The sequence below is a fragment of the Pseudomonas pudica genome (assembly GCF_015680405.1).
Lineage (GTDB): Bacteria > Pseudomonadota > Gammaproteobacteria > Pseudomonadales > Pseudomonadaceae > Aquipseudomonas > Aquipseudomonas pudica.
Window position 1 is genome coordinate 1 of sequence record NZ_JADLJS010000001.1, and the last position, 343,202, is coordinate 343,202.

Below are 343,202 nucleotides of genomic sequence, written 5' to 3' on the forward strand. Positions count from 1 at the left end.
GTACAACACTGACCTCAACCCTGTGGGAGCCCGGCTTGCCGGCGATGGGCTGCGCAGCAGCCCCCAAAGACACTCGCGCACAGGCAGTGTGCCCTCGACCTTGAAACATTTGCTTGCATTTAAAACGGCAGGTTTTCGATTCTCATTCGTCCTTATCAATACAACCCCTCTTTGGCTGGGCACACGCTCGACTCCCCACTGCAGAAGACCGTCAGATGGCCAAATCACCGAAAAAATCCAAATCCAGGCTGTGGTTCCTGGTCCACAGCTGGCTCGCCTTGCCGATCTGGTTCTTTGTGCTGATCGTCTGCTTCACCGGCATGCTGGCGGTGGTCAGCCAGGAAATCGTCTGGCTGGCCAACCCGGATGTGCGCGCCAACAAGCCCGACGCCGACGCCGAGCGCCTGAGCTTCCAGCAGGTGCTGGACGCCCTGCACAAGGCCGAGCCGGACATGGTGGTGGAGCGGCTGATCCAGCCCGACGGTTCGCACTTCGCGGTCATAGCCAATGTCACCCTGCCTGACGGCACCAGCCCGACGTTGTATGTAAACCCCTACACCGGGGCCATCCAGGGCAAGACACCGGACTTCAACTTCGAAGCCTTCACCCGCGCCCTGCACGGCTGGTGGCTGGTGCCGTTCACCAACGGTTTCAGCTGGGGCTGGTACCTGGTATCGCTGCTCGGCCTGCCCATGCTGGCTTCGCTGGTCACGGGTCTGGTGGTGTACAAGAAGTTCTGGAAGGGCTTCTTCAAGCCGGTGCGCACTGGCCATGGTTCTCGGATTTTCTGGGGCGACCTGCACCGCCTGGCCGGGGTCTGGTCGATCTGGTTCATTGCCGTCATTTCCATCACCGGCACCTGGTTCCTGATCCAGGCGATCCTTGCCGACAACCACATCACCATTTCCAGCCGGCCCATCGTGCCGGTCATCGCCCGTGAGGACGTGCCGCAAACCCCCAATGGCAGCCCGGCAGCGCGCATCGACCTGGATGAAGCGGCACGCATCGCCGGCCTGGCGGTCCCAGGGCTGGAGATCAGCTTCATCTCGCTGCCGGCCACCGCCTACAGCCACGTCACCCTGGCGGGGCCAGGCTGGTACCCGCTGATGTTCCAGAGCGCCTCGGTGAACCCGTACACGCGTAATGTCGACAGCCGGTTCCTGATCAGCGACCGCTCGGCCCTGGAGTTCGTCACCGAGTCCATGCGCCCGCTGCACACCGGCGATTTCGGCGGCCTGCCGATCAAGCTGGTGTGGTTCTTCTTCGGCCTGATCCTCACCCTGATGGTGTTCAGCGGTTTGCTGATCTGGACCAAACGCACCGCCCAGGCCACCGCCGCCGCCCTCAAGCGCAGCGAACGCGCACCGCGCATGGCGCGCCATGAACCCACCGTGGAGATCCGCCCATGAGCCAGGCCCAAGCCGTGCCCGTCAGCCCGCTGAAGCAACTGTGGCTGAAGTGGCGTTTTCACCTGAACATCCTGCTGATCCTCATCCCGCTGGGCTTCATGCCCAAGTACTTCGCCGACGCCAAGCTGTTCCGCGGCGAAGCGGGGCTCGGCGCCAATGTGATCAACGACATCCAGGTCGGCCCCTATACCCTGGACCTGGCCGAGATGCGTGACGAGCCCCCCCGCGCCGACGGCCCGGCCGGCCATTTCAAGGTCTTCAATGCATCGCTGTGCAAGGCCTGCGTCAACGGCGTCAAGGCAGCCTACCTGCGCATCGGCAAACCGCGCAGTCTGCGCGCCGCCGGCACGATTTTCTTCGGTGCGCCGTACAACATGGGCACCTCGCTGCCGATCCCGCCACGCACCAAGCCCGACGCGCAGATCTGGATCACCCTGGAGGGCTGGGACGGCAGCATGCACCAGGCGTCGGTCCCCCTGGCCAAGGCATCGCCAGCCACCGTGGCCTGGCTCGAGAAACAAGGAGGCAATAAATGAAACACCTGATGCGCACCCTCGCCCTGCCCTTGCTGGCGCTGGCCGCCGGCCCGGCACTGGCGCACAACCCGATGTGCGAATGCGAAGAACTGCCTGGCGGCCAGGTCAAGTGTACCGGTGGCTTCTCGGATGGTAGTGGTGCCCCAGGGGTCACCCTGGATGTGATCGGCTACGACGAACAGGTGTTGGTCGGCGGCAAGCTCGGTGACGATTCGACCCTGACCTTCAAGCGCCCGGACGGCGAGTTCTACGTGCTGTTCGATGCCGGCCCCGGGCACGTGGTGGAAGTCGACCACGCCGATATCGCCCAGCCATGAGCGGCGTCCAAGTGATTCGCCCGGCCGGTGCCGGGCACGAAACCCTGTACGTGCTGCTGGTCAGCCTGATGATCGTGGTACTCGCCGCCAGCGTGGTGCTGCTGCGCGGCGAGCGCGAGGACGAACAAGCCATCGCCAGCCACCAGATCGACGCGCGTCGCGACCTCACCGCCGCCGAGCAAGGCCTGTATACCGACCTGCGGGTGGCCTTCGACGAAATCCAGCTGCTGCGTGAAGAAAACGCCGCCGCGCCCAGCGTTCAGGCGCTGGCCGAGGAAGGCCTGCCGCCGTTCGTGGTCGATGCCGGCAGCCAGAGCCGCGGCAGCCACCAATGGTCGTGGCTGCAGCCCGGGGCCTACCTTGGCCGCAGCCAGGCCCCGGAAGTGGCCGGCAGCCTGCTGCTGATCCTGCCGGCCGACAGCACCGGCCAGGCCGATGTCTGGCTGCGCCGCGACAGCGCCGCAGTGGCCCCGGACGACATTGGCCAGGCCGCCCTGATCGCCGCCGGCTGGCAGCAGGTGGTCAGCCATTACGACGCCGGGGTCACCCGCGAACACCGTCACTGAACCCAAGGACTCCCCCATGCTCCGCTCCGCCCTCGCCCTGCTCCTGGCCCTTGCCCTGCCGGCACAGGCCCTGGCCGATAACGGCAAGCCCCTGCGTATCGGCATTACCCTGCACCCCTACTACAGCTATGTGAGCAACATCGTCGGCGACAAGGCCGAAGTGGTGCCGCTGATTCCGGCAGGGTTCAACCCCCATGCCTACGAGCCACGGGCCGAGGACATCAAGCGCATCGGCACCCTGGACGTGGTGGTGCTCAACGGCGTCGGCCATGACGATTTCGCCGACCGCATGATCGCCGCCAGCGAAAAGCCCGGCATCACCACCATCGAGGCCAACCAGAACGTACCGTTGCTGGCCGCAACCGGCATTGCCGCCCGCGGCGCCGGCAAGGTGGTCAACCCGCACACCTTCCTGTCGATCAGCACCACCATCGCCCAGGTCAACAATATCGCCCGCGAACTGGGCAAGCTCGACCCGGACAACGCCAAGCTGTACACGCAAAACGCCCGCGCCTATGCCAAGCGCCTGCGCACATTGCGTGCCGATGCCCTGGCCAAGGTCACCGAGGCGCCCAGCGCCACCTTCCGGGTCGCCACCATCCATGCCGCCTACGACTACCTGGTACGTGACTTCGGCCTGGAGGTGACTGCGGTGGTCGAGCCAGCCCATGGCATCGAACCCAGCCCGGCCCAGCTGAAGAAGACCATCGACCAGCTCAAGGCGCTGGACGTGCGGGTGATCTTCTCGGAAATGGACTTCCCGTCGGCCTATGTCGAAACCATCCAGCGTGAATCCGGCGTGCGCCTATACCCGCTGACGCACATTTCCTACGGCGAATACACCAAGGACAAGTACGAAGTGGAGATGAAGCGCAACCTCGACACCGTGGTCCGCGCCATCCAGGAGAACCGCGCATGACCGCCGCCGCCAACCTGGTGACAGCCTGCGGGCCGCGCATCGAGTTCGCTGGCATCGACCTGACCCTGGGCCGCACCCGCATCCTCGAACAGGTCAGCTTCAACGTCGCCGCCGGCAGCGTGCATGCCATCGTCGGCCCCAACGGCGGCGGCAAGAGTTCACTGATCAAGACCCTGCTCGGGCAGATGCCGCACCAGGGCCAGCTGACCCTTGACTGGCCCGGCGAACGCGAAGTGATCGGCTATGTGCCGCAGGCGCTGGAGTTCGACCGTGGCCTGCCGATGACCGTGGACGATTTCATGGCTGCCATGTGTCAGCGTCGCCCTGCCTTCCTGGGCCTGTCGCGCCGCGTGCAGCCAGCCATCGACGCGGCCCTCGTGCGGGTCGGCATGCTCGACAAGCGCAAACGGCGCATGGGCGCGCTTTCCGGTGGCGAACGCCAACGCGTGCTGCTGGCCCAGGGCCTGATCCCCGAGCCGCAACTGCTGGTGCTGGACGAACCGATGTCGGCCCTGGATGAAGCCGGCATCCAGGTGTTCGAGCAACTGCTGCAGGGCTGGCGTCAGGCCGGCACCACCGTGCTGTGGATCGAACACGACCTGGAGGCTGTGATGCGCCTGGCTGATCGGGTTACCGGCCTGAGCCGCCAGGTACTGTTCGACGCCCCACCCGCCCAGGCCCTTACCCCGCAGCGCCTGCTCGGCCTGTTCTCCGTTCACCCGCGTAGCGAGAGCCTTGCCTGATGAGTTTTGAAATCTTTCGGCAAACGGTCCAGGACTGGGCCGCTGCCGGCTACCTGCCCGAGGCGCTGGCCTACGGCTTCGTGGTCAATGCTTTGCTGGCCGGTTTGATGATAGGCCCGGTGCTGGGCGGCCTGGGTACCCTGGTGGTGGTCAAGCGCTTTGCCTTCTTCTCCGAGGCGGTCGGCCATGCCGCGCTGACCGGCGTGGCCATCGGCATCCTGCTGGGCGAACCCTACACTGGCCCCTACGGCAGCCTGTTCGGCTACTGCCTGCTGTTCGGCATCCTGCTCAACTTCCTGCGCAACCGCACAGGGCTGTCGCCGGATACGCTGATCGGCGTGTTTCTGTCGGTGTCGCTGGCGCTGGGCGCCAGCCTGCTGCTGATGCTGGCGGGCAAGATCAACGTGCACATCCTCGAGAACGTGCTGTTCGGCTCGGTGCTGACCGTCAGCGGCCAGGATCTGGTGGTGCTGGGTATCGTCGCGGTGCTGGTGCTGGCATTGGCCGTGCCGCTGTACAACCGCATCATGCTGGCCAGTTTCAACCCGCAGCTGGCGGCCGTGCGCGGGGTGGCGGTGAAAACCCTGGACTACCTGTTCGTGGTGCTGGTGACCCTGGTCACCGTGGCCTCGGTGAAGGTGATCGGGGCGATCCTGGTCGGGGCCCTGCTGGTGATTCCCGCTGCCGCCGCCCGCCTGGTCAGCCAGTCGCTGAAGGGCTTTTTCTTCCTGTCGCTGCTGATCGCCACGTTGAGCACGCTGCTCGGCATCCTGCTGCCGATCGTGTTCGACCTGCCGGTGCCGTCCGGCGCCGCGATCATCCTGGTCGCCGGCATCTGCTTCGCTCTGGCGGCGCTGGCCCGCGCCCTCGTTCCCCGCCTGCAAGGAAACCCGGCATGAACCTGAAACGCCTGACCCTGGCGCTGGCCCTGGCCGGCCTACCGTCGCTGTCCAACGCCACGCAAGTGCTGGCCACCCTGCCCGTCACCCACAGCCTGGCCAGCGCCCTGCTCGACGGCACCACGGTGCAGCTCGCGCGTGCAGCCCCCGCCAACCTGCCTGCCAGCCGCCAACCTTCCTATTTCAGCGGGCGCGGTAGCGCCAGCCTGCACAAGGCCGCGCAGCAAGCCGACGCGGTGATCGGCGTGCGCTCGATCTGGCGTGACGACCCGCTGTACCCGATGGCCAGGCGCAGCAATATCCGGATCGTCGAGATCGACGCCGCACGGCCGGTGGATGGTGCGCTGCCGGGTATTGCGGTGAGCGGCGAGGAGGCCTATGGCGCCTACCCCTGGCTCAACCCGACCAACTTCGGGCGCATGGCCGACGTGGTAGCCAATGACCTGGAGCGGTTGGCGCCAGGCGACAAGGCGAAGATCCAGGGTAACCTGGCCGGGCTCAAACGCCAGTTGCTGGAGCTTTCGGCCAGCAGCCAGACACGCTTGGCCAAGGTCGACAACCTGACGGTGGTGAGCCTGTCGGAGCGGCTGGGTTATCTGGCCAGCGGGTTGAACCTGGACGTGGTCGAGCAGCCGCTGCCAGCCGAGTGGGATGCGGCTGCGCTGAAGGCGCTGGGGGACAACCTGAAGGCGCAGGATGTGGCGCTGGTGCTGGACCATCGGCAGCCGGGGGCAGCTGTGGCCGAGGTGATCAAGGCATCCGGGGCCAAGTTGGTGGTGGTGGAAAGTGACCCTGAGGATGCGTTTGCCGGGTTGAAGGCCAGTGTGGATCAGGTGGTTGGAGCACTGGGCGAAAGCTGATCAGGCAGGCTGGCACGGTCAATGTGGGAGCGGCCTTGCGTCGCGAAAGGGCCGCATCGCGGCCCCAGGATTTCAGCACAGATGCACAAATTTCTGGGGCTGCTGCGCAGCCCTTTCGCGACGCAAGGCCGCTCCCACAGTTGACCGCGTTGGATGACAGGCTAGCGCTTCATGCACCGCTGATAACGCTCATCCACCCGCCCGGCAAACCACGCCGTGGTCAGCTTGCGGGTGATCTTCGGGCTTTTCAGCTGGATCCCCGGCAGCACCGCCCGTGGCATCGGCTTGCCGGCCGCGGCATCGGCCAGGGCAAACACCCCGCTGTACAGCTTGCTGTCCTCGAAGGCCAAGCTATCGCCCTCCTCCAGCTGGCTGCGAATCTGCGGGTTGCGCAGGCCCAGTTTCCCTCCCAGTTTGCGTGCCGCCTTTTCCGTGGTCCCAGGCATGATCGAGCCCGGCGCCACCAGGTCGCCATCGAGCGCCAGCGTCACCCCTGTCACCTTGCTCAGTGCTGCCTGGAATGCCGCATTACGGCTGGCGTACCAGCCCGCATTGAAATCGGCGAAGCGGTACAGCTGGCGATCGTAGTTGGCCGAATAGCCCAGCAAGTGGGCGATGCCGAAATACATCCCGCCGCGACGGGTGAACACTTCCTGGCGAATGCTACCGTCGTGGCTGTAGGGGTAATCCCGCGCATGCTTTTCCGCAAAATCGATGCTGACCTGCATCGGCCCACCGGTATGCACCGGGTTCAACCCACCCAGCAAGGTCTTGCCCAGCGGCACGCGAGCGATGACTTCGTCATACAGCTCGCTCAACTGCTTCTCGCTGCGCACCGCCTGCAAACGCTGCTGGTAGCTCTTGCCATTACCCGACGGCGTCTTCAGTGCACCATCGACCAGCAGCTTGGGGATATGCAGGCGCGCGGCGCGGCGGTCGATTTCCTCCCGGGCGATACGCCCAAGGTTAGGCACCTGCGGGTCGGCATTGAAGGTCGATTCCTGCTCGGTCACCGCCAGCACCGCACACAGGTTGCTCTTGCTGGGGGCAATTCGCTGGGCCTCGAACGCCACCTGAATGTCCCGGGCCCAGCCCTCGCGGTCCTTGGCCTGGGCGGGCAACAGCCGCAGCAGTTGGGCACGGACCTTGGCCGGGTCCGCCTCGGGCGCTTCCTCACGGCGCCCGGCACAGCCTTGCAGCAGCGCCAGGGCCATCAACCCGGCGGCCAGTAACCGGCCGTTCAGGGCTGTTCACCGATCAGGTAGGTCTTGCTGATGTGCCGGAACAGCGGGTGGCTGGCACTGCCCATGAGCTCGAACAAAACCATTTCGCGGGTCACCACCTGCGCCCCTGCAGCCCGCATGCGGGCCAGCCCTGCGGCCTTGCTCGCCGGGGTACGGCTGTCACAGGCATCCTCGACCACGAACACCTGCTTGCCCAGCGCCAGCAGGCCGAGCACGGTCTGCAGCACACAGACGTGGGTTTCCATGCCACACACAATCACTTGCTCACGCGCCATCAAACTCGCTGGCAGGCACTCGGCGGCCACGCAGGAAAAATGGCTTTTCTCCACCACCTCGGCAGCCGGCGCTGCGGCCAGCAGCTCGGCCAGGGTATGGCCCAGGCCCTTGGGGTACTGCTCGGAAATCACCGTCGGCAGCTCCAGCTCGTTCGTAGCTGCCAGCAACCAGCGGGCCCGCGCGCGGATGCCTTCAGGGTCACTCATGGCGCCGATGAGTTTTTCCTGGATGTCGACGACCAGCAGCGTGGCCTTGTGAGGATGGATCAGCATTGTCTGCCTCTTGCCTGGGAAAAGACCTAGCCTCCCCCAGGCAAGCGGTGACGTCAATCAGGCGGACAGCCGAAGCGGTTGCAGCGACGCGGTGAGCGCAGCGAGCACCAGGTCCTCATGCTCATGGATGAAGAAGTGGCCGCCAGGGAACATCTGCAGCGAGAACGCCCCGTGGGTTTCCTTGCGCCAGGCCTGCAACTGCTCGTCACTGGCGCGGTCCTGCATGCCGCCCAACACGTGCAGCGGGCACTGCAAGGCTGGCCGCTGGCGGTAGGCGTAGGTACCACACAACAGGAAGTCGGCGCGCAGGGTGGGCAAGGTCAGGCTCATCAGCTCGGCGTTGGCCAGCACTTCCTCGGGCGTGCCCTGAAGCTCGCGCAACTCGCCGATCAACTCGGCGTCGCTCTTGGGCTCACGCCAGTTCTTGCCGTCGTAGTCCTCACGGCGGGTCGGCGCTGCGGTACCGCAGGCGAACAGGGCCAGTGGTGCCGGGCAACCCAGCGCTTGCAGCTCATGGGCCAGCTCGAAGGCCAGCAAGGCGCCCAGGCTATGGCCGAGCAGCGCGTAGGGGGTGCTGGCCGCCAGGCGCTGTTCGGCGGCCAGTTGCCGGGCCAGGGCCTGCATGTCGGTGTGCAGTGGCTCGGCAATGCGCGCACCACGCCCGGGCAGTTCCACCGGGCGTACCTGCAGCCACGTCGGCAGCTTGCGCCGCCAACGGCTGTAGACCATGGCGCTGGCCCCCGAATACGGCAGGCACAGCAGGTTCAACGCAGTCACTGGGCGGCGGCTTCGGCCATTTTCTGGCGCAGGCTCAGCGGGCGCATGTCGGTCCAGACTTCATCGATGTAGGCCAGGCAGTCCTTCTTCAGGCCGCTCTTGCCTACGGCACGCCAACCGTTGGGGATCGCTTTGTAGTCGGGCCAGATCGAGTATTGCTCTTCGTGGTTGACCACTACCTGGAACTGAATATCGTCGCGGTCGAAAACGGAAGTCATTGCCTGTCTCCTTGAGTGATGAATGCCGCTGTGCGCTTGGCGCAGGGGGGCTTTCAAGTAGACGTGGCGAGTGGCGAAAAAATTAGTGGGGCTGACGCGGTCCCCTGTGGGAGCGGCCTTGTGTCGCGAAAGGGCTGCACAGCAGCCCCGGCAATATTTGCGTCACAGCTAGAACCCCGGGGCCGCTTTGCGGCCCTTTCGCGACACAAGGCCGCTCCCACAAAGAGCCGGTGCTGGGATGAAAGATCAGGTATCCCGCAACAGGTCGTGGGTATCGAGCAAGCGGAAGGCCACCTGCGGGTTGCGCTCCAGCCCACGGCGGATCGCCGCAGGGATCGACTGCCGGGTCTTGCGGCACAGCCCGGGCTGGTCGTCCAGTTCGATGACAATCCCGCGCATGGTCCGTACTTCATTGAAACCAGGGGCGATATGCACGCGGATGCCCAGGTTTTCGTACATCCGCTGCTGCAGGCGTTGCAGGTCTTCCAGGTCCTTGAGGTTTTCCAGGCGGTCGAGCAGGCGCTTTTCTTCCTGGCGGGTCAGCAGGAGGATGCGCTGGGCTGTCTGCGGGTGGTCGGCCAGGTGTTCGCGACCACAAATGCAGGCGCCAGGGGGGCAAGGTTGGCGCAGGGAAGGGGAATTGGTCATGGGGCAAGCATAGCCAGTTTTCATGCCGCCTGTGGGGCCCTATCGCCAGCAAGCCGGCTCCTACAGGACCGTGATGGCTGATAAAAAATTTCCTGTCAGGATAAAAAATTTCACAAACATCTAGACCGCCACCCCTCGTTTCGCCTATAAATCGCCAAAAGGAAATTTATATTCCTGCCAAGAAAACAATTTCGCCTCGCGAAGCCTCTTTTGCCCTTGTGCCCGACCTGCCCCACTCCATCACGAGGCGTATCCGACATGCATTCCGCTCCCGATCACTTCATCCTGCGCGTCAGCTGCCCGGCTGTGTCCGGCATCGTCGCCGCGGTGACCACCTACCTGGCCGAGCACGGTTGCTACATCAGCGAGATGGCGCAGTTCGACGACGAGGACAACGGGCGCTTCTTCATGCGCGCGGTGTTCCGCTACAACACCGGTGTCGTGGGCGACACACCGCAGCTGGAAGCCGGCTTTGCCGATGTCGCCCAGCGCTTCGACATGCAATGGAGCCTGCACAGCAGTGCCCGGCCGATGCGCGTGCTGCTGATGGTGAGCAAGTTCGACCACTGCCTGTCCGACCTGCTGTACCGCCATGCCAAGGGCGAGCTGGACATGCAGATCACCGCCGTGGTCTCCAACCACCTGGACCTGCGTCCGATGGCCGAGCGCCAGGGCATCCGTTTCGTCTACCTGCCGGTCAGCAAGGACACCAAGGCCGAACAGGAAGCCGCGCTGCTGCGCATCGTCGAAGACACAGGTACCGAACTGGTGGTGCTGGCGCGCTACATGCAGATCCTCTCCGACGACCTGTGCCGCCAGCTGTCGGGCCGGGCGATCAACATTCACCATTCCTTCCTGCCCGGTTTCAAAGGCGCCAAACCCTATCACCAGGCTTACCAGCGCGGTGTGAAGCTGATCGGCGCCACCGCCCACTACGTCACCAGCGACCTGGACGAAGGCCCGATCATCGAGCAGGAAGTGCAGCGCGTGGACCACGCCTACGCACCGGACGACCTGGTGGCCATCGGCCGCGACACCGAGACCATCGCCCTCTCTCGCGCCGTGAAATACCACCTGGAGCATCGGGTGTTCCTGAACCACGACCGCACGGTGATCTTCAAATGAACGCCATTCCCAGTGTCAAGCTGATCGACGGCAAGGCGACTGCGACGCGGGTGCTGGCCGAGGTACGCGAGCAGGTGCAGAAACTGCGCCAGGGCGGTGTGCAGCCGGGCCTGGCGGTGGTGCTGGTAGGCGCCGACGCAGCCAGCCAGGTGTACGTGCGCAACAAGGTACTGCGTGCTGAAGAAGTGGGCATCCGCTCGCTGGAGCATCGCCTGCCCGCCGACACCAGCCAGGCCGAGCTGCTGGCCCTGATCGGGCGCCTCAACCGCGCCCCGGAGGTCAACGGCATCCTCGTGCAACTGCCGTTGCCGGCCCATATCGACGAGCACCGCATTCTCCAGGCGATCAGCCCACTGAAGGATGTGGACGGTTTCCACAGCGAGAACGTCGGCGGCCTGGCCCAGGGCCGCGATGTGCTCACCCCGTGCACGCCCAGCGGCTGCATGCGCCTGCTGCGCGATGCCTGTGGCGAGCTGCGTGGCAAGCATGCGGTTGTGGTCGGCCGCTCGAACATCGTCGGCAAGCCCATGGCCGCCCTGCTGCTGCAGGCCGACTGCACGGTGACCGTGGTGCACTCGCGCAGCCGCGACCTGCCGGCGTTGTGTCGCCAGGCCGACATCCTGGTGGCCGCAGTGGGCAAGCCACGGCTGATCGGTGCCAACTGGCTCAAGCCCGGCGCGGTGGTGATCGATGTCGGTATCAACCGCATCGACGAAGGCGGCCACAGCCGCCTGGTCGGCGATGTCGACTTCGCCGCAGCCCTGCCCCAGGTGGCCGGCATCACCCCGGTGCCCGGCGGGGTCGGCCCGATGACCATCGCCTACCTGATGAAAAACACCCTGCTCGCCCTCGACCTGCAACAACAGGCCGCCCACCAGGAGCGCACCTCATGCCTTTCGCCCTGCTGAAATACGGCCTGAGCGCCGACTACCCGGTGGAGGTCGACCTGCCACCACCGTGCGAACTCAAGCCACGCTATGACGTGGTGATCATCGGCGGCGGCGGCCACGGCCTGGCCATCGCCTACTACCTGGCCAAGTACCACGGCATCACCAATGTCGCCGTGCTGGAAAAGGCCTACCTCGGCGGCGGCAACACTGCGCGCAACACCGCGGTGATCCGCTCCAACTACCTCACCAGTGAGGGTGTGCGCTTTTACGCAGAATCGGTGCGCATGTTCCAGAACCTGTCGAACGAGTTCGACTTCAACATCATGTATTCCGAGCGCGGCCAACTCACCCTCGCGCACACCGACGCCACCGTGCGCGCTTTCCGCCAGCGCGCCGAGGTCAACAAGCACTTCGGTGGCCGCACGGAAATGATCGACCGCCAGCAGATCCGCGAACTGGTGCCCAGCCTGAACCTGGACCCGGGTCACCTGCCGGTGCTCGCCGGCCTGTGGCATATCGACGGCGCCACCGCGCGCCACGATGCAGTGGCCTGGGGCTACGCCAGGCAGGCGGCCAAGCGCGGCGTCGAGATCCACCAGCTGACCGAAGTGCAGGACCTGCTTATCCGTAACGGGCGCATCGAAGCGGTGAAGACCAACCGCGGCACCGTGCAGTGCGGTTGCGTGGTGCAGGCGGTGGCCGGGGCCAGTTCGCTGCTGATGGCCAAGGCCGGCATCCGTGCGCCGATCCATACCTACCCGCTGCAGGCGATGGTCACCCAGCCGTTCAAGCCGTTCCTCGATCCGCTGGTCAGCTCGTCGGCGCTGCACTGCTACGTGCAGCAGACCAGCCGTGGCGAGATCGTCTTTGGCGGCGGCTCCGACCCCTACCCGCTGTACAACACCCGCTCCACCCTCGACCTCAAGGAAAGCCTGCTGGCCCACGCCATCGAGATGTTCCCGTTCATGGCCAACGCCAAGCTGATGCGCCAGTGGGCCGGGATCACCGACATGACACCGGACTACAGCCCGATCATGGGCCTGTCGCCGGTGCGCAACTATTACCTGGACGCCGGCTGGGGCACCTGGGGTTTCAAGGCCACGCCGATCTGCGGCAAGACCATGGCCGAGCTGGTCGCCAGTGGCGGCAAGGTGCCGGAGCTGATCGCACCCTTTGCCCTGGAGCGCTTCAGCCGCTTCCAGCAAGTCAACGAAATGGGCGCTACTGCGGCCAGCCACTAAGGAGCGACGACGATGAAGATCCTGACCTGCCCCTTGAACGGCCCGCGCAATATCAGCGAGTTCACCTACGGAGGCGAATTCAAGGCGATGCCCGACCCTGCCACCTGCAGCGACAGCGAATGGGCCGACTACGTGTTCAACGGCGACAACCTGGCCGGTGTGGTCACTGAATGGTGGCTGCACAACGCCTCCAGCTACTGGTTCCTGGCCGAACGCCACACCGTGAGCGACCAGGTACTGCGCACCTTCGACCCGAAAGAACTGTTCGACCGCCGCGTCGATTTCACCCCTGCCGCCACCCCGGAGATCGCCGGATGAACAGCCACAATCGCCTCCCCGCGCCCATGGGCCTGCTGATCGATCGCGAGCGGCCCCTGCATTTTCAGTTCGACGGCCAGGCCTGCCAGGGCTTTGCTGGTGACAGCATCGCCAGCGCCCTGCTCGGCAGCGGCCGCTGGCTGCTGTCGCGCTCGTTCAAGTACCACCGCCCGCGCGGCCCGCTGAGCATGGCCGGGCAGGATGCCAACACCCTGGTGCAGCTACCGGACGAGCCCAATGTACTCGCCGACCTGGAAGCCGCCCGCGATGGCCAGATCGTCGCGGGGCAGAACTTCAACGGTAGCCTGATGCACGACCGCGATGCCTACCTGGGCAAGTTTTCGCGTTTCATGCCGGTGGGCTTCTATTACCGCTCCTTCTACAAGCCCAAGGGGATGTGGAAGGTGTGGGAGCCGCTGATCCGCAAGAAGGCCGGCCTGGGCGTACTCGACCCAGGCTTCAGGCCGCGGTATCACGACAAGGCCTATCTGTTCGTCGACCTGGCCGTCATCGGCGCTGGCCCGGCGGGCCTGCGTGCGGCACTGGACGCGGCCAATGCCGGGGCCAAGGTGTTGCTTGTCGAGCAACAGCCGGTACTTGGCGGCTCGCTCACCTACGCCCGTTTCGACATCGCCGGCACCCGCGCGACCAGCCTGCGCCAGGAACTGCTGGCTGCCGTCGAGGGCCACTCGAATATCCAGGTGCTGCTGGAAGCCACCTGCAACGGCTGGTTCACCGACAACTACCTGCCGGTGATCCAGCACAACCGCCTTTACAAGGTGCGTGCCAGCCGTTGCCTGGTGGCGGCCGGTTCGTTCGACCAGCCGGTGGTGTTCCGCAACAACGACCTGCCGGGGGTCATGCTGACCAGTGCCGCACAGCGGCTGATGAAGCTGTACGCGGTCAAGCCGGGCCAGCGCGCGGTAATCCTCACCGGCCACGATGACGGCTACCTCGCCGCCCTCGACCTGCAGGAGCAAGGCGTGGCGGTGGCTGCGGTGGTCGACATGCGCGCCGCGCCAGCCGATGCTGCACTGGCCGCCGAACTGAAGCACCGCGATATACCCGTGCACCTGGGCAGCACCGTGTACGAAGCCCTGCACGAAGCGGGCATGCGCCACGTGAATGGCGTGGATATTCGCCCGATCACCGGCCAGGGCAAGGTCGGCCCGCATGGCCTGCGCCTGGCCTGCGACCTGCTGTGCATGTCGGCAGGCTACATGCCGGTGTACCAGTTGCTGTGCCAGGCTGGCGGCAAGCTGGCGTACGATGTGAACCGCGACGAATTCGTCATCAGCGACCTGCCGGCCGGGCTGGATATCGCCGGCTCGGTGAATGGCCGTCACGCACTGGGCAATGTGCTGGCCGACGCCACTCGCGGGGCTGCCGATGCGCTGGCAGCGCTGGGCCTGGAAGCGCCGGTGCAGCCCGTGTTCAGTGCCGAAGCCAAGGTCAACTTCCCCTGGCCAATCTTCCCCCACCCCAAGGGCAAGGATTTCGTCGACTTCGACGAAGACCTGCAAGTGCGCGACATCGTCAACGCCACCCGCAGCGGCTACCGCGATGTGCAGCTGGTAAAGCGCTTTTCCACGGTCGGCATGGGCCCGTCCCAGGGTCGCCACTCGGCGCTGCCGACCGCACGCCTGGTGGGCCACGCCACCGGGCGCAGCATCAGCGAAACCGGGGTGACCACCGCCCGGCCACCGTTCCAGGCGGAAAAACTGGCCCACGTCGCCGGCCGCGCCTTCGACCCGTACCGGCAAACACCGATGCACCGCCGCCACCTGGAAGCCGGGGCGAAGATGATGCCGGCCGGCATCTGGCAGCGCCCGGCCTATTATGGCAAGCCCGAGGAACGCGAGCGCTGCATGCAGGAAGAAGCCCGCCATGTGCGCGAGAAGGTCGGCCTGATCGACGTTTCTACCCTCGGTGGCCTGGATGTACGCGGCCCCGACGCCGCCGAACTGCTGGAGCGCCTTTACACCTTCGGCTTCGCCAAGCTGGCCGTCGGCCGCACCCGTTACGCCCTGATGACCAACGAGCACGGCGTGGTGATCGATGACGGCGTTTGCGCCCGGCTGGGCGAGCAGCATTTCTACGTCACCGCCACCACCAGCGGCGTCGACCGCATCTACCAGCAGATGCTGAAGTGGAACGCGCAATGGCGCCTGGATGTGGACGTCACCAACGTCACCGCCGCCCTGGCCGCTGTGAACCTGGCCGGGCCGCTGGCACGCCAGGTGCTGGCCAAGGTGTGTGACGATGTGGACCTGTCGGCCGAGGCCTTCCCTTATCTCGGCGTACGCCTGGGCACTGTGGCCGGCATTGCCGCGCGCATCCTGCGGGTCGGCTTTGTGGGTGAACTGGGCTACGAAGTGCATGTGCCGGCGCGACACGCCGAGCGCCTGTGGGATGCCTTGATGCAGGCCGGCGCAGGGTTGGGCATTCGCCCGTTCGGTGTCGAGACCCAGCGCCTGCTGCGCCTGGAAAAGGGCCATGTGATCATCAGCCAGGACACTGATGGCATGACCCACCCGGCGGAGATCGACATGCAGTGGGCCATCGGGCGCAAGAAGCCATTTTTCGTCGGCAAGCGCTCGATCGAGATCCTCGAAGCGCAGCCGCTCAAGCGCAAGCTGGTCGGCTTCACACTACCCAAGGGCAGCCCGCAGCCGCTGGAGGGGCACCTGGTGCTGGATGGGCCGGACATCAGCGGCAACGTCACATCCTGCGAATACTCGCAAACCCTGGGGCAGATCATCGGCCTGGCTTACGCCGGTGCCCACCAGGCCACGCCAGGCATGCACATCCCGATCCGCGTGGAGGGCGGTGTGATGGTCAATGCCAAGGTGGTGCCTCTGCCTTTCCACGATCCCGACAACCTGCGCCAGGAGCTCTGAGCCATGACCAGTTTGCAAGCTGAAGCTTTTATTCCACGCAGCCCGCAGGCCGAGCTGTTGCACAACTGCGCGTTGACTGACCTGACCGATCTGGCGAGGGTCGGGTTTCGTGGTGGCGACAGTGCCGCTTGCCTGCAGGCGCGTGGCTACCGCTTGCCGTCGCTACCCAACCAGGCCGTGCGCCAGCAAGACGGTGGCTGGGTAGCGCGCTTGTCGCAGACCGAGTACCTGCTGCTGGGCAGCCTGGCCGACGGCGGTGCACGGGTGGCTGCCGAAGAGGCCGGGTGGGTGCAGGATACCCGCCGCAACTACCTGCTGCCGCGCCAGGACAGCCATGCCTGGCTGCAGCTGTCGGGGGTGCAATGCAGCGCGGTGATGGCCAAGTTGTGCGGGGTGGACTTGCGTGCCCAGGCGTTTCCCGTTGGGGCGGTGGCGCAGACATCGGCGGCGCGGATCAACGTGATCGTGCTGAATGTGGGGAATGATGAGAGGCCGGCATTGCAGTTGCTGTTTGATCGGGCGTCGCTGGCGTATTTCCGTGAAGCAGTGCTGGATGCCATGGACGAGTTCGATGGTGGGTGGGCCGGGGTGGAGGAATTGATGCAATAACCTGTACCGGCCTCTTCGCGGGTAAACCCGCTCCCACAGGGTCATCACTGGGCTCGGGGCTGTGGAGTAGCTGTGGGAGCGGGTTCACCCGCGAAGAAGTTCACCCGGTGCCGAAGGTCAGAGCTGTACCAACCGCTCGCGCAGGAAGTTCACAAAACCCTGCACCGGCCGCGCCACCTGCCGGTGCTGCGGGTACACCGCAGACAGCTGCAGCGCCGGCGGCCGCCACTCATCCAGCACCGTCACCAGCTGCCCATCCGCCAGTGCCTGGCCCACGATGAAGGTTGGCAGATACGTCACCCCCATCCCGGCAATCGCGGCATCCCTGAGCAGCTCGCCATTGTTCGCCCGCATCCGCCCGGCCACCTGAATCACCTGTGCCTTGCCACCCTGGCTGAACTGCCACTGCACCTGCCGCGAATGCCCATATGGCAGGCAATCATGCCCCGCCAACTGCTCCGGCCTGGCCGGTACACCCCGTGCTTCCAGGTACGCCGGGCTCGCGCAATACACCCGCTCGACACTGGCGATGCGCCGCGCGATCAGGCTGGAGTCCTCCAGCGCGCCAATCCGTAGCGCCAGGTCATAGCCCTCGCCGATCAGGTCAACGGCGCGGTCGCTCAGATCCACTTCCACATCCACCTGCGGGTGCAACTGCAGGAACTCGGTCAGCAGGCAGCCCAGGTGCGCCATGGCGAACGACAGCGGCGCACTCAGGCGCAAGGTGCCACGCAAGGCCTGAGCCTGGCCGCTGATGTCGTGCTCCACCTGCTGCACTTCGCCCAGCAGGCGCAGCGCCGACTGGTAGTAGTGCTGGCCCAGCGGCGTAGCGTCCAGGCGCCGGGTGGAGCGATTGAGCAGGCGAACGCCCAAGCGCTCCTCCAACTGCATCAGGCGCCGGCTGACCGATTGCTTGGACATGCCCAGGCGGTCGGCCGCAGCAGTGAAACTGCCGGCCTCCATTACCTGGGCAAAGATCCGCATGTCTTCGTAAGGGTTCATTGTCTCGCTCTTGGTGACAGTCAAACGCTTTATAGCGGCTTTTTCCCATCAGCGCATCTCCCTAATCTACGCACAAGTCGCAGCGATGGCCCTGAAGGCCAGGCAAGACGCCCACTACCAACATTCAACAGAAAAGGATTCGCTCATGAACATTGTCCACAAAACCCTTACCGCTTCCCTTCTGGCCCTGTCCGTCTCCAGCGCCTTCGCTGCTGGCAGCCCGGGTATAGAACAGCACACCCAGGCCTTCCTCGAAGCCCTGGAGCAAGGCGGCGGCAAGCCACTGGAGCAGCTCAGCCCGAAAGACGCCCGCGCGGTGCTGACCGGTGCCCAGGCCTCGGTCAAGGTCGATCTCTCGGGTATCGAGGTGCAGGAGCGCACCATCCAGGCCAACGGCGAGTCGATCAAACTGCAAGTTGTGCGCCCGGCCAACGTGAAGGGCGAGTTGCCGGTGTTCATGTTCTTCCACGGTGGCGGCTGGGTACTCGGCGATTTCCCGACCCACCAGCGGCTGATCCGCGACCTGGTGGTTGGCTCTGGCGCAGTGGCGGTCTACGTCGACTACACCCCATCGCCGGAAGCGCACTACCCGACGGCGATCAACCAGGCCTACGCCGCCACCCGCTGGGTAGCCGAGCATGGCAAGGAAATCGGCGTGGACGGCAAGCGCCTGGCCGTGGCCGGCAACAGCGTCGGCGGCAACATGGCGGCAGTAGTGGCCTTGAAAGCCAAAGAGGCCGGCACCCCGGCCCTGCGCTTCCAGCTGCTGCTGTGGCCGGTGACCGATGCCAGCTTCGAAACTGCGTCGTACAAGCAGTTTGCCGAGGGGCATTTCCTTACCACCGGGATGATGAAGTGGTTCTGGGACAACTACACCACCGACGCCAAGGCACGGGCGCAGATCTACGCCTCGCCGCTGCGGGCCAGCAGTGAACAGTTGAAAGGCTTGCCGCCAGCGCTGGTGCAAACGGCGGAGTTCGATGTGCTGCGTGACGAGGGTGAGGCTTATGCCCGCAAGCTGAACGCTGCTGGGGTGACCGTTACCTCGGTACGCTACAACGGCATGATTCATGACTACGGGCTGCTCAACCCCTTGCATCAGGTGCCTGCCGTGCAAGCGGCCATGCGCCAGGCCGCTGGCGAGCTGAAAGTGCACCTGCAATAACCTCATCCACCCATGCGGCAGGGCCTGGTGCCCTGCCGGTTCAGGAGACCCGTCATGCTCACCGTCCGCAACGCCAAAGACCGCGGCCTGGCCTTCCATGGCTGGCTGAAATCGTTCCACACCTTCTCCTTCGGCCACTACCGCAACCCGGACGAGCAAGGTTTCTCCGACCTGCTGGTGATCAACGACGACCGCGTCATCCCCGGCAAGGGCTTTGGCCAGCACCCGCACCGCGACATGGAGATTTTCTCCTACGTGCTGGAAGGCGCGCTGGAGCACAAGGACACGCTGGGCACCGGCTCGGTAATCCGCCCGGGCGATGTGCAGCTGATGAGCGCTGGCCACGGCGTGGCCCATAGCGAGTTCAACCACAGCCAGGTGCAGCCGGTGCACTTCCTGCAGATCTGGATCGTGCCGAACGTGCAAGGGGCAACACCGCGTTACCAGCAACAGCATTTCAGTACTGAAGAAAAGCGCGGCAAGCTGCGCCTGATCATCTCGCCGGATGGCGCCGAGGGGTCACTGCAGGTACGGCAGAACGCGCGGGTGTATGCCGGTCTGTTCGATGGTGACGAGCGTGCCACCCTGACCTTGCCGGAAAACCGCCATGCCTACGTGCACGTGGCCCGGGGCAGCATCGAGCTGAATGGGCAAGTGCTGAGCGAAGGGGATGGGGTGCGGGTGAGGCAGGAACAGGTGCTGGAACTGGGCAATGGGGTGGATGCCGAGGTGCTGGTGTTCGACCTGCGGCCGCATGAGTTGCCTGGCATGCCATAAGGCAGGTCCGGCCCTTTCGCGGGTAAACCCGCTCCCACAGGTACGCCACAGACTTCGAAATCTGTGGCGTACCTGTGGGAGCGGGTTTACCCGCGAAGGGGCCGCAAATCCAACTCAGGGCTCGAACCCTTCGACGATGATCACTTCAGCCTTCGCCACCCCCTGACGATGGCTGCAAGCCTCCTGGTACAGCTCGGACCGGTAGCACGCCAGCGCCTGTTCGTACGAATCGAACTCGATCACCACGCTACGCTGAGGGGTAAGCCGCCCTTCCATTGCCTCGCTACGCCCGCCACGGGCCAGGAAACGGCCACCGAATGCCTTGAAGGCAGCCGGGGCGCGTTGGGTGTACTGCTGGTATTGCTCGTGATCGGTCACGTCCACATGGGCGATCCAATAGGCCTTCATGCGCTGCTCTCCTGTTACGGCGATATTTGTGTATGATGGTATACCATAATAATCACCCCACCACAGTGAGCGTGCAACATGGCTTTCAACACCATCGACGAACTTCTCGAGGACTACCGGCAAGGCAAGATGGTCCTGCTGGTGGATGACGAGGACCGGGAAAACGAAGGCGACCTGCTGATCGCCGCCGAGCGTTGCGACGCCCACGCCATCAACTTCATGGCCCGTGAAGCGCGCGGGCTGATCTGCCTGACCCTGACCGACGAACACTGCCAACGCCTGGGCCTGGAGCAGATGGTGCCGGCCAACGGCAGCGTGTTCAGTACCGCCTTCACCGTATCGATCGAGGCGGCCACGGGCGTTACCACCGGTATTTCCGCCGCCGACCGAGCGCGTACCGTGGCGGCGGCCATGGCCCCCAACGCCCGCCCCGAAGACCTGGTGCAACCCGGCCACATCTTCCCCCTGCGCGCCCGCGAAGGCGGTGTGCTGACCCGCGCCGGCCACACCGAAGCCGGCTGCGACCTCGCACGCCTGGCCGGCTTCACCCCGGCGTCGGTAATCGTCGAAGTGCTCAACGACGACGGCACCATGGCCCGGCGCCCGGACCTGGAAGTGTTCGCTGCCCGGCACGGCATCAAGATCGGCACCATCGCCGACCTCATCCACTATCGCTTGAGCACCGAGCAGACCATCAAGCGTATCGGCGAACGCGAACTGCCGACGGTGCATGGCACCTTCCGCCTGGTCACCTACGAAGACCGCATCGAAGGTGGCGTACACATGGCCATGGTCATGGGCGATATCCGCCGCGAGCAGCCGACACTGGTGCGGGTGCACGTGATCGACCCGCTGCGCGACCTGGTCGGCGCCGAATACGCCGGCCCCGCCAACTGGACGCTTTGGGCGGCGCTGCAGAAGGTGGCCGAGGAAGGCGCCGGCGTGGTGGTGATCCTGGCCAACCATGAGTCCTCGCAGGCGCTGCTGGAGCGCGTGCCACAGCTGACCCAGCCGGTGCGGCCTTACCAGCGCGGGCAATCGAAGGTGTACTCGGAGGTGGGTACAGGCGCGCAGATCCTGCAGGACCTGGGCGTCGGCAAGCTACGCCACCTGGGCCCGCCGCTGAAATACGCGGGGCTGGCGGGGTATGAGCTGGAGGTGGTGCAAAGCATCCCCTTCGAGCCCGGACTGGTGAGCTGATACAGGCCCCTGTAGGAGCGGCCTCGGGGGGGGGGGGGGGGGGGGCGGGCGCGGCCCGCCCACCCCCCCCCCCACCCAAGGCCGCTCCTACAAAGGTTCGCGGCAAATTGCAGAGGACGGAGTGATGGCCGGTAGCCTCATGCCTCTTGCCAAAAGTTTGGAATACCATAATATGATATCCCGTAGACCTTGAATCTGCAGGCCGGCACCTACAATCAAAAACGGCCACAAGACACTTTGTTTTAGCTGCTCCCCGAACACTGTTGGCGGGCGCACCACAAGCCCCGCCTCGAATAACAAAAGCAACGAGGGCGTAACCATGCTGTTGAGCAAACGTGTAACCGCAGTGCTGTCCGCCAGCCTGCTGACCCTGGCATGTCAGGCCGCCCAGGCCGCCGACAGCCTGAACTTCGTCAGCTGGGGCGGTACCACCCAGGACGCCCAGAAAGAAGCGTGGGCCGTACCCTTCACCAAAGCCACCGATATCAAGGTCGTCCAGGACGGCCCTACCGACTACGGCAAGCTCAAGGCCATGGTCGAGAGCGGCAACGTGCAGTGGGACGTGGTCGACGTCGAAGCCGACTTCGCCCTGCGTGCCGCCAGCGAAGGCCTGCTCGAACCCCTCGATTTCACCCAGATCAAGCGCGACAAGATCGACCCGCGCTTCGTCTCCGACCATGGCGTCGGCTCGTTCTTCTTCTCCTTCGTGCTCGGCTACAACGAAGGCAAGCTCGGTGCCAACAAACCGGTGGACTGGACCGCACTGTTCGATACCAAGACCTACCCCGGCAAGCGCGCCCTGTACAAATGGCCCAGCCCGGGTGTACTGGAACTGGCCCTGCTGGCCGACGGCGTAGCCCCCGACAAGCTGTACCCTCTGGACCTGGACCGCGCCTTCAAGAAGCTCGACACCATCAAGAAAGACATCGTCTGGTGGGGCGGTGGCGCCCAGTCGCAGCAACTGCTGGCCTCGGGTGAAGCCTCGCTCGGCCAGTTCTGGAACGGCCGCGTCTATGCCCTGCAGCAAGACGGTGCACCGGTGGGTGTGAGCTGGAAGCAGAACCTGGTCATGGCCGACTTCCTGGTCATCCCCAAAGGTGCCAAGAACAAGGACGCGGCCATGAAGTTCCTGGCCAATGCCAGCAGCGCCGAAGGCCAGGCCGAGTTCGCCAACAAGACCGCCTACGCGCCGGTGAACGTCGACAGCGTGGCCAAGCTGGACAAAGACCTCGCGCAGAACCTGCCGACCGCCTACGCCCAGGACCAGGTCACCCTCGACTTCGCCTACTGGGCCAAGAACGGCCAGGCCATCGCAGCCCGCTGGAATGAGTGGTTGGTCAAATGAAAGTCGCCATCAACGCCCTGCATGACGCGCAAGGTGCCCCCACGGGCACCGGCGCTCCGGGAACTGCCCCGCGCCGCGTCAGCCTGAGCCAGCGCTGGAAAGGCAGCCGCAATTTACTGCCGGCCCTGCTGTTCCTTGGCCTGTTCTTCTTCGCCCCGCTGGCCGGCCTGTTGCTGCGCGGGGTGCTGGAGCCGACGCCGGGCCTGGGCAACTACGAGCAGTTGTTCGCCAACTCGGCTTATGCACGGGTGCTGTTCAACACCTTCTCGGTGGCCGGCGTGGTCACCCTGATCAGCGTGCTGCTGGGCTTCCCGCTGGCCTGGGCAATTACCCTGGTGCCCAAGGGCTGGGGCCGCTGGTTGCTGAACATCGTGCTGCTGTCGATGTGGACGAGCCTGCTGGCGCGCACCTACTCGTGGCTGGTGCTGCTGCAGAGTTCGGGGGTGATCAACAAGGCGTTGATGGCTATGGGTATCATCGATGCCCCGCTGGAAATGGTGCACAACCTGACCGGCGTGGTGATCGGCATGAGCTACATCATGATCCCGTTCATCGTGCTGCCGCTGCAGGCGACCATGCACGCCATCGACCCGATGGTGCTGCAGGCCGGCTCGATCTGCGGCGCCAGCCCGTGGACCAATTTCTGGAAGGTGTTCCTGCCGCTGTGCCGCTCGGGGCTGTTCTCCGGGGCGCTGATGGTGTTCGTGATGTCGCTCGGTTACTACGTCACCCCGGCCCTGCTGGGCGGTGCGCAAAACATGATGCTGCCCGAATTCATCATCCAGCAGGTGCAGTCGTTCCTCAACTGGGGCCTGGCCAGCGCCGCCGCCGCACTGCTGGTGGTGATCACCCTGGTGCTCTTCTACCTGTACCTGAAGCTGCAGCCGGAATCCCCGGTCGGCAACGCGAGGTAAACCGCCATGCTCCTGTCTCCCAACGCCATGGGTCGCCCGCTGCGCACGGGCCTGTACCTGACCACCGGGGTCATCGCGGCCTTCCTGCTGCTGCCGGTGGTGTTCATCGTGTTGCTGTCGTTCGGCTCGTCGCAGTGGCTGGTGTTCCCGCCACCGGGCTGGACCTTCAAGTGGTACGGCCAGTTCTTCTCCAACCCGGAGTGGATGGACGCCGCGCTGGCCAGCCTGAAGGTGGCCGTGCTGACCACCATCGCCGCCGTGCTGCTCGGCCTGCCCACCGCGTTTGCCCTGGTGCGTGGCCGCTTCCCCGGCCGCGAGCTGCTGTATGGGCTGTTCACCATGCCGATGATCGTGCCGCTGGTGATCATTGCCGTAGCGGTGTACGCGCTGTTCCTCAAGCTCGGCTACACCGGCACACTGTTCGCCTTCGTGGTCAGCCACGTGATCGTCGCCCTGCCCTTCACCATCATCTCGATCATCAACTCGCTGAAGCTGTTCGACCAGTCGATCGAGGATGCCGCGGTGATCTGCGGCGCCTCGCGCCTGCAGGCAATCTTCAAGGTGACCTTCCCGGCGATTCGCCCGGGGATGATCGCTGGCGGCCTGTTTGCCTTCCTGGTGTCGTGGGATGAAGTGGTGCTGAGCGTGATGATGGCCAGCCCCGACCTGCAGACTCTGCCGGTGAAGATGTGGACCACCCTGCGCCAGGACCTCAGCCCGGTCATCGCCGTGGCCTCGACCCTGCTGATCGGCCTGTCGCTGCTTGTCATGTTCATTGCCGCCGCCTTGCGCCGGCGCACCGAAGCCAACGCCTGAGCGCGCGGAGAAAACAACAATGAGTGCAGTGATCAAAGACAACGCGCACGACAAGACCCTGGTCAGCCTGCGCGGCCTGAACAAGCACTACGGCGACTTCACCGCCGTGGACAACCTCGACCTGGAAATCCAGGACGGCGAGTTCCTGACCTTCCTCGGTTCCAGCGGGTCGGGCAAGTCCACCACCCTGTCGATGCTGGCTGGCTTCGAAACACCGAGCAGCGGCGAGATCCTGGTCGATGGCCAGTCGCTGGTCAACGTGCCGCCGCACAAGCGTGACATCGGCATGGTGTTCCAGCGCTATTCGCTGTTCCCGCACCTGAACGTGCGCGACAACATCGGCTTCCCGCTGGCCATTCGCAAGCTCGGCGCCAGCGAAACCAGCAAGCGCGTCGACGCCATGCTCAAGCTGGTACAGCTGGAGAAGTTCGCCCACCGCAAGCCATCGCAGATGTCCGGTGGCCAGCAGCAGCGCGTGGCGATTGCCCGGGCCCTGGTGTACGAACCGCGCATCCTGCTGATGGACGAACCGCTCGGCGCGCTGGACAAAAAGCTGCGCGAAGACCTGCAGGATGAACTGCGCCAGTTGCACCGGCGCCTGGGCATCACCATCGTCTACGTCACCCACGACCAGGAAGAAGCCATGCGCCTGTCCCAGCGCATCGCCATCTTCAGCCATGGCAAGATCGTCGGCCTGGGCACCGGTTACGACCTGTACCAGAACCCGCCAAATGCCTTCGTCGCCTCGTTCCTGGGCAACTCCAACTTCCTGCGGATCAAGGCCAGCAGCAATGGCGCGGGCAGCTTCGAGGGCCAGCCGGTGGCTATCCGCCTGACCCCGGGCCTGGCCGCCTCGCAGGATGCGCTGATCATGGTGCGCCCGGAAAAGGCCCTGGCCCTGACCACCGAACAGGCCGCGCGCGAGCCGCTGCCGGCGGGCTGGAACGAGGTCAGCGCCAAGGTTGGCGAAGTGCTGTTCCTGGGCGAGAGCCAGACCTGCCATGTGGTGACTGCGGGCGGTACCGAGCTGACGGTCAAGGCGCTGTCGGCGGCTGGCATGCCGATGCAGCCGGGGGATACCGTGAAGGTGCGCTGGGCAGTGGCGGATGCGTGCATCTATACCGAGTGGGCAGAAAGTGACCTGAGCAAGTCTGCCGGGGCGCATTGATACCGCTGGGGCCGCTTTGCGGCCCGTTCGCCGGCAAGCCAGCTCCCACAGGTACAGCGCAGGTTTCAGGATTGGAAGGCCCCTGTGGGAGCTGGCTTGCCGGCGATGGGCTGCACAGCAGCCCCATTGACGCGAACATACAGGCATCAGGCAAAGCCCACTGCCCTATGGACTGTCACATCATCATCACGCCACTGTCGTAATCTGCCGGCCAACCCTATGCCACAGGCCTCCCGGCATGCACCGCCTGCTTGTCTTGCTGCTCTCCCTGCTACCGCTGGCGTCCCTGGCCGAGCCCGCTCACCTGCGCGTGCAAGGCTCCAACACCATCGGCGCTGCCTTGCTGCCGGCGCTGGTGCAAGGGCAATTGCGCGCACAGCAAGCTACCGCCATCGAACAATACCCGGGCAATCTGGCCAACGAGACTGTCATCACCGCGCGCGATACGCGTGGCCAGCCTTTGCGCATCGAAATCGCCGCACACGGTTCCAGCACCGGTTTCGTCGCCCTCGGCCATGGCGAGGCCGACCTGGCCGCCGCGTCACGGCCGATCAACGACAACGAAGCAAGCCAACTTCAGGCCTTGGGCGACCTACGCGCCGCTGCCGCCGAACAAGTCATCGGCCTCGATGGCGTCGCGGTCATCGTTCACCCCGACAACCCACTGCCACAGCTCACCACAGGGCAACTGGCACAAATTTTTGCCGGGCAGATCCAGCGCTGGGAGCAGTTGGGTGTTTCCGGCGGGGCCATCCACCTGTACGCCCGCGACGACCGCTCCGGTACCTTTGAGACTTTCAAGGCCCTGGTGCTGGAACCCCAGCACACCGAGCTTTCCCCCCAGGCCCAACGCTTCGAGTCCAGCGACGAACTGGCCGCGCGGGTGAGCACCGACCGCCAGGCCATCGGTTTCAGCAGCCTGGCGGCGGTGCATGGTGCCAAGGTGCTGGCGGTGGCCGAGGGTGACGCGCCGGCCATGCTGCCGGAGCGTGCACTGGTGGCCAGCGAGGACTACCCGCTATCGCGGCGCCTGTACTTCTACCTGCCGGCCAACCCCAAGCCCCAGGCCAAGGCCCTGGCCGATTTCGCCCAGAGCCCGGCGGGCCAGGTGATCGTCGCCCAGCAGGGTTTCGTTTCGCAGCAGATCAAGGCCCAACCTGTAGCTCCCCAGGCCGACATGCCGCCGCGCTATCGCACCTTGGTCCAGCAGGCACAGCGGTTGAGCGTTAACTTCCGCTTCCAGGAAGGCAGTGCCAGCCTCGACAACAAGGCCCTGCGCGATGTGCAGCGGGTGGCCGACTACCTGCGCCAAGCAGGCAAGTTGCAGCGCAAGGCGGTGCTGGTAGGCTTTGGCGACCCCAAGGAGACACCAGGCCGCGCCGCGCTGCTCTCCCGCCTGCGGGCCCAGGCGGTGCGCCGCGAGCTGGCGCGCGATGGCGTGGAGGTGCTGGAGGTGACGGGGATGGGGGATGACCTGCCAGTGGCAGGGAACGAGTTGGAGCAAGGGCGGCTGCGCAATCGCCGGGTGGAAGTGTGGGTGTATTGATCCGAAAGCGGCCCATATCCCTGCAGGCCTTGCCTGGCAAAGAAATGTAACAGCTCCCCATTCGGCATCACCGGCAAACGGGTCTAGGCTCAAGCCCATGTGATACCGGGCCCCTCTGACGGCTGCCAGGCCGCCATGTCGGATCACTGTTGCCATGCAACGTCGACATTGAAGGAGGGGCTCATGACAGCTCTGCAGACATTCCTCACCACCCCGTTCCTCGGTACCAGCGCCTGGTTGTGGCTGGTGTTCATGGCCATCGTCATCGGTTTGCTGGTACTCGACCTCGGCGTGCTGCACCGCCACGAGCGGGAAATCGAAATGCGCGAGAGCCTGCTGCTGTATTCGGGCTATTTCAGCGTCGGCGTGCTGTTCGGCGTCGGGGTCTGGTACCAGTTGGGCGCGCAGTCTGCGCTTGAGTTCTACACCGGGTTCCTGGTCGAGCAGTCGCTGTCGATGGACAACGTGTTCGTCATGGCGATGATCTTCAGCTATTTCGCCATCCCCCGCCGCTACCAGCACCGCGTGCTGTTCTGGGGCATCCTCGGGGTGGTTTTCCTGCGGGCGATCATGATCGGCGTGGGCGCGGCGCTGGTGCAGAACTTCGCCTGGGTACTGTATATCTTCGGTGCCTTCCTGCTGTTTACCGGGGTCAAGATGGCGCTGTCGAAGGAGGACAGCCGCCCGGACCTGGCGAACAACCCGATCCTGAAGTTCGTGCGTCGGCACATGCGGGTCACCGAGCAGATCCACGGCTCGCACTTTTTCGTGCAGCAGACCCCGCCTGGGCAGCACAAGGCGCTACGCCATGCCACCCCGCTGTTCATGGCGCTGGTGCTGATCGAACTGGCCGACCTGGTGTTCGCAGTCGACAGCGTCCCGGCAATCTTCGCCATCACCCAGGACCCGTTCATCGTCTACACCTCGAACATCTTCGCCATCCTCGGCTTGCGCTCGCTGTACTTTGCGCTGGCGGCACTGATGCACCGGTTCGTTTACCTCAAGTACGCGCTGGCACTGGTGCTGATCTTCATTGGCTGCAAGATCTTCTACCACGGCATGGTGGGCAAGGTGCCGGCGTTGTTGTCGTTGGGGGTGACGTTCGGGTTGTTGCTGGGTGGGGTGGTTGTTTCGCTGGTCAAGACGCGGGGGGAGAAGCCGGAAATCGAGGGTGCTCAATCCAGACAGCCTTCAAATTCCGATCGCACAATAAGCGAGAAGGAGGAAGACCCGCAGATGCGGGTCTGACCATCCAGAGTGAGCCTTCAAGGGCCTCTTCGCGGGCTTGCCCGCTCCCACAGGTATTGCGCACAGCTTGGAGGCGGCACAGTTCCTGTGGGAGCGGGCAAGCCCGCGAAGAGGCCGGAACAGGCGGGCAAAATCACCGCCCGCTACGCATCATCTCCGCCGGCACATACTTGCCGATCTCATACTTGCCGATCGCTGCCCGATGCACTTCATCCGGCCCGTCGGCCAGGCGCAAGGTACGCTGCATGGCGTACATGTAAGCCAGCGGGAAATCGCCACTCACCCCTGCCCCGCCATGAATCTGGATAGCCCGGTCGATCACCTTCAGTGCCACGTTCGGCGCCACTACCTTGATCTGTGCAATCTCGCTGCGGGCGACCTTGTTGCCGACCGTGTCCATCATGTATGCCGCTTTCAACGTCAGCAGCCGGGCCATGTCGATCTCCATGCGCGAGTCGGCGATCTTGTCGACGTTGCCGCCCAGACGCGCCAGTGGCCGGCCGAAGGCGGTACGCTCCACCGAGCGCTTGCACATCAGCTCCAGCGCGCGCTCGGCCATGCCGATCGAGCGCATGCAGTGGTGGATGCGTCCGGGGCCAAGGCGCCCCTGGGCAATCTCGAAGCCACGGCCCTCACCCAGGATCACGTTCTCATACGGCACCCGCACGTTCTCGAAGAGCACCTCGGCGTGGCCATGGGGAGCATCGTCATAGCCGAACACCGGCAGTGGGCGCACGATTTTCACACCAGGCGCATCGGTGGGCACCAGCACCATCGAGTGCTGCTGGTGGCGTGGCCCTTCAGGGTTGGACAGGCCCATGAAGATCATTACCTTGCAGCGCGGGTCGCAAGCGCCGGAGGTCCACCACTTGCGGCCGTTGATTACCCATTGGTCACCGTCACGCACTGCAGTGGCGGCCATGTTGGTGGCATCCGAGGACGCCACGTCCGGTTCGGTCATGGCGAATGCCGAACGGATCTCGCCACGCAGCAGCGGCTCCAGCCACTGGCGCTTCTGCGCTTCGCTGCCATAACGCACCAGCACTTCCATGTTGCCAGTGTCCGGCGCCGAGCAGTTGAACGGCTCCGGGCCGAGCAACGAACGGCCCATGATTTCCGCCAGCGGGGCATATTCCAGGTTGCTCAGGCCGGCACCGTATTCCGATTCGGGCAGAAACAGGTTCCACAGCCCTTCGGCGCGCGCCTTGGTCTTGAGTTCTTCCATGATCGCGGTGGGCTGCCAGCGGTCACCCTCGGCGACCTGGCGCTCGAACACCGCCTCGGCGGGGTAGACATAGGCGTCCATGAACGCGCTGACGCGCTCACGCAGTGCCTGGACCTTGGGCGAATAGGCGAAATCCATCGGGGCTACCTTCACGGTTCGGAGTACATGGGCCAGAGCCTAGAGCAGCATGGCCCCATCCACCTAGTCTATTTTCCGCGTGTATAAACATTCATAACCGATATATGATCGGCCAATAACTCCAACAAAGAGCGGCGCCCATGAACCTCAGCAAGGTCGACCTCAACCTGTTCATCGTGTTCGATGCGATCTATACCGAAGCCAACCTGACCCGCGCCGGGCAAATCGTCGGCATCACCCAGCCGGCAGTGTCCAACGCCCTTTCGCGGCTGCGCGAAACCTTCAACGACCCGCTGTTCGTGCGTACCGCGCAAGGCATGGTGCCCACGCCCATGGCGCAGAACATCATCGGCCCGGTGCGCAATGCCCTGGCACTGCTGCGCACCTCGGTGCAGGAAAGCCGCATCTTCAACCCGCAACAGGCCAACAAGACCTTCCGCATCAGCATGACCGACCTTACCGAAGCGGTGATCCTGCCACCGCTGTTCCAGCGCTTGCGCCGCCTGGCGCCGGCGGTGCTGATCGAAAGCTTTTTGTGCAAGCGCCGCGAGACCACCAAAGAACTTGCCGCCGGCCGCCTGGACTTCGCCATCGACGCACCGTTGAACACCGACCCGCAGGTACGCCACGTCAAACTGATGCAAGACCGCTATGTCTGCGCCCTGCGCCAGGGCCACCCGCTGGCCGACAGCAAGCTGACCCTCGACAACTACCTGGGCATGACCCACATCCATATTTCCAGCCGTCGCAACGGCCTGGGCTATGTCGACCTGGCCTTGGGCAAGATGGGCGTACAGCGCAAGGTTGCCTTGCGCTCGCAGCATTACCTGATGGCCTCGCAGGTATTGCAGCAGACCGACATGGCGATGACCGTCCCCGAGCGCTTCGCCCGTCGCCATCAGTTGCGTTACCAGCCACTGCCGGTGGAGGTGCCTGCGCTGGAAACGCACCTGTACTGGCATGAAAGCACCGATCAGGACCCAGCCAACCGCTGGATGCGCGAGCAGATCACCGAGTTGTGCGAACGTGTGGTGGCCGAGGAAGAAAGGGCCTTGGCACCCGCCTGAAGAGGCTGACGAGGGCCTTTTGCTGAGCCCTCGAAACGGGGAGAAAAAATTTCCAAGAAAACCTCAGGAGATAGAATTTTTTCTTGAGCTTCTAGAGAATAGAGCCGCTGGAAGCGAAAAATATCTCTCAAGCAGCGGGTACGCTTGCTCCAACGATCGTCGATTTCACGGCGACAGACACGGACCCGCCCCAATGCCCAGCGCCCCGCTCTACTTCGATTACGCCGCCACCACTCCGGTCGACGACCGGGTCATCGAAACCATGCTTGCCTGCCTTGGCAGCCAGGCCAACTTCGGCAACCCGGCATCCAGTGGCCATGCCTTTGGCCAGGCCGCCCGCCACGCCGTGGAGCAGGCCCGCCAGCAAGTGGCCGAACGCGTCGGCGCACAGGCCGCTGCACTGGTCTGGACATCAGGTGCGACCGAGTCCAACAACCTGGCGCTTAAGGGCATTGCCCAGGGCCTCGGCCAGCCCGGGCACCTGATCACCAGCCAACTGGAACACAAGGCCGTGCTCGACACGGTGGCCGAACTGGAGCGCCAGGGCTGGGCCGTTACCCGCCTGGCACCGGATGCCGCCGGCCTGATTCAGCCTGCAGCGGTGCAGGCAGCGTTGCGCGGCGACACACGCCTGGTGTCGCTGATGGCGGTCAACAATGAACTGGGTACGATCACCGACTTTGCCGCGATTGGCGAACAGGTACGTGCCCATGGTGCCCTGCTGCACGTGGATGCGGCGCAGGCGGTGGGCAAACTGGCCATCGACCTGAACGCGATGGCCGTGGACCTGATGTCGTTCTCGGCGCACAAGGTGTATGGGCCCAAGGGCATCGGTGCGCTCTACGTGGGGCCACGCGCCCGCATGCTGATGCGTGCGCAGATGCACGGCGGTGGCCATGAGCAGGGCCTGCGTTCCGGCACCCTGGCGACCCATCAGATTGCCGGCATGGGCAGCGCCTTTGCCTTGGCCGGCCAACCCGGCGACAGCGAAAACCTGCGCCTTGAGCAACTGGCAAGGCGTCTGCGCGAAGGCTTGCTGGCCCTGCCCGGCGTCACCCTCAACGGCTGCGCCAACCAGCGCATTCCCCATACCCTGAACCTGTGTATCGACAGCAAGGGCTTCAACAGCGCGGCGCTGGCCAGCGAGCTGGCGTTGTCGACCACCTCGGCCTGCAACTCTGCGAGCAATGCGGCCTCGCATGTGCTGCTCGCGCTGGGGCTGGATGAGCGCCAGGCACGCAACAGCGTGCGCCTGAGCATCGGGCGTTTCAGCAACGAGGCTGAAGTGGACAAGGCGCTCGAAGTGTTTGGCCGGGTGCTGACAGCGGCGTCAGCGGCACTTTGGTGAGCCTTCCCTAGAACAGCCGGCTGTCCGGGGTGAAGTCCTCGACCTCGAGCCTGGCACTGTTTGCCTGCGGATGGCGCGGGTTGAACAGGTAATTGGTGGTGCTGGGCATGATCGCGCTCGGCACCGGCAGCAGCAATGCCGAGCACTCGTCCAGAAAGCGGTTGCCCAGGCCCCGGGTCAGTTCGGTCTGGCTCGACCAGCCAGGCTGCAAGGCGGGCAACTGCGCTTGCGAAACGGTGTCGGGCAACTCGATACGCAGCAGCCGCATGGTGGTGGGGAAATCCTCAGGGTCGATCTCCAGGTGCACCAGCACCTCCAGCATCGCCCCGGCCGGGCTGGTGGCGGCATACACCACTGGCCGGCCGGCCTGGTGCCAGCGGCCGCTGACACGCAAGCCGCCCGTTCCGCTCAAGTCTGCATAGGCGCTGATACGCCACAGAATCACAGGCCGAAGCCCTCGGCGATCTGCAGCAACATTTCTTCGACCTGGGTGGTGCCCTGCTGGGTGGTGAGCATCTGCATCGGTGTCAACCCCGAGAAGCGCTCTTTGGGCTTGGACAGCCAGCGCTTGGCCTTGCCCGCCTCACCGAACACGGCTTCGGCCATGGCGGTAATATGAGCCGAACGGAACAGCCGGTCGCTTTCTTCCACGGTCAGTGGCTGATCACGTTCGATGCGGGTTTTCAGCGTGCGCAGGGGAATGATCTGGTCACGCTCCACAGGGGTGAACACGCCTAGCTCGGTCAGTTTCACCAGCCAGGTGGCAGCGAAGCCATGGGTAATGCGGGTGTGGATTTCGAAGTCACTGGCGAGTTCGGGGATTTCCAGCAGTGCATGCAGGCGCGCCCGGTACTCGTGGTAACCGTTGTCGCGAAGCACTTCGGCAAGCATGGCTCTCTCCTTTCCGGCGTTTGCCGACAAGTATGCGGCATATGCCGAATGTTTGCCAGTTCATGAGGCCTGTGAAAGTCATGACGGCGATGCCATCTTGTGGGAACGGCCCTGCTTCGCGAACGGGGCCGCAGGGCGGCCCCGGCAACCTCACAGGAAGGTGAACACCTGCGAAGCCGGCAAGCGCGACTTGTTCAAGCCAGCGTTGAAGTCCGTCTCGCTGCGATAGCCCAGGCTGAGAATGACCACACTGGTGAACCCACGCTCGCGCAAGCCCAGCTCGGCATCGAGAACCTTGCTGTCGAAGCCTTCGATCGGCGTAGCATCCAGCCCATGTGCCGCAGCCCCCAGCAAGGCAGTACCCAACGCCAGGTAAGTCTGCTTTTCCATCCAGTGCTGCACGTCCTTCTGGTCAAAGCGATGCAGGTCGACGTAGTGCCGGCGGCTCTGGTTCTGGCCGGCACGCGCCTGCTCATCACGGAAGCGGCCATCGGCAGCTTCCTGGTCGAGCACGGCATTCAGGTGCGCTTCGGTCATTTCGGTGCGGGTGCAGAACACGATCACATGCGAGGCATCGAGGATCTTCGACGAATTGTAGGCATAGCGCTCTGCGGTGCTCTTGGCCAGGCGGGCCTTGCCCTCGGCGCTGTCGGCAACGATGAAATGCCACGGTTGCGAGTTGACAGAAGACGGGCTGTGGCGCAGTTGCTCGAGCAGCGCATCGACAGTGGCCTGGGGAATACGGCGCGAGACATCGTAGGCTTTGGTGGTGTAACGGCGCTTGGCCAGCGAGACGGTATCCATGCAACAACTCCGGGATGAACAGGGGATTTGCCGAGCATATTATCTTTCCTGCAGAAAAGAAAAACCGGCATAATTCAGCAACACTTTCACCTCAGGAGTGAAAATGCTGCGCATCGCCGACCTCGAACTGTTCGTCCGCAGCAGCGTGCTGGGCAGCTTCACCGCCGCCGCCCACGAGGCCGAACTGCTGCCAGGGCAGGTTGCCGCCGCGATCAAGCGCCTGGAGCGCGACCTGGACGTGCGCCTGTTCGCCCGCACCACCCGCAGCCTGCGCCTGACCGCCGAAGGCGAGTTGTACCTGCCGACTGCCCTGAATGTGCTGGAGAGCCTGCGCCAGGGGCGTGAAGACCTGCATGGCAACGCCAACACCCTGCGCGGCAACCTGCAGGTTTCGGCACCGTCCGACCTTGGCCGCAACATGCTGTTGCCGTGGCTGAGCGCCTTCCGCCGCGAGCACCCGGCCCTGCACCTGCGCTTCCTCCTGTCCGACCAGATCGCCGACCTCAACCGCGACCCGGTAGATGTGGCGATCCGCTATGGCCTCAACCTGGACGCCAACTACATTGCCCTGCCGCTGGCCGATTGGAACCGCCGGGTACTGGTGGCTGCGCCCGAGTACCTGGCCCGCCACGGCCGCCCGCTCACGCCCGACGCCCTGCAGCAGCATGCCTGCCTGCTGTACATGCAGTACAACCGGGTCTACGACAAGTGGCGGGTGGGCAACCGCACCGTGCAGGTGAGTGGGCCGCTGGTCAGCGACGATGCCGACGTGATCCGCCGCCTGGCCTTGCAGGGCGAAGGCATCGTCTACAAGTCGTGGCTGGACGTAAGCGCCAACATCGCGGCCGGCGAGCTGGAAATCATCCTCCCCGAACACCATGGTGAGCCCGCCCCGGTCACTCTGGTGTGCCCGCACCGCAAGCAACTCAGCCCAGCGGTGGCACAACTGCACCTGTGGCTGCGCGAACGCTTCGAGGCCTTGCGTAACCGGGCGCTGACCAACGGCTGCACAATCGTTCCAGACTGAGCCTGGCCATTGCGCTAAGGTAGCGATTTGCGCCACGGCACGCCCCCATGAGCAACTGGATCGACCTCAAGCAAGACGCCGACACCGGCATCGAGTCGGTCCGCGCGCATTTCGTCGGACATGCCTACGACCCGCACTGGCACGACAGCTTCCTGGTTGGCGTTACCGAGCAGGGTGTGCAGCAATTCGATTGCCGGCGAGTACGCCATCGCAGCACGCCGGGGCACGTATTCCTGCTGGAACCCGGTGAAATCCATGACGGCCATGCGCCCACCGAGGACGGCTTCACCTATTCGACCCTGTACCTGGAACCCACCTGGGTGGACAGCCAACTGCGAGCACTTTTCGAACACGCGCCGGGCGACAGCCTGCCCAGCTTCGCCGATACCTTGTGACACGATGAGCACCTGGCGCGAGCCACTGCCCTCGCCTTCCAGGCCGTGCATACCCAGGACTTGCGCATTGTCCGGCAGACGGCCATGGACGACCTGCTGGCCTGCCTGACCCGCCACCTGCACTGGCGCCGGCGCCTGAACCCGGACCCGCGCCTGCCGCTGACCGCGCAGCGCGCGCGGGATTACCTGCACGCCAACCTGGAGCGCGACATCGGCCTGGAAGACCTGGCCCAGGCCTGTGGCATCGACCGCTTCCGCCTCACCCGCGCATTCAAGGCTGCATTCGGCCTGGCGCCGCATGCCTATCTGATCCAGCTGCGCCTGGCCCGGGCGCGGCGCCTGCTCGCCCAGGGCCAGACTCCCACCGAAGTGGCCATGGCCCTGGGCTTTGCCGACCAGAGCCACCTGGGGCGCTGGTTCCGCCGTGCCTACCAGCTGACCCCGGCCGACTACCGCAGGCGCTGCTCAAACCTTCCAGACTGAAAGGCGGCGGGCAGCGAGCATGGTGCTTCGTTTATCTGGAGCCCTTGATCATGTCGCAGTCGTTGTTGCCCTTCATCCTGTTTGCCCTGGTATCTAGCATCAGCCCGGGGCCGACCAACCTGTTGATTCTTGCCCATGGGGCCCGCTTTGGCCTGTGCGCGAGCCTGGCGCCGGTCGTTGCGGCCTGCGGTGCCGCAGCGGCGATCGTGCTGATGGTGGGCCTGGGGCTGGGTGAACTGCTGCTGCGCCACCCGCTGGCCCAGCAGTTGATGAGTTGGGCCGGGGTTCTGTGGTTGAGCTGGCTGGCGTGGAAGATGTTGCGCAGTGCTACCGCCCCGCTACAGGCAGCCACGGTGCAAGGCCTCAGTGCACTCAGCGCGGCCGCTCTGCAGGTGGTCAATCCGAAGGTTTGGTTGATGGCCGTGGCGGTGGTCGGGGTGTTTGCCGCGCCGTCGTTGCCAGTATGGCAACTGGCGCTGGTGTTCTTGCTGATCGCCCTGCCAAGCATGGCGGCTTGGGCGCTGCTGGGAGTGGGCAGCGCGCGTTGGTTGCAGGCACCGCGGCGGTTGCGGGTGTTCAACCAGGTGTTGGCGGGGATGTTGTTGATTTCTGCCTGGGCTGCCGTACTGGCTTGAGCCCGCTATTGCCAGTACCGGCCTCTTCGCGGGCACGCCCGCGAAAAAAACAGCGCGGTCATTCAGGAATGCCCTGCCCCCCGCCCAGCGCCTCGCGGAATCGCCGGGTGCTGGCCACAGCCAGCAGCAACCCGGCCACCGCCACGCTACCGCCCACCAGGCCGATATCCGCCACATCCAGCTGGCTGCTGACGATACTGCCCAGCAAAGCACCACCGCCGATGCCGATATTGTAGATACCCGAGAACAGCGCCATGGCCACATCGGTGGCATCGGACGCCAGCTTCAGGGTCTTGGACTGCAGCGACAGGCTGAAGCTGAGGATCGCCACACCCCAGAACATGCTCAACGCGGCAAACACGTAGAAGTTGCCCGACAGCGGCAACAGCAGCAACAGGCACGCCGCCAACAGGCCGATCGAGCCCACCAGGAAGCCATGCGGGAAGCGGTCGCTGTAACGGCTGAACAGCAACGAGCCGAATACCCCGGCACCGCCGAACAGCAGCAACACCAGTGTGGTGCGGTCACCGCCTATCTGCGCCACGTGCAGGGCGAACGGTTCGATGTAGCTGTAAGCGGTGAACTGCGCGGTAATCACCAGCGTCACCAGCACATAGGTGATCACCAGCGCCGGGCGCTTGAACAGGATCGGCAGACTGCGCAGCGAACCCGAGTTCTGGCTGGGCAGCAGCGGCAGCGACTTCATCAGGCACAGCATGGTCGCCAGCGCCACCCCGGCGATGCTCAGGAAGGTGGTGCGCCAGCCCAGCGCTTCGCCCACCACGCGGCCCAGCGGGATACCCAGGACCATGGCCAGGGTGGTGCCAGTGGCCAATAGGCCCAGCGCCTTGGCCTGCTGGCCGGGCGGCGCTACACGCACCGCCAGGGAAGCGGTGATGGCCCAGAACACCGCATGCGCCAAAGCAATACCGATACGGCTGACCAGCAACATGGCAAAGCTCTGCGACAACCACGACAGCAAGTGGCTGACGATGAACACCAGGAACACGAACAGCAACAGGCGCCGCCGCTCGATGTTGCGGGTCAGCAGCATCATCGGCAGCGAGGCCAGCGCCACCACCCAGGCGTAGATGGTCAGCATCAGGCCGACCTGCGCGGTACTCATGTCGAAGCTGCGGCCAATGTCGCTGAGCAGCGCCACCGGGACGAACTCGGTGGTGTTGAATATGAAGGCCGCCAGGGCCAGCGCAATGACGCTCAGCCAGCTGCCGCTACCCGCCGTGGGTGGCATGTTGGTGGGTATGGGTCCATTCATGGGTGCAAACCGCTTCTCCGCAGGCAAGGCAACAGGACGCACGCCAGTCACCCGCTTGCCGGGGTGTGGACGCACGCTTTGTTATTGGAAGGAATGCCCGGCATGGTACGCGTCAAGCCGGGGGCTCACAACCGCGAACCGGGCAGAAGGAGTAACATGCGCGCTTTGTACGAACGCGTATGCAACAAGGAGCCCGATCCGCTAATGGACCAGCAGCACACCCAGCAGCAGTGGCAGCAGGCGGTCATCGCCTATGCGCAGGCCGTCAACGACTATGTCGCGCAGGGCCGCGCGCAAGGTTGGGATGACCTGGAAGAGCCCCTGCCGCAAGCCACCGAGCATTTGCTCGATGCCTGGCTGCAAGCCTTGCAAGCAGCCAACCGGCCTGGCGTCGAAGCCTCCGAACAGCAAGCCTTCCGCGAAGCCTGGCCGCCCGCCCACCACCCATTGCTACCGCTGATCAAGGAGCACGGGCAAGGCATCGGCAACGTCCTGCTGCTGGAGGATGGCAGCCTGCTGGCACGCATCGGCATGCCGCATGACAAAGGCCAGGTGGTGCGCATTGACAATCTCGGGGTGACCCCGGTGATCGGCGTCGATCACTTCGGCCGCTGTCCGGCCCGGCGCTATTTCGCCCTGGCCAATGCAGAGGGCATACGCGTGACCGATGGCTGGGGGGGCCCGCAGGTGCTGCGCCTGAGCTGGCCCACGGGGCTGGAGGGGTTGCCGCCGGGTTACCCGTTCGAGCCATTCGAACTGCCGCCCACGCCGTCCGCACTGATCCCCTTCCCGGATGGCCAGCGGGTGCTGCTGGTGAGTGCCGAGGGTATCTTCCTGCTGGCCCGCCACGGCGCGACCCGCTTGCTGCCGCAACAGGCGCGGGTGCTCGACGAACTGGACGAAGGCACCGACCCGGACGACATCAGCCTCGGGCTGAGCATGGAGCATGGTGCGGTGTCGGTGGATGGCCGGTTGATCGTGGTCGGCGAACAAGGCAGCCGTCACCTGGTACTGGACGACCAGCTCAGGCCCGTAGCAGCAATCGGCCCGGCCAGCGAGTATCCGCACTTTGCGCTGTTCAACCACGCGGGTGACCAGTTGATAGTCAATGCCTGCCATTTCTACAGCGGTGCCACACTTGCCGTCAGGGTGGCCGACTTGCCGGGGTTGGACACCGACTACTACAGCCAGGATCCACGTACCCCGCTGGTACAGGATGGTGCACGGGTGTATGCCGGCGTGGCGCGCGACGGTGAGTACATCGTGGGGGATGCCTATGGTTACCTGCGGGCGTTTGGCGAAGATGGCGTGGAGCATTGGCAGCATTACCTCGGGTCGACCATCAGTGCGCTGGATATCAGTGCTGACGGGCGTACGCTGGTGGCAGCGAGCCATGCCGGGTTTGTTTCGGTGGTTGCCCTGGATAGCGGGCGGCCTGCCTGGCAGATCGGTACCGGGGCGCATGGCGAGGTACGGCGGTGGTTGTTCTGGAAAGGCTGGGACAGGGCATTGGCCTGGTAACAGATCCAGCGTCTTCATTGCCTGTGCCGGCCTCTTCGCGGGTAAACCCGCTGCCACAGGCAAATCACAGCTCACGAAGCCTGTGCTGTACCTGTGGGAGCGGACGAGCCTGCGAAGAGGCCGGGACAGGCAACCAATCAGCCCTGCAAAGTGGCCATGTCGATCACGAACCGGTACTTCACGTCCCCGGCAATCATCCGCTCATACGCCTGGTTGATATTGCGGATATCCAGCAACTCGATATCACAACGAATCCCGTGCTCGGCACAGAAATCCAGCACTTCCTGTGTCTCGGCAATTCCGCCGATCAATGACCCCGCCAGCACCCGACGCTTCATCACCAGATTGGCCGCGTGCACCGCCGGGTCGATCGGCTCGATCAGGCCGACCAGGATGTGTACACCATCGAATTTCAGGGTTTCCAGGTACGGGTTGAGGTCGTGCTGCACCGGGATGGTGTCGAGCAGGAAGTCGAAACGGCCCGCCGCGGCGTGCATCTGCTCGGCATCGGTGGACACGATCACATGGTCGGCACCCTGGCGAAGGGCTTCCTCGGCCTTGCCCTGGGAACGGGTGAACAGGGTCACTTCGGCGCCAAGGGCTTTGGCCAGCTTGATAGCCATGTGGCCCAGGCCGCCCATGCCGAGGATGCCGATCTTGTGACCAGGGCCGACACCGTGGTGCTTGAGCGGCGAATAGGTGGTGATGCCGGCGCAGAGAATTGGCGCGGCGCTGGGCAGGTCCATGCCGGCCGGGATGCGCACCACGAAGTGCTCGCTGACCACGATGCTGCTGGAGTAACCGCCCATGGTGTTGCTACCGTCGACCCGGTCCGGGGTGGCGTAGGTCATGGTCGGGCCTTCCAGGCAATATTGCTCCAGGTCCTTGGCACAGGCTTCGCAGTGGCGGCATGAGTCGACCATGCAGCCAACGCCGACCAGGTCGCCGACCTTGTGCGCGGTCACTTTGTCGCCCACCGCAGTGACGCGGCCGATGATCTCGTGGCCAGGCATCAGCGGGTACACGGCGATGCCCCATTCGTTGCGCGCCTGGTGAATGTCGGAGTGGCACACGCCGCAGTACAGGATATCGATGGCGACGTCGTCAGGGCGCGGGCTGCGACGTTCGAAGGTCATGGGAGCCAGAGGGCTGGTGGGGGTCTGGGCGGCGTAACCGATGGCGGTGTACATGCAGGGCCTCGCTATGAAGTGAAACGATTCAGGCTGCGCATTCTGCGCGCCATGCGTGGCTCCGCCCACGGCTGATTCTCCGGTATCGATGCCTGATTCTCCGAAGATGCCATGCAACATCTGGCGCCGAGCGTTCATTCTGCGATGATCAAACTGTCTGATCCTCTGCCCAGGTCCATCATGCAATTGACCCGACACGTCGACGCCAATGCGCCGCTTTGCACACTGATCCGCAGCCTCGCCACGCGCCCGGGCCCCATTTTTCAAGATGTATGGAACTGTCGTCAAAATGACTGAACATTAAGAGCAAAAAATGAATGATTAGCGCCCATTGCGTAAATTATAATTTACGGCGACAGACTAGCTTAGAAAGACATAAGTGTATTGTTTGGCAGCGCCCCGCTCCATCCATTCTCCCAGCGTGCAGTCTTGGCTAGTGCTGGCCAGGATTCGTCCACGATTCTCGGTGCAATTGCATGCGCAGACCTATGGAAAAAGGGAAGCAGCGGCGGAGGCCATAGGCATTTGGATGTAGAAGGGGCCACCTTAGCCATGGAATGATCTACGCATGGCTACGCTGCTCCCCGAAGCCTGTTCTAAGTGAGCAGCGTGATGGTAGTCAATCCAGGTCAGAATGAACACTATAGCGCTCATTTTTGGCACTGGATCGCCCTTCAAACTTCGAGAGCCTCCTTTCTGACCTGCTCGATCAGCCCGTCTAAGCCAACATCTGGGTTTTGGATCAGGTAAGCAGACACGATGAGGCTAAGTGGGTGGATACCTATGCGGCCAGCCAAGTCTTCGATTTTTTGAATAGTCGGAGCCTTGAGTCCTCGTTCGAGCGAGCTCACGTAGGTTCGACTGCTGACTACTGCAAAATCTTCCTGGGTGAGGTCGTGAAGAATGCGCATGCGCCGCAGAGCCTCACCCAAGGATTCACGAATTTCCATCAACATTCCTCAGAAAAGGAATGATGAAGCGCTATCGAACACGATAGGACTACAACCTATAGTGTTCACTGTGAGATAATTTGCGGTTTCCAGCCTTGGTGACTGATCGCCTAGGGATATGCAGCGCTCAGTGGAGCCCGTTTTGATCTATTTGTCCGAATCTCACACCCGTACTGTTCGTACTGGTTCTTATTGTGAAATTGAGGGGATGTGCTTTTGGGTAACCTTGCGATCACTTTTCAACGATGGAAGCGAGCGTGCAGCTGTCATTGAGGATGCTTACGAACTCAACGTTTTCCTTAACCAGGCAACGGACGTCGAGATCGCGCACGTGCAAATGCTATGCCCTCCGTCAATCAGTGGCCGCCCGCACTGGAGCTTGGAAGAGCTTCGTAAGGTTGTGATTCACCGAGGGCTTGACTGCTCGCAAAGCGCGGTTATTTATGAGACCGCGGTGGCCACCTACAAACTAGGAGATCTCGACTTACGCCTGCGAAAACGGTCACATGCGTTGTACTCGGCGCGAAACCTGAAAACGCGAATCGCAAGCGCGGCCATTCCACCTGAATCTGCTGAAGAACCGCGGTTATACGCGCAGTTTTAATCTAGGAGCGTAACCCCACGTTGTCAGGTGAAACCCGTCCAGGATGCGGTTTCGGCTCTGCAAGCGTACCTTTTCGGCAATTGGCTGTTAACTTAATAAAGATAATCACAATGACACCCGCAGCCATTCTTCTGATACCCCTGCTTGCCTCGCGTTAGAAAGATGGTAAGCCTCCGGCGAGCTCACTTTCCGAACTCCAGTTTTAAGGGCGATGGTCTCCGCGCATCTTTAATGCGGGCGCGATCGCCCTTATCGCCAGGCCTGCTCTAATGCTACAAGTTTTCCAAGCGCAGCGAGTAAATCAGCCCGGAGCAAGGCAGCTAGCTGGATGACCTGATCGATACAGATCTTGATCCTATCGAGGCCGATCTAATACAGCTTCTTCCCGCTTCGTTACAGGCAGAGCCACGGCAATCGCCCAAGCGTGAGCATTTGCCGCCGCAGTTTCCGCGCACCGTGAATCGTCACAAACCAGAAAGCACTGAATGCGTCTGTGGCTGCCAACCACAGCGCATCGGCGAAGACGGCAGCGAGAAGCTTGATTTCACGCCAGAAGTATTTTTGCTCAATGTTGGACGAGTCCTTCAGGAGCAAAAAAAGCAGGCACAAAAAAACCACCAAAAGGTGGTTTTTTTGTGCTTTGGCATTCCCAAGGCGAAATCAGCAACCGTGCTGACTCCTAACCAAGTGGTCTGTGACGGATGGTAAGCGATTTCGATTCATCCATCAAGGCGGAAGGCCTCTGTTCAAGGTGGTAAAAATTGATAGGTATCGTGAGGTACGTGCGCAGATTGCGAACTATCTCTTGTCAAAAGCCGTCTCGCAGGACGGCTTTTGGTACCTCATTTTTGACTTACAGGAAAGCTCATCGGGCGACCCAGCTCTCCACCTCATCAGCCCCGTACTCAGCTTTCCATTCCTTAAGCAGCTTGTGATTACCACCTTTGGTCTCGATGATCTCGCCGTTATGCGGGTTTTTGTACTGCTTAACCTGGCGTGCACGGCGCGGGGCTCTCTCAACATCAGATGGAGCGGCAGAGCGACGGCTAGCTTGAGGATCCAAGATGTTGATGACATCGCGCAGGCTATAGCCATACTTCGCGAGCAGGTCGCGCAGCTTGGTCTCGAATTCGATTTCTTTTTGAAGCTCAGAGGAACCCTTCATTTCCTCCAGCTCGGCCAGCTGCGCGGCCAATTTCTGTTCGAGCTGACGAAACTCTGCCAGACGTGACATAAATACCCCTAAATACCAGATGAATTGTTGGTTTACTTTAATACAGTTGGGCACAGTCTACTCAGGTTTTCAAGAATGAATGATCAATCCCCTGGCATTTCGCAACGCGAGCGTTGCCTTTCGTACCTAGATCGCGCCACTATCACGAGAGAGAAGGCGCGGATGATTTGAGCTAGTAGAGATGTGCTAGAAAGCGCGAGCATCGGCCGGTCTGCCCAATGCTGAAAAAGCTCTGCGTTCAGAGTTAATCGGAGAGTCCCTAGGTTTTCACAAAGTCTGCCTGCCGGCGCCTCTCGCGTTTCACGCTGAAATCTTCAACTGTACCCTTTCCTCCCCCGGGCTTCGGTCGAAATAGCGTTTGTACTCACGGCTGAATTGCGACGTGCTCTGATACCCCACCCGATGAGCCACCTGTCCGACCGCCATGCTCTCGCCGATCAGCATTTGCTGGGCTTTCAAGAGACGTAGGCGTTTCAGATACTGCACCGGAGATAGGAGTGTGGTGCGCTTGAAATGCTCATGAAAGGTCGAGGCGCTCATGTTGGCACACCCGGCCAGTTCATCCACGCTCAACGCCTCGGCATAGTGATTGCGCAGGTGCTGTAGCGCCGCAGCGATTCTCGCGAAATGCCCCTGTTGCTCGACCAGCGCCCGCAACACCCCGGCTTGCGGGCCACGCAGTGCGGCATACAGCACCTCGCGCACCAGCGACGGCCCCAATACCTGGCGATCCATTGAGTCGTGCAAGCATCGCAGCAAGCGCTCCACGCTCTCACGCATTTGCACATCTAGCTCGGCAGAGGTCATGGATTCCGGTGTCTGCGCCTTGACCGAAGCATCCGCTGGCAACCCCATGGCATGCACCAGATCTCCCAGCACTAGCCGGTCGATCGACACCGACACCCCGTACAGCGGCTCTTCGGGCGTGGCGAAGGTTTCGCACATGAACGGCACCGAGAGCGCCTGCACCAGATAATGCCCAGCTCCGTATTCGAAGGTGCGCGACCCCAGGCGTGCGAGTTTGCTGCCCTGCGCGAGGATGATCAGGCTCGGCTCGTAGATCTGCGGGCTGCTGGCCACGTAATCGCTCCAGGACAGCGTTTGCACGCCGGGCAAACCGGTGTTGAGAAAACCGGGTGTGTGGGAAAGCGGCTTGATCAGCGACACCAGGGTTTCGTTTACGTCGGAGCGGGAAGTTAGAATCATGGGTGACCATACAGAGGATTAGACAATGACATGATCCCAGATCTGCGCCTACGCGTATCACCCGGCCGTCCAAATTCGGAGGATTAGGCATTATTCACGTGGGAACGGACATGGCCCCCTTCACGGCTGCGGAAAGCACCGCCCCAACACCAGCATTTTAGATGTGCACAGCCATCGCTTGCGCCGCCAAGTCGGCTATAGCTCTCTCGATCCCATGACCTTCAACCGTCACAGCCCGTGGCTATCGAAATCCCCTACTGGAGCGTATGGGTCAGTACCGCCCTGCAACTGCTAACCAAGACTGTCCTTTCTGGAGGGCAGTTAGCCAGCGTTTCATTCCCTTCGTACACTCCTTCTGGATGGAGCAACTTGCTGACTAAATTTCCAAAGTGTAGGGATTTTTCTCCATTAATAGGTGGTCGATGTGCGCGTATCCTCTTTGGGGAATCGCCCTTGGAGATACAGCGGCCCCATATCGATGCATTACTTCTGGTCCCGTTGAATATCTAGGGCGCCCCGAAACCCTGGCAGGAAGGAAGAGGCTCGTTGAGTACAGAATCAGCACAACCTACGCCCCAGGAATTTGCCCCTCGGAATAATTTTGATCAAAAAGCCCTTGAGCTGCTTTCCAACGCCGGCATTACCATAAATGGGCCTTCTGCGTGGGACATCCAGCTTCTCAGACCTGGAGTACCACAGCGCGCATTCTCTCAAGGTAACCTAGGGCTCGGAGAGGCCTACGTTGAAGGTGCGTGGGAAGTAAAGGCGTTGGATCAATTTTTCCACAAGCTCCTTTCAACGCGGCTCACAGACAACATCAAGCCTCTGAAGCTTTTAATCCCCGCGCTGGCAGCTAGATTCCTAAACCTGCAGAGCGTTGGCCGATCGAGGCAAGTTGGAGAACAGCACTACGATCTCGGCAACGACTTCTATTCAAAAATGCTCGACTCGCGATTGACTTACACCTGCGGGTACTGGGAGCACGCAAACACTTTGGAGGAAGCTCAAGAAGCCAAGCTTGAACTGATCTGCAGAAAGCTAAAGCTCAAGCCAGGCATGCGAATCTTGGACATTGGATGTGGTTGGGGTAGCTTCATGTCCTATGCGGCCGAGCGTTATCAAGTGCAAGCCGTCGGTGTCAGCATATCCAAAGAACAGGTTCGATGGGCGCAAGAGCGCTATTCACACCTTGATCTCGAATTCCGCCTACAAGATTACAGGTCATTAAACGAGCAATTTGATGCAATCGTTAGTGTTGGCATGTTTGAGCATGTTGGCCGGAAAAATCACAGAATCTTCATGGAAGTTGCTCATCGCTGCCTTGCGTCAGAGGGTCTCTTTTTACTTCACACCACCGGCAAGAATCACCGGAACTCATCTCCGGATCCGTGGATCGACAAATACATTTTTCCTAATGGGGACTTACCGTCGATCGGCCAAATGGGGGATGCCATGGACGGCCTCTTCGTTGCTGAAGATCTGCATAACTTTGGGGCTGACTATGACAAAACGTTGATGGCTTGGCATGCGAAATTTGAGAAGGCTTGGCCCGCATTTGAAGGCGAGCTAGGTGAACGCTTCTATCGCATGTGGCGCTATTACCTTCTCTCGTGTGCCGGCGCATTCAGGGCGAGGGATATCCAGCTGTGGCAATGGGTATTATCGAAAACTGGCGTGGCCGGCGGCTACCGTCGTCCGACACTGCTTGCCTGATAAATATCAACCCTTCCCGACCCACTTTCAGCGCTATCTGATTCTGTCGCCCATGTGAAGGGGCAGCGCCCGGAGGACTCAATGCATCACTCGATACATGCAATGGATTTTATCTTTCAGACCAATCTCGGCACCTATTCCCTGCAGGCGCAATGCGAAATGTTATCCGAGCTCGGTTATCAAGGCTTGAAGGTGTCCTCATGGAGCAGCGAGCTGGAGCACCTGGCCAAAGTGCAATCTACATGGGGACTAGAGGTAGGGGCTGTGTACGCGATTTACAGGCCGGGCCTTGAAAGCCGGCTGATTCGCTTGGCCGAATCGCTTGAAGGTTGCCAGTGCATCCAGCTGGCTCTGCACTCAGGAACCTCAATCACGGAAGGCGACGTGCGGATGATTGAAGCCTTGCTTCCCATCTGTGAACGCCGCGGAATCCAAATCGCCCTATACCCGCATGTCCGATACGGTATGCAAACAACAAGTGAAGCCGTTCAGTTGTGCGAGATGTTCAATCATCCAAATCTGGGAATAGTGTTTAACGGATACCATTGGTATGCCGCTAAGGAGGGCTCGCTGGAGGATCGTCTGGACGCGCTCTGGCCATGGCTCAAGGACGTCATCATTGCTGGATCGAGCCTGTCCCCTCTTGGCTGGGGAGGCGTAGCTACGATAGAACCACTCGACTCAGGCGAGGTAGACAACTTCGTTATCCTCGGGGGATTGCGTCGCCGAGGCTACACCGGAACCATTGCCTTTCTCGGCTGGGAGGGGATGGGTGGTAACGTCTACAACAACCTCCGTCGATCCCGAGATGCTTTCCGGGAAATGGAGCTCAGATATGAGGCCCATCCTGACTGGGTCCTGATGCGGTAACACTTTAATCGAGCAGGGGGCGGATCATAACCAGCCGCCCTCTCATACCACCGTGCCGACGGTCCCTACCCGTGGGTAGACGACGGTTCAAGTTGCTCGGCTGACCGCCACGTTCTATGGCTTGGGCTGACTTCTGCACGCTCATCCCGTCCCCTCACGATGCGCAGTAGCACAGTGACAAACGTGCAGATCTCCCAGGGCAATCCGCGTGAGCTTTTTGCTTATGCCTCTCGGGTCTACGTCGTAGCGCTCCGAGGATGCATTGGGCTTTGAAGATATTTGCCTTCTTAACCCGCTATGCAGCCTCCGCCTTCCTGTTCGTCATGGCAGCATTCTGCCTCGGGATTAATTCAGATTCGCAGGCACCCGCGACACACTTACCCCTGGCTAACGCTTCCCCTGACCGGGTGTGTAGAGGACTTCCATCTCGACTCCCCCCTTGGTCACCACAGCCAACCGGGTTGCGCTGACGCGCAACCTGCCATGCCTTGCGCACAAATTAAAAGGGAGAGGATTTCTCCTCTCCCTCCGATCACCGCAACCTGCCGTTAAACACCACCAACTTCAGATAGACCAACCGCCATCGATCGCAACCTCAGCGCCGGTAATGAAAGAGCTCTGATCGCTGGCCAGGAAGCCGGCGAGGTGAGCGATTTCCTCTGGAGTGCCGTGACGTCCTAGTGGGGCTTCGACGGCACCGCGGTGGTTTACCTCGTCGGCATTTTCTTTGAGCATGTCCGTCGCAATGAAACCTGGATGGATGGAGTTGACGCGAATACCATCCTTCGCAAGCTCCGCTGCAGCCACTTTGGTCATGCCTCGAACAGCCCATTTCGTTCCGCCATAGGCAATGGCATTGGCAAAACCACGCAAACCAGCGATGGATGAGATGTTGATGATCACACCTCCGCCCTTTCGCTTGATGACTCGAGCGCCATGCTTGAGACCCAGCAAAACGCCAAGCTGATTCACCTCATACATCACGTTGGCAAGCTCTGGGGTGGTCTCATCGATCTTGCCCGTTCGATAGATGCCAGCATTATTCACTAGTACGTCGAAATCACCGAAGTGCTTCACCGCATCGTTGATTGCCGATTCCCAAGCAGACTCTTTCGTCACGTCGAGGTTGATGTACATGGCTCGTTCACCTAGCTGATCAGCTAGGGCCTGCCCCTGATCATCAAGGACGTCACAAATGACGACGCGCGCCCCTTGCTCGACGAAGTAACGCGCCTCAGCAGCGCCCTGCCCCCGTGCAGCACCAGTGATGAAGATGGTTTTGTTCTGCAGCAATGCCATAGTATTTCTCCACTATATTGTTATTTTATCGGGCGGAAATAGACACTTCTAACTCTATGAGGTTGTTCGCCCAGAGACGTTAAGACTCACTGACTTTTACAAGAATCTTCATTTCATCGCCTGCTGGGTCCAGAAGTTTCTCAAATCCTTTCTCTACAATGTCGTCCATAGCGATCTGAGAGGTCATTACCTTCTCGACAGGCAGAACACCGCTCTCAATCATCGACGCAACTCTCGGGAAGCTATAGGAAGGCCAGCACCAGGTCGCTTCGACGGTGAGATCTTTCAACGCCCACTTCATTGCATCAATAGTTGCCGGGGCAGAATGAAGGCCGGCTTGAACCACAACGCCTTGACGCCGTACGGCATCCACACAGGCGGTTAGCGATTTTTCGGCCCCGACGCATTCGATGGCGGCATCTACTCCAACGCCGTCTTCGGTCAGATCTTGGATCTGCTCAAACCATGTTGGATCGCGAGGGTCGATCACAATGCAATCCGGCACCAACTCGCGAGCCTTCTTCGCCCTGTTTGGATTGACTTCGGATACAAAGATGCGGCTCGCGCCAGCGGCTTTAGCCCCCAGCAGCGACAGAGCACCAATCGGGCCAAGTCCAGAGATAAGCACCGAGCTACCTGCCACCACGCGCCCCCTATCCAGCGCATATAGCGCTACCGCGGCCGGTTCGATCATGGCTGCCTGGGTATCTGAAATCGATTTGGGTACGGGGATAGCGTTATAGCTTTTGATGACCGCCAGTTCGCCCATTCCACCCCACTGCCAAGACAAGCCAATACACGCCTGGCATGGGCTCAGGTGAAACAGACCACGCCGCCCGTAGTAGTCATCACGTGGAGAGATCAGCGGCTGAACGGTAATGCGATCACCTGGACGAACGTGGTGAACATCCTTTCCGGTGTCTACAACGATCGCTGAAAACTCATGGCCCAAGATCTGCGGAAGTACCGCTCCGCTATAGGCATGTGGCTTGCCTGGAGTGACGATTGGGCCGCCGACATATTCATGAAGGTCTGTTCCACAGATACCGCACACCAGCGGCTTGACCAGTAGCTCGTCAGCTTCCAGGGGTTTGCTTGGAGCACTAACTTCTTCGACTCGTACATCACGTTTCGCGTGAAAACGAACAGCCTTCATTTCATTCTCCTGAATATAACAAGCTCATTAAGAGCTATTACAACTGAAAGGAAATTTAACAGACAGCAATCCAATCAACATTTAGCTAACAGGAATTCGAAGAACCCTTAAAAACAGCAACTGCTGCTCACTGGCATGAATAGTTTCTTCGGGATTGGTTCAGATCCGTCGATGCTAGGTCAGCAATCAATAGCGCGGGTGGTTGACCACAATAATAGGCAGGCAGTCGAGGTCTAATGAGAGAGGAGAGAAAAGATGTGTATGCTGGCCCGATAGCAGTAATGAAGGTTTGAGGGTCCATCTTCGGCGGTGTGAACACACCTAGGGCAGTAACTCGGATCATGCTCTGTACCTTTGTTGTTATGTGGGAGAGCTATAGATTTATGATAGGAGGCACGGTACCAATCAGGAACATCAAATTTTGAAAACAGTTTTTCTTTCGTGGAACAGTTGGGATAATTCCTTACAAAACAATCAGTTGAATGCAATCGACTCGCGCCAGCCTGATGCCCCATAGCTCGGCTGAAATGATCGAGAATCAAACCAGCTGACAGCGAGTTACGGGTATCTGCTAAAGAGCAGTTTGTCGAGTCCAATAACGCTCATACTGGTGATGCGCAAATGCCTCGGAAATGAAATCGATGAATAATCTCGTCTTCACAGGCATGAACCTACGTTCCTGATAGGCGATATTGATAGTAAGACGAGGCAAATCCCAGTCATCGAGCACAGGAATCAGACGTCCCGCAATCAAATCTTCGTAGACAATATAAGTGGGCTGAACAAGTATGCCAGCTCCTGCCAAAGCCGCCGCACGGACGATTTGTCCGTCGTTCGTTTCAAGCGCGGGATCTACTTTGAAAACCTTTTTCTCTCCATCTTTAGTAAACACCATCTCCCTTGGTTTATTCGCATGGCTGTAGATCAGAAGATCATGCTTTGCGAGGTCTTCCACCGAGGTGGGCTTTCCGTGGGTACGCAGGTAATCCGGCGATGCCGCAAGAACCCGTCGGGTCTCAGCCAGGCGACGCACCGTGATGTTGGAATCTGGTTCGAACTCTCGAGTCCGGAAGGCTAGGTCGATCCCAGTATCCATGATTTCATAGTACTGGTTGGTCCCTACGACGACGACTTTGATCTTTGGGTACTTGCGCCTGAACGCTGGGACTAGAGGGGCGATGTGGAGCATCGCGAATGAAATGGATGCGGTGACCGTCAGCGTTCCACTCGGATCGCTAACCGCGTTGGCCATAGATGTCTCCGCATCCTTGAGGTCACTCAATAGGCTTTTACAGCGGGTCAGAAATTCCACACCAGCAGGCGTCAAGGCCAATCGACGGGTGTTCCTCTCCACCAGACGAACACCGAGCCTCTGTTCGAGCGCCGCAAGGTGCCTACTTGCTGATGCATTAGAAATGTCGAGCAATTCCGCTGCTTTGCTCAAGGTGCCTAATTCAGCAGTGTGAACGAATAGTTCAAGCTCGGTGAGTCTATCCATCAACAAGTACCGCCATTATCGTTATTTTATTGGTTCTACGTGATCGCGAGCCCATTGCTCAGCTCACCGGCATAAAACCGGGATTTGCTGACGCTGATTGCTCCAGCCGCTATCCCTACAGCTCTGGCTGTCGGGATCCCTGCATTTCTGCATCATCAGGTGCGATGCCGACTTTGGGATCGTCATCGCACCTGCTATCGACCACCTGATTTATGTTGCTAATTGTCCGAGATGCCAATAGCTAAGCTTTCACGCCTCAGCAACGTATGGCGGATAATCGATGTAGCCTTCCAAGCCACCACCGTAATAGGTTTCCTTGTTGGCAACTGCCAGTGGCCAACCATTTTTCAGCCGCACCACAAGATCAGGGTTCGCGATGAATGGTTGACCAAAAGCAGGCAAGTCGATCAAACCGCTTTCTACCAATTCTTGAGCACGCTCGAGCGTTAGGTCTCCAGCGAGGATCAATGCAGTGTCTTTGAGACCTTTACGGCAACTGCGCAGCAGTGCTCGCAACGCTTCGTCTCGGGCAACGGCACTTTCGGACCGTAGGAAGAAATTGGTCTGGTCCATCACATGAACGTATGCGATGCCTCGTTCGCCCAAGCCTGCACACAGTGCGCTGTAGGTTTGATCGATCTCATCGTAAAGCGGCATGTCCATGAGTTGGCCATAAGGCGAGATACGAATGCCTACGCGCCCGGCGCCGATGCGAGCACATACGGCGTCTACTACCTCAAACGCGAATCGCAGACGATTCTCCAAGCTTTGCGCGCCATACTGATCGTCACGGTCGTTAACCTTGGGATTGATGAACTGCTCGAAGAGGTAGCCGTTCGCGCCATGCAGCTCAACACCATCGAAGCCAGCCTCAATTGCGTTTTCAGCAGCCTTTACGAAGTCTTGTACCACCCGGCCCACTTCTTCAGTACTTAGAGGTTTCGGCTTGGAAGTCGCCACAAAGCCTGGCTCTCCATCTTCACCATATCCGAACGCTACGGCACCCTCTGCAGTCTTGCTGCTCGCACTGACCGGAGCAGAGCCCTCGACCTGGATCGACGTGTGTGAAACGCGCCCTACGTGCCAGAGCTGGGCAAAGATTTTACCGCCGGCGCTGTGGACAGAGTCGGTAACCAGCTTCCACCCGGCAATTTGCTTAGAGGTGAAGATTCCAGGGTTGAACAGATAGCCCTGGCCCTCACGGGAGATAGGCGTGCCTTCGGATACGATGAGACCGGTCGTTGCACGCTGGGTGTAATACAAAGCGGTCGCCTCGGTTGCAATATCTTCCGGGGATCGCGAGCGGGTCATTGGCGCCATCACGAAGCGATTGCGCAGGGTGATGTCACCAATACGGATTTCTTCAAACAGATTCACAATGCAATCTCCAAATGCCCATTCATAGACTTGCGCCGCGATCCTTCCGGCCCCTCCCTGCGACGAGCACCATTGGTAGGGAGGAGTGGGAAGAAACGTAAACAACCTTCCTTGAGGCTTAACGCGGAGCGCCATGTGAGTTAGCCTATTGGAGAAATGGCCATCGATTCTCGCCATATTTTCTCAAGTGCTTGGAAAAAAATTCCACAACGGAGAGGCTTCATGTTTTCGTCTGAACGGCTAAAGGGCATCGACGTCTTCGTAGCGGTGACAGACTCAGGCAGCTTCACAGCTGCAGCTGAGCGCCTCAACCTGACCAGTTCTGCCGTCAGCAAAAGCGTTGCACGCCTTGAAGGTCGACTAGGAACCCGGTTGTTTAGCCGAACAACCAGACGTCTCGCGTTGACTGAGGCAGGCGTGGCTTTTTACAGAACGTGCACCGGCGTTCTTGCAGATCTTGAAGAGGTTGAACACGCGATCATTTCCGAGGGCAACGAACCGCACGGTAAAGTCAGAATAGATTTGCCCGCCTCATACGGACGACTTCACGTTTTGCCGCTGATTCTCGAATTCGTGAAGTTCCATCCCCTCTTGCAGCCCCACATTTCATTCTCAGACCGGTTCATTGACCCCGCCCACGAAGGGATTGATATCGTGGTGCGCATCGGAGGGGGTGATGCATGGCCAGCGGCGCTGGGCCATGAATATTTTGGTTCTCAACGATTGATCTTTTGCGCCTCCCCTGCCTACGTTGAAGCGCATGGTTCACCAAAGACTGAACGAGATTTGGACAACCACCACTGTATTGGCTACGGCCTAACAGATGGCATGGTGAGTCCCTGGTATTTCAAAGGCCGATTACCTGGCGATGTGGAACGAAGAATTGTCCAGACGCGCATCGCAGTGGGTGACGGTGAAGGTGAGGTGTCTGCCATTTTGGCCGGACATGGTATAGGGCAGTTGCCAACTTGGCTGATCCAAAAATACCTTGATGCCGGCTCCATGGTTGAGGTGTTGCCTGATTTGGCACTCGACAGCATGCCGATGAACCTGATCTGGTTGAAAAGCCGCGAAGGACTACCCAAAGTGAGGGCGCTACTCGATTACCTCCGGCCTCGCCTTTCCACTCATGGAGCGAACTCGATTCCGTATATCCCGAAGCCCTCGCTAGGTGAAGCTCCGCCGCTCAAGCCTGAGAAAAGCTAGGTGCTATACGAAAAGAGTTCTCGGAAAACACCGCATAGAACAAGCCAGTGAGACCATGGAGGCCTAGCTTTTCGCAAGTTTGTCAGAACGTGTCACGACCCGGTGAGTTTCTTTCAGCCAGCCAAACATGCGCTCGATGGTGTTGCGTGGCCAATATTTGGACCGATCAAACAGTCTTGGTAAGCCAGGCTTGGGTTTGCGCTTAATCGAGCTTAGCGGGATGACAGGGTGCATCCGGAATGTTCGCAGTAGCTGCACGACGCTTCGGCGTCGTGCCCCTTGTCGGCAAGCAGCCAGTTACAGCGTTAACGCAGACGACCACGTGGGTGTGAGGAAATACTAACTCCGTCCAGCAGTGGCTGGGCGTAGCTGATGTCACTGACTTGACCGCCAGGAAGAAGGAAGTGCAATAGTGCCACATCGGCGACGAAGAGCATGTGGATCTTAGTTGTCAGGTCGCTGCGACTGTAGCCTAGAGCGTGATCGGCAGACAGGTCAGGCCGCTTTTTTTCCGAGCTCCAGATGAGGCTCGGGTTGCGCATACTGCGGTTGAAAGGATCATTCAGGCTTCCAGATCGATCAAACCCTGCTCATTCAATCTCAGGTGCAGACGTTTGAAAATCTGATCGGATGCGCCGTAATTTCGCCAATCCCGAAACCCTTGATACACCGTTGATCACAGGTCGAAGCACTCCGGCCCAGAGCCTAGGAACGCTGAATTGATCCCACTGACGACATCCGCGAAGAAGGTTTTCATAGGGGAATCAGCTTATGAACGATTCTCGACGCTCAAGCCCATTAGCACAGCGCCGCTGATCAAAAACAAGGCGGCTAGGACGCGCTGAGTGTTCAAGGGCTGAAGCGGCAGACCGAACCATCCAAGACGATCAAGCGCAATCGCAGCTACGACTTGGCCAACCATGATCAGCGCCATCATGCTTGCAGCGCCAATCCTTGGAACAACGGCTGCTGTTGCCGAAAGGATAATCGCACCGCATATCCCACCGATCCAGGCCCACCAAGGCAACCCACCCATTTGGGCGGGACGTGGCCATGGCTTATTAGCGAGAAGAGCGACAACAATCAAAATGGCCGTCAGTATCAAAGCAGACAGCGCCGCCGCCCAAATTGGCCCTCCTATAGCGCGTCCTAGGCGGGCGTTGACCACTGCCTGGAGCGGCATCATGGATCCGGCGAAGATGGCGAAAAGTAAAAACACAACGTGCATCCAACAATGCTCCTGCAGCCGTTTCACTCTGCCTCTGCAGCTGATTCCAAACCGCGACTTGGAGCGGAACCCCAAGCCGCGTTCGGATGCTCGCCGATGAGGATGAGCCTTTAGAAACTCACATCGAATTTCAGTCCTGCAACCCACGCATCACTGACGTCATTTACACCACCAGGATTTTTGACGAACTGAACGTTGGGGCGAACAACCAACCACTGAGCCACGGAGAATCCATAGTAAATCTCCACGTTTTGCTCCGATCGCTGAGGCGGAATGTAGCCTGGGTTGTCGTAACCCAAGTTCCCTGACACCACATTGCTCATCTCTTGACGGTTCCGCACGCGAGAATTCACATGCAAGGTGGAGATGCCGATGCCAATCTCATCGTCCGGGCGTGAGTCGAAAGGAGCACTGTAGAACGCCCCTACCGAGGCATAACGATCAATGAAGCTGGTTGCTCGATCATGCAGGGTGAGGGTTGCGAAAAGCGTTAGCGCCCGAGCAGTGTTCTGCGGGTCACGATAAACCTGCTGCTGAGCCACAACCCAGCCGCCATACTTCCCGTCATGCTCTTTGGGGGAGGCGTTACTCAGTGGTAGAGGGTTACCATCTGTCGCACGGTATACATCATTGCCCGTCCTGCTACTGGTGTAGGCACCCACACGATACACACCAAGCAAGTCATTTGATCCTAGGTGTATCTGATGCACCGCTTCGACCGGAATTAGGAGGCCCTCCCCTCCACTACCGCTTAGCTTGAAGCCATTCCCCGTCTCCAGGTACGACGGGTTCTGCTCGTACACACCTACCTGGAAGTAGGTATCAGGCGAAAGATGCAGTTTGGCGCGACCGCCCCATTGGCTGACGGGCCAGTTGTAGATAATGTCCCCAGCCCAATCGCCGGCCTGAGCACCGCAAAACGTCAGGTTCTGGAATTTGCAGGAAAACGTACCAAAGTCTTCGCCCACGGTGACGCGGCCCAGCTTCAGGTCAAGCGCCTTGTCGAAGAAGCTCTGACGGTACCATGCCTGAGTCAAACGCCACGTCTGCCCCCTGCCCCACACCTCTTGAACTGAGCTGAGCATCCCGCTCCGTGGGTCACCAATATTTTCCTGGCTGAGGTCATGTCCATTGCGTTCAGTTATGGAAAGTTGAAATTCAGCATCGTCCCACCCAAAGTTTTTTTGGAGATCCAGCGTGGTACCCAGGTGAAGTTGATCGGTATACCGCCCGGTTTTGTGGGAGCTGTAGCCCCCACCAATATTGGCAGCCCCTTCACCAACATAGCCCAAGGTGAAACTGTAACCTTTCTCCAGCAGCTCACTACGCGCTCCGCCCCAATCACCCAACATCCAGGGGGAACTGGAACTGAAAGCTTCTGCCGCTTGTACCGATCCGATGGCCATGGACAGGATAGATAAGGCTAAGCGGCAGCTTGCTTTGCGGGATATGTTTCCGAAAGGTTGTATCATTCGAATTACCTACTATTGTTTTTGTTTGATAGGCGAACGGGCAAGTTGGAAATCGGAATGCCCCACAAACTTCTCGGCTGGCAAATAGGCCTCAATGCTTATGGTGTTCGATACAGCGACAGCCTCCAGCAACCAAAGTGCTCATTAAATCTCTAAAGAAGGTTAGCTAGATTAAATTGTCGCTGGCGCGATCGTAGAATTATGCAAGCTCCAAAAAAAGCGACAAGGTTGGAAATCTGTTTTTCACTACCGCACACTCTAAGAACCCACATAGGGGCCTGGCCAAATTGACAAAATATAAAATTCACTTTGCAAAAATAAAAAGGGTTGATCATAGCCGCACGCTATGACCAACCAAAAGCGATCACAACACTTAAACCACCGAAGGGAGGCCCAACGGACCTTCTGCTTCCTCAACCAAACCAAAAATTCGCTATCTTGACTATGTTGTTGAGCATATCCAGGCTATCGTCGGCAACGTCAGACAAGGATCATCCCCCCGTCAATTGGAATGATCTGGCCAGTGACATAGTCAGAGTCGGACGACGCCAAGAACAGTGCGGTGCCGGATATGTCTCCTGGTTGGGCTGCACGTTTCAGCAAAATGGCTTGGGAGAAAGCATCCATAGCTTCGCCCTCCTTTTCACTCACCCCCATCTCCATCAGATCTTTGTCCAGCTTCGTCCAGAGCGGAGTCGCGACTACACCTGGGGAGAAGCCGTTTACGGTGATGCCTTGCGGTGCAAGGGCCCGGGCTCCGGCCTGAGTAAGGGAAATCACAGAGGATTTGCTCGCGCAGTAGGGTGCGAAGTCCGCATAACCCTGTCGGCCAGCAATCGAGGCGGTGTTGACGATCTTTCCCTTGGTGCCCTGCTTGATCATCTGTCTGGCAGCTTCTTGAATGCCGATGAGGACGCCAAGGCCGTTGACGCGCATGATCAGATCCCAGTTGCTTTCAGTGATATCCAGGAACGGCATAGGAATGTTCATTCCAGCGTTGTTGAAGTAGCAGTCGAGCTGACCGAACTTATCGACGAACCGAGCAATGCCGGCTTGTACGGCCGCCCGATCGGAGACGTCGACCTCAAGCGCTATTGCACGCCCGCCTGCCACCTTTATTTGTTCTGCGGCACGTTGCGCTGCACCCAAATTGAGGTCTGCAATCCCTACAGCGGCACCTTCTGCTGCCAAACGCTCAACGATACCCAGGCCGATCCCTTGCGCACCGCCAGTAACAATAATGCCCTTGCCAGAAAGCTTCATCCCGTCCCCCTTCTTGTTGTGATTATTGCGTAACAGGGAAGCTACCAACGCAGTCCGGGCTGAAAAAGCCTGATTAAGGAAAACTGTTTTTCGCCATAGGGAAAAGTCAACGCGCCCCTTAAGTACAACCCATAATTTCAAATCGGGAATAATGTATTTCATGAGCGGTGTTTATCCGGAAGCGCCAAGCCGCTAGGGTCAGACTAACCTACGGTGCCGCTCCGCCAAACTCCAAAAATGAGAGTCGCGCTCCGCATCTGCAGTTTGCCTTAATTCGATTGGGGTTGCCCCAGAGATCTTTCTAAGTGTTCGCTAACGCGCCCAAGCTGTTTGTTGCCATATCGGTCGCCGTAGGTAGATGAGTCAAAAACATGCTCCAGTAATAACACTCAATAAGGAGATGGAACATGAGCCAACTAAATGGGGTGTCTTACCAATTACCTGCCGCCCTCGAAGCCACCGCCGCCTCATCAGGCCTGAGACAAAAGATTTGCCAGATGCTACTCGATTCCGGGGCGATAGGCCAAGACAGACAGGGTAAACGCTTAAATCGCCGCTCCGATCGATAGTCTCCATTTGAGAAGAGGCTCTCGATTAGAAGGTGAACGACTAATCCAATTAAAAACACGCCAAGCTTTAATGGCGTTATGTAAGGTGCCATCAAATGAAACAAAATCGCTGGGTTGTTCTCGGCGGGTGCTTCCTCGCCTACCTTTTTGACGCAGTCGAAATCACTCTACTCTCCTTGGCCCTCCCATCAGTGCGAAACGATATAGGCCTCACCGTCACCCAAGGGGGATTGCTCGTAACAGCGACACTGGTTGGTATCGGTGTAAGCAGCGTTGCCGGCGGGTACGTAGCAGACAACTTTGGTAGAAAGAAAGCATTACTCGCCGCTCTTTGCACATTTGGCACCTTCACTGCCGCGCTCTCAGTTGTCCCAAACTTCGCGGGCTTCCTCATTCTGAGATTCCTTGCCGGGGTTGGTTTGGGTGCGGTGTGGAGTGTGGTTTCAGCCTACATCGTGGAGACCTGGCCAGCAGAGAGCCGTGGCCGTGCCGCAGCGTTCGTGATCAGTGCATTTCCCGCAGGTGGCGCAGTCGCAGCCTTAATCTCAGGGTATTTCCTTCCTGACTGGCGCACTATGTTCCTGGTCGCAGGAGCTTCTGTGGCCCTTCCGGTATTGCTCATTTTTATATTTTTCAAAGAGTCCGCGAGCTGGACAGAATCCAGATTAAATGAGACCAGCGATGTTGTCGTACGCGACATTTTCAAAGGCGAACTTAAGCGGCGAACCCTCCTGGGCACGCTGATGGCGGCACTGGCATTGACAGGGTACTGGGGAGCCATGACGTGGCTCCCCACCTATCTCGCAACCGAGCGCGGCCTTCCTGCCTCCTCCATTGCGATCTTTGTAACGATCCTCAACGTCGGCATGTTCATCGGGTACAACGGATTCGGGCTGCTCGCTGACTACATAGGCCGGCGCCGCACCATTATCATCACCCTTCTAGGCGTCGCTGTTGTGATGCCGATTTACGCGATAACCCACGAACCCAGCACGTTGTTATGGCTTGGACCGCTCTTCGGTGTCTTCACCGCATTTTTTGGACTTTTCGGATCCTACCTTGGGGAGCTCTACCCCACTCGTGTGCGCTCAACCGGGGCGGGCTTCTGCTTCAACGTTGGTCGGGGTGTTTCGGCAATGGCACCATTTGGCCTAGCGGGTATCTCGCATTGGATCGGCTTCAGCGGGGGGTTAATCGTATGCGCAGGCTTTTTCGCCCTCGCTGCTGTCGTTGCCCTGAGAATGCCGGTGACTAACGCAGTCATGGCCGAAGTCAGTGCTGAAGACTCGAGTGTATCGGCGGACGCGCGCTCGCGAGGATAGCCCCACCATCTGCGATAAATCGAATGCCCATACTGGGCATTCGGTGCGCAAGCCCTCTAGATAGAGGCCGATGTCAACGGGATTATGCGTTCACTCTCGGAGTCCTTTCCGAGTATCAATAACCACCCGGCTTGGGGCAAGCGTTGACGCCATGGAGATTGACAGGCTGCGCCAGATCTCAAAAATCGCGGCAGTAATCAAAATGTGTCACCTCATTCTTGTTTTAGTGGGAGCTGCACCATGATATTCAGGCACGCTAACGAAACAAACGCTTTCGAGGAATACAGTTTCCGGAAAACAGTTTTTCAGAATTGAATGTATTTAGCGACTAGCTACCACCTTGGAAAGCGGCGTCCTATGACACACACACCCAAAGCTTGCCTCAAAATTTGGAAACGATTTAACTATTTAAGGAAAATTCTTTCACGCCTGAAAAATAGATTTTCAGTTTCAATTATTTTATTGCTCACCATGAAGATATAGCTTGAATCCTAGCTTTGTTGACGCTAGATCCTGCAACGGATTGCTGGAGACTGTCTGAAGAAGCCTGGATGGCTCAGGGCGACTAAGGCAGCATACCTGCGGGTGCTTGCGGCGCCATCAATCATGCGTTGCACTGGGCTATTCAGTCGGAGCTCTCGATCTGGTTGGTGAGAGCCTCACTCTATTACAAGAAAAAGATTACCAGCCTCTGGGTGGTGAATGAGGTACGACATGCAGAGCTCTCAGCTCAATTCTTAATGCCTCTCCTATGAAGCACCTCGTCCAAGGCGTAGGTGCCTAACAACAATTAATGATTAGCGGCTCTCCAGCAGCCGCGCTTAGGAGCACACCGACATGCCAGCACCGATTGAAAACTCGGGATCGATAACACTTGAAACGACCGGAAAAAGCCTGCTTTGGCCTATCGTGTTCACTACCAGCCTCTTTCTCATGTGGGGCCTCTCCTATGGTCTCCTGGACGTCCTGAACAAGCATTTCCAAGAAGTGCTGCACATCGACATGGCCCGCAGCACCTTACTGCAGTTCGCCTACTTCGGATCCTACGCCATCATGTCCTGGCCAGCAGGTCGAATGATGGAGCGCTTCGGTTACAAGAAGTCCATCCTTTTCGGACTGTCGCTGTATGCGCTCGGCGCCTTCATGTTCATTCCTTCAGCAGCAGCTACCAGCTTCGAGCTCTTCGTACTTTCGTTGTTTGTCCTCGCGAGCGGCCTGTGCTTCATCGAGACCACTGCAAGCCCCTACGTGACTCTGCTGGGTGACGCTAAGACCGGCGATCGCCGTATCGCGGTCGCTCAGTGTTTCTTCGGCGTTGGAGCATTCTTGGGCCCCATCATTGGCGGGTCACTGTTCTTTGGCTTGGAGCCTACGGCTCGCGAAGGTCTGCGTACCGTCGAACTGACCTACGCCGCAATTGGCGCCTGTGTACTGGTGTGGGCATTTGTGATCAGTCGCGCCTGGCTGCCCGAGGCAAAAAAAATTCCAGTCGAAGGCTTGAAGGTCTCTCCAGCCAAGCCACTGTACAAGCAGCGCCACTTTGTATGGGCCGTCGTCGCTCAATGGTTGAGTGTGGGCGGCCAGATTGGTCTGGGCGCACTGTTCATCAACTTCGCTGTGGAAAACTGGGCAGATCTCACCTCTGAAAGAGCGGCATACCTCCTCTCGGTTGGCATGGCGCTCTTTTTGGCTGGCCGATTTGTCTCCACTGCGCTCCTGGGTAAGTTCTCCTCCAATGCGATCCTGGCAGCTTTCGGCATGCTGAACGTCATCCTAACCCTGCTGGTGGTTCTGGATGTTCCGAAAGCATCAACATTCGCATTGATCGGAACCTTCTTCGGCTGCGGCGGAACTTACGCTTACATCTTCGCCTTGGGCCTGCGCGGTCTCGGTGCAAATACCAAACGTGGCGCAGCCGCACTCGTGTTCGGCGTATCGGGCGGTGCAATCATCCCTCCTATCATGGGATTGATCGCAGACGCATTCGGTATTAACTACGCCTTCCTTGTGGTCACCCCGTGTTACATCGTGGTCGTGCTGTTCGCCTTGAAATTTTACAAGCCCGTGGAACAAACACAGGACACCAGTGGCATGAGGCTTGGTGCTACTACCTGAGAAGCATGATCCTGCTGAAATGTGGGGCCCTCTGCGGCCCCATTTTTATTATTCCTCAGGATTGAAGACGTCCTGCCTTCACTAGATGCCAAAACGCCAGTTGCTGTTTTTCCCCCTTGAAATCCTCCCCAAGCGGAAGCACTCATATTTTCAGTTTTGACAAAGTGAATTCCAAGGCCGGCATTTATCGAGGAAGGCTGCATCGCTACCATCACAACAGCCTGGAGCGCTGCACATAACCTAAGACGCAGCGGACACTGATAAAAACAAATCCTGAAGGTGTTTCTCCGTGACTGGGTCGCTCGAAGACGTATCGCTAGGCCATAGCATGTCCTCCAGCTATGACGGCGTCAGCACCCACATCACCGGTAGTCCATCTTCAGCAGGTTTCATATCTCTCAGTGTCTCGCGTATCTAGGTTCGCCATGGTTCTACCAAAGCACAAGACGCGCCTTTGATCCGGATAGATCAAAGTACTAAACCTATGTTGCTATCAGTTGCCGAGCCCCCGTGACTGCCCCAGGGCAAAGTGGACGGGTCTCAAATACATAACTTGAAGCGGTAAAGAACTCAACAATAAATGGTGCGGCGCCGATTGCACCGAAATACCGAGCCGTCATTGCTGATGGCCCTAGGAGAGATGCAGATGAAAAGTGTAGTTTTTGAAGCTCCTAAACAGCCTGTTGTCAAAGAGCTTCCGCGCCCAGAAATCGATGAGAACGAGGTTCTCATCGAAATGGCTGCGGTTGGCGTTTGTCACTCGGACTACGAGCTGCTCGATGGCCGCTACATCATTCCGATCTCTTACCCAGTCACGCCTGGCCACGAATGGTCGGGCCGGATCGCGGCAGTTGGCAAGTCCGCACACGGATTTAGTGTTGGAGACCGCGTGACCGGTGAATGCGTGGTGGAGCTACCCGATGCCCTGCATCATTTCGGGTTCTCACTGGACGGCGCCTACTCTCAATTCTTCAAAGCTCGACCAGAGTGGCTGCACAAACTGCCTGACGGCGTTGATGATCTTACCGCCTCTTTGATCGAACCCTTCACCTGCGGCTACTACGCCATCAAGAAGGCCGGCGGCACCGATGCCGCTCAGACCGTGGTGGTATCGGGTGGCGGCACCATTGGGCTCATGGCGGCCGCTGCCGCTATCGGTTCGGGGGCGCGCACCATCGTCATTGATCCGATCGCACACCGTCGCGAAGCCGCGCTGAAGTTGGGGGCTGACCTGGCTTTTGATCCAACCGAAGGCTCGGTAATTGACAAAGTCATGGCTGCCACTGACGGCGTCGGCGCTGATCTGGTCGTCGAAGCCTCCGGTCACGACGCGTCCTTGAGCGTGGTCTTTGACCTCGTCCGCGAAGAAGGCCGCATCGCCATGGTGGGCATCAGCATCAATCGACCCATCACAGCTCAACTGGGCAAGATTCAGTCTCGCAATCTTACCATTGTCGGCTGCATCGGCTCGCCAGGCGTTTGGCCTGATGCCATCAAATTCCTGGAGCGCACCAAACTCGACCTGTCGCCAATTCGTACCCACGTATTTCCCCTCGAGAATGCGCTGGACGCACTGGAGCAGGGCCGTCGTGCGGATGAATGCATCAAGGTAACCATCACCAACAAAGCCTGATGTTCCACAGCGGGGAAGCGCGTCGCACGCGTGCTTCCCTTCTCTCCCCTCCCCTCGACCTCCCTGACCTCTCTCGGATGATTTGGAACCTCAAAGCCTCCGTCAGCTCCTCCGGTTCACGACGCTTTCGCTGGAATATGAACTCTGCCAGTAGTGGTACAGGCACAACTGAGCCTCGGGCCGTCAATCAGCGTGGCCGCCTTAACTAATGAAAATCATTCCAATACCTTTGAATTAATACCCAAGGACTGTCGATGATCACGGGAAACTGCTCCTCACTTGACCAAGCTTTTGCTTCTCACTTGAGTACCTGTTTGCATTCGACTTGACCAGCCATCTGCATCATATGTGACCAGCGCCCGGTTACGTCTTGACCGGCAGAGATCGACCCATAGCAACCGGTGAGCCGAACAACAATCTTTTTGGGAGCGGGCGCGCCCGCGAAGAAACCAACGCGGAGCCTGGCACCCGCTGCGCCGGTGTTCGCGGCTAAAGCCGCTCCCACAGTGTGCGCGGCGCGCCCGCGAATCAGTTTGTCAGCGCCTGCCTTGGGTCGAAAGCTGCCGGCCGTAACTGGCCGCTAACGACCCAAAGCAGACGCTGAGCTGACATTTGCCACAAGCTGTCACCAACAAGCGAATTGATGACTCACTCGCCTCAAGAAAAATGTCCTGGCGATGCGGGCAGATTATCTCTGCGTCAGAGGGGTCGACAGGCTGGCATTGCAGGCCGGAAAATGCTGCACCTCCTTGTGATTCGATCATCGTTCGTCCAGTGTCGGTGGCATCGACTCATAGACCGGCAGCATTTGGCACCATCAGGTGTAATGGCAATTACTCGCGCTGAAGGATGCACTGGAGTTCTGGGCAGCATTACCTGAGAGGTCGGCAGGTGATTGGCCCATGCACCTCAACCTGAAAGGTCAAAGAGATGTCTGATTTTGCCGAGCTGATTGGCCATTGGTATGGCGCAGATGAACTTGAGTCAATTGACGCGATAGCGCGTCTGGTTCCGGCACTTGAGTTCGTTGCCATGACCGCGGCCCAGCAGGAGCATGCGCTTCCAGGCTGCCTGGCTTGTGAAGTGTGGAATACAAGGATGCGTCATGTACAGGACGCGCTCCAGGACGTCGGCAATGCCTTGCCTGGTTCGATTGCGGTGCCATTGAACAGCGTATGGGCGCTCTATTCATAGATGGCAGACACCGACCTGCCTTGCCATGATCGATCGATCTTTCAACGGGGCCATTGGCAGCCGATGCGCGAGGTTGCCGCGCTGGCTTTGAGTGCGATGGGGCCTGGGGAAGTCAAGGCGTTATTGGCAGAGTTCTCCCGCTGAGGCGTTTGCAGTGCGGTCATTCGCTACATGCCAATGGCTCAGATAAGTGACAGGCGAATACTAGGGCCTACAGCGGCGGATAAGCCACCAGTGAGTGTCTTCATTTTGGGCGGTTAACTGCCTTCACGAATGGCTGATCTGGAGCGAACGCTGTTCACGGATGGCTGCTATCGACCCATTGCAGCCGTTGACCGATGTCGGCTAACGGCCACAAGCAGCCCTTCGAGCAAATGCATGGGGGCTACGAAATCAGGGGCAATACAGCCCGATGTGGAGCTCATTACAAACTCCAGATTAGTCCAACTCCTAAGCACCGCCTCCTAGCTTGAAATTTCTTGAATCGCTCCTGCTATTGCTGAGTTCCAGTGCGGGGCAAGAGGGACACACGTAAGGTGGAAAATAAACCAGCACGCATAAATGCAGGAGGGCTCAAAGCATTGTGCCGTTGAAAGCTTACCGTGCGCCACTTCGTGCCTTAGCATAGGACCACCTTTGAGGTTGAACAAGATATGGAATAGGTACGTGTTATCCACCCCAAACACCTGCTCTATTTCCACCCAGTAGTTTGAGAGCAGTTGCTTGAGTGACTGATCTTCTTGCGTGAGATCCACATTCAGCCTAACAGTATTCGATCTGCGGCTCTTCAGCACATGCCTGAGGGCGTTCTCAAGCTGCGGAATCAGCAGATGAGCTGCCGAGACCATGTCCCCCTGTACAAGCTTTGAAAAACCCTGGGAAAAAATTGCCTCAAACCCTGGTGGCACGAATTCACTGCTACAGACAATCGGCTCAAAATGCCGATCATCAATGAGCTGACAACGACTCATCGTGATACACGCAGGCCGGATAAAAGCCTCTGTCGCTATGTGATAGTGAAGTCCTGCCTCACTAAGGCTTTCATGATCAAACCACTCCTCTGGCGGTTCACTGCCATGTGGTACATGCGCCGCCGTCGCGATAACCTTTCCTCGCTCATCGGCATAGGACTTACCGGACATTGACGACAAAAAGTATTTGTCTCTCTTCCCCAAGCAGTTCTTATGAAGCGCTACTTTGTCTGGGGCGCGACATGTAAATGCCAGCCGCAGCAACATTTCGTGAACATTAAGCAGCTCGAATTCTTCTATCGTCGCCCGACGCTCATCCGTTAAATCCATCGGCACACTGAACGAGCCAAACTCGGAAAGTGAATCCTCTTCGTGCTGCTGAAGCTCTTTCTTGAGGGTCTCGATTCTCTCCGCTAGGCCGCCAATTGCGCGAAGCTCTCCAATAGCGCTGCGTGTCCATGAAGCTTTTGCCAGGGCGGTGCTGACTTCGTCCCGCATCCGTAACGTCTGCTCGACGGCACTTACCCTGCATCTGACAGCAGATTCCTTGTCGTCGAGTTTGAGATAAGCGCGAGCCGCATGGAGCCACACCCTCTTCACGGCCTCGGCATACAGCTTATCTTTCGTGGCGTTGGCCATCGCTTCAGATGCGCTAGCAACGTCTTGCCACTCAAGTAGTCCACAGTCTCGGGCAATGGATGACAACCTCACGAAGGCGACCAAGCACTCATTGTCCTTGGCCGTTTCATAGGCCCGTTTCAGCACCTGCTTGGCGATGTCTGGGATCTCATTGCGCTTGCCAACAGAGGCGTAGATAGCGAATGCCCGATCAATGAGATCAACCACCTTGAGTGGCACAGCAAAATCCGACTCGTATCGATCGAGCAACTCTCTTTTGAAGAAGAGTTCTACCGCATTCAAATACGAACTGGCGGCAAGCGTGGCGACAGCATGGAGCCTTCGGTTGACATGCCAACAACTGTCAGCGATCCGGGCACGAAGTAGGGGGTGGTCAATCTGCTCGGCGATCTGGACAAGAACTCCTTGTTGTTCGCCCAGGTAATCACTCGGGATGAGCGTGCGCTTACCCTTGAAAATAATCTGGGGTGAGAAGGTGTCGGGCCTGCAGGGATTGAAGCGGTAGCTACAGACAACTGCCAAGACGTTGTAGGCCCTAAAAGCAGCGGCATTGCCTGTGTTTTCTGCGGTCTGAGCAGCCTCTCTAAACGCATGCTCCAGCGTGTGAAAATGCAGCGAGTTGCTCATCGCCATGATTGAAGCTGGGTTGATATGCGCGAAGTCGTCCAGAGTCGCTAGATCTATCAGCGGGTTCTTCTTGTCTTCATCCTTGCTTGACACAAACTCACCTCACTCACCAAAGTTTATTAACTGAAGCTCTTCAGTAGTCAAAGTAGCCATGAATGACTCTAAATCTCGATTAAATTCTGATTGAGAAAAATGAGCGACCTCATCATTTCTCATGAGCTTATTACTCAGCCCCTCCAGCTCCCTGCTCAACGTTATTTGCTTGCTAATTAACTCCTGAATCTGATCGAGGCATGATATTTTCTGTTTACACTGCCTCCTAAGCTCGACGAATTTCCAATATTTTCCCTTGGCAATATTTGTCTTCCTTTGCCCCACATGTAGAATTGATTTTTTGCCATACATGCTGAGGTTTGCGTAGAAGATAATTTGCTTCCTAAATACCTCATGAAAATTCTCACTTGTTATGCAGTCGCTACTCCCATCAAAAAACTTTTTGATGAACGGGAAATTTTCCCGGTTCTCAGACCTGAAAAACATGGGCCGCAACAGTAGTGGGTTCTGGAGTATTGATATATCTTCAAAGGCCAGAAAGTAATCATAAATCTCACGCATGAGTATATCTATCTGACCATCTATATCGGCCATATTTTTTTCACCCCTCTCAATTTCATCCTTGAGGCGCTGTGAGAGCTTGCTGCTATCGGGCTTTTTCCCCGATAAATCGTACGCATAGCCGGCTAAAAAATCAGATAACGACTCACATCCAGACTCGGACAACGATGTGGCAATTGCCAACATTTCATCGGCGGCGCCCTTAAAGTCACAGTTGCCTATCTTTAGGTTTACTGACGCCAACTGCTCCTGGTTCATATCGTAATTCCTAGGTAATACATTCATGAAAGGGGGCTTGCATAGCAGATTGCAACTGATTCCACAGTTGAACCGCGGATGAGAAACTCCTGTATACCAGAGTTCCAAGCAAAGCTCCTAGCTCATATCAAGGGCATGTACACCTGAAAACTGAGATCCCAGCGCAGAAGGTCAAGCTGACGACGGAGATACCTGCCTGGAGAGTTCTTGATTGTCTGCTTCTGGCCCGTAGGGCCCCGGACTCGACTGGCAGCTATGGGTCGAAAGCGGACTTTCGTGAATGGCTAGCGATCTTTGGCTACCACCGACCAAACGCGGGCTGCAAGCTACCACGACACCTGTGAGAGATTATCCAGCCCTGCGGGCTGCGCTGCCGCCCAGGTAACAATGCCCGCATGGGCGCCCCGAATCCTGTGGGAGCGACGGTGCGGCGATCCTATAAAACCGAGATCAAATTCAACGGAGCAACAAAAGTTCAACCACTGCTTGACCAGGGAGAACGATCGTTCTACTCTGGCTACATGTACAAACCAATGACCGATACACGCGAAAAAATTCTGGCCACTGCCGAGAAGCTGATTTACGAAAACGGGATTCACGCCACCGGCATGGACCTCTTGGTAAAGACTTCAGGCGTAGCTCGGAAAAGTATTTATCGCTATTTTGCGACCAAAGACGACGTCGCAGCCGCGGCATTGAATGCACGCGATATACGCTGGATGCAGTGGTTCAGGGATGAATGCGAAAAAGCGCAAACGCCGCAAGAACGCATTCTTGGCATTTTCGATGTGCTCAAAAGTTGGTTCGAATCTGACGGCTTCCGCGGCTGTGCGTTCATCAACACAGCCGGTGAGGTTGGCGACGCAGACGACCCGGTTCGACAGATCGCAAAGCTGCATAAACAAAAGCTTCTGGACTACACGCTCGAGCTGACCAACGCGCTGGATGTCGAAGATCCAGTCGTGTTGGCCAGGCAACTCTTCGTGCTGATAGAAGGCACAATAACCGTCGCCCGCGTGATGGGAGACTTCACAGCCCTGGAAAGTGCAAGGCAAGTCGCCAAGCTACTGCTCAAAGAAGTACAGCGCGTAAGCGCCTGAAATCCTGGTAACACCCACTCGACTTAACTATCCAAAAGATTGGAGGCACCCCATGTCCAACGAACAAGCTCGTCCGCCACTTCCTCCCTTTACTCGCGAATCGGCGATTGAAAAAGTCCGGCTCGCTGAAGACGGGTGGAATACTCGCAACCCTGAGAAAATTGCGCTTGCCTACACGTTGGACACCAAGTGGCGCAACCGAGCCGAATTTGCCAACAATCGCGAAGAAGCGCAGGGTTTCCTCACGCGCAAATGGAAAAAAGAGCTGGACTACCGCCTGATCAAAGAGCTCTGGGCCTTCACCGACAACCGCATCGCCGTCCGTTACGCCTACGAGTGGCACGACGATTCGGGCAACTGGTTCCGCTCGTACGGCAACGAAAACTGGGAGTTTGAAGCCGACGGCCTGATGCACCGCCGCTTCGCCTGCATCAACGACATGCCCATCCAGGAAAGCGAGCGTAAGTTCCACTGGCCACTGGGTCGCCGCCCGGATGATCACCCAGGCCTGAGTGAGCTGGGCCTGTAAGTCATCCCTGACCTGATCCTTCTCTGAAGAAGGATCAGGTTTTTTGTTTTAGGAGACGCTCAGCCCGCTGGCTACTTCTTTAGCCAGCTCAATGAAAGCTCGTACCGCCGCGCTCAGAAATGCTTCTTTTCGGCGCATAAGGACGGCTTTTCGCTGCAGGCGTTCTGGCTCAAGGGTGATGGCCACCAGGTCGTCATGGGCCAGCGCAATCTTCGCAGGCAATAAAGTGGAGAGATTCGTCCGGCGAACAATCTCGATCACTGCGCCAAGGGCATTGGCCTCCATCTGAACCTTAGGGCGAATCTCATATTTGCGGCAGTAGCGGTCGATTTGTGCGCGCGTGGCGAATTCTGTGCTGAACAGAACCAAAGACTCAGCACTCAGGACGTGCGAAGTAATGGAGCGCTCCTCGCCAGGGGGTGCCTGGGGCTCACAACCAAAGCGAGCGTTTCGTTCAGCAAAGGGACGGCTTCGATAACCCGAAAGATAGCGGTGGCCACTCCAGGTATCGTCGCTCCAATTTACGATCCAGTGATGATCGCCAAACAGTTCTCCAGTACAGACCAGCTGTTGGGCGGCCGCTTTCTAGGCTCTGCACGAAAAGAGATGTCGCAAACACCGCATGGAACAAGCCAGTGAGACCATGGCGGCATAACTTTTCGCCAGTTTGTCGAAGCGTGTCACGATCCTGCGGTTTTCTTTCAGCCAGCCAAACATGCGCTCGATGATGTTGCGCTGTCGGTATTTGGGCCGGTCAAACAGTCTGGGTAAGCTAGGCCTGGGCTTGCGCTTCATCGAGCGCAACGGGATGACGGGCTGCATTCGATATTGGTCGCAGTAGCGGCGTAGCGCTTCGGCGTCGTAGCCCTTGTCGGCGAGCAGCCATTTGCAGCGCTTGCGCGGGCGACCACGTTGGCTTGAAGGAATGCTGACTTCGTTCAGGAGAGGCTGGGCGTAGCTGATATCACTGGCTTGACCGCCAGAGAGAAGGAAGCGCAACGGTGTCCCGTTGGCATTGCAGAGCATATGGATTTTGGTGGTCAGGCCACCACGACTGCGACCTAGAGCGTGATCGGCAGGTTCGTCAGGCCCCTTTTTTCCGAGCGCCAGATGAGGCTCGGGTTGCACGTACTGCGGTCGAGTCGATCATCCAGGTTTGCAGATCAATCAGGTCTTTGTCATTCAGCCTGAGCTGCAAGCGTTTGAGCATCTGATCGAATGTCCCTTGGTTTCGCCAACCTCGGAACCGTTGATACACCGTTGACCACGGGCCAAATCGATCTGGCATATCTCGCCACGCAGCCCCCGAGCAGAGAACCCAGAGCACGCCATCAAGCATCAGGCGGTCGCTCAAGCGCGGCCGGCCGCGGCCATCGGTTTCGATGAAGAGATCGGAGACCACATCCCAGGCCTCGTCCGAGAGTTCGTAACGCTTTGCCATCACAGAATTCCTTTCCGTAGATGACGGGCACTCTACAAAATCTCAGCTCCCGAGGCGCGGCGATTGGGTTTCTCGGGATTTCGTACAGAGCCTAGCGAGTTTGGCATCGGGAGATCGTGCGACGTAATACCCGGCGCTGGGCATCGACTTCCAATTAAGAACAGAGCGTTACAGGGAGACAGTTGAGATGCTTCGGACGCTCACATCCCAATCCTTCTCGTCGCACCGTTCCAATCACATTGGGAATCAGAAAGGCAACCTCGATCTGATCCCACAGCCAGTAAATGGCCTTTCAGTCATCGCCAACGGGCACGCACGTCAAACCATCAATTGGCTGGCTCAAACCTTTGGCATGGATCTGGCCTGGTTCGGACGCCAAGAGAATGGGTGAGGTCGTTCCAGATTGGAGAGCCGCCCAAGCCGTACGGCTTTAGCCAATGGGATATGGAACTATGTTCGATCTTCACGCAACCCCAAGCGCGCCGCTGCAGACAAATCGGTATTTGCGTGGCGGCCGGAAGGCACTCATCGAGTCCTTGGCTGAACAATAGCAAGCTGGGATTTACTGCTTCGCGACAAACTTGAAGCCGCCCCGCCATCGCGCCCAAGACGTGCTAGAAAAGCTTGGAAAACTTGTCCTACCGGTGTTCAACATAACCCAGAACTGAAGCCGATACGGTGTCAATCTGGGCTCGCCCCAGCTGATCGCGAGAACCAGGCCAGAGATATCTAACAACACCTCTGACCTTGATTTTACTGCGCGGTGTAACCGCCATCCACAACCAACTCGCTACCGGTCATAAACTTAGACTCGTCCGACGCAAGATACAGAACAGCGTAAGCAATATCGTCAGGCTCACCGATGCCCAAGGGGTGGAGCACTTTCATGTCGGCAAGATACTTTTCCAGACCACCCGGCATCAGCTTAGCCTTCTCGACATTGATGGGCGTCAGAATAGTGCCTGGGCACACCGCGTTGACCCGGATGTTCTCCCCGGCATAGATGATCGCATCGGTCTTGGTCATCATCCGCACGGCACCTTTGGCCGAGTGATAAGCGGGCGAGTCAGCGCTACCGGTCAGGCCGTAGATAGAGCACATGTTCACGATACTGCCTCGCCCGCTCTGGCGCAGGTAGGGAATAGCGTGCTTTGTGCAGAGAAATGGCCCAGTCACATTGATCTTAAAAAGCTTTTCCCAATCTTTGAGTTGGACACTATCTGTGGCCTCCTGAGGTCCCAGGATACCGGCATTGTTTACCAGCACGTCGACTTGCCCGAAATGCTCATGCACACCCCTGAAGGTCGATGCGATGGCCTCTTCATTTGAGACATCCGCGATCCAGAAGCGGGCTGTGCCACCGGCTTGCTCGATCTCCCTGACCACGTCAGCACCTGAATCAGAGATATCCAACACAGCGACTTGGGCGCCCTCTCGCGCCAGCATCAAGCTGATCGCCCGGCCCAAGCCGCTGCCGGCACCGGTTACGATTGCCACCTTACCTTGTACTCGTCCCATTTTATTGTCCTTGTTTTCGAGTGTTCTATTCCTTGAAACTGCCATCATTGACTGGAAGCAGCTCAAGCATCATTGTGTGGAGGGGGAATTGGCCCTGACTTAAGCAGTCAGAGTTAGGGTATCGACTTACACCCCCGCAAAACATGCCAGTGCGGAAAAGTACTTTTGCAGAATTGAAAATCAGTCAATTACAATAATGCGGCGCAGTCTTTTCCGCACAGGAAAAAAAGAATTCCATTCCTGGTATTTATCCTCTGCGAGATAACCATTAGCGTCGCTCCCAGCGACTGGCTCATCCTTTAAAGGGCCAGCGTGTCCCGAGAGGGGCTAACTCATCGTAAATCTGGGGCTGGCTGAATGGCCGACAATATCAAGCACATTGTAATGTGGAACCTCCGCGGCGAGAATGAGGCAGAGAAACTCCAATCAGTGGAGGTTATTAAAAACTGCTTCGAGAGTTTGCGTGGGCGTATTCCTGGACTACTCCACTTGGAAATCGGCGTTGATTTTAGTCGCATTGACTACGCATGCGACGTGGTGCTGTATTCGGAGTTCTCGTCCCGAGAGGCTCTCGACGTATACGCTACTCATCCGGAGCATCTGCGCATCAAGCAAGAAATCGGTGACTTACGGATTACCCGACACCAGGTTGATTACATCGCTAACGCTACCATGTAGCCCAGCGCAGCAAATCACCTACGCTCTCCCATCTCAGCGAGAGAGGTGCCGGCGCAGACACTGCTAACGTGACCCAAAACTTCTGTCAGATCTCTACCTTGCCGCCCCAAGCCAAAGCACTCCATCCGACCTGGTAGCTCCGTAACACTCCCTCCAAACGCTTTGTATGCCTAAATAATGCCGGGGCGGCTACGCCCCCGGCATTGCCATTAGCCTCACCGGGGGTTACGCCACTACATGATCACTTTCCTGAAGAATCATGTCGGAGGCCTTTTCTGCAATCATGATTGTCGTCAGATTGGTGTTAGCACTGGTGATTACTGGCATGATCGAGGCGTCGATCACCCTCAACCCCTCCATGCCAATGACGCGGCAGTGCGAGTCCACAACAGCCTCAGGGTCATCCGCACGCCCCATCTTGCAACTGCCAATAGGGTGACCCATTGGCGCAATGGCGTTAAGGATTTCTTCATCAGTCAGAGGTTGACGCCTGCTTGGACTTGCAATCCAGCGACCGGGATTAAGGCGCTTTGACAACACACGCTTGGAGAACGCCACGGGGCCGTTCAAGAGCGCATTCGCACCGATGTTCATCAACCAGCCTTGGATACCCTCGCGGTTGAACTGATTGGCGGCCATGACCGGGGGCATGATGAAAGCGTCGTTGTAGAAACCCTCAAACGCTGGATCTGCGAAGATGGATTCAGCGTACCGAGCTGCCAGGATCATGCGTTTTGCATCCAGTGGATCTTTCAAGAAATTGAATTCCACCTTCGGCGGCACTTCCGGATCAGGCGAGGCGAGCTGAACGCTACCCCGGGAAGTCGGCGCATAGAGGGCAGCGCTGAACATCCCCACCGCAGTGCCGAAGCTCCGAGCGCTGACACGACCGAGCATCGCCAGGAACAAATCCCCTTCAGTAGCCTCTGCCAACCCTGAGGAATGTCTGACGCCGGCGCTTGCGAAAGATCGCAGCAATGTAGACTGCCGCGCTGCGCGCGGCATCGTGAAGGCAATCTGAAGATACGGATGGTTCTGCAGATGTTTTCCGACCGCGGGAAGATGCATGTGAGTCTTGATCCCCAGCGTTTTCAGGTCCGATGAGTCACCGATACCCGAGCGCAGGAGAATGGCTGGCGAGTGAATGCCACCAGCACTGACGATCACCTCGTCCGCTGAGAGCTCGAGCAGTTTGCCTTGGCGCTTGTAAACAACGCCGGTAGCACGCTTGCCCGTAACAGAAATGGTGTGCACGACAGCGTTATCAATGATTTCAAGGTTCTTGCGAGAACGAGCCTCGTTAGTAAGGTAGCAGCTGGGCGTAGAAGATCGCTTTCCCCCCACCGCGGCATAAGGCATGGGGAAGAAGCCCGATCCTGGGGTTGCATTGATGTCTTCGACCGTTGGAGTCGACCGGCCAACGGTGAGGGCATTTCGTGCAGCTTTAACAAAGCCTGGCAATTCGGCTTCAGAAGGCCTGCGAATTTTGAACGGCCCAGGATTGGCAGTCGTCCTGTCCACATCACCCTCTGCCTTCTCAAAATAAGGGCGCACATCCTCCCAGCCCCAGCCGTCAGCGCCCTGCTCTACCCAACGGGAAAAATCTGAAGGCAGGCCCCTGAGCGTCCACATCCCATTGATACTAGAGCCACCGCCCATGACTTTCGCCTGCGCGTAGGGAAATTCAACGCCGTTTACTTTCCGGCGAGCCTTAAGCTGATTCCAGAAATACGACAGGTTCAACGAGGCCGCAGGAAAAGCATCCGCGATGTCAGCTGGTGTAGCGTCAGGAGCCGTGTCACACCCCGCTTCGAGCAACACCACGTGCGCGCTTGGAGATTCCGACAACCTAGCAGCGAGAACTGCGCCAGCTGTGCCGCCACCGATGATGAGGTACTTCTTGGCCATCTTGTACTTCCATTGCGAATTATTATGGGCCTGGACACTCAGGCTATGATCGATTTAACGGTAACCAGCGTCTACTTCCAAGACTGTGCCGGTGATTCCGCTTGAGTATCCTGATAGAAGGAAAACCACAGAGTTGGCGATTTCTTGGGGATCAAGTAATCGTCCAAGGTGCGTGCGATTAACCCAAGCCGCCACCGTGCTTGGATCATCCGTTTTCATTTTTTGCAGGATTGGGGTATCGGTATATCCAGGTGCAACCGCATTGACCCGTATACCCAGAGAAGCCCACTCAATCCCGAGCAATGACGCAAGATGAGCAACTGCCGCTTTGCTTGCACCGTAGGCAGCATGGGTTTCAGGCGACACCACGTGCTTCGCTGCGATGGACGAGATCATCACGATGCTGCCGCCATGAGCGCGCATTCGACGCGCAAAAGCCTGTACTGAGAAAAATGCCCCATCAAGGTTGACCCCCATGGTTTCTCTCCACGCTTCGGGGGTGTAATCCATTGCTGCACAGACCCTGGAAATCCCGGCATTAGCGACAAACCCGGAAATTGGACCCAACTGCTTCTCCACCTCAGCAGCGACATCATCCAGTCGTTCTAATTCAGATACATTGGCGTCGAAAAACTGCACATGCTTCCCTTCTTCCTGTAGACGCGTGGCCACTAAAGCGCCCTGGCTGTTTGGAAGATCCAGGATTGCCACACTGGCGCCGCGCTCGCACAAGGCGCTCACGATCGACAAACCAATTCCAGAAGCGCCACCGGTTACCGCGAATACCTGACCATTCAGGCCATTGGCAGTATTATTTGAAATCATCTCAACCTCTTCAAGTAATGATTGTCGGAGAAGGCCACTTATGCTGCCGGTTGCGCGCCCTTTAAGAAATTAGGAATACGAATGCGATGACGAGACTCAGCAACCTGCTTGGACAAAGCATTCGATTTAGGGGCGATGGTGAGCGGTATCACAAGCGGCGCGACAGAGTAGGAGGGGGTGTGGAAATTCGAGTTGCCCTTCGGTCGACCTGCCAAGCTGGCGATCAAGTCCAAAATATGGATCAGGGCGATCATAGATAACTCCTAATTTCTTGTTGTTGTGGGCTATCGCGCCAGAGACTGATTCAGTGCCTAATTCAGATCTGGGCGTATAGCGTTTCCACGCTACCGTCTGCACTCCCATGGATAAAGGTCGTCAGTGAAATTGAGTTTTTCTCAACTGAAATACTGCCGCGCTGTACGGCGAGAGAATTTCATTGGAAACAAAAAATTTTTCCTCTCACGCTTAGCAACATTTCCTAGAGCACTGGTAGGTTTCCGCAGGACAGTGTAGGGCTCAAAAGGCCCTCCCCTTTGTCAACTACAAAAAATCGCAACCTATTAAGGGCTACCCCCCTCCAGAGTACCAGTGATGCAAGCAGTCCGATTTCATGGAAAGCGCGACGTTAGAGTTGAAGGGCTGCTAGTTCCAGGCAGGCTTGCACTCCCATCCTACGACAATCGATACCGGGGAATGGGCGCTTGAAAATCTATCCTTCGACGCCACTTGGTGCTGGCCGTCCGATAGTTTCCCGAAAGTGGCAGCGAAGATTGAAACCGACATTTTGCCAGTTGAAAAAGGATAAACTGACTGACTAAATGTCCATGGATGCTGTAAGAAAAAGGCTTTGAGCAATTGCTCAGAAGATCCTGGGCAAGGTTTCAAGGGTCATGAGCGGGGGCAGCAATGACAATTGCCCACCATCCCCCGCCCCTATATCCCCTCAAACATGAAATAACAAGGCCACTTCAGTGATTGATCTGGATGTGGCCTTTGAGCCATCGCTGAATAATCAGCAGCGGGTGGTCAGAATGTCACGCATAATTCCGGCATTTTCTGGACTTGGATTCAGCTCGAGACTTTCAATTCTCACAGCGATATCCAAAATCGCTTGGTTCACTGGGGCATTGCCGCCGAGTTTTTTGCGCTGCTCTACGATGTAGCCGTTGTAGCCATCCAACTCTGCTCGCCGACCTTTATCCCAGTCTTGAAGTACTGCCACCCGTGTGTCTGGGAGGGAGTAGTATTTGAGCACCGCATCGAGTAAGTCGAGCGCGTACTGATCCGAGTCCGGCATCTGCTCGCGGGTGAGTCCAAAGATGGGACGCATCTCGATGTTTAGCTCTCGCGCCAGTGCATATGCTTCTCGGGAAGCAGCGTCCATGACCATGCGAATCCCCGGTAGCTCCACTGCCGAAAGAAGCGGCAGATTCAGGATCGCTGATGGAAGCATCTCGGGGATGTTGGCAATTAGCTTCATCCACTTCGAGGACCGGATGTCGTCACTGATTTCGCATTTCCCTGACGTCGAAAGGACTGCTGCAACTTGCTCCAGCCGAGCTGTTCGCTCACCTGTCATGGTGCCGACTGTGAACCAGGTACCGCTTGGGGGAACCTGGCGCACCACAACGCCTGGGTTAAACATATTGGCGGCAATTCCCAGCACCGCGCCTACGCTGCGCTCCTGCCCCAGGACATCTGAGACAGTATCTATAGTCATGCCATTCTGCAGGCCGACGAATACGGAGGTCTCGTGCATGAGAGGTTTAACTAGTTCAGCAACCCAGCGTGTATCGTAGGTCTTAACCGACGTAAATATGATATCGAACTTAGTCCGGAGCTCGGCTACTTCACAAAGGTGGTAGACTTTAACCTTGGTGTTTTGCACTTCCGACGGCAGATGAACTGTCAGCCCGTCTTTTCGCATTGCCTCAACATGGGCAGGCCATTGCTCGATAAACGTGACGTCGTAGCCCGCTCGTATCATGTCCGCACCAATGGAGGCTCCATTGGCACCGGTACCAACCACAGCGATCCTCAGCGTTGAATCGATCATTTTCACTCCTTCTTGTTTTTGTTTGCACTTCGACTTGAGTCGCTAATCTGAATTGGAAATCCAGCAAGCATGGGTGCACCAAGGTTAGAGTAAAACTTAACTATCGAAACAGCCAAATTGGGAAAAGTGTTTTTCTGATTTGAAATTCAGGTGTACCAGCATTCACCATATCTTTATTCTGGCCTCAGTCACCGTGCTAATTAGGCTCTGTACGAAATCGCGAGAAACCAATTCTCTGGCCTCAAAATTTCCCACCATCGACGGAAAGGAATTCTGTGAGGGCAAGGAGTTACGAACTCTCGGACGAGGCCTGGGGCGTGGTCTTCGATCTCTTCATCGCACCCCATGGCCGAGGGTGCCCGTGCCTAATTGACCGCCTGAGGCTCGACGGCGTGCTTTAGGTGCTCTGCGCGACATTAAACACGCCCAGCCTTTGCTGGATGACGTCAGCATTCCCGCAAGCCAATGATGCCGCCCGTGTAAAAGCTGTAAATGGTTGTTTGCCGGCAGGGCTACGACGCCGAAGTGCTAAGGCGCTACTGCGATCAATATTGAATGCAGCCCGTCATTCCGCTGCGTTCAACCAAGCGCAAACCCAAACCTGGCTTATCCAGATTGATTGATCGGCTCAAGGTCCATTGGTACCGCAAGGGGCCGCATGAGAAACCCACCGTGCCAGTACGCATTTGTTAACTGATGCCCGGAAGCACTGGGGGTGAGCTAAAGCGGAAGTGACATGGCAAGACCATCGCCTCTACCGCTTCAGTAAGCTCAATCAAACCGAGGCTACCCCGGCTGTGTGCCGAAGAGGAGATTCTTGGCCATGCGCTTGCACATTCTGCGCCATCGCCTCCAACAGCCGGATCAGATCACGCAAGTCCTCAGTCGCAGATCGAATACTATCAGTGCTGGGTGCATCAATTCCGTGGATCAGCTTATTACGGAACTTTTGCAGACGTCTTGCCGATGGGCCGAAGGTGCCTGAATCACTTGGGAAGAGGCGGTGAAGCATTTCCACGGCCCGTATTGGGCCCGTGACGTGATGCGCGTCTGGGAAGACATCTTTACTCACCGCTAACAACAGCTGTTCATAGGATATCCAGAGCTGTACAAATTCACCGATAGCTTCGTGCTGGAGGTATGAACCGCTTGTCAACGAGGAAACCGGTGCCAACTCCACACGGCGTGTCTTCTCGTAAGCTGCGTACCTGTCAGGATCAGCTGCAAGAATTTGATCGATGACTTGCTCGGATAACGGACGCATTTCGAAGTCATTGTGAAGCGGTTCGACGAACCGCACGAGTGCCTCTGGCTTGTTCAAATCCAGCTCTTTGAGCAGCTGGAACAGGATGTCAACGCGCCCCATTTCGGCGTCAGTTACCGTTGCCTCACCCAAGGCTGATCTTGCCAACTCTACCAGTGAGGCAGCTAGGTCGTAATGATTTTGGAATTCGCGACCTTGAGTCGAAGCTCTCTGCTCCCCTGCGCGCTGGAGTCTCTCAAGCGCCAGTTCGCCGGTGAGGACCAAGCCGTTGAGTTCATCCAGGATCGAATACTCTTCTACGGAGAGTTCACCCTGGAGGGGTTTGTAGACCAGGTCGTGCTCTACCTCAGACCACGCGTGCATGAGCACCGAGGCAACCTGAATCTCTACTTTTGCCTCGGCATAACGCTCCTGGGATGGATGCAGAGACGACTTGCTTAGCACCACGCGATAATGAGTCGCGAGGTAACCTGAAAAGCGCTTTTTGTATGAGGACGGCCCTGTCTCCACATTGGTTGACGGAAACTCCTTGGGAGCCTCGGTCAGATCGAAAAGCCCTCGGATCATCCGCCCTACTTCCTGTCGCTCCCCCGGGAAATAAAGGGCTACCCTGACTCCAGCGAGATCAACAATATCGTCAAATATCGCTGAGACACTCTCATACTGTCGCTTCAGCGCCCGCTGCTTGACCTTTACTTCCAAACGTGCTGGGTTTTTTGCCCGTGAAGTAACGATGGCCCTGACACCGGCTGATCGAAGATTGGTTTCAAGGGATTGAGCGACCATTCGACAAGCTTGCTCGTAGAAGTCGTATTCCTTGCGATACCGCGCGATGAACTCAGAGACTAAATCCAAAAGGTTTCTTCCGTTAAAAGCCAGAGGGCGTGGCATGCGCGACAAGCTATCTGGCATGCTTGGGTAGCCATGCAAGGTAGCGTAATGATATTGCAGTGTCCATGGCGCAGTGAAGTCCGAGATGCATAACGCTGACCCCAGCCATCGGGTTATCTCAAACGGCGTTCTCCGTTACAGGTTTTTCCTCTCGGTTAGGGCTCTCCATCCACGCACCATTCGTGTATGGTGCGATTCGATTTTCCGAACTCGAAAGGGCGCTGGGGTGCCAGGTCTTCGATTTCCGTGATATCAAAAGTTCGCTACAAGCTGAGGTCGTCACCGACATTGGTGCTGTGCATTGGCCCATCAAAAGCCCTGCGTATCGTGGCTATTTTACCTTCCGGTTCCTTGATGTGGCTTAAGATATCAGCAATATCCAAATCTTCCAGACCAGAGCAGCTCATTTGAGAAACGTCTCCGCGGCCTCCTGCAAGCGGTCATTTTGCTTCAACAGCCATACAAAAATATTAATTTGAACCCCCAATGCGACCTACTCCGTGGTGGAAGGTTGCAGTAATAGCTCTCAAGACATCAGTTATTACAGCCGAAAGTAACTCATTCGATCGCGATGACAGCAGACACGCCACACCAAGAAAAGCACTGTTTAACTACGCAACAAAAAAGCTTAAAAAAATCCAAAATCCGCAAACTTACAAAAGCACTCAGCTGGCAGGCTCTGCTTCCCTGTAATACTTATCCGCCATATCCTTCTTCATCTTCCTAATATGATCGCAGCAATCACTAACAACCTGAACAAAACTGCTCTCTATTCCGGCGCAATGCTCACTGTAGATTTTCGACAAAACCGCAAGATAGGCATGAATAATGTAGGAAAAAGTTACTATGCAATCCTTGGTTCTCTTCCCGGATCTTGTAACCACGTAGGTACGATGCCCGTCACCATCAGGTACTTCCTCTCCTTCAATGTAGACACCCCATATTATGTTGTTGTTATGTATGTAATCACTCAGAACTCCATAAAGCCTCCCTGCCTCGGGAATGACTTCCTTTAACGGAGTTATTGAACCCGTAGACTTGAAGCTCTTAATTTCTTCAAGATTTTTTGCTTCCCGGATTTGGTGCGCATGGCCAATTTGCTCCATAATCGACCGCAGCAAGCAATTGACATCGAAGTACATGCTGTTCTTGATCAGAATTGCTACAGACTGGAAGCTACCTAAGACCCGTTGAAGTATCAAGAGCGAGGTGCGAAGTCCCAGATTTACAGGAGGAAGTTTCCCGAGACTTTCATCGATTGCCTTGTGCGCCTTGAACGCGCTGTATACCATGAAGTCAACTGCAAGAAACTCATCCTTAATTAGCGACTTCATGGTCAATCCTTCAGGATCAGTGAGTTGCCCTAGCAGCTTCTGAAAGTTTTCGTTATCAAATTCGTCATCCTCATTAATCGAAGAGAAAAGAAAATGCACTAACCGCATCACCTGATCTGAACAGTCGCTCGGCAAGGCATACTCGAATTCCCCACTCATCATTGGAAACAAAAGGTGGACATTGTCGATGGCATGCTCTCCTTTACGAGAGTAACGAACATTGCGGAGGGAAAACCAAGGCTCACTCTTGTCACTCATAACTCAGAAACTCCAGGTATTTGATCGTTCTGCAGGTTCTCTTGCTCAAGGCCACACGCCTTCAAGATTCATAACACCCAATGACGGCATTGCGCCATCATAGCCGAACGCACCTGCCATTGCTCGGGTTAGCTTGTAGTTCTAACCGGAAACCCTAAACTCTGTACGTAAAGAGATGTCGCAAACACCGTTTGGTGCACGCCAGTGAGAGCATGGCGGCATAGCTTTTCGCAAGCTTGTCGAAGCGTGTCACATACCTGCGGTTCTCTCTTAGCCAGTCTTGGTGATACTGCGCAGCCGGTACTAAGGCCGATCAAACAATTTGGGTAAGCTAGGTTTGGGTTTGCGCTTCATTGGGCGCAGCGGAATAATAGGCCGCATTCGATGTTGATCGGAGTAGCGCCGCAGCACTTCGGCGTCGTAGCCCTTGTCGGTAAGCAACCACAGCATGCCGTCAAGCATCAGCCGGTCGCTTAGGCGCGGGCGCCCTCGACCAAGCGTTTTGATGAAAGGTCGGAGACCACGCCCCAGGCCTCGTTCTAGAGCTCGAAACGCCTTACATCAAAGAATTACTTTCGTCGATGGCGGGGGATGTTCCTTTCGATACAAGGCTTTCCCGATCCTGACACCTCCAGACTGAGGTAGACGCCAATGGCCAGGTTGACCATCAATTGCTTGAGGACTGGGCTAGAGGCAGAACCTGGTCGCCTGAGCGCATTCACACTCGAGCGTGAGGTGATGTGGACGGTTGTGAAAAAATTAAATAAGAAAGGCCCGGATTTTTGCCGGGCCTTGGAGATTAGCTGCGTGGCGCGAGCTTGTTCACGATGGGGATCAAAATCAGAGCCAGCACAGCGACGGCAGCGGCCACATAGCCCAAATACTCTACACCCAGATTTGGGATGGTCATCCCGCCGATGATTGCGCCCAAGCCAATGCCGGCATTAGCTGCGGAAACATTGGTGGTACCAGCCAGCGCTTGGGAGTGGGTAACCGAATTCATGACCCGAACCTGGCTAATCGGGTACAGCGCAGTATTCGCGATGCCCCACAGGCCCAAAGCCAAGCAGAAGACGATCCCAGTGTGAGCCAACGGAACGATTGCACCCATACCGATCGCCAGCAACACCAGGAAGAGTGCAGACGCCTTGATTGGAGACTTATCAACGGCTTTGCCGCCAATCCAGTTACCGATCAGACCGATAGCGCCAAAGGCCATCAACCACCACCCAACGTGCGCAGGTACAACCCCGGCGACGCGCTCAAGGATGTCAGCCAAATACGTGTAAGCGACGAACATCGCAGTGAACACTACGATCGACAGTGTCACGTTAGCGAGGAAGAAAGGTTCCTTGAAGATACGCGCCTGCTTCAGGAAATCGACCTTCTGAGTGCGTTCTACATGCGGCATATACACCATCATTGCCACCGCCATGATCAGAGAAAGACCGGCAAGCACCCAGAACGCCCCCCTCCAGCCGATGACATTCGCGGCCACGGTACCCAGCGGAATACCCAGCAGCATAGCGGCAGAGATACCCAGATACACCTTGGAAATCGCTTGACCTGCTTTCTCCGGACCGGCCAACTTGCCAGCGGTTTCACTCGCAGTGCCCCAGAAAACTGGGAGCATAAGCGCCGGAATGAAGCGCGCGACTGCCAGCACCCAGAAATTCGTTGAAGCGGCGCCTAAAGCGTTCGCTGCAGCAAAGATCAGCAGAATGGCGATGAACAGTTTCTTCCGATCAAAGTGCGACAGGGCTGCGGTGAGGGGCGGACCGAAGATCATCACCGTAAATGCGAAAAGCGTGACGAGCTGGCCTGCAACGGAGATTGTGATTCCGAGATCGCGTGCAAGGGCTGGCAACAGCCCAACGATAAGGAATTCGGTTGTAACGATCAGAAACGCAGAGAAAGCAAGGATTGCAATGCTCAACCCTGTGCCTCGGGCCGTAGAAGCTACGGGTATGGATGAATCATAAGCGGACATGTGTAATGTACCTCCAGATGGGAATGGGCACATTTTATTCGCAAATATCATTCAGATCTGCGGCATATTTTCATCTATTAAATGAACGGGATTCACGAATAATCAGGATTCGATGGGCATGGATCTGTTAGCTTTTGCTTAAGCCAACCGACTACGGCTTCGACTCTCGGCAGCGACTCGCTTCGCTTCAGCCACGCTAAGTGCATGGGGCGACCCTTGCTTGCCAACTCAGGTAGCACCTGGATTAGAGCCCCTCGGTCCAAATATTCCTGAATTAGCCAGGTCGGGAGCTGGGCAATTCCGAAACCAGCGAGAACGGAGATCATCACCCCTTCCCCGTCTCCCGCCGCGAGCCTTGCGGGCATCGAGCGTCTCTGCCGCTCGCCTGTCGATCCGTCACCGAGATACCAAGGACTGAGCACTCCATCGGTGCGTCCGTATAGCACTAGATGATGGGCTTCTAGCTCATCGAAACTACTCGGTGCTGGATGATCGTTCAGGTAGGACGGAGCCGCACAGTAAACAAGCCGCTCGCTGCCGAACTGATGGTGCCTGACGCCTTCAAGCCACGGATCAGGCCATCCAATACGGACAACCACATCGATGTCCTGTACGAGAAGGTCGACAAACTGATCGGTGAAAGATATGTGAGGTTGAAGATCTGGATAGATGTCTACCAGATTGAGTATGGCTGGCAGAGCATGCCGCCGCCCGTAGGATGCAGGAAGATCAATTCGCACTCGCCCTGCGACCTCACCTTGCTCGTTACGCAGGGTATGCTCTGCCTGCTCAAGCTTGTCGAGCACCCGCGAACAGGTCTTATAGAAAACCTTCCCCGCTTCTGTCAGTGATAATCGGCGCGTCGTCCTGTGAAAGAGCTTGACACTCAACCTGCGCTCGAGCCGGGAAATGCTCTTGCTTATCGCAGAATTGGAAACACTTAATTTATCAGCTGCAGAGGTGAAACTACCGGTCTGACTGACGGCAACAAAGACGTCTATGCCCTTCAAACGTTCAGAGGTAAACATAGTAAAGCTTGACCCCAGCATTATTTGGGTGATCAAAAATATTTTTCATACGTCCAGCGCTATTCACACTAGTGGATGCACGATACACGCAGGCCCGCTCGCTATTTTGGAAGAAGATTCATGACTCTTGATCCCAAAAGTCAGGGATAGCGGTGGTCTGTTTTCTTAGGATGGGGTCATTCACTGTATCAGAGGTATTCCCATGCAACACCATGACAACCCCACCGTGCTCGACGACCATTCCTCCTTTACCGGTACATTTCGCCCTGGCAAATTGAGCATCGGCTTCATCGCTCCCGCCAGCGGTTACCCGGATAGCCCAATCCCAAATCTTTTGGATCAATCGGAGATTGTTCAGCGCCTGGATCAATCAGACGCTTCTGCTTTGTGGCTGCGCGATGTGCCCTTCTACGATCCGTCCTTTGGCGATGTAGGTCAGGCCTTGGACCCGCTGGTCTATGCTGGCTGGCTGGCAGCCTTCACTCAACGAATCGCAATTGGTACGGCAGGCGTGGTCGCGCCGCTTCGCGAACCCATCGTAACCGCTAAGCAAATTGCCACAGCTGATCAACTGCTGGGGGGGCGTTTTTTGGCCGGGCTTGCGTCAGGAGACCGAGCCACAGAGTATCCCGCTTTTGACGTCGACTACGCGAGTCGGGCGGACCGCTTCAAGGAGGCGTTCAGCTTGCTGAGAACACTCAGTTCGGAGAGCTTTCCTGCCGTTAATACTCGCCACTTCGGCAAACTCCAGGGTGACCTGGACCTCATCCCGAAACCTGCTGCCCGTAGACTTCCCATCATCGCCATTGGCCGCGCGGGTCAAACAATAGAATGGCTCGCCGAGAATGCTGATGCCTGGATTTGGCATGGTGACCCGCTGCGCATGCCTGATGTGGTCGGTCACTGGCGTGAGCTGACGGCTTCGCGCGGCTTTGTGCCTTACGGTTACGGTGCAATGTTTGATCTGAGCAACAACCCTGATGCCCCTCTCCAAACCGGCCGTATCTTGCGCGGAGGGCGCAAAGCTCTGATCGATTTCTTCGCAAAACAGCGCGATGCAGGCATCAACCACGTTGCACTGAATCTAAAGCCTACCCACCGGCCCGCGCTGGAAGTAATCGACGAATTACAACAGTATATCCTCCCTGAGTTCACCACTAAGTAATAATTAGACCTATCTAATTAGAGCGGCAGTACACGCCGCTCTATGTAGCTCTTCAATTTTAGTAACAAAACTTCGTCGGCAAGTCTGGTTTTTCATCTCAGAAAAAATGATTTTCAGATTTTGCGTTCCTTTGCAATCAGGGCTGGAGATAGTCTGAAACCAGCAACGTAATCAATGACATTACGTGCACTGCTGAGTTTTTTCACCCCTGCCCTCATCAGACAAAAGAGAACGCTATGACCACTCCAAATCATGTTGAAACGACCATTCGCGGGCTTGAAGAACGCCGCTACAACGCCATCCTGACCGGCGACTTCGATACCTTTTCTGCGATTGCCCACCCCGACCTGTCCTACGCCCACTCCAACGGTGTGGTGGATAGTGTCGACAGCTATCTCAAGAAGTGTCTCGACGGTTTTTACGTCTACCACCACATCGACCACCCGATCGAAAAGATCCAGGTTCACGGCACCACCGCCCTAGTCTTCGGCGAAATGAACGGGGAAATCACTGCGGGCGGTGTTCGCAAGCAACTACGCAACAAAGCGCTGGCCGTGTGGGTTAACGAGGCTGACGAGTGGAAGCTTCTGGCATACCAGCCAACCCCAATCGCTTGATCGTTCTCTCTGGAAACCTGGTAGACAACCGATGAATTTCACCTACGTATCCCAGCCTGGGCGAGTAGTTTTTGGCCAAGGCTCTTTGAAATCCCTTGAGGCAGAAATCGATCGCCTCGGCTCACGACGCGCGCTTGTGCTCTCCACCCCTGAACAACGTCAGCAAGCAGATGAGATCGCCAAGATGCTTGGCGACCGCGCAGTAGGCGTTTTCGACAAAGCCGTGATGCACGTTCCGATCGAAACCGCGCGTGAAGCTCGCGACGTAGCACAGCGCCTCGGTGCAGATTGTGCAATTGCGATCGGTGGCGGATCGACAACCGGCCTGGGCAAAGCCATTGCCCTGGATTCTGGCTTGCCCATTCTCGCGATCCCGACCACCTATGCGGGCTCCGAAATGACGCCTGTCTACGGCCTGACCGAAGCCGGCATTAAAAAGACAGGTAAGGATCCACGTGTCCTGCCTAAAACAGTTATCTACGATCCGGATCTCAGCATCTCCCTGCCGGTAGAGCTTTCAGTCACCAGTGGTATCAATGCCATCGCGCATGCTGCGGAGGGCTTGTACGCGCAAGACGGCAATCCGGTGATGGCCCTCCTCGCAGAGGAAGGCATCCGAGCGCTCGCCCAGGGCTTACGTCGCATCGTCGATGCGCCAACAGATGTCTCAGCCCGGGGCGACTGCCTGTACGGTGCCTGGCTGTGTGGAACTGTGCTGGGCAACGTAGGCATGGCACTGCACCACAAGCTGTGCCACACCCTGGGCGGGAGTTTCAATCTGCCCCACGCCCCGACCCACACCGTCGTTCTGCCCCACGCTATCGCATACAACTCCGAAGCAGCCCCTGATGCCGCTGCTCGTATCGTCCGAGCACTAGGTGCCAGCGGAGTAACCGCTGGGCAGGCTCTTTACGATTTGGCGGCCTCGCTGGGTGCCCCTTTGGCGTTGAAGGATATCGGCCTTGAAGAAGCAGATCTGGATGTTGCCACCGACATTGCGCTCTCCAATCCCTATTGGAATCCACGTCCTATCGAGCGCGAGGCCATCCGTGGGTTGTTGCAAAACGCTTATGAAGGCAATCGCCCATCATGATCGATCTCGGCGCCTTGGGGCAGCGACCAAAACGCCTCTCAGGCCCAAAAGATAAAAAAGGTGGAGATCAACCATTATGCGAAATCTTGACGAAAAGACGATCACGCAAGCAGTGCTTGCGCGCAACGCTGAAACTGCTGATCGTCGGCTTCATCAAATCATGACCGGTTTAGTCCAGCATCTGCACTCCTTCGCCAGAGAAGTTCAGCTCACCGAACAAGAGTGGGAAAAGGGTATCGAATTCCTCACTGCAGTTGGCCAGATCTGCAGTCCTGTCCGCCAGGAGTTCATTCTGCTCAGCGACACCCTGGGGCTTTCCACGCTCGTCACAGCACAAAATCACCGCAAGCCCGATGGCTGTACTGAAGCCACGGTATTCGGCCCGTTCCACGTCGCAAACTCTCCTCAGTATGAGCTTGGAAGTGACCTATCGAACGGATTACCGGGCACCCGATGGTTTGTTCAAGGCAAAGTTCGGAACATGAAGGGAGAGGTAATTCCTCATGCCCAGATTGAAGTGTGGCAAGCAGACGACGACGGTTTTTACGATGTTCAGAAGCCGAATCTCGACGCTTACCAAGGCCGCGGTGTAATCACTTCCGACAACGAGGGACGCTTTCACTTCAGGACCATCGTCCCGGAGCCGTATCCGATCCCTCACGATGGCCCTGTTGGGAAAATGCTTGAAGCGCTCAATCGCCACCCATGGCGGCCCGCGCATCTTCACTTCATGATCACTGCGGAAGGCTATGAACGGCTCGTCACGCACGTTTTCAGGGAAGGTGGAGAGTATCTTGATTCAGACGCCGTCTTTGGAGTGCGTTCATCTCTGATCGCAGAGTGGGTAGAGCACCCGGCTGGAGCTACCCCGGACGGGGAAAACTCCGCAGATCCATTCTTTACATTGGACTTTGACTTCGTACTGAATGCCATCGAACGCTGACATTAGTGTCAACGGCGAAACGGAGTTCTCGCCCTGAGGGAGCTGGGACCAGACATCTGATCTCAACTCCTTCAACAAGCTCAAACGGATGCCCGCAAGAGGTGTCGACATATTGCCCCAATTCATCTGGTAGTACCTAAGTCACACCTAGAAATTTAGGCACCTCATCCCAAACGTCATCCGTCAAGCAGGGGCTGTAGCCCAAGTCGGGAACCGTAAACCAGCGACCTTCTTGTCGGGCACGATGAACCCCAGGCTGTATCGCGCTCGCGTGATAGCGACATACATTTGGTTTTGAGCTATTTCATCTTTTGCGGGGAAAGGCTTTCGGCCATCCAAGACGAAATGCAGTTGGCTTTCAGCCGGTAGCACCAACACCCGATCAAAACCAAGCCCTTTGCTACCGCCAAAGTTTTAGCAGCGTGCCTCGCTAGAAGAATCTTAGCTCCTGGCTCCAACGGAGCACCATAAGGTCAAAAACCTTGATGTATTCGGCGACGTCTGCTGGCATGGCTACCCATTCCCTCAAGAACTGGCCGGACAATATTTACGCGGAAATACAAAAGCCGCGGATATTTATCCGCGGCTGGAAATGTAAAATACCCTACCTATACAGTGATGCCTGACTTCGACTCGACTTCTTCAACAACACCAAAGAAATCATTATCGGGACTATATTTCGCATAGTTTTGAAAGTATTCAAAGACCAGGTCAGCGATCGGCATATGAGCGCCCGTTGCTTTACCCACAGAGTGTACAAGTCCCGAATCCTTGCGCATCTGCGCAGCGGTAAACGCCGGAGTGAAATCACGCGTCTTGAGCGCTTCAAGCTTGTACTTGACCAGCGGCGAAGCAATGACACTCGCCCCCATCACCTCGAGCATGACATCCCACTCGATATTGCCTTTACGCCCGAGCACCAGCGCTTCAGCCATCAGCGCTGCGGTAGCTCCAACCATGTGGTTGATCGCTAACTTCATATAACGCGCTTGCTGAGCAGCGCCTACATGATAACGGGTAGGTGCGAAAGTCGCGAATACCGGATCCAGCAGCGCACACGCCTCGGCAGCACCGGAGGAAAAGACGGTGAGCAGCCCTTTGCGCGCGAGCTCAGTACTTCCTGAGACTGGGGCACAGACGTAATCGACGCCGCGGGCTTTTGCCAAATCTGCAACGGTGGCCGAGGCGGCTGGGGACACAGTGCTCATGTCGACGAAGATTTTCCCTGGGGACAGGTGTTCGAGTACTTCTTCACCGACCTTCAATAGCACGGGATCATCAGGAACCATAGACACTACGATGTCCGCCCCTTTTACCAAGGACTCAATCGAGTCGCTCGCCTCAGCCCCTTTGTCAACGAATGATTCGGTGACGTCCTTGTTCACATCGAACACCCGGAGGGAATATCCGGCGCTTAGCAGGTGATCACACATCGGTGCGCCCATCTTGCCGAGGCCGATCCATGCAATAAGTGGAGTGGTCATACGAGAATCATGCCTCCGTCGATTGGGATAATCTGGCCAGTGATGTAGTCTGAGTCCGCCGAAGCCAGGAATAGCGCAGTACCAGAGATATCTTCAGGCCTCGCAGTACGCTTCAGAAGAATGGACTGGGAGAAGGCTTCCATCGCTTCACCTTCTTTTTCACTGGCGCCCATCTCCATCAGATCCTTGTCTAGCTTCTCCCAAAGCGGCGTGGCAACCACCCCTGGAGCGAATCCATTCACGGTGATGCCATGATCTGCCAGCGCGCGGGCGCCTGCCTGAGTAAGGGAAATGACCGCAGCCTTGCTCGAACAGTATGGAGCGAAATCAGCGTAGCCTTGACGGCTGGCGATCGAAGCGGTGTTAACGATCTTGCCACCCGAGCCTTGCTTGATCATCTGCTTGGCCGCTTCCTGAATACCAATCAACACGCCCAACCCATTCACTTTCAGGATCAGATCCCAGTTGCTTTCTGTCACGTCTAGGAATGGCATCGGGACGTTCATGCCGGCGTTGTTGAAGTAACCATCAAGGCGACCGAACCGCTCTACAAACTGAGCGATAGCCTGTTGAACGGCCTCACGGTCAGTGACATCGACAGCGAGCGCCACAGCACGACCGCCGTTGGCTTCAATTTGCTTGGCAGCACCTTCGGCGGCTTTCAGGTTGAGGTCGGCGATGCCTACTGCAGCACCTTCTGATGCCAAACGCTGGGCGATACCGAGACCGATCCCCTGCGCAGCACCAGTGATGATGAAGTTCTTATTTTCCAGTTTCATTCGACTGCCTTCTTGTAGTTGTGTGTTGCAACAAATGCAACCTATCAAAAGAGCCCCCTACAAACCCTAGCCTGGATAAAAAACAGTTTTTCACTTTATGGAAAACTGAGCTGCAAATCAGGCCATTTCGACTCTGCAGCGGTTTTTCACTATCGAAATAATGAATTTCAGATGCGGCATTTATCTAGCACAGACGAAACGTTAGCGTCACTCCTAACGACTAGCAGCTACAGCTACAGCTAAGACCATAAGCGCGCCTCCCCTGCGGCGCTGATAATAAAAAATAGGTGACCAGCATGTCCGGTTTCAGTTTCTCACAGCGCCTCCCCGAACCCGGCCGTCCAGCTCCTGAGCGAGCAACGTCACCAGTGCTCAGCCGCATTTATCGCCCTCGGCTTTTTACCTATTGACAACGAGACAAGTGAGATGAGCGACAAAATCAAGCACATCGTGATGTGGAACTTGAAAGGCGATAACGATGCAGAACGGCTGCAAGCAGTAAAAGTTATTAAAAGCTCCTTTGAGAGTCTCCGCGGCCAAATACCAGGCATGACCCATCTCGAGATTGGCGTGGACTTTAGCCGTATAGAGTATGCCTGCGATGTTGTCCTGTATTCCGAGTTCGAGTCCAAAGATGCTTTAAGCGGTTACGCCACACACCCCGAACACGCTCGAGTCAAACAGGAGGTAGCCGACTTGAGAATTACCCGTCACCAGGTGGACTACTTATCGGGTGATTTCTCTGCGATCTGAGGATTCAGTACCGCAAGGGCATTTCTTAGAAAAAAAATAAAAACAGGAGATTGTCATGCAAGACAATGTACTTTTAATCGTAGTCGGCTTACGCAAAACTTACGGCGGTATTCTCGCACTCAATGATGTGGACTTCGAATTACGCGCAGGCGAAATTCTGGGTCTCTGCGGTGAAAACGGCGCTGGCAAAAGCACTTTGGTTAAAATCCTTGGCGGGTTGGTGGCTCCAACTGCCGGCCAGATCGTCGTGGATGGAACATTGCTCAAACCGGGTAAACGGACTGACCCACGACTGATTTCAATTGTCCACCAGGAGCTTTCGATCATCCCGGCCCTGTCCGTCCTCGACAATGTGTTGATGGGCGATGAGCGCGTAAAGCAGTTGTATATACGCTCCGAGTTCGAAGCGGATGTGAGACGACAGCTCGACGCTCTGGCGCTCAAGCACGTTGATCTCTACCAACCTGCAAAAGAGCTCTCTCTGGCTGAACAGCAACTGGTGGAGATCGCGCGATGCGTGATGCGCGGCGCCAAGATCCTCATGCTGGACGAACCCACTGCCACCCTGTCGGATAGCGAGATCATTCGTGTCTTCGAAGTTGTTCGTTGGCTGCGAGACAATGGCACCACGGTCGTCTTCATCAGCCATCGTCTCAATGAAGTGTTCGAGCTGACGGACCGTATCAGCGTGTTTCGGAACGGGCAACATATCTCGACTCGTCCCACCAAAGAATTCAACTCCGATTCGCTAGTCAGGGCCATGATTGGCCGCGACGTGCATCGACGGACGCTGTCGGAAATCCCTGAGGCTGTAGGTGGCACACCGCGTCTGCAGCTCAAGCGGTTCTCAATCCCAGGCAAGGTCCACCCGCTCAATCTTTCCGTTCAGCCTGGTCAGATTCTGGGCCTGGTAGGCCAACTGGGCTCCGGGGCAGATTTGCTGACGGAGGCTATCGCCGGCATGCGTTCGCACAGCGGAGATTTGGCCATCGACGGACAGACCGTTGACATCCAGTCTCCACGCAAGGCGCTGTCCAACCGCATTTCTTATGTACCCGAAGACCGCGCGGGCAAAGGCGTATTCTTGGACACCTCCGTCGCCATCAACTCCACAGCCTCCATCCTGTCCCGTTTGACCTGCCTGGGCCTGATGCGTGGTAAACCAGAGGCGAACGCAGCCCGCGCCCTCGCTGCGCGATTTGCCATCGATCCGCGCCGACTACCCAGCCAAGTCTCACACCTCAGCGGTGGTAACCAGCAAAAAGTTGCCATGGCCAAAGCGGCAGCGCTTGATCCGCAACTTTTGGTCCTCAACGAGCCCACGCGAGGCGTGGACATCGGTGCCCGCGCAGAGATCTACGACCAGTTGCGGCACATGGCTCGCGAAGGTCTGACCATCGTTTTCTTCTCGACGGACTTTGAAGAAGTTCTGGAGCTCGCAGACAGGGTAGTCACCGTCTTCAAAGGCTCGGTGGTGAGCGACCGGAGCGTCGTCAACGTAAGCATGAGCAGCATCCTGAACGACATCATCCACGGTCCGGTACCTGAGGTGAAAACAGCATGAAAACCTATCAAATGAGCGCTGAACACACTCAGCCAGACGCTACCGTGTCTCCCGCCGAAGCTGCTGCTCGGGCAGTTGAAAAGGTCGATGACGGCCGCGTTCGTCCCCTGTCGCTGATGGAAACGCTGTTTCGCCCGGAGCGGATGCAAGCTAATGGCCTGAAATTGGCCATTCTGGTGCTGCTGATTTGGGCATGCTTAGGAGTTGAAAACTTCACCTCCACTGCCAACATTCACTCGATCATGTACTCGGTTTCGGCGATCGGTATCGCCGCCGTTGGGATGGCTTTTATCACGCTGAGCGGCAACCTTTTCATGCTTTCCATGGCTGCCACTGCTGCCCTCTCTTCAATCGTCTTCGCCTCCTTTCTGAAGTTCGGGTTAGTGCCCGCGATCCTCATTGTCGCTGCCGTCGGCGTGCTTATCGGACTGATCCAGGGCCTGGTCGTTGGCGTCGGTAATGTCAACCCCATCATCGCGACCATCGCGGTTGCATCCATCATCATGGGACTTGGTGCTTTGTACTCTGGAGGGCTGACTATCGTTGGACAAGGTGATGCCTCATGGCTGGGCCTCGGGCAGTTCGCTTCCCTAGTGCCGAATCAGCTGATGCTGTTTGTGGCCCTCGCGATCGCAGCGGAGTTAATTGTCCAACGGACCCGCTTCGGCCGTGAACTGCGACTGATAGGCATGAACCGAACAGCAGCCAAGGTAGCGGGGATTCGAATCGAACGCACCCTGGTGATCACCTTCATCGTCGCTGGGGGCGCGGCTGCAATCGCCGGAGCCCTGTTTGCCTCACAAGCCACTCAAGGAAATATGAAGCTCGGCGCAGGCCTGGATTTCGATGCCATCGCAGCAGTGCTGGTAGGCGGCATTTCCATTCGTGGCGGGCATGGACGCATCCTCGACGCGCTTTTTGGGGCCATCTTCTTGGCCATCGTGAGCAACATCCTCTTGGTGAACGGCCTGTCGTTCGAGATCCAACTCATGATCAAAGGACTGGTGGTCGTCACCGCCGTCGTCCTGGGCGCCCTCGCAACTCAAATGAGGAAATCGTGATGACTTTCTTACTGCCTTCATCTCGACTGCGGTTTATTGGCGGCAATGCCGGCTTGTTTCGATTCGCTCTGCTCACGCTGGTGATATTGGTCTTCGCAGTGACCCTCGATAGCTTCGGAAGCTCTCGTAATGCCTATGCCTTGCTCCAGGCCTTTGCATTACTAGGGCTGGTATCCCTAGGCCTGGCGGCAACCATGCTGGTGGGTGAATTCGATCTGAGTGTGGGCTCCATGGTAGCGGTCAGCGGCCTGATAACCTTGAAGGTTGGCGGAAGCGATCACCTGCTCGGCGGTGTACTCGCGGCAGTGGCTTTCGCGGCTGCAGTCGGGCTTTTCAACGCCCTGGTTTTCGCATGGCTGCGTCTTTCCTCGCTCGTCATCACTGTCGGAACCATGATCGCGCTTAGTGGGTTCGCCTATTGGCTCGCGGGCGGCAAGGTGATCAACACGGAAAACTTCGATGCAGGCAGCCTGCTGGACGACAGCATTCTCGGCTTTTTCTCCGTACGTAGCCTGCTCACCTTGGGCATGTTCCTCCTGATGTATCTGCTCCTGAAGTACACCCGACTGGGTCGAAACATTTTCGCAACCGGCAGCAAAGCACTGGCAGCGAAAGCGAGCGGTGTTTCCACCACGCGGGTTTACATATTCGTCTTCGTCTTCTCCTCGGTATGCGCAGCACTTGCGGGCTCGCTCCTGTCTATCAGCCTCGCAACGGCCTCCGCGACCATGGGCAGCAATCTGCTACTGCAGGCCGCATCCGCGGCGATCGTCGGCGGTATCGCACTTTCGGGTGGCGTCGGTGGTGTTGGAGGGGTTCTGGTTGGGGTCTTGATCCTAACAGCTCTCAACAACGGATTAAGTCTTTGGGGGGCCAGCGCCGCCGCTATTGCATTCGCCAACGGCATGGTGCTCTTGCTCGTGGTGATGTTCGACGGTCGCTTGGGTCACTGGTTTCGTACCCGCACAGCGCAAGCCTGAACCTTCATAGCCAACTCTCAACAACAAGCACAACAAGAGAAATCTCATGAAAGCTAAGCCGCTTAATTCACTGTTCAACATCGCTGGTCAAGCACGCTTCCTGGCTTACGCAGGCATCTGCGCCCTCGGCTTATCAGCGATGAGCTTGAGTAGTACCGCAAGTGCAAGCGCCAAAGGTGCGAAGGTGATCTATCTGACTGTGACGGAAGAGTGCGAGTACTGCTCAATCGCACATAAAGCCTTCCGTTCCACTGCCGAGCAGGAAGGCATGAATCTAACGGTCAAGATGAACAACTACGATGCCGCTGAACAGGCCACGCAGGTAGATCAGGCGATCGCTGAGCACCCGGACGCCATTGCTGTTTGGCCAGCTGATTCGAGCGCGATCATTCCTTCGCTGCGCAAGATCAAAGCCGCTGGCATACCACTGGTGGTCGTCAATTCCATGCCAGACCCGAAATACTCCAAGTTTTGGGATGCTTATACCGGGCCTAACGACGTGGGCATGGGCACGCTGGCCGCTCAAGCAATGGTCCAGGGTTTCAAAGAAAAAGGTCTGGGTGATACCGGAGAGATCCTGATGATTATCGGCATCCCGGGTACAGCTCCACAAATCCAGCGTGAACAAGGTTTCCGTGACGAGCTGAGCAAGCTCGCTCCCGGAATCAAGATTGTGGCCTTCCAACCCGGCTACTGGGATCAGAGCAAAGCTGCCGATGCTGCCGCTTCCCTCTTTACCCAATACGGCAAGAACGTTAAAGGCATGTACAGCCAAGCAGACAACATGTTGGCCGGTGCTGTCATCGCGGCACAGCGTGCCGGGATCGACCCAAAGTCGATCGTCATGGTGGGTGGTAACTGCAGCATCGAAGGCGTGAACAACATTGAGTCCGGCGCCCAGTACGCCTCCGTTCTGCAGTCGCCGGTACAAGACGGAGTGAACGCTGCAAGGGCCATTGCGGCCTTGCTGGATGGCAAGAAAGTCGAGCCTGTTAACTACCTGCCGCAGTACGTCATCACCAAGACGAATTTCAACGATTGCTACAAGGCGATGGGTCGCTAATTTCCTCTCAGCCCAGTCATTGGAGAAACAACATGACTACGACTCCTTCAATAGCATTCCAGCTTCCAGCGGTCGTGGTGGTTTCCGGAGCCTCATCTGGCCTCGGTAGCGACCTTTGCCAGATGCTGGTGGAGAGCGACGTCACTACCATCGGTGTCGACATCAGCGACGCCAGTGCAGAGTTGAAAGACCGCGATGGTTACACCCATGTTTCCGGCGATGTGTCGGAAGAAAAAACGTGGCAACACGTGGTCGAAATCCTGCAGAGCCAGAACCATGCAAGCTACGGCTTGGTCACCTCTGCAGCGATCCTCCATGTAGGCACCCTGCTCGACACGAGCAAAGAAGAACTGGAGCGCTCGCTGCGAATCAACGTGACTGGCACGGCGTTGGCAATGAAGGCTATGCTGCCGCTGATGATTGGTGTAGGCGGCGGCCCTATCGTCGCGGTGGCAAGCATTGATGCCACCTTCGCCGAACAGCAGTTAGCAACCTACTGTGCAACCAAAGGTGCAGTGCGACAGTTGGCCCGTACGGTTGCAATGGACCATGCACGTCAAGGCGTAAGAGTTAACGTCCTGAGTCCTGGCCCTATGATGGCGGGCCTCTTCAAGCGTCACATGTCTTCGGCCACTGATCCTGGCAAGTTCGAAGCTACACGTGCGAATCGTCAACCCGGTGGCCGCATTCTAGAGGCATCCGAAGTCGCCTCTGCGGCGCTGTTTCTGCTGTCGAACGGTTCCTCCGCACTCAACGGTACCGAGGTGATGGCTGACGGCGGCCTGACCACCAGTTTCGATTTCCGGACCGGTACTGAAGGCGCGTCGGTGTAACCGAGTTCGCAGAGCAAGCGCGCAGACGTCGCTCCCGAAGCTGGGAGCGATGTCTCAACATGAATAACCAGTTATCCCCAGAACCCGACGGCATCAAGGCGTGGTTGTTCCGTGACGGGAAGTGCGTGGAAGCCGCCTTGGCCAACTGATCAGGGCAGCGCTGCCCTACGCTGCAGCATCAACTGGAAAAGCTCTGCCTGATAGCGCGCGTCATCCAGCGCATTATGCGTGGGAGATGACTGCGGTAGTAGATTTGCACTCATGTGCGATGATTTGGTCTGCTTCCAATCGAGATTGAAAGCCCCCATGTAATAGGCCTTGATATCAAGTGCCGCAAACCCGAAGGGGTTCTCCCCCACATACTTATGAAAGTAATAATTGACAAACGACCAATCAAAAGGAGCGTTAAGACCGACAAATACAGCTCTTCGACCGGACAGACTGACATTGGCCAACCATTCCGCAAGCCTCTGCATCGCTTGTACGGGAACAATTCCTGTAACTGTCAACTCCTGCAGATCGAATCCCGTAATAGCCACCGCTTCAGGATCGTGCTTGGGGCTGTCTGGCTTTAGCTCCAGGTAGATAGCCTGATCTGGGCGCCCGACAACACACGCCCCAAGGGAGAGCATGCTGTACTCTCCAGGGATCGGGCCCGAAGCCTCGATATCTATAGAAATATAAAGTTCTTCAGTGCTCATTCCCTTACCTCCTGGATAGACAATTGACGATCTGCAAGTTCGAACTCTCTATGCTACTAGAACACAGGCTAGTAGCCGAGCATATTGGAATATGGCAATAAGTATTTAAACGCCAAATAGCTCATCCACGCGATCCGGAATTTTTGGCGTCTTTGAGAGCACCAAACAGCGACTGGTACCGACGAACTCTTCAATCAGATAGAGCGAATCTCCAACGTCAACGCCGAGCTCTTGCAGGGCTTGGTCAGGTATGCGGATGGCTCCGTCTCCATCCCAGTCTTCAATGGTTATTCTGAATCGAGTACTCATCGTCGCTCCAAAATCCGCCACGCATAGAAAATCCCACAAGACCCTTCCTGCTCAGCACCTGACTCGGTCAAGGCAGCACTCATTTGCCTGCCTTGAAGGGTACGGTGGCCGCCAATCTGGGCCACCTTGCTGGAAAACAAGATCAGTGAGGAACTCAAGAAAGCCAGGACTATACGGTACCGGCACCGTACTGAGCTTTCCATTCTTTCAGGGTACGATGATTCCCACCCTTGGTTTCAACCACCTCTCCCGTGTGGGGGTTTTGAAGACCTTAATTTGACGAGATTTTAGAACATTTCTGGCTGGCAGGGCTGCTACCTCTGCGCGAGCGCTGGGGTCCAAAATCTGAATTACGTCGCGCAAGCTGTAACCATATTCTCCCAATAAAGAACGCAGCTTTCCTTCAAATTCGATCTCTTGCTTCAGCGCGTTGTCATTTTTTAAGCTTTCCAGCTCGGCCAGCTGCGCTGCAAGCTTTTGTTCAAGGGCGCGAAATTCAGCGAGTTTAGACATGGGAAACACATAAACTAAGTGGGTTTATTGGCTTTATGCTGAGGTATCAAGTCAGCCACCCTCAGGAGGAGCTAATCCTGCGTCATGAGGTGCGCCACCTCGATGATAACAGTCGGCCATGACTTGACGCAGCACTTAGCCGGCTCCATAAGCCCCTTGTGACCATTATCCAGCGCGATTATCCAGCATCGGAACTGCACAGGTCCCGTTGTGCAGTGCTGATGATCCTTGATGCGGCCGTCAGCCTGCGCCATCGTTCAGGTGCCATCGACCAAGCTTGGATCGAAGACCGCGTGCTAGGCATGTGTCAGATCGTTTTAACATCGCCAGTCTCCGCCGCGCAGGATCAACTCCGTCAGCGGTTAAGCTATTTACCCTTAGCCTAAACTCGCTGGCAAAAACGCCTCAAACTCAGTGCCTATAGTCGCGGCAATAAAAATTCGACTAGAGAAAGCAATCCACCTTAATTCTTGGGAGGAAAGTGCGTAAGCACGTAGAAAATCCACACTCAACTCTTCTGCATTGCCGAATATTCACCCACAGGGAATTACCGATCAATGCAACTCCACGCGATGATGCCGCCTCCCTTCTGGAACATACCCAATTTAAATATTCCATTCTATCCGTTTGGATATACCAGCCTAAAAATCGCAAATACCCCTGCAAAATTACCCCAAAGCCTGTAAGACCGCATAGTCGCCCTCTTAATATTCAACGCTTACTGAAAGCTCTTCTAATTACTTAATTTATGAGCTACTGATTACATCAACAATATTCAATTAGATGCGAGCTCAGATGGCGCGACCCATTGGGAAGCCGAAATCAGCAGGTATGTCTAGTGCGGCTCCACGGCGAATTATAGCGTGATAGTCGATATCTCCCAACGGCTAAAAATGCGCAGCAAAAAAGATGATCTGCAAAGATAGCCTTGCTCAACAATCCGACATAGTGGCAGAATGCGATGATCGCATAATGCTCAGGTTTCGCTAAAGCACATGCAAAGTTCGCGATACTGACGGCAGGCCGCTATCAGATCCACCATAAAAAATCTTAACATGCAATCGACAACACTGAGAAACGAAGGAGACGCAACCTGCCAAACAAATTAGCATTTAAAGTTTTAGGGCATAGGGATTCGACTGATGAGGTGCCCCTCAAAACCTTCATCCTCAGAACAGACAACTGGGATGACTTTGGTAATAAAATACAATTCCATCTGAGCTTCTTAGACAAAGAGAACATTGAAATCCGTATTGGGTCAGTAAAAATCCTGCAGCGCGACACCTCTTCGAAAGATCAATTCAGTGTAAAGAATACAACGAAACTTTCGAAAGAGTTTGACTTCCTAGATGAAAGCCACATATCACTAGGCCAAGATGAAGAATACTATAAACGACTTAGAAAATATCTCAAGGAAGGGGCGAAGGATTTACTTGAGGCACTGAATGACATCGCTTGGCACCCACAACTTTCGGATAAATTTGAGCCGACTTCCGCCTTTCGAAACGCGATGCTGCGGGAAAACGGCGCCCAACGCGCGAGGCGCTTCGGTGCGTCTTGGGCCGCAGGTGAACAGGTTAATGAGGAAATTGCCTTTAACTACAGGGGCTTGATTGAGGGAGCAGCGGAACCAATTGAGGCACGCTTCAATTTTGATAATTATGACCTTATCCCTGGTCGTATTGTGGGGATCATTGGTCGTAACGCTGTTGGGAAGACGCGATTTCTTGCAAGCTTAGGAGCGGACCTGGCGCAAATTTCGAGAACTTCAGCAGATAAACTCGCTGAACGGGAGGAAAGATTCCCAAGCGGCCGCCCACTTTTCACACGCATCATCGCCATCTCTTATAGTGCATTTGATCGCTTCAAGCGCCCGAAAGCAGACCGATCTAGCAGCTATGTCTACTGTGGAATCCGAAATGATAAAGGCGGACTATCCAGAGTATTCTTAATGGAAAGCTATCAAAGCAATCTCGAGCGCATTATTGAAAAAGGATTAGAGGACGAATGGATTGAATATATGCAATCTATCCTTGGCGATTCGAGTGAAGACTTGGTTTCCAACCTCAGATCTGAAATCAATAATTCTTCAGAAACGAATGCACTTTCACTATTAAGTTCCGGTCAATCCATCTTGGTTCACTTCGTGACAGCCTTACTCGGCTGGATACAGCCTAATTCACTCGTACTTTTTGATGAACCTGAAACCCATCTTCACCCAAACGCAGTAGCTAGCCTGTTTCTAGTGCTATCCAACATCCTGAACAAATTCGACTCGAACGCTGTCATCGCAACACATTCACCAGTAGTCATTCAGGAAATTCCGGCAAGTCGCGTGATGGTATTCCAACGTCAAAACAATATCACCACGGCTGACGAATTGATGACAGAGAGCTTCGGCGAAAGCGTTACAGAGCTGACTCGGCATGTATTTGAGACCTTTGAGGTTGAAAATGTTTACCGGCGAACATTAAGAAAGCTCGCCAAAACCGAGCCTCTCGAAGAAGCGCTCGAGCGTTTCGAACATGGCCTTAGTCTCAGCGCGGAGGCTTATCTATTGGCGCAGTATGCAAAAAAGGCAAAGACTGACCAATGAAAAGTCTGACCCCACTTCCAGCAAAGCCTAGTTACTTAGAAAGGTACATCCTGATTCGCGACAAGAAACATAAAAAAACGCGCGCACCACTCACTTTGGCCCATGCTTTGATAGAGGCGCGCTATAAAGCCTACGCTCTAGCAGTTAAACAAGACGACTTAGTTAGCCTGAAGGCAAACGACGATACGCTGAAAATAAGTGACTTACTCCGCGCCTGCTATGATGTAGCCACGCAACCCTTAAAGGATATGAAAAAAGCCATTAAGGAAATCCAACCTAAACGGCAACTCAAATACTGCCCTATGTGCGGGACAACTTTACCTAAAACCTTCGATCATTACATGCCTGCCGTTCGCTTTCCCGAGTTTGCAGTGCATCCGCACAATCTAGTACCGTGCTGTTCACGATGCAACTCAACCAAGGACGACGACTGGCTCAACACAAAAGGCGAACGTCAATACTTCCATGCTTACGCGGACACTATTCCCGATGTTCAATTTGTCGAGGTAGCACTAGTCGAAAACCCAGTTACAAAGCGAGTGGGAGCTAAATTTAATTTACAACGGCCAGCAGGGTTGAAGGATCATAAATGGAGGCTAATCGACTCTCATTTCTCACGTTTAAAGCTGATTGAGTTGTACGATGAGCATGGTAATGATGAGGTAGCTGAGATCTTAGCGGACTGCTTCACACACTTGGAGTCCGGAGGTGGGAATGCACGCACATTTTTGACAGGGCGTGCATCGGACCGCACAAGAACCTACGGTAGAAACCATTGGGTTGTTGTGCTGTTGACAGCGTTAAGCCAACATCCGAACCTCGACCAATGGATTCAAAATCAATAACAGTATTAAAATCATAATTCACTCACACGGGCGTTACCCGGCTGACGAGTTGCGGGCCCTACTAATTCGATGGTAGGAACATGGAAACAGGACAATAGTTGTACAGCGCTGGAGATCCATGAGCTTGCAAGCAGGGCAGTATAATCTTGCAGGCTCTTTCTAGCCTGAATAAAGCATACCACGCGAACTGTTTCGTAAGCGCTCTCATCGGCCGGGTCAGTGAGCGTAAGTCCGGAGGCATAACTCTTTGGCACAAAATCGAGTTGAGAAAGCCCTCACCACGCCGTTGTTAAATGGTCAGTTGGCGTGACCTCTTCTAAGGCTTGAAGATTGGCCATTTTGAAAAAAGTAATAATTCTTGACTTTTCAGCATGACCAGATCCCCTGCTGTCCACATTCTATAGATCGTGGACACGTCTCGCGCGCTCAGAGGAGACGAATACCTCTGCTCCGCATTTCCCCACGAAAAGCTACTTGCTTTGGCTGCAACACATTGCAATCGCCCTTCTTAGGACTGTCCAATTGCGTGCATCTTTTATCTTCGCTTAACTGTATCCACTCGCGGGATGATTCGCCGCTAGCCACCCAGACAGTCATGGCTGGAATACTGCCGCAGTTGCCGATAATCACCATTAAATAACGACTTCTATCACCCTCAAAGGAATCAAGATAGTCCCAAGTAGTTTTCTGGTCACGCCCAGAGGGTGATGGCGTACTCTCTGGATGTGTATGCCACAACCCTACAGCATGCCTGTATTGTTCGAATTCACTTTGCCTGTTCCTATCAGAGGCTTTTACATCTGGATTCCAAGCGTGCCTGCTTCGCTGGTCAGCAGGATTCGGCCCCATGGCGTTACTGATGATCAGCCCGTGAGAGTCCGGCTCTGGGCTAAAAATCTCCCCTCCAGCTTCCTTCTGCCAGAACCGACGTTGAGCATAGCTGTACATGTGCGCCAGGACGTGATCAGTAAACAGCACGTATTTACTGTTATCGGGATAGAAAAAGACCCTGCTCATGGAAATGGCCTTGTCAGGGTCAGGCCTTCAAATCCAGATGCAATACTCGCCCACTCATTATGCTTCAATCCCGGCCAATGCTTATCCAAATAAAGCTGCCCGCGCACCCAGCTCCGCACTCGAGGAGGAAATGGTTCGACTGCATCGATCATCTCCACCGCGGACTCAGCAACCAAGGCGACGGCGTGTTCGGCTGCAGCTGCGGTGTAACTCTGGAACCGGCTGCTGCACCCAGGCTCTTGTTGGATCACTTCATCGGGCCACACCACCGCCTGCAAGCTATACAACGGATCTATCGGACCTTGTAGCCACAATTGCCCCGATGATAAAGAACAAGCATGAGCAGCAGCCACATAGGGCTCCATCCAACCAACCAACAGCGGGCATGGATGCTTTTGTCGAGCGTTCTCAATCTGCGCTCTCACATCTGGCTCACCGGTGAGATCGAGCACTGCGTGCACATCAACCAACGAATTTTCTTTCAGCCATGCGGCCGTATTCTTGAAGTATGGAACTACCTCGGTCGAAGGGAAGGCCAAATTAACTCGCTTGGCCACTGCACGTGCTTTGCTCTCACCGATAGACTCTGCGCCAAGTAGATGTCGCCCGACATTCGCCGGAGACATGGTGTCAGCATCAACCAGAGAAATCCTGCCGACTCCAGCCTTGGCGAGGTGGTCGACTATCGGACTCCCTAGAGCCCCCGCTCCTAACACCAGAACATGTTTTGCCTGGCGCCGGTCAACCTCTGGATGCTGATCTCGACCGGCTGTCCAGTTTGGGTCTAGGCGAGACGTAATAAGTGGCAGTACTTTGGATGGAGAAGGAAACGATTTTTTTCGTTTACCTTTACCCTTCCCTATATCCCGAACCGTCGGTGGGCCGCCTGGAAGCAGGTACGCGAAAGCAAATTGAGCATTCCTTAATAAGACTACACGGTGTATCTCTCGGCCGCGGCGACTACGGTGTATCTGGAACTGTGAATAGTCTGCGGGAAGAAGACGACCTTTCAGTATGCGCTCCAGATCACCCATAGATTTAGGCCAGGTGCTGGGCGTAAGCACATATGAAATCGGGACGTCAGCAATCAACACCGCAGTACGTTGCTCAGCCCCCAACGACTGAACTACGCGATTGGTGATGCGTAGAGCCTCATCGGCGGCCACGATGATCCTATTCGGCGTCAGGAGCATTCCGCTCCTGATCATTGCCTTCTTGGGAGGTGGGTCTACGGTCCAGACTGCGGTCACTGGGTCGTATTGCGACCGGGCCCGAGCAACCTCGATAACCCAGTAGTTGATTGCTTCCGTCTCAAAGGCTTCGTCCAAGCTACCATTCAACCAAGGCTTGAGAAACTGCTCCAAGTAAGCATTCAGAAGGAAAAGAACCCTCTCCTCCGCGGAGTGGCCCGAGCCTGGTCCGGGGTCACCGTCCATGCAAAGAGCCCCGTTATCGTCAACGTGCGGAAGCCTCAGCACCGCATCGGAGGAGAGCTGAATGAATGCCTTGGCGCACCCTGGGAATTCGGCAGGCAGACGTAACTCGGCCCACTTAAATCCCCTTCCCTCCTGGAAAGCAGGTAACTGCAACTGGTAAGCAGTGATGCCCCCTTCCCGGCGCAAGGCTGAAGGCAGCAAATCCGGAAATTGCTCGCGTATAAGGGCCAAGTTCAAAGTCAACTGATTCTCCCCACTACTCAAGCGAGTCCAGTCGTAACCGGAGTGGCTTTAGGTTTTGGGGTCTCTATTGTAGGCAATACGCCGACCCCGCCAGTCGGCGCCGGAATACCGAACACCTCCCGCACACGCTTGGAAATAGCTTGTGGTTCAGTTAATGCCAAAATGGTTTTGAGATCCGCTGACAGCGCATCGCACCAGGTCATAAAGGATCGGAAACGCTCTCCCCCATCATCATTCCACTTCTCGGCAAAATTCTCTCCCTCGACGGTGGGGTTATCTACTCGATACTTGCCGTCAAGCTTAAGCACCAGGTGCGGCATGTAGAGCGCGAGCTCATTCAGCACCTCCACCGGATGCTGGAACACACGCCCCAGATCCGCCAAGCCTTCATAGCAAGTGGTCAGTAAGGTAACAATGATCACCGAGATCGGCTTGGTCCCCCCTTCAATGAGGCCACGCCTTACGCACATGTCCCGATGACGCTTGAACAGGCGAATGGCTACTCGGAGGGTATCGGTAATTTCCACGGTTTGATCTGGCACTGGTGCAATGCTATCCATTACCCGGTTCTTCGCCAATGCCTCCATCGCTGGGACAAGAATCAGCGCACGCTTGGCGGTATCGTCCACCCACTTGCTCATACCGGCCGGATTGGAGGTCTTCCAGCTTGTAGTAGGGGTATCCACCACTGCCAATGCCGTTCCCTCGTATCGCACAGCGCGATAGCGCGGAGCCATGGACTCATACGTATTCCGAGGAACAGTATTCAATGGTACGGATGGCGTGAACTCCAGGTAGAACGACCGCTGTGGGAAAGGGATATTCCAGCAACGCCTTTTTGCTTCAGCGTTCAGATCAACCAAAGCCTTCCCAATGGATTCAAAAAATGCCATTGGCTCGGAGGCTTCGATACAAGAGATATCCACCTGGCATACCGCGTCGATGTCAAATTTCTCTTTTCCATTAGGCGACCGTATCAAAGTTTTGGTACTGACCGAGCCCTGAGGCAGAATTGATATCGCTTCGGGTGGCCACGAAAGATTGGAAGCGAGCAGCTCAGCCACTTCCTGGTAAGCCCCCTTGGCAGCCTCGATTTCCTCATCACGCACCGCGATGTGCTCATTCACCGCATTGAGCGCTTTTTCCCAATGCGAGTATTCGAGCTGCATGCTTCGAGAGTCGGACGCCAGGCCATCGAGTAGACCCGCATACGACTCAAAGGATTTCTTCAATCGAACAGGGCGTGACCGTTCGGCGTGGATCACCAGCTCAGCACTTTTGGTTTGACTCATGGCATCAGGCTCGTTATCGAAGAGGAATAGTGATGGACTGCTGCCCGTGAGTGGCAGATACGTGATGACCTGTGATTGATAGGGCAGGAACAAATTGGAAGTCGCGACCTGCGCGGTCATAAACCACGTACTCGGGGTGGTGACCTGCTTGTAGCATCTGGCCGAAACGGAACACCGTGCTGGCAGGGCTGATCGCGATTAGGTGGACCTTTGCAGCTCGCATCACGTCTTGAGCATGAACAATTGCTTTGCGCGCAGCTTGCGAGAACTGCTCAAGATCCTCCGGACACCCGATACAGTCAGCTCCTGTCTTTGACGTGGTCACGCGAATCCAGGGGATCTCACCGGAATCGACCGCGCGCCTGAATTCAGGGGAGAGTGCATCCTCATCAAGAGTGGCCGAAAGCTCGAGCGTTATAAGAACTTCGTCTGCGCGAACTGCTGGCAAAGGGCTGACGTTGAATGTACCTGGTAAAGGAGGATTGGCCTTTGGATCCCACGCCCAGGTCTTGCGAACCTTGTCGTACTGGAAGACTTGAATGGCCTGCGCTTCACCCATCACTCGACCGGCCAGAACCAAGGTAGGGATATGGTGCAGAGGGAAGATGGCCAGATTTTCGGTGCTCAAGCCGCTGCTGGAATTGAACCCGGTGACGAGCTCTCGAATATGATGCTCATGCTCCCGCAAATATTGGTACCAGAACTCTGGCAGATGACGGTCGTCTCGCTGTGATCTGCGGCGCACGTAATGAACGACACCTGGCTCCATGGCTCGTCTGGTCGCCACAATGGCCTCGATCAGCTCAGAGTCGTGAAAGTAGGTCGGCACGTTTGCCAGGTTTGCATGCAAAGTCACCGCTTTAATGCGCGGAAATGCCAGTGAATTCAGATAGTTCCGGACGATATCCCGGTGAGACTGGCGCATCTCATTCAGGATTTCGGCGGTGTAAAACTGAGGTGCAAACGAATCAATCAGGCGATGGTGCTCATCACACATCAACATGATGTTATCGGGGACATTGGCGAGACGGTGCGAGTCAGCCTGACTTCCTCGCGGCCCTTCGGGGTCCGATGCAACGATGTGTGCCAAGTATCCAACTCGGGCAGCTTTGGTCCACAAGGCAATCTCTGACAGATCATGCGCGCAGCCTTCAAACATGCATCTTGCACCCGCATCAGCCCAAACTTTTTGTGCCGTTTTCTCCGAGATCTCTGGTCCCCGACCACTGGTCCTACCGAGCAGCCCATCCCGAGTGGCGAGGAAAACATCCACTTGGGATTTACTCTGTACGAGCATAAATGCCCACGAGTTGTCTGCGGTGTGGGCGGAATGCAAGGCTTCAATCCCCATGTGGAGACAGTAGAGCAAGCCTTTTTGGGCCAGCTTTTTCAGACTTGATTTTGCTTTCGATTCCGGGTCAGCTGGGTGTAAAACGAGACTCGTGTCATCGAGATCAACCAGCTTACAGAGGTACCCCGCCGTGACATACGCCACCCGGTGCTTTTGTGTGAGACATCCATCCAGCCAGGCAGCCAATTCCTGGTCGCTCAAATTGCTTGTAGTCGTGGAGCTGCGTGACGAGGTTGAAGCGCCTGAAGACATTTAATCGCCCTAATCCGTGACCGAGTTTACATCGCGCTTCTTACAGGTGAGGATGAAAAACAAAAAATCAATGGCAATGTGCCATTTTCTTCAGGCCCACACCATTTACGGAGGAGGACTGTCGTCCGAACCATCGCTTCGACGGAATCGGTTAAGTGCCTTGATAAAAATATCCAAGAGCATCATAAGATGCTGCTTGCCCCATGCTCGCTGCGGATCGCCGAGTTGGGGGTTCGCATACCAACGCAGCCGGGCATCGCTTCCCACGCCGTGCCGGTCTATCATTGGAGGATCATGACGAAGGGGCTTTCGGATCGCCGCACGCATTACCCAATTTTCTGTCCGCACGGCATTTGCGCTGCGTCTGTGGTCCTCGAACGCAGCGCTGTGAAGTCGCTCGGGTGATCCAGCCAGCGAAAGTCAACATAACTCGATGATCAAAAGTGCATCAACAGCGGGATGGACTGGCTTGGCCAGCCAAATTCAACCAGTGCTTTTTTTACAAGAAGGGCAACTGATACGATTGTCCGGCGCTGAGCCCATCTTGCACTAGCAGCTTCTTCCGCAGCAAAAACAGCACAGCAGGAGCGCCAAAAGCGCCGCCTATTCTCCATTTAATATATTAAGCAATGGTAGCTCAAGATGTTTGATGAAAAGGATTTTTTCGCTGGCAAATTTTGGAGTCTACTGAAGAAGCGCGTTGCCTCGCGCGAACGGAACGATGAGCTCCAAGTGGACAAAGCCCTGCTGCAGATGCTGTTTATTGTAGCTCTCGACCGTGAGCTGGTATCGATTTCGCCCAAGCGTTTCCATTTTAAAGATCTCATCCAATCAAAAGAGGATCATGAGTTCGATGGACAATGGCGGAATATCCGAGAAGAAATAATTAGCATCATGGACTTGCCGCCTCGGATAGATTTTTTTGCACCGATCATCGACAGACTCTTCTTTACGGAAGCATTCCAGGCCATTGACAGTGAGCTACCTCGCTCGCCTGATGAAGCACTGAGGCTGTTCGATTATCTATTTTTCGCCAGCGCGGCCGCTAACCTCGGAGCCAGCTCACGCTACCTGAGTATGGTTGCCAGATTCTCGAGCATATTAGCTGGTCAAATCAGCCGGCGGGTCGAGGCATTTGCCTTGACGGGCGAATTCTTAACACTTACCCCCTCCAGCACGACGACCATCCGTCCAGAATGGCCCACCGCCTATGTTCGATCGATAAAGGGTTGGGAGTTTGAATTTGAGCTTCGCATGGAGTTCCTGCATGCCAACACGAAGCAACTCGTCGAGAAGAGCTTCAATTCCATACAGCTGTCGCGAGGAGACTTCGTTCTAATCAATGCCCCTCGGAAGCTGGCAAACAGTGCTTCGACTGGCGCTCAACAGCCGCAGATACCCTCCACCGCCGTTACCTCAATCCAAATGCTGGATGCATTGTTGAGCCGCAATCATTTTCTCGAAGGTGTGGTAGTAGTTCCCGGTTTAGATCGGACCGCTTCCAAAACAGAGCTCAGACGTGTTCGAGAGTGGCTCGTTGAATCGAAGATGCTGGTTGCGGTGATCGATTTCCCCTCGGGGAGCCGGAACGTGACCGTGTCTCATAGCGCCTGGGTGCTGCGTGCCCATTCGAACGCTTCGCGAGAATCCGTGCTAATGGTAGACACGCGATCACTGCTCTCCCCCAATCATCGTGGGGGCTGGATCGCACTGGCGGAATTCGCGGCTCGCTTGGTCCTGACCTGGGAGAATGATCACCGACCTACTGACTGGTCATCGCAGGAGATCACTAACGCCAGTGACAAACGTCTGCACAATATCTACACACGGGAGTTTAGCGAGGGTTATCGTGACGTACCGGGCCTCTGTGCACTTGTATCGAGGACTGAGGTATTGGAGAACCATGCACAGCTACGAGCGCATGACTATTTGAGCAGTCAGCCCCCCCGCCTCTGGGCCTCTGGACTTGATCATACCGTTATCACAGAGATGCTAGCCGCTAAGCGACAGACCCGCGAGCCGATCTATGTGATTGGAAATAATGGTGCGGGGAAGAGCTTGTTGCTGCGTGAGATTGCAGAGCTGTCGGTTAAGCAAGGTTGCGCAACCATCGGTGTAGCATTTGGTTTCAATGATCGCTTTCCCCATCGCCCCCAGAAGAATAACGAGGATGTTCTTTTTCACTACGAGGGTAGCCGCGGCACCGGCTCGACCGCGTCATTGAAGAAGCTTGCCTTGGACATGGGTAAAAAGATCTATGACATTCATTGCGACGCTCATCGACTCGCCGCCTTTAGCATGGGATTGGAGCTCTTGGACTTCAGGGCACGGCGCTACTTGATGCCCTACGCAGCTGACTCGAGCGTTCAAGACAACCACCTAATGATCAGCTCGACCGTGTTGCTAAGTGATCTCGCCAGTGAAAATATCAATTTAGTTCAGCCGAAGGCTCTAGCGGCTATGCAGCCTGCGCTGGGACGCATGAGCGCACGAAGCGAAATCACGCCATTCTCCGAGCTAAGTTCGGGAGAACAACAGATGCTGGCGTTACTCGTGAAAGTCATAGCTTCGGCAACGCCTAACGCACGCATTTTGATCGATGAACCAGAGATCAGTCTGCATGTGAGTTGGCAGCGCTTGTTGCCCATCATGCTGAGTAAAATGTGTGAGCACTTCGATTGCGACATGGTGATTGCGACTCACTCCCCTCTTCTGGTTACAAGTGCATTGACCGTCAGCAATTACTGCTTTGTGGCGCAAGATCAGCAACTGATTCCTCTGCGCGTTCACGACCGCGGCTCTGTTGAGCGCGTGCTATTCACTGGCTTTGGCACCCATACTGAGAACAACCGACAGGTCCACGAACGATGTGCAGCGATTGTTTCCGAGGCAATCAAAGCTGTGAACGCGGAGGATAAAAATCTACAGATCGTCACTCGCTTGGAAGAGGAACTGGTTGTCATGCAGCGCACCGTAGACGCTGCGACTGGACAGTTGCGCAGCTCATCCCTTGATAGCGAACTGGACCTGATCGAAAAAACTCGCGAGGCATTGGGCCAGTTGCAAGCCTTGGTGCAAGAGACGGGGGAGAGCGGGCAGTGACTCTGTTACCCGTCGGTCGCGACCAACAAGTAGAAGAAGCGCAATATTTGGCCAACAGCCATCGGCGAAAGAAGCGTCGCCCCCATGCAGCGAAAATCATGCAGGACGAGAACTTCTTTGATGCTGCGCGTAGGGAAAACCGTGATGTGTGGGCCGAATTCTACGCGACTGAGTGGCAAACACCGGCAGGCGCAATAACCGGATCGGATCTGATGTCCGCCCTACGCGACCATTTGGCTGAACTGCAGGGGGAACAGTGTTGTTATTGCCGGCAGGCCTTGCTTAAAGGCGGCCACTCGCGCCCCATAGAACACGTGCTATCCCGGGCTGAGCACCCAAGATTCACGCTGCACTTTTGGAATCTTGCCGTCAGCTGTGAACGCTGTAACCGGCTCAAGGGCAGGACACAATCTGAAAACTTTGGACGTGAGCTCGTTAACTATCCCAGCCACACAGACTTCGTCTCCCAGTATCATCCACGGTTGCATGAGTATGACACGCACTTGAAGTACACCGTGATCATGCAAAATGGCGTGACTATACCGTTGTATGCTGGTCGGACCGTCCATGGTCGAAACCTCTGCTCGCAGTTTTTGCACGCCGCAGCTGTGGAGATAACCCTTTTATCGCCTAAGTCAGCGCTGCATGAGGACTTGAGCACCATTCAGAAGTTCATCATCAGTCATGATGAGGCTGCGATCGACAAGGTGCAGGCAGCTCAGATCGCTCTAATTGAGGCGATGGTAAAAGCTGCCACTGGTTGATCGACATGCGTGCAAGGTTCCATAGCTGACCTAAACGCAGCTTGGTGATCCAAACCCGAAGGGTCAGCTATGGCCAAGGCCCTTGGCTGCAGCTCATAGCGCTGTTGGCACGTGCCCATTGACTGCGATAAGCAAATCTACTTAGACCCACTATCGGATCGCAACATCAAAATGCTTGGAAAGAAATGCTTCACCTTCGGAATTACGTGGTTGGCGTCCTTACATCGCCGCCTTGTACTCAGACCGCCGGGATACTTAATTCTGAAGCACAAGGAACTGATTAGCGTCACATCTGAAGCCTTAGCAGCTTTCGGAATTCTCGCGGCAGGAGCCACCTTTACCTACGACTCGTACCAAGCTCGCCAAAGTTCGTTAACGGGAGCGATAATCTATAGCACTCCTTCGCACATATCTTTGCTAGTCAGTAATGATGGAGGTAAGGATTTGGTTATCCAGCGTGTAACCTTGCGCTCTGGACTCGATATCGAAAGTACCGTCGTGATCGACCCTAAGGGGTTGTTGGTGGAGAAGGGAAAGTCGAAGATTCTCTCGTCCAATCGCTCAAAGCTCAACAGCACGGTCCAGTTCCGAGCACCTCAAGACGGCGAGGAGCTGATTGCCCGCCAACCGACTACGCCGTGCCAAGCATTGATCGACTATGTGGTGGCGGGTAACCAAAGCCGCACGGCGTTCATTGATTTCATATGCCATGCTGCTACGTTGTGGGACAGCGATAATTTGGAGTTTATCGAACAGTTGCTTTATCCACAAAACTAAAGTGCCAACGGCCGAAATGAGTTACGCAACACCTGGTGCGAATTATACGGCCCACTCGCCAAACGGCGGAAACAGGTAGGACAGGCAGAAAGCAGTTAGCACGGCTGCCCGCATGGCTTTCTGAAGCAGTCCATGTCCCGGTTTTGCGGCTGGAAGTAATTTCGTTAGCGGACTTGATGCCACACGAGGCTAGCCAGCATGCCCTGACCTCCGCGTTGTCGCAGGCTGCGGCACTCCAATGGGCCAGGACACAGCGCACTGAACTCTAGTGTGGGTAACAGGCCTTCCCTTTGCCATGATCCACACCCCCCTGGAGGCGAACGTGCGCAAGTGCATTGAAGCAAAAAAAGCTGGGCCAAAGCCCGACGCCAGTCAGTAAAGCCAATTGGGGCCGCTCTACGGCCCATCGCGACGCAATGGGTGCAATGCAGCCCCGGTGGCAGCGGATAAACGCTAACTGACTAGCATGGGCCAAAGCTCGCCTTTTGCTGGAAATTGCTCGAATCAGCAGCGCGGTGCCAAATCGTCACGCGGGCTAGCCTTGATCGACTTACCAGCAAAGGCTGAAGCTTCAACCTTGCTAAAAGCATCAATAACCGCATCGTTGAAGAAACTACGGTACTTCGGCGATTGGTGCAGGCGATCCAGCTTGGCTTTCAGGATGCTGTTGACTTTAGTGTTCATCTTTGCCTACCTCGAGGTTGTCTCCATCATAATGTTTGATGAGGTCGCTCAATTATGATACGGAGAATAATCTTACATTAACTCATTAGAAGGCTTCGCTGCGCTGAATGCCAATTTGCATTTCCGAGTGCCTCTTATGCGGCACACCGGCCGAAGAACGACGCGGATTAGATGTTGGGGGGATGGTCATAACGACTCGTTATTCTATCTCGCCGTTCGTCAAGGAATGCCACTGGGCCCGCAAATACTCCCTCTCAAACTCGTCCTCCTCATAATCGAATAGGTTGCGTTGGAGCTTTTCAAGCTCGTCCAGGGCCAACAGCAGCACCATGATTTGCTGCGAAGCAAGCGGTTTTTTTAAAGCGCCCAGCGTAGCATGAGCACGACCAATCAGCTCTCGAGGCACGCCCGCGCCGAAGTCGTCATCCAAGCCCGAGCCGGCTCGCCCTGCAATTCTGAGCTGCCTGCCATAAATCTTCTGTGACAGGCTCCATAGGTCATTTGCATACTTCCTGGTCCGCGCTTCAATGAGATCCGCGATTTCGCTTTGGAAATTACTAAGCTCGATACTCATTCCAAAGGCATCCTGCAACGCTCCGCAAGGATTCATCAACTGACTAGCAATCGCCACATCGATGGGGCGAGGACCACACGGCTGCTCTTCGAGCATACAGGCCTTAACGTCATACAGGCGCTCGCGCATTGCGATGCCAATATGTGTTGCGCCACGCTGCATGTACTCACAAAGCGCTGAAGGCATTGCGGAGAAACAGTTGAAACCCGTGTTTTTCAAAACCTCAAGCGTCACGGTGTCCTGTTGCCTCCAAGCGTCCTGGCGTGGAATCAGCTGTTCGATCGGTTTGCCCCAATAAATCACGCCTGTCTCTGGATCAGCCACCAATAACAAGGTGGGGTTGGGCAGTTGCAGCCAATACCTGGCGGTTCTGGTTTTGACAGGAATCGTAGCCTTGATCGGATCGCCTTTATCCTTTAGGGGAAGCACTTGCATTGTACGTTGAACATCTTGCCCGTAGGCCGATCGTCACTCCTCCATTCGCACATGAAATCGACTCCGATATCGACTTCAGTAGCCACCCGGTTGACGAAAGCGACTTTCGAGAGTGCTAGCGCCACGATATCGGCGGCTTGCATGCCGCGTCGCTGACTTTCAGTTTGTTGCGGCAGTGTCATCGCGAGCCCTGTGCGTGCGGAAAACGTTTGATGTCAAACAGACACTACGTGATTCGGCCGTCGTCATACAAGGTCAACGACCAGATCCCCCTCTCTTGACGAAACGATCTTAGTACTGAAAGCCGCAGGCTGATTCGGTTCGAGCGAGACCTATTCGAGACAGGGGTGTGTCTGTTTACCCTCTTGAGTGGAAGCAGGGCCACCCACAATCGGTAGGCCACAGCCTGCGGGTCTTCGGAGGACCAACCCAAACGGTGCTACCAATATCCCCTCGGCAACCGACGCTGAGAGCGAGTCTGGCCTGGTGCGCAGCGTGATATCGGATGTCCCTTTAGTTGGCGAAGGACGGTTTTTGGCCAAAAGCTGCCGGTCCCGCATGGCCGCTTCCGATCCGCAGCAGACCTCGCCCTAGCTCAGTTGTCAGCGTCATCGCGGGAGAGCCAGAGGCCACAGGATTATCACCAACCTCCAGGTCCACGTTTAGCTGTGGGTGCCCATCTTGGCGGCGGGCGGCAAAGCGCCCCTTGCAACCAGCGCTCGCCGTTGGTCGCCTCTTGTCAGTAGGCGGCATGGGGGCGTATGACAGAAAAAGTTCAGAATTCACTTTCTCTATAAATCGCCACCTGATTACGCCCGCGGCTCTTTGCCAGATAAAGCGCCTTGTCAGCGCACTCGATTAGCATTTTGCTGCTGCCTAAACGTTTCGGGGCAAATGTGGCGAGACCAATACTAACTGTGACCACCGAGTTAGCGGACGGTGAGCAGTGCGGCATATGCAGTAATTCCACTTTCGCACGCAGCTGTTCCGCAATGGCTTTGCCTTCATCTGAGGACGCTCCTGGCAAGATAGCCGCGAACTCTTCCCCTCCGTAACGTGCTGGCAAGTAACTCGCATTCACAATCGTATCTCGCACTGCGGACGCCACACATTTGAGTGCCTCGTCGCCAGCAACATGGCCAAATCGATCGTTGAACACCTTGAAAAAATCGACGTCAATCATTAGCAATGAGATCTCTAGATTCTCATTACCTTCACGCCGCCAATGTGTATCTAGAAATTCGTCAAAATGCCTTCTATTTGAGAGACCGGTCAACCCATCTGAATTTATCAATCGTTGCAACTCATTATTTGCACGTTGCAAAGCAAGATTTGTGTCTAACAACTGTTGCTGACTAACCCTTAAGGCACGGTATGCTTCATCGCGTTGTAACGCGCTGTTAAACGAACGGGAGTGATATCGAAGGCGAGCCAAAAGCTCAATCGGATCCGGTAGCTTCACCAGATAATCACTACACCCAACTTCAAAGGCGCGACTTTTAATTACTGGGTCTTCCTTAGTGGATAAAGCCACTATCGGTACATTGCGAGTCTTAGTAGTGTTTTTATAGTTTTTTATCAATGAAAAACCATCAACCCCTGGCATGACTAGGTCTTGAAGAATCACGGTCGGACTAATTTTCTCGGCCTCAGCAACGGCTTGCGTCGCATCAGCGCAGTAATGAAACTGTACGTTACTTTCACCAGCAAGGTAACGGCGGACGGCCTCGCCAATCATAGGTTGATCATCAACTACCAGAACAATGACGGTGTCGTCTTCAGCCTTCATTAACAATTGAGTAGATATTTCATCCATGTCGCGCCTCGCTTGGCATGTCGCAACCGATTTTAAATTTATATACCGTTAATTCGATGAAGCGACAACCCTACTGCCCGGGTCGCAATCGCTCTGTATTTTACTAGTCATGAAGCGAAATGCGAGAACATTGTCAATCAACACCGGAGGCTTTAAAAGATCCCATAGGACGAAATGGGCCCAGACAAGCGCATTAACGCCATCCGGCGTTCAGCGTGCCCACTCACCGAAAGGCGCGTCGCCATCAATGTAGCGTGCGGCCGTTTGCACATCCCGCCAACCCACATAGTCCATCAGGGCTTTTGTGCTCCATTGGTTTTCACTCGCCCAGCTGGCGAAGCCTCTCCGGAGTGAGTGTGCCGAATACCCCTCCGGGTCGAGACGGCTGCGAAGGAAAACCTGGCGCAGCAATCGCGATAAACTGTTGGCGTTGAGTGCTTGCTCCCGTATATGCCCCCAGCGATCAATGGAGCGAAAAAGCGCGCCCTCGGTGAGCCCGCTTTCATTCAACCACACCTCATAAGCAGCAACCGGACACAGACGCTTGAGTGCCGGAACCTTGACCATACGGCCGCGGTTGCTGCGGTCGGATTTACTACTCGGCAAGAACAGCTCCAGCCCCTGCGCTTCGCGCAACTGAATGTGCTCAATGCGCAACCGACTCAACTCATCGCTGCGAAACGCCCGCCAGAAGCCAAGCAGGATCAGCGCCTGATCACGCGCAGCGCGCAGCCTTACCGCTGGCAACGGATCCGCAAGCTCCTCAGCCAATTGGCTGATGCAGATTTCCAATTCTTTGAGCGCCAGGGCCTCGGCCTGCTTCACCGGCTGCGGATGCAGCGCCTGAATACCCTTCAGCGTATCGCGCACCCGATAGGATTTGGTGGGATCGGGAAAGCCCAATTGCTGGTGCCAGCGCGCCAAGGCGGCCAAGTGCACGCGCAGGGTTCGGCTCGTCAGTTGCTCGCCGTAATGCGTGAGGTAGCGCACCACACTTTCGCTGGAGGCGGGCAGCAACCCACCCCACTCCGTCTCGAAGTGCGCGATGGCCTGGGCGTAGCGCCGCTCGGTACTGGCGCGACGCGCGGCCTGGAGATAACGATCGGGCGAAGTGTCCACCACCGCCTCCGTCTGTACCCCCGAGAACGGCAAATCACCGCTAAACGCGCTATCACGTTCGAGAAACTTGGCTTCTCAAACGTCAGTCTGTCCGATTATTGGTACCGGATCAGGCGCCTGTACACGTGTACTTCCATACTGATTGAACAGTACGAAAAAGTGGGAGCAGAGCCATGGCCCGCGCTGGTATCAACAAAGCCCTCGTGCAGCGAGCACGGGATGCCCTCCTCGCGCGTGGTCTGTCACCCAGTATCGAGGCCGTTCGAGCAGAGCTCGGTCACACGGGTTCGAAGACCACCATCCTTCGCTACCTGCGTGAACTGGACGTAGCAGAACCCAATCCGCCACAGGTGAATCTGTCGGAAGAATTACAGGCGCTGCTGCAGAGTCTAGCTGAGCGTTTGGCCAACGAAGCGCAGGCCACGGTCGCCGTCGATCGCGCCCGCCTGGAACGGCAACAAGCGGCCTATCAGCAGCAGCGTGCGGTGGAGGCGGCGCGGTTCGAGCAATTGCAGGTGGCACATACCGCAGAGATGGAGGCCCACCGGCAGTTGCGTCTGCGTGAAGTGCAACTGACGGGCCAACTGCAACTGGCCGAAGGCGAGCGACGGCGTCTTGAAGAGGCTTGCCGGCAACAGCTTCACCTGCTCGAGGAGCGGGCGACGACGATCCACTCGCTCGAGTCCAAACACCAGCAGGCGCGTGAATCCCTGGATCACTTTCGCCAGCAGCATCAACTGCAACGCCAGGAAGAACTGCAACGGCATGATCAGCAGTTGAGTCAGTTGCAAGCCGAGGTGCGAGGATTGCGTGAACAACTCGCCGTTCGCCGGGAAGAGCTGACACAGCTCTACCGGGACTTGGAACGCACTACCAGTACGCAGGGCTACCAGCAGCAACAGCTCCGGCAGCTCGAGCGTGAGTTGAACGCCGCGCAGCAGCACTTGGCCGCCGAGAAGCTGCTCACGAACCAGGCGCTTCAGCAGGCAGAAATAATGGCGAGTGAGAACATGCTGCTTCGCGAGAAGTCCAGGTCTTACCTCCTCGCCCACCGACATGACCAGCGCCTCCTGCGTGCGCAGGCACAACAACTGGCACGCCTGCGAGGCTTGGTCGAGCCGGGGTCATCCGACGGTCCAATTCCTCAATGAGGGATCAAGCCCGGCGCGGAGTCGTCCCACCTCACGCGAGCGTCGCTGTGTACTTCAGCGCATGCGGAGCAGGAAAGTTAAGAAAAAATGCTGAAGAACTACAAAAATGAAGATTTTCATGGGCCGTTCAAGAAAAAAACTGACGTCCAAGAATTTCTGAACAGATAATTCCCGGATAGCCTCATCCACTCAAGCACTAAGCTCGCCTGCCACAGAGACCTGGCGGTCCCTAGTTACGACGCGGGGTCCTGCTCACGCAGGCCGGATTGTGGGCTTACGGATCACATCCTGAAATTGTGTGGTAGGCGGCCACTGATTACCAGACGGATAGCCATGTCTATGTGCCCCGCCCTTCACCGTGAAACGGCCATTCTGGAGAATGGCAACGCACGTTTCTCAAGAAGCGGGGATTTCTTGACTGCCGAAGCGTTCGCAGCGCTGCCCCGGAATAATTGACTCAAATAACACCGACCAAGCGCAAGGTACAGCATGCCTGTTTTCTGAGAGAATAGTCGTTCCACAAATGACCCCCGCTAGAAAAAGCCAGGCCGTTTTCAAACGCCTGCCGCGGGCACAGGCCGCCGCCTACCCAACAATCAAAACAGCGAAAGCGGATAATTTATGACCAAACGATTTTCATTGAAGCTTGTATTGGTACCCCACCCCCGACGCAACGTCGAGTTACGCCATTTAATATTCAAGTCCTTGAGCGCGCCGGACTGGAATACATAAGCAAGCTCGGTCTCCCGCCCCCACTCCTTGACGCCGGTCTCACCGCCTACATGAATGCCGCTACCTTTGATATAGCGGTTCATGAGGACCAGGCCCGGAACGCCCAATGCCACAAAATTATAATCGTGACGCACCTGCCAGGAGCGCTCATTGGCATTTTCGTAGCTGGAACTGAAGCTATCGTTGGCCAGCGAGCCACCAGAAGTACCGTTGACTTTCATCCAGCCGTCTTGACCGGACACCTTCTGCAGCCCAATGTAGAAGGTGTTCGCGCCGTACATCGCTGAAAACAACCCGGACCAGGTGCGGTTGTCGAGATCCCCAGCCAAGGAGCGCCCGTCATCTTTACCCGTGAACCATTGGATGTTGGCACCCAACGTCCATTTTCCGATGGGCTGGCTGTGAGTGATCTGGATCATCTGCTGGCGGTAGATATCCTTCAACTCAGCCCCCCATCCACCGATCAATGTCCGCTTATCATTGAACGTGTACTCACCCCCCACGAAGTTGAACCGATCCGAAGTGATACCCGGTTTTTGGGCAAGGAACATATCTTCCATGCTGGCATCGTTTCGTGGGCTGTTGGCACGGAATTGGCCACCATACAAGGTGAGATTTTCTATCTCTCGAGAAGTGATCTGCGCACCTCGGAACGTCTGCGGCAGCGAACGCCCGTCATCTGAACGCAAGATCGGCAGTGTAGGCATCCATTCGCCGACCTTTAGCTCCGTCGCCGACACCCGCACTTTTCCGGCAATCGCCAGCCGTCCGTAATCATCCGCCGCACGGCCATCGTCATGTATCGGCAGTAGTTGGGTTCCAGGCGTGCCACGGCCACCGTCCAGCTTCACAGCGTAAAGCCCCAACGCATCCACACCAAACCCTACCAGACCCTGAGTGAATCCGGACTTGTAGTTCAAAATAAACGCTTGGCTCCACGCTTCGGCCTTACTTTGAGTAGCCGAATCGCTGACATAATTTCGATTAATATAGTAGTTACGCAGGTTCAACCCTGCCGTTGAATCTTCGACAAATCCATTTTCAGCGGCCTGCACACTAATTGCTATGCTCAGCAGCGGTACGACGAACAACACCTTTGCGTTATTTAATATAGATTCGGATGCGCGGATTTTCATTTTTATTATTTCCATCACAGACAGATTATAGGAACACAACCCCGCACGTTGGATATTCATCCAACGTGGGTTAATACAACTTTTCTTGTTGGCTGGCGCAGCGCGCGGTTCAGATCTGGCGCGCGGTCGTCGCTACTTCCAGCAGGCCACGACGACCGAGGCTGTCAATCAGGGAGCGCAGGCCAAACTCCCACTGCGGTGCCTGGTCGCTGGTAGTGACGCGGTTGGAAAGCGTGCCCAGTTGTACGTTGCTGATGCTCACCACATCGCCACGCTTGTGAGTAAAACCGTTGCCGGGCTGGTCACGGTCCTGCTTGGGCGCAAACAGCGTACCGAGGAATAGCACCAGACCGTCAGGATACTGATGGTTTTCGTTGAGGGTCTGTTCCACCAAATCCTCTGGGTCGCGGCTGATCTGGCGCATCGAGCTACGGCCGGAGAGCACGAAACCGTCCTCGCCTTCGACCTTCAGGTCGACTTCAGCGTTGCGTACATCGTCCAGGCTGAAGCTTTCGTCGAACAAACGCAGGAATGGCCCCAACGCGGTGGAGGCATTGTTATCCTTTGCCTTGGAAAGGAGCAGTGCGCTTCGGCCCTCAAAATCTCGCAGATTGACGTCGTTACCGAGCATTGCGCCTTTGATGCCACCATCGCTCGATACCGCCAACACCACTTCGGGTTCCGGGTTGTTCCAGCTCGAGTTGGGATGAATACCGATGTCCGCGCAGTGGCCGACCGCCGACAATGGCTGGGCCTTGGTGAACACTTCAGCATCTCGACCAATGCCCACTTCGAGGTACTGCGACCACAGCCCCTGTTCTACCAGTACCTTTCGCAGCGCTTCGGCCTGGGTGGAGCCCGGCACGATCTGCGAGAGATCAGCACCGATGCGGCTGACCAAGTTGGCCCGCACCGCATCAGCCTTGGCCGGGTCGCCCTTGGCCTGTTCTTCTACAACACGCTCCAGCAGGCTGGTCGCGAATGTTACGCCCGCGGCCTTGACCGCTTGCAGGTCGATGGGCGCCAGCAGCCAAGGCTGGTTCGGGTCACGTCGAATCGGGTCGCTGTTGGCCAGCAGTTGCGACAATTCGGCCAAAGGTTCCGCCAGCGGTATAGCACGCAGGTAGGCCACCGGGTCAGCCACCTCCAACAGGGCTGAAACGGTCGATACATAGACGCTGATGTCGTGTACGGCACCGGCGTTGACCAGCACCACCGCAGGCCCCTGCTCCGGCAACCAGACACGCCCTACCCAGCTGCCAGTCTCGAACACGCTGGCGTTGTGGTGCAATGGCAGTGGCGCGCTGGCATTCAATCGTTCGGTCATGTGTTTACCCTTACTGTATGCGTCGAAAAGGTGAGCAGGTTCGCATCCGTCAGCTCAAGGCTGCGCTGCTGGGTTTACCATCGACCAGGCGCTCGATACCCAGTGGGTTGGCGTTCTGCAAAGCAGCAGGCAGCAAGGCATCAGGTAGGTTCTGGTAGCAAACGGGGCGCAGGAATCGGTCGATGGCCAAGGTGCCGACCGAGGTGCCACGGGCATCGGAGGTTGCTGGGTACGGACCGCCATGGACCATGGCATCGCAAACCTCTACGCCGGTGGGGTAGCCGTTCAGCAAGACCCGACCCGCTTTGACCTCCAGTTTGCAAAGAAGGTGGCCGTAGGCGACCAGGTCTTCACTGTCTGCCTGCAGCGTGGCAGTCAACTGCCCCTGCAGCGCGTCGATCGCTCGTACCAACTCCTGCTCGTCAGCCACTTGGACAACCACGGTGCAGGGGCCGAAGACCTCTTCCTGCAACAACTCGTCATGCTCCAGCAGCAGGCTGACATCCGCTTCGAACAGGTGCGGTTGTGCTTGATTGCCCTGCTGCGCCGAGCCGCTCAGCCGGGTCACACCCGGATGTGCCAGCAATGCCTGGAGGCCTTTACCATAACTGTTCAACGTGCCAGGATTGAGCATCGTTTGTGCAGCCTGCTCGGCCATGTGCCCGGCCAGGTCGTTGATGAACGTGCTAAACGCAGGTGAGCGAATACCCAGCACCAGCCCGGGGTTGGTACAGAACTGCCCACACCCCTGCACGACGGAGGCAGTCAACTCCTTGGCGATGGTGGTACCGCGATTGGCCAACGCCTGAGGCAGTACCAGCACGGGGTTGATGCTCGACATCTCAGCGAATACCGGAATCGGTTGCTCCCGTGCGGCCGCCATGTCACACAGCGCTCGGCCACCTTTGAGTGACCCGGTGAAGCCCACCGCCTGGATGCCGGGGTGCTTGACCAACGCCTCTCCAACGCCGCTGCCGAAAATCATGCTGAACACGCCTGCGGGCATGCCCGTGCGTTCCGCTGCCCGGACCAGCGCCTGCGCTACGCGTTCAGCAGTCGCCATATGACCGCTATGCGCCTTGAATACCACTGGGCAGCCAGCAGCCAGTGCAGCAGCCGTGTCACCACCAGCGGTGGAGAATGCCAACGGGAAGTTGCTGGCACCGAACACCGCCACCGGCCCTACACCGATACGGTATTGACGCAGGTCCGGGCGCGGTTGCGGGCTGCGCCCTGGCAGCGCCTGGTCGATTCGGGCACCGTAGAAATCGCCGCGACGCAGCACCTGGGCAAACAGGCGCATTTGGCCACTGGTGCGACCGCGCTCCCCCTGAATCCGCGCCGCGTGCAAGGCGGTTTCCTGGGAAACCAGCGAGATAAAGTCCTCACCCTGCGCGTCGAGCTCGTCCGCAATGGCGTCGAGAAATTCGGCACGACGGGTCGCCGGCAGGTTTCGGTACGCTGTAAAAGCAGACACGGCACCGGCGACGGCGGCGTCCACTTCCTCCAGCGTGGCCTGGCGGAAACCACCGGGCAAACGCTCACCGGTATGTGCGTCGATGCTGAATACCAAGGTGTCACCCTGGCCGCTGCGCTGGCCTGCAATAAAGTTGTATCCGCTAACGCTCATAAGTTCATGGCCTCAAAAATGGGTATGCAAGTCGATCAGGTCACAGCACCGATCTGCCAGGGCACGAACTCGTTCTGCCCATAGCCGTGCTGTTCACTCTTGCTGCGCTCACCCGAGGCGATGCGCAGCATGTGTTCGAAGATGTAGGCGCCGCGCTCTTCGATGGTGGTGGAGCCATCGGCAATACCACCGCAATTGACGTCCATGTCCTCTTCCTGATGTTCGAAGACACGGTTGTTGGTCGCCAGCTTGATCGACGGCGCCGGCGCGCAGCCGTACGCCGATCCACGACCGGTGGTAAAAGCGATCAGGTTCGCCCCCCCTGCCACTTGGCCGGTGGCCGACACCGGGTCGTAGCCAGGGGTATCCATGAAAACGAGCCCCTGCGCACGTACCGTCTGCGCGTACTCATAGACGTCGACCAAGTTGCTGGAACCGGCTTTGGCCACTGCGCCCAGGGATTTTTCCAGGATGGTGGTCAGGCCACCGGCCTTGTTACCGGCGGAGGGATTGTTGTTGAGCTCAGCGTTCATCCGCTGGCAGTAAGCCTCCCACCAATGAATACGCGCTACGAGCTTTTCGCCGACCTCGCGGCTGATTGCGCGGCGTGTCAGCAAATGCTCCGCACCGTAGATCTCTGGTGTTTCGGAAAGAATCGCCGTGCCACCTGCGGCCACAAGACGGTCGACGGCATTGCCCAGCGCAGGGTTGGCAGTAATACCGGAATAACCATCAGAACCACCACACTGCAGGCCGACCACCAAATGGCGAACACTGACCGGCTGGCGCTGCACTTGATTGGCTTTGTCCAACAGGGTTTTGACCTGTTCGATACCGGCAGCAATGGTTTTCGAAGTCCCCCCTACCCCTTGGATGGTGAAGGTGCGCAGTTGCGCACTGGCTTCAAGGCCCTGAGTTTCGAGCAGGGTTTCGATCTGGTTGGTTTCACAACCCAGTCCGATGATCAGCACGGCGGCAAAATTGGGATGGACGGCGTAGCCGGCCAAGGTACGGCGCAGAAGCCCCAAGGACTCGCCACCAGGATCGACCGCACAGCCGGAGCCATGGGTCAGGGCCACCACACCGTCAATGTTCGGGTAGTCGGCCAACACCTCGGGATGGATATCGCGGCGGAAATGGTCAGCCACTGCGCGCGCGACAGTTGCCGAGCAGTTCACCGAAGTCAGAATGCCAATGTAGTTACGCGTCGCGACCCGGCCATCGTCCCGCACAATGCCCTGAAACGAAGCTTCAGTGGCTGGCTGGCTGCGAACATCGGCACCGAAGGCGTAGTCACGGTCGAAATCGCCCATCTGCACGTTGTGCACATGCACATGGTCGCCCGCGTCGATGGCCTGGGAGGCGAAACCGATGATCTGCCCGTAGCGGCGCAGCGGTTGGCCCTGCTCTACCCGTTCAGTTGCAATCTTGTGGCCCGAAGGGATCGGCTGGCCTACAGTGATGCCCTCAGCCTCCAGATGCTGGCCCTGCACCAGGGCCTGCCGAGCAATGAGAACGTTATCCAGCGGGTTCAAACGGATGACGGCAGGGTCACCGGATTTGGCGATGAGTTGCATAGAACCTCTCAGGACTTCGCGGCTGACTTCTTGTTATGGCGTAGCCCCGCATTAGCGGGGCTGGCGTGTATCCACTTTAAGAAGCGCGCGAAAACATTCCCAATGAGATGATTCGATCAACCGATAACCCTGGGTTATCAGCTGGCTAATTCAGCGCCTGATTGTTAATCGTAAAACTCATTCCACCGCAATGGATCTGCGCGGCCATACCGTACCTAGCTTGTTCGCAGCATCCTGGAGCAACGCATGCAGGTCGTGGTACCGGTCTGGATGCATACGCAACACTGGGCCGGCGATACTCATGGTCCCAACGACTGTGCCGGATGGAACCATGTTCACTGGCACCGCCATTGCCCATATGCCTGCCTCCGCTTCCTCCACAACCAGCCCGTAGCCACGTGCTCGGGTTTCAGCAAGGTCGGATAGCAAGCGTTCGACAGTGTTGATAGCCCGAGGGCCCTTGCCGATACCTCGTTCTTTGCCCAAACCGCCGCGGATGGCAATTTCAACCGCTTGCTCGTCAGGCATGGAAGCGAGCCAGGCTTTACCGTTGGCGGTGGCGTATGGATTGATGGGCTGATCCATGGCTGGCGAGTACATCAATCCAGGCGCAGCGCCTTGAGCAGAGGCCAGCCAGGACAAGCCGCCCTCGCAGACGGCAGTCACGCGCACCAGCTCACGGGATGCAGACGCCACCTCCTCAATAATCGGCTGAACGAGCTCAGGCAACCCAATGCCATTCAAATACCGCTGCCCCAGCAGCGCCAACTTGAGAGTCAGACGGTATTGGGATGTAGCCTCATGCTGCTCAGCCCACCCCTGGTCGACCAACTGCGCAAGCACACGATGTGCCGGTCCCTTTTCCATCCCCAGCTCACCGGCGATATCGGACATTCGCATCCAGCGGGCCTCTCGAGCCAGCAGCTCTATCGCTTCCAGGCAGCGGTCAACAGCACCCTTGGCAACTCTCATAGAATTTTCTCGACTAGGTATCAACAGCCCCAATCATACGTGACGCGGTTCTTTTTGGAACACGGTCGCAGTCATTGCTGTTGATCCACGTTCGTCAGTCGTCAGAGCCCTCGAGCGCTTCGCGGCGTCGCCGCGCGCCTTCTATCAGTACTTCAACAAATAGACGACCTGCAGCGCTCAATGGCTCGTCCTTGCGCGTCACCACGCCGTACTCCAGTGGCGGAAGCGGTAGTGGGCTGGGTAATTCCTTGAGCTGCCCATTTGCCAGCTGTACGGCAACCATCGGGCGCGGCAATACCGCAATCATTGGCGCAGCTTGCAGCAACTGCAGGAAAACTGGCATCGAGATGGTCTCGACACTGTCCGACGGCGTAGTGATGCCGACAATTTTGAACGCCTGCTCCAAACGGTTGCGGATTGGCGTGCCCAGCGGGTACAACACCCAAGGCCAGGCGCTCAGAGACTCAGGCGAAATGCTAGTGTCCAGGTTGAGCGGGTGGGTGCTATTCACTACCAAGCTGAAAGGCTCAGGCTCCAATGGCTGGAAATCGAATAACTGTTCGAAGCGGGCTTCTGTGAAACGGCCGATCATGATATCGAGCTTGTTCTGCTCCAGCATTGCCAGCAGGTGATCGCTTGACTGCTCGATGACTTCGATAGACAGCAACGGACTACGCGCCTTGATGGCCGCAATTGCTTGCGGCAATACCTGAGCGGTGGACGCGAAGATCCCACCGACGCGCAAAAAACCATGCCCACCATTGCGCAGACGATTGACCTGGTCGACAAATTGTTGCGACTCGGCCAACGCATTTTGAGCGTACCGCACAACGTATTCGCCCAATTCGGTGGGCGGCATGCTACGCGAAAGGCGCTCGAACAAGGCGAAGCCAAACTGCTGCTCCAAGTCTCGCAACATCTTGCTGAGGGCGGGCTGACTAAGATTCATGAGCGTAGCGGTGGCGTGCATGTTACGAGTGCGAGCAAGGGTATCTATCAGCACCAGATGCTTGTAGCGTATCCAGTTGCAAAAGCTGGCATGGGTAATGTCCGGCGGCATCAGCAACGGGTCTCAGACGGATGGAAAAGGCGGCGCTGCGCTGACACGTTGCGTGTCGGGCTGCGAAGACCAGTATCGCACGGGAAAATAAAAAATGAGCGCGCCAACGGCAAAGCGTAAACAGCTTGCCGAGGCGCGCCCAGAAGAGGAAACACGCACACACTGCCTACAGCATCACTGCAGGCCAGCACAACTTATCCCGCGCTGGAAGGTGTCTTGCAGCGGGTGTATTCCAGCTGATAAAGCGTGGTCGAGAGGTGCTGAGCGCTGTCTAGCAGGTTGCCAAGCTCCCCAATCAACCTTTCTCTGACATGCCCGACATAATCAGCGGCACAACCCTCGACCATGATGATCCAGGACGGAATTTCGGTGCCTTCCGATCGCGCCTTTTTCTCCGCAGTCTCGACTTTGCTGACAGCTTCATCGGCAGTGCACAAGTGCACACCGGTGATCCCTTGCGCATCGGCTAGCGGCGGCAACACTCGATCACGCAAGGCGTGCAGAACATCCGTGTAGCGCTCGGCGGCAACATTGAATCGCAGCGTTACCAGATAAGCGCCATTACCCACGCCGGCCGTGTAATGTACGTCGCAAATTGACCGGGCGACATTCCGGTAGGACTGCACGACCTTCTGCGTCCATGGCGTCGGCGCGTTCAGGCGAGCCAGATAATCTGGCCCTCCCAGCACTTGCACGGAATCAGCTTCGTACAGGTTGAAATAGACAGGCCCTGCATCAAGCGCAATGTATCGTCGCCCGCGCTGAAACCCCGGGATCGCTGCACGTTCGGGCATGTGCTCACGGTTATGCCATTCGTAGAACTCATCCCGTGCTTCCGGCAGAAGGTCATGCCAAATTGCAACTACACCTGTTCCTGCAAAACTCATGTCTTTTCTCCGGAATCAATCAACGTTAGGGTGACGGCCCGCAACCCAGGCAGCGCCCATCTGCGCCACATACGGTACGACCGTAACGGACTGCTCACCTAAACCAGTACCGCCGACGCGCATGACGTCTCCAGCCTTGAGGAACACATTGGGGGTCTGCCCCAAGCCAACGCCTGGCGGCGTACCGGTGATGATCACGTCACCTGGCATCAGCGCCATGAATCGGCTCAGGTAGGACACGATGTGCGCGACGCCGAAAATCATGGTCTTGGTGTTGCCATTCTGGAAACGCTTTCCATTCACTTCGAGCCAGAGATCAAGGTTCTGCGGATCTGGGATCTCATCGCGAGTTACCAGCCATGGCCCCAATGGCGCGAAGGAGAAGCTGCTCTTGCCCTTGGTCCACTGCCCTTCGAATTCGAGTTGGTAGGCCCTTTCGGACAGATCGTTGACCAAGCAGTAACCGGCAACATGATCCAACGCTTTACTTTCCTCGACATGCCAGGCAGGCGAACCGATCACGATCGCCAGCTCGACCTCCCAATCAAGTTTCTTCGCATCGTTCGGCAGAATAACGGGGTCGTTTGGACCACTAATGGAACCGGTGTGCTTGTTGAACACCACAGGCTGACTCGGGATAGGGGTATTTGTTTCAGCGGCATGGTCGGAGTAATTGAGGCCGATACATACCAGGTTTGGCACATTGCCTACGCACGGCCCCAAACGGGTGCCGGCCGGCACCAATGGCAGGGACTCAAGATCGACGCCCCGCAGTTTGTCGATACTTGACGGCGACAGCGCCACAGCATCGATATCATCCACGATGCCAGAAAGATCCCTGACCTGTCCTTGAGCATCCAAAATTCCAGGCAGTTCTTGTCCTGGCAGACCGAAACGAACCAAGCGCATACGTTACTCCTCAATCGTTGAGAAAAAGACAGACAGGGATCCTGCCTTGCCAAACTGGATATCCAGTGACTGGTTGGTGGGAACTTCCAGCACCCCGGCATAAGAGCCGGTGATCACGACCTGACCGGCGTGCAGATCGATGCCACGTGCAGAGAGAAAATTTGCGAGCCAGACCATCGGCGAAACCGGGTCTTGATCCGGGTGAGCGCCGGCAATGCTCAGAGGGTCGGCCCCCTCATGACTTAGCGTAATATCGAGGTGAGTGGGCAGATGGGTCGAACCCAGTGAAAAAGCCCGCGGCCCGAGGACTAGCCCATGGTTGAACAGCCCGTCAGCCAGTAGGTGCTCGAACGTCACCTTTTGCGGATCGATGTATCGACAATCAATGACCTCAAGGGCGAGGTGCACCTGACTGATCGAGCGGATGATGTCATCGGCCGTGTACGGCGCCGACCGGGCAGGAAGGTCCGCGCCCAACACGCAGGCGAGTTCGGGTTCGATTTTTACCTTGGAAGTAGCAATACCGAGGGGGTACTGCTCACCGCTCACGATGCTATCGGTGTAGAGAGGTGCGACTATCCACTTGCCAGGTTTGGGCAATGCACATTTCCATCCGCCTACTTTCTTCCCTGCCAGCACACCTACATGCTGCTGTATCTCGAAGCCTTGCTCGAGGCTCAGTAAGGCCTCATCACAGGGCAAGGCCTCTAAACGATTACCCGATTGACGCGCATTCACAAGATGTGAGGCGGCTTGCAGAAGGCTTGATTTAGCCGCATCAGCTGGCTGACTGTACTGATTCATAACATTCATACCTGCGCACTGGATTGTCGAGGCCATACCGTACCGAGCTTGTTTGCCGCATCCTCGAGCAAGGCATATAAATCACCATAACGGTCCGGATGCATACGCAAGACCGGGCCCGCGATGCTCATGGTTCCAACCACGGTGCCAGACGGGATCATCTTCACCGGAACCGCAATCGCCCATACACCAGCCTCGGCCTCTTCCACCACAAGGCCATAACCGCGGATTCTGGTTGCGGCCAGTTCGGACAGCAGGCGCTCGACAGTATTGATAGCCCGCGGACCTTTCCCGACGCCCTGGTCTTTACCCAGACCGTCGCGAATAGCAATTTCAACGGCTAATTCATCCGGCATCGAGGCCAGCCAAGCCTTTCCATTAGCGGTGGTGTATAGATTGATAGGCTGGTCCATGGCAGGCGAGTACATCAGCCCTGGTGCTGCGCCCTGGGCTGAGGCAAGCCAAGCCAGTCCCCGCTCGCACACCACCGTGAGGCGAACCAACTCATGGGATACGGACGCTACGCCTTCAATGATGGGCTGAACCAGTTCGGGCAAGCCGATACCGTCCAGATACCTCTGCCCCAGAAGGGCCAGCTTGAGCGTCAGCCGGTAGTGCGACGTTGCTTCATCCTGCTCCACCCACCCCTGCTCCACCAACTGCGCAAGCACTCGGTGAGCGGGACCTTTTTCCATACCCAGTTCACCTGCAATATCGGACATTCGCATCCATCGAGCCGTACGCGCCAGCAACTCAATAGCTTCAAGGCATCGGTCGACAGCACCTTTTACAACTCTCATAGGCTTTATCTCGACTGAAGATCAATAGCGTAAGCGATTCGTTACCATGTTCTAGTTGGAACGCGGTTACAATAATAATCACCATTCGAACGCCGCGTCAACGTCAGCTGATGGATTCGTATGACCAGAAGACGTCACTTGACAAAGCCGTGGTCCGGGAACAACATTTCATCTGGAACGTCGTTACAATAACAAAATTACGGTACCGGAGACATTTATGAGCCAAGGCATCCAGAGCGATCCAGCCCTCAAGCGCCAGTCAGGGAAAGCCGCAGCAAGCGGCTGGATTGGCTCGGCGTTGGAGTATTACGACTTCTTCATCTACGCCACTGCGGCAGCCCTGCTTTTTCCGCAGCTGTTCTTCCCAACAGATAACCCAACGGTTGGCATCATCGTTTCATTGGCAAGCTTCGGCGTCGGCTACATTGCGCGGCCGATTGGGGCAGTGGTATTAGGGCACCTGGGCGACCGCCATGGCCGCAAAACTGTATTGGTCTACTGCATGTTCCTGATGGGCTTCTCGACCATGTGCATCGGCCTGCTTCCGACCTATCAACAGATCGGCATCTGGGCACCGGCAATATTGATCACTCTGCGCCTGATTCAAGGCTTCGCGGTTGCCGGTGAAGTGTCATGTGCAAGCTCAATGACCCTGGAGCACGCACCTGACGGACGACGCGGCTATTTCGCGAGCTTTACACTTCAAGGCGTACAAGCCGGACAACTGCTAGCCGCTGCTGTTTTCCTGCCACTTGCCCAGTTCATGCCTGCAGATGACTTTGCTTCCTGGGGTTGGCGAATTCCGTTCCTCCTCAGCGCTGTAGTACTTGTGGTCGGATGGATCATCCGTCGTGAGGTACATGAGGCCCCGGTCTTCGCTGAAGCACAAGCAGAGGATAAGCCTCGCAAATTGCCTGTGGTCGAAGTGCTCACCCAAAGCTGGAAGGATGTACTGCGCGTGATCTGCATGGCGCTCTCCGCAGTACTCGCAATCCTTGCCTCCGTGTTCGGTGCCACGTATGCGGTCCAGCCCGCTTACGGCATTGGCTTCCCTTCCGGGCTGTTCATGTGGATTCCAGTGCTCGGCAACCTGTGCGCGGTCATCCTGATTCCATTCGTTGGCAAACTTTCTGACAGAATTGGGCGTCGCCCCCCAGTGATTGTGGGCGTGCTCTGCGGCGGACTCCTGTCCTTCGCGTACCTCTACGCGATCAGTATCCACAATCTCTGGCTGTCCCTGATCCTCTCGCTTCTTATGTGGGGCGTGGCTTACCAAGGCTTCAATGGTGTTTTCCCAAGCATGTTCCCAGAGCTGTTCCGCACCCGCGTTCGCGTTACCGGCATGGCTATCGGTCAAAACATCGGCGTGGCGTGCACTGCATTTCTACCTGCCCTGTTCGTTTCGGTTGCACCGCCCGGCACCGAAAATATCCCGCTGAAAATTGGAGCGCTGACTTTTGGCATTTGTGTGATCTGCGCAATTGCAGCGTTTACGACTCGGGAAACCTTCCGTGTTCGCCTGAGCGAACTTGGCGACCCCAATGCGGTGCCGATGTCGAAGGAGGAATACGAACTGCTGCGGGAAAAATCCAACCCCAAGACCCATCACAACGCCTCGAGCCAAGCGCTTAAAATCACACCGAACACCTAGATTCCTTGCGGTCAGTCCGCTGTGCATTTGCTCTGCACAGCGGACTGGACACAATGGCAATCGATGCGCGCCTATAGAAGCAGACCGCGGCCTGCAGACTGGCAATAGCCGCGTACCCAACCATCTACTGCAGGCTCAGCAGGATCACATGCATCCACTCATCACCGGCAGCACGCGCATTTATGGATTGATTGGTGATCCACTAAAAAGCGCCAAATCCCCCATGCTGTTGAATCGGCTATTCGCTGAAGCACAAGCCGACGCAGTTTGCATTCCACTGGAGGTCGGCCCCCAAAGCTTGGCCGATTTTGTCAAAGGTGTGCGCACTGTGCGCAACCTCGCCGGGCTTCTCGTCACCATGCCCCACAAGCAAGCGATGCTTGATGTCGTGGACGTCCTTCACCCCACCGCGCGCCAGATCGGCGCAATCAATGTGGTCCGCTGCGACAAGGATGGGCGCTGGGAGGGGGCTGTATTCGACGGGCTTGGCTGCGTACTGGGCATGCAGCGCCACGGCGTTTCCTTGCTTGGTAAATCTGTACTACTGGTCGGCGCAGGTGGCTCGGGAAGAGCCATCGCGTTTGCCGTCGCCGCAGCTGGCGCTCGCTCGCTGATCATTTCAGACCTGGACCCCAACCGCGCCGCTGACCTGGCGCACTGCGTCGCCCAGGAGGGTTCGTGCGAGGTGCATGCCGGCTTGCCAGACCCCACAGGCCACGACATCCTGATCAATGCCACCCCGCTTGGCATGAACCCCGATGATCCGATGCCTATAAAAGCAGATCAGCTCAATTCCGCCATGGTAGTGGTCGATATCATCACCCGACCCGAGCCGACCGCCTTGCTGCTTGAGGCGCAATCGCGGGGCTGCAAGACCCTTGATGGTCAACCCATGCATGTGGGCCAGGCATTGCTGGCACTCAGCTTCCTGGGTTTCGAAGATATTGAGCGTCGATACTCGACAGGATTGTAGAAATTTCGCCCCTCCCCGGCTAGCGCCACGCACCCCACCAAAACGAAACTTACTTCCGTTCATAATCATCTCATGCTAGCTTGTTTGGCAATCTCGGGGATGTCACTTGCACGCTGCTCCGACGGGGCTCGACCCGCAACCTCGATGGCACCGACAAGCGCCTCAAACATATTTGTTAATAAGGAATGAATGTTTGAAAGTCGTCCTTCTGGAAGTAAGCCACTGGCATACCCCGCTCTACCTCGACGCACTTGAGCGCCTGCCTGGCGTCACCGTCACGGCAGTCTCCGACGCCACGGGTTCGCGGGGGCTCGAGCTCGCCCAGCGCTTCGGCGCGCAACTATACAATCACTGGGAAGCCCTGCTGGAAAACGAAGAGGCGGATTTTGCCTTTGCCTTTGGCCCGCACGATGAGCTGTATGCCATGGGCGAGGCATTGATCGAGCGAAAGATTCACTTCGCGATGGAGAAACCCTGCGGCCTCACTCCGCAAGAGGTGCTGAAGCTGTACCAGCGTAGTGAAGCCGAAGGCCTGTTTGTGGCTGTACCGTTGATATGGCGACATAGTGAATTACTGGACCGCCTGCAACGAGAAGCTCGCCAGAGTAACGCCAAGTGGAGAACCCTGGCGTTTCGCTTTAACGCGGGCCCACCTGGACGCTACTTGGCAAACAGCTGTTCCTGGATGCTTGAGCCGAAACGCTCAGGTGGCGGATGCACGATCAATCTCGCCCCTCATTTCGTCGACCTGGTTCAGGAAATCTCCGGCGAGGCGATCCGCAGCGTTTCTGCAGTGATGTATCGCGACCCACGACTGACAGCCGTGGAGATCGGCTCGATGATGGCCCTTGTAACAGAGAGCGGCTGCATCTGCACGATCGAAACTGGGTACAATTATCCCGCCAATACCCCTGAGCAGCGGGAGTATTCATTCTCACTCTCGACCGATCAGTTCTACGCACGCTCGACTCCGGATGGCATGCGACTGGTCGACGCCGCTGGCCAGGCAAGTGACCTGCACATGAGCTTGAACTCTGATGTGTATTACGACAACTTCGTGACCGACATCCTCGACCCTGACCGCGATATTGCTTACACAGGTGCCGGGCTGGCAACCATGCACCGCGTCATGCGCATCATCGAGGCGGCTTACGAGTCGGATCGCCGGGGCGGCATCCCCATCACGCTTTAACATCCTGACGCGAAACATAGAGGACTGGAAAAATTGTCACATATAGGCCGCTACTTCAACACGCTGGAGCTGCTCCTCTCCCATCCAGGCGGCCTCGCCCTGTCTGACATCAGTGAGCAAACTCAAGTAGCAATGGCTACGGCTCACCGCATTTTGAGCGCCCTGCGGGAAAGAGGCTACGTTTACCAGGACGAACAGGACCATTACTGCCTCACGCTAAAGATTCCCAGTATGGGCGTGAACTACATCACTGAAACTGGTTTCGCCAGAATCATGCAACCCCTGCTCAATGAACTGGCCAGCGAGACGGGCGAGCATGTGCGGTTGGCGGAAGTTGCAGAAGATCATCTGACCTGGGTACTGCAGGCCACTAAAAGCACCAGGGGCCTTCAGTACCGCCGCGCCCTGGATGACAAGATCATTCCTCACACCACTGCGGCAGGCAAAGCATGGCTTTCCACCATGCGTGATGAGCGTGCCATGCGGATTCTTGCTGCCTGGGACATCGAGAAAAGCCGCGAGTACGCAGGCCCCAACGCTCGCATTTCCATTCGCGATATCTTCGATGACATCGCCCTGATCCGCAAAGAAGGGCACGCGATAGTTCGCGAAGAAGGAGAGATTGGCGTGTGTGTCGTGGCAGTGCCTGTCTTCGATACTTCACGAGCAGACCATTCGACCCCAGTAGCAACCCTGAGCATCGCCGGGCCTATCGCACGCATGCGGGAGGAAACGCTGGAGACTCACATCGAGCACTTGAAGCGCTCGGCCAAGAAGGTGGGCGAATGCTGGTCGCTCTGGAGTTCGGTCAGTGGCGAAGACTCACTGCCTGCGCGCTAATACTGCCACTCGCACCTGGGCCCGTTGCGGGCCACAGGGCCACTGTTACGGCGAGCAGCAGGTAATCAGGGGATGTTCCAACCCTTTTCACGCAGATCCTGCACACCCTTGTTCAGCTCATACAACGCATTTTCTTCACGAATGATTTCAAGCACGCAGTTTTCAATGCCGCAGGTTGCGTGAACGGCCTCGCCCAAGCCAACGAAGTCTACGACACCCGTACCCACTGGATCGTGACCCCATACATCCATACCTGTGTCGGACACGTGCACAAAGTCGATCGCAGTGTGGTACGCCAGCAAACTCGCTACCGGATCTTCGCCTATGTAAGCGGCGTTAGCGATGTCGTAAACGACTCTGACGACATCGTCATTGATGGTGCCCACAACCTCTGCCAGTTCGCGCATGGTAGGGGTGAAGCAATATGGCGTGTTTTCCAGCAGTAGGCGCACGCCAGCCTGCTTTGCCATCGGCATCAAGACCGCTAGGCTCTCGTACATCCACTCGTAGGTCTTTCCGAGCGGTGGCGAAATCATCGGGCGCCGGGTACCGGGGGAGATCACGACTTCCTGAGTATCCCAAGCGACTGCCAGATCAATCACCGCCTTGATGTGCTCGATGCTCTTCTGTCGCATGTTGGCCGCGGGGCTGGCCAGGTTGATGTCATAGCCGCCGGCATTGAGCGACCGCACCTTGGCGTCGTATTGACGCAGACGTACGCCAGCCGCAGAGCGTTCTGCGCTCGACATTTCCACGGGCCAGCAATGTGGCGAGCTGACGGGGACTTCGAACACGCGATGACCGTGCTCGGAAAGCTGCGCAATGGCATCAATTGCGGTGGATGACCACAGATAAGAAAACGTGCTGATGATCATGTCGGAACATCCTTTCAGTTGAGTATTCACTGGAGTGAAATGGGCCATTCATCTTTTGTATTTTTGTACGTTGACCACGATCGCTGACCGAAAGGCGCGACGATGGATGCCTCTGGATGGCGACAGCCGGTTAGCTGCAAAGGGCATCCTGATGACTCAAAAAAAATAACGGAATCCAATTCCATTGTCAATTTGATTGCAAAGTCATTTAGGGTTAAGTAGGTTATGGCTTTCACCTACAACAAAATCTACGAGTGAGGGTTGCCAAATGAGAGCTTTGGTCAGTGGCGGTAGCAGCGGTATTGGTGCGGCTACCTGCCTGAGAATTGCAGAAGCGGCACTTGCCCGGGGCTCGCAGCCGAAAATCGCCGTTTGCGGCCAAATCCCCAATGCAACTCAGGAAGAAGTCGTCCAAGCCATCAAGTCGATGGGGGGTGTCGCTATCTCTTTGTCTGGGGACCTTGGCGATCCTGTGGTGCCAGAGCAGTTGATAGCCGCTGCAGTGGCGGAATTCGGCGGGCTTGATGCGCTGGTTGCTAATGCCGGCATCGCCAGCCCTGGCGCAATCTGTAATGTGTCCCTCAAGGATTGGGACGACATGTTCGCCGTCAATCTTCGCGGCGCGTGGTTGCTTGCCAAAGCCAGCTACCCGTACCTGCGTGAGAGTCGAGGCTCTGCGTGCTTCACTTCGTCGATGTCTGGCCAGCTTCCCCATGCTGGTTCCGGCGCCTACAGCCCAACCAAGGCAGCCCTGACAATGCTCGCCCAAACCCTCGCGCTGGAGTGGGCGCCTGACGGAGTCCGGGTCAATGTCGTATCCCCAGGCATGACCCATACACCGATGTCTGAAAAAATGTATGCCGATCCGCAGATCAAGAAGGCGCGTGAGGCAATCATCCCACTAGCGAGGATCGGCGAGCCAATGGATATCGCGAACGTGATCGAGTTTCTTATAAGCCCGCTGGCGGGATATGTAACGGGCCAGGATATCTGTGTAGATGGTGGCTTCTCCAAATCAATTCTTAGTCATATTCCAGGTCGACCTAGCTCCAAGTCCTGAAGTGTGCATTTCTCCGATATTGGTCGTATTAAATGCGCTCGATATCGGAGTACTTTCGGGCGGAAAACTTTGCAACGCGGGTGCGCCCCAGCCGCTGGCTGAACAAGGGGTCCACCAAGACTTAGGGCCGGCAGCAGCTTCAGCTGCTCGAGGAGCGAGCGACGACGATGCACTCGCTCGAGACTAAACACCAGCAGGCACATGAATCGCTGGAGCACTTTTGCCAACAGCATCACCTGCAACGCCAGGAAGAACTGCAACGGAATGATCAGCAGTTGAGCCAGTTGCAAGCTGAGGTGCGGGTATTGCGTGAACAACTGGCCGTCCGCCAGGAAGAGCTGACACAGCTCTACCGAGACCTGGAACGTTCGACCAGCACGCATAGCTACCAGCAGCAACAGCTCCGTCAGCTCGAGCGTGAGTTGAACGCCGCGCAGCAGCAATTGGTGACCGAGAAGCTGCACATGAACCAGGCGCATCAACAGGAACAAATAATGGCGACTGAGATCACGCTGCTTCGCGAGAAGTCCAGGTCTTATCTCCTCGCCCACCGGCATGATCAGCGCCTCCTGCGGGCGCAGGCGCAACAACTGGCACGCTTGCAAGGCTTGGTCGAGCCGGGGTCATCCGACAGTCCAACTCCTCAGTGATGGATCAAGCCTGGCGCGAAGTCATCTCACGCTCACGGGAGCATCGGGTGCGTGACCTCAGCGCATGCGCGGCAGGAAAGTTAAGAAAAAATGCAGAAAAACCCCAGAACTGAAGATTTTCTTGAGCCACTTAAGAAAAATTGGACGGCGGAGGCTGTGTGAAGAAAAAATTCAGGAACAGCGTCTCATATCTCAAACAGGAGCCGGCCCACCCCAGCTACCAGACGGTTTCGACTCTCAGCGCGGTGTCTTGCCCGCACAGCCCAAATTGTGAGCTTGCCGATCGCATCGTAAACTTGAGCGTTGGTGGCCACTGACCACCGGACGGATATCCATGTCTAAACGACCTACCTTTTCCCGTGAACGGGCCATGTTGAAGAAAGGCAACGCACGCCTCCTGAGGAGCGGTGACTTCTTCACTGCCGAAGCGTTCGGTGAGCTGACCCATCGGAGCACGGATCAAGCCAGGATTGAGCTCATGGCTTGGAAACAGGCGGGAGACATCTTCTCGCTGGTTCATGAGGACAAAGAATACTTTCCCCTGTATGCGTTTGACCCAGCGTCGGGCTACCGCCCCTTTTCACCCTTGGCAGCGATCATCTCGGCGCTCGGCCCTAGCACGCATGACTGGGCTATGGCGTTCTGGTTCGGCTCAGCCAACAGCTACCTGGGTGGCCAGATGCCAAAGCATGTAATGGTGAGCAACCCAGCGTGGGCACTGGATGCAGCCCGCAGCGAAGCGTACGGGGCGCTGCATGGGTGATGAATTATTCCACTGTTTTGCCCTGCCTTCGCCAAAGCCGTGGACCTACACGGCCACAAAGTCCTAAGCATCTTTACTTCGCAGGAAAACTCAACCGGCCAGACGCCCTACTGGCTCCCAACTCCGGTCTTTGGAAGCGGCAATATCGAGAAAGCGGCCTTGGCTACTGCGCTTGGCTAACGCTTGGCGTGCTTCTGCTTCAAAGCGGGCGGCCATCTGGGGTTTGGGTTCGTGCTTGATCTGCTTCATAGACACCTCGTGTGTCATAACCTTCGGAGGATTGATGGCTGTGCGATGATGACAAAACGCTCCGTCGCATCATACTCGACGACATCAGACCGGAGCAGGCTGGGCCGGTTAGTTACCCCCCGTAGCGATCAGTAAACACCGTAGTCGAGCCGTATGAGAAAGTCCGCGAGCTCCGTAAACCCCTCCTTGCTTTCCAAAAGCATACACGGTAGACACCGGCCTAGCCCGATCGCCGGCTTAGTGAACCAGTCTTCAGCCAGTTTACGATTACCAAATACCTGCTCAGCGGTTGTCAAAATTTGTTCGCGGCGTGTCATCCAGCAGCGGTGCTCGAGGCTCCAGCATCTGCTAGGAAATGGTGAGCTGGGTAGGAAGAAAGTAAATACGATCACGTTGTGCAAAGCCCCTCTGGTAAGCTGGGAATAGCTTTGGAAATCCAGCTGATGAGCACTCTTCGTGCTAAACACGTCAACTCAGGGCGCACCGCGAATACCGCCGGTAACAGTATTCGTGAGGAGAGAATCGTCCCGAGCCAAAGAGTAATTGGGCGGTGAAACACTCCACGAACGTCAGAGCCTCCCTCTGCACATACCGTTCGTAATGGTCGCGATAGGCAAGCGGGACGGTAGCGCGATTGCCTAAGCAGAGGTTGACTATCTGAGATAATAAATAGCCGCGGACGTCATACCGCGCATCCGCCGCTTTTAACACAGTGGCGTAGCACGAGTGGAAAACGAGCGTTGCAGTGGGGAGGCACTGGGGCGGTGCTTGATCGCTCATTGTTAAATTCCTACTACACCACTGAACAGTTATCGCACCTTGGACACACGCGAGTGAGCCACTGAATTCGTAGTGTTCGGCATTGCTGAAGGTGACGAAGCCTCCTGGCCCAGGCTACAAACCGTCCAGCATTTTGGCATTCCGGCGAGAGGGTGGCTACCTCCGCCTGAACGATGGGCAAAAGCCTGCAACGAACCCTCACGCGACCACCGAGTCAAAACCTGATAAACGTTCGATTCCGCTTGGCTCGCGCTGGTTCTCTCCTGCCTCACGCCAGGGTTAGTGCATGCGGCAGCGCATGCGGAACTTGAAATTGGAAAGCTCGCTGAAGCGGTGACGAGCGAGGCTTGCTCAGCAAGAGCGGGCAAGAGGCACAATTATGTTCAAGGCTTACACGCGCTGTACCCTCACTGTGCAAGGTACCGAAGCAACTCTGAGCGCTCCTTCGAGTGCTGCAACCCTCCGTCGGTGATGCTGATCCCTGCACGCTCCCGCGAGCGCTTTTACTTCAATAAATCCATACTCTTTGGGCAGCTGTAAAGCATAGGAGTACCGGCCATGCCCCGCGTAGGAATTAGCAAAGCCGTTGTGCAAACCGCTCGAGATGCCCTGCTCGCCCGCGGCGTGCATCCCAGTGTTGACGCCATTCGTGTCGAATTGGGCAATACCGGCTCCAATACCACGATTCAGCGTTACCTCAAGGAGTTGGCTACACCGAACCTACCCATGGCCGTCACCACGCTCAGAGACGATCTGGTTCACTACGTAGAAATGGTGGCCATGCGTCTTATTGAGGAAACCCGGCAGCAGGTGGCTTCCGAGCAGCCCCAGCTTGACGAGGCATGGCAGCAACCTCCCTCGACCGAGGCGCAAAATCGAGAGTTAATAACCGACCTGCAAAAGCAACTTGCTGATCAGCGCACAGCAATGGAAAACCTAACCCAGCAAAAGAGAAATCTGGAGCATCAATGCGTAGCCCTGCAGCAACTGCTTAGCCAGCGAGAAAGCGCCAACCATGCCCTCAGTGAGCGCAATGATCATCTAGAGGCATTACTGGACCAGGAGTGTGAACAGCCGCCACTACAGTGCGTACCCAAACACCAGCATAACGAGCAGCGGAATCACCAGCTGAAGGAGAAGGAGTTGCAGAACCTCAAAGCGACTCTCCTGCAAACGCAAACTGAGCTGATTGCGCTCTATCGGGAGCAGAGACGATCGTTAGCAGAGAGCCAGTCGAAAAACCCGCAAACACGGCCCGATGATCAACGAACCCAACCAGGTAAAGATGATTGGGACCAACAGGCCTAAACCGTCGTCAGCAGCACCACCGCTAGAGATGCCAACAGGGCAACGGTCCCACCTGGCGACGCTCAAGAGCTCGGCGAATCGGCACATGTTAGCGGCGTGGTATTGCCTTTAATAAAGACCGCGAATTACGCCGACCGTCCGAAAATGCCTTCCAGCCAGCGAGCCAAAATCACTTGACGTTGAGACGAGTGTCCAGCTCTCGCATCATTCGACGCAACCAGTCCGGGCAACGCTTCACGCCTTTCAAAATGCTGTTCATGCACCTGTCCATCAGCGGCTTCCCACCCAGACTGATACACCAGAGCATTGCAGCATGAATGTGAAACAACGCCTCCTCGGGAGGCAGCCAGCCGTTTTCGACCAAAAAATCACGCCCCTGTTTGAATACCTCCCGACGCTTATCAAAAGCCCTGATGTCACCGGGCCAACCCAGTGCGGGTGTCGCTCCCCACCGTGGCTTTCTCGCAGAGAACCACTCATCAATCAGCGCCCACAGATCTTTGTAGCACTCACAATAGGCAGGGTGGAGAGTTGCTAAAGCCAGGTAATTAAAGAAATGCTGATTTAGCCAACTCCTCTGTGGGGCATAGTTCACTGTATCCAACAGTGCCAATGGAAAGGCAAGCCGCTCCCAGTCGGGAATGCCCATCGCCCATCTCATTCTTGCATGCATTCGGTCACGATAAGTACAACCCACCAATGCTCTATTGCGAGGCTTCAGCGACTCGAGATAGCGGATGGAGGCCCAAGGATCATCAGCGTCCCATCCCAAAACCTCCCAAAGTGGATTCCTGAGTACTCGATCCAGTTCCGGCTTGGCCTCTACTAATCTATTGATACAAGTTTTCTGAAGCAGAACGCCATCATCCAGCCACTTGAGCCACTTAGGGTTCAGGTGAACGGTCTTAGCTTCGCCGGGGCGCAAGCTCGCATAATAATCAGGCCGATAGAGACAATCGCTTTGATAGGCAAAATCTTTCCGATCTTTTGCTTGCAGAAGTTGGAAAAGATCGGCACCCATAAAACGCATGCGGCAGCGCTGGATGGCGTCACTTGAAAGTGTCGACACTTGGTACCTCCAGTCCCAATCCCTGCTTGTGAGTCTAGGTTATGTTACATAACGATGCGACCCAGCGAGAAACCCTGCCAGCTTACCAACGAGCAATGCGAAATGTGTGCTATCGCAAATTTATGATTTTACTGAGAATAGATTTTATCAATCGTTCATTTCTGGGAGGTATTCGAAACTTCCTAGACAAGGTGGCTCCCTGGGACCCGATGCGAAAACCTCCTGTTATAACCTCTTGATTATCCTTATTATTTTTTCTAGCGCTCCTCTATACCGCCGCGAAACGATTCAGGATTTTCATTACGTATGGGCGCATTCTTGATCTCCGGCCTAGCCTCCCTCTCCAACCTGCTAGGTCTTTTTGGAGATTCCGCTCATGCGCTCCAGCTATCGAGGGTTCTCACCAAGGCCATCCAGGCACCTTGGTGAATGGTGCCTTAGCACCCATGCCGATTATTCACTTCAAAAAGAGCTGATCTCGCGTTCAGGCTCAAATCGGCTCTTTGTACCGAAATCTAAGACCGTGATGATCCGCTGCCAAGTTCGAGGATGTAGCTGGGCGATGGTTTCACTCATCACTTTTGACTTGCCAAATAGCAGGCATCATTCAGCGGAGTTGTTCGATACCAATAAACGTCGTGTGCCTGGTGAATTGCTTTCGCCCTTCCCAAGCGTGCAATGCTATCAACGCATGATCCGATTCAGAACCGTTAAGGGAAGTTGGGGAGGTGTATGGTTCAGCGTTCGCTATCGCGGCCCCTACCTGGTGGCGGAGTGGCATCACTACTCCACTCGGTATCTTTATCCGTGGTTCTGAGTGAATAGGGATTCACTCATCTACAAGCCCACCGACTGATCAGGCTCGGCTTCAGACATTCAGTCTTATCGAAGACACCTACGGCGGTGTACTGCATGCCGGGCCTGTTCGAGTTGACCGCTTTCACTACGTTTCCACAAAGGAGGCGTCATTATGCTCGTATTAGGTTCCTCTCACGTTCAAAAAGTCCCCCGCCAACCTCTCAATAAAGGGCGCCCGGGCAGCCGTGTGACATTCTTCCCTTCTCGAAAACTTGGCCATCCGATTACTTGCGGCAATCTGACACAAGCGGACCTTTGTGTCCACCTTGAATACAGCAGCGAGGTGGATAGTTATGAGTGTCGACCGGCAATCTTGCAGTTCGAGGGCTCGCACTTCAAGGCAGATTTCTGCATCACACTCAGTGATGGATCCTCATCGTATTTGAAGCTTCTTCCATATAATGTTCAATACCAAGAGCATGATGACGAGTGTCACAAGCTCAAGCTTCGTCTGAGAGATGAGGGCATCACTGTCGCTTGGCTCGCCTCTGACGATCTGCCTAGTCCTCTGCAGACGTCCAATCTGCGCTGCCTTTACTACTACAGTTTTGGAGCGAACCAACGGTTGGCGCAAAGTTTGTGCAAGTATGTCATGGGCCTGAAGGGTCAACGGGCAACTGTGGAAATGCTCCTCGCCTACGGCGCTTGCACGGCGGACATCTACCTAGCCATATTCTTGGGCGGCCTACATGTCCACCTCGACCAAAAACTCTCACCACAGTCGATGGTGTACGGGAGGCCGGTATGAACGGTTCTGATTTAAAAATCGGCGAGCATTTCCGCCGCCGTGGTCAGCGATTCCAAGTGATGAGTGTAAGACAAGCCAAAGTTCAGGAGAGGGCGACACACGGACCTAGGGTCGTACCTCGCCAGGCAGTTGAGATTTTGCCACGAGCAATGAAACGCCGAGATTTGGTCAAAATCCGGGAAACAGCGCCTATGGTTGATCCACAAAAAGTCTTGCCCGGTTTGCCTAGGCGATATCTCTTGGGTTTTCATCTTCGCCTGCACTATGTTCAAGTACTGATGGCCCGGCTCCACGGGCACATGCCAAAAGATTGTGGCTCATTACAAATCAGTGAACTGGCGAAACGCATCAATAATTCGGCGATCAATCGCATTCTCCTCAAGAATGAAGTATTTGAACGAAAAGTTGCTGATAGGCGTAGCAAGAACGCGCTGAAGCACCACGGATGCTCGCGCCAGCGTCCCCGTATCTCTCGAATGTTTGGAGTGGTGAAGGCTCAAACCCAACAATTGGATGTCTTGGTTGTGGAGGAAAACGGTCGGATCATTGGTCCCCCCTCTCTTACTGCCTTTACTGACGTATCGACGCAGACCCTGATCGCCTGGACCATCCGCATGGGTCCGCCAATCCGCTTGGATAACTCATTCGGCGGTGTGAGAGAACCCTATGTAATCGATAGTGGAGCCGAATTCAGCTGGGATTACCAGGGTCGGATCATTGGCATGCTTGGCAGGGAGGTTGGGTAGTAAGAACTAAACGCTGGAAGGTAATTTTCTCCGGAGGCCAGAGTATTCATGGCCATCAAAAAATCTTACCACAGTCTATGGTATACGCGAGGTCAGTATGAACGGTTCTGATTTCAAGATCGGCGAGCATTACCGCTACCGCGGTCAGCGATTCCAAGTGCTGGATGTCAGACAAGACACGGTCCAGTTGCGGGCAACCGAGGGACAAAGGGTCGTACTCCGCCAAACAGTTGATATTCTAGTCCGAGCAATGAAACGCGGAGATTTGGTCAAAACTCAGGAAGCGGCACTTATAGCCGATCCACAAAAAATCCTGGCCGGCTTGCCCAAGCGCTATTTGTTAGATTTTGACCGTCGCCTTCATTATGTACAAGGATTGATGGCGCGATTCCACGGACATATGCCCAAAGATCGTGCATCACTAGAAATCAGTGAGCTGGCGAAACGTATCAACGACATCAGCATCCCCAGCTTCAGCACAGCGCGTCGCTGGATAAAAGCCTTCTGTACCTCTGGGCTGATGCCAACCGCGCTCATTCCGCACAAGCGCCAAAAGTCCAAGCATCGCCTTGAACGTCAGCCTCGGGAGGTCCAACAGCTCATCTTGCAACAGATGGACGCGCTTTACCTGAAGCCGGAGCCTGCATGCAAGACTGAGGTAATAGATGCGATTATTCTAGCGTTGAGAGAATTAAACGACAACCGCCCCTCTCACGACAGACTGAAAGTCCCATCACCCTCAACGCTCAACCGCATTATCCTCGAGCATGATGCATATGAACGCACGCTTGCTCAAAAGGGAAGTAAGTACGCCCAGAGGCAACACGGATGGACGCGCAAGCGGCCCAGGCCCGCTCGATTATTTGCGTTGGTGGAGGCTGACACTCAACAGATGCATGTTTTGGTTGTGGACGAGGAAGGTCAGGTCATCGGCCGGCCTTATCTCACCGCCTTTCTTGAAGTATCGACACGGATGCCAATCGCCTGGACCATTGGATTTAACCCGCCATCGCTAGATACGACCTTAAAAGCCCTGAAGTTATCAATGTCCTCGGATAACCCATTCGGCGGGGTGGCGGAACGTTATGTATTCGACAGTGGTGCCGAGTTCATTGGAGATAACCTGCGCCGCATCATCGGTATGCTTGGCGGGGAGGTGTGTTATTGCGAGCCGGGTACTGGAAATCAAAAGCCACATATTGAAGCTTTTTTTGGCGTCTGGTCGAAAGAAATCGCCCATATGCTACCCGGTACTACGTTCTCAAACATAGCCGCTCGAGGTGACTACAACTCCGAAGACCACGCCTGTTTGACCCTCAAGGCGTTGGATGACATCTTCAGCCGCTGGGTAAAAGAAGTGTACTGCGAGCGCATTCACAGCAGTCTGAATACTTCGCCGAGGATGGCATGGGAAGCGGCTCAAAACCCCATGTTTCCGCCTAGACGTCACTCTCTCTCGGAATTGCATCATCACTTCCTCAGGGCGTTTACCGCATCCGCGCAACAGGGCCGGCTTCGACACAAGTCGTTGTTTTGGACTGGGCCGGCTGTGGCGTACCTTGCCAACCGGGAGCCCAAGGCTGAAAAACTGGTTGTATTCTACGACCCAAGCGACCTTGGGAAAGCTTGGGCAAGTCATCCGAGCTATCCGGAAGAGTTGATGGAATTGCAGCCCGTAGATCCTGATTATCAGGAAGGTCTGACGCTTCATCTGCATCAAGAAACGGTAAAGCGCTTGCGGGCGCATCGTCAGAGTTTTGATTCCGGCCGAGCTCGTGCAGCGCGTGTTGAAATTCTGCGCGACCTTGCTTACCTCAAAACTACAGCCAAACGTCGTAAGTACTATCAAACCAAAGAGCACGGTTCGTTGGAGCATCCCAAGAAATTTAGGCTTCCCAGGCCGAACAGGCCTCAAAAACCAGACAATTATCGATTTCATGGCAAGACGCCCGGAGATGATGCTCCGGTGGAGGTTTGAACATACCGCATAGCCTAGATCAATGACTTCCGCCCCGCGGTATCTCGGCAACCCAAACGCATTTCAACACTTATTGCGCCGAAAGCCGCGGGCTTTACTCCTGCCACGCCATATTAATTCTCTAAAATATCAATGCCTACCGCAGTAGATACAAGCCAATATTTCAGAATTAACAATGGCGATAAATATTGAAACGGAGTTGCTATTATGGACACCCGAACTGCAAAAATACTCGCTCGCTTTAAGCGCCAAGTAGTATTTTATGGGCAGTATAAATTTGCTTTTTCTCAGATCGAGAACGCTATTGAGAATACCGAAATTCTAGGCGAGCCTTTATGCGCCCTGCTCTATGGAGTAAGTGGCTCTGGAAAATCTACGTTATGCAGATATTGTGAAAAGTACCACAGCAGCGACCCTGTTGTTCGCCGCGATGACGGCACCTATGTTCAATTGCCCATTTTTTATTGTGAAGTCCCAGCACCAACCACTGTTCGAGGCCTTATAGGCAACATGTTTTCAACCTTGATAGGCCAGGAACCCAAAGGAACCGTGGTAAAGCTAACTCACCAACTCATAACCTGCTTGCATACAGCAGGGGTAAAGGTGATTTTTTTAGATGAAATACAACTACTCTGCGTGACAACCATAAGCCAAAAGGTCAAGCTCGACACGTTAAACTGGATTGTCACCCTACTAAATAAGTCTGGAATCCCAGTTATCTTATCTGGCACCGAGCTATGCCGAGACATCCGCAACAGCCTCGACACCTTTGCCAAGCGTTATCCTTACGTTGCCGAGCTCAGTAACTTCCGCTACGAAGAGCACAGCGACAGTGATTACTTCACAGTGCTCAAACAGCTTGACTCAGCGATGTATTCAATCGCTGGAATTGATAAGGGCGTCCACTTATACGACCGATCAATTGCAGCAGCCATATTCGTAGCGACTGCCGGAAATTTCAAGACTATGCGACTGATCATGAGCGACGCCTTAAAGTCTTGTTTACAAAGAGATGGACCATGCGAACTTAATCTTGCTGATTTTCACATAGCCTGCGAATGCATTTCCCTTCGAGACAGATTGGCTGATGAGAATCCGTTTGCACTTGAACTCACCACCAACTTAAAGACCATCAACGACTACCAGGAGAAAGTCAATGAATAAATTTCTATTTATCCCAAGACCTTTGCCGGAAGAAAGCCCTAGTAGTGTACTGAGGCGAATGGCTGATCGTCATGGCCTGGTAAAAAAATGTGATCTCTCTTATATGTATATTAGCCCCACCTATACCGGGGCCCTTCTTTACCGAAACCACTCAATCCCTCAATCAATAGCTGAGACGATTTCTTCACCTGAGGACCGAGAAAACTTTCTCAGCGGCTTTTATATGCCAATTACGGCATTGATAACTAAGCCAAAAATTCGTCTTTTGAATATTGAAGTGCCTTCTGATTTTATCAGATCCTCAGAAGCGGCGTATTGTTCAGAGTGCAGAAAAAATGGGCAAGAATATTTTATTAAGGATTTCACCCTTGCGCTTTACTGCCCCTACCATGCTCGTAAATATTTACGCAGATGTCCGACTTGCGGACAGAACCTGGCTTGGCATTGGCTTCTCGACAATCATTGCCGCTGCCCTGAACTTCCGGAGTCTCCCCTATGCAACCCCGATAGGCTTGTATTCGAACGGCGACTTCTTGATATTTTTAGAAATGGAGAATCTGAAAACTTCACAAAACTAATTGAGTATCTATACCTGCTCGGCTATCGCCGCACCGATGAATCACATTGCGCGGCAACCAGAGCCATTACACTACTGGCCCTAGCCATACTGGAGTGTAAGGAAAATGACATTCTTGACCAGTTGCGTCAGCTCAGTTGCTTGTACCCCACAATACCAAAGCGCATCATTTGCGCAAAGTTAGCATTGATCCAAACCATGGAGACAGAGAAATGCATCAAAGCTTTCTTGAGCCACCACCAAATTGAACCTACTTATAATTGCGACTCGCACGAACTACCATTGAAGTCAAGTTTCTTTCTGGAGCGTCCTCAACTATACACATGGCTTTCGACGAACCATCGTGAGCGCAGGTTGCTACCCAAGGAAAAGACGCTTACCACACTCAATGCGCGTTTCCCCCTTTGGAAAATAGAGAGGATCGAACACAAAATACAAGAACTTCGAAAGACAAATGAAGTGAGCCGTGACAAAATGGAATATTACATCACGACGAAAACTCTTAAACAAAATTTGGCTCTATCGGCCACCTGTATACACGACGCTGTATCAGAACGTCTCCTTACTCCTCATATAGGCCCGAGACACAAGTGGCTATTCGAAAAAGAAGACATCGCTCAATTTGAAAAAAAATTCATATCTATTCAGTTGCTTGCAACTCAGAGCAAGCTCCCACTGAGGAGTATTCGTAAAGCGCTTAGGCGCTTCCACAACCTAGACGTTGGCGTACTAAGACCAGCTTTTCGTCGCTATGTCATCAGCATGGAGCAAAAAGATGCTGTGCTTAAATGGCTTAACCGGTCAGAAGTCAGAGACATCCACGCAAAGCAACCTCATCATGTACTCCCACATCTGACAGGTAACGAATCAGGCTCTTGGCTCTCAGCTAAAGAGGCATCAGTTTTACTTCGCGTGGCTCCACTTACTGTTAAGGATCTGATCAGAGCAGGTTTGCTAACGTGTAAGTTCCGGTTAAAAAGAGGTAACGGATATGCTATCAACAACAACCACCTGCTCGAATTCAAAGAAAAATTTATTGGCATTAAAGAATCTTGCCTACTTCTGAAGTGCAATCTACATGCCACCTCCAGAATTCTTAGGAGCGTAAATATCCTACCAGTCACTGGACCCGGCGTGGACAGGTGCGAGAGAAACTTTTTCATACGGCATGATGTTGAGCTTTATGCAAGATCGCTCGATATGCAAAGCAAAGAGATTCTAGCCTATAATTTAGCAGACGCCTCAAAAGCACTGAGAATTTCGAAGAAGACCATCATCACACTTATAAGAAGCGGCATCCTCACCACAACCAACAGCCTTCTGAAACACGAGATTTTAATTGACAAGGTTAGCGTTGACGAATTATACAAGTCTTACATAACAGCGGGCACTCTTGCTAGCACATTGAAAACCCCGGTATCCTGCGTATGCCAAGAGCTAGTCAAAAATGGAATTACCCCTAAAGCGGGAGCCCACCAGAAACAACTTAGCCAAAATATTTATGAGCTAACCGAAATTATGAGCGTCTACCCTTCACTCGACACACCAATTGAACAAACGGTCAAAACAACAAAAAATCACTTAGTCAGCGTATCTGCAGTCCTCAGCAAATACGCAATATCCATGCAGCAGCTATCACTATTATTCACTTCTTCAGGACTCGTAGAGTATTTGCGCAATCCAAGTCAAGGATCCGAAGGTTATTACCTGACAAAAATTGATGCCCACAAGATCTCCAAGATACTGAATCGATATCTTACCTACCGTCAAGCCGACAACTGCTTTGGGCGCGTAGGCCTGACCAGCTTCTTAGTGCGACAAAAAAAACTTCAGGCGTTTTACCCGCTTTTACCTCATACCAATCACCCCATGGTAAAACGGGCTAGCCTGCTAAAATACATCGCATCTAAAACATCATCACAGCGACTCTAATCCGTTTAAAATACTTTACCCCCGCCTGCTTCCTTTCCTTCTGCCTCAGCTGCTCAGAGGATTTCTGCACTTTAATCTTGTGCAAAAAGGTCAATCACCTTGACGAAATTTTGCGAAACTCAACTGTTATTGACATTTGGATTTCAGTCATCCTGAAAGAATCTTTAAAAAACAAATATGCGATTTTTATCCTCTTTGAAAAATGGGGCCGGGCTTCGTGCCTACGCACCTGCCCCAGGTGCAGGTGCTGAGTTGGGATCACTATGTGGCCAGCAGCCCGCAGATCTACGAACCCAGCCTGATGATTCTGGCCCAGGGCAGCAAGCTGGCACGCCTGGGGCCGCGTACCCTGGAGTACGGCGCCGGGCATTACCTGGTGCAGGCATTGTCGGTACCGTTCATGTGCGAAACCTTCGCCACTCCCCAAGCACCGTTGCTGGGCGTGGCGGTGGATATCGACCGCAGCGTGCTGGGTGAACTGGTGCAAAGCATGGCCCTGGCGCCGGATGCCGCAGTGCAGGCGCAAACCCCGCAGTCGATGACCTCGGCGGCACTGGATGCGCCGATGCGCGAATGCGTGGAACGGCTGCTGCGCTGCCTGCAGGACCCAGTGGACGCCAGGGTACTGGGCCCGGCGCGGGTACACGAGGTGCTGTACACCGCCTTGCGCGGCCCACAGGCGGGCGTGTTGCGGGCGCTGGTGGAGCAACAAGGGCACTTCGCCCGCATCGGCGCCGCCCTTGCCTACCTGCGCGAACACTACACCGAGCCGCTGAGCGTGGAAGCGCTGGCCGCGCGCGCCAACATGAGCGTTTCGACCTTCCACGAGCACTTCAAGCGCTGCACCGACATGGCACCGATGCAGTACCTCAAGCGCCTGCGGCTGCTGAAGGCGCAGCAGATGCTGATCGGCGAAGGTCTGGGGGTGGCACAGACCGCGCACCGGGTGGGGTACCAGAGCACCTCGCAGTTCAGCCGCGAATACAAGCGCCAGTTCGACCGCAGCCCCGGGGATGAATTGCCGTACCAGAGCCTGCCGGTGTAATCGCCTGCCCTGGCGCCATGGCCTGAATCAGCTCGACAGCGGCCATTGCGCCAATGGCCAATAAGCGCCCTTGCGCGACTCGTACAGTGTGAAATGGCGGGCGGCGAGGTAAAAATCCGGCGCGCTGCTGGCTTCTGGCGGCTGGCCGCGGTAATCCCTGGCCAGCGTCAGGTGCGGGCGATACTCACGGTCGGCCGCTTCCACTCCCAACGGCAGCAGCGCCTGCTGCAAGCTGTACACCAGCTGCAACAGGGCCGGCGGCGTCTGCTGTGCCTCCAGCACCAAGGCGCTGGCCCGCTGCCACACCTGCAAGCGGTCCAGTACCAGCCGCGGTGCTGCGGACGACAGCGAAAGCTGGTCGACCGCCGCGCAAATTGCAGGCACCTGGGCGGTATCCACATCGCCCAGAAACAGCAATGTCACGTGGAAGTTGGCGGCCGGCACCGGCTTGCCGCTGCGCAGGTTCAAGCCACGTCGCCACTGAGCCAGGGCGCGACGCTGAGCCTCGCTGACCGGCAAGGCGAAAAACAACCGCTTGAAGGGGGTTCCGCCGGGGCGTACGTCCTGAATCATACGAACTCCTCAACATGAAACGTTTGCGCAAGGCTGTAGGGCATTACACCTAAGTCGCCCCGTCGTTTCGCAACAATAAGTACAAACTACCCCCATGATTGTTTATGCTGGCGGGCTTATGCCATGGCGCATGGCCATTTTTCGACAAGTAAACGTCCATGAAAATTGCACTCGTACTCCTCTTCGCCCTCTCGATCGCCTATGTTCACCTGCGCGGTCGGGTTCGTCACAAGCTGACCCGTCAGCTGGGCGATCACTCCAGCTTCCTGGCTCCGGTCAACAGCTTCCTGTACCTGTTTTCCAGGCACCCGGCCAAGCCTTACCTGCCGGTGGAGGCCTTCCCCGAACTGCAGACGCTGCAGGACCACTGGCAGGAGATCCGCGAGGAAGCCCAACAGCTGCTGCATGTGGGCGAAATCAAGAAGTCCGACAATTACGATGATGTCGGTTTCAACTCATTCTTCAAGACCGGCTGGAAGCGCTTCTACCTGAAGTGGTACGGCGAAAGCCACCCATCGGCGATGACCCTGTGCCCACGCACCACCGAGTTGCTAAAAGGTATCGGCACGGTCAAGGCCGCCATGTTCGCCACCCTGCCGCCGGGCGCCAAGCTGGTGCGCCACCGCGACCCGTATGCCGGTTCGTACCGCTACCACCTGGGCCTGGACACGCCGAACGACGACGGTTGCTACATCGACGTGGATGGTGAGAAGTATTCCTGGCGCGACGGCGAGGGCGTGGTCTTTGACGAGACCTACATCCACTATGCGGCCAATACCACCGAGCACAACCGCATAATCCTGTTCTGCGACGTGGAACGCCCGCTCAAGTACCGCTGGGCAACCGCGTTCAATCGCTGGTTCAGCCGCAACGTCATGGCCGCTGCCGCCGCACCCAACGATGCCGGGGACAAGACCGGTGGCATCAACCGGCTGTTCACCCGTATCTACAAGATCCGCGAACGTGGCAAGGCACTGAAGAAGCGCAACCGCACGCGCTACTATCTGGAGAAGTGGGCGTTCGTCGCGGCGTTGGTGCTGGTGTTCATCTACATCTGATCGCAGTGGTTGCGCGCAGCCCAAGGGCCTGCGCGCAACCAACCAAAGTACAAGTCTCACCCTTCCCACTCTTCGACTAGCCTGAAAGCTCCACTCGCAACCTCTCCAAGGTGAAGACGATGAGCATGATGGACTGGGACGCCTACCGTAAGCAGTTGATGGCCGGCATCGGCGATCTCAAGCAGCTTTCCCCTGACACCGTGGCTGGCTACATGACCGCCAGCGGCGCAGGGGCCAAGACCAACCACCTGGACGCCAAGACCCGCGAGCTGATTTCCCTTGCCGTGGCCGTGACCACCCGCTGCGACGGCTGCATCGCCGTGCACTCGCAGCAGGCCGTCAAGCACGGCGCCAGCCGCGAGGAAATCGCCGAAGCCCTCGGCGTGGCCGTGGCGATGAACGCCGGTGCCGCGCTGGTCTACTCGGCACGTGCCATGGATGCGGTAGGCAAGGCCAACGGCTGACCGCAAATGGCGTCGCCGCCCTTGCGCGACGGCGCCGCGCCACCCAGACTGGGCGGCCCAGCCCTTGCAGGAACCCGCATGATCCACATCCGCCCGATGACGCCGGAAGACTTCGAACGCTTCTGGCCCACCTTTCAGGCCGTAGTACAGGCCCGTGAAACCTACGCATTCGACCCCGACCTCGGTTTCGATCAGGCCCGCCAGCTATGGCTGGAATTGCCCGTGCGCACATTCGTGGCCGAGGAAGACGGCGAGCTGCTGGGTTCGTATTACCTCAAGGCCAATACCGCAGGGCCTGGTGGGCACGTGGGCAATTGCGGCTACATGGTCTGTGAACCGGCACGCGGCCGCGGCGTTGCGCGGTTGATGTGCGAGCACTCACAGAAACAGGCGCGCCAGGAGGGTTTTCTGGCCCTGCAATTCAATTCGGTGGTGGCCACCAATGAGGTGGCAGTGGCGCTTTGGCACAAGCTGGGCTTCGAAACCGTTGGCCGTTTGCCCAAGGCCTACCGCCATGCCCGACTTGGGCTGGTGGACTGCCTGGTGATGTACAAGTGGCTGGCAGACGAGCCGGTAGTGGAGAAGCCGCCACTGCTGATCGGGCGCAAGAACATCGAAGCGCGGGTGTCGCGTCGGCGCGGGCGCTGAGTGCTTCAGGCCGCCCTGCTCGACGAAGGTCTATGGTAAAGTCGCGCCCTTTTTGAACATGCTGGGATATCGCTGCACATGACCCCCATCCTCCGCTTCCTCAACCGCACCAGCCTGGTGACGCAGATCGTCATCGGCCTGATTGCCGGCATAGCCCTGGCCATGCTTGCGCCCGCCATCGCCCGCGACATGGCATTCCTCGGGAAAGTGTTCGTCAGCGCCCTCAAGGCGGTGGCACCCGTGCTGGTGTTCATCCTGGTCATGGCCTCGATTGCCAACCACCGCCACGGCCAGGAAACCCACATCCGCCCGATCCTCTGGCTGTACCTGCTGGGCACCTTCGGCGCCGCGGTAGTCGCCGTGGCCGCCAGCATGCTGTTCCCGTCGAACCTGGTGCTGAGCACCAGCGACGCTACGCTGAGCGCGCCGGGCGGCATCACCGAGGTGCTGCAGAACCTGCTGCTGAGTGCGGTCGACAACCCGATCAACGCCCTGCTCAACGCCAACTTCATCGGGATACTGACCTGGGCCATCGGCCTGGGCGTGGCCCTGCGCCATGCCGGCGAAACCACCCGCACCGTGGTCGAGGACCTGTCCAACGGCGTGACCCTGATCGTGCGCGTGGTCATCCGCTTCGCCCCGCTGGGCATCTTCGGCCTGGTCAGCGCCACGCTGGCCCAGTCGGGCCTGGACGCCCTGCTCGGCTATCTGCACCTGCTGGCAGTACTGATCGGCTGCATGCTGTTCGTGGCGCTGGTGATGAACCCGCTGATCGTGTACTGGAAAATCCGCCGCAACCCCTACCCGCTGACCCTGCTCTGCCTGCGCGAAAGCGGTATCACCGCGTTCTTCACCCGCAGTTCGGCGGCCAACATCCCGGTCAACCTGGCCCTGTCGGAGCGCCTTGGCCTGCATGAAGACACCTACTCGGTGTCGATCCCGCTGGGCGCGACCATCAACATGGCCGGTGCCGCCATCACCATTACCGTGCTGACCCTGGCGGCAGTGCATACTCTGGGTATCCCGGTGGACATGCCGACCGCCGTGCTGCTCAGCGTGGTGGCGGCGGTCTGTGCCTGCGGCGCCTCGGGCGTGGCCGGTGGCTCGCTGCTGCTGATTCCGCTGGCGTGCAGCCTGTTCGGCATCCCGAGCGAAATTGCCATGCAGGTGGTGGCGGTTGGCTTCATCATCGGCGTGCTGCAGGATTCGGCGGAAACGGCGCTGAATTCCTCGACCGATGTGCTGTTTACCGCGGCGGCGTGCCAGGCTGAAGAGCGTAAAGCCTGAGTTTGCCGGGGCCGCTTTGCGGCCCTTTCGCCGGCAAGCCAGCTCCCACAGGGATAGTGCCGGCCTTACGGCTTGTGCTGTACCTGTGGGAGCTGGCTTGCCGGCGATGATCCCAGTGATTGCTTAAGCCTGGCGCTTTACCTAGGCTAGTGGCCTTTCCCCAGCAATGAGACAGGGCCATGTCAGAACACGAAACCGTCGGCGAAGGCCGCTTCAACAGCATCGAGATCCGTGTTCTCGGCTCGCTGATCGAGAAGCAGGCCACCAGCCCTGAAAGCTACCCGCTGACCCTCAACGCCCTGGTCCTGGCCTGCAACCAGAAGACCAGCCGCGAACCGGTGATGAACCTCACCCAAGGCCAGGTCGGCCAGGCCCTGCGCGCCCTCGAAGGGCAAGACATGACCCGCCTGCAGATGGGCAGCCGCGCCGACCGCTGGGAACAGAGGGTGGACAAAGCACTGGAGCTGGTACCGGCGCAACTGGTGCTGATGGGCCTGATGTTCCTGCGCGGGCCGCAAACCCTCAACGAACTGCTGACCCGCAGCAACCGCCTGCACGACTTCGACGACACCGAGCAGATCCAGCACCAGCTGGAACGCCTGATCTCGCGCGGCCTGGCCTTGCACCTGCCACGCCAGCCCGGCCAGCGCGAAGACCGCTACACCCATGCCTTGGGCGACCCGGCGGAAATCGAGGCGATCCTGGCTGCACGGCAGCAGGAAGGCGGGGCACGCAGCAGCGGCGGCAATGTGTCGGAAGAACGCATCGAAGCCCTCGAAGCCCGCATCGCGGCGCTGGAGGCACGCCTGGCCGAGCTGGAAGGCTGAGCCGTCACGGCTCGGGGTCTGGGAAGTTGCGGCAACTCTTGCGCTCGGCCAGCTCTCGGTCACTCGGGCGCTGGTCGACGAACACGGTGCGGCCGTCGGCGTAGATTTCCAGGTAGCCCCAGTGCAGGTCCTGCTCTTGCTGCCCGGGTTTCGGGGGGACTAGCCACCAGGGTTCGCGGCTGATCAGGGTCATGGGTGTGATTCCTGAGGGTGTCTGCAGTAATCATAGACATCCTCATGTACTGCTTTGTTTGTACTGGCCTCTTCGCAGCAGAAGGCTGCTCCTACAGATTCCGCACAGTTTTTGAATACTGTGGAATTCCCTGTAGGAGCAGCCTTGCGCTGCGAAGAGGCCGGTACGGGCTTACGCCGGTGCCGAAGTGCGAATCAGGTGGTCAAAGGCCGCCAGCGATGCCTTGGCCCCCTCACCCACCGCGATCACGATCTGCTTGTACGGCACGGTCGTCACGTCACCCGCCGCAAACACACCCGGGATGCTGGTCTGGCCCTTGGCGTCGACGATGATCTCGCCACGCGGCGAGAGCTCGAGGGTGCCTTTCAGCCAGTCGGTATTCGGCAGCAGGCCGATCTGCACGAAGATGCCTTCCAGCGCCACTTCATGCTGCTGGTCGTTGGTGCGGTCCTTGTAACGCAGGCCGGTCACCTTTTCGCCATTGCCCAGCACTTCGGTGGTCAGCGCACTGGTGATCACCTTCACGTTCGGCAGGCTGTGCAACTTGCGCTGCAGCACGGCATCGGCACGCAGCTGGCTGTCGAACTCGATCAGTGTTACCTGGGCAACGATACCCGCCAGGTCGATGGCCGCTTCCACGCCGGAGTTGCCACCACCGATCACCGCCACGCGTTTGCCCTTGAACAGCGGGCCGTCGCAGTGCGGGCAGTAGGCTACGCCACGGGCGCGGTATTCCTGCTCGCCCGGCACGTTCATTTCGCGCCAGCGTGCACCGGTGGCCAGGATTACGGTCTTGGCCTTGAGCGATGCGCCGCCGGCCAGGCGCACTTCGTGCAGGCCGCCATCGGTGGCCGGGATCAAGGCTTCACCGCGCTGCAGGTTCATGATGTCCACGTCGTACTGCTTGACGTGCTCTTCCAGCGCCGTGGCCAGCTTCGGCCCTTCGGTTTCCTGTACCGAGATGAAGTTCTCGATGGCCAGGGTATCGAGCACCTGGCCGCCGAAACGCTCGGCCGCAATACCGGTGCGGATGCCTTTACGGGCGGCATAGATGGCTGCCGAAGCACCGGCTGGGCCACCACCTACCACCAGCACGTCGAAGGCGTCCTTGGCATTGATCTTCTCGGCCTGGCGGCTGCCTGCGTTGGTGTCGATCTTGCCAAGGATTTCTTCCAGGCCCATGCGGCCCTGGCCGAACACTTCGCCGTTCAGGTAGATGCTCGGCACCGCCATGATCTTGCGCGATTCCACTTCCGCCTGGAAAAGCGCGCCGTCGATGGCCACGTGGCGTACGTTGGGGTTGAGCACCGCCATCAGGTTGAGCGCCTGGACCACATCCGGGCAGTTCTGGCACGACAGCGAGAAGTAGGTTTCGAAGGTGAACTCGCCTTCCAGTGCCTGGATCTGCTCGATCACTTCGGCACTGGCCTTCGAGGGGTGGCCGCCGACTTGCAGCAGTGCCAGCACCAGCGAGGTGAATTCGTGGCCCATGGGGATGCCGGCGAAGCGCAGGCTTATGTCGGCCCCCGGGCGGTTCAGCGAGAACGATGGACGACGGGCATCGCTGCCGTCCGCACTGAAGGTAATAAGATTCGACAGGCTGGCAATTTCCGCCAGCAGGTCGTGCAATTCGCGGGATTTCGCGCCGTCGTCGAGGGAGGCAACGATCTCGATCGGCTGGGTGACCCGCTCCAGGTAGGTTTTCAGTTGCGATTTAAGCGTGGCGTCCAACATACGGGCGATTCCTTTTTCAAAACTCGAATACAAAAACGCCCAGGCGAGGTCGCCCGGGCGTTTGACGGGGCGGTAAGTACTTCAGCTTTGGCGGCTGCTCACCGCCCGCGTCAAGCGCATGATCGGATTTTCGTTCGAGAAGTGCCTGCGCGGCGATCAGGCAAGGCGAAAACAGGCGAGGAAGCGGAGTTGACAGGTTGTCAATGAGCATTCCGAGCCTGTTTTCAACGCAGCATGGTCGTCGCGCAGGCGCTTATCGGGCGAAAATTAGATCTTGCCGACCAGGTCCAGCGATGGCGCCAGGGTGGCTTCGCCTTCTTTCCACTTGGCCGGGCAAACTTCGCCTGGGTGAGCGGCAACGTACTGGGCAGCTTTCACTTTGCGCAGCAGTTCGGCAGCATCGCGGCCTACACCACCGTCGTTCAGTTCGACGATCTTGATCTGGCCTTCCGGGTTGATCACGAAGGTACCGCGATCGGCCAGGCCGGCTTCTTCGATCAGCACGTCGAAGTTGCGCGAGATGACGTGGGTCGGGTCACCGATCAGCGGGTACTGGATCTTGCCGATGGTGTCCGAAGTGTCGTGCCAGGCTTTGTGGGTGAAGTGGGTGTCGGTGGACACGCCGTAGATTTCCACGCCCAGCTTCTGGAACTCGGCGTAGTTGTCAGCAAGGTCACCCAGCTCGGTCGGGCAGACGAAGGTGAAGTCGGCCGGGTAGAAGAACACGACAGACCACTTGCCTTTCAGGTCGGCTTCGCTGACCTGGACGAATTCGCCCTTGTGGTAGGCGGTGGCGTTGAACGGTTTGACCTGGCTGTTGATGATTGGCATGAGAGACGCTCCTTCATGGGGTTGGAAACATTTGATGGAGAGAATCCTAACCGCTGATCCCGCTAAAGGCTCATTGGCAAAGCTCATGCTTTTGATTGGTTTTGGCTATAACTGAGGATAATTAATAGAAGGGAATGGGCTGAGCAAAGGATTGCGGGGGCATTCAAGGGCCCCATTGCCGGCAAGCCAGCTCCCACAGGTACAGCGCAGGTCTCTGGACTTGTGCGATACCTGTGGAGCTGGCTTGCCGGCGATGGGGCCAGTGGCGTCAGCGGGTGACCGTGCGCATGGTCACGAACTCTTCGGCCGCGGTCGGGTGCACGCCAATGGTTTCGTCGAACTGTTGCTTGGTCGCACCGGCCTTCAGGGCAATGCCCAGGCCCTGGATGATCTCGCCGGCGTCGGGGCCAACCATGTGGCAACCCAGTACCTTATCAGTCTCGGCATCGACCACCAGCTTCATCAGGGTCTTTTCCTGGATGTCGGTCAGGGTCAGTTTCATCGCACGGAAGCGGCTCTCGAATACCTGTACCTTGTGCCCGGCCTCCAGCGCCTGCTCCTCGGTCAGGCCCACGGTGCCGATCGGCGGCTGGCTGAATACTGCGGTGGGGATGTTCTGGTAGTCCACAGGGCGGTATTGCTCGGGCTTGAACAGGCGCCGGGCCACGGCCATGCCTTCGGCCAGAGCCACCGGAGTGAGTTGCACGCGGCCAATCACGTCGCCAATGGCCAGGATCGACGGCGCGGTGGTCTGGTACTGCTGGTCAACACGAATGTAACCCCGTGCGTCCAGCTCGACGCCGGTGTTTTCCAGGCCCAGGTTGTCCAGCATCGGGCGCCGGCCGGTGGCATAGAACACGCAATCGGTGACCAGCTCGCGCCCATCCTTGAGGGTGGCCTTGAGGCTGCCGTCCTCGAGCTTGTCGATGCGCTGGATGTCGGCATTGAACTGCAGGTCGAGCCCGCGCTTTTCCAGTTCTTCCTTCAGGTGCGTGCGTACCGAACCGTCGAAGCCACGCAGGAACAGGTCGCCACGGTACAGCAGCGTGGTAGCCGCCCCCAGACCCTGGAAGATGCCAGCGAACTCGACCGCGATATAGCCACCGCCCACCACCAGCACTCGGCGTGGCAGGTCCTTGAGGTAGAAGGCTTCGTTGGAGGTGATGGCCAGTTCCTTGCCCGGAATGTCCGGCACCTGTGGCCAGCCACCGGTGGCGATTAGGATGTGCTCGGCGGTGTAGCGCTGGCCGTCCACTTCCACTTCGTTGGCACCGGTCAGACGCGCATGCCCCTGCAGCAAGGTGACCCCGCTGTTGACCAGCAGGTTGCGGTAGATACCGTTGAGGCGCTCGATTTCCCGGTTCTTGTTGGCAATCAGGGTGCCCCAGTCGAAATGCCCTTCTTCCAGGGTCCAGCCGAAGCCTGCGGCCTGCTCCAGTTCGTCGGCGACATGTGCCCCGTACACCAGCAGTTTTTTTGGCACGCAGCCGACGTTGACACAGGTACCGCCCAGGTAGCGGCTCTCGGCCACTGCCACCTTTGCCCCGAAGCCGGCGGCAAACCGCGCCGCGCGTACACCGCCGGACCCGGCACCAATCACGAACAGATCAAAATCGTAGGCCATGTATTCACTCCCCTAGGCAGGCGCCCAGCATAACGCACTGGGGCCGCTTTGCGCCCCTTCGCGGGCCCGCCCGCTCCCACAGTACCGGCGCAACCTTGAAGGTCTGCACAATACCTGTAGGAGCGGGCGAGCTTGCGAAGGGGTGCAAAGCGGCCCCAGTCTCAAGCAACTAGCGGCTTATCAGTAAGCCTTGCCAGTCTTGTAGTAGTTCTCGAAGCAGAAGTTGGTCGCGTCGATGTAGCCTTCGGCACCACCGCAGTCGAAACGCTTGCCTTTGAACTTGTAGGCGATCACGCAGCCGTTCTGCGCCTGTTGCATCAGGGCGTCGGTGATCTGGATCTCGCCGCCTTTGCCCGGCTCGGTGTTGGCGATGATGTCGAAGATGTCCGGGGTCAGGATGTAGCGACCGATGATCGCCAGGTTCGACGGGGCATCTTCCGGCTTTGGCTTCTCGACCATGTTGGTGACGCGGAAAATGTCGTCACGGATCATGTCGCCGGCGATCACGCCGTACTTGTTGGTTTCCTGCGGATCGACTTCCTGGATGGCGACGATCGAGCAACGGAACTGGTTATACAGCTTGACCATCTGGGTCAGTACGCCGTCACCTTCCGGGTTCACGCACAGGTCGTCCGCCAGCACCACGGCGAAAGGCTCGTCACCGATCAGCGGGCGGCCGGTCAGGATGGCGTGGCCCAGGCCTTTCATTTCGGTCTGGCGGGTGTAGGAGAACGAGCACTCGTCGAGCAGGCGACGGATACCAACCAGGTATTTTTCCTTGTCGGTGCCCTTGATCTGGTTTTCCAGCTCATAGCTGATGTCGAAGTGGTCTTCCAGAGCACGCTTGCCGCGCCCGGTGACGATGGAGATCTCGTTCAGACCGGCATCCAGTGCCTCTTCAACGCCATACTGGATCAGTGGCTTGTTGACCACCGGCAGCATTTCCTTGGGCATGGCTTTGGTAGCGGGCAGGAAGCGGGTGCCGTAACCGGCTGCCGGGAACAAGCATTTCTTGATCATATACGTCCTTAAAAAAGGCTAGGCCTGTGGAATTCGGCGCAGTCTAATCAGGCGGCAGTCACCTTACAATGCCCCACCTGTGGCCGATCGATGGGAAGATAGAGATAACCCAGTGTAGATAGTTCCGGGGGATCGTAAATATTGCTGTCATCCACGACAGCTGGATGACAGCAAATGGGGGTGCCTGTATTGGCCTGGCAGGCAATCAGCTACCGGTGCCCTGCCCGATCAGCACCCCATCGACCTTCTGCCCATACAGGTTCACCCCATCGTTGGCATGGAACTTCACCCGCGTTTTCTCGATGGAGCCTTCCACCAGACGCGGATCCTGCGGCCTTTCATGGCGGTTGACCCAGGCCGCCACGTCCCAGGCCTGCTGGTCACTCAGGCTGCCCGGCTTGCCCAGCGGCATGTTGTACTTGATGAACGACGCCGCAGTATTGATGCGGTGCATGCCGGCGCCCCAGTTGTAGGAGTCCTTGCCCCACAGCGGCGGCATCACATACTCGCCCGCCACCTTCTGCCCCTCGCCGTTGTCGCCGTGGCAAATCGCACACTGCTCACGATAAACCTGCTGGCCGCGCTTGAAGTCGTATCCGCCCTTGGGCTGCGGCACCTCCGGGTAGCCACGCCCGGCAATCTCCACGCCGGTCGGCGCCTTGGTCGACAGCCAGTATGAATACACCGCCAACGCCGTCATCTGCGGGCTGTCGGCCGCAGGCGGCTTGCCGTTCATGCTGAACTGGAAGCAGCCCTGGATACGCTCGGCGTAGGTGTTGACCTTGTCGTTTTTCTTGCGGTAGGCGGGGTACATCGGGTACGCCCCCCACATCGGCGCGGAATGCGCCAGCCGCCCCTGGTCAAGGTGGCAGTTGCTGCAGTTCATGCCATTGCCCACGGCCTCGGGCATCAACCTGCGGGTGTCGACGAACAAGGCATGCCCCTCACGCACCATCTTGCCAAAGGCATTGTCAGGCAACTCGCTTTCCGCTGGCGGCACGAACTGCGGCGCGGCCTGCACGCCAGGCACTTTCAACTGCGACTGGTCTTCCATGGCGATCTGGGCGGCCTGGGCGCTGCCCATGGCCAGCAGCAACAGGGCTGGAATCATCGGTTTCATGGCTTGACCTCCTGGCTGGCGGGGCGGGCGAAGAACTCGGCAACAGCCTTGATCTCGTCATCGGTCATGGCCTTTGCCACACCGACCATCAGCTGGTTGGGGTCATTGCTGCGGGTGCCGTCACGCCAGGCATTGAGCTGCGCCACCAGGTAACTGGCGGGCTGGCCGGCCAGGGGCGGAAAGTGTTCGCCAACCCCGCCACCACCCGGGCCATGGCATTGCACGCAACCAGGAATCTGCCGGCTCCAGTCACCGTACAGGGCCATGCGGGTGGTCGGGTCATCGGCAATCTGCTGGCGACGCAGGTCGCTTGCAGGGTCTGCCGGCAGGCTGGCCAGATAGGTGCTGACAGCCTTGATCTCATCCTCGCTCAGGGCCTTGGCAAGCGGCTCCATCACCGGCTGCTTGCGGCTGCCGCTGCGCAAATCATGCAATTGCTTGCTGAGGTAAGCGGCCGGCAGCCCGGCCAGGCGTGGGAAGCCGGCAGCGGCAATGCCCTTGCCGTCCGGGCCATGGCAACCCAGGCAAGCCATGGCGGCGGGGTTGGCCCCGCCCTGGGTGAAGACTTTCTGGCCATCGGCGGCATGCGCCGCGGGCCAGGCCAGGATCAGCAGGCTGCCGATCACGACGCGTCTCAACGGTGTCATCACGAATCTCCTTTTCTATTGTTATATGCTTAGGCCTAAAACATATAAGCAAAAGGAGCGTGATCAGTTGCGCTGGATCAACTCCCGGAGATGCATTGGGTGGCTGCGGTGCGCACGTCGCCCAGGCGCAGCGGGAAGTTGTTCAGCCGCTCGTGCAGCTTGATGCTGCTGCCGCTGCCACGCTTGTCTATATCCACCAGCGCCGCCGGGCCCACGCCCGAGCTGATCTTCTGTGGCACGATCAGCCGCAGGCCATCGCCGCGCTGCTCTTCCACCAGCGGGTCGCGGGTATCGGCCAGCTTCTGCTTGACGCAATCGGCATACGCGCGCGGGGACTTGCCGGAGATCACATCCAGCGTTTCACGCGACTGTTCCAGTTCGGTAACACTCACACAGCCACCCAGCGTCACCGCCAACGCCGCCACCATCCACTTCATTTGCAGCACCTCTGCCTTCAAGAATCCGCTTCGACCACAGCCAGGCCGTTTTGCTCCCTGCTTTGGCAGATTTATCTACGCCTGGCGGAACAGCGCGGCAGTGTAACTCGACATCGTGGTATCTTTCGCGTTTGCAGAACCAATCCTTGCGGAGCATCACATGAAATTCGTACACCAGCGCGAGCACCTGAACGAGGACGACATTGTCGTCATCGAGTGCTCCCAGCGCTGCAATATCCGCCTGATGAACGACGCCAACTTCCGCAGCTTCAAGAACGGCGGCCGTCACACCTACCACGGTGGCCATTTCGACAAGTTCCCGGCGAAGATCACCGTGCCCAGCACCGGTTTCTGGAACATCACCATCGATACCGTGACAACCCGCCCGATCTCGGTCACCCGCAAGCCAACCTTGACCCACAAGATCAAGATCGTCCGTCGTTCATCATCGAAACTCAGATAAGGCCACCATGACCCAGACCACCAAGTACGTCATCAAGTACAAACTCGACGGCCAGCGCCGCTGGGACTTCGCGCTGATGCCCGACGCTTCCCTCGAACAAGCCCTGGAAGCCCTGCGCAAGATTCACGGCGAAGACGCCGAGAAGATCAGCGACATCCAGGTCAGCAAAGCCTTGTAAGCCCCCGCTCCGCCTTACCGCTCGCCCGCGCAAGGAGAATCGCATGAGCCACTGGCCCGACCGCCGCATCCTCGACCTGCTGGGCATCGAGTTGCCCATTCTGCAGGCCCCCATGGCCGGTGCGACGGGCTCGGGCATGGCCATTGCCGTCGGCCTGGCGGGCGGTTTGGGCGCCCTGCCCTGCGCCATGCTCACGGGCGACCAGGTACGCGCCGAGATCGCCGCCTTCCGCGCCGGCTGCCCGGGCCGCCCGTTGAACCTGAACTTCTTCTGCCACCAGCCGCCTGCGCCCGATGCCGAGCGCGATGCACGCTGGAAGCAGGCGCTCGAGCCCTATTACAACGAAGTGGGTGCCGACTTCGCGGCGCCCACGCCGGTGTCCAACCGCGCGCCTTTCGACGAACAGAGCTGCCAGCTGGTCGAGCAACTGCACCCGGAGGTGGTGAGCTTCCACTTTGGCCTGCCTCAGGCCGACCTGCTGCAACGGGTGAAGGCCAGTGGTGCCAAGGTGCTGTCCAGCGCCACCACCGTAGAAGAAGCAGAGTGGCTGGAGCTCCACGGCTGTGATGCGATCATTGCCATGGGCTATGAAGCGGGCGGCCATCGCGGCATGTTCCTCAGCGACGATATCACCAGCCAGATCGGTACCTTCGCCCTGGTGCCGCAGGTGGCCGATGCGGTCAGCGTGCCGGTGATTGCCGCCGGCGGCATTGCTGACCACCGCGGCCTGTTGGCGGCACTGGCCTTGGGGGCTTCGGCCGTGCAGATCGGCACGGCTTACCTGTTCTGCCCCGAGGCCCAGGTCTCGCCGGCGCATCGCCTGGCCCTGGACAGCGCGTCTGCCAGCGACACGGCGCTGACCAACCTGTTCACCGGCCGACCGGCGCGTGGCATCAACAACCGCATCATGCGTGAGCTGGGGCCAATGAGCGACCTGGCACCGCGCTTCCCGCTGGCCGGTGGGGCATTGATGCCTTTGCGGGCGATTACGGATCCGCAAGGCAACAGCGATTTCAGCAACCTGTGGTCGGGGCAGGCGTTGCGGCTGGGCAGGCATATGCCGGCGGGCGAGTTGACCCGGGAGATTGCCGAAAAGGCGCTGGCCGTGATCGGCCGCCAGGCGTCTGCATAAGCAGGCTCGGCCGCCTCTTCGCGGGCTTGCCCGCTCCCACAGGTTCACCACTGGTTTTGAATGCTGCGCAGTACTGTGGGAGCGGGCAAGCCCGCGAAGGGGCCGGACCTGCCCATGCATCATCCTGCCCCCTTTCCGGCCCATGGCCTATCGCTATATAGTTCAGGCTATAACGATAACTCCCAAGGAACTGTCTTCATGCGTATCCGCCCGTCCCACCTGGCTGCCACCGCCCTGGCCAGCCTGCTCGCCTTCAACAATGCCTGGGCCGATGAAGTCCAGGTCGCGGTCGCAGCGAACTTCACAGCGCCGATCCAGGCCATTGCCAAGAACTTCGAAAAAGACACCGGCCACAAGCTGGTCGCCGCCTATGGCGCCACCGGCCAGTTCTACACGCAAATCAAGAACGGGGCGCCGTTCGAGGTATTCCTGGCTGCCGACGACAGCACCCCGGCCAAGCTCGAGCAGGAAAAGGCCATTGTTCCGGGCTCGCGCTTCACCTACGCCATCGGCACCCTGGCCCTGTGGTCGGCCACGCCCGGCTATGTCGACGCCAACGGCGAAGTGCTGAAGAAGAACCAGTTCAAGCACCTGTCCATCGCCAACCCGAAAACCGCTCCCTACGGCCTGGCCGCCACCCAGGTGCTGGACAAGCTGAAACTGACCGAAACCACCAAGCCCAAGCTGGTCGAAGGGCAGAACATCACCCAGGCGTTCCAGTTCGTCTCCACCGGCAATGCCGAGCTGGGCTTTGTCGCCCTGTCGCAAATCTACAAGGATGGCAAGGTCGAAAGCGGGTCGGCCTGGATCGTGCCCTCGTCCCTGCACGAGCCCATCCGCCAGGACGCGGTAATCCTCGAAAAAGGCAAGGACAACCCCGCCGCCAAGGCCCTGGTCGACTACCTGAAGGGCCCGAAAGCCGCGGCGGTGATCAAATCCTACGGTTATGAAATCTGATGCCGCTGGACGCCAGCGACCTGGGTGCCATCTGGCTGACCGTGAAACTGGCCAGCCTGACTACCCTGATCCTGCTGATCGTCGGCACGCCCATCGCCTGGTGGCTGGCGCGCACGCGCTCGTGGCTGCGCGGGCCGGTTGGCGCGGTAGTGGCCTTGCCGCTGGTACTGCCACCCACGGTGATCGGCTTCTACCTGCTGATCGCCCTCGGCCCGCATGGCTGGCTGGGCCAGGCGACCCAGGCGCTGGGCCTGGGCAGCGTGGTGTTCAGTTTTACCGGCTTGGTGATCGGCTCGGTGATCTACTCCATGCCGTTCGTGGTCCAGCCGCTGCAGAATGCCTTTGGCGCCATTGGCCAGCGGCCGCTGGAAGTGGCTGCCACATTGCGCGCCAGCCCCTGGGACACCTTCGTCCACGTGGTGCTGCCGTTGGCCCGCCCGGGCTTCATCACCGCCAGCATCCTCGGTTTCGCCCACACGGTGGGCGAGTTCGGCGTGGTGTTGATGATCGGCGGCAACATCCCCGACAAGACACGCGTGGTCTCGGTGCAGATCTTCGACCATGTCGAAGCCATGGCCTATTCGCAAGCGCACTGGCTGGCCGGTGCCATGCTGGTATTCTCGTTCCTGGTGCTGCTCCTGCTGTACGCTGGACGCCGCGGCAAGGCTGGCTGGAGCTGATATGAGCGCATCGATTGTGGCGCGCCTGAAACTGGCGCGCGACGACTTCACCCTGGACGTAGACCTGCACCTGCCCGGCCGCGGCATCAGTGCGTTGTTCGGCCACTCCGGTTCTGGCAAGACCAGCTGCCTGCGTTGCCTGGCCGGGCTGGAGCGGGCCGCCAGCGCCTACATCGAAGTCAACGGCGAAATCTGGGAAGACAGCGCCCGGGGCTTCTTCCAGGCACCGCACCTGCGCCCGGTGGGCTATGTGTTCCAGGAGGCCAGCCTGTTCCCGCACCTGTCGGTACGCGGCAACCTGGAGTTCGGCTGGCGGCGGGTGGCCGCCGCCGAGCGCAAGGTCAGCCTCGACCAGGCCTGCCAGTTGCTGGGTATCGGCCACTTGCTGGCACGCCGGCCGGCGACCTTGTCCGGTGGCGAGGCGCAGCGGGTGGGCATTGCCCGCGCCCTGCTCAGCAGCCCGCGCCTGCTGTTGATGGACGAGCCGCTGGCTGCCCTCGACGGGCCGCGCAAGCGCGAGATCCTGCCCTACCTGGAACGCCTGCACGACGAACTGGACATCCCGCTGGTGTATGTCAGCCATGCCCAGGAGGAAGTGGTGCGGCTGGCCGACTACCTGGTGTTGCTGGAGCAAGGCCAGGCAGTGGCCAGCGGCCCGATCGGCGAAACCCTGGCCCGTCTCGACCTGTCGATGGCCGAGGGCGAGGATGCCGGCGTGGTGTTCGAGGGCCTGGTGGTGGGGTATGACCCGCACTACGAACTACTCGACCTGCGCCTGTCCGGCAATGACGGGCCGCTACTGCGCATCGCCCACCCGGCCCAGGTGGTGGGCAGCACCTTGCGCGTCAAGGTACAGGCACGTGACGTCAGCCTGGCCCTGGCAGCCGACAGCACTTCAAGCATCCTCAACCGCCTGCCGGTGCGCGTGCGCGAAAGCCGCCCGGCCGCCAACCGGGCCCATGTACTGGTCAGCCTGGATGCCGGCGGCAACGCCCTGCTAGCGCGCATCACCCGCTTTTCGGCAGACCAGCTCGGCCTGCACCCGGGCCAGGTGCTGTTTGCGCAGATCAAATCGGTGGCGTTGCTAGGCTGAGCATCGGCCCCGTCGCTGGTGTCCATTGATCAGTGACCTGATCGAGGCCTGCCAGCCATGCTTGACTGCCCCCTTCCACGCACCCTGCACTACGTCGACGATAGCCAGCCAGGCCTGACCCGGCGGCGCTGGCGGGGCCGCTTCATCTACCTGGATGCCGACGGCCAGCGGGTACGCGACAGCGATACTCTCGCCCGCATCGCTGCACTGGTAATCCCACCGGCCTATACCGAGGTGTGGATCTGCGCCGACCCGCAAGGCCACCTGCAGGCGACAGGTCGCGATGCCCGTGGCCGAAAGCAGTACCGCTACCATGCACAGTGGCGCGAAGTACGCGACCAGCACAAGTACGGGCGCATGCTGGCGTTTGCCCAGGCCCTGCCGAAACTGCGTGCACAGCTGCACGCCCACCTTGCCCGGCCGGGCCTGGACCGGGAAAAGGTGATGGCGCTGGTGGTCAGCCTGCTGGACCACACCCTGATCCGGATCGGTAACCAGCGCTACCTGCGTGACAACCAGTCCTATGGACTGACCACCCTGCGCAACCGTCATGTCGAGGTGAAAGGCAGCAGCATCCGCTTCCAGTTCCGCGGCAAGCGTGGCGTCGAGCACAGCGTCAGCCTCAACGATCGGCGCCTGGCCAACCTGCTCAAGCGCTGCATGGAGCTGCCCGGGCAAGCGCTGTTTCAGTACCTGGACGACGACGGCCAGCGTCACAGTGTCGGCTCCAGCGAGGTCAACCAGTTTCTGCAGCAGCTGACCGGTGCCGACTTCACCGCCAAGGACTACCGCACCTGGGCCGGAAGCAGCCTGGCCCTGGCCCTGCTCAGGCCCTTGGCCTGGGAGCCCGAGAGCGAAGCCAAACGCCAGGTTGCCGCCATCGTCCGCCAGGTCGCATCACGCCTGGGCAATACACCGGCAGTTTGCAGGCGCTGCTACATTCACCCGGCGGTACTTGAACACTATGCCCTTGGGCGCCTGGCCAACTTGCCGAAGAACCGTGTACGCAAAGGTCTGGACCGTGAAGAGGTGGCCTTGCTGTTGTTTCTTCAGGCACTCGAGGAACAGGATGACCATTAACCCGGTCTATTCAGACCATGATGCGAAGAAATTTCCCATTGGCCGCCAAGCACCCTATTCTTGCCACCGAGCACCTTGGCCGACAAACCGCTGGCGGTTTGCTTCGGCACCTGCGACTGAAGACACGCAACAGAATTTGTCTGTCGGGGAATTACTATCCGCCGAAAGCGTCTTTAATGAGAAGGAAGAGGGACAAGCTCCCGCCGCCGTGGCAACTAGCCCGACGGACTTTTACATCACCAAGGAGAACTACATGCTGATACTCACCCGCAAGGTTGGCGAAAGCATCGTCATCAACGATGACATCAAAGTCACCATTCTGGGCGTCAAAGGGATGCAGGTGAGGATCGGGATCGATGCACCGAAAGATGTCCAGGTCCATCGCGAAGAGATCTTCAAACGTATCCAGGCCGGCAGCCCCGCGCCGGAAAAGCACGACGACTCGCACTGAGCGACCTGCCTCAAGCCGCACGGACGCGCTTGATCGCCCCACGCCTCAGGTGCCCAGCAGTTCGTGCACCTTGGCGATCATACAGTCCATGTCGAACGGTTTGTCGAACACCGCGGCGAACAGTTGCGGGCATCCCTGGTTGGCCTGCGCGCCACTCATGAGGATGACCGGCAACTTGCTCAAGGCAGGGTCTTCACGCATCGAGCGCACCAATTCCTCACCGTTGAGCACCGGCATCATGTAGTCGGTGATGACCAGCTGAACGCGCTTTTCCTTCAGTGCCTCCAGCGCCTTGCGGCCGTTGCTCGCCTTTTCCACCAGAAAACCTTCGTCCTCCAGGGCGTAACCGAGGATGTCGGCAATCAGGTACTCGTCATCGACGATCAGGATGGTGTTCATCGCCCGCCCCGTCACCCGCCCCCCTGCGGCACCGGCGTTCCCGAGAGCACACCGCAGGCGCCTTCGAACGCCTTGCGCAGGGTAATGCCCTGCGGCCCGATCAGCAGCTCGTGCAAGGCAGGGTCATGGTGGCTGTCACGCACCTTCAGGATCGACAGCATGCGCCGCAGCTGCGAATCCAACTCGACGAAGCGCATCAGCATCAGGTTGTCGACGATACTCGACAGGTCCGGGGCCGGAGCGCTGATTTCCGCTCCGAAGATGTCGCGCATTTCCCAGGTCAGCATCACGCTGACATTGCGCGCGCGCAGCTCGCCAACCAGGGCGCGGAAAAACGCATTGAGCCGCGCCGGGTCGGTGGCCAGGCGGCTGAACGCCCCCAGGCTGTCGATCAGCACACGCTTGCTGCCTTGCGCCGCGACCCGCTCGAGCAGACGTGCACCGACCTGGTCCAGCAGGCCCTCGGTGGTCGGCTGCCAGCACAGCTGCAGGCTGCCACCCTGCTCCATGGCTGCAAAATCGTAACCCAGCGACGAAGCCTTGATTCGCAGGCGTTCCGGCGTTTCGTAGAAGCCGAAATGCAGCCCCGGCGCCTGTGGGCTACTGGCGCCGAGAAAGGCAAGGCCCAATGACGTCTTGCCAATACCCGAAGGCCCGATAAGCAAGCTGACCGAGCCCGTGGCCAGCCCGCCACCGAGCATCTCATCCAGGGTCTCCACCCCGCTACCGACGCGCTCCAGTATGGCGCTGCCCATATGGCTGGGGTGGCTGAACAGCGACTCCAGGCGCGGGTATACGTGCATGCCATCTCCATCGATGAGACATTCATGGCGCCCCGACAACGCCGCACTGCCCCGCGTCTTGCGCAGCTGGATATGGCGCACGGCGCGGCTACCGAACAGTTGCTCGCCCAGTTCGATAACACCGTCGACCATGGTGTGCTCCGGGCTGCCTTCTTCCAGCCGGGCGCTGGTCAGCAGCAGCACGGTACAACCGGCAAAGGCCGCATGGCCCTGTAGTTCGGAGACGAACTTCTTGGTGTCCAGCGCGGTTTCCGCACGCACCCGGGCATTGAGCACGCCATCGACAATCAGCAGGCTGGCCTGCTGACGGGCGATTTCCTGGCGCAGCAGCCGTACCACGGCGTCCAGGCCTTCCTGCTCCAGAGCATCGAAGGCACTGACGAACTGGATCGGGTCGCCGACCAGCGCCGGGTCGAAGAACTCCAGAGTCGCCAGGTACTGGAACAGCCGCTCGTGCGACTCGCTCAGCAAGGTCGCCACCAGCACCCTGCCACCGCCGCGCACATGCCCGCAGGCCAGCTGGTTGGCGAGGATGGTCTTGCCCGCCCCCGGCGGACCCTGGATGATGTAGGACGCGCCAGCCACCAGGCCACCCTGGAGCAACGCATCGAGCCCATCGATCCCCGTCACCAGCCGCCTGAGTGCCTGTGCCATGGTGTTCTACCTGTCGAGTTGGCTTTCCGTCCGCTGATAGATTGGCAAGTAAAGCTGCATGCAAGTTCCCCGGCCGGGCTCACTGTCGACGCAAATGGCACCACCGCTCTGCCTGGCAAAACCATACACCTGGCTAAGGCCCAGGCCAGTCCCCTTGCCAAAGGGCTTTGTAGTGAAAAACGGTTCGAAGATCCGCGGCAGCACCGCTGGCGCGATGCCCTCACCGCTGTCTTCCACCTCGAAACGCACAAACCCGCCGTGCAGGCCTTCCACCTCGCCTGCCAGTTCGACCACATCGACGGTCAACCCGATCCGGCCCTGCCCCGGGATGGCATCGCGAGCATTGAACAACAGATTGAGCAGCACCATCTGCAATTGACCGGCATCTACCTCGATCAGGGGCAGGTCCGGTTGCAACACCACCTCCAGGTCAATCGAACCAGGCAGCGCATGCTCCAGTAGACCACGGGTGGCGGCAATAAGGTTCGCCGGGGCGACGCAAGCCACATCAAGCTTGCGGTGGCGGGCAAAGCTGAGCAACTGCTGGGTCAGTTCGGTGCCCCGCTGCCCTGCATCCAGAATATGCTGCAGCATGCGCTGGGCGCGTACCGGGTCCTGGGTGGTCAGCGCCAGGCGCGCCGAGCTGATGATGATGGTCAGCAGGTTGTTGAAGTCATGTGCCAGGCCACCGGTCAACTGGCCGAGGGCCTCCAGCTTCTGCGCCTGGAACAGCTGAGCGCGCACCGCATCCAGTTGCAGCGCCGACTCGCGCCGGTCGGTGATGTCCCGGGTCACCTTGGCCAGGCCGACGACCTGGCCCTGGTCATCGCGGATCACATCCAGCGCGGCCAGCGCCCAGAACTGCGTGCCATCCTTACGTACACGCCAGCCTTCATCCTGCGCCACGCCCTGCTCCAGCGCCTGGCGCAGCAAGCGCTCCGGGCGGCCTTCGGTGCAATCCTGCGGGGTGAAGAACAACGAGAAATGCTTGCCGATCACTTCATCGGCACGATACCCCTTGATGCGTTGCGCACCTGCGTTCCACGACACCACATGGCCGGACGGGTCGAGCATGTAGATGGCGTAATCCACTACCGACTGAACCAGCTGTTCATAGCGGTGTGCAGGCATGACGGGGTGGTCGAGACAATCAGCTGAAACCATGCGAGCTCCACCGGTACGGCAGGACGGAAGATAGGGCGAGGTTCAACGCTGTGGCTCAACCAGCACCGGGCTGATGCGCCGCGGCATCGCCACTTTCAGCAGCCACAGGCCAACAAGCAGGATAAACCCGCCACCGGCCAGGGCCATCAGCCGCTGCGATTGAGGGTGTTCTGCATCGAGCCCCAGCAGCAGCAGGTAACCGCCAAGACTGATCAGGCTGAGGTAGAGAAACGCCCCCAACACGACTACCAGCACGAACAACAGTCGCCAGAACAGCCGCGGGCGCACGATACGCTCGGAAGCACTGGACTGAATCATCACCACACTCTTGGATCCAATAGAGGGCAACAGTGGCGTAATGACAGCAAGGTGTCAATTGCCCATTCGATCGACCCTTCATTCTGTTGATCATAGGCGCTGTGGTTGACTCAACTATAACAATGGGTTATAAAGCGCGCTTGATTGCGAAGCCCTTCTGCTTAGAAGCGAGCTGGTCGTTACGACCCCTTCATGCGTGCGAGTGTGGTGGAATTGGTATACACAGCAGACTTAAAATCTGTCGGCGTGAGCCTTGCGGGTTCGAGTCCCGCCACTCGCACCAAATTCCTTGCGAAGGCGCCCTTGCGGCGCCTTTTTGCTGCCCGCCGGCAATCCTTTGCGCAGCTGCTAGAGTGGTGCTTGTACCCGCCCACTGGAACGCCGCCATGCGCTACTCCCTTTTCGATAGTCAACGCGACATCCTTATCCTGATTGCCCGCGTGCTGCTGGTGATCCTGTTCGTCTTGTCTGGCTGGGGCAAGCTGACCGGGTTCGAAGGCACGGTCGGCTACATGACTTCACTGGGCGCCCCTGCCCCCATGCTGGCAGCGGCAGTTGCCGTGCTCATGGAGTTCGTCGTCGGCATCCTGCTGATCCTCGGTTTCTACACCCGACCGCTGGCCTTCCTGCTTGCGCTTTTCGTACTGGGTACGGCGCTGCTGGGCCACCCGTTCTGGAACATGGTCGACCCTGAGCGCAGCGCCAACATGACGCAGTTCCTGAAAAACCTCAGCATCATGGGTGGCCTGCTGATGCTGGCAGTGAGCGGCCCAGGGCGTTTTTCGGTAGACGGGCGCTGAGTCAGTCGTCTTCGCAGTCGTCGAACCAGGCTGGGTGATCGCGCTCCTCGTCATCGAGGTCATCCAGCGTTTCCTCGTCCTCCTCGACCTCATCCTCGGCGCCCTGGGCATCCGCTTCTGGCTCCGAATCGTCGTAGAGGAATTCGTGGTCAAGCAGGTGATCGTGCTCGGGTTCGTGCAAGTCGTCTTCGTCGTGCATGCTGGCTCCTGGGCTGGTGGCAGGCTTGTATAGGCTGATCGGCTGCGCAGGTCAATGCGTTACCACTTAATGCTCGGTTAACCGGCCGGGTCCACTCTGCTGGCTCTCCCTTCAAACGTTGCTTGCCCGCCTCCCATGGCGGGCTTTTTTATCCCCTTGGGTTTTCCCTTCGTCCAGCCTTGGCAAATCACAGTGAACTGCGCCCATGCTGGCCAGGCTCGCAAATGATGCAGGACCTGTCGTTTTTCAAGGAGAAAGACCATGGCTGTATATATCGACAACCTCATCATCACCACCCCCGTGCCTAAGTCCGCGACCAACCCGGTAGCCCTGGAGTTGACCGGTGCCCAGGCGCTGGCGACCCTGCCTGAAGTCATCGCCCGCCTGAGTGACGGCTCGATCCGCATGACCGCCCCCACCAAGGGCGCATCCAGCAAGAGTACCCACCGTACCCGCTGCGAGTGGAAGGAGCCGGCGTACTGGGCGCTGAACAGCGGCGCCCGGCACCGCAATTACCAGACCATGACACTGAAGAAAGTGAACTTTGCGCAAAAGGTGGTGATTGCCCAGATGCACGTCAAAGACGACGACAACCCGCCCATCAAGGTGTTCTGGAACAAGGGCAAGATCACCGTGGGCTTCCGGACCGACTTCAACCAGACGGCCACGAGCAGCAGCACGGTGCTGGCCGACGTACCGCTCGGCGCCCGTTTCGATGTGAGCATCGACGTGACGAACAACGGCGCCTGCACGGTCAGTGCAAGCTGCAACGGCCGTATTGGCAGCACATCGCCCCTGCAATTGGGTGCGACCTGGGCAACGCGCACGCTCAACTTCCATGGTGGGGTATACAACCAGGTGGACTACACCGCCGACACGCCTGCCGAGGACGGTTCGGTGTGCGTCATCAGCCAACTGGAACTGAGCCATGCATGACAAGCTCATGACCTGACCTTCACGAAATACTGACATCCGGGTGGGCACACTGACCCTGCTCCGTATGTTCTTGCAGCCCGCCGCATTATTGCCGCGGGCTTTTCTTTTTGTGGCGAGCCTTACGCAGAACCCTGTAGGAGCGGCCTTGTGTCGCGAAAGGGCTGCAAAGCAGCCCCAACAACTTATGCGCCACCGCTGAAATCCCGGGGCCGCTCTGCGGCCCTTTCGCGATACAAGGCCGCTGCTGCAAGTGCCCGCGCAGGGCAGGTACCTGCTGCGTCCAAGCCTCCCATCCAAGACCATGACCTGAAGCAGCTTTACCCCACCAGGCGAGGGCTATGCTAACCCCGCCGATATCATTCAGATAGACACGGAGGCTCCTATGAAAGCTGCTGTTGTTGCACCAGGCCGTCGCGTGGATGTGGTGGAGAAAACCCTGCGCCCCCTCGAGCACGGTGAAGCGCTGCTGAAGATGCAATGCTGCGGTGTCTGCCACACCGACCTGCACGTGAAAAATGGCGACTTCGGTGACAAGACCGGTGTGGTGCTAGGCCACGAAGGCATCGGTGTGGTCCAGGAAATTGGACCAGGCGTCACCTCGCTCAAGCCGGGCGACCGCGCCAGCGTGGCCTGGTTCTACCAGGGCTGCGGGCATTGCGAGTATTGCACCAGCGGCAACGAAACCCTGTGCCGCGAGGTGAAGAACTCCGGCTACACCGTGGACGGCGGCATGGCCGAAGCCTGCATCGTCAAGGCCGACTACTCGGTAAAAGTGCCCGACGGTCTCGACTCCGCTGCCGCCAGCAGCATTACCTGCGCTGGCGTGACCACCTACAAGGCGGTGAAGATCTCCAACATCCGCCCCGGCCAATGGATCGCCATCTACGGCCTCGGCGGCCTGGGCAACCTTGCCCTGCAATATGCCAAGAACGTCTTCAACGCCAAAGTGATCGCCATCGACGTCAACGAAGAGCAACTGCGCTTCGCCAGCGAGATGGGCGCTGACCTGGTCATAAACTCACGCACCGAGGATGCCGCCAAGGTCATCCAGGCCAAGACCGGTGGCGCCCATGCCGCCGTGGTTACCGCCGTTGCCAAGGCTGCCTTCAACTCGGCGGTTGATGCCCTGCGTGCGGGGGGCCGCCTGGTTGCGGTCGGCCTGCCGTCGGAAGCGATGAACCTGAACATTCCTCGCCTGGTGCTGGACGGTATCGAAGTGATCGGCTCGCTGGTCGGTACCCGGCAGGACCTGCAGGAAGCTTTCCAGTTTGCGGCGGAAGGGAAAGTGGTGCCGAAGGTGACCCTGCGGCCGATCGAGGATATCAACCAGATCTTCGAAGAAATGCTGGAGGGCAAGATCAAAGGGCGGATGGTGATTCAGTTCGAAGGGTGATGGCTCAAGTGCGCTGGCTGTTGGCGCAGCGCACGCTACCCTGTTGCATTCAAGCGCAGGCGGTCAGAATGGCTTCCGGCCCCTTGTAAAGCGAACCAATGGGCATGTCTTGGGCTCTGGTTTCGGGTAAGCGCTATGCTTCATATACGGTTTTATCCAAGTCGTGGCTTGCAGTTGCTTCGCAAGCAGAAACCGGCTAGCACATCGGGGTCAACATATGAGCATCCGCAGCTTGGCGAAAAACCTCCCGCCCGACCCGGGCAATGACGGCTGGGTACTTGGCTGGGGTGTGCTGAGAGACCGGCATCCTTGGCATTTCGTCGATGTGTTTGCCGACCAGAACACGGCCAGGGCCGAGGCGGAGCGCCGCGGGGTTGGCTATGTTGTGGAGTTCGGCTCGCACCGCCTGGGATCGGATGAATTCGTTTGCGGGATATCCCCGCCTGAAGGCTAGCGTGTACCGGGTTCATTTCCGGTCTGAACACTGGCCAGCCGGCACACTACAGCACCTCCTTGTCTTCACATGTCCGTGAACCGCCGCCGCGTCAGGAACAGTACTACGCCCAACGGCACAGCTAGCAACATCAGCAGCTCCAAGTCAAAACCCAGGAACTGCTGCTGGCCGACGTTGAAGATCCCGATCAAGCCTGCTGCAAGTAGTACCAAACCCAGCCACTTGCGCAGCAGGTATGGTTTTAGAAACTGAACGAGGATCGCGCCCAGAATCATCAAGGCGACCGTTTGCAGGATGTAGGGCATGTGCAATTCCTCAGACCTTGATGACCAGCGTCACGCCGGAGTGCTGTGGGCCAATCCCGCCATGGACCTCTCCCTCGATACTGATCAGCACATCACCTGCATGCAAGCTAGGCAACGCCCCTTTCAAGTACCAGTTCATACCTGCGGTCACGACTGCACCCGAAGCCCAGCCAATGACCGGGCCTCCCAACCCACCCACCTTCCCGGCAACACCACCTGAGGCCGCAGCGACCCCCTTTGCGACGTTGCCTCGCACGGTGTTGATGGCGTCAGCCTGCTGCCGGGTCAGGGGATTGGAAATGCGGACTGTCAGCAGACATGGCAAATTTCGGGCCTGCATCCGGTCGTACATATCGACGACCATGCTGTTGACTTGATAATGGGCGCGTTTCGCTTCACCAAAGTGCAGCTCACGCAGGCGGCCTCGATCGCTTTCCATGAGTGTGATTTTCGAGAGGCTGAAGACGATCCCTTCATCCGTTTTGTACTGCGTGGTCGTCTCCACCTTCATGCGCGTATCCATTCGTGCAAAAGAGGGGGATTTTCTACAAGCGATGGGCGGGATGCAAATGGTCTTTTGGTGGGTTCTTTCTGCTACGGATCGAAAGCAGCCTTCGAGCTAAGCCATGAAGTCAACAACTTGATAGATCTGCGAAATCGATGTGACCAGACATGAACATCTGGCCGATGCTTAGCAACATCGGCCGACATGCCCAAGTCGGCGTTACCCCTCGGTCAGATCAACCAATGGCGTCTGCCGCACCTCGGTTTCGCGCCCTCCTTGTATCTCGCCAACCTGCTTCAAGGCCTTGTCCACTGCAACCTTGTCCGCCAACAAGCTGTAGCTGATGTGGAACTGCCTGTGTTCCTTCGGTCCGATTGTCGGCACCAGCTTCAGTGGCCGCTGGTAACGGCGGTTGTAGGAAAAACTCGTTCCCGGCTCGAGCCCGGTCACATAGCCCTGACCTTGGGTATCGGTATTTTTCCACAGCGAGAATACAGGCAGCGTCCGAGTATTGAAGCCGACCGAAACGCCCAGATTGCCAGCTTTGTCATGTAACACGGCCAATGTATTGCCCTGGTCATCGGCATACGGCACCACGTTATAAACCGTTTCGTCATAGTCCTTGGTGGGCGCTCGGTAGGTTTGCCAATCGGCCAGATCTTCCCTTGCCTTGTCGTTGAACGGCGACACCTGTTTCACTGGCGCGGCAAACCGAGCGCCCTGGTCCAGAAACGGGGTACTGAAGTTACTGTGATACAGCGCCTGGTATTCCTTCGGATAATCGCCGTTGTTGGTCAGGGTGTCGTTGAGGGCGAACATCACGCTGCCCGGTTCGGTGACCAATTCGGTCACGACGGAGAAGTCGACCTTCTTGAACGCCTGCTCTTTCAGTTCGCCACGCAGGCTGATGGCGTACGGTGGTTTCTCATCGATGTGTAGGGTGACTTTGTTCGCAGGTATGTTGGCAGCCCTACCATGCAGGGTCAGCAGTTCCCCATTGTCGACGCCTGGGTGGCCGACCCATTCGTAACCGCAGCGGGCGACCAGTTCGTTGAAGCCCTCCAGCCAGCCAAGGCCATTGCGCCCATTGAGCTCGATGAAGGACGGGTTGACCACTTCCTTGACCGGCGAATCCCAGCCCATGCGCACATTACCGACCGACGCCTGCAAGACGTTCATTCCACGGGTCGGCACTACCGAAAGTTTCATCGTGCCGTTATCGATGTCGACGATGCTGACACCCTCTTGCCGGCCTCCGTGCAAAGTGCGCAAGGTAACGCTGAAGGGCTTGTCGGTTTTTACGCCAAGTTGCTGGCTGCTGATCTGCCAGTTCTGGGCGGCTTTGTCGGTGTCGAGCAGAACGTAATCCCAGGCCATGGTGTGGGAGGTTGCGGACAGGGCGGCGAGAGCAACGAAGAATTTGAGAAGGGGCATGACAGGGGGCCTTTCTTGGAGTTGTTCCCCTTTATAGACACGAAGAAACGTTTCAGCAAGCTAACCAAAGAGATGCTTTCGATTGGCACGGGTTTCTTTAGCTATTTTCAGGGAGTAGCCTCGGCACAGTGAATCCTTCGGGCCCGATCAGGTTATCAACCGTGTGAAGGCATCAGAGAAACAGAAAAATTGCCAAACTCGATAGAATCTTCATTGCCATGCCAGACGGTTTCCCTGACTTGCCCTCGCTGAACGCGTTGCGTGTTTTTGAAGTGGTGGCTCGCCGCTTGAACTTCCGTGTGGCTGCCGAGGAACTGGGCGTGACCCAGGCAGCAGTTGCCCAGCAGATACGCGGATTGGAGGCGAGCCTGGATCTGCGTTTGTTTGAACGCCTGCCCCGTGGCTTGGCGTTGACCGATGCGGGCCTGAGCTATAGCGGAAGCATTCGCAGTGCGCTGGCCATGATCGACGAGGCAACACGCCTGCTTCGGCCACAGACTTCTCACCTGACAGTCAGCGTTACACCTACCTTCGCCTCGAAATGGCTGATTCCCAGGCTCGGCAATTTTGCGCAGAGTCATCCAGACATCGATTTGCGTGTGCTGGCAACCGATCGGCTGTCGCACTTCAGCAACGATGGTGTGGATATCGCTGTCCGCTATGGCAACCCCGAGTTCGGAGCGGGTTTGAATAGCGAGCTGCTGATGGAGCAGCGTATCGTTGCGGTGGCCAGCCCAAGGCTGTTCGAAGGCAACGAAATACCTGCCAGCTTTGCGCAGTTGCAGGACTTCGTCATGTTGCACGATGCCCATAATTTCTGGCCTCAGTTCCTTGCAGAGCTGTTCCCGCATCACCTGCAACCCACAGCCAGAAATCTGCGCTTCAATCAAACCTCATTGGCCATTGAAGCGGCAATCAGTGGCCAGGGCATTGCCTTGGCCAGCCCTGCGTTCGTCGGTGATGACATTGCCGCAGGTCGACTGATGCAGGTTTTTACCCAACAACTCAGGGTCGACAAGTCGTTTTATCTGGTCTGGCCACGCAAGATGAAACAGCCGGACTCATTGAGCGTGGTCCAACACTGGCTCAAGCAGCAAGCTGTCGATAGTTAATCTATCGCAATAGTAAAGTTTAGCTGTCTCCCTCACCAATGGGGCTGCTGCTAAGGTGAATGCACCTGAAAAATCAGCATTGAAAGATTGGAGGCAGCATGTCAGTAGAAAAAGTTGCGATTATAACGGCAGGTGGCAGCGGCATGGGCGCAGCTGCAGCACGACGCCTGGCCGCCGACGGCTTCAAGGTTGGGATTCTCTCCTCTTCGGGCAAGGGCGAGGCGTTGGCTGCCGAACTCGGCGGTATTGGTGTAACGGGTAGCAACCAGTCGGTTGAAGACCTGCAACGCCTGGTCGACGCTGTCGTGGAGAAGTGGGGCCGTATCGATGTGCTGGTCAATAGCGCCGGCCATGGTCCACGCGCGCCAATCCTGGAAATCAGCGACGAGGATTGGCACAAGGGTATGGATACTTACCTGCTCAATGTCATTCGCCCGACTCGCCTGGTGACGCCTTACATGCAGCGTCAGAAGAACGGAGTGATCATCAACATCTCCACCGCCTGGGCGTTCGAACCCAGCGAGCTGTTCCCGACTTCTGCGGTATTCCGCTCGGGCCTTGCCGCGTTCACCAAGATCTTCGCCGACAATTTCGCCGGCGATAACGTGCGCATAAACAACGTCCTACCTGGGTGGATCGACAGCTTGCCGAGCACCGAGCAACGCCGCGACAGCGTGCCGCTCAAGCGCTACGGCACCAGCGAAGAAATCGCTGCGACCATTGCGTTCCTTGCTAGCGAAGGCGCGGCCTACATCACCGGGCAGAACATCAGGGTCGATGGCGGCGTAACACGCAGCATTTGATAGTCCGTGGTCGCAGCGCTGCTGCGGCCTGCACCTGTGGCGAATGGACTGTGGGCAACGAGATCCGGGCGTGCATGGGGCCGGCGCCCCCTGCTTCTGCCCTCTTCGAAAGGGAGGGTTGTCGTCACGGTCTCTTAAAGTACCAGTAAGGCTTTGGTATAGCTCTCCGGGCATTGCGAAGACCTGCGCCCTTGGTGTTCGCAATGGTCCAACCGAGCAGTGCATTTGGACGCGCTATCGCTTGTAGGTGGGCTTGGCCGTGTGAGGACTGGTCCAAACGACCTTCGGCTTGCTCGCTAGCACTCCGCTGACGCCAGAAGGAACGCTTTCAATCTGGCCGCCCAGCTTGATGAACAACTCGGTCTGTTCATTCAAACGCTCATGGGCACGCTGCGTCTCGGGGGATATGGCCTGGTGCATAAAGCTACCTCAAAGTGAGAAGCCGCAGAGCACGGCTACGTGGTCACTATACAAGGATTTGGCTGTATCCGTTTGAATTGCGACAAGGTGCTCGAAAATGCCAGCATAATGAACACTAATTTCCGCATGTTTGGCTTAGAAAGCCACGAACCTAACGATCCGCCGATGGCAACACAAACGAAAGTTCGGCAGTTCCAGTTCCGCGGTAATCGACCGAAGGCAGCGTCGGAGATTAGGACATCAGCCTCGTCAGCTGGCCGCTCGGGCACTCCAAGGAGGAAATCTGTATTTTTACGTAAGGTGCTGACCGCGCTAGTTTTACCGGAACTTGCTTTCTTTGCCTGGTTGTTTGGCCATCCGTAAGAGACGATAACGATGCGGGCCCACCAGCGCTTTGGCGAGCTGCAAAACCTCTCCCCGGCGTTTTGCCAACCTAATCAAAACCCCTCTCAGATTCAGACTCATCAAGCGCCCATAGCCTAGCCGCGTCAGCAATTTCGAGCATGTCGATAGCGGCCGAAAAGGTGCTGCAGCGCCTTATGCTCGGCGTCCGCCATCAGGGTTATTTTAGCCAAGCCTTCAGTAGCACCTTACCCGAGAGAGCGAAGCTTCGCGATATCTCGGCTCGGTGGGGCCCCAAACATCCGGCTGTATTCACGGCTGAACTGTGAGAGACTTTCATAGCCCACCTTGAATCCGGCTGTAGATACATCCAGACCCTCTGAGATCATCAACCTGCGTGCATGCTGCAGGCGAAGTTGTTTTTGATACTGCAAAGGACTCATGGCGGTGACAGCCTTGAATCGATGGTGAAGCGTCGAGTTACTCAGATTGACATAGCTCGCTAGCTCATCAATGTGCAACGGCTGTGCATAATTGTTGTTCAGCCATTCAATGGCCCGAGTGACGCGATGGGTCTGGCTATCGGTTATGGCTATCTCATGTAAACGCTGACCCTGCTGGCCTTTGAGCAGTCGGTAGAAAATTTCTCTTAGTGCTAGCGGCGCCAACGCTGGGATATCCGATGGCACATCCAACAGACGTACCAATCGCAGCATTGCATCGAGCAAGGAGCTATCGATCTTATCCAGATATAGCCCTCGGTGGGGGTGTTGGCTCGGCACGCCGACAGGGCTGACGTCTGCGATCAGCTGAGCGATTTCTGCCGGATCGATATCCAGGCGGATGCAGAAATAGGGCTGTTCTGAGGATGCCTCTGTCACTTGACCCGCTAGAGGCAGGGTTACCGAGACGACCAGATAGTTCAAAGGGTCGTAGACATAGCTTTCTTCCCACAACTGCACCTGTTTACGGCCCTGCACAACGATGCATAGCCCCGGCTTATGGACAGTATGGATCACGTCGGTTGGAGTATCACTGCGTATGAAATGCAGCGGAGCAATTCCCGTCTGAAACACGCCATAGGTGGGAGCATAACGAAGCATGGTTGATGCCAGCTCGGCCCTCAGACGCGTCAGCTCTTCGTCCCTATCATCCACTGCCATTACCTCCCATTAGGCTGGTTCTATTGCAAAGAATAAATTGGCCCGCTGCTTTTTGGGTAGATGCTAATGGTCTCCCTTCAAATGCAAGAGCCCGGCGGGCCGGGCTCTCGATAGGAAGGGCTATATGCGTCAGGCATTGGTGGTACGATCCACATCGACTTTAGCCACTCTACGGGCATTAAGACGTTCCGCACCATCTTCAGCCACACGGCGGTCATTCAGGCGATCAGCACCACCCTCAGCCTGACGGCGGTCATTCAGGCGATCCGAACCATCCTCGGCCATGCGTCGGTCATTCAGGCGATCAGCACCACCCTCAGCCACACGGCGGTCATTCAGGCGATCAGCACCGTCCTCAGCCACACGGCGGTCATTCAGGCGATCGGCACCACCCTCAGCCATGCGGCGGTCATTCAGGCGATCCGAACCATCCTCGGCCGTGCGCCGGTCATTCAGGCGATCAGCACCACCCTCAGCCACACGGCGGTCATTGAGACGATCCGCTCCACCCTCCACCACAAGGGGAGCCATCACTTCTTTGCAGGTCTGATTGGTCCAACGGCCAATTTCTTTGGCCGGCAGTGCCATCGAACTTGCACTGAGAGCAGATAAGGCAATTCCAATCATCATTGAATGTACAGTTTTCATGACAGCGACTCCGTAATTTGCGATGGATTCGTTGCCGGTTTTTCAGTGCAAAGCGTGACGTGGATTCCTGTTTGTTGCAGGCTAGGTCGCTCTGATGGCCGGCGGCAGAAGCGGGCTCGCTTTCTGCTTGGGCTCAGATTACGGCGGCGATAAGCAGGCCGTTATTTGGTTCCTGCGAGGCTTTTGCATATTCCTGCGCAGGGCTGCTTTCTGGCGGATTCACTCGAGCGCAGGGCCTTCGAGGTTAATCACCGATTCACATCGAACACCAGTTTGCCGCGAGTATGTCCTCCCCGGCTTAGCATCAAAGCCTCAGCCGCGTTGGAAAGCGGAACGACCTCAACCTCGACGTGGAGCTTCTTCTCAGCAAACAATTTCGCTATCTCCGCTAACTGGCGCCCGTCCGACCGGGTTGCGAAGTTTTTGCCCACTACGCCGTACTCAAGAGCTTTCTGCACGTTGGGCGTGCTGACAGGCGAGACTAATACCCCACCGCGTTTGATCACCCCCCAGGAGCGATCCTGAGTTTCTCCGCCGATCAGATCAATGACGGTATCGACATCGCTGACGAGGTTCTCGAACTGTTGTGCGGTGTAATCCATGAACTGATGGGCGCCGAGTGATCGGAGGTAGTCTCGGTTTCTGGTCGAGCCCGTTGCCACTACATGAGCGCCGACCAGCCGTGCTAACTGGACCGCGAAACTACCCACCCCGCCTGCGGCACCGTGAATCAAAACAGTCTGGCCTGGCTGGATTTCGGCTTGTTCGTGCAGCGCCTGCCAAGCAGTAAGCGCTGCGGCAGGAATTCCACCGGCGTGAACAAGTGATAGCCCATCGGGTTTGTGCGCAAGCCTGTCGGGCGTTGCAAGAGCCTGAGTGGCGTAACCACCGACTATTCCAATGAATCCGAACACCTCATCACCCACAGCGTATTCATGAATATTCTTTCCAACTGCTGCAATGGTGCCAGCAACCTCGACACCCGGTGTGTAGGGGAAGGACATTGGGATGAACTGCTTCATGGCCCCCGAGAGAATCTTCCAGTCGATCGGATTGATTCCGCTCCCGGCAACGTCAATCAGAACCTGGTCATCGTTGGGCACCAGCTCTTCAAGCTCTATCAGCTCAAGCCGCTCAACCTGACCGTACTCTGCCACTTGTATAGCTTTCATGAACTTCCCCGTCTGTAGGTAATGGTTTATCTAGTCGATAGTTGCCAGCGCGCGTCAGTTACTGGCGACGCGCGTCCAAGCTGAAGCGGCCTGCGCCGTAGGCCACGATCTGCAACAAACCGCCGGCCATCGCGATGTTCTTGAAGAAGTGAATGAATTGATTTTGATCGGCCAGAGCGCTGTGGAAGATCACCGCAGTGAGGACACTGAAAAGCGCCAAAACTGCTGCGACAACACGGGTTTTATAGCCGGCGATCAGAGCAACACCGCCGGCTATTTCCACAAGGATGGCAAGCGTCAGCGCTAAGGAAGGAAACGGCAGACCAACTGAACTGATGTAGCCGATCATCATGGCCGGCGCGCTTACCTTGGATACGCCTGAGAGGATGAAGATCGCGCTCAGAAAAACGCGTCCTACTAGTGCGGCGGCACCAGCTGTTGCAGCCGAAGGATGAGAGACTGAGCTTGAAATGGTGGCGGCGTGAGGCATGGCATACGTTCCTTGATATAAGCATTCCGGAATGGAACGCTGGTATGAGTAAGTTTGGAACAGCCTCACATAGCTGAATAGACGCCTAATTTCGTTGTTTACGTTCGATGAAATCGACAAGCATGTTTGCTTTTTGCCCGCTGTCATTGCATGGCCTCAAACGCCGACCGCTTACGCAGGATCGTGCATGTTGACCGGAGGAATCGGATAACCCAGCCCAGCCAAGGCTTCTTACTCTTGCTTCACCACCTGCCTGCCGGCGGTGGCCCCTTAAGCCAGAAACAGGAGTACGAAAATGCACGGCATCGAACAAAAAGTCATCGTCATCACCGGCGCCAGCAGTGGTATCGGCGAAGCGACAGCCCGCCTGCTTGCCAGCAAAGGCGCTCGCGTGGTCCTGGGCGCCCGCCGCACCGATCGCCTGGAAACTCTGGCCAGGGAGATTCGTTCAGCAGGCGGTGTCGCTGATGTCCTGGCGCTGGATGTCACCAACCTGGATGACATGCAGTCCTTTATCGACTTCGCTATCGAACTGCACGGACGCGTCGACGTGCTGATCAACAATGCCGGCGTCATGCCGCTTTCGAAACTCGAAGCGCTCAAGGTAGATGAGTGGAATCGGATGATCGATGTGAACATTCGCGGCGTCCTGCACGGCATTGCCGCAACTCTGCCGCTCATGCAAGAACAGCGTGCCGGTCAGATCATCAATATTGCCTCGATTGGAGCCTACGCCGTGAGCCCGACCGCTGCGGTGTACTGCGCTACCAAATATGCCGTACGGGCCATTTCCGAAGGTTTGCGCCAGGAGGTGGGGGGGGACATCCGGGTCACCGTCATTGCCCCAGGCGTCACCGAGTCCGAACTGGCCGACAGCATTTCCGATGAGGGCGGGCGAACCGAGATGCGCGAGTTCCGCAAGATCGCGATTCCAGCCTCGGCGATTGCCCGGGCGATCGCCTACGCCGTAGAACAGCCTGCAGATGTCGATGTCAGCGAACTGATCGTGCGTCCAACCGCAAGTCCATTCTGAATGTTTGGTCGACAGCGAGGAAATGCCATGGGTGAACCACTTGGAGAGCAGGATAAATACGTTGGCATGTGGGTGACGGCTGACGGTCGCATTCGCCATGAGCTCCTGCCTGGCGGCCGCTATGACGAAGCCCGCGGAGAGCAACAAAGCGCGTACCAAGGTCGATACTGGCTAGAGGGTGATCACATCGAGTATGTGGATGACAGCGGATTTACTGCCGACGGGGAGTTTCGTAGCAACGTGCTGTATCACGCAGGGATGATTCTATATCCCGAGCGTTGAAGGCCCGGCCGGAATGGAGACATTCCGGCTTTTTTTCGACCTTTACCTTTCAGAACACGCATCCAGAGCGGGTTCTTTACATCCCCAAACGGGTCCGCGATGGGCCTTCACCATTGAAAGCCTAGGCTTGAACTTCAAGTCCACCCTGTGAGACCAATGCCCGAGGTGGCTCGTTTGAGCACGCGTACTGACTGAGGTGACAATTCCCATGGATGTCATAGAGCGGACTTCAGCCCATGGTTTGGAGGCTTACATTCGGGGTGAGCGGCTTGCCGCCTCGGACGTCCTGGCCGATAGGGATATGTTGGTGCAGATCTTCAACCGGGAGCGTAACGAAGAGAGCTTTATCGTGCCCGCCGTAGCTGAGCCCTTGCTCGTGTGGATCATCTCCGGGAATGCTGCCGTTCAGGAGCGTGAGCTTGATGGCGACTGGCAATGTAGCCAGGTGTCCAAAGGTGATTTCTTCCTGACTACCTCGGCACAGCCTTACGAGATGCGCTGGCACGTAGACGGTGTAGAACCATTTGAAGTCATGCATATCTACCTCGGCATCCCGCTTTTGGAAAAAGCCATCCATGAGGTCTTGGGCGGGTCTGTGGAAGCGGTTCGACTACGTGAAGTCTCAGGCGGGCGTGACGATGGGTTGTCCGTTCTATTGGAGCAAGTTCGCCTGGAGCTGACGGGGCACAGGGCCAGTCCACTTTATCTGCAGGGTCTGGCCCAGTGCATCGCCATTCACCTTGCCCGCAGCTACCTAGACAGCTCAGCGGACGATATCGTGCGCCGCAACGCATTGCCTGCTTACAAGCTGCGCCGCGTGCTGTCGGCGATGGAGGCGAATCTGGCTGAGGAATTCAATCTCGGGCACTTGGCCGAAATAGCTGGGATGAGCGAGTACCACTTCAGCCGGCTGTTCAAAAAAGCCGCTGGTTATTCTCCGTCGCAGTTCTTTATCAGACTGAGGATGGCAAGAGCCCGGCAGCTCCTGGTCGAAACGGATCGGAGCGTGATCGATATAGGCTTGGAGATCGGATACAGCAGCCCAAGCCATTTTTCGCAGGTGTTCAAACGTGAGGTTGGCATCACGCCCACTCAATACCGTAAATAGTGAGTGGGCTATGCCAGTCAGAGGTTCTGGGGACGGAATAGCTGGCGAAAGTCCAAGGTTTCTCCAGCCACCATGAATTGACCGCCTCCCCTGTAGTGCAGCGTTCTAGGCTGCTCCACGGAGCGATCTACGTGCGCTTTGACGACTTCCCAGATGAACAAACCGTAATCGCCAATCAGCTTCGAATCGTACAGCTGGCATTCGAAGCTGGCATAACATTCGGCTATCAGCGGCGCTGCAACCCGCGTCGCCGCTGTCGCGGTAAGTCCGAAATTACCAAACTTGTCCACGTCAGTGCCCGTACTGTTTCCCACCGCGACCACCTGGTCCGCCAGCTCCAGAGTGGGTACGTTGATCACGCATTGCTGGCTGTTGCGAATCAGTTCATAGCTATGGTTCCCCGACCAGATGTAGCAGCCAAAAAGGGCTGGATCGAATTGCATCATCATGTGCCAGCCCATGGTCATGATGTTGCTTTCGCCGTTCCAGGCTGAGGTCACGAGCACGATGGGCCCGGTTTCCAGATGCTGGCGAACGTCGATGAGGGGAAAGTCGGATTTTCGAAGTGCGGTCATGACGCCTCCGCTGAAAAGGTCTGCTAGCAAGGAAACGCGTTGTGCTGCCAATTCAGCACAACGCGGACGAGGCGAAGGATTAACCTACCGGGACACTCATGCCGCCATCGGCCATGACCACCGAACCGACAATGAAGCTGGCGCGCTCGGAAGCCAGGAAAGAGACAATCTCGGCAATCTCTTCCGGTGCTGCAGCTCGACCGATCGGCGCGGACTTGCCATGCTCTTGCAGGAACCCACGACCGTCTTCCATGAAATGGTTCAAAAGGTTGGTAACCACATCTCCCACGCCAATGGCATTGACCCGAATGCCATGCTCAATTGCTTCCAGTGCCTGGGTACGAGTCAACTGTGCTAATGCGCCTTTGGACGCGGTATAGGCCGCGATACCGGGAAATGCGAAGTAGGACGCGTACGAGGCGATGTTCACGATCGCGCCGCTCTTGTTCTTCATCATCTCCTTCATCGCCTCTCGGGAATGAAGAAACGCCCCCGTCACGTTGGTTTGCATCTGCCATTCCCAATCTTCACGGGTCATTTCGACGAGGGGCTTGTATAGGATGCGACCGGCGTTATTGACCAGGACGTCCAGCTTGCCAAACTTCTCTACCGCCAACGCCACCGCTTGCTCGGCAGAACCGTCAACGGTGATATCGGCGACGAAAGGAACCAGGCCGGGACGCTCAAGGGCGTTGACTTTCGGGTCGATATCCTCGGCAATGACTTTCGCTCCACGGCTGTGAAGGAGCTCGGCGATGGCCTTCCCGATGCCGCTAGCCGCGCCGGTTACCAGCACCACTTTGCCTGCCACTTCGTTTGGGGTTGGGATGAAGTCAGTCATTTTGATGTCTCCAAGTCAGGAATTGGTTGTCGCTTTCGACGGTGCCAATTTCTCTCTTTTTGACATGCGACTCCTTGGCGACCTTGCTTTGCCTGTCGGAGTTTTGCTTCTTTCGTGCACTCGGCTGCGCCGCTAGCCTGGCATCACCACGGGGGAGTCCAAGGCGTAAGCCGCCTGGACAGGATCGAAGTACTCACGAATATGCGTCAGCTTACCCTCACGAACGCTAACGAAAACGACATATTCTTGCGAGTAGGGTTTACCCGTCTCAGTGATGATCCCCTGTGCCTTGACTTGCGCGACGGCGGTTAGTGGATCAGTGAATTGTTGAATACGTAGATTGTGGAATTGAAACGACTCCACCGCTCCGACAAACCATCCGACATGATTGAGCACTTGCTCGCGGCCGACCAGCTTCTCCGGGTGACCGAGACTCGGGGCAAAAGGCAGCTCCCAGACGATGTCCGGAGCGAGTAGGGATTTCCACTTTTCATGGTCATCAACAAACATTTCGAAATGGTGGTGGAGAAGCTCGGCTGCTGAACACATAAGTTCACCTTTGTAGCACCGGAGTCTTGCGATTATTGAGGCCCAGGCACCGAAGGTGCGCGTGTCTGGTCTATGAGCAACACCCTAACAGGGGCTTAGCTGGCTAAAAACCAGAAGAATATCGAACGGTTAATACGACTTATTCGACAAGTCTAGAGAGCTTCGGCTTGCTGGCCGAAGCGTTTGATGAGCCATAGCCCAGCCGGCCCAGGCGGCGAATCAGTCCGGTAGATAGCGTCAAACGCGTAAGAGCCGCCTTTGCAATCAGGAAGATCGAGATGGATAAGGTGTCCCGCATTGAGGTCCGCTTGGACCATAGGTAAGGGCATGTTGCCCCAGCCAATGCCCTCCTTGAGGAGCATGTGTTTTGCGCCTAAGTCAGCGAGCCGCCATGTACGGGGGCTCACTACGGCAAAATCTCTGTCCCCGGTAAGCGGTGAGCGGTCTGACAAAACCAATTGGATGTGATTTCTTGCCGCACCAGGCTCGTTGCGGCTGGCGAGGGCAAGTGGGTGCGCCGGGGCTGCAACGGGTACTAACTCAACACTCCCTACACCGACACGCTCAAGGCCATCCCTTCCCGGGTCCAGGGGGCCACTGATCCCAATGCCGGCTTTTTTCTCAAGTACTAATTGCGTGACCGCACCGAGCGCTTCCATGTGTAGATGCAAAGCCACGGTGGGAAACACCTGTCTAAAAGTCCTGAGCGCATCGACCACCCGCTCCGCTGGCAGCATTACATCCAAAGCAAGATGCACCTCTGCTTCGAGACCGTGCAGCAGTCCAGACACCTTCGATCGCAGTCCGTTGACTCCGTTGATGATGGTTCGTGCTTCGGCCAACACTGTACGGCCAGCCTCTGTCAGCTGTGGTTTACGTGTCGTCTTGCGGTCAAAAAGTGATACGCCGAGCTGCATCTCCAGATTGGAAATGGCATAGCTCACCACTGACGTTGCACGATGCAATTTCCTTGCAGCGCCAGCGAAGCTTCCCACTTCTACGACCGTCAGGAGAACTTTCAGCTGGTCTAGAGTTGGTGTGCCAGGATCTGAGATCATTTTACCAGCTCGGGCATATTGGATTGAGGCATGCTATTTGGGGCGCGTCACTATGTCGACAGGTGAGTCGATCCTCGGCCGATTATGTTTGAAGCGCCTGTCGTTCTACTGAAGCCATGAGCGACAGCTATGGGGCGAAAGCGGACAGTCGCAAAGGCCAGCAGTTCTACGGCTTCGCTATCCATTGCCGGCTAATTGCCGCAGCCTACCTCCAGACGCTGAACAACCTGCCCCAGGAGCTGTGGCAAATGGAAGAAATGGAAACAATCCTCGCCCCAGGCGGCAGATTCGCGGTCAAGGTCGCCGCCTGGGAAGCGCGCAACAGCCAATGGGTGTATGTGCCCTCGCTCCTTGATAGGCAAACCCAGGCGGTCATTTTTGCATTCGCCGACCCTCGTTGGTCCATGGATCAGGCCACCTGGCGCAGTCATGCGACGGTTCATTTCGTGCTCCGGAAATTTCCGGGCGATCACCATCCGGCGACACTGGAGCTATTGGTGAATTGCGCCAATCAGACTGCGGTCGTGGTGGCAGGCACCGAACACAAGCTGGCCGAGATCGAGCAAGTACTGGAGGCCGCATTCGAGAAAAAACCAAGTGCGTCCTGACCCGACGGCCTTGCTCGCCCCCCCTGTAAGTCGATCAAACACCCGTGGGAAAGCCGGCACCGTCCACATGATAAACCTGCGGTTCTTCCGACAAGTACGGCGCCAGCCCCAGCATGAACAGGCGATGGTCTTCACTGGCTTCGAAACCAGGCGTGTGGTCTGCAAGTGACGCCCAATGCACGATCAGGTTGAATACGTGTGGCGTCTCTACCCCCTGCGCCAGCATGTGCCCGCCGTAGCCCTTGGCGCGAGTGAGCAAAGGCGCGACCTCGGCAAATGCCTCCCTGAACGCTTCGATGTGTTGCGAATGAACGGGAAGCAGAGCGATTTCATAGATCATGGCAATTCCTCGACAACGGCGATGGCGATCTTTCCCTGGATACCGTTATTGGGGCTCTCCAGACGGGCATGGGCCAGCGCTATGTCGCGAAGGGAGTAGACGGCGCCGATATGCGGCCGCAGTTGCCCACGCGCCACCAACGCACTCAACTCATCGAGCTTGCCGCGGTTCTGGCGGGTGAACACGAAGTGGTAACTGGCGTTCTTGCCCCAGGCCTGGATGAGGTTCTGTGGTTGTGCCGTATCCACGATCGACACGACGCGGCCCAGTTGTGCAAGCACATCAGGGCTACCTGCCAAGGTGTTGCCTCCGATGCTGTCGAACACCACATCGACACCTTGTCCGTTAGTCTCCCGCATCACGGAAGCAACGTAGTCTTCTTTTTCGTAATCGATGACCACGTCGGCGCCCAGCCCACGTACGAATTCAGCGTTGGTCTCGCGCACCGTGGTGAACACCCGTGCGCCCATGGCTTTGGCCAGCTGGATCGCCACATGACCGACGCCCCCTGCACCGCCGTGTATGAGGATGCTTTCCCCCACTCGAAGCGCCGCACGCACGACCAGTGCTTCCCACACCGTGCCACCGACCAGGCTCAGGCTAGCCGCCTGCAGATGGCTCAGTGACGCAGGCTTCCGGGCGATAATGCTTTCGGCTGCCACGTGGTACTCGGCATAACTCCCCGGCCCGCCGAATATCTGCGGCGTGTACCAGACTTCGTCTCCTGGAGCGAAGGCCGTCACGCCCGCACCAACGGCTTCTACAACCCCCGACACATCATGCCCGGTAATTGCGGGCAGCTGCACCAGGTCGTGATAGTCACCACGGCGGACTTGATAATCCAACGGGTTGATGGATGTTGCGTGTACCCGGACCAGCACCTGTCCCGCCAGCGGTACAGGCTTCGGCACCTCGCAGAGCTCGAAGGCATCTGCCCCGCCGTAGGATTTGAGCAACATCGCCTTCACGGTAAACCTCCATATCTGGAATAAGGGATATCGAGATATCTCGATATAATGCAGCAAAAATAGTTACAGGTCTTTCCCGATGATCTCGGCAAGCGCGCTGATGGCGGCTTCATTGCGTTTGTAATATGTCCACTGGCCTATGCGCCGGACCTCAACCAAACCCACCCGTTGCAGCGTTGCGAGGTAACTCGACACCGTAGACTGCGAAAGCCCTATGCCTTCCTGGATACTGCTGACGCACACGCCCACCGTCAGAACGTCCCCTTCGTCTTGGGGAGGGAAGTTCTTTGCGGGATCCTTCAACCCCTTCAGTATCTGAAGGCGTATCGGGTTCGACAGGGCTTTGAAGACTTCTAGCAATTCCATGACGCGAGGATATCGAGATTCTTCGATAAGTCAATACCCGCTGGCGGCGCATCGAAGCGTCCGCCCCTTGCTTACAACCGAAACGATTGCCGCATTGCCCGCGCCAGCAAAGTCACGGCGCCGTCCCCGCCCGATGCCGGGCTGCGCACGAACAGGATGTCGTGGTCGGGAATGGCCGGCAGCCCCTCGAGGATCTGCATGCGCTCGGTGACCTTGGCCCGGTCGATCACACTGATGGCCAAGCCGGCTTCCACACAGGCCTTGACGGCCTGGTTGGAGTGGCTTTCAAGGATAATGCGCGATCGGCGTCCCGAGGCCTTGAGTGATTCGACCATGGCCTCACGGTAGGGGCATTGCAAGGCATGGGCAGCCAGCGGCAACGGGTCGCGCAGGACCGCCGCCGCGTTCATCGGCCCGACCCAGACCGGTTTCGTCTCCAGTTTCGCCTTCGCGGCCATCGAAGGCAGCCAACGCAGCCTGGCACCGGTTGCCAGCGCAGGCTTTGCACTGAGCGTGTCGTGGACCGTGGCCCTGTCGACGCTTGGCGGCTATGGGCTGTACTGGGCCTGCCTGCGCAGGTCCTCAGCCACCCGCGTCGCCAGCGTGCTGTACCTCAGCCCACCGATCACCCTGCTCTGGGCCTGGGCGATGTTCGATGAGCCGTTGTCCTGGCAGATGGCAGCGGGAATGGCGCTGTCGGCGGTCGGTATCTGGCTGGTGGTACGCGCCGAGGCCCGGCAAGCCGACCGCGATGACCGCAAGCCCAACCACCCTACCCCGCGCTGAGGTGACGGCGCCACTGACAGCGATGAACCTTGCCCGTGCAGTTTCGTAAGGCGCGAGCCAGGGTGTGATCCCCTAGAGTGTGGCCCATCGGCCAGGCACGAGCGGGCGACAGCCCTGTTCCAGAAAATCCTGGCCTGCACGGTATCGAACCCGAGTTACCACACAGGTGCCTGTCATGTCTCGAATCGAAAGCGAAGCCAGCGAACCCCGGCGCTGGTTGATGTTCGCCATCTTGCTGGTCGGTGCGTTTCTGCCTCCGCTGGATTTCTTCATCGTCAACGTCGCGCTGCCCTCGATACAGGCCGACCTGGGCACAGGTGCCTCTGCCGAGCAGCTGGTGATCGCATCCTACGCGACGCTCTATGCCGTAACGCTGATCACTGGCGGGCGCCTTGGCGACCTGTATGGGCGCGGGCGGATGTTCTTCGTCGGCCTGCTGGGCTTCGCCGCTGCCTCGCTGCTGTGCGGCGTGGCGACTGCGCCATGGGTACTGGTGCTCGGGCGCGCCTTGCAGGGCGTTAGCGCTGCCGTGATGGCGCCGCAGGCACTCGCCTCGGTACAGACGATTTTTCCGGCAGCGGAAAAGTCATTGGCCCTGAGCCTGTACGGGGCTGTGTTTGGCCTGGCGTCAGTGTTCGGCCAGGCGCTGGGTGGCGTGCTGATTGCGCTCGACCTGTTCGGCATGGGCTGGCGCGCGATATTCCTGGTCAACCTGCCGATTGCATTGCTGGTGATTGCATTCGGTATCCCCGTGCTCAAGGACACCCGTGCGCTGCAGGCGAGCAAGCTGGACCTGGTGGGCACGGCGTTGTCGATGCTGGCCCTCGGCGCCCTGGTCGTGCCGTTGATCGAGGGCCGCGAAGCGGGATGGCCTTGGTGGGCGGTGCTGTCGCTCGCCGCAGCGCCTGTACTGGGGGCGTTGTTCTGGCGCTACGAGGCGCGCCTGCACCGCACCGGCGGAACCCCTTTGCTGGCCCCGGCCGCGCTGCAAGCCCACGGGCTGGGCCGGGCGTTATTGGTAGCGCTGTGCTTCTACGCCATTGGCGTGTTCTTCCTGCTGTTTTCGATCTACCTGCAAGGCGCACTGCATATGACCGCACTGCATGCCGGCCTGGTCTTCCTGCCGTTCGGCGCCGGCTTCCTGATCGGCCCGCTCTCGGTTCCCCTGCTCAGGCGCGTCCTCGGCGGTTACCTGAACCCCGTAGGCATGGGGCTGGAGGTGATCGGGTTGCTATGGCTGGGTTGGCTGATGTCGGTGACTGCGCCTGGCCTTGCCCCGCCCTTCACGTCCGTGACGGCCACTCTGTTCCTGATCGGGCTGGGACAAGGGCTGGCCTTGCCGACCTTGATGCGCCTGGTCACGGGCCGGGTCGCACCGGCATATGCCGGAATGATCGCAGGCATCACCAGTGCGACCTTGCAGATCAGCACCTCGCTGAGCGTAGCCCTCATCGGCGGCGTTTTCTACAGCCTGCTTGGTGAGCAGGCAACGGCCGCCCGCATCACCCACGCCTTCATGATCGCCGTGCTGTGCATGGCCGCCTGCCTGGCCGTGGGAGTTGCGCTGAGCCTGACGTTGGCGCGACAGCCGGCACCACTGGCGGAGGCAGCGGCGATGCGCCCGAGCTGAGCGTCGGCAACCTGCTACCCCGTGCCAATCATGCTGGAGGCAAGGTCGGCCAGGGCGCGCAGCCGGTCCAGCTGGCGCATGTCGCGGTGATAGCCCATCCAGATGTCCCGCCCCGGGGGTGGCTGGTGCTCATCCAGCAGCCGCAGGCCCGGCACCGCGTCGCCGAGCACGCGTGGCAACACGGCGACCCCAAGCCCTTGCGCGCACATCTGCGCCTGGACCGTCCGGCTGCTGCTCGTGAACACGGTGCGGGCCAGCGGGTAGCGCTGCTGTAGCCAGTGCACATCCGGGTAATGGGCCTGGGCAACGTTCATCAGGATCAACCCCAGCCCCTCGCCGCCCGGTTGTGGCGCCGGAGCATGCAACGCGGTGTAGAGCCCGTACGGCAAGGTCGTCAGCTTGCGCTGGACGATGTCGGGTTCGGTGAAGGGCACGATGCGAAAAGCGATGTCGGCATCGCGGCGGGCAAGGTCGAACAGCCGATGCCCGGCGATGACTTCGGGCACGATCAACGGATACCGCCGTGCCAGTTCGGCCAGCACCGGCGACAGCACATGGCAGGCGAACCAGTCGGCCGAGGAGATGCGCAACAGCCCCTCCGGCTGATCGCCATGCCCCGCCAGGCGACGTTCGATGGCCAGGGCACTGTGCTCCATGGCGAGGGCCAGGTCGAGAATCCGCTCGCCATTGTCGGTGAGCACCAGCCCTTGGGCAGTGCGCAGGAAAAACGCTTGCCCACTGGCCTGTTCGAGCACCTGCAAGCGTCGCCCGACCGTCGGGTGACTGACCTCCAGCGCCCTGGCGGCCCCTCCCAACGAGCCACTGCGAGCAATCGCCAGGAAGATCCGCATGTCACTCCAGTCCATGCTGCCCTCCCGTGCCAGAATGAGTGATGAGGGTGCAACAATGACGGCGTGGCTGCAATCCCCTGAGCGGCTGCCATTCCTGTGCGGTACCGGTGGCAGCCGCGGTTGCCGGCGATGAGGCCGGTACTGACCACAGAGGATTGGACAGTTATCCGCTTTAGGTCGAAAGCTGCCGTACGCGACAGGCCGCTATCGACCCAAAGCGGACACTGATCCAAAGCTCTGGTGTCCGTGCAGGCCTCATGATTATCAAGAGTCCGTACCTTTGGAGTGAGTTTGCCATCAATGTGCCGCTCTCGCCCTGATTTAACATTCGGTATCAAGAAGCACCATGGCTGTGAAACGCACATTAGAGGGAATGGTCGAAGCAGGCGAGCCGCTGATGCGGCAAGCGCTTCAAGCTATCCGCGATGCTCAAGCAGCGGAGACCTTAGGGTTGGCAAAGCATGAGTTAGAGCGCCTTCACTACTGGCGGACTCGCTTTATCAGGCCGTCATTGACGTTCAGCTTGTGAACGCCGGTATGCCACCTTCGATCATTCACTAAGGTGCCTTCGTCATGACACAAAAATTGCCCATCCTTGCTCCCGACCATCAGCTGTACACTGATGCTGTCGATGCGATGCAACGATACCATAAGGCTCAAGCTTCGGCTCGACCCGGGGATGAAATCGAGCGGCTACGTCAAATAGCGGAGTCGCAATTTCGAGCTGTAAACGAGTACCAGCTCAGAGCTATGGGTCGTCATTCTTCAGGCTTCATCAACTGAATATTCGAAGATTGTTTCTCGATGACAGAAGTTAGGAACAAAGGAAAGCTGACTCAATGAGCATACTGGGCGACAGGCAGATCACGATTCCATCTCCTTACGTGGATAGCGTTTTAGCGATGATTGAGCAGCATTTAGTCGAGCTGAGTGCCACCATTGAGGATGACAACGAAAGCAATCCGACGCGACGTGAAATGGCCGCATTTCGACATATGGCACAGCAGCTCGGTTACGATTTTAAATTTGTTACTAATGCGAATGGTTTCTTCTCCGTATCACGGATCGCTCTGCAGTCCAAACGCTAAAGCTAGAAAAAAGCGGGTATAGAATTCGGCGACTGCTACCGCTTTAAGCAAAAAAGCTTTAACTGCTGTATTTGGCAAGCGATAGCAGTCATAAGTTGAGCTATACCGCTGCGTTGGATTTAAGCCAATCTGCTATAGTAGAAACTTTTACATTTTCCATATAGTTATAAGATACCTCTTTTTTCCACGCTACACCAGCGCCGTTGTCGTTGCCTTGCGCGAATACCAGTCGATATCTTTTCAAAACATTGGCGGGATCCTTTTTGAGCTCGTCCTGCAAGAAAGGAATCGTCCAAACATTCCTTGCAACGGAACAATCCAGCGCCTCATCTACGAGATCTGCCAGCTGACGATAGGAAACGGTATCGCCCGCAGTGTAGATTACTTTGCTGGTAATTTCAGGCTCGGAAAGTACTGCTTTCGCTGTCAACTTACCAATGTCTTGAGGCGTGGTGACAGTAACGGACGTATCCCAGTCGCCAAGTGCATTAACTGTTTTGCTTTCGAGATCTACGACACCAAAGGATGGCTCGAAGAGAAAGCTTGTGAACATACCAGTAGAAATAATCGTCCAGTCGATCCTGCTTTGTGAGCGCAATAGATCACGAACATCAAGTTGCTCGTCGAAGAGTGGCTGAGCGCTACCGCGCCCGATCACGTCGTAGTCAACACCAAACTGCCAAGGATAGTATTTTCTGATACCTGACTCGATAGCTGCCAAGGCCAGCTTTAGCTGAGTGCCTGGACCAGCAGCAAAGCCTACGCAACTAACCACTACCTCAAATTTGGCAAAAGTTTCGGCGATGGTTTCCAGGTTGTCACCCACCACATCCCCCGCAATCACGCTAACCCCAAGAGCATCCAGTTCAGTGAGCAGTTGACTCCGTTGGCTTGAAGAACTGCTGGATGATGTCCTCAGCATTACCGAAACATCTGCCTTTCCGATGGCCACCCCTTGTGCAGATAACTCTCTCAGAACCTCTAGCCCCAATTCACCTGCGCCGAGCACGAGTATCTTGCGCTTGTTAAAAGTAGTCTCATTAGTCATAAAGCCACCTCGTTAGAACTGAAAACCCTCAGTATGAGCAGTCGGCGACTCTTGCAGTCGCTAGTCAGTTAAGGATTTTGGCCAAAAGCATTCATTATGTCTGTGCCGAAACTCGATTTCACAATTGCAAAAAGTCGAATTATGACCGTCGACCACTACCCCCATTTGGCTTTCAACGCTTGGTATGCAGTGAGGAGGTGTGATGGGTTAATTGCCTAGCCCTAATTTTGAGTTTTTAAACAGCTCAATGACCCAGTCTACAAACGACCTCAGCGTCGGTGAATGGTAGCTACTGTGGTGATACATCACTGAGATCGGCACGGGCGGCGCGGTATAACCCTCAAGCACCGAAACTAATCTGCCGGAATTCAAATGGGGCCAAGCCATGTAGCTGCCCACCCGTATCAGGCCAAGGCCTTCCAGCCCGCATGTCACATAGCCGTCTGTGTCATTTACGGTTAGCTTTTCAGGAACTCGAACAAAGACAGGAGCGTCGTTGATCACATAGTGCCATTCGATGGATCGCCCAGTCCTACTAGACAGGTAACCCACTGACTGATGCTTCTGCAAATCGTCCAAGGACCTGGGTACGCCATACGCTTCAAGGTACTGTGGAGAGGCGCACGTTACCCAGTCGAAACTGCCAATTTGCCGAGCTACCAGGCTTGCAGAGTCGAGCGGCACTCCGGTTCGGATCACGCAATCAATGCCTTCCTGCACCAGATCTACGGTCCTGTCACTCAGGCCGATAACCAATTCGACCTCAGGAAATCGCTGCTGATACTCGCGCACTGCAGGTAGAACGAAAAGACGACCTAAAGAATTCGAGATATCCACACGCAATCTGCCTCGCGGGGTGGCGTTCCCGCCCGGAAAGGTGGATTCCGCACGATCAATGTCCGCCAGCACCTGCCGACAATGACGGTAGTAATGCTCACCATCCGCTGTCAGGCTCAGCTGCCGTGTCGTCCGATTGAGCAAGCGGACCCCCAGGTAATCCTCAAGATTCTTGATCATGCGGGTGGCCGATGACGGCATGATCCCCAAGGCCTCAGCTGCTCTATTGAAGCTATTGGTCTCCACTACTCGGGCAAAAACCTGCATTGCTTGCAAACGATCCATCCCAACCCCTTCTTCTGTGCGAAGCACGACTGGCAGCTATAGCCTGCCATAGCTGGGCCCAGGCAGGTACCAGGCCAGAAAATCCTACCCAGTGCCCCGTGATTCGATACACGAGGTCACAAATGAAGTACCTCAGGGCATATTTATCAGTTTGCTCTGAATTCTTAAAGTTTCTCCATCAACTGCTCATCACCCAAATGCACACTTGATAGAGGAACTTCCCATGCCATTCATCAGCGTCCGCATCACTCGTGATGGTGTTACCCGAGAGCAAAAGGCTCAGGTAATAAAGGAAATTACTGAAACTATGGAGCGCGTGCTTCATAAAGACCCTAAGTTGACCCACATCGTGATCGAAGAAGTCGACACTGATAACTGGGGCTACTCCGGCATTACGACTACCGAGTACAGAAAGCAATTGTCGGAGTCAAAGTCATGAAGCACACGGTAAAAATCGACTTCGTTTCTGATGTCGTCTGCCCCTGGTGCGCACTGGGCTCGACTGCCTTGGACCAAGCCATCGCCAACGTAGCCGCCGAAATCGACGTCAAGTTGACGTTTAAACCGTTTGAGCTCAATCCCGATATGCCTGCCGAAGGTGAGGACGCCATCCAGCACATGATTCGCAAGTACGGAAGAACTGCGGAGCAGGTGGCGGCGCGTAATCAGATGATTGTTGAAAGAGGACGGGAGCTCGGCTTTGAGTTCAATCTCCAAAGTCGAACTCACTTTTTCAATACCCATGATGCACATCGCCTGCTGTTCTGGGCAGCGAACGAAGGGCTCCAAAGCGAGCTACACCGAGCGCTTATTGAGGCTTACTTCGTGAACGGGCAAAACCCTAGCAGTCATCAGACGTTGGTGGCGTTGGCTCAGAAAGTCGGTTTGAACGCCCAGCAAGCGCAGGTAGTACTTGAAAGCGGGCAATTCACCGATGAAGTCCGAGCGCTCGAAAATTTTTACTTGGACCGCGGCATAAACTCTGTACCCGCAATGGTACTGAACAATCGGCAAGTCGTCGCAGGCTCACAGTCTGTTGAGTATTACGAGCAAGTGTTAAGGCAGGCGGCACAAGCCGCTTCGTCTAACTGAAAACTTAATCCATCGTAGAGGAAATATCATGAGCAATAATCAAAAAGTCATCATCGTAACTGGCGCATCTCAAGGCATTGGTGCAGGTGTAGTGAAAGGGTTCCGAGCCCTCGGCCACAAAGTGGTAGCGACTTCGCGCTCCATTCAACCATCGACCGATACAGATATCCTGACTGTTGCCGGTGATATTGCGGATCCGGCCACAGCGGAACGAGTTGTGCGCGAAGCCGTGGCCCGCTTCGGGCGCATCGATACGCTCGTCAACAACGCCGGGATTTTCGTCGCCAAACCATTCACCAGCTACACCAAAGAAGACTATGCGCAGGTCGTTGCGACCAATATGAGCGGCTTCTTCTACATTTCCCAGCTCGCCATAGCGGAAATGGAAAAGAATGGTAGCGGGCATGTGGTCAGCGTCACCACCAGCCTGGTTGACCACGCAATCGACGGCGTTCCGTCGGTAATGGCATCCCTCACCAAAGGTGGCATCAACGCTGCCACCAAATCGATCGCGATTGAGTATGCCAAGCGAGGCATCCGCGCTAACGCCGTGTCGCCTGGCATCATCAAGACCCCAATGCATGGCGCCGAAACTCACGATGCCCTGGGCAAGCTGCATCCCGTCGGTCACATGGGCGAGATCAACGACATCGTTCAAGCGATTCTCTACTTGGACAGCGCTTCGTTTGTCACTGGCGAGATCCTGCACGTCGACGGCGGTCAGAGCGCAGGCCATTGATTGACAGAATGCTCATCACCGGCACATTCCGGTGATGAGCAGTTTCTCTGTGAACACTGGTTTCTTAGAAATCGAATGCGCTGCGATAGGCATAAACGCCTGGTCCGCCGCCTGTGAACAGGAATAGTAGGTTAGCCCCCTCGACGAAATCTCCCGCAGCGATGTCATGAAGCATGCCGGCAAAGGCTTTTGCAGAGTAAACCGGATTAAGCAAGATACCTTCGGCCTTAGCTAGAGATGCAATTGCCTCAAGAGTGATCCAGCCCCCAACACGGAGGGCTGGCCTCTTTGAAAGCATCGAGCGTGTTTGGGCTATGGATTAAACGCTGGTATCAACAACGAGGCGTCCGCGAATCTTTCCAGCCAAAAGGTCATCTGCAACAGGGATGACTTCTGAAAGCGGTACTTCCCGTGTTAACTGCCCCAGAACCGACAGATCCAGTTCCGCGTTCAATCGAGCCCATGCCTCGACTCGTTCGGCGTATGGACGTGTCACGCTGTTGATCCCCAAGAGGCTCACCCCCCTCAGAATGAAGGGTGCTACTGTCGCCGGGAAATCCATACCCTGTGCCAGGCCACAGGCGGCAACCCAGCCGTCGGCTTTGGTCTGAGCACATACGTTCGCAAGGGTGTGACTTCCAACCGAGTCAATCGCCGCTGTCCAGCGCTCTTTGCCCAAAGGCTTACCAGGTGTAGATAACGTGTTTCGATCAATCACTTCCGTCGCGCCCAGCCGGACCAAGTGGTCTGCCTCATCTAACCGGCCGGTCGAGGCAATGACCTGATACCCTCGGGCGGCCAGCAGCGCTACGGCAATGCTGCCGACGCCACCATTCGCCCCGGTTACCAAAACAGGCCCTGCATCAGGCTTTAGCCCGGCGCGCTCCAGGGCTATCAGGCTAAGCATGGATGTGTAACCCGCGGTGCCTATCGCCATGGCGTTATGGGGTGTCATCCCCTGCGGAAGAGGAATCAGCCAATCTGCGCTCACCCGGGCCTTCTGGGACAGGCCGCCCCAATGACTTTCCCCAACACCCCAGCCGTTGAGTAAAACAGAATCGCCTTCGCGATAGCGGCTGTCTTCGCTGCGCTCCACCACCCCTACAAGATCAATCCCCGGAATCATGGGAAAGTGCCGGGCGATCGGGCTCCGGCTTGTGATGCAAAGGGCATCTTTGTAGTTCAGCGTACTGTGAGAAACCGCAACGGTGACACTGCCGGCTGGCAATTGGTCATCGGATAGCTCTCTGTAATGGGCCTGCTTAGCGCCTTCCTGGTTCTCCACAACGACTGCATTGAACATAGCGACTCCTTTTAGACCGGCTGTCTAGTAATCGACGATAAAAACTCACCGGGCAATGCCGGCGAGAAATCCCCTGACGAAGATCGACAGTGGGTGGCCACTTTCGCAGAGACGTGCGCGCGTGATTGCGCCCTCCCAGCCAATCCAGAAGAAAGCCGCCAGTTGTTCACACTCCACGGACTGGGCTATTGATAGGTTGGCCTGCGCTTCCTGAAGGCATTGGCTGAGCAGTGCCTCCCAGTCTCGAAAAATCTTCTCTATCTGATCGCGAAAATCATCGGGCAGCAAAGTCACTTCCTGGCCGAGATTGCCTACCAGGCAGCCGCGACGCCAGTTGTACTTTTCCATGCCGATGAGCGACTCCTGCAGCAAATCTTGAATGCGCTCCAACGGCTCTCGATGGGGGTTGAGCAGGATTCGGCGCAGGCGGCGCTCAAAGAACTTTCCGTATTCAGCGAGGACCTCACGCCCGAAGGCATCCTTGCTGTCGAAATAGTGGTAGAAGGACCCTTTCGGTACGGAAACCCGTTTGAGTACCTGTTCAATACCCGTAGTGTTGAACCCTTGCTCGGTCAGCAATTCCACGCCACAACGGATCAATGCACGCCGGGTATCGGGATCGCTACGCGAGATTTTTGGGGGGCGCCCGCGCCTGGGGGCTTTCATTGGAATGTCCATCCAAGGATAATTAGACCGAGCAGTCTAAATGTCAAGCAGCGCTCTCAGGTCAGTGTATCTGCCTACTGCAGAGTCCGGCACCCAGACTCCTACCAGCCCCCGTAAGGATAAATCCTATGAAGCGGCATTTTGACGATTTGCAGTTGGGAAGTATTGAGCTGTTTTGCCTGTCCGCAGAAGCGGGCAGCTTTACTGCCGCAGCTCAGCTCGCTGGCGTTACTCCGGCCGCAGTAAGCAGGTCGATCCTTCGCCTGGAAAAAAGGCTTGGCTCTCGGCTGTTTGCAAGGACTACCCGAAGCATCCGATTGACCGATGCGGGAAAGGATTTTTTCGAGCAGTGCAGCCAGGCGCTCACGCAACTGGTGGAGGCCCAGCAGGCAGTTATGGGCGCTCAAGCAACACCTTCAGGCCGCCTTCGTATCAGCCTGCCTACGACCTATGGGCACCACCGCATCCTGCCGTTGCTGCCAAAATTTCGAGAGCTTTATCCTGAGGTAACCGTTGATATCCACCTCGGTAATCGAAATATCGACTTCGTTGCAGAAGGGTACGATCTGGCGATTCGAGTACGAGCTCAGCCTGACTCCACGATGATTGCGAGATTGCTGGAGGATGCCAAGTTGGTTGTCGTAGCGTCTCCGGCCTACCTGGAGAAAGTCGGGACACCGCATACCTTGCAGGACCTGGACCAGCATGAATGCATTCAATTTGAGCTTCCGAGTAGCGGGCGGCGTATCTCTTGGCTGTTCCAAGAGGACGGTCGAGAGCGTGAGGTATTCACTGCTGGAAGCTATTCCTGTTCCGACGACGTGCTGGGCGGAGTGACACTTGCCAGGAACGGTGCCGGATTATTCCAAACCTACAAATTCATCGTGGAACAAGAGCTCGCTGATGGGCGACTCGTCGAAGTCTTGAAACCGTTTAGTGGGCGATCAAGGCCGTACACGTTGTTGTACCCTCAAGGTCGTCACATCCCGCAGAGGGTGCGCGCTTTTGTGGATTTCCTGGTTCAGTATCGCGAAAAGTGGGCTTCGCTCTAGCACGAAAGTTGGTCCCCGTTCCGTGTTCGAGTAGGGGCGAACGAAACACGACGCAGGATCCCCATCCAGTTTTGAGAGCTTAATGGGGAGCCAAGCGGATTGGATGCCTCGATTCTTGGATGAGTGTTGCCCCAGCCTGGGAGTTGAATGCCAGCTTACGGCATGGCTGGAAGCCTAAGCAAACCAGCAAAAGATGCGCTGTCCAGTCGTCTTTTAATCGCTCAGAGGCGAACCTCGCCCATCGTCGAGCTCAATTCACGGGGTGCAAGCGCATTGATAACTGTGGCCGCTAAAGACAGCAGAATGCCAACCGCGGCAAGGCCGATCCAGCCGGCCTCGTGCACGCCATAATTCCCCAATGCGGCGCCGATCGCTCCCCCCAGAAAATACGACCCCATGAATACGGTATTTAGCCGACTTCTGGCCTCGGTCCCCAGGGTGAATACGCGTGCCTGGTTGGCAACCAGCCCAGCACGATTGCCCAGGTCCAGCAGCACCATGCCGAGGATCAGCCAGCCAAGATGTTGCCCGCCCGCTGCAATGCAGGCGAAGCCCAGGACGAGGGTCATCGCGCCGGCTAGAACCATGGTGTGTCTGCCCAGGCGATCGGTCAGCGTGCCAATACAAGGTGACGCAACGATGCCCAACAACGCGACCAGGCCAAAGAGACCAATGGTAGCAGAGTCGAGTCCGTATGGAGGTTGTGCCAATAGCGCGGCAAGCGAAGCCCACAGCGCACTGAATGCAGCGAACATAAATAGGCCGCTCGCCGCGCAGTAACGCAGCACGCTTTCCTGTTTGACCAGGCTGCCTAACGAACCCAAGAGCCGCCCGTAGCTTATCGTCTGCAGACTCGCGGTGGCGGGCAGGCGCTTGGCAACGATGAACAGCAGTAGGACATCGCTGAGCGAGGCCAGCACGAAGACGACTCTCCACCCCACATGTGCACCGGCGAAGCCCCCGAGCATGCGGGCCAGTAACAGGCCTGCCGAGAGGCCGCTGAGCAGGCTCCCTACGATTCGACCTCGCTCAGCCGGAGTGGCCAACCCCGACAGACAGGGAATGATGAGCTGCGCAGTAATCGCCGTCACCCCGACCAGAAGGCTGCTTATGTACAGCATCATGAAAGTCGGTGATACCGCGCAAAGAAGTAAGGCAACGGCATTTCCCGCGATAGCCAGCAGCGCGAGTTGGCGTGGTTGTCGGCAATCGGCGAGTGGCACGATGAACAGCAGGCCTAGCGCATAGCCAAGCTGCGTCAGCGTGGCGACCAGGCCGGCCTGTGTCGGCGCCATGCCAAACGACGCTGCCATCTGCGGCAGAAGCGGCTGATGGTAGTAGATGGTCGAGACCGCCAGCGCGCAGCACAGAGCCATAAGCGTGACAAGGCGGCTGGAAACTCCCATTGGTGATGCGCAAGAGGCAGACATGACGCAGCTCCTTCACTACTGTTGCAAAGTCTGCACGAGCCCGCAGGTGTCGACGATGCTGTGCGCAAACGTCGGCCCGTTCAGTTCGTGCGCCGCGTGCATCATTTCCTTGCTGAAAGCGGCAGTCGCATCGCGGACCAGCGTGACGTGATAACCCAACTCCATGGCGAAGCGTGCGGTCGATTCGATGCAGGTGTTCGCCAGCAGGCCTACGACGATTACATGTGTTATGCCTCGTTGCTTCAGCTGGAAATCGAGGTCGGTATTGGCGAACCCGCTTTGTCCCCAGTGTTCCTGGATGATGATGTCGCCCTCCTGTGGCACGAAGTCGGGATGCCATTCGCCGCCCCAGGACCCCTTGGCAAAGGTGTGACGTTCCTGGATCAGGCGCTGGGTGGGATTGGGGTGATCCCAGCGGGTGTAGTCGCCGGGCTGCCAGCGCCTATGAGGCACGTAGTACACCTGAATTGCTTGTGCTCGCGCGGCGGCAACGGTCATGCGCAGGTTGTCGAGCAGTCGCACTTCATCCGCAACGCCTCTGAGCATGGAATAAAGCTTGCCGCCATCGGACAGGAAGTCGTTGTAGGGGTCGACCAGCAGCAGAGCGGTCCGCTCCGAGGCATACACAGGATGGGTCATAATGGTGCTCCAGGTGAGAGAGGCGTTCTGGGACGTTTGCTTTACCGGCAAATGCCGCGCTGCGACAGCGCATGCCGCAGAGGCTTCATATTAACTATGAAAATCATAGTGTCAACGAGGATGAGGCTTTGAGCGTTAATCCATGCAACATGGTTAATCTCGCTGCGTTACTATGAAAACAATAGTTTCTACGGAGAAAGCAGCGTGATGTCGATGCTGGACGTGACAAGCGATACGGTGTGCCCGGTGGCACGCTCGATGGATTTGGTGGGCGACAAATGGACCATTTTGGTCCTGCGTGAGCTGTACATGGGCGCGACACGCTTCGAGGAAATGCAGATCCAGACCACCGCTACGCCCCAGATGCTGACTTCGCGCCTGAAAGCGCTGGAGGCGAACGGTCTGGTCGAACGCCGGCCCTATAGCGAAAAGCCTCTGCGCTACGAATATCATCTGACCGACAAGGGCTGGGACTTCTATCCCGTGATCTACGCGCTACGCGCTTGGGGCGAGAAGTGGTGCAAGAACCCGGATGAGGGGTTGGCCGTGCATTTCGTGCACCGCGCCTGCGGCCTTGATGTGGGGGTGGCCAGCGTTTGTCCTCACTGCGGCGACGCTGTGGAACGCAAGGACTTGGAAGCGCTGATCAGCGATCGTTTTCTCGACGAACGCGAGTCTCGTCGTGAAGCCTTCAAGCGGAAGTAGCTGAGGCTAAGAGGCTTTCCTGTACTGACATGTTTGAATTGGAAGTGGACGCTATGAAGGGAAGCGAATAGCTGGGGTCTCGCTCAGTACCTGAAAACTAAGCGTCCTGAGCCTGAATGGTACCGGCAGGCTCCCTCTCTTCTTTCAATAGGATGATCAAAGCTGCTGCCAGGCCGGCAAGCATGATGGAGACGTACCATAAGGTAACGTACTCACCCGTGTGATCGAATATCCACCCTCTGAAAAATGCGCCGGATGCACCGCCGATCGCGTGCCCGGCAGAGAGTAGAACAAGCGATAGCCCTAAATTCCGTAGACCCAACCGGCTACCCATTAGGCTCGCCGTGACCGGAACCGTGGAGTAGTCAAAAATGCCAAACAAGACGGCGAATGCCAGCAACAGTTCATAGCTGTCACCAATAACCAGCAAAAGCCCGAAGCCGTTGCGCTGGGTACGGGTGCGAACCCACACATCGCTGCGTAGGGTAGTAAATGGGGCTCAATGACCCCACTGGTGATGAAACCTAGGCCGACTACCATCCATGCCGTCAGGGAAATGTTCTGTCTGGGCGGTGCATGGGGCGTCTCCGAATGTTGCCTCATGAATGCCTCTGCGGGCACTCATGAAGGCTGGGCCCAGGCGGGCTCAGTCAATATCAGGCCTAGCTTGAGCCGTCCATTGGACTACCGATGGCCGTTTCCACTGATTTTTCGCATAGGCGGCTAGCTTCGGTGGTACATCGTCACCGTTCATGACCATCCGATTCAGAAGAAGAGCCAGGTCAACATCGACGATGCTCCACTCCCCAAAGAGATTGGCCTCTGGATCTTCTATCAGCGGATCGATCGCTTCGAATAGCCGATGCGCGGCCTGTTGGGCGTTTTCGGATAGCGGATTGTTGGTTGGTCGGTAGAAGATCACAGCAGTGGAGCGCTCTTCACGAATGGGCATGAAATCACTGCGTATCCATGCCTGAAGTTGCCGGGCACGTGCTTTAGCACGGGGCGCACGAGGATACAAAGGCCCGTCGGGGTAAACATAATCCAAGTACTCGGTAATTGCTGAAGATTCAGTCAATGCAAAACCGTCATCAATGATCATGGGCACACGGCGCGTGATCGATAGCTTGGCGTATTCAGCGCTGTGCTGCTCACCAGCGTCGATGTCGATGTTTATGATGTCAAAATCCAGACCTTTCTCCACCAAGGCGACAAATACCGACATGGAGTAGGGGCTGGCGAACAAATGATCGACGTACAACTGAATCTTGGATGACATACCCGCTCCTCGTTCAATGCTCACAGTTGATTTCAGCCGCTAGCAACTTGATCAAAGCTGCTGCTGGCATTTCCCTAGCAAGCGGAGCCCCCTGCCCCGCCCATTGCACCGCGAAATCAAAGTTACCTTGCGCGTTTGCTGCGGCATTCAGAGCTTTATTGGCATCGTAGGTGACGGGATATGCCGGTATAGAGGCGTGCTCCGAAGGTAGATCCGTGAAGTTACGATTGACCATGCCCCGGGCAGGTCGCCCAGAAATCACACTGGTAACTTGGGTGTGATAGGCGCGATGGCTTTTCATTGCTTCCCGGTAGGCAGCGTTAGCGGACGTCTCAGGGCAGAGGATAAAAGCTGTGCCAAGCTGCGCACCGCAGGCGCCGAGCGCCATTGCAGCTTTGATCCCTGCCCCATCCATAATTCCGCCGGCCGCTATCACTGGTAATTTGCATCGCGATGTCAGCAACCGAACCAATGCCATGACACCGATCGCATCATCGTTCGCCGGCTCGAAGACTCCTCTGTGGCCCCCGGCCTCGATACCTTGGGCTACGAGCACATGCACGCCAGCGCGCTCAGCCAACTGCGCCTCATCGAGGTTTGTGACTGAGCACATCGTCACGATTCCGGCTGCATTGAGTGCATTGATCATCGACTGGGGAGGAAGACCGAAATGGAAGCTGACTACATCAGGCCGCTCTTCCAGGAGCATCTGCAGCATCGGTACATCTTCTACGAAGGAGGTGTAGATTTCTCTCAGCGAGCTTGGCGGATCAGCGTCGTATTCAGCAAAAAGAGGTGCAAGACCGCGAAGCCAGCCTTGCTCCAAATCCTCATCGCGCTCAGCGGGGCGATGACAAAAAACGTTCACGTTGAACGGTTTGTCCGTCAGCCTAAAGGTCTCGCGGATCATTTCCCTGGCTTGCTCTACCGAACTGGCTCCAATGCCGATTGACCCCAGTCCGCCTGCGTTGGAAACCGCTGCGGCCAGTTTGGGCGTTGAGACCCCGACCATGGGGGCCTGGATAACGGGGATTTCGATCTCAAGAAGCGACTGCAGCGGGTTTGGCATCGCGTTTACCTCTGTTATCTCGTCAGGCCCTACCATGTGCTTGACTTACTATCTCTCATGGAGAATATTTCTTGCAATACGTTCTCTGCAAGAGATTTGAGGTGGTTGATGGATCTGGCGGTACTGGAAATTTTTCGTGCGGTAGCGGAAGCGCAAAGCGTGACGCGAGCGGCCGCAGCCCTTAATCGCGTGCAGTCGAACGTCACGACCAGGATCCGGCAGCTTGAGGACGAACTGGGTGTTGAGCTTTTCCTGCGTGATGGAAAACGCATGAAACTGTCCGAGCGGGGCCAGGAGTTCCTTGTCTACGCTCAGCAGATTCTTGCGCTCACAGAACAAGCGAAGCAGTCCATGCATCCCGATCGCCCGGCTGGCTTATTGCGCCTGGGGACAATGGAAAGTACTGCTGCCAGTCGCCTGCCACAGAAACTGGCTCGCTTTCACCGCGAGCATCCAGAGGTGGAGTTGACCGTTACAACCGGACCGACAGGACGAATGCTTGATGCTGTGATGGAGCGGCGTGTGGATTGTGCGTTGGTCGCACAACCCTCTTCCCTCAAGGATGGGCGTTGGGAAGCAGAGCCGTTCCCGCCTGAAATTGAGAGCCTCCCAGTCTTCACCGAAGAACTCGTATTGGTGTTGCCTGAGGGTCATCCGGTAGTGAATGGGCCCGATGATGTCTCGTTGACGACACTAGGCGGTTTCGCCTCCAGCTGTTCATACCGCCAAATCGCCGAGCAGTGGTTCAACAGCGGGAATGGGCGGCCTTTTCGAACTTTGAAGGTGCAGGAACTGGGGTCGTATCACGGGATATTGGCATGTGTGACGGCCGGGTCGTGCTTTGGCATCGTGCCGCGTTCTGTACTAGAACTGATTGGCGGCACGACGAACCTGACGCTGCATCCGATTATGCAGATTGATACCCAGTTGGTTTGCCGTGCTGGCTACAACACCCCGGCCTTCAAATCGTTGCGAGACCTGCTGCTGAGCTGATTCATCCCGCTTGGCCTTGGCGGCGTTTTCGGAACTCAGCCACCTTATGACGGTTCCCGCACAAGGCCATGCTGCACCAGCGTCGCTTATGAGATTTGGTTCGGTCATAGAACATGAGTGAACAGTCCGGGCTCTCGCATTTCCTGACAAGACTGAAATCACCTTCTGCCAGCAGCTCTGCTGCTGAGTACGCCAACCTGGCGAGTTGGCGGCTGGATTCATCTTTGTGATGAAAACGGTCCAGCTCTGGTTGGTGAGCACCCCATGTCAACTGCGGTACGGCATCACGCAAGAAACTGTTGAGCACCGAAGGGTCGGCGTCGCGTTCTTCGCGCCGTGCATGAACAAGGACTTCAACCGCATCCCGCAGAGTGCGGAGGTTCGATAGGAGCACTCCGCCTTTCGCTGACGGTAAAGATGCAGGACCAAATCCAGCTTGAGCCAGCCATGTAAAGGCTTGCTCATCACTGTTCAAGAGGTCCGTCTTTTGTCCGTCCACCATCATCACAGTATTGAGAAGGTCGAGCGCCGGGTGGTCTGCCAGCACGTAGGGCGCCGGAAGGTTAGCTGCAGGATTAGGGGGGGTCATAAGGCCTCCTTTGGGTGTCTCCAGTGATTGTAACCGATAAAAAAGATTTGACTAGTTACAAAAGCTGTGCAAAATGAAGCCACGTAACCGCTAAAACCAACCAAACCAGTTACAGGAGCTAAAGCAATGACCCAGTCCAAGCACACCAATGTCGCTTTCAAATTCGCCGAAGCTGATGGCGTCCGTGTCTTCTATCGAGAGGCCGGTGCTCCTGACGCTCCTGTCCTCCTTCTTTTGCACGGCTTCCCGAGCTCATCGCACCAGTTCCGTGATCTGATCCCTCTGCTGGCATCCCGTTATCGGATCATTGCCCCCGATCTGCCTGGCTTCGGCTTCACCGAAGTCCCAGCCGAGCGGGAGTACGTATACACCTTCGATGCGATCGGTAAGACGATCGGCGATTTCGTCGAGAAGCTGGGCCTCAAGCGCTACGCGATGTACTTCTTCGACTACGGTGCGCCGACTGGTTTGCGCTTGGCTCTCGCACATCCGGAACGTGTCAGTGCGATCATTTCCCAGAACGGCAATGCTTACCTGGAAGGTCTTGGAGAGGCTTGGGCACCGATCCGTAAGTACTGGGAAGATGGCCTGCCGGAAAGCCGCCAAGTCATCAACGATGCAATTCTGCATCTGGAGGGGACCCGCTGGCAGTATGTGGAGGGGGTAAGTGATCCTAGCCAGATTGCTCCTGAGTCTTACTACCTCGATGCCCTTCTGCTTGAGCGGCCGGGCAACAAAGAGATTCAGCTCGACTTGTTCTATGACTATCAGAACAACCTGAAGCTGTATCCTGAATTCCAGCAGTTCTTCCGAACCACGAAGGTGCCGACCCTGGCGATCTGGGGCAAGGGTGATCCTTTCTTCATCCCACCAGGAGCCGAAGCCTTCAAGCGGGACAACCCGAATGCCGTCGTCGAGCTGTTGGATACCGGGCATTTCGCACTGGAGACGCACGTCCAGTACATCGCTGACCGGATCGTCGAAGTGCTGGGCGACTCGATCAACTGATTGATCCCTAAAACGCCACGAACCTTGTTCGTGGCGTTTTCATTTGTGAATAAAGCTATCGCCCATGGACATCATCAATTTTCCCTTTTTTGCCGCCGCTGTCATCGCACTCCATGCCACCCCAGGGCCCGACACAGCCTATGTTGTCGGACGCACCCTTGCCCATGGTAGGGGGGCTGGCCTCATCTCGGCGTTAGGTATCACGGCGGGTTGTCTGGTTCACACGATTGCTAGCACTTTAGGATTCAGTGCACTGATCGCGGCGGTTCCAGCCGCATTTGATGCAGTGCGTATTCTCGGTGCCTTGTACCTCGCTTATCAGGGCGTCAGGCTGATACTCAGCAAGCCGTCGGTTTCAGCGGAGGGCGGTGGGTTACACGCTTCGCTTTCATATCGCAGGTTGTTCACACAGGCCTTCCTCACAAACGTCCTGAATCCGAAAGTGATCCTGTTCTACCTCGCATTCTTCCCTCAATTTGTCGATCCTGAGGGTGTTCATAAGCCCGCGGCCTATCTAGTGCTTGGAATTTATTTCGCAGTTACTGCAGGTATCTGGGCGAGTGGTGTCGTGTGGTTTGCTGGTGCCTTGGGACGGAAACTGAAGACAAGCCAGACCAAGGCACTGCTGCTTAATCGCGCTATAGGGGCATTGTTCGTTGGGCTAGGAGCTAAGCTACTCGCCTGATCGTTGTTGCCAAGATTTCGCCTTAGTCAAACGAAGGGGCCGCAAATGCGGCCCCTTTCATTTAGCTTGGCCAGCAGGACTGGCGAATGATGCTGCAGAAGTTACCAGGCTGGAAGCCAGGCTCCTTGTCGGCGATCACATCAGCCTTGACGTTGCCGAATGTCGTATGCGGCTTGTGGCGGATGCCGTTGTAGAACGTCTGGATAATCGCTTCTTTGAATTGATCGCCACGAGGATGTGCAAGAACGACGGCGTCCCGGTCGTCAGCGCTGAGTCCTTCATGGTGCAACCCGAGAACATCGGTCTCCACTCCAGCAGTGACCAATGCAATGAGCGGGTGCATATGTTCCGGAATGCCTGGAGTGGTGTGAAGTGCAATTGCAGTCCATACGCGCTCTATGTCGCGCTCGTTGACGCCATGACCTTCCAGGAAATCACGCGCAGCATTCGCTCCATCGACCTCGAAACGGCAGCAATCGCTGCTGTGCTGGTGGGTAAGGCCCATGTCATGGAACATGCAGCCAGCGTAGAGAAGCTCGTCGTCGTACTTCAGGCCCAGTCGCTTACCGGCGAGCGATGCGAAATAAAAGACCCGGCTCGAATGATGGAAAAGGAGGGGCGAAGCGGTGTCCCGAACCAGCTCGGTGATTTCTCGGGCCATCGAACTGTCAGGCACGGGAATGCCAGCAATAGCGTTAGTCATCTTGAGATCCTAGGAGGGTGAGTGAGGACTCCAGTCTGAGTGCCACACTAAATGTCATCAATTGACTTGTTACGTCATATTCTGCCATTGTCAGCCGGTATCGGACCTGGGCGCCCTGCCCACGCTTTTAGGAGCCGTCATGCCTCGCCCCCAAATAACTCTCGCCATCCTGGGCATGCCAGGGGTTCAGCTTCTCGACGCTTGCGGCCCGTTGGACGTCTTCGCGGAAGCCAACCGGCAAGCTGGGTATCAAGCCTATCGATTGCTTCTGCTCGCTTGTGAACCTGGACCGTTGGTGAGCTCTTCGGGGACCCGGTTAATTCCTGATGCTTGGATCGGAGAGGAGATTGATGCAATTGATACCTTGCTGATAGCCGGAACCCCTCAAGCCGCCGATCAGTACCTTCGATCAGGGATTCTGGATTGGCTCCGTCAGCGTGCTCCGATGAGCAGGCGCTTCGGTTCTGTGTGCACTGGCGCATTTGCGCTTGCAGCTGCGGGGTTACTTGATGGCCGCCGGGTCACTACCCACTGGGCTGTGGCGCAGCCTCTCTCTGAGAGATACCCCCAAGTCACCGTGGAGGCGGATGCCATCCAGGTTCATGATGGAAACTTGAGGACAGCTGCGGGTGTAACGGCTGGGCTGGACCTTGCGCTTACGTTGGTACAGGAGGATTTGGGCGATGAGATTGCGAAGGACGTAGCAGGCCACCTGGTCATGTACTTCAAAAGAACCGGTGGGCAGATGCAGTTCAGTCGCCAAGGATCTACCTCACCCACAGGGCGCTCTGCTCTACAGGCGTTGCAGCGGTATGTCGCTGCCAATCCGGCTCTGGATCATGGGGTTGCGAATCTGGCAGAGCGTATGGGCGTAAGCCCTAGGCATTTCGCCCGGATCTTTCGAAATGATGTGGGCATGACGCCGGCAGCGTGGGTGGAACAGACGAGGGTGAATGCTGCTCGCGAACGGCTGGAGGCTGGAAATGACGCGCCTAAGCAGGTAGCTGCCATGTGTGGATTTGCTAACGCAGACACATTGCGCCGAGCTTTCGTCCGTCATATGGGCGTTACCCCTGCGGAATACCGCAAACGCTATACGCGACCTTGTTGAGAACAGGGAACCGTTTGATAAAAGGCTCAAAGTCAGTTGCTGCCAAAGGAATACTGCCAAAGCCTAGCGATGTTGAATGGACGTCTGCCCACTGCTGAGCGGCCGCTATGGGTCGATAGCGGCCTGTCACGTAAGGCAGCTTTCGACCCGGAGCGAACACTGATCCAGAGCTCTTTTGTCAGTGCAGGCCTCATCGCCGGCAAGCCAGCTCCCACAGGAACATCACCAGCCTTCAGGCATGCGCTGTACCTGTGGGAGCCGCGCTTGCCGGCGATGGTCGCGAAGCGGCCCCGGCTACAGATGTTCGCTCTGGGTCGAAATCAGCCATTCACGACCGGCAACTAACGCTCCCTAGCCGCTGGGAGCATCGAGCGGCTCAAGCTGCCCCTTCATCCTCAATCAGCGGCCACAGCCTAGCCGCCTCGGCAAACTCCAGCATGTCGGCCAACTGCCCCGCATCAACGTCCCCGCGTCGGTGCGGAAATCGCGAGCTCGGTAAGCATCCCGGCTCGGCCATCCGGATCGGCTATCAGAGCGGGCTGATCATTGAGTTTGGCCAGACAGGCCGATGGCAGGCTTAACATTTGACGGTCCACGTTGATTGATCCGCGTTGCATAGGATTGGCTCATCGTTTCCCTCCCCATCCCCAGTCCGGTGTCGCCGGCACGATGGCGGCTCGCATTGTCCCCCTCCCCAGCGCACATTTATGTCGTCCACCATCTGCATCAGCCGGTCATAGGCAGCCGATTGCTTGAGCGCGAACAAATCCTCTGAAACTCACGATCTGAGCGATGCGAGCGTGCTGCTGGGACACTCGAAAGAGGGAATCACCGAGCGCCTTTACCGCCGCGTCGGCGCTATCGCCAAGCGCTCGAAAGGTTTAAGTTTCGGAACTCCATGCCTTTTATTTCGAAACACTTGGATTTTTTTACCCACAAAGAAAAACCCCGCAGACGTCAATCTGCGGGGCTTTCGAATGGTGGAGGCCGAGGTCGGAATCGAACCGGCGTAGACGGATTTGCAATCCGGAGCATAACCACTTTGCTACTCGGCCTCAAAGGTCGGATCTAGCAGCTTGCGCTTCGCTATCTCCTTGAAACGCTGAACCTTTTTCAAAGTTTGCTGCGTTTCGATGGGCGCCATTATGTCTTCATTCCTTTAACCTTGCAACCCCCTGAACGAAAAAAAATTTCAACGGGTTCAAGGTGTTAGCGCAGGCGGCCGAGTTTACTCCACAAGCCCACCACTGTGTTCTCCACGGTGCCACTGGCAGCCATGCCGATTCGCTCCTGCAGGCTCTTGCGTTCGGCGTAGTGCAAATGGAACAGGTTGGCGTTGCGCGCGCGTTCGCTGAGGTACTCGTCGCTGGTCTGCAGCTCGTCCACCAGCTTGCGGTTGAGTGCCGCAACGCCCAGCCAGACTTCGCCGGTGGCCACTTCGTCGATATGCAGCTGCGGGCGATAGCGGGCAACGAAGTCCTTGAACAGCTGGTGGGTGATGTCCAGGTCTTCCTGGAACTTCTCCCGGCCCTTCTCGGTGTTCTCGCCGAACACCGTCAGGGTGCGCTTGTATTCACCGGCGGTCAGCACTTCGAAATCGATGTCGTGCTTCTTCAGCAGGCGGTTCACGTTGGGCAGTTGCGCCACCACGCCGATGGAACCCAGTACGGCGAACGGTGCGCTGACGATCTTCTCGCCGATGCAGGCCATCATGTAGCCGCCGCTGGCGGCCACCTTGTCGATGCACACGGTCAACGGGATGCCGGCCTGACGAATGCGCGCCAGCTGCGATGCGGCCAGGCCGTAGCTGTGCACCAGGCCGCCACCGCTTTCCAGGCGCAGCACAACTTCGTCACGCGGGGTGGCGAGGGTCAGCAGCGCGGTGATTTCGTTGCGCAGGCTTTCGGTGGCAGAAGCTTTGATGTCGCCATCGAAGTCCAGCACGAAGACCCGGCCCTTTTCCTCGGCCTTGCCCTTCTTCTGCCGCTTTTCCGCCTTGGCCTGCTGCTTGCGCAAGGCCTTGAGCTGGGCCTTGTCGAGCAGGCCGGATTCCAGGCGCTCGCGCAGGTCCTTGTAGAACTCGTTCAGGCGAGTGACCTGCAATTGCCCACCCGATTTGCGCCGCCCCTTGCCGCGCAGCCCGGCGATAGCCGACAGCACTATCAGGATGGCGATGACCAGGGTGGCGGTTTTGGCGAGAAAGCTTGCGTATTCAGCAAGAAACTCCACATTGACTCCTTAAAGACATGCGCCACTACGGCGCGTAACTGTAGCAAGCATACCGTTGCGCCTGAGGTGCTGCCAGCCGTGGCAAACGCTGGCAACACCTTTCAAACAACCTTTTCAAACGCTTGTATGTTTTTTCGTTGACAGCCCGTGTGCCGCATCCTAACCTCGCAGCAACCTCCAACAGGCCGGAACCTTTCGTGGGCAATCTCTACCTGATACGACATGGCCAAGCCTCCTTCGGCGCCGATGACTACGATGTCCTCTCGCCCGTGGGCGTGCGCCAGAGCCAGGCCCTGGGTGAGCACCTGGCCCAGCTCGGTTTGCGGCTGGACCGCTGCGTGGCAGGCGATCTGCGCCGACAGCAGGATACCGCGCGCCTGGCCCTGGAAGCGTTGCGCGCCAATGGCTGCCCGGTGCCGGCTGTTGAGACCGATACAGCATTCAATGAGTTCGATGCCGATGGGGTGATCCGTGCGCTGTTACCAGGGCTGCTGCCGCAGGAGCCCGACGCCCTGCACATCCTGCGCAATGGCGCGCAGCACCGCAGCGAGTTCCAGCGCCTTTTCGCACTGATGGTGCAGCGCTGGCACGATGGCGAACATGCCGACGATGGCCTGGAGACCTGGCAGGCGTTCACCGCTCGGGTGCAAGGCGGCCTGCAGCGTGTACTGGATGCCGCCGGTAGCGGCGACAATATCGCCATCTTCACCTCGGGCGGCACCATTGCCGCCCTGCTCCACCTGGTTACCCGTATTACCCCCGGCCAGGCGTTCGCGCTGAACTGGCAGATCATCAACACGTCGCTCAGCCAGCTGAAGTTCCGCGGCCGCGACGTGGCACTGGCCTCCTTCAACAGCCAGGCCCATGTGCAGCTGTTGAGGGCGCCGGAGCTTGTCACCTATCGATGAGCCCGGCTTGTTGTGTCCCTGCGGGGACGTGTAAATCACTCTATAAGGAATGCGCCATGACCTCCGTAGCTGATGCCGTTAAAAAGATGCAAGAGAAGTTCAACCCATCCGCTGCCGCCGGCCTGGACCTGGTGTTCGGCTTCAACATCACCGACGAAGGCAAGCACTACGCACTGATCGTGAAGGATGGCACCTGCGACCTGCAGGAAGGCGAAAACCCGGATGCCAACTGCACCCTGGTGATGGACAGCGAAACCCTGAAGGGTATCGTCAGCGGCGAAACCGATGGCATGCAGGCATTCATGGGCGGCAAGCTGCGCGTCGAAGGTGACATGATGCTGTCGATGAAGCTCAGCGAGCTGTTCCCGTCCTGAGGGCTGGAAATAGCGGATGATCGAAAAACCGAAGCCTGACCGGCTTCGGTTTTTTTTTGCCCGCCTGTTCGGGCCCTATGCCGGCAAGCCAGTCGCCTTATCAAGGCAGTTGATCAGGCAGCAACACCCTCACCTATATGCCATCTGGCACGCTTGTCCCATCACCGGCCGACCATTAGATTAGCCAATAGTCCTTGCGATCGAGAATAAGGAAAACGCATGACGCTCACCGACCAGTCCACCCAGGTACGCCCCGGCGAAGAACTCGACGCGGCTGTCATCGACCCTTACCTCAAGGCCAATATCCCCGGCCTGGATGGCCTGCCGAGCATCAGCCAGTTCCCTGGCGGCGCCTCCAACCTCACCTACCTGGTCAGCTACCCAGGCCGCGACTTCGTGCTGCGCCGTCCGCCGTTCGGGCAGAAGGCCAAGTCGGCCCATGACATGGGCCGCGAGTTTCGCATCCTGAACCAACTGAACAGCGGCTTCCCCTACTGCCCCAAGGCCTATGTGCATTGCACCGACAGCAGCCTTATCGGCGGCGAGTTCTATGTGATGGAGCGGGTCAAGGGCATCATCCTGCGCTCCGACATCCCAGCCGAACTGGACCTTGACGCCAACCGCACCGAAGCCCTGTGCAAGAGCTTCATCGACCGGCTGGTGGAACTGCACCAGGTGGACTACAACGCCTGCGGCCTGGCCGACCTGGGCAAACCGGAAGGCTATGTGCAGCGCCAGATCGAGGGCTGGACCAGCCGCTATGAAAAGGCCCTGACCCCCGACGCCCCGCGCTGGGAACAGGTGACCGCCTGGCTGCACGAGAAAATGCCCGCCGACCACCCGCGGCCCGGCATCGTGCACAACGACTACCGTTTCGACAATGTGATCCTCGATGCCGGCAACCCCATGCGCATCATCGGTGTGCTGGACTGGGAAATGGCCACCCTCGGCGACCCGCTGATGGACCTGGGCAACAGCCTGGCCTACTGGATCGAGGCCGACGACCCGGCGCCGGTGCAGCTGATGCGTCGCCAGCCGAGCAACGCGCCGGGCATGCTCACCCGCCGCCAGTTCGTCGATTACTACGCCGAGCGCGCCGGCATCCGCCTGGACAACTTCGATTACTACTATTGCTATGGCCTGTTCCGCCTGGCCGGCATCGTCCAGCAGATCTACTACCGCTATTACCACGGCCAGACCCAGGACAAGCGCTTCGCCCAGTTCATCCACATGAACCGCTTGCTGGAACAGATGACCTTGCAGGTCATTGCCAAGTCCAGCCTCTGAGCCCCGACCTCGACGACGGATAACAAGGAAAAAAACATGTCCAAGACCCACCTGTTCGACCTCGACGGCAAGATTGCCTTCGTTTCCGGCGCCAGCCGTGGCATCGGCGAAGCCATCGCCCACCTGTTGGCCCAGCAAGGCGCCCACGTGATCGTGTCCAGCCGCAAGCTCGACGGTTGCCAGCAGGTGGCCGAAGCCATCATCGCCGCCGGCGGCAAGGCAACGGCAGTGGCTTGCCACATTGGTGAACTGGAGCAGATCCAGCATGTGTTTGCCGGCATCCGCGAACAGTTCGGGCGGCTCGACATCCTGGTCAACAATGCAGCTACCAACCCACAGTTCTGCAACGTGCTGGATACCGACCCGGGTGCTTTCCAGAAGACCGTGGACGTGAACATCCGTGGCTACTTCTTCATGTCAGTCGAGGCCGGCAAGCTGATGCGCGAACAAGGTGGCGGCAGCATCATCAACGTGGCGTCGATCAACGGGGTTTCGCCCGGCCTGTTCCAGGGCATCTATTCGGTGACCAAGGCGGCGGTCATCAACATGACCAAGGTCTTCGCCAAGGAGTGCGCGCCGTTCGGTATTCGCTGCAACGCCCTGCTGCCGGGCCTGACCGACACCAAGTTCGCTTCGGCACTGGTGAAGAACGACGCCATTCTCAATGCCGCGCTGCAGCATATCCCGCTCAAGCGCGTGGCCGACCCCAAGGAAATGGCCGGTGCCGTGTTGTACCTGGCCAGCGATGCTTCCAGCTACACCACCGGTACCGCGCTCAATGTCGACGGTGGCTACCTGTCCTGATCAGACTTTTACTGCCACCAGGGTGTAGCTCAGGGGCAGGCGTGCGGGCTGCTCGCGCAGGCGATATTCACCGTCATCGCCCTTGACCATCTGCCCCGGCAGCGCCTCCCAGGGGATGCTCTGGTGCTCGACCAGGGCGGTCAGCTGCAGGCCGTGGGCCAGCAAGGCGCTGATAACCTCGCCCAGGCCGTGGTTCCACTCATGGGTTTCGGTGTGGGAAAGGCGCTGCTCGGTTTCGACGTAGGTCTGGTCGTTGTGCCACACCGTCGGTTCTTCGTGCTCGAAATACGGGTATTCGAGTTGCAGGCGGTCCTGGTGGTCTTCGTTGACCGCCATCAGCATCGGGTGCCCGTCGCGCAGGAACAACCGCCCGCCGGGCTTCAGCAGGGCTGCGACCGTACGCGCCCACGGCTCGATGCGAGGCAGCCAGCAGAGCGCGCCAATGCCGGTGTAGACCAGGTCGAACGTGTCAGCCGGCAGCACCTTGTCGGCGGCGTAGACATCGGACTCGACATACGCGATGGGTGCCGCACAGCGCTGGGCCAACGCACGCGCCTCGGCCAGCGAAGCCGCGGAATAGTCCAGGCCACAGACCTTGGCGCCAAGGCGCGCCAGCGAGAGGGTATCGGTGCCGATATGGCACTGCAGGTGGACGACGTTGAGCCCGTCGATATTGCCGAGCAATGGCAGGTCGAAGCGTACGGTTTCGGAAAGGCGCTCGGGATGCTGGACGAGCCGTTCGACTTCGTAGTCGTTGGAAGCAGCGTGCAGCGGGGCACGTTCATCCCAGCTGGCGCGGTTGAGTTGCAATGAGCGGTCCATGGTGTCTTCCTTGATTCGTGGGGGCTCATGCTAGCCCCCACCAATCTCCCTGCGACAGGACTGCATTGCTAAAAATTGTAAAGCTGGTGCGTTCACTGTGGGAGCGGGTTTACCCGCGAATGCGGTGTTGAATGTACCGACGCATTCGCGGGTGAACCCGCTCCCACAGGGGAATGTGTTTTGACGTTACAGGCAGGTCGCCGCCGCCGCCCGGCGCTGCAGGGCCACACCGTCGTTCTTCTGCGCGTAGTAATCCACCCGCGCCCCACCCGCCTGCGGGTACACATCCACGAATGCCTCCGCCTCACGGGTATACACCGTGAAGCCCCCCTGCTTGCGTGGTTCCAGATAACCACTGGCGTCGTCTCCGAACACCTTCTCTTCCTGCCAGCTGAACTGGATGCACTGGGCCACCAGTTCCGGCGCCTTGTGCGAGTCGAGCTGCGCGGTCGGCTTGCCGCCGCGGGCCGTTTCCATGGTCGCAGAAGCACAACCGACCAGCATCAGCGCCACGGCCATCGGCAGAATCGCACGCATGTTCCATCCTCAGGGTAAAAAAGAAGGCGACTCTAGCACTGGCAAGCATCGAGAGTGAATTGTCGCGCGCAGGAGGCTGTCGCAGATAAGGCATTCCGTCACAAGGAGATCGTCATGAAATTGCACTACCTGCTGTTCGCCGCCCTTACCTGCCTGCCTCTCGCTGCTACCGCAGCTCCCTCCAGCGAAGAAAGCATCACCGCGCCAGAAACCCACAACCGCGAACTCAAGGTCGGCGACAAGGCACCGGACCAATACAAACGGGATGACCAGGCAATCAAGGACTGGAAAGCCAAGGGCCTGCCCGCACCGGAAAAGGAAAGCCACTGGGTAAACATGGGGGGGCGCTACGTGCTGGTGCAGATCACCAACGGCGTGGTTCTGGCGATTCAGCCAACCCACTGATTCCAAACTCTGCCCGCCGCTCATCGCTGGCACGACAAATTTTTGCCTGCCAGCGAAACCAAATGGATCCTTTCCAGTCTCAGAAGGTGTGCCGTAAACCTTTGCGGATCAAGGACCTATATCGTGATGACCCGTCTTGCAAGCCTTTCGCTGATTGCCGTTGTCCTGCTGACCGCAGGGTGCCATAGCCATCGCTATCATGACGACGACGATGGCTGGCGTGACCGTGATCGTGACCATCGCCACCACCATCGGCATGACCGTGACGACGATGATGATGACTATCGTCGCTATCGTGGTGACCGCTATTACCGCTGAAGCGTCTTTTTCAACCCTGGCCAGCCGCCCGTTGCGCGGCACCTTAACCTGATGATTCCTTTGAGGTTCGTATCATGCGTCTGACTCTGCCTTCCCTTGCCCTCGGCCTGCTGCTGTGCCAGGGCGCTTTCGCCGGTGACGGTACCGCCGCCATTGGCGGTGGCCTGGGTGGTGTTCTGGGTAACGTTGTCGGTCAACAGATCGGCGGCAAGACGGGGGCGGCCATCGGCGCCGGCCTCGGCGGCGCAGCCGGCAGTGCGGTAGGTGCACGCAAGGGCAACCGTACCGAAGCAGCCATCGGCGGTGGCCTGGGTTCGGCCGGCGGTTCGCTGCTGGGCGGCGCGGTAGGCGGCAGGACCGGCTCCACCGTGGGTGCCGGCCTGGGTGGCGCAGCCGGTGGTGCCATCGGCAACCACCTGGGCGACAACAATGGCAAGCACCGTCACCGCCACCGTCACTGATCGGGTGACTCCGGGGCTGCTGTGCAGCCCCTTTTCTTGCAGCACATCAACACCTCCTTCAGCACAATCCGGCACACTGGCTGCTACTGTCTATCGTGCCCCCGTGTGAAGGAACACCCCCTCCCCATGAACCAAGAGCTGCTCTGGGTCCTCGGCCTGCTGGCCATCGTCATCACCCTGTTCGTCGTCAACCGCCCACGCATGGACGTGGTCGCGCTGCTGGTGATCCTCGCCCTGCCGCTATCGGGCATCCTCACCGTGGAGCAGGCGCTGGCCGGTTTCAGTGATCCCAATGTGGTGTTGATCGCCGCCCTGTTCGTGATCGGTGAAGGCCTGGTGCGCACCGGCATTGCCTACCGTATCGGCGAATGGATGAGCGAGCGGGCCGGCAACAGCGAGACGCGCCTGCTGGTGCTGCTGATGGTGGCCGTGGCGGGGCTGGGGTCAATGATGAGCTCCACCGGCGTGGTGGCCATTTTCATTCCGGTGGTGCTGAGCATCGCCGCACGCCTGCAGCTTTCGCCCGCCCGCCTGATGATGCCGCTGGCTTTCGCCGGCCTGATCAGCGGCATGCTCAGCCTGGTGGCCACACCGCCCAACGTGGTGGTGCACAGCGAGCTGGTGCGCCATGGCGAAGTGGGCTTCAGCTTCTTCAGTTTCACCCCGTTCGGCCTGGTGGTGCTGGTGCTGGGCATCGGCTACATGCTGTTGACCCGACACTGGCTGAATGGCGAAGTGCGCAAGGACGGCCGTGTGGAAAGCCGCCGCACCCTGTTGGACCTGGTGCTGGACTACAAGCTCAACGGCCGTGAACGGCGCCTGCGCATCCGTCCCCACTCGCCGCTGATCGGTCATACCCTGGGTGAGCTGGAGCTGCGCACCCGACATGGCGCCAACGTGATCGGCATCGAGCGCCAGCACAAGTTCACCACGAGGGTGATCGCCGCCGACTCCAGCACCGTGCTGCACCAGGGCGATGTACTGCTGCTCGACCTGTTCGCCAACCGCGACGACCTGCGCAGCCTGTGCCAGACCATGCAACTGGAGCCGCTGCACTTCAAGGCCGCCTACTTCATCGACCAGTCCCAGGAGCTGGGCATGGCCGAGGTCATGCTGCCACCAGGTTCGAAACTGCTCGGCAAGAGTATCCTCGACCTGGCCTTCCGCACTCGCTTCGACCTCAACGTGGTCGGCTTGCGCCGCGAGCAGGTGGCGATCGAAGAACAGCTGGTAGAGGAAAAGCTGCGCCTGGGCGACACCCTGCTGGTAGTTGGCCCGTGGAAAGCCGTGCGCCAGTTGCAAAGCAAGCCCAAGGACTTCCTGGTCCTGAGCCTGCCTGCGGAAATAGACTTGGTCGCGCCGGCCCGCACCCGCGCACCACAGGCGTTGCTGAGCCTGGCGGTGATGGTCGGGCTGATGGTCAGCGGCGCGGTACCCAATGTGATTGCCGCGCTGATCGGCTGCCTGCTGATGGGCGCAGGCCGCTGCATCGACATGAACAGCGCCTACCGGGCCATCCACTGGCAAAGCCTGGTGCTGATCGTCGGTATGCTGCCTTTTGCACAGGCACTGCAGAAGACCGGTGGCATCGACCTGGCAGTGGGCGGCCTGGTCAGCGTGCTGGGCGGTGCCGGCCCCAGCGCCATCCTTGCCTGCCTGTTCGCAGTCACGGCGGTGATCGGCCTGTTCATCTCCAACACGGCCACTGCAGTATTGATGGCACCCGTGGCTGTCAGCACCGCCACGCAGCTGGGCATGTCACCCTACCCGTTTGCCATGACCGTAGCGCTGGCCGCCTCGGCGGCGTTCATGACCCCGGTGTCATCGCCGGTGAACACCCTGGTATTGGGCCCAGGGCAATACCGCTTCGCCGATTTCGTCAAAGTTGGCGTGCCGTTCACCGTACTGGTGATGCTGGTGACCGTGTTGATGGTGCCGTGGTTCTTCGGGCTGTGAGGTGACCCGTCTCGAATGAAGGCAATTTGGCATTATCTCGACCGATCGCGGCAGATTGACATCAAGTCCCTTGACGAAACACACTTATGCGCAGTCGCCCCAGGTGCTTCAAGCCGTTGTCCTGGATTTCGTTTCCGCTTTGCCGGTCGAGCCCATGGTTTTTCCAGCCCATTCGCGCTTGTTGCACTACGTCGTTCTAATTGGCCTGACCTTCGCCCTGACGCTGGGCGGCATCTTGGCCCGCCCGATCGAATCTCTGTCGCTGTTCTGGCCGGTCAATGCGGTACTGGCCGGCGTGCTGCTGCGCTACCCCCGCCAAGCCACGCCGACAGGCTTTACCCTGGTCTGGCTGGCCATGGTCGGCGCCGACTTGTTGTGTGGCAGCGCCTGGTTACCGGCCCTGTGGTTCAACCTGTGCAACCTGGGCGTGGTGGTCACCCTCTGGCTACTGCTCTCGCGTTTGCCGCGCTTGCACCGGCGCATGCGTACCCCCCACGGCGTGCTGAGCGTGTTCGGTGCCTGTGCCGCCGCGGCGATAGTGGCGGCCAGCATGGCGGCGGTAATGGCCACGCCGTGGTTCGAACAGTCCCTGCGCGCCACCTGGCTGGCCTGGTTCAGTGAACAATTTTCCACCAGCGTGCTGGTGCTGCCAGTGCTGCTGACGGCTCCCTCGGCACGCGCCCTGGTACGCGGTGGTGCCCAGGCCATCCGCCTGGCGCCGTTGTTGGTGCTGCTGGCCTCGCTGGCGTTCAGCATTGCCTTCGGTGGCCCCGGGGCCATTGCCTTCCCGATTGCCGCGCTGCTGTGGTGTGCCTGGACGTACTCGCCGTTCCTGGTCTCGCTGCTGACACTCACCGCCGGCAGCACGCTGATCGTGGCGGTGGCGCAAAACCTCATGCATTTCAGCGTTCCGCAAAGCGAGCCCGGGGTGACCACGCTGCTGTCGGCGCGCCTGGGCATCGCCATGCTGGTGCTCGGGCCGCTGGTGGTGGCCTGCGTCAGCCAGGCCAACCGCAGCCTTATGGCCCGCCTGGCGCATCAGGCCACCATCGACCACCTCACCGGCGTGCTCACCCGCAGTGCTTTCACCCGCCGCGCAAACACGCTGCTGGAAAGCCGCCAGCAACACGCCCAGGCGCTGCCGCTGACCCTGATGATGCTGGATATCGACCACTTCAAGTCGATCAATGATGCCCACGGCCATGCGGTCGGTGACCAGGTGCTGCGCCAGTTCGCCGCCACCCTGCAGGACCAGTTACACGATGGCGAACTGATCGCCCGCCTGGGCGGCGAGGAATTTGTCGTTGTACTCCCGGGCATGGCGCCAGACCGGGCCAGGTTCACTGCCGAACGCCTGCGTCGCGCCGTGCAGGACCTGCATGTGATGCAAGCCGAGCAGCACCTGCGGATTACTGTCAGCATCGGCCTGGCCGGCTGCGCCGCCGACATGCCGGCCCCCACCCTCGACGAACTGCTGGCGCGCGCCGACCAGGCGCTGTACCGGGCAAAGGCCCATGGCCGCAACCGTGTCGAGCAGGCTGAACTGCAACGCCAGGTGATGTGATCTAGGCGGCCAGCAAGTCCCACGTCAACTTGGCGATCAGCACGCACAACAGCACCAGGAACAGCCCGCGCACAAAGCCCGCGCCCTTGCGCACTGCCAGCCAGGTACCAGTCAGCGCACCGAGGATGTTGCACAGCGCCATGGGCAAGGCGATGGCGTACAGCACGTTGCCTGATGGCACGAAGAACACCAGTGCCGCCAGGTTTGTGGCGATGTTCACCACCTTTGCCGACGCCGAGGCGTGCAGGAAATCCAACGCAAAGAAGCGGATGAACAGGAAGATCAGGAAGCTGCCAGTGCCCGGGCCGAACAGGCCATCGTAAAAACCGATCGCGCCACCGATCAGTAGCGCCAGGCACTGCTCCTTGCGGCCGATACTTGCGGGTTTGTGCAGTGTGCCGAAGTCCTTCTTGCAAAATGTGTAGATGGCCATCAGCACGATCAGCACCAGCACCGCCGGGCGCATCACGCTGGGCGGCACCAGCGACACTGTGGCGGCACCAGCGAACGACATGATGAAGGCACTGAGCGCCGCCGGCACGATCAACCCCCAGTCCAGCGTCACCCTGCGGATGAATGAACGCGCAGCGAAGGCCGTGCCACACACCGACGCCAGCTTGTTGCTACCGAGCAATGCCGCAGGTTGCGCGGTGGGCAGTACGTTGAACAAGGCGGGGATCTGGATCAAACCACCGCCACCCACGGCGGCGTCGATCAACCCAGCGGCGAAAGCGAACACGGAAAGCACAGCGATATCCATCATGACGCGGTTCCAGGCAGTGAAGACGCCTGCAAGGCTAATCAAAGCGCCGCGCTTGTGTTGAAATGCCGTATTGCGAAAACTGCAATAAGGAGCAGGCAATGGCTTTGGACATGTTGCGGGAAATTCAGGCGTTCGTCAGCGTGGCGCACAAGCGTAGCTTTGTCGCCGCCGCCCGCGCCCTGGGGCGCTCCCCCAGCGCGGTAACCCGCGCGGTACAAACCCTGGAAGACAACGCCGGGAACAAACTGCTCAACCGCAACGCCAATGCCGTGACCCTGACCGAAGCCGGCGAGCGCCTGCTGCCACACGCTGAACGCTTGCTGGATGTGCAACGTGATGCCGCCGAAGACCTGGCCGCGCTCAGCGGCAGCGCACAAGGCTGGATCCGCTTCGCCGTGCCGCAGGTACTGGGTGAACATGTTCTGCCGCAGGTACTTGCCGAGTTTTCCCGCTGCCACCCCCAGGTAACCCTGGATGTGCAGTACAGCGACGGGGCCTTGGACCCGTTGCAAGGCAAATTCGATTTCGTGGTTCGCGGTGCATTCCCACAGTCGAGCGAACTGATCGGCTACCCGCTGTGGGATTACCGGCGCCACCTGTATGCGAGCCCTGAATACCTGGCCCTGGCCGGCACACCACAACACCCGCAGGACCTCGAAGGCCACGCGCTGATCCTGCACACTGCCCCGCGCATCCTCAAGGCCTGGCACTTCTGCCGCGACGGCCAGATTACCAGCCTGCGCCCCAGGCCCAGGCTGCGCCTGGACTCTGGCAACGCGGTGTATCACAGCACCCTGGCCGGCGCCGGCATCGCCCGCCTGGCCGCCTGGGTCGGCGAAGCACAAGTCAAGGCCGGGCGACTGGTGCGGGTATGCCCGCAGTACCGCCTGACCTCAAGCAACGGCCAGAACCCGCAAATGCACGCTGTGTACCCAGCCGGCGAACTGCCGGCACGGGTACGCGACCTGCTGACGGCCCTGCGCCGCGCCGGCCTGGCCTGCTGAAACACCCTCTGAAATCACTGTTCAAATTCTGCTCAATTTAACAGAGCCCGCCACAGGCTTGGCTTGCAGCACTTTATCCACAGACCTACCCACGTTTTTTGTGGACAGTTTTCCTAGTGCAAAGAACGACTTATCGTACAAACGGGTAGGGTGAATCGGCCAACAAGAAAGAGGAAAGGGCCCGCCCGGAGGACAGGCAGGCCGCGAGGGATGTGGGTGGTGAACGTCAGCTTGGCGGAATGGTGCCAAGAATACCGATCAGAATGGTCAGCAGCAGAAAACCACCCAGGAATAGCGCGAGCTTGCCCATTGGAACCTCTACAAGTGTGATACGGGAATGGGCTTATTGTCGGGCCAGCGCTGATACCGTTACAGATTCAGGTTTGTGGAAAAAAAGCGGATCAGATGTGAAGACTGGCGCGCTGCGATCCCCACCAACCCGGCCACGGCACCGCCCAGTGGCATGGACTGGCAGGGCGTTGCTGCAATTTTTTTTTACGGTTATCCACGCTACGCTGTGCCAAAGGCAATCGCTCGAACCTGCCAAGGAGTGCTATCTCGTCGTGACCGCTTTAACCACCAACGCAGCGCTGTTGCTGATCGACCTTCAGGTTGGCATCCATCACCCGCGCCTGGGCCGGCGCAACAACCCCGAGGCAGAACTGCGCATGGGCGAACTGCTGGCGGCATGGCGTCAGTCCGGACGCCCGGTGGTCCATGTGCGCCACCTCTCCCGGTCGGTGGACTCAGTGTTCTGGCCGGGCCAGTCCGGCTGCGAATTCCAGCCCGCATTTACCCCGCTGGCCAACGAGACAGTGTTCGACAAACATGTACCCGATGCCTTCGCCAACTCCGGCCTGGAGCGATGGCTGCACGCGCGCAGCATCAAAGCACTGGTCATCGCCGGGGTGATTACCAACAACTCCGTGGAAGCCAGCGCACGCTCGGCGGGCAATCTCGGTTTCGATGTGGTGGTGGTTGAAGATGCCTGCTTTACCTTTGACCAGCACGACCTGCAAGGACGGCTTTGGCCCGCGGAGGATGTACATGCGTTGTCGTTGAGCAACCTGGCTATGGATTACGCGCGCATCCTGTGCACGGAGCAGGTGCTGACCGATGGGGCACTTCAGGTCAGCCGCTGAAGCTTTTGCTCTGGCAACCAGCCAAGCTCGTCATCGCCATGGCGCCGACACCAGACCCAGCCATTGAGCTGGCGCACCATCTGCACCAACTGCCCCGGGTCGACATCCAGCTCATGCGCCGAATAGTGGTCCAGCGCCCTGCCCTGGCAGACGCTGAGCCGCTCGATCAATTGGGCTGGAACCCAGCCGGGTTCCTGGCCGGTGCAGGTACAGAGGTACCAGTCCTGCCACCCTGCCTCGCCCTCGTAACGCGGGCCAATGTCCAGCAAGGTGCCCTTGGCGAAGCGGATGGGCCGCGGGTATTCACTGCGATGAGGTTCAATCACGACGTAATGCATGGGCCTCTCCATGGCCGGGAAAGCTGGCGATCGTAGCAGAAGCAGCAAAACTCTCTGCCGTACGGCATTTGTATCTTCATGTATGTAAAGTGAGATGTGATACACAAGAACGTTTCATGCAGGTGCAACGGACACATCTGCGATACAGCCGTCACCTTTACTGGCACCCATCAATCTTCCCCGATGGTTTCGCCAAGGAGATGCCCGATGCCTGTCCGCCACTCGACCACCGCCCTGCCACACCGCTTCAGCCGTACGCTGCTCGCCTGTGCCCTGCTGCCGCTTGGCCTGATGGCGGCAAACATGGCCACGGCTGCACCACAGCAGCCCCAGCCAGCCGCCACAACGGCGGATGCTTTTGGCCCGCTGAAACACGTCAACGCTGGCGTGCTCGATGTGGCCTACGTAGAGCAAGGCCCGACCGATGGCCCGGTGGTGATCCTGCTGCATGGCTGGCCGTATGACATTCACAGCTTCGAACAAGTTGCACCCGCCCTGGCGGCAAAAGGCTACCGGGTGCTGGTGCCCTATGTACGTGGTTACGGGCAGACCCGCTTCCTGTCTGCGGCAACCCCACGCAATGCCCAGCCCTCGGCGTTGGCCAGCGACGTGATCGCCTTCATGGACGCGCTGCATGTCCAGCGTGCCGTGCTTGCCGGCTTCGACTGGGGCGCACGCTCCGCCGACATTGTCTCGGCGCTATGGCCAGAGCGGGTAAAGGCGCTGGTATCCGTCAGCGGCTACCTGATCAGCAGCCAGGAAGCCGCCAAGGCCCCCCTGCCCCCTGGTGCCGAGTTGCAGTGGTGGTACCAGTACTACTTCGCCACCGCGCGCGGCCAGGCCGGTTATGAAAAGAACCGCCATGCCTTCGCCAAACTGATCTGGCAAACCGCCTCGCCCAAGTGGTCCTTCGACGACGCCACCTTCGAGCGCAGCGCCAAGGCCCTGGACAATCCCGACCAGGTGGCGATCACCGTGCACAACTACCGTTGGCGGCTGGGGCTGGCCCAGGGCGAAACGCGCTACGACCCGCTCGAAGCCAAACTGGCCAACTTCCCCAGTATCGGAGTACCGACCATCACCCTGGAAGGCGACGCCAACGGCGCCCCGCATCCGCCGGCCGAAGCCTATGCGCAGCGCTTTACCGGCAAGTACGAGTACCGGCTGATCAGCGGCGGTATCGGCCACAACCTGCCGCAGGAAGCGCCGCAGGCGTTCACCCAGGCGGTGGTGGATGCGGACCACCTGTAGCTTGCCGGCGGCAATTGCTACATAAGGTTTCGAAAAGAACGGCAGGCCCTGGGTTGAGCCGCGTCGAGGGCCTGCATAGTCGAAAACCGATTGCGGCCAGTTACCACGTGGTGTCGAGGCGGATTTGAAATACACGATTTGAAATGCGACCTGTAGGATCTTTTTACCTCGCAATGTAGGAAGAATCGAAGCAGTGAGCTTTGCCTGTATGAAACATCAGTTTCTCCAGCAAATTCGAGCTGCTACGGTCCAGTTTTCCTACAACGGCACGGAAGCCTACAGCATGAGAAAAGCATGGATCCGTTCAATACCTCGGCCCTGAAGCTGCAGAAGAATTTGCTTAACCTGCGCATTGAGCGCGATCGCCTGAGAAGGGAGGGCAAGGACACGGAAGCGGACGAACTCGCCGCACCGATCGAGCGGATAGAGGCAGCTATTCGTCAATTACCGGATGACATGAAGCCAGTGACCCTGCAATAAAACCTGCGGGAGCGGGCATGCCCGCTAAGAGTGGAAAGCGGTGTATGGCTCCGGCCGCGCTGGTGTTCGCGGCTGGATGCCGCTCCCACAGATACAGTGCAGAGTTCAAGCTTTACGCAATCTCTGCAGAATATTACCCACCTGCGCGCTGCGCCACGGATCGTGAACATCAACGTCCGAGCTCTTGCAGGTGACGGGATCTACCTCTTCTACTAGGATGACCACGCCTGCATCAAACGCCTGCAGGCCACTGATGTGGAGCATTTTCGAAATCTCGTAGAACACTGGGCACAAGGATCGGCTTATCCGCCTGGACGTAACCTCCAGGTCTGGATGCTGCTGGCGTGGAACGCCTATCTAGTCTGATTTGCCCCGCATTTCGTAGCCACATTACATCTATCGGGATCACCCGTGTCACGTATCAAAAAGCTTGGTGTTTTTATCATTCTGCTCGTGGGTTCCGGCTATGCAGCTGTCGAATGGAAGAGGCACGCAGACTTTGAAAAGACTGGGGAGGACCTGGTCCGCCAGCTGGGCGCACAAATCGTCACCAATCTTGGGCAGATGAATGCCACTTGCAGGTCCGTGGCCAGAATCGACTCGGTCGCCCTTGATACTGACGGACTGCTTGGCATGAAGGGATCCGCCGTTCTTTACATTACCGGGAGGAACGACAGCGTTATTTCCATTAGCTACCGTATGGAAACGGTGGGAGACAAGGTTTGGGTCCAACCTAGGGATCAGATTTCCGCGCAGTTGTCAGTAATGCAATTTGGCTTGAGAGGCTGCGGCTAGCGCTCAGTAGCAAGCGAGGAGCCCGCCTTGGCGGGCTTTTTCGTGCCTGTAAGAATGGGATGAAGCCAGGTAAGTTGGAGCCTTGGCGAAACCGACCAAGCAGGAAGTATCGGAAGCGCCGAAACAAACCATTCCCATCGATGGTTTCCTATGCCCCAAAAACGCAAAAAGCCCTGAATATTCAGGGCTTTGAATGTGGCGGAAGCGTAGAGATTCGAACTCTAGGATAGTTGCCCATCGACGGTTTTCAAGACCGTTGCCTTAAACCACTCGGCCACGCTTCCAGCTCGTTTTGCGGGCGCCATAATACCTTAATGAAACAAGCTGTCAAACTCTCTGTGTCGCGGGTTGCGGGAGCTCTGATAGACTCCTAGCATCTGAACGTTTGAAACCACAGGTTTACCAAGGAGTGTCGCCATGCGCGAACAGGATTACGCCGTACACCACGGCCAGCAGGTCGAGCAGCAGGAGATCAGCAAGGTCCTGCGCAACACGTACAGCCTGCTGGCGCTCACCCTCGCCTTCAGCGGTGTCATGGCCTTCGTGGCCCAGCAGATGCGCGTCGGCTACCCGAACGTGTTCGTGGTATTGATCGGCTTCTACGGGCTGTTCTTCCTTACCAACAAACTGCGTGATTCGGTCTGGGGCCTGGTATCCACCTTCGCTCTCACCGGCTTCATGGGCTTTATCCTCGGCCCTATCCTGAACCGCTACCTGGGCATGGCCGGTGGCGCCGAGGTGGTCAGCTCGGCATTTGCCATGACTGCCCTGGTGTTCGGCGGCCTGTCGGCTTATGTGCTGATTACCCGCAAGGACATGAGCTTCCTCAGCGGCTTCATCACTGCGGGCTTCTTTGTCCTGCTGGGTGCTGTCGTGGCCAGCTTCTTCTTCCAGATCAGCGGCCTGCAACTGGCGATCAGCGCTGGCTTCGTACTGTTCTCGTCGGTCTGCATCCTGTTCCAGACCAGCGCGATCATTCATGGCGGCGAGCGTAACTACATCATGGCGACCATCAGCCTGTATGTGTCGATCTACAACCTGTTTGTCAGCCTGCTGCAGCTGTTTGGCATCATGGGTCGTGATGACTGATTGATTGCTGCGTGAGAAAGCCCGCTTCGGCGGGCTTTTTTGTGGGAGCGGGCAAGCCCGCGAACACCGGCGAAGCCGGTGCCATGCACCGCGTCGCATTCTTCGCGGGCATGCCCGCTCCCACAGATGGTTTATTGGCAGATAGCACCCAATAACTGACCATAAGGTCAAATAATAAGGCGAATGGTCGTCGATCATGCCGCCATCGTGCTTTTCTCTACCCCAATCCGCCATCACCCCGTAGAATGCGCTCCTTTTTTAGTCCGGGGCAGCTTTTCGCAATGAGCTCACACGAACACAGCCTAGGCGCGGCGGCGCCTGCCAATGAACTGGTGCTGGGCCTGGAGGACAAGCCAAGGCTGTTGATCGGCCTGCTGGCTGCCCTGCAGCACCTGCTGGCGATCATCGTCCCGATCGTCACCCCTGGCCTGCTGATTTGCCAGGCGCTGGGTGTTTCCGCACGTGATACCAATCTGATCGTCTCCATGTCGCTGGTCATTTCGGGTATCGCCACCTTCATCCAGTGCAAACGCTTCGGGCCGTTCGGTGCCGGGCTGCTGATCGTCCAGGGCACCAGCTTCAACTTCGTCGGCCCGCTAATTGCCGGCGGAGCGCTGATGGTCAAGCAAGGTACGCCGGTGGAAGGCGTCATGGCAGCCATATTTGGCGTGGTAATCGCCGGCTCGTTCGTCGAGATGGGCGTGTCGCGCATCCTGCCCTTCGTCAAACGCCTGATCACCCCGCTGGTAACCGGCATCGTGGTGTTGATGATCGGCCTGACTCTGATCAAGGTCGGCCTGATCAGTATGGGGGGTGGCTTCGGCGCCATGGCCAATGGCACCTTCGCCAATGGCGAGAACCTGCTGCTGTCGGGCGTGGTGCTGGCGATCATCGTCATCCTAAACCGCATCCCGGTGGTGTGGATGCGCAGCTGCGCCATCGTTATCGCCCTGGCGGTCGGCTATGCGCTGGCCGGCTACCTGGGCCGTCTGGATTTCACCGGCATGCACGAAGCCGCGCTGTTCCAGGTGCCGACGCCGCTGCACTTCGGCCTGGGCTTTTCCTGGGCATTGTTTATCCCGATGCTCGTGATCTATCTGGTAACTTCGCTTGAAGCCATCGGCGATGTCACCGCTACCAGCAAGGTGTCGCGCCAGCCGGTCGAAGGGCCGGTGTGGATGCAGCGGATCAAGGGCGGTGTGCTGGTCAACGGAGCCAACTCGCTGCTGGCCGGTTTGTTCAATACCTTCCCGAGCTCGATCTTTGCCCAGAATAATGGCGTGATTCAGCTGACAGGTATCGCCAGCCGCCATATCGGTATGTGGATTGCCGTGATGCTGGTGCTGCTGGGGCTGTTCCCGAGCGTTGCCGGGGTGATCCAGGCGGTGCCAGAACCGGTGCTGGGTGGTGCGGCCATGGTCATGTTCGGTGCGGTTGCGGCTTCGGGGATCAATATCCTGGCCAGCACTCGCCTGGACCGTCGTGCCCTGCTGATCATCGCTGTATCCCTGGCCCTCGGCCTGGGTGTGGCACAGGTGCCGGAGTTCCTGGCGCACATGCCGGCGGCGATTCGCAATGTGCTGGAGTCGGGCGTGGCTACCGGGGGTATCTGTGCCCTGGTGTTGAACTGGTTCTTGCCGGAGAGCAAAGAACAGGCTTGAGCCTAGCGTCCTTCTGTTAGGGCCATGGGGCTGCTTTGCAGCCCGCGCGACGCAAGGCCGCTCCTACACGGGGTCGCGCAGATCTGGATATTGGTTCAGGACAGAAAGCCCGCCCCGCCATGCACAAGCGGGCGCGGGCTTTTTTGCTTTATCATGGCACCATTCCTTTTGCATGAGTTATCCATGAAATTCGCTATCGCGGTGTTCTCCCCGGCCCATGCGCCCTCCTCGCGCCGCGCCCTGCGCTACGCCGAGGCGGTACTGGCCTGCGGGCATGAGATTGCCCGGCTGTTCTTCTACCAGGACGGGGTACACAGTGCCTCTGCCAACGTGGTCACCCCCCAGGATGAGCTGGACGTCTCCGGCCAATGGCACGCCTTCATTGCAGCCAACCAGCTGGACGCAGTGGTGTGCATCGCCGCCGCCCTGCGCCGTGGCGTGCTCGACGAGGCCGAGGCCAACCGCTACCAGCGCCAGGCCGTGAACCTGCCCAAGCCTTGGGAACTGTCGGGGCTTGGCCAACTGCACGAGGCGGCGCAACTTGCCGATCGCCTTGTCTGCTTCGGAGGCGACTGAAATGGCCAAATCCTTGTTGATCATCAGCCGCCAGGCGCCGTGGAACGGCCCATCGGCCCGTGAGGCACTGGACATCGCCCTGGCTGGCGGCGCGTTCGATCTGCCGCTGGGCATGCTGTTCCTCGATGACGGCGTGTTCCAGCTCGCTGCGGACCAGCAGCCCACCGCCGTGCAACAGAAGAACCTGGCCGCCAACTTGCAGGCGCTGCCAATGTTCGGTGTCGAGGAACTGTTCGCCTGCAGTCACAGCCTCACTCGCCGCGGCCTGGCAGCCGACAACCTGACGCTGCCGGTGCAAGTGCTGGACGACGCGGCACTGACCGCGCTGATCTCCCGTTTCGACCAGGTGGTAACGCTCTGATGACGACCCTGCATGTTATTGCCCACTCCCCGTTTGGCGACGAGCGCCTGGTCAGCTGCCTGCGCCTGCTCGGCACCGACGACGCCCTGCTGCTGTGTGGCGATGCGGTATATGCCTTGCGTAGCGGCAGCGAACCGCACCGCCAGCTGCAAGCCGCCGGCCTGGCCCAGCGCCTGTTCGCCCTGGAAGAGGACGTGCAGGCCCGGGCGGTCGGCAACGAGCTGGCCAAGGCCGTGGATTACGCCGGGTTCGTCGAACTGTCGCTGCATTACGACAAGGTCAACAGCTGGCTATGAATACCCTCAACGTTGGCGATCAGGCGATCGCCCTGGACAAGGACGGCTTCCTGGTCGACCTGCAAGACTGGTCCCATGCCGCCGCCGAGGCCCTGGCCGCACGCGAGGGCATCCCGCTGACGGCAGACCACTGGGAAATCCTCGAACTGCTGCGCCAGTTCTACCAGGAATACCAGCTGTCCCCGGCCACGCGCCCACTGATCAAGTACACGGCCCTCAAACTGGGCCCGGACAAGGGCAACAGCCCGCACCTCAACCGCCTGTTCAACGGCACTCCCGCCAAACTGGCCGCCAAGCTGGCGGGCCTGCCCAAGCCGACCAATTGCATATGACAGCACCTCGCCCGCTTACCCTTGAAACACCAGCCGAACATCCGTTCGCCGAATTCGTGCGTATTCTTGGCAAAGGAAAGCGCGGCGCGCGCGGCCTGACCCGTGACGAAGCCCGCGTGGCCATGACGCTGCTGCTGGAAGACAAGGTCGAAGACACCCAGCTCGGTGCGTTCCTCATGCTGCTGCGGCACAAGGAAGAAAGCGCCGAAGAACTGGCCGGCTTCACCGAAGCCCTGCGCGCGCATCTGCAGGCACCGCGTATCGCCGTGGACTTGGACTGGCCCACTTACGCCGGCAAGAAACGCCATCTGCCCTGGTATCTGCTGGCTGCCAAATGCCTGGCCAACAATGGCGTGCGCATCCTGATGCACGGTGGCGGTGCGCACACCGCCGGGCGCCTGTACACCGAGCAGTTGCTGTCCTTGCTGGACATCCCGCTGTGCCGTGACTGGGCTGCCGTCAGCCAGGCCCTGGACCAGCAGCGCCTGGCCTTTTTCCCGCTGCAGGACTGGGCGCCGCAGTTGCAGCGCATGATCGACCTGCGCAACACCCTGGGCCTGCGGTCGCCCATCCATTCGCTGGCCCGGGTCCTCAACCCACTGGCTGCGCGTTGCGGCCTGCAGAGCATCTTCCACCCCGGTTACCAGGCGGTGCACCGCGAGGCCAGCCGCCTGCTAGGCGATCATGCCGTGGTGATCAAGGGTGATGGCGGCGAGATCGAAGTCAACCCCGATGTCATCAGCCACCTGTACGGCACCACTGCCGGCGAAGCCTGGGACGAGGAATGGCCAGCGCTTAGCGAACGCCGCCACGTGAAGCCGCCAAGCCTGCAGCCCGAGCAATTGCTGGTAGTCTGGCGCGGCGAGGCCGAGGACAGCTACGGTGAAATGGCCGTGGTCGCGACCATGGCCTTGGCCTTGCGCGGCCTTGGCCAGGACCGTGAGCAGGCTTTCGCCACCGCACGTGGTTACTGGATCGCACGGAACCAATCGAATAACTAGATAACAAGGGGGCATTCTTTGCGCTAGTTATTCGAACGATTTCCCCTAGACTGGGCTCCAACGACAAACAACTTTGTTCCGAGGAGCTCACCATGGGCCTTTTGATCGACGGCCGCTGGCATGATCAGTGGTATGAAAACGGCAAGGACGGCACGTTCAAACGCGAAAACGCCCAACGCCGCAATCAGCTACCCGCTCCCGAAGCTGGCCGCTACCACCTGTACGTCTCGCTGGCCTGCCCATGGGCACATCGCACCCTGATCTTCCGTGCCCTCAAGGGCCTGGAGCCACTGATCGACGTGTCAGTGGTCAGCTGGCTGATGCAGGACCATGGCTGGACTTTCGACCGCCAGCAAGGCTCCAGCGGTGACCACCTCGACGCGCTGCAGTACCTGCACCAGCGCTACACCCAGGATGACCCGCACTACACCGGCCGCGTAACTGTACCGGTACTGTGGGACAAGAAAGAGAAACGCATTGTCAACAACGAGTCGTCGGAGATCATCCGCATCTTCAACAGCGCGTTCAACGAGCTGACCGGCAATACGCTCGACCTGTACCCACAGCCGCTGCGCCCGACCATCGAAGCGCTGAACGAGCGCATCTACCCGGCGGTGAACAACGGCGTGTATCGCGCAGGTTTTGCCACTACGCAGGAAGCCTACGAGGCTGCATTTGACGAAGTGTTCAACGAACTGGACCACCTGGAAGACTTGCTCGGCCGCAATCGCTACCTGGCCGGGGAATACCTGACCGAGGCCGATGTGCGCCTGTTCACTACCTTGGTGCGCTTCGATGCGGTGTACCACGGGCACTTCAAGTGCAACCTGCGGCGCCTGAGCGATTACCACAACCTGTCGAACTGGCTGCGCGAGCTATATCAGTGGCCGGGGGTGGCGGGTACAGTGGACATGGAGCATATCCAGAAGCACTACTACATGAGCCACAAGACCATCAACCCGAACGGGATCGTGCCCAAGGGGCCACTGCAGGACTTCAACCTTGCGCATGATCGGGAGCGGTTGGCAGGCAAGGGGATCTGGCAGGCTTGAGATTGTCGGGGCCGCAAAGCGGCCCCCACAATTTCAGCTGTTCTGCGAGCCTTCGAACCACGCCAGCTTGTCACGCAACTGCACCACTTCCCCGACAATCACCAGGGTCGGCGCGTGCACTTCATGCTGGGCCACCAGGTCCGGCAAGTCCGCCAGTGTGCCAGTGAACACCCGTTGATTTCGCGTAGTCCCCTGCTGCACCAGTGCTGCCGGGGTACTGGCCGCGCGGCCATGGCGAATCAGCTCGGCGCAGATGGTCGGCAAGCCTACCAAGCCCATGTAGAACACCAGAGTCTGCGCCGGCGCCACCAGGTCATGCCAAGGCAGGTTGCTGGTGCCGTCCTTCAGGTGCCCGGTCACGAAACGCACCGACTGGGCATGGTCGCGGTGAGTCAGCGGAATCCCACCATAGGCGGAACACCCACTGGCCGCAGTAATGCCCGGCACCACCTGGAATGGGATGCCATGCTCGGCCAGTTCTTCGATCTCTTCGCCGCCCCGGCCGAAGATGAACGGGTCGCCGCCCTTCAGACGCAGCACACGCTTGCCCTGCTGGGCCAGATCGACCAGCAGTCGGTTGATCTGGTCCTGAGGCACGGCATGATCGGCGCGACGCTTGCCCACGTAGATACGCTCGGCATCGCGGCGGCACATCTCGATGATCGCCGGTGCTACCAGGCGATCGTACAGCACCACGTCGGCCTGCTGCATCAGACGCAAGGCACGGAAGGTCAGCAAGTCCGGATCGCCCGGGCCCGCCCCCACCAGGTACACTTCACCGCCTTGCTGCACCGGCGCACCGTCGACCATCGCCTGCAACAGGCGCTCGGCCTCGGCGCCCTGCCCGGCCAGCTGACGCTCGGCAATCGGCCCCTGGAACACGGTTTCCCAGAAGCCTCGGCGTTGGTTGACGTCCGGGTACAAGGCCTTGACCTTGTCGCGGAAGCGCGCGGCCAGGCCGGCCAGCTCGCCATAGGCGGACGGGATCCAGGCTTCCAGCTTGGCGCGAATCAAACGCGCCAGCACCGGGGCATCACCGCCACTGGACACCGCAACCACCAACGGCGAACGATCGACGATCGCCGGGAAGATCACCGTGCACAGGGCCGGCGCATCCACCACGTTGACGGGCAGGCTCAGGGCCTGCGCATCCGCCGACACCTGGGCATTGAGCCCAGGGTCGTCGGTGGCCGCGATCACCAGCCGGCAACCGACCAGATCGGCTGCCAGATAGCCGCGCACCAGCACCTCGCCGCCACCTTCCCGGGCCAACGCGGCCAACTGGCCGTCGACATCCGGTGCAACCACGCGCAGCGCGGCGCCGGCATCGGCCAGCAGGCGCGCCTTGCGCAAGGCGATCTCACCGCCGCCGACGACCAGCACGCGGCCGCCCTGCAGCTTGTGGAACAGCGGCAGGTAATCCATTTAGCGGATAACCTCGACGCCACCCATGTAAGGCTTCAGCACTTCCGGCACACGGATCGAACCGTCGGCCTGCTGGTAGTTTTCCAGCACGGCAACCAGGGTACGGCCTACGGCAAGGCCGGAGCCATTGAGGGTGTGCACCAACTCTGGCTTGCCGGTTTCCGGATTGCGCCAGCGGGCCTGCATGCGGCGCGCCTGGAAGTCGCCGCAGTTGGAGCACGAGCTGATTTCGCGGTACTTGTCCTGGCTTGGTACCCATACTTCCAGGTCGTAGGTCTTCACAGCACCAAAGCCCATGTCGCCGGTGCACAGGGCCAGCACGCGATATGGCAGTTCCAGCAGCTGCAGCACGCGCTCGGCGTTGGCAGTCAGGCCTTCCAGGGCTTCCATCGACTTGGACGGCTCGACCACCTGCACCATCTCGACCTTGTCGAACTGGTGCTGGCGGATCATGCCGCGGGTGTCACGACCGGAAGCACCGGCTTCGCTGCGGAAGCAGGGGGTGTGGGCAACCAGCTTCAGTGGCAGCTGCTTGGCGTCGAGGATTTCACCGGCCACCAGGTTGGTCAGCGAAACTTCGGCGGTCGGGATCAGGTAGAAGTCGGCCTCGCCTTCACGGCTGATCTTGAACAGGTCTTCCTCGAACTTCGGCAGTTGGCCGGTGCCCTGCAAGGCCGGGGCCTGGACCAGGTACGGGGTGTAGTGCTCCTCGTAACCGTGCTCGCCGGTGTGCAGGTTGATCATGAACTGCGCCAGGGCACGGTGCAGGCGGGCAACCGGGCCACGCAGCACGGCAAAGCGCGCGCCAGAAAGCTTGGCGGCGGCTTCGAAGTCCAGGCCGCCACTGACTTCGCCGAGGGCGACGTGGTCCTTGATTTCGAAGTCGAAAGCCTTTGGCGTGCCCCAACGGCGCACTTCGACGTTGTCGTCTTCGCTGGCACCGACCGGCACGCTGGCGTCCGGCAGGTTGGGAATGGTCAGCAGGATACCGTCCAGTTCAGCCTGGATGCCGTCCAGTTCAGTCTTGCCGGCAGCCAGTTCGTTGGCCATGCGCTCGACGTCGGCCATCAGCGGCGCAATGTCTTCGCCCTTGGCCTTGGCCTGGCCGATGGACTTGGAACGGGCGTTACGCTCGGCCTGCAGCTGCTCGGTGCGGGTCTGCACCGCCTTGCGGCGCTCTTCCAGTGATTCGATGCGCGCGACATCCAGGCTGAAGCCACGGGAGGCCAGGCGATCCGCCACTTCCTGAAGTTGGCCGCGTAACAGTTTGGAATCGAGCATATCGTTCTCTCGTTATGTGTAGGTGTTGGTTCAGAATCGGGTCAGGGACAGGCCGACCCAGGTCGCGAGCAGCCCGCCCACCACGCTGATACCGGTATAGCCCAGAGCCAGCGGCACTTGCCCGCTCTCCAGCAGGCGTACGGTATCCAGCGAAAAGGAGGAAAAAGTCGTCAGGCCACCGAGGAAGCCGACGATCAGCCCGGCGCGCAGCTCGACCGGCACGATCGGCTTGTGCAGGAACAGGCCATAGAGCAGGCCGATCAGAAGGCAGCCAACCAGGTTGACCGCCAGCGTACCGAGATAGAAGTGTCGTGACCAGTGGGCAGCCACCCAGTTGGTGGTAGCAAAGCGCAACAAAGTACCGGCAATACCACCAGCGCTGACAGCGGCAATCAGTGCAATCACGGTTTTCTCCGCTGACGGGGGCTGTTGCGGTCAAGGTCGGCGAGGTGGCGCAGCTTCTCGCCAATCTTCAGTTCCAGGCCACGGGGCACCGGCTGATAGTACTGGCGCGGCTCGAGCTCCTCGGGGAAGTAGTCTTCGCCGGCGGCATAGGCGTCGGGTTCATCGTGGGCATAGCGGTACTCGTCGCCATAGCCCAGTTGTTTCATCAATTTGGTCGGGGCGTTGCGCAGGTGCAGCGGCACTTCCAGCGAGCCATGCTCGGCGGCCTCGCGCAGGGCGGTCTTGAAGCCCATGTACACCGCGTTGCTTTTCGGCGCACAAGCAAGGTAGGTGATGGCCTGGGCCACCGCCAGTTCACCCTCGGGGCTGCCCAGGCGCTCTTGTACATCCCACGCCGCCAGGCACAGGCTGAGTGCGCGCGGGTCGGCATTGCCGATGTCTTCGCTGGCCATGCGCACCACGCGGCGGGCAATGTACAGCGGGTCGCAACCGCCATCGAGCATGCGCGCGAACCAGTAAAGGGCTCCATCGGGGTTGGAGCCGCGCACCGACTTGTGCAACGCGGAAATCTGGTCGTAGAACGCCTCGCCACCCTTGTCGAAGCGGCGGCGGCTGTCGCCGAGCAGGCTCTGCAGCATCTCGACGTCGATCTCGCTGCCGTCTTCAGCCAGGTCCGAGGCGTTTTCCAGGAAGTTGAGCATGCGCCGGCCATCGCCGTCGGCGGCGGCCATCAGCATCTTGAAGGCGTCGTCACCAACCCGCAGGTTGCGCTTGCCCAGGCCGCGTTCTTCTGTCAGAGCGCGGTTGACCAGCTTGCGCAGTGCTGCCTCATCCAGGCTCTTGAGCACATAAACCCGCGCCCGCGACAGCAATGCGTTGTTCAGCTCGAACGACGGGTTTTCGGTAGTGGCGCCAATGAACAGCAGCGTGCCGTCTTCCACATAGGGCAGGAAGGCATCCTGCTGCGACTTGTTGAAACGGTGCACTTCGTCGACGAACAGGATGGTGCGGCGGCCGTACTGACCAGCCTGCTGCTTGGCCACCTCGACCGCCTGGCGGATCTCCTTCACCCCGGCCAGTACTGCCGATACCGTTTCGAAGTGCGCATCGCAGAACTGCGCCAGCAGCCGCGCGAGGGTGGTCTTGCCCACCCCCGGCGGCCCCCAGAAGATCATCGAGTGCAGCGCACCCTGCTCCAGCGCCTCGCGCAGCGGTTTGCCGCGCGCCAGCAGGTGCTCCTGGCCGACATACTCGTCCAGGTTGGACGGGCGCAGGCGAGCGGCCAGGGGCTGGGCGACGGGTTCGCTTCGAAACAGGTCCATGGCGAGCTCTGGTTACTCCTTGATGACGTCCGCGCCTTTGGGGATGTCGAACTTGAACTTGCTGTCCGGCACCGGCTGGTTGGCTTTCACGCCATTGAACAGGATGTTGGTGCGCTGGCCGACGCTGTCGATCAGCTGCATGTCGTTGATCAGGCCCTTGCGGAACGACACGCGCAGCGAGTCGAACAGGGTGTCCTTGGTCTTCGGCTTGAGGGTGAAGTCCATCACTTCGCCCTGCTCCTTCGAGCTGATGTCGAAGCTCTGGCTGATCTTCGACACGTCACCGGACAGCAGCAGCGCCGGGGTCTGGTTCAGGCGCTGGTCGAGCTTCTTGATGGTGGCCTGTTCCAGGTCCGGATCCCACAGGGTGACGTTCTTGCCGTCGGATACCACCACCTGCTCCTGCGGCGCATCGGTGTGCCAGTAGAACAGGCCTGGGCGCTTGACGGTCATCTTGCCGGAGGTTTCCTGCAGGCTGGTGCCGCCGGCATCCAGCGTCAGCTGGGAAAAGTTGGCCTCGATGGTCTGCGACTTTTCCAGCAATTGGGTCAGGCGTTGTACGTCTTGCTCACCGGCAAAAGCCGATACGGTGGCCGACACAGAAGCCGCGGCCAGGGCAGAAACCAACAGCATGCGAATCGCGCGCATGGGAGTCCTCATCGAGCATTGAAAAGACCGGGCGCCACCGTTGGCACCCGGCAAGGTGTACGTCAGTCGCGCGGGCCGCCCGGGGCAATCACTTCCCGCGAGCCGTTGCTGTTCATGGGGGTGACCACGCCGGCCATTTCCATGGCTTCGATCATGCGGGCGGCGCGGTTGTAGCCGATCTTCAGTTTGCGCTGCACGGCCGAGATGGATGCGCGACGGCTTTCCAGCACGAACTGCACAGCCTCATCATACAGGGCGTCGCTTTCCGAATCTTCGCCATCGCCACCGCCACCACCGCCGCCTTCGAAGCCGCTGCCGGCCTCCTCGACGCCGTTGAGGATGTCGTCGTTGTAGTCCGGAGCGCCGCGCAGCTTCCACGCCTCCACCACGCGGTGCACCTCGTCGTCGGAGACGAACGCGCCGTGGACACGGATCGGCAAGCTGGTGCCTGGCGGCATGTACAGCATGTCACCGTGGCCCAGCAACTGCTCGGCACCACCCTGGTCGATGATGGTCCGCGAGTCGATCTTGCTCGACACCTGGAACGCCATGCGGGTCGGGATGTTGGCCTTGATCAGGCCGGTAATCACGTCTACCGACGGGCGTTGGGTAGCGAGGATCAGGTGGATACCGGCTGCACGTGCCTTCTGGGCGATACGGGCGATCAGCTCTTCGACCTTCTTGCCGACGATCATCATCATGTCGGCGAATTCGTCGACCACCACCACGATGGTCGGCAGGGTTTTCAACGCAGGCGGCTCGTCGTCCATGCTCTCGCGGCGGTACAGCGGGTCATGGATGATCTCGCCAGCTTCCTGGGCGTCCTTGATCTTGCGGTTGAAGCCGGCCAGGTTACGCACGCCCATGGCCGCCATCAGCTTGTAGCGACGCTCCATCTCGGCCACGCTCCAGCGCAAGGCGTTGGCAGCGTCCTTCATGTCGGTGACCACCGGGCACAGCAGGTGCGGGATGCCTTCGTAGATCGACAGTTCGAGCATTTTAGGGTCGATCATGATCAGCCGCGCATCTTCCGGGCTGGACTTGAACAGGATCGACAGGATCATCGCGTTCACACCCACCGACTTGCCGGAACCGGTGGTACCGGCCACCAGCAGGTGCGGCATCTTGGCCAGGTCGGTGATCACCGGCTTGCCGCCGATGTCGTGGCCCAGGGCCAGGGTGACCGGCGATTTCTGCTCGTCGTACTGCGGCGTGGCCAGCACTTCGGAGAAGCGCACCATCTGCCGGTTTTCGTTGGGGATCTCGATACCCACGGTGGTCTTGCCGGGGATGACCTCGACCACACGCACACTGGTCACCGCCAGCGAACGCGCCAGGTCCTTGGCCAGGTTGGCGATACGGCTGACCTTCACGCCCGCGGCCGGCTGGATTTCGTAACGGGTAATTACCGGGCCCGGGTGGATCGAGTCCACCGCCACTTCCACGCCGAATTCCTTGAGCTTGATTTCCAGCAGCTGGCCGACACCGGCCAGGGATTCCGGCGAGTACTCGATCTTCTTCTGTTCGGCCGGGTCGAGGATGGAAATCGACGGCAAGGTGCCTTCCACCGCGCTGTCGACGAACAGCGGCGCCTGCTTCTCCTTCATCACCCGCTTGCTCGGCTCCGGCGCCCTGGCGGGTGTCGGCGGCACGATCATCGGGGCCGCGGCAGGTTGTTCGCGGGAGATTATCGGCTCACGCGGTGCCGGCGACTCGCGCGGCACCACGGGCTCGCGTGACAGGGTTGGCTCACGTGGCTCGGCTGGCTGTGCAAATGCTTCTTCACGTTTGAAGATACGCTCGCGCAGCCCCGGCTTGGCCGGCTCGTGCCTGTCAGCGGCCATCGGCGCGGGCTTGACCGCCACCGGCTCGTCCTCGCGCAACTGCGCCTCCAGGCGTTTGCGCTCGTTGCGCGCTTCCCACCAACGGTTGGCGGCGCCCTGCACCAGCTCGAACAGGTCGAGAGTGATCTTGCCGGTCAGGTCCATCACCTTGAACCAGGACAGGTCGGTGAAAACGGTCAAGCCGAACAGGAACAGGGCAATGAACATCAGCGTGCTGCCTTGCACGTTCAGCAGGTTGCGCGCCAGGTCGCCCAGGCTCTCGCCCAGTGCGCCACCGGCGGAGAACGGCATGCTCGCAGGCGGGTGGAAATGAATATGCGCCAGCGCCGCACCCGACAGCACCAGGAATACAAGGCCGATCAGCCGCCAGGAAAACAGCCAGCCGCTCCAGCCCCAGGGCTGGTGGCGTTCGCGAAAGATCTGCCAGGTCTTTATCGCCAGCAGCAGCGGGAAGATGTAGGCAAAGTACCCCAGTACCATGAACAGGATGTCGGCGAAGTAGGCACCGGCACGCCCGGCGGCGTTCTGCACCTGGTCGACGTTGCTGGTGTGGCTGAAGCCCGGGTCCGACGTATCGTAGGTCAGCAGCGCCATCCACAGGTACAGGCACAGGGCGCCGACAGCGATCAACGCACCTTCCTTGAGGCGATAATGCAGCTGCTGCCGCCACAGAGGGACGGGCAAGGGAGCTGGAGTTGCGGTGGATTTCTTCAAAACGCGTCTATTCCTGCGCGTGCTGCGCGTCCAATAGTGATCGGCCGACGGTGCGGCCAATGAACCACTACTTTTAACATTACTGCCCGCCAGCCGCCATGGCAGCACGCCGTAAGGAGCTTGAGTGGGGGCGACTTTCGTATACCTGCAATTTGAGCACGCATTGTCTTCTGTGACAAAGGCTTATGCTGTGTTTTTGCACAGGTGTGACAGCAAATTTAGCGGATGGTGCCTGCGGTTTCATGAATGTGTAAGAAATTGCCTATTTTCATCGCCAGTGCCGGCCTCTTTGCGGGCTCGCCCGCCCCCACAGTTACCCCGCAGGGTTCAGAGCCTGTAAATGGCCTGTGGAAGCGGGCAAGCCCGCGAAGAAGCCAAAGAGATTGACCCTGCTTTTCACCCGCGCCATGCTGCCCTCTCCCCTCCCCCACCGCACGATAGACCATGCTCACCTGGCTGACCCGCGACTCGTTGACCTTCCCGCCCCTGGAAAAGGCCCTGCACGACCCCAACGGCCTGCTCGCCGCTGGCGGCGACCTGAGCCCCGAGCGCCTGGTGCAGGCCTATCGCCATGGCTGCTTCCCGTGGTACCAGGACGGCCAGCCGATCCTCTGGTGGTCACCCGACCCGCGCACCGTGCTGCTTCCGGACCAGCTGCACGTGTCGCGCTCGCTGGCCAAGTTGATGCGCCAGGGCCGCTACCAGGTCAGCTTCGACACCGACTTCCCGGCGGTGATCGCCGCCTGCGCCGCGCCACGCGACTACGCCGACGGCACCTGGATCACCGACACCATGCGCGCCGCCTACTGCGAGCTGCACCGACGCGGCATCGCTCATTCGGTGGAGGTGCGCCAGGACGGCGAGCTGGTTGGTGGCCTGTACGGCCTGGCCATCGGCCAGCTGTTCTTCGGCGAATCGATGTTCAGCCGCGCCGACAATGCATCCAAGGTCGGCTTCGTGACCCTGGTCAACCACCTGCGCCAAGCCGGTTTCGTCCTCATCGACTGCCAGATGCCGACCAACCACCTGCACAGTCTGGGGGCACATGCCATCAGCCGCGCCGAGTTCGCCGCCTACCTGGCACGCCACCTCGACCAGCCCAATAGCGCCACATGGCTTCCCTAGGCGAGTTCCCATAGCTGGCTTACACTTAAAGCAAAGTCTCACCGAGGGGGTTGATCATGACAGAGTTGGCGCGGTTGAAGTTCTATGCCACTCAGCCCCACTCCTGCAGCTACCTGCCCGACGAACAGGCAACCACGCTGTTCCTCGACCCCAGCCAGCCGATGGACGTGCACGTGTACGCCGACCTTTCGGAAATGGGTTTCCGCCGCAGTGGCGATCACCTGTACCGCCCGCACTGCCAGAACTGCAATGCCTGCGTGCCGGCACGCATCCCGGCGGCGCGCTTCATCCCCAACCGCCAGCAACGGCGCATTCTCAAGCGCAACGCCGACCTGACCGTGACCGCCGCACGCCCGGCGTTCAAGGAAGAGTACTTCGAGCTGTACCGGCGCTACATCGAAACGCGCCACGCCGATGGTGACATGTACCCGCCCAGCCGCGACCAGTTCTCCACCTTTCTGGTGCGCGACCTGCCGTTCTGCTGGTTCTACGAATTCCGCCTGGAAGGCCGTTTGATGGCAGTGGCGGTGTGCGACCTGCTGCCCAACGGGCTGTCGGCGGTATACACCTTCTACGAGCCGGACGAAGAACGCCGCAGCCTGGGCCGCTTTGCCATCCTCTGGCAGATCACCGAAGCCCTGCGCCAGGACCTGGAGGCGGTTTACCTGGGTTACTGGATCAAGAACTGCAAGAAAATGAACTACAAGACGCAGTATCGGCCTATCGAATTGTTGATAAATCAGCGCTGGGTCACCCTCAACTGAAAGGCATTGGCTTGACACACAGTTTTCGGGCATAATCCACGCCACTTTTTTGCCCGGTGCGGTTATGCGTCGGGCCAACACTGGATCCGAGGGCTCTACTGCATGTCGAAAGAAGACAGCTTCGAAATGGAAGGTACTGTCGTCGACACCCTGCCCAACACCATGTTCCGCGTGGAGTTGGAAAACGGGCACGTCGTAACCGCGCACATCTCCGGAAAGATGCGCAAGAACTACATCCGTATTCTCACTGGCGACAAAGTCCGCGTCGAACTGACGCCGTACGACCTGAGCAAGGGCCGCATCACTTATCGTGCGCGCTAAGCTCAAGCCATGAAAAAGCCCGGCCATGTGCCGGGCTTTTTTGTACCTGTCAGATTGTAGGGGCTGCGTAGCAGCCCTGTGGGAGCAGGTTCACCCGCGAAGAGCCCAACGCGATGGATGGCACCGGCTGCGCCGGTGTTCGCGACTAAAGCCGCTCCCACAGGTACAGCCCTGCCCCGTTTTCACGCAACCTCGGCCGTCGTCTCGAAGTCGAACACCAGCTCGCCATCACGCAGGTCGACATGCACCACGCCACCATGCTCGGCCAGTTCGCCAAACAGGATCTCCTCGGCCAGCGGCCGCTTGATCTTGTCCTGGATCAGCCGCGCCATCGGCCGCGCGCCCATCTGCACATCGTAGCCCGAGGCCGCCAGCCAGCCGCGTGCATCGTCGCTGACTTCCAGTAGCACCCGTTTGTCTTCCAGCTGCGCCTGCAGTTCGATAAGGAACTTGTCGACGATGCTCTTGATCGTCTCGTGGCTCAGGCGACCAAACTGGATGATGGTGTCCAGGCGGTTGCGGAACTCCGGCGTGAAGCTCTTGCGGATGACTTCCATGGCATCGGACGCATGGTCCTGATGGGTGAAGCCGATCGAGGCCCGCGCGGCTGTTTCTGCTCCGGCGTTGGTGGTCATGATCAGGATCACGTTGCGGAAGTCGGCCTTGCGCCCGTTGTTGTCGGTCAGTGTGCCATGGTCCATAACCTGCAGCAGCAGGTTGAAGACTTCAGGGTGGGCCTTCTCGATTTCGTCGAGCAGCAATACACAGTGCGGCTGCTTGGTGATCGCCTCGGTCAGCAAACCACCCTGGTCGAAGCCAACATAGCCAGGAGGCGCACCGATCAGGCGCGACACAGTGTGGCGCTCCATGTACTCGGACATGTCGAAGCGCACCAGCTCAACGCCCAGCGCCTTGGCCAGCTGCCGTGCAGCTTCGGTCTTGCCGACGCCGGTCGGGCCGGCGAACAGGAACGAACCGACAGGCTTGTCCGGCGACTTGAGCCCCGCGCGAGACAGCTTGATGGCGGTGGCCAGCGAATCGATCGCCTGGTCCTGACCAAATACGGTCAGCTTCAGGTCACGCTCGAGGTTGCGCAGCAGTTCCTTGTCGGAACTGGTCACGTGCTTCGGCGGAATCCGAGCGATCTTGGCGACGATGTCTTCGACCTGTGGCACATCGATGCGCTTGACGCGGTTGGCCTCCGGCTGCAGGCGCTGGTAGGCACCGGCTTCGTCGATCACGTCGATGGCCTTGTCCGGCATGTGCCGGTCATTGATGTAGCGTGAGGCCAGTTCAGCAGCGGCGCGCAAGGCTTCGTCGCTGTACTCGATGTTGTGGTGGCTTTCGAAGCGGCCTTTCAGGCCACGCAGGATGCCCACGGTGTCTTCGACCGATGGCTCGCTGACATCGACCTTCTGGAAGCGCCGCGCCAGGGCACGGTCCTTCTCGAAGATGCCGCGAAACTCCTGGAAGGTGGTCGAGCCGATGCAACGGATTTCACCGGACGACAGCAATGGCTTGAGCAGGTTGGACGCATCCATCACCCCACCCGACGCCGCACCGGCACCAATGATGGTGTGGATTTCGTCGATGAACAGGATCGCCTGCGGGCGCTTGCGCAGCTCGCCGAGCAGCGCCTTGAAGCGCTTCTCGAAATCGCCGCGGTATTTGGTGCCGGCCAGCAGCGCGCCGAGATCGAGGGAATACACCACGCTCTGCGCCAGCAGATCGGGCACCTGGCCATCGACGATGCGCTTGGCCAGGCCCTCGGCGATGGCAGTCTTGCCCACGCCCGCCTCGCCCACCAGCAACGGGTTGTTCTTGCGCCGACGGGCAAGGATCTGCGCCACGCGTTCCACTTCCTGCTCGCGGCCTACCAGCGGGTCGATACGGCCGGCACGGGCCAGTTCGTTCAGGTTGCTGGCATAGGCATCCAGCGGGTTGCTCGAGGAAGCGGTATCGCCGCCCTCTTCGTCCTGCATTTCCTGGTCGCTTTCGGAATGCGAACCATGGCCCGGTACCTTGGAGATGCCATGGGCGATGTAGTTGACCACGTCGATGCGGGCCACGCTCTGCTGCTTGAGCAGGAACACGGCCTGGCTTTCCTGTTCGCTGAAGATCGCAACCAGCACGTTGGCGCCGGTGACTTCACGCTTGCCGGAGCTTTGCACGTGGAACACGGCACGCTGCAGTACACGCTGGAAGCCCAGGGTCGGCTGGGTTTCGCGATCTTCGTCATTGACCGGGATCAGGGGTGTGGTGGAATCGATGAACTCTTGCAGGTCGTGCTTGAGTTTGTCGAGATTGGCGCCACAGGCGCGCAGAACGGTCGCGGCAGCCTCATTGTCAAGGAGTGCCAGCAGCAGATGTTCGACAGTCATGAACTCATGACGCTTCGAACGAGCCTCCTTGAAGGCAAGATTGAGGGTGACTTCGAGCTCGCGGTTTAACATAGCTTCACCTCATACCCAAGTGGTCGGCGATTAACCGTCCTTCTCGATTTCACAGAGTAGCGGATGCTGGCTTTCCCTGGCGTATTGGTTGACCTGCATAGCCTTTGTTTCGGCGATGTCACGGGTAAACAATCCGCACACTGCCCGCCCTTCGGTATGGACGGTCAGCATGATCTTGGTCGCCAGCTCGCGGTTCAGATTGAAGAACGTCTCGAGCACTTCGACGACGAAATCCATCGGCGTGTAGTCATCGTTGAACAAAACCACCTTGTACATCGGTGGCGCCTGCAGGATCGGCTTGGCTTCCTGAACTGCAAGACCTGAGCCGTCGTCCTCATTCGATTGCGGGCGATCCTGATTGAATGTTAGTCGAATCTCACTAGGTGCATGCATGGAAAGAATTTCATCATGAGCGACAGGTTAAGGTTGTGGGTTGACTGCGAAAGGCACGGCCAGCACAGGCGCCGGGCGACCTTGACTATCGGCAAAACGGTGTTACAACCAATAAGAACCCACCGTGGTCGATAAAGATCCGCGCAGTCAACCAGATTTTTCGCATGGTTCGTATGCGGATGACGTGGATGATACTCCAGTGATGGAGTCCTTTGCAGAGGGACATAGGGATGGCAAGCGGTAAAGTCAAGTGGTTCAACAATGCCAAGGGCTACGGATTCATCAATGAAGAGGGCAAGACTGACGACTTGTTCGCTCATTATTCAGCCATCCAGATGGACGGGTACAAGACGCTCAAGGCCGGCCAGGTCGTGAGCTTCGACATCGTCCAGGGCCCCAAAGGCCTGCACGCGGTGAATATCAGCAGCGCCACTGCCGCTGCGGCCACCAGGGCTCCGCAGACCAGCAGCACTGCCGACGCCTGAACTGCGGCGCCGCCTGCCGGTACGAAAAAAACCGGCCGCCTCCTGACTGGAAGCGGCCGGTTTTCCGTTGCCTTACATGTGCTTGATCATTTCATCGCCAAAGCCTGAACTGCTCACCAGCGTTGCACCGTCCATCAGGCGTTCGAAATCATAGGTCACGGTCTTGGCGGCAATCGCGCCATTGGTACCTTTGATGATCAGGTCCGCCGCCTCGGTCCAGCCCATGTGCCGCAGCATCATCTCCGCCGACAGGATCACCGAACCCGGGTTGACCTTGTCCTGCCCGGCATACTTGGGCGCGGTGCCGTGGGTGGCCTCGAACATGGCCACGGTGTCGGACAGGTTGGCACCCGGCGCAATGCCGATACCGCCCACTTCCGCCGCCAAGGCATCGGACAGGTAGTCACCGTTGAGGTTGAGGGTGGCGATCACGTCATACTCGGCCGGACGCAGCAGTATCTGCTGCAGCATGGCATCAGCGATGGCGTCCTTGACGATGACCTCGCGGCCGCTCTTGGGGTTCTTGAACTTCATCCACGGGCCACCATCGAGCAGCTCGGCCCCGAACTCGTCGCGCGCCACTTCATAGCCCCAGTCCTTGAAGGCACCCTCGGTGAACTTCATGATGTTGCCCTTGTGCACCAGGGTCAGCGACTCGCGGTCGTTGTCCACCACATACTGCAGGGCCTTGCGCACCAGGCGCTTGGTGCCCTCGCGGGACACCGGCTTGACGCCAATGCCGCAGTCCTGGTCGAAGCGGATCTTGGTAACGCCCATTTCCTCCTTCAAGAACTTGATTACCTTGTTCGCCTCGGGCGAACCGGCCTTCCACTCGATGCCGGCATAAATGTCCTCGGAGTTCTCGCGGAAGATCACCATGTCCACATCGCCGGGTTTTTTCACCGGGCTGGGCACGCCCTGGAACCACAGCACCGGGCGCAGGCACACGTACAGGTCCAGTTGCTGGCGCAAGGCCACGTTGAGCGACCGGATGCCACCGCCCACCGGGGTGGTCAGCGGCCCCTTGATCGACACCACATAATCACGCACGGCATCGAGGGTCTCCTGGGGCAGCCAGGTATCCTGATCGTACACCTGGGTGGCTTTTTCACCGGCGTACACCTCCATCCAGGCGATCTTGCGCTTGCCACCGTAGGCCTTCTGCACGGCGGCATCGACCACCTTGATCATTACCGGCGAAACATCGACGCCAATCCCGTCGCCCTCGATATAAGGAATGATCGGGTTGTCAGGAACGTTAAGCGAATGGTCGGCATTGACGGTGATCTTCGCGCCGTCGGTCGGAACCTTGATTTTCTGGTATCCCATGCTTGCACTACTCCGCTGTCGGGTGTGATTGGACATCATGCGATCCACTGAGCCTAAACCACATCTGTCGACCTGCAAGCTGCAGGAGCGGCGGTGCGGCGATCCGACTGGCCTGTGAAGAATGCACCGCCGGCGCTGCGGCGTTTCGCCACATTGCCGCTTAGTCTTTGGTCTTATAAGTGGGCCGATATCACTTGGCCTTGCTGATTAGCCCGAATGGTTTGGTATACTCCGCCGCGACCGAAGGGTCATTGGGGCGATCCCTTGGAAAAATGCGGACCGCCCTTGGCCATGAAAGGCCGTAAAGCCCGGGCTGTTACCGCAGCTCAGCACTTGACGCTCGACTGATGCATCCACCATCACCGCTCGCAGCCTCTCGACTTTCCGCTCATGGCGCTGCCAGGGCGATGCGCCTACCCTGCGCACCACGAGACTCGAGCACGCTCAGCACACAGAGAGTTAACCCGCATGCCCACCCGTTCCAAGATCATCTATACCTTCACCGACGAAGCCCCCGCCCTCGCCACTTACTCGCTGCTGCCGATCATCGAAGCCTTCACCGCTTCGGCCGACATCGCCGTCGAAACCCGCGACATCTCCCTGGCTGGCCGCATCCTCGCCGCCTTCCCGGAGCAACTGGGCGCAGAGAAGCAAGTAGGCGATCACCTGGCGGAACTGGGCCAGCTGGCTACCACCCCTGAAGCCAACATCATCAAGCTGCCGAACATCAGCGCCTCGGTACCGCAACTGAAAGCCGCGATCAAGGAACTGCAGGGCAAGGGCTTCAACATCCCTGACTACGCCGACGAGCCGGCCACCGCGGAAGAGAAAGAATCCCGCGCCCGCTACGACCGCATCAAGGGTTCCGCCGTGAACCCGGTACTGCGCGAAGGCAACTCCGACCGCCGCGCGCCGCTGTCGGTCAAGAACTATGCCCGCAAGCACCCGCACAAGATGGGCGCCTGGGCTGCCGACTCCAAGTCGCACGTTGCTCACATGACCCAGGGCGACTTCTACGGCAGCGAGAAAGCCGCACTGATCGAAGCTGACGACAGCCTGCGCATCGAGCTGGTCGGCAAAGACGGCAACACCACCGTACTGAAAGAAAAGACCGCGGTAAAAGCTGCCGAAGTCATCGACTGCGCCACCATGAGCCGCAAGGCCCTGAAAGCCTTCATCGCCGAGCAGATCGCCGATGCCAAGGCTTCCGGCGTGCTGCTGTCGGTACACTTGAAAGCCACCATGATGAAGGTCTCCGACCCGATCATGTTCGGCGTCATCGTCGAAGAGTTCTACAACGACGTGCTGGCCAAGCATGCCGCCGCCTTGGCTGAAGTCGGCTTCAACCCCAACAACGGCATCGGCGACCTGTACGCCCGCATCAAGGACCTGCCAGCCGAGAAGCAGGCCGAGATCGAAGCCGACATCCAGGCCCTGTACGCCCAGCGTCCGGCCCTGGCCATGGTCAACTCCGACAAAGGCATCACCAACCTGCACGTGCCGAGCGACGTCATTGTCGACGCCTCGATGCCAGCCATGATCCGCGACTCGGGCAAGATGTGGAACGCCGCCGGCGAACTGCAGGATGCCAAGGCGATCATCCCGGATCGCTGCTACGCCGGCATCTACCAGGCCACCATCGAAGACTGCAAGGCCAACGGCGCCTTCGACCCGACCACCATGGGCAGCGTACCGAACGTCGGCCTGATGGCACAGAAGGCCGAGGAATACGGCTCCCACGACAAGACCTTCCAGATCAAGGCCGACGGTGTCGTGCGCGTGGTCGACAGCAAAGGCCAGGTCGTTCTCGAGCAGAACGTCGAAGCCGGTGACATCTTCCGCATGTGCCAGGTCAAGGACGCGCCGATCCAGGACTGGGTCAAGCTGGCCGTCAACCGTGCCCGCCTGAGCAACACCCCGGCAGTGTTCTGGCTGGACCCCGCCCGCGCCCACGACGGCGTCATGATCGAGAAGGTGCAGAAGTACCTGAAGGACCACGACACCAGCGGCCTGGACATCCGCATCCTGGCACCGGTCGACGCCATCAAGTTCTCCCTGGCCCGCATCCGCGAAGGCAAGGACACCATCTCGGTGACCGGCAACGTGCTGCGTGACTACCTGACCGACCTGTTCCCGATCATGGAACTGGGCACCAGTGCCAAGATGCTGTCGATCGTGCCGCTGATGAACGGCGGTGGCCTGTTCGAAACCGGCGCCGGCGGTTCGGCACCGAAGCACGTGCAGCAACTGGTGGAAGAGAACTTCCTGCGTTGGGACTCGCTGGGTGAATTCCTGGCCCTGGCCGCTTCCCTGGAGCACCTGGGCAACACCTACGACAACCCGCGCGCCAAAGTGCTGGCCAACACCCTGGACCAGGCCACCGGCAAGTTCCTCGACACCAACAAGTCGCCTTCGCGCAAAGTCGGTGGTATCGACAACCGCGGCAGCCACTTCTACCTGACCCTGTACTGGGCCCAGGCCCTGGCCGCGCAGAACGACGACGCTGCCCTGCAGGCACGCTTCGCACCACTGGCCAAGACCCTGACCGAGAACGAGGAGACCATCGTCGCCGAGCTCAACGCCGTCCAGGGCAAGCCGGCCGACATCGGCGGCTACTATGCCCCGGATGCCGAGATGACCGCCAAGGTGATGCGCCCAAGCCAGACCCTGAACAGCGCCATTGCAGCCCTGTAAGGTTCGCTTGAAGTAACAGCACAAACCCCGGCCACGCACCGGGGTTTGTGCTTTCTGGACAAATGATATCTAGCGGCCAACACCTACCCTGTGGGAGCGGGTTTACCCGCGAATGCGATGCTGAAGCTACCGACGCATTCGCGGGTAAACCCGCTCCCACAGGGCCCGTGCCGGCCCTTATGGAGCTGTTCATGACCTGGCAACCCCACATCACCGTCGCCACCATCGTCGAACACGAAGGCAAGTTCCTCTTCGTCGAAGAATTCAAAGCCAACAAGCACGTCTTCAACCAGCCCGCCGGCCACCTCGAACCCAACGAGACCCTGCCCCAGGCCGCCCTGCGCGAAACCCTCGAAGAAACCGCCTGGGAAGTCGAGCTCACCGGCGTGGTCGGCATCTACCTGTACACCGCCCCAAGCAACGGCGTGACCTACCAGCGCATCTGCTTCGCCGCCCGTCCCGTGCGCCATCACGCCGACCTGGCGCTGGACAGCGACATCGTCCGCGCCGTGTGGCTGACCCGCGACGAACTGCTGGCCGACCCCGCCCGCTGGCGCAGCGAGCTGGTGCCACGCTGCCTGGACGACTACCTCAAAGGCCCCTTGCACAGCCTCGACCTGCTGCGCGACTGACGCGCCGGCGCAGGTTTGATAGAATCGGCGTTTTTCCCCCTTGATACACACCGGTAACCATGACCAGCCCAGCACTCAAAGACCCCGCCAAGACCCGCGTCATCGTCGGCATGTCCGGCGGCGTGGACTCTTCCGTCTCCGCCCTTCTGCTCATGGAGCAGGGCTACCAGGTGGAAGGGCTGTTCATGAAGAACTGGGAAGAAGACGACGGCACCGAATACTGCACCGCCCGTGAAGACCTGGCCGACGCCCAGGCCGTGTGCGACCGCATCGGCATCAAGCTGCACACCGCCAACTTCGCCGCCGAATACTGGGACAATGTGTTCGAGCACTTCCTCGAAGAGTACAAGGCCGGCCGCACGCCCAACCCGGACATCCTCTGCAACCGCGAAATCAAGTTCAAGGCGTTCCTCGACTACGCCCTGTCGCTGGGTGCCGACCTGATCGCCACCGGCCACTACGTGCGTCGCCGCGATACCGGCGAGCTCACCGAACTGCTCAAGGGCCTGGACCCGAACAAGGACCAGAGCTACTTCCTGCACGCCGTCGGTGGCAAGGAAATCGCCCGCACCCTGTTCCCGGTCGGCGAGCTGGAAAAGCCCGAAGTACGCGCCATTGCCGAAAAGCACGGGCTGGCCACCGCAAAGAAGAAGGACTCCACCGGCATCTGCTTCATCGGCGAGCGCCGCTTCAGCGACTTCCTCAAGCAATACCTGCCGGCCCAGCCGGGCAACATCGAAACAACCGACGGTGAAGTTATCGGCCGCCACCACGGCCTGATGTACCACACCATCGGCCAGCGCCAGGGCCTGGGCATTGGCGGCCTGAAGGACGCCGGCGACGAGCCGTGGTACGTGCTGCACAAGGACCTGACCCGCAACGTGCTGGTGGTCGGCCAGGGCAATGAACATCCGTGGTTGTTCTCCCGTGCCCTGCTCGCTTCGGAAATCTTCTGGGTCAACCCGGTCGACCTCAGCAGCCCGCGCCAGCTCACCGCCAAGGTGCGCTACCGCCAGAGCGACCAGCAGTGCACCCTGGAACTGACCGATAGCGGTTACCGCGCAGTGTTCGACGAACCGCAACGTGCCGTTACCCCGGGCCAGTCGGTGGTGTTCTATGACGGCGAAGTGTGCCTGGGCGGCGGCGTGATCGAAGCCGCCGAGCCTTGGAGCCCGCGCGCATGAGCAACCTGCAGGAGCAGCTGATTGCGTTGGGCGGTGTGTTCCAGGCCGCCGTACTGGTCGACCGCATCGCCCGCACCGGCCAGGCCAGCGAGGCCAACATCGGCTGCATGCTGGGCAGCCTGCTGGTGCGCGACCCCAAGGACACCCTGGAAGTGTTCGGCGGTGACGACCTGAATTTGCGCGACGGCTACCGCGCGCTGGTCGGCGCACTGGAGCGCGACCCCAGCAGCCTGCAGCGCGAGCCGCTGCGTTACGCCCTGTCGATGCTGGGCCTGGAGCGCCAGCTGAACAAGCGCGGCGACCTGCTCGACACCATCGGCAACCGCCTGCCGCAAATCCAGGCCCAGGCCGAGCATTTCGGCCTGGTTCATGAAAACGTCATCGCTTCCAGTGGAGCCTTGTACCAGGACACCCTGAGCACCTTGCGCCAGCGCATCCAGGTGCATGGCGACATGCGCTTCCTGCAGCAAGCCAGCAACGCCTCGAAGATCCGCGCCCTGCTGCTGGCCGGCATCCGCGCCGCCCGCCTGTGGCGCCAGCTGGGCGGGCACCGCTGGCAACTGGTGTTCAGCCGGCGCAAGCTGTTGAACGAACTGTACGACATGATGCGCAACCCCTCCTGACAGGGTTTTGACAGTTCCGGCCCTATCGCCGGCAAGCCAGCTCCCACAGGACTTGCACTGTGCTCAAGGCCGGTGCAGTACCTGTGGGAGCCGGCTTGCCGGCGATAGGGCCAGAACAGGCAATGCACAATGCACAGCTTATTTATGGCCCGACCTTTGGTCAGCCACCCGACTCGGGCGCAAAATTCATGTATGATATGCGCCCTTCCAAAAGCCTGACTGTCCGAGAACACCCCATGCAGCTTTCTTCGCTCACTGCGGTTTCCCCTGTAGACGGCCGTTATGCCGGCAAAACCCAGGCCTTGCGCCCCATTTTCAGCGAATTCGGCCTGATCCGTTTCCGCGCCCTGGTCGAAGTGCGCTGGCTGCAGCGCCTGGCCGCCCACCCGCAGATCGGCGAAGTGCCGGCGTTTTCCGCCGAAGCCAACGCCCTGCTGGACAGCCTGGCCACCGACTTCAAGCTCGAGCACGCCGAACGCGTCAAGGAAATCGAGCGCACCACCAACCACGACGTCAAGGCGATCGAATACCTCCTCAAGGAGCAGGCCGCCAAGCTGCCTGAGCTGGCCAAGGTCAGCGAGTTCATCCATTTCGCCTGCACCAGCGAGGACATCAACAATCTGTCCCACGCCCTGATGCTGCGCGCCGGCCGTGACGAAGTGCTGCTGCCGCTGATGCGCCAGATCGCCGACGCCATCCGCGCCCTGGCCCACGCCCACGCCGACGTGCCGATGCTGTCGCGCACCCACGGCCAGCCGGCTTCGCCGACAACCCTGGGCAAGGAACTGGCCAACGTCGTATACCGCCTGGAGCGCCAGATCGCCCAGGTTGCCGCCGTGCCGCTGCTGGGCAAGATCAACGGCGCCGTGGGCAACTACAACGCTCACCTGTCGGCCTACTCGCAGATCGACTGGGAGCAGAACGCCCGCGCCTTCATCGAAGACGAGCTGGGCCTGCAGTTCAACCCGTACACCACCCAGATCGAGCCGCACGACTACATCGCCGAGCTGTTCGACGCCATCGCCCGCTTCAACACCATCCTGATCGACTTCGACCGCGATGTGTGGGGCTACATCTCGCTGGGCTACTTCAAGCAGAAGACCGTTGCCGGTGAAATCGGCTCGTCGACCATGCCGCACAAGGTCAACCCGATCGACTTCGAAAACTCCGAAGGCAACCTGGGTATCGCCAACGCGCTGTTCCAGCACCTGGCCAGCAAGCTGCCGATCTCGCGCTGGCAGCGTGACCTGACCGACTCCACCGTGCTGCGCAACCTGGGCGTGGGCTTTGCCCACAGCGTCATCGCCTACGAAGCCAGCCTGAAAGGCATCGGCAAGCTGGAAGTCAACGAAGCCCGCATCGCCGCCGACCTGGACGCCTGCTGGGAAGTGCTGGCCGAGCCGATCCAGACCGTGATGCGCCGCTTCAACATCGAAAACCCCTACGAGAAGCTCAAAGAGCTGACCCGTGGCAAGGGCATCACCCCGGAAGCGCTGCTGACCTTCATCGACGGCCTGGACATGCCAGCCGAAGCCAAGGCCGAGCTCAAGCAACTGACCCCTGCTACCTACATCGGCAACGCGGCAGCACAGGCCAAACGCATCTAAGCTGACCGTCGCGTTCAACGCCCGGCCTGGCCGGGCGTTTTTATTCCCGAACGAAAATTACATTTTTTCAATAGGTTGAACATGAATCCTGATACTCCACTGCAGCTGCTTGGCGGCATCTCGGCCCGCGAATTCATGCGCGACTACTGGCAGAAGAAGCCGCTGCTGGTGCGCCAGGCATTCCCGGATTTCATCAGCCCGATCGACCCCGACGAGTTGGCCGGCCTGGCCCTGGAAGAGGAAGTAGAGTCGCGTATCGTGCTCGAGCACGGTGCGCACCCGTGGGAACTGCGTCGCGGCCCGTTCACCGAGGACACCTTCGCAGAGCTGCCGGAAAAGGACTGGACCCTGCTGGTGCAGGCCGTGGACCAGTTCGTCCCGGAAGTAGCCGAACTGCTGGAAAACTTCCGCTTCCTGCCCAGCTGGCGCATCGATGACGTGATGATCAGCTTCGCCGCTCCCGGTGGCAGCGTCGGCCCGCACTTCGACAACTACGACGTGTTCCTGCTGCAGGGCCACGGCCAGCGCAACTGGAAAATCGGCCAGATGTGCAGCAGCGAAAGCTCGCTGCTGGAGCACGCCGACCTGCGCATCCTCGCCGACTTCGAACAGAGCGATGAGTGGACCCTGGAGCCGGGCGACATGCTCTACCTGCCGCCACGCCTGGCCCACTATGGCGTGGCCGTGGATGACTGCCTGACCTACTCGGTAGGCTTCCGCGCGCCAAGCGCCGCCGAAGTGCTGACCCACTTCACCGATTTCCTCGGCCAGTTCCTGCCCGACGAAGAACGCTACAGCGACGCCGACGCCCAACCGGTCAGCGACCCGCACCAGATCCAGCACGACGCCCTCGACCGCCTCAAGGCGCTGCTCGACAAGCACATGGGCGACAAGGACCTGCTGCTGACCTGGTTCGGCCAGTTCATGACCGAGCCGCGCTACCCCGAGCAGATCGTCGGTGAAGAGCTGTCCGAGGAAGAGCTGATCGATGCCCTGGAACAGGGCGCCATCCTGATCCGCAACCCGAGCGCGCGCCTGGCCTGGTCGGAATTCGAAGAAGACCTGCTGCTGTTCGCCAGCGGCCGCAGCTGCCCGCTGCCGGGCAAACTGCGCGACCTGCTGAAGCTGGTTTGCGCGGCCGACGCCCTGCACATCGACAACCTGGGCGAATGGCTGCAGGATGAAGATGGCCTTATGCTGGTACAGCAGCTGGTCAAACAAGGAAGCCTGGGATTCGCCAATGAATAAGATTCGTGTGCGCCTCGCCGACTGGCACAAGGACAACGCCGACATCCGCCGCATCCGCGAAGCGGTATTCATTGCCGAACAGCACGTGCCGCCGGAGCTGGAGTGGGACTCGGATGATCCGACCGCCGCGCATTTCCTGGCCCTGGAAGGCGACTACCCGATCGGCACCGCGCGCCTGCTGCCTGATGGCACCATCGGCCGGGTCTCGGTGCTGAAGGACTGGCGCGGGCTGAAGGTGGGTGACGCGCTGATGAACGCGGTGATTGTCGAAGCACAGAACCGCGACCTGAAGCAGCAGATGCTCAGCGCCCAGGTGCACGCCACGCCGTTCTACGAACGGCTGGGCTTTCGCGTAGTCAGCGAAGAGTTCCTCGAAGCCGGCATCCCGCACGTGGACATGGTGCGCGACTCGCGCGCCTGATCCACGACTTCCCCGCAGTGCCCCCCACAAATTCTCAAAATTGTTGGGGGGCCCCTGTGGGAGCGGGTTCACCCGCGAAGAGGCCAACACAGCCAAGACATCCCCCCTGACAAAAAAACCTGTACATCCATCCAGATAAAACTTGCCTCCGCGCCCTCGCTTGCGCATCCTATCGCCCATCACCCCCGATGAAGCGTCCCCGGCCATGCGCCTGTTCCTCTGCGAAAAACCCTCCCAGGCAAAAGATATCGCCAAAGTGCTCGGCGCCAACCGCAAGGGCGATGGCTGCTGGCAAGGTACCGACGTCTGCGTGACCTGGTGCATCGGCCACCTGCTGGAAACCGCCCCGCCCGACAGCTACGACGAGCGCTACAAGCGCTGGAACCTGGCCGACCTGCCGATCATCCCGGAAAAGTGGAAGATGCTGGTCAAGCCCAAGACCGCCAGCCAGTTCAAGGCAGTCAAGCGCCTGCTCGGCGAAGCGCGCGAACTGGTGATCGCCACCGACGCCGACCGCGAAGGCGAAATGATCGCCCGCGAACTGGTCGAGCATTGCCGCTACCGCGGCCCGGTCCAGCGCCTGTGGCTGTCGGCACTGGACGACGCCTCCATTCGCAAGGCCCTGGCGCGGCTGCTGCCGGGCCACGAAACCTTCAACCTGTACCACTCGGCGCTGGGCCGTTCGCGCGCAGACTGGCTGATCGGCATGAACATGAGCCGGCTGTTCACCCTGCTGGGCCGCCAGTCAGGCTATCAGGGCGTGCTGCCGGTGGGCCGGGTGCAAACACCCACCTTGCGCCTGGTGGTAGACCGCGACCGCAGCATCGCCAACTTCGTGCCGGTACCGTTCTGGGCCATCGACGTGCAGCTCGAACACGCTGGCTTTGGCTTCAACGCCCAGTGGCGCGCCCCCGAGGACGCCTGCGACGACCAGGGCCGCTGCCTGAACCAGGCCCTGGCGCAGCAGGCTGCCGCCGACATCGGCAATGCGGGTACTGCCCGGGCCGTGAAGGTGGCCACCGAGCGCGTGCGTGAAGCGGCACCCCTGCCCTTCGACCTTGGAACCCTGCAGGAGCTGTGCTCGAAAAAGTTCGGCCTCGGTGCCCAGGAAACACTCGACATCGCCCAGGCCTTGTACGAAACCCATAAGCTCATCACCTACCCCCGTAGCGACTGCGGCTACCTGCCGCAAAGTCAGCACGCTGAAGCGCCCGCCATCCTCGCCGCCCTGCAACGGGCCGATGCCAGCCTGGCGCCGCTGCAGCCCTATCTGGAGCCGCAACGCCGCTCACGGGCGTGGAACGACGCCAAGGTCAGTGCCCACCACGGCATCATCCCCACTGCCGCCGCCAGCGACCCGTCGCGCCTGCCGGCCAAGTACAAGGCTGTGTACACCCTGATCCGCGCTCGCTACCTGGCGCAGTTCCTGCCCAACCACGAGTACGACCGGACCCAGGCCGATTTCGACTGCGCCGGCCATGCCCTGCGTGCAGTAGGCAAGCAGATCGTCGAACCAGGCTGGCGCCGTGCGCTGCCCGAGGCGCTGAACCCGGCCAAGGGCCGCGAGGCACCACCGGCCCAGGTGCTGCCGGCGCTGCACGAAGGCCAGGACTGCACAGTGCAGGGCCTGCAACTGAAAGACCTGTGGACCCAGCCACCCAAACCGTTTACCGAAGGCGACCTGATCAAGGCGATGAAGAACGTGGCCAAGCTGGTAGAGGACCCACGGTTGAAGCAGAAGCTCAAGGAAACCACCGGTATCGGCACCGAGGCCACCCGCGCCAGCATCATCCAGGGCCTGCTTGACCGCGGCTACCTGGTGAAGAACGGCAAAGCCCTGTCCGCCACCCCTGCGGCCTTCAGCCTGATCGACGCCGTGCCCCGCGCCATTGCCGACCCAGGCACCACGGCTATCTGGGAGCAGGCGCTGGACATGGTGCAGAGTGGCGAGATGACGCTGGAGGAGTTCGTCGCCCGGCAGTCGGCATGGATGGGCAAGCTGGTCGAACGGTGCAGCGGCATGCGCATGACCATCAGCGGGCCAGCAGCCGGGGCTGCGCCGCCGTGGAAGAAGAAGCGCAGGGGCGGCGGGAAAAGCAAAGCGGCCGCAGGCAAGCCAAGGCAGCCTCGAAAAAAGGCGACAACCTGAAGATTTTGCCCTCCCACGTCAGGCCCCTTCGCGGGTAAACCCGCTCCCACAGTTACAGCGCCGACCTCAAGACCTGCGATGACTCCGTGGGAGCGGGTTTACCCGCGAAAGGGCCAGGACAGGCAACACAACAACCCCAGGTAAACCACAAAGCCGGCCAATGCGTTGGCGCCATGAAATTTACCTGCTAAATTTTCATGAAAATAATCAAAACAAATTTCATGAGACCCCTGCATGTTCAAACAATCCGCCCAGCACGTCGCCAGCTACTACGCCCAGACCTACCCCACCAGCATTCCCCTGCGCCCCACCCTGCAAGGCAGCCATGACACCGAAGTCCTGATCATTGGCGCCGGCTTCAGCGGCCTGCACACCGCCCTGCGCCTGACCCAGGCCGGCAAGCGCGTAACGCTGCTGGAAGCCAGCCGCGTGGCCTGGGCCGCGTCCGGCCGCAACGGCGGCCAGGCACTGCTCGGCTGGTCGTGCGACATGCCGCCGCTGGAAAAGGCCCTGGGCGTCGAACGCACCCAACGCCTGTGGGCCAGCATGTGCTGGGCCGCCGATGAAATGCGCGAACTGCCCGAGCGCCATGGCTTCGACATCGACTACCGGCTGGGCAGCCTGTGGACCGCCGTGCTGCCGCGCCGGGTGAAGATGCTGGAAGAAGCCCTGCACGAGGCCGAACACAAATGGGGCTACGACGCCCTGCGCCTGATCGGCCGCGACGAGCTGCCACAATGGATCGACAGCCCGCGCTACCAGGCCGCGCTATACGACGCCAAAGGCGCCCACCTCAACCCGCTGAAGCTGGCCCAGGGCCTGGCCAGCACCATCGAGGCGGCTGGCGGGCAGATCTACGAACAGAGCCAGGTGCTCGACTACCAGAATGTCGACGACGGCTATGTGGCCCGTACCGACCGCGGCGAAGTACGCTGCCAGGTGCTGGTGCTGGCCTGCAACGCCTACATCGACCGCCTCGACCGCAACCTGTCGCGCCGCCTGTTGCCGGTTGGCTCCTATCAGGTAGCCACCGCACCGCTGGGTGCCGACTTCGCCCAGTCGCTACTGCCGCGCAACAGTTGCGTGATCGACAACCAGTTCGTGCCCGACTATTTCCGCCTCACCCCGGACCATCGCCTGCTGTTCGGCGGCGGTTGCACCTACCTCGGCGGCATTCCCAAAGATGTCGCCAGCGCCACCCGCCCCTATCTGGAGCGGGTGTTCCCGCAGTTGGCCGGGGTGGCCATCGACTATGCCTGGGGCGGCCACATCGACTGCAGCATCCAGCGCACCCCGGATGTCGGCCGCGAGGGCCAGCGCTACTGGCTGCAGGGGTTCTCTGGTCATGGCGTACTGCCTACACTGGCGGCGGCGCGGGCTGTCAGCGATGCCATTCTTGGCGACGACGACCTGCTGGCGCTGTACCAAGGCATCGACAACGGCCGCTTCCCCGGCGGCGACCTGCTGGCAGCACCGCTGGAAGCCGCCGCCAAGGCCTGGTACCGGATGCGCGATCGTGTATGAAGACCGCCGGCGCTTGATACCCAGAAATCTCTCCTATCATCAATAGCTCCCTTCGCTTCCTGCACTCAGGAGACCCGACCATGAGCTATGTAACCACAAAGGACGGCGTACAGATCTTCTACAAGGACTGGGGCCCGCGCGATGCACCGGTCATCCACTTCCACCATGGCTGGCCGCTCAGCGCCGACGACTGGGATGCGCAGATGCTGTTCTTCCTCGCCCAGGGTTACCGCGTGGTCGCCCACGACCGCCGCGGCCATGGCCGCTCCAGCCAGGTATGGGACGGCCACGACATGGACCACTATGCCGACGATGTGGCGGCGGTCGTCGCTCACCTGGGCATCCAGGGCGCCGTGCATGTCGGTCACTCGACCGGTGGCGGTGAAGTGGTGCGCTACATGGCTCGGCACCCTCAGGACAAGGTGGCCAAGGCAGTGTTGATCGCCGCCGTACCGCCACTGATGGTGCAGACTCCCGGTAATCCGGGTGGCCTGCCCAAATCGGTATTCGACGGCTTCCAGGCCCAGGTCGCCAGCAATCGCGCGCAGTTCTACCGGGATGTGCCAGCCGGGCCGTTCTATGGCTACAACCGCCCGGGCGTCGAGGCCAGCGAAGGCATCATCGGCAACTGGTGGCGCCAAGGCATGATTGGCAGTGCCAAGGCCCATTACGATGGCATCGTGGCGTTTTCTCAGACCGACTTTACCGAAGACCTGAAGGGCATCCAGCAACCGGTGCTGGTGATGCATGGCGATGATGATCAGATCGTGCCGTATGAGAACGCTGGGGTGCTGTCGGCGAAGCTACTGCCCAATGGCACGCTGAAGACCTACAAGGGCTACCCGCATGGCATGCCGACCACCCATGCCGATGTGATCAATGCGGATTTGCTGGCGTTTATCCGTAGCTGATGTGATCGCCTGCACCGGCCTCTTCGCGGGTAAACCCGCTCCCACAGGTACTGCACAGGTATTGAAATGTGCAGGTAACCTGTGGGAGCGGGTTTACCCGCGAAAGGGCCGGCACTGGCAACCCATACACCTCAGGATTAACATGCTTTCCTTCTAGCGCGGCCCTTTGCCGCCCCTTGCCTCCCTGCCTGCCAAGAAACCATGCCCTTCGAACTCACCGTAGAACCCCTTACCCTGCTGATCCTGGCCCTGGTCGCCTTCGTCGCCGGTTTCATCGATGCCATCGCCGGCGGTGGCGGCCTGCTCACCACACCGGCGCTACTCACCGCTGGCATGCCACCGCACCTGGTACTGGGCACCAACAAGCTCAGCTCTACCTTCGGCTCGGCCACCGCCGGCTTCACCTACTACAGGCGCAAGCTGTTCCACCCAGCGCAATGGCGCCCGGCATTGTTCGCCACTCTGGTAGGTGCTTTGCTCGGCGCAGTGATCGCCCACTACATGCCGGCCGAATGGCTGAACAAGATGCTGCCGGTGATCGTCTTCGCCTGTGGCGTCTACCTGCTGTTCGGCGGCACGCCGAAGGCGCCGCTCGATGCCGATGCACCGATCAGGAAGAAATGGCAGGCGCCGCAAGGCTTCACCCTGGGCTTCTATGACGGCGTGGCCGGCCCGGGTACCGGGGCTTTCTGGACGGTCAGCACCCTGCTGCTCTACCCTATCGACCTAGTCCGCGCCAGCGGCGTGGCGCGCAGCATGAACTTCGTCAGCAACATCGCGGCGCTGACGGTGTTCATCATTTCCGGGCAGGTGGACTACATCGTCGGCCTCTGCATGGGCCTGTCGGTGATGGTCGGCGCGTTCTTCGGCGCACGCACGGCGATCAGTGGCGGCAGCAAGTTCATCCGCCCGGTGTTCATCACCGTGGTGCTGGCATTGACCGTGCGCCTAGCGTGGCAGCACTGGTTCGGCCAAGCCTAGGCGGCGCGCAACGTACAGATCGATCAGGTACCGGGCAATCGACCGCCCGGCCGGCAGCGGCGGCAGGTCGTGGACGCTGAACCACTTGGCATCCTCGATCTCGTCCGGCTGCATGACGATCTCGCCGCCAGCGTATTCGGCGTGGAAGCCCAGCATCATCGAATGCGGGAAAGGCCAGCACTGGCTGCCGACGTACTGAATGTTCTTCACTTCTACCGCCACCTCTTCACGCACTTCGCGCACCAGGCAGTCCTCGGCCGACTCGCCCGGTTCGGCGAAGCCTGCCAGGGTGCTGTACACCCCGGTGACGAAACGCGGCGAGCGCGCCAGCAGGATTTCGTCGCCACGGGTCACCAGTACGATCATGCTTGGCGAAATGCGCGGGTAGCTGCGCAGGTCGCAAGGCTGGCAGTACATCGCCCGCTCCCAGCGAATCTGCGTCATTGCCTGGCCGCAGCTGCCGCAGAAGCGGTGCTCGCGGGCCCAGGTGCCGATCTGCGCGGCATAGCCCAGCACTTTGTAGGTGTCGAAATCACCCTCGAGCATGAACGCGCGAAGGCCCCGCCAAGTGCAGCCAGGCACGTGGGTGGCGCTGCGCAGCTCCAGCAGGAACACCGGCTGGCCGTCGAAGTGGCCGATGCCGTGCTCGCACAGTACGTCGAGGTCCTGGCGCTTGAGCCAGTCGCGAGGGAACAGCGCGCCGTTGTCGTCCACCAGGAACCCTTCCGGGCTGCGGGCCACGGCCAGCCCGCCGTTGATCTGCGGGTCGATTACTGCGGTAGTCCAGCGTGCTGACATGTCGGGGCTCCTTTACTGCGCGTCCCCCGGCCCGATCAGTCGGCGAACGTCGGTTTCTGTTTGCTCATGTGCGCCGCCACCGCCACCCGCAGGTCTTCGGACTGCAGCATCGCGGCGTTCCAGGTAGCGATGTACTCCAGGCCATCGTCGATGCGATGGTCACGCATGTAGCTGAGCATTTCCTTGGTGCCGGCCACGGCAATCGGCGATTTTGCGGCAATCTCGCCGGCGATGGCAAAGACCCCTTCCATCAGCGCGGCCTGGTCATCATAGACCCGGTTGACCAGGCCGATGCGCAGCGCCTCTTCGGCCTCGACATTGCGTCCGGTGAAAGCCAGCTCACGCATCATGCCGTCACCGATGATACGAGGCAAACGTTGCAGTGTGCCGACATCGGCGGCCATGCCCATGTCGATTTCCTTGATCGAGAACTGCGCGTCGCGGCTGCAGTAACGCATGTCGCAGGCCGAGATCAGATCGATGGCGCCGCCAATGCAGTAACCCTGCACTGCCGCCAGTACCGGCTTGCGGCATTTGTCCACGGCATTGAACGACGCCTGCAGGCGCAGGATTGTGCTGCGCAGGAAACGTGCGTTACGACCCACGTCCTTGCCCATCTGCCCGGCCAGCGAAGCCAGCATCATCAGGTCGATACCAGCGGAAAAATGCTTGCCTGCCCCGCTGATCACTACCGCCCGCACCGCATCGGTGTCGTCGATCCACTGGAAGATATCCACGATCTCTTCCCAGAAGGCCGCATTCATCGCGTTGACCTTCTCTGGGCGGTTGATCTGAACGTGGGCGATGCTGTCGGTCAGTTCGACCTTGAATGCGCTGTACTCGGTCACGGGCGGCACTCCTGCGGGTGAAGGGTTCATGGCACGGATGGTAACCCAGCCGGGTGACCGCACTTGTGCCAAAAACGGGACTTTACGCCTTGCCTAAGGCGCGCTGATCCGGCACCGTGCGCCATCGCCGAATCATAAGGATACAAATTCATGTCGCGCTCCCTGACCGGCGCCCTGGCCCACAGCTTTCTGGGCCAGTCGCCGCTTTGGTACAAGGCAGTCATCTGCCTGTTCCTGGTGCTCAACCCGCTGCTGCTTATGACCGTCGGCCCGGTGGCCGCCGGCTGGGCACTGGTGCTCGAATTCATCTTCACCCTTGGCATGGCGCTGAAGTGCTACCCGTTGATGCCTGGCGGCCTGCTGCTGGTCGAGGCCCTGCTGTTGCAGATGACCACCCCACAAGCCCTGTATGAAGAGCTGCAACACAACTTCCCGGTGATCCTGCTGCTGATGTTCATGGTGGCGGGCATCCACTTCATGAAGGAACTGCTGCTGTTCCTGTTCTCGCGCATCCTGCTGGGGGTGCGTTCGAAGGCGATTCTGGCGTTGCTGTTCTGCGTGCTGTCGGCATTCCTGTCGGCGTTTCTCGATGCGCTGACCGTGACCGCCGTGATCATCAGCGCCGCGGTCGGTTTCTATGCGGTGTACCACCGCGTAGCCTCCGGGGCCAACCCGCGCGAAGACAGTGCGCTGGACAGCGACCAGCAGGTCGCACAGTTGCACCGTGAAGACCTCGACCAGTTCCGCGCCTTCCTGCGCAGCCTGCTGATGCATGGCGCGGTGGGTACCGCCCTGGGCGGCGTGTGCACGCTGGTGGGCGAGCCGCAGAACCTGCTGATCGGCCATGAGATGGGCTGGCACTTTGCCGATTTCTTTCTGAAGGTGGCGCCGGTGTCGTTGCCGGTGCTGGGCGCCGGCCTGCTGACCTGCGTACTGCTGGAGAAGCTGCGCCTGTTCGGCTACGGCACGTTGATGCCCGAGCCGGTGCGTCAGGTATTGGCCGCCTACGCCGCCGAGGACGATGCTGCACGTACCACTGCCCAGCGCATCGCGCTTTGGGTGCAAGGGTTCGCCGCACTGATCCTGATCGTCTGCCTGGGCCTGCATGTTGCCGAGGTCGGCCTGATCGGCCTGATGGTGATCGTGCTGATCACGGCATTCACCGGCATTACCGACGAACACCGCCTGGGCCGTGCCTTCCAGGACGCCATGCCGTTCACCGCTTTGCTGGTGGTGTTCTTCGCCGTGGTGGCGGTAATTCATCAGCAGCAACTGTTCAGCCCGCTGATTACCTGGGTGCTGGCGCTGCCGGCAGAGCAGCAGCCGGGCATGCTGTACCTGGCCAACGGCCTGCTGTCGGCCATCAGCGACAACGTATTCGTTGCCACCATCTACATCACCGAGGTGAAGCAGGCATTTCTCAATGGCAGCATGAGCCGCGAGCATTTCGAGACGCTGGCGGTGGCGATCAACACCGGCACCAACCTGCCGAGCGTGGCTACGCCGAATGGGCAGGCGGCGTTCCTGTTCCTGCTGACTTCGGCGATTGCACCGCTGATCCGGCTGTCGTATGGGCGAATGGTGTGGATGGCCTTGCCCTATACCGTAGTGATGGGTGGGCTGGGGTGGTGGGCGGTCACCTACTGGCTGTGATGTAGCTTGTACCGGCCCTATCGCCGGCAAGCCAGCTCCCACAGGTTTTACGCTGCACCCAAGGACTGTGGTGTACCTGTGGGAGCTGGCTTGCCGGCGATAGGGCCAGTGCAGACACAGCACAAGGCCCCGTCGATTCTGCTGCCCGCCATTCGACTATCCCATGCCCCCAGCCACCCCGGCTGCCAACAGGAGAGTCCCCATGCGCAAACTCATCGTAGCCGCCTTCATCAGCCTCGACGGTGTCATGCAGGCCCCCGGCGGCCCGCAGGAAGACACCAGCGGCGGCTTCACCTACGGCGGCTGGATCGTGCCCTACGCCGAGGAAGTCTTCGGCCAGGCCATGCAGGCCCTGTTCAGCCAGCCCTTCGAGCTGCTGCTGGGCCGTCGCACCTACGACATCTTCGCCAGCTACTGGCCAAAGGTAAAAGACAGCTCGGAAGACTTCTCCATCGCCAACCTGTTCAACAGCGTGCCCAAGCACGTGGCCACCCACACCCCCGCAACCCTCGACTGGCACAACAGCCACTCCCTGGGCGCGGACGTCACCGCAGCGGTCCGCGCGCTGAAACAACAGGACGGCGCCAACCTGCTGACTCAGGGCAGCAGCGATCTGGTGCAACAACTGCTGTCGGCGGGCCTGGTCGATGAACTGCAACTGCTGATCCACCCGTTGCTGCTCGGCCACGGCAAGCGCCTGTTCGGCGACGATGCGGCAGCGGCGGCCTTCACCCTGCAGCACTCGCAGGTTTCGCCCAAGGGCGTGGTCATCGCCCGCTACGTGCGTGCCGGCGAAGTGCAGACCGGTTCGTTCTGAAAGGCACGATTCTGTACAACTTTTGCCTCTCGCCCGCATCGAAACACAGGTAAGCCCTGTCCGTATCAAGGAGGTTCACCATGGCGCTACGCAACACGTTGCTACTTTCCTGCATGACCCTGGCCCTGCTCGGCTGCGCCGGCAACGATCACCCGGCGCCGCCGCGCACCCAGCAGGTCGACCTGCAACGTTACCAGGGCACCTGGTACGAACTCGCGCGGCTGCCGATGTTCTTTCAGCGCAACTGCGTGCAGTCCGAGGCGCGCTATGGGCTGCGAGAGGACGGCCGCATCGACGTGACCAACCGCTGCCGGGAAAAGGACGGCCAGTGGAACCAGGCCAAGGGCATCGCCGAAGCCCAGCAACCGGGCAGCACCGACAAGCTCTGGGTGCGCTTCGACAACTGGTTCAGCCGCCTCGCGCCCGGCCTGACCAAGGGCGAGTACTGGGTGCTGTACCACGACCAGGACTACCGCGTGGCGTTGGTCGGCCACCCGAACCGCGAATACCTGTGGCTGCTTTCGCGCACGCCCGCGGTCACCGACCAATTGCGCGAGCAATTGCTGACGATCGCCCGGGAGCAAGGCTATGACACCAGCAAGCTCATCTGGCGGCAGGCCGAGTAGGCAAGACCTGGCGCGCCATCGACGACATGCGGCAATCCGGCTAAGGTGTGCGCCCCCGTACACCTTGAAGGAACGAGCCCGTTGAGTACCACGCCGCCATCAGCACCTTGTCTTCGTCTGACGCACATCGGCCCGCTGGTACTGGCGTCACTGCCGGACTGAAACAAGGAGGCAGACCATGGACCTGCTGTTTCTGGGCACCTCCGCCGGCGTGCCGACCACGGCGCGCAACGTCAGTGCCACCGCTGTGATCGAAGCCAGTGGCAGCCACTGGTACCTGGTCGACTGCGGCGAAGGCACCCAGCACCGGCTGCTGCATACGCCGCTGTCGATTCGCGACTTGCGTGCCATCTTCATCACCCACGTGCATGGCGACCATTGCTTCGGCCTGCCGGGCCTGCTGGCCAGCGCCGGCATGAGCGGGCGCACCCAGCCACTGGACCTTGTTCTGCCCGCCGCCCTGCACGACTGGGTGCGCCAGGGGCTGGTGGCCAGCGATACCTTTTTGCCGTTCGAACTGCGCCTGCTGGCCGTGGAAGAACTGGTGGAGTGGCGCAGTGACGCCCTGCAAGTGACCAGCGTGCAGCTTTCGCACCGGGTGCCGAGCGTCGGCTTCGTGTTCACCGAACTAAAACCCGAACCGCGGCTGGACATCCCGCGCCTGGAAGCCGAAGGCATCCCCCGCGGCCCGTTGTGGGGCGACCTGGCCAAGGGCCTGACGGTGCCGCATGGCGGGAGGCTGCTGCACGGCAATGACTACCTACGCCCTTCACGCCCGCCACGGCGGGTGATCGTGTGCGGCGACAACGACAACCCCGAGCTGTTGGCCGACGTTGCCGAGGGCGCGGACGTGCTGGTGCACGAGGCCACGTTCACCCTGGCGGTGGTCGAGCGCACAGGGGTCACCTTCGGCCACAGCACCGCGGCTGCAGTGGCGCGCTTTGCCGAAACTGCGGGCGTGCGCAACCTGGTGCTGACGCACTTCAGCGCCCGCTACCAGAGCGACCCACGGCGCAGCCCGAGCATCGACAACGTGCGCGACGAAGCCCTCGCCCACTACAGCGGGCGGCTGACCCTGGCGCAGGACCTGCAGCGTTATCACATTGGGCGCGATGGCTGTCTTGAGCCCGCGGGATGAATTGTGGAGCTTCGCAGGTGCTCGCCACAACCCGCTGCTCCACTATGCCGCCAACCGGCCACTGGCAATCGCCTCGGACGCCGCCAGCATCGCGCGCAGCAACACCGCGCAGCCCGCGGCGAGGTCCTCGGGTGTGGCGTTCTCGATCTCGTTATGGCTGATACCGTTCTCGCACGGCACGAAAATCATCCCCGCCGGCCCCAGTTCGGCCAGGAAGATCGCGTCGTGCCCCGCGCCGCTGACAATGTCCATGTGCGGCAGGCCCAGCGCCTGCGCAGATTCACGCACAGCATCGACACACCCCTGGTCGAAGTACAACGCCGGGAAATCGGCCGTGGGTACCAGTTCGTGGCTCAGGCCATACCTGGCACAGGTCGCCTCGATCACCGCGCGCACATCGGCAATCATGGCATTCAGCTGCTCACCCTCCAGATGACGGAAGTCCAGGGTCATGCGCACTTCGCCCGGGATCACGTTGCGCGAACCTGGGTAGGCCTGCAGGCAACCCACCGTGCCACAGGCATGGGGCTGGTGGCCGAGGGCGGTGCGGTTGACTGCCTCCACCACCGCCGCCGCGCCAACCAGGGCGTCCTTGCGCAGGTGCATGGGCGTAGGGCCGGCGTGCGCCTCGACACCGCGCAGGGTCAGGTCGAACCACTTCTGGCCCAGCGCGCCCAGCACCACGCCGATGGTCTTGCGCTGATCTTCGAGGATCGGGCCCTGCTCGATATGCGCTTCGAAATAGGCCCCCACCGGGTGGCCTGACACGACGCGCGGGCCGGCGTAGCCGATGGCGTTCAACGCCTCGCCAACGCTGACACCCTGGGCGTCGCGCTTGGCCAGGGTTTCCTCCAGGGTGAACTTGCCGGCGAACACCCCGGAGCCCATCATGCAGGGCGCAAAGCGCGAACCTTCCTCGTTGGTCCACACCACCACTTCCAGCGGTGCTTCGGTTTCCACGCCGAGGTCGTTGAGGGTGCGGAGCACCTCCAGCCCGGCCATCACCCCGAAGCAGCCGTCGAACTTGCCACCGGTGGGCTGCGTGTCGATGTGGCTACCGGTCATCACCGGGGGCAGCTTGGGGTTACGCCCCGGGCGACGGGCGAAGATGTTGCCGACGGCGTCGATGCTGACCGTGCAACCGGCGGCCTCGGACCACTGCACGAACAGGTCGCGGGCCTGGCGGTCGAGGTCGGTCAGGGCCAGGCGGCACACGCCGCCCTTGGCGGTGGCACCGAGGCGGGCCAGGTCCATCAGGGACTGCCAAAGGCGGGTGCTGTCGATATGGTGAGTGGTGGTCTTCAGGATCTCTTTGACTGGGGTCACGGGTTTCTCCTTCAGGCTTTTCTGTTGTCTGTGCTGGCCTCTTCGCGGGTAAACCCGCTCCCACAAGGACAGCGCTGGCCTCGGGACCTGCGCTGTACCTGTGGGAGCGGGTTTACCCGCGAAAAAGCCAGCGCGGTCTCACGGCAAGGGCTTGGCCACTCGCGCCGGGCTGCGCGCGACCACTCCGGCGAAGAGGTAATACAGCGCCCCACCCAGCAGCGAACCGGTGAACCAGCCGTAGTCGTAGAACCAGCTGAAACTGTTGTTGCCAATCGCCATGACGGTCAGCGCCACCGGCAACGCAAAGGCGGCAAAACCGGCCCAGTTCCACGCCGGGTACACGTCGTCGCGGTACAGCCCGGCCAGGTCCAGCTTCTGCCGGCGAATCAGGAAGTAGTCCACCACCATGATCCCGGCGATCGGCCCCAGCAGGCTGGAATAACCCAGCAGCCAGTTGGAGTACACACTCTCCAGGCTCAGGTCGGAGACGATCCAGCCCAGCTTCTTCAGCAACTCATGCCCCATAAGCGCCAAGCCGATGAAGCCGGTCAGCCACACCGCTCGGCTGCGACCGATCAGGCGTGGGGCGATGTTCTGGAAGTCGTTGGTCGGCGACACGATGTTCGCCGCGGTGTTGGTCGACAGCGTGGCGATCACGGTCAGCGCCATGGCCAGGGCCACCCAGAACGGGCTGTGGATCTTGCCGATCAGGCTGACCGGGTCGGACACGGTCTCGCCAACCAGCGACGCCGAGGCAGCGGTCAGCACCACGCCCAGCGCGGCGAACAGGAACATGGTCAGCGGCAAGCCGAAGATCTGCCCGAGAATCTGGTCCTTCTGGCTGCGGGCGTAACGGCTGAAGTCGGGAATGTTCAGCGATAGCGTGGCCCAGAAACCGACCATGGCGGTAAGCCCGGCGCAGAAGTAGCCGAGCATGTTCGCTCCTTCCGGGCGCTTGGGCGGCTGGGCCAGCAGTTCGGTCATCGACATGTGCGGCAAGGCCCAGAACAGCAGGCCTACGCCAACCGCCACCAGCAGCGGTGCCGACAGCGTTTCGAGCCACTTGATCGACTCGGCGCCGCGCAGCACCACCCACAGGTTCAGGCACCAGAAGATCATGAAGCCGATCACCTCGCCAGTGCCGCCCAGGGCCTTCCAGCCGTCGAACACCGAGCCGAGGAACAGGTGGATGGCCAAGCCGCCGAACATGGTCTGGATGCCGAACCAGCCACAAGCGACTACCGCGCGGATCAGGCATGGCACGTTTGAGCCGATGATGCCGAACGACGAACGCAGCAGCACCGGGAACGGAATGCCGTACTTGGTGCCAGGGAAGGCGTTGAGGGTGAGCGGAATCAGCACGATCAGGTTGGCCAGCAAGATCGCCAGCAAGGCTTCGCCCACGCTGAGGCCGAAGTAGGCGGTGAGCACGCCGCCGAGGGTGTAGGTGGGCACGCAGATGGACATGCCCACCCACAGGGCGGTGATATGCCATTTGTTCCAGGTACGCTGGTGCACCTTGGTCGGGGCGATGTCGTGGTTGTAGCGCGGGCTGTCGAGAACATCGCTGCCCTCGGACAGCTCGAACAAGCCATCCTGCTCGACCACTTCCGATCTGCTTTGCTGCATGGGAGCCTTCTCCAGATTTTTTGTAGTTGTTTGCCCATCGGGTTCACTCGATGGCCGGAGTACACACGCATTCATGTGTTTGAAAATCTCGACCAGATTTTCATCTTGTCAAGTTAGTCAACGCTTTGGAGAACCGCGCAGTCAGCGCACTGAAATAAATTAACCCTTTAATATCAATATCTTAAAAACCACAAATTTAATGTGAAAATTTTCTTGCCGAATCCAGGATCTGCATCTAGCCTCGAATCTTGTCAGGCCTGACAGGATTAACCACCCCTGCCCGCCCTGCACCAAGACAATTCCAAGAACCGGCCCAGACCGGTCAGCCTGCGAGGAAAACGGCATGTCCCTGTTGATCCGTGGCGCCACCGTGGTCACCCACGAAGAGAGTTACCCCGCCGATGTCCTGTGTGCCGATGGCCTTATCAGCGCCATCGGGCAAAACCTCGAACCGCCCACCGGCTGCGAAACCCTCGACGGCAGCGGCCAGTACCTGATGCCCGGCGGCATCGACCCGCATACCCACATGCAGCTGCCGTTCATGGGCACCGTGGCCAGCGAGGACTTCTTCAGCGGCACCGCCGCGGGCCTGGCCGGTGGCACTACCTCAATCATCGACTTCGTCATCCCCAACCCTCAGCAGTCGTTGCTGGAGGCCTTTCACACCTGGCGCGGCTGGGCGCAGAAAAGCGCCAGCGACTACGGCTTCCATGTCGCCATCACCTGGTGGAGCGAGCAGGTAGCCGAAGAGATGGGCGAGCTGGTGGCCAACCATGGGGTGAACAGCTTCAAACACTTCATGGCCTACAAGAATGCGATCATGGCCGCCGACGACACCCTGGTGGCCAGCTTCGAGCGCTGCCTGCAACTGGGTGCGGTGCCCACCGTGCATGCCGAGAACGGCGAACTGGTGTACCACCTGCAGAAAAAACTGCTGGCCCAGGGCCTGACCGGGCCGGAGGCCCACCCGCTGTCACGTCCGTCCCAGGTCGAGGGCGAGGCGGCAAGCCGCGCCATCCGCATTGCCGAGACCCTGGGCACGCCACTGTACCTGGTGCATGTTTCCAGCCGCGAAGCGCTGGACGAAATCGCCTATGCCAGGGGCAAGGGCCAGCCGGTGTACGGTGAAGTCCTGCCCGGCCATCTGCTGCTGGATGACAGCGTCTACCGCGACCCGGACTGGGCCACCGCCGCAGGCTATGTGATGAGCCCACCATTCCGCCCGCGTGAACACCAGGAGGCGCTGTGGCGCGGGCTGCAGTCGGGCAACCTGCACACCACCGCCACCGACCATTGCTGCTTCTGCGCCGAACAGAAAGCCATGGGCCGCGACGACTTCAGCCGTATCCCCAACGGCACTGCCGGCATTGAGGACCGCATGGCGGTGCTGTGGGATGCCGGGGTGAACAGCGGGCGCCTGTCGATGCATGAGTTCGTCGCGCTGACCTCCACCAACACCGCGAAGATCTTCAACCTGTTCCCGCGCAAGGGTGCCATTCGTGTTGGCGCTGACGCCGACCTGGTGCTGTGGGACCCGCAAGGCACCCGTACCATCTCGGCCAAGACCCACCACCAGCAGGTGGATTTCAACATCTTCGAAGGCCGTACCGTACGCGGCATCCCCAGCCATACCATCAGCCAGGGCAAGGTGCTCTGGGCCGATGGCGACCTGCGTGCGGAAAAAGGCGCGGGGCGGTATGTGGAACGGCCGGCGTATCCGTCGGTGTACGAGGTGCTGGGGCGCAGGGCTGAAGTGCAGCGGCCGACGCCTGTGAAGCGTTAAGGCCATTGGGGCTGCTGTGCAGCCCATCGCGACACAAGGCCGCTCCTACAGGAGTGTGCGGTTCCTTGTAGGAGCGGCCTTGTGTCGCGATGGGGCGCGCAGCGGCCCCAGAAACCACCGCAATGCTTGTCGCCTGCATCCATAAAAAATAGAGAGGCTACAACCGTGATCGACGCTCTGAACCACTTGCCGCGCCCCCGGGCCGGTGCCGACCAGCTGGCCGAGCGCTTCAGCGACCTGGCCCCACCCCTCACCGCCCGCCAGGCCGCCGTCGAAAGCGCACGCTGCCTGTATTGCTATGACGCTCCCTGCGTCAACGCCTGCCCTAGCGAGATCGACATCCCGTCGTTCATCCACCGCATCAGCGACGAAAACCTGCAAGGCGCCGCCGAGCGCATTCTCTCGGCCAACATCCTCGGCGGCAGTTGCGCCCGCGTCTGCCCCACCGAAATCCTTTGCCAGCAAGCCTGCGTACGCAACAACGCGCAGGAATGCGCACCGGTGCTGATCGGCCAGCTGCAGCGCTATGCCCTGGACAACGCCCACTTCACCGAGCACCCGTTCCAGCGCTCGCCGGCCACTGGCAAGCGCATCGCCGTAGTTGGTGCCGGCCCCGCCGGGCTGTCGTGCGCCCACCGCCTGGCCATGCACGGGCATGATGTGGTCGTGTTCGAGGCCAGCGACAAGGCCGGGGGCCTCAACGAGTACGGCATCGCCCGCTACAAGCTGGTGGACGACTACGCCCAGCGTGAAGTGGAATTCCTGCTTGGTATCGGTGGCATTGAAATTCGCCATGGCCAGCGCCTGGGCAGCAACCTCGGCCTGGGCGAACTGCGCGACCAGTACGACGCAGTGTTCCTCGGCCTCGGCCTGAATGCTGTGCGCCAGCTCGGCCTGCCGGATGAAGAGGCCCCCGGCCTGCTCGCCGCCACCGCATACATCCGCGAACTACGCCAGGCCGACGACCTGAGCCAGTTGCCCCTGGCCGACCGCTGCCTGGTGATCGGCGCCGGCAACACCGCCATCGACATGGCCGTGCAGATGAGCCGCCTGGGTGCTCGCGACGTCAACCTGGTGTACCGCCGCGGCCATGCCGACATGGGTGCGACCGGCCACGAGCAGGAGATCGCCAAGGCCAACCAGGTACGCCTGCACACCTGGGCCCGCCCCGATGCCGTGCTGCTGGACGACAGCGGCAAGGTGCGCGGCATGCGCTTCGCCTGCACCGAACTGGCAGACGGCCACCTGCGCGACACCGGCGACACCTTCGAACTGGCCGCCGATGCGATCTTCAAGGCCATCGGCCAACGCTTCGACGACACCAGCCTCGGTGACCCGGTGGCCGCACAGCTGGCGCGCGACGGCGAGCGCATCCGCGTCGACGAAACGATGCAGACCAGCCTGCCGGGTGTCTATGCCGGCGGCGACTGCACCGCCCTGGGCCAGGACCTGACCGTCCAGGCCGTGCAACACGGCAAGCTGGCCGCCGAAGCCATCCATGCCCAACTCATGCTCAACGTGGAGGCTGCGTAAATGGCCGACCTGTCCATCGAATTTGCCGGCATCAAGGCACCCAACCCCTTCTGGCTGGCCTCCGCACCGCCAACCGACAAGGCCTACAACGTGGTCCGCGCCTTCGAGGCCGGCTGGGGTGGCGTAGTGTGGAAAACACTGGGCGAAGACCCGGCGGCAGTCAACGTGTCGTCGCGCTACTCGGCGCATTACGGCCCCAACCGCCAGGTGCAGGGCATCAACAACATCGAGCTGATCACCGACCGCTCGCTGGACATCAACCTGCGCGAAATCACCCAGGTGAAGAAGGACTGGCCCGACCGCGCACTGATCGTTTCGCTGATGGTGCCGTGCGTGGAAGACTCGTGGAAGTTCATCCTGCCGCTGGTGGAAGCCACCGGGGCCGATGGCATCGAACTGAATTTCGGCTGCCCGCACGGCATGCCGGAGCGCGGCATGGGTGCGGCGGTCGGCCAGGTGCCGGAGTACGTCGAAATGGTCACCCGCTGGTGCAAGACGTATTGCTCGCTGCCGGTGATCGTCAAACTCACGCCGAACATCACCGACATCCGCCAGTCGGCCCGCGCCGCCCACCGTGGCGGGGCCGATGCAGTGTCGTTGATCAATACCATCAACTCGATCACCAGCGTCGACCTCGACCGCATGGTCGCCCACCCCATCGTCGGTGACCAGAGCACCCATGGCGGTTACTGCGGTTCGGCGGTGAAGCCGATTGCCCTGAACATGGTGGCGGAAATCGCCCGCGACCCGCAGACGCACGGTTTGCCGATCTGCGGTATTGGCGGCATCGGCAGCTGGCGTGACGCAGCCGAGTTCATGGCCCTGGGCAGCGGTGCCGTGCAGGTGTGCACGGCAGCGATGCTGCACGGCTTCCGCATCGTCGAGGACATGAAGGACGGCCTGGCGCGCTGGATGGACCAGCATGGGCACCACAACATCGAGGCGTTCCGCGGCCAGGCGGTAGGGCATACCACCGACTGGAAGTACCTGGACATGAACTACAAGTCGGTGGCGCACATCGACCAACAAGCATGCATTGGCTGCGGGCGCTGCCACATTGCCTGTGAGGATACTTCCCACCAGGCGATTGCCAGTACGCTGAAGGCAGATGGCACGCATGCCTACAGTGTGATCGAGGAAGAATGCGTGGGCTGCAACCTGTGCCAGATCACCTGCCCGGTGGAGAGCTGCATCGAAATGGTGGCTCAGGATACCGGCAAGCCTTACCTGAACTGGACGCAGGACCCGCGTAACCCCTACCGCGAGGCCAGCTGAAACCCATTGGGGCCGCGCGGCGGCCCCGACCTCAAGGCTCCAGCCCGATCCCCCGCAAGATCACACTGGTCACCGTCTGCACGGCATTTTCAAAGGCCATGTCCGACAACGCCTCCCCGCCATTGAGCAACGTCACCTGGTAACCAAAGTCGGCATAGTGCTGGGTCGAGGCCCAGATCATGTACAAAAGCGCCGACGGCTCCACCGGCAGGATGCGCCCCTCCTCCACCCAGCGGCGGATCTTGGCTTCCTTCAGCTTGGCCCAGGGCACCAGGCTTTCATCCAGGTTCACCCCCAGCACCGGCGCCCCATGCAGCATCTCTTCGGCCCAGATCTTCGAGCCCAGCGGCCGCGAGCGCGAGTGGCCCATCTTTGCCCGGATGTAACTGGTGAGCACCACGCGCGGGTCGTCGAAGTTCTCGAAGCACAGCGCGTCCTGCTTCCACACGTCCAGCAGGTCCTGCAGCACAGCACGGAACAGGTCGTCCTTGGTGCTGAAGTAGTAATGAAGGTTGGAACGCGGCAACTCGGCCTGCTCGGCGATATCACCCATCGAGGTGGCGCCATAGCCCTTCTCGGCGAACACCTTTTCCGCTGCCTGCAGAATCTTCTCGATATTGCGTCGGCGGATTTCGATCTTGTGGTTGGCCATCAGGCTTGGGCCGTCCACACCGCCAGCTCATGACCGTCTGAGTAGATGAAATTGAACTCGATGTTGCCGATCTGCCGGTCAGTACCGCGAATGCCCATGTGTGCTCCGTGCCAAAGGGGTTTGCCCTAGTCTACTCCGCTTACTCCAAGCCAGCGCAATCCCTGTAGGAGACCGCCACCTGACTTAGCTACAGCTCGCCCGATCACGCACCGGGCACTGTGCGCGGTGCAGGTTCAGTGCGGTGTTGATGATGCCGATATGGCTGAACGCCTGGGGGAAGTTGCCAAGCATGCGCTGGCCCGCCGGGTCGTACTGTTCAGCCAGCAGGCCAAGGTCGTTGCACAGGCCGGTCAAGCGTTCGTACAGTGCCTGCGCTTCTGCCTGGCGGCCCAGCAATACATACACGTCGGCCAGCCAGAACGAACACACCAGGAAGGTGCCCTCCCCGGACGTCAGGCCATCGCTGCAGCGATCGCTGTCATAGCGCAGCAGCAGGCCGTTTTTCAGCAGGCGTTGTTCGACCTGTTCGAGCGTGCGCAAAAAGCGCGGGTCATCCGCCGGCAGAAAGCCGGTCAGGGCGATCTGCAACAAGCTGGCGTCCATCTCGGTCGAGCCATAGGCCTGGACGAAAAAGCGGCCGCTGGGGTCCAGGCCCTGCGCGCACACTTCACGACGAATCTCGTCAGCCACCTGGCGGTAATGCCGCCCGCGCTCGCGGCCCTCCTCGGTGGTGTCGGCCAGCCCCGCGGCACGGTCGAACGCCACCCAGGCCATGACCTTGGAGTGCACGAACTGCTGCCGGCCGCCGCGCACTTCCCAGATGCCCTCGTCCGCCTGGCGCCAGATGCGCTCGACGTAAGGCAGGATCGAGCGGGCGATGGCGGCGCTGCGCGAGTGGCGGGGCAAGCCGCCCTTGATTGCCTGGGTCATGGCATCGGCGAGCTCGCCGTAGATGTCCAGCTGCATCTGCGCTGACGCTGCATTGCCCACCCGCACCGGTTGCGAGTGCTCGTAGCCGGCCAGCCACGGCAAGGTGTATTCCTGCAGGTCGCGTTCGCCGGCCAGGCCGTACATGATCTGCATCTGCTCCGGGTTGCCGGCCACCGAGCGCAACAACCACTCGCGCCAAGCCTGGGCTTCATCGAAGTAGCCGAGGTTCATGAAGGCCAGCAGTGTCATGGTCGCGTCGCGCAGCCAACAGAAGCGGTAGTCCCAGTTGCGCTCGTGACCGATGCGCTCGGGCAGCGAGGTGGTGACGGCGGCAACGATGCCGCCGGTGGGCGCATAGGTCATGGCCTTGAGGGTCAGCAGCGAGCGGCGCACCAAGGCGGAGTATGGGCCCACCTGTGGGCAGCGGGCGGCGAAGGCCTGCCATTGGTCGATGGTCTGCGCCAGCGCTTCGTCGCTATCACAGCCGGGCTGCACCGGCAGGTGCGATGGCTGGTGACGCAGGCTGAACACCTGGCGTTCGCCCGCACCGACGCGAAAGCGGGCGACGGTGTGCTGGTCGCGGGCATGCGGGGGAACGGTGCTGCACAGAATCAGTCGGTCGGGGCCGGCGACAGCGCTGAGGGACAGCGGGTCGAGCCGTTCTACCCAGGGCACGCTGCGGCCGTAGTCGAAGCGCATTACCAGGTCCATTTCGAAGTTGGTTTCGCCGGCTAGGCCTTCGACGATGCGCACCAGCGCGTTGACCTCGCCCAGCGGCATGAAGTCCAGCACGCGGGCGCGGCCGGTGGCGGTGACCCAGATGGTTTCCAGTACCAGGGTGTCGTCCAGGTATTGGCGGCTGCTGTGTTCGACCGGGTCGCTGGGGGCAAGGCGCCAGCGGCCGTTTTCCTCGTTGCCCAGCAGTGCGGCGAATACCGCGGGGGCGTCGAAGCGTGGCAGGCACAGCCAGTCGAGCGAGCCATCGCGGCTGACCAGGGCGGCGCTGCGGCAATTGCCCAGCAGGGCATAGTCTTCGATGTGGGCCGGCATTGAGGCTCCTTAGTATGGTTGCCTGTGCTGGCCTTTTCGCGGGTGAACCCGCTCCCACAGGTACATCACAGGCCTTGAAACCTTCGATATCCCTGTGGGAGCGGGTTCACCCGCGAAAGGGCCAGCACAGGCTTTACAAACAACTCACCCCAACCGATGCCACTCCCGCTTGTCCCGGGTCAGCAATTCATTGCCGGCCTCGGGCCCGTCTTCACCGGCCGGGTATTCGTGCACCTCGCCGCCCTGGGCCCAGGCATCCAGGAATGGCTGCACCGCGCGCCAGCCGTTCTCGATGTTGTCAGCCCGCTGAAACAAGGTCTGGTCACCGGTCAGGCAGTCGTAGATCAGCGTCTCGTAACCGGTCGCCGGGGTCATCTTGAAGAAGTCCTTGTAGGCAAAGCCCAGCTCGACATTCTCCATTACCAGCTCCGGCCCGGGGCGCTTGGCCTGCAGGTCGAACCACATGCCCTCGTTGGGCTGGATCTGGATTTTCAGGTAATTGGGCTTGGGCCGCTCCAGCTCCGATTCGCGGAACTGCGCATAAGGCGCGGGCTTGAAGCAGATGGCAATTTCGGTATCACGCACGCTCATGCGCTTGCCAGTTCGCAGGTAGAACGGCACGCCAGCCCAGCGCCAGTTGTCGATCATCACCTTCAGCGCCACATAGGTCTCGGTCTGGCTGTCCGCCGCGACGTTGGCCTCGTGGCGGTAGCCAGGCAACTGCTTGCGCCCCTGCTTGCCGGCGCTGTACTGGCCGCGCACGGAGTTTTTCAAGGCCATCTTCGTCGACCACGGACGGATGGCGCCGATCACCTTGGCCTTTTCGCTGCGCACGGCATCGGCGGCAAACGCCGCCGGGGGCTCCATGGCTACCATCGCCAGCAACTGGAACAGATGATTGGGCACCATGTCGCGCAACGCGCCGGTGCTGTCGTAGAACGCACCACGGGTCTCGACACCTACGGTTTCCGCAGCGGTGATTTGCACATGGTCGATGTAGTGGTTGTTCCAGAACGACTCGAACAAGCCGTTGGAGAACCGGCTGACCAGGATGTTCTGCACCGTCTCTTTGCCCAGGTAATGGTCGATGCGGTAGATCTGCCGCTCGCCCATCACCTTCAACAGGCAGGCGTTGAGCGCCTCGGCGCTGGCCAGGTCGGTGCCGAAGGGCTTTTCCACCACGACGCGGCGAAAACCGCCGGCCGATTCGTCGAGCAGCCCGGCCTGCCCCAGGCGCTGCGCCACTTCGGGGAAGAAGCGCGGCGAGGTCGCCAGGTAGAAGATGGCGTTGCCATGGCTGGTTTTATCGATGCGCTTGGCGAGGGCCTGGTAGGTGGCCGGGTCGAGGAAATCGCCGGTCTGGTAATCCAGGCGCTTGGCCAGGCGTGCCCAGATTTTCTCGTCCAGGCACTTGGCCGTGCCCTCGCCACCTTTGTCACGCTCGACCATGAACGCATGCAGGCGCCCGGCGAATTCTTCGGCACTGGCCGGGTTGTGGTCGACCCCGACGATGCGCAGGTTGCGGTCCAGCAAGCCGTCACGGCTGAGGTTGTACAGCGCCGGCATCAGCAGGCGCTTGACCAGGTCGCCATTGGCGCCGAACAGGAACAGGGTGCATGGCGGAGCGGCCGGAATGCTCTGTTTGGTCATTCGGCTTTTTTCTCGACGTGGCCACCGAAGCCCAGGCGCATGGCCGAGAGAATCTTGTCACCATAGGTGCCTTGCTGCTGGCGCGAGCGGAAGCGGGCGAACAGCGCGCTGGACAGCACCGGCACCGGCACCGCCTGCTCGACGGCGGCGTCGATGGTCCAGCGGCCTTCACCACTGTCGGATACCGAGCCACTGAACTGCGACAGCTGCGGGTCGGCCACCAGCGCATCGGCGGTGAGGTCGAGCAGCCACGAGGTGACCACGCTGCCACGCCGCCACACTTCGGCGATTTCGGCCACGTTCAGGTCGAAACGCTGGTCTTCCGGCAGTTCGTTGCCGCCCTTGCTGCGCAGCAGATCGAAACCTTCGGCATAGGCCTGCATGAGGCCGTACTCGATGCCGTTGTGCACCATTTTCACGTAGTGCCCGGCACCGGGTGGGCCGGCGTGGATGTAGCCGTGTTCGGCACGCTGGTGCTCGCCGCTGCGGCCATGGGTACGCGGGATGTCACCCACGCCCGGGGCCAGCGCCTTGAACAGTGGTTCCAGGCGCTCGAACACGTCCTTTTCGCCACCGATCATCATGCAGTAGCCACGGTCCAGGCCCCACACGCCGCCCGAGGTGCCAACGTCCAGGTAATGCAGCCGGCGCTTGGCCAGCTCGGCGGCGCGGCGCACGTCATCCTTGTAGAAGGTGTTGCCGCCGTCGATGATCGCATCGCCCGGCTCCAGCAGCTCGGCCAGTTGAGCAATGGTCTGCTCGGTGGGCTCGCCGGCGGGCAGCATGACCCACACCGCACGCGGTGCTTTCAGCTTCTGCACCAGTGCACCGAGGTCGTGCGCACCCTGGGCGCCCTCGCCCTCCAGGCCGGTGATGGCCTCGCGGTTGCGATCGTGTACCACGGTGCGGTGCCCTGCGCGCATCAGGCGCCTTGCGATATTGCCGCCCATGCGGCCCAGCCCGATGATTCCCAGTTGCATGAGCCGATGCTCCCCTTTCGAAATAAATGACAACACAAATTAGCTTTTCAGCTTAGTCCAGCGAACCGCTCGAGGGTTCAGCGACGAACGGCGAGACCACAATAAACAAAAAAGTTCCCAAGACCTGCGAAAGAATTCAAAATGCGCCCGCCTGAAGCGTCTACGCTTTAACTTGTCACCAGCCAAAACCGCGAGGTGTGCTCATGGGTACCTTGATGCCTGCAACCCCAACCCAGACCCTCTATGTCTCCGTGCGCCGTGATGAGCTGCGTAAACTGAAGGACGAACGTGACCAGCTGCGCCAGCAGGTCGCCCAATTGAACCTGCTGCTGGCGCAAGCACGCACAGACGGCAAGGCCGTCAGCCTCTGAAGTTGCCCCGTCCCTGTGGGAGCTGAACTGCTCCCACATCGCTCAATCGAGCAGCCAGCTATTATCGCCATTTTCCAGGGTACCGCCATGACTGGTGGCATCGCCGACCCTGGCAAGCGGCTGCCCATCATCCATCATCAGTGCCGAGCCGCTGGTAATCACCGCCCCACACCCGAGCCTGTCGCCAACCCTGGCGGCTGCCCTGCCGTTGACGAAGAACAGACTGGAGCCGCTGCTGATGCTGGTCGGGCCGCACAATGGGCAGTGGTGAGGGTGACCCAGCAGAACGATGGCGGGCATTGTTGCCACTCCCGAATCATGTGAGGCGCCAGGCACGCATGCCGGCAGCGCCAATCAGAACGTTCTCGACAGCCGCCAGTGAACGACCTGGCCATCGATCTCAGGGAAAGGTACCTGGTGCATGAACACCTGCTCGCCCACCATGCGCTCGACGCAGACGTAGTACCCGGGCCATGGGCAAGGCGTGCCGGAAGGCCAGCCTGGGGCATCCTCGCGCCTGGCGGTTTCCGGGTCGCGGAACTGCTTGCCCAGGCGTCGGTAATGCGCCCTTTCGATGAGCGCCTGCGGGTAAAAGTAAGGAGCGCTTTTCAGGCCATCACCCTGCACAGACCATAAAAACGCCACCAGTGCGGCCTCGAAGGCCCAGTAACCCAAGTGGTCACTCCGTGCCCGGGTGTGGCGCTCGTGCCAGTAGCAAACGTGCGCATTGGCGTACCACTGCCCGAGATATTGCATGAGCGCGTCATGCTGCGCGGGCCCTTTCAGGTCGAGGCTCTCCAGCAAGGCGCCATAAGGTTCGGGGTGAAGCAATGAGGTGCCAGGGTAGGCCTTGCCCAGCCGCTGGAACAGGCGATGCAGCAGCAGGTAGGGGCTGCGCTCGTCGTCCTGGTTCAGCCAGCCCAGTACCTGGTCGACACGCTCGGGGTAACCGCACAGCACCGCCAGCGACAATAGCCACAAGGCAAGCCGGTATTCATCCGACACCCAGGGGCGCAACTGCTCGCTGGTTGCCGGGTACGCCGAAAAATGCCGGGCGAACTGGGCGAACGCATAGTCTGCATAGGCCTCTACCAGTTCCATCGGCTCGCCACCGGAATACCGCTGCACTGCCAGCTCCAGTGCCATGTGGGCCCAGTCACGGCTAAGGCCACGGTAGTGGTGCCTGTGCTCGGCTGGCCCGCTCAGCAATGCCTGGGCGTCAGGGTCGGCGAATTCCTGCTCTTTTTCACGGGTCGAAGCCAGGTAATGCTGCTCGACCATCCACGGGTCGCGCTTGATGCTGTCGAACTGGCCCATCGGCCCTCCCGCACGCTATAAGCCTTTCACCAAGCGCCAAACCAGAGAGCGCCCATTTTCGCTCGGCATCTCTACGCCTTGCATGAATGTCTGAGGCCCCACCGCCCATTCATCACATACCCACACACCCGTGCGCGGGCAGATTTCGCCCGACCTGGCAAGCGCATCCGAATATGGCGCGCTTTGCAGTTGTTCAGGGAAGCTTTTGATAACTTGACGCTTGCGAGCATCGTCTACCAAATCCTTCGGGTAGAAAGGAAGATCTCTATAGGGCGTATCGTCGACGCCCCACAACACAGTGACCAATCCTGCCTCAAAGGCCCAATAGCCAAAGAAACCCGCATCGCTTCGTGCCTTGTGCCGGTCATGCCAATAACAGTTGCGCATGCCTCGATACCACTGCTTCAGGTAACTACGCACCGCCTGTTGCTGCTCATCCTTCTCGGTAGTTACGGCATTGAGCAATTCATGATAGGGGCGCTCATGAATCAACGTACTCCCGGGAATCGTCACCCCCACACGGGAAAACAGTTGCCGCAACAGGATGTCCTCACCGTCATCTGGGGCTTCACTCAAAAAACCTGCGATTTGCCTGATGCGCCCGGGCTTGTTGAACAGCACTGCAAACGATAGAAGCCAGAGTGTGTACTGATACGCATCCGGCTCCCACAGCTTCAAGCTGAAAGCCGGATAAGCTTGCTTGTGACGTTGAAACTGGGAAAACATGTGATCCACGTAAAACTCAAGCGCTTCAACGGGCTCTCCCCCCGAATAAAGTGCTACTAGTAACTCCAGAGATTCAAAGCACCAATCCCAACTCAACCCTTCAATATTTACGTAATCTGGGCGTTCCAACGCTAGACACTCTTCAGCCTTTAGCTGCACATAGTATTTCTTCCAAAAATCAACAGAGTCCAGATAGGCTGTCTCTTGCAGCAAAGGCTCACGTTTGATCTCATCAAATTTCTTCATTTTCAGATCCTACTGAATTACATCACCTATAGATTTAGCATGCCCATCAAGCTTGACTACCTGGGTTACAGCACCCTTCTCATCTACGGTTATCAACCAACGCTCATATCCAGCCGAGCGAATATTCATTGCCTGTTCTTTCCCCAAACTTTCGGAAAGCCTTGGACGAATCCACGCATCACTCATCTGCCTGGCGCTCGGAAACCCCTTACTCCCCTTTGTAACCGGCAAACTACCCGGCGAAAACGCGCCCCCCGTTCGATACTTGGTCTCGGTAATGATGAACGGCGGCGGTGGATGGGCATTACGATAGACGCCATCCAGCCCGCGCCCGGTGGGTTTCATTTCCAGGCTGCGAGGCCCACGAGCGACCGACAGCAGGTTCTCATGGCCTTTGCCGAGCATGTACTGATCACTGATCACCTCCCCATAAATGCCCTTCTGCGCCCGGGTCGCCGTCGAATGATCGAACACGTGCACATTGGCGCCATGCGTGGCGGCAGCCGCAGAGGTGGGTACTGGCGGGCCGAGCGCACCCTCGGGGCGCTCGAGGTAACGCGGACGCATGCCAATGCCAGAAGTCACCCGCCCACCACTCATCGCCATGGGCACCGGCTTAGGCGCATGCACCCCGGCCTGCGCAACCTGCGCGGGCAGATCGCTGGCCTGTTCCAGCACCTTGGCCAACCTGGCGTCGAGTTGCATCAGCGCCTGTGGGATTTCCCGCACTGCATGCACCTGCACCGCGTAGAACTGCGCTTCCATGGCCTGCAGCCGCACCAACAGGTGCGAGGCCGCCTGGTTGAAGGGCCAGTTGCCCAGGTAGCTGCGAAGCTTTGCCGTTGCAGCGATGACCTTGGTCAAGAACTGGTTCAGATAGGCCAGCAAATCCTTTTCATAGCTCGTGAACCTGACCTGGCGCAGCCAGAACTCCACGCTGCCGCGGGTGAACTTGCCAAGAAACGCAACCACGGTCCGCAAGATGATCTGGCTTTCACGGATAAGTAGCAGGCACAAACCTCGCAGAAACGCTGCCGCTTCCTGGCCGACCAATGCACCTGCCACCGAGCCCACGGGCGTACCCACCGCCCCCACCACGGCACCGATGATCGGCGCGATCAAGGTAAGCAGGCAGGCGACCAGCAGCACCCACTCCTGCCACTGTGGCGGCTGCGCCGTTGCCTGGCTGTCATCCGCTGTGTAGCGCTTGCCCAGGCGCAGGCACACTGCGGCCAGGTCACGGGCACTGAGCACGATCACCACCCCAGGCACCAACGACAGCAGCATGTCGGCAATGACCACGCTCAGTGGCCGTTCCTCGGCAAACTCGCCCAGCACCAGATCACGCAGCCAGCCAAAGCCACCTGCCACCCTTTCCACCGCTTCATCCAGCCAGTCAGCAGCGGAGTTCATGACTGGCCACCTGCCGAGGTACAGCCGGCAAGCAATGCCTGCAGGGCAGCATCCGGCTCGGTTGCGGTCGTCAGCTGCAGCGAACCTTGGCCAACCTCGTAGCGCACCTGGGCGCTACAACCGGGGGTAACGCCAGCCAGGCGGGCATAGCCGTTCTGGTCGACCATACCCTGGCGCTGGGTGCCATCGGACAACGTCGCTACGTAGGCCGTGCCCGCAATCGGCGTACCGTCGGCATGCACCAGGCGAAACTCGATTTCCTCCTGCGACGGTGCAGGCGGCTCGCCGTAACGTGCAGGCGCCTTTACCTGGGCGATGGCATGCAACAGCAGTGGCTCGGGGCAACCGATTTCGATGCGGCCATCAACCAGCTTGATGAACGCCCCGCCGCAACTCAGGGTCAGCGACGTTCGGCTGTCGATGTGCACATGGCCGTGATGGCTGGTGATCGACACATCGTCATTGGCATCGACCCGCAGTTGCCCGCCGACCTGCACACGCTTGTCCTGCGCGACCTGCTCGCTGGCCTCGAGGCCAACCATCACGCTCAACGCCCCGCCAACGGCCAACGACTTGCCCAGGCCTATGCTTTCGACTTTGCCAAGGGCGACCGTTTCGCTCTTGCTGGCGCCGACCTTGACACTGCGGTTGCCACCTATGTGCACCACTTCGTCATGCTCGACGCGCTCGCTACGATCATTGCCGATGAGCGTGGTTTCGTTGTGTTTCACGACGTTGTTCTGGTCGCGCTCGGCATGAATGAATACTTCCTGGCGCCCCAGTTCGTCCTCGAAGCGCAACTCGTTGAAGCCATCGCCTTTATGGGTCTGGCTCTTGATGGTCATGCGGGTCTTGTGTTCGGGCAGGTCGTAAGGCGGCAGCTGGTCACCGCAGTAGGTGCGCCCGGTGATCATCGGCTGGTCCGGGTCGCCATTGACGTACTGGACAATCACATCCTGGCCAATACGCGGAATGGCCATCGAACCCCAACTGCCACCGGCCCAGCCTTGCGACACCCGCACCCAGCAGGAACTGAATTCGTTGTTGCTGCTTTCACGGTCCCAGGGGAAGCTGACCTTGACCCGCCCCCACTGGTCGCAAAAAATCTCTTCGCCCGGCGGGCCGACCACGGTGGCCATGTGCGGGCCATCGATACGCGGCTTGGCCAAGGGTGCCGGGCGCCATTCGGCCATGCCTTGCACCAGCTGCGCATCGTTCACATAGCGGGTACCTTGTTCGGCGCCGACGGCTTCTTCCTGCAGGCTGGTGAACTGCGTACCTTCGTGGCACAGGCTGATTACGCGCCAGTGCACATTGAGGTCTTCACGCGGGTGGCCGACGAGTGTGAAGCTCAGGCCTGGCTGCAGGCGCACGTCATCGCCCTGTACTTCGGCCAGGAGGGCGTCATGACGCAGCGCCGTCAGCCGCGTTTCAGTGAAGGGCTTGCCGACCGCATCGCGCTTGTAGCGCCCCGGGTAATCAAAAAATTCGTAGTCCAGCGACTGGTGCGTGATTCCGCTGGCCTGAGCCTTGTGCTCCTGGCGATAGGCCGGGTTGGTGAAGGTGTAGTCGCGCTGCACCTGCTGCGCGGTACGCACCTGCTCGCAGTAGCGCAAACGCCGCAGGCAGGTACGGGCCTGGTCGCCACCGCTGCTGGCGTGGTACAGCACCTTGTCGGGGCCGAGATCATCTTCATCCAGCCAAAGCGCCTCATCATCTACGGGCTTTAGCGAGCCCCGGCTGAGCAACCCAAGCGATAGCAGGCGATCGGTAACGATCAGCGTGTGGTGCCTGGCGCAGTGTGCAAAGCGGTAGACGAAGCCCTCTTCAGCGGCGAGGCGATGGATGAAGTCGAGGTCGGTTTCCCCCGCCTGGACACAAAACTCACGCACCTGGTGATCGGCGCTGCTATTGAGCTCAAACCGGGCAATGCCCTGACGCTTGAACATCAGTTCAAGAATCTGAGGTACGGTTTTCTGCTGGAAGATTCGCCAGTTCGAACGCAAGCGGGCACGGGCCAGTTGCGGCTCGACCACAGCGTGGTAGCGCGTGCGACAGAAGCCGGTTTCACCTTGGCTGAAGGCACTGACCAAGCCATGCACCTGACGCAGTGGCCGGCCTGCGCAATAAAGGGTGAATAGCGCAGGCTTGTCGAGCACCTGGCCGAAGTCGACATCACTGTCGTAGCTGACAAGTTCAAGGCTCAGCACAAATGGCTGGCTGATAGCTTCTTCCAGCTTGAATGAAACCACTTCGAACTCCGTGCGCCCGGCGAGCGCCTGAAATCCGAAACGAAAGTCCGACTGTTTCATGAGTTGCTCTACCCGCCATCATGTTTACCGGCGAAAAAACAACCACATCCTGGCTTTCTTCAAGATGAGTACGTCGAATGAAAATTGCCCGTCGCCAACGCCCAAGCCGGCTAGATCCGTGGCATTGGCGGACTTGACCGATGACGACAGTGAGGATGAGGCAGTGAATGAAGAGCAACTTAAACCGTACCGCTCCGCCATGACAGGAACGATGGGTTTCATGCATTGACGACTTCGTAGGAAATTTCCTAAAGCATCAACTTACAAACTTTTGCGCGTGCGAGTCCGCTCACTGAAAAACCAGCAATTCAAGCCAGAAAAATAATAAATACAGTTACTAAAAGTTCGCGAAACAGCCCCTTTCATTCATCCTGAAATCACTTGAATTCCGAAATGCACCATTCTGTTGGAGGGCGATGACCTTGGCACCCCTCAATCGCACCAAAAAGGTGCATGAGTGGCAAGAATTGGGGCATGCCGTCTGCCCCTCATCCACCGCGCCAAACCTATCGTCACATCCGGTCACAACCGCCAACGTTTGCGTCTACTCCGCGGCACGACAATGGTGACCAGTGGGTCACATTTTTATCTCTTTCTCTCCTACACTCGGTTTTCGGCCCGCCATTTGCTCAACGGAAGAGTGACGAAAAAAAGTCGAACTTTACGGAACGCGGGCAGGTCAGGAACTAAGTAGGCCAAACGCAAAGGGACTTCCCAGCCTCGGCCCACACACCCCACCAGCCCAATCGCCTTCGGCGGGAATGCCGATCGCGCCGTGCCTGCGCGCACGACCTTGGGGCATGGAACGCACTACGCAGAATCCAGAAACAGAGAGAACCAACACGAAACATTGCCACGGGTGCCAGCACCCGGCCAAGCATAGGGATGGAGAGAAGTATGATCAGTGCCGCTGTCGAGCCTCACGTAGATTCATTCAACCCGGACAACCGCGAACCGCTCACCCCGGACTTCGCCACGACAGGCAAGGCACCCGGCGCCCAGCGCCAGCACAACCGCAACAAGCGCAAGATTTTGTTCGTGACCTCGGAAATCGCCGACCTGGTGAAAACCGGTGGCCTGGGTGACGTGTCCGCCGCCCTGCCCCGGGCACTGGCCCACCTGCACGACGTGCGAGTGCTGATCCCCGGCTACCGCCAGGTGATGGAAAGCGACAACCCCATCCACATTGTCGGTGAGCTGGGTGGCCACGCCGCCCTGCCGCCATGCAAGATCGGGCGCATGGACATGGCCGACGGCCTGGTCATCTATGTGCTGATCTGCCCCGAACTGTACCAGCGCGACGGCACCCCCTATGGTGCCAACAACGGCCGCGACTGGCCCGACAACCACATCCGTTTCGCCCGCCTGGGCCTGGCCGCCGCCGAAATCGCCGCCGGCGAAGGCAGGATCCACTGGAAGCCCGAAGTGGTGCACGCCCACGACTGGCCCGCCGGTCTGGCGCCGGCCTACATGCACTGGCGCGGGTTGAGCACGCCTACCCTGTTCACCATTCACAACCTGGCCTACCAGGGTGTGTACAGCCGCGGCTGCAGCCCGGAGCTGGCAATCCCCGAACATGCCATGCAGCAGGAAGGCATGGAGTTTTACGGCAAGCTGTCGTTCCTCAAGGCCGGCCTGGCCTATTCCAGCCACATCACCACGGTCAGCGCCACCTATGCCCGGGAAATCACCACCCCGGAATTCGGCTGCGGCCTGGACGGCTTCCTCGCCAGCAAGGCCCAGCAAGGCCTGCTCGGCGGCATTCCCAACGGCATCGACGAAAGCTGGGACTCGGCCACCGACAAGCACCTGCAGCACAACTTCAGCATCAATGACTGGGAAGGCAAGGCGCGCAATGCCCAGGCAGTGCGCGAGCTGTTCGAACTGCTGCCCTCCGAAGGCCCGCTGTTCGCCGTGGTTTCGCGCCTGGTCTACCAGAAAGGCCTGGACCTTACCCTCGGTGTCGCCGACTACATCGTCGAGCAAGGCGGGCAGATCGCGATCATCGGCCGTGGCGAGCCGGAAGAAGAACAAGCCATGCGCGAGCTGGCGCTACGCCACCCGGGCCGTATCGGCGTGCGCATCGGCTTCAACGAAACCGATGCCCGGCGCATGTTCGCCGGCAGCGACTTCCTGCTGATGCCGTCACGCTACGAGCCGTGCGGCCTCAGCCAGATGTACGCGCAGCGCTTCGGTTCGTTGCCGGTGGCACGCAATACCGGCGGCCTGGCCGACACCATCGAGTCCGGTGTCACCGGTTTCCTGTTCGATGAGTCCACCGTCGAGAGCTATCGCCAGGCCCTCAGCCGCGCCTTCTATGTCTATGGCAAGAAGGACCTGCTGAATGCGATGCGCTGCCTGTCGATGACCCAACCGTTCAACTGGTGCCAGGCCGTGGAACCCTACGCACGCCTGTACGAAGACCTGGTCAAGCAGGCGCAGCACAGCCACTACTGAACGGGGATTTGAAGATGCACAGACATGGCGCACACCTGCTGGACGCCACGTCGGCGCGCTTCGCCCTCTGGGCGCCGGATGCGCGCAGCGTGAGCGTGGAACTGGAGCAGCAGCCGGCCATCGAGCTGTTGCCCGATGATGAGGGCTGGTACAGCGGCGTGGCCCCGTGCCAGGCCGGTGACCGTTACCACTACCGTATCGACGGTGAACTGCAGGTAGCCGACCCGGCCTCGCGCTACCAGCCCGACGGCGTACAGGGGCCGAGCCAGGTCGTGGATGTGGTCGGCTATGCCTGGCAACACCCCTGGCAAGGCCGGCCCTGGCACGAGGCGGTCATCCAGGAGCTGCATGTCGGCCTGCTCGACGGCTACGCCGGGGTCGCCCGGCAACTGCCGCGCCTGGCCGAGCTGGGTATCAGCGCCATCGAGCTGATGCCGCTGGGGCAGTTCCCAGGCGAGCGCAACTGGGGTTACGACGGCGTGCTGCCCTATGCACCGCAAAACACCTACGGCAGCCCCGAGCAGTTGTGTGCGCTGGTCGACCAGGCCCATGGCAATGGGCTGATGGTGCTGGTCGATGTGGTGTACAACCACTTCGGCCCCGACGGCAATTACCTGCACCAGTATGCCAGCCCGTTCTTCCGCGAAGACCGGCAGACCCCCTGGGGCGCAGCCATCGACTTTCGTCGCCCGCAGGTGCGCGAGTACTTCATCCAGAACGCCCTGATGTGGCTGTGCGACTACCGCTTCGATGGCCTGCGCCTTGACGCCGTGCACGCCATCGACCAGCCCGACTTCCTGGTCGAGCTGGCACAAAGGGTACGCGCTGCAGTGGAGCCGGGCCGCCAGGTGTGGCTGGTACTGGAGAACGAGCACAACCAGGCCTTCCTGCTGGAACAAGGCTTCGACGCGCAGTGGAACGACGACGGCCACAATGCCCTGCACGTGCTGTTGACCGGCGAAACCGAAGGCTACTACGCCGACTACCAGCATCGCCCCATCGACCAGCTGGCCCGCTGCCTTGGCGAAGGCTTCGTGTTCCAGGGCCAGGCCAACCGCCATGGCACGCCCCGCGGCGAGCCCAGCGGGCACCTGCCACCCAGCGCCTTCGTGCTGTTCCTGCAGAACCACGACCAGGTCGGCAACCGTGCCCTCGGCGAGCGCCTGACCCGCCTGTGCCCGCCGCCGGCGCTGCGGGCAGCCACCGCCCTGTTGCTGCTGGCGCCGATGATCCCGCTGCTGTTCATGGGCGACGAAGACGGCAGCTGCCGGCCGTTCCTGTTCTTTACCGACTTCCATGACCAACTGGCCGACGCCGTGCGCGAAGGCCGGCGCGGCGAGTTCGCCCATTTCGCCGCCTTCGCCGACCCCGAACAGCGCCAACGCATCCCCGACCCCAACGCCGAACAGACCTTCGAGGCGTCCCGCCCGCAGGCCCGGGAAGTCGTCGCCGGTTGGCACGGTCTGTACCAGCAGTTGCTTGACCTGCGTCGCCGCCATGTGATCCCGCGCCTGCCAGGCAGTCGCGCGCTGGGCGCCGAGGTGCTCGGCGACAAGGCACTGACCGCACGCTGGCGCCTGGGTGATGGCAGCACCTTGCGCATCGACCTGAACCTGGCCGCCACCCCGCAGCCCGCCGAGCTGCCCGCACCAGCAACCCGATTGTTCGACAGCAGCGACACCCGTCACCCCGACACCCATCTGGCCGCGTACAGCTGCGTGGTCAGCCTGCTTCCCCCTGCCAAGGAGCGCCCATGAGCGAAACCGCCCTGCACCGGCTGGCGACCCGCGTCGGGCTGAGCCGCGACTGGATCGACGCCAATGCCCGGCCCCAGCGTGTCAGCGACGAGGTACTGCGCAACATCCTTGAAGGCCTTGGTCACCCAGCCTCCGATGACGCCGCCATTGCCGCCAGCCTGCGCGCCGTGGACGCTGCCGAAGACAGTGAGCACCTGCCGCCACTGCTGACCGCCGACCTCGGCCAGCCGCTGCCACTGGCGCGCTATTTCAGCGCTGCCAGCGTCGCACACTGCACCCTGGAGGACCACAGCGCCCTCACCCTGAACCTCGACGACCAGGCCCGCCTGCCCGGTGCACTGCCCATCGGCTACCACCAAGTGGAAATCGACAGCCGCCGCTTCACCGTGGCCGTGGCCCCGCCACGCTGCTACAGCCTCGAAGACCGGGTGCAGCAGCCGCCCCCGCGCTGCTGGGGCCTGGCGGTGCAGCTGTACAGCCTGCGCCGCCCCGGCGATGGCGGCTATGGCGACTGCCTGGCCCTGGAACAACTGGCCCGCGCGGCCGCCGAGCGCGGTGCCGATGCCTTGGCCATCAGCCCGATCCACGCGCTGTCGGCCATCGACCAGACGCACTACAGCCCCTACTCGCCCTCCAGCCGCCTGCTGCTCAATACCCTGTACGCCAGCCCTGCCGCGCTGCTGGGCGAGCGGGAGGTGCGCGTGGCCATCGAAGCCTGCGGCCTGGAGCAACAACTGGAAGACCTGGAGCAAAGCCCGCTGGTTGACTGGCCGCGTGCCGCCAGCGCCCGCCAACGCCTGCTCGAAGCCCTGTACCAGGGTTTCAGCCAGGGCGACCACCCACTGCGCAAGGATTTCGACAGCTTCCGCGAAGCCGGTGGCCAGGCGCTGGAGCACCATTGCCGCTTCGAGGTGCTGCAGGCCCAGGCCGTGGAGCATGGCCTGGGCGCCGACTGGCGCCATTGGCCCAAGGCCTGGCACGACCCATACCACCCGGAAGTGGAGGCCTTCGCCAACGCCTACCCGGCCAAGGTCGAGTTCCATGCTTTCTGCCAATGGCTGACCGAACGGGGCCTGCAACGCGCCCAGGAAGCGGCACGCGGCAACGGCATGGCGGTCGGCCTGATCGCTGACCTGGCGGTGGGCGCCGATGGTGCCGGCAGCCAGGCCTGGAGCCGCCAGGACGAGCTGCTGGCAGGGCTGAATGTAGGCGCACCGCCCGACATCCTCAACCGTGCCGGCCAGGACTGGGGCATCTGCGCCTTCTCGCCCGAGGGCCTCAAGCGCAACGGCTACCGCGCCTTCATCGAAATGCTGCGGGCCAACCTCGCCCACGCCGGCGGCCTGCGCATCGACCATGTCATGGGCCTGCGCCGGCTGTGGCTGATCCCGCAAGGGGCCAAGCCCAGCGAAGGCGCCTACCTCAACTACCCGCTGGACGACCTGCTGCGCCTGCTGGCGCTGGAGTCGGTGCGCCACCAGGCAATCATCCTCGGCGAAGACCTGGGCACCGTGCCGGAAGGCCTGCGCGAGCAACTGGCGGCCAAGGCCGTGCTGGGCATGCGCGTGCTGCCCTTCGAGCAGACCCAGCCCGGCCATTTCAAGCCGATTCTCGACTGGCCGGACAACGCCCTGGCCACCACCGGCACCCACGACCTGGCGCCGTTGGCCGGCTGGCTGGAAAACCGCGACATCGACTGGAGCCACCGCCTGCAACTGATCGATGCCGCCACCGAACTGCACTGGCGCCACGACCGGCAGAAGGAACACGATGGCCTGCGCCGTACCCTGGAAGCCAACTACGGCACGCTGCCGGACAACGACGCGCTGATCGACGCAGCCATCCGCTACGTTGGCCACACCCGCGCACCGCTGGTACTGGTGCCGCTGGAAGACCTGCTGGGCTGCGACGAGCAACCCAACCTGCCCGGTACCACCGCCGGCCACCCCAACTGGCGCCGGCGCTTCGCCCGGCCGGTACGTGAACTGCTCGACGACGAAGACGCCGCGCGGCGCCTGGAGCTCCTGGCCCAGGCTCGCGAACAGGCCTGGGAGCGTGACCGATGAAAGCGCTGACCGCGACCGTGCGCCTGCAGTTTCACAGTGACTTCACCCTCGATCACGCTGTGCCGCTGGTGCCTTACTTCGCCCAGTTGGGCATCAGCCACCTGTATGCCTCGCCCATCCTCAAGGCCCGCGCCGGCTCGCGCCACGGCTACGACGTGGTCGACCCGACCTGCGTCAACCCCGAACTGGGCGGCGAAGCGGCGCTGCAACGGCTGGTCGCCGCCCTGCGTCAGCACGGCATGGGGCTGATCCTCGACACGGTGTCCAACCACATGGCCGTGGGCGGTGCCGACAACCCTTGGTGGCAGAGCCTGCTGGCCTGGGGCCGGCGCAGCCCGTATGCAGAATTCTTCGACATCCAGTGGCACTCCAGCGACCCGTTGCTGGCCGGCCAGCTGCTGCTGCCGTTCCTCGCCAGCGACTATGGCATGGCGCTGAAAAACGGCGAGATACCGCTCGAGTTCGACAAGCACCATGGGCTACTGCAGGTTGCCCACTACCAACACCGCTTCCCGATCTGCCCGGTCGACTATGGCTGGATTCTCGCCCTCAGCCCGGAGCCGGCACTCAAGGCCCTGGCCGAACGCTTCACCGCGTTGAACGCATCGGCCACGCCGCTCGCCGACGCCCTGCCTCTGCAAGCCGAACTGGTGCGCCTGGCAGGCGAAGGCGCCGACCTCGAATCGGCCCTGATGGCGTTCGACAGCCGTAGCGAGAATGGCTTCAAGCGCCTGCACCTGCTGCTGGAGCGCCAGACCTACCGGCTGGCCAGCTGGCGCACCGCCGCCGACGACATCAACTGGCGCCGCTTCTTCGACATCAACGAGCTGGGCGGCCTGCGGGTGGAACGCGCGGCGGTGTTCGAGGCCACCCACGCCAAGCTGTTCGAGCTGATCGAGCGCGGCCTGGTGGACGGCTTGCGTATCGACCATATCGACGGCCTGGCCGACCCGCGCGGTTACTGTCGCAAGCTGCGCCGGCGGGTCGATGGCCTGCTGGCACGGCGGCCGTTGAACGCTGCCCTGGAGCACTTCCCGATCTACGTGGAGAAGATCCTCGGCGCCAACGAGCACCTGCACCGCGACTGGCTTACCGACGGCACTACCGGCTATGAATTCATGAACCAGGTCTCGCTGCTGCAGCACGACCCGGCGGGCGAAGCCGCGCTGACCGAGCTGTGGGCCAGTGTGAGCGAACGCCCCGACTTCCCCGAAGAAGTGCGTCAGGCCCGCCACCTGGTGCTCAATGCCAGCCTGGCCGGCGACTGCGAGTCGGTGGCCCAGGCGCTGTTGCAGGTGGCGCGCAACGACCTGATGACCCGCGACCTGACCCTGGGTGCGATCCGCCGCGCCTTGCAGGCACTGGTGGCGCATTACCCGGTGTACCGCACCTACTTCAATGCCTGCGGGCGCCCGGCAGAGGACGAAGGGTTTTTCCAGCAGGCCCTGGCCAATGCCCGGCAGGATCTGGGCGAAGCCGACTGGCCGCTGCTGGAGCACCTGCAACAATGGCTGGGCGGGCAAGCCTGGCGCAGCCTGCCAGCAGGCCGGGCGCGCAAGCAGCTGCGCCACGCCTGCGTGCGCTTCCAGCAACTGACCGCGCCCAGTGCCGCCAAGGCCGTGGAAGATACTGCGTTCTACCGCAGCGCGCGGCTGCTGTCGCGCAACGATGTGGGCTTCGACGCCGAGCGTTTCAGCGCCCCGCTCGAGCACTTCCACAACGAGGCCCAGCGGCGCCTGCGCGATTTCCCCGACAACCTGCTGGCCAGCGCCACCCATGACCACAAGCGCGGCGAAGACACCCGTGCACGCCTGGCCGTGCTCAGCGAGCGCGGCCCGTGGCTGGCCAGCCGCATTGAACACTGGCGCGAACTGGCCACCCCGTTGCGCACGCAACTGGATGACGGCCCGGCACCCAGCCCCGGCGACGAGCTGATGCTGTTGCAGACCTTGCTGGGCAGCTGGCCGCTGGACCTCGACCTGCACGATGACAACGCCCTTGGCCACTACGCCGAACGCATCCGCCAGTGGCAGCAGAAGGCCTTGCGCGAGGCCAAGTTGCGCAGCAGCTGGAGCGCGCCGAACGAAGCATACGAAAACGCCTGCGCCCGCTACATCGATGGGCTGTTGCTGGACGGCGAGAACCAGCAGCTGCGCAAGTCGCTGGCCGACGCCGCGCACCTGCTGGCCTGCCCCGGCGCCCTCAACGGCTTGGTCCAGGCCCTGCTGCGCATGACCACGCCGGGCGTACCAGACCTGTACCAGGGCAACGAATACTGGGATTTCAGCCTGGTCGACCCGGATAACCGCCGCGCCGTGGACTACGCCTGCCGGCGTCGCACCCTGGACGATGCAACGCCGGTAGCCGAGCTGCTGGAACACTGGCGCGATGGCCGCCTCAAGCAGGCGCTGATCGCCCGGGTGCTGGACTGCCGCCAGGCCCATGCCGAGTTGTTCCGCCGTGGCGCCTACCTGCCACTGACCGTGCACGGCCGGCATGCCGACAAGGTGGTCGCGTTCGCTCGCCTTGGCGAAGGCGAACGGGCCGTCATCATCGCGCCACGCCTGGCCAGTACCCTGCTGGCAGGCGCACCGATACCCCTGATCCCGGCACAGAACTGGGACGATACCCGGGTGAGCCTGCCGTTTGCCTTGTCGCCTGCCAATTCGACGGGACTTTTCCCCGGTGCTGCGGTCAGCTCTTCCAGGGAGCTGATGTTGAGCGCCGTGCTGGCGGAGTTTCCGGTCAACCTGCTGATACAACAATCTTGAGCATCAGGAGCGTCATGATGAGTGTTGATGAAAAGCGTATCCGCGAATTTGCCTACCAGATCTGGGAATCCGAGGGTAAGCCCGCCGGCCAGGAAGAACGTCATTGGGACATGGCGCGCAAGCTGGCCGAAGCCGAGGCGCTGGCACCCAAGGCGACGCCGCGCAAGCGGGCCCCGGCCAAGCCCAAGGCAGCCGCTGAGCCGAAGGCGCCTGCCGAGCCCAAAGTGGCTGCCCTGCCGGGGGTTAAACCGGCTGTGGCGAAAAAGACCCGGGCGGTGAAAAAGCCTTCTGCCGGTTAAGCCTGTCCTGGCCCTATCGCCGGCAAGCTCAGGTCCCCAAAGTACAGCGCCGGTTTTGAGACCTGTGGAGACCTTGTGGGAGCTGGCTTCCCGGCGATAGGGCCAGGACAGGACTACACAACCCTCCCCTTCACCACGGCCACTAGAGGACCACCATGAGCCCCCGCACCCCGAAGAAAACCCGCTCGGTCGCCCCGTCGCGTATCCGCGAAGGCCTGCCCTTCCCCCTCGGCGCCACATGGGATGGCCTTGGGGTCAACTTTGCCCTGTTCTCGGCCAACGCCACCAAGGTCGAGCTGTGCCTGTTCGACTCCACTGGCGAGCACGAGATCGAACGCATCGAGCTACCCGAATACACCGACGAGATCTACCACGGCTACCTGCCCGACGCGCACCCAGGGCTGGTCTATGGCTACCGCGTGCACGGCCCGTACGAGCCGGAAAACGGCCACCGTTTCAACCCCAACAAACTGCTGATCGACCCCTATGCCAAGCAACTGGTCGGCAGCCTTCAATGGTCCGAAGCACTGTTCGGCTACACCATCGGCCACCCCGACGGCGACCTGTCGTTCGACGAGCGCGACAGCGCGCCGTTCGTGCCCAAGTGCAAGGTGATCGACCCTGCCTTTACCTGGGGCCGCGACCAGCGCGTGCTGATCCCCTGGGAGCGCACGATCATCTACGAGGCCCACACCCGTGGCATCAGCATGCGCCACCCGGCGGTACCCGAAGAACTGCGCGGCACCTTCGCCGGCCTGGCCAATGACGAGTTGCTCAAGCACATCAAGGAGCTGGGCGTTTCCAGCATCGAGCTGCTGCCGATTCACGCCTTCGTCAACGACCAGCACCTGCTGGACAAGGGCCTGAACAACTACTGGGGCTACAACAGCATCGCCTTCTTCGCCCCCCACCCGCGCTACCTGGCCAGCGGCAAGATCGCCGAATTCAAGGAAATGGTCGCGCACCTGCACGATGCCGGGCTGGAGGTGATCCTCGACGTGGTCTACAACCACACCGCCGAAGGCAACGAGCGCGGCCCCACGCTATCGATGCGCGGCATCGACAACGCCTCCTACTACCGCCTGATGCCGGACGACAAGCGTTACTACATCAACGATTCCGGCACCGGCAACACCCTGGACCTGAGCCACCCCTGCGTGCTGCAGCTGGTCACCGACTCGCTGCGCTACTGGGCAGGCGAAATGCACGTGGACGGCTTCCGCTTCGACCTGGCGACCATCCTTGGCCGCTACCACGACGGCTACAGCGAACGCCACGGCTTCCTCGTCGCCTGCCGCCAGGACCCGATGCTGAGCCAGGTGAAGCTGATTGCCGAACCCTGGGACTGCGGCCCGGGCGGCTACCAGGTGGGCAACTTCGCACCGGGCTGGGCAGAGTGGAACGACCGCTTCCGCGACACCGTGCGGGCCTTCTGGAAAGGCGACGAGGGTCAACTGGCCGACTTTGCCTCGCGCATGACCGCGTCGGGGGACATGTTCAACAACCGTGGCCGGCGCCCCTATGCCTCGGTCAACTTCGTCACCGCCCACGACGGTTTCACCTTGCGCGACCTGGTGTCGTACAACCACAAGCACAACGAAGACAACGACGAAAACAACCAGGACGGCACCGATAACAACCTGTCGTGGAACTGCGGTGTCGAGGGGCCAACTGACGACCCGGCCGTGAATGCCCTGCGCATGCGTCAGATGCGCAACTATTTCGCTACCCTGCTGCTGGCCCAGGGCACGCCGATGATCGTCGCTGGTGACGAGTTCAGCCGCACCCAGCACGGCAACAACAATGCCTATTGCCAGGACAGCGAGATCGGCTGGGTGAACTGGGACCTGGACCAGGAGGGCGAAGAGCTGCTGGCCTTCGTCAAACGCCTGACCCGCCTGCGCCTGGCCTACCCGGTACTGCGCCGTTCGCGCTTCCTGGTGGGCGACTACAATGAGGCGATCGGCGTCAAGGATGTGACCTGGCTGGCACCGGACGGCAACGAGATGAGCGTGGAGCAATGGGAAGACCCGCACGGGCGCTGCCTGGGCATGCTGATCGATGGCCGCGCCCAGGTCAGCGGCATTGCCCGGCCAGGTGCCGAGGCCACCGTGTTGCTGATCGTCAACGCCCATCATGACACCGTGCCGTTCAAGTTGCCGACCGTGCCCGAAGGGGATTACTGGAGCTGCCTGGTCGATACCGACCGGCCAGAGCTGCGCAAGGGGCAGCATCTGCAGTTCGACAGCACCTTCGAGGTGAAGGGGCGATCGTTGCTGCTGATGGTGTTGCAGCGTGATGAGGAGTGAACCCCGGGGGACCCTCGTCGGTCCCATTGTGTATCGGTTGCCTGTACTGGCTTCATCGCCGGCAAGCCAGCCCCCACAGGTAATCCGCTGGCCGACGGGCCTGTGCGTTACCTGTGGGAGCCGGCTTGCCGGCGATAGGGCCGGGACATACAACACCCATGCACCCGCCATTGAGGAGTAACCGTGAACCCCGAAGCCGGCAGTAAAGGTTTCGCCAGTATCAACCAGGCCCCGGCCGTGAAGCGCCTGCAGGTGCTGACGGTGAATACCCACAAGGGCTTCACCGCCTTCAACCGGCGCTTCATCCTGCCAGAACTGCGCGAGGCGGTGCGCAGCACCCAGGCCGACATCGTCTTCCTCCAGGAAGTGCTCGGCAGCCACGACCGCCACGCCGCGCGCTACCCCGGCTGGCCGCAGACTTCACAGTACGAGTTCCTCGCCGACAGCATGTGGAGCGACTTCGCCTACGGCCGCAACGCGGTCTACCCCGACGGCCACCACGGCAACGCGCTGCTGTCCAAATACCCGATCATCGAACACCGCAACCTCGACGTGTCGATCACTGGCCCCGAACGACGTGGTCTGCTGCACTGCATTCTCGACGTGCCCGGCCAGCACCAGGTGCATGCCATCTGCGTGCACCTGTCGTTACTGGAAAGCCACCGCCAGAAGCAGCTGCAACTGCTGCGCAAGTTGCTCGAATCTCTGCCTGCCGACGCCCCGGTGATCATCGCCGGCGATTTCAACGACTGGAAAACCCACGGCAACCGTACCCTGCACCTGCAGCGCGACCTGCACGAGGCTTTCGAGCGCCACCACGGTCACCTGGCCCGCACCTATCCTGCGCGCCTGCCCCTGTTGCGTCTGGACCGCGTTTACCTGCGCAACGCCGAAAGCCATGGGCCGCGGATTCTGGGGCACAAACCTTGGTCGCACCTTTCGGACCACCTGCCGCTGTCCGTCGAAGTCAGGCTTAGCAATCATTCTTCATAGCCATGCCACGGCAAATAGCGAACCCCGCTATACCCGACAGATTTATCAGAAGATTCAACACGTTGAACAAACACACACATCCTGAACACTTCCTTCACACTTTCTTGACGCAAGCGGCCGCCTCTCCTTAGCTGAACATATCAAGCAGTAAAGATCTCGCGCCGGGCGTCTAGCTCGCGCCTTCGTGCGCGCTGGCGAAAGCCTGGCGTGCTGGTTTGGGTCGCCCACTGTTTTTGCCGTACAGCTCGTGACAACAGGCCAGGTCCTCGGGCTGTAACACAAAAACAAAGGAGATCCGCCATGAAAAGAACCTCGAACCTCTTGCGTTTCGACAGCATTTTCTGCGCGGTTTCCACGTCGCTGCTTCTGGCAACCCCGGTGGAAACTATCGCGTATGAACTGCAGGGCGACCCGACCTCGCCCGGTTTCCTGCACCAACCGGCAGTATCACAGCTGTCGCTCGACCCGGTCAGCGCCAGTGGCTTGAGTATCGGCACTTTGAACGCGTTTTCGCAAAAGATGAGCGAGCGCCATGGGCAGCCTGCACCGGATCTGGTCGCCAGCCAGTGGGCACAGTTCTTCCCCAACACTGCGCGCGGTATCGCGCAGCCCCCGGACCAGCTGGAGGCACCCAGCCAGCAACTGATGATCGGCCCGGACCTGTTCGTGCGTGAAACTGCAGCGGGCAATGTGCACCGCGCGGGGATATTCGTGGGGCAGAACAACCTGCAGACCAACTTCAACGGTACGCGCCGGCTGCTGGGCGACAAGCAACGCAACGCCGTGAACCTCAGCGGTGAAAGCCTGGGGGTGTACTGGAGCATGACCCATGAACAGGGCTGGCACCTGGATGCCGTGGCCATGGGTTCGCGCATCGACGTCAATGGCCGTGGCGAGAACGGCCAGCGCCTGGACGACAGCGGCCACGCGATGACCTTCTCGCTGGAAGGCGGCATCCCCATCGGCCTGGGTGGCGGCTGGGTGATCGAGCCGCAGGCGCAGTTGATCAACCAGCAGTTCTTCCCCGGCAGCCGGGCGCAGGAAGAGACCTTGCAGGCCTTCGACAGCCAGCCGAGCTGGAGCGGCAGGGTCGGCGCCAGGCTGTCCGGGCGTTATGAAGTACGCGGCATGCCAATCGAACCCTATGTGCGGACCAACGTGTGGTATGACTTCAGCAATGCCGATGAGGTGAAGCTGGACCAGGTCGACAAGATCTCCAGCTCACGCTACTCGACCACGGTGGAACTGGGGCTGGGGCTGGTGGCGCGGGTGACGCCCTCGGTGGCGCTGTTTGTCAGTGCCGATTACAGCAGTGACGTGGACGACAATGATCTGAATGGGTTGATTGGCAGCCTTGGGGTGCGGATGCGGTGGTAGGCAGGTTCGGCCCTTTTGCGGGCACGCCCGCTCCCACAGGGATAGCACAAGGCCAGAGGCTGGCGCCGTACCTGTGGGAGCGGGCATGCCCGCGAAGAGGCCAGTACAGGCAGAAGATCAGACCGGTTTCAACACCAGCACACCCAGCGGCGGCAGGTTCAGGGCCAGCGACAGCGGCTGGCCATGGCTGGCAATCGCGTCGCTCTGCACCACCCCCAGATTGCCGACATTGGACCCGGCATACAGCTCTGCATCACTGTTCAACAGTTCCTGCCAGCGCTCGCCAAACGGCACACCGATGCGATACCCCTCGCGCGGCACCGGGGTGAAGTTGGCCACCACCAGCACCGGCTCGCCACTGCTGCTCCAGCGCAGCCAGGCATACACGCTGTTCTGCGCATCGTCACCGATCAGCCACTGGAACCCTTGCGGCTGGCAATCCTGTTCGTGCAATGCCGGCACCTCGCGGTACAGGCGGTTGAGGTCGCCGACCAGGCGCTGTACGCCCTGGTGCTCAGGGTACTGCAGCAGGTACCAGTCCAGTTCGCCGTCATGGTCCCACTCACGCCACTGGCCGAACTCGCAGCCCATGAACAGCAGCTTCTTGCCAGGATGCGCCCACATGAAGGTGAGGTAGGCACGCAGATTGGCGAACTTCTGCCAGCGGTCGCCGGGCATCTTGTCGATCAGCGAATGCTTGCCATGCACCACTTCGTCGTGGGAGATGGGCAGGATGAAGTGCTCGGAATAGGCATAGATCAGCCCGAAGCTCATCTCGTTGTGGTGATAGGTGCGGTGCACCGGGTCGTTCTGGATGTAATGCAAGGTGTCGTGCATCCAGCCCATGTTCCACTTGTAGGCAAAGCCCAGGCCGCCCTGCTGGGTCGGCTGGCTGACGCCGGGCCAGGCGGTGGATTCCTCGGCGATGATCAGCGCACCCGGGGCCTCGTGGGCCGCCACGCCGTTGAGGTGGCGGATGAAGTCGATGGCCTCCAGGTTCTCGCGCCCGCCGTGGCGGTTGGGCACCCATTCGCCGGCCTTGCGCGAATAGTCGCGGTACAGCATCGAAGCCACCGCATCGACGCGCAGGCCGTCGATATGGAAGTGCTTCAGCCAGTGCAACGCCGAAGCCATCATGAAGCCGCGCACTTCGTTGCGGCCAAGGTTGTAGATCAGCGTGTTCCAGTCCTGGTGGTAGCCCTCCAGGGGGTTGTCGTATTCGTACAGGGCGGTGCCGTCGAAACGCGCCAGGCCATGTTCGTCGGTGGGGAAATGCGCCGGTACCCAATCGAGCAGCACGCCAATGCCGCCCTGGTGGCAGGCGTCGATGAAGGCGGCGAAGTCCTCGGCGCTGCCGTAGCGCGAAGTAGGCGCGAACAGCGACAGCGGCTGGTAGCCCCAGGAGCCGCCGAACGGATGCTCCATGATCGGCAGCAGTTCGATGTGGGTGAAGCCCAGTTCCTGAACGTACGGCACCAGGCGCTCGGCCAGCTCGCGCCAGTTGTAATAGCGCCCGACCTCGCCCGCCTCATCCAGCTCGCAGCGCCACGACCCTGGGTGCAGTTCGTAGATCGACAGCGGCGCGCTGTAGGCATGGCGCTGCGCACGTTGCGCCATCCAGTCGTGGTCTTGCCAGTCGTGGCTGAGCGCCCCTGCCACCTTGGATGCGGTGCTCGGCGGCAGTTCGGTGGCGCGCGCCAGCGGGTCGGCCTTCAAGGGCAGTATGCCGTCCTTGCCCAGCACCTCGAACTTGTAGGTTTCGCCCACGCCCAGGCGCGGCACGAACAGCTCCCACACCCCGGCGCTGTGGCGCAGGCGCATGGGGTGGCGACGGCCATCCCAGTTGTTGAAGTCACCCACCACCGACACCCGCCGGGCGTTCGGTGCCCACACCGAGAAACACACGCCATCGACGCCATCGACCTGGATGGGTTGGGCGCCGAAGCGCCCGGACAGGTCGCGGTGGTTGCCTTCGGCAAACAGGTACAGGTCCATGTCGCCCAGTTGCGGGCCGAAGCTGTAGGGGTCTTCGGTGACCTGCTCGCCACCGGCCCAGCCGATCTGCAGCAGGTACGGGTGTGCCTCATCGAGGTGCGCGGTGAACAACCCCGGCAGGCTGCCCTGCTCCATTTCGGCGAGGATGCGCCCGTCATGTCGGGCCAGTATGCGCACATTCAGGGCGTTGGGCAGGAAGGCGCGGACCACTTGCCCGCCCGCGCCGTCGCCATGGGGGCCGAGTACCGCAAATGGATCGGCGTGCTCGGCGCGGGCCAGGGCGTCGAGGTCCCGTTGCCGAAGGCCGCCGTTTTCACGCGTGGTTGCATTCATCTATGACTCTCCCCAGGTACTGATCAGTCCATGCAGGCCATGCAAAGGCACGGCCAGCCAGCTCGGACGGTTCTCGGCTTCGTATGTGATTTCGTAGGCAGCTTTTTCCAGGCAGAACAGCTCCAGTGCGGCACGCTCGCCCTCGGCCTGTTGCCAGGCGTGAGGCATGGCCGCGGTGGCCAGGCCATAGGCTTCGACAAAGGCATGCCGCGATTGGTGCAGGTACTGCCTGGCAACCCGTTGCCGGGCTTGGCGCGCCGGGTCGGAAAGGTCGACCGCAGACGCGCTGCGCAAGATCATGGCAGCAGCATAGTCGAAGGATCGCAGCACGCCGCTGACATCTTTGTACGGGCTGTGTTTTGCCCGACGCTCTTGCAGCGGCCGGGCCGGTTCACCTTCAAAATCGATGAGGTAGGCGTCGCCCTGCACCACCAGCACCTGGCCCAGGTGCAGGTCGCCATGCACGCGCATCAGCAGGCCACCCTGGGCCTGGCGGGTCAGCTCGGCGATGTGCTGGGCCAGGCCGTCGCGCTGTTGCTGCAAGTCGTCGACCAGCGCCTGGCTTTCGCTGTCGAGGCTGTCGCGGTGCTGGGCCAGCAGGTCGAGGGCATGGGTGAGCTCTGCGCTGATCTGCGCACTCCAGCGTTCGCTGTCGTCGGCATCGCTCGGGCGCGGCTGGAAGGCCTCGTCATTGGTCGGTGCGGCCAGCAGCAGGTGCATCTCGCCCAGGCGCTGGCCGAGCAAGGCGGCAAAGCCGGTGAGCTCGGCCAATGCATCGGTGTGCGCATCGGCGTCGAGGCTGGAGGGCTCCATCTGGTCGCGGATGGCCCGCTCCAGGGTGTTTTGGGTCCAGGCCCAGGCGTCACCCTGGTTGCTCAGGTAGCCCTGGGCGATCATCAGCAGGTGTGGCGCCCCCTGCTCGTCCACCCGGCTGACCCAGGCCAGCAAGGGCGATATGTTGGCAAAGCCTGCGGCAGTCAGGTAGGCACTCATTTCCAACTCGGGGTGCACACCCGGGTTGACCCGTCGAATCAGCTTTAGCACCACCTGGTCGCCGATCACCACCGAGCTGTTGGACTGCTCGGCGCTGAGATAGCGCACGCTGCTTTCGTCGTTCAACGCCAGGCCCGCCAACTGCTGCGTGCTTTCGAAACGCAACTCGCCCTCGCCGTTGCCACACGGTAGATGCATGCCATTCTCACAGGCACGCAGCACCGCGCGGATGAACGGCTCGAGGACGAAGGCGTCGGTGATCAGGCCAACCTGATGGGCTCGGCGCACCCGTGACAGGGCCAGCTGTTGTGGCAGTGCGCTGTTGATCTGCTCTTCGGGCAGCAGGCCGAACGGCAGTTGGTAGCGATTGGCCACACCGTCGCTGAGCACTTCGATTTCACTGAGCAACACCGGTGTGGTCGACGTGCCGAAACGCACGCCGTAGCACAGGCGCACCTGGTCGATCGGCCCTTCCTTGCCGGCGAACCAGCGCCGCTTGGGCAGATACTGGGGCAGAACGGTGCTTTGCAGGGTATCGCTGGAGGGGGCCTCCAGCAGTTCTTCCAGGCGTTTGCGCAATACCAGTGTGGTCAATTCGGGTAACCCCTCGGTGGCCTTGATGTGCCAGCTGGGCATGCGGTCATGGCTGGCCAGCAGGAACCAGTAGAAGGCGTAGGGTGGCAAGGTCAGCAGGAACGGCAGTTGGCCGATTGGCGGGAAGGCGCTGCCGCCGAGCATCTCCACCGGTACTTTGTCGGCGTACTGTGACAATTCCAGTTCAGCCGCCTGGGCGGCGCGGGAGACGTTGGCCACGCACAGGATGACTTCGCTGTTGCCATCGGCGTCGGTGTACTCGCGCAGATAGGCAAGGATGCGCCGGTTGTTAGGCGTGAGGGTACGCAGGCTGCCGCGGCCGAAGGCCTTCTGCTGCTTGCGCACCGCCAGCATGCGCCGGGTCCAGTTCAGCAGCGAGTGCGGGTCGTTGGCCTGGGCTTCGACGTTGACCGTCTGGTAACCGTACAGCGGGTCCATGATCGGTGGCAGCACCAGGCGCTGCGGGTCGGCGCGGGAAAAACCGCCGTTGCGGTCCGGCGACCATTGCATGGGCGTGCGCACACCGTCACGGTCGCCCAGGTAGATGTTGTCACCCATGCCCAGTTCATCGCCGTAATACAGGGTGGGCGTGCCGGGCATCGACAACAGCAGGCTGGTGAGCAGTTCGATGCGCCGGCGGTCACGCTGCAGCAACGGCGCCAGGCGACGGCGGATGCCCAGATTGATGCGGGCGCGACGGTCTTCGGCGTAGTAGTTCCACAGGTAGTCGCGCTCGCGGTCGGTGACCATCTCCAGGGTCAGCTCATCGTGGTTGCGCAGGAAGATCGCCCATTGGCAGTTGGCGGGAATTTCCGGTGTCTGGCGCAGGATGTCGGTGATCGGGAAGCGGTCCTCCATGGCCAGGGCCATGTACATGCGTGGCATCAACGGGAAGTGGAAGGCCATGTGGCATTCGTCGCCCTCGCCTTCGCCGAAGTACGGGCGGGTGTCCTCGGGCCATTGGTTGGCCTCGGCCAGCAGCATGCGGTCGGGGTAGTTGGCGTCGATTTCGGCGCGGATCGCCTTGAGCACGTCGTGGGTTTCGGCGAGGTTCTCGTTGTTGGTACCGTCACGCTCGATCAGGTAGGGGATGGCATCCAGGCGCAGGCCATCTACACCCAGGTCCAGCCAGAAGCGCATCACCCCGATCACTGCCTTGAGCACCTGCGGGTTGTCGAAGTTGAGGTCGGGCTGGTGCGAGTAGAAGCGGTGCCAGAAGTACTGGCCGGCGACCGGGTCCCAGGTCCAGTTGGACTTCTCGGTGTCGAGAAAGATGATGCGCGTGCCGTCGTACTTCTGGTCGTCATCCGACCACACGTAGAAGTCCCGTGCCTTGCTGCCGCGCTTGGCGTGGCGGGCGCGCTGGAACCAGGGGTGCTGGTCGCTGGTGTGGTTGATGACCAGCTCTGTGATTACCCGCAGCCCGCGTTTGTGCGCCTCGGCGATGAAGCGGCGGGCATCGGCAAGGTTGCCGTAGTCGGGGTGCACGGCCTTGTATTCGGCGATGTCGTAGCCATCGTCGCGGCGTGGCGAGGGATAGAACGGCAGCAGCCACAGGGTGTTGACGCCAAGCTGGGCAATATAGTCGAGCTTGCTGATCAGGCCAGCGAAATCGCCGATGCCGTCGTTGTTCGAATCGAAGAACGACTTGATGTGCAGCTGGTAGATGACGGCGTCCTTGTACCACAGCGGGTCGTCGATGAAGGCTGCCGGGCGGGAACGCTTGGCCATGTGCGACTCCTTTCAATTCCAGGTTGCTCTGGCCCCAATGCACAAGCAACTGACTTGACACAATCCCTGTGGGAGCGGGTTTACCCGCGAACACCGGCGAAGCCGGTGCCATGCTCCGCGGCGCCTGCTTCGCGGGTAACCCCGCTCCCACAGGGGATGGCGTGTACCTTGCTAACGGGCCTTTTCGATGCGCCAGATACCGAACGGCAGATGCCAGGGTTCGATGCGCATCCATTGGGTCTTGCCGTACCACGACCAGCGATGGCCGTTCATCAGGTCTTCCCCCAGGGTTTCGGCGTTGTCATCCAGCCCCAGCTCCCACAGCGGCAGCTCGAAATGCGCTTCCTGGGCGTTGTGCGGGTCGAGGCTGATTGCCACCAGGATGTAGTTGTCGCGCTCGGGCGTGCGCTTGGCGAAGTACAGGATGTTGTCGTTCCAGCAGTTGAAGAACGCCACGCCCAGGTGGGTCTGCAAGGCGCGGTTCTGCCGGCGGATGCGGTTGAGCTGGGCAATCTCGGCAATGATGTTGCCGGGTTGGCTGAAATCGCGTGGGCGAATTTCGTACTTCTCCGAATCCAGGTACTCCTCCTTGCCCGGCAAGGCCGCCGCTTCGCACAGTTCAAAGCCCGAGTACATGCCCCACAAGCCCGACCCCATGGTGGCCAGCGCCGCGCGGATGAGGAAGCCGGCACGCCCTGAGGTGTGCAGGAAGTACGGGTTGATGTCGGGGGTGTTGACGAAGAAGTTGGGCCGGTAGCACTGGCTCCATGGCGGCTGGTTGAGCTGCTCGAAATACTCGCGCAGTTCCTGTTTGTGGTTGCGCCAGGTGAAATAGGTATAGCTCTGCGCGTACCCGACCTTGCCCAGGCGGGCCATCATCGCCGGCTTGGTGAAGGCTTCGGCAAGGAAGATGACCTCGGGGTGCTGGCTGCGCACGTTGGCGATCAGCCATTGCCAGAATGGCAGTGGCTTGGTGTGCGGGTTGTCGACGCGGAAGGTCTTCACCCCCTCCTCGACCCAGCCGACCACCACGTCGCGCAGGGCCAGCCACAGTGAGGGCACGGCTTCGGGGGCGTAGAAATCGACGTTGACGATGTCCTGGTACTTCTTGGGCGGGTTCTCGGCATAGCGGATGGTGCCGTCCGGTCGCCAGCTGAACCAGCCGGGGTGCTCCTTGAGCCAGGGGTGGTCCTGGGAGCACTGGATGGCAAAGTCGAGGGCGATTTCCAGGCCATGCTCGGCCGCCGCGGCCACCAGGCGGCGGAAGTCGTCGCGGCTGCCCAGCTGCGGGTGAATCGCCTCGTGGCCGCCTTCCGCGCTGCCGATGGCATACGGGCTGCCCGGGTCGCCGGGCTCTGCAGTGAGGGCGTTGTTGCGGCCCTTGCGGTGCTGCATGCCGATGGGATGAATGGGCGGAAAGTACAGCACGTCGAAGCCCATGTCGCGGATCATCGGCAGCCGCTCGTGCACATCATTGAAGGTGCCGTGGCGCTCGGGGCTGTCGGTGATCGAGCGCGGGAACAGCTCGTACCAGCTGGCGAACTGCGCTGCCGGGCGGTCGACATCGACGGGGAAGTCGCGGCTACGGGTCAGGTAGCTGCGGTGCTCGGCGTCACTCATCAGGCGGGCGGTGGCGGGGTCGAGAAACAGCGCTACCTGGTCGTCGGCATTCAGCGTGGGCAGGCGCTGCTGCAAGGCCTGCAGCTCCTCGCGCAGGGCACCGCTGCACAACTCGATGCCCTTGCCGAGCATCAATCGGCCTTCTTCCAGCTCCAGCCGCACCTCGACACCGGCGTGGTATTTCTTCTCCAGGTCGTGGCAATAAGTGGCGAACGGGTCGATCCAGGCCTCGATGCTGAAAAGGTGCGGGCCCAGTTCGGTGGGAGTGAACTCGGCCAGCCAAAGGTCGTTGCCCGGCGAGTGCAGGGGCACGCAATGCCAGCGCCGGCTGTGGGCCTGACGCCAGTTGAGCATCACTGCCAGGCGGTCGTGGCCGTCGCTGTAGACCTTGCTGCTGACCGCCACCGGTTGGCCACTGATGGCCTTGACGGCGAAGGCGCCGGCTTCGAGCACGGGTTGGGTGTCTTCGATCACGATGCGCGGCGCCAGAAGCGCCTGGGACAGGCTGATGGCCTGGTCCGGGTGATCATTGGCCATGGGCACGCTTTCGAAGGGCTCGTTTCGTGACATCGGACCTTGCTCCCTCAGGCTGGTGGCGGTAAGGGTTCAGAGCCGGGCACAGGCGTGGGGTTCAAAAAAAATGAGCGAACGGCAGCTGCCAGGAGTCGAAGCCTGCAGCACCTCTTCAATCACCCAAGCGAGGTCAGGCCATGAACATTCCCATTCCACCGGAGACTCCCGATCCCAACATCGACGACCCGAGCCTGCCGCCGCCCGTGCCGGAGGAAGACCCGGACGAGCTGCCGATCAAGCCGACCGTGCCGCCGACGGTGGGCGACCCGCCGAGCCAGGAACCACCGGTGAAGGTTTAAGGGTAGACCAGGATCTTGTGCTGGCAGGGCCGGCCTCTTCGCGGGTAAACCCGCTCCCACAGGGACTGCGCCAACCTCGAAAGCGGCGCTATACCTGTGGGAGCGGGTTCACCCGCGAAAGGGCCGGCGGCATCAATACATCAACCAGCAGTCAAAGCCGAGATCTCCGCCACGCTGATCTCCCGCATGCGGAACTTCTGCACCTTGCCAGTCACCGTCATCGGGTACTCGTCGACAAAGCGGATATGCCGCGGCACCTTGAAGTGTGCAATGCGCGCCTTGCACCAGCCCTGCAATTCCTCGGCCGTGGCGCTGTGCCCAGGGTGCAGCTTGATCCAGGCGACGATCTCCTCGCCATAACGGCTGCACGGGATGCCGATCACCTGCGCATCAGCCACCGCCGGGTGGGTGTAGAAGAACTCTTCCAGTTCACGCGGGTAGATGTTCTCGCCGCCGCGAATGATCATGTCCTTGTTGCGCCCGACGATGCGTACGTAGCCGTGCTCGTCCATTACCGCCAGGTCGCCCGAGTGCATCCAGCCGGCCGGGTCGATGGCATCCGCCGTGGCCTGGGGGTTGTCCCAGTAGCCGAGCATCACGCTGTAGCCGCGGGTACACAGCTCGCCGATCTCGCCGCGCGGGACGATGCAGCCGTCGGCGTCCACCAGTTTGTTTTCCAGCTGCGGCTGGGTGCGGCCGACGGTGGTCACGCGCAGTTCCAGGTCGTCGTCCGGGCCGGTCTGCAGCGACACCGGGCTGGTTTCGGTCATGCCGTAGGCGATCTGTACTTCGGCCATGTGCATCTGGTCGATGACCCGGCGCATCACTTCGATCGGGCAGGTGGCGCCGGCCATGATGCCGCTGCGCAGGGTCGACAGGTCCATTTGCGCACGGGCGGGGTGGTCGAGCATGGCGATGAACATGGTCGGTACGCCATAGAGAATGCTGGCGCGCTCTTCGGCCACCGCGCGCAGGGTGAGCTCGGCGTCGAAGGCGTCGTTGGGGTAGATCATGGTGCTGCCATGGGTGATGCAACCCAGGTTGGCCATGACCATGCCGAAGCAGTGGTACAGCGGCACCGGGATCACCATGCGGTCGCGTGCGGTCAGGCCCAGGCTTTCGCCGACCATGAAGCCGTTGTTGAGGATGTTGTAATGGCTGAGCGTGGCGCCCTTCGGTGCGCCGGTGGTGCCGGAGGTGTACTGGATGTTCACCGGCTGGTCGAACTGCAGGCTTTGCTGGCGCTTCGCATAAGCCTCGACGGAGGTCTGCCCTGCCCGCTCGGCCAGCGCTTGCCAAGGCAGGAAGCCTGCCGGCGGGTTGGCGGCCAGGCTGACCACACCACGCAGGTCGGGCAGGCGTTCACTGGCCATTTCACCGGGGGTGGCTCTGGCCAGCTCCGGCGCCAGTTCCTGGACCATGGCGTGGTAGTCGGACGTCTTGAAGGTATCGGCACATACCAACCAGCGGCAACCGGACTGGCGCAGCACGTATTCCAGCTCGCCCACGCGGTAGGCCGGGTTGATGTTGACCAGAATCGCGCCGACCTTGGCACTGGCCAGCTGCAGGATGCACCACTGGGCGCAGTTGGGCGACCAGATGCCGACCCGATCGCCGGTGTTCACGCCCAGGGCCATCAGGGCACGAGCATGCATCTCGACCTGCTCGGCCAACTGCCGCCAGCTGTAGCGCAGGCCCTGATGGCGCGACACCAGGGCCTCGCCGTCGGCACAACGGGCCACGGTGGCGTCGAAGGCCTGGCCGATGGTCTGGGTCAGCAAGGCTTGGTCCTGGCGACCGCGGGTATAGCTTGGTTGACTCATGGGTGTCCCTTCTTGTGGTTGTTCTGGGCACGACTGAAGCAAGCGGGAATACTTTGGCGCAGATTTACGTTTACGTAAAGGTGATGATCCGATTGACAGTGAGCATCTGCAGGTTTACGTTAACGTAAAGGTGAAAACGACATCGGGTTTGTCGGCGTGTCACCGACCCGCTCCACAGGGTCGGTAGATAGCCCTTGAGCTACGGTGTTACCCAATTTCAAGAACAACAAGGTGCCCCAGCATGCATTACCCCACCCTGAACTTCGCCCTGGGCGAAACCATCGACATGCTGCGCGACCAGGTGCGCACCTTCGTCGCCGCCGAACTGGCCCCGCGCGCCGCGCAAATCGACCACGACAACCTGTTCCCTGCCGACATGTGGTGCAAGTTCGGTGACATGGGTCTGCTGGGCATCACTGTGCCGGAAGAATATGGCGGTGCCGGCCTGGGCTACCTGGCCCACGTGGTGTCGATGGAGGAAATCAGCCGTGGCTCGGCCTCGGTGGCCCTGTCCTACGGTGCCCACTCCAACCTCTGCGTCAACCAGATCAACCGCAACGGCAGCCACGAACAGAAGCTCAAGTACCTGCCCAAGCTGATCAGCGGCGAGCACATCGGCGCCCTGGCCATGAGCGAGCCCAATGCCGGTTCCGACGTGGTGTCGATGAAACTGCGCGCGGAAAAGCGCGGCGACCACTACGTGCTCAACGGCAGCAAGACCTGGATCACCAACGGCCCGGATGCCAACACCTACGTGATCTACGCCAAGACTGACCTGGAAAAGGGCGCGCACGGCATCACCGCATTCATCGTCGAGCGTGACTGGAAAGGCTTCAGCCGCAGCAACAAGTTCGACAAGCTGGGCATGCGTGGCTCCAACACCTGCGAGCTGTTCTTCGATGGCGTCGAAGTGCCGGAAGAAAACATCCTCGGCCAGCTCAACGGTGGCGTGCGCGTGCTGATGAGCGGCCTGGATTACGAGCGCGTGGTGCTGTCCGGCGGCCCGACCGGCATCATGCAAAGCTGCATGGATCTGGTGGTCCCTTACATTCACGACCGCAAACAGTTCGGCCAGAGCATCGGCGAGTTCCAGCTGATCCAGGGCAAGATCGCCGACATGTACACCCAGCTCAACGCCAGCCGCGCCTACCTGTATGCCGTGGCCCAGGCCTGCGACCGTGGCGAGACCACCCGCAAGGACGCCGCCGGGGTGATCCTGTACACCGCCGAGCGTGCCACGCAAATGGCCCTGGAAGCGATCCAGATTCTCGGCGGCAACGGCTATATCAACGAATTCCCGGCCGGCCGCCTGTTGCGCGACGCCAAACTGTACGAGATCGGTGCCGGCACCAGCGAAATCCGCCGGATGCTGATCGGCCGCGAACTGTTCAACGAAACCCGCTGAGCACAAGGGACGGGCGCACATGGCTACCTTGCACACCCAGATCAACCCGCGTTCGGCGGAGTTCGCCAGCAACAGCGCGGCCATGCTCGAACAGGTCCAGGCCCTGCGCGGCCTGCTCGCCCAAGTGGCCCAGGGTGGTGGGCCCAAGGCACAGGAGCGGCACACTTCGCGTGGCAAGCTGCTGCCGCGCGAGCGCATCGACCGCCTGCTGGACCCGGGCTCGCCGTTCCTCGAAATCGGCCAACTGGCTGCCCATGAGGTATATGGCGAAGACGTGCCCGCTGCGGGCGTGATCGCCGGCATCGGCCGCGTCGAAGGCGTGGAATGCATGATCGTGGCCAACGACGCCACGGTAAAAGGCGGTTCCTACTACCCGCTGACGGTGAAGAAGCACCTGCGTGCGCAGACCATCGCCCTGCAGAACCGCCTGCCGTGCATCTACCTGGTGGACTCTGGCGGCGCCAACCTGCCACGCCAGGACGAAGTGTTCCCCGACCGCGAGCACTTCGGGCGGATCTTCTTCAACCAGGCCAACATGAGCGCGCTGGGCATTCCGCAAATTGCAGTGGTGATGGGCTCGTGCACCGCCGGCGGTGCCTACGTGCCAGCGATGGCCGACGAAGCGATCATGGTGCGCCAGCAAGCGACCATCTTCCTCGCCGGGCCACCCTTGGTAAAGGCCGCCACCGGTGAAGTGGTGAGTGCCGAAGACCTCGGCGGTGCCGATGTTCACTGCCGCACCAGCGGCGTGGCCGACCACTATGCCGACAACGACGAACACGCCCTGGCACTGGCCCGACGCAGCGTGGCCAACCTCAACTGGCACAAGCTGGGCAAGCTGCAGCGCCTGGCCCCGGTGGCACCGCTGTATGCCGCCGATGAGCTGTATGGCGTGGTGCCGGCCGATGCCAAGCAACCGTTCGACGTGCGCGAGGTGATCGCGCGCCTGGTCGACGGCTCGGTGTTCGACGAGTTCAAGGCGCTGTTCGGTACCACCCTGGTGTGCGGCTTCGCCCACCTGCACGGCTACCCGGTGGCGATCCTCGCCAACAACGGCATCCTGTTCGCCGAGGCCGCGCAAAAAGGCGCGCACTTCATCGAGCTGGCCTGCCAGCGCGGCATCCCGCTGCTGTTCCTGCAGAACATCACTGGCTTCATGGTCGGCAAGAAGTACGAAGAAGGCGGCATCGCCAAGCACGGCGCCAAACTGGTCACTGCCGTGGCTTGCGCCCAGGTGCCGAAGTTCACGGTGATCATCGGCGGCAGCTTCGGCGCCGGCAACTACGGCATGTGCGGCCGTGCCTACGACCCGCGCTTCCTGTGGATGTGGCCCAACGCGCGGATTGGCGTGATGGGGGCCGAACAGGCCGCCGGCGTGCTGGCCCAGGTCAAGCGCGAACAGAGCGAGCGCAGTGGTCACCCGTTCAGCGCGGAAGACGAAGCCCGGCTCAAGCAGCCGATCCTTGACCAGTACGAGCACCAGGGCCACCCCTACTATTCCAGCGCCCGCCTGTGGGACGACGGTGTCATCGACCCGGCACAGACCCGCGACGTGCTCGGCCTGGCGTTGTCCGCAGCGCTGAACGCACCGATCGAACAGAGCCGCTTCGGCATTTTCCGGATGTGACCCATGAGCGATTTCAGCACCCTCGAAGTGATCCGCGACCCGCGCGGCTTCGCCACCCTGTGGCTGAGCCGCGAGGACAAGAACAACGCGTTCAACGCCTTGATGATCCGCGAACTGATTGTCGCCCTGGACCAGTTGGCCGAGGACGCCACCCTGCGCTTCGTGCTGCTGCGCGGCCGCGGCCGGCACTTCAGTGCCGGTGCCGACCTGGCCTGGATGCAGCAGTCGGCGCAGCTGGACTTCAACACCAACCTGGATGACGCCCGCGAGCTGGGCGAGCTGATGTATGCCCTGCACCGCCTCAAGGCGCCGACCCTGGCCGTGGTGCAAGGCGCGGCCTTTGGCGGCGCGCTGGGCCTGATCAGCTGCTGCGACATGGCCATCGGCGCCGAAGACGCCCAGCTGTGCCTGTCGGAAGTGCGCATCGGCCTGGCACCGGCAGTGATCAGCCCGTTCGTGGTCAAGGCCATCGGCGAGCGTGCCGCGCGCCGCTATGCCCTCACCGCCGAGCGTTTCAGCGGTGTGCGGGCCCGCGAGCTGGGCCTGCTGGCCGAGGTCTACCCAGCCAGCGAGCTGGACGCCCAGGTCGAAGCCTGGGTGAGCAACCTGCTGCAGAACAGCCCCCAAGCGCTACGCGCCACCAAGGACCTGCTGCGTGAAGTGGACGACGGTGAACTCAGCCCGGCCCTGCGCCGCTACTGCGAAAACACCATCGCCCGCATCCGCGTCAGCGCCGAAGGCCAGGAGGGCCTGCGCGCCTTCCTGGAAAAACGCCGCCCCGCCTGGCAAACCGACGACAAGAAGGAACCGCGCCCATGAGCCGCCCCGCTTTGACCACCCTGCTGGTCGCCAACCGCGGCGAAATCGCCTGCCGGGTGATGCGCACCGCCAAGGCCATGGGCCTGACCACCGTGGCCGTGCACAGCGCCACCGACCGTGATGCCCGGCACAGCCGCGAAGCCGATATCCGCGTCGACCTCGGCGGCACCAAGGCTGCCGAAAGCTACCTGCTGGTCGACAAGCTGCTGGCTGCCGCCAAGGCCAGCGGCGCCCAGGCCATCCACCCGGGCTATGGCTTCCTGTCCGAGAACGCAGGCTTTGCCCGCGCCATCGAAGAGGCCGGGCTGATCTTCCTCGGCCCTCCGGCCAGTGCCATCGACGCCATGGGCAGCAAGTCGGCGGCCAAGGCACTGATGGAAGCTGCTGGCGTGCCGCTGGTGCCGGGCTACCACGGCGAAGCCCAGGACCTTGACACCTTCCGCGCCGCCGCCGAACGCATCGGCTACCCGGTGCTGCTCAAGGCCAGCGCCGGCGGCGGAGGCAAGGGCATGAAAGTGGTCGAGGAGGAAAGCCAGTTGGCCGACGCCCTGGCCTCGGCCCAGCGCGAGGCACAGTCGTCGTTCGGCGATGCACGCATGCTGGTGGAAAAGTACGTGCTCAAGCCTCGCCACGTGGAAATCCAGGTATTCGCCGACCAGCACGGCAACTGCCTGTACCTCAACGAGCGTGACTGTTCGATCCAGCGCCGCCACCAGAAGGTGGTGGAAGAAGCCCCTGCGCCAGGCCTTTCACCCGAATTGCGCCGGGCCATGGGTGAAGCGGCGGTACGCGCGGCCCAGGCCATCGGCTACGTGGGCGCAGGCACCGTGGAATTCCTGCTCGATGCCCGTGGCGAGTTCTTCTTCATGGAAATGAACACCCGCCTGCAGGTGGAGCACCCGGTCACCGAGGCCATTACCGGGCTCGACCTGGTGGCCTGGCAGATTCGCGTGGCCTGCGGCGAGGCCCTGCCGATCACCCAGGAACAGGTGCCGCTGATCGGCCATGCCATCGAAGTGCGCCTGTATGCCGAAGACCCGGCCAACGAATTCCTGCCCGCGACCGGCAAGCTGGCGCTGTACCGCGAGTCGGCAGTCGGCGAAGGCCGAAGGGTGGACAGCGGGGTCAGCGAAGGTGATGTGGTGTCGCCGTTCTACGACCCGATGCTGGGCAAGCTGATCGCCTGGGGCGAAGACCGCGAGCAGGCGCGCCTGCGCTTGCTGGCCATGCTCGACGAGTTTGCCATTGGCGGGTTGAAGACCAACATCGCCTTCCTGCGGCGCATTCTCGCCCACCCGGCGTTTGCTGCAGCGGAGCTGGATACTGGCTTCATTCCGCGTCATCAGGAGGTTTTGCTGCCCGCGCCACAAGCGCTGCCGGCAGGCTTCTGGGAAGCAGCGGCCGAGGCCTGGCTGCAGGGTCAGGCCGCACATCAGCGGGACGACGACCGCAGTTCGCCATGGGCCGAGCGCAACGGCCTGCGCCTTGGCCTGCCGGCGCGCAGCAGCCTGCATCTGGTGAGTGGCGGGCAGGACCAGGCGGTTGCCCTGGAGCGCAGCGCTGCGTCTACCTGGCAGCTGGTGGGCGAGCAGTTGGTACATGACCAGGCGGGCGTGCGTCGCCAGCATCTGGCGATCCGCCGCGGTGGCACGCTGTACTTGCACTGGGACGGCGAGATGCATGCCATCGAAGCCTTCGACCCGATTGCCGAGGCCGAGGCCAGCCATAGCCATCAAGGCGGCCTGGGCGCGCCCATGAACGGCAGCATCGTGCGGGTGCTGGTGGAGCCTGGGCAGGTGGTGGAAGCAGGTACGGCGCTGGTAGTGCTGGAGGCCATGAAGATGGAGCACAGCATTCGCGCGCCGCATGGCGGCACGGTAAAGGCGTTGTTCTGCCAGGAAGGGGATATGGTCAGCGAAGGGACGGTACTGGTCGATTTGGCAGAGTAAGCGTCCTGGGGGCCGCTTTGCGGCCCTTTCGCGACACAAGGCCGCTCCTACAGGTACGGTGCATGCCCTGAGGTTGGTGCGGTACTTGTGGGAGCGGCCTTGTGTCGCGAAAGGGCTGTGCAGCAGCCCCGGCAATCTAGAAGGAGCCATGCACTCGCACGACCACACCCAGAAACTCGCAGCCTTCCTCACACAACAGCGTCGGGTAGTTGCTGTTGAGTGCCTTCAGGTACCGTTGCCCACCTTCCTCCGCCAACTCACGGAAAATCGCCGGTTTGCCTGGCTGACGAGCGATAACCAGACGCCCTGGCTCGACATCTACCCCAGGGTCCACCAACATCCGCATGCCCTGCGGCACACTGCGGCCACTGGCGTCACTCATCGCATCATTCTCGACGGTCAGCCAGAACGCCTTGCCCTGGGCCAGGTAGTCCGTCTGCTCGAACACACCTGGCTCCGCCCCCTCTGCGATACCTAGCTCATCCCAGCCCAGCACCGGGTAGCGGAAGCACACGATGTATTGCATGAGGTCCAGGTCATCATCGGAGTCATCGACCTCGTAAACGCTCGGCTCCCCGTCCTGCCCCTGAATACGCAGCTGCAAGCTGACGCTGTAATGGGGCATGCCAATCTCGACGAGCGTGCGATTCATCGACTCGATCTTCGGCTGACGCCGCTTGTTCACCCAATGCCCCACGCTGCCTTGAGACACGCCAACGCGCTCGGCCAGCTGTTCTTGAGTGAGCCCTAGCTCTTCCATCCGGTTACGGACCAGGGCGATCCATTTATCCATATTCATCGCTGCCATGAGCCTCCTGCAAAGGCGTGCGTCACGATCAAACCCGACGCGACCGCTGTAGGAGCGGCCTTGTGTCGCGACAGGGCTGCACAGCAGCCCCCGGCAAGCTAGAAAACCTCGTGCCCCCGCACGACCACGCCCAGAAACTCGCAGCCTTCTTCACACAGGACTGTCGGATAGCGCGTATTCAGCGGCTTGAGCATCTTGTCTCCGCCCTCCTCGACCAACTGCCGCAATACTGCCGGCCGCCCGGGCTGCCGCGCGATTACCAACCTCCCTGGTTCTGCGGGCAGGCCGGTATCCACCAGCACACGCATGCCCTCAGGCACGCTCTTGCCGCTGGCGGCATTCATCGAGTCGTTTTCCACCACCAACCAGAATGCATTGCCTGCGGGCATATAGTCCGTCTGTTCGTGGGCCTTGCTTGCCTCTGGCAAAGGCCCCTGCAAGTCAGCCCAACTCAGCACCGGGAAGCGAAAGCTCGCATACAGCAGCGCTTCGGCCGAAACCGGCTGTTCAGCCGCATAGTGACCAGGCGATTCGCGCACGATATCGCGCTCCACCACCATCACTTGGGCTTCCAGAAACACCAGCCCAAGTTTTTCGAGCTTTTCGTTGATGGTTTCCAGCGTCGGCCGCCGCGTGCCACGCAGCCAATGCCCCACGCCCCCCTGAGTCATGCCCAGGCGTTCGGCCAGCTTCAGTTGGCTGAGATTGTGTTCGCGCTTGTAGCGCTTGAGAAATGCGTTCCAGTTTTCCATGAGCGGCAACAATACGGACTGTATTACTCGCAGCAATACACAATCTGAATTATTTATTTTTAGATAGTTAGTACAGACTGACCTATCCTGTGATTCCCGCGTGTTTGAAGGGAAATCAGAAGGTATCGCGATGAAACATCCGAAAAACGACGAAACAGATCTCGACAGCGAAGCCGCCCGCCGCGCTCTCGACTACTACCTCAACCCCAACCCGCCGCGTCCCACTCTGGACAACAAGATCTGGACCCTGCACGAGGGCGTAACCACCGACCAGGCCCAGGAGCACGCCATCGCTCTGCTGCGCTGCGCCGCCGCCACCGCACAGGAAACCGCCACCCACCAGCAGGGCAGCCAGCGCGAGCTGACCTTCGCCCTGATGCACATGATGGACATGGCCCGCGCACTGCTGGAGCACAAACGCACCGGGAAACCGGGTTTGTAGACACGAAAAGAAGGGAGAGAACGTGATGGCCGGGTAACGGCAAAGGCCCCGATTGCCGGGACAAGGAAGCGCATCGGTAAAACTTTTTTACCGGATTAGCGAAAATTCATTTGACTGGCAAATGATAACGATTATTATTGCACTCAGCTGATCGCAAGATCTGCTGGATAACCTGGAGCTTAGGTCGCTCTCAGATTATCTCCTCATCAGGCTAATCACGGTTTTTGACCCGGCTTTTTGCTGGGTCTTTTTTTTGGCTCTTCAGGCTAATGAAGATCGTGATGGCGCGCATGATAGCAAAAGGGTTTCAGGGCGTGAACGCTCATTACAAAACTTTGCGGAATCAGCACTTGAGAATCAATCTCGTTTCACCTACGCTGATCACGCATCACGGAAGATGCCCCCATCCCTCCCCCTCCATAGAGCAAGGAGCTGTCCATGAGCCGTCTGCTGCTGCCCCTTGAGCACCCAACCCCTGCTGCCGAACATCATGCCGACGACGCCCTGCTGCACGCCCTGAAACGCCTGCCACGGCGTGTGCAACAAGTATTCCTGCTCAACCGCCTCGACCAACTGGACTTCGCCAGCATCGCCGCCCGCCTCGACCTGCCATTGGCGAGTATCGAGCGGCACATGGACCAGGCACTGCAGGCCGGCCGCTCGCGCCGGGATGTGCTGGCGAGTGTTGCCGGGCAATGGTACGTGCGCTTGCAGAGCCCACAGGTAACGGCCTGCGAGCGGATTGATTTTCGCCGTTGGCTGGATGCGGACATGGCGAATCTGCAGGCGTTCCATGACACGGAACTGCACTGGCGCAGCCTGTTGGCACCGGCACGGCAACTGGGCCAGGACGGCTGGTACCAGCAAGGTCGGGCGGCGCTGTCGTTGGGCGGCTGTTCAGTTGCGGTCGGGCTTGGCGTGGCGGTGTTGGTGCTGTTCGGTATCTGGGCCTGATCAACACCTCAGCTACGCCGTAATCGCTTTCAACGAGGATGGCTCGTTTGCTATCAAGTTCGAGTGCTGGTCAGCGTTTCCGTCAGGCATGCAAGCAGTAGCCATCCGCACAAGCTGGCACCCAGGAACAGCAGCCCCAGGCTCATCGGCAACGCGCTTTCGACGCCAGCAACCAGACTGCCAGCCAGACCACCACCTGCGAACAACAATGTCGTATTGAGCGACGCAGCCGCACCGGCCTGCTGCGGGTAACGCGCCAAGGCCTGGGTCGTTGCAGCCGGACGCACCAGCGTTGTCCCGGTCGTGCAGATGATCATCGGCAGCAGCAGCCCCGCCACCGTCAATCCCGCTACCTGTTCCCAGATCACCAGTGTGATGCCCCCGACAGCAATGAGCAGGAATCCCGTCTTGATCTGAAACTGCGGGGTTACGCGATTGTTCAAGTAGGTCGCGGTTGCTCCGCCAGCGATATACGCAAGCCCATAGGCAATAAATACCACCGAGAATTGATAGGGCGTCAGCCCAAGGCTGTCCATCAACGCCAATGGCGCGACAACGATGAAGGAAAAATGGCAGGCAAACGCGAGGCTGGATAGCAGGGAGTGCGCAAGATAGGTCGTATCACGCAGCATGACCCAATAGCTGCGCATGCCCGAACTACGGCCTCGCGATGCAGGCGTGTCCTGCAGCAATGCATATGACAGGCATGAAACGATCACGGCTATGAAAGCGAATACCGTAAAGCTGCCTTTCCAGCCAAAGGATTGTTGGAGAAAAGCGCCTGCGACCGGTGACAACGAAATGAACAGCCCACTTGCGCTGGTCAGCAGGATCCGCATGGCATTGCGCTGTTTACCACTGTACAGATCCTGCACAAGCGCCTGGCCCAGCACGAAACTCCCGCACCCCACGGCCTGCAGCAAACGGAACGCCAAGAACGTCTCATAGCGGGTTGAAAATACACAACCCACCGCCCCTGCAATGGACACACCCAGCCCAGCGAGCAACAACCGCTTGCGCCCCATACCATCCGACAATGGCCCGATCACCAGTTGCGCCAAGGCAACACCAAACGCAAAGAAGCTCACCGAGTAGGCTATCTGCTGTGACTCGACGTGAAACTCGTCTGCGAGCGCCGGGAATGATGGCAGGATTACATCCAGCGGGAATACACCCAATAGACACAACAGAATCAACAAGGCCGAGCACAGATAGCTATTGAGTGACCCCAAGGGCCCGGAAATAGTCACTGGAATCTCCCTGAAAGCGCCGAGCCCTGATGGTAGCGATACCCTGAAGATGTACAACCCGGACCGGGCAGCGAAACCTCCGATGGAGTTGTAGGACCTTTCCCTATCACTTATTACCGATGAGGTCTGATGCCATATAGCTTTCTGCTGACTGGACAGCGAGCGCCCAGCGACGTCTCGGGATTCGGATCCTGACACTGTCGCCGGGCAAGCCCTTCCAGAAAACCGCTTAGCCTTCCAGCCCTTTCTTCAGCGCCGCCAGGCCGTCTTCATAGATGCCAGCGAACAACGCAGTTGCCTCAGCATCGCTGATACCCACCGGCACGAACGACCCGGACCATTCCACACGAGACCCGCTACCTTCAGCCACCACGCGCAGGGTCGACTGGTAGTCACGCACCGGCGCCGGGCCCGTGAGGATGGTGTAGCTGTAGCTGCGGCCGGCTTCGTTGAAGTCCAGCAGGCGCTCGATGATGGTGTCGCCTGCCGCGCTCTTCAGGGTTCGAACGCGGCCGCCTTCGCTCAGGGTGCTTTCGGGAATGAACGGCAGCCAGTCAGGCAGCGCGTCGAAACCGCCGATCAGTTGCCAAACGCGGTTGGCATCGGTTGCCAGGGTGATGGAAGCTTGTGCAGTTGCCATGGTGATTCTCCTCGGGGCGTGGCCCCATAGATTCGGGGTAGACAGGGCCGCAATGCGGCCCTGCAAGATCGGTTCAAACAGCAGGTACCGGAGCCTGGGCGTTGATCAGCCCTTGCTGGCGCAGGTCGTTCCAGAAGGCCATCGGAATCACCTTGCTCAGGGCAGCGAGGTCTTCGTTGGCGTGCGCCGGGCGGGTGGAGCCCGGGATCACCGAGGCCACGGCCGGGTGAGCCAGGGCGAACTGCAGGGCCGCCGCCTTCACATCCACGCCATGGGCACGGGCCACGGCACGGATGCGCTCGAGCTTGGCCAGCACCGGCTGGGTGGCTTTCTGGTACTCGAAGTGCTCGCCGCCGGCAGTAACACCCGAGCTGTACGGGCCACCCACGACAATGCCGACACCCTGCTCCACCGCTTGCGGCATGACGCGTTGCAGTGCGCGGTCGTGGTCCAGCAGCGAGTATCGGCCGGCCAGCAGGAAGCCGTCCGGACGGGCTTCTTCCAGGTCGAGGGTCAGCTCGATCGGCTCGACGCGGTTCACACCCAGGCCCCAGGCCTTGATCACACCTTCTTCACGCAGACGGGTCAGTACGCGGAAGGCACCAGTACGGGCGACTTCGAACTGGCTCAGCCATTCGTCACCGTAGAAGTCCTGGGCGATGTCGTGGATCCAGACGATGTCCAGGCGGTCGGTCTTCAGGCGGCGCAGGCTGTCTTCGATCGAGCGCAGGGTGGCGTCGGCGCTGTAGTCGTTGACGATGCGGTTGCGGTTGCCGTGCTCGAACAGGCCGCTTTTTTCGCCCAGTTCACGGGCCGCCGGGTCTTCCAGTTCGTCGAGGATGATGCGACCAACCTTGGTGCTGAGCACGTACTCGTCACGTGGGCGACCGACCAGGGCATTGCCCAGGCGGCTTTCGGAGAGGCCGGCACCGTAGAAAGGCGCGCTGTCGAAGTAGCGCACACCGTTGTTCCAGGCTGCATCGACGGTAGCCTGTACTTCGTCTTCAGGCACGTTGCGGAACATGTTGCCCAGTGGGGCGGTACCGAAGCCCAGCGGGTTGGCGATAAGGGATTTGAGGTTCATGTGCATTTTCCTGATGAGGGAGTCGGTTGTGAACTCCAGTGGCTGCAATCCTATGCGCCACCCACCAAGACCGTCCAAGTCATATTTCGAACGACTTTAGACCTTTTATGCAACACCACTCAATCATGCTTCACTATGCCTGTATCCCACCATGGCATCGATGCGATAGCGATCAGCCCCTTGTTGCCCCCAACAGTCTGTCGTGCGGACTGCTCTCAGTAATTGAAATCATGACCTAGCTGGCCCTGCACCCATTCAAGGAATTGTCGAACCCTGCGGGTTTCAGCATGGCCTCGAGGAAAGACCAGGTGGTGGGCACTGACGGGCGTCGCCAGGTCTTCTGCAAATACCGGTACCAACTCGCCGCGGGCGATATAGTCCTGCGCCAGCAGGGAACTCTCCAAGGCCAGCCCATACCCATGGCTGGCGGCCTCCAGGCTCATGTAGGAGCGATCGAAGCTCAGTGCGTAGGGGGACTGAGGCAACGCCACACCTTGCTGGGCGAACCATTGGGGCCATTGCACCAACGCGGCTTCCGACAGGATCAGGTTCTGCCCCAGCAGATCGCTGGGCTGCTCGATAGACGTACGCTCGAGAAGCTGTGGCGAGGCCAGCACAGTTGCACGTTCATGTCGGATGGTGCGCACTTCCAGGCTGGGCCAGTTGGGGTAGCCATGACGAATATCCAGGTCGATCTGATGACGGCCGAAGTGCAGCGACTCGTAGGAGCACGACAGGTTGATCTGGATTTGCGGGTGACTGTTACGAAAATGGTCCAGGCGCGGTAGCAACCAGAGCAGGCCGAAGCTAGGCGCGGAATGAAGCCGCAGGCAATCGAAGCCCACCGAGTTGCCAGCGCGCTCGGTGGCAGTAGCCAGGCTCTGCAATATGCCTGACACCTCGCGCAGGTACTGCTCGCCTGCCGGGGTCAGCGCAACACCGCGTGCCTCGCGAATGAACAATGGGCGACCGATCAAGGCTTCCAGATTGGCAATCTGGTGGCTCACCGCAGAGGGCGTGAGGTTCAACTGCTCTGCGGCACGTGCGACGTTGGCGAAACGAGCAACTTGCTCGAAGGCCTGAATTGCTTTCAGGGAAGGGATCTGAGGAAGTTTTCGAAGGTTGTCCAGGCTCATGACCATTCCTGAAGGATTCACAGCGGTACCAAGGCTTTTACCTTCCTGTAAGCCCCAGGCACAAGTCGAGGGCTGAATTTTTTTCAGCACCGGGTGAAAGAGGCAGCGTTGCTCGGGGTGCTGTCCGGGACGAAGCTGTGCCTATCGGTTCTGCCGGAACCGTCGCTCACAACAATAATCATCTGGAGCAACCTCGATGCTGTTAACAGGAAAATTTGCCGTGATCACCGGCGCGGCCTCTGCCCGAGGTATCGGCCGGGCAACAGCCCAGGCGTTTGCCGACCAAGGCGCCAGAGTCGCCATCCTCGACCTGGACGCTACTGCCGCAGCCGAAGCTGCCGCTTCACTTGGCGAAGGCCACCTTGGCCTGGCTGCCAACGTTGCCGATGAAGCACAGGTACGTGATGCCATCGCCCAGGTACTCGCGCAATTCGGTCGGATCGACGTGCTGGTAAACAACGCCGGTATCACTCAACCGGTGAAAACCCTGGAAATCACCGGGGCTGACTATGACCGGATTCTCAACGTGAACCTGCGTGGCACATTGTTGATGTCCCAGGCGGTGATCCCAGCCATGCGTGCGCAACGCGCCGGCAGCATCATCTGCATGTCGTCGGTGTCTGCCCAACGTGGTGGCGGCATCTTCGGTGGCCCCCACTACAGCGCAGCGAAGGCTGGCGTGCTCGGTCTGGGCAAGGCGATGGCCCGTGAACTGGGACCGGACAATATTCGCGTCAACTCGATCACGCCAGGCCTGATTCACACTGACATCACCGGTGGCCTCATGCAGGATGAGCGCCGTCACGCCATCATCGAAGGCATCCCGCTGGGCCGCCTGGGTGAGGCGCGCGATGTCGCCAATGCGGCATTGTTCCTGGCCAGTGACCTGTCCAGCTACCTGACGGGCATTACCCTGGATGTCAACGGCGGGATGCTGATCCACTGAGCATCCGGTGCATCGTGACCTGCACCTGACCCGGCGCAGGTCACGCGTTCGATAACAACAAGAGATCAGAACGAATGACCACAATAGCGCTCGATGCGGCATCCGCCGCACGCAGCAGCGCCTACCGTAAAACGGCCTGGCGACTGATGCCTTTTCTCATGCTCTGCTACCTGTGCGCCTATCTGGACAGGGTCAATGTCGGCTTTGCGAAGCTGCAGATGATGGACGACCTTGCCCTTTCCGAAGCGGTCTACGGACTGGGCGCTGGCATGTTCTTCATTGGCTACTTTCTCTGCGAGGTGCCCAGCAACATCATTCTGCACAAAGTGGGCGCTCGACGCTGGATCGCTCGCATCATGATCACCTGGGGCATCATCTCGGCGATGTTCGCCCTGGTAGAGACAGCCTGGCAATTCTATACCCTGCGCTTTTTGCTGGGGATCGCCGAAGCAGGCCTGGCACCGGGGCTTCTGCTGTACCTGACCTATTGGTTCCCGTCTTACCGCCGGGCGAAGATGACCGCGCTGTGGTTCATCGCGATTCCGCTCTCGGGCATGATCGGTGGCCCCTTGTCGGGCTGGATCATGGAGCGCTTTGCCGGCGTGCACGGCTGGGCGGGCTGGCAGTGGATGTTCCTGCTCGAAGCCATCCCCACCGTGCTGGTGGGCATCCTGGTGCTGAGCTACCTGAAGGATGGCGTCGATCAGGCCCATTGGTTGAGCGACGAAGAAAAAGCCCTGGTGCGCAAGGAACTGGCTGAAGACGAGCAACACAAGGTGAACCACGGCTCGGTGGCCGAATTCATCCGCGACCGTCGGCTCTGGTTGCTGGCGGGTATCTACTTCTGCGTGGTGATGGGCCAGTACGCAATCACGTTCTGGCTACCTACGCTGGTACGCAATGCCGGCGTCAACGAACCTTTGCACATCGGCCTGCTGACCAGCCTGCCGTACCTGTGTGCCATTGTCGCGATGCTGTTGGCCGGGCGCAGTGGCGACCGTCACCGTGAACGCCGCTGGCACCTGGCGATCCCCATGCTGATCGGCGCACTTGGCCTGAGCCTCGCCGCAGCACTGGGCAGCAGCCTGATGCTGTCGATCCTCAGTCTGTGCCTGGCTGCGGCAGGGGTGCTGTCCGCCTCCTCGCTGTTCTGGATGCTGCCCACCACGTTGCTGGGAGGTGTCTCGGCGGCAGCAGGCATCGCGGCGGTGAACAGTTTTGCCAACCTCGCCGGTTTCTGCTCGCCGTACCTGATCGGCTGGGTCACTACCACCTTGGGCAGCAATGCCATCGGCATGTATCTCATCACGGCCGTACTCATGTTTGGCGCCTTCCTGGTGTCGCGAGTACCGGCCCATCTGGTCAATCGTTGATTCGATAAAGGAGTCACCTCAATGACTGCTGTGCCTACCTACACTGAGGCGCTGCCGCTGGCTGTGCGCGCCCGAAATATCCGCCACCACGCATTGCGCATGGGGCAAGTCCAGGGCCAGGGCTATGTCGGCCAGGCTCTGGGCGCCGCCGACTTGCTGGCAGTAGCGTATTTCCATGCGCTGCGCATCGACCCCGGCAACCCCGAATGGGAGCAACGCGACCGCTTCTACCTGTCCATCGGGCACTACGCGATCGCCCTCTACGCCGCACTGATCGAGGCCGGCGTAATCCCCGAGGAGGAGCTTGAAACCTACGGTAGCGACGACAGCCGCTTGCCCATGTCCGGTATGGCTGCCTACACCCCAGGCATGGAGATCACCGGTGGCTCGCTCGGCCACGGCTTGGGCATCGCCGTCGGCGCTTGTCTCGGGCTCAAACGCAAGGGGTCGGACAGCTGGGTGTACAACCTGCTGTCCGATGGCGAGCTCAACGAGGGCTCGACCTGGGAGGCAGCCATGTCGGCCAGCCATTGGCGGCTGGACAACCTGATCGCCATCATCGATGTGAACAACCAGCAGGCGGATGGTCATTCCAGTGAGGTACTGGCCTTCGAGCCAATCGTCGACCGCTGGCAAAGCTTTGGCTGGTTCGTCCAGCGAGTGGACGGCAATGACCTGGATGCGCTGGTCGGCGCCTTCGACCAGGCCCGCGCCCACACCGGGGCACAACCGCGCGTCATCATCTGCGATACCCGCATGGGCAAAGGCGTGCCTTTCCTGGAAAACCGCGACAAGACGCACTTCATTCGCGTCGATGAAAACGAATGGGACCTCGCCCTCAAAGCGCTGGACGCCGGGAGCCAAGCATGAGCACTGTGAACTCACCCAAGAAGCGCCTGACCACCTCGGCCATGATCGCCTCGATTGCCGCCGACGGTCAGCCGACCCGCCCTGCCCCGTTCGGCCATGCCTTGGCAAGCCTGGCCGAGCAACGTCAGGATATAGTTGGACTGAGTGCCGACCTGTCCAAGTACACCGACTTGCACATCTTCGCCAAAGCCCACCCCGAGCGCTTCTATCAAATGGGCATGGCCGAACAATTGCTGATGAGCGCCGCCGCCGGCATGGCACGGGAAGGCATGACCCCCTTTGCCACCACTTATGCGGTGTTCGCTTCCCGTCGGGCTTATGACTTCATCTGCATGGCAATCGCAGAAGAGAACCTCAACGTCAAGATCGTCTGTGGGCTGCCTGGCCTGACCACCGGTTATGGCCCTAGCCACCAGGCCACGGATGACCTGGCCATCTTCCGGGCGATGCCCAACCTGATGATCGTCGACCCCTGCGATGCGCTGGAGATCGAACAGGCTGTGCCAGCGATCGCTGCCCATCAGGGTCCGGTCTACATGCGGCTGCTGCGCGGCAACGTACCCTTGGTGCTCGATCGCTACGACTACCAGTTCCAGCTGGGCAAGGCACAGGTGCTGCGCGGTGGCCGAGACGTGCTGTTGATTGCCAGTGGCCTCATGACCATGCGCGCCCTGGAGGCTGCGGAGCAGTTGCAAAAGGACGGCGTGGATGTGTCGGTGCTGCACGTGCCTACCATCAAACCGCTCGATGAACAGACCATCCTCGCCGAGGCACGCAAGCCTGGCCGCCTGGTGGTCACGGCGGAAAACCATTCGATCATAGGGGGCCTGGGGGAAGCAGTGGCGGGCGTACTGCTGCGCAATGGGGTCACACCCACCTTCCGCCAGATCGCGCTACCGGATGCGTTTCTCGATGCGGGTGCACTGCCGACTTTGCATGACCGATACGGGATCTCCACTGACGCTGTGTCGAGGCAGATCAAGGCGTGGCTTTAACCGTAACGACGGATAGAACCTGAGGCGGCGGATGGCACCGGCTTTGCCGGTGTTCGCGGGTGAATCGGGCTCCCACAAGTTACGCGCAAGGTTCAAGGGCTGCGCAAATCCTGTGGGAGACTCCATGGAATCTTTAGCACGCCAAATGCTGAGGCAACCCGCTGGCCCCGCGGGTTGCCGGCCAAGCACGCTGGCCGGCTTGCAGATACTCAGCGGTTCCAGGGTGCCTCGGCGGGTGCGTCGATGCCATAACGCAGCCGCGCTGCGGCGTGCTTGCCAGGATCGATGCCTGCCAATGCCGCCAGGGCAATGTGCTGACGATCAACCTCGAAGAAGCGACGCAGTGCCGAGCGCGTGTCACTCCGGCCAAAGCCATCGGTACCCAGGGCGGTGAACGGCGCGCTGACATGGGCAGCGATCAACTGGGCATAAGCACGCACGTAGTCGCTGGCCGCTACCACCGGCACAGGCCCGGGCAGGCAGCGCTGCAAGTGGCTCTGCCCTTCGGACTGGCTGCCGAAAAGGCGCTGGCGCTCTACCTCGCGAGCATCGCGTGCCAGCTCCGAGAAACTGGTGACACTCCAGATCTGGCTGCTGATACCCCAATCCTGCAGCAGCAGCTCGGCGGCGGCGATCACCTCCCGCATGATGGCGCCGGAACCCAGCAGGCGTACCGCAGGCTCCGCCGTTCCGCGCATGCCGTACAGGCGCATGCCGCGGATCACATCGTCGTGTTCGCTGTCCTGCAGCGGGGCCTGGGTGTAGTTCTCGTTGGTCACCGTCAGGTAGTAGAACTCATCGCACTGCTGCTCGAGCATGCGTCGGCTGCCATGGTCGATGATCACGGCCGCTTCGCTGGCGAACGCCGGGTCGTAGGCGCGGCAGTTAGGCACCGTCGAGGCGATGAGCTGGCTGGTACCGTCCTGATGTTGCAGGCCCTCGCCTGCCAGGGTGGTGCGGCCAGCGGTGGCGCCGATCAGGAAACCACGGGCGCGCTGGTCGGCAGCCGCCCAGATCAGGTCGCCGATGCGCTGGAAACCGAACATCGAATAGTAGATATAGAACGGCAGCATCGGCTCGCCGTTGACGCTGTAGGAGGTCGCTGCGGCGACCCACGAAGAGACAGCACCGGCTTCGGTAATGCCCTCCTCCAGCAACTGGCCGTCGGTGGATTCCTTGTAGTACAGCAATGCACCGGCGTCTTCCGGTTCGTAGAGCTGGCCAACGGGTGAATAGATGCCAACCTGGCGGAACAGATTGGCCATGCCAAAGGTACGCGCCTCGTCGGCCACGATGGGCACTATGCGTGGGCCGAGTTGCTTATCCTTGAGCAGGTTGGTGAAGAGCCGTACCACAGCCATCGTGGTGGAGATTTCCCGATCGTCGGGGGCCAGGGCGAACCGGGCATAGTCAGCAAGTGGTGGTACGGCGATGCTGGGGGCCAGGCTGCTGCGTCGAGGCAGGTAGCCACCCAGCGACTGCCGGCGGGCATGCAAGTAGCGCAGTTCGGGGCTGTCATCGTGCGGTCGATAAAAGCGCATCTCCTCCACCGCCTGGTCATCCAGTGGCAGCGCAAAACGGTCCCGAAACGCCTTGAGGGCCTCGACGTCCAGTTTCTTCTGTTGGTGCGCGGTGTTGCGCGATTCCCCGGCCTGGCCCATACCGAAGCCTTTCTTGGTCTTCGCCAGGATGACCGTCGGGTGCCCCTTGTGGCGCTTCGCTGCGTCGAATGCAGCGTGCAACTTGCGAAAATCGTGGCCGCCGCGACGCAGGCCATCGATTTCGGCCGGGCTCATGTGAGCGACCAGCGCGTGCAGCTCCGGGTCGAGGTCGAAGAAATGCGCAAGGTTGTAGGCTGCATCATTGGCACCCAGGGCCTGGTACTGGCCATCGACGGTGCTGGCCAGGCGGCGCAGCAGAACGTGGTGGTGGTCCCGGGCGAACAGGGCATCCCAGCCCGAGCCCCAGACCACTTTGATAACGTTCCAGCCAGCACCCTTGAACAGCGACTCCAGCTCCTGGATGATTTGCCCGTTACCGCGCACAGGCCCGTCAAGCCGCTGCAGGTTGCAGTTGATCACGAAGGTGACATTGTCCAGCTTCTCCCGAGCGGCAAGCGACAGTGCTGCGACCGACTCCGGCTCATCCATCTCGCCATCGCCGAACACCCCCCAGACATGGCGGCCTTCGGTCGAGGCAATGCCACGGTGTTGCAGGTAACGCAGGAAGCGGGCCTGATAGATCGAGCTGATCGGGCCGATGCCCATGGAGCCTGTCGGAAACTGCCAGAAGTCTGGCATGAGCCACGGATGGGGATAGGAGCACAGCCCGCCGCCATCCACCTCTTGCCGATAACGCTCGAGTTGCTGTTGCTCCAGCCGGCCCTCCAGGAAAGCGCGCGCATAGACACCTGGCGCGGAGTGCGGCTGGAAATACACCAGGTCGCCTTTGCCTTGTGCAGTATCGGCGCGGAAGAAATGGTTGAAGCCCACTTCGAAGATTTCCGCGGCAGAGGCGTAACTGGCGATATGGCCGCCCAGCTCGCCATAAGCCATGTTCGCCTTGGCCACCATGGCCAGCGCGTTCCAGCGGATGATCGAAGTAATGCGCTCTTCCATCGCCAGATCACCGGGGTACTCCGGTTGCTGTTCCACGGCGATGGTGTTCTGGTAAAGCGAGTATGGGTTGGCAGCGATTCGAGCCCCCAGGTGGCCGGCATGCTCGGCCAGGCGTTGCAGCAGGAATTCCACCCTCCCACTGCCCTCGGTGCGAGCGACGCCCTCCAGGGCATCCAGCCATTCGTTCGTCTCGACGGCATCAACATCTTCAGTACCTTGATCGGCGATCCTGGGCACTTGAATCGGATTACTCATTTCACACGACCTCAGGTAATTGAAACGACAGCCGCGGGTGCGCCTACTCAAGGTAGCCCCACATTCATCATGCGCAGGCATAAATACCCTGCGCACTTGTATCTATGCGCCCTGCAGGGCCGACCGATAGGCGAAGATCCCCGGTGCCCCTCCGGTCATCAGCAGCAAGATGTTGTCGCCCTGTGCGTACAAGCCGCTTTCCAGGTCGGCGACCAGGCCGGCGAACGCTTTTCCGGAGTAGACCGGATCAAGCAACAGCCCCTCGGAACGGGCCATGAGTTGCAACGCCGACAGCATGGCCTTCGTTGGCACACCATAGCCCGCGCCGCGATGTGCACCATCGACGGCAATCATTGACGGCTCGATAACCTGCTCGCTGCCAAGCAGCTCCAAGGTCTGCCGGGTAAGCTCAAGCGTGCGACGGTGCGACTCAGGCGCTTCGGCCAGTACCGCGAAGGACTTGATGAAGCCCGGCGCACGCCCCATCGCAGCAAACCCGGCGGCCATGCCCGCATGGGTGCCGGAACTGCCATTGGCCATGACCATGTGCGTGAACTCAAGGCCCATGCTGGCTTCTTGTCGGGCAATTTCCAGCGCAGCCTTGGCGTAGCCCAGGCAACCCACGGCTGTCGAGCCGCCGGTAGGAATAACCCTGACCTTGCAGCCCTGCATTTGCAGCTCCTGCGCACGGGTGTCGGCCCAACTCGCCGTGGTAAAGCCTTCAGGCACGATATGCACGACGGCCCCGAACAGCGCATCCAGAAGCATATTGCCGTTGTGCTCGTACTCTTCATCGTCCCGGGGGACGGCACGCCCCAGCACAAGTTCGCAACGCATGCCCAGCTTCGCACAGGCTGCCGCAGTCAAACGTGCATGATTGGATTGCAGCCCGCCCATTGTCACGACCACATCCACCTTGTCTCGAAGGGCCTCGCCAAGGTGAAACTCAAGCTTTCGCAGCTTGTTGCCACCGCCGCCCAGGGCCATGTAATCGTCACGCTTGGCGAACAGCTTGATGCCGCGCTTCACCAGCCCCAGCGAACGCTCAAGGCCTTCAAGCCGCTGGATAGGTGTTGGCCGGTCAAGCAGGCTGATTTGTGGGAAATGATCGAGCAGAGAGTGCAAGGGCGCCACGGGCGTACCTCATTGATGACTTGACACTCATCACGTTAAGAAAAAACAATTTGTTAATAAATAAAAGCACCGTTCAATTATCTTTAACCTGGAGTTAAAAGATGGACCGCCTGCGCGCCATGGAGGTATTTGTCAGCGTCACCGAACAGGGCAGTTTCAGCCAGGCGGCCGAGCATCTGGAACTGTCTGTGGTGATGGTGAGCAGGTATATCCGCCAGCTTGAAGATGCGATGCAGGTCGAACTGATCCAGCGCAGTACCCGGCGCATGCACGTCACCGAAGCAGGTCGCATGTTCTACGAAGAGTCCAAGCAGGCCCTGGATCAGGTTCGCCGGGCATATGAGCGCGTCGAAAGCTTGCAACAGGCCCCTAGCGGATTACTGCGCGTCAGTGCCCCCATGACCCTGGGCTCGTCCTTGGTTGCGCCGCTGGTTGCCGGCTTCCTCGCCGAGCACCCGGACGTGCGCATTGACCTGGTGCTCAGCAACAGTGTCGTCGACCTGATGGCGGAGGGCTTCGATGCGGCTTTTCGCATTGGCAACCTGGGCGATGTCGATCTGGTGGCGAAAGGGCTGCGCCCTTATCGCATGGTAATCTGCGCCGCCCCCGGCTACCTGGACAGGCACGGGCACCCAGCCGTTCCGGCAGACCTGGCCGGGCACAGGTTACTGGCGCACTCCACATGGACCAACCGTTTCACCTGGCCCTTGCTGGACGCTGGCAAGGAATACCCCTGGCCGGAACACTGGGTGCTGAAGAGCAACGATGGCCAGGCACTGCGGCTGGCCGCCCTGGCAGGCAACGGGATCCTGCTGCAACCCGAGTTCCTGGTAGCCGAAGACCTTCGCGAAGGGCGTCTGGTCACGTTGCTTGACGACTTCCTGCCCGCTACCCGCCCGGTCAATCTGGTCTATCTGCGCCAGCGCAGCGCGCTACCCAAACTGGATGCCTTCATTCGCTACATCCTGAGGCACGCGGGGTAAGAGGCCGCGCCGAATCGGCATTGGCGCCATCGCAGGGCAACACGATGCTCCTTAACCTCCTGCCACGCTACCGATGAAGTTCGCCAGCTCTGCTGTTCGGGGTGCCGCAAAAACCTCGCGCGGATGGCCCGTCTCGTGGACTTTGCCCTGATGCATGAAGACCAGCTTGTCACCGACTTCCCGGGCAAAACGCATTTCATGGGTGACCATGATCAGGGTCATGCCTTCACTGGCCAGCTGGCGCACCACACCGAGCACCTCGTTGACCAGCTCGGGGTCGAGCGCCGAGGTGATCTCGTCGCACAGCAATACCTTGGGCGACATGGCAAGCGCCCTGGCAATCGCCACCCGCTGCTGCTGGCCGCCGGAAAGGCGGTCCGGGTAGGCGTCGAACTTGTCGCCCAGGCCAACCCTGGCGAGCATCTGCTCGGCCAACTGGCGGGCCTCGGCCTTGCCGGCCTTCTTCACCACCTGGGGCGCAAGCATGACATTCTGGCCCACGGTCAGGTGAGGGAAGAGGTTGAACTGCTGGAACACCATGCCGACCTTCTGCCGCAGCGAGCGCAAGTCGGCGCGGCTGGCATCCAGGTATTCGCCATCCACCTCGATCACCCCGTCGCTGATCGACTCCAGACCGTTGAGGGTTCGCAGGAAGGTACTCTTGCCGGAACCGCTACGGCCGATGATGGCAACCACCTCGCCTTCCTCGATCGCCAGGTCGACACCCTTGAGCACGTGGTTGTCGCCATAGTACTTGTGCAATGCGGACACTCTAAGCAGGGGCATGCAGCCTCCTCTCCAGGTAACGGGCGCTCAGCGAGAGCGGGTAGCAAAGGACGAAGTAACCCACGGCCACCAGACCGTAGATCAGGAACGGTTCAAAGGTGGCGTTGGCCAACATGCCGCCGGTCTTGGTCAGCTCGGTGAAACCGATGATCGAGGTCACCGCCGTGCCCTTGACCACCTGCACCGAGAACCCGACTGTCGGTGCGACGGCAATACGCAGGGCCTGGGGCAGGATCACGTGGCGCAACTGCTCCAGACGGCTCATGGCCAGGCTGCCGGAGGCCTCCCACTGGCCATGTGGTATGGACTCGACGCATCCCCGCCAGATCTCGGCGAGAAAGGCACTGGTGAACAGCGTCAAGGCGATGGCCGCCGCCATCCAGGCCGACACATCGATACCGAACAGGGCGATGCCGAAAAACACCATGAACAGCTGCATCAGCAGTGGCGTCCCCTGGAACAGCTCGATGTAGCTCCTCGCCGCGCCACGCAGCAACCGGCTAGCGGAGATGCGCGCCAACAGCAGCAACAGCCCGGCAATACCACCGCAGACGAATGCCACCAGCGACAGCAGCAAGGTCCATTGCAAGCCTGCGAGCAGGTTACGCACGATGTCCCACAAGGTGAAATCCATTCAGCGTCTCCCCGTCAAAGCGCGCCGGCCGAACCATGCCAGCAGCTGACGAACCAGGATGGCCATGACCAGATACAAGGCCGTGGTCAGCAGGTATGTCTCGAAAGCCCGGAAGTTGCGCGACTGGATGAAGTTGGCAGCGAACGACAGTTCCTCCGTGGCGATCTGCGAGCACACCGCCGACCCGAGCATGACGATCACGATCTGGCTCGACAGGGCCGGCCAGACCTTGGCCAGTGCCGGTTGCAGCACCACATGGCGAAAAGCCTCGAAACGGCTCATGGCCAACGCCGCAGCAGCCTCCAGTTGCCCTCTGGGGATTGCCTGGATACCCGCCCGAATGATCTCGGTGGAATAGGCGCCAAGGTTGATCACCATCGCCAGTACCGCCGCCTGCCATTCCGTCAAACGAACGCCAAGCGCGGGCAGGCCGAAGAAGATGAAGAACAACTGGACGATGAAAGGCGTGTTGCGGATCAGCTCCACGTAAAGGCCGAACAGGGCATCGAACGGCCGTAGTCGCCAGGCGCGCACCACCGCGCCAAGCACACCGATGGCCACGCCGAACAGTGTGCCGATCAACGTCAGCTCAAGCGTGAACACAGCCCCTTCGAGCAGCAGGCCGCCTTGAGCCAGCACCGGGGAAAAGTCAAATTGATAGGCCATGGGTCAGCGACTCCAGGGCCGTTCAAAGGTCGGCCGGCAATGGCTGCTTCAGCCATTTTTCGGCATTGCGGTTGAGGCTGCCGTCGGCCTTGGCCGCATCCAGGGTGGCGTTGACTTTTTCGAGCAAGGCCGGCTCCTGCTTGGCCAAGCCCACATACACGGGCGAGTCCTTGAGCTTGACCTTCATCACCGGCACCTTGCCCGGATTCTTCTCGGCAATGACAGCCATCACCACACTGCCGCTGGCGATCAGTTCGACCTGGCCCGACAGGTAGGCGGCAATGGTCGAGTTGTTGTCCTCGAAGCGCTTGATGATCGTACCCTGTGGGGCGACCGCGGATAACGCCATGTCCTCGATCGAGCCACGCGTGACACTGATGGTCTTGCCGGCAACGGCACCGATATCGTCGACCGACGTCTCGGCCGGCCCGAACACTGCCAGGTAGAACGGTGCGTAGGGGCGGGAAAAATCGATCACCGCTTCTCGCTCCGGGTTCTTGCCCAGGCTGGAAATCACCAGGTCGACCTTGCCGGTCGTGAGGAACGGAATGCGGTTGGTGCTGTTGACCGGGGTCAGCGCCAGCTTGACGCCGAGCCTGTCGGCCAGCAGTTGTGCGGTGTCTATGTCCAGGCCGCGGGGTTTGAGGTCCGGCCCTACCGAGCCGAAGGGAGGGAAGTCCTGGGGTACGGCAACCTTGAGCACGCCCCGGGCAGTGATGTCGGCCAGCGCATCGGCCTGGGCATGGGAAACGCTCATGACGCCGCCGCAAAGCAGGGTGGCCAGAAACAGGGTACGGATGTTTTTCATGGAAAATGCCTCGGGTGCATGCGAAGAAGTTGCCTAGCCCGAAAAGCACAGGCCGTGCCAGTGTTGCCCGGCAGCCCCGGAATACGCTTTCGCCCGTGGGCATCACGCGGTCTTACTGGTCTGAACAGATAACGCCAATCGCTCTGCCTTCGCCCCCCTTTCGTGCAGCCACCTGCCCCGTTGCGTCAGCGTGGGGCGAGGCTTGCCAGGCAACCGGTAAAGCCTTTAAAAAGCGCAGACCCCTTGCCAGCTGGTCTGAACAGATGCTCGACACACTCCCCCGTGCAGTTCCGGAAATCGCTTTGCAGGCTATCCGCAGGCTGATCCAGGACGGCGACTACCAGCCTGGTGATGCCCTGCCCTCCCAACGTGACCTGGCAGAGCAGTTGGGTGTAAGCCGCGCCTCACTGCGCGAGGCGCTGTCCTCCTTGAGCGCCTTGGGGCTGGTGAGCGTACAGCCGGGCAAGGGGGTATTCGTCCAGGCGCCGCCACCCGTTACCGGTTTCTCCTGGCCCTATGCCGAACAGGTATCCGCCATCGATACGTTCCAGTTGCGCTATGCACTCGAAGGGTTTGCCGCCAGCTTGGCGGCGCTGTACCTGACGGCAGCGGACATCGATGCGCTCGAAGCCAATGTCGAGTCGATGCGCCAGGAGCTGCGCGCCGGCAATTTCGAGGCCGCAGCGCGACTGGACTTCGCCTTTCACCGTCGCCTGCTGGAAGCGAGTGGCAACCACGCCATGCTGCAGGTGATCACCACCAACCAGGACATTTTCCTGGAGAGCCAGAAGCTGCCGTTCATTCGCCCGGAACGCGCCATGGAGACCTGGCAGGAGCACCGCAAGATCCTGCGCCAGCTTGCCCGTGGCAACCAGGCCGGGGCGCAGCGTGCGATGCAGGAGCATATCCGCAGCGCGGCATCGCGCACGAACGTGGTGTTCGCATGCTGACTAGTCCGCCAAACGCCGGAACACCAAACCGGAAATTCCGCACATGGCAGCGCACAGCAACATCACCGCTGCGATATCTGCCACCGAGGTTTCGCTACGCCCATCCAACCCGGCCAGCATCCCCAACAGCCCCCCTGCCAGGCTCACCGACATGGCCATGGTCAGCTGCACGGACATCGCCGACAACGAACTGGCCGCCGCTGAGCGCTCACCGGGCACGTCCTGATAACTGGCAGCCCCCAACGTCGAGAACTGCAGTGAACGCACCAGGCCTGCGGCGAACAGCACCGCAGCCATCAGCCACACAGCAGTATCACGATCAAAACTGGCGCACAGGGCAATCCCCACACCACTGAGCACGGCATTGCAACTGAGCACTCGTCGATAGCCGTAGCGCCGTACCAGTGGCACTGCCAGCAGCTTCATCAGCAGCGCGCCGGCGCCACCACTGACCACCAGCCCCCCCGCCGCCAACGGGCTCAAGCCCAGGCAGTTCTGCAGCAGCAGCACGATCAGGAACGGTTGGGCTGCCGAGCCCAAACGGAACAGCCCGCCACCCGCCTGGGCCACGCCAAAGCTGCGCAGGCGCAGCAGCGACAGGTCCACCAGCGGACTGGGGTGTCGCCGCGCGTGCAGCAGATACCCCAATGCACAGGCTGCTCCACCGGCCACAAGCACCATGGCCCAGGCCTGCGGCAACTGCCCCAGCCCCAGCGCCTCCAGGCCGAACACCAACATGGCCAGAGCACCACCACTGAGCAGCAGGCCACGCACATCCAACGGTGGCACCGGCCGTGCGGGATAGTCCGGCACATGCCGCAGGATCAGCCAGCAACCGAGCAGGCAGATAGGCAGGTTGATCAGAAAGATCCAGTGCCAGGACAGCACCGTCACCAGCAAACCACCGAGCAACGGCCCGACCAGCGGCCCCACCAGCGCCGGCAGGGCCAACCACGACATGGCCTGCAGCAGCTGCTGGCGGCTCGACCAACGCAGGATGATCACTTGCCCCACCGGTGTCATCAATGCCCCGGCAGCCCCCTGCAGCATGCGCCCCAGGCACAGCTGCCAGAGCGTATCGGCCAGGGCGCAGGCCAGCGAGGCGCAGGTGAACAAGCCCATCGCCGACAACATGACCTGGCGCGGGCGAAAGCGCTCGGCAGCCCAGCCACTGACCGGCACGCACAGGGCCAGGGCAAGCATGTACAGCGACACCACCAGATTCATGCGCAGCCCCGGCTCGCCGAAATCGGCGGCCATCTGCGGCAAGGCGGTCATTACCGCAGTGCTGTCGAGCAGTTCCATGAACAAGGCGGCACCGATGATCACCGGTACCTTGGGGCTTTGCACATGGCCGGCCAGCAAGGCCGGCTGGGCGGTCAAAACAGCCCCGAGACAGGTGGGCGAGTGCCCTTGAGCTGCCAGGCACCGACCACCGCCGCCTTCCATTGACGCGGGTTATGGTTGGCCACGGTGCGGGCGTTGCGCCAGTGGCGGTCGAGGTTGTGCTGGCGGCCGGTGGTGGAGGCACCGCCAACGTCGAACAGCGTTTGTGCAGCCTTGAGCGCCAGCTCGGCGACCAGGTACTGGGTCTGCGCCACCTCGATCGCAGCCTGCTCCACGGCAACTTCAGCCAGTTGCGCGGCCCAGGCCTTGTCGATGGTTGCAGCGGCCTTGAGGACCATGGCCTCAGCGCCATAGGCACGGGCGGCGATATCGCCGACCGACAGTTCTACATAGGGGTCGTCCACCGAGCGGCTGGCCGTGCTGTGCTTGATCGGGCGGGCATGCTCGCGGGCGAAGCGGGTGGCGTCGTCCAGCGCATTGCGGGCGATACCGGCCAGCACGGTGGCAAGGAACAGCTGCAGGAACGGCGTGACGATAGTGCGTTTGCCCTCCTCCACGGTACGCGTGCGGATATCGCTGGCCTCGACGCGCACATTGCGCAAGTGGGTGGTGCCGCTGGCGGTCAGGCGCTGGCCCATGGCGTCAAAGTCATCGACCAGCTCCAGGCCCTCGCGATCGCGCGGCAGGATGAACGAAACCGGCTGCTCGTCCTCGTCCAGGGCAACGGCGCTGACGTAATCGGCGAACAGCGCACCCGTGCTGTAGAACTTGCTGCCATTGGCACGAAAGTGTTCGCCCTCGCGCACCAGGCGCGCGGCGATGGCGCCGTTGGCACCGCCCAGTTCCCAGCCGGCATTGCCGATTACCGCACCCTGCAGATAGCGCGCGAACCAACGCTCGCGCTCCTGCTCGGCGCCTTCGGCCTGTGAAGCCAGCAGGCCTTCGACAAAGGCAAAGCCCGGGCGCAGGGCCTGGGCCACGTTGGAGTCGACCGAGGCGATTTGCAGCAGCAGTTCGATCACATCGCTGACACTGCCGCCGGGGCCACCGTACTGGCCTGGGATACGCACGGTGTAAAGCCCGGCTGCCGCAAGCTGGGCAATGGCCTCATGGGGCAACAGGCGTTCGCGTTCGCGCTGCGCGGCGCCTTCGCCGATGGCGGGCAGCAGGGCTGCGATGCGGGCCTTCAGCTCCGTGACGCTGGTGGCCGGAGCCTGGGTTGGGAAACGTTGAAATGTGGTCATGGTTCAGTCCTTTAAGTGCATCTTTCGTTTAGGCGACCCGAGCCCTGTGGGAGCAGCGCTCTCGCCAATTCCTGAAGCTGGCGCTATCCCATGTGGGAGCCGCGCTTGCCGGCGATGGGCCGCGAAGCGGCCCCGGTTACAGATTTCCGCTATGGGTCGTTAGCCGCCATTCGCGACTACGACAGACAAGGATCGATTGTGGGCAGCTGTGGATCACCCCTTTACCTTTTATCTTCGCTAGCCTGGAGC

316 protein-coding genes, 3 tRNA genes and 12 pseudogenes are annotated in these 343,202 nt (G+C 59.6%); 176 read left to right on the top strand and 155 right to left on the bottom strand.

From position 1 onward, the window contains the following. The first annotated feature begins 215 nt into the window (after positions 1-215). From IRZ77_RS00005 to IRZ77_RS00040, 8 genes are read left to right on the top strand one after another with little or no spacing between them, the layout of a single operon-like run. On the top strand, positions 216-1,409 hold the full coding sequence (locus tag IRZ77_RS00005) for a PepSY-associated TM helix domain-containing protein (protein ID WP_108481016.1): 1,194 nt from the start codon (positions 216-218) through the stop codon (positions 1,407-1,409). Beyond that, entirely contained in the window at positions 1,406-1,945 is a 540-nt protein-coding gene (locus tag IRZ77_RS00010) for a hypothetical protein (protein WP_046615144.1), read from the top strand. Before IRZ77_RS00005 ends, IRZ77_RS00010 begins: the two co-directional genes overlap by 4 nt. Then, on the top strand, positions 1,942-2,262 hold the full coding sequence (locus tag IRZ77_RS00015; protein ID WP_085599243.1) for a hypothetical protein: 321 nt from the start codon (positions 1,942-1,944) through the stop codon (positions 2,260-2,262). Before IRZ77_RS00010 ends, IRZ77_RS00015 begins: the two co-directional genes overlap by 4 nt. After that, positions 2,259-2,828, top strand: a complete 570-nt coding sequence (locus IRZ77_RS00020) for a DUF6162 family protein (protein ID WP_085599245.1) — start codon at positions 2,259-2,261, stop codon at positions 2,826-2,828. Before IRZ77_RS00015 ends, IRZ77_RS00020 begins: the two co-directional genes overlap by 4 nt. 16 nt (positions 2,829-2,844) lie before the next feature. Then, complete coding sequence (locus IRZ77_RS00025) at positions 2,845-3,747, top strand: metal ABC transporter substrate-binding protein (protein WP_046615141.1); 903 nt, start codon at positions 2,845-2,847, stop codon at positions 3,745-3,747. Next, complete coding sequence (locus IRZ77_RS00030) at positions 3,744-4,490, top strand: metal ABC transporter ATP-binding protein (RefSeq protein WP_046615140.1); 747 nt, start codon at positions 3,744-3,746, stop codon at positions 4,488-4,490. The genes IRZ77_RS00025 and IRZ77_RS00030 overlap by 4 nt, the downstream gene beginning before the upstream one ends. Further along, the gene (locus IRZ77_RS00035) at positions 4,490-5,389 is read left to right on the top strand and encodes a metal ABC transporter permease (RefSeq protein WP_046615139.1); all 900 of its coding nucleotides are present in this window, start codon (positions 4,490-4,492) and stop codon (positions 5,387-5,389) included. Before IRZ77_RS00030 ends, IRZ77_RS00035 begins: the two co-directional genes overlap by 1 nt. Continuing rightward, positions 5,386-6,249, top strand: a complete 864-nt coding sequence (locus IRZ77_RS00040) for a metal ABC transporter solute-binding protein, Zn/Mn family (protein ID WP_108481011.1) — start codon at positions 5,386-5,388, stop codon at positions 6,247-6,249. Before IRZ77_RS00035 ends, IRZ77_RS00040 begins: the two co-directional genes overlap by 4 nt. A 161-nt stretch (positions 6,250-6,410) precedes the next feature. On the opposite strand, the gene IRZ77_RS00045 is transcribed toward IRZ77_RS00040, so the two are convergent. From IRZ77_RS00045 to IRZ77_RS00065, 5 genes are all read right to left on the bottom strand, one after another. Next, entirely contained in the window at positions 6,411-7,463 is a 1,053-nt protein-coding gene (locus IRZ77_RS00045; protein WP_108481010.1) for a DUF1615 domain-containing protein, read from the bottom strand. Positions 7,464-7,489: 26 nt separating this feature from the next. Further along, positions 7,490-8,041: a hydrolase gene (locus IRZ77_RS00050; protein WP_046615136.1), complete on the bottom strand. Its 552-nt coding sequence runs from the start codon at positions 8,039-8,041 to the stop codon at positions 7,490-7,492. A 57-nt stretch (positions 8,042-8,098) separates the two neighbouring features. After that, positions 8,099-8,818, bottom strand: coding sequence for a thioesterase II family protein (locus IRZ77_RS00055; protein WP_046615135.1), 720 nt, complete (start codon positions 8,816-8,818; stop codon positions 8,099-8,101). Beyond that, positions 8,815-9,036, bottom strand: coding sequence for an MbtH family protein (locus IRZ77_RS00060; protein ID WP_003256222.1), 222 nt, complete (start codon positions 9,034-9,036; stop codon positions 8,815-8,817). Before IRZ77_RS00060 ends, IRZ77_RS00055 begins: the two co-directional genes overlap by 4 nt. A gap of 246 nt (positions 9,037-9,282) precedes the next feature. Further along, positions 9,283-9,684, bottom strand: coding sequence for a hypothetical protein (locus IRZ77_RS00065; protein ID WP_108481009.1), 402 nt, complete (start codon positions 9,682-9,684; stop codon positions 9,283-9,285). 258 nt (positions 9,685-9,942) lie between these two features. Here IRZ77_RS00065 and purU point away from each other — a divergent pair, with 258 nt between their 5' ends. Genes purU through IRZ77_RS00095 form a run of 6 tightly spaced genes read left to right on the top strand, consistent with a single transcriptional unit; the run spans position 9,943 to position 16,767 of the window. Then, on the top strand, positions 9,943-10,809 hold the full coding sequence (gene purU, locus IRZ77_RS00070; RefSeq protein ID WP_046615133.1) for a formyltetrahydrofolate deformylase: 867 nt from the start codon (positions 9,943-9,945) through the stop codon (positions 10,807-10,809). After that, positions 10,806-11,717 (top strand): bifunctional methylenetetrahydrofolate dehydrogenase/methenyltetrahydrofolate cyclohydrolase FolD, encoded by a 912-nt coding sequence (folD, locus tag IRZ77_RS00075; RefSeq protein WP_046615132.1) that lies wholly within the window; start codon positions 10,806-10,808, stop codon positions 11,715-11,717. The genes purU and folD overlap by 4 nt, the downstream gene beginning before the upstream one ends. After that, positions 11,699-12,940 carry an FAD-dependent oxidoreductase gene (locus IRZ77_RS00080; protein ID WP_046615131.1) on the top strand — a complete coding sequence of 414 codons (1,242 nt, stop codon included), beginning with the start codon at positions 11,699-11,701 and terminating at the stop codon, positions 12,938-12,940. Before folD ends, IRZ77_RS00080 begins: the two co-directional genes overlap by 19 nt. A gap of 12 nt (positions 12,941-12,952) precedes the next feature. After that, positions 12,953-13,258 (top strand): sarcosine oxidase subunit delta, encoded by a 306-nt coding sequence (locus tag IRZ77_RS00085; RefSeq protein ID WP_046615130.1) that lies wholly within the window; start codon positions 12,953-12,955, stop codon positions 13,256-13,258. Further along, entirely contained in the window at positions 13,255-16,158 is a 2,904-nt protein-coding gene (locus tag IRZ77_RS00090) for a 2Fe-2S iron-sulfur cluster-binding protein (RefSeq protein ID WP_196172513.1), read from the top strand. Before IRZ77_RS00085 ends, IRZ77_RS00090 begins: the two co-directional genes overlap by 4 nt. Positions 16,159-16,161: 3 nt before the next feature. Then, on the top strand, positions 16,162-16,767 hold the full coding sequence (locus IRZ77_RS00095) for an aminomethyltransferase family protein (RefSeq protein ID WP_135003105.1): 606 nt from the start codon (positions 16,162-16,164) through the stop codon (positions 16,765-16,767). Between the two features lie 117 nt (positions 16,768-16,884). On the opposite strand, the gene IRZ77_RS00100 is transcribed toward IRZ77_RS00095, so the two are convergent. Next, entirely contained in the window at positions 16,885-17,769 is an 885-nt protein-coding gene (locus tag IRZ77_RS00100; RefSeq protein ID WP_135003104.1) for a LysR family transcriptional regulator, read from the bottom strand. A gap of 145 nt (positions 17,770-17,914) precedes the next feature. On the opposite strand from IRZ77_RS00100, the gene IRZ77_RS00105 reads away from it, so the two are divergent. Further along, a complete protein-coding gene (locus IRZ77_RS00105) occupies positions 17,915-18,934 on the top strand; it encodes an alpha/beta hydrolase (protein WP_085599262.1) in 1,020 nt (339 codons plus the stop codon). Between the two features lie 54 nt (positions 18,935-18,988). Then, positions 18,989-19,711, top strand: a complete 723-nt coding sequence (locus tag IRZ77_RS00110; RefSeq protein WP_135003103.1) for a pirin family protein — start codon at positions 18,989-18,991, stop codon at positions 19,709-19,711. Positions 19,712-19,825: 114 nt separating this feature from the next. Here the strand turns inward: IRZ77_RS00110 and IRZ77_RS00115 are convergent, their stop codons facing one another. Beyond that, complete coding sequence (locus tag IRZ77_RS00115) at positions 19,826-20,119, bottom strand: DUF1330 domain-containing protein (protein ID WP_085599266.1); 294 nt, start codon at positions 20,117-20,119, stop codon at positions 19,826-19,828. A gap of 78 nt (positions 20,120-20,197) precedes the next feature. Here IRZ77_RS00115 and ribBA point away from each other — a divergent pair, with 78 nt between their 5' ends. The 7 genes from ribBA to IRZ77_RS00150 all read left to right on the top strand — a co-directional run bounded on the left by ribBA (position 20,198) and on the right by IRZ77_RS00150 (position 28,356). Next, positions 20,198-21,319: a bifunctional 3,4-dihydroxy-2-butanone-4-phosphate synthase/GTP cyclohydrolase II gene (ribBA, locus tag IRZ77_RS00120; RefSeq protein ID WP_046615000.1), complete on the top strand. Its 1,122-nt coding sequence runs from the start codon at positions 20,198-20,200 to the stop codon at positions 21,317-21,319. A 319-nt stretch (positions 21,320-21,638) separates the two neighbouring features. Beyond that, positions 21,639-22,664 (top strand): ABC transporter substrate-binding protein, encoded by a 1,026-nt coding sequence (locus IRZ77_RS00125; protein WP_013973153.1) that lies wholly within the window; start codon positions 21,639-21,641, stop codon positions 22,662-22,664. After that, positions 22,661-23,578, top strand: a complete 918-nt coding sequence (locus tag IRZ77_RS00130) for an ABC transporter permease (RefSeq protein WP_046614999.1) — start codon at positions 22,661-22,663, stop codon at positions 23,576-23,578. The genes IRZ77_RS00125 and IRZ77_RS00130 overlap by 4 nt, the downstream gene beginning before the upstream one ends. A 6-nt stretch (positions 23,579-23,584) precedes the next feature. After that, a complete protein-coding gene (locus IRZ77_RS00135; protein WP_015270845.1) occupies positions 23,585-24,394 on the top strand; it encodes an ABC transporter permease in 810 nt (269 codons plus the stop codon). A 19-nt stretch (positions 24,395-24,413) separates the two neighbouring features. Then, entirely contained in the window at positions 24,414-25,562 is a 1,149-nt protein-coding gene (locus tag IRZ77_RS00140; RefSeq protein WP_046614998.1) for an ABC transporter ATP-binding protein, read from the top strand. Positions 25,563-25,800: 238 nt separating this feature from the next. Beyond that, the gene (locus tag IRZ77_RS00145) at positions 25,801-27,108 is read left to right on the top strand and encodes a substrate-binding domain-containing protein (protein ID WP_046614997.1); all 1,308 of its coding nucleotides are present in this window, start codon (positions 25,801-25,803) and stop codon (positions 27,106-27,108) included. A gap of 183 nt (positions 27,109-27,291) precedes the next feature. Beyond that, complete coding sequence (locus IRZ77_RS00150; RefSeq protein WP_196172515.1) at positions 27,292-28,356, top strand: TerC family protein; 1,065 nt, start codon at positions 27,292-27,294, stop codon at positions 28,354-28,356. Between the two features lie 133 nt (positions 28,357-28,489). Here the strand turns inward: IRZ77_RS00150 and IRZ77_RS00155 are convergent, their stop codons facing one another. Then, complete coding sequence (locus IRZ77_RS00155; protein WP_108481005.1) at positions 28,490-29,719, bottom strand: acyl-CoA dehydrogenase; 1,230 nt, start codon at positions 29,717-29,719, stop codon at positions 28,490-28,492. Between the two features lie 140 nt (positions 29,720-29,859). Here IRZ77_RS00155 and IRZ77_RS00160 point away from each other — a divergent pair, with 140 nt between their 5' ends. Both IRZ77_RS00160 and IRZ77_RS00165 read left to right on the top strand, forming a co-directional pair. Further along, complete coding sequence (locus IRZ77_RS00160) at positions 29,860-30,786, top strand: LysR family transcriptional regulator (RefSeq protein WP_025339647.1); 927 nt, start codon at positions 29,860-29,862, stop codon at positions 30,784-30,786. 193 nt (positions 30,787-30,979) lie between these two features. Continuing rightward, entirely contained in the window at positions 30,980-32,134 is a 1,155-nt protein-coding gene (locus IRZ77_RS00165; protein ID WP_196172517.1) for a cysteine desulfurase family protein, read from the top strand. A 7-nt stretch (positions 32,135-32,141) separates the two neighbouring features. Here the strand turns inward: IRZ77_RS00165 and IRZ77_RS00170 are convergent, their stop codons facing one another. The 3 genes from IRZ77_RS00170 to nfsB all read right to left on the bottom strand — a co-directional run bounded on the left by IRZ77_RS00170 (position 32,142) and on the right by nfsB (position 33,829). Then, the gene (locus IRZ77_RS00170; protein ID WP_015270851.1) at positions 32,142-32,579 is read right to left on the bottom strand and encodes an RES family NAD+ phosphorylase; all 438 of its coding nucleotides are present in this window, start codon (positions 32,577-32,579) and stop codon (positions 32,142-32,144) included. Further along, positions 32,576-33,025 carry an antitoxin Xre/MbcA/ParS toxin-binding domain-containing protein gene (locus IRZ77_RS00175; RefSeq protein WP_013973163.1) on the bottom strand — a complete coding sequence of 150 codons (450 nt, stop codon included), beginning with the start codon at positions 33,023-33,025 and terminating at the stop codon, positions 32,576-32,578. The genes IRZ77_RS00170 and IRZ77_RS00175 overlap by 4 nt, the downstream gene beginning before the upstream one ends. A gap of 150 nt (positions 33,026-33,175) precedes the next feature. Next, complete coding sequence (gene nfsB / locus IRZ77_RS00180; RefSeq protein ID WP_085599282.1) at positions 33,176-33,829, bottom strand: oxygen-insensitive NAD(P)H nitroreductase; 654 nt, start codon at positions 33,827-33,829, stop codon at positions 33,176-33,178. A gap of 103 nt (positions 33,830-33,932) precedes the next feature. Between nfsB and IRZ77_RS00185 the strand changes: the two genes are divergently transcribed. From IRZ77_RS00185 to IRZ77_RS00195, 3 genes and pseudogenes are all read left to right on the top strand, one after another. Next, positions 33,933-34,856 (top strand): LysR family transcriptional regulator, encoded by a 924-nt coding sequence (locus IRZ77_RS00185; RefSeq protein ID WP_085599284.1) that lies wholly within the window; start codon positions 33,933-33,935, stop codon positions 34,854-34,856. A gap of 47 nt (positions 34,857-34,903) precedes the next feature. After that, positions 34,904-35,734 (top strand): annotated as a pseudogene (locus IRZ77_RS00190) (AraC family ligand binding domain-containing protein). Between the two features lie 50 nt (positions 35,735-35,784). After that, on the top strand, positions 35,785-36,369 hold the full coding sequence (locus tag IRZ77_RS00195) for a LysE family translocator (RefSeq protein ID WP_046614991.1): 585 nt from the start codon (positions 35,785-35,787) through the stop codon (positions 36,367-36,369). 58 nt (positions 36,370-36,427) lie between these two features. Here the strand turns inward: IRZ77_RS00195 and IRZ77_RS00200 are convergent, their stop codons facing one another. Continuing rightward, positions 36,428-37,645, bottom strand: a complete 1,218-nt coding sequence (locus IRZ77_RS00200) for a sugar transporter (protein WP_196172519.1) — start codon at positions 37,643-37,645, stop codon at positions 36,428-36,430. A gap of 204 nt (positions 37,646-37,849) precedes the next feature. On the opposite strand from IRZ77_RS00200, the gene IRZ77_RS00205 reads away from it, so the two are divergent. Further along, positions 37,850-39,166 carry a hypothetical protein gene (locus IRZ77_RS00205; protein WP_046614989.1) on the top strand — a complete coding sequence of 439 codons (1,317 nt, stop codon included), beginning with the start codon at positions 37,850-37,852 and terminating at the stop codon, positions 39,164-39,166. Between the two features lie 137 nt (positions 39,167-39,303). Here the strand turns inward: IRZ77_RS00205 and calA are convergent, their stop codons facing one another. Both calA and IRZ77_RS00215 read right to left on the bottom strand, forming a co-directional pair. Then, on the bottom strand, positions 39,304-40,356 hold the full coding sequence (calA, locus tag IRZ77_RS00210) for a vanillin reductase (RefSeq protein WP_046614988.1): 1,053 nt from the start codon (positions 40,354-40,356) through the stop codon (positions 39,304-39,306). 674 nt (positions 40,357-41,030) lie between these two features. After that, positions 41,031-41,306 (bottom strand): helix-turn-helix domain-containing protein, encoded by a 276-nt coding sequence (locus tag IRZ77_RS00215; RefSeq protein ID WP_196172521.1) that lies wholly within the window; start codon positions 41,304-41,306, stop codon positions 41,031-41,033. 877 nt (positions 41,307-42,183) lie between these two features. Here IRZ77_RS00215 and IRZ77_RS27220 point away from each other — a divergent pair. Continuing rightward, positions 42,184-42,471, top strand: a pseudogene (locus IRZ77_RS27220) (IS66 family transposase); the annotation flags it as partial. 304 nt (positions 42,472-42,775) lie between these two features. Here IRZ77_RS27220 and IRZ77_RS00225 read toward each other — a convergent pair. Then, positions 42,776-43,144 (bottom strand): histone-like nucleoid-structuring protein, MvaT/MvaU family, encoded by a 369-nt coding sequence (locus IRZ77_RS00225; RefSeq protein ID WP_196172523.1) that lies wholly within the window; start codon positions 43,142-43,144, stop codon positions 42,776-42,778. A 300-nt stretch (positions 43,145-43,444) separates the two neighbouring features. Continuing rightward, positions 43,445-44,350: an AraC family transcriptional regulator gene (locus tag IRZ77_RS00230; RefSeq protein ID WP_196172524.1), complete on the bottom strand. Its 906-nt coding sequence runs from the start codon at positions 44,348-44,350 to the stop codon at positions 43,445-43,447. Between the two features lie 546 nt (positions 44,351-44,896). Here IRZ77_RS00230 and cfa point away from each other — a divergent pair. Next, a complete protein-coding gene (cfa, locus tag IRZ77_RS00235) occupies positions 44,897-46,063 on the top strand; it encodes a cyclopropane fatty acyl phospholipid synthase (RefSeq protein WP_196172525.1) in 1,167 nt (388 codons plus the stop codon). A 102-nt stretch (positions 46,064-46,165) separates the two neighbouring features. Continuing rightward, positions 46,166-46,933 carry a sugar phosphate isomerase/epimerase family protein gene (locus tag IRZ77_RS00240; RefSeq protein ID WP_408003924.1) on the top strand — a complete coding sequence of 256 codons (768 nt, stop codon included), beginning with the start codon at positions 46,166-46,168 and terminating at the stop codon, positions 46,931-46,933. Positions 46,934-47,497: 564 nt separating this feature from the next. On the opposite strand, the gene IRZ77_RS00245 is transcribed toward IRZ77_RS00240, so the two are convergent. The 4 genes from IRZ77_RS00245 to IRZ77_RS00260 form a co-directional block, all read right to left on the bottom strand. Further along, positions 47,498-48,232 (bottom strand): SDR family NAD(P)-dependent oxidoreductase, encoded by a 735-nt coding sequence (locus tag IRZ77_RS00245; protein WP_196172527.1) that lies wholly within the window; start codon positions 48,230-48,232, stop codon positions 47,498-47,500. Positions 48,233-48,311: 79 nt separating this feature from the next. Further along, a complete protein-coding gene (locus IRZ77_RS00250; RefSeq protein ID WP_196172528.1) occupies positions 48,312-49,388 on the bottom strand; it encodes a zinc-binding dehydrogenase in 1,077 nt (358 codons plus the stop codon). 571 nt (positions 49,389-49,959) lie between these two features. Next, positions 49,960-50,886: a LysR family transcriptional regulator gene (locus IRZ77_RS00255; RefSeq protein ID WP_196172529.1), complete on the bottom strand. Its 927-nt coding sequence runs from the start codon at positions 50,884-50,886 to the stop codon at positions 49,960-49,962. Positions 50,887-51,135: 249 nt separating this feature from the next. After that, the gene (locus IRZ77_RS00260) at positions 51,136-52,263 is read right to left on the bottom strand and encodes an alkene reductase (protein ID WP_196172530.1); all 1,128 of its coding nucleotides are present in this window, start codon (positions 52,261-52,263) and stop codon (positions 51,136-51,138) included. Positions 52,264-52,485: 222 nt separating this feature from the next. Here IRZ77_RS00260 and IRZ77_RS00265 point away from each other — a divergent pair, with 222 nt between their 5' ends. Then, a complete protein-coding gene (locus IRZ77_RS00265) occupies positions 52,486-53,469 on the top strand; it encodes a LysR family transcriptional regulator (protein WP_196172531.1) in 984 nt (327 codons plus the stop codon). Here IRZ77_RS00265 and IRZ77_RS26790 read toward each other — a convergent pair. The 4 genes and pseudogenes from IRZ77_RS26790 to IRZ77_RS00285 form a co-directional block, all read right to left on the bottom strand. After that, positions 53,466-54,145, bottom strand: a pseudogene (locus IRZ77_RS26790) (IS5 family transposase); the annotation flags it as partial. The gene IRZ77_RS00265 and the pseudogene IRZ77_RS26790 overlap by 4 nt on opposite strands. Before the next feature lie 93 nt (positions 54,146-54,238). After that, complete coding sequence (locus IRZ77_RS00275; RefSeq protein WP_196172534.1) at positions 54,239-54,697, bottom strand: DMT family transporter; 459 nt, start codon at positions 54,695-54,697, stop codon at positions 54,239-54,241. 110 nt (positions 54,698-54,807) lie between these two features. Beyond that, on the bottom strand, positions 54,808-56,169 hold the full coding sequence (locus IRZ77_RS00280; protein WP_196172535.1) for a carbohydrate porin: 1,362 nt from the start codon (positions 56,167-56,169) through the stop codon (positions 54,808-54,810). Positions 56,170-56,649: 480 nt separating this feature from the next. Further along, a complete protein-coding gene (locus tag IRZ77_RS00285; RefSeq protein ID WP_230386285.1) occupies positions 56,650-57,594 on the bottom strand; it encodes an SDR family NAD(P)-dependent oxidoreductase in 945 nt (314 codons plus the stop codon). Positions 57,595-58,096: 502 nt separating this feature from the next. Here IRZ77_RS00285 and IRZ77_RS00290 point away from each other — a divergent pair. The 4 genes from IRZ77_RS00290 to IRZ77_RS00305 all read left to right on the top strand — a co-directional run bounded on the left by IRZ77_RS00290 (position 58,097) and on the right by IRZ77_RS00305 (position 64,265). Next, positions 58,097-59,323 carry an MFS transporter gene (locus tag IRZ77_RS00290; RefSeq protein WP_196172536.1) on the top strand — a complete coding sequence of 409 codons (1,227 nt, stop codon included), beginning with the start codon at positions 58,097-58,099 and terminating at the stop codon, positions 59,321-59,323. 837 nt (positions 59,324-60,160) lie between these two features. Next, the gene (locus IRZ77_RS00295; RefSeq protein ID WP_196172537.1) at positions 60,161-61,438 is read left to right on the top strand and encodes an MFS transporter; all 1,278 of its coding nucleotides are present in this window, start codon (positions 60,161-60,163) and stop codon (positions 61,436-61,438) included. A gap of 646 nt (positions 61,439-62,084) precedes the next feature. Further along, positions 62,085-63,071 (top strand): zinc-dependent alcohol dehydrogenase, encoded by a 987-nt coding sequence (locus tag IRZ77_RS00300; RefSeq protein WP_196172538.1) that lies wholly within the window; start codon positions 62,085-62,087, stop codon positions 63,069-63,071. A gap of 930 nt (positions 63,072-64,001) precedes the next feature. Next, the gene (locus IRZ77_RS00305; RefSeq protein WP_196172539.1) at positions 64,002-64,265 is read left to right on the top strand and encodes a hypothetical protein; all 264 of its coding nucleotides are present in this window, start codon (positions 64,002-64,004) and stop codon (positions 64,263-64,265) included. A gap of 464 nt (positions 64,266-64,729) precedes the next feature. Here IRZ77_RS00305 and IRZ77_RS00310 read toward each other — a convergent pair whose 3' ends face one another. After that, entirely contained in the window at positions 64,730-66,595 is a 1,866-nt protein-coding gene (locus IRZ77_RS00310) for a DUF7380 domain-containing protein (protein ID WP_328313398.1), read from the bottom strand. 9 nt (positions 66,596-66,604) lie between these two features. After that, positions 66,605-67,375: a hypothetical protein gene (locus IRZ77_RS00315; protein WP_196172540.1), complete on the bottom strand. Its 771-nt coding sequence runs from the start codon at positions 67,373-67,375 to the stop codon at positions 66,605-66,607. A gap of 521 nt (positions 67,376-67,896) precedes the next feature. On the opposite strand from IRZ77_RS00315, the gene IRZ77_RS00320 reads away from it, so the two are divergent. After that, positions 67,897-68,475, top strand: coding sequence for a TetR/AcrR family transcriptional regulator (locus IRZ77_RS00320; RefSeq protein WP_196172739.1), 579 nt, complete (start codon positions 67,897-67,899; stop codon positions 68,473-68,475). 52 nt (positions 68,476-68,527) lie between these two features. Further along, positions 68,528-69,004: a nuclear transport factor 2 family protein gene (locus IRZ77_RS00325; RefSeq protein ID WP_196172541.1), complete on the top strand. Its 477-nt coding sequence runs from the start codon at positions 68,528-68,530 to the stop codon at positions 69,002-69,004. 48 nt (positions 69,005-69,052) lie between these two features. Here IRZ77_RS00325 and IRZ77_RS00330 read toward each other — a convergent pair whose 3' ends face one another. The 3 genes from IRZ77_RS00330 to IRZ77_RS00340 form a co-directional block, all read right to left on the bottom strand. After that, positions 69,053-69,571 (bottom strand): LysR substrate-binding domain-containing protein, encoded by a 519-nt coding sequence (locus IRZ77_RS00330; RefSeq protein ID WP_196172740.1) that lies wholly within the window; start codon positions 69,569-69,571, stop codon positions 69,053-69,055. 18 nt (positions 69,572-69,589) lie between these two features. Continuing rightward, a protein-coding gene (locus tag IRZ77_RS00335; RefSeq protein WP_196172542.1) for an IS5 family transposase occupies positions 69,590-70,445 on the bottom strand; the annotation gives its coding sequence in 2 pieces (ribosomal slippage) (positions 69,590-70,105 and positions 70,107-70,445; 855 coding nt in all). 753 nt (positions 70,446-71,198) lie between these two features. Beyond that, positions 71,199-71,963 (bottom strand): SDR family NAD(P)-dependent oxidoreductase, encoded by a 765-nt coding sequence (locus IRZ77_RS00340; protein WP_196172543.1) that lies wholly within the window; start codon positions 71,961-71,963, stop codon positions 71,199-71,201. A gap of 357 nt (positions 71,964-72,320) precedes the next feature. Between IRZ77_RS00340 and IRZ77_RS00345 the strand changes: the two genes are divergently transcribed. Further along, the gene (locus tag IRZ77_RS00345) at positions 72,321-72,641 is read left to right on the top strand and encodes a Dabb family protein (RefSeq protein ID WP_196172545.1); all 321 of its coding nucleotides are present in this window, start codon (positions 72,321-72,323) and stop codon (positions 72,639-72,641) included. A 225-nt stretch (positions 72,642-72,866) separates the two neighbouring features. Here IRZ77_RS00345 and IRZ77_RS00350 read toward each other — a convergent pair whose 3' ends face one another. From IRZ77_RS00350 to IRZ77_RS00365, 4 genes are all read right to left on the bottom strand, one after another. Continuing rightward, positions 72,867-74,549 (bottom strand): GMC family oxidoreductase, encoded by a 1,683-nt coding sequence (locus IRZ77_RS00350; RefSeq protein WP_196172547.1) that lies wholly within the window; start codon positions 74,547-74,549, stop codon positions 72,867-72,869. A 54-nt stretch (positions 74,550-74,603) separates the two neighbouring features. After that, entirely contained in the window at positions 74,604-75,374 is a 771-nt protein-coding gene (locus IRZ77_RS00355) for an SDR family NAD(P)-dependent oxidoreductase (protein WP_196172548.1), read from the bottom strand. Between the two features lie 38 nt (positions 75,375-75,412). Further along, the gene (locus tag IRZ77_RS00360; protein WP_196172550.1) at positions 75,413-75,628 is read right to left on the bottom strand and encodes a hypothetical protein; all 216 of its coding nucleotides are present in this window, start codon (positions 75,626-75,628) and stop codon (positions 75,413-75,415) included. Between the two features lie 758 nt (positions 75,629-76,386). Next, positions 76,387-77,430 carry a ketopantoate reductase family protein gene (locus IRZ77_RS00365; RefSeq protein WP_196172552.1) on the bottom strand — a complete coding sequence of 348 codons (1,044 nt, stop codon included), beginning with the start codon at positions 77,428-77,430 and terminating at the stop codon, positions 76,387-76,389. 400 nt (positions 77,431-77,830) lie between these two features. On the opposite strand from IRZ77_RS00365, the pseudogene IRZ77_RS26795 reads away from it, so the two are divergent. Further along, positions 77,831-78,063 (top strand): annotated as a pseudogene (locus IRZ77_RS26795) (IS5/IS1182 family transposase); the annotation flags it as partial. Between the two features lie 142 nt (positions 78,064-78,205). Here IRZ77_RS26795 and IRZ77_RS00370 read toward each other — a convergent pair. The 5 genes and pseudogenes from IRZ77_RS00370 to IRZ77_RS00385 form a co-directional block, all read right to left on the bottom strand. Then, entirely contained in the window at positions 78,206-79,606 is a 1,401-nt protein-coding gene (locus IRZ77_RS00370; RefSeq protein ID WP_230386284.1) for a RelA/SpoT domain-containing protein, read from the bottom strand. A 644-nt stretch (positions 79,607-80,250) separates the two neighbouring features. Further along, positions 80,251-81,177: a hypothetical protein gene (locus IRZ77_RS00375; protein WP_196172554.1), complete on the bottom strand. Its 927-nt coding sequence runs from the start codon at positions 81,175-81,177 to the stop codon at positions 80,251-80,253. Between the two features lie 154 nt (positions 81,178-81,331). Further along, a pseudogene (locus IRZ77_RS26800) lies at positions 81,332-81,669 on the bottom strand (IS5/IS1182 family transposase); the annotation flags it as partial. A gap of 307 nt (positions 81,670-81,976) precedes the next feature. Beyond that, positions 81,977-83,167: an MFS transporter gene (locus IRZ77_RS00380; protein ID WP_196172556.1), complete on the bottom strand. Its 1,191-nt coding sequence runs from the start codon at positions 83,165-83,167 to the stop codon at positions 81,977-81,979. A gap of 92 nt (positions 83,168-83,259) precedes the next feature. Further along, positions 83,260-84,195 carry a LysR family transcriptional regulator gene (locus tag IRZ77_RS00385; RefSeq protein WP_196172558.1) on the bottom strand — a complete coding sequence of 312 codons (936 nt, stop codon included), beginning with the start codon at positions 84,193-84,195 and terminating at the stop codon, positions 83,260-83,262. 202 nt (positions 84,196-84,397) lie between these two features. On the opposite strand from IRZ77_RS00385, the gene IRZ77_RS00390 reads away from it, so the two are divergent. The 4 genes from IRZ77_RS00390 (at position 84,398) to IRZ77_RS00405 (ending at position 88,013) form a co-directional block, all read left to right on the top strand. Continuing rightward, positions 84,398-85,360 (top strand): LLM class oxidoreductase, encoded by a 963-nt coding sequence (locus IRZ77_RS00390; RefSeq protein ID WP_196172560.1) that lies wholly within the window; start codon positions 84,398-84,400, stop codon positions 85,358-85,360. 236 nt (positions 85,361-85,596) lie between these two features. Further along, a complete protein-coding gene (locus tag IRZ77_RS00395; RefSeq protein ID WP_196172562.1) occupies positions 85,597-85,977 on the top strand; it encodes a nuclear transport factor 2 family protein in 381 nt (126 codons plus the stop codon). Between the two features lie 31 nt (positions 85,978-86,008). After that, positions 86,009-87,070: a maleylacetate reductase gene (locus IRZ77_RS00400; RefSeq protein ID WP_196172564.1), complete on the top strand. Its 1,062-nt coding sequence runs from the start codon at positions 86,009-86,011 to the stop codon at positions 87,068-87,070. Positions 87,071-87,146: 76 nt separating this feature from the next. Further along, positions 87,147-88,013 (top strand): intradiol ring-cleavage dioxygenase, encoded by an 867-nt coding sequence (locus tag IRZ77_RS00405; protein WP_196172566.1) that lies wholly within the window; start codon positions 87,147-87,149, stop codon positions 88,011-88,013. A gap of 608 nt (positions 88,014-88,621) precedes the next feature. Here the strand turns inward: IRZ77_RS00405 and IRZ77_RS00410 are convergent. Further along, positions 88,622-89,497 carry an NAD(P)-dependent oxidoreductase gene (locus tag IRZ77_RS00410; RefSeq protein WP_196172568.1) on the bottom strand — a complete coding sequence of 292 codons (876 nt, stop codon included), beginning with the start codon at positions 89,495-89,497 and terminating at the stop codon, positions 88,622-88,624. Beyond that, entirely contained in the window at positions 89,494-90,276 is a 783-nt protein-coding gene (locus tag IRZ77_RS00415) for an SDR family NAD(P)-dependent oxidoreductase (protein WP_196172570.1), read from the bottom strand. Before IRZ77_RS00415 ends, IRZ77_RS00410 begins: the two co-directional genes overlap by 4 nt. Positions 90,277-90,702: 426 nt before the next feature. On the opposite strand from IRZ77_RS00415, the gene IRZ77_RS00420 reads away from it, so the two are divergent. From IRZ77_RS00420 to IRZ77_RS00445, 6 genes are read left to right on the top strand one after another with little or no spacing between them, the layout of a single operon-like run. After that, positions 90,703-91,029, top strand: a complete 327-nt coding sequence (locus tag IRZ77_RS00420; RefSeq protein ID WP_196172572.1) for a Dabb family protein — start codon at positions 90,703-90,705, stop codon at positions 91,027-91,029. A gap of 55 nt (positions 91,030-91,084) precedes the next feature. Then, positions 91,085-92,593 carry a sugar ABC transporter ATP-binding protein gene (locus IRZ77_RS00425; RefSeq protein WP_196172574.1) on the top strand — a complete coding sequence of 503 codons (1,509 nt, stop codon included), beginning with the start codon at positions 91,085-91,087 and terminating at the stop codon, positions 92,591-92,593. Beyond that, positions 92,590-93,654, top strand: a complete 1,065-nt coding sequence (locus IRZ77_RS00430; RefSeq protein ID WP_230386283.1) for an ABC transporter permease — start codon at positions 92,590-92,592, stop codon at positions 93,652-93,654. Before IRZ77_RS00425 ends, IRZ77_RS00430 begins: the two co-directional genes overlap by 4 nt. Continuing rightward, on the top strand, positions 93,654-94,634 hold the full coding sequence (locus IRZ77_RS00435; protein ID WP_196172576.1) for an ABC transporter permease: 981 nt from the start codon (positions 93,654-93,656) through the stop codon (positions 94,632-94,634). Before IRZ77_RS00430 ends, IRZ77_RS00435 begins: the two co-directional genes overlap by 1 nt. Before the next feature lie 46 nt (positions 94,635-94,680). After that, a complete protein-coding gene (locus tag IRZ77_RS00440; protein ID WP_196172578.1) occupies positions 94,681-95,697 on the top strand; it encodes a sugar ABC transporter substrate-binding protein in 1,017 nt (338 codons plus the stop codon). A 32-nt stretch (positions 95,698-95,729) separates the two neighbouring features. After that, positions 95,730-96,530 (top strand): SDR family NAD(P)-dependent oxidoreductase, encoded by an 801-nt coding sequence (locus tag IRZ77_RS00445; RefSeq protein WP_196172580.1) that lies wholly within the window; start codon positions 95,730-95,732, stop codon positions 96,528-96,530. Between the two features lie 149 nt (positions 96,531-96,679). On the opposite strand, the gene IRZ77_RS00450 is transcribed toward IRZ77_RS00445, so the two are convergent. The 3 genes and pseudogenes from IRZ77_RS00450 to IRZ77_RS00460 form a co-directional block, all read right to left on the bottom strand. Beyond that, positions 96,680-97,231 (bottom strand): 3'-5' exonuclease, encoded by a 552-nt coding sequence (locus IRZ77_RS00450; protein WP_196172582.1) that lies wholly within the window; start codon positions 97,229-97,231, stop codon positions 96,680-96,682. 105 nt (positions 97,232-97,336) lie between these two features. Further along, the gene (locus IRZ77_RS00455; RefSeq protein ID WP_196172584.1) at positions 97,337-97,540 is read right to left on the bottom strand and encodes an AbrB/MazE/SpoVT family DNA-binding domain-containing protein; all 204 of its coding nucleotides are present in this window, start codon (positions 97,538-97,540) and stop codon (positions 97,337-97,339) included. A gap of 169 nt (positions 97,541-97,709) precedes the next feature. Then, positions 97,710-98,053, bottom strand: a pseudogene (locus IRZ77_RS00460) (histone-like nucleoid-structuring protein, MvaT/MvaU family). Positions 98,054-99,200: 1,147 nt separating this feature from the next. Between IRZ77_RS00460 and IRZ77_RS27130 the strand changes: the two are divergent. Continuing rightward, positions 99,201-100,649, top strand: a complete 1,449-nt coding sequence (locus IRZ77_RS27130; RefSeq protein WP_196172586.1) for an AAA family ATPase — start codon at positions 99,201-99,203, stop codon at positions 100,647-100,649. Continuing rightward, entirely contained in the window at positions 100,646-101,494 is an 849-nt protein-coding gene (locus IRZ77_RS00470; protein ID WP_196172588.1) for an HNH endonuclease, read from the top strand. The genes IRZ77_RS27130 and IRZ77_RS00470 overlap by 4 nt, the downstream gene beginning before the upstream one ends. A gap of 426 nt (positions 101,495-101,920) precedes the next feature. Here IRZ77_RS00470 and IRZ77_RS00475 read toward each other — a convergent pair whose 3' ends face one another. The 4 genes from IRZ77_RS00475 to IRZ77_RS00490 are packed head-to-tail and all read right to left on the bottom strand — an operon-like array spanning position 101,921 to position 107,034. Further along, complete coding sequence (locus IRZ77_RS00475; protein WP_196172593.1) at positions 101,921-102,511, bottom strand: Mov34/MPN/PAD-1 family protein; 591 nt, start codon at positions 102,509-102,511, stop codon at positions 101,921-101,923. Then, positions 102,508-104,190, bottom strand: coding sequence for a HesA/MoeB/ThiF family protein (locus IRZ77_RS26810; RefSeq protein ID WP_230386282.1), 1,683 nt, complete (start codon positions 104,188-104,190; stop codon positions 102,508-102,510). The genes IRZ77_RS00475 and IRZ77_RS26810 overlap by 4 nt, the downstream gene beginning before the upstream one ends. Positions 104,191-104,207: 17 nt before the next feature. Next, on the bottom strand, positions 104,208-105,482 hold the full coding sequence (locus IRZ77_RS00485; RefSeq protein WP_196172595.1) for a nucleotidyltransferase domain-containing protein: 1,275 nt from the start codon (positions 105,480-105,482) through the stop codon (positions 104,208-104,210). Between the two features lie 13 nt (positions 105,483-105,495). Beyond that, positions 105,496-107,034: an SAVED domain-containing protein gene (locus IRZ77_RS00490; protein WP_230386281.1), complete on the bottom strand. Its 1,539-nt coding sequence runs from the start codon at positions 107,032-107,034 to the stop codon at positions 105,496-105,498. Positions 107,035-107,727: 693 nt separating this feature from the next. On the opposite strand from IRZ77_RS00490, the gene IRZ77_RS00495 reads away from it, so the two are divergent. The 3 genes from IRZ77_RS00495 to IRZ77_RS00505 all read left to right on the top strand — a co-directional run bounded on the left by IRZ77_RS00495 (position 107,728) and on the right by IRZ77_RS00505 (position 111,728). Next, positions 107,728-110,187 carry an AAA family ATPase gene (locus IRZ77_RS00495; RefSeq protein WP_196172599.1) on the top strand — a complete coding sequence of 820 codons (2,460 nt, stop codon included), beginning with the start codon at positions 107,728-107,730 and terminating at the stop codon, positions 110,185-110,187. Beyond that, positions 110,184-110,951 (top strand): HNH endonuclease, encoded by a 768-nt coding sequence (locus tag IRZ77_RS00500; RefSeq protein WP_196172601.1) that lies wholly within the window; start codon positions 110,184-110,186, stop codon positions 110,949-110,951. The genes IRZ77_RS00495 and IRZ77_RS00500 overlap by 4 nt, the downstream gene beginning before the upstream one ends. A gap of 444 nt (positions 110,952-111,395) precedes the next feature. Beyond that, positions 111,396-111,728, top strand: coding sequence for a hypothetical protein (locus IRZ77_RS00505; RefSeq protein WP_196172602.1), 333 nt, complete (start codon positions 111,396-111,398; stop codon positions 111,726-111,728). A 504-nt stretch (positions 111,729-112,232) separates the two neighbouring features. Here the strand turns inward: IRZ77_RS00505 and IRZ77_RS00510 are convergent. The 4 genes from IRZ77_RS00510 to IRZ77_RS27135 form a co-directional block, all read right to left on the bottom strand. After that, entirely contained in the window at positions 112,233-112,412 is a 180-nt protein-coding gene (locus IRZ77_RS00510) for a hypothetical protein (protein WP_196172603.1), read from the bottom strand. 199 nt (positions 112,413-112,611) lie between these two features. After that, positions 112,612-113,421 carry a DUF4365 domain-containing protein gene (locus IRZ77_RS00515; RefSeq protein WP_196172604.1) on the bottom strand — a complete coding sequence of 270 codons (810 nt, stop codon included), beginning with the start codon at positions 113,419-113,421 and terminating at the stop codon, positions 112,612-112,614. Positions 113,422-114,196: 775 nt separating this feature from the next. Next, on the bottom strand, positions 114,197-115,237 hold the full coding sequence (locus IRZ77_RS00525) for a GGDEF domain-containing response regulator (protein WP_196172612.1): 1,041 nt from the start codon (positions 115,235-115,237) through the stop codon (positions 114,197-114,199). Between the two features lie 210 nt (positions 115,238-115,447). Continuing rightward, the gene (locus IRZ77_RS27135; RefSeq protein WP_196172615.1) at positions 115,448-116,356 is read right to left on the bottom strand and encodes a site-specific integrase; all 909 of its coding nucleotides are present in this window, start codon (positions 116,354-116,356) and stop codon (positions 115,448-115,450) included. Between the two features lie 173 nt (positions 116,357-116,529). On the opposite strand from IRZ77_RS27135, the gene IRZ77_RS00535 reads away from it, so the two are divergent. Then, entirely contained in the window at positions 116,530-117,507 is a 978-nt protein-coding gene (locus IRZ77_RS00535; protein ID WP_196172617.1) for a DNA-binding protein, read from the top strand. 596 nt (positions 117,508-118,103) lie between these two features. Here the strand turns inward: IRZ77_RS00535 and IRZ77_RS00540 are convergent. The 10 genes from IRZ77_RS00540 to IRZ77_RS00585 form a co-directional block, all read right to left on the bottom strand. Continuing rightward, a complete protein-coding gene (locus IRZ77_RS00540; protein WP_196172619.1) occupies positions 118,104-119,375 on the bottom strand; it encodes an OprD family porin in 1,272 nt (423 codons plus the stop codon). A 109-nt stretch (positions 119,376-119,484) separates the two neighbouring features. Beyond that, positions 119,485-120,702: a fumarylacetoacetate hydrolase family protein gene (locus IRZ77_RS00545; RefSeq protein WP_196172621.1), complete on the bottom strand. Its 1,218-nt coding sequence runs from the start codon at positions 120,700-120,702 to the stop codon at positions 119,485-119,487. 49 nt (positions 120,703-120,751) lie between these two features. Then, positions 120,752-122,332 carry an aldehyde dehydrogenase (NADP(+)) gene (locus tag IRZ77_RS00550; RefSeq protein WP_196172623.1) on the bottom strand — a complete coding sequence of 527 codons (1,581 nt, stop codon included), beginning with the start codon at positions 122,330-122,332 and terminating at the stop codon, positions 120,752-120,754. A gap of 35 nt (positions 122,333-122,367) precedes the next feature. Further along, positions 122,368-123,909 (bottom strand): UxaA family hydrolase, encoded by a 1,542-nt coding sequence (locus IRZ77_RS00555; protein ID WP_196172625.1) that lies wholly within the window; start codon positions 123,907-123,909, stop codon positions 122,368-122,370. 177 nt (positions 123,910-124,086) lie between these two features. After that, positions 124,087-124,881, bottom strand: coding sequence for an IclR family transcriptional regulator (locus IRZ77_RS00560; protein ID WP_196172627.1), 795 nt, complete (start codon positions 124,879-124,881; stop codon positions 124,087-124,089). Between the two features lie 94 nt (positions 124,882-124,975). Next, a complete protein-coding gene (locus IRZ77_RS00565; RefSeq protein WP_196172629.1) occupies positions 124,976-125,941 on the bottom strand; it encodes a LysR family transcriptional regulator in 966 nt (321 codons plus the stop codon). Between the two features lie 194 nt (positions 125,942-126,135). Next, positions 126,136-126,828: a hypothetical protein gene (locus tag IRZ77_RS00570; RefSeq protein ID WP_196172631.1), complete on the bottom strand. Its 693-nt coding sequence runs from the start codon at positions 126,826-126,828 to the stop codon at positions 126,136-126,138. Between the two features lie 15 nt (positions 126,829-126,843). Then, positions 126,844-127,737 carry a fumarylacetoacetate hydrolase family protein gene (locus tag IRZ77_RS00575; protein ID WP_196172633.1) on the bottom strand — a complete coding sequence of 298 codons (894 nt, stop codon included), beginning with the start codon at positions 127,735-127,737 and terminating at the stop codon, positions 126,844-126,846. Positions 127,738-127,740: 3 nt separating this feature from the next. Continuing rightward, positions 127,741-128,541: a 2-keto-4-pentenoate hydratase gene (locus tag IRZ77_RS00580; protein WP_196172635.1), complete on the bottom strand. Its 801-nt coding sequence runs from the start codon at positions 128,539-128,541 to the stop codon at positions 127,741-127,743. Between the two features lie 5 nt (positions 128,542-128,546). Continuing rightward, positions 128,547-129,341, bottom strand: a complete 795-nt coding sequence (locus tag IRZ77_RS00585) for an IclR family transcriptional regulator (RefSeq protein ID WP_196172637.1) — start codon at positions 129,339-129,341, stop codon at positions 128,547-128,549. 217 nt (positions 129,342-129,558) lie between these two features. On the opposite strand from IRZ77_RS00585, the gene IRZ77_RS00590 reads away from it, so the two are divergent. The 4 genes from IRZ77_RS00590 to IRZ77_RS00605 all read left to right on the top strand — a co-directional run bounded on the left by IRZ77_RS00590 (position 129,559) and on the right by IRZ77_RS00605 (position 133,997). Continuing rightward, positions 129,559-130,992, top strand: a complete 1,434-nt coding sequence (locus IRZ77_RS00590; RefSeq protein WP_196172639.1) for an MFS transporter — start codon at positions 129,559-129,561, stop codon at positions 130,990-130,992. A 148-nt stretch (positions 130,993-131,140) separates the two neighbouring features. Continuing rightward, the gene (locus tag IRZ77_RS00595; protein WP_196172641.1) at positions 131,141-131,965 is read left to right on the top strand and encodes a shikimate dehydrogenase family protein; all 825 of its coding nucleotides are present in this window, start codon (positions 131,141-131,143) and stop codon (positions 131,963-131,965) included. Positions 131,966-132,158: 193 nt separating this feature from the next. Continuing rightward, positions 132,159-133,157, top strand: coding sequence for a Gfo/Idh/MocA family protein (locus tag IRZ77_RS00600; RefSeq protein WP_196172643.1), 999 nt, complete (start codon positions 132,159-132,161; stop codon positions 133,155-133,157). Between the two features lie 33 nt (positions 133,158-133,190). Beyond that, a complete protein-coding gene (locus IRZ77_RS00605; protein WP_196172645.1) occupies positions 133,191-133,997 on the top strand; it encodes an IclR family transcriptional regulator in 807 nt (268 codons plus the stop codon). Positions 133,998-134,062: 65 nt separating this feature from the next. Here IRZ77_RS00605 and IRZ77_RS00610 read toward each other — a convergent pair whose 3' ends face one another. Beyond that, a complete protein-coding gene (locus IRZ77_RS00610; protein WP_196172647.1) occupies positions 134,063-134,872 on the bottom strand; it encodes a sugar phosphate isomerase/epimerase family protein in 810 nt (269 codons plus the stop codon). Between the two features lie 268 nt (positions 134,873-135,140). On the opposite strand from IRZ77_RS00610, the gene IRZ77_RS00615 reads away from it, so the two are divergent. From IRZ77_RS00615 to IRZ77_RS00625, 3 genes are all read left to right on the top strand, one after another. Next, positions 135,141-135,932, top strand: a complete 792-nt coding sequence (locus IRZ77_RS00615) for an SDR family NAD(P)-dependent oxidoreductase (protein WP_196172648.1) — start codon at positions 135,141-135,143, stop codon at positions 135,930-135,932. Between the two features lie 167 nt (positions 135,933-136,099). Then, positions 136,100-136,582, top strand: coding sequence for a hypothetical protein (locus tag IRZ77_RS00620; protein ID WP_230386278.1), 483 nt, complete (start codon positions 136,100-136,102; stop codon positions 136,580-136,582). A 334-nt stretch (positions 136,583-136,916) separates the two neighbouring features. Beyond that, a complete protein-coding gene (locus IRZ77_RS00625) occupies positions 136,917-137,345 on the top strand; it encodes a hypothetical protein (RefSeq protein WP_196172651.1) in 429 nt (142 codons plus the stop codon). A gap of 90 nt (positions 137,346-137,435) precedes the next feature. On the opposite strand, the gene IRZ77_RS00630 is transcribed toward IRZ77_RS00625, so the two are convergent. Next, entirely contained in the window at positions 137,436-137,594 is a 159-nt protein-coding gene (locus IRZ77_RS00630) for a hypothetical protein (RefSeq protein WP_196172653.1), read from the bottom strand. A gap of 128 nt (positions 137,595-137,722) precedes the next feature. Beyond that, entirely contained in the window at positions 137,723-137,911 is a 189-nt protein-coding gene (locus IRZ77_RS27225) for an antitoxin Xre/MbcA/ParS toxin-binding domain-containing protein (protein WP_196172655.1), read from the bottom strand. A gap of 1,021 nt (positions 137,912-138,932) precedes the next feature. Here IRZ77_RS27225 and IRZ77_RS00640 point away from each other — a divergent pair. Next, complete coding sequence (locus tag IRZ77_RS00640; RefSeq protein WP_196172657.1) at positions 138,933-139,682, top strand: DNA-binding protein; 750 nt, start codon at positions 138,933-138,935, stop codon at positions 139,680-139,682. 169 nt (positions 139,683-139,851) lie between these two features. On the opposite strand, the gene IRZ77_RS00645 is transcribed toward IRZ77_RS00640, so the two are convergent. Beyond that, positions 139,852-140,751, bottom strand: a complete 900-nt coding sequence (locus tag IRZ77_RS00645) for a hypothetical protein (protein ID WP_196172659.1) — start codon at positions 140,749-140,751, stop codon at positions 139,852-139,854. A 970-nt stretch (positions 140,752-141,721) separates the two neighbouring features. Here IRZ77_RS00645 and IRZ77_RS00650 point away from each other — a divergent pair. From IRZ77_RS00650 to IRZ77_RS00675, 6 genes and pseudogenes are all read left to right on the top strand, one after another. Then, positions 141,722-142,357, top strand: coding sequence for a hypothetical protein (locus IRZ77_RS00650; RefSeq protein ID WP_196172661.1), 636 nt, complete (start codon positions 141,722-141,724; stop codon positions 142,355-142,357). Next, positions 142,354-143,103: a hypothetical protein gene (locus IRZ77_RS00655; protein WP_196172663.1), complete on the top strand. Its 750-nt coding sequence runs from the start codon at positions 142,354-142,356 to the stop codon at positions 143,101-143,103. The genes IRZ77_RS00650 and IRZ77_RS00655 overlap by 4 nt, the downstream gene beginning before the upstream one ends. Positions 143,104-143,200: 97 nt before the next feature. Continuing rightward, positions 143,201-145,081 carry a DDE-type integrase/transposase/recombinase gene (locus tag IRZ77_RS00660; protein ID WP_196172665.1) on the top strand — a complete coding sequence of 627 codons (1,881 nt, stop codon included), beginning with the start codon at positions 143,201-143,203 and terminating at the stop codon, positions 145,079-145,081. 207 nt (positions 145,082-145,288) lie between these two features. Next, a complete protein-coding gene (locus IRZ77_RS00665; protein WP_196172667.1) occupies positions 145,289-146,245 on the top strand; it encodes an ATP-binding protein in 957 nt (318 codons plus the stop codon). Then, positions 146,238-148,754 carry a TniQ family protein gene (locus IRZ77_RS00670; protein WP_196172669.1) on the top strand — a complete coding sequence of 839 codons (2,517 nt, stop codon included), beginning with the start codon at positions 146,238-146,240 and terminating at the stop codon, positions 148,752-148,754. The genes IRZ77_RS00665 and IRZ77_RS00670 overlap by 8 nt, the downstream gene beginning before the upstream one ends. A 208-nt stretch (positions 148,755-148,962) precedes the next feature. Then, positions 148,963-149,799: pseudogene (locus IRZ77_RS00675) on the top strand (AraC family transcriptional regulator N-terminal domain-containing protein); the annotation flags it as partial. Between the two features lie 27 nt (positions 149,800-149,826). Here IRZ77_RS00675 and thpR read toward each other — a convergent pair. Further along, on the bottom strand, positions 149,827-150,372 hold the full coding sequence (gene thpR, locus IRZ77_RS00680) for an RNA 2',3'-cyclic phosphodiesterase (RefSeq protein WP_108481627.1): 546 nt from the start codon (positions 150,370-150,372) through the stop codon (positions 149,827-149,829). 158 nt (positions 150,373-150,530) lie between these two features. Between thpR and lpxO the strand changes: the two genes are divergently transcribed. The 5 genes from lpxO to IRZ77_RS00705 all read left to right on the top strand — a co-directional run bounded on the left by lpxO (position 150,531) and on the right by IRZ77_RS00705 (position 154,656). Then, positions 150,531-151,430: a lipid A hydroxylase LpxO gene (lpxO, locus tag IRZ77_RS00685; protein ID WP_046614984.1), complete on the top strand. Its 900-nt coding sequence runs from the start codon at positions 150,531-150,533 to the stop codon at positions 151,428-151,430. 119 nt (positions 151,431-151,549) lie between these two features. After that, entirely contained in the window at positions 151,550-151,894 is a 345-nt protein-coding gene (locus IRZ77_RS00690) for a carboxymuconolactone decarboxylase family protein (RefSeq protein ID WP_013973174.1), read from the top strand. 78 nt (positions 151,895-151,972) lie between these two features. After that, positions 151,973-152,542: a GNAT family N-acetyltransferase gene (locus tag IRZ77_RS00695; protein ID WP_046614983.1), complete on the top strand. Its 570-nt coding sequence runs from the start codon at positions 151,973-151,975 to the stop codon at positions 152,540-152,542. Positions 152,543-152,620: 78 nt separating this feature from the next. Then, on the top strand, positions 152,621-153,829 hold the full coding sequence (gene sstT, locus IRZ77_RS00700; RefSeq protein WP_046614982.1) for a serine/threonine transporter SstT: 1,209 nt from the start codon (positions 152,621-152,623) through the stop codon (positions 153,827-153,829). Between the two features lie 179 nt (positions 153,830-154,008). After that, positions 154,009-154,656 (top strand): YceH family protein, encoded by a 648-nt coding sequence (locus IRZ77_RS00705; protein ID WP_046614981.1) that lies wholly within the window; start codon positions 154,009-154,011, stop codon positions 154,654-154,656. Positions 154,657-154,660: 4 nt separating this feature from the next. On the opposite strand, the gene IRZ77_RS00710 is transcribed toward IRZ77_RS00705, so the two are convergent. The 8 genes from IRZ77_RS00710 to IRZ77_RS00745 form a co-directional block, all read right to left on the bottom strand. Beyond that, positions 154,661-154,849 (bottom strand): hypothetical protein, encoded by a 189-nt coding sequence (locus IRZ77_RS00710; protein WP_013973178.1) that lies wholly within the window; start codon positions 154,847-154,849, stop codon positions 154,661-154,663. A gap of 171 nt (positions 154,850-155,020) precedes the next feature. Then, positions 155,021-156,583: an alkyl hydroperoxide reductase subunit F gene (ahpF, locus tag IRZ77_RS00715; RefSeq protein ID WP_046614980.1), complete on the bottom strand. Its 1,563-nt coding sequence runs from the start codon at positions 156,581-156,583 to the stop codon at positions 155,021-155,023. Positions 156,584-156,850: 267 nt separating this feature from the next. Further along, on the bottom strand, positions 156,851-157,414 hold the full coding sequence (ahpC, locus tag IRZ77_RS00720; RefSeq protein WP_004375926.1) for an alkyl hydroperoxide reductase subunit C: 564 nt from the start codon (positions 157,412-157,414) through the stop codon (positions 156,851-156,853). A 268-nt stretch (positions 157,415-157,682) separates the two neighbouring features. Next, the gene (gene gorA / locus IRZ77_RS00725; protein ID WP_046614979.1) at positions 157,683-159,038 is read right to left on the bottom strand and encodes a glutathione-disulfide reductase; all 1,356 of its coding nucleotides are present in this window, start codon (positions 159,036-159,038) and stop codon (positions 157,683-157,685) included. Between the two features lie 180 nt (positions 159,039-159,218). Then, positions 159,219-160,058 (bottom strand): UTP--glucose-1-phosphate uridylyltransferase GalU, encoded by an 840-nt coding sequence (gene galU, locus IRZ77_RS00730; RefSeq protein WP_013973181.1) that lies wholly within the window; start codon positions 160,056-160,058, stop codon positions 159,219-159,221. 205 nt (positions 160,059-160,263) lie between these two features. Continuing rightward, positions 160,264-161,178, bottom strand: a complete 915-nt coding sequence (locus IRZ77_RS00735) for a c-type cytochrome (protein ID WP_046614978.1) — start codon at positions 161,176-161,178, stop codon at positions 160,264-160,266. Next, complete coding sequence (locus IRZ77_RS00740) at positions 161,175-161,825, bottom strand: c-type cytochrome (RefSeq protein WP_046614977.1); 651 nt, start codon at positions 161,823-161,825, stop codon at positions 161,175-161,177. Before IRZ77_RS00740 ends, IRZ77_RS00735 begins: the two co-directional genes overlap by 4 nt. Before the next feature lie 77 nt (positions 161,826-161,902). After that, a complete protein-coding gene (locus tag IRZ77_RS00745) occupies positions 161,903-162,262 on the bottom strand; it encodes a hypothetical protein (RefSeq protein ID WP_025339668.1) in 360 nt (119 codons plus the stop codon). Between the two features lie 160 nt (positions 162,263-162,422). Here IRZ77_RS00745 and IRZ77_RS00750 point away from each other — a divergent pair, with 160 nt between their 5' ends. The 8 genes from IRZ77_RS00750 to csrA all read left to right on the top strand — a co-directional run bounded on the left by IRZ77_RS00750 (position 162,423) and on the right by csrA (position 168,296). After that, a complete protein-coding gene (locus IRZ77_RS00750; RefSeq protein ID WP_004375922.1) occupies positions 162,423-162,725 on the top strand; it encodes a DUF1883 domain-containing protein in 303 nt (100 codons plus the stop codon). A 7-nt stretch (positions 162,726-162,732) separates the two neighbouring features. Next, positions 162,733-162,903 (top strand): hypothetical protein, encoded by a 171-nt coding sequence (locus IRZ77_RS00755; protein WP_013973186.1) that lies wholly within the window; start codon positions 162,733-162,735, stop codon positions 162,901-162,903. A gap of 43 nt (positions 162,904-162,946) precedes the next feature. Continuing rightward, positions 162,947-164,035 carry an NAD(P)H-dependent flavin oxidoreductase gene (locus IRZ77_RS00760; protein ID WP_196172671.1) on the top strand — a complete coding sequence of 363 codons (1,089 nt, stop codon included), beginning with the start codon at positions 162,947-162,949 and terminating at the stop codon, positions 164,033-164,035. A 198-nt stretch (positions 164,036-164,233) separates the two neighbouring features. Continuing rightward, on the top strand, positions 164,234-164,992 hold the full coding sequence (gene modA / locus IRZ77_RS00765) for a molybdate ABC transporter substrate-binding protein (protein ID WP_153670735.1): 759 nt from the start codon (positions 164,234-164,236) through the stop codon (positions 164,990-164,992). After that, positions 164,992-165,672, top strand: a complete 681-nt coding sequence (gene modB / locus IRZ77_RS00770; protein WP_025339672.1) for a molybdate ABC transporter permease subunit — start codon at positions 164,992-164,994, stop codon at positions 165,670-165,672. Before modA ends, modB begins: the two co-directional genes overlap by 1 nt. A 1-nt stretch (position 165,673) precedes the next feature. After that, positions 165,674-166,765: a molybdenum ABC transporter ATP-binding protein gene (modC, locus tag IRZ77_RS00775; protein WP_046614974.1), complete on the top strand. Its 1,092-nt coding sequence runs from the start codon at positions 165,674-165,676 to the stop codon at positions 166,763-166,765. 57 nt (positions 166,766-166,822) lie between these two features. Then, positions 166,823-167,845, top strand: coding sequence for a DNA topoisomerase IB (locus IRZ77_RS00780; RefSeq protein ID WP_046614973.1), 1,023 nt, complete (start codon positions 166,823-166,825; stop codon positions 167,843-167,845). A gap of 253 nt (positions 167,846-168,098) precedes the next feature. Then, positions 168,099-168,296 (top strand): carbon storage regulator CsrA, encoded by a 198-nt coding sequence (csrA, locus tag IRZ77_RS00785; protein WP_004375914.1) that lies wholly within the window; start codon positions 168,099-168,101, stop codon positions 168,294-168,296. A 45-nt stretch (positions 168,297-168,341) separates the two neighbouring features. On the opposite strand, the gene IRZ77_RS00790 is transcribed toward csrA, so the two are convergent. Genes IRZ77_RS00790 through IRZ77_RS00805 form a run of 4 tightly spaced genes read right to left on the bottom strand, consistent with a single transcriptional unit; the run spans position 168,342 to position 171,634 of the window. Beyond that, positions 168,342-168,695, bottom strand: coding sequence for a response regulator (locus IRZ77_RS00790; protein WP_046614972.1), 354 nt, complete (start codon positions 168,693-168,695; stop codon positions 168,342-168,344). 11 nt (positions 168,696-168,706) lie between these two features. After that, positions 168,707-170,152 (bottom strand): ATPase domain-containing protein, encoded by a 1,446-nt coding sequence (locus IRZ77_RS00795; RefSeq protein WP_196172673.1) that lies wholly within the window; start codon positions 170,150-170,152, stop codon positions 168,707-168,709. Between the two features lie 6 nt (positions 170,153-170,158). Next, positions 170,159-171,316, bottom strand: coding sequence for a two-component system sensor histidine kinase NtrB (locus IRZ77_RS00800; protein WP_046614970.1), 1,158 nt, complete (start codon positions 171,314-171,316; stop codon positions 170,159-170,161). Positions 171,317-171,358: 42 nt separating this feature from the next. Next, the gene (locus IRZ77_RS00805; RefSeq protein WP_046614969.1) at positions 171,359-171,634 is read right to left on the bottom strand and encodes a hypothetical protein; all 276 of its coding nucleotides are present in this window, start codon (positions 171,632-171,634) and stop codon (positions 171,359-171,361) included. Between the two features lie 198 nt (positions 171,635-171,832). On the opposite strand from IRZ77_RS00805, the gene IRZ77_RS00810 reads away from it, so the two are divergent. After that, a tRNA-Leu gene (locus IRZ77_RS00810) sits at positions 171,833-171,917 on the top strand. A gap of 103 nt (positions 171,918-172,020) precedes the next feature. Further along, on the top strand, positions 172,021-172,434 hold the full coding sequence (locus IRZ77_RS00815; protein ID WP_046614921.1) for a DoxX family protein: 414 nt from the start codon (positions 172,021-172,023) through the stop codon (positions 172,432-172,434). A 1-nt stretch (position 172,435) separates the two neighbouring features. Here the strand turns inward: IRZ77_RS00815 and IRZ77_RS00820 are convergent, their stop codons facing one another. Further along, positions 172,436-172,633: a hypothetical protein gene (locus IRZ77_RS00820; protein ID WP_046614920.1), complete on the bottom strand. Its 198-nt coding sequence runs from the start codon at positions 172,631-172,633 to the stop codon at positions 172,436-172,438. A gap of 261 nt (positions 172,634-172,894) precedes the next feature. On the opposite strand from IRZ77_RS00820, the gene IRZ77_RS00825 reads away from it, so the two are divergent. The 3 genes from IRZ77_RS00825 (at position 172,895) to IRZ77_RS00835 (ending at position 175,416) form a co-directional block, all read left to right on the top strand. Further along, positions 172,895-173,569, top strand: coding sequence for a polysaccharide lyase family 7 protein (locus IRZ77_RS00825; protein WP_046614919.1), 675 nt, complete (start codon positions 172,895-172,897; stop codon positions 173,567-173,569). Between the two features lie 382 nt (positions 173,570-173,951). Next, entirely contained in the window at positions 173,952-174,962 is a 1,011-nt protein-coding gene (gene adhP, locus IRZ77_RS00830; RefSeq protein WP_196172675.1) for an alcohol dehydrogenase AdhP, read from the top strand. Positions 174,963-175,179: 217 nt separating this feature from the next. Continuing rightward, the gene (locus tag IRZ77_RS00835) at positions 175,180-175,416 is read left to right on the top strand and encodes a hypothetical protein (RefSeq protein ID WP_046614917.1); all 237 of its coding nucleotides are present in this window, start codon (positions 175,180-175,182) and stop codon (positions 175,414-175,416) included. A 65-nt stretch (positions 175,417-175,481) separates the two neighbouring features. Here IRZ77_RS00835 and IRZ77_RS00840 read toward each other — a convergent pair whose 3' ends face one another. The 3 genes from IRZ77_RS00840 to IRZ77_RS00850 form a co-directional block, all read right to left on the bottom strand. Beyond that, positions 175,482-175,721, bottom strand: coding sequence for a hypothetical protein (locus tag IRZ77_RS00840; RefSeq protein WP_085599316.1), 240 nt, complete (start codon positions 175,719-175,721; stop codon positions 175,482-175,484). A gap of 10 nt (positions 175,722-175,731) precedes the next feature. After that, positions 175,732-176,232: a hypothetical protein gene (locus IRZ77_RS00845; RefSeq protein WP_046614915.1), complete on the bottom strand. Its 501-nt coding sequence runs from the start codon at positions 176,230-176,232 to the stop codon at positions 175,732-175,734. Positions 176,233-176,445: 213 nt separating this feature from the next. After that, a complete protein-coding gene (locus IRZ77_RS00850; RefSeq protein WP_196172678.1) occupies positions 176,446-177,660 on the bottom strand; it encodes an aldose 1-epimerase family protein in 1,215 nt (404 codons plus the stop codon). Positions 177,661-177,878: 218 nt separating this feature from the next. Here IRZ77_RS00850 and IRZ77_RS00855 point away from each other — a divergent pair, with 218 nt between their 5' ends. Together IRZ77_RS00855 and IRZ77_RS00860 are read left to right on the top strand one after the other, a co-directional pair. Next, positions 177,879-178,772 (top strand): LysR substrate-binding domain-containing protein, encoded by an 894-nt coding sequence (locus IRZ77_RS00855; RefSeq protein WP_196172680.1) that lies wholly within the window; start codon positions 177,879-177,881, stop codon positions 178,770-178,772. A 98-nt stretch (positions 178,773-178,870) separates the two neighbouring features. After that, a complete protein-coding gene (locus IRZ77_RS00860; RefSeq protein ID WP_085599320.1) occupies positions 178,871-179,575 on the top strand; it encodes an SDR family oxidoreductase in 705 nt (234 codons plus the stop codon). A 234-nt stretch (positions 179,576-179,809) separates the two neighbouring features. Here IRZ77_RS00860 and IRZ77_RS27230 read toward each other — a convergent pair whose 3' ends face one another. The 5 genes from IRZ77_RS27230 to IRZ77_RS00880 all read right to left on the bottom strand — a co-directional run bounded on the left by IRZ77_RS27230 (position 179,810) and on the right by IRZ77_RS00880 (position 183,810). Then, positions 179,810-179,995 carry a hypothetical protein gene (locus IRZ77_RS27230; protein WP_046614911.1) on the bottom strand — a complete coding sequence of 62 codons (186 nt, stop codon included), beginning with the start codon at positions 179,993-179,995 and terminating at the stop codon, positions 179,810-179,812. A 590-nt stretch (positions 179,996-180,585) separates the two neighbouring features. Further along, positions 180,586-181,500, bottom strand: a complete 915-nt coding sequence (locus IRZ77_RS00865; RefSeq protein ID WP_046614910.1) for an AraC family transcriptional regulator — start codon at positions 181,498-181,500, stop codon at positions 180,586-180,588. Between the two features lie 129 nt (positions 181,501-181,629). Continuing rightward, positions 181,630-182,148, bottom strand: coding sequence for a hypothetical protein (locus tag IRZ77_RS00870; protein ID WP_052970518.1), 519 nt, complete (start codon positions 182,146-182,148; stop codon positions 181,630-181,632). Between the two features lie 248 nt (positions 182,149-182,396). Beyond that, positions 182,397-183,320, bottom strand: coding sequence for an NADP-dependent oxidoreductase (locus IRZ77_RS00875; protein WP_196172681.1), 924 nt, complete (start codon positions 183,318-183,320; stop codon positions 182,397-182,399). Positions 183,321-183,378: 58 nt separating this feature from the next. Further along, positions 183,379-183,810 carry a DoxX family protein gene (locus IRZ77_RS00880; protein ID WP_012314978.1) on the bottom strand — a complete coding sequence of 144 codons (432 nt, stop codon included), beginning with the start codon at positions 183,808-183,810 and terminating at the stop codon, positions 183,379-183,381. Positions 183,811-184,105: 295 nt separating this feature from the next. On the opposite strand from IRZ77_RS00880, the gene IRZ77_RS00885 reads away from it, so the two are divergent. The 3 genes from IRZ77_RS00885 (at position 184,106) to IRZ77_RS00895 (ending at position 186,233) form a co-directional block, all read left to right on the top strand. Further along, complete coding sequence (locus tag IRZ77_RS00885; RefSeq protein WP_046614907.1) at positions 184,106-184,843, top strand: SDR family oxidoreductase; 738 nt, start codon at positions 184,106-184,108, stop codon at positions 184,841-184,843. Positions 184,844-184,870: 27 nt separating this feature from the next. Next, positions 184,871-185,125 carry an Atu4866 domain-containing protein gene (locus IRZ77_RS00890; protein WP_046614906.1) on the top strand — a complete coding sequence of 85 codons (255 nt, stop codon included), beginning with the start codon at positions 184,871-184,873 and terminating at the stop codon, positions 185,123-185,125. Between the two features lie 208 nt (positions 185,126-185,333). Then, positions 185,334-186,233 carry an AraC family transcriptional regulator gene (locus IRZ77_RS00895; protein ID WP_135002294.1) on the top strand — a complete coding sequence of 300 codons (900 nt, stop codon included), beginning with the start codon at positions 185,334-185,336 and terminating at the stop codon, positions 186,231-186,233. A gap of 17 nt (positions 186,234-186,250) precedes the next feature. Here IRZ77_RS00895 and IRZ77_RS00900 read toward each other — a convergent pair whose 3' ends face one another. The 4 genes from IRZ77_RS00900 to IRZ77_RS00915 all read right to left on the bottom strand — a co-directional run bounded on the left by IRZ77_RS00900 (position 186,251) and on the right by IRZ77_RS00915 (position 189,256). Beyond that, positions 186,251-186,808 carry a flavin reductase family protein gene (locus IRZ77_RS00900; protein WP_196172682.1) on the bottom strand — a complete coding sequence of 186 codons (558 nt, stop codon included), beginning with the start codon at positions 186,806-186,808 and terminating at the stop codon, positions 186,251-186,253. Positions 186,809-186,887: 79 nt separating this feature from the next. Beyond that, a complete protein-coding gene (locus tag IRZ77_RS00905; RefSeq protein WP_027609281.1) occupies positions 186,888-187,649 on the bottom strand; it encodes an SDR family NAD(P)-dependent oxidoreductase in 762 nt (253 codons plus the stop codon). A gap of 132 nt (positions 187,650-187,781) precedes the next feature. Further along, the gene (locus IRZ77_RS00910) at positions 187,782-188,198 is read right to left on the bottom strand and encodes a nuclear transport factor 2 family protein (RefSeq protein ID WP_046614903.1); all 417 of its coding nucleotides are present in this window, start codon (positions 188,196-188,198) and stop codon (positions 187,782-187,784) included. A gap of 152 nt (positions 188,199-188,350) precedes the next feature. Beyond that, positions 188,351-189,256 (bottom strand): LysR family transcriptional regulator, encoded by a 906-nt coding sequence (locus IRZ77_RS00915; protein WP_196172683.1) that lies wholly within the window; start codon positions 189,254-189,256, stop codon positions 188,351-188,353. A 116-nt stretch (positions 189,257-189,372) separates the two neighbouring features. Here IRZ77_RS00915 and IRZ77_RS00920 point away from each other — a divergent pair, with 116 nt between their 5' ends. Next, complete coding sequence (locus tag IRZ77_RS00920) at positions 189,373-189,864, top strand: hypothetical protein (protein WP_052970517.1); 492 nt, start codon at positions 189,373-189,375, stop codon at positions 189,862-189,864. A 34-nt stretch (positions 189,865-189,898) separates the two neighbouring features. Here IRZ77_RS00920 and IRZ77_RS00925 read toward each other — a convergent pair whose 3' ends face one another. The 4 genes and pseudogenes from IRZ77_RS00925 to IRZ77_RS00940 form a co-directional block, all read right to left on the bottom strand. Further along, on the bottom strand, positions 189,899-190,204 hold the full coding sequence (locus IRZ77_RS00925) for an antibiotic biosynthesis monooxygenase family protein (RefSeq protein WP_046614901.1): 306 nt from the start codon (positions 190,202-190,204) through the stop codon (positions 189,899-189,901). Next, positions 190,201-191,172 (bottom strand): zinc-dependent alcohol dehydrogenase family protein, encoded by a 972-nt coding sequence (locus tag IRZ77_RS00930; RefSeq protein WP_196172684.1) that lies wholly within the window; start codon positions 191,170-191,172, stop codon positions 190,201-190,203. Before IRZ77_RS00930 ends, IRZ77_RS00925 begins: the two co-directional genes overlap by 4 nt. Positions 191,173-191,235: 63 nt before the next feature. Next, the gene (locus IRZ77_RS00935; RefSeq protein WP_003256877.1) at positions 191,236-191,538 is read right to left on the bottom strand and encodes an ArsR/SmtB family transcription factor; all 303 of its coding nucleotides are present in this window, start codon (positions 191,536-191,538) and stop codon (positions 191,236-191,238) included. 71 nt (positions 191,539-191,609) lie between these two features. Further along, positions 191,610-191,978 (bottom strand): annotated as a pseudogene (locus tag IRZ77_RS00940) (LysR substrate-binding domain-containing protein); the annotation flags it as partial. Here IRZ77_RS00940 and IRZ77_RS00945 point away from each other — a divergent pair. Together IRZ77_RS00945 and IRZ77_RS00950 are read left to right on the top strand one after the other, a co-directional pair. Further along, positions 191,968-192,324, top strand: a pseudogene (locus IRZ77_RS00945) (EamA family transporter); the annotation flags it as partial. The pseudogenes IRZ77_RS00940 and IRZ77_RS00945 sit on opposite strands and share 11 nt — an antisense overlap. A 175-nt stretch (positions 192,325-192,499) precedes the next feature. Beyond that, the gene (locus IRZ77_RS00950) at positions 192,500-193,954 is read left to right on the top strand and encodes an MFS transporter (RefSeq protein ID WP_196172685.1); all 1,455 of its coding nucleotides are present in this window, start codon (positions 192,500-192,502) and stop codon (positions 193,952-193,954) included. A 14-nt stretch (positions 193,955-193,968) separates the two neighbouring features. On the opposite strand, the gene IRZ77_RS00955 is transcribed toward IRZ77_RS00950, so the two are convergent. Continuing rightward, positions 193,969-194,820 (bottom strand): LysR family transcriptional regulator, encoded by an 852-nt coding sequence (locus tag IRZ77_RS00955; protein WP_046614898.1) that lies wholly within the window; start codon positions 194,818-194,820, stop codon positions 193,969-193,971. A gap of 337 nt (positions 194,821-195,157) precedes the next feature. Here IRZ77_RS00955 and IRZ77_RS00960 point away from each other — a divergent pair. From IRZ77_RS00960 to IRZ77_RS00965, 3 genes and pseudogenes are all read left to right on the top strand, one after another. Then, a pseudogene (locus IRZ77_RS00960) lies at positions 195,158-195,366 on the top strand (hypothetical protein). Positions 195,367-195,378: 12 nt separating this feature from the next. Further along, complete coding sequence (locus IRZ77_RS26825; RefSeq protein WP_080958456.1) at positions 195,379-195,588, top strand: hypothetical protein; 210 nt, start codon at positions 195,379-195,381, stop codon at positions 195,586-195,588. A gap of 56 nt (positions 195,589-195,644) precedes the next feature. Continuing rightward, the gene (locus tag IRZ77_RS00965) at positions 195,645-195,893 is read left to right on the top strand and encodes a hypothetical protein (protein ID WP_196172686.1); all 249 of its coding nucleotides are present in this window, start codon (positions 195,645-195,647) and stop codon (positions 195,891-195,893) included. 100 nt (positions 195,894-195,993) lie between these two features. Here IRZ77_RS00965 and IRZ77_RS00970 read toward each other — a convergent pair whose 3' ends face one another. Together IRZ77_RS00970 and IRZ77_RS00975 are read right to left on the bottom strand one after the other, a co-directional pair. Further along, positions 195,994-196,941 (bottom strand): aromatic alcohol reductase, encoded by a 948-nt coding sequence (locus IRZ77_RS00970; RefSeq protein WP_196172687.1) that lies wholly within the window; start codon positions 196,939-196,941, stop codon positions 195,994-195,996. 207 nt (positions 196,942-197,148) lie between these two features. Then, a complete protein-coding gene (locus IRZ77_RS00975; protein ID WP_135002301.1) occupies positions 197,149-198,063 on the bottom strand; it encodes a LysR family transcriptional regulator in 915 nt (304 codons plus the stop codon). 223 nt (positions 198,064-198,286) lie between these two features. Here IRZ77_RS00975 and IRZ77_RS00980 point away from each other — a divergent pair, with 223 nt between their 5' ends. From IRZ77_RS00980 to IRZ77_RS00990, 3 genes are read left to right on the top strand one after another with little or no spacing between them, the layout of a single operon-like run. Beyond that, a complete protein-coding gene (locus IRZ77_RS00980; RefSeq protein ID WP_196172689.1) occupies positions 198,287-198,502 on the top strand; it encodes a tautomerase family protein in 216 nt (71 codons plus the stop codon). Then, on the top strand, positions 198,499-199,155 hold the full coding sequence (locus IRZ77_RS00985; protein WP_196172691.1) for a DsbA family oxidoreductase: 657 nt from the start codon (positions 198,499-198,501) through the stop codon (positions 199,153-199,155). The genes IRZ77_RS00980 and IRZ77_RS00985 overlap by 4 nt, the downstream gene beginning before the upstream one ends. Positions 199,156-199,183: 28 nt before the next feature. Next, positions 199,184-199,894: an SDR family NAD(P)-dependent oxidoreductase gene (locus IRZ77_RS00990; RefSeq protein ID WP_196172693.1), complete on the top strand. Its 711-nt coding sequence runs from the start codon at positions 199,184-199,186 to the stop codon at positions 199,892-199,894. Between the two features lie 319 nt (positions 199,895-200,213). On the opposite strand, the gene acuI is transcribed toward IRZ77_RS00990, so the two are convergent. Further along, positions 200,214-201,197, bottom strand: a complete 984-nt coding sequence (gene acuI, locus IRZ77_RS00995; RefSeq protein WP_046614891.1) for an acrylyl-CoA reductase (NADPH) — start codon at positions 201,195-201,197, stop codon at positions 200,214-200,216. A 45-nt stretch (positions 201,198-201,242) separates the two neighbouring features. Next, positions 201,243-201,875, bottom strand: coding sequence for an acrylate utilization transcriptional regulator AcuR (acuR, locus tag IRZ77_RS01000; protein ID WP_046614890.1), 633 nt, complete (start codon positions 201,873-201,875; stop codon positions 201,243-201,245). Between the two features lie 116 nt (positions 201,876-201,991). Between acuR and IRZ77_RS01005 the strand changes: the two genes are divergently transcribed. Beyond that, on the top strand, positions 201,992-202,915 hold the full coding sequence (locus IRZ77_RS01005) for a LysR family transcriptional regulator (RefSeq protein ID WP_046614889.1): 924 nt from the start codon (positions 201,992-201,994) through the stop codon (positions 202,913-202,915). A gap of 221 nt (positions 202,916-203,136) precedes the next feature. On the opposite strand, the gene IRZ77_RS01010 is transcribed toward IRZ77_RS01005, so the two are convergent. Then, positions 203,137-204,345 carry an MFS transporter gene (locus IRZ77_RS01010; protein WP_046614888.1) on the bottom strand — a complete coding sequence of 403 codons (1,209 nt, stop codon included), beginning with the start codon at positions 204,343-204,345 and terminating at the stop codon, positions 203,137-203,139. Between the two features lie 15 nt (positions 204,346-204,360). Then, entirely contained in the window at positions 204,361-204,984 is a 624-nt protein-coding gene (locus IRZ77_RS01015) for an isochorismatase family cysteine hydrolase (protein ID WP_046614887.1), read from the bottom strand. Positions 204,985-205,191: 207 nt separating this feature from the next. On the opposite strand from IRZ77_RS01015, the gene IRZ77_RS01020 reads away from it, so the two are divergent. Next, entirely contained in the window at positions 205,192-205,689 is a 498-nt protein-coding gene (locus IRZ77_RS01020; RefSeq protein WP_046614886.1) for a winged helix-turn-helix transcriptional regulator, read from the top strand. 97 nt (positions 205,690-205,786) lie between these two features. Here IRZ77_RS01020 and IRZ77_RS01025 read toward each other — a convergent pair whose 3' ends face one another. The 3 genes from IRZ77_RS01025 to IRZ77_RS01035 form a co-directional block, all read right to left on the bottom strand. After that, positions 205,787-206,161 carry an MFS transporter gene (locus IRZ77_RS01025; RefSeq protein ID WP_046614885.1) on the bottom strand — a complete coding sequence of 125 codons (375 nt, stop codon included), beginning with the start codon at positions 206,159-206,161 and terminating at the stop codon, positions 205,787-205,789. 174 nt (positions 206,162-206,335) lie between these two features. Continuing rightward, positions 206,336-206,968, bottom strand: a complete 633-nt coding sequence (gene yfcF / locus IRZ77_RS01030; protein ID WP_046614884.1) for a glutathione transferase — start codon at positions 206,966-206,968, stop codon at positions 206,336-206,338. Between the two features lie 13 nt (positions 206,969-206,981). Continuing rightward, complete coding sequence (locus IRZ77_RS01035) at positions 206,982-208,037, bottom strand: NAD(P)H-dependent flavin oxidoreductase (RefSeq protein WP_046615002.1); 1,056 nt, start codon at positions 208,035-208,037, stop codon at positions 206,982-206,984. A 108-nt stretch (positions 208,038-208,145) separates the two neighbouring features. Between IRZ77_RS01035 and IRZ77_RS01040 the strand changes: the two genes are divergently transcribed. After that, positions 208,146-209,030 (top strand): LysR family transcriptional regulator, encoded by an 885-nt coding sequence (locus tag IRZ77_RS01040; protein WP_046614883.1) that lies wholly within the window; start codon positions 208,146-208,148, stop codon positions 209,028-209,030. 1 nt (position 209,031) lies between these two features. Here IRZ77_RS01040 and IRZ77_RS01045 read toward each other — a convergent pair whose 3' ends face one another. Next, positions 209,032-209,619: a CGNR zinc finger domain-containing protein gene (locus tag IRZ77_RS01045; protein WP_003290582.1), complete on the bottom strand. Its 588-nt coding sequence runs from the start codon at positions 209,617-209,619 to the stop codon at positions 209,032-209,034. Between the two features lie 126 nt (positions 209,620-209,745). On the opposite strand from IRZ77_RS01045, the gene IRZ77_RS01050 reads away from it, so the two are divergent. Together IRZ77_RS01050 and IRZ77_RS01055 are read left to right on the top strand one after the other, a co-directional pair. Further along, on the top strand, positions 209,746-210,627 hold the full coding sequence (locus IRZ77_RS01050; protein WP_003290584.1) for an alpha/beta fold hydrolase: 882 nt from the start codon (positions 209,746-209,748) through the stop codon (positions 210,625-210,627). Between the two features lie 64 nt (positions 210,628-210,691). Further along, a complete protein-coding gene (locus IRZ77_RS01055; protein WP_196172695.1) occupies positions 210,692-211,312 on the top strand; it encodes a LysE family translocator in 621 nt (206 codons plus the stop codon). 61 nt (positions 211,313-211,373) lie between these two features. Here the strand turns inward: IRZ77_RS01055 and IRZ77_RS01060 are convergent, their stop codons facing one another. Next, positions 211,374-212,015: an HD domain-containing protein gene (locus IRZ77_RS01060; RefSeq protein WP_046614882.1), complete on the bottom strand. Its 642-nt coding sequence runs from the start codon at positions 212,013-212,015 to the stop codon at positions 211,374-211,376. A gap of 175 nt (positions 212,016-212,190) precedes the next feature. On the opposite strand from IRZ77_RS01060, the gene IRZ77_RS01065 reads away from it, so the two are divergent. Then, positions 212,191-213,126, top strand: a complete 936-nt coding sequence (locus IRZ77_RS01065) for a GlxA family transcriptional regulator (RefSeq protein ID WP_230386289.1) — start codon at positions 212,191-212,193, stop codon at positions 213,124-213,126. Between the two features lie 577 nt (positions 213,127-213,703). On the opposite strand, the pseudogene IRZ77_RS27140 reads toward IRZ77_RS01065, so the two are convergent. Continuing rightward, a pseudogene (locus tag IRZ77_RS27140) lies at positions 213,704-213,901 on the bottom strand (DUF4113 domain-containing protein); the annotation flags it as partial. On the opposite strand from IRZ77_RS27140, the pseudogene IRZ77_RS01070 reads away from it, so the two are divergent. After that, positions 213,894-214,004: pseudogene (locus IRZ77_RS01070) on the top strand (integrase); the annotation flags it as partial. The pseudogenes IRZ77_RS27140 and IRZ77_RS01070 sit on opposite strands and share 8 nt — an antisense overlap. 103 nt (positions 214,005-214,107) lie before the next feature. Here IRZ77_RS01070 and IRZ77_RS01075 read toward each other — a convergent pair. After that, positions 214,108-214,181 (bottom strand) — tRNA-Cys (locus tag IRZ77_RS01075). A gap of 154 nt (positions 214,182-214,335) precedes the next feature. Continuing rightward, positions 214,336-215,355, bottom strand: a complete 1,020-nt coding sequence (sohB, locus tag IRZ77_RS01080) for a protease SohB (protein WP_023662815.1) — start codon at positions 215,353-215,355, stop codon at positions 214,336-214,338. A gap of 197 nt (positions 215,356-215,552) precedes the next feature. Between sohB and IRZ77_RS01085 the strand changes: the two genes are divergently transcribed. From IRZ77_RS01085 to IRZ77_RS01100, 4 genes are all read left to right on the top strand, one after another. Next, entirely contained in the window at positions 215,553-216,263 is a 711-nt protein-coding gene (locus tag IRZ77_RS01085) for a histidine phosphatase family protein (RefSeq protein WP_046614880.1), read from the top strand. A 56-nt stretch (positions 216,264-216,319) separates the two neighbouring features. Further along, positions 216,320-216,637, top strand: a complete 318-nt coding sequence (locus IRZ77_RS01090; protein ID WP_046614879.1) for an SCP2 sterol-binding domain-containing protein — start codon at positions 216,320-216,322, stop codon at positions 216,635-216,637. A 219-nt stretch (positions 216,638-216,856) separates the two neighbouring features. After that, positions 216,857-217,924, top strand: a complete 1,068-nt coding sequence (locus tag IRZ77_RS01095; protein ID WP_046614878.1) for a phosphotransferase family protein — start codon at positions 216,857-216,859, stop codon at positions 217,922-217,924. A 36-nt stretch (positions 217,925-217,960) separates the two neighbouring features. Next, positions 217,961-218,728, top strand: coding sequence for an SDR family oxidoreductase (locus IRZ77_RS01100; RefSeq protein WP_046614877.1), 768 nt, complete (start codon positions 217,961-217,963; stop codon positions 218,726-218,728). On the opposite strand, the gene IRZ77_RS01105 is transcribed toward IRZ77_RS01100, so the two are convergent. Further along, a complete protein-coding gene (locus IRZ77_RS01105; RefSeq protein WP_046614876.1) occupies positions 218,729-219,550 on the bottom strand; it encodes a class I SAM-dependent methyltransferase in 822 nt (273 codons plus the stop codon). Positions 219,551-219,736: 186 nt separating this feature from the next. Next, entirely contained in the window at positions 219,737-220,087 is a 351-nt protein-coding gene (locus IRZ77_RS01110) for a hypothetical protein (RefSeq protein WP_085599328.1), read from the bottom strand. A 114-nt stretch (positions 220,088-220,201) separates the two neighbouring features. On the opposite strand from IRZ77_RS01110, the gene IRZ77_RS01115 reads away from it, so the two are divergent. The 5 genes from IRZ77_RS01115 to IRZ77_RS01135 all read left to right on the top strand — a co-directional run bounded on the left by IRZ77_RS01115 (position 220,202) and on the right by IRZ77_RS01135 (position 224,791). Then, a complete protein-coding gene (locus tag IRZ77_RS01115; RefSeq protein WP_046614874.1) occupies positions 220,202-220,492 on the top strand; it encodes an RcnB family protein in 291 nt (96 codons plus the stop codon). 126 nt (positions 220,493-220,618) lie between these two features. Further along, a complete protein-coding gene (locus IRZ77_RS01120) occupies positions 220,619-220,810 on the top strand; it encodes a hypothetical protein (protein WP_003257401.1) in 192 nt (63 codons plus the stop codon). Between the two features lie 74 nt (positions 220,811-220,884). Next, positions 220,885-221,271 (top strand): glycine zipper domain-containing protein, encoded by a 387-nt coding sequence (locus IRZ77_RS01125; protein ID WP_046614872.1) that lies wholly within the window; start codon positions 220,885-220,887, stop codon positions 221,269-221,271. A 126-nt stretch (positions 221,272-221,397) separates the two neighbouring features. Further along, a complete protein-coding gene (locus IRZ77_RS01130) occupies positions 221,398-223,227 on the top strand; it encodes an SLC13 family permease (protein ID WP_196172697.1) in 1,830 nt (609 codons plus the stop codon). Between the two features lie 139 nt (positions 223,228-223,366). Next, a complete protein-coding gene (locus IRZ77_RS01135; RefSeq protein WP_196172744.1) occupies positions 223,367-224,791 on the top strand; it encodes a GGDEF domain-containing protein in 1,425 nt (474 codons plus the stop codon). Between the two features lies 1 nt (position 224,792). Here IRZ77_RS01135 and IRZ77_RS01140 read toward each other — a convergent pair whose 3' ends face one another. Beyond that, entirely contained in the window at positions 224,793-225,554 is a 762-nt protein-coding gene (locus IRZ77_RS01140) for a sulfite exporter TauE/SafE family protein (protein ID WP_108481319.1), read from the bottom strand. 98 nt (positions 225,555-225,652) lie between these two features. Here IRZ77_RS01140 and IRZ77_RS01145 point away from each other — a divergent pair, with 98 nt between their 5' ends. Together IRZ77_RS01145 and IRZ77_RS01150 are read left to right on the top strand one after the other, a co-directional pair. Further along, a complete protein-coding gene (locus tag IRZ77_RS01145; protein WP_196172700.1) occupies positions 225,653-226,558 on the top strand; it encodes a LysR family transcriptional regulator in 906 nt (301 codons plus the stop codon). 563 nt (positions 226,559-227,121) lie between these two features. Next, positions 227,122-227,700, top strand: a complete 579-nt coding sequence (locus tag IRZ77_RS01150; RefSeq protein ID WP_108481321.1) for a cysteine hydrolase family protein — start codon at positions 227,122-227,124, stop codon at positions 227,698-227,700. Here the strand turns inward: IRZ77_RS01150 and IRZ77_RS01155 are convergent. After that, positions 227,685-228,038 (bottom strand): SH3 domain-containing protein, encoded by a 354-nt coding sequence (locus IRZ77_RS01155; protein WP_135001328.1) that lies wholly within the window; start codon positions 228,036-228,038, stop codon positions 227,685-227,687. The two genes, IRZ77_RS01150 and IRZ77_RS01155, sit on opposite strands and share 16 nt — an antisense overlap. A 207-nt stretch (positions 228,039-228,245) precedes the next feature. Here IRZ77_RS01155 and IRZ77_RS01160 point away from each other — a divergent pair, with 207 nt between their 5' ends. The 3 genes from IRZ77_RS01160 (at position 228,246) to IRZ77_RS01170 (ending at position 230,564) form a co-directional block, all read left to right on the top strand. Next, entirely contained in the window at positions 228,246-229,289 is a 1,044-nt protein-coding gene (locus IRZ77_RS01160; RefSeq protein WP_196172702.1) for an alpha/beta fold hydrolase, read from the top strand. A 294-nt stretch (positions 229,290-229,583) separates the two neighbouring features. Then, entirely contained in the window at positions 229,584-229,769 is a 186-nt protein-coding gene (locus tag IRZ77_RS01165; RefSeq protein ID WP_085599347.1) for a hypothetical protein, read from the top strand. Between the two features lie 411 nt (positions 229,770-230,180). Beyond that, positions 230,181-230,564, top strand: a complete 384-nt coding sequence (locus IRZ77_RS01170) for a hypothetical protein (protein ID WP_196172704.1) — start codon at positions 230,181-230,183, stop codon at positions 230,562-230,564. Positions 230,565-230,760: 196 nt separating this feature from the next. Here the strand turns inward: IRZ77_RS01170 and IRZ77_RS01175 are convergent. Then, positions 230,761-230,848: transfer RNA gene (locus IRZ77_RS01175), tRNA-Ser, on the bottom strand. A gap of 133 nt (positions 230,849-230,981) precedes the next feature. Here IRZ77_RS01175 and IRZ77_RS01180 point away from each other — a divergent pair. The 8 genes from IRZ77_RS01180 (at position 230,982) to IRZ77_RS01215 (ending at position 236,932) form a co-directional block, all read left to right on the top strand. Beyond that, positions 230,982-231,653, top strand: coding sequence for a Bax inhibitor-1/YccA family protein (locus tag IRZ77_RS01180; protein ID WP_046614862.1), 672 nt, complete (start codon positions 230,982-230,984; stop codon positions 231,651-231,653). Between the two features lie 281 nt (positions 231,654-231,934). After that, positions 231,935-233,314, top strand: a complete 1,380-nt coding sequence (locus tag IRZ77_RS01185) for a nucleobase:cation symporter-2 family protein (RefSeq protein WP_196172705.1) — start codon at positions 231,935-231,937, stop codon at positions 233,312-233,314. A 183-nt stretch (positions 233,315-233,497) separates the two neighbouring features. Beyond that, positions 233,498-233,890 carry a sulfurtransferase complex subunit TusD gene (tusD, locus tag IRZ77_RS01190; protein WP_196172707.1) on the top strand — a complete coding sequence of 131 codons (393 nt, stop codon included), beginning with the start codon at positions 233,498-233,500 and terminating at the stop codon, positions 233,888-233,890. Position 233,891: 1 nt separating this feature from the next. Further along, a complete protein-coding gene (gene tusC / locus IRZ77_RS01195) occupies positions 233,892-234,251 on the top strand; it encodes a sulfurtransferase complex subunit TusC (protein WP_085599353.1) in 360 nt (119 codons plus the stop codon). Continuing rightward, positions 234,251-234,547, top strand: a complete 297-nt coding sequence (gene tusB, locus IRZ77_RS01200; RefSeq protein WP_108481325.1) for a sulfurtransferase complex subunit TusB — start codon at positions 234,251-234,253, stop codon at positions 234,545-234,547. The genes tusC and tusB overlap by 1 nt, the downstream gene beginning before the upstream one ends. Further along, positions 234,544-234,879 (top strand): TusE/DsrC/DsvC family sulfur relay protein, encoded by a 336-nt coding sequence (locus tag IRZ77_RS01205; RefSeq protein ID WP_025339766.1) that lies wholly within the window; start codon positions 234,544-234,546, stop codon positions 234,877-234,879. Before tusB ends, IRZ77_RS01205 begins: the two co-directional genes overlap by 4 nt. Beyond that, the gene (locus IRZ77_RS01210; RefSeq protein WP_196172709.1) at positions 234,876-235,880 is read left to right on the top strand and encodes a glycosyl transferase family protein; all 1,005 of its coding nucleotides are present in this window, start codon (positions 234,876-234,878) and stop codon (positions 235,878-235,880) included. The genes IRZ77_RS01205 and IRZ77_RS01210 overlap by 4 nt, the downstream gene beginning before the upstream one ends. A gap of 92 nt (positions 235,881-235,972) precedes the next feature. Then, positions 235,973-236,932, top strand: a complete 960-nt coding sequence (locus tag IRZ77_RS01215) for a glutathione S-transferase family protein (RefSeq protein ID WP_135001415.1) — start codon at positions 235,973-235,975, stop codon at positions 236,930-236,932. A 33-nt stretch (positions 236,933-236,965) separates the two neighbouring features. On the opposite strand, the gene cysG is transcribed toward IRZ77_RS01215, so the two are convergent. The 6 genes from cysG to IRZ77_RS01245 all read right to left on the bottom strand — a co-directional run bounded on the left by cysG (position 236,966) and on the right by IRZ77_RS01245 (position 244,571). Beyond that, on the bottom strand, positions 236,966-238,357 hold the full coding sequence (gene cysG / locus IRZ77_RS01220) for a siroheme synthase CysG (protein WP_108481118.1): 1,392 nt from the start codon (positions 238,355-238,357) through the stop codon (positions 236,966-236,968). Continuing rightward, positions 238,358-239,638, bottom strand: a complete 1,281-nt coding sequence (gene serS / locus IRZ77_RS01225; RefSeq protein WP_003258877.1) for a serine--tRNA ligase — start codon at positions 239,636-239,638, stop codon at positions 238,358-238,360. Positions 239,639-239,668: 30 nt separating this feature from the next. Further along, complete coding sequence (gene crcB, locus IRZ77_RS01230; RefSeq protein WP_046614855.1) at positions 239,669-240,043, bottom strand: fluoride efflux transporter CrcB; 375 nt, start codon at positions 240,041-240,043, stop codon at positions 239,669-239,671. Beyond that, on the bottom strand, positions 240,040-241,365 hold the full coding sequence (locus IRZ77_RS01235; protein ID WP_013973284.1) for a replication-associated recombination protein A: 1,326 nt from the start codon (positions 241,363-241,365) through the stop codon (positions 240,040-240,042). The genes crcB and IRZ77_RS01235 overlap by 4 nt, the downstream gene beginning before the upstream one ends. Positions 241,366-241,377: 12 nt before the next feature. Next, on the bottom strand, positions 241,378-242,013 hold the full coding sequence (lolA, locus tag IRZ77_RS01240) for an outer membrane lipoprotein chaperone LolA (protein ID WP_196172711.1): 636 nt from the start codon (positions 242,011-242,013) through the stop codon (positions 241,378-241,380). A 62-nt stretch (positions 242,014-242,075) separates the two neighbouring features. Further along, positions 242,076-244,571: a DNA translocase FtsK gene (locus tag IRZ77_RS01245; protein WP_196172713.1), complete on the bottom strand. Its 2,496-nt coding sequence runs from the start codon at positions 244,569-244,571 to the stop codon at positions 242,076-242,078. A gap of 444 nt (positions 244,572-245,015) precedes the next feature. Here IRZ77_RS01245 and aat point away from each other — a divergent pair, with 444 nt between their 5' ends. The 3 genes from aat (at position 245,016) to infA (ending at position 246,781) form a co-directional block, all read left to right on the top strand. Further along, positions 245,016-245,696, top strand: coding sequence for a leucyl/phenylalanyl-tRNA--protein transferase (gene aat, locus IRZ77_RS01250; RefSeq protein WP_046614853.1), 681 nt, complete (start codon positions 245,016-245,018; stop codon positions 245,694-245,696). Between the two features lie 56 nt (positions 245,697-245,752). Further along, positions 245,753-246,460 carry an arginyltransferase gene (locus IRZ77_RS01255; protein WP_013973288.1) on the top strand — a complete coding sequence of 236 codons (708 nt, stop codon included), beginning with the start codon at positions 245,753-245,755 and terminating at the stop codon, positions 246,458-246,460. A 102-nt stretch (positions 246,461-246,562) separates the two neighbouring features. Further along, positions 246,563-246,781 carry a translation initiation factor IF-1 gene (gene infA, locus IRZ77_RS01260; RefSeq protein ID WP_002553999.1) on the top strand — a complete coding sequence of 73 codons (219 nt, stop codon included), beginning with the start codon at positions 246,563-246,565 and terminating at the stop codon, positions 246,779-246,781. Positions 246,782-246,963: 182 nt separating this feature from the next. Here infA and clpA read toward each other — a convergent pair whose 3' ends face one another. Both clpA and clpS read right to left on the bottom strand, forming a co-directional pair. Continuing rightward, positions 246,964-249,234, bottom strand: coding sequence for an ATP-dependent Clp protease ATP-binding subunit ClpA (gene clpA, locus IRZ77_RS01265; protein WP_013973289.1), 2,271 nt, complete (start codon positions 249,232-249,234; stop codon positions 246,964-246,966). Positions 249,235-249,264: 30 nt separating this feature from the next. Beyond that, positions 249,265-249,627, bottom strand: a complete 363-nt coding sequence (clpS, locus tag IRZ77_RS01270; RefSeq protein ID WP_013973290.1) for an ATP-dependent Clp protease adapter ClpS — start codon at positions 249,625-249,627, stop codon at positions 249,265-249,267. Positions 249,628-249,857: 230 nt separating this feature from the next. Here clpS and cspD point away from each other — a divergent pair, with 230 nt between their 5' ends. After that, a complete protein-coding gene (gene cspD, locus IRZ77_RS01275; RefSeq protein WP_196172714.1) occupies positions 249,858-250,112 on the top strand; it encodes a cold shock domain-containing protein CspD in 255 nt (84 codons plus the stop codon). A 72-nt stretch (positions 250,113-250,184) separates the two neighbouring features. Here the strand turns inward: cspD and icd are convergent, their stop codons facing one another. Further along, the gene (gene icd / locus IRZ77_RS01280; RefSeq protein ID WP_015270970.1) at positions 250,185-251,441 is read right to left on the bottom strand and encodes an NADP-dependent isocitrate dehydrogenase; all 1,257 of its coding nucleotides are present in this window, start codon (positions 251,439-251,441) and stop codon (positions 250,185-250,187) included. A 468-nt stretch (positions 251,442-251,909) separates the two neighbouring features. Here icd and IRZ77_RS01285 point away from each other — a divergent pair, with 468 nt between their 5' ends. From IRZ77_RS01285 to IRZ77_RS01335, 11 genes are all read left to right on the top strand, one after another. Next, complete coding sequence (locus IRZ77_RS01285; protein WP_196172715.1) at positions 251,910-254,135, top strand: NADP-dependent isocitrate dehydrogenase; 2,226 nt, start codon at positions 251,910-251,912, stop codon at positions 254,133-254,135. Between the two features lie 191 nt (positions 254,136-254,326). Further along, positions 254,327-254,767: an NUDIX hydrolase gene (locus IRZ77_RS01290; protein ID WP_108481121.1), complete on the top strand. Its 441-nt coding sequence runs from the start codon at positions 254,327-254,329 to the stop codon at positions 254,765-254,767. A 59-nt stretch (positions 254,768-254,826) separates the two neighbouring features. Continuing rightward, a complete protein-coding gene (gene mnmA, locus IRZ77_RS01295; protein ID WP_046614848.1) occupies positions 254,827-255,951 on the top strand; it encodes a tRNA 2-thiouridine(34) synthase MnmA in 1,125 nt (374 codons plus the stop codon). Beyond that, entirely contained in the window at positions 255,948-256,574 is a 627-nt protein-coding gene (hflD, locus tag IRZ77_RS01300; RefSeq protein WP_085599375.1) for a high frequency lysogenization protein HflD, read from the top strand. Before mnmA ends, hflD begins: the two co-directional genes overlap by 4 nt. A 236-nt stretch (positions 256,575-256,810) precedes the next feature. After that, entirely contained in the window at positions 256,811-258,181 is a 1,371-nt protein-coding gene (purB, locus tag IRZ77_RS01305) for an adenylosuccinate lyase (protein WP_013973297.1), read from the top strand. A gap of 81 nt (positions 258,182-258,262) precedes the next feature. Then, positions 258,263-259,429, top strand: a complete 1,167-nt coding sequence (locus IRZ77_RS01310; RefSeq protein WP_046614846.1) for a ribosomal protein uL16 3-hydroxylase — start codon at positions 258,263-258,265, stop codon at positions 259,427-259,429. Continuing rightward, entirely contained in the window at positions 259,422-259,850 is a 429-nt protein-coding gene (locus tag IRZ77_RS01315; protein ID WP_003258855.1) for a GNAT family N-acetyltransferase, read from the top strand. The genes IRZ77_RS01310 and IRZ77_RS01315 overlap by 8 nt, the downstream gene beginning before the upstream one ends. Positions 259,851-260,055: 205 nt before the next feature. Continuing rightward, positions 260,056-261,999 (top strand): DNA topoisomerase III, encoded by a 1,944-nt coding sequence (locus IRZ77_RS01320; protein ID WP_196172716.1) that lies wholly within the window; start codon positions 260,056-260,058, stop codon positions 261,997-261,999. A gap of 234 nt (positions 262,000-262,233) precedes the next feature. Beyond that, positions 262,234-263,523, top strand: coding sequence for an NAD(P)/FAD-dependent oxidoreductase (locus IRZ77_RS01325; RefSeq protein ID WP_196172717.1), 1,290 nt, complete (start codon positions 262,234-262,236; stop codon positions 263,521-263,523). 80 nt (positions 263,524-263,603) lie between these two features. Continuing rightward, positions 263,604-264,434 carry an alpha/beta fold hydrolase gene (locus IRZ77_RS01330; protein WP_085599382.1) on the top strand — a complete coding sequence of 277 codons (831 nt, stop codon included), beginning with the start codon at positions 263,604-263,606 and terminating at the stop codon, positions 264,432-264,434. Between the two features lie 201 nt (positions 264,435-264,635). After that, positions 264,636-265,415: a TSUP family transporter gene (locus tag IRZ77_RS01335; RefSeq protein ID WP_085599384.1), complete on the top strand. Its 780-nt coding sequence runs from the start codon at positions 264,636-264,638 to the stop codon at positions 265,413-265,415. On the opposite strand, the gene nudC is transcribed toward IRZ77_RS01335, so the two are convergent. Both nudC and IRZ77_RS01345 read right to left on the bottom strand, forming a co-directional pair. Beyond that, positions 265,383-266,213, bottom strand: a complete 831-nt coding sequence (gene nudC, locus IRZ77_RS01340; protein WP_085599386.1) for an NAD(+) diphosphatase — start codon at positions 266,211-266,213, stop codon at positions 265,383-265,385. The two genes, IRZ77_RS01335 and nudC, sit on opposite strands and share 33 nt — an antisense overlap. Positions 266,214-266,248: 35 nt before the next feature. Continuing rightward, positions 266,249-267,061 carry a crotonase/enoyl-CoA hydratase family protein gene (locus IRZ77_RS01345; RefSeq protein WP_046617238.1) on the bottom strand — a complete coding sequence of 271 codons (813 nt, stop codon included), beginning with the start codon at positions 267,059-267,061 and terminating at the stop codon, positions 266,249-266,251. Positions 267,062-267,211: 150 nt separating this feature from the next. Between IRZ77_RS01345 and nhaB the strand changes: the two genes are divergently transcribed. The 4 genes from nhaB (at position 267,212) to IRZ77_RS01365 (ending at position 271,295) form a co-directional block, all read left to right on the top strand. Further along, the gene (gene nhaB / locus IRZ77_RS01350; protein WP_085599388.1) at positions 267,212-268,714 is read left to right on the top strand and encodes a sodium/proton antiporter NhaB; all 1,503 of its coding nucleotides are present in this window, start codon (positions 267,212-267,214) and stop codon (positions 268,712-268,714) included. Between the two features lie 202 nt (positions 268,715-268,916). After that, positions 268,917-269,531 carry a dihydrofolate reductase family protein gene (locus tag IRZ77_RS01355; RefSeq protein ID WP_046617236.1) on the top strand — a complete coding sequence of 205 codons (615 nt, stop codon included), beginning with the start codon at positions 268,917-268,919 and terminating at the stop codon, positions 269,529-269,531. An 80-nt stretch (positions 269,532-269,611) separates the two neighbouring features. Further along, positions 269,612-270,157: a lipocalin family protein gene (locus IRZ77_RS01360; RefSeq protein ID WP_046617235.1), complete on the top strand. Its 546-nt coding sequence runs from the start codon at positions 269,612-269,614 to the stop codon at positions 270,155-270,157. Positions 270,158-270,335: 178 nt separating this feature from the next. Beyond that, positions 270,336-271,295 carry a ribonuclease Z gene (locus IRZ77_RS01365; RefSeq protein WP_046617234.1) on the top strand — a complete coding sequence of 320 codons (960 nt, stop codon included), beginning with the start codon at positions 270,336-270,338 and terminating at the stop codon, positions 271,293-271,295. Between the two features lie 42 nt (positions 271,296-271,337). Here the strand turns inward: IRZ77_RS01365 and IRZ77_RS01370 are convergent, their stop codons facing one another. Next, positions 271,338-272,621, bottom strand: coding sequence for a Zn-dependent hydrolase (locus IRZ77_RS01370; RefSeq protein ID WP_135001666.1), 1,284 nt, complete (start codon positions 272,619-272,621; stop codon positions 271,338-271,340). Between the two features lie 138 nt (positions 272,622-272,759). Further along, the gene (locus tag IRZ77_RS01375) at positions 272,760-274,250 is read right to left on the bottom strand and encodes an NCS1 family nucleobase:cation symporter-1 (protein WP_196172718.1); all 1,491 of its coding nucleotides are present in this window, start codon (positions 274,248-274,250) and stop codon (positions 272,760-272,762) included. A gap of 343 nt (positions 274,251-274,593) precedes the next feature. On the opposite strand from IRZ77_RS01375, the gene hydA reads away from it, so the two are divergent. The 3 genes from hydA (at position 274,594) to preA (ending at position 278,841) form a co-directional block, all read left to right on the top strand. Next, positions 274,594-276,033 (top strand): dihydropyrimidinase, encoded by a 1,440-nt coding sequence (gene hydA, locus IRZ77_RS01380; protein WP_046615650.1) that lies wholly within the window; start codon positions 274,594-274,596, stop codon positions 276,031-276,033. A gap of 165 nt (positions 276,034-276,198) precedes the next feature. Further along, positions 276,199-277,566 carry an NAD(P)-dependent oxidoreductase gene (locus tag IRZ77_RS01385; RefSeq protein WP_046615649.1) on the top strand — a complete coding sequence of 456 codons (1,368 nt, stop codon included), beginning with the start codon at positions 276,199-276,201 and terminating at the stop codon, positions 277,564-277,566. Continuing rightward, complete coding sequence (gene preA / locus IRZ77_RS01390) at positions 277,567-278,841, top strand: NAD-dependent dihydropyrimidine dehydrogenase subunit PreA (RefSeq protein ID WP_046615648.1); 1,275 nt, start codon at positions 277,567-277,569, stop codon at positions 278,839-278,841. 31 nt (positions 278,842-278,872) lie between these two features. Here preA and IRZ77_RS01395 read toward each other — a convergent pair whose 3' ends face one another. From IRZ77_RS01395 to gnd, 4 genes are all read right to left on the bottom strand, one after another. Next, positions 278,873-279,493 (bottom strand): TetR/AcrR family transcriptional regulator, encoded by a 621-nt coding sequence (locus IRZ77_RS01395; RefSeq protein WP_015270992.1) that lies wholly within the window; start codon positions 279,491-279,493, stop codon positions 278,873-278,875. A 183-nt stretch (positions 279,494-279,676) separates the two neighbouring features. Then, positions 279,677-281,473, bottom strand: a complete 1,797-nt coding sequence (locus IRZ77_RS01400) for a glycoside hydrolase family 15 protein (protein WP_135001665.1) — start codon at positions 281,471-281,473, stop codon at positions 279,677-279,679. A gap of 144 nt (positions 281,474-281,617) precedes the next feature. Then, complete coding sequence (gene zwf, locus IRZ77_RS01405; RefSeq protein ID WP_196172719.1) at positions 281,618-283,123, bottom strand: glucose-6-phosphate dehydrogenase; 1,506 nt, start codon at positions 283,121-283,123, stop codon at positions 281,618-281,620. Continuing rightward, complete coding sequence (gene gnd / locus IRZ77_RS01410; RefSeq protein ID WP_196172720.1) at positions 283,120-284,103, bottom strand: phosphogluconate dehydrogenase (NAD(+)-dependent, decarboxylating); 984 nt, start codon at positions 284,101-284,103, stop codon at positions 283,120-283,122. The genes zwf and gnd overlap by 4 nt, the downstream gene beginning before the upstream one ends. 203 nt (positions 284,104-284,306) lie before the next feature. On the opposite strand from gnd, the gene IRZ77_RS01415 reads away from it, so the two are divergent. Then, the gene (locus tag IRZ77_RS01415) at positions 284,307-284,474 is read left to right on the top strand and encodes a DUF6026 family protein (protein WP_013973320.1); all 168 of its coding nucleotides are present in this window, start codon (positions 284,307-284,309) and stop codon (positions 284,472-284,474) included. Between the two features lie 42 nt (positions 284,475-284,516). Here IRZ77_RS01415 and IRZ77_RS01420 read toward each other — a convergent pair whose 3' ends face one another. The 5 genes from IRZ77_RS01420 to IRZ77_RS01440 are packed head-to-tail and all read right to left on the bottom strand — an operon-like array spanning position 284,517 to position 290,488. Next, positions 284,517-284,774, bottom strand: coding sequence for a PAAR domain-containing protein (locus IRZ77_RS01420; RefSeq protein WP_046615644.1), 258 nt, complete (start codon positions 284,772-284,774; stop codon positions 284,517-284,519). Positions 284,775-284,828: 54 nt separating this feature from the next. Beyond that, entirely contained in the window at positions 284,829-285,791 is a 963-nt protein-coding gene (locus IRZ77_RS01425) for a PoNi-like cognate immunity protein (protein WP_196172721.1), read from the bottom strand. A gap of 15 nt (positions 285,792-285,806) precedes the next feature. Continuing rightward, complete coding sequence (locus IRZ77_RS01430) at positions 285,807-286,763, bottom strand: PoNi-like cognate immunity protein (RefSeq protein WP_046615642.1); 957 nt, start codon at positions 286,761-286,763, stop codon at positions 285,807-285,809. Between the two features lie 9 nt (positions 286,764-286,772). Further along, positions 286,773-288,176: a hypothetical protein gene (locus tag IRZ77_RS01435; protein WP_196172722.1), complete on the bottom strand. Its 1,404-nt coding sequence runs from the start codon at positions 288,174-288,176 to the stop codon at positions 286,773-286,775. Then, entirely contained in the window at positions 288,173-290,488 is a 2,316-nt protein-coding gene (locus tag IRZ77_RS01440) for a type VI secretion system Vgr family protein (RefSeq protein ID WP_196172723.1), read from the bottom strand. The genes IRZ77_RS01435 and IRZ77_RS01440 overlap by 4 nt, the downstream gene beginning before the upstream one ends. An 897-nt stretch (positions 290,489-291,385) precedes the next feature. Here IRZ77_RS01440 and glgA point away from each other — a divergent pair. The 8 genes from glgA to IRZ77_RS01480 all read left to right on the top strand — a co-directional run bounded on the left by glgA (position 291,386) and on the right by IRZ77_RS01480 (position 304,517). Next, positions 291,386-292,945 carry a glycogen synthase GlgA gene (gene glgA / locus IRZ77_RS01445; RefSeq protein ID WP_196172724.1) on the top strand — a complete coding sequence of 520 codons (1,560 nt, stop codon included), beginning with the start codon at positions 291,386-291,388 and terminating at the stop codon, positions 292,943-292,945. A 14-nt stretch (positions 292,946-292,959) separates the two neighbouring features. After that, positions 292,960-294,702 (top strand): malto-oligosyltrehalose trehalohydrolase, encoded by a 1,743-nt coding sequence (gene treZ / locus IRZ77_RS01450; protein WP_196172725.1) that lies wholly within the window; start codon positions 292,960-292,962, stop codon positions 294,700-294,702. Beyond that, the gene (gene malQ, locus IRZ77_RS01455; protein ID WP_196172726.1) at positions 294,699-296,768 is read left to right on the top strand and encodes a 4-alpha-glucanotransferase; all 2,070 of its coding nucleotides are present in this window, start codon (positions 294,699-294,701) and stop codon (positions 296,766-296,768) included. The genes treZ and malQ overlap by 4 nt, the downstream gene beginning before the upstream one ends. Beyond that, the gene (locus IRZ77_RS01460) at positions 296,765-299,539 is read left to right on the top strand and encodes a malto-oligosyltrehalose synthase (RefSeq protein WP_196172727.1); all 2,775 of its coding nucleotides are present in this window, start codon (positions 296,765-296,767) and stop codon (positions 299,537-299,539) included. Before malQ ends, IRZ77_RS01460 begins: the two co-directional genes overlap by 4 nt. Before the next feature lie 14 nt (positions 299,540-299,553). Then, on the top strand, positions 299,554-299,838 hold the full coding sequence (locus tag IRZ77_RS01465) for a DUF2934 domain-containing protein (RefSeq protein WP_046615637.1): 285 nt from the start codon (positions 299,554-299,556) through the stop codon (positions 299,836-299,838). Positions 299,839-299,993: 155 nt separating this feature from the next. Further along, entirely contained in the window at positions 299,994-302,147 is a 2,154-nt protein-coding gene (glgX, locus tag IRZ77_RS01470; protein WP_046615636.1) for a glycogen debranching protein GlgX, read from the top strand. 183 nt (positions 302,148-302,330) lie between these two features. Beyond that, positions 302,331-303,140 (top strand): endonuclease/exonuclease/phosphatase family protein, encoded by an 810-nt coding sequence (locus tag IRZ77_RS01475; RefSeq protein ID WP_046615635.1) that lies wholly within the window; start codon positions 302,331-302,333, stop codon positions 303,138-303,140. Positions 303,141-303,440: 300 nt separating this feature from the next. Then, a complete protein-coding gene (locus IRZ77_RS01480) occupies positions 303,441-304,517 on the top strand; it encodes an autotransporter domain-containing protein (protein ID WP_153671510.1) in 1,077 nt (358 codons plus the stop codon). A gap of 117 nt (positions 304,518-304,634) precedes the next feature. On the opposite strand, the gene glgB is transcribed toward IRZ77_RS01480, so the two are convergent. From glgB to IRZ77_RS01495, 3 genes are all read right to left on the bottom strand, one after another. After that, a complete protein-coding gene (gene glgB / locus IRZ77_RS01485) occupies positions 304,635-306,845 on the bottom strand; it encodes a 1,4-alpha-glucan branching protein GlgB (RefSeq protein WP_046615633.1) in 2,211 nt (736 codons plus the stop codon). Next, complete coding sequence (gene treS, locus IRZ77_RS01490) at positions 306,846-310,163, bottom strand: maltose alpha-D-glucosyltransferase (RefSeq protein WP_085599428.1); 3,318 nt, start codon at positions 310,161-310,163, stop codon at positions 306,846-306,848. Between the two features lie 171 nt (positions 310,164-310,334). Beyond that, positions 310,335-312,353, bottom strand: coding sequence for an alpha-1,4-glucan--maltose-1-phosphate maltosyltransferase (locus IRZ77_RS01495; protein WP_196172728.1), 2,019 nt, complete (start codon positions 312,351-312,353; stop codon positions 310,335-310,337). Positions 312,354-312,493: 140 nt separating this feature from the next. On the opposite strand from IRZ77_RS01495, the gene IRZ77_RS01500 reads away from it, so the two are divergent. After that, positions 312,494-312,655 (top strand): hypothetical protein, encoded by a 162-nt coding sequence (locus tag IRZ77_RS01500; protein ID WP_173015129.1) that lies wholly within the window; start codon positions 312,494-312,496, stop codon positions 312,653-312,655. A gap of 140 nt (positions 312,656-312,795) precedes the next feature. On the opposite strand, the gene IRZ77_RS01505 is transcribed toward IRZ77_RS01500, so the two are convergent. After that, positions 312,796-314,478, bottom strand: coding sequence for an AMP-binding protein (locus IRZ77_RS01505; RefSeq protein WP_196172729.1), 1,683 nt, complete (start codon positions 314,476-314,478; stop codon positions 312,796-312,798). 241 nt (positions 314,479-314,719) lie between these two features. Between IRZ77_RS01505 and IRZ77_RS01510 the strand changes: the two genes are divergently transcribed. The 4 genes from IRZ77_RS01510 to IRZ77_RS01525 are packed head-to-tail and all read left to right on the top strand — an operon-like array spanning position 314,720 to position 320,278. Then, complete coding sequence (locus IRZ77_RS01510) at positions 314,720-315,883, top strand: isovaleryl-CoA dehydrogenase (RefSeq protein ID WP_196172730.1); 1,164 nt, start codon at positions 314,720-314,722, stop codon at positions 315,881-315,883. A gap of 19 nt (positions 315,884-315,902) precedes the next feature. Continuing rightward, complete coding sequence (locus IRZ77_RS01515; protein WP_046615628.1) at positions 315,903-317,510, top strand: carboxyl transferase domain-containing protein; 1,608 nt, start codon at positions 315,903-315,905, stop codon at positions 317,508-317,510. A 3-nt stretch (positions 317,511-317,513) separates the two neighbouring features. Continuing rightward, a complete protein-coding gene (locus IRZ77_RS01520) occupies positions 317,514-318,329 on the top strand; it encodes a gamma-carboxygeranoyl-CoA hydratase (protein WP_046615627.1) in 816 nt (271 codons plus the stop codon). After that, positions 318,326-320,278, top strand: coding sequence for an acetyl/propionyl/methylcrotonyl-CoA carboxylase subunit alpha (locus IRZ77_RS01525; protein ID WP_085599434.1), 1,953 nt, complete (start codon positions 318,326-318,328; stop codon positions 320,276-320,278). The genes IRZ77_RS01520 and IRZ77_RS01525 overlap by 4 nt, the downstream gene beginning before the upstream one ends. A gap of 136 nt (positions 320,279-320,414) precedes the next feature. On the opposite strand, the gene IRZ77_RS01530 is transcribed toward IRZ77_RS01525, so the two are convergent. Both IRZ77_RS01530 and IRZ77_RS01535 read right to left on the bottom strand, forming a co-directional pair. Then, complete coding sequence (locus IRZ77_RS01530; RefSeq protein WP_196172745.1) at positions 320,415-321,077, bottom strand: LexA family transcriptional regulator; 663 nt, start codon at positions 321,075-321,077, stop codon at positions 320,415-320,417. A gap of 107 nt (positions 321,078-321,184) precedes the next feature. Then, complete coding sequence (locus IRZ77_RS01535) at positions 321,185-321,838, bottom strand: LexA family protein (RefSeq protein ID WP_046615625.1); 654 nt, start codon at positions 321,836-321,838, stop codon at positions 321,185-321,187. A 130-nt stretch (positions 321,839-321,968) separates the two neighbouring features. Between IRZ77_RS01535 and IRZ77_RS01540 the strand changes: the two genes are divergently transcribed. Continuing rightward, positions 321,969-322,280, top strand: a complete 312-nt coding sequence (locus IRZ77_RS01540) for a DUF6124 family protein (protein WP_046615624.1) — start codon at positions 321,969-321,971, stop codon at positions 322,278-322,280. Positions 322,281-322,718: 438 nt separating this feature from the next. After that, positions 322,719-323,234 (top strand): DUF4880 domain-containing protein, encoded by a 516-nt coding sequence (locus IRZ77_RS01545; RefSeq protein ID WP_046615623.1) that lies wholly within the window; start codon positions 322,719-322,721, stop codon positions 323,232-323,234. Between the two features lie 53 nt (positions 323,235-323,287). On the opposite strand, the gene IRZ77_RS01550 is transcribed toward IRZ77_RS01545, so the two are convergent. The 4 genes from IRZ77_RS01550 to IRZ77_RS01565 form a co-directional block, all read right to left on the bottom strand. After that, positions 323,288-324,478 (bottom strand): Bcr/CflA family efflux MFS transporter, encoded by a 1,191-nt coding sequence (locus tag IRZ77_RS01550; RefSeq protein WP_196172746.1) that lies wholly within the window; start codon positions 324,476-324,478, stop codon positions 323,288-323,290. Positions 324,479-324,713: 235 nt separating this feature from the next. Beyond that, entirely contained in the window at positions 324,714-325,124 is a 411-nt protein-coding gene (locus tag IRZ77_RS01555) for an SRPBCC family protein (RefSeq protein ID WP_196172732.1), read from the bottom strand. 73 nt (positions 325,125-325,197) lie between these two features. Then, complete coding sequence (locus IRZ77_RS01560) at positions 325,198-326,208, bottom strand: aldo/keto reductase (protein WP_196172734.1); 1,011 nt, start codon at positions 326,206-326,208, stop codon at positions 325,198-325,200. 215 nt (positions 326,209-326,423) lie between these two features. After that, entirely contained in the window at positions 326,424-327,344 is a 921-nt protein-coding gene (locus tag IRZ77_RS01565) for a LysR substrate-binding domain-containing protein (protein ID WP_085599442.1), read from the bottom strand. A 196-nt stretch (positions 327,345-327,540) separates the two neighbouring features. On the opposite strand from IRZ77_RS01565, the gene IRZ77_RS01570 reads away from it, so the two are divergent. The 4 genes from IRZ77_RS01570 to IRZ77_RS01585 all read left to right on the top strand — a co-directional run bounded on the left by IRZ77_RS01570 (position 327,541) and on the right by IRZ77_RS01585 (position 331,528). Then, the gene (locus IRZ77_RS01570) at positions 327,541-328,290 is read left to right on the top strand and encodes an SDR family NAD(P)-dependent oxidoreductase (protein WP_063912632.1); all 750 of its coding nucleotides are present in this window, start codon (positions 327,541-327,543) and stop codon (positions 328,288-328,290) included. 74 nt (positions 328,291-328,364) lie between these two features. Beyond that, positions 328,365-329,663, top strand: a complete 1,299-nt coding sequence (locus IRZ77_RS01575; protein ID WP_085621861.1) for an MFS transporter — start codon at positions 328,365-328,367, stop codon at positions 329,661-329,663. 21 nt (positions 329,664-329,684) lie between these two features. Then, positions 329,685-330,533: a transketolase gene (locus tag IRZ77_RS01580; protein WP_063912634.1), complete on the top strand. Its 849-nt coding sequence runs from the start codon at positions 329,685-329,687 to the stop codon at positions 330,531-330,533. Beyond that, on the top strand, positions 330,530-331,528 hold the full coding sequence (locus IRZ77_RS01585; protein WP_015271019.1) for a transketolase family protein: 999 nt from the start codon (positions 330,530-330,532) through the stop codon (positions 331,526-331,528). The genes IRZ77_RS01580 and IRZ77_RS01585 overlap by 4 nt, the downstream gene beginning before the upstream one ends. Before the next feature lie 209 nt (positions 331,529-331,737). On the opposite strand, the gene mdeB is transcribed toward IRZ77_RS01585, so the two are convergent. After that, positions 331,738-334,401 (bottom strand): alpha-ketoglutarate dehydrogenase, encoded by a 2,664-nt coding sequence (gene mdeB, locus IRZ77_RS01590; RefSeq protein WP_196172736.1) that lies wholly within the window; start codon positions 334,399-334,401, stop codon positions 331,738-331,740. A 102-nt stretch (positions 334,402-334,503) separates the two neighbouring features. Beyond that, positions 334,504-335,535, bottom strand: coding sequence for a D-cysteine desulfhydrase family protein (locus IRZ77_RS01595; RefSeq protein WP_178081763.1), 1,032 nt, complete (start codon positions 335,533-335,535; stop codon positions 334,504-334,506). Positions 335,536-335,636: 101 nt separating this feature from the next. Between IRZ77_RS01595 and IRZ77_RS01600 the strand changes: the two genes are divergently transcribed. Next, entirely contained in the window at positions 335,637-336,518 is an 882-nt protein-coding gene (locus IRZ77_RS01600) for a LysR substrate-binding domain-containing protein (protein WP_046615619.1), read from the top strand. 51 nt (positions 336,519-336,569) lie between these two features. Here IRZ77_RS01600 and IRZ77_RS01605 read toward each other — a convergent pair whose 3' ends face one another. From IRZ77_RS01605 to IRZ77_RS01620, 4 genes are read right to left on the bottom strand one after another with little or no spacing between them, the layout of a single operon-like run. Beyond that, positions 336,570-337,304 carry an amino acid ABC transporter ATP-binding protein gene (locus tag IRZ77_RS01605; protein ID WP_046615618.1) on the bottom strand — a complete coding sequence of 245 codons (735 nt, stop codon included), beginning with the start codon at positions 337,302-337,304 and terminating at the stop codon, positions 336,570-336,572. Beyond that, positions 337,291-337,938: an amino acid ABC transporter permease gene (locus tag IRZ77_RS01610; RefSeq protein WP_046615617.1), complete on the bottom strand. Its 648-nt coding sequence runs from the start codon at positions 337,936-337,938 to the stop codon at positions 337,291-337,293. The genes IRZ77_RS01605 and IRZ77_RS01610 overlap by 14 nt, the downstream gene beginning before the upstream one ends. Next, positions 337,939-338,604 carry an amino acid ABC transporter permease gene (locus tag IRZ77_RS01615; RefSeq protein WP_046615616.1) on the bottom strand — a complete coding sequence of 222 codons (666 nt, stop codon included), beginning with the start codon at positions 338,602-338,604 and terminating at the stop codon, positions 337,939-337,941. A gap of 22 nt (positions 338,605-338,626) precedes the next feature. Beyond that, complete coding sequence (locus tag IRZ77_RS01620; RefSeq protein ID WP_085599452.1) at positions 338,627-339,412, bottom strand: transporter substrate-binding domain-containing protein; 786 nt, start codon at positions 339,410-339,412, stop codon at positions 338,627-338,629. A 263-nt stretch (positions 339,413-339,675) separates the two neighbouring features. Here IRZ77_RS01620 and IRZ77_RS01625 point away from each other — a divergent pair, with 263 nt between their 5' ends. Next, positions 339,676-340,362 carry a FadR/GntR family transcriptional regulator gene (locus IRZ77_RS01625; RefSeq protein ID WP_085599454.1) on the top strand — a complete coding sequence of 229 codons (687 nt, stop codon included), beginning with the start codon at positions 339,676-339,678 and terminating at the stop codon, positions 340,360-340,362. Here IRZ77_RS01625 and IRZ77_RS01630 read toward each other — a convergent pair whose 3' ends face one another. Next, positions 340,363-341,745 (bottom strand): MFS transporter, encoded by a 1,383-nt coding sequence (locus IRZ77_RS01630; RefSeq protein WP_135001647.1) that lies wholly within the window; start codon positions 341,743-341,745, stop codon positions 340,363-340,365. Next, a complete protein-coding gene (locus IRZ77_RS01635) occupies positions 341,742-342,953 on the bottom strand; it encodes an acyl-CoA dehydrogenase family protein (RefSeq protein ID WP_085599459.1) in 1,212 nt (403 codons plus the stop codon). Before IRZ77_RS01635 ends, IRZ77_RS01630 begins: the two co-directional genes overlap by 4 nt. Between the last annotated feature and the right edge of the window lie 249 nt (positions 342,954-343,202).

Coding starts and splice junctions, on each gene's coding strand:
- IRZ77_RS00595 (WP_196172641.1), top strand. CDS start 131,141: ATGCATCCACTCATCACCGGCAGCACGCGCATTTATGGATTGATTGGT.
- IRZ77_RS00115 (WP_085599266.1), bottom strand. CDS start 20,119: ATGAAGGCCTATTGGATCGCCCATGTGGACGTGACCGATCACGAGCAA.
- IRZ77_RS00625 (WP_196172651.1), top strand. CDS start 136,917: ATGTCTAAACGACCTACCTTTTCCCGTGAACGGGCCATGTTGAAGAAA.
- IRZ77_RS00145 (WP_046614997.1), top strand. CDS start 25,801: ATGCACCGCCTGCTTGTCTTGCTGCTCTCCCTGCTACCGCTGGCGTCC.
- IRZ77_RS00795 (WP_196172673.1), bottom strand. CDS start 170,152: ATGGCACAGGCACTCAGGCGGCTGGTGACGGGGATCGATGGGCTCGAT.
- IRZ77_RS01535 (WP_046615625.1), bottom strand. CDS start 321,838: ATGGAAAACTGGAACGCATTTCTCAAGCGCTACAAGCGCGAACACAAT.
- IRZ77_RS01610 (WP_046615617.1), bottom strand. CDS start 337,938: ATGGATTTCACCTTGTGGGACATCGTGCGTAACCTGCTCGCAGGCTTG.
- nudC (WP_085599386.1), bottom strand. CDS start 266,213: ATGTCAGCACGCTGGACTACCGCAGTAATCGACCCGCAGATCAACGGC.
- IRZ77_RS00430 (WP_230386283.1), top strand. CDS start 92,590: ATGAAAACCTATCAAATGAGCGCTGAACACACTCAGCCAGACGCTACC.
- IRZ77_RS00740 (WP_046614977.1), bottom strand. CDS start 161,825: ATGACACCGTTGAGACGCGTCGTGATCGGCAGCCTGCTGATCCTGGCC.
- IRZ77_RS00125 (WP_013973153.1), top strand. CDS start 21,639: ATGCTGTTGAGCAAACGTGTAACCGCAGTGCTGTCCGCCAGCCTGCTG.
- IRZ77_RS00355 (WP_196172548.1), bottom strand. CDS start 75,374: ATGATTTCAAATAATACTGCCAATGGCCTGAATGGTCAGGTATTCGCG.
- IRZ77_RS00440 (WP_196172578.1), top strand. CDS start 94,681: ATGAAAGCTAAGCCGCTTAATTCACTGTTCAACATCGCTGGTCAAGCA.
- IRZ77_RS00320 (WP_196172739.1), top strand. CDS start 67,897: ATGTACAAACCAATGACCGATACACGCGAAAAAATTCTGGCCACTGCC.
- IRZ77_RS01525 (WP_085599434.1), top strand. CDS start 318,326: ATGAGCCGCCCCGCTTTGACCACCCTGCTGGTCGCCAACCGCGGCGAA.
- IRZ77_RS01585 (WP_015271019.1), top strand. CDS start 330,530: ATGAGCACTGTGAACTCACCCAAGAAGCGCCTGACCACCTCGGCCATG.
- IRZ77_RS01320 (WP_196172716.1), top strand. CDS start 260,056: ATGCGCCTGTTCCTCTGCGAAAAACCCTCCCAGGCAAAAGATATCGCC.
- purB (WP_013973297.1), top strand. CDS start 256,811: ATGCAGCTTTCTTCGCTCACTGCGGTTTCCCCTGTAGACGGCCGTTAT.
- IRZ77_RS00285 (WP_230386285.1), bottom strand. CDS start 57,594: ATGAAATACATTATTCCCGATTTGAAATTATGGGTTGTACTTAAGGGG.
- clpS (WP_013973290.1), bottom strand. CDS start 249,627: ATGCATGCACCTAGTGAGATTCGACTAACATTCAATCAGGATCGCCCG.
- IRZ77_RS01050 (WP_003290584.1), top strand. CDS start 209,746: ATGACCCAGTCCAAGCACACCAATGTCGCTTTCAAATTCGCCGAAGCT.
- IRZ77_RS01015 (WP_046614887.1), bottom strand. CDS start 204,984: ATGACCCATCCTGTGTATGCCTCGGAGCGGACCGCTCTGCTGCTGGTC.
- IRZ77_RS01605 (WP_046615618.1), bottom strand. CDS start 337,304: ATGCCCCTGCTTAGAGTGTCCGCATTGCACAAGTACTATGGCGACAAC.
- IRZ77_RS00495 (WP_196172599.1), top strand. CDS start 107,728: ATGTTTGATGAAAAGGATTTTTTCGCTGGCAAATTTTGGAGTCTACTG.
- IRZ77_RS00395 (WP_196172562.1), top strand. CDS start 85,597: ATGACCACTCCAAATCATGTTGAAACGACCATTCGCGGGCTTGAAGAA.
- IRZ77_RS27225 (WP_196172655.1), bottom strand. CDS start 137,911: ATGACACGCCGCGAACAAATTTTGACAACCGCTGAGCAGGTATTTGGT.
- glgX (WP_046615636.1), top strand. CDS start 299,994: ATGAGCCCCCGCACCCCGAAGAAAACCCGCTCGGTCGCCCCGTCGCGT.
- yfcF (WP_046614884.1), bottom strand. CDS start 206,968: ATGTCATCCAAGATTCAGTTGTACGTCGATCATTTGTTCGCCAGCCCC.
- IRZ77_RS00955 (WP_046614898.1), bottom strand. CDS start 194,820: ATGGACTGGAGTGACATGCGGATCTTCCTGGCGATTGCTCGCAGTGGC.
- IRZ77_RS01120 (WP_003257401.1), top strand. CDS start 220,619: ATGACCCGTCTTGCAAGCCTTTCGCTGATTGCCGTTGTCCTGCTGACC.
- IRZ77_RS00650 (WP_196172661.1), top strand. CDS start 141,722: ATGCTCGTATTAGGTTCCTCTCACGTTCAAAAAGTCCCCCGCCAACCT.
- cysG (WP_108481118.1), bottom strand. CDS start 238,357: ATGGATTACCTGCCGCTGTTCCACAAGCTGCAGGGCGGCCGCGTGCTG.
- IRZ77_RS00405 (WP_196172566.1), top strand. CDS start 87,147: ATGCGAAATCTTGACGAAAAGACGATCACGCAAGCAGTGCTTGCGCGC.
- IRZ77_RS00080 (WP_046615131.1), top strand. CDS start 11,699: ATGCCTTTCGCCCTGCTGAAATACGGCCTGAGCGCCGACTACCCGGTG.
- IRZ77_RS00615 (WP_196172648.1), top strand. CDS start 135,141: ATGAGAGCTTTGGTCAGTGGCGGTAGCAGCGGTATTGGTGCGGCTACC.
- IRZ77_RS01125 (WP_046614872.1), top strand. CDS start 220,885: ATGCGTCTGACTCTGCCTTCCCTTGCCCTCGGCCTGCTGCTGTGCCAG.
- tusD (WP_196172707.1), top strand. CDS start 233,498: ATGAAATTCGCTATCGCGGTGTTCTCCCCGGCCCATGCGCCCTCCTCG.
- IRZ77_RS01285 (WP_196172715.1), top strand. CDS start 251,910: ATGCCCACCCGTTCCAAGATCATCTATACCTTCACCGACGAAGCCCCC.
- IRZ77_RS00010 (WP_046615144.1), top strand. CDS start 1,406: ATGAGCCAGGCCCAAGCCGTGCCCGTCAGCCCGCTGAAGCAACTGTGG.
- lolA (WP_196172711.1), bottom strand. CDS start 242,013: ATGCGCGCGATTCGCATGCTGTTGGTTTCTGCCCTGGCCGCGGCTTCT.
- IRZ77_RS01235 (WP_013973284.1), bottom strand. CDS start 241,365: ATGGACCTGTTTCGAAGCGAACCCGTCGCCCAGCCCCTGGCCGCTCGC.
- IRZ77_RS00050 (WP_046615136.1), bottom strand. CDS start 8,041: ATGCTGATCCATCCTCACAAGGCCACGCTGCTGGTCGTCGACATCCAG.
- IRZ77_RS00895 (WP_135002294.1), top strand. CDS start 185,334: ATGGATGTCATAGAGCGGACTTCAGCCCATGGTTTGGAGGCTTACATT.
- IRZ77_RS01505 (WP_196172729.1), bottom strand. CDS start 314,478: ATGAGTCAACCAAGCTATACCCGCGGTCGCCAGGACCAAGCCTTGCTG.
- IRZ77_RS01310 (WP_046614846.1), top strand. CDS start 258,263: ATGAATCCTGATACTCCACTGCAGCTGCTTGGCGGCATCTCGGCCCGC.
- IRZ77_RS01365 (WP_046617234.1), top strand. CDS start 270,336: ATGGACCTGCTGTTTCTGGGCACCTCCGCCGGCGTGCCGACCACGGCG.
- IRZ77_RS01010 (WP_046614888.1), bottom strand. CDS start 204,345: ATGTCTGCCTCTTGCGCATCACCAATGGGAGTTTCCAGCCGCCTTGTC.
- icd (WP_015270970.1), bottom strand. CDS start 251,441: ATGGGATACCAGAAAATCAAGGTTCCGACCGACGGCGCGAAGATCACC.
- IRZ77_RS00150 (WP_196172515.1), top strand. CDS start 27,292: ATGACAGCTCTGCAGACATTCCTCACCACCCCGTTCCTCGGTACCAGC.
- modA (WP_153670735.1), top strand. CDS start 164,234: ATGCGTATCCGCCCGTCCCACCTGGCTGCCACCGCCCTGGCCAGCCTG.
- IRZ77_RS00175 (WP_013973163.1), bottom strand. CDS start 33,025: ATGCTTGCCGAAGTGCTTCGCGACAACGGTTACCACGAGTACCGGGCG.
- IRZ77_RS00855 (WP_196172680.1), top strand. CDS start 177,879: ATGCCAGACGGTTTCCCTGACTTGCCCTCGCTGAACGCGTTGCGTGTT.
- IRZ77_RS01570 (WP_063912632.1), top strand. CDS start 327,541: ATGCTGTTAACAGGAAAATTTGCCGTGATCACCGGCGCGGCCTCTGCC.
- IRZ77_RS00060 (WP_003256222.1), bottom strand. CDS start 9,036: ATGACTTCCGTTTTCGACCGCGACGATATTCAGTTCCAGGTAGTGGTC.
- IRZ77_RS00365 (WP_196172552.1), bottom strand. CDS start 77,430: ATGATCGATTCAACGCTGAGGATCGCTGTGGTTGGTACCGGTGCCAAT.
- IRZ77_RS00850 (WP_196172678.1), bottom strand. CDS start 177,660: ATGCCCCTTCTCAAATTCTTCGTTGCTCTCGCCGCCCTGTCCGCAACC.
- IRZ77_RS00100 (WP_135003104.1), bottom strand. CDS start 17,769: ATGAACCCTTACGAAGACATGCGGATCTTTGCCCAGGTAATGGAGGCC.
- csrA (WP_004375914.1), top strand. CDS start 168,099: ATGCTGATACTCACCCGCAAGGTTGGCGAAAGCATCGTCATCAACGAT.
- IRZ77_RS00110 (WP_135003103.1), top strand. CDS start 18,989: ATGCTCACCGTCCGCAACGCCAAAGACCGCGGCCTGGCCTTCCATGGC.
- IRZ77_RS00340 (WP_196172543.1), bottom strand. CDS start 71,963: ATGGGACGAGTACAAGGTAAGGTGGCAATCGTAACCGGTGCCGGCAGC.
- IRZ77_RS00455 (WP_196172584.1), bottom strand. CDS start 97,540: ATGAGTACTCGATTCAGAATAACCATTGAAGACTGGGATGGAGACGGA.
- IRZ77_RS00485 (WP_196172595.1), bottom strand. CDS start 105,482: ATGAGTCAAACCAAAAGTGCTGAGCTGGTGATCCACGCCGAACGGTCA.
- IRZ77_RS01160 (WP_196172702.1), top strand. CDS start 228,246: ATGCCTGTCCGCCACTCGACCACCGCCCTGCCACACCGCTTCAGCCGT.
- IRZ77_RS01065 (WP_230386289.1), top strand. CDS start 212,191: ATGCCAGGGGTTCAGCTTCTCGACGCTTGCGGCCCGTTGGACGTCTTC.
- IRZ77_RS01560 (WP_196172734.1), bottom strand. CDS start 326,208: ATGAACCTCAAATCCCTTATCGCCAACCCGCTGGGCTTCGGTACCGCC.
- acuI (WP_046614891.1), bottom strand. CDS start 201,197: ATGTTCAATGCAGTCGTTGTGGAGAACCAGGAAGGCGCTAAGCAGGCC.
- nhaB (WP_085599388.1), top strand. CDS start 267,212: ATGTCGCGCTCCCTGACCGGCGCCCTGGCCCACAGCTTTCTGGGCCAG.
- zwf (WP_196172719.1), bottom strand. CDS start 283,123: ATGACCAAACAGAGCATTCCGGCCGCTCCGCCATGCACCCTGTTCCTG.
- IRZ77_RS00935 (WP_003256877.1), bottom strand. CDS start 191,538: ATGGAATTGCTAGAAGTCTTCAAAGCCCTGTCGAACCCGATACGCCTT.
- IRZ77_RS00590 (WP_196172639.1), top strand. CDS start 129,559: ATGAGCCAAGGCATCCAGAGCGATCCAGCCCTCAAGCGCCAGTCAGGG.
- tusC (WP_085599353.1), top strand. CDS start 233,892: ATGGCCAAATCCTTGTTGATCATCAGCCGCCAGGCGCCGTGGAACGGC.
- IRZ77_RS00475 (WP_196172593.1), bottom strand. CDS start 102,511: ATGAGCAGGGTCTTTTTCTATCCCGATAACAGTAAATACGTGCTGTTT.
- mdeB (WP_196172736.1), bottom strand. CDS start 334,401: ATGAGTAATCCGATTCAAGTGCCCAGGATCGCCGATCAAGGTACTGAA.
- glgA (WP_196172724.1), top strand. CDS start 291,386: ATGATCAGTGCCGCTGTCGAGCCTCACGTAGATTCATTCAACCCGGAC.
- IRZ77_RS01215 (WP_135001415.1), top strand. CDS start 235,973: ATGGGCCTTTTGATCGACGGCCGCTGGCATGATCAGTGGTATGAAAAC.
- IRZ77_RS00570 (WP_196172631.1), bottom strand. CDS start 126,828: ATGAGTTTTGCAGGAACAGGTGTAGTTGCAATTTGGCATGACCTTCTG.
- calA (WP_046614988.1), bottom strand. CDS start 40,356: ATGTACACCGCCATCGGTTACGCCGCCCAGACCCCCACCAGCCCTCTG.
- IRZ77_RS00380 (WP_196172556.1), bottom strand. CDS start 83,167: ATGTCCGCTTATGATTCATCCATACCCGTAGCTTCTACGGCCCGAGGC.
- IRZ77_RS00275 (WP_196172534.1), bottom strand. CDS start 54,697: ATGCACGTTGTGTTTTTACTTTTCGCCATCTTCGCCGGATCCATGATG.
- IRZ77_RS00630 (WP_196172653.1), bottom strand. CDS start 137,594: ATGAAGCAGATCAAGCACGAACCCAAACCCCAGATGGCCGCCCGCTTT.
- IRZ77_RS01330 (WP_085599382.1), top strand. CDS start 263,604: ATGAGCTATGTAACCACAAAGGACGGCGTACAGATCTTCTACAAGGAC.
- IRZ77_RS00160 (WP_025339647.1), top strand. CDS start 29,860: ATGAACCTCAGCAAGGTCGACCTCAACCTGTTCATCGTGTTCGATGCG.
- IRZ77_RS01600 (WP_046615619.1), top strand. CDS start 335,637: ATGGACCGCCTGCGCGCCATGGAGGTATTTGTCAGCGTCACCGAACAG.
- IRZ77_RS01360 (WP_046617235.1), top strand. CDS start 269,612: ATGGCGCTACGCAACACGTTGCTACTTTCCTGCATGACCCTGGCCCTG.
- IRZ77_RS00325 (WP_196172541.1), top strand. CDS start 68,528: ATGTCCAACGAACAAGCTCGTCCGCCACTTCCTCCCTTTACTCGCGAA.
- IRZ77_RS00245 (WP_196172527.1), bottom strand. CDS start 48,232: ATGGCATTGCTGCAGAACAAAACCATCTTCATCACTGGTGCTGCACGG.
- IRZ77_RS00890 (WP_046614906.1), top strand. CDS start 184,871: ATGGGTGAACCACTTGGAGAGCAGGATAAATACGTTGGCATGTGGGTG.
- IRZ77_RS00200 (WP_196172519.1), bottom strand. CDS start 37,645: ATGAATGGACCCATACCCACCAACATGCCACCCACGGCGGGTAGCGGC.
- malQ (WP_196172726.1), top strand. CDS start 294,699: ATGAGCGAAACCGCCCTGCACCGGCTGGCGACCCGCGTCGGGCTGAGC.
- IRZ77_RS00415 (WP_196172570.1), bottom strand. CDS start 90,276: ATGAAACTGGAAAATAAGAACTTCATCATCACTGGTGCTGCGCAGGGG.
- IRZ77_RS01035 (WP_046615002.1), bottom strand. CDS start 208,037: ATGCCAAACCCGCTGCAGTCGCTTCTTGAGATCGAAATCCCCGTTATC.
- IRZ77_RS00900 (WP_196172682.1), bottom strand. CDS start 186,808: ATGACCGCACTTCGAAAATCCGACTTTCCCCTCATCGACGTTCGCCAG.
- nfsB (WP_085599282.1), bottom strand. CDS start 33,829: ATGGATACCGTCTCGCTGGCCAAGCGCCGTTACACCACCAAAGCCTAC.
- IRZ77_RS00760 (WP_196172671.1), top strand. CDS start 162,947: ATGAGCCACTGGCCCGACCGCCGCATCCTCGACCTGCTGGGCATCGAG.
- IRZ77_RS00620 (WP_230386278.1), top strand. CDS start 136,100: ATGCACTCGCTCGAGACTAAACACCAGCAGGCACATGAATCGCTGGAG.
- IRZ77_RS00420 (WP_196172572.1), top strand. CDS start 90,703: ATGAGCGACAAAATCAAGCACATCGTGATGTGGAACTTGAAAGGCGAT.
- ahpF (WP_046614980.1), bottom strand. CDS start 156,583: ATGTTGGACGCCACGCTTAAATCGCAACTGAAAACCTACCTGGAGCGG.
- IRZ77_RS00640 (WP_196172657.1), top strand. CDS start 138,933: ATGCCCCGCGTAGGAATTAGCAAAGCCGTTGTGCAAACCGCTCGAGAT.
- IRZ77_RS01635 (WP_085599459.1), bottom strand. CDS start 342,953: ATGACCACATTTCAACGTTTCCCAACCCAGGCTCCGGCCACCAGCGTC.
- IRZ77_RS01045 (WP_003290582.1), bottom strand. CDS start 209,619: ATGACCCCCCCTAATCCTGCAGCTAACCTTCCGGCGCCCTACGTGCTG.
- IRZ77_RS01115 (WP_046614874.1), top strand. CDS start 220,202: ATGAAATTGCACTACCTGCTGTTCGCCGCCCTTACCTGCCTGCCTCTC.
- IRZ77_RS01555 (WP_196172732.1), bottom strand. CDS start 325,124: ATGGCAACTGCACAAGCTTCCATCACCCTGGCAACCGATGCCAACCGC.
- IRZ77_RS01145 (WP_196172700.1), top strand. CDS start 225,653: ATGGCTTTGGACATGTTGCGGGAAATTCAGGCGTTCGTCAGCGTGGCG.
- IRZ77_RS00965 (WP_196172686.1), top strand. CDS start 195,645: ATGAGCATACTGGGCGACAGGCAGATCACGATTCCATCTCCTTACGTG.
- IRZ77_RS00350 (WP_196172547.1), bottom strand. CDS start 74,549: ATGGCCAAGAAGTACCTCATCATCGGTGGCGGCACAGCTGGCGCAGTT.
- IRZ77_RS00580 (WP_196172635.1), bottom strand. CDS start 128,541: ATGAATCAGTACAGTCAGCCAGCTGATGCGGCTAAATCAAGCCTTCTG.
- IRZ77_RS00375 (WP_196172554.1), bottom strand. CDS start 81,177: ATGAGTGACAAGAGTGAGCCTTGGTTTTCCCTCCGCAATGTTCGTTAC.
- lpxO (WP_046614984.1), top strand. CDS start 150,531: ATGAAAATTGCACTCGTACTCCTCTTCGCCCTCTCGATCGCCTATGTT.
- IRZ77_RS01565 (WP_085599442.1), bottom strand. CDS start 327,344: ATGAGCCTGGACAACCTTCGAAAACTTCCTCAGATCCCTTCCCTGAAA.
- IRZ77_RS00225 (WP_196172523.1), bottom strand. CDS start 43,144: ATGTCACGTCTGGCAGAGTTTCGTCAGCTCGAACAGAAATTGGCCGCG.
- IRZ77_RS00840 (WP_085599316.1), bottom strand. CDS start 175,721: ATGCCCTACATCCTGCAAACGGTCGCCTTGATGATTCTGGGCGCGATC.
- IRZ77_RS01480 (WP_153671510.1), top strand. CDS start 303,441: ATGAAAAGAACCTCGAACCTCTTGCGTTTCGACAGCATTTTCTGCGCG.
- IRZ77_RS01620 (WP_085599452.1), bottom strand. CDS start 339,412: ATGAAAAACATCCGTACCCTGTTTCTGGCCACCCTGCTTTGCGGCGGC.
- IRZ77_RS01430 (WP_046615642.1), bottom strand. CDS start 286,763: ATGAAGAAATTTGATGAGATCAAACGTGAGCCTTTGCTGCAAGAGACA.
- IRZ77_RS01005 (WP_046614889.1), top strand. CDS start 201,992: ATGAAGCGGCATTTTGACGATTTGCAGTTGGGAAGTATTGAGCTGTTT.
- IRZ77_RS01185 (WP_196172705.1), top strand. CDS start 231,935: ATGAGCTCACACGAACACAGCCTAGGCGCGGCGGCGCCTGCCAATGAA.
- IRZ77_RS01355 (WP_046617236.1), top strand. CDS start 268,917: ATGCGCAAACTCATCGTAGCCGCCTTCATCAGCCTCGACGGTGTCATG.
- IRZ77_RS01110 (WP_085599328.1), bottom strand. CDS start 220,087: ATGCGTGCGATTCTGCCGATGGCCGTGGCGCTGATGCTGGTCGGTTGT.
- IRZ77_RS00655 (WP_196172663.1), top strand. CDS start 142,354: ATGAACGGTTCTGATTTAAAAATCGGCGAGCATTTCCGCCGCCGTGGT.
- IRZ77_RS00065 (WP_108481009.1), bottom strand. CDS start 9,684: ATGACCAATTCCCCTTCCCTGCGCCAACCTTGCCCCCCTGGCGCCTGC.
- IRZ77_RS01415 (WP_013973320.1), top strand. CDS start 284,307: ATGGGTACCTTGATGCCTGCAACCCCAACCCAGACCCTCTATGTCTCC.
- IRZ77_RS01180 (WP_046614862.1), top strand. CDS start 230,982: ATGCGCGAACAGGATTACGCCGTACACCACGGCCAGCAGGTCGAGCAG.
- purU (WP_046615133.1), top strand. CDS start 9,943: ATGCATTCCGCTCCCGATCACTTCATCCTGCGCGTCAGCTGCCCGGCT.
- clpA (WP_013973289.1), bottom strand. CDS start 249,234: ATGTTAAACCGCGAGCTCGAAGTCACCCTCAATCTTGCCTTCAAGGAG.
- sstT (WP_046614982.1), top strand. CDS start 152,621: ATGACCCCCATCCTCCGCTTCCTCAACCGCACCAGCCTGGTGACGCAG.
- IRZ77_RS01060 (WP_046614882.1), bottom strand. CDS start 212,015: ATGACTAACGCTATTGCTGGCATTCCCGTGCCTGACAGTTCGATGGCC.
- IRZ77_RS00540 (WP_196172619.1), bottom strand. CDS start 119,375: ATGAAAATCCGCGCATCCGAATCTATATTAAATAACGCAAAGGTGTTG.
- IRZ77_RS01290 (WP_108481121.1), top strand. CDS start 254,327: ATGACCTGGCAACCCCACATCACCGTCGCCACCATCGTCGAACACGAA.
- IRZ77_RS01495 (WP_196172728.1), bottom strand. CDS start 312,353: ATGTCACGAAACGAGCCCTTCGAAAGCGTGCCCATGGCCAATGATCAC.
- galU (WP_013973181.1), bottom strand. CDS start 160,058: ATGATCAAGAAATGCTTGTTCCCGGCAGCCGGTTACGGCACCCGCTTC.
- acuR (WP_046614890.1), bottom strand. CDS start 201,875: ATGGACATTCCAATGAAAGCCCCCAGGCGCGGGCGCCCCCCAAAAATC.
- gnd (WP_196172720.1), bottom strand. CDS start 284,103: ATGCAACTGGGAATCATCGGGCTGGGCCGCATGGGCGGCAATATCGCA.
- IRZ77_RS00670 (WP_196172669.1), top strand. CDS start 146,238: ATGAATAAATTTCTATTTATCCCAAGACCTTTGCCGGAAGAAAGCCCT.
- IRZ77_RS00155 (WP_108481005.1), bottom strand. CDS start 29,719: ATGGATTTCGCCTATTCGCCCAAGGTCCAGGCACTGCGTGAGCGCGTC.
- IRZ77_RS01165 (WP_085599347.1), top strand. CDS start 229,584: ATGGATCCGTTCAATACCTCGGCCCTGAAGCTGCAGAAGAATTTGCTT.
- IRZ77_RS01625 (WP_085599454.1), top strand. CDS start 339,676: ATGCTCGACACACTCCCCCGTGCAGTTCCGGAAATCGCTTTGCAGGCT.
- IRZ77_RS01615 (WP_046615616.1), bottom strand. CDS start 338,604: ATGGCCTATCAATTTGACTTTTCCCCGGTGCTGGCTCAAGGCGGCCTG.
- IRZ77_RS01545 (WP_046615623.1), top strand. CDS start 322,719: ATGAGCCGTCTGCTGCTGCCCCTTGAGCACCCAACCCCTGCTGCCGAA.
- IRZ77_RS00030 (WP_046615140.1), top strand. CDS start 3,744: ATGACCGCCGCCGCCAACCTGGTGACAGCCTGCGGGCCGCGCATCGAG.
- IRZ77_RS00820 (WP_046614920.1), bottom strand. CDS start 172,633: ATGCACGACGAAGACGACTTGCACGAACCCGAGCACGATCACCTGCTT.
- IRZ77_RS00750 (WP_004375922.1), top strand. CDS start 162,423: ATGAAATTCGTACACCAGCGCGAGCACCTGAACGAGGACGACATTGTC.
- IRZ77_RS00845 (WP_046614915.1), bottom strand. CDS start 176,232: ATGAAGGTGGAGACGACCACGCAGTACAAAACGGATGAAGGGATCGTC.
- IRZ77_RS00660 (WP_196172665.1), top strand. CDS start 143,201: ATGAACGGTTCTGATTTCAAGATCGGCGAGCATTACCGCTACCGCGGT.
- IRZ77_RS00135 (WP_015270845.1), top strand. CDS start 23,585: ATGCTCCTGTCTCCCAACGCCATGGGTCGCCCGCTGCGCACGGGCCTG.
- IRZ77_RS00920 (WP_052970517.1), top strand. CDS start 189,373: ATGAGCGACAGCTATGGGGCGAAAGCGGACAGTCGCAAAGGCCAGCAG.
- IRZ77_RS00185 (WP_085599284.1), top strand. CDS start 33,933: ATGCTGCGCATCGCCGACCTCGAACTGTTCGTCCGCAGCAGCGTGCTG.
- IRZ77_RS01540 (WP_046615624.1), top strand. CDS start 321,969: ATGAAACATCCGAAAAACGACGAAACAGATCTCGACAGCGAAGCCGCC.
- IRZ77_RS00090 (WP_196172513.1), top strand. CDS start 13,255: ATGAACAGCCACAATCGCCTCCCCGCGCCCATGGGCCTGCTGATCGAT.
- IRZ77_RS00825 (WP_046614919.1), top strand. CDS start 172,895: ATGGCTGTATATATCGACAACCTCATCATCACCACCCCCGTGCCTAAG.
- IRZ77_RS26825 (WP_080958456.1), top strand. CDS start 195,379: ATGACACAAAAATTGCCCATCCTTGCTCCCGACCATCAGCTGTACACT.
- IRZ77_RS00205 (WP_046614989.1), top strand. CDS start 37,850: ATGGACCAGCAGCACACCCAGCAGCAGTGGCAGCAGGCGGTCATCGCC.
- IRZ77_RS00535 (WP_196172617.1), top strand. CDS start 116,530: ATGGCCCGCGCTGGTATCAACAAAGCCCTCGTGCAGCGAGCACGGGAT.
- IRZ77_RS00295 (WP_196172537.1), top strand. CDS start 60,161: ATGCCAGCACCGATTGAAAACTCGGGATCGATAACACTTGAAACGACC.
- IRZ77_RS00510 (WP_196172603.1), bottom strand. CDS start 112,412: ATGAACACTAAAGTCAACAGCATCCTGAAAGCCAAGCTGGATCGCCTG.
- IRZ77_RS01335 (WP_085599384.1), top strand. CDS start 264,636: ATGCCCTTCGAACTCACCGTAGAACCCCTTACCCTGCTGATCCTGGCC.
- tusB (WP_108481325.1), top strand. CDS start 234,251: ATGACGACCCTGCATGTTATTGCCCACTCCCCGTTTGGCGACGAGCGC.
- serS (WP_003258877.1), bottom strand. CDS start 239,638: ATGCTCGATTCCAAACTGTTACGCGGCCAACTTCAGGAAGTGGCGGAT.
- infA (WP_002553999.1), top strand. CDS start 246,563: ATGTCGAAAGAAGACAGCTTCGAAATGGAAGGTACTGTCGTCGACACC.
- IRZ77_RS01460 (WP_196172727.1), top strand. CDS start 296,765: ATGAAAGCGCTGACCGCGACCGTGCGCCTGCAGTTTCACAGTGACTTC.
- IRZ77_RS00280 (WP_196172535.1), bottom strand. CDS start 56,169: ATGATACAACCTTTCGGAAACATATCCCGCAAAGCAAGCTGCCGCTTA.
- IRZ77_RS01090 (WP_046614879.1), top strand. CDS start 216,320: ATGACCTCCGTAGCTGATGCCGTTAAAAAGATGCAAGAGAAGTTCAAC.
- IRZ77_RS00240 (WP_408003924.1), top strand. CDS start 46,166: ATGGATTTTATCTTTCAGACCAATCTCGGCACCTATTCCCTGCAGGCG.
- IRZ77_RS00385 (WP_196172558.1), bottom strand. CDS start 84,195: ATGTTTACCTCTGAACGTTTGAAGGGCATAGACGTCTTTGTTGCCGTC.
- treZ (WP_196172725.1), top strand. CDS start 292,960: ATGCACAGACATGGCGCACACCTGCTGGACGCCACGTCGGCGCGCTTC.
- IRZ77_RS00345 (WP_196172545.1), top strand. CDS start 72,321: ATGGCCGACAATATCAAGCACATTGTAATGTGGAACCTCCGCGGCGAG.
- IRZ77_RS01105 (WP_046614876.1), bottom strand. CDS start 219,550: ATGGACCGCTCATTGCAACTCAACCGCGCCAGCTGGGATGAACGTGCC.
- IRZ77_RS00575 (WP_196172633.1), bottom strand. CDS start 127,737: ATGCGCTTGGTTCGTTTCGGTCTGCCAGGACAAGAACTGCCTGGAATT.
- IRZ77_RS01425 (WP_196172721.1), bottom strand. CDS start 285,791: ATGGGCCAGTTCGACAGCATCAAGCGCGACCCGTGGATGGTCGAGCAG.
- IRZ77_RS00315 (WP_196172540.1), bottom strand. CDS start 67,375: ATGAACCAGGAGCAGTTGGCGTCAGTAAACCTAAAGATAGGCAACTGT.
- IRZ77_RS00610 (WP_196172647.1), bottom strand. CDS start 134,872: ATGATCATCAGCACGTTTTCTTATCTGTGGTCATCCACCGCAATTGAT.
- IRZ77_RS00140 (WP_046614998.1), top strand. CDS start 24,414: ATGAGTGCAGTGATCAAAGACAACGCGCACGACAAGACCCTGGTCAGC.
- IRZ77_RS00265 (WP_196172531.1), top strand. CDS start 52,486: ATGTTTTCGTCTGAACGGCTAAAGGGCATCGACGTCTTCGTAGCGGTG.
- IRZ77_RS01020 (WP_046614886.1), top strand. CDS start 205,192: ATGTCGATGCTGGACGTGACAAGCGATACGGTGTGCCCGGTGGCACGC.
- IRZ77_RS01095 (WP_046614878.1), top strand. CDS start 216,857: ATGACGCTCACCGACCAGTCCACCCAGGTACGCCCCGGCGAAGAACTC.
- IRZ77_RS01400 (WP_135001665.1), bottom strand. CDS start 281,473: ATGCCGGCCCACATCGAAGACTATGCCCTGCTGGGCAATTGCCGCAGC.
- IRZ77_RS00300 (WP_196172538.1), top strand. CDS start 62,085: ATGAAAAGTGTAGTTTTTGAAGCTCCTAAACAGCCTGTTGTCAAAGAG.
- IRZ77_RS00445 (WP_196172580.1), top strand. CDS start 95,730: ATGACTACGACTCCTTCAATAGCATTCCAGCTTCCAGCGGTCGTGGTG.
- IRZ77_RS00980 (WP_196172689.1), top strand. CDS start 198,287: ATGCCATTCATCAGCGTCCGCATCACTCGTGATGGTGTTACCCGAGAG.
- IRZ77_RS01155 (WP_135001328.1), bottom strand. CDS start 228,038: ATGCATTACGTCGTGATTGAACCTCATCGCAGTGAATACCCGCGGCCC.
- IRZ77_RS01440 (WP_196172723.1), bottom strand. CDS start 290,488: ATGAAACAGTCGGACTTTCGTTTCGGATTTCAGGCGCTCGCCGGGCGC.
- IRZ77_RS01465 (WP_046615637.1), top strand. CDS start 299,554: ATGATGAGTGTTGATGAAAAGCGTATCCGCGAATTTGCCTACCAGATC.
- IRZ77_RS01205 (WP_025339766.1), top strand. CDS start 234,544: ATGAATACCCTCAACGTTGGCGATCAGGCGATCGCCCTGGACAAGGAC.
- IRZ77_RS00755 (WP_013973186.1), top strand. CDS start 162,733: ATGACCCAGACCACCAAGTACGTCATCAAGTACAAACTCGACGGCCAG.
- IRZ77_RS01395 (WP_015270992.1), bottom strand. CDS start 279,493: ATGGCCAACCACAAGATCGAAATCCGCCGACGCAATATCGAGAAGATT.
- IRZ77_RS00925 (WP_046614901.1), bottom strand. CDS start 190,204: ATGATCTATGAAATCGCTCTGCTTCCCGTTCATTCGCAACACATCGAA.
- ribBA (WP_046615000.1), top strand. CDS start 20,198: ATGGCTTTCAACACCATCGACGAACTTCTCGAGGACTACCGGCAAGGC.
- hflD (WP_085599375.1), top strand. CDS start 255,948: ATGAGCAACCTGCAGGAGCAGCTGATTGCGTTGGGCGGTGTGTTCCAG.
- IRZ77_RS01140 (WP_108481319.1), bottom strand. CDS start 225,554: ATGATGGATATCGCTGTGCTTTCCGTGTTCGCTTTCGCCGCTGGGTTG.
- IRZ77_RS00515 (WP_196172604.1), bottom strand. CDS start 113,421: ATGCAAGTGCTTCCCCTAAAGGATAAAGGCGATCCGATCAAGGCTACG.
- IRZ77_RS01500 (WP_173015129.1), top strand. CDS start 312,494: ATGAACATTCCCATTCCACCGGAGACTCCCGATCCCAACATCGACGAC.
- IRZ77_RS00230 (WP_196172524.1), bottom strand. CDS start 44,350: ATGATTCTAACTTCCCGCTCCGACGTAAACGAAACCCTGGTGTCGCTG.
- IRZ77_RS00990 (WP_196172693.1), top strand. CDS start 199,184: ATGAGCAATAATCAAAAAGTCATCATCGTAACTGGCGCATCTCAAGGC.
- IRZ77_RS00690 (WP_013973174.1), top strand. CDS start 151,550: ATGAGCATGATGGACTGGGACGCCTACCGTAAGCAGTTGATGGCCGGC.
- IRZ77_RS00710 (WP_013973178.1), bottom strand. CDS start 154,849: ATGACCCTGATCAGCCGCGAACCCTGGTGGCTAGTCCCCCCGAAACCC.
- IRZ77_RS00790 (WP_046614972.1), bottom strand. CDS start 168,695: ATGAACACCATCCTGATCGTCGATGACGAGTACCTGATTGCCGACATC.
- IRZ77_RS00085 (WP_046615130.1), top strand. CDS start 12,953: ATGAAGATCCTGACCTGCCCCTTGAACGGCCCGCGCAATATCAGCGAG.
- IRZ77_RS00905 (WP_027609281.1), bottom strand. CDS start 187,649: ATGACTGACTTCATCCCAACCCCAAACGAAGTGGCAGGCAAAGTGGTG.
- IRZ77_RS00005 (WP_108481016.1), top strand. CDS start 216: ATGGCCAAATCACCGAAAAAATCCAAATCCAGGCTGTGGTTCCTGGTC.
- preA (WP_046615648.1), top strand. CDS start 277,567: ATGGCCGACCTGTCCATCGAATTTGCCGGCATCAAGGCACCCAACCCC.
- IRZ77_RS00800 (WP_046614970.1), bottom strand. CDS start 171,316: ATGGTTTCAGCTGATTGTCTCGACCACCCCGTCATGCCTGCACACCGC.
- IRZ77_RS00165 (WP_196172517.1), top strand. CDS start 30,980: ATGCCCAGCGCCCCGCTCTACTTCGATTACGCCGCCACCACTCCGGTC.
- IRZ77_RS00780 (WP_046614973.1), top strand. CDS start 166,823: ATGCTTGACTGCCCCCTTCCACGCACCCTGCACTACGTCGACGATAGC.
- IRZ77_RS01130 (WP_196172697.1), top strand. CDS start 221,398: ATGAACCAAGAGCTGCTCTGGGTCCTCGGCCTGCTGGCCATCGTCATC.
- IRZ77_RS00560 (WP_196172627.1), bottom strand. CDS start 124,881: ATGAGAGTTGCCAAGGGTGCTGTTGACCGCTGCCTGGAAGCGATAGAG.
- IRZ77_RS00470 (WP_196172588.1), top strand. CDS start 100,646: ATGAAAAGTCTGACCCCACTTCCAGCAAAGCCTAGTTACTTAGAAAGG.
- IRZ77_RS00410 (WP_196172568.1), bottom strand. CDS start 89,497: ATGACCACTCCACTTATTGCATGGATCGGCCTCGGCAAGATGGGCGCA.
- IRZ77_RS01325 (WP_196172717.1), top strand. CDS start 262,234: ATGTTCAAACAATCCGCCCAGCACGTCGCCAGCTACTACGCCCAGACC.
- IRZ77_RS00880 (WP_012314978.1), bottom strand. CDS start 183,810: ATGCCTCACGCCGCCACCATTTCAAGCTCAGTCTCTCATCCTTCGGCT.
- ahpC (WP_004375926.1), bottom strand. CDS start 157,414: ATGCCAATCATCAACAGCCAGGTCAAACCGTTCAACGCCACCGCCTAC.
- IRZ77_RS00985 (WP_196172691.1), top strand. CDS start 198,499: ATGAAGCACACGGTAAAAATCGACTTCGTTTCTGATGTCGTCTGCCCC.
- IRZ77_RS00815 (WP_046614921.1), top strand. CDS start 172,021: ATGCGCTACTCCCTTTTCGATAGTCAACGCGACATCCTTATCCTGATT.
- IRZ77_RS01515 (WP_046615628.1), top strand. CDS start 315,903: ATGGCTACCTTGCACACCCAGATCAACCCGCGTTCGGCGGAGTTCGCC.
- IRZ77_RS00950 (WP_196172685.1), top strand. CDS start 192,500: ATGTCTCGAATCGAAAGCGAAGCCAGCGAACCCCGGCGCTGGTTGATG.
- IRZ77_RS00870 (WP_052970518.1), bottom strand. CDS start 182,148: ATGAAAACTGTACATTCAATGATGATTGGAATTGCCTTATCTGCTCTC.
- IRZ77_RS01420 (WP_046615644.1), bottom strand. CDS start 284,774: ATGCCCGCCATCGTTCTGCTGGGTCACCCTCACCACTGCCCATTGTGC.
- IRZ77_RS00105 (WP_085599262.1), top strand. CDS start 17,915: ATGAACATTGTCCACAAAACCCTTACCGCTTCCCTTCTGGCCCTGTCC.
- IRZ77_RS00705 (WP_046614981.1), top strand. CDS start 154,009: ATGTCAGAACACGAAACCGTCGGCGAAGGCCGCTTCAACAGCATCGAG.
- IRZ77_RS00555 (WP_196172625.1), bottom strand. CDS start 123,909: ATGCAACTCATCGCCAAATCCGGTGACCCTGCCGTCATCCGTTTGAAC.
- IRZ77_RS00545 (WP_196172621.1), bottom strand. CDS start 120,702: ATGACCGAACGATTGAATGCCAGCGCGCCACTGCCATTGCACCACAAC.
- IRZ77_RS01210 (WP_196172709.1), top strand. CDS start 234,876: ATGACAGCACCTCGCCCGCTTACCCTTGAAACACCAGCCGAACATCCG.
- IRZ77_RS01575 (WP_085621861.1), top strand. CDS start 328,365: ATGACCACAATAGCGCTCGATGCGGCATCCGCCGCACGCAGCAGCGCC.
- IRZ77_RS00525 (WP_196172612.1), bottom strand. CDS start 115,237: ATGGATGAAATATCTACTCAATTGTTAATGAAGGCTGAAGACGACACC.
- IRZ77_RS00805 (WP_046614969.1), bottom strand. CDS start 171,634: ATGATTCAGTCCAGTGCTTCCGAGCGTATCGTGCGCCCGCGGCTGTTC.
- IRZ77_RS00865 (WP_046614910.1), bottom strand. CDS start 181,500: ATGGCAGTGGATGATAGGGACGAAGAGCTGACGCGTCTGAGGGCCGAG.
- IRZ77_RS00290 (WP_196172536.1), top strand. CDS start 58,097: ATGAAACAAAATCGCTGGGTTGTTCTCGGCGGGTGCTTCCTCGCCTAC.
- IRZ77_RS00695 (WP_046614983.1), top strand. CDS start 151,973: ATGATCCACATCCGCCCGATGACGCCGGAAGACTTCGAACGCTTCTGG.
- IRZ77_RS00975 (WP_135002301.1), bottom strand. CDS start 198,063: ATGGATCGTTTGCAAGCAATGCAGGTTTTTGCCCGAGTAGTGGAGACC.
- hydA (WP_046615650.1), top strand. CDS start 274,594: ATGTCCCTGTTGATCCGTGGCGCCACCGTGGTCACCCACGAAGAGAGT.
- IRZ77_RS00250 (WP_196172528.1), bottom strand. CDS start 49,388: ATGAAGGCTGTTCGTTTTCACGCGAAACGTGATGTACGAGTCGAAGAA.
- IRZ77_RS00035 (WP_046615139.1), top strand. CDS start 4,490: ATGAGTTTTGAAATCTTTCGGCAAACGGTCCAGGACTGGGCCGCTGCC.
- aat (WP_046614853.1), top strand. CDS start 245,016: ATGCTCACCTGGCTGACCCGCGACTCGTTGACCTTCCCGCCCCTGGAA.
- IRZ77_RS00565 (WP_196172629.1), bottom strand. CDS start 125,941: ATGCCGCCGGACATTACCCATGCCAGCTTTTGCAACTGGATACGCTAC.
- modC (WP_046614974.1), top strand. CDS start 165,674: ATGAGCGCATCGATTGTGGCGCGCCTGAAACTGGCGCGCGACGACTTC.
- IRZ77_RS00015 (WP_085599243.1), top strand. CDS start 1,942: ATGAAACACCTGATGCGCACCCTCGCCCTGCCCTTGCTGGCGCTGGCC.
- cspD (WP_196172714.1), top strand. CDS start 249,858: ATGGCAAGCGGTAAAGTCAAGTGGTTCAACAATGCCAAGGGCTACGGA.
- IRZ77_RS00450 (WP_196172582.1), bottom strand. CDS start 97,231: ATGAGCACTGAAGAACTTTATATTTCTATAGATATCGAGGCTTCGGGC.
- IRZ77_RS00040 (WP_108481011.1), top strand. CDS start 5,386: ATGAACCTGAAACGCCTGACCCTGGCGCTGGCCCTGGCCGGCCTACCG.
- IRZ77_RS00400 (WP_196172564.1), top strand. CDS start 86,009: ATGAATTTCACCTACGTATCCCAGCCTGGGCGAGTAGTTTTTGGCCAA.
- IRZ77_RS00550 (WP_196172623.1), bottom strand. CDS start 122,332: ATGAGCGTTAGCGGATACAACTTTATTGCAGGCCAGCGCAGCGGCCAG.
- IRZ77_RS00215 (WP_196172521.1), bottom strand. CDS start 41,306: ATGGAAATTCGTGAATCCTTGGGTGAGGCTCTGCGGCGCATGCGCATT.
- IRZ77_RS00835 (WP_046614917.1), top strand. CDS start 175,180: ATGAGCATCCGCAGCTTGGCGAAAAACCTCCCGCCCGACCCGGGCAAT.
- IRZ77_RS01055 (WP_196172695.1), top strand. CDS start 210,692: ATGGACATCATCAATTTTCCCTTTTTTGCCGCCGCTGTCATCGCACTC.
- IRZ77_RS00360 (WP_196172550.1), bottom strand. CDS start 75,628: ATGATCGCCCTGATCCATATTTTGGACTTGATCGCCAGCTTGGCAGGT.
- IRZ77_RS01315 (WP_003258855.1), top strand. CDS start 259,422: ATGAATAAGATTCGTGTGCGCCTCGCCGACTGGCACAAGGACAACGCC.
- IRZ77_RS00130 (WP_046614999.1), top strand. CDS start 22,661: ATGAAAGTCGCCATCAACGCCCTGCATGACGCGCAAGGTGCCCCCACG.
- IRZ77_RS00915 (WP_196172683.1), bottom strand. CDS start 189,256: ATGATCTCAGATCCTGGCACACCAACTCTAGACCAGCTGAAAGTTCTC.
- IRZ77_RS01580 (WP_063912634.1), top strand. CDS start 329,685: ATGACTGCTGTGCCTACCTACACTGAGGCGCTGCCGCTGGCTGTGCGC.
- IRZ77_RS00585 (WP_196172637.1), bottom strand. CDS start 129,341: ATGAGAGTTGTAAAAGGTGCTGTCGACCGATGCCTTGAAGCTATTGAG.
- IRZ77_RS00435 (WP_196172576.1), top strand. CDS start 93,654: ATGACTTTCTTACTGCCTTCATCTCGACTGCGGTTTATTGGCGGCAAT.
- IRZ77_RS01040 (WP_046614883.1), top strand. CDS start 208,146: ATGGATCTGGCGGTACTGGAAATTTTTCGTGCGGTAGCGGAAGCGCAA.
- IRZ77_RS01510 (WP_196172730.1), top strand. CDS start 314,720: ATGCATTACCCCACCCTGAACTTCGCCCTGGGCGAAACCATCGACATG.
- IRZ77_RS01435 (WP_196172722.1), bottom strand. CDS start 288,176: ATGAACTCCGCTGCTGACTGGCTGGATGAAGCGGTGGAAAGGGTGGCA.
- IRZ77_RS00745 (WP_025339668.1), bottom strand. CDS start 162,262: ATGAAGTGGATGGTGGCGGCGTTGGCGGTGACGCTGGGTGGCTGTGTG.
- IRZ77_RS00255 (WP_196172529.1), bottom strand. CDS start 50,886: ATGGATAGACTCACCGAGCTTGAACTATTCGTTCACACTGCTGAATTA.
- IRZ77_RS00875 (WP_196172681.1), bottom strand. CDS start 183,320: ATGAAAGCTATACAAGTGGCAGAGTACGGTCAGGTTGAGCGGCTTGAG.
- IRZ77_RS00305 (WP_196172539.1), top strand. CDS start 64,002: ATGTCTGATTTTGCCGAGCTGATTGGCCATTGGTATGGCGCAGATGAA.
- IRZ77_RS00095 (WP_135003105.1), top strand. CDS start 16,162: ATGACCAGTTTGCAAGCTGAAGCTTTTATTCCACGCAGCCCGCAGGCC.
- IRZ77_RS00735 (WP_046614978.1), bottom strand. CDS start 161,178: ATGAAACCGATGATTCCAGCCCTGTTGCTGCTGGCCATGGGCAGCGCC.
- mnmA (WP_046614848.1), top strand. CDS start 254,827: ATGACCAGCCCAGCACTCAAAGACCCCGCCAAGACCCGCGTCATCGTC.
- IRZ77_RS00425 (WP_196172574.1), top strand. CDS start 91,085: ATGCAAGACAATGTACTTTTAATCGTAGTCGGCTTACGCAAAACTTAC.
- folD (WP_046615132.1), top strand. CDS start 10,806: ATGAACGCCATTCCCAGTGTCAAGCTGATCGACGGCAAGGCGACTGCG.
- thpR (WP_108481627.1), bottom strand. CDS start 150,372: ATGATTCAGGACGTACGCCCCGGCGGAACCCCCTTCAAGCGGTTGTTT.
- IRZ77_RS00910 (WP_046614903.1), bottom strand. CDS start 188,198: ATGTGTTCAGCAGCCGAGCTTCTCCACCACCATTTCGAAATGTTTGTT.
- IRZ77_RS00045 (WP_108481010.1), bottom strand. CDS start 7,463: ATGGCCCTGGCGCTGCTGCAAGGCTGTGCCGGGCGCCGTGAGGAAGCG.
- IRZ77_RS00020 (WP_085599245.1), top strand. CDS start 2,259: ATGAGCGGCGTCCAAGTGATTCGCCCGGCCGGTGCCGGGCACGAAACC.
- adhP (WP_196172675.1), top strand. CDS start 173,952: ATGAAAGCTGCTGTTGTTGCACCAGGCCGTCGCGTGGATGTGGTGGAG.
- IRZ77_RS01375 (WP_196172718.1), bottom strand. CDS start 274,250: ATGCAGCAAAGCAGATCGGAAGTGGTCGAGCAGGATGGCTTGTTCGAG.
- IRZ77_RS00025 (WP_046615141.1), top strand. CDS start 2,845: ATGCTCCGCTCCGCCCTCGCCCTGCTCCTGGCCCTTGCCCTGCCGGCA.
- IRZ77_RS00860 (WP_085599320.1), top strand. CDS start 178,871: ATGTCAGTAGAAAAAGTTGCGATTATAACGGCAGGTGGCAGCGGCATG.
- glgB (WP_046615633.1), bottom strand. CDS start 306,845: ATGAATGCAACCACGCGTGAAAACGGCGGCCTTCGGCAACGGGACCTC.
- IRZ77_RS01100 (WP_046614877.1), top strand. CDS start 217,961: ATGTCCAAGACCCACCTGTTCGACCTCGACGGCAAGATTGCCTTCGTT.
- IRZ77_RS01520 (WP_046615627.1), top strand. CDS start 317,514: ATGAGCGATTTCAGCACCCTCGAAGTGATCCGCGACCCGCGCGGCTTC.
- IRZ77_RS00195 (WP_046614991.1), top strand. CDS start 35,785: ATGTCGCAGTCGTTGTTGCCCTTCATCCTGTTTGCCCTGGTATCTAGC.
- IRZ77_RS00970 (WP_196172687.1), bottom strand. CDS start 196,941: ATGACTAATGAGACTACTTTTAACAAGCGCAAGATACTCGTGCTCGGC.
- IRZ77_RS00665 (WP_196172667.1), top strand. CDS start 145,289: ATGGACACCCGAACTGCAAAAATACTCGCTCGCTTTAAGCGCCAAGTA.
- IRZ77_RS01255 (WP_013973288.1), top strand. CDS start 245,753: ATGACAGAGTTGGCGCGGTTGAAGTTCTATGCCACTCAGCCCCACTCC.
- treS (WP_085599428.1), bottom strand. CDS start 310,163: ATGGCCAAGCGTTCCCGCCCGGCAGCCTTCATCGACGACCCGCTGTGG.
- IRZ77_RS00390 (WP_196172560.1), top strand. CDS start 84,398: ATGCAACACCATGACAACCCCACCGTGCTCGACGACCATTCCTCCTTT.
- IRZ77_RS01530 (WP_196172745.1), bottom strand. CDS start 321,077: ATGAATATGGATAAATGGATCGCCCTGGTCCGTAACCGGATGGAAGAG.
- IRZ77_RS00885 (WP_046614907.1), top strand. CDS start 184,106: ATGCACGGCATCGAACAAAAAGTCATCGTCATCACCGGCGCCAGCAGT.
- modB (WP_025339672.1), top strand. CDS start 164,992: ATGCCGCTGGACGCCAGCGACCTGGGTGCCATCTGGCTGACCGTGAAA.
- IRZ77_RS00370 (WP_230386284.1), bottom strand. CDS start 79,606: ATGCCAGATAGCTTGTCGCGCATGCCACGCCCTCTGGCTTTTAACGGA.
- gorA (WP_046614979.1), bottom strand. CDS start 159,038: ATGGCCTACGATTTTGATCTGTTCGTGATTGGTGCCGGGTCCGGCGGT.
- IRZ77_RS27230 (WP_046614911.1), bottom strand. CDS start 179,995: ATGCACCAGGCCATATCCCCCGAGACGCAGCGTGCCCATGAGCGTTTG.